Origin of the sequence: Serratia sp. SSNIH1 (genome assembly GCF_002935055.1) — a bacterium.
In the GTDB taxonomy this organism is placed as follows: domain Bacteria; phylum Pseudomonadota; class Gammaproteobacteria; order Enterobacterales; family Enterobacteriaceae; genus Serratia; species Serratia nevei.
Window position 1 is genome coordinate 1,310,226 of the sequence record NZ_CP026383.1, and the last position, 454,134, is coordinate 1,764,359.

The following is a 454,134-nucleotide window of genomic DNA, read 5'->3' on the forward strand; positions in this document are numbered from 1 at the left end:
TCGCTTTATTTTTTATTACATAAAAGTTATGGATTTTTATTTCATCATCAAGCAGATGAATACCCCCGAAATGATCTTCATCAGGATGAGTTGAAATAAATCGCATTATACTCTTTTGAGCTGATTGCTCTTTTATTTCTTCTATAATGCCTTTGGCATTTCCAGTATTAATGTTACAATCAATGATTGTGAAATTATCACTATTATGCTTTATATAACACATATCACCATTTCCTACTGAAAAACTTTTAATTATAGACACTTTGCTCTCCTTAATTTATAGTCTTTTCTAAATCGTTGTTGTTTGATTTTGATATTTAAATTGGTATATCTTTTTTCCATCTGCCGCTGCCAAATAACAATTAGATATTACATTTTGATTAGGGATTATTAAAATTATAAAAAATGGTCTGTTATGTTTAGATTTGGTAAATAACTCATGAATGCTATTAATATCAGTAGGTGATGGGTTTGCAATAGTCTCGTTGTGTGTATGCCAGTCGCCTAAATAATGGAAACCATTTTCAAATTGTATTAGTACTTCTTGTTTCGCTTTTTTCTCATCTAATTTGAAATAGTTTCTTTTCCTTATATCAGATGAGCAAGGTATTGAGATTTTATTTATTTCTATTTCTGTGTTGTCAAGTTTATTTGTAAATAACATTCCTCCAGACTCTTTACTTAGAAAATTTTTCTGTCTATAAGAAAATAACTCTTCCATAATGTCTTCACTGATGCATATATAAAAATTTAAATCATAACTATAAAATTTATGCATCGTTATTCATCCAGCTTGAGTTTTCATAAATCAAAGAAATGATTCGATCGCCTTTATTTGGATTGCCAAATTTATTTATCCAACAATTATTCCATTGACCACCAAGTTCTACCAGTTCTTCTTGTCTACCAAGATAGCTATATGCAAAGGAACTGTCAGGAAATCTATTCAATATTAAGTCAATTATTGTTCTTGCAGCAAGTGAATGTAAGTTTGCTAAAGGTATCGCTCCATAAGGCTGAAATTCTCCAGCACAAGCAGCAATTCTTTTTTTTGTATTTTCTTTCCAATATGTAGCAGGATATCTCAATGCACCTATTTTTTCACCTTGTGTGTAATGCCAGGCATTAAAGGCACCAGAATCTATTTGATTTACTATTACATGTCCAGCCATTGCATGGGCTTCAACAAAAGCAAAAACAAGAACTCCCAAATTACACTGAGATTGTTTACTTAACAGTTGTTGCTCGGTATTCCAATCGGCAGTGCAGCTTAGGATAAGGTCAGCCTCAGTAATTCTTGTACTTGATTCGGCGTTTTCGGACCATTCTTCATTAAAATACTCTATATTGGTGTTTGGAAATTCTAAACGAAGTTTGGATGCGAGAGCAGATGCTTTATTTTTGTTAGCAGAATCGAACCCCAGGAGATGTCGTGAAGAATTTTCTGATTTCATAGAGTCTTCATCCCAGAGCATTATATTTGTAATGCCAGATTGTATTAACAGCCTCGATATAGATGAACCGACTGAGCCACATCCGATTATAGCTACTGTATGCTCAGATATTTTTTTATAAGTAGGATTATGATCTCTACCCATTATCCATGAATTATCGTTACGTTCAACTAAGATGTTTTGTGCTTTTAACTCACCAATTCTATTCTTTAAAATGCGGCCATTGATATAATCTCTATGACCATCTAATAATGAATTAATGTGGAATCGACCGTTAGCGATAGCTCTTGTATCATATCTATCTGTATGACGATCACCTACATTCTCAGAAATTCGAATTCCTATAATATTCATTCCTGAGGGCGTAGGAAATGCTATTAAAACAGTTGGGTTGCGATTATATATATTTGCTATTGATTTTAAAATAAACTCATCAACTATATCTGGTTCATTATGATATTCATTGATTAAATTGAATAAATCTCTTATTGTTCTTGGATATTGTTCTGGATACCATGCATTTTCAAAAAATATTAATGGAATAGATATTATTCTGGAAAGTTGTCTTTGACGTAGGTGTTTATCTCTTGCATTAGAGTTATCTGAATTGGAAGATAGTAGTTTCTGATTATCTAACCAATTAATTAATTTTTGTTCACCATCAGAATATATCCATCCTAATGTTTTTGCTTTGTAGCCGTATACTAATCTTGTGTTCTTTATGTTCAAATCACATAGGCTAATAACACGTTCTATTTTATTGCAATGATAAATCCAGTAATTCTGAAACTCGTCAATAAAATCATCTCTAAGATCTCCTTTGATGCCTTTTTTCAACATCGAATAGGCATCACTTAATAATTCAAGAACATATGAATTATCACTCAAATCAATAATGTATGTATTTGGCCAAACACATAGTTTACCATTTTTTTCTATATGAGGTAATTGACATACATTTATTACTGGAGATGATACAAATACTTCTGGGATATCATGCTGTGTTAAACTTTTATACCTTATTTGTAATACAATTGAGTCGTCATTGAATACTAAATCTGTAGATAATTCCCAGACACATATATATTTTTCATCAAGAATAGATAATTCAGTATTGGACAGCTTCCTTGCACCATAAGGTGCAAGGATTTTATTTAACTGATCTATCTTTTTTTTAAGACAATCAGGCATAACCACCACCACCTTGTCTATTTACGACAGTATTAGATGATTCTGCCATACCTAATGTAGATGCTGCTATCTTCTTAATACCATTACTGGAAATTTCAATTTCCAAAGGAACATTTTTCCCATTTTTTTTATGATCAGATACGCACAGAAATTGACCGTTTTTATCATCTGTTATTTTTTCATACTCTTCTTTTGCTCGGTAAGCTGGAGGATCTTTTTCATCGTCTTCAATTGTTTTCGAACTTGATATAATGAAAGCATTTTGTTTTGCACGGTTAAATACCTCCATTGCTTTTTCAGAGGTTTTTGCATCATCGCCTTTTTGGCTTAGACTATCATGAGATATACTGTGCCAAGAACAATGATGTGGTGTTTGTAAGATATCATAATCTAACCATGACATTTCATTCTTGTCTGACAGACGATCTTTCACACCTTCCCAGCACACAACCTCAGCATCACCTCCACTTAAAAAATAAGCAGTTTTGTTATCACCTTTTAATTCAAAGTTTATGATAACACTCGAATGATTTTTACCTAATTTATCTTCTAACTCGTCGAGATCTTTCTTGGGTGATGGACCTAATAACCGGGCTTGAAAAACTGATGAAGATTCTCCGTTAATATAACTGGTTGTATTATCTAATTCTAAAAGAATATATGGTATATTATCAGTTTTACCATTCTCGTCTTTTCCTAAAACCAAGACTTGATTTCCGACACCATCCAAATAGCCCTTCTCTTTGTAAAGATTAACTCTTCTCTTCACTTCTGTATTTAACGCTATTGCATCATCACATAATGGATGATTTTGAGCATGATGGCGTCTAAATACAATTGGGCTTGACCAAATTTCATTGATAAAAATTTTATCGCTCTTTTCACTCCAATTTTCAGGTTTCCCCAAGTGAAAGTGATCAGATACTCCATCACAATGATCTGAATCAGGATGCGTCCAAATAAAAAGATTGACGAAAAGACGCCCTTCGCTATCTCGAGAGAGTTTTTCTCTAAGTTGTGAGCGGACATCAGGATGTTCTTCTCCATCCCTAATACGGCAATCGATTAATATATTTTTTCCATCTTCAGTTTGAATAAGTGTCATATCCCCATTACCTACGGGGAAGAAACATAGTTTTGCAGCCATATTATTTCCTTTTTAACTGTTTCTTGATGGTACTATGTTGTCATTGCTGTGTAGGATTTTAAAATCCCAAAAAAGTAGTCATAACTACATCAACAATTTTGCCAACAGGCTTGTTTACATTCAACCCTCAAAAAATGGCAAATCATATGCTCATAGTTTCTACTACCGCATTTTTGTGATGGATTTAACATTTTGAAACTAGTTAAGAAATAGAGAAACCAAGAAAACACATACTTAACCCATAGTCCTCGACAGATACCATACGTGCCAACTACCATCCAAACAGTTTTTGACGTATTACCTAGAAACGCCATACGCAGCGGAGATGGCATCGGATTTCCTAAGACACAACAGTAAACCTGCTGTGAATTATGTTTTTGCCGATGAGTTTTTAGAGGAAAACTTACCTTTTAGAAATCCAGCTTATACAAGAGCAGCCAGATTGATTTCACTATTTGTAGCCTATAGGTAGCTTGTTGTGTTTGTTTTTATTTAAATATTCATACATATCAATTTACTATAATCTTATTTTCTATACTGCTGCATCATCGGCGTATGCGAATCGAGTTTATCGGTGCTATTCATGCGATTATTTTTCCAATCCATTGAATGTAAAGGGAACTGTGATTTTCATTGTCGTCATTCGCTATCACATTGTTTCAGCAGGCGCCGCCCCATTTAGCGCTTGCCGGGCGGCGCAAATCAAATCATCAAAACGCCAAACGGCGCGCTCAAACCCGAGGTTTGCACAGACGCTTATACTAGCCCAGCGGGCAATCGGCTGTCACAGGTAAAAATGGGAAGCGTAGCGCAAGGCGGGTTTGCAACGAAGCGTGATTGTTGTTCGCCTGCTGGCAACAACGCAAGCCGCCGCCCGCAGTGGTGGTGGAAAGGTTATTGCGCGGCGGTGAGAGGCAAAGGCAGTTGATAGAGGCGGAAGCTGTCGGGCACTTCGGTTTCATGGCCGGGCAGCAGGCGGTGGCGGATGCGCGATTCGCTGACAAAGGCGCAGCCTTGTGGGGGGATAGTCAGGTTGACCGGCGACTCCATGCCTTCGCGCAAGATCTCAATCCGGTGCATGCCTGCCGCCTTGGGGGAAGGGATCCGCAGGATCTGCCCCTGGCCGCTCTGGAGCGCGTTTTCCAGCACGATCAGCGCGCCGTCCGGTGCCAACCCCATCCCGTCCGGGTTTTCGATGAGGCGCGGCAGCTGCATTTCCGTCAGCTGCGGCTTTGGATCGTTATAGCTGAGGGGGGTAGAGCTTACCGGTGCCGAAATTGGCGACTGCCATCAGCCGGTCGTCGAACAGCACGATCCCGGCGGCTCCCAATACAGTGTACTAAATGCCGTTTCGCCCGGCCGCAGGCGCAGGATGCCGCCGCCGCGGGTTTCTGTCACGTACACCGTGCCGTCTGCGCCGAGCACGATATCGTTGCTCATTTCCCCCGACGGCAGCGCCAGGTTGCGGTTGAGGGTGCCATCCGCGACGTTCAGCGCATAGATGCGGTTGGCGCGCGTTTTGCCGCCGGAGAGAAAGTCCGGCGAGTTCCCCCACAGCAGCCCGCGCTGTTCGTCCAGCCGCAGCGCGTTTGAGGCGAACACCGTGTCAGCGCCGGGGAAGAAGGTTTCCCACTCCTGACCCGGCCGTTTGCGCAGCACGTTGCCGCTGGTGATCAGCCCGACATACAGCGTACCGTCCGCCGCGCCGCCGCCCGATTGGGCGTGACGCCGCCGACGCTGACCCACACCCTGCGCGAGCTGGAAGCGCAGGTGGGCTTCGCCTGCTGAACCGTACCACCCGCAACGTCTCGCCGACGGAGGCCGGTGAGCATCTGTTGGCACAGCTGGTGCCGGCCTTTACCGACATCGACGCCGCGCTGGAGAGCCTGAATGCGTTTCGCGAAGGGCTACGCGGCCTGGTGCGCATCAACGCGCCGCGTTCGGCGATCGATCTCGCCATCGTGCCGCATCTGGGGCGGTTGGCCAGCAAGTACCCCGGCATTACGCTGGAGGTGGTGGCGGACGAAGGGTTTGCCAACATCGTCGAGCAAGGCTTTGACGCCGGTATTCGGCTCGGCGAGGATCTGCACAACGATATGCGTGCGGTGCGCCTGACGCCGGATCTGCGTTTCGCCATCGTCGCCACGCCGGACTATTTTCAACGGCACGGCGAACCGACGCATCCACAGGATTTGTTGCAGCACCGCTGCATCGGTTGGCGCAAGGCCTCTTCGGGCGAGCGCTACAAATGGGCATTTCACCAGGGCGAGCAGCGATTTTCCGTGGCGGTCAACAGCCCGCTTATCGTGGATGACGCCAGGCTGTTGCTGCAGGCGGCGTTGGCGCACGTCGGCATCGCGTTCGTCATCGAACAGGAGGTGGAAGAACACCTCGCGAGCGGGCGGCTGCGGCGGGTGTTGGCCGACTGGTGCGCGCCGTTTCCCGGTTTTTACCTCTATATCCCAACCGCAGGAATCATTCCGTGGCGCTGACCACGGTGATCGAGTTGCTGCGTCTGCCCACCTAATCTTCTTCACCGGCCATCGCGTTCGGATGGCAAGTAAGCGAATCAAGCTTGAACTATTTTTATTCCCTCTTCGTTTGTTCGGGCGCAAATAATCCCTTAAATTCCCGGCGAGTTTATAACTGGCTGTTTATAATTGCCATTTGCGTATTTATTGCGAATATTCCGAGTTTTTATCGGTTATTTGAGAGCCCGGTCACACTATTTTTTTATGTGAAATGTGAAGGGGGTCAAGCCAGCAGGTCAAGGAGAGACGGTTATTATCCTCGCTGGCTTACCGATCCGTTTTTCATGCTCCGTATACTGTCTGCAACCAGGGCAACGTGACGGAAATTTTCATAAGGAATGTGCGTGAAGCAATCGTGATTGCATCTGGCATACAAATAACACGGGGTTTTTTTGATTATCTGAGGTGCTTGGTATGGAAAAGAAAAAAATCTATCTGTTTTGTTCTGCCGGTATGTCCACTTCCCTGTTGGTATCAAAAATGAAGGCGCAGGCCGAGAAATACGAAGTACCGGTGATCATCGCCGCCTATCCGGAGGCGCTGGCCGCGGAGAAAGGCGTTGAAGCGGATCTGATCCTGCTGGGGCCGCAGATCGCCTACACCTTGCCGGAAGTGCAAAAACAGCTGCCCAACAAACCTGTTGAAGTCATCGATCCGCTGCTGTACGGCAAGGTCGATGGGCTGGGGGTGCTGAAGGCCGCAGTGGCCGCCATCAAGAAAGCCAATCAATAACAGGAGGCCGCCGTGAATACCCTCATTGCCTCGCTCGAGAAGGTTATCCTGCCTTTCGCCGTAAAAATCGGTAAGCAGCCCCACGTCAACGCCATCAAGAACGGCTTTATCCGCCTGATGCCGCTGACCTTGACCGGGGCGATGTTCGTGTTGATCAACAACGTGTTCCTGAGCTTCGGCGAAGGATCGTTCTTCTATTCGCTGGGCGTGCGCCTGGATGCCTCCACCATCGAGACGCTGAACGGGCTGAAGAGCATCGGCGGCAGCGTTTACAACGGTACGCTGGGGATCATGTCCCTGATGACGCCGTTCTTTATCAGCATGGCGTTGGCCGAAGAGCGCAAGGTCGATCCGTTGGCTGCGGCACTGCTGGCGGTGGCGGCCTTTATGACCGTCACGCCGTTTAACGTCGGCGAGGCCTATGCGGTGGGCGCCAACTGGCTGGGCGGCGCCAACATCATTTCCGGTATGGTGATCGGGCTGGTGGTGGCCGAGATGTTTGCTTTCATCGTGCGGCGCAACTGGGTGATCAGCCTGCCGGACAGCGTGCCGGCTTCGGTGTCGCGCTCCTTCTCGGCGCTGATCCCCGGTTTCATCATCCTCTCTATCATGGGGCTGCTGGCGTTCGCGCTGGCGCACTGGGGCACCAACTTCCACCAGATCATCATGGACGGCATTTCGGCGCCGCTGGCCAAGATGGGCAGCGTGGTGGGCTGGGTGTACGTGCTGTTCTCCTCGCTGCTGTGGTTCTTCGGGGTGCACGGCTCCATGGCGCTGGCGGCGCTGGACAGCGGCATCATGACGCCGTTCGCGCTGGAAAACGTGGAGCTGTATAACAAATACGGTTCGGTCGAAGCGGCGGTGGCCGCCGGGAAAGAGTTCCATATGTGGGCGAAGCCGTTTGTCGACTCCTACATCTACCTTGGCGGCACCGGCTCGACGCTGGGCCTGATCATCGCCATCTTCATCGCCTCGCGCCGCGAAGATTACCGCCAGGTCGCCAAACTGGCGACGCCGTCCGGCATTTTCCAGATCAACGAACCGATTCTGTTCGGCCTGCCGGTGATCATGAACCCGGTGATGTTCATTCCGTTCATCCTGGTGCAGCCGGTGCTGACCATTATCACCTCGCTGGCTTATTACTCCGGGCTGATCCCGCCTATCACCAACATCGCACCCTGGACCATGCCGGTCGGCCTGGGGGCGTTCTTCAACACCAACGGCAGCATCATGGCCCTGTTGCTGAGCTTGTTCAACCTGGCGGTCGCCACCGTGATTTATCTGCCGTTCGTGGCGATCTCCAACAAGGCGCAGAGCCAGATCGACGCGGCGACGGAAAGCGAAGAAGACATCGCCAAGGCGCTCAAATTCTAACAGTGGAACGGGGCGGCGTGGCCGCCCCGCGAGGGACGCGAGTATGGAATATCAATTTGCCGACGGGTTCTGGTGGGGCAGCGCCACCTCCGCGCCGCAGTCTGAAGGGGCGGCCGCACGGGACGGCAAGAGCCGCAACATCTTCGACTATTGGTTTGAGATCGCGCCCGAGCGCTTTCACGATCGGGTGGGGCCGGGCGAGGCCTCAACCTTTTACGACCATTTCCGCACCGATATCGGGCTGCTCAAAACGCTGGGCCACAATACCTTTAGAACGTCGATCTCGTGGTCGCGGCTGATCCCGGACGGCGACGGAGAGGTGAACCCGCAGGCGGTGGCCTTCTATAACGCGATGATCGACGAGCTGCTGGCGCAGGGCATCACCCCGTTTATCAATCTCTACCACTTCGATATGCCGCTGTGCATGCAGCAGCGCGGCGGCTGGGAAAGCCGGGCGGTGGTCGAAGCCTATGCGCGTTACGCCGATACCTGTTTCGGTCTGTTTGGCGATCGGGTCACCCACTGGTTCACCTTCAACGAGCCGATCGTGCCGGTGGAGGCCGGTTACCTGAATGACCTGCACTACCCTTGCGTGGTGGATTTCAAACGGGCGGTCACCGTGGCGTATCACAGCGTACTGGCGCATGCCATGGCGGTGCAGCGTTTCAGAGCGCGGGAGCTGCCGGGGAACATCGGCATCATTCTCAACCTGAGCCCCACCTATCCGCGTTCCGACGCGTCGGAGGATCGGCAGGCCGCGCACGACGCCGATCTGCTGCTCAACCGCAGTTTCCTCGATCCGGTCGCCAAAGGGCGTTATCCGGCGGCGTTGCTGCAGCTGCTGGAGCGGCATGGGCTGATGCCCCACTGCGAGCCGCAGGATGCGCAGCTGATTGAAGACGGCGTGGTGGACATCCTCGGCGTCAACTATTACCAACCGCGCAGGGTGCTGGCGAAAGAGGGGCGCCGCGCCGAGGGGCCGATCGCATCGCCGGAGGATTTGTTCAGTTACTATGCAATGCCGGGCCGCAAAATCAATCCGCACCGCGGCTGGGAGATCTACGAAAAGGGGCTGTACGACATCCTGATGGATCTGAAAGAAAACTACGGCAATCTGCCTTGTTATATTTCGGAAAACGGCATGGGCGTTGAGGGCGAAGAGGCGTTTATCGGCGCCGATGGGCGGGTGGAGGACGATTACCGCATCGACTTTATTCGCGAGCACCTGAAATGGCTGCACCGCGCGCTGGCGGAAGGCTCGCAGTGCAAAGGCTATCATCTTTGGACCTTTATCGACTGCTGGTCCTGGCTGAACGCCTACAAGAATCGTTATGGGCTGGTGCGGCTGGATCGGGCGGATCAGCGCCGCACCATCAAGAAAAGCGGCTACTGGTTTGCCGAGGCGGCCAGACGCAACGGATTTGACTAACGGGAGGCCGGCGCCGTGTCCGACAACCGAATTTCGCTGAGTGCGAACGACGTGAAGCTGATTCGCGAGCAGGATTTTTTTAACTGCAAAGATTTTCACCTGTTTATCTACAACAAGGTGGAAAGCGCCACCGGGCTGCATCAGCACGACTATTATGAGTTCACCATCGTGCTGAGCGGCAAGTGCTACCAGGAGATCAACGGCAAGCGGGTGCTGCTGGAACGCGGGGATTTCGTCTTTATCCCTATTGGCTCCCACCACCAGAGTTTTTACGAGTTTGGCGCGACGAAAATCTTCAATGTGGCGGTCAGCAAAGCGTTCTTTGAAGAGCACTATTTGCAGCAGCTGCCGCGCTGCTTCGTCGCCTCGCAGGCCTACAGCCTGAGGAGCGAGTTTTTGGCCTATATCGAATCGGTGGTGAGTTCGCCGCAGTTTCGCGAGGATGATTTCGCCGAATTTCTCGAAACGCTGACTTTCTATGTGATCAGCCGCATTCGTCACTATAAGGAAGAAAACGACGGCGGCGATGATATCCCGCAGTGGCTGAAGAACACCCTGGCCGGCATGCATGACAAGGCGATGTTCGGCGAAAGGGCGTTGGCGAACATGGTGGCGCTGTCGGGGAAGACTCAGGAGTATCTGACCCGGGCGATGCGGCGTTACTACCATAAGACGCCGATGCAGGTGATCAATGAGATCCGTATCAATTTCGCCAAGACGCAGCTGGAGGTCACCAACTCTTCGGTTTCCGATATCGCCTTTGATTCCGGCTATGGCGATGTCAGCCTGTTCATTAAGAACTTCAAGCGGCTCACCGACGTGACCCCAGGCAACTACCGAAAAAAGTGCTACGGCCCTCTTTAGGGCCGCTCCCGATCAGTATCAACGCCGATATGCCGATGAGCTTCAGGCCGCCGGCCGGTTAATCATTCGATTTTTACCTTAGCGAAGGGGAATGCCGCGTCGGTCGGTCGGGCTTCCCTTGCCAAAAATCCATCTCGCGGGAGCCACTATGGAAAAACTACTGATCGTGAATGCCGATGACTTCGGCCTGAGCAAGGGGCAAAACTACGGCGTCATCGAGGCGTATCAGCATGGCGTGGTTTCTTCTACCACGGCAATGGTGAACGGCGGCGGCGCCCAGCACGCGGCGGCGCTCAGCCGGCAATATCCGGGGCTGCCGATCGGGCTGCATTTCGTTTTGACCCATGGCAGGCCGCTGGGCGCCATGCCTTCGCTGGTCAACGAGCATGGCGAACTGGGTAAATGGCTGTGGTGCCGCGCCGAGGCCGGCGAGCTGCAGCTGGACGAGATTCAGGAGGAACTGCAGCGCCAGTTCGCGCGGTTTGTGACGCTGTTCGGCAGGCCGCCGACGCACATCGACAGCCACCACCATGTGCATATGCAGCCGCAGATTTACCCGCTGGTGGAGGCGTTTGCCCAGGCACAGGGTCTGCCGCTGCGCCTCGATCGCGAAGAGGCGAAACGGCGCGATATTACCTTGCAGACGCCCTGCAGTACCGACGTGTTTGACGCGGGATTCTACGGTGAAATGATTTCCGAAGCCTTGTTCCTGCAGCGGTTGACGCGTGCCGACGAGCAGGGCGCCGAGTCATTGGAAATGATGTGCCACCCGGCATTCCTCGACGCGACGATCCTGCAGAGCAAATACTGTCATCCGCGCCTCGTCGAGCTGGATGTGTTGACCGCACCGACGCTGAAAGCGGCGATCGCCGAACGCGGTTTTATGCTGGGCTCCTTCCAGGATCTGTAGCGCCGCCGTTTACAGCATGGCGTGCGCCTTTTTCAGGCCGGTATCCTCTTGCGGATCGGCCCCCTGAGGCAGGGGCTCTGCCTCCTGTTCCTCGGGCTGCGGCTCGTCGACATCGGGCGCCGCTTCCGGCGGCGGCATGGTGTCGTGAATGATCTGCTCATCGAAGGTCGGATTGAGCGCCGGCGACAGCGGCGAACTGGTGAGGCTGTCCGGCAGCGGAATATGCGGCACCGGTGCGTCCTGCGCCAGCTGAGGTTCCTCCGCTTTCGCCGTGCGGCTGAGGGCCGCCAGCAGCACGCCGCACAGGGCGAAGAAGGCGTACAGGATATTACCGCCAAGCGGCTCGATCAGCGCGCCGACCGCCAAGGGCCCGATGCTGGCGCCGACGCCGAACGCCATCAGCAGGCAGGCGGCCAGCGATACGCGGCGCTCCGGCTCAATCAGATCGTTGGCCAGCGCCACTACCAACGGGTAGAGCGTAAACTGCAGCATGCTGACGACGAATCCCACCGCCAGCAGCAGCGGGAAATCGATGTGCGGTAGCAGCGCCAGCGGCAGCGCCGCCACGATCAGGAAAATAGCGTTGAGTCGCATCAGCAACGGGCGGCTATAGCGATCCGACAGCCAGCTGAGTGGGAACTGCGCCACCAGTCCGGCGAAGATGGCCAGCGCCATGAACAGGCCGGTTTGCTGAGTGGTTAAGGACTGCAGGCTGGCGTAGACCGGCGCCAGGCCGTAAAACGAGCCCACCACCATACCGATCACCAACGTGGTGGCCAGCACTTTGGGAATGGCGCCGACAAAGTAGCGCAGCTCCATCGGCGCCGGCGACATGTGGCGCGCATTGGTGCGGGTGGTGAGGGCGATGGGCACCAGACAGAGCGCGAAGCACAGCGCGATCACCAGCAGCGTGGTGATGCCCAGGTTGCTTTGCAGCATCAGCACGATCTGGCCCAGCGACATGCCGAGATAGGTCGCCGCCATATAGAAGCCGAACACCATGCCGCGCTGGTTGGATTCCGCCTGGTCGTTCAGCCAGCTTTCCAGCACCATGTACTGACACATCATGCACAGCCCGATCACCAGGCGCAGGGCGACCCAGGCGGGAATGAACTCCGTCAGGCCGTGCCCCAGCACCGCAGCGGTAATGATGCCGGCGCAGGCCACGTAGGCGCGGATATGCCCGACGCGGGCGATCAGAAAGTGGCCGACCTTGCCACCGATCACCAACCCGATGTAGTTGGCGGCGATGATGGCGCCGATCAGCGCGCTGCTGACGTGGATAGAGGCCAGCCGCAGTGAGACGTAGGTGGTGAGCAGTCCCGAGCCCAACAGCAGCAGCAGGGTGGTGGTGTACAACGGCAAGAATACGCCCAACGTTTTTTTCACGCTATCATCCTAATCTCTTCTGGTGCGCCCTGAGGCCGCCGCCGCAGCGTGCCGCCTCCGTGATGTTCCTTGTGCTGGTGCGCCGCCGCTCGCTGGGGCGCTTCTTTTGATACTAGCAGCTTGGCCGGGCGCTTAAAACCGCATCTCCTGCGAGGCGCTGCGCATTTCCACGCGTCGGCCGTCGCATCGCCTTGATAAATGCTACTATCGGGCGCATATACCTGAATTCGCGAGGGAGAGGTTATGAGTGAAAACCAACTGCGCCGGCTCAGCGTGCTGGTGGGGGAAAAACTGAAGGCTCAGGGCCGCTGGATCACCTGCGCGGAATCCTGCACCGGCGGCGGTATCGCCAAGGCCATTACCGATATCGCCGGCAGCTCCGCCTATTTCGATCGCGGTTTCGTCACCTACAGCAATGCGGCGAAGCATGACCTGTTAGGGGTGAGCGAAGCCACGTTGGCGGCGCACGGCGCGGTCAGCGAAGAGGTGGTGCGCGAGATGGCGATAGGGGCGCTGCGGGCGGCGCAGGCCGATCTGGCGCTATCGGTGAGCGGCATCGCCGGCCCGGATGGCGGCAGCGCGGAAAAGCCGGTCGGTACCGTGTGGTTCGGCTTCGCCGGCAGCGATGGCCGGGGGCTGTCGCGCATGATGCAATTCGAGGGCGACCGCGACGCGGTGCGGCTGCAGGCGACGATTTTCGCGCTGCAAACCGCCATCGACGAATTTTTGTAAATTAGGCTTGATACTGTATGACTATACAGTATAATTAGTGACATTTCCTGCACAACATACATTCAGTGGCAGTGTGGGGTAACACCGGCATTGCGAAACGAAGGAGCAAAAATGGCTATTGATGAGAACAAGCAAAAGGCGTTAGCTGCGGCACTGGGCCAGATTGAGAAACAGTTCGGCAAAGGCTCCATCATGCGCCTGGGTGAAGACCGCTCCATGGACGTGGAAACGATCTCCACCGGCTCACTGTCACTCGATATCGCTTTGGGCGCCGGCGGCCTGCCGATGGGCCGCATCGTTGAAATCTACGGCCCGGAATCCTCTGGTAAAACCACCCTGACGCTGCAGGTGATCGCCGCTGCGCAGCGCGAAGGCAAAACCTGTGCGTTCATCGATGCCGAGCACGCGCTGGATCCTATCTATGCGAAAAAGCTGGGCGTCGATATCGACAACCTGCTGTGCTCCCAGCCGGACACCGGCGAGCAGGCGCTGGAAATCTGTGATGCGCTGACCCGCTCCGGCGCGGTTGACGTCATCATCGTCGACTCCGTGGCGGCGCTGACGCCGAAGGCGGAAATCGAAGGTGAAATCGGCGATTCGCACATGGGCCTGGCGGCACGCATGATGAGCCAGGCGATGCGTAAGCTGGCCGGCAACCTGAAAAACGCCAATACCCTGCTGATCTTCATCAACCAGATCCGTATGAAAATTGGTGTGATGTTCGGCAACCCGGAAACCACGACCGGCGGTAACGCCCTGAAGTTCTACGCTTCGGTGCGTCTGGATATCCGCCGCATCGGCGCCATCAAAGAGGGCGACGAAGTGGTGGGCAGCGAAACCCGCGTGAAAGTGGTGAAGAACAAAATCGCTGCGCCGTTCAAGCAGGCTGAGTTCCAAATCATGTACGGCGAAGGCATCAACAGCCGTGGCGAGCTGGTCGATCTGGGCGTGAAGCACAAGATGATCGAAAAAGCCGGCGCCTGGTACAGCTATAACGGCGAGAAGATCGGTCAGGGCAAGGCGAATGCCTGTAACTTCCTGAAAGAAAACCCGGCTATCGCCGCTGAGCTGGATAAGAAGCTGCGTGACCTGCTGCTGCACAGCGGCGGTGAGCTGGTGGCCGCTTCCGGTGACGACTTCGAAGACGACGAAGCGGAAACCAGCGAGCAGTTCTAATCGCTGAAGGTATGCGCCGCCGTTCGTGTGGCGCATATCCCATAAATTCAGGCTTGAATGATGAATGACTTGCTAAGCCGCGCCATGCGCCTGCTGTCGCAACGCGATCATAGTGAAGCTGAACTGCGCCGCAAACTTGCGGCGCAGCCGTTTGTGGCGAAAGCCCGTTTTGGCGGCAAGGGGCCACATGCGCCGGCATCACCGCCGGTGGCTGAAGAGCCGGTGGATCCTGCGCTGATCGAGCAGGTTATTACCTACTGTTACCAGCATAATTGGCTAGACGATAAGCGTTTCGCTCACAGCTACATCGGCAGCCGCAGCCGCAAAGGTTACGGTGCGCAGCGCATCCGCAGTGAACTGATGCAAAAGGGCGTCGACAAAGCGCTGGTGCAGGACGCGCTGGCGGAATGCGACATCGACTGGTGCGAACAGGCGAAACAGGTGGCGCAGCGAAAATTTGGCGATGCGTTGCCAACCGACTGGAAAGAGAAAGCCAAAGTGCAGCGCTATCTGCTCTATCGCGGCTTCTTCCAGGAAGAAATTCAGTCAATTTACCGTGATTTTGCGCAATGAGCGCACACGGGGTTTTACTTCCCTCTGAAGAAAATTTATCTTATCCCCACTTTTTGTTCGTGAGCTGGTTGTCATCGTCGGGATGACGCGTCACCGGCTCACGTGTCGTTATTCTAGCCTTTCCAGGAAAATTATGAGCAAGAGCACCGCTGAGATCCGTCAAGCGTTTCTCGATTTCTTTCATAGTAAGGGTCACCAGGTTGTAGCGAGTAGCTCCCTGGTGCCTAACAATGATCCGACATTGCTGTTTACCAATGCCGGCATGAACCAATTTAAGGATGTTTTCCTGGGGCTGGACAAACGCGCCTATTCCCGTGCCACCACCTCGCAGCGCTGCGTGCGCGCAGGCGGCAAGCACAATGATCTGGAAAACGTCGGCTATACCGCCCGTCACCACACCTTCTTTGAAATGCTGGGTAACTTCAGCTTCGGCGATTACTTCAAGCATGACGCGATCAGCTACGCGTGGGAACTGCTGACCGGTGAAAACTGGTTCAACCTGCCGAAAGAGCGACTGTGGGTCACCGTGTATGAAACCGATGACGAAGCGTTCGACATCTGGCAGAAGCAAATCGGCGTACCGGCCGAGCGCATTATCCGCATCGGCGACAACAAGGGCGCGCCTTTCGCTTCCGACAACTTCTGGCAGATGGGCGACACCGGCCCATGCGGCCCGTGCACCGAGATTTTCTACGATCACGGCGATCACATCTGGGGCGGCCCTCCTGGCAGCCCGGAAGAAGACGGCGACCGCTACATCGAGATCTGGAACATCGTTTTCATGCAGTTCAACCGCCAGTCCGACGGCACCATGCTGCCGCTGCCGAAACCTTCGGTGGATACCGGTATGGGCCTGGAGCGCATCGCGGCGGTGTTGCAGCATGTGAACTCCAACTATGAAATCGATCTGTTCCGTACCCTGATCGCCGCCGTGGCAAAAGTGACCGGTGCAACCGATCTGGACAACAAATCCCTGCGCGTTATCGCCGACCACATCCGTTCTTGCGCCTTCCTGGTGTCGGACGGCGTGATCCCGTCTAACGAAAACCGCGGCTACGTGCTGCGCCGCATCATTCGTCGCGCGATCCGCCATGGCAACATGCTGGGCGCGAAAGACACCTTCTTCTACAAGCTGGTGGCGCCACTGATCGAAGTGATGGGCCCGGCGGCCGACGAACTGAAACGCCAGCAATCGTTGGTGGAGCAGGTGCTGAAAACCGAAGAGGAGCAGTTTGCCCGCACGCTGGAGCGTGGTCTGGCGCTGTTGGACGAAGAGCTGGCCAAGCTGCAGGGCGATACCCTGGACGGCGAAACCGCTTTCCGTCTGTACGATACCTACGGCTTCCCGGTCGATCTGACCGCTGACGTCTGCCGCGAGCGCGGTCTGAAAGTCGATGAAGCGGGCTTTGAAGAAGCGATGGAAGCGCAGCGCCGCCGTGCGCGCGAATCCAGCGGTTTCGGCGCCGACTACAACAGCCTGATCCGCGTGGACGGCAGCAGCCAGTTCAGCGGTTACGATCACGACGAGCAGCAGGCAACTGTCATCGCGCTGTTCCGCGACGGCCAGCCGGTCGATCGGATCAACGCTGGCGAAGAGGCGGTGGTGGTGCTGGATGAGACGCCGTTCTACGGTGAATCCGGCGGCCAGGTCGGTGATAAAGGCGTGCTGAAAGCCACCGGCGTAGAGTTTGTGGTCAACGACACCCAGAAATACGGCCAGGCTATCGGCCACCAGGGCAAACTGGCGCAGGGCTCGCTGAAGCTGAACGATCGCGTGGATGCGCAAATCGACGCTGAGCGCCGCAACAGCATCCGTCTGAACCACTCCGCGACTCACTTGCTGCACGCCGCGCTGCGCCAAACGTTGGGTGACCACGTCGCGCAGAAAGGCTCGCTGGTTAACGACAAATATCTGCGTTTCGACTTCTCGCACTTCGAAGCGATGAAGCCGGAGCAAATCCGCGCGGTGGAAGATCTGGTGAACCAGCAGGTGCGTCGTAACCTGCCGGTACAGACCGAGCTGATGGCGTTGGAAGATGCCAAAGAGAAGGGCGCGATGGCGCTGTTCGGCGAGAAGTACGATGACAACGTGCGCGTACTGACCATGGGCGATTTCTCCACCGAGCTGTGTGGCGGTACTCATGCCAGCCGCACCGGCGATATTGGCCTGTTCCGCATTCTGAGCGAGTCGGGCACCGCGGCGGGCATCCGTCGTATTGAAGCGGTGACCGGCGCCGGCGCTATCGCCACGCTGCACCAGCAAAGCGATTTGTTGCAAGACGTTGCGCAGCTGGTTAAGGGCGACAGCAATACCCTGACCGATAAAGTGCGCTCGGTGCTCGATCGCACCCGCGCGCTGGAAAAAGAACTGCAGCAGCTGAAAGATCAGCAGGCGGCGCAGGAAAGCGCGTCGCTGTCCAGCCAGGCAAAAATGGTTAACGGCGTGAAGCTGTTGGTCAGCCAGTTGGACAATGTCGAAGCCAAAATGCTGCGCACCATGGTGGATGACCTGAAAAATCAATTGGGTTCGGCCATCATCGTGTTGGCAACGACGGCTGATGACAAAGTCAGCCTGGTTGCAGGCGTGACCAAGGATCTGACTGACCGCGTGAAAGCCGGCGAGTTGATCGGCAACGTGGCGCAGCAGGTAGGCGGCAAGGGCGGTGGTCGCCCTGATATGGCGATGGCGGGGGGGACGGATATCAACGCCCTGCCAGCGGCGTTAAACAGCGTAGAAGCCTGGGTGGCCTCGAAGCTGTGAACATAAATAAATAGCACGCGCAAACGCCATAATACTTTGTTGATTATGGCGTTTTCATACTGTGCTAACACAATTTAGTTACAATTGCGGGAACAAAGTTTTTCAGGTCGGCTAAACTTACCATTATCTGAGGTGGGACCAAGTCTGCTTACACTTATTGTGGGCTGCGCGGCTTACGTTTTCACCACATATGATGGATAATGACGGGGAAACTGAGAGACCCGACTCTTTTAATCTTTCAAGGAGCAAAGAATGTTAATTCTGACTCGTCGAGTTGGTGAAACCCTCATGATTGGCGATGAGGTTACGGTCACTGTGCTAGGGGTAAAAGGCAACCAGGTGCGTATTGGTGTGAACGCCCCCAAAGAGGTTTCGGTTCACCGTGAAGAAATCTATCAGCGCATTCAGGCAGAGAAGTCTCAGCAGACGACTTACTGATTCCGAAGCAGCGTCTCGTTGCCAGACGAGACGCTACTGCATCGTTTTATCCACTTCTTTCGTTCTCCCCTCTCTTTTTCGTGATTATTTTCCCGGTTAGTTTTCTGCTTTGTTGCTACAGACGCTGCGGTTGCCTGTTGATAAAACGCCCTTTTTGCCGTGAAATCGCCCATGTTGGGTGCGAATTGTGCAAACGCACATGAGTTGGGAAAAATTGTTTGACTTAAAAGTCGGAGAAAGTAATATGTGCGCCACGCAGTGCCGATGAGCTTCTCTAAAGCAAGTTAGGCACAATTCGAAAGAAGCGTTTGGTGAGGTGGCCGAGAGGCTGAAGGCGCTCCCCTGCTAAGGGAGTATGCGGTCAAAAGCTGCATCCGGGGTTCGAATCCCCGCCTCACCGCCATTTGCATCCGTAGCTCAGCTGGATAGAGTACTCGGCTACGAACCGAGCGGTCGGAGGTTCGAATCCTCCCGGATGCACCATATTAGCCGTATGGTAGAGTTGGGAACAAAGTACCATAGGGTATCAAAGAATTACTGTGCATCCGTAGCTCAGCTGGATAGAGTACTCGGCTACGAACCGAGCGGTCGGAGGTTCGAATCCTCCCGGATGCACCATTCTTTAAGTCTGGCTTCATTAGCGAAGCAGGCAAGCAGTAAAAACAGTAATGCATCCGTAGCTCAGCTGGATAGAGTACTCGGCTACGAACCGAGCGGTCGGAGGTTCGAATCCTCCCGGATGCACCATCTAAGAGAAACCCGCTTCGGCGGGTTTTTCGCTTTTCAGCATTTAGCCATTCTTTCCCCCCTGTCCTCCTTTGCGCCCGATCGGGCACAGCACATTCCGTTATGACGCAGTCAGCGACAACCCAACGGCTTTACGCTAAAGTAGTTTTCTTTCCTCAACGATCATGGAGTAACGATGTACGACCGCTATCAGGGTCTTATTTTCGACATGGACGGCACGATTCTGGACACCGAGCCAACGCATCGCAAAGCGTGGCGTGAAGTGCTGTCCCGTTATGACATGACGTTTGATGAAGCGGCCATGGTGGCGCTGAGCGGTTCACCGACCTGGCGCATCGCTCAGGCGATTATCGCCAGCCATCAGGCCGATCTCGATCCCCATCACCTGGCTGCGGAGAAAACCCGCGCGGTGGAAGCGATGCTGTTGGACAGCGTGCGTCCATTGCCGCTGATCGAGGTGGTGAAGTCCTATCATGGCCGCCGTCCGATGGCGGTCGGTACCGGCAGCGAGCACCGCATGGCGGAAATGCTGCTGCGTCATCTTGGCCTGTTCAACTGCTTCGACGCGATCGTCGGTGCGGACGACGTGCAGCGCCACAAACCGGAGCCGGACACCTTCTTGCGCTGTGCCGAACTGATCGGCGTGCCGCCGGAAAAATGCGTGGTGTTTGAAGACGCCGATTTCGGCATTCAGGCGGCGAAAAGTGCCGGTATGGCTGTGGTAGACGTCCGTACGCTGTGAGTAGTACGCTAGCCGTAATATCGTTATTTGGCAGTAGCTTCCTCAGTGCGACGCTGCTGCCGGGAAATTCAGAAATCGTTCTGGTCGCCTTGCTGACCCAGAGTCGCGTCTCGCCGGAGTTGCTGGTGCTGGCCGCGACCCTGGGCAATACGCTGGGTGGCTTGACCAATGTCATTATCGGGCGCCTGTTACCGGCGTTGAAACCACAGCGGGGGCTGGCAACGGCGCTCGGGTGGCTGCAACGCTTCGGCCCGGCTGCGCTGCTGCTCAGCTGGGTGCCGGTGGTGGGCGATTTGTTGTGCGTGTTGGCAGGTTGGCTGCGCATGCCCTGGGGCTCTGTCGCGCTGTTTCTGTGTATCGGAAAGGCGCTGCGTTACATCGTTTTGGCTATGATAACGGTACAGGGTATCGCCTGGTGGCAGTAACCAAGTGAATATAACTCAATATTCTCTCGGGTGCGGATTCAGTATGCTTACGAGTTATTGTTTTTAGAAGCGGGAGGTCAATTTGATCCCGGACGTATCACAGGCGCTTTCTTGGTTGGAAGCCCATCCCCAGGCATTAAAAGGCATTCGTCGCGGCATCGAGCGTGAAACGCTGCGGGTCACGCCGAACGGCACCTTGGCGACCACCGGGCATCCGGAAAAGCTGGGCGCGGCATTGACGCACCACTGGATCACCACGGATTTCGCCGAAGCGCTGTTAGAGTTCATTACGCCGGTTGATGACAACATCGATCACCTGCTGACGTTCCTGCGCGATATTCATCGTTACGTGGCGCGCAATATCGGCGATGAGCGCATGTGGCCGCTCAGCATGCCGTGCTTTATCGAAGCCGAGCAGGATATCGAGCTGGCGCAGTTTGGTTCGTCGAACATCGGCCGCATGAAGACGCTGTACCGCGAAGGGCTGAAGAATCGCTACGGCGCGCTGATGCAGACCATTTCCGGCGTGCACTACAACTTCTCGCTGCCGCTGGAGTTTTGGCAGGCCTGGGCCGGCGTGCAGGACGCAGAAAGCGGTAAAGAGCAGATCTCGGCGGGGTATTTCCGCCTGATCCGTAACTATTACCGTTTCGGTTGGGTGATCCCGTATCTGTTCGGCGCATCGCCGGCCATTTGTTCTTCGTTCCTCAAGGGGCGTGAGACCAATCTGCCGTTCGAGCGCACCGAGCAGGGGATGTGCTACCTGCCGTACGCCACCTCGCTGCGTCTGAGCGACCTGGGTTACACCAACAAGTCGCAGAGCAATTTGGGCATCACCTTCAACGATCTGCACAGCTATGTGGCCGGTCTGAAGCGGGCGATAGCCACGCCTTCCGAAGAGTTCGCCAAGCTGGGCGTGAAAGAGGGCGATCGCTACCTGCAGCTGAATAGCAACGTGCTGCAAATCGAGAACGAGCTGTATGCGCCGATCCGGCCGAAGCGCGTGACCCAAAGCGGCGAGACGCCGTCTGACGCGCTGCTGCGCGGCGGCATCGAATACATCGAAGTGCGTTCGCTGGATATCAACCCGTTCTCGCCAATCGGCGTGGACGCGGTGCAGGCGCGTTTCCTGGATCTGTTCCTGGTGTGGTGCGCGCTGGCCGATGCGCCGGAGATGAGCAGCGATGAACTGCTGTGCACGCGCAAGAACTGGAACCGGGTGATTCTGGAAGGGCGCAAGCCGGGCCAGACCATCGGCATCGGCTGTGGCGCCAGCCATGAACCGCTCGAAAAAGTGGGTAAGGCGCTGTTCGCCGATCTGCGTCGGGTGGCGGAAGTGTTGGACAGCGAAGCCGGCAACCGTCAATACCAGCAGGTGTGCGACGAGCTGGTTGCCGCGTTCGACGATCCTGAGTTGACCTTCTCTGCGCGCATTCTGAAGGCGATGAAGGCGGAAGGCACTGGGCGCGTCGGGTTGCAGCTGGCGGAGCAGTATCGTCAGATGTTGCTGGAAGAGCCGTTGGAAATCCTGAACGAAGCCGAGCTGGATAAAGAGCGGGAAGCCTCGTGGCAGCGCCAACGCGACATAGAAGCCAATGATACGCTAAGCTTTGAAGCGTTCCTGAAGCAAAATGGCGGAAGCTGAAAAAGAAAAAGGCCACATCAATGTGGCCAAATATGCATCTCTGATGACAGGGATGATGATAACAAATGCGCGTCTTTCACATACTCAGACTCGCAGGGTTGGAAAAGGTTTCCCGGTTAGGAAAAAAAGTTTCGAAATAAATGCTCTTTTACGAGGAGGTAGCGAAATGCCATTGCTGGATAGCTTTACCGTCGATCATACCCGTATGGCAGCTCCGGCTGTCCGCGTTGCGAAAACCATGAAAACGCCTCATGGCGATACCATCACGGTGTTTGATCTGCGCTTTTGCCGCCCGAACCTGGAAGTGATGCCCGAGCGCGGCATTCATACGCTGGAGCACCTGTTCGCCGGCTTTATGCGTGACCACCTGAACGGCCAGGGCGTGGAGATTATCGACATCTCCCCGATGGGCTGTCGTACCGGTTTCTACATGAGCCTGATCGGCGTGCCGGAAGAGCAGCGCGTAGCCGATGCGTGGAAAGCGGCGATGGCCGACGTGCTGAAAGTGACCGACCAGCGCAAAATCCCTGAGCTGAACGAATACCAGTGCGGCACTTACCATATGCACTCGCTGGAAGAAGCGCAGGAGATCGCCAAGCACATCCTGGATAACGACGTGGTGGTTAACCACAACGACGAGCTGGCGCTGCCGAAAGAGAAGCTGCAGGAACTGCATATCTAGCCGCGATTTTCCCGCAGAGATAAAAAAAAGACGCGATTTCGCGTCTTTTTTACTTTCAGGCCGGCGGTCAGTGGTGGCCGACGCTGGACTGCAGCGAGGTGATCGGCGTGACCCGCACCTGTTTGATCATGTTGCCCTGCACGTCGAGAATGTCGATATCGTAGTGGCCGATACGCACCCGGGTGCCGGTTTCAGGGATCTCTTCCAGCTCTTCGAGCAGCATACCGTTGACGGTGCGAGCCTCGCTGGCCGGCAGGGTCCAGTTAAAGGCTTTGTTCAGCTCGCGCACGTTGGCGGTACCGTCGATCAAGACCGAGCCATCGCTCTGCGGCGTGACCTCTTCCGCCAGCGTTGGTGACATTGAGGTGGTGAAGTCGCCGACGATCTCTTCGAGAATGTCTTCTACCGTGACCAGGCCCTGAATGTCGCCGTACTCGTCGACCACGATGCCGACCTTCTCTTTGTTGCGCTGGAACTTCACCAGCTGCACGTTGAGCGGCGTGCCTTCCGGCACGAAGTAGATTTCATCGGCGGCGCGCAGCAGGTTCTCTTTGTTGAACTCTTTTTTCTCGGTCATCAGGCGGTAGGCTTCCCGCACGCGCAGCATGCCGATCGCGTCGTCCAGCGAGCTGCGATACAGCACGATGCGGCCGTGCGGCGAGTGGGTCAGCTGGCGCATGATCGACTTCCAGTCGTCGTTGACGTCGATGCCGACGATCTCGGTGCGCGGCACCATGATATCGTTAACCGTCACCTTTTCCAGATCCAGCACCGAGATCAGCATGTCCTGATTGCGGCGGGAGATTTGCGACTGGGATTCGCGCACGATAGTGCGCAGCTCATCCTTGCTGACGGCGTCGCTGATGCGCACGTTGGTGCGGATGCCGAACAGGCGCAAGGTCAGGCTGGTGATACCGTTGAGCAGCCAGACCAGCGGGAACATCACCTTTTGCAATGGCGCCAGCAGGACGCTGCTGGGGAAGGCAATACGTTCCGGATAGAGGGCGGCGAAGGTCTTTGGCAGCACTTCGGCGAACAACAGCACGGCGAAGGTCAGTATGCCGGTCGCGATCGCCACGCCGAGATCGCCATACAGCCGCATGCCGACGATGGTCGCCAGCGCCGAGGCGAGGATGTTGACCAGGTTGTTGCCGATCAGCACCAGCCCGATCAGCCGATCCGGTTTTTGCAGCAGCTTCTCCACCCGACGCGCCGAGCGGTTGCCCTGTTTGGACAGGTGACGCAGGCGATAACGGTTGAGCGTCATCATGCCGGTTTCGGAAGCGGAGAAGTAAGCGGAGACCACGATCATGATCACCAGGATAATGATGAGGGTCCCCGTCGACACATGCTCCAATGCAGTATTCCTTATAGAGAGGGAGAATTGAACCGGGCTGGCTTAGCGCACCATCACCTGCTGAATCAGACGGCTGCCGAAGTAGGCGAGCGTCAGCAGGAAGGCGCCGGCGAAGCTGAACCAGACGACGCGGCGGCCGCGCCAGCCTTCATGGTAATGGCCCCACAACAGCACGATATACACGAACCAGGCCATGATCGACAGCACGGCTTTATGCACGTTCTCTTTGCTGAACAGATTATCCATGTACAGCAGGCCGGTGCACAGGGTGAGCGTCAGCAGCACCACGCCGATCTGGGTGATATGGAACATCTTGCGCTCGATGCTCATCAGCGGCGGCATGTCGGCGCTAAAGGTCAACTTCTTGTTTTTCAGAAGGTAGTCGAGCCAGGCGAGCTGCAAGGCGTAGAGCGCGGCGATGATCAGGGTAGCGTAAGAGAACAGCGCCAAGCCGATATGCACCATCAGTTCCGGGCTGGCCTCCAGGTGAGTGATGAACTCGCCGGGCATGAAGCTGGCGAAGGCCAGGTTGATCATCGCGAAGCTGTAGACGATCGGCAGCAGGAACCAGCCGCGGTCGCGCGAGGCGACGAAGGTCATCACCGAGCAGATGATCAGGCTGACGATGGAGCCAATGTTCAGCAGGCTGAGATTCTGCCCGGCGCTGACGTCAAAGATGCGCTGCTGCAGCGCGATGGCATGGCAAATCAGCGCCACCACCGCCGAGACGAGGGCAAGCCGACGGTATGCGCTGTTCTTCCGCAACAAGCTGGGAATGATCAGTCCAAGGCTGAGCAGGTAGGCCATCAAAGCCACAATGGAGAAAACTGGCATAGCGTTTAATTTTGCTTCGGCGTGGTTAATTGGAGTGTCAGTATAACGTTGCGCGCGTTTCACTCCAACCTATCTCCAACGCTGAGGCAGAGATCCGCCGCGCTTCGTGTTATCATCGGCGCAATTGTGTCGCCGGAGCGGCCTGTCATTACACGTTGAGCATGAGACGATGTTTGAAAATTTAACCGATCGATTGTCGCGCACGTTGCGCAATATCAGCGGCCGCGGGCGGCTGACCGAAGAGAATATCAAGGAAACCCTGCGTGAAGTGCGTATGGCATTGCTGGAGGCGGACGTTGCGCTGCCGGTGGTGCGCGACTTCATCAACCGCGTCAAAGAGAGCGCGGTCGGCCATGAAGTCAACAAGAGCCTGACGCCGGGGCAGGAATTCGTCAAGATCGTCAAGGGCGAGCTGATCGCCGCGATGGGCGAAGTCAACACCGAGCTGAATCTGGCGGCCCAGCCGCCGGCGGTGGTGCTGATGGCGGGCTTGCAGGGTGCCGGTAAAACCACCAGCGTCGGTAAACTCGGCAAATTCCTGAAAGAAAAACAGAAGAAGAAAGTGTTGGTGGTTTCCGCGGACGTTTATCGCCCGGCGGCGATCAAACAGCTGGAAACGCTGGCGGAAGGCGTCGGCATCGATTTCTTCCCGTCTGACGTCAAAGAAAAACCGATCGACATCGTCAATCGCGCGCTGCAACAGGCCAAGCTGAAATTCTACGACGTACTGATCGTCGATACCGCCGGCCGTTTGCACGTTGACGAAGCGATGATGGACGAGATCAAACAGGTGCACGCGGCGATCAAGCCGGTGGAAACCCTGTTCGTGGTCGACGCCATGACCGGCCAGGACGCCGCCAATACCGCCAAGGCGTTTAACGAAGCGCTGCCGCTGACCGGCGTGGTGCTGACCAAGGTCGACGGCGACGCGCGCGGCGGTGCCGCGCTGTCCATCCGTCATATCACCGGCAAGCCGATCAAATTCCTCGGCGTGGGCGAGAAGACCGAAGCGCTGGAGCCGTTCTACCCGGATCGCGTGGCATCGCGCATCCTGGGCATGGGCGACGTGCTGTCGCTGATCGAAGATATCGAAAGCAAGGTCGACCGCGAGCAGGCGGAGAAGTTGGCCAACAAGCTGAAGAAGGGCGACGGTTTCGATCTGACCGACTTCCTGGAGCAGCTCAAGCAGATGCGCAACATGGGCGGCATGGCCAACATGCTGAGCAAGCTACCGGGCGCCGGCCAGCTGCCGGACAACGTCAAGTCGCAGATGGACGATAAAGTGCTGGTGCGCATGGAGGCGATCATCAACTCGATGACGCTGAAAGAGCGCGCCAAACCGGAAATCATCAAGGGCTCGCGCAAGCGCCGCATCGCGATGGGGGCCGGCATGCAGGTGCAGGACGTCAACCGCTTGCTGAAGCAGTTCGACGAAATGCAGCGTATGATGAAGAAGATGAAGAAAGGCGGTATGGCGAAGATGATGCGCGGCATGAAAGGTATGATGCCGCCGGGCTTCCCAGGCCGCTGACGGGCTCCCGCACGCCGAGTGCGGGCGCTTTCAGCATTCGCCGTTCGCGGTGAAAACCGCCCGAAATTTGACAGGCTGCAAAAGTTGTCCCCTGCGATCGACGCTTTAGATTGCTTTTTGCGCCAAAATGAGTAAAATTTTCGGGCTTTTTATATTGCAACCGGGCCCCGTCCCTCAATGGGGCCCGGCTGTTTTATTAACTAAAGAGGATGTTATGGTAACAATTCGTTTGGCACGTGGCGGCGCTAAAAAGCGTCCGTTCTATCAAGTAGTAGTGACCGACAGCCGCAACGCTCGTGATGGTCGTTTCATCGAGCGCGTAGGCTTCTTCAACCCGATCGCTTCCGGTCAGGCTGAAGCACTGCGTCTGGACCTGGACCGCATCGAGCACTGGGTTGGTCTGGGTGCAACCGTTTCTGATCGCGTTCACGCGCTGATCAAAGACGCTAAGAAAGCAGCTTAATCTGTCGCGGTGGTGGCAATGAGCAAGCAACTCAAACCGGTAGCGCCTAAGCAGCCGATTGTACTCGGTAAAATGGGGTCCGCTTACGGCATTCGTGGTTGGCTCAGAGTGTTTTCATCCACCGAGAACGCCGAAAGCATTTTTGACTATCAGCCGTGGTTTATCCAGCAGGCGGGTCAGTGGCAGCACATCGAGTTGGAAGACTGGAAGCGCCACAGTCAGGATCTGATCATCAAGGTCAAAGGCATTGACGATCGGGACGCGGCGAATCTGCTGACTAATCGCGAGATTATGGTGGATTCTGAGCAACTTCCTCCGCTGGAGGGTGACGATTACTACTGGAAAGACCTGATGGGCTGCCAGGTAGTCACCACCGCCGGCTACGAGCTGGGTAAAGTCATCGATATGATGGAAACCGGCTCGAACGATGTGATGGTTGTGAAAGCGAACCTGAAAGATGCGTTCGGCATGAAGGAGCGGTTGATTCCGTTTCTTCATGGGCAGGTTATCAAGAAAGTCGATCTCACTGCCCGCGTGATTGAGGCAGATTGGGATCCTGGTTTTTGACCCCCGGATCAAACGGTCGAAGCAAGTGGAATAACGGTAAGGGGATTGGCTTGTGTTCATCGGTATTGTAAGCCTGTTTCCTGAGATGTTCCGCGCTATCACCGATTACGGGGTGACTGGCCGGGCAGTAAAAAATGGCCTGCTGAGCGTGCAGTGTTGGAGTCCTCGCGACTTCACCTACGACCGGCATCGCACCGTGGACGATCGCCCCTATGGCGGCGGCCCGGGAATGCTGATGATGGTGCAACCTTTACGGGAAGCCATTCATGCGGCGAAAGCAGCGGCAGGCGAGGGAGCAAAGGTGATTTATCTGTCACCTCAGGGGCGCAAGCTGGATCAAACCGGCGTGTGCGAACTGGCGGCCAATCAGAAGATGATTCTGGTGTGCGGCCGTTACGAAGGGATAGACGAGCGCGTAATCCAAACCGAAATTGACGAAGAATGGTCAATCGGCGATTACGTTCTCAGCGGCGGGGAACTGCCGGCGATGACTCTGATTGATTCAGTCGCCCGTTTCATACCGGGTGTGCTGGGCCATCAGGCCTCAGCGGAGGAAGACTCCTTCGCCGACGGATTGCTGGACTGCCCGCACTATACCCGCCCAGAGGTGTTGGAAGGGATGGAAGTACCGCCGGTTTTGCTGTCGGGCAACCATGCCGAGATACGTCGCTGGCGCTTAAAGCAGTCGCTGGGCCGAACCTGGCTTAGAAGACCTGAACTTCTAGAAAGCCTAGCTCTGACTGACGAGCAAGCGGTGTTGCTGGCTGAGTTCCAACGGGAACATCAGGCCAGGCAACAGGACTATGAAGGAAACGTCTGACATCAGACGGGACCGATATATCAGTTTACCTAGGGTAAGAGACATATTATGAGCAACATTATTAAGCAACTTGAACAAGAGCAGATGAAACAAGACGTACCTGCATTCCGTCCGGGTGATTCCGTGGAAGTGAAGGTATGGGTCGTTGAAGGTAGCAAAAAACGTCTGCAGGCATTCGAGGGCGTGGTTATCGCTATCCGTAACCGCGGTCTGCACTCTGCATTCACTGTTCGTAAGATTTCCAACGGCGAAGGTGTTGAGCGCGTATTCCAGACTCACTCCCCAGTAATCGACAGCATTACTGTTAAACGTCGTGGTGCCGTTCGTAAAGCTAAACTGTACTACCTGCGTGAACGTACTGGTAAGGCTGCTCGTATCAAAGAGCGTCTGAACCGCGTTAACTAACGCTGCATCCAAAAGTTAATAGTTATCAGGGGTTGGCCTATGCCAACCCCTTTTTTTATCTGAAAATCCGGCTTCGTTGCATTTGCGAGATTTGGCCACGTTGTCGCGACATCAAAAAGCCTGCATCAGCAGGCTTTTTGCATTACAGTGCGGCAGCGCTTTGTTTATGCTGATTCTCCGGCGGGTGCGGCTGCGCCGGGACAATGTCATCGCCGGGCTTGACGATCACCCGTGCCACGGATTCGTGCGTGGCGAACGTGCAGCTGCAGTTGATGTTGCGGCATTGATGGTAACGCTCTTTGGTTGACTCGCTCAGATAGCGACTGGAGCGAGTGTGGGCCACGTGACCGCATAGTGGACAGTGCATCATAAGAACCTCCCTTGAACAAATTAAGTGAAATTGTTGTGGCATCATCACTTAGGCGAGCGAGCCCGTCATGATGAGGCAATGCCTTGCAAGCACAGTGCGCGTTCCGTGGCGCGTCGCTGTTCCAGCCCCTTGTTTTTCTTTCCGTTTACGTAAACCCAACGTGGCAACTGATCGCAAGCCTGTTGCCACTGGCGCTGCTGCAGCAGCGTGACCAGCGTGGAGTGGCAGGCGGCGCTGATGCCCACGTTGAAGGCGAAGGCGATCACCGCGTCATAGGTTTCTTGTGGGAGCGTTTGCGGCAGGCAGGCAGCCATGCCACGCTCGGTGCGGCGAACATCGTCTACCAAATCCACAGCGGCTTGCCGCTCATCGATAGCCTGGTCCGGGATGACGCCGGCGGTGTGTCCAATGCCCTGTGTCCACACTCCGGCGCTGCACTGGTAAAGCGACAGGCGGCAACCTTCGAGATCGGCGATCAGCCTGAGGCCGGCTTCTGAGGTTTGCAGCTCGCCAAATGACGGTAACAGCACGGCGATGGCCAAAACGGCGGCGACGCTGCAGCGCTTAACGATTGCACTCATCGTAAATTTTCCTCCGTGATGCCGCATTACGCTCAATAGCCTTCAAGATCTGCAGGCTTTTACGTCGGTAGTACCAGTTCACCAGAAACGTGCCGATTCCTACCGCCGCACCGACTAAAAAAGCAATGTCCTGCGGAGAGAGCCTGCCGAGCCAGGCGAGAAACAGCGCCATGACGTAGGTGATGAATGAGGTGATTTTCTCCATAGCTTATGCTCACTTTGTTTACAGTCTCTCGGAGCTGGGGGGGATCGATGCGTTGTTGGCCACTCGCTATCGAAATCCATCATGCCCCGAGGCTGGATAATAACTACTGTTCATACATACAGTATTAAGCTATTTGCTAAAATCGTCAATGGGCGAGATGAATATTTTTAGCAGATTGTGCAAGAGAGAGCGGCGGGTATAAAAAAAGGTTCATCGCGCTTTAGCGTGAACCAATAGAAAACGGCAGTCAGAACGTTTAGGTTTGTATTCGCCAAAACACACCCTAAACCTTCAAAACTGCCGTCACTATGAATGCTAACCTTTGCTCCCTGTTCTGGGAAGGCTTTATCGTCAATTCCTTCTCGCATCCTTCTGCCAACTCCCTGCTTATCCAGCTCCAGCCTGACGCTGCCGTCATGCCCTGTTGTCGTCGTTGTGAGCGGCGGGTGCCTGTTGTGCATGATGTTTCCTTCCGCCGAGTGCGTGAACGCCAGCTGCTCGATTGGGTCGTCTGGCTCAACGTCCCCGTCCGGCGCCTGTGTTGCCCCCATTGCGGGGTCACCACCGAAAAAATCAGCTGGTTGCCTGAACGCCAGAGATATACCACGACGCTATCCGTATGGGTTGAGTCACTGGTCCGTTTACTGCCGATTAAGCACGTTGCACAACTCACCGGCCTGCACTGGCATACGGTCAAGAATATCGACTACCGGCGTCTGCTGCGGGAACGGACAGAGCCGCAGCGCCATACCCTCCGCCGTCTGGTGATGGATGAGTTCGCCCTGTTCAAAGGACATCGTTATGCCACCGTGGTGATGGATGCGGATACGCAACAGGTGTTGTGGGTGGGCGAAGGCCGCAGCAGAGCGGCCTTCCGCCCCTTCTTCGTCTGGCTGGGCGCTGAAGGCTGTGCCGCTATCCAGTCTGTCGCCATGGATATGAATACGGCGTTAGACCTGGAGGTCAGGCATCACTGCCCGCAGGCGGAAGTGATCTATGACTTGTTCCATGTGGTGGCAAAGTATGGCCGGGAGGTTATCGACCGGGTCCGCGTCGACCAGGCCAATCAACTCCGTGATAACCCAAAATCGCGTCAGGTCATCAAACGCAGCCGCTGGCTGCTGCTGCGCAACCCCGAAAACCTGCCCGAAGGGCATGAGGTAAAGCTCACGGAGTTGCTGGAGGCGAATCAGCCGTTGAATGTGGTCTGGCTGATGAAAACAGCGCTGAAAGAACTGTGGTACGCCCCGAGTGAACAAGAGGCGCAGAGACGCTGGATAAGCTGGTACAGGCAGTCTCAGGAAAGCGGAATCAAGGCGTTGCAACACTTCGCCGAGAAACTGAAAGGGTATGCCGGTGGCATCATCGCGAGTGCCAGACACAGGTTGAATACCAGCGTGCTGGAAGGGATGAACAATAAGATAAAAGTGATGAAGCGGATGGCCTATGGATACCGGGATAACGCTTACTTCTTCCTGAAAATCAAAGCAGCGTTCCCCGGTAAAGCGCGATGAACCTAAAAAAAGCCCATCGATGATGGGCTTCGAGAGATTCTGGGCGGGGGAGGTTACAGGCCGTAGACCAGCGTGACCGAGGTGGTGGTATCGGTGTTCTTCGGCGCAGAGGCCGGTGGCTTGCTGTTATAGGTCACGGTGTAAGCTACGCGTAGTGAGAAGCGATCGTTGATCGCTACGTTCAACGCGCTTTCCGAGTTCAGCGTGGTTTCCTCGTTCGCCAGCGCGGAAACGCCCTGAATGAACTTGGTGTTGTCGGTCAGCTGATAGGAATAGTTGGCCGCACCGTAGGCCAGCCCTTTGGTCGAGCGGCCGCCGCCGTGGTATTCGTCATGGCGCACGCCGGGACCGAATTCCACACGCAGATCGCTGAGCGGCCCGTTGAGGAGTTGACGGCCGTAACCGCCGGTCAGCGTAGAGCGCGAGTCATAACCGTTGAAACGGTCGCTCAGCCAGCTGGCCTGGCCGAACAGGTAGTTGCGATCGGTCAGGTTATAGCGCGTACGGCCACCGGCCTGGTACTTTTCGGACGAGCGCACGTTGGAGGAGGTGGTGTTGTTGGCTGCCCCCCACAGGCTATATGCCGCGTCGGTATTGAACCAGGTCATGTTGGTGTTGGCCAACAGGGTGGAGCTTTGCGAGTTGCCGGACTGGGCGTTGTAGCCCGCCTGTACGTTGCCTTCGAACGGTTTCTTGGCGGTGGCCGGATCGTCCATCGCGGTGAAAAGCGTATTGTCGGCAAGGGCTGAAACACTGGTGAAAGTCGTTAAGCAGCAAATATACAGCGGAAAAGCGCGACGAGCGCGAGAAGAGAGCATCTTGGATCCAGTTGTTAAGGGTGGTTATTGTTGATGACGGTCACATTATATCGGTTCACTTCGGCGACAAAAATAGCCGCCATTAGCTTAAGTTTTTAATTTTTATTCCTCATTTATTCGCTTTTCTTCTACTTAAATTCATCGCTTTCGGCGGCATTTCGTGCTGAGTCTGACGGTATCCGCTACTGCCCGTTCGTGGGTGCCGAGACGGGCGGTTTATCTTCCCTGTAAAATCGATTGTACATATATGTTTACGTCCTGAATTTTGATTGGCAGGGGGCATAGGTGCGTTTTGATGATCTTGTCATTTAATTATGACATTGAATTAAATGTATTTAATTGTGTTTTTGTGATGTTTTTATACATGTTTTTTCATAAGTAAAAGCACGGTAATTTTTTATTTACGGAAATTGGATTGAAAACTTTACATTGCGTGATAAGGTAGAGCCCTGAAACGCTCAATGTTCCATTTCAACGCATAACGCCAAACGACAGGAATAGCATCATGCAAAAAGACGCGCTCAATAACGTACACATCAGTGCAGAACAGGTTCTCATCACGCCGGAGGAGCTGAAGAATCAGTTCCCGCTTAGCGCCGACGACGAAAATGAAATCGCCACCGCGCGCAACACCATCGCCAACATTTTGCAGGGGCGCGATCATCGCCTGTTGGTGGTGTGCGGGCCTTGTTCGATCCACGATCCGGATGCGGCGCTGGACTACGCCCGTCGTTTGAAAATCCTGGCGGCTGACTTGAGCGATCAGCTGTATATCGTTATGCGCGTCTATTTTGAAAAACCCAGAACCACTGTCGGCTGGAAAGGTTTAATCAACGATCCGTACATGGACGGTTCGTTTGACGTTGAAGCAGGCCTGCATATCGCGCGTCGCCTGTTGCTGGATCTGGTGGGCATGGGCTTGCCGTTGGCTACCGAAGCGTTGGATCCGAACAGCCCGCAGTACCTGGGGGACTTGTTCAGCTGGTCGGCGATCGGCGCGCGCACCACCGAATCGCAGACCCACCGCGAAATGGCTTCCGGCCTGTCGATGCCGGTCGGGTTCAAAAACGGCACCGACGGCAGTCTGGGTACCGCCATCAACGCCATGCGCGCCGCCGCTATGCCGCACCGCTTCGTCGGCATCAACCAGGCGGGCCAGGTTTGCCTGCTGCAGACCCAGGGCAATCCGGACGGGCACGTGATCCTGCGCGGCGGCAAAACCCCGAACTACAGCGCTGAGCACGTTGCGGCCTGTGAAAAACAGATGCTCGAGGCGGGACTCCATCCGTCCTTGATGATAGATTGCAGCCATGGCAACTCGAATAAAGACTATCGCCGTCAGCCGGCGGTGGCCGAGTCCGTGGTGGAGCAGATCAAAGCGGGCAACCGTTCGATCACCGGCATTATGCTGGAGAGCCATCTGCATGAGGGCAATCAGTCTTCCGAACAGCCGCGTGCAGACATGCGTTACGGTGTGTCCGTCACCGACGCCTGCATCGACTGGGAGAGCACGGAAACGCTGCTGCGTCATATGCATCAGGAACTCGGCGCTGTGCTGACGGCACGCACGGGAGAAAAGTAAGTTATGGTGGCAGAACTGACCGCGCTGCGCGATCAAATCGACGAGGTGGACAAAGCGTTGCTGGATCTGCTGGCAAAACGCCTGCATCTGGTAGCGGAAGTGGGGGAGGTGAAAAGCCGCCACGGTTTACCGGTTTATGTGCCGGAGCGCGAGGCGGCGATGCTGGCCTCGCGCCGTCAGGAGGCGGAAAACCTCGGGGTGCCGCCGGATTTGATCGAGGACGTCTTGCGCCGCGTGATGCGCGAATCATACGTCAGCGAGAACGATAAAGGCTTTAAAACCCTGTGCCCGCAGCTGAGGCCGATCGTCATCATCGGCGGCAACGGCCAGATGGGCCGGTTGTTCAACCGTCTGCTGACGCTGTCGGGTTATCAGGTCAGGGTATTGGATCAGGAAGATTGGCCGCAGGCGGAACAGCTGTTGGCCGACGCCGGCATGGTGATCGTCAGCGTGCCGATCCATGTGACAGAGCAGGTGATAAGCCGCCTGCCAACGTTGCCCGACGACTGTATTCTGGTGGATTTGGCGTCGGTGAAGAACCGTCCGCTGCATGCGATGCTGGCGGTGCACAGCGGCCCGGTGGTGGGGCTGCACCCGATGTTCGGCCCGGACGTTGGCAGCGTGGCGAAGCAGGTAGTGGTCTACTGCGATGGCCGCCGGCCGGAGGCTTACCAGTGGTTGCTTGAACAACTGCAGGTGTGGGGGGCACGGCTGCATCGCATCAGCGCGGTCGAACACGATCAGAACATGGCGTTTATTCAGGCGCTGCGGCACTTCGCCACCTTTGCCTACGGGCTGCACCTGGCGGAAGAGAACGTGCAATTGGAGCAGCTGCTGGCGCTCTCCTCGCCGATCTACCGGCTGGAGTTGGCGATGGTTGGCCGCCTGTTTGCGCAGGATCCGCAACTGTACGCCGACATCATTATGTCGTCGGAGGAAAACGTGGCGCTGATTAAGCGTTACTACCAACGCTTCGGCGAGGCGATAAAGTTGTTGGAGCATGGCGACAAACAGGCGTTTATCGACAGTTTCCGCAAGGTGGAGCACTGGTTCGGCGATTACGCCCAGCGCTTCCTGGTGGAGAGCCGCACGCTGTTGCGGCAGGCTAACGACAGCCGGCAGTAAAACGCGGGCGGTAAACGTAAACGTAAAGGTAAAGGGTTCGGCTTGGCCGAACCCTTTTTTTATGGTTTCAGGATGGGTTGACCGGCACCACGGTGTCGCTCGGGTAACAGCCCAGTACCTTCAGCGAGCGGGTGATTGGTGCCAGATCGCGCAGCGCTTTTTGCATCGCGTCGGCACGCAGATTGGCCTGCACATCGATATAAAACATCTCTTCCCACGGATTGCCGTTGATCGGGCGTGACTCCAGCTTGGTCATGATGATGCCGTTGTCGCGCAGTACCAGCAGTGCTTCGACCAGTGCGCCGGATTGCTGGCCGGTCGCCATGATCAGCGTGGTTTTGGCCGGTACCTGTTCGGAGACATCAATCGCTTTACGCGCCAGGACGATAAAGCGGGTGATGTTCTGTTGCTGGTTGGCGAGGTTGTGTTCCAGCACCTGCAGCCCGTACAGTGCGCCGCCGGCTTCGCTGCCCAGCGCCGCTACCTTCGGTGAATTCAGCTTGGCGACTTTCTCCATCGCGGCGGCGGTGCTTTCGGTGTATTCGATTTTCCAGTGCGGGAAGCGGTTCAGGAACTGGCTGCACTGCTGGAACGGCTGCGGGTGGCTGTAGACGGTTTCAATCTGGCTCAAATCGCTGTCTCCGGCCACCAGAACGCAGTGGTTGATCGGGTTGGTCAGTTCACCGACGATCGACAGACTGGTGTGTTGCAGCAGATCGTACACCTCGTTAATCGAGCCGGAGCTGGTGTTCTCGATCGGCAGAATCGCGTAGTCCGCTTGGCCGGTTTCCACCTGGGCGAAGATATCCTGAAACTTCTGGCAGCCGCATTCGATCAACCGATCGAAGTGGCGGGCAGCGTATTGGCGCGCAGCCAGATGCGAGTAAGAGCCTTTCGGGCCGAGGAAGGCGATGCGGGCGGAGTGCTGGCTGACGGGGTTGAGCTGGTGCTGCAGCAGCGCCTGCTGGGTCAGAACGGAGTCTTCAATGATCAGTTGGAACAGGCGGGTGACGTAGAAGCCGTCCAGGTCGTAAGGTTTGGCGGCGGCGATCAGCGCGTCCAGCAGGTCGCGCTCGCGTTCTTTATCGCGGATCGGGCGGTGAGAGTGCAGCTTGGTCCTGCCGACTTCGATCGCCAGCTCACGGCGTTCCGCCAGCAGGGCCAACAGTTTCAAGTCCAGTGCGCTGATGCGCTCGCGCAGCACCAATAACGGGTTGTCAGTCATAATCAGCTTCCGCCTTCAGTTCTTATTCGTTGTTAAATAGCCATAAAAAAAGCCCCCTGTTTCCAGGAGGCCTTGTTGTTCGTCTTCGCATTCTTTCTCACACGACGAAACGCCTCCCAGTCAGGGGAAGGTAAAAAAGAATGCGAAGAAAAACGGTGTGCGTGGCATGGTCTACCTAAGGTTAATGCGATCAGGTTTTAAAGTAACCGCTGGCTTTTACCCCGTCAACAAAAATACCCGACAAAAAACGCGCCCTCGGGCGCGTTTGATGTGGCAATCGCTGTCGGACGGTTATTCTTGCTCTTGCGTGACTTCCGGCACGATGTCTTTCACGCTGGCATTGCAGCGGCGCGCTTCGCCTTTGTGCTGCACCTTGTTAAGCTGGCGTTCCAGCTTGGCGATCAGCTCATTAACGGCGGTGTACATGTCGTCATGTTTGGCGCTGGCGACCAGCGGGCCGTTAGGCGTGGTAATGGTAGCGTCGGCGACAAACCCCTGCGGTTCTTTGGATAAGACGATATGCGGGTTTATCAGCTGGGTCTGCCATTTTTCCAGTTTGGTGAGACGGTCTTCGACGTGATTGCGGATTGCGGGAGTGATATCCATTTGTTTGCTGGTAATGTTCAATGTCATATAACTTACCTCTCTGTCTTTCCGTCTTGGTGAATCCAGCATACCCCGCTTTTTGTTTAAATGCGTGATGTAAATCACGATTTTTTGTCACTTTTTGCAAAGTTAGTTCAATCTGTGATTCAGCATCTGAATTGGTTATCTAATGCTTGAGAGTTGTCGCCGGATGGCGCATTATCGATGAGTTGACCGGTGAGGAGCGCTAGCTAACACCGTGTTTTTACTTGTGTATTTCTCCAGTAAAAAACCGCTCCACGCCAATGAAAACGGCAGCCGAGGCTGCCGTTTTGTTTTTCTGTCGTTGCCGACGCGCGGTTATTGCGGGTTGGCGGCGATCACTTTGGCCACTTTGTCAGCCTGGCCGTTCAGCTGCAGCTGCTTGTAGGCATTTTCCATCAGCGGCAACACGTCGTGCGTCGCTTTGGTATCCGGGAATTCACGCAACATCTGCTCGGCGCGATTAACGACCGCGACGTAAGCACCGCGTTTAGTGTAGTATTCCGCCACCGAAAGCTCATACTTGGCCAAACGGTCTTTCAGATACACCAAACGCTTGTTGGCGTCGGTCGCGTATTGGCTGTTCGGGTATTGCTGAATCAACTGGCTGAAGTCGCGGAACGCAGCGCGAGCGTGCTGAGGATCGCGGTCAGAACGGTCAACCCCGAAGAAGCCCTGCAGTGCGCTGTCATCGAGCGCCATGTCGGTCAGGCCGCGCATGTACATCACGTAATCGATGTTCGGGTGCGTCGGGTTCAGACGCATGAAGCGATCGATGGATGCCTGAGCCATCGGCAAGTCGGCAGCCTTATAGTAGGCGTAAATCAAATCCAGCTGGACCTGCTGGGAATACGGCCCGAAAGGATAGCGGTTATCTAACGCTTCGAGTTGCGTAATCGCGCCCTTGAAGTTACCGTCCTGCAGTTTTTGCTGCGCGGTAGCATAGATTTCCGAAGGTGGGTTGTCGGGAACCGCATCCTTGGATGTGGAGCAACCTGCCAGCGCCAGGCTCAACGTGGCTGCCGCCACCAGATATTTCATACGCGTCATGACGTTTTGATTATCCTCAGGGTGTTATTCCGGGAGACTGTCCGTTAAGCTCCCGACAAAGACCAGGTACAATAGCACATTATATTAAACGGCATCGCCGTGAAAACCCAACGTTAACGAAGAAGCTGCATATGGCACAACAAGTACAACTCACCGCAACGGTGGCCGAATCTCAACTCGGACAACGTTTAGATCAGGCTTTGGCCGAATTGTTCCCTGATTATTCACGATCTCGCATAAAAGAGTGGATCCTGGGCGATCGGGTGAAGGTCAATGGCAAAACGTCAAATAAACCGAAAGAGAAGGTGCTGGGCGGAGAGACCGTCGCCATCGATGCACAGATTGAAGAAGAGGCGCGTTGGGAGCCACAGGATATCGCGCTGGATATCGTCTATGAAGACAGTGACATCCTGGTGATCAACAAACCGCGCGATTTGGTGGTGCACCCTGGCGCCGGTAACCCGGACGGCACGGTGCTCAATGCGTTGCTGCATCATTACCCGGAAATCGCCGACGTGCCGCGTGCCGGCATCGTGCACCGTCTGGATAAAGACACCACCGGTCTGATGGTGGTGGCGAAAACCGTGCCGGCGCAAACCCGGCTGGTGGAAGCGCTGCAGGCGCGTGAAATTACCCGTGAATACGAAGCGGTGGCGATCGGCACCATGACCGCCGGCGGCACGGTAGAAGAGCCAATCGCGCGTCACTCCACCAAGCGCACCCACATGGCGGTACACCCGATGGGTAAACCGGCGGTGACGCACTACCGCATCATGGAACACTTCCGTGCGCACACCCGACTGCGCCTGCGCCTGGAAACCGGCCGTACTCACCAGATCCGCGTACACATGGCCTATATCAGCCATCCGCTGGTGGGTGATCCGCTGTACGGCGGCCGTCCACGTCCGCCGAAGGGCGCTTCGGAAGCCTTCATCAACACGCTGCGCGGCTTTGACCGTCAGGCGCTGCATGCCACCATGCTGCGTTTGTACCACCCGATCAGCGGCATCCAGATGGAGTGGCATGCGCCGCTGCCGCAGGACATGGTCGATCTGATCAACGCGCTGAAGGCGGACACCGAAGAATTCAAAGATCAGATGGACTGGTAATGAATTCACTCATTCTGCCCGACTGGCCGTTGCCTCCCGGCGTTAAGGCCTGCAGCACCACGCGCGGCGGCGGCACCAGCCTGCCGCCTTATGACTCGCTGAATCTCGGCACCCACGTCGGTGACGAGGAGCAAGCGGTGAAGCGCAATCGGGAACGGTTGGTTACCGTCGCCGGCTTGCCGCAGATGCCGGTGTGGCTTGAGCAGGTACACGGCACCCGCGTGGTGACGTTGACGGGGCATCCGCCCGCCGATCTGCGGGCGGATGCGGTGTACAGCAACGTGCCTGGGCAGGTGTGTGCCGTGATGACGGCGGATTGTCTGCCGGTGCTGTTCTGCTCGCAGCACGGCGACGAAGTGGCCGCCGCCCACGCCGGCTGGCGTGGGCTATGCCACGGCGTGCTGGAGCAAACCGTGGCGGCGTTCAGCGCCGCACCGGGCCAGATCCGCGCCTGGCTGGGGCCGGCGATCGGCCCGCAGCAGTTTGAAGTCGGGCCGGAGGTGCGTGCCGCCTTTATCGCGGAAGACGCCGAAGCCGCGGCGGCGTTTACGCCGCACGGCGATAAGTTTTTGGCTAATATTTACTTACTGGCGCGCCAACGTTTGTTGCGGGCAGGCGTGCAGGCCATCTATGGCGGCGACCGCTGCACGGTTAACGAAAAGAGTCATTTTTTCTCCTATCGACGCGATGGAATAACCGGACGTCTGGCAAGTTTAATCTGGCTGATATAACCTATTGAATTAGGACGATCCAACGACGCATGGCGTTGTACCGAAAATTTAGCGTCGAGATAACCTTGAAAATTTGAGGGATGACCTCATTTAATCTCCAGTAGCAATTTCGACCCATCTTGGAGGTGTTATGCGTCTGGATCGTCTTACCAACAAATTCCAGCTTGCCCTCGCCGATGCCCAGTCACTAGCCCTTGGGCACGACAACCAGTTTATTGAACCGCTACATCTGATGAGCGCCCTGCTCAATCAGGAAGGGGGCACGGTTCGTCCACTATTAACTTCCGCAGGTATCGATGCCGGGCGCGTGCGCACCGAAATCGAACAGGCGCTGTCCCGTTTACCGCAGGTAGAAGGTACCGGTGGCGACGTTCAACCGTCCCACGAGCTGGTGCGCGTCTTGAACCTGTGCGACAAGCTGGCGCAGAAGCGCGCGGACAAATTCATTTCTTCCGAGCTGTTTGTGCTTGCGGTGCTGGAAGACCGCGGCTCGTTGACCGACTTGTTGAAAGCGGCCGGCGCAACGGCCGACAAAATCAGCAAAGCCATTGAACAAATGAGAGGCGGTGACAGCGTGGAAGACCAAGGCGCCGAAGACCAACGGCAAGCATTGAAGAAATACACGATCGATCTGACCGAACGCGCCGAGCAGGGCAAACTTGACCCGGTAATCGGCCGTGATGAAGAGATCCGCCGCACCATCCAGGTGCTGCAGCGCCGTACCAAAAACAACCCGGTGCTGATCGGCGAACCCGGCGTGGGTAAAACCGCCATCGTCGAAGGCCTGGCGCAGCGCATCATCAACGGCGAAGTGCCGGAAGGGCTGAAGCACAAGCGCGTATTGTCCCTCGATATGGGCGCCTTGATCGCCGGTGCCAAGTACCGCGGCGAGTTTGAAGAGCGCCTGAAAGGCGTGCTCAACGATCTGGCCAAGCAGGAAGGCAGCGTTATCCTGTTTATCGACGAACTGCACACCATGGTCGGCGCCGGTAAGGCGGATGGCGCGATGGATGCGGGCAACATGCTCAAACCGGCGCTGGCGCGCGGCGAGCTGCACTGTGTCGGTGCGACTACGCTCGACGAGTATCGTCAGTATATAGAGAAGGATGCGGCGCTCGAACGTCGTTTCCAGAAAGTGTATGTGGCGGAGCCGAGCGTGGAAGACACCATCGCTATCCTGCGCGGCTTGAAAGAGCGTTACGAACTGCACCACCACGTGCAGATCACCGACCCGGCCATCGTGGCGGCGGCAACGCTTTCGCACCGTTATATCGCCGATCGTCAATTGCCGGACAAGGCTATCGACCTAATCGACGAAGCGGCGTCCAGCATTCGTATGCAGATGGATTCCAAGCCGGAATCGCTCGACAGGCTTGAACGCCGCATCATTCAGTTGAAGCTGGAACAACAGGCGTTGAATAAAGAGTCTGACGACGCCAGCAAGAAACGCCTGGACATGCTCAGCGACGAGCTGGGACAGAAAGAGCGCGAATATTCGGAGCTGGAAGAAGAGTGGAAAGCGGAAAAAGCCTCGCTCTCCGGCACCCAGAACATCAAGGCCGAACTCGAACAGGCCAAAATCACCCTGGAGCAGGCGCGCCGCGTCGGCGATCTGGGGCGGATGTCGGAACTGCAGTACGGCAAAATTCCTGAGCTGGAGAAACAGCTCGCCGCCGCCACGCAGGCCGAAGGCAAGAGCATGAAGCTGCTGCGCAACCGGGTGACCGATGCGGAGATTGCCGAAGTGCTGGCGCGTGCGACCGGTATCCCGGTGGCCAGAATGCTGGAAGGGGAGCGTGACAAACTGCTGCGCCTGGAGCAAGAGCTGCATTCGCGGGTTATTGGCCAGGACGAAGCGGTCAGCGCGGTCTCGAATGCTATCCGCCGCAGCCGCGCCGGGTTGTCCGATCCTAACCGGCCGATCGGTTCGTTCCTGTTCCTCGGCCCGACCGGGGTGGGGAAAACCGAGCTCTGCAAAGCGCTGGCTTCGTTCCTGTTCGACAGCGACGACGCCATGGTGCGTATCGACATGTCCGAGTTTATGGAGAAACACTCCGTTTCTCGTCTGGTCGGCGCGCCTCCGGGTTATGTCGGCTATGAAGAGGGCGGTTACCTCACGGAGGCCGTGCGCCGCCGGCCTTATTCGGTGATTCTGCTGGATGAAGTCGAGAAAGCGCACCCGGACGTATTCAATATTCTGTTGCAGGTGTTGGATGACGGCCGACTGACCGATGGTCAAGGCCGTACCGTCGATTTCCGCAATACCGTGGTGATCATGACGTCCAACCTGGGCTCCGATCTTATCCAGGAGCATTTCGGTCAGATGAACTACGCACAGATGAAAGAGTCGGTGATGGAGATGGTGAGTCACCACTTCCGTCCGGAGTTCATCAACCGTATCGACGAAGTGGTGGTGTTCCATCCGCTGGGCGAGAAACACATTGCTGCAATTGCCAAGATTCAGCTGTCGCGTCTGTACAAGCGTTTGGAAGAGCGCGGTTACGAAGTGACCATGACCGAACCGGCCCTGGCGCTGTTGAGCAAAACCGGTTACGACCCTGTGTATGGTGCGCGTCCGTTGAAACGCGCTATTCAGCAGGAGATCGAGAATCCGCTGGCGCAGCAAATCCTGTCCGGTAAGCTGATCCCCGGCAAGCTGGTCACGCTGGATGTGGAAAACGACCATATCGTTGCTCGCCAATAACGGCGATTAAGGATAATAAAGATGAAAGGGAGCGGGGGACCGCTCCCTTTTCTTTATCTTCGTTTGTCCCTATTTACAGGGGTTGCCGCTATTACTGCCCTAAAACCAGCATTTTTTGACTAATAAACATCCTAAAAAGGCATTTTTGGTGGTTATTTGAGCGCTTGAAAAGTTTTTTGCAATTAGGGGTTGCGGCCCGCCGAGAACTCCCTATAATGCGCCTCCACTGACCGGGAACAACGACTGAGAAGCCGCCGGGTCAGCGAGACGAAAGCGAAATAAACGCTTGACTCTCTGGGTGAAAAGCGTAATATACGCAGCCCGCGCCGATGAGTTTCTCGGCACTGCTCTTTAACAATTTATCAGACAATCTGTGTGGGCACTCCACAAGACGATATCCAGCATCTTCGGATGCAAAAAAATATCAAGTCTTGAAGAGTGACTAACTGAAGTAAAATTCATGCAGTAAATCTTTGAGCATCGCTTCTCGAGTGGAAGCAAATCAAGCTTTTAATTGAAGAGTTTGATCATGGCTCAGATTGAACGCTGGCGGCAGGCTTAACACATGCAAGTCGAGCGGTAGCACAGGGGAGCTTGCTCCCTGGGTGACGAGCGGCGGACGGGTGAGTAATGTCTGGGAAACTGCCTGATGGAGGGGGATAACTACTGGAAACGGTAGCTAATACCGCATAACGTCGCAAGACCAAAGAGGGGGACCTTCGGGCCTCTTGCCATCAGATGTGCCCAGATGGGATTAGCTAGTAGGTGGGGTAATGGCTCACCTAGGCGACGATCCCTAGCTGGTCTGAGAGGATGACCAGCCACACTGGAACTGAGACACGGTCCAGACTCCTACGGGAGGCAGCAGTGGGGAATATTGCACAATGGGCGCAAGCCTGATGCAGCCATGCCGCGTGTGTGAAGAAGGCCTTCGGGTTGTAAAGCACTTTCAGCGAGGAGGAAGGTGGTGAACTTAATACGTTCACCAATTGACGTTACTCGCAGAAGAAGCACCGGCTAACTCCGTGCCAGCAGCCGCGGTAATACGGAGGGTGCAAGCGTTAATCGGAATTACTGGGCGTAAAGCGCACGCAGGCGGTTTGTTAAGTCAGATGTGAAATCCCCGGGCTCAACCTGGGAACTGCATTTGAAACTGGCAAGCTAGAGTCTCGTAGAGGGGGGTAGAATTCCAGGTGTAGCGGTGAAATGCGTAGAGATCTGGAGGAATACCGGTGGCGAAGGCGGCCCCCTGGACGAAGACTGACGCTCAGGTGCGAAAGCGTGGGGAGCAAACAGGATTAGATACCCTGGTAGTCCACGCTGTAAACGATGTCGATTTGGAGGTTGTGCCCTTGAGGCGTGGCTTCCGGAGCTAACGCGTTAAATCGACCGCCTGGGGAGTACGGCCGCAAGGTTAAAACTCAAATGAATTGACGGGGGCCCGCACAAGCGGTGGAGCATGTGGTTTAATTCGATGCAACGCGAAGAACCTTACCTACTCTTGACATCCAGAGAACTTAGCAGAGATGCTTTGGTGCCTTCGGGAACTCTGAGACAGGTGCTGCATGGCTGTCGTCAGCTCGTGTTGTGAAATGTTGGGTTAAGTCCCGCAACGAGCGCAACCCTTATCCTTTGTTGCCAGCGGTTCGGCCGGGAACTCAAAGGAGACTGCCAGTGATAAACTGGAGGAAGGTGGGGATGACGTCAAGTCATCATGGCCCTTACGAGTAGGGCTACACACGTGCTACAATGGCATATACAAAGAGAAGCGACCTCGCGAGAGCAAGCGGACCTCATAAAGTATGTCGTAGTCCGGATTGGAGTCTGCAACTCGACTCCATGAAGTCGGAATCGCTAGTAATCGTAGATCAGAATGCTACGGTGAATACGTTCCCGGGCCTTGTACACACCGCCCGTCACACCATGGGAGTGGGTTGCAAAAGAAGTAGGTAGCTTAACCTTCGGGAGGGCGCTTACCACTTTGTGATTCATGACTGGGGTGAAGTCGTAACAAGGTAACCGTAGGGGAACCTGCGGTTGGATCACCTCCTTACCTAAAGATATTAGTTCGAGTGGCGTGCTCACACAGATTGTCTGATGAAAAAGTAACGAGCAAAGCGCTACCTGTTGATGCCATGAGTTACTCATGCTGATACGAACCGATTAAGTTATTCAGTTTAATCGGATTTTCGTGTCCCCATCGTCTAGAGGCCTAGGACACTGCCCTTTCACGGCTGTAACAGGGGTTCGAATCCCCTTGGGGACGCCATTCCGATAATGAGTGAAAGACATTATCACCGGTCACGACAGGCCGAAAAAATCTTAAAGATGACTTGCGAGTCATGTTTAAGATATTGCTCTTTAACAATCTGGAACAAGCTGAAAATTGAAACATGACGGCTGAAATTTATCCCTCCGTAGAAGTACTGGGGTAAAGAGTAACCTGTCATAGAGTCTCTCAAATGTTTGCAGCGCGAACGATGGAAACATCTTCGGGTTGTGAGGTTAAGTGACTAAGCGTACACGGTGGATGCCTAGGCAGTCAGAGGCGATGAAGGGCGTGCTAATCTGCGAAAAGCGTCGGTAAGGTGATATGAACCGTTACAACCGGCGATACCCGAATGGGGAAACCCAGTGTGTTTCGACACACTATCATGTCATGAATACATAGTGGCATGAGGCGAACCGGGGGAACTGAAACATCTAAGTACCCCGAGGAAAAGAAATCAACCGAGATTCCCCCAGTAGCGGCGAGCGAACGGGGAGGAGCCCAGAACCTGAATCGGCTTGTGTGTTAGTGGAAGCGTCTGGAAAGTCGCGCAGCAAAGGGTGATAGCCCCGTACACTAAAATGCACAGGTCGTGAGTTCGATGAGTAGGGCGGGACACGTGACATCCTGTCTGAATATGGGGGGACCATCCTCCAAGGCTAAATACTCCTGACTGACCGATAGTGAACCAGTACCGTGAGGGAAAGGCGAAAAGAACCCCGGCGAGGGGAGTGAAATAGAACCTGAAACCGTGTACGTACAAGCAGTGGGAGCACCTTCGTGGTGTGACTGCGTACCTTTTGTATAATGGGTCAGCGACTTATATTTTGTAGCAAGGTTAACCGTATAGGGGAGCCGTAGGGAAACCGAGTCTTAACTGGGCGAATAGTTGCAAGGTATAGACCCGAAACCCGGTGATCTAGCCATGGGCAGGTTGAAGGTTGGGTAACACTAACTGGAGGACCGAACCGACTAATGTTGAAAAATTAGCGGATGACTTGTGGCTGGGGGTGAAAGGCCAATCAAACCGGGAGATAGCTGGTTCTCCCCGAAAGCTATTTAGGTAGCGCCTCGTGAACTCATCTTCGGGGGTAGAGCACTGTTTCGGCTAGGGGGCCATCCCGGCTTACCAAACCGATGCAAACTCCGAATACCGAAGAATGTTATCACGGGAGACACACGGCGGGTGCTAACGTCCGTCGTGAAGAGGGAAACAACCCAGACCGCCAGCTAAGGTCCCAAAGTCATGGTTAAGTGGGAAACGATGTGGGAAGGCATAGACAGCCAGGATGTTGGCTTAGAAGCAGCCATCATTTAAAGAAAGCGTAATAGCTCACTGGTCGAGTCGGCCTGCGCGGAAGATGTAACGGGGCTAAACCATGCACCGAAGCTGCGGCAGCGACGCTTAGGCGTTGTTGGGTAGGGGAGCGTTCTGTAAGCCGTTGAAGGTGGCCTGTGAGGGTTGCTGGAGGTATCAGAAGTGCGAATGCTGACATAAGTAACGATAAAGCGGGTGAAAAGCCCGCTCGCCGGAAGACCAAGGGTTCCTGTCCAACGTTAATCGGGGCAGGGTGAGTCGACCCCTAAGGCGAGGCTGAAAAGCGTAGTCGATGGGAAACAGGTTAATATTCCTGTACTTGGTGTTACTGCGAAGGGGGGACGGAGAAGGCTAGGCTAGCCGGGCGACGGTTGTCCCGGTTTAAGCGTGTAGGGGGTGTGACCTGGTAAATCCGGTTGCATACCAACCCTGAGGCGTGATGACGATGCACTACGGTGCAGAAGTAGTTGATGCCCTGCTTCCAGGAAAAGCCTCTAAGCTCTAGGTAACATTAAATCGTACCCCAAACCGACACAGGTGGTCAGGTAGAGAATACCAAGGCGCTTGAGAGAACTCGGGTGAAGGAACTAGGCAAAATGGTGCCGTAACTTCGGGAGAAGGCACGCTGGCATGTAGGTGAAGTCCCTTGCGGATGGAGCTGAAGCCAGTCGAAGATACCAGCTGGCTGCAACTGTTTAATAAAAACACAGCACTGTGCAAACACGAAAGTGGACGTATACGGTGTGACGCCTGCCCGGTGCTGGAAGGTTAATTGATGGGGTCAGCCGCAAGGCGAAGCTCTTGATCGAAGCCCCAGTAAACGGCGGCCGTAACTATAACGGTCCTAAGGTAGCGAAATTCCTTGTCGGGTAAGTTCCGACCTGCACGAATGGCGTAATGATGGCCAGGCTGTCTCCACCCGAGACTCAGTGAAATTGAACTCGCTGTGAAGATGCAGTGTACCCGCGGCAAGACGGAAAGACCCCGTGAACCTTTACTATAGCTTGACACTGAACATTGAGCCTTGATGTGTAGGATAGGTGGGAGGCTTTGAAGCGTGGACGCCAGTCTGCGTGGAGCCATCCTTGAAATACCACCCTTTAATGTTTGATGTTCTAACTCGGCCCCATAATCTGGGGTGAGGACAGTGTCTGGTGGGTAGTTTGACTGGGGCGGTCTCCTCCCAAAGAGTAACGGAGGAGCACGAAGGTTAGCTAATCACGGTCGGACATCGTGAGGTTAGTGCAAAGGCATAAGCTAGCTTGACTGCGAGAGTGACGGCTCGAGCAGGTACGAAAGTAGGTCTTAGTGATCCGGTGGTTCTGAATGGAAGGGCCATCGCTCAACGGATAAAAGGTACTCCGGGGATAACAGGCTGATACCGCCCAAGAGTTCATATCGACGGCGGTGTTTGGCACCTCGATGTCGGCTCATCACATCCTGGGGCTGAAGTAGGTCCCAAGGGTATGGCTGTTCGCCATTTAAAGTGGTACGCGAGCTGGGTTTAGAACGTCGTGAGACAGTTCGGTCCCTATCTGCCGTGGGCGTTGGAAGATTGAGAGGGGTTGCTCCTAGTACGAGAGGACCGGAGTGAACGCACCACTGGTGTTCGGGTTGTCATGCCAATGGCATTGCCCGGTAGCTAAGTGCGGAAAAGATAAGCGCTGAAAGCATCTAAGCGCGAAACTTGCCTCAAGATGAGTCTTCCCTGGGCCTTTAAGGCCCCTGAAGGAACGTTTAAGACTAAGACGTTGATAGGCTGGGTGTGTAAGTGCAGCGATGCATTGAGCTAACCAGTACTAATGATCCGTGAGGCTTAACCTTACAACACCGAAGGTGTTTTTAGAGAGATTTTCAGCGAAGTTCCGAGATTGGTTCTGATGGCGACACGAGAGTGAAGCGGTTGGAATAAAACGAATTTGCCTGGCGGCAATAGCGCGGTGGTCCCACCTGACCCCATGCCGAACTCAGAAGTGAAACGCCGTAGCGCCGATGGTAGTGTGGGGTCTCCCCATGCGAGAGTAGGACACTGCCAGGCATCAAATAAACGTTATCAGTGTGACGACTGGTAATGCGCAATTCGCAGAGCGCGATTTTGCCGGCATCGAGAGATGCAACGTAAAAGAATCGGTGGAGCGGTAGTTCAGTTGGTTAGAATACCTGCCTGTCACGCAGGGGGTCGCGGGTTCGAGCCCCGTCCGTTCCGCCACTTAATTGATAAACCCTGAGTCTCTGACTCAGGGCTTTTTCATATGCAAAATTCACGAAATATCGTCGAATTTTCCACCGCTCCTGCCGCTTTTTCTCAATATTGTTGCCTGCTAGGCAAAAGTTTTATGCCGAACCTGGCATTTTTGCTCACTAAAAATATTGCCATACTCTTCGCATCGCTATTTATCCACTAATGAGAGAGTAAACATTGTGAGCATTCCTGCATTTGGTTTAGGTACTTTCCGCCTTCAGGATCAGGTCGTTATCGACTCGGTAAGCACGGCGCTGGAACTGGGCTATCGGGCTATCGATACCGCACAGATCTATGAAAACGAAGCGGCCGTCGGCCAGGCTATCGCCGCCAGCGGTGTGCCGCGTGACGAGCTGTTCATCACGACCAAAATCTGGATCGCGAATCTGGCCAAGGGGTCATTAATTCCCAGCCTGCGAGACAGCTTGGTCAAACTGCAGACCTCGTATGTCGATCTGACATTGATTCACTGGCCATCGCCAAACGATGAGGTGCCGGTCGCCGAGTTTATGGCTGAATTGCTGGAAGCCAAGCGATTGGGGCTAACCCGTCAGATAGGGGTATCCAATTTCACGGTCGATCTGATGCAGCAGGCGATTGACGCGGTCGGTGCCGATCAGATCGCAACCAACCAGATCGAACTGTCGCCGTTCTTGCAGAATGAAAAAGTGGTGGCGTTCGCACGGCAGCATGGCATTGCCATCACCTCTTATATGACGCTGGCGTATGGCAAAGCGTTGCAGGAGGAGACGATAAAGCGTATCGCGGCGCGGCACAATGCGACGCCGGCACAGGTGGTCCTGGCCTGGGCGCTGAAGCTCGGCTACGCGGTGATCCCTTCCTCGACCAAGCGTGAAAACCTGGAAAGCAACCTGCTAGCGCAGCAGCTACAGCTGAGTGATGAAGATATGGCACAGATTGCCGCGCTGGAAAGCAACGGCCGGTTGGTCAGCCCGGAAGGTCTGGCACCCGATTGGGACTAATCTTCAGATATGATGACCTCAGGCGCTCTAGAGAGCGCCTTTTTTATCACTTTAACCGCTCGCTGATAAAATCGATAAAGCTGCGCAGGCGGTTACTGACGGCGCTATCGCTGTAGTACACCGCGTTGATCGGCATTTCGAGTGGCAGCGTGTCCTCCACCAACAGGGGGACCAGATCCCCGCGTTTGACGTCTTCATCACTCATAAAGTCCGACAGGCAGGCGATGCCGTTGCCGTGCAGGCACAGGTGGCGCTGGGTTTCGCCGCTGTTGGTGGTCAGCCCTGGAACGATCTCCAGTTGGCGGCCATCGGCACAGGCCAGCGGCCACCGGTTTAGGTTAGGCAGGTCGTTAAAGCCGATGCAGCAATGGTGTACCAGATCGGCCACCGTCTTTGGCGCGCCATACTGCGCCAGGTAGGCGGGGGAGGCCAGGATGCGCCGATAGCTGGCCATCAGCTTGCGCGCTTTCAGCGTAGAGTCCGTCAGCTCGCCGACGCGGATTGCGATATCCACTTTCCGTTCGATCAAATTGATGAAGTTTTCCGAAGAAACCAATGATAGTGACATTTCCGGATAGCGTTCACGAAACTCGGCGACCAGCGGCGTCAACAGATGCAAGACGACCGGCGTTGCGGCATCGACGCGCAGCAGCCCCTGCGGGCGTTGGCGGCTTTCCAGCAACGCATTTTCCGCTGCGGCCATATCGCTCAACACCTTTTGCACCTGCCGAAAGTAGTTTTCGCCTTCCTGGGTCAGGCTGATTTGGCGTGTCGTGCGGTTGAGCAGGGTCACGCCCAGTTTGCTCTCCAGTTTTTTTACCGTACGGCTAACCACGGAGTTGGCCTGCTGCAGGCGCTCTGCCGCTCGGCTGAAGCTGCCGCTCTCCACTACGGTGACGAAGGTGATAAGCTCGTCCGAATTCGCTTTCATTTTCATTCTTGCTCCACAGGCAAACATCGTTTGAAATTTTGAGCGATTTCGTCATTTAATCACGTCGAGGCATCGCCGTCACCCACTTGAGCGCGAACCTGTACATTCCTTTATCCCGTGCGCATTTTGCTGGCCTTTTCGCATTTTTCACCTCTGATGCGTCACCTTTACACAGCTATACCCTCAGAATATTGAAATCACCGCAGACGGCCCCTATAACTGAAAAGGTTATGCCTGTAAAAGCCATGCCCTCTGTGCGGGGCAGGCGTATAATCAATTCACCGTTGGCGAAGTCTTCATCGCCAGTTTCATGCTAATGGGTAATAGGCGAATCGCGTGCCGAAACGAACTTATGCAATGAGGTATGTTGCAGGCCAACCAGTCGAGCGAATTTTTCCTGGCGCCGTTAACCAGCCGTTACCGCCAGGGGCTGCGCTGCCGACGACCGGCGCTCTGCGTGTCATGGTATGGAATATTTTCAAACAGCAACGAGCCGACTGGCTTTCGGTGTTGAAAAATCATGGCAAAGATGCGCAGCTGGTGTTGTTGCAAGAGGCGCAAACCACGCCGGAGCTGGTGAGCTACGCTACCGCCAACTATCTGGCGGCCGATCAGGTGCCGGCCTTTGTGTTGCCGCAACATCCTTCCGGCGTGATGACGCTGGCAGCCGCTCATCCGGTTTACTGCTGCCCGCTGCGTGAGCGTGAGCCGCTGCTGCGGCTGTCCAAATCGGCCTTGATCACCGTTTACCCGCTGTACAATGGCGAGCTGTTGATGGTGGTGAATATCCATGCGGTGAACTTCAGCCTGGGAGTCGACGTCTACAGCAAGCAGCTGGGGCCGATTGGCGAGCAGATCGCCAGCCATCGGGGGCCGGTGATCATGGCGGGGGACTTCAACGCCTGGAGCCGTAAACGTATCAACGCGCTGTATGACTTTGCCGGCGAAATGGCGCTGCGCGAGGTGAGCTTCACCGACGATCACCGCCGCAAGGCCTTTGGTCGCCCACTGGACTTCGTGTTTTACCGTAACCTGGGTGTGGTGGAGGCCTCGGTGCTGGTGACCAGCGCGTCGGATCACAATCCGTTGTTGGTGGAGTTCCACCCGGAAAAAGACTCCCCCGTCTGGTGAATCGCAGGTAATAAAAAAGCACCCCGAGGGGTGCTTTTTTTGTGCCGGTAATTTAGGTATCCGGCGTTAGCTTGTTGCCGACAAACAGGGTCAACTTCAGACCGGGTTGTAGACTGCCTTTACCGAGCGTTGAATTCCAACGCATCACGTCGTTAATATCGACGCCGTGACGACGTGCAATGCTGGCGAGCGAATCACCTTTGCGAACCTGATAGGTGATACTGCTGTTACTGCCCGTATTGCTGGCCACTTGCAGGGTTTGCCCAACTTTTAGGGCGCTCTTGGCGCGCAAGTTGTTCCAACTCTGCAAATCGCTGGTCTTAACGTTCAGCCGCTTGGCAATGCCCGATAAAGTGTCACCGGAGCGTACTTTATACGAACTGCCACCGGACAAACCGCTGTTCTTCGCCAACTGCGTCGTTGGCTGAGTCACGGCGATCTGGCCATCGGCCAGCGAGTCTTTCAGCTGATCGGCGTGCCCTTTTGGAACCATAATGTAATGGGGCCCGTTAGGTGCCGTAACGCCTTTTTTGTAACCTGGGTTATACGCTTTCATCTTGGTGACCGAAAGCCCTGCCATCTCAGCCGCCTGAGTCAGCTGGATCTGCTGTCCGACATCGATACGCGCCAGCGCACGGGTTTCATCCGTTTTCGGGAGTTTCACGCCGTACTTCTTGCTGTTCTTGATGATGTCGCTCAGCGCCAGCATTTTCGGGACATAGATTGACGTTTCACGCGGAAGCGACAATGCCCAGAAATTGGTTGGCTTACCCTGGCGTTTGTTTGCCTTCACCGCTTGCATCACGCGGCCTTCACCACTGTTATAGGCGGCTACGGTCAATAACCAGTCGCCGTCAAACATGCGGTTCAAGCGTTGCATCATGTTAAGCGCAGCGGTTGTCGAGGCGACGACATCGCGTCGACCGTCATACCACTGATTGTTTTTCAAACCATAATTTCGACCCGTTTGCGGCACGATTTGCCATAGCCCTGCGGCGTTGGCACTTGACGTGGCGTGTGGGTCAAAAGCGCTCTCCACTATGGGTAGCAGTACCAGTTCCATCGGCATATTACGTTTCTTAATCTGCCCGACTATCCAGTACATGTACGGCTCTGCCCGTAATGTTACATCGTGGAGATAGCTCTTACTTTTTAAGTACTTTCTTTTCTGATCACGGATCCGGGAATTTTCCGGAACCTCCATCTTCAGCTCGTCGCTAATGAAGTTCCACAGGTCCTGTTGCGCGGCGGGACTGTTGTTATCCAACCACCGCGCCGAGCTCGCTCGGCCATTTGCTGTGTACTCTCCTGCTTCACCATCTTGACCAGCCGAAGACAAACTCTGTGCATGCTGTTCTGGCGCCGGTGCGTCCTGCCTGGACGACTGGCAACCCACTAGCAAGACTGAGGCGAGAAATATCGCTTTAGCCTTCATGTGTGTGTCAATGTAGTTGCTTAAAAGACGAGCAATAATACTTTGCTTCGCCAAATAACACAACTAAAAGCTTAGAAGTTATCTTTCCGCAGGCGTAATTCGGAAAAAACTGAATGAAGGCTTTCTGGTGGTGAGTTAAAGCCTAATTTCTTTTGTAAATCAGCGTCATGGCAACGTAAAAACAGGTTAATTTTGCGCTCTAATTGCAATGTGGTCGGCACGCTGGCTTGGCCTTTTGCCCTTAACGCTTCAACATGTTGTTGATATGTTTCAATCTCTCGATCTTCCGGCAAAATAGCCCGCGCAAACTTAAGATTTGAAAGAGTATATTCATGCGCGCAGCAAATTAAGGTGTTATCGGGAAGTTGCGCGAGTTGTTGAAATGAGTCGTACATTTGTTTGGCGGTGCCTTCAAACAGCCTGCCGCAGCCGGCAGAGAACATTGTGTCGCCGCAGAACAGATAAGGGGCACTATAGAATGCCACATGGCCTAACGTATGGCCGGGGACGGCTAACGTCCTGTACTGGCGTCCATCGATGTTAAAGGTGTCGCCGTCGCGGACGATGTGATTGGCGCCTTTGTCTGCGGTTTCTTGCGGCCCATAGACGGCCAGGCCGGGATACTGAGCCACGATCTGCGCCACGCCGTCGACGTGATCGTGATGGTGGTGGGTCAGCAGGATCGCCGCCGGCACCAGCTGCAGGCGCTGCAGCGCTTCGAGCACCGGCTGCGCCTCACCCGGATCGACGATAATGCAGCGTCCCTGCCGGTCATCCAATAACCAAATGTAATTGTCCTGGAAGGCGGGAATGCTGATAAGATTCATGGTGTACCTCTCGTTGGCAACGGCTTGAAAGAAGATAATAAATCATGAAACCAGCCCATTCTCTACAAAAGCTCACCGGCCCGCAGTCCTGGGCGGAGCTGCCGTGGGGGGAGTACTATCGTGAAGCGCTCGAGCGGCAGTTGCAACCCTGGTGGCCGAAGCTGTTCGGTTTCCATCTGCTGAAGATGGGCATGCTCAGCGCCGAGTTGGCCACGGACAAATGCGCGATTTCCCATCAGGTCAACGTAGGGCTGGAGGGCGAAGGGCTGCAGGTGATCGCCGATGCTTATCAACTGCCGTTTGCCGCCAAGTCGGTGGATGCCTGCCTGTTAGCGCATACGCTGTCCTATGCGGACGATCCGCATCGCATGTTGCGTGAGGTGGACAGGGTATTGATCGACGACGGCTGGTTGGTTATCAGCAGCTTCAATCCGTTCAGCCTGCTGGGATTGGGCAAGCTGGTGCCCGGGTTGCGTCATCGCCAGCCCTATGTCAGCCGCATGTTTACCCAGATGCGGCTGTTGGATTGGCTTAGCCTGCTGAATTATGAGGTGCTCCACCAGGCGCGTTTTCACGTGCTACCGTGGCATCGCCTGGGCGGAAAATTTTTATGCACCCATTTGCCGGCGCTGGGCTGCATGAGCGTGATTGTGGCGCGCAAACGCACCTTGCCGCTGACGCCCACGCCGATGAAACTGGGGGCGAGAAAACCGTCTCTCAGCCGCGCGGTGGGCGCGACCAAGAGCTACCGCAAACTGCCTTAGGCTTCCGGTTGGTAACCGACGTCTTCCTGCGTCGGCTTGCCGGCCGCTTCGCGCGCCAGCACGTCACAACGTTCGTTCTCCGGGTGGCCGGCGTGGCCCTTGACCCATTCCCATTTTACCTCGTGGCGCTGAATGGCCAGATCCAACCGCTGCCACAGATCGACATTCTTGACCGGCTTTTTGTCGGCGGTTTTCCAGCCGCGCTTCTTCCAGTTATGGATCCAGCTGGTGATGCCCTGGCGCACATACTGGCTGTCGGTGCTGAGCGTCACGGCGCAGGGTACGGTCAGCGCTTCCAGCGCCACGATCGCCGCCATCATTTCCATGCGGTTATTGGTGGTCAGACGAAAACCCTCGCTGAAGGTTTTTTCCGTCTGCTTATAGCGTAATATCGCACCGTAACCCCCGGGGCCGGGATTGCCAAGGCAGGAGCCATCGGTGAAAATTTCTACCTGTTTGAGCATCTCTGGTAGACTCTTCCTATCAGTTTTTAAAAGCCAAGTCTGACATAAACGAGCGCTGTGAGCACTGCAATATGATCTCTACAACCACCAGACAGATTGTCCTCGATACCGAAACCACCGGTATGAACAAGCTTGGGGTGCACTACGAAGGGCACCGCATCATCGAAATCGGTGCGGTGGAGGTGATTAACCGCCGCCTGACCGGGCGCAATTTCCACGTTTACATCAAGCCGGATCGGCTGGTGGATCCGGAAGCTTACGGCGTACACGGCATCAGCGACGACTTCCTGGCCGACAAGCCGACCTTCGATCAGGTTGCCGACGAATTCCTCGACTTTATCCGCGGCGGCGAGCTGGTGATCCATAACGCGGCGTTCGACATCGGCTTTATGGATCACGAATTCCGCATGTTGCAGCAGGGTATCCCGAAGACCGAGACCTTCTGCACCATCACCGACAGCCTGCTGATGGCGCGCCGCCTGTTCCCGGGCAAGCGCAACAACCTCGATGCCTTGTGCAGCCGTTATGAGATAGACAACAGCAAGCGTACGCTGCACGGCGCATTGCTCGATGCCGAGATCCTGGCGGAAGTCTATCTGGCGATGACCGGCGGTCAGACCTCGATAGCGTTCCAGATGGAAGGTGATACCCAGCAAAACGACGCCGCGCAAGAAATTCAGCGCATTGTCCGCCCGGCGACCGCGATGAAAGTGGTCTACGCCAGCGACGAAGAAGTGAAGGCGCACGAGGCGCGTCTGGATCTGGTGGCGAAAAAGGGCGGCAGCTGCCTGTGGCGCGGTGCGCCGGCCGAGTAGCGGCATTTTTGCACGAAAAAAACGCACCGGATGAACCTTCGTTGAAAAACTGTGCAAACGGTTCATTTGGTGAGAAAAAGGCGTTGACGGAACCGAGAGGCGTCCGTAATATGCGCCTCGTTCCCCCGCAAGAGGGAATGGCGCGGAGCGGTAGTTCAGTTGGTTAGAATACCTGCCTGTCACGCAGGGGGTCGCGGGTTCGAGCCCCGTCCGTTCCGCCACTATTCAGAAGCCCTGAGTTAGCGATAACTCAGGGCTTCGTCGTTTCTGCTCTCGGCAAAACGGTGCGGCCCAATGAACGGGGCCGGCAGACCGGCCCCTTATCCTCAGAACAACACCGAGTAGTTCAAGCCGAAGGTGCGTCCGCGGCCTTTATAACTGTACAGCTCAGGTGAGCCGTAGGTCGGGCTGTACAGGATCGGCGCGCGTTGGCCCCAAACGGTGGTGTACTCTTTGTCCAGCAGGTTTTCCACGCTGAAGCTGATTTTCCCCACCGGCAGGGTATAGCTGCCGAGGAAGTCGAGGGTGTTGTAGCCATCGATCTTGCGGCCCCGGGTGGAGTTGGCCTTGGTGTAATCGCCGTCGTCCGACACGTCGAAGGTTTGCTGCGACTGTAAGCGCAGATTCCAGTCGCCCGGCGCCCAGCCGACATAAGCGGTAACTTTCGATGGGCTGGCGGTATCCACCACCAGCTTCTTCCATTCGCCGTTGACCTTGGTTTCGGAACGGATAACGTTGAAGTTGGTGCCGGCGCTCCAGTCGCTGTCTTCAAAGAAATAATCCACCGCGCCTTCCACTCCATAGATGCGGCGCTTGTCCGCATGGACGTTGATGGTCATGTCGGTTTTGTTGATGGCGATGCTCTTGTCGGACAGCGAATAGTAGGCGGCGATTTGCGTGCGCAGGTTATCGCCGCTATAGCGCCAACCCAATTCGTAGGCATTGACCTTGATGCCTTGCAGCTTGGAATCACCGACGTTGACGCTCTTCAGCAGCCGGTAATGGCCGCCGTTCAACGCGTAGGTGCCGTTGCCGTAATACTTGCCCGGGTCCGGGATCTCGAAGCCCTGAGAGAAGTTGAACCAGGTTTGCTGGCGATCGGTCAGGTGCGCCAACAGGCCGGCGTTGAACAGCGCGTTGTTATAGTCGGTTTTCCCTCCCGGTATCGCGTCGGCGGACGTCGCGGCGCCGGTGGCCATCGCCTGCTGTTGGTTATAGCCGACGAAGTCGTCAATCTTGTTTTCGGTGTACTGGTAACGCACGCCACCGCTCAGGGTGAAGATCGGGTTGATGTCGTAGCTGGCCTGCAGGAACGACGCCAGGTTGCTGGTGGTATAGCTCGGGTAGCGGCCGGTATTGTAGGCGTTCTCCAGCGTCATGCCGCCGGACTGTTGCGCTTTCGCCAGGTTGAAGAACTGTTGGTTGGCGTTGAAGCTCTCATGCTCGGCGTCGATGCCGTAAGTCAGCGTCAGTGCATCGACAGGCTTGCTGTTTAACGTCAGCTTGCCGCCGTAGAAATCGGTTTTTTGCTGCGAAGCGCCAATGCTGCTGACGTAATAGTTCGGCGCTTTGCCCGCCAGCGTCGGGAACGGGTAGAAGGTCAGGGTTTCGTCGCGGTAGTAGACCTGTGCCACCAAATCCTGGCCGAGGAAATCGGTGTTGGAATACTGCAGGTTGATCAGATGGCGTTCGGTGCCGGGGATACGGTCGGAATTTAAGTTGCCGCTGTTGTATGCCTTGGCGTTGCCGGTCACCGCCGCAAAGTTCTCTCCCAGGAACAGACCGTGATCGCCGTCGGATTGGCTTTTATAGTATTGAGTGGTCAGCTGCAGCTGTTGGTGTTCGTCGATGTTGAGGGTGCCGGTGCCCATGACGTCGAGGCGATCGGAATACTGCAGGCCGGTTTGGGTATTGTCGATCAGCACCTCGTTGCCTTTACCGTCATACCAGCCGCCGTAGCGCTGATAAGAAACGGACAGGCGCCCCGAGGCGTTGTCGTTGCCACCGCTGACCGCCGCCGCTACGTTTTCGTCGTGATCGTTATGGCCGCCAAAGCCGGTTTTACCGCCGATCTGTAATTCGACCTGCTGTTCCCGCTGCCCCTTTTTGGTGACGATGTTGATCAGGCCGCCGGTGCTGCCACCGCCGTACAGCGAGGTCGCGCCGGAAATCACCTCAATATGATCGATATTGAACGGATCGATAGAATCCAATTGGCGGCTGTCGCTGCGCGATGAATTCAGGCGTACGCCGTCGATCATCACCATCATCGAACGGCCGCGCATATTCATGCCATAGTTGGTGCGGCCCTGGCCGCTGACGTCCATGCCGGGGATCAGCTGCGCCAACATGTCCTTGATCTCTTTACCACCCTGAACCTGCTGTTCGATCTCCTGGCTTTCAATGATCCAGGTCGTCTGCGCCATTTCCGCCGCGCTACGGTGCGAACGGCTGGCGGAGACCACCAACTGCTCTTCGTTGCCGGCTTTCTGATCCTCTGCCCAAGCCGCCGGCGCAAGCATTGCCAGCAAACAAGGTTTCAATACCCAAAGGTGTTTGCGTTTCATCGTTATTTCCCAGGTGATATTGTTATTACGTTATTTTTGAGAATGATTCTTTTATCAATAACGTTTCTTGTTATCAATAAAATCATGATATGATTTTTTGCGATACATTAACGTAATTAATTAGTTTTATTAACATTTTACCCCCTGCACGATCGCGCACTCCACGCCGTCAAACGGTAGCCGATCGGCCATACGTATAAGCGACAGCCGTTGCCGGAGAATCGAGAACATGTCCGCCAGCTACAGAATTTTTGATATCACCTTGAAAAGCAAAACGCTGATTTCACCTTCGCTGGTGCGCTGCGTGTTTGAAGGTGCGGATATTCATCGGATGAAGCTGGAAGCGCCGGATCAGCGCATCAAACTGTTGTTCCCGGCGGCGGACGGCAAGATCCCGCAGTTGGTCAACGGCCCGGACTGGTACGGCGATTACACGGCGATCCCCAAAGAACAGCGTCCGGTGATGCGCACCTATACGCTGCGTGCGCTGCGCCGTGAGCAGAATCAGATGGACGTCGAATTCGTGCTGCATGGCGTGAACGGCCCGGCTTCCGCCTGGGCGACCCACGCCGAGCCGGGTGACGCCCTTCAGACGGTCGCCCCCAACGCTGACTTCGACGGCGACAGCGGCGGCTACGAATGGGTACCGCCGGCGCAGTTGCAGCAGGCGCTGTTGATCGCGGATGAGACGGCGGTGCCGGCGGCGATGGGGATTCTGGAGCAGCTGGCGCTGCAGGCCAATCCGCCGCGAGTGCAGGCATTTTTTGAGGTGCCGGTGGCGGGGGATTGCCTGGATTTGGCCCGTTTCCCGTTCGCCGAGGTTTACTGGCTGCCGCGTGACGTGGGCCAGCAACTGGCGCATGGTACGCTGCTGGTGGAGGCGGTGCGCCAGCGGGTCGATATCCCCGCGTCGGCGTGTGCGCAGGCGCAGTCCCTGGCGGAAAGCAGCCTGAGCGATGAGGTGTTGTGGGAGCGTGCGGCCGGCGGTAACGCTTTTTATGCCTGGGTGGCGGCCGAGTCTTCCACGGTGAAAACGCTGCGGCGTTATCTGATCGGCGAACGCGATCTGGATCGCGCTACCGTCAACTTCATGGCCTATTGGTGCTGAACGCGCGGCCCTTTTCCGGCATTGACGCGGGAGAAGGGCATGCCGCTGCCATTCCCAACCAGCGAATAATCGCTTGCCAGCGGGTAGTTCGACCGTGTTATGTTCCGCTGAAACGAAGGTTACAGCGAGAACGATAATGCAACGGTTCGACGAACGCCTGCGCCGCGACTACCCACAGCTGACGCCGCAGGAGCAGCGGGTGGCTGACTTCATCTTCGATCACTATGACGATTTGATCGGTTACAACAGCGCCGAGCTGGCGCGCCTGAGCGGCGTTTCCAAAGCCACGGTCAGCCGCTTGTTCAAACGGCTGGGCTACCCCAACTACCGCGCCATGCGCGATGAGCTGCGCACCCTGCGCCAGAGCGGCATGCCGCTGACCGACAGCCGTGATGCGGTGCAGGGCGATACGCTGTTGGCACGGCACTGTCAGCAGGAAATGGCTAATCTCACCCGCTGGGTAAAGCAGATCGATGCGGTGCAGTTCAGCGCGGCGATCGCCGCACTGGCGCAGGCGCGAGGCGTACTGCTGCTGGGGCTGCGCAACAGCTATCCGGTGGCGATGCACCTGCGCCAGCAGCTGATGCAGGTGCGTGAACAGGTGCTGTTGGCGCCGCAGCCGGGGCAGACGCTGGCGGAAGATCTGGCGGGGCTGACGCCGCAGGACGTGGCGGTGGTGGTGGCGTTCCGTCGCCGGCCGCGCCAGATAAAGGCAGTGCTGGCGCTGTTGCAAAGCCGCGGGGTGCCGACGCTGTTGATCTGTGAACCGCAGGCGCAGGCGTTGTTCCCATTGGCCAACTGGCACTTGACCGTGCCGCTCGACAGCGTGTCGGCCTTTGACAGCTATGCTGCCGCCATGAGCCTGGCCAGCCTGCTCAGCAATGCGTTGCTGCATGAGCGGCTGGCGCAGGGGCGGCAGCGCATTCATCACGTCGCCGAACTGTTCCAGGCGCTGGACGAACTGGAGCTGCGTTAAGCGCGGCAGGTCATTTCCCTTCCTGCACCTTCCGCCGTTTAAGGCGGATCGGTCACCTCATTGTGTTACTTTGGTTTCATTAATTGATCATAAGAATCTTTTGTTTCAACTGAATCCCTATCGGGAGTAGGCTGTTGGGCAGCAAACAAACGTCATGTCGACGCTGACGGCATAACTCAATAACTTACTAAGCTGACAGGGAATGAACATGTTGGATATCTCGCAATTCGATCAGATTAACCCGCCGGCGCGCCTGCTGATGGGGCCGGGGCCAATTAACGCCGATCCGCGCGTGCTGCGTGCCATGTCGAGTCAGCTGATCGGCCAGTACGATCCGGCGATGACCGGTTACATGAATCAGGTCATGGCGCTGTACCGCGCGCTGTTCCGCACCGAAAACCGCTGGACGATGCTGGTGGACGGCACCTCACGCGCCGGCATCGAAGCGCTGCTGGTTTCCGCCGTTCGGCCGGGCGATAAGGTGCTGGTGCCGGTATTCGGCCGTTTCGGGCATCTGCTGTGCGAGATTGCCCGCCGCTGCCGTGCCGAGGTACACACGATCGAGGTACCGTGGGGCGAGGTGTTCAGCGCCGATCGCATCGAAGACGCGATTAAGCGAGTGCGCCCGCGCCTGCTGCTGACGGTGCAGGGCGACACTTCCACCACCATGCTGCAGCCGCTGCATGAGCTGGGCGATATCTGTCGTCGCCACGGCGTGCTGTTCTATACCGATGCGACGGCTTCCTTCGGCGGTAACCCGCTGGAGACCGATGCCTGGGGGCTGGATGCGGTCTCCGCCGGGCTGCAGAAGTGCCTGGGCGGCCCCTCCGGCAGCTCGCCGGTCACTCTCAGCCCGCAGTTTGAAGAGATTGTGCGCCGCCGTAAATGCGTGGAGGAGGGGATCCGCACCGCCGAGCACGCCGACGGCGACGACGAGATGATCTACTCCAACTATTTCGACATCGGCATGATCATGGATTATTGGGGGCCGGAGCGCCTCAATCACCATACCGAAGCCACCAGCATGCTGTTCGCGGCGCGAGAATGCGCGCGGGTGATCCTCGAAGAAGGGCTGGATCATGCCATCGCCCGCCACCGGCTGCACGGCGCGGCGATGCTGGCGGGCATCCGGGGCATGGGGCTGGCGGTGTTCGGCGATGTCGAGCACCGCATGAACAACGTACTTGGCGTGATGATCCCGCCGCAGGTACAGGGTGAACAGGTACGGCAGATGATGCTGAACGACTTTGGCATCGAAATCGGCACCTCGTTCGGCCCGCTGCAGGGCAAGATCTGGCGCATCGGCACCATGGGCTACAACGCGCGCAAAGATTGCGTGCTGCAAACCCTGGCGGCGCTGGAGGCGGTGCTGAACCGCCTCGGTTTCGCCAGCAAGCAGGGCGAGGCGTTGCAGGCTGCCTGGAACGTTTATGACGCAGGCAAGCGTGGATGACGCCGCTGGAGGCACAGCAGGCCGCCGCACGGGTGATGGCGCGCTGTGACGAACTGGCGGCGATCAGCGCAGAGCCCGATCGGCTGACGCGTCTTTATCTCTCTGCCGAACATCGGCGCGCCAATCACCGGGTCGGGGAGTGGATGCGTGAGAGCGGCATGCAGGTTTGGCAGGACAGCGTCGGCAATATCTGCGGCCGTTATGAGGGGCACACGCCCGGTGCCCCCGCGCTGCTGCTCGGTTCGCATTTGGACACGGTGCGTAACGCCGGGCGCTATGACGGCATGCTCGGCGTGCTCACGGCGCTGGAAACGGTGGCGCACTATCACCGTCAGGGGCATCGATTACCGCTGGCGCTGGAGGTGATCGGCTTTGCCGACGAGGAGGGCGCGCGCTTTGGCGTCACGCTGCTCGGCAGCCGCGGCCTGACCGGCCAGTGGCCCGCAGAGTGGCTGGCGCGCACTGATGCCGACGGCGTGAGCATCGCGCAGGCGATGCGCGACTTTGGGCTGGATCCGGCGGCGATCGCGCAGGCGCGTCGCGCACCAAACGAAATTCGCGCCTATCTCGAATTACATATCGAACAGGGCCCATGTCTGGAGGCGGCCGATTTGGCGCTGGGCGTGGTGACGGCGATCAATGGCGCGCGCCGGCTTAACTGCACTTTCAGCGGCGAGGCGGGCCACGCCGGCACGGTGCCGATGGGGCAGCGCAAAGATGCGCTGGTGGCCGCGGCAGAATGGATCACGGCGGTAGAAACGCTGACCTGCGCCGCTGATTCGCCACTGGTGGCCACCGTCGGCTGCATCGAGAGTCTGCCGGGCGCGGTCAATGTGATCCCCGGCGAGGTGAAATTGACGCTCGATGTGCGTGGCCCGCAGGATGCGCCGCTGGCGGCGCTATTGACGGCGTTGCTGGCGCAGGCGCAGGCGATCTGCGCGCGGCGCGGTGTGCGCTTCGCCAGCGAGGCGTTTTATCGCATCGATGCCACCGCCTGCGACGCGGGCCTGCAGCGCCGCTGGCAGGCGGCTGTCGCACAAGTGCAGGGCCGTAGCTTGGCGTTGCCGAGCGGCGCCGGACACGACGCCATCGCCGTGGCGGCGCAATGGCCGGTCGGCATGCTGTTCGTGCGTTGCGCCGGTGGCGTCAGCCATCATCCGGACGAAGCGGTGCGGCAGGTGGACGTGGCGCTGGCGATCCAGGCCTATTGCCTGATGATCGCCGGCTGGGAGAAGGGGGAATCAGTCTAAACGCAGAAAGCTGTCGGCATCGCGCCAGGCCGGGAAGGCGCTGCGGTAACTCTGCAGGGTTTCCAGCGACAGCTCGGCGTCCAGCTGCGTGGCTGCGCCGGGCTCCGCATTCGCCAGGATCTCGCCCTGAGGGCTGATGATTAAGCTGTCTCCGCTGTAGCTCAGGCCGTTGGGATCTGCGCCCACCCGGTTGCAGCCCGCCACGTACACCTGGTTTTCAATCGCCCGCGCCGCCAGCAGCGTTTGCCAATGGCTGCTGCGAGGTGCTGGCCAGTTGGCGACGTACAGCGCCAGATCGTAATCCTGCTGATAGCGCGCCCAGACCGGGAAACGCAGGTCGTAGCAGATCTGGGGCAGGATGCGCCAGCCGCGCCATTCGAAAATTTCACGCCGGTTGCCGGCTTGGTAGTGCAGATGTTCGCCGGCCATGCGGAACAGGTGGCGTTTGTCATAGGCATGCACCTGGCCGCCCGGCTCGACCAGCAGGAAGCGGTTGACCGCACCCTCGTCAGTTTTCAGCGCCACGCTGCCGCCGATTAACGCGTGGCTTTTCACCGCCCAAGCGTGTAGCCAGTCGATCACCTGCTGTTCGGGCAGGGCGCTCTCGCCGGCATCCATGGCGAAACCGGTGGTGAACATCTCCGGCAAGACGATGAGATCTCGGCCGACGATCGGCGCCAGCAACGCATCGAAAGCCGCCAGGTTGGCGGGGCCGTCGCGCCAGACCAGCGGTTGCTGCAACAGGGTAATTTTTAAAGTCGACATAACCGCTCCGCAGCTGCATCCAGCGTAGCGTCTTGTTTAGCGAAGCACAGCCGGATCAATTTATGGGGGAAAGGATCGGCACAGAAGACCGACAGCGGAATGGCCGCCACGCCCACGTGCTCGGTTAACCAATGGCAGAATGCCACATCGTCCAGATCGGAGATGGCGCTGTAGTCCGCCAGCAAGAAGTATGTACCCGCGCAGGGTAAAATTTCCAGTCGGCTGCTCGCCAGCGCCTGCACAAAGCGGTCGCGTTTGGCGCGATAGAACGCCGGCAGCTGTCGCCAGTGCTCCGGCTCGGCGCGCAGGCTATCCGCCAGCGCCAGCTGGGCCGGGGTATTGACCGAAAAGGTCAGGTATTGATGCACTTTGCGCACCTCGGCGCTCAGCGCGGCGGGCGCCACGCAATAGCCCACTTTCCAGCCGGTCATGTGGAAGGTTTTGCCGAAAGAGGACACCGCGATCGCGCGTTGGCGCAGCTGCGGGTGGGCCAGCACGCTGGCGTGCCCGCCTTTGGCGAAGCAGATGTGTTCGTAAACCTCGTCGCTGAGCACGTAGATTTCGCGTTCGGCGATAGCGTGCCACAACTGCTGCATGTCTTCCGCCTGCCAGGCGGTGGCGGACGGGTTGTGCGGCGTGTTGACGATCACCAGGCGGGTGCGCGGCGACAGCGCGGCGGCGAACCCTGGCCAATCCACGGCAAACGCGGGCGGCTGCAGGGCGATGCGTTTGAGTATGCCGCCGGCCAACGTGACCGCCGGCGCATAGCTGTCGTAGCTGGGATCGAAGCAGACCACTTCGTCGCCGGGGCGCACCAGCGCGCTGATGGCGGCGAACAGCGCTTCGGTGGCGCCGGCGGTGACGGTCACTTCGGCGGTGGCGTCCGGTTGCCAGCCATACAGCTCGGCGGTTTTGTCGGCGATGGCTTCGCGCAGCGGCGTCACGCCGGTCATCGGCGCATATTGGTTGGCGCCCTGGGCGACGTGCCAGGCCAGACGTTCTTTCAGGTAGTCCGGGCCGTCGAAATCGGGGAAGCCCTGTGACAGGTTGATCGCCTGGTGCTGCTGCGCCAGCGCGCTCATCTGGGTAAAGATGGTAGTGCCCAGTGAGGGCAGTTTACTTTCGGGAACCAATGCGGAAGTGCTCATAGCAGGTGAATACTCCAGGCGCTTATATTGCCGTCAATATAACACGATGCTAGTATTTGGCAATCAAGACGCTTAGATGGCTAAATGCAAAGGTGCTTAGCCCGCCACGCGGCACGCCAAGCCTCATCTGCCGGCCGCCTTACCGAACGGGAAACGATAATAATGACGGAGAATCCGCAACTTACTGCATTGCTGGCGGCCTGCCACTGGATTGGCGACAAAGGCTGGTGCCCGGCGACCGGCGGCAACATGTCGCTGCGCCTGGACGAACGTCAGTGCCTGGTCACCGAGTCCGGCAAAGACAAGGGTAGCCTGAGCGCCACCGATTTTCTGCGGGTGGATATCGCCGACAATCATGTGCCGAGCGGCCGCACGCCATCGGCGGAGACTGGGCTGCATACGCTGCTCTACCGCCTGTCTGCGCACATCGGCGCGGTGCTGCATACCCATTCCGTCAACGCTACCGTCCTGTCGCGGGTGGAGCGCGGCGATGCGCTGGTGCTGCAGGGGTACGAAATGCAGAAGTCGCTGGCCGGCCAGCGCAGCCACCTGGACAGCGTGGCGATCCCCATTTTCGATAACGATCAGGATATCCCTCGGCTGGCGACGCGCGTGGCGGCCTATGCCGAGGGCACGCCGCTGCAATACGGCTTTCTGGTACGCGGCCACGGCCTGTATTGCTGGGGGAGCCAGGTGGCGGAAGCCCGCCGCCATCTCGAAGGGCTGGAATTCCTGTTCCAGTGTGAACTGCAACGCCGCTTACTGGAGGCGAAATGATCCGCGCTATCGTGACCGATATTGAAGGCACCACCAGCGATATTCGCTTTGTGCATCAGGTACTGTTTCCTTACGCCCGCGAACGGCTGGCGGATTTTGTGCGCCGCCATGCCGCTGAGAGCGAAGTCGCCGCGCCGCTGGCGGCGCTGCGCGCTGAAATTGACCAACCACAGGCAGATCTTGATGCGCTGATCGCCGCGCTGTACCGCTTTATGGATGAAGACCGTAAATCTACCGCGCTCAAGGCGTTGCAGGGCATCATCTGGCGCAGCGGTTACCGCGAAGGGGACTTCCGCGGGCATCTTTATCCGGAGGTCGCCGGGCAGTTGGCCGCCTGGCAGCGGCAGGGGGTGAAGCTTTATGTCTATTCCTCCGGTTCGGTGGAGGCGCAGAAGCTGCTGTTCGGCCACAGCGACGCGGGCGATCTGCAGCCGCTGTTCAGCGGCTATTTCGATACGCACGTCGGCGCCAAGCGTGAAACCGCGTCGTACCGCAACATCGCGCAGGCTATCGGCATCGCGCCCGACGAGCTGCTGTTTTTGTCCGACATCCGCCAGGAGCTGGATGCGGCGCAGGCCGCCGGCTGGCATACCTGCCAGCTGATCCGCGATGACGCGGACGAGCAGAGCCGGCATCCGCAGGTTAACCGTTTTGATCGTATCGATTTAGGGGAGTTCGTCTCATGAGTGGATTGACCATTTTCAGCGATAAAGCGCCGCAGCAGCCGCTGTGGCAGAGCCGCGATGCGCAGGAGATCAAGCGGCAGTTGGCGCAGATCGGCGTGCGCTTTGAGCGCTGGCAAGCGGATCGCGAGCTGGGCGATAACCCGCAGCCGGAGGCGGTGATCGCCGCCTACCAGCATGAGATAGACCGGCTGGTGGCGGAAAAGGGTTACCAGAGCTGGGATGTGATCAGCATGCGGCCGGACCATGAGCAGCGCCAGGCGCTGCGTGAAAAATTCCTGTCCGAACATACGCACGGCGAAGATGAAGTACGCTTTTTCGTCGAAGGCGCAGGGCTGTTTTGCCTGCATCTGGACGGCAAGATCTTCCAGATCCTATGCGAAAAGAACGATCTGATCTCGGTGCCGGCCAACACCCGGCACTGGTTCGATATGGGATCGGCCCCGCATTTCACCGCGATCCGGGTGTTCGACAACCCGGAAGGCTGGGTGGCGCATTTCACCGGCGACAAGATCGCCGATGACTATCCACGTCTGGACTGAGCGTCAACCCGCGGGCGTTACCCCAGCGCCCGCCGGAAAATCCCCGCTTCAACCTGCTGCGGCGTAATCACGCCGCTGTCGAATACCCAGCCGCTGATGAGCTTGGCCGGCGTAACGTCGAACGCCGGATTGTAGACCGGTGCCTCGTTCGGCGCCCACTGGCAGGCGCCGAAGCTGCCTGAAACGCCGGTGACTTCGGCCGCCGCGCGCTGCTCGATCGGAATGGCGGCGCCGTCCGGGCAGTGCGGATCGTGGGTGGTATGCGGGGCGGCCACGTAGAACGGGATGCCGTGGTAGTGCGCCAGCACCGCCAGGCTGTAGGTGCCGATTTTGTTGGCGACGTCACCGTTGGCGGCGATGCGATCCGCGCCGACCCACACCGCATCGACCTGGCCCTGTGCCATCAGGCTGGCGGCCATCGCATCGCAGATCAGGCGATAGGGAATGCCCAGCTCGCCCAGTTCCCAGGCGGTCAGGCGGCCGCCCTGCAGCAGCGGCCGGGTTTCATCGACCCACACCTGCTGCACCTTGCCCTGCCGGTGGGCGCGCAGCAGCACGCCGATGGCGGTGCCGACGCCGGCGGTGGCCAACCCGCCGGTATTGCAGTGGGTCAGCAGGCGGCTGCCGGGCTTGACCAGCCCAGCGCCGTGATCGGCAATGCGATCGCACAATCGGCGATCTTCTTCCACCAACCGCAGCGCTTCGTTCACCATCGCCGGCACCCAATCAGGCTCCGCTAGCGCCAGCTTCATGCGATCCAGATTATTCATCAGGTTGACCGCCGTCGGGCGCGCAGCGCGCAGCGTGTGCAGCGCCTGCTCCAGCCCGGCGCGCGGCAGACCGCGTTCCGCGAGCAGCGCCAACAGCAGGCTGGCAGACAGCCCGATCAGCGGCGCGCCGCGCACCCGCAGGCTGTGAATGTGCCCGACCAACTCTTCCACGCTGTCGCAGGCGCGCCACCGCTTTTCCTGCGGCAGGGCTTGCTGATCGAGGATCCAAAGGCGGTTGTCCTGCAGGGTCAAACTGGTGGTGTTAAGCGCTTGCATCGGCGGTTAATTCCTTGTTGCGTGGTTATTGCATCTGAAACGCTATTCTGCCAACATGACTTCCAGATGTATAGACGTCCAAATGCTTTTACGTCTAAATAAACAGAATCGCTGGGATCGGTGAGAGAGAACAGAGGGGTTGGGGAATGTCGCTTTATCGTACGTTTACGGCTGCCGACGCCGTTGAATACGCCCGCCAATACGGTCGGGTGTCTGAACCGCAGGCACTGGTCAGCGCCGACGAGATCGGTGACGGCAACCTGAACCTGGTGTTCAAGATCCGCGATCGCGAAGGGGTGAGCCGGGTGATCGTCAAACAGGCGCTGCCCTACGTGCGTTGCGTGGGCGAATCCTGGCCGTTGACGCTGGATCGGGCGCGCATCGAAGCGGAAACGCTGCTGGTCCACGGCGGCTTCTGCCCGCGGCATACGGTAAAAGTCTTGCATCACGATCCCGAATTGGCGGTGATGGTGCAGGAAGACCTTTCCGACCATCGCATCTGGCGCAGCGAGCTGGTGCAGGGCAACTATCACCCTCTGGCGGCCGGGCAACTGGCGGAATACCTGGCGCAGACGCTGTTCCACACCTCCGATTTTTATCAGTCGGCGCAGCAGAAGAAAGCGGAAGTCAGCCGTTTCACCAATCCCGAGCTGTGCCAGATCACCGAAGATCTGTTCTTTACCGATCCTTATATCGATCATGAGCGCAATCGCTTCGAGGCGGCGCTGTTGCCGCAGGTGCAGGCGCTGCGTGAGGATACGCCGCTGAAGCTGGCCGTCGCCGGCCTGAAACATCGCTTTCTCAGCAAGGCGGAGGCGCTGCTGCACGGCGATATTCACAGCGGTTCGATCTTCGTGGCGGAAGGGCGGTTGAAAGCGATCGACGCCGAATTCGGTTTCTACGGCCCGATCGGTTTCGATATCGGCACCGCATTGGGCAATCTGCTGCTCAACTATTGTGGGCTGCCGGGGCTGTTCGGGCCGCGCGACGCCGCCGCCGGGCGCGAGCAGCGCTTGCAGGATGTGCGCGAGCTGTGGCTGATCTTTGCCGATCGCTTCCTGGCGCTGTGCCATCAGCAAAGCCGGGATGCGGCGCTGGCAACGCCGGGTTACGCCGAGCAGTTCTTGCAACAGGTCTGGGCCGATGCGGTCGGGTACTGCGGTACCGAACTGATTCGGCGCACCATCGGCCTGGCGCACGTCGCCGATCTGGACAGCATCGCCGACGCCGATATGCGCCTCGACTGCCAGCGTCATGCGCTGGGACTGGGGCGCACGCTGATCGTCAATGCGCCGCAGATCGCGCATATCGACGCGCTGTTGGCGCGTATTCGCCAGCAAGGTTGAAAAGACGGGTGCTCGTGGATCCTGCCTGACACCATCGGCCAACGGGCGGGGCGAACCCCGCCGTTGGGTTGCCTTACCGTTCGGATTCGTAAGCCAAAGTGGCCGCAACCTCCGAGTCTCCCAGCCTGATGCGCAGTTCGCACAGCGAACCGCGGGTTAGCCAGATGAACGCGATCAGCGTCATACAGAGGATCACCAGCTTAAGCATGACCCGTTCTTGCTGCATTTTTGACCTCCCTATCCTTGCCTTGCGGCGGGTAAGAGGCTAACCTGATGTTGCTAGGCATCAGAGTGGCCTCGGGTTGATAATATCGACTCGGGGCCTTTCTCTTTCTCTCCTTTGCCAAGGCTCCGGACAGAAAGATCCAGAGCACCCGCCGCGCAGTCTACTCGAACTTCCTTCCCGTGAAATCCGCCGTTGCGCCAACCTGCGGCGCGGTGCGCAGTTTGTGATGGAATAAAAGAAAAAGGGGCGATGATGATCGCCCCTTGGATGCGTGGAGTGGGAATTAGCGTTAAGCCGCTTCGGTCTGCTGTTGGCGCTTAGACTGCGCCGCCGGCTTTTCCGGTTTGGCGGCCGCCAGCGCATCCGGCGCAAAGTCGTCCACGTTGATGGAACGCAGACGGCTCTCTTCGGCTTTCACCAGAATTTTCGCTTCGTCGGCGCTGATCTTGCCTTCTTCCAGCGCGCGTTCCGCCAAACGATCCAGACGGGTGAACGGCAGGTTTTTGCCGACCGCCTTGCACAGACGTTCGTGAATCGGCTCGGCGGCCATCACGTCGGCCAGCGCCGCTTCCAGCAGGCCGATTGGGTTATGTTCGCTCGGCGTCAGGTACTGGCCGCGCCCCAGACGGCTGCGGGTGGCGGAAGGCACCTGCAGGATCTTGGCCAACTGGTGATCCAGACGATCGGACGGTGCGGTATGCACACGGCCGAGCGGGAAGACCACGAAGCGCATCGCGCCGGCGATAAAGCGGTTCGGGAAGTTGCGCAGCAGGTCATCCAGCGCCTGTTCGGCTTTATGCAGGCTGTCTTGCACGCCCCAATGCACCAGCGGCAGATCTTCTTTCTGACGGCCTTCGTCGTCAAAGCGTTTCAGCACGGCGGAAGCCAAATACATCTGGCTGAGGATGTCCCCCAGGCGAGCGGAGATGCGCTCGCGGCGCTTCAGGCTACCGCCCAGCACGCCCATGGAAACGTCCGACAGCAACGCCAGGTTAGCGCTCAGGCGGTTCAATTGCTGATAGTAACGACGGGTCGCGTCCTTGGTCGGCGTGGCGCTGGTGCGGCCGTTGGTCAGGCCCAGCCAGAAGCTGCGTACCTTGTTGCTGCCGACGTGGCCCAGATGGCCGAACAGCGATTTATCGAAGGCGTTCAGATCGTTGCTCTGCGCCGCCGCCATTTCATCCAGCACATAAGGATGGCAGCGGATCGCGCCTTGACCGAAGATCATCATGGTGCGGGTCAGGATGTTCGCGCCTTCCACCGTGATGGCGATCGGTGCGCCCTGATAGGCGCGAGCCAGGAAGTTGGATTCGCCGAGCATGATGCCTTTACCGCCGGCGATGTCCATGGCGTCAACGATCGACTGCTGGCCGCGGTGCGTACAGTGGTATTTGACGATGGCCGACAGCACGGCCGGCTTCTCGCCCTGCACCAGCGCATAGGTGATCAGCGAAGCGGCGGCGTCCATCACATAGGTGTTGCCGGCGATGCGCGCCAACGGCTCTTCGATCCCTTCCATCTTGCCGATGGAGATCTTGAATTGACGGCGAATGTGCGCGTAGGCACCGGTCGCCAGGGCGATGGATTTCAGGCTGCCGGTAGAGTTGGACGGCAGGGTGATGCCGCGACCGACCGACAGACACTCAACCAGCATGCGCCAGCCCTGGCCGGCCATTTTCGGGCCGCCGATGATGTAATCGATCGGGACGAATACGTCGGTGCCGCGGGTCGGGCCGTTTTGGAACGGCACGTTCAGCGGGAAGTGGCGGTTGCCGATTTCCACGCCCGGCGTGCTGGTCGGGATCAGCGCACAGGTGATGCCCGGGGATTCGTTGTCGCTCAGCAGGCGGTTCGGGTCATGCAGTTTGAACGCCAGGCCCAGTACGGTGGCGACCGGCGCCAGCGTGATGTAGCGCTTGTTCCAGGTCAGGCGCATGCCCAGCACCTGCTTGCCCTGCCAGTCGCCCATGCACACGGTGCCGACGTCCGGAATGGCACCGGCATCGGAGCCCGCTTCCGGGCTGGTCAGTGCGAAGCAAGGGATCTCGTCGCCGCGCGCCAGGCCCGGCAGGTAGTGGTTTTTCTGTTCTTCGGTGCCGTAGTGCTGCAGCAGTTCGCCCGGGCCGAGGGAGTTCGGCACGCCGACGGTGATCGCCAGGATGCCGGAAACGCCGGCCAGTTTTTGCAGCACCATCGCCTGAGCATAAGGAGAGAATTCCAGACCGCCGTACTCTTTCTTGATGATCATCGCGAAGAAACGGTGTTCTTTCAGGTATGCCCAGAGTTCAGGCGGCAGATCGGCCAGTTCGTGGGTGATCTGGAAGTCGTTGGCCATGCGGCAGGCTTCTTCCACCGGGCCGTCGATAAACGCCTGCTCTTCTTCCGTCAGGCGCGGTTTCGGGTAGCTGTGCAGCTTGTTCCAGTCCGGCGCGCCGCGGAACAGATCGCCTTCCCACCAGGTGGTGCCGGCGTCGATCGCCTCCTTCTCGGTGGTGGACATCGGCGGCATCACCTTGCGGAAGGCGCGCAACGCCGGTGCGGAGAGCAGGGAACGGCGCAGGGAGGAAAGGTTCAGCGGCAGCAGCACGATCGCCAGCGGCAGCAACAGCCAGAAGCTCCACAGGCCAATCGCGCCCATGGCGGCGGTGTACGCCACCAGGATCAGGCTGCTGAGGGTAAGGTTCACTCGGTGGTAGAACACCACGCCGAGGAGAGCCAGTAAAACGACAATACTAAGAACCATCATAAGAAGCTCCGAAGTAGTAAGAGGTCTGACCTGTTGTGTGTATGTAATAGGTTTTAGTACAAGGCAGAATTTTTATCAATGCGTTTACAGTTTAATTACAACTCAGGTCACAAACTGACAGCACCAATCATCAAAAACCTCTCCGCTTCCTTAACCGGCGCGCTGTTTGGCTGAGAATGCTTCTCGCTGTTTCCGCGATCCGGTACACTGCGGAGCGGAAGATTTGACGATAACAAGAGGTTCCTCATGTACCACGACCTTATTCGCAGTGAACTGAACGAAGCGGCTGATACCCTGGCGAAATTTATCAATGACGACGCCAACATCGACGCCATCCAACGTGCGGCGGTGCTGCTGGCGGATTCCTTCAAAGCCGGCGGTAAAGTGATTTCCTGCGGCAACGGCGGTTCCCATTGCGACGCGATGCACTTCGCCGAAGAGCTGACCGGCCGCTACCGTGAAAACCGCCCGGGCTACCCGGCGATTGCCATCTCGGACGTGAGCCACCTGTCCTGCGTCAGCAACGACTTCGGCTATGAGTACGTCTTCTCTCGCTATGTGGAAGCGGTAGGCCGCGAAGGCGATGTGCTGCTGGGCATTTCCACCTCCGGCAACTCCGGCAACATCATCAAGGCCATCGACGCGGCGCGCGCCAAGGGGATGAAAGTGATCACCCTGACCGGCAAGGACGGCGGCAAGATGGCGGGTTCCGCCGATGTGGAAATTCGCGTGCCGCACTTCGGCTACGCCGACCGCATTCAGGAAATCCACATCAAAGCGATTCACATCTTGATTCAGCTGATCGAAAAAGAGATGGTTAAGGCTTGATAGCCTGCGGGGAGCTGTGGCTCCCCATGAATAAGACTGCGGGCGCCGCATGGCTCGCCCGCACAGCCTGTGTCAGTGTGGTTAAGGAGTGCTGGCGATGTGTGAACTGCTCGGGATGAGCGCAAACGTACCGACCGATATCTGCTTCAGCTTTACCGGCCTGGTACAGCGCGGCGGCCGCACCGGGCCGCATAAGGATGGCTGGGGCATTACCTTCTATGAAGGGAACGGCTGCCGCACATTCAAGGATCCGCAGCCGAGCTTCAACTCGCCGATCGCCCGCCTGGTGCAGGACTACCCGATCAAGTCCTGTGCGGTGGTGTCCCATATTCGCCAGGCCAACCGCGGCGAAGTGGCGCTGGAAAACACCCACCCGTTCACCCGCGAACTGTGGGGCCGCAACTGGACCTACGCGCACAACGGCCAATTGAAAGGCTACCGTCAGCTGGATACCGGCACGTTTCGCCCGGTCGGCCAGACCGACAGCGAATACGCGTTCTGCTGGCTGCTGCATCAGCTGGCGCTGAAATACCCGCGTACCCCGAGCCAGTGGCCGGCGGTTTTCCGCTACATCGGCCTGTTGGCGAGCCAGCTGCGCAAGAAAGGGGTATTCAACATGCTGTTGTCGGACGGGCGCTTCGTGATGGCCTATTGCTCCACCAACCTGTATTGGATCACGCGCCGTGCGCCGTTCGGCAAGGCGACGCTGCTCGATCAGGATGTGGAAATCGATTTTCAGCAGCAGACCACACCGAACGATGTGGTCACGGTGATCGCCACCCAACCGCTGACCGCTAACGAAACCTGGCACAAGATTGAGCCAGGCGAGTTCGCGTTATTTCACTTCGGTGAGCGGCTTGTTCTGAGCGAAGGGGTTGGTGTTGGGCGTCGGGCTGGCTGACGCGTACTGCGTCATCTGGCCGCTGCTCATCAACGGTTGACCCAGCACATACTGGCCGTTGTCCACGGTCATCATCGGTGGCTGGTGGTTCTTCGCGAAGTAATCGTAGCCCGGCTTCAGCTGGCGCCAGAAGGCGATATAGCTGGATGACGCATGGCGCTTGAGGTTTTGCTCGGTCATGCGGAACGGGTAGATGCTGATGTCGACGCGGCTTTGGCCATAGGCGAAGGCGGCTTCGACATAGCGATAGATCTCATCCATATAGGTGTTGGTCATCGCGTAACAGCCGATCGATTTACATTCGCCGTGGATCATCAGATAAGCGCCGGAATAGCCCTGCGATTTATCGTAATCATTAGGGAAACCGATATTGATCGCCCGATAATACTTGCTGTCGGGTTTCAGATGGTGCGCGTCAACGCTATAAAAGCCTTCCGGACTTTTAAAATCGCCTTCACGACGTTTAGGACCCAGCCCGCCGGAGAAATTACAGATCGGGAACGTGTTGACCAGGCGGAATTCATTGCCCATTTTGGCATACAATTCCAGCTTGCGTTCCTCTTTGAAGATCTGAATATAGACCGGCGAACCCAATAATTGCTGTTTAACTACCGGTGCTTCGGGTACCTGCTCGCTGGCGCTGCAGGCCGTGATCATCGGCATAGAAACAAGCATCGCAAACAACAGCGCGATTTTGCTCATTATTATTCCTGCTTATATTTATCTGCCGGCGCAATGACCTTGGTCGGCATGCCACTGATTATTGTTTTTACTGCCGCAAAACACCGCCAGATTACCAGCGCGTTTATTTTTAGCAATACGTGATATGTATAAAAAAACGACAAAGCTCGATAAAAGTGAAATGACCGGCAGATTTTAACGATAAGTAGTGAAAAACAGGCGAAATTTAATTGCGTTTGCTTGACCCAAGTCACGACGGAACGCAGAACAATGTTGCGAACAATGTTAATATTCCCTCTTCAATTTAACGCGCTGTGGCGATTGAAGCGGCAGGGGGTATGGCATATAACCCGGCCGTTTTGATGGTTATTTGGCTACAGGCCGTTAACACATCGACTGTCGAGCAAACAACGGAAAGGGGGAATCAAGGGAATGCGCGTTACCCCGATTTTTCACTGCGAGAAAGTTCATGTTGGGCGTGACGCCATGCGCACTGCCCGGCAATCCTGGCATCGTCAGCACCCGCCTCTGGGGCCGGGCAGACGTGTAAACCAAACTACATCGTATAAATCCTATGATTAAGATCAGAAAAGGGTTAGATCTGCCGATAGCCGGGGCTCCGGTTCAGGCGATCCAAGACGGCCCGAACATTCAGCATGTCGCCCTGCTTGGGGAAGAGTATGTCGGAATGCGTCCCTCCATGCTGGTGCAGGAAGGCGATACCGTTAAGAAAGGCCAGGCGTTGTTCGAAGATAAGAAAAACCCCGGGGTTTTCTTCACGGCTCCCGCCAGCGGCCGCATCGCCGCGATTAACCGCGGCGAACGGCGCGTATTGCAATCGGTGGTGATTGCGCTGGAAAACGGCGGTGACGATCAGCTCGAGTTTGCGCATTACCCGCTGGGGGAGTTGGCCCAGCTGCCGCGCGAACAGGTCGAGAGTGAACTGATCGCCAGCGGCCTGTGGACCGCGCTGCGCACCCGTCCGTTCAGCAAAACGCCGAGCCCCGGCAGCGAAGCGCGCGCCATTTTCGTCACCGCGATGGATACCCAGCCGTTGGCCGCCGATCCGCAGGTGATCATCGCCGAACAGCAGGCGGCGTTCAACGCCGGGCTGCTGGTGTTGGCGCGCCTGACGACGGGCAAGGTACACGTATGCCACGCCGCCGGTGCCTCCGTTGGCCAGCAGAGCAGCCCGCAGATCGCCTACAGCGAATTTGCCGGCCCGCACCCCGCCGGGCTGGTGGGCACTCACATTCACTTCCTGGAACCGGTCAGCCTGAAGAAAACCGTTTGGCACATCGGCTACCAGGACGTCATCGCCATCGGCACGCTGTTCACCACCGGTAAGCTCGATACCCGTCGGGTCGTGGCGCTGGCCGGGCCGCAGGTGGCGCAGCCGGCGCTGCTGCGCACTCGCCTGGGGGCCAGCCTCGAGGAGCTGACCGCCGGCCGCCTGAAAGACGGCGAGAACCGGGTGATCTCCGGTTCGGTGCTGAACGGCATGCACGCCGCCGGCCCGAATGCCTGGCTCGGCCGTTTCCACTCGCAGGTGTCGGTGCTGGAAGAAGGGCGCGACAAAGAGCTGTTCGGTTGGATCGTGCCTTCGCCGAACAAGTTCTCCATTACCCGCACCACGCTGGGGCACTTCCTGAAGAACAAACTGTTCGCCTTCTCGACCAGCACCCACGGCGGCGAGCGCGCCATGGTGCCGATCGGCAACTACGAGCGGGTGATGCCGCTGGACATTTTGCCGACGCTGCTGCTGCGCGATCTGCTGGCGGGCGACAGCGACAGCGCGCAGGCGCTGGGCTGTCTGGAGCTGGACGAGGAAGATCTGGCGCTGTGCACCTTCGTTTGCCCCGGCAAGTATGAGTACGCGCCGGTGCTGCGCGAGGTGCTGACCAAGATTGAGCAGGAAGGATAACCGATGGGCCTGAAGAATTATTTTGAGAAGATAGAGCACCACTTCACGCCGGGCGGCAAACTGGAAAAGTGGTACCCGCTGTATGAAGCGACCACCACGGTGTTTTATACCCCCGGCACGGTGACGCGCGGCGCTTCGCACGTGCGCGACGCCATCGATTTGAAACGTATGATGATCCTGGTGTGGCTGGCGGTATTCCCGGCGATGTTCTGGGGCATGTACAACGTCGGCCAGCAGGCAATCCCGGCGCTGCACCATCTGTACAGCGGCGACGAGCTGCAACAGGTGTTGGCGGGCGACTGGCATTATCGCCTGGCGCAGTGGCTCGGCGCCTCGCTGGCGGCCGACGCCGGCTGGGTCAGCAAGATGGTGCTGGGCGCCTGTTACTTCCTGCCGATCTACGCCGTGGTGTTTGTCGTCGGCGGCTTCTGGGAAGTGCTGTTCGCCATTATCCGCAAGCATGAGGTCAACGAAGGCTTCTTCGTCACCTCTATCCTGTTCGCGCTGATCGTGCCGCCGACCCTGCCGCTGTGGCAGGCCGCGCTGGGCATCACCTTCGGCGTGGTGGTGGCCAAAGAGATCTTCGGCGGCACCGGGCGCAACTTCCTCAACCCGGCGTTGGCCGGCCGTGCCTTCCTGTTCTTCGCCTATCCGGCGCAGATCTCCGGCGATCTGGTGTGGACCTCTGCGGACGGTTTCTCCGGCGCGACGCCGCTGGCGCAGTGGAGCGCAGGCGGGGCGCACAGCCTGAGCAACGTGGCCACCGGCCAGTCCATCAGCTGGATGGACGCCTTCCTCGGCAACATTCCCGGCTCCATCGGTGAAGTCTCCACGCTGATGATCCTGATCGGCGGGGCGATTATCCTGTTCGGCCGCGTGGCCTCCTGGCGCATCGTCGCCGGCGTAATGCTCGGCATGGTGGCTTCCGCCCTGTTGTTCAACGCCATCGGTTCCGATACCAACCCGATGTTCGCCATGCCGTGGTACTGGCATCTGGTGCTGGGCGGTTTCGCCTTCGGCATGATCTTTATGGCGACCGACCCGGTTTCCGCTTCCTTCACCAACAAGGGGAAATGGTGGTACGGCATTCTAATCGGCGTGATGTGCGTGCTTATCCGGGTGGTCAACCCCGCCTATCCGGAAGGCATGATGCTGGCGATCCTGTTCGCCAACCTGTTCGCACCGCTGTTCGATTATCTGGTGGTGCAGGCCAACATCAAGCGGAGAAAAGCCCGTGGCGAATGAAGCGAAAAACGACGGCATCGGTAAAACGCTGCTGGTAGTGCTGCTGCTGTGTCTGGTGTGTTCAGTGGTGGTGGCGGGCTCCGCCGTCGGCCTGAAGTCCAAACAGCAGGAGCAAAAGCTGCTCGATAAGCAGCGCAATATTCTCGACGTAGCCGGCCTGTTGCAGCCGAAAATGGAGAGCGAGCAGGTCAAGCGCCTGTACAGCGAGCGCATCGAACCGCGCCTGGTGGATCTGAACAGCGGCGAGTTTGTCGCCGGCAAGGCGGCGGCGTTCGATCTGGGCGCCGCGCTGCGCGACGATGCCAAAAGCGTGGCGCTGGCGGCGGGCGACGATCCGGCCGGCATCAAGCGCCGCAGCAATCAGGCGGAAATCTACCTGGTGCGCGATGAAAGCGGCCAGGTGAGCAAGATTGTGCTGCCGGTATACGGCACCGGCCTGTGGTCGATGATGTACGCCTTCGTGGCGCTGGATAACGACGGCAACACGGTCAAGGGCATCACCTACTACGACCAGGGGGAAACCCCGGGGCTGGGCGGCGAGGTCGAGAACCCGTCCTGGCGCCAGCAGTGGGTCGGCAAGCAGCTGTTCGATGACAACGGCCAGCCGGCGATCCGCGTGGTGAAAGGCGGCGCGCGTCAGGGGGATGTGCACGGGGTGGACGGCCTGTCCGGTGCCACGCTGACCTCCAACGGCGTGCAGCATACGTTTGATTTCTGGTTGGGCGAGCACGGCTTCGGCCCGTTCCTGAAAAAAGTTCGTGAAGGAGCGCTGAAAAATGGCTGATTCCAAAGAGATAAAGCGGGTTCTGCTGGGGCCGCTGTTTGACAATAACCCGATCGCCCTGCAGGTGCTGGGCGTCTGTTCTGCGTTGGCAGTGACCACCAAGCTGGAGACGGCGGTGGTGATGACCATTGCGGTGACGCTGGTGACGGCGTTCTCCAGCTTCTTCATCTCGCTGATCCGTCACCATATTCCCAATAGTGTGCGCATCATCGTGCAGATGGCGATCATCGCCTCGCTGGTGATCGTGGTCGATCAGCTGTTGCGCGCCTACGCGTTCGAGATCTCCAAGCAGCTGTCGGTGTTCGTCGGCCTTATCATCACCAACTGTATCGTGATGGGGCGCGCCGAGGCTTACGCCATGAAGTCGCCGCCGATCGAGAGCTTTATGGACGGTATCGGCAACGGGCTGGGCTACGGGGTGATCCTGGTGCTGGTCGGTTTCCTGCGCGAGCTGATTGGCTCCGGCAAGCTGTTCGGCGTCCCGGTGCTGGAAACGGTGCAGAACGGCGGCTGGTATCAGCCGAACGGCCTGTTCCTGCTGGCGCCGAGCGCGTTCTTCATCATCGGCCTGCTGATCTGGGTGCTGCGCACCCTGAAGCCGGCGCAGATCGAAAAGGAGTAAAGGCCGATGGAACACTATATCAGCCTGTTTGTGCGCGCGGTGTTCGTCGAGAACATGGCGCTGGCGTTCTTCCTCGGGATGTGTACCTTTCTGGCGGTCTCGAAGAAGGTGTCGACCGCCTTTGGCCTGGGCATCGCGGTGACCATCGTGCTCGGCATTTCGGTGCCGGTGAACAACCTGGTCTACAACCTGATCCTGCGCGACGGCGCGCTGGTGGAAGGCGTCGATCTGAGCTTCCTCAACTTCATCACCTTCATCGGCGTGATCGCGGCGCTGGTGCAGATTTTGGAGATGATCCTCGATCGCTTCTTCCCGTCGCTGTATAACGCGCTCGGCATCTTCCTGCCGCTCATCACCGTGAACTGCGCCATCTTCGGCGGCGTGTCCTTCATGGTGCAGCGCGACTACAACTTCGCCGAATCGGTGGTGTACGGCATCGGCTCCGGCACCGGCTGGATGCTGGCGATCGTCGCCATGGCGGGGATCCGCGAAAAACTCAAGTATGCCAACGTGCCGGCGGGACTGCGCGGCCTGGGCATTACCTTTATCACCACCGGACTGATGGCGCTGGGCTTCATGTCCTTCTCCGGTGTTCAGTTGTAAAGGCGGGAAGAATTTATGGAAATTATTTTAGGCGTAGCAATGTTCACCACCATCGTGATGGTGCTGGTATTGCTGATCCTGTTCGCCAAATCGAAGCTGGTGAACACCGGCGACATCGCGGTGGAGATCAACGGCGATTTGGATAAGAGCTTCCATGCGCCGGCGGGCGACAAGCTGCTTAACGTGCTCTCCAGCCAGGGGATTTTCGTCTCCTCGGCCTGCGGTGGCGGCGGTTCCTGCGGCCAGTGCCGGGTGGTGATCAAAGAGGGCGGTGGCGATATCCTGCCGACCGAGCTCTCGCACATCAACAAGCGCGAAGCGAAAGAGGGTTGCCGCCTGGCGTGCCAGGTGAACGTGAAGCAGAACCTGAAGATCGAGTTGCCGGAAGAGATCTTCGGCGTGAAGAAATGGGAGTGCGAGGTTATCTCCAACGATAACAAAGCCACCTTTATCAAAGAGCTGAAGCTGAAGATCCCCGATGGCGAAGACGTGCCGTTCCGCGCGGGCGGTTTCATCCAGATCGAAGCCCCGGCGCACGACATCAGCTACGCCGACTTCGACGTGCCGCAGGAGTATCGCGGCGACTGGGACAAGTTCAACCTGTTCCGCTACCGCTCGACGGTGAACGACACCACGGTGCGCGCCTACTCGATGGCCAACTATCCGGAAGAGAAGGGCATCATCATGCTCAACGTGCGTATCGCCACGCCGCCGCCGAACAACCCGGACGTGCCGCCGGGCATCATGTCTTCCTATATCTGGTCGCTGAAAGCCGGTGACAAGGTGACCATCTCCGGGCCGTTCGGCGAGTTCTTCGCCAAGGACACCGACGCCGAAATGATCTTCATCGGCGGCGGCGCGGGCATGGCGCCGATGCGCTCGCACATCTTCGATCAGCTCAAGCGCCTGAACTCGAAGCGCAAGATCACCTTCTGGTACGGCGCGCGTTCGCTGCGCGAGATGTTCTATGAAGACGACTTCAACCAGCTGCAGGCGGAGAATGACAACTTCACCTGGCACGTGGCGCTGTCGGATCCGCAGCCGGAAGATAACTGGACCGGCTACAGCGGCTTTATCCATAATGTTCTGCTGGAGAACTACCTGAAGAATCACCCGGCGCCGGAGGACTGCGAGTTTTACATGTGCGGGCCGCCGATGATGAACGCTGCGGTGATCAAGATGCTGAAAGATCTGGGTGTCGAAGACGAAAACATCATGCTGGATGACTTTGGTGGCTAAATGCGCGCATTGGCGATGAAGAACTGGCTGACGGGCGTGGCGCTGAGCGCCACCCTGCTGCTGACCGGCTGCGGGCCGGAACAGGTGGACCTGACGGGTAAAACCATGGGCACCTCGTATTCGATCCGTTATGTGACCGGCGACGATACGCCGTCGGCGCGCGAGATGCAGGCGGAGATCGATAAACGGCTGGAGCAGGTGAACGACCAGATGTCCACCTATCGACCGGACTCCGAGCTGAGCCGCTTCAACGCCAGCCGCGACATCGACCGGCCGTTCCCGGTTTCGCCGGCGACCGCCGAGGTGGTGCGCGAAGCGCTGCGCATCAACCGCGTGACCGATGGCGCGCTGGACGTGACCGTCGGGCCGCTGGTCAACCTGTGGGGCTTCGGCCCGGAAGGGCGGCCGGATAAAGTGCCGAGCGAGGCGGAGCTGGCGCACCGTCGCGCCTGGACCGGTGCCGATAAACTGGCTGTGCAGGGCAGCGCGCTGGTGAAAAGCATCCCCGAGCTGTATGTCGACCTGTCGTCGATCGCCAAAGGATACGGCGTGGACGTGGTGGCGGAGTACCTGCAATCGCAACACGTGCAAAACTACATGGTGGATATCGGCGGTGAAGTCCGCACTCGCGGGCGCAACGGCGAGCAAAAGCCGTGGCGCATCGCCATCGAGCGCCCGACCGCCGGTGCGCAGCAGCAGGCGCAGTTGGTGATCCAGCCGGGGGAGATGTCGATCGCCACCTCGGGTGACTATCGCAACTACTTCGAGCAGGACGGGGTGCGCTATTCGCACACCATCGATCCGATCACCGGCCGGCCGATCAACCACCGCCTGGTGTCGATCACCGTGCTGAGCCCGACCTGTATGACCGCCGACGGCCTGTCCACCGGCCTGAACGTGATGGGGCCGGAGCGCGGCCTGGCACTGGCCAACCTGCTCGGTATCCCGGTGTTCATGATCGTGAAAACCGCCGACGGGTTTGAGGAGCGTTATTCGGACGCGTTCAAACCCTACCTGAAAAAGAGTTCGTGAGGTTGCTATGCTGACGGTATTCGCCGCCACCTTCGTGTTGTTCCTGCTGATCGTCGGCGGGATGTCGCTGGGCTACGTGTTCAAACGCAAAAGCCTGCAGGGCAGCTGCGGCGGCATCACCGCATTGGGGATGGAGAAAGTCTGCGACTGCCCGGAACCTTGCGATGCGCGCAAAAAGCGCGAAGCCAAAGCGGCACAGCGGCGCGAGCAGCTGGACAAGCACCGCATTCTGTAGCTATAGCGAAAACCCGGCTTTGGCCGGGTTTTTTATTTGGGCCTTGCCGAAAGGCGTATGAAAGTCTGGCTGGTGCGATTAACAATGGCGTGAATTTTCAGGGTGTAACGGATAAAACGATCGCCAGAAAATACGAATATGCGCTTTCTCAGTTTTTTAAGCAGAGGTAACAGGATGAACCGCATTATTTTGGCTGGAACGCTGACTTTGCTGCTCGCCGGCTGTATGCACATGAACGATCCGAGGCCAAAGAACTACGCGGCCAGCGTCACTGTGGTTGATAACCACGTTTGCGTGCGGGTTCAACCGGAAGGGGACGAGCGGTTGGCCGGCGTCATTATCGAAGAAATCGGCAACGCCAACGCTATCTTCGGCAAGAACTTCGCGGATAACGAGATGCCTGCGGTCACTGCGGCTACGTGCATTTCTGACGATAACTATAAATTCGAGGGCGGGAGGTCTTACGGGGTTTCGGTAACGCTGTTGTCGCCGGATAAACGAAGTAAAGGTATTGAGCCTGCCGCCCGGTTATTTGGGGCAGGGTTTAGCGTACGCAATGAAAATGGCACCATCCAGGTGGTTCCTGCTCACTAACGGATGTTTAAAGCCGGGGGGCATAAGGTGGGTTTGTCGAACCGCCTTATGCCCGTGGCCGATGATTTATTTCGCCTTGTGGAAGCTTTTCGCCTCGGCCGGTGAGTTGACCATCACGCCGTCGGCGCCCAGCGCCAGCGCCTGCTGATACTCCTGCGGCGAGTTGACGCCGAACAGGATGATATGCGCCGGGCCCTGCGAGCGGAAGCAGTCCATCGACTCTTTATCCCAGGTCAGAAACGCCTTCGAACGCCCTTCGCCGAGGGTATATTTCTCCACCACTTCCACCTCGCGCTTCAGCTCCAGCCCGTACCAGCGCGGCTGCCGGTTATCCGGTTTGACGTCACACTGGTGCGCCATGGTGATATTGGCCAGCAGCGTGCGGGTCTCGTCGCGGCTTTCGAAGCGCGGGATGGCCGTCGGCAGCGCCTGCAGGTATTTGGCGTCGGTGGAGTAGACGCGGATGCGGTTCAGGCTGTCGGTGCTTTCCAGCGTCGCCAGCAGCGCCTGGCCAAACTGCGCCGGATCGGCGTCTGGGGATTTGATGTCCAGATAGAAGGTGACGTGCGGAAACGCTTTAAGCACGTCGTCCAGCCGCGGAATGTCGATGCCCTGGCCGCGGAACGGGTGCGTATCCCCTCTGGCGAAGGCCCAGCCGGCGTCGGTCTCGGCCAGCTGCGCGGTGGTATAGGCGGAGACCGGGCCCTGCCGGTTGGTCAACGCTTTCAGATCCGAAGGGCGATACAGCACGATGACGCCGTCTTTGGATTCTTGCAGGGTGATCCAGATGGCGTCAGCGCCGTTTTTCAGCGCGGTTTCGATGGCGATGCGGGTGTTCTCCGGTGCATCGGCGGTGCCGCCGCGGTGGGCGACGATCGCCGGCGCGTGACCGACAGCGCTGGCCGCCAGCGCGCTCAGCGACAGCGCGGAAGCCAGCAGCAAATAAGAAAATCTGACCATGTAGGGTACCTTGTCGTTATCGTTGTGGTGAGCCGCACGGGATGGCGGAAATCATACTATTGAAAAATTAAGCTTTTTTAACAACGCGGAAGTATCTGGCGGAAACGGTGCTTTCGTCGAATCCTGCGGCCTTGAGCTTTCGGTATCTGACTGTATACTTATACAGTGTTACTGGAGGGTGCGATGCGTAAAATCATTCATGTCGATATGGACTGCTTCTTCGCGGCGGTGGAAATGCGCGACGATCCCAGCCTGCGCGATATCCCGCTGGCGATTGGCGGCAGCGCCGATCGGCGCGGGGTGATCAGCACCGCCAACTACCCGGCGCGGCGCTACGGCGTGCACAGCGCCATGTCCACGGCGATGGCGCTCAAGCTGTGCCCGCATCTCACCCTGTTGCCGGGGCGCATGGCGGCCTACAAAGAGGCCTCGCTGCACATCCGCGAAATCTTCGCCCGCTACACCCCGCTGATCGAGCCGCTGTCGCTCGATGAAGCCTATCTCGACGTGACCGACAGCCCGCAATGCAATGGCTCGGCGACGCTGATCGCCCAGGAGATCCGCCAGGCGATCGCCGACGAACTGAACCTCACCGCCTCGGCCGGTATCGCGCCAATCAAGTTTCTCGCCAAAATCGCCTCCGAGATGAACAAGCCGAACGGGCAATATGTGATCACGCCGGCGCAGGTACCGGCGTTTTTGCAGCAGCTGCCGCTCAGCAAGATCCCCGGCGTCGGCAAGGTGACCGCCAAGCGGCTGGAAGAGGTGGGGCTTATCACCTGCGCCGACGTGCAGCAATACGATTTGGCGCAGCTCCTCAAGCGCTTCGGCAAGTTCGGCCGGGTGCTGTGGGAGCGGTGCCAGGGCATCGATCGGCGCGAAATCTCGTCGGAGCGGCTGCGCAAATCGGTGGGGGTGGAGCGCACGCTGGCGGAAGACATTCACGACTGGGAAGACTGCGAAACGCTGATTATCGACAAACTCTATCCCGAGCTGGAGATGCGGCTGCGCAAGGTGAAGCCGGATCTGCACATCGCCCGGCAGGGCGTGAAGCTGAAGTTTCAGGATTTTCAGCAAACCACTCAGGAGCACGTGTTCCCGGTGCTGAACCGGCAGGATTTGCTGGAGGTGGCGCGGCAGGCGTGGCGCGAGCGGCGCGAAGGGCGCGGCGTGCGGCTGGTGGGGCTGCATGTGACGCTGCTCGATCCGCAGCTGGAGCGGCAGCTGGCGCTGCCTTGGGAATAAAAAAGCCGGCAAGTCGCCGGCTTTTTGCGTTAAGCGCGCAGCTTACGCGCGCTCAGGGATTGCTTTCAGCAGCGAGGTCAGCAGCTTCCAGTACAGACCGACGCTTTCGATATGCACCTGCTCATCCGGCGAGTGCGGGCCGGTGATGGTTGGCCCGATCGATACCATGTCCATGTTTGGATACGGCTTTTTGAACAGACCGCATTCCAGACCGGCGTGGATCACCATGATGTTCGGCGTCTTGTCGAACAGCTCCTGATACAGCTCGCGCACCAGGTGCATCACCGGCGAGTCGGCGTCCGGCTGCCAGCCCGGGTAGCCGCCCTTCGGCGCCACCTTGGCGCCGGCCAGCTGGCCCAGCGCGGTCAGCATCTCGACCACGTAGTCTTTGCCGCTGTCGATCAGGGAGCGGATCAGGCAGATGATTTCCGCTTCGTTTTCGCTGGTGGTGACCACGCCGACGTTCAGCGAGGTTTCCACCACGCCTTTTACCGCGTCGCTCATGCGGATCACGCCGTTCGGCGTGCCGTTCAGCAGCGCCAGGAAACGTTGCTGGCTGTCGGCGCTCAGCGCCTGCGAAGCGCTGGTGGTCGGCTCCAGCAGCACGGTGATGTTCTTCTCTTTGGCGGAGAGTTCGTTCTGCAGCACCGCCAGGAACTCCTGGCTCAGGGCTTTCAGCGCGTCGGCCTTGTCCGCCGGCACCGCAACCACCGCGGAGGCTTCACGCGGGATGGCGTTGCGCAGGGTGCCGCCGTTCAGATCCAGCACGCGCAGGTTCAGCGCCGCCGCATGGGCGAACAGGAAGCGCGCCAGCAGCTTGTTGGCGTTGCCCAGCCCAACGTGGATCTCGGCGCCGGAGTGGCCGCCTTTCAAGCCCTTGAGCGTCAGCTTCAGGGTTTGGTAACCGGCCGGCACCGCTTCGCGCTGCAGCGGCAGGGTGGTGATGAAGTCGATACCGCCGGCGCAACCCATGTAGATTTCACCTTCCTCTTCGGAATCGGTATTGATCAGGATGTCCGCCTGCAGCCAGTTCGGCTGCAGCCCGAAGGCGCCGTCCATGCCGGCCTCTTCGGTCATGGTCAGCAGCACTTCCAGCGGGCCGTGCTCAACGCTGTCGTCGGCCAGCACCGCCAGGGCGGAGGCCATGCCGATGCCGTTGTCGGCGCCCAGCGTGGTGCCGCGCGCTTTCACCCACTCGCCGGCGATATAAGGCTGGATCGGATCCTTGGCGAAGTCGTGCACGGTGTCGTTATTCTTTTGCGGCACCATGTCCAGGTGCGCCTGCAGCGCGACCGGCTTGCGGTTTTCCATGCCTTTGGTGGCCGGCTTGCGCAGCAGGATATTGCCGACCCGATCGCGCTCGGCGTGCAGGTTCTTTTCTTTGGCCCAGGTGAGGATGTGCTGCGCCAGCGCTTCTTCATGATAAGAAGGGTGTGGGATAGAACAGATCTTGGCGAAAATATCCCACAGCGGCTGTGGCGAAAGCTGAGACAATTCAGACACTATAAGTCTCCTGTGACGGCAGGCTCCGACAGGACGGGCGTGCCGCGCGGTTAAGGTGAGTGGGCATCTGTGCGTCGTGGCACGATCGTCAGAGAATATCACTTTATTTCCGGCGGTGCGCGCCCCGTATTGTGCGGTTTAAGCGCTTGATCACACAGCTTCGCTGCGGGAACGTTCGTTTTTTCAGCATCAATCACCGGAAAGCCGCGCGGCGGAAATCGCGAGGTTTTCCTCGGTACAGCTGGAATTCAACGCGGCCAGTCTCTATAATCTCGCGCAACCTTTTTTCCCCTGAACTATAAAGTAAGCCGCTTCACCACCGGCTGGGACACGATTCTATGAGCGAAAAATACGTTGTTACCTGGGATATGCTGCAAATACACGCACGCAAGCTGGCGCACCGCCTGCTGCCTGCCGACAAATGGACAGGCATCATTGCCGTAAGCCGCGGCGGTCTGGTACCGGCGGGCCTGCTGGCGCGCGAACTCGGCATCCGCTATGTGGATACCGTCTGCATTTCCAGCTATGACCATGACAACCAACGCGAAATGAAAGTGCTCAAGCGCGCCGAAGGCGACGGTGAAGGCTTCATCGTCGTGGACGATCTGGTGGATACCGGCGGCACCGCGAAAGCGATCCGCGACATGTACCCGAAAGCGCATTTCGTCACCATCTTCGCCAAACCGGCGGGCCGCCCGCTGGTGGACGACTATGTGGTCGACATCCCGCAGGACACCTGGATCGAACAGCCGTGGGATATGGGCGTCAGCTTCGTTCCCCCTATCGGCGGCCGCTAAGCCCAGCCAGTTCCAGCCAAACGCCCGGTTATGCCGGGCGTTTGCGTTATCTTGGTTTATCCCGCCAGAGTTAGGTACACTACCTCCAGTTAAGTAGGCCTTTTGCGGCCTATCGCCAGATTTACGGAGGCTGTTGTTACCATGGCACAGGCCAACCTTTCTGAAATTCTTTTCAAGCCTAAATTCAAACACCCTGAAACCTCGACGCTGGTGCTGCGCGCGCGCAACAAAGTGAGCGCCGCCATGCATTCCGCGCTGGAAGGCGACACCACCGGCAGCTGGTACCGCATACTGAATCCGCTGCTGTGGGCCTGGCGCGGCGTCAGCCCGATCGAAATCCACGAAGTGCTGGCGCGCATCGCCGCCTCGGACGCCGAGCGCAGCAATCCGCAGCGGCTGGATACCGTGGTGGGCTACCGCAACGGCAACTGGATCTACGAATGGATCCATCAGGGCATGCAGTGGCAGCAGCGGGCGACGGAGCAGCAGGATCCGCTGCTCGGCGGCGAATACTGGCTGAAGGCCGCGAGCCTGTACAGCATCGCCGGTTACCCGCACCTGAAGGGCGACGAGCTGGCCGAACAGGCGGAGATGCTCGCCAATCGCGCTTACGAAGAGGCGGCGCTGCTGCTGCCGTATCAGCTGAAAGAGCTGGAGTTTCGCATCGAAGGCGGCGGCAGCGTCACCGGTTTCCTGCACATGCCGGAGAAGGGCGAAGCGCCATTCCCGACGGTGCTGATGTGCGGCAGCCTCGACACGCTGCAGACCGACTACCACCGCCTGTTCCGCGACTACCTGGCGCCGCAAGGCATCGCCATGCTGACGCTCGACATGCCGTCGATCGGTTCCTCCTGCAAATGGAAGCTGACGCAGGACTCCAGCTACCTGCACCAACAGGTGCTGATCCAGCTGGCCTCGGTGCTGTGGGTGGACCATCAGCGGGTGAGCGCCTTTGGCTTCCGCTTCGGCGCCAACGTGGCGGTGCGATTGGCCTACCTGGAGCCGCAGCGGCTGCGCGGCGTGGCCTGCCTGGGGCCGGTAGTGCATCGCCTGCTGTGTGACAGCAGCACCCAGCTGAACGTACCGGACATGTATATGGACGTGCTGGCCAGCCGCATGGGCATGGCTAACGCCTCGGACAACGTGCTGAAGGTGGAGCTGAACAGCTACTCGCTGAAAATGCAGGGGCTGCTGGGGCGCCGCTGCCCGACGCCGATGATCTCCGGCTACTGGGAGCGCGATACGCTCAGCCCGAAAGAGGAGTCGCAGCTGATCGTCACCTCTTCGGTGAGCGGCAAGCTGGTCGCCATCCCGCGCACCCCGGTTTACGACAGCTTCCACCGGGCGCTGCTGCAGATGTCCGGCTGGCTGAAGGACAAAATGCGTTAATTAGTTGCTAAATTTTAACAGTTTGTTAAAAAGAGTGGTCTACATTGAGGAGGTTAGAGAATGACGTTACCGAGTGGTCACCCTAAAAGCCGACTAATGAAACGTTTTGCCAGCTTGGGGCCGTACCTGCGTGAAGGGCAATGTGAAAACGACCGTTTTTTCTTTGATTGTTTGGCCGTCTGCGTCAATGTAAAGCCCGCTCCGGAGAAGCGCGAGTTCTGGGGCTGGTGGATGGAGCTGCAGGCGGAAGAGGCGCGTTTCACCTATTCTTACCAATTCGGCCTGTTCGACAAAGAAGGCGACTGGACGGCGCAAAACATTAAGGATGATGAAGTGAGCGCCAAGCTGGAAGACACCCTGCGTGACTTCCATCGCCGCCTGGGCGAGCTGCTGGCGACCATGGAACTGGGGCTGGAACCCGCCGACGATTTCAAAGAAAAACTGATCAAACTCTCCGCCTGACCCCGTTTGACCACGTATTGTGCTGATTTCGCGTTGTGCCTGTTGGCATAACGCGTCTCTCCTGTTACAAAGACCTTTGCACTCTTTTTCTCATCATTACACACGGCAGAAATACTATGAACGGCAGCCAGACATTGGTTGTGAAATTGGGCACCAGCGTGTTGACCGGCGGATCGCTGCGTCTGAACCGCGCCCATATTGTCGAATTGGTGCGCCAGTGCGCGCAGCAACACGCTGCGGGCCACCGCATCGTCATCGTCACCTCCGGCGCCATCGCCGCCGGGCGCGAACACCTGGGCTACCCCGAGCTGCCCGCCACTATCGCTTCCAAGCAGCTGCTGGCGGCGGTGGGGCAGAGCCGGCTGATCCAGCTGTGGGAACAGCTGTTCTCCATTTACGGCATCCACGTCGGGCAGATGCTGCTGACGCGCGCCGATCTGGAAGACCGCGAGCGCTTCCTCAACGCGCGCGACACCATGACGGCGCTGCTGGACAACCGCATCGTGCCGGTAATCAATGAGAACGACGCCGTCGCCACCGCCGAAATCAAGGTGGGCGACAACGATAACCTGTCGGCGCTGGCGGCCATTCTGGCCGGGGCCGATAAACTGCTGCTGCTGACCGATCAGCAGGGCCTCTATACCGCCGATCCGCGCAACAACCCGCAGGCCGAACTGATCCGTGAAGTGCACGGCATCGACGACGCGCTGCGCGCCATCGCCGGCGACAGCGTCTCCGGCCTGGGCACCGGCGGCATGGGCACCAAGCTGCAGGCGGCCGACGTGGCCTGCCGCGCCGGCATCGACGTGGTGATCGCCGCCGGCAGCAAGCCGGGCGTGGTGGCGGACGTGATCGAAGGCAAACCGGTGGGCACCCGTTTCCACGCGCTGGAAACCCCGCTGGAAAACCGCAAACGCTGGATCTTCGGCGCGCCGCCGGCCGGTGAGATCACCGTCGACGATGGCGCGGTGGAAGCGATGATGGCGCGCGGCAGCTCGCTGTTGCCGAAGGGCATTCGCGAAGTGAAGGGCGACTTCTCGCGCGGCGAAGTGATCCGCATCCGTAACCTGGCGGGGCGCGATCTGGCGCACGGCGTCAGCCGCTACAACAGCGATGCGATGCGCATGATCGCCGGGCACCACTCGCAGGAAATCAGCGAAATCCTCGGTTATGAATACGGTCCGGTGGCAGTGCACCGCGACGATATGATTGTCAGTTAAGGAGTGAGCATGCTGGATCAGATGGGGAAGGCCGCCAAGCAGGCCTCCTGGCAGCTGGCGGTGCTGAGCACGGCGAAGAAGAATCAGGTGCTGTCGGTGATGGCCGACAGGCTGGAAGCCAACAGCGAAGCGATCCTGCTGGCGAACGAACAAGACATGGCGCAGGCGCGCGCCACCGGCATGAGCGAAGCGCTGCTCGATCGCCTGCTGCTGACCCCGGCGCGGCTGGCGGCGATCGCCAACGACGTGCGTCAGGTGTGCCGCCTGAACGATCCGGTCGGCCACGTGCTGGACGGCAACCTGCTGGACAGCGGGCTGAAGCTGGAGCGCCGCCGGGTGCCGCTCGGCGTGATTGGCGTGATTTACGAGGCGCGGCCGAACGTCACCATCGACGTCGCCAGCCTGTGCCTGAAAACCGGCAACGCGGTGATCCTGCGCGGTGGTAAAGAGACGCACAACACCAACCAGGCGACGGTGAAAGTGATCCAGCAGGCGCTGGAACAGTGCGGCCTGCCGGCGGCGGCGGTGCAGGCGATCGACAGCCCGGATCGCGCGCTGGTGAACGAACTGCTGCGCCTGGATCGCTATGTCGACATGCTGATCCCGCGCGGCGGCGCCGGCCTGCACAAGCTGTGCCGCGAGCAATCGACTATCCCGGTGATCACCGGCGGCATCGGCGTGTGCCACACCTACGTGGATGCCGACGTCGATTTCGACAAGGCGCTGACGGTCATTGAGAACGCCAAGATTCAGCGCCCGAGCGCCTGTAACTCGCTGGAGACGCTGCTGGTGAACCGCAGCATCGCCGCCGAGTTCCTGCCGGCGCTGAGCGCCAAAATGGCGGCGGCGGGCGTGACGCTGCACGCGGCGGAAAACGCGCTGCCGCTGCTGCAGGGCGGCCCGGCGACGGTGGTGCCGGTGAACGCGGAAGATTACGACGATGAATGGCTGTCGCTGGATCTGAACGTGTTGCTGGTGGACGATATCAATCAGGCCATCGACCACATCCGCACCCACGGCACCAACCACTCCGACGCGATCCTCACCCGCTCGCTGAGCAGCGCCGAGCACTTCGTGCGCGCGGTGGACTCCTCGGCGGTGTACGTCAACGCCAGCACCCGCTTCACCGACGGCGGCCAGTTCGGCCTGGGCGCGGAAGTGGCGGTAAGCACCCAGAAACTGCACGCCCGCGGCCCGATGGGCCTGGACGCGCTGACCACCTACAAGTGGATCGGCTACGGCGACGATCTGGTGCGCAGCTAAGGCCGGATTGCGGTAGTAAAGACCTCAGGGTGCAGCGTGCTGCGCCCTGATTGTTTTGGAAGGGACAACGCGCGGTAGTGTGGCTGCTTGCAAAACAACCAAACGCCCCGGCGGCTATTGACTCATTTCGTGCACGGGTCTACCTTGTTCAACGCACTTCCGGCTTGCCCTGCAGGCCCGGCTCGATGCCGATATAGCTCAGTTGGTAGAGCAGCGCATTCGTAATGCGAAGGTCGTAGGTTCGACTCCTATTATCGGCACCAGTCACTCTTATATTATTGATTTAGTTAAAATTAAATTCATTCAGAGTGAAATCGCGTAGCCTCTACTACATAGAGGTCATACAGCCGATGGCTCAACGTGATAATCTGTATCGCCGTAGCAGCGGTATTTATGTTGTCCGTATTGCAGTTCCCGCCCGATACCGTCTCTACACGGGACAGCGTGAGATTCACGCTTCAACAGAAACAAACGACATCAGAAAAGCGCGAGCGATTGCCGCACTCCTATTGGCTGTCTGGCAGCGATGTTTGGGTGAGTATCAAAAATTGGATAGAGAAAAGTTGGTGAGCAGTGCGCCTGCTTTGGCGGGCGAAGGAATGATCAGCCTTGCTGAATTTTGCGGTTTAACGAGTGCTTCCCTGCAACAAGTTGCTCAGTGCTTGCTTGATACGAATATCCCGCTGTTTTGGCTTGCTGATGGGCGTCCTGCTTACTATGTGGAAGACCTTTCACTCGTTGATAAAGACGATCCTGAGGTTTCTGGATTTATCATCGATAGTGCCATTAACATCGGTATCAGAGGTTCTCTGATCGGTTATGTTCAGCCCTTGGTTTCATCACGTATATTACGTCAGATGATCGCTGGCGAGCCGCTGGATGCAGAAACCGCATTTAAATCCTCAGAGGCTTCATCCAAAGCCGCTTGGTTCGTTGACTTTCCCGGTGTCGAAATCTCGCCTAATTCATTGATGATTCATCGTGTTCAAGCCGAGCGCTTACGATTATTTTGGCTGTCACATAGCACCGCAGTTTCTCCAGTCATGCCAGAGAAACCAAAAGCAATTCCCCCTGTATTATTGCCCTCATCAATACCGGATAATGAATATGTAAATCGTAAATACTACTCAGTGAAAATGAGCGAGTTATGTGAAAAATATATTCGCTACAAGCGCGGGGGGAAATTTACGGAAAAGGCAGAGAATCGAGTCCGGGAAGGTTTTGGCTTACTCCTTGAAGTCATGGGTGATTCAACGCTTGAAAAGGTTGACCGTGACTTTCTCCGTAAGTATGAGAGCTTACTAAGGTCGATACCTGCAAGACGCGATCTGGCGAAAATAAGATATAAAATCAATGATGCTCATGAATTGATTGGCAAGGCAAAAGAGAATGGCGACCCTCTAATGAGCGATAATGCCGTTCGTAAATATATGCGAATTCTCTTCGAGGCTTTCCAGTGGGCTGATGGAGAAGGCATTTTTATTAAGTCTCCTGCGAATAAATTCTTTGCACCTGTTGAAAATGAAAAGATGGATCAGGATTTCAAATCTGATTTCACTGATGAGGATTTAAACGCTATTTTTGGTATGCCTTGGTATAAGCGTGGGACTGTCGATAAAAACAGTCAGGGGCAATTCCATCATTATCGTGCATTTCATTACTGGCTACCGCTAATTGGCTTTTTTACCGGTGCGAGGATAAATGAGTTATGTCAACTTTATCTAGATGATATTAAGCAGGATGCTACCGGGTTTTATTTCTTTGAAATCAGCAACGAACGGGTCGATCAGTCACTGAAAACGATTAATTCACGAAGAAAAATACCGTTGCATCCGACATTGCTCAAACTTGGATTAATCCGCTATTGTGAAGCATTGAAGAAAGCAGGTCATGAGCGTTTATTTCCAGAGCTTCCTTACCACTCTGTAAAAGGATACGGCGATAAGGCTTCTGACTGGTTTAACCGTTCGTTGCTCAAAGAACGGTTAGGCTTTGAAAAAGACAGCAAAAAATCTTTTCATTCATTCCGCCACACGTTTTCTACCAGGCTCAAACAAGCTGGAATCGACAGCGAGACGCGTGCGCAGTTTGTTGGACATATCCGCGGTTCTGGCGAGACAGAGAATCGGTATAGCAAAGATCATCCACCAGCAGCCCTTTATGCTGTGCTTGAGAGCGTTACGTTAGGGCTACCGGAAGTTGCTCCATTTGTTTGCGAAGATGGTGTAGATGCGGTAGCTGATGCTCTTAGAATCAAACAAATTAATCAACAACGTAGATAAAGGTAACATTTAGTTATTCATTTTAAAATACACCATAGCTCCGTCGAATTTATGGGGCTATGGTGTGTGTTTCTTTTTAGATAAATAGAGTTATCTAAATCCGTTCACTTTCCCAAGCGTGACTGGTGCTAAGATCCCCATTTTCGCTTGCTTTGACATAAATCATATATTTTGAACCGATAGCGCTATTGGTTATTTCTTGAGAGCATCTCATTACTTTTTTCCCTTGTGGGAAAATTTGGTTTTTATCTACAACAACCTCATTCTTACCATTTGCATCAAGAGATACGACTACTGTAATACGAGGATATTTACTATAGCTTTCTTTAGGAGGACTTATATCTTGTATAAAACTTACCACACCTTCCGTGCGGCAAAGAGAAAGTGCTCTTAAACTTCTCATTAAGCTTATTTTTGAAAAAAGTGGAAGGTTATCAGATTTAGACATTGCAGGTTTTTTTGTAATTATGCCGAACTCAACTTTATAGTCATTTCCATCGATTACTCGCTTGAAACTATCTAAATCACGATGTTGTATTTTTTCTTCAATGAGATTTTTTAATTTATCTCTACTGTGTCCTTCAAGAATTAACAACTCCATAGAGTTGACACCCTGATTAAAAAGATGACTAAGCTGAGATGAGCGTGAGGATATTTTTATATGGTGGAAAATGCACGTATTTCCATTATAACTAACTATGTCACAAGGCTCTATTTGCGTATATCCATCAGGGCTTATGTCTGTTTGATCAAGACAGATGTGTGTAAGTGAGTTACGGGCAACATCTTCATTGTAGTTTTCTTCACTATAACTTCTTTTGTTTGCTGCTATGTTATCGTGATTGTATGGTGGAAGTGAGGTGTTCTCGCATCTTTGATCGATATAATCTTTCAAAATTGCTAAATAATCTTGATCAACTTTATACCATTCTCCTTCGCAAAGATGATAAACAACTCCCTCATCGTCAAAGGGAATGTCATAAATAAAGCTTCTGTAAATATTATATGCTTTAGTTGTAATCCCTTCTTCATTACAGAGGTTTAATGAAAAGCTTTTTATTTTTTCAATATCAAATGTATTTAAATCAATGTCTCCTAGATAGTCATAAAATTCATCAAGACTAATATCAGTATATATTGGGGAGATTCCTTTTCTTCCTTTGAATACACAATATATATTGTCACTATAATCAACAATGTCCGGAATTGATAAGGATAATTCATCACTTTTATTTATAAATGCCTCTAAAAGTGAAGTGTCTAACTTTTCTATTTTCAGAGGGTCTTTTTCCGGGGCTATTTTTTGTATGTTAGGGAAAGACTCTAAATATTCATTGCTTGCATATAAATCCAGTAGCTGTTCACATAAAACTATAAGCTCATCCGGTTCTAATTTTAGACCTACTTTTAAATTTGTAGAGCCAGTGGCATTTTTAAATAGTTCTATATACTGTGGCTTAACTTTTCCTGTTAAGCTTTTTAAAATCTCGCTATTACTGTCAAAATCCAAATAGGTTAAGTCAGACATGACAGGAACTTGCATTCTTTTTCTTCTTGATGCACCAGGATCCACTATGTCAGCACTTTTTAACTCTTTAGGTTCAAGGCTATTTAATGTTACTTTAAGACCAAAGTCATACTCATAGGAAACATCGCGTAGATTGTGATAAATGTGCCCAAAAGTTAGTGCGAAACATCGATCTCTTACTGGAAGAAAAATTAACGCTCCCTTACTTTCTTGTTCTAAATTCCCGCCAATTGAGAAGTAATTCACCCACCAAGGAGTTGTTTTAAATCTGTCAGAAATAAATAAACTTGCACCCTGTGGGAGGTTTTGAGCCTGAAAGTCATCGAGAAGTTGATGATCTGGCTTGAGGGAGTTATGTGCGTTGTAGCCTGCTTTAAGCAAAAAAATAGAAAAAGACCTTGTTTTCATATCATTTCAGCCCTTTGAGAGGTAAGCAGTTATGAAGTTACTTGTATTTTAGAAAAGTTTACATTTTTACTCATACTAATCGTGATATAGGTCAAACATACCGCCTACTGGTGACTATGCTTACCCACTGAGTCATAGAGGCGGTCACTAACTGAAGTATTGTTTCAAGAGCACTAGGATGCTCTCTGCGCGGTTTTTCTTTAAAAGTAGTGTATTTCATAGTGCCAAATTTGGAGACACTCAAAACGCGTCTGGTGAAGCTATGTAACCTATGATTGCAACCGCAGACCTTCCACGCTTTCTGATGGTAGATTCATCACTGTTTTAATGCTGGTTTCGATGCTGCGAATAATGTCTTCGCGTGGGCCGCTGCGCCAGTCATCACTTGCATAAAAAGCATTGAGCACCGCAGCCATTTTTTCAGCGCTGTCAAAGGTGCGAATGAGGTAGTAGCAATCCGGGTCATGAAGCGAGTTGCCAAACGAAACAACATCGATACCATGGCGGCGGTATAAAGTGTCTGCTGAACTGACCGATAAACTAGTTACACGGATTGTTACGACCTGACATGTAACCTTTCATGCATGGTGCTCGGGTCAATAAAACACATCTTACAGGGTTCGCTTGATCAGGATTTTTTGCCATGAATAAAAAGGTTATTTTTTTGTTGCTGTCCATTATCTCCTCTCCAGGTTTCGCCGTTAGCATACCTGACCCGGTTCCTTCAGATGCTTGCCATTTTCTTTCAGGAATGCCATTCATTAAAACTCCGTCAACCTATAAACCATATGCTGAAGGCAGCGAAGACTATACGTGCGGAACACCCTATTTTGAGATAGAAACGCCGAATAGTGGCGACACTATGAACAATAACATCGCTTACTACGTATCAGGTAAACAGGACAAAACAAAGAAATTGATGCTCATGCTTAATATGAATAATCAAGATCCAAATGCCGTCAAAATTGCCCGAGGTTATTTTATAAACGGTTCATTTGAAATAATGAAAAAGATGTTTCCTCATTCTCCCGGAAAAGTTGCCGACATTGTTGGTTTACTCAGTGATGGGAAAGAAGGTGAATGGAGCGCCGATGGGTGGAAAGTCTCTTCAGTAAAAAAAGTCTGGCCTACTGGTAGAGGTTATGAACTTCGTTTCATCGTGACATCTGGCTGATTGTATAGGTGATGACATGCGCATTTAACCCGCCAGGAAGCTCTCTGGCGAGTTTTTTCAAGAAGGTAGTGGAAATCATGGCGCGGAATTTGCGGCGCTCTCATAGAGTTGCTCGCGTAGCCAAGTGAAACAGGTTGCTTTCGAATGGAATAAAAATGCCATGTGATAACCTGTCATAACTATCATTATGCGGCCACACCTAATCCCAGATATAAAAGCTCAAAAACTAATCCGGCAAGTTTTTGAGCTGATGGCTGTTACCAGTCTTTTGCTGCAGAGCTACTTTCAGTCACGATCTCGCGTTTGTATTGTTCCACAATATCATTCAACGCTTTTTTGGCTTTTGCTTGTCCACCAACAGTCATATTTGGCGAATCTATGGCAGGGAACGCAATCCCGCTGGTTACATGGGCCGGACGATAAATGTGGATATCATCAAAGGTGATGCGAGCTTTATCATCCTTTGTGTCGATTTTCATAGTGAATTTATATCGAACATCTTCATTAGCCAAGCAATCATTAAAACCGTCACATGGGTATTTAACATTCCCCTTGCCAACAATCGAACCTTCTTCTTTATCGGCATATTGGATTACGCTGTTAGAATCAGTGAAGGCCTTTGCAACCCAAATTTTGGAACTACTGTAAAGTGCATCCTTTTTAACCCCGGGAACGTTAACAACACTGACTATACTACCCAGCGGTTGTTTAGCTGCTTCCATATCTGGTGAGGTCACACAACCCGTCAACACAGTAATACTGGATACAACCAAACTGGCTAAAACAGTTTTCATCATTACTTTTTTCATTCGATTTGTCCTTATCGCATTTTTATTAAGTGCAGTTTGTAAATATGGTGTGGAATGAAGTTGGTTTCTCAAAACCGCAGGACAGGTCTCGCTTTTCTATTATCAGCCGTAGTGGATATAGGCAAAAACAGCGACAGCAACGAGCGCGCCAAAACGTAATAACCCTTTATGATGCTTGGTTAACCATTTCCGCTCGTAACGCAACGGCGTGTAGAAAGGTGTTACCCATTTAAGAAACTCTGCATTGAGGTTGTCCAAAGACTCTTTGGGCCCTTTAAGATTGCTGCCGACAATGTATTGGCGTCTTATCAAATCGATACGGCAGTTACCGATGTGTCCCCTTTCAGTTATAAGCTCCGATTCATCAACGAAATCAAAGGACTCTACGAGAACTTGGTGTGCTGCCTGCAAATCTTTATGGGTGACAAAAGCATCACAGGTGATCAGGTCGCCTTGAGAGGTGATGAATGTCAGGAGATCAATCCCGTGAGTTGCTTGTAAATTATCGATTAGTTGTTGTCTGATGGCTCTATCAAATGGTCGGATGTATCCCCATTTCGGATCGATATCTCGACCATACTCCTCATAGCTGAAAAACTCGCCTTCTAGGGAAATCCCACCCCAATCAAAGCGCACATAACAATCCGGTTGGGCTTGGCAATAATTGGATACGGGCATAAGCTTCCTTGAGAAAGGAGATCAGAAAAATCCTAAGTGGTTAATTGAACTATGCGGGAGAGAATTTTTCAACAATGTTTATCTGCAAGTATAAGGATGATTTTGCCACCACCGAAGTTTTTGGACGCAATGCCTGAGAGGGGCGCTTGCCGATCTAGGAGATCGACTTTCCCGCGCCCAACTTATTCGGCTGCATTTACAACGCGAGCACTTTGCACGTTAACAGCGTTCGGTTCGGATTTGTTTGTCTCGAAGGTGAGATAAAAAACGGTAGGTTTACTTCGGAAGTGAAAGGTTTAAACCATAGAAAATCACAAACTTTTAAAGATGTTAAAACACTACTTGTTTTTATGTGTTTAACCCTTTCCTCGGGGGGGAAGCCGGACATATCAACCCTAAGGCCATCTGAGAAGATAGCCTGTAGGTTTGCTCGGTTCCCCTTGCCAGATGAAGATCAAGTCTTCCTCGTGGTGTGACGACCTTTCTTGAAAGATGCATTATGCGCAAAAGTAGCTACTCAAGAATCCGCCGATAGCTACTTTCACCCTCTGCTTGGCTGCATCAAACGCTTTCGCGCCCTACCTACCACAATCAACGTTTTGCAGAGTTCCCGTCCTAACGTTACCCGCAGATACGCGGTAAAGCTCCACCAACCCGGACCGGTTTACCGTATGTGGTTAGTGTCACCCCCACAATAGCACATGCTGAATTTCGAGAAAAGTTATAGATATCAGTCAAGTGCGTTCATATTTTGAAAGCACTTGAGGTAAGTTTCTATTTGTTATCACTTTTCTCGTTTTAGATCCTTTGGGTAGGGTATGATTGAAAGATCAAAAATATTTCCTTTGCGCTTAGGGAGCTTAACCTCATGGATTCACTAACTTTTATCAGCGCCATAAGTTGGCCTGTTGTTTTTTTTGTTGTCGTTCTAATGTTCAGAAAGTTGATTGTTCAAAGGCTTAAGTCTTTCGAGGGGTTCGGGCTTAAAGTTAATATGGTGGAGGAGCAAAAAGATCTGATCGAAAATCCAAGAAAAGTCGCAACGGATCACCGAGCGCTTTTGCGCCAAGTCGCCTCTTCTCATTTTAACGCTGAAGGTGATATAGGATACGCTTTATATTCTAATGGTATTTTAATTCAAAAGCTTAAAATGACGCTGTCAGATGTAAACCGCTTTCGTGATACGCCAGTTAATTTCCCAATTGCTTTTCCTATTATGGCCCTGAACGTGCAATTTATCGGTGGATCGACCCCTGATGTGATTGAAATGAACAGAGGTAGTATGACTTTGCGCTTTACGAATCACAAACCCAGTGAAGATAATGAGTTAATTAACATCATCGTAGTAGGTATGTAGGTTTACACGCGCCAACAAACGACCATTTTCTGGCACCTCTTCGCAGGTATCTTCCGGGATGTTGAAAAATTAGCCTTGGCAATTGTTGGCAGGCGTCCTATTGTTGACACCGTTTTCTGGCAGGGGCCGGATGAGGAGATGATTGTGGCGATTTTTGGCTACGGGCGTGTTTCGACATCGCAGCAGGATACTGAGAACCAGCGTCTGGAACTTGAGCAAGCTGGATGGACTTTCGACTTTTGGTTTACTGATGTTGTTAGCGGGAAGGTTCCTGTGGTGCAACGCAAAGCGTTTTCTGAAATGCTCAGCAAAATCCGCGATGGTGAAACATTGGTAGTTGCAAAACTAGACCGTCTGGGACGTGATGCGATTGACGTTCTGCAAACGGTCAGAAAGTTGGCTGATCGAAACATCAAGGTTATTGTCCACCAGCTTGGCACGACTGATCTCACCTCCGCTGCGGGTAAGCTTCTGCTGTCAATGCTGGCAGCGGTTGCAGAGATGGAACGCGACCTGCTGATTGAGCGGACCCAGGCGGGTTTGTTGCGGGCAAAAGCCGAAGGTAAGAAGCTGGGAAGACCGCCGATAATCGCCCCAGAAGACCGTAGAGCGATTATCGAGAAAAAGAATAATGGAAACAGTGTCAGTGCGTTAGCGCGCGAATACGGCGTTTCCAGAGCAACTATTACCGCAATCTTTGATTAATCTTGAATTTTCACATACCTGATTGGCAGGTTTGATAAACCAATGCTTCGACTTCTTGTGGTTTTTTTGCGGCCATGTCTTTGTAAACCATGCCAGCAAGGGCGTGGGCAAAAACAATATTACTCTCAGTGATGCCGGGTTTGCCTCTGAGATCTTCAATTTGTTGTTGGTAGACAGAAATTGGGTTGTGTTCGTCTCGCCCAATGGCAATATTTTTTGCCATCGTTGACCATGCAGTGCATACAGTATCGTTAGCATCTCTCTTCAACGAGCTTTCCAGCGCCTTATCACCTGTAATGGCATGCTGCGCCCATGCTGAATTGTTGGCGATAAACTTTTTGGAGCCAGTCGCAATACCGTATTCGATGCGAATGCCATTATCGTGATAGCTACCGTCAGCATCTTTAGTCGCTAGCTTTAGAGATATGCGGCAACCAGGGAGCGTTTTGTGTTCTTGCACCGAGATAATAACGGTGTCCGTATCGCAATCAGCAAAGCTGTATTCGGGGTTAACGTAGGTGTTAGTTTTGATGAGCAGCCCGGTAAGTCCGTTTTTATAGCCTTTTGCCGGCAGCGTTTTGAAGGCGCTGCGATCACCCTTTTTGATCGCTTCCCGGAAGTGATCCATACCGATGCGCGTCGCCAGTTGATCGATGCTTTCTGCTGCATAAGATGCAGATGACGCAGCGATTAACATAATGGTCAGCACAGACTTGGCTGAAAAACCGGGCTTACTAAGCCGTGTTTTTGACATATTGTTATCCCTCAGAATCCACCCCAGCGGTGTCAGTTATCGCATCATAGACCATTGATTCAAAATGTCACTATTGGAGCGTGGCTCTTTAGTGGACATCTGCGCAAATTCAGGTCATGAAAATGACCCTGAGAAAACTGTTTGGACAACGAGTAAAAGAGTTGCGCATTGCCACCGGAATGAGCCAAGAAGCGTTTGCTGATCGGTGTGGGTTCGCACGTAGCTATATGAGCCGCATTGAACGCGGCGGTTCTAATGCGTCTCTGGATGCGATTGAGGTGCTGGCTAACGCTCTCAGTGTCGAGCCGTGGCAGTTATTAGCGTCTGGCTCATCTGAAGATAACGACCCGGAACTGTTGGTTCCATACGCGGCCGATGGTTCCTGTTTTCACCCCGGTTTGGCGAGCACCCGCGATGGTTCGTTTGGAGTAGGTGATAAAGCGGCTCAGAAGCGTTTTGGCACCTTTTCCGAAGCGCTTGAGTATCTCCGTAGTATGGCGACGGCAAAATGGCGTAGGCCCAATGCCAGTGGCAACTGGGGCATTGTTTCGGCAGTGCGGTGGGACAAACTCGAGAAGTAGCGCAGGTATAAGTTTATAAATTCTGGCTGCTGTGTGAATGAACAGTATGTATAGACGATTGACCATCCCCAGTTGAACATTCTTCTTATTTCTAAAAGGGCGAAAAACATCGAAATACAGGTGCGTTACATAGGCGTTACGGTGGCGTTTTACCTTAGCCATGGAGCCGCGTGTTGCAAAAAATCATGAGAAATTGTAATGCCTTGTAACCTCGTTGATTTGTCCCAACAACTGATGACCTTGCTCTGATACGCGATAACGTGGTCTCGATGAGTTTTCGTTATAAACAGTATCGACCATCCCCTCGTTCATCAAGTTGGTTACTATGTTCGCAACATTGCTAAACCCGGGAATACCCCGTATAGCAAGGGTGCGATCTAGCCTCATCCAAGTCCAGTAGATGTCTTTTTCTGCCATGACTTTCAAGACATTGAGTTCTGTAGTGGTTAATGAGTATGTCTCTGTTATCATGATGAATTATGTCAAGCGAGTATGGCGTTTTCCCAAGTGGCTTTAAGGCGTGATACCTCACTTAGTAATTCATCCTCGTTTAAATCATCTTCGTCGATTAACTCAGGATCTGAACAGTAAGAATCGACTAATGAGAAAACTGAGTCAAAAAACTTCTGGGTGGCTATATCGGCTTTTTTTGTATCAGTTGAATCCCTGTAAGTTCGCCATGCGGCGGAGTATTCTTGTTCAAAATCCGGTGCAGCAATGTTACCGCACGTAAATGCGTCAATAAGATCCAAAATCGCCGATTCATTTTGATTAAAAGACATTGCCGTTACCTATTAGGTCGGTTGATTGAGTATCTGACAGCTTCCATCCGGAAATGAAGTTGCCATCTGTTTTTGTCATAACATTTAGTTTGGTTTCTGGATTGTAGTAGTGATAGACATCCTGATTCCATCGATATTTACCTGTAATTCTATTGGTTAACGGATCGTCTATATGACTTTTTAACGCCTGTTCAAATGATTTTAATCCTTCTGCGTTTGGATTGCCGGAAACGTTGAAATCAACAGCATGTTTGAACTTTTTCTGTAGCTGTCGTGACTCGAAACTAACCAACGTTGAAGGCGATGGTTTAGGCGTTTTAGACAGATTGGATAGTGTTTCTATTTCATTTACTGGGGTTAATCTTCCGATGCCAAGTGCCGCTGCAACTGACGCACCGGTGATGAGTAACCCTTTGTTATCCATTACCTGATTGTAACCTGACGGAGCATCCCCGCCGAGCTGCTCTGCGGTCTTTCTGAACCCCTCAACATTTCCGTTGTAAACACCGCCTGCGGCCAGAAGCCGACCCGCTGCTTTGCTGTTGATGGTTTTTGCCGCCTGAGCATGTTGAACGGGCGCTGATGGGCGAACGTAGTATACCGGGCGTTTTAGTTGATGTGAGATGAGGTAGCTAAGACGAGAGTGGAGGAGCAGGGGCAGATCACTGCGGAGGTTACCAGAGGATGTTTGCACCCCCGTGATGATATGACCGATTGTGCCCTTTCTCAGTAAAACGACCTTCCCGGCTCGAATGTCATTCAGCACGTCCCGGTATGCCATCCAGGGCTGCTGATAATGGAACTGACGATATCGACTGACAAAAAGACCATAGTTGCCAGGTAAATCCCACTCCCGAATGATTCTATTTGGCTGGGCAGTCTCCTCAAGGTAACGCGCTGCCATATCCGGGTGGATGATGTGGGGAAAGTCATCAAGGTATATATCGTCCAGTGACTTTGCCTGATAGTGATGAAGCATAATGTCCCTATTAGCGCCACCATCGCGCATAGCTTAAAAGCGACCGATGTTGAGTGAGGTTTAAGATTACCCCTTCGTTTGTGAAGAGGGAAGTGTCTGGCGCTAATGCAAAGAGCATTTTGGGGTAGCGAACAAACTGTTTGTAGCACCTACTACAAATGCGTCCTACAATCGAACCTCACAAACTCATGTGGTTACGCGAGTTTCGGTAATGCGAAGGTCGTAGGTTCGACTCCTATTATCGGCACCGCTAAACCCTCCATATAGTTCCGTGCATCTCCAAAAAATGATGATTTTATTAGGTTTTAATGTTTTCCCTGTCCGTGGTTGTCCGTCTATTTCCGTTGCAATCCGCGTCCTAAACGGGTAAAAACCCGGGTATCCAGATTCGATAACGGGTACCTATGAAACTCAACGCGCGACAGGTTGAAACCGCCAAACCAGGTGAGAAGGACTATAAGCTTACCGACGGCAACGGGCTATTTTTGCTCGTAAAAAGTAATGGCGCCAAGTACTGGCGTTTCCGCTACACCTTTGCAAGCAAAGAAAAGATGCTGGCGCTCGGGGTCTACCCGGCGGTTTCCTTGGCCGCCGCCAGGTTGAAGCGTGACGAAGCCCGCCAGAATGTAGCCGCCGGTATAGATCCGGTGAGGGCGAAGAACTACGGCGCGGCTACTGCGGCCGCGCAGGCGATCACGTTTCGCGAGATAGCAGCTGAATGGCACGAGTTTAGATCCCCTCGCTGGTCGGCGGGCTACGCCAGTGACATTTTGGAGGCCTTTAAAAAGGTTCATCGCGCTTTAGCGTGAACCAATAGAAAACGGCAGTCAGAACGTTTAGGTTTGTATTCGCCAAAACACACCCTAAACCTTCAAAACTGCCGTCACTATGAATGCTAACCTTTGCTCCCTGTTCTGGGAAGGCTTTATCGTCAATTCCTTCTCGCATCCTTCTGCCAACTCCCTGCTTATCCAGCTCCAGCCTGATTCTGCCGTCATGCCCTGTTGCCGGCGCTGTGAACGGCGGGTGCCTGTTGTGCATGATGTTTCCTTCCGCCGAGTGCGTGAACGCCAGCTGCTCGATTGGGTCGTCTGGCTCAACGTCCCCGTCCGGCGCCTGTGTTGCCCCCATTGCGGGGTCACCACCGAAAAAATCAGCTGGTTGCCTGAACGCCAGAGATATACCACGACACTATCCGTATGGGTTGAGTCACTGGTCCGTTTACTGCCGATTAAGCACGTTGCACAACTCACCGGCCTGCACTGGCATACGGTCAAGAATATCGACTACCGGCGTCTGCTGCGGGAACGGACAGAGCCGCAGCGCCATACCCTCCGCCGTCTGGTGATGGATGAGTTCGCCCTGTTCAAAGGACATCGTTATGCCACCGTGGTGATGGATGCGGATACGCAACAAGTGTTGTGGGTGGGCGAAGGCCGCAGCAGAGCGGCCTTCCGCCCCTTCTTCGTCTGGCTGGGCGCTGAAGGCTGTGCCGCTATCCAGTCTGTCGCCATGGATATGAATACGGCGTTAGACCTGGAGGTCAGGCATCACTGCCCGCAGGCGGAAGTGGTCTATGACTTGTTCCATGTGGTGGCAAAGTATGGCCGGGAGGTTATCGACCGGGTCCGCGTCGACCAGGCCAATCAACTCCGTGATAACCCAAAATCGCGTCAGGTCATCAAACGCAGCCGCTGGCTGCTGCTGCGCAACCCCGAAAACCTGCCCGAAGGGCATGAGGTAAAGCTCACGGAGTTGCTGGAGGCGAATCAGCCGTTGAATGTGGTCTGGCTGATGAAAACAGCGCTGAAAGAACTGTGGTACGCCCCGAGTGAACAAGAGGCGCAGAGACGCTGGGTAAGCTGGTACAGGCAGTCTCAGGAAAGCGGAATCAAGGCGTTGCAACACTTCGCCGAGAAACTGAAAGGGTATGCCGGTGGCATCATCGCGAGTGCCAGACACAGGTTGAATACCAGCGTGCTGGAAGGGATGAACAATAAGATAAAAGTGATGAAGCGGATGGCCTATGGATACCGGGATAACGCTTACTTCTTCCTGAAAATCAAAGCAGCGTTCCCCGGTAAAGCGCGATGAACCAGAAAAAAGCCTACCGTTTACCCTTCCGACCGGAATACGTTTTCACTGGTATCCACAAGGGCGCCCGCCTGCTGGTCGAGGGGAAAGATTACCGCCTTACGGACACCGGTATCGAGTTCGCCGCACCGCCTGACGTGCTGGTCGATTGCTATGCCGATTGCGAATGGCCGGAACGCTTCGATCGGGAAGAGATGGAAAAGCGTCGGAAGAAAACGCGTACGGTCAATGCCTGGGATAGCCAGTATCAACTTCACAGCAAACCGGTGGGTGATGTTCGTCTTAACCCTGACCGCATCCGCGCTTACGCCGTACAGCCTGAGGTGCGTTTTGCTAATGGCGGCTGCTCTATGTGGCTGGGCAGCACGCAGATTATCGGGGCTACAGCTTACTGGGATGTTGCCCTGGGTAAGATCAAGTCTGACGCCAGCGCCTTCACCCTTATGTTGACCGATGTACGCGGCCACCTCTATTGGCACAAATGCGAGGGGCTGGTCGGTGACCTGGCAGATTTTGACGAACACGACAAAATCATCGGTGGTCAGGTTATCCAAATCCGAGACCTGGTGGTGAAATACCAAATCCCTCGGGTAGTCGTCGAAGTTAACGGCCCCGGCGGTTTTGCGCCAAAACTACTGCGCCAGGCGCTGAAGGGTACCGGTTGCGGCGTATCGGAAGAGTTCTCCATTACTAACAAGCAGAAGAGCATTCTGGACGCCTTTGAAGCGCCGCTGTAGTCCAAGTTCCTATGGGCGGATGTCGACGTGCTGGACGGCCTGATGTACGACCAAATGCGGGACTTCAACCCAGAGCTTACCAATCAAGACGACTATATCGACTCTGGCGCCGGCGCTATTGGTCAGACTCCAGTGCGTATCGGTAAGTTAGTCAAGATTTCGAATGTGCAGACGCGGGAACATTGGCAGCCAACAAATGGCGATCATGAGGCCGCAGTAGACTATTAAAACCGAGGCTGCCTTATGTCAGTACCTAATCAGACCCCGTACAATATTCACACGGCCAATGGCCTGACAACTGTATTCCCCTACGAATTTTATCTGCTGAATGATGGTGATTTGGCTGTATCCCTCAACGGCTCGGTAATCACTTCCGGCTATACTATTTCCGGCGTTGGTAACGTTGATGGCGGTGAAGTTACTTTCCTGACGTCTCCTGCGAATGGCGTTACCGTTATGCTTGAGCGCGCGGTCCCTACATACCGTCTGACCGACTACCAGGACAACGGCGATCTGCTCGCTGATACCGTAAACAAGGATTTCGATCGTTTGTGGATGGCCATTCAGCAGGCGTTTATCTATCTTGGTCTGGCGCTTACTCGCCCGCTGCTCGGTGGCCCGTTTAATGCTAAGGGGTACCGGATCGAAAATCTGGGCGATCCAATAGAGTCGCAAGATGCCACAACAAAAAAATATGTGGATCAGGTTGGTAATATTAATCTTGGACGCACGTTGCGGGTTCCTGAGAGTTATGTTGAAGCTATTCCGTCGGCCGCACTTCGCGCAAACAAAATACTAGGTTTTAACAACGATGGGCAGCCAGTGTCACTACCTCCAGAAAACGGGAGTGCCGCCGATGTACTTCTTGAACTTGCTAGTTCGGAAGATGGTCAAGGGGACGCATTAATCACAGTTAAGCAGCCCTACATCGGCAGCGTTGCGAGAACCCAGCATGATTTCAATTCCCAATTTGTTAGCGTGAAAGATTTTGGGGATGGTTTTGAACAAGCTCACATTTCTACCCCTGCATCTAAATGGGTATTGGTTCCACCTGGTGACTATGGGATTCCTTCAGATATTGATTGTGCTGGTAGGGTTTTCATTTTCGAAGAGCCTGTAAACATTATCGGTGTTGGAAAAATGTTAGGCGCAGTTATCCATAGACATCACCAAGATGGTTCTGTTTCGCATGGTGTGGGCGAGGTTCGGCAATATAAGTCCAAGTATAGATTTGGAAGTTCGGGGCATGGTCTTCTTGGCTTGCAAATAGGTGGCGCAGAGCCAGCGGATGGCGTAGCTGGCAATGTAATGTTCCCTGAAGACAATGGCTCTTGGACTACGATGCAACCTTCTGAATTTGGGTCTTCTATAGAGTTTTCAGTGCAGCCTTCAAGCGTTTCGGGGAGGCTTAGAACTATTGCAGGTACTGACAGAGTCGAATGGGTTTCTGGCGAGAAGTTTACACCGACAATGTTACTAAGCCGCATTTATTGGGCGGGTTTAACTTATCGGGTTTCTGTATATGTTAGCGATACAGTAGTGCATGTTACAGAGGTTAATAGTACAGCGGTTTCTTTCCTAGCCACAGAAGAAAAACCATACCAGACAACAGGTGTAATTATGTCTGGTGTTGGTTTTGTCTCAGGTGATGTCCTGACGCGTATCTCGGGCGACCCTTTCGTACGCACGGATAAAGATGAATACGCAGTATTCATTAACGGAAAAGCTTACCGTGCTGCTGCTCTTCCGGAAAATAACACTATTAAGTTACTTACAGTGCCGAATGAACAGGGTGAAGTGTCGTACTTAATAAAAACAACGGTAGATGACATTGCGTCTGTGGTCAGATTGCAGAAAGTTTCTGGCGCCGGTTTTGAAGAAAACTTAACATTAGGTGCTTATACATTAGGTAAGTTCCAAATTCATGCCGGTTCTTCCGGTGGGCCAACATATCCTTTAGTAATTGGTTGCCAGTGGGATTCGGATGGTGAAGAACGCAGTTCTATTTTTGTAACCCCTGATGGTCAAACTAAAATAGGTGGTAAAAATGGCGGGGCTTTAGTTGTACCGTATAATGAAAACTCCGCATCGGCATTTATAATAATTGAAGGTAATACATTTGGTGAAGCGTACATTAGGGCAAATTCACCGGGGGATAATGCTAATATATACATTATCCCTAAAGGGAATGGGTATGTTTCTTTCGGGCGTGTAACGTCGGGCAGTGGTTCAATCAGTGGGTGCATAGAGATTAAAGACGCCACAGGCGTAATAAGAAAATTGGCAGTTATTGATTAGACTATGGCGGGGTATCCCCGCCATTTTACTTATCTTTATCGATGTATATAAAAATTTTAGAACTTAGAAAATTAAAAGACATACCTGCTACACTGCCGATTGCAACACCTATAATCGGCCTTTCACCGATGTATACGCTTGCCATGACAGATGATGAATATGTAACTATGTTTATAATACCGCCAATAGACATCAGAGATAGGTAATGGATAAACTCAAGCCACAGGCTTTTATTCTTATATCTAGTAGCATCGAAAGTAAAATTTCTATTAAGAACCCATGTTGTTACAACGGCGAACATGAACGATAGCAGCCTAGCGTAGTACAGGCCCAGCGAACTTTTAAATACATAAAGTACTGCGGTATCGACAATGAATCCAACCGCGCCAACAGCGCTAAATCTGAGAGATTCTTTCAGTAACTTATTCATGGTCTTTATTTGTTCGTACGGAAAGATATGCAAGCCGTTTGCTTTCATGACGACCGACAGTGACACTATCGAGTATAAGTCCACAGAATATCGATAAGAAACTCGCTAGCATCAGCGTTGCTGAAAGAACAGCGGTTGGAAGTCTCGGAACTGTTCCTGAATCGATATATTCAAAAAGTACCGGTAGAGACAGGACAACAGATAGTATGCAGAACATCGCTGATATTATACCGAAGAACCACATCGGGCGTTCGCGCATAAACAATCGCATGATGGTTTTCAATATCCGATAGCCATCTTTATAAGTTGATAACTTGCTTGTTGACCCTTCTGGTCGCTCACCATACGCAGTGTTTACTTCTCCATACGGCATACGTAACTCTAAAGCATGTACTGTTAGTTCTGTTTCAGTTTCAAACCCAGTTGCCAGGGCTGGGAAAGACTTCGCGTAGCGTCTTGTAAATGCTCTGTATCCCGATAACATATCTGTAAAGTTTCCGCCAAAGATGTGTGTTACGCTTTGAGTTAACGCCTTATTACCCAACTGATGTCCGTGTCGGTATGCTTTTCTCGCATTGTCTTCAGTTACTTTCCTGCATCCAACAACCATATCCAAGTTTTCATCAATTAACTTGTCTACTAGCTTATGAACTGCGGATGCCTCGTAGGTTGCATCACCATCAACCATCACATAAATATCAGCATCAACATCTGCGAAGATACGACGAACGACGTTACCTTTGCCTTTTTGATTTACGGATATAACTTTTGCACCTGCTTTTTCCGCCTCTGTCTTTGTGTCATCAGATGACATATTGTCAAAGACGTACACTTTAATCTCTGGCATTGCCTGTTTAAAATCTCGAACAACTGTGGCTACTGTTTGCTCTTCGTTATAGCACGGCACGACCAATGCAACGTTTAGATTTCTGTACTTCATTTAGCAATCATCCCTCTTATTGATAATTTTATCTATCGATACAAATATTAAAGTTAATGTCCCGAAAACAATCCATATACCATACCTGAAATCTGCTGCAGGGAGAACAAGAACGCGCAGAGCTTCAAGTAAGATGCTTGCTGATAGAGCGTTATTGACTATGGAGAATTTCCTCATGGCATTCATCGCTAATGTAATAAATATTACAACCACAAGATAATACCAGTATCTGAACATTGGTGATGATGAACTTGCATCAAAGAACCAATAAACGTCCAAGTTAAGGTTGCTTCTATCTGACTTTTGGCTAAAGTTATAGTTATTAAATATTGGGGCAGGATAAGGGTAATGTACTGATGGCGTATCAAATCCCAAAAATACTTTTGCCACGCACATGCGATGTTCAACGTATGACACAGGATGTTTTATAATGCTGCTAAACCATAGTTTAAAGAAGTATGAACTTTCTTCTTTCACTGGAGTTACATAGTCACCTTCGGGTAGATTAACTGAGAACCTTTTTGTGTCACCCCATACCAGAGGGTCTGATGTATTGCAGTTATAAATGGAACTAAGATCTTTCTCTCCAGATCTTTGCTCAATACCCACGATGTCCCATGCTGCTATAGTCACCCATGGATTCAGTTTCTTTTCAATGCCAACACTAAGCGTTTTGTTTATGATAAAAACTGATGTTAATACTATTAACACGTAGTAAGAAAACCTTGTAAATGCTTTTTTGGTGTTTAGATAATCTATGGAAAAGGTCGCCGCTAACATAAACGGTAATATCACTATAAAGTAATCAATTCTTGTTAGAGAAACAAGAATACATGATGCAATTAGTAACGATAAGTTGCACTTTGTTTTCTTATTGCAGTAACTTATTAGGAGTGCATAACTTATTAATGTGAATATTGCTGCGAAATCATCTTTCCATAGAGCACCCATATTTGTCATGATTGGCGGGTAAAACAATGTTAGCACAAGAAACAAAATGCCAATAGTAGTGCTTTTAATTTTCAATGACATGAAGGTGGCAGATAAAACAAGGAGAAGTATTTGTATGCTCCAAATACCTCCGGCACTTTTGAATACGTCATAAAAAACGCCCCATAGGCGGGTGATGAAGATTGGATGCCAGTTGCTGAGGGGAGCTATTCCGTTTGTTTGGTACAAAATGTAAGCGCTATCTGGAGTCAGGTAGCCAGGGTAAAAAATCGAATTGTATATTGCTATAGCGATAACTGAGACCGCGAGCGTGAGCATTAACCTAAAATTTTTAGCTTTGCTGTCCATCTGCCCATCTGTCCATAGGAATTAATCTGAATTTTTCAAGGCATAGTATCACAAAAATAGTAAGGATTAAACAGGGCTTGCACCCCCGTTTATTTACATCTTCCAGAACGCGTGGTCGATGTAATGGGCATGGGTCTAGATATCAAACAGCTCAGCCTAGCGAAGCGTTATGGGATGACAAAAGCACCCCTGAAATGCCGGTGATAGTCAGGATTTCGAATATGTACGAGGTATAACTTGGGGGGGCTATCAACGTTAGGAGCCCTTGCGGGGGGGGGGGGGGGGGGGGATGAAAATGAATGACCAGCAACCGGTAAATATCGTGACACAGTTTTTCGCCTGGTTGGCCGCAATTGCATCTGCGGCGGGCATAACCACGCAGGATCTTATTATATCGCATTCGGCGCCATAGGCGTGCTGGTTTCTGTGCTCTCGTTTGTGTTTGGGCGAATTGATGCCAGGGCGAAACGCAAGCAGGAAGAGCGCCGAACGGCGCTCTATGAGGACTATTTAGGGAAGCGTAGCGCCAGGGCTGGCGCCTCGGTTGACGAGGCGGACCAGTACACGCGGTTGCCCGGCGGGGAGGGGGAGGTGTGAGCATATCTAAAAAGACTGGCGCAGCCGGTGCCGTCTGTTCTGTGATGGTGATCATCGGCCTGGTGCTTTCGAGCGGTGAGGTAAAAACCAGTCGCGCCGGCCTGGAGCTGATCGGCAATGCTGAGGGCTGTCGCAGGGACCCATACAAATGCCCTGCGGACGTGTGGACTGACGGGATCGGCAACACGCACGGCGTTAACCCTAGTATGCGCAAAACCGATCAGCAAATCGCCGCGGACTGGCAAAAGAACATCCTGGCCGCCGAGCAGTGTGTAAACCGCTACGCAGCTGGCGACAGGCCGCCACAGGGGGGCGTTCGATGCGGCGGTGAGCATCACGTTTAATGTCGGCTGCGCGACGATGCAGAAATCGACGATGTTCCGGCTGTTCCGCCAGGATGAAAAGGTAGCCGCCTGCGAGCAGTTCCCGCGCTGGGTATACGCCGGCGGCGTAAAGCTCAACGGCCTGGTGATCCGCTGTGACAAGGAGTGCGAACTATGTCTGGCAAAATAACATCTGCGGTGGTGATCCTGCTGGCGCCTGGCTGGGCGACACTACCAGCCAACGATTGACCGTCTCAACCAGGCGCTGACGCAATGCCGCGATACTGGCAGGCAGCAGGCGGCGATGATTGATAACCAGAACGCTGGCATTGAGGCGCTGCGGCTCGCAGATGCAGAACGAGAAGCCAAGGCCAAGGCAGAGCAGGATAAAGCCCGTAGGGAGGCGCAGGGCGACTATGAGAGGGCTAACGCAGTTATGGCCGAGCGAACCACAGGAGAGGTGTGCGCCGGCGCATCTGCTGCGTTTGACGAAGAGCTGCGCCGGGAGCGTGCTAAATAAAAAACCTATGTTTATTAGCCGTGATGCTGCTGGCTGGGTGCGCAGATACGCCGCCGGCACCGTCCTATGTTGAAGTGAAAGTCCCGATCTCGGTGCCGTGCAAAACAGCAGACGTTGCGCGCCCGGCGTTCGCGGTTGGCCAGTTACCTATTGGCGCGCCCATCGATATGCAGATGCGAGCGCTGCGCGCGGAGCGTCACCAGCGGATCGGCTGTGAGCGGGAATTACTGGCAGCGATTGAGGCGTGTAAGTAGGTTTCGCTCCCGTATAGGGATTGAAACCTATTGGATGGGTATCTTTACGGGTACATAATGTTTTTATGATAAATAAACTTTATAATATCAGTCGGTTAATTTATTAAATTAACTCCTATTATGGCACCATCTCAATATCCCAGACATTCGAGAAAGCAAAAGAATTCTAACGGGTTGGGACTAAGCGAATAAGATTGTGTTTGGCTGGCGACAGAAAATGTCGTTGATTGTAGTTCGGAAAAAGATTTTTTAAATAAAAATAATGGGGTGTTTGGCCTTTTATTATAAACATGCGCTGATGAATCATATCCTGTTGCTCTTCATCGCTGACAACATGTTGTAACCTCGTTAAGTCCTCGATTTTATTTCCTATCGTTTGTGAGTTTTAAAAGCACCGTTTTCGCCGATATCCAAATATCCTCACGTGGCTTATTCATTTTGCGAAACATCGTAGGGGAAACGCCATAGTGGTTTTTAAAGATGCGACAGAAAGCCTGCTGTTCCAGATAACCATATTCAAGTGCAATATCTATGATCTTCCTGTCTGTAGATAAAATCATTTTCGCCGCCTCTGTCATTTTCCTTGATCTGATGTAAGACTTCATCGATATACCGGCCAAAGCGCAGAACTTACGTTGAACATACCATCTGGAATATCCAGTTTTATCAATCAGGTTGATGATGTTTACCGGTTGCCTGAGATGCATTTCCAACAGATTGATAACGCTATTAATAAATATTCTTGATTGTTCAACTTTGCTCATTTCCATTGCATCGACTCCCTATATCTTCACCTGTTGGCGCTATTGAAATCTCGATTATTGCTTAACTTTGTCAAGATGTTGTCAATTTCTGTTCTTTTTATTTTGGGGTTTATGGTGTTTCGTTTGTAACCATTTGAATTTTAATGTTATTGTATTGCCTTCTTTGTCGGGCTGATTTTGAATGAAGTCGTGCTGACTTTATTTTTAACCGCCTGATATGTACTATCTTAGTTTTTTGTTTATTCTTTAAATAAAAAAGTGCTAAGCTTATTATATTTTTCACTTGGTTAGCGTGACTGAATAGCAGGTTAATATATGGCAGAAAAAAGAATTTTAATCATCGAGGACGATATGCATGCTGCAGAAGTCCTGGAAGCTTATCTAAAAAGAGAGTGCTTTGCCGTTGCCAAAGTCGGCGATGGTGTTAAAGGGCTAGAGATGGTTTTTTCCTGGCAACCTGACTTGGTTTTATTAGACGTCATGCTGCCGGGAATAAATGGCAATGAAATATTGGCACGTGTGCGTAGAAAGAGCGATGTGCCGGTCATCATGGTGACGGCAATCGGCGAGATTCAGGATAAGATCTCCTCGTTGAGGCACGGCGTTGATGATTACATCGTGAAACCCTACAACCCGGGTGAGGTCGTTGCTCGGGTTCATGCCGTGCTGAGAAGAGCGACTGCATTAAATATAAAATCCGAACTTATTATTTGTGGCCCGGTACAACTTGATGAAGAGGCGATGCTGGTTCACGTTTGCCACGCCGAAAGCGTTAAAATTGCAGTGGATCTTACACCGACTGAGTTCTTACTGTTATCTGTGCTAATGCGTGCGCCAAAAAGAGCGTTTTCCCGCCAAACATTGTTAAATATGTGTTTGCCGGAAAGTGATGCATTTGAGCGGGTTGTCGATACGCATATTTATAACTTGCGCAAAAAACTCAATTCGGTAGGGGTGGAGGATGTACTGCTGACCGTTAGAGCGATGGGCTACAGGTATTGGAATAAATGAATAATAAAAGCAAAAGAGTTTCGCTTTGGAAGTGGATTTGCGTGAGGGTAATTTCTCAATCTGTCGGTGTGGTTGTTATTATTGCACTCTGTATGTGGTTGCGCTATGCCATTTATAGCACCTGGGTTCTATATCATGAAATGCCGGTGGATATCCGAAAGGAATTCCTGCACTTGCTTAATAATCCCAATGAAGATTTGTACAGGTTTTATAGCCTTTTTCACTATTGGTATGGCATTGACTTTGCTAATCCGTCTATCACCTCGGGGGATTGGATTATGCTGGCTATTTTGGTGGTCGTCGCTATACCTCTCATGGTCTTACTGGGGCTCTATATGTCGCGGCCGTTGGCGAAGCAATTTTCCTACCTGGTCGCTGCCGCGAGAAAAGTCACTGAGGGGGATTTCTCTGTGCAAGCAAAATTAGAAGATAAAGCGCCGGAAGAACTTCTTACTCTAACTCACGATTTCAATGAGATGACCAAAAAACTGACTTATTATGAAGGGGAGTTACGTGCTTCTCATATCGCTATGGCGCATGAATTACGCTCGCCGTTGACGGCTTCAATCGCACGCCTTCAGGGAATTATGGATGGCGTGTTCGAGCCGGACAAGCATCAGTTAAATCTGGTCATGCAGCCCTTGGCAAGCCTTAATCGCCTTATTGATGATCTTCAAACGCTGTCCTTGTCACAAGCCGGGGCCTTATCACTAGAAAAATACCATGTGAATCTGTGTGATTTGATTCAGGAGCGTTTACAATGGCTAAAGGCTGAAGTTTCGCAGGAGGATTTCACGATTGAATTTGAATGTCCTGCTCCCGTATTCGTCTACGCCGATCCGTTCAGAATTGGGCAAGTTGTTACGATTCTTATAAAAAATGCAATTCGTTACGCGCATTCCGGCAAGAAATTGACCATCACTGTTAACCATGCTGATGATAAGGTTATCGTCGGTTTTCGCGATTATGGGCCGGGCGTCAGTGAAGCTTTTTTACCCTTGATGTTCGAGCGCTTTTCCCGGGAAGAGCGTTCTCGATCGAGAAATTTGGGAGGGAGTGGACTCGGCCTCTCTATCGCCATGGCGATAAGCCGCGGGCACGGCGGCAGTCTCAGTGCTCAGAATCATCCTGAAGGTGGGATGCTGCTTCTACTCATTCTGCCAATGAAAATAGAATCTTGATGGTTTCTTGAATAATCATGGATTTAATCTACACATAAAAAAGGTTTAATTCTTCAACAGACTATCAGGAGAATGTCTTATGTCAGTTGGTTTTTTCAGGTTAAAAAGTGCGGTCAAGAGCGTGTCCCTATTTCAAAACTGGAAACTCTTTATTATTCCCGTGTTTGTGTTTTTGGTGGGGTGTGATGATAAAGCAAAGACAGAAGAGGTGCCTACACGTCCCGTACGGACGCTTGCCGTCGATAATCCGGTTGGCGGAGTCTTAATAAAGCATACCGGAGAAATTCGCCCCCATGAGGAATCTCAGCTCTCGTTTCGCATTGACGGCCGGATCCTCAGCCGGCCGGTCGATGTGGGGGGACAAATTAAAGGCGGGGCAAACGATCGCGACGTTGGAGCCCAGAAATAACGAGAATCAGGTGCGCAGTGCGCAGGCCGAACTGGCCGGTGCCGTTTCTTCAGAGCGTCTGGCTGCTCTCAATTTCAGAAGGCTGCAATCATTGCTCAAAACCGGTGCTATCGCGCAGGCTCAGGTTGATGAAGCGCGGGTCAATCTTGAAGTCGCGGCGGCAAAACGCGTCTCTGCTCAATCGAATTTGAAAATCGCTCAGGAGCAATTGGGTTATACCCGTCTCGTTGCGCCTTCAGATGGCGTAGTGACTTCGGTTAATCTGAATCCTGGACAAACTGTCAGCGCAGGGCAGGGGGTCGTGACGCTCTCACTCAATCAGGGAGTGGATGCCGTATTTGACGTTCCAGAAGCAATTTTGTACAGCAATCTGTCCGATAATAAAGTCAAGATTGCGCTGCTTTCCGATCCTTCCGTCGTGACTGAGGGCGTGATCCGAGATGTGAATCCACAGGCGGATAAGCAGACGCGCACCTGGCGAGTCAGAGTCTCGCTGTCGAACCCTCCAGAGAAAATGGCTTTGGGCGCGACGGTGCAGGGAAGTATCGTGATCCCGGGGCAGGCAGCGTTTGTTCTGCCGGCGTCTGCGATGACCCGTGATGGTGCGGATCCTGCCGTTTTAATCGTTCAACCGGATACATTAACCTTGGCATTGCGCAAAGTTAACGTTATTCGCTATAGCTCTGAGGACGTGTTTATTGCTGATGGCCTCAAACCTGGTGACAAGGTGGTGATCGCCGGCGTGAGCAAGTTACGGCCAGGGGAGAAAGTGAGTTTGGAGGATAAATTCTGATGAATGCCTCTGAACGCGAGAAGTTTAACCTGTCTGCCTGGGCGCTTGCCAATCAGCAACTGGTTGCCTTTTTTATGTTGGTTCTCACCATTGCCGGGGTGATGAGCTATTACAACTTGCCGCGCAATGAAGATCCGGCGTTTACCATTAAAACGGCGGTGGTTTCCGCGAGTTGGCCTGGGGCCTCTGTGGAGGATACCGTCAATTTCGTGACCGATCCGTTGGAGAAGAAACTTCAGGAAGTTCCTTATCTTGATTATTTGGAGAGTTACAGCCGGCCCGGCGAGTCGGTTATTTTTATCTATCTGCGTGATAATACGCCGCCGGAGAAAGTGAAGGAACTGTGGTATACGGTCAGGAAAAAAATCAAGGACGTTTCCCCTCAGCTGCCTGCCGGCGTCAGTTCACCTGCCGTCAACGATGAATTTGATGATACCTACGGCACCATCTATGGCTTTACGCGTGAAGGATTCAGCGAGCGCGAACTGCGCGATCTGGTTGATAAAGTTCGCACGGACGTCTTAACGCTGCCAGACGTCGGGAAAGTGAACCTGCTGGGCGTAAAAGAAGAGCAGGTCATCTTATCATTTTCACCGCAGAAAATCGCGGGCATGGGGCTGACGCTCGACCAAATCAAAAACGCCATCAGCGCGCAAAACGCCGTGACTCCGGCCGGAGAAATCAGAACAGACAAAGATAAAGTCATGTTGAGAGTCAGCGGCGCTTTCGCATCGGAAGAAAGCCTCAAACAGCTGACACTGCATATTCAGGATAAATTCGTTCCTCTGACGGATATTGCGACTATCTCTCGCGAGGCGGTCGATCCGCCGACGCCGGCCTTCAGGGTTAACGGGGAGTCGGCGATTGGCCTGGCCATCTCCATGGCCCCGACAGGCAATATGCTGGATTTCGGCAAAGCGCTTAACGAAAAGATGGATGATATCTCCAGCCGCTTGCCTGCGGGTATCAACGTGCTGAAAGTGGCCGATCAGTCGACGGTGGTGCATGACGCGGTGGGGAGCTTTATGAAAGTGCTCCTTGAGGCGGTCGTCATTGTGCTGGCTGTGTCTTTCTTGTCATTAGGCACTCGTGCCGGGTTAGTGGTTGCAGCATCCATTCCGCTGGTGCTGGCCATGACGTTTATCGGCATGGAAATTGCCGGCATAGGCATACAGCGTATCTCACTCGGCGCGTTAATTATTGCGCTGGGGTTGCTGGTCGATGATGCCATGATCACTGTAGAGATCATGATGTCGCGCCTGGAGAAGGGAGACCCTGTCAAAAAGGCGGCGACAAAAGCCTGGACGACGACGGCTTTCCCGATGCTGACCGGCACATTGGTCATGATCGCCGGTTTTATCCCGGTCGGTTTCGCAACGTCGAGTGCGGGGGAGTACTGTTATTCTCTGTTCATGGTGGTGCTGATTTCACTCATCAACTCCTGGATTGTTGCCGTACTTTTTTCACCGCTGATAGGCGTGTGGCTTTTACCTAAGGTGATGAAGGAACACGCCCACGGTAAAGGTAAAGTCATGCAAAAGTACGAAAGTGCATTGCGATATATCCTTAAGCGCCGAGGGATGACCTGCATCGTGGCGGTTCTGTTGCTGGCCATTTCTTTTATCGGATCCTCACACATGGAAGAGGAGTTTTTCCCCGCTTCTGACAGGCCGGAGTTGCTCGTCAGCCTGACTCTGCCGAGAAATGCCGTGCTGGAAGATACGGCGAGGGAAGCCATTCGCTTGGAGGAAATCCTCAAGAAGGATCCCGATATTGATCATTTTACGACGTACGTTGGATCGGGTGCCGTGCGGTTTTATTTGCCGATGGACCTGTTGCTTGATAACGAAAATATCGCTCAATTGGTCGTGGTTACCAAGGGACTTGAAGAGCGTGACGCCGTGAAGTCCAGGCTTGAAAAAATTCTGCAAAAAGATTTCGGCCATCTTGTTACGCGTGCTTCGCCGTTGGAGCTGGGGCCCCCGGTAGGTTGGCCGTTGAAATATCGCGTTTCCGGCCCGGATCTGACCAAAATCCGTGAGATATCCATGGAGTTGGCGGCGAAATTCGGCGACAACCCGCAGACAAGAGAGGTCAACCTTACTGCGGGAGAACCACAACGAGAACTCTATATAACGCTTAATCAGACGGAAGCGAGAGCCTTGGGATTAAGCTCTCAGGATGTCGCAAGCGCTCTTGCTGAAATGTATTCGGGGTCCGCTGTAACGACGATCAGAGACAGAAATCGTCAGGTTAACGTGGTGCTGCGAGCTTCGGAAAACACGCGGAGAGACATTGAAACCGTCGCGGATTTGCAATTAACGACGGCCGATGGGCGCGTGGTGCCATTAAAGCAGATCGCAACGATAGGCTATACGTTGGCCGAACCTATTCAGTGGCGGCGGCAACGAGAGCCTTTCATTACGGTGCAAATGGATATTGCGCCAGGGCTGAATGCGTCCGGCGTATCCAAGAGTTTGGCGCCTGTGGTCGATGAATTGCGCAAAAATTTACCGCCGGGATATCATATTACCGAGGGGGGAAGCGTCATTGAAGCCATGAAAGGCAACCGTTCAGTATTCGCGGTTCTGCCAGTGACCCTATTGGTGATGCTGATCTTGCTGATGGTGCAGTTGCGTAGTTTCTCACGCATGATGCTGGCGCTGTTGATTGCCCCCTTCGGTTTGATTGGCGTTGTCGCTGCCATGTTACCTACCGGAACGCCGATGGGGTTTGTCGCGCTTCTTGGCGTGATTGCGTTGGCGGGGATGATTATCCGCAATGCCGTGATCCTTATTGAAGAAGTGGAAATAAACAGGGCGCAAGGTGCGGATAATACTGAGGCGATCGTCGAGGCGTCACTGCATCGCTCCAGACCGATACTCTTGACGGCTTGTGCAGCAATATTAGGGATGATACCTATCGCGCATCAGGTATTTTGGGGGCCTATGGCCTATGCCATTATTGGCGGGTTATTCGTTGCCACCCTATTTACCCTGACGGTATTGCCGGCTGCCATCAGCGCCGTTCTGCAGTGGGAGAAGTCTCGATAGAACTTACCCCCGGAGATAACTCCGGGGGAGTCTTAAAAAGGAGGTAGGCAGATGTTTGAGTTATTTAAACTTATTGGGCTAGGGTTGGTTTTATTGCTGCCGCTGGTAAACCCATTGACCACTGTAGCTCTTTTTCTTGGGCTTTCAGGCGACATGTCTGAACAAGAAAAAAAGAAGCAGTCAGCGATGGCGGCTTTCTATGTCTTTGTGATTATGATGGTTGCATGGTATGCCGGTAAGGCTGTTATTAATACCTTTGGCATATCCATTCCGGGATTACGAATTGCAGGTGGAATGATCGTTGCCTTTATTGGGTTTAACATGCTGTTTCCGCAGGATGTGAATAAGTCTCAAAGCGGCGAGAAGGGAAAAAGCAAAAATATAGCATTTATCCCCTTGGCAATGCCCAGTACGGCAGGCCCGGGTACCATTGCTATGTTGATCAGTGCCGCGTCGACATTCAGCGCTGAAACATCGCATCTGGATTTATGGGTCGCCTATACCGCGCCCCCCCTGATTGCGATAGCCATTTCTCTGATTTTATGGGTATCTCTGCGGGCGTCACTGGGTGTTATGAAGCTTGTAGGAACATCGGGAATCGATGCTATTTCCCGAGTGATGGGATTCCTGCTGGTCTGTATGGGGGTTCAGTTTGTTATAAATGGCGTCGTTGAACTCGTCACAATGCAATAAACGTGAACGTTTCAGTGTCTGATATGCATGAGGTTGCGCTTATCAGACGAGAATAATATCTAAAACCTTATATCTATATCAGTTCTGATAATGCTCTGATGCTCTTGGCGGCCATAAAGTTTTTTTGCATGGGCAACGCTGTGAGCGCCAGCGGTAATGACTGTCGTCATGCTGTTATTTTTTATCAAAAAGTTCCCAAGTAGGATGGGAACTTTTTGTACTTTTTATTTTATTCTGGTGCGTCGTCAACAGGCCTAATCCCGAATCTGATCCCATCACCATAAGCCGTCACCGGCGCATTATGGCTGTTGAGTGCCATTTCAGGGGGACAACACCTTGGCGATAGCCTGAGCTTCCTGCTGCCAGCCCTGCGCCAGCGTGCGCACCAGGGCATCATAGCCGTCCTCACCCTGTTTCAACTCCAGGCTGAAAGGCCGTTTGATCAAGCGCCCCTGGCGGTTCAGCACCCACTCGCCGCGAACGATCGCCTTGCCGTCAAAGCGGCCATGGAAACCGCTGATGGTCACGTTCAGCACATCCTGATCGCTGCTCATCGGCTGCGAAGAAACCACCCAGCCCGGCAGCGCGCTGCTCAGGTTGGTGACCAGCGTTTGCTGCAGCTGCTGGTCAAGCGGGCTGGCCCACAGGTTGTTCTGGGCTATCACATACTGTACGTCGTTGGTCTGATACACCACACCGCTCTGCGCCAGATAATCCGCCACGCTCACGTGCTCCAGCCACAGCTGGCGCGTGGAAGCGCCGCTGCTGCCGGCCGTGGCCGGCGCCCCCAGCGCCGGCAACTGATAGTAGGTCTTCTGTGGCGAACTGCTGCAGGCGCTGAGCAACAGCGCCAGGGCTACCGGGATCCATTTCATCATTTCGTGGCCTTCTTCGGCTGAGGGTCAGTGCTGCCGGCGGCTTCAAACACCAGCGCGTTGCTCTTCTCATTCAGGGTGCGCAGCACCGGTTGCAGCTCACGCAACACCTGGTCGAGGCGCTGCATATCGCCCACCATCTTGTTGTAAGCCGGTGAACCTGGCTGGAACCCTTTCATGCTGCGGTTCAGCTCCAGCAGCGTTTTTTGCATGTCCTGCGGCAGCGCCTGCATCTCTTTACTGGCGATGATGTCGTTCAGCGACTTCATGGTCTGCTGCGTCGACTTCATGGTTTTCTGACTTTCCGCCAGCGTCTTGGTCGCTTCGTTGATCATCGGATTGATCGGCATCGCGTTGATCTTGTCCAGCGTCTGCATCAGTTTCTGCTGGATCTGCGCCAGCCCGCCGCTGGTGGTCGGCATCAGCGGATAACCGAACAGCTCGCGCGGCCCTTTCCACGGTTTTTCCTGCGGATAGAAGTCGAGATCGATATACAGCGAACCGGTCAGCAGGTTGGCGGACTTCATCGAGGCGCGCATGCCGCGCGATTCCGCGTTTTTCAAGTGCCCTTCAATATCGAAGTTGCCGCCCAGCTGTTTCTGGAAGCGATCCGGCTCGATGCGGATCAGCACCGGAATGCGGTAGTCGTTATCCAGGCGCTGTGCCATGCCCTCTTTATAGAACGGCACCTGCGCTACCGTGCCCAGGCGGATGCCGCGGAACTCGACCGGGGCGCCCGGCTGCAGGCCGCGTACCGAATCGGAGAAGAACAGCAGGTAATTCTTATACACGGTATACAGCGAATCCTGCGTGCTGCGCTGGTTGTCGAACAGCCGGTACTCTGCCTTCTCTTTCGCCGGTTCACCGCGATCCCAGCCGTCCGGCACGTCGAAGCTGACGCCGCCGCTGAACAGCGTGGTCAACGAGCCCATCTCCACCCGCATGCCCTGCGCCGACATGTCGAACGCCACGCCGCTGTCTTTCCAGAAGCGTACGTTGGTGGTGACCAGCTGGTCGTAAGGCGCGGTGATGAACAGCTGATAGCGCATGGCGCGTTCTTTAGGATCGAAGTAGCTGGTTTCCACCGACCCGACGCGATAGCCGCGGAACAGCACCGGGTCGCCGGCGTTGAGCTGGCCCGATTTCTCGCTGTCCAGCACGATGCGCAGCCCCTTGGCGTCCGGGGAGGCGAGCGGCGGCGCATCGAGCAGCTGATAGTTGTCTTTGCCGTCTTTGCCCTTGCTGCCCGGCTGCAGTTCGATATAGGCGCCGGACAGCAGCGTGCCCAGCCCGGAAACGCCTTCACGGCCGATCTGCGGCTTCACCACCCAGAAGGCGGAGTCCTGACGCAGCAGTTTCTCCATGCCGGCATTGAGACGCGCCTGCACCATCACCTTGCTCAGATCATCGCTCAGCGTGACGGTTTCCACCACGCCGACGTCCACGCTACGGCTTTTGATTTTGGTTTTACCCGCTTCCAGCCCTTCCGCCGTCGTGGTGACCAGCGTCACCACCGGCCCCTGATGGCTGAAGTGGTAAAACAGGATCCAGGCGCCGATCAGCGCGGTCACGATGGGAATGATCCACACCGGCGACCAGCGTTTGATCTTCTCAACGTCTGCGACGCTATGATTATTTTCCGTCACCTTGCGGCTCCTTGTTGATTGTTTCACTTGCGCGATCCCAGGTCAGCCGGGGATCAAATGTCATGGCGGCGAACATGGTGAGGATCACCACCAGCGCGAACAGCACGGCGCCCGTCGCAGGATAAATGCTCATCAACTGCCCCATTCGCACCAGCGCCGACAATACAGCGATCACAAACACGTCGATCATTGACCAGCGGCCAACGAACTCGACCACTTCATAAATCAGGTGCATCCGCTCGCTGTCGGCACGCGGCTTCTTCCTGCCGTTGGCATCCCAGCATAACCAGCCGATCGCCAGCATTTTCAGCGACGGCACCATGATACTGGCGATGAAAATCACCATCGCCACCGGATAAGAGCCGCTCCCCCACAGCAGGACCACCCCCGCCATGATGGTGGAATTCATCTTGTTGCCCAGCGCCTCGGTCACCATGATCGGCATCAGGTTGGCCGGGATATACAGCATGATGGAGGTCACCAGCAGCGCCAGCGTCCACTGCAGGCTGTGGCGGCGGCGCACGTAGCCGTTGGTGTGGCAGCGCGGGCAGCGCACCTGATTGGCCGGCAGGATCGCCGTGCAGCAGGCGCAGGAGCGCACGCTCTGGCGCATGCCGGTGCGCCCCACCGTCAGCGGGCGATCGAGACGCGGTGCCGGTTCGATGTCCTGCCACAGCCAGCGCCGATCCACGCACTGGAAGGCGCGCACCTGCAGCAGGCAAAACAGGCAATAAGGTACGAAGCTGCTGCCGATGCCGATATCGCCGTAGGCCATCAGCTTGACGAAGCTGACCAGCACCCCGGCGAGGAAAATTTCCACCATGCACCAGGTTTTGAACTGGAACAGCACCCGGGCCATCCACGCTTTGAGCCCCAGCGGCAAGCGCACTTTGGCGCACAGCAGAACGATCGCCACCATGCAAAACGCCGGGATCAGCTGCACGAACACCATAAACAAGGTGGCCATGCTGGCGTAGTCTTCCGCCACCATGACCTCCGGAATTTGAATCAGCCGGATTTCGTTGCCGAGGCCGGCGACGCGCATGTTGATAAACGGGAAAATGTTGGCCAGTACCAGCATGAACAAGGCGCTGAGCGCGTAACCGATCGGCCGCTTGCGCGGTTCGTCCCAGCGGGTGCTGAGCGTGGTTTTGCAGCGCGGGCATACCGCTTTGCTGCCATAGGCCAGCGGCGGCAGCGCCACCAGCATGTCGCATTGTGGGCAAAGCGTCTTATCGTGTGACGACGCGTCGATGTGCTGTAGCGCTGGCCGACAGAAGGATGGCAACTGGTTTTCCCTGCGATTGGGGGGCAATGTACGGGATATTTGACTCAAAAAACTGTCCCAAGAATGATCATGATAGCTTCATTAAGCGATTTTCGCGTAGAGGTTAGTCGCATTAAGCGTGCGAACTTGCTCTGCTATATCGTCTATGATCTGAAAACGTCGGCGATACTCCGCCCGCTTTTTACTGGGTATATGTTCCAATGATTTTCTTTCAAACGTCAAGGGCAGCTGCCAGCGCCACGAATTCTGTTTTACCCCACCGATTAACGACCAGAAATCGTCGTAACTTGCATGCAAATGTCGGCCTTTACTCATTCGATACCGCAGTGAGCGAAAAACGTGTCCATTATCGCTGACGCCATAAATAGCGCGCACCGCGGTGAGATCAGCAAGGTGGCTAATAAACTCTATCAAAACACGTTTGGGGAAAATACCCGACAGAGCGCGCGTAGCTTCTTTGATGGTCTCATGGGGGACATGTCGTCCAGGACCTTGCAGGCCACCAATGACGAAATGCCATTCGGCCCTCTCGGACACGGCAGAAAAGGTCGCGCTGGCGAGCAGTTCTTTATTGTCGCCACGCAACCATAGCGTTGACTCGCCCTCGCGTTCTGCTTTGTGCGCACAAGAGGCCGAAATGGTAAAACGAGCCTTCTCTCTGCCGGTGAATTCCGCCAAAATCGTTTCTTCTCGTGATATCAGCGCGCTGGACAGTGCTTTGTTACTGAGAGAGGACACATACCGGTAATGGCTGACAATTGCCGATGCACGTTGTTTGGCATTGAGGTTGCGCGTCAGGTATTGCCGGTGCGTTTTACACGGGAATGTGTCTTGATTATATAGCATCGATTTCAACTCACTCTGTAGAGTTAAAATGGATAGTGATTTTTTAGTCGATGAATAGTATAAAATAAGGCGAAGCAAGAACTTTGCACGGAAGCTCTTTTTCCTCCACGCCGGACCAGGGACGATCTGTCCCGAGAGTAATTCTAAGATAATATTTCTTTCCAAGATTTTCATCCTATAAGTGCGTTTTTTATTTTGATTTTTCGTTTATTAATTGATGGTATTTTTGATATTTTAATGGGTGATTCTTAATTTATTATCCATGATCTATCAAGGTTTGATGGAGGGGACGCTTTTAACTGGACCGCATGTCGCCCTGAGTCTGCTTCGGCCGGCCTTTTGCGCATGCGGTTCAGGTTGTGCACCTGGTTGGTGAGCAGTACTAGTTGCGGAGAATGTAGCTGCAACCTTAATCAATGTATTGAAGTGACATGGTAAGGTTGAAAATAGTGCATAGGGTGAACGGCTTTCCGATAAATTTTTTCTTAATAGGACAATTATTGGTAACGCCTGCCTTGTAAGAAAAATGCGGTGCCGGCGTCAAATATCTATTTGTGGGAGAGTTCTCTGTTTGTTGCTGAGTGATAATGTGCTGCAAGGTATATATCAGCGTATTTGTTTAATCATTCACACAACCAGCAAGTGTCGTAAGCAGAATAATCTGTTGCTACGGTTGAATCTCACCGTCTTTTCTCTTCTCTGGGAAACGACATTATCGCCAATGTTAAACCATTGGCTTGTTTATAAAGTGAGGTTGTTATGTGTGGATGTTTGATTTCAAGAACGAAGGACTTTAGCTTTAATGGTCAGCGTTATAGCGTTTTTATTGCGCATGACAAGCAAGCGCATGGCGATTTAAAAGCGCTTTACTTTCTCGATGCCAATACTCAGTTCTCCAGGCTGACTGAACGCCATCGGTGCAGAAGTAACGACAATATTCTTTATGTCGGCATCGGCTATCAGGATGGGGTGGATATACTAAAAGCAAGAACCCGCGACTATACGGTTCCCTCTGATGATAAAGAGTTTATTGACGGTGGCGGAGCGCCGGCATTTTATCAGTTTATCACCACATGCGTTAAGCCCTGGGTTGAGTCACACTACTCAATCAATATAGACAAACAAACGCTGGCAGGTCATTCACATGGCGGGCATTTTGTACTTTATACGTTGTTGAACCATCCTGACGCGTTTCAAAATTATCTGGCGGCCAGCCCATCGATCTGGTGGGGGAATGGGGCGTTGCTTCCTGATGGCAAGTTAACAATCGCTGAAAGCGTTAATAAAATAACCCTGATGATCGGCGAGTATGAAGAAAAGGTTCATCCGCAAAGCAATCAAACGGAAAGAGAGCGGGTGACAAGAATTAATGCAACACCCAAATTGCGAGTCAGGCATCTGGCAAAAAAACTGATCGAAGATGAGCAGCGCTGTGATTTTATTTTCTGCTCAGGGCGTCGTCACGCGGGGGTCATCAAGGATTATGCCCTGATGGCGAACGCGATCGCGGCGCATAATATTCAAAGTGATGGGCTTTAGTGGCGTGATGTGATCATTTTTTTGAACGCCTGCAAGTGAGCCGCTTTTAGTCGTCTGCAGGTATTCACCAGGGAAACTAAAAATGAGAACGGTATGCCAATATCAGGCAATGAAAATCTGTTTTAACCTTATCTCTTACAATGACTGCTGCGGGATCATTGTCGTCCATCTATTATGCCGACGAGATCCTGCAAGCGTACGTGTTTTTTGAGCCGAAACCGGGCGTCTGTCGCCTTAGTTCCCATGCTTCCCTCTGCTTATCCTTTCGCCGGTTAAACAACCGTTTAATCATCCGCTGTTATAATTACCCCTGTTGAGTCTTGATGGATGAATGTTTTTCTCCTCAAGCATTGCGATGCGGCGCTCTGCGGAGCGGCATCCGTTTTCGGGACATGCCGGTGGTTCGGTGAGAAGTAAGGAGAAGTGCACTATGAGCAGAAAAGACAAGCTCGCGGCGGCCCTACTGGCCATCTTCCTGGGTGGGCTGGGCATTCACAAGTTTTACTTAGGGATGAAGTGGTGGGGGCTGTTCTACCTGCTGTTCTGCTGGACGGGGATCCCGGCGATTGTCGGCTTTATCGAAGGCATTATTTATCTGTTCCAATCGGAAGAGAAGTTCAACCAGAAATACAATCCTGGCCTGATCTGATTTTTATTGCGGCGCTTCCTGCTAAGGGGAGCGCCGCTTTTCATTCCGCTACTGTTTTTTCATCATCATCTTGCCGCGCATCTCTTTGCTCATCATTTTATTCGAGCTGGAGATTACGCAGTTATATTGCTTGCCTTGGTTGATGATCATAAAGGTGCTGACCGGATTTTTAAAATCCTTGTCGATGGTGAAATAAATATAGGCCTGCGGCAATGCGGCCGGTTTAAAGGCGCCGAAGGCATACACATCCGCCAGGCCCAACGCGGAGAGATCGACCGTCAGCTCCATGGGCTTCATGGAATCCGGCGATGGGAACATCGATTTGGCCGACATCATCATGGTGCTACTGTTGATGGTGTAATCGGTTTTAACCTTCATGCCCATATATTTCGATTCCGGCATGGAAAGTTCTTTTTTGCAGGCGGCGTCGTGCTGCGGCGCCGGGCTGCCGTTTTCCATCACGGCGTGCACGTGTTCCAACATCACCGCCGCGCTGCCGGTGGTAGGCTGCGCATCGGCCGCGTAAGCCACGCCGCTGAAGGCGGCTACAGAGGTAAGGATAATGCCTGTAACGATTTTCATTGTCGCTCTCCGGAATACTAATAATGATATTAATTGCGGTGTGTAGCCTATTGGCTTGATAAAACGCAAGGTTACCCGTTCCGTGGAAATAACATCCCCCCGGAATATTGCTATGAAATGGTTTCCACCCTCGTGGCTAGCGGGGTTGATTTAACTTTAACAAACACCTTTGTCTTTTTTGTTTGGCGTTTTTATCTGCATATAAATAGTATGTCTAAACATAGTCAATGTTTAGAATACACACAAATTATTGCAGTTTTTTTCTGCATTCATTTTTAATTTTTTAATCTGGTTATAAGTATTTCATTGATATTAAGAGAGTTGTTTCTTTACGTTGGAATCACTCTGTGAAGCGTTATTTATGTGATTCGTGCAGTTACATAAATAACGTCAAGGGTAATATGGATATATTGCCAGGCTTATTATTCACTTCGTTTGGAATAATCACCTTTACCTGCTGTTAGCGGTCGTCCAGCAGCGGCGGTATTTCCCGGCAAAAAAATTCGATCAGCGCTTTTACCGCCGGTGGCACACCACGCCGTGATGGGTAAAGCAGCACCAGCTCGCCATTTTGTGGATGCCACCCGCTGAGCACCTCTTGTAAATCCCCCCGCGCGAGCGCCTGGCGGCAGGCATAGTAGGGGATACCGCAAATGCCTTGTCCATCAAGGGCGGCATGCAGGATGACCTGCAAATTATCGCTGCTTAACCGGGGCGAGAAGGGCACGTTAATCACGGCGTTTTCCGGCCCGTAGAGCCGCCAGCCCGGCGCGCCTTGCTGTGGCGGGTAAAGCAGGCAGGGCATATCGCTCAGCTGCTGTGGTGTTGCGGGGGCGCCGTGTCGCGCCAGCCATACCGGGCTGGCGGCCAGCAGCCATTTGGCGGTGCCGAGCCGCCGTTGAATGAGCCCTGCGGCCTCGTTGGCGATGCCAAGTCCGCGGAGGGTGAAGTCCAGCCCTTCTTCCAACAGATCTACCCGTCGGGCAGTGACGTGCGTTTCCACGTTCACTCGGGGGAAGCGCGCCATGAACGTCGGCAAAATAGATGCGATCACTTCGTCCGCCAGCAGCGGTGACACGCTGAAGCGTACGGTACCGTTCGGTTCCGCCAGCGTGCGCAAGGCCGCCTGCTGGGCCTGGTGCGCTTGCTGCATCATTGCGACGCAGTGCTGATAGACCTCGTGGCCGACGTCGGTGAGTTGGAGACGCCGCGAGGTTCTTTGCAGCAACCGCAGGTTGAGTTGGCGTTCCAATTGCGCCACCTGGCGACTCAGGCGAGAGGTTGGGATGCCCAGCGCTTTGCCGGCAGCGGTAAATCCTTTGTGCTCAACGACCTGGGTGAAAAAATACATGGCGTTGAGATCGAGCGGAAAAACAGACATCGCGCACCTCATTGTGATCATTTTTGCAATGATAGCTTCTATTGTCGCCTATTTAACCCTCATTGATGCGGTTTTATCCTGCAGGCACACCATTGTTGAAATGAGGATAAGCATCATGAAAACCTTTTACCGCACGTTGGCCTTGACCATTGCGATGGCCGGGGCGGCGCAGCCGGCCTTCGCCGCGCCGGCTGCGTCGCAGCCGCATACTCAGACGCAGCAGGCGTCTGGCTCTTTGCAGCTGTTGGATCGCAACAACTCGGTACTGTTGTTGGTTGACCATCAGATCGGCCTGATCACCGGCGTGCGTGATATGGACAGCGCGGCGCTGAAACATAACGTCGTGGCGCTCGCCAAAGCGGCCCAGGTGATGGGGATCCCGGTGGTCGTGACGTCGACCGGTGCCAACGGTCCGTTCGGGCCGATCATTCCGGAGCTCAAGGCTGCGTTGCCGGGTGTGAAAATTATCGATCGCCACAGCGTCAACGCCTGGGACGACGCAAACGTACGCAAAGCGGTCGAGGCCACCGGCCGCAAAAAGATCGTGATCGCCGGCGTATCGCTGGAAGTGTGTGCCGGGTTCCCGGCGATCACCGCCAAAGCGGCGGGGTACGACACCTATGTGGTGATCGATGCCTCCGGCACTTTCAACCAGTCCAAGCATGAAGCGGGGATGGCTCGGCTGATTCAGGCCGGAGTGATCCCGACGGATTACGGTACGGTGGGAGTCGAGTGGCTGGGGGATAATGGCGATGCCAAAGCCGTTGAGCTGTACGGGGCGCTGGATATGCCGGCGACGACCTTGGTGAATCAGCTGTTCCAGGCCAAGGGCAAATAGCGCCTGGCCTGATGGCGATATTTTTCAACTCCGCTAACCGCCTGAGCTAGAATCAGGCGGTTTTCTCGTGGAAAAGGATATCGCCATGGCCGCCTGGGCCCTTTTGATCGTCGGTTGGTTGTTGATTTGGCGGGATTACCCGATTTTCGGCGTGCTGTGCATCGCGCTGTTCGCCGTGCTGCAATGGGCGAAGTACGTCGCTAAAGGCGCGCAAGACCCCGAAGAGGCCGCAGAGTGGCGCAAGACCGACTGGCGCTCGCAGCCGATTGAGATGGCGCACGCCGGCGACAGCGATCGGCAGATTGGCGGCGTGGGGGAGCTGGGCATGGGCGGCCCCAATTTTTGGACGCTGCTGCTGCGCGACGGGGCGATTGTGCATAGCGCCTGTGCCGCGCCGCAGGACGTGGACGGCGGCAAGCTGCGCCTGATCCCGACCCGCAGCCGCGAGGGTGAGGGGGTGACGGTGTACGAGCCTGCCGCCCGAATGATGTACGCGCTGCCTGCATTGACCGATCGCGAGCAGGCGGCATTGGCCGCCGGTTCCGCTGAGGCGCTGGCGCGGCTGCGGGCGAGGTGTCGGCAGGCGGAGGCTACGCCGCTGCGTCAGGTGCGCGGTCTGTGGGTGCCTCAGTGGGCTGAGGATCCGGCGGATCGTCTGGCGATCGCCTTACCCAGCGGGCGGGCGCTGGCGGCGCGCTCGATGTTGCCGACGGATTTGCGCCATGCGGACGATCCTGCCGCGCTGCTGCACGCGCCGCCTTATGAGCTGTTGCTGGATAACAGGCCGACCAATTTCTTCGTGTGCGATCTCGATCGCGTGGCGGAATCCCCGGCGGGTGACGGCTTGAGCGTCGGCGGCTGCCAGTTCCACGGCGAGCATATTGTCGATGGCCTGTACCATCTGCACTTCGCCGGCGAGTGGTTCAGCCTGCTCTCTCACGCGCACAAACCGGCGGGCGGGCGCGGTTCGGACAGCACTTTTTTCGTCGAGCGGGTCGAGCCGCAAGACGGCGGGGTGTTCGTGATTGAATGGGATGCCTACGGTGCGGGGCTCGGCGGACGTGAGGCGCGCGTAGCGGCGCCGCCGGTCTTGGTTATCGCGGTGAGCTGGCAGGAGCTGCCGTTGCAGCTGCCCACGGCCAATAACCGCGTGACCGTGCGCTTGCCCAACGCCACGGCGTAAGGCTTAAGGCCGCACCCTGACTTCGCCGTTGTGCAAGGTCAGCACGGCGATCGGGCTGCCGGAGAAGCACTCCCTAAAGGCCCAACCGCTGGGCCGAAATGCCGCCGCTGGCAGCCCGGCCTGCCACTCCTCCCACTGCGGAGCCGGCCGATCCGACGGTAAAGAGAAAGAGACCAGCCAACCGGCTTCGCAGTGCACCCTTTGGCCGGTTGGACGGGTGAAGGTATGCGCACCTGCCAGCTCCATCACCGGCGGTAAAACCTCGAAGGCGATGATCGGCACGCCGGCCACGCTCTGTGGCTGAGGAAAACGCACGGCGGTCACGCCGTCCATCGTGATAGGGCTGTCTTCGGTGCCGGGCCGGCGTGGCTCCTGCCGATTTACCCAGCTTCCCTTCGGCAGCGTGATTTCACCGAGCGGCTTTGCCTCGTCGAGCGTCAGGTAGCTGCGTTGATTCCAACGATCTTCCGCCCGCTGGCTCTTGATGTCCTGGATGGCCATGCCGATCAGCATCAGCGCGCACGCCACCGGGTAGACCGCCAGCGCCGAGGCCAGCAGATAGCCGCCCCAGGAGAGCGGCGGTCGCGGGCGGCCGCAGCGGGCAGAAGCGTAGCGCCAGCCCCACCAGGTGAGCAGGATGCCGGTGAGCAGCAGGGCCAACAACAGCGCCAGCAATCCTGCGGCGCCGGCGCCATAACCTAGCAGCATGGCAGGTTCTTCATGTTCACGGCGTGGTGGAACGATAGCGGACGAAGTAGGGCAGTGGGGGGGCTCCCCGTCATCGCCATAGTGGCTTTCCGGTTCGATCACGGTCTGGCGTGCGTCGTCGCGCCCGTTGTAGCGGTACTCCAACGGCTGCCGGTAGCGCACGTCGGATGAGCGCAGATCGAAAATCAGCGAAAGACGCGCATCGCCGTTATCCGTTTGGGCGACCAGCTTGTCGTTGCCCGCCCACAGCTGATACAGCGATTTATCGCCGTTTTCCAACAGCACCGTCAGCTGCCCGTCAGATTGATAACGCAGGAGCTGATACAGCCCTCTGTCCAGCGTTTGTGCGATCAGGTAGATGCCGCCATCCGGGGCCTGGGCGCTTTCCTTCACGCGCACTGCGAGCCAATGCAGTTCGGCCACCTCGCCGGTTTTGCCGTTAACGGCGATGTGCAAGGCGCCGGAACCGAGTACCGGGTTCATCCAGAACAGCACGCGATCGCCATCAACGGCGGTAAAGATCTCGGGCATGGATTTGCGCTTACCGGAGGCGTTAGCCGTCGGTGAGTCCTCCTCGCCGCGCTCAAAGCCCAGCAGCTGCCGCGCTTCCAGCTGTGCCGGCAGATCCAGCGTTTGCCGCCAATGGGCGCCAAAGTCCGGGCTGTAGAATACGCCTTCGGTGCTGATGAAATACAGCGTGCGTTTCCCCGGCTGCGCCACCAGTTTGCCGCCGATAAAAGAAGGCCGGCTATCGTCGCCCTCGGGCCATGGGATCAGCGCCCCGAGGGTGCCCCGTTGCACATCGACCAGCCTGCGCCCCTTGGACAGAAAAAGCACGCACTCCTGCTCGGCGCAAACCGCATCATAGATCAACTCGTCGAGTTGCCCCAGCATCTGCAGCCCCTTCGGGCCGGTGAATAACACCTGGCTGAGGTAGTTGGCCGCCCAGCCGTAAAAGCTATTGTAAGCCCCGCTCTCGCTCCTTTTGCTGATGAGCAGCAGAGCGCCGTCCTGCGCCGGGTAGCTGTGGATGAGATCGTAACGGGCTATCGTCGGCAAGGCCTCGTCGCTCTGGGTCCATTGCCACTGTGCATAGCGTTGTTCAGGGGCGAGAAAATAGACGCCCAGCGCGCTGGCCAAAAACAGCGTCAGGATAATAAGGGGTCTTTTATAAAGCGCTAACGTCATCATTTCAGCTCCGTCACCTGTTCCTGCCGCCATAGCCTGCGGCGCAGATTGCGCAGGTATTTGAACGTTTTAAACGTGCGGTGCTGCTCAAAAGCGTAGAGGCGGCAGATCTGGGCGAAGCCCTCGATCAGCAGCGCCAGGCCGCTGATCATCAGCATCATCAGCAGCAGAATCGGCGGCAATTCACTGCCGAGGCGCCTCAGGGTCCAGGCATCCAGGTAAAAGCCCGCTGGGGTATCGGCGTTATCCCACACGATCAGGCCGAGCATCAAACACATCACGATCGCGCCGAGGATGAAGACAACGCGCGCGCTCAGGTTAAGGCCGGCTTCGGTGAAGTATCGGCTGCCGCCGATGAGATAGGTCTGGCGATCGCGATGGTTGATGATCCCACGTACCGTAGGCAGCTCGGGGACGGTGTCGTTTTCACAATACAGCACCTGCAGCGGATCGCCTTTGGCGATGAAAAGCGGATGTTGCCGACGAAATACCGGATGCAGTTTGGTATTGGGGACGTTGAGCGCGCGGGTTGTCAACGCGAAGTGCGTCTCCTTCTGGCGCCACGCATAAGTGTCCAAATACTGTACCTGGCGCGGGATTTCATAGTGGAGGAGTTCGTAGCTCAGGGCGTTGACCGTCTCGATGCCGGAGGCCTCGACGCCGTCAGGGAGGGGAAACTCGGTTTGTTGCGTTGTGGGCACTGGCGTTGCGTCTGCACGGACGGCCCGGTATTTGATGCCGGGGATTTTCAGGCTGAGCGAGCCGGGCGGCGTGACGTCTTGCCCCAGCAGCACGCGATCCAGCGCCCTGAGCAGGCGCCTGCGGCCGCGGTGCGCGATCAGCAGGAGTTCCGAACCGACGAACAGCACCAGGCCGATGCCGATAAGGCCGGCGATGATGGCGATAAAGAACAGGGCGATGGTCAGCCAGGAATCTTCCCGGTCCATGATGAAAAAGCCCGTCGGGAAACCGCCGGCCAGCACCGCGCCCAGCAGCAGCAGGGCAACGTATTTTAGCTTGTATTTCAGCGTTCTGTCGGGCTCCAGGCGGCCTTTAGTGCCGTGCAGCAGCCAGTGCAGCCAATAGCTGCCGTCCCGCAGGCGGTGGGCGCCAATCTTCACCCGATCGCCGGCGGCGAGCCTGGCCAGCAAATTTTCGCTGTCGCTGAAGTCGTCACGGTAAAAAAAGAACGCTTGGCCGGAGGCGATGATCCTCACCAGGTTGTCGGGCGCCGTCTGTTGGCAAGCGCATTGCTCGACGGTCACATTAAAAAATTGGGTTTGCATGTCATTCCCTGTCAGCGGGCGTGGCCCGAAAATTCATCCCTGGCGCCGGGTAGTCAGCGCTTTTTCATCAGTGGCAGCATGCGCACCAGCGCATTGTCCTTGACGATATAGTGGTGGAACAGCGCGGCGGCGGCATGCAGGCCGATCAGCCAATAGCCGAACGACGCCAGCGTTTTGTGCCAGCCGATAATCGTCCGCGCTTGCGGCCGATCCGCCACGTCGGCGAACGGCATCGGCAGGCCGAACAGATACCACTCCTTGCCGCCCAGATAGCGCGAGTACACTCCCAGTACCGGCAGCGTCAGCAGCAGCAGGTAAATCAGGGTGTGCGTCAGGTGCGCCAGGCCGGTTTGCCACTTCGGCGGTTTGGGCACGATAGCGGGCGAAGGGTGGCGCCAGCGCAGAAACAGGCGGGCGATCATCAGCGCAAACACCGTTACGCCGCAGCTGAAGTGGGTGACAACCAGCACGTACCAGGGGGCGCTGCCCGGTTCGGCAAAGCCGCGCAGCTCGATGGTGACGCAGGTGATGACCAGCAGGATCGCCACCAGCCAGTGCAGGCGAATTTGCCACGGCATGTAGGTGTTCTGCACCGGGTTACCTTTTGATGTTAAAGGGTCTGTGCGCCGATGGTAACGAAATGTTACAGGCGAGGAAAGCGCCTGCGCGCAGTTTAAGCAAAATGCCAGGGATTAAGCCGCTTATTAAGCTATGAATTTAGTGGGTTAAGTGCCTGGCGGCAGGGGCGGGAGCTGGCATCGTAAGTTGTGAAGCTAATGCGCGGTAGGTTCAGAGGCTGACAGCTTATTAAGCGATGAGGCGAGTAGCGCCGCAGCTCTCGCCGCGGCGCCTGGGATCAGTTCAATTTGGCCTTGGCGAAGTCGCTGCCGTTCACATCCACCACGTAGCCGCTCAGGTTGCTGCGGGTGGCGTAGAACACTTTGCCGGTGGCCAGCGGCAGCCACGGCGCCTGTTTGGCGAAGATTACCTGCGCCTGTTGATACAGTTTGGCGCGCGCCTGAGGCTGATTTTCCTGAATCGCCTGCTGGATCAGGCTGTCGTAATCCTTATCGCACCAGCGCGCCACGTTGGCGCCGCTCTGTACCCCGGCGCAGCCGAGCAGGGTGGCGAAGTTGTCCGGATCGCCGTTGTCCGACACCCAACCGTACAGCGCGCTCTGCTGTTCGCCTTTGCGCAGCCCGGCCAGATACTGGCCCCACTCCCAGGTGACGATCTTGGCTTTCACGCCCACCTTCGCCCAGTCGCTCTGGATCATCTCGGCGATGCGCTTCGAGTTCGGGTTGTAGGGGCGCTGTACCGGCATCGACCAGATGTCGGTCTCAAAGCCCTGCTCCAGCCCGGCCTGCTTCAGCAGCTCGCGCGCCTTCTGCGGATCGTAGGCGTACTCCGGCAGTTTATCGTTGTAGCCCAGCATGCCCGGCGGCAGCAGCGAGTTGGCCGGCGTGCCGCTGTCTTTGAACACTGCGGCGACGATCGCTTTCTTGTCCACCGCATAGCTCAGCGCCTGGCGCACCAGCAGGTTGTCGAACGGTTTTTTCTGGGTGTTGAACGCCAGATAGCCGACGTTCAGCCCGGTAATGTCGTGCAGCTGCAGGTTGCCGTCGGCCTTGATGGCGGCGAACTGTTCCGGCAGCGGCGCGGGGATGATCTGGCATTCGTTGGTTTTCAGCTTGGCCAGCCGGGTTTGCGGATCCGGCGTAATCGAGAAGATCAGATGCTTGCTGGCCACTTCGCCCTGCCAGTAGTGCGGGTTAGCGATGTAGCGGATCAGCGAATCCTGCTTATACTGCTGAAGCGCAAATGGCCCGGTGCCGATCGGCCAGTTGTCGACGTATTCCGGCGTGCCCTTTTTCAACATTGCGTCGGCGTATTCGGCGGACAGGATCGAGGCGAAATCCATCGCCCAGTCGGCGACGAAGGCGGCGTTGGGCTGGCTCAGCGTAAAGCGAACGTGATGCTCGTCCACCGCTTCCACCTTGGCGATCAGTTTATCCAGGCCCATGTCGGTGAAGTATTCATAGTTGCCGCCGGAGACCTTGTGATACGGGTTAGCGGGATCCTTCTGCCGCATCACGGTGAACACCACGTCTTCGGCGTTGAAGTCGCGCGTTGGGGTGAAATATTTGTTGCTGTTGAATTTCACGCCTTGGCGCAGGGTAAAGGTGTAGGTCTTGCCGTCCGGGCTGACGCTCCACTCGGTGGCCAGCGAAGGGGCGGGGGTTTTATCGCTTTCGCGCAGTGTTACCAGCCGGTTGTACAGCACCTGCGAGGTGGCGATAAAGGTCGGCCCGGAGCTGGAGAGCTGCGGGTTGAACGATTCCGGCGAGGCGACGGTGCAGTACACCAGCGCATCGGAAGCGGCCAGCGCGCTGCCCGCCGACAGCAGGCCGGCGCTTGCCAGCGCCAGCGCGGCGATAGGGTGTTTTGAAAACGTCAAGGCAAGATCCTCAGGTGGGGGGAGCCGTTAGCGGCGAATTGATTTAACTATAGATAACGGATGGCGCGACGGGTAACAAGCGCCTCAGCTGCGCATTCTGTGCGCCTTGCGTTGCCTGCCGCCACAGCGCAGATCTACACTGCTGGGCAATCACTCACTCGCAAGGATTTCCCGATGAGCCACTTTCGCCCTGTCGCCCTCGAACACGCCAGCCGCCTGCTGAACCACGGCCCGACGGTATTGATCACCAGCCGCAGCCGCGACGGCGCCAAACGCAACGTGATGGCCGCCGCCTGGTCGATGCCGGTGGAGTTTAGCCCGCCGCGCATTGCCATCGTGGTGGACAAAGGGGCGCACAGCCGGCAAATGATCGAGGAAAGCGGCGCATTCGGCATTTGCGTGCCGGCGGCCATGTTCATCGACGCCACCTACGCGGTCGGCAGCGTGTCCGGATTGGATGACGACAAGTTCGCCCGCTTCCACATCGCCGCGGCGCCGAGCGCCACCCTGCAGGTGCCGCTGATCGAACAGGGCTGCGTGGCGTGGCTGGAGTGCCGCTTATTACCGGAAAGCGGCGCGCAGGAAAAATACGACACCTGCTTCGGCGAGGTGCTGAGCGCGGCGGCGGACGAGCGGGTGTTCCAGCAAGGGCGCTGGAATTTCACCGCCGCCAATGCGGATCTGCACACTATTCATCATCTGGGGGCGGGCAACTTCGTGCGCAGTGGCGAGACGCTGCGGGCCAAACCGCTTTAATCGGCCGCGCGCTTGCGGTCGGCATCATAGCGCTCGCGGGCGGCGTCCAGCTCGGGGAAATGGTATTCCGCCCATCGGTCCAGCGCCGTCAGCGTCTCGACCAGCGAGCAGGCGACGGCGCTGAGCCGGTATTCCACATGCGCCTGATTCTTTTCACTTAAATCCAGCCGTTCGAGCAGCCCGTTGCGTTCCAGCTGGCGCAGCGTTTGCGTCAGCACCTTCTGTGAAATGCCGTCGATGCGGCGCAGCAGCTCGCCGTTGCGCATAGGCCGCTGCGCCAGCGCGGGCAGGATCAGCATCACCCACTTGCCGGAAATCAGCGCCAGCGCATCGCGCGCGGAGCATTTACTCGAATAGACGTCGCCGGGATAAGCCATTGGGAGTTACCTTCAGGTGCGTAATTGCCAAGGGTGCGATAAAGCCACAGCATAGCAGCACCACCTTACAGCGGGAGAAACAGGATGAACGTGCTGATTGTGCTGGCTCACCCCGAGCCGCATTCTTTCAATGCCCATTTGGTCGAACAGGCGCGGCAGGCCTGGCTGGCGCAGGGGCACCAGGTGAAGACGGTCGATCTGTATCAGGAGGGATTTGATCCGCGCGAGGGCGCCGGCCATTACCCCAGCAGAAAGCAGGCGGGAAGGTTCGATGCGATGCAGGAGCAGCGTCATCATTGGACGATCCAGGCGCTGCCGGCGGAGATCCGGCGGCATATCGAGCTGCTGCGCTGGGCGGATACGCTGGTGCTGCAGTTCCCTTTCTGGTGGTTCGGCGCACCTGCCATCCTCAAGGGCTGGATGGATCGGGTGTTCGTTTACGGCGGGGTGTACGACAGCCGCCACCGCCATGAGAACGGCGTGATGCGCGGCAAACGGGCGCTGCTGACCGTTACCGCCGGCGCTTCCGCTCAGGCCTGCGCGCCGGACGGGCGCGACGGCGATATGCGGCTGATGCTGTGGCCGATCATGCATGCGCTGCACTATATCGGCTTTAGCGTGCTGGAGCCGTTCCTGGTCTATGGCGTGCGCGGCGGGTTGGCGGGCGAGGAGCGGCAGGCGCAGAACGCTGCTTTGGCGCAGGTGACGCAGGCGTATCGGGAAGGCTTAAGCGATCTTGCCGCCTGGCCGGCGGTGCCGTTCAACCGCAATGACGATTTTGACGCCGATCTGGCGCTGAAGCCCGGCGCGCCGGTCTACAGCCCGTTCGTGCGGCACCGCGATCCGGTTTAGAAACCGGCCTTCAGCAGTTCCTCGCGCAAGTCGTCGATAATCGCCGGTTCGATATCGGGGAACTGTTGCTGGATATCGGCGATGGCGTCGGCCACGCTCGGGCCGGCGAAGGTGCCGGAGAAGGGCACCAGCGGCAGGTTGGCGTCGCTGTCCGGCAGTTCACCGCGGATAGTGCCGGTGATCATGCCCGCTTTTTTTTCCGCCGTGAGGTCGTACTCCCCCACGTTTTTGTCGATCGGTTTCATTGGCCGCCTCGCTGTCGGTGAGTGTTTACCCTATTCTGTTAAAGCATAGTGTTTCAGGCAATGAATACCAATCAATGCATATAATATTAATATAAAACAATATGATGCGATTTTTTGTCGTTTGACGTTCACCGGGGGCCGGCGCTATGCTCTTGGTGCTAAAGGACCTTCCTCACTGACAGGGACAGACGACATGAAAAAACTGAAACGCGCGGCGCTGTTGTTGCCGCTGTTGGCGCTCAGCGCCTGCACCCACCACCTCAGCAGCGCGGAGCTGCATGCCAAGCACTACATTTATCAAACCCGCGACGATTTCGATCCGCAATTCCGCACCGATGTGAACGGCAGTATTAAGAACGCCGTGCCGATGTTCGAACAGTTCTACCAGCTGGGGAAAAAGGATCGCGCGGCAGGCGTGGCGCGCAGCGAGGCGCAGAAAAAGGCCGACTATCTGGCCAGCCCGGAATTCCAGCAGAACATGGAACACAAAACCATTTTCATCAACCGCACTTACAGCGGCTCCGACAACCCCAAACGCCGCCAGGTGTTCTCGCAGGAAGCGGTGGGCGCTTATTGGGACGGCTACGAAGGGCGCTGAACATAATCCCTCACAAATATACCCGTCATACTTGAAGCTGCATCTGTGTTGACTGCGAGCGCTCACCCCAGTTACTTACTTGAGTAAGCTCCTGGGGACTCCCGCTCTTGCCGCCGTGATGCAACTCCAATTATTTAGGGTATAGAAGGTAATAAAAACTGGTCTTCTGGCGGTTATTTGATTATAAGAACCGCCGCTAAGGACGATGTTCATAGATGAAACCAGGAGTGTTTATGTTGGCAAAAGTTAAGCGTTCGCTCGCCGCCGCCGTCGTATTGATGTTGGCGCTGCCCGCGGTTCAGGCCGCGGATTACCGCGCGGGCGAGCAATACACCCGGCTGGATAAGCCGGTGGCCGCCGCGCCGGCGGTGGTGGAATTTTTCTCCTTCTACTGCGGCCCTTGCTATCAGTTCGCCGAAACCTACCGCGTAGGCAGTACCGTAGCTCAGGCGCTGCCCGCCGGTGAGAAAGTCACCAAGTATCACGTCAGCCTGATGGGCAAACTGGGCAATGAGCTGACCGAAGCCTGGGCGGTGGCGACGGTGCTGGGCGTGGAAGACAAGATTGAAGGGGCGATGTTCGACGCGGTGCAGAAACAGCGCGCCGTCAACGGCGCCGAAGATATTCAGCGGGTGTTCACGGCGGCCGGCATCGATGCCGCTACCTATGAAAATGCGCGTCACAGCCTGCTGGTCAAAGGATTGATCGCCAAGCAGAACGAAGCGGTGAAAGCGTTCGAGGTACGCGGCACCCCGTCGTTCTACGTGGCAGGCAAGTACAAGATAGACAATGCCGGCATGGCCAGCACCCGCGTTGAAGGTTACGCCAAAGAGTACGCGGCGGTGGTGCGTTACCTGTTGGACAAACAGCCGTAAACCGGGCCGTCAGGGCCCGGTGTTAGCCGCCGGATCTATTTTGCCGCAGGCAAATCCAGCGCCTGGCGCAGCTCGTCGCGCGCTTGCCGGTACTGCTGCTGGAAATCCTGCTGCTGTGAAAGCTGCTGGCTGATCACGCTGCCGGCGATGCGGCCCATCTCGATATCGGAAGGGTAGTGGATCCCCGCCACTACCCGGTTGTCACCGTATTGCCAGGCGCGCGTCATGATGGCGGCGCGCTTTTCCGGCACCATGTTGGCCAGGGTGATGCCCATTAGCGTGCCCAGCGTGGTGTGGCCGGAAGGCCAGGAGCCGGAGCTGGAGCGCTTGACGATCGGCTCGATGCGGCTGTCCAGCATATGCGGGCGCGGGCGCTTCCAGAAATCTTTCGCCGGATCGACCACCGCCGCTTCGGTGGCGACGATGCGATCGAAGAAGGCGCTCACGGCCGGCAACGCTTTGGCGTTGAACTTCGGCCCCATCACGTTGCCGTACACCCAGACGTTCTCTTCCGCATCCGCCTTAGCCTGGCTGGCCATTTCCGGCGTGCGTTTCTGCTGCATGTCGAGCACTTCCCGCAGTTCACGCTGGGTCTGCGCCGAGTCGTTGGCCGGCGGCGGCGGCAGGATGTGGGTCAAATCCACCTGCTGCGCGGTGGTGAACGGTTGAGCTTCCTCGGCCGCCTGCGCGTGGAGCGCGGTCAGGGCGCTGGTGGTAAACAAACACAGCGCTAAAACGGATTTCTGCAACGATTTCATCGGGTCATGTCCAGGGGGTTAAAGTGAAAGGGGAGCAGTCTGTATCTTTGGCGAGGCCTGTGACGATGAGATGACGGTTTCGTGGCGGATGGATGACGGGCGCCGGGTGAACTGTGATCGCGGCGCCAAATCCCCCGCTCGCCATTGATTGTATGTTAACGGATTGTTATGGTGTTTTTCTGTTCAACGGCGCAGCACCGCTGCTGTTTGAAGGGAGAGATCATGACTGCATTGGCAACGCTCCGGGACGTCGGCTTCGAAGAGTGGCTGGGGAAAATCAACACCGCCTGCGGCCGATTCTGCGCGAAAACGCTGGGGCCGGGCTTCAGCGGGGCGATGCAGGAATTTCGCGCCCATGCGCTGCGTCTGAGCGTGGTCGACGTGTCTCAGGCCCGGCTGTACCGCACGCCGCGCGAAATCGCCCGCAGCGACGGCGCGCACTTTTTTACCGTCTTCCAGCTGCGCGGCAGCGCGTTGATGGAACAGGGCGAGAGCCAGACGGTGCTCTCTCCCGGCGACATCACGCTGATCGACGCCTCACGGCCCAGCAGCTTCACCTTCCAGCGCGATTCGCGCCAAATCTCGCTGCTGTTGCCGCGCGGCTGCCTGCCGGTGCCGCCGCCCTGTGCCCAGCGTCTCGGAGCAGAGCTCAGCGCGGTGCGCCTCAGCCGCCAACTGGTGCTGAGCAGCATGCAGGATCCTCAGCTCGCCGCGGCGGAAAGCGAGGCGGTGCTGAATGCGCTGGCGGCGCTGCTGCGCCCGGCGCTGGCGCTCGAACAGGCGCGCCCGGAGGGGCAACAGCCGGTTTTCGACAAGGCGCTGGCGTTGATCGACAGGCATATTCAGTCGGCGCAGCTGCGCCCGGAATGGGTGGCGGCCGAGTTGGGGGTGTCGCTGCGCAGCCTGTATCGGCTGTTCGCCCGCCAGGGGCTGGTGGTGGCGCAGTACATCAGAAATCGCCGGCTGGATCTGTGCGCGCAGGCGCTGCGCAGTGCCGCCGGGCAGGAAAAGCTGGCCGGCGTCGGCCTCGACTGGGGTTTCGCCGATCACAGCCATTTCTCGACCGCTTTCAAGCAGCGTTTCGGCATGTCGCCGAGCGAGTACCGCCGGCAATATCAATAAGTCAGGGCGCGGGCCAGGCCCGCGCCGCTTCACTCAATAGCGGATGCAGACCGATTTGGTTTCGGTGTAGGCATCCAGCCAATCCGGGCCGAAGTCACGGCCGCTGCCCGACTGTTTGAACCCGCCGAACGGCATGTTCGGGTCGATCAGCGTATGGGTGTTGACCCACACGGTGCCGGCCTGAATGCGCGGCGTCAGCGCCATCGCTTTCTGCAGGCTGGTGGTCCACAGGCTGGCGGTCAGCCCGAAGTCGGTGTCGTTGGCCTTGCTCAATGCCTCTTCGGCGCTCGCTACCCGAATCAGGTTAACCACCGGGCCGAACACTTCCTCGCGCGTCAGGTTCAGCCTGTCGTCCGGGTTGATCACCAGCGTTGGCGGGATGTAGAAGCCGTTGGCATCCGGCCCGGCCGCGCCGCCGATAAGCTCGGCGTTTTTCGCCCGGGCGTCGTCCAGGTAGGCCGCCACCTTGTTGCGGTGCGCGAGCGACACCAGCGGGTTGATTTGCGCGCCGGTGTCCATTCCCGGCCCGACCGACAGCGATTTCACCGCCTGTTCGAAACCGGCCACCAGTTGGTCATAGATCGGCGCTTCGATATAAATCCGCGAACTGGCAGCGCACACCTGCCCCTGGTTGAGGAAGCTGCCGAGCATCAGGCCTTCGATCACCTGCTGCGGATCGGCGTCTTTCAGCACGATGGCCGGGTTTTTGCCCCCCAGCTCCAGCGTCACGCGGGTCAGGCGATCCGCCGCCGCGCGCGCGATGCTTTTGCCCACCGGCGTGGAGCCGGTAAAGCTGACTTTGGCGATCAGCGGATGTTCGGTCAGCGCCTTGCCGCACAGGGTGCCGCGGCCGGTGACCACGTTGAACACGCCCGGCGGCACGCCGGCTTCGCTCGCCAGTTCGGCCATGCGCAGCAGGGTGAGCGGGGTGGTTTCCGACGGCTTGATGACGATGGAGCAGCCCGCCGCCAGCGCCGGCATCACTTTCCACATGCCGATCATCAGCGGGAAGTTCCAGGGCACGATGCCGGCGACCACGCCAATCGGCTCTTTACGGGTATAAACCTGATATTTGGCGCCCGGCGGCATCGGAATGGAGACGTCCAGCGTCTGGCCGGTGATTTTGGTTGCCAGACCGGCGGTGTAGCGCATCCAGTTCAGGGTGCTGCCGACTTCGAAGGCGCGGGCGATGTTGATGGATTTGCCCTGCTCCAGGGTTTCCAGCTGCGCCAGCTCCTCGGCGTGTTGCTCCACCAAATCGGCGTAGCGCAGCAGGATGCGTTCGCGCTCTACCGGCAGGCGCTGCGCCCAGACGCCTTCGCTGAAGGCTTTGTGGGCGGACTGCACCGCCAGCGCGACGTCGTGTTCGTTGGCGTCGGCGGTGGTGGCGATCTGCTGCCCATTGGCGGGGTTATACACCGCCAGGCGGTCTTCCGCGGCGGACGCGCGCCACTGGCCGTCGATATACAGCCCATGCTGACGATCGAGAAAACGCGACACGCTATCCAGCACGGCTACGGTATTGTCAGACATACATCCTCCGATCAGGCTCATCAGGTTATCGTTAACCCTGCAAGTCTAGATCAGCGGGAAAGCGGCGGCTTTGGTCTGCCTGACATTCGGTTTGCCCTGCGTGTCATTTTGCCGTGACGAAGGAGTAAACCGCGGCCGGCGGGCGCCGGCCGGGAGGGATCACGAGCTCAGGGTCGCCAGACGGGTGGCGAAGCCGAGGAACAGCAGGCCGATCAGGCCGTTGCCGAGCTTCGCCAGGCCTTTCTTGTGATTGAAGAAATGCGCCAGCATCGCGCCGGAGAAGATCAGCGTGCTCATGTAGATAAAGCTGACGGCTTCGAGGATCAGCGCCAGAATGGTGAACGACAGCCCGGTGTGCGCGTAGTTGAAGTCGATAAACTGCACGAAGAACGACACGTAAAACAGAATAGCTTTCGGGTTGGTCAGGCTCAGCGTCAGCGACTTGCGCAGAATGCTGTGGCCGCCCTCAATCTGCTGCTGTTGCGCCTGCGCCTTCTGCACGAAGGTGGCGTAGAGGATTTTTGCGCCGAGGAACAGCAGGTAAATCGCGCCGAGAAAACGCACCAGGGTAAACAGGAACGGCGTGGTGCGGATCAGCGAAGCCACGCCGATATAGGCGCAGAAGATCAGGATCGCATCGCCGATGAACACGCCGAGCGCCGCGGTGTAGCCGGCGCGCACGCCGCGCGATACGCCGGTTTTCAGCACGTACAGCGTATTCGGCCCCGGCAGAATGATAATGAAGACCACCCCGGCCAAATAGGTCCATAAATTCAGGACGCCAAAACTCTCTAACACAATAACCTCTCCATGCGCGCAACTAACAGGCAAAAACACTGGCCACGCCCGTGGCCGGCCGCGATCCTAACGCTGTGCAACCGGGTTGGCAACGTAATAAACTTCATGTTGTTGGTTAAAAATTGTCGAAACATTGTTGAAAACGTCGGCGCCGAATTAAAAAGCAAGAGTCGGCGTGTTTCGCCAACGGCCCGTCACTATGCTGGTTAACATCGAAACCGCAGTGAGGAACGGATGATGAAAAACGTAATCGACAGCGCCGATCCGCGCTGGCTGGCGATCGTCAGCCGCGATAAGCACGCCGACGGCCGCTTTATCTACGCGGTGAAAACCACCGGCGTGTATTGCTCGCCTTCTTGCTCGTCACGCCAGCCGAACCGGCAAAACGTGGAGCTGTTCGACGACGCTGAGCAGGCGGAAGCGGCGGGTTATCGGCCCTGCAAGCGCTGCCGCCAGGGGCTGACGCCGTTGACGGAGCAGCATGCGCGGCAGATAGCCGAGGCCTGCCGCTATATCGAACGGGCGGAGAAAGCGCCGTCGTTGCAGACGCTGGCGCGCCACGTCGGGTTGAGCCAATACCATTTCCACCGGCTGTTCAAAGCGATCACCGGCCTGACGCCGAAAGGCTATGCCGACGCGCAGCGCAGCCAACGGCTGCGCACCGGTCTGACGCAGCAGGAGACGGTGACCGACGCGATCTTCGACGCCGGCTATGGTGCCAACGGCCGCTTCTACCAGCAAGCCAACGCCGCGCTGGGCATGACGCCGAAGGCCTACCGGGCGGGTGGCAAAGGCATGCGCATCCATTTCGCCGTCGGGCGCTGTTCGCTGGGCGAGATCCTGGCGGCGCAGAGCGAGGTGGGCATCTGCGCCATTCTGCTGGGGGACGATGCGCAGCGGTTGGTGCAGGATCTGCAGGACAAGTTCCCTAATGCCGAGCTGATCGGCGGCGACGCGCAGTATGAAGCGCTGATGGCGCAGGTGGTGGGGCTGATTGAAGCGCCGGAGAACGGGCTGGCGCTGCCGCTGGATATTCGCGGCACCGCGTTTCAACAGCGGGTCTGGCAGGCGCTGCGGGCGATACCGGTCGGCGAAACCGTCAGCTATGCCGATATCGCCCGGCGCATCGGCGAGCCCAAAGCGGTGCGCGCGGTGGCCGGCGCCTGCGCTGCCAACGTGCTGGCGGTGGCGATCCCCTGTCACCGGGTGGTGCGCAACGACGGCGCCCTGTCCGGCTATCGCTGGGGCGTCGAGCGCAAGCAAGCCTTGCTGGAAAAAGAGGCGCAGCGATGAGCGGCCCGCTGGGGGCGCGGCTGGCCGAATTGGACTGGGCGGTGATTGAACGCGAACTCGATGCGCAGGGCTGCGCGCGGCTGCCAGGCGTGCTCAGCCAAGACCTGTGCCGCGAGCTGGCGGCGCTCTACCCGCACGATGCGCACTTCCGCAGCCGCGTCGTGATGGCGCGGCACGGTTTTGGCCGCGGCGAGTACCGGTATTTCGCCTATCCGCTGCCGCTTCCGGTGGCCGAGGTGCGCAGCCTGATGTATGCACGGCTGGCGCCGGTGGCCAACCGCTGGAATACCTTATTGGGCTTGACGGTGCGCTATCCCGCCGAACACGAGGCCTACCTGGCCGAATGCCACCGGGCCGGCCAACGGCGGCCGACGCCGCTGCTGTTGCGTTACGAAGCGGGGGATTACAACTGCCTGCATCAGGATCTGTACGGCGAGCGGGTGTTTCCGTTGCAGGTGGCGTTTTTACTTTCCGCCCCTGAACGGGACTTCACCGGCGGCGAATTCGTGCTGACCGAACAGCGGCCGCGGATGCAGAGCCGGCCGGAGGTGGTGCCGCTGCAGCAGGGCGACGCGGTGGTGTTCGCCGTGCATCACCGGCCGGTGGCGGGAGTGAAAGGCTACTATCGGGTCAATCTGCGCCACGGCGTCAGCCGGATACGCGCCGGCCAACGCCACACGCTGGGGGTGATCTTTCACGACGCGCTATAGCTTGCGTGCCAGCAGGGTGGCGAAGCGCAGCGAGATGCGGTTGCCGGCGGCGTCGGTCTTGTGCAGTTGGCCGACGTCTTCGTTGTATTTGAGGATCCCCCAGTCGCGATAATAATGCTTCAGCTCACCCGGGCTGAAGGTGAACGGGAACGGCAGCGGGCAGGGATAATCCTCGGTATCCATCGCCGCCACGATCAGGTTATGGCCGCCGCGCACGGTGCTGTCCTGCATGTTTTGCACGATAGGCGGGATTTGCTGGCGTTCGAGGAACATCATCACCACGGTGGACAGGATGAAGTCGTATTCGCCGCTGAAGCGGTGGGTATTGAGATCCTGCACCCTGGCGCTCAGGCGGGTCAGCTGTTCGGCGTCGATGATTTGATTGAGGCGGTCTATCGACGGCGCGTGCTTGTCCCAGGCGGTGACGTCGAAACCTTTCAAATTGAGATAGAGCGAATTGCGGCCGCCGCCGCAGCCCAGATCCAGCGCCTTGCCCGGCGCGATGCGCGCCGCCGCCTCGATCACTTCAGAGTGGGTGCGTGTCAGTTCGTATTTCTTGTGGTAGTAATCTTCCGGCGTGCAGTAAAACGCCAGCCGGCAGATCATGTCGTCCGAGAAGGAAACGATGCGATGCCACTGCTGCGGTGCGATAAACGGCGGCTGGCTTTCGGGGCTGAACTGCCAGGTCTCGGTGGTGGCGCCGTCTTCGGTCATCATGGCGAACGTCAGGCTGCCGCTCAGGACGGTGAGCTTCGCCCAGGTGCCGCTCTGGGTGTTGTGGCGCTGGCGGAAGGCTTCCGGCAGTGTGTCGCTGTTCCATTCCGGCAGGGTTTTGTAGCAAAGCAGCTGCTGCTCCATAAGGGGCTCCTCTGGCTGGGCAAGCAAAGTGATTTATATAATGCATATAAAATACATCTTTATGGGGCATTTGAACATAGCGGCCTGACGGAAAGGCGCGGCGATATCTTTATACTGGATTGTGCGCGGCGGCTGGGCTAATTTCAGTGCTGTTCATGTCATCACGTTCAGGGAAAAGATGCCGATATCTCGTTTATTTCACCCGACGCCCTTCCGTTGGCTGAGCCTGGCCGCGCTGCTGGCGCTGGCGGGCTGTACCAGTAAAACCCCCACCACGGCGCCGGCGGCGCGCCCCGCCGATGTCAAAGCCCGACTGATGACGCTGATCCCGGCCAACGCCGGCGATCGTCGGGGCTGGGCCACCGATATTACCGCCGCCTTTGCCGCGCAGGGCATCGAGCCGAGCGATGAGAACCTGTGCTCGGTGCTGGCGGTGACCGAACAGGAGTCGACGTTCCAGGCCAACCCGCAGGTGCCGGGGCTGCCGAAGATCGCCTGGAAGGAGATCGATCGCCGTGCCGATCAGATGCACATCCCGAACTTTTTGGTGCACACCGCGTTGAAGATCTCGTCGTCGAACGGGCAGAGCTACAGCGAGCGGTTGGATAAGGTGCGCACCGAGAAGGATCTGAGCGATATCTTCGATGACATGATCGACCGCGTGCCGATGGGGCAGAAGCTGTTCGGGCATTTAAACCCGGTACATACCGGCGGCCCGATGCAGGTGAGCGTCGCCTTCGCCGAGGCGCACGCCAAAGGGTACCCTTATCCGATCGACGGCTCGATTCGCCGCGAAGTCTTCAGCCGGCGCGGCGGTATGTACTTCGGCATTATGCATTTGCTGGGGTATCCGGCCGATTACAGCCGGCCGATTTATCGCTTTGCCGACTTCAACGCCGGCTGGTACGCCAGCCGTAACGCGGCGTTCCAAAACGCGGTCAGCCGGGCGAGCGCGATCCCGCTGGCGCTGGACGGCGATCTTATCGACTTCGGCAGCGATAAGCCCGGCTCGACCGAGCTGGCGGTGCGCACGCTCGGCAAGCGCCTGAACATGAGCGACAGCGCCATTCGCCGGGCGCTCGAGAAAGGCGACACGGCCGGCTTTGCCGACACCGACCTGTATAAGAAGGTCTACGCGCTGGCGGGCGGCAAGCTGCCGCGTGAGATGCTGCCGGGTATTCAGCTGGAGAGCCCGAAAATCACCCGCAAGCTGACCACTGCCTGGTTCGCCAAGCGGGTGGACGAACGCCGCCAGCGCTGTATGGCGCGCGCCGGCGGATAATGACATAAAAAAACGCCGCCGGTGGCCTGAACCACCGGCGGCGCGACCGCGCCTCAGGCACTGCGGCGTGGGTTGGTCAGGCCGAAGTTAAAGCTGTTGCAGCGATTGCAGAACTCTTTCATCACCGGCGGCGTGTCCATCATCGGCACTTTCACCTCGATAAACGCCAGCCGATCCTGCCGCGAGGCGCGTTCCAGGGCCATTTCCAGCTGCTGCGTGGTCTCCACCGCCACGCTGAACGGCTGCGCCTGAGTATTCAGCACCGCCGGCAGTTTGGCGTAGTCCCACGGGCCGATGTCGTTGTAGGACGAGTTTTCGCCGAGGATATACCGTTCGATGGTGTAGCCGTCGTTGTTGATCAGGAAGATGATCGGCTTTTGCTCGCAGCGCAGCAGGGTAGACACTTCCTGCGCGGTGAGCTGGAAGGAGCCGTCACCGATGAACAGCAGGTGCCGGCGCTCCGGCGCCGCCATCAGGGTGCCGAGCAGCGCCGGCAGGGTATAGCCGATCGAACCCCAGATCGGTTGGTTGACCACCTTGACGCCGCCGGGCATGCGCATGCCGCCGATGGCGGCGCCCGAGGTGCCGTTTTCCACCACCACCACGTCATCCGCCCGGATAAATCGCTGGATCCGTTGCCACAGATAGGCCTGATCGATGGGGGTATCGCTCGGCGTCGCCAGCTTCTCACGCGGATCGGGCAGCGGCGCCAGGGGCTGTACCGGCGTGTCTTCACTCAGATCCAGCAGCGCCTGCAGCAGATCCGCCGTCGCCACCGCTGGGTAGGAGGTGTTGTCCAGCTTCAGCGAGAACGGCTGGATATCCACCTGAGCGGCGGCGGGAATTTGCTGCGAGAAATAGCCGGTGGTGGAGTCCACCAGACGCACGCCGAAGCTCAGCACGCAGTCCGAGTGGGCCATGCGCTCATACAGTTCGGGGCGCGACAGGTTGCCGCTGTAGCCGCCCATCCAACCGGCGGTATCTTCCGGAATAATGCATTTGGCGGTCGGCATATTGGTCAGCGGAATGGCAAAGCGATGAGCGACCTCGATCACCCGCTGCTGCAGCTGATAGCGATCCACCATTTGGTCGACCAACATGATTGGGCGCTGCGCGCGTTTTATTTTGGTTAACAGCGCCATCGCTGCCAGTTGCACATTGTATTTATCGCTGGCCGGCAACTGCGGCGCCGCTGCGGCTGCGGTGATTTCAATTTCGACGTCGCAAATATCGGAAGGCAGCTGTAAATAGACTGGTTTCTTCTCTATCCAGGCGCGGGAAATAACGCGCGGAATTTCCTGCGCGGCATTTTCCGGCGTTATCAAGGCTTGAGCAACGGTGAATTGTTTAAAACAGTTCATGACGTTGTCGAAATTGCCGTCGCCCAGGGTATGGTGCAATAGCTGATGATTCTTCATCGCGTGCAGCGGCGGCGTGCCGGCAATGCAGATCACCGGCGAGGATTCGGCATAGGCACCGGCGATGCCGGACAGCGCGGCCAGATCGCCGACGCCGTAGGTGACGATCAGCGCGCCGGCGCCTTTCATTCGGGCGTAGCCGTCGGCGGCGTAGGCGGCGTTCAATTCATTGCAGTTGCCGATAAACGCCAATCGGTCGTCGCTTTCCAGCAGCTCCAGCAGGCTGAGGTTATAGTCGCCGGGCACGCCGTAAATACGATCGACGTTCAGGGCGTGAAGCTGTTGCAGAATGAATGACCCGATAGTTATTTTCATTGATTGCTCCGGATTATTTATCTTTTTTTGTCAGGCGAAAATCAGCAAAAATAAATTGCTGGCGATGTTGTGTCGTTAGCTTTAACAGTTATTTAAAGCGTCGACTTGTTCAAGACCGGGTTGGCAGCCGGAAAATGGGCGGTTTGTATTCGGCGCTTTACGCGATTGAGTAAGACATAAAAAGTAGGGGTATTGTGTATTGGCGTGCGGCGGTATTTTTCCTTGATGGAATATCAGCAGAGAAACGGCGCCGCGTTGGCATTGGTCATGATGCAGGGGGAGTTTACCGGTACTTTTGATGCCGCGTTAAATCCTGCCTGGCGGTACCCGGCAGTAAGCCTGGAAAAGAAAAGCCGACGCTGACGCAAAGGGGGATTTTGGTGATCTGCCGCACGCTTATTTCAAGAAACTATCCCGTAACCAATTAAAAACAAAAAATTAACAAGGATCGTTTTTTATTCGTCGGTTTCCGTCAGCTTTACTTGACGGGGACGGCGGTGCGCGCCACGTCGGGCCGGCGTTAAAATACGCCGCCACGGGGGTTAAGATAACGTGGTGGCCATCACATTCCGTGGGAAGTGATACGTAAACTTTTCTCTACGTGCGCGCAGATGGCGTATACCTACCAAAGAGGGCAGTGCCTCAATGGCACTGACCAACGGGGGAAAGAGCGATGAAAAGCTATCGACACATTCTGGTACTGATTCACGATGAGCGCGATGGGCTGCCGTTGCTGCGTCAAACGGTGGCGATGGTGGGCGGGCTGCCGATCGCCATCACCGTCGGCCACCTTAACGCCGACTATGCGGAGCTGGAGTACGGCAGCGATGCGCTGGTCAAAGATCGCCAGGCGCAGGAGGTGATCGCCGCCAAGGCGATGCTGAGCCGGCTGGTGAGCGCCGTCGAGGCGCCGGTTGCGGTCAAGGAAATCGTCACTATCCGGCGCTTTAAGGACGTCAGCGATTTCATTCATCAGGCCGGTATCGATCTGGTGGTGGTCGGGCACCAAAATCGCCTGTTCGGTCTCTATTCCTCTTATTCCCTGGAGTTTGTGAACCGTCTCGATGTCGATGTGTTGGTCAAGCACCTTGCCCGCGAGTCGTGTGCGACAAAGCGGATTTTTCCCACGGCTTTGCCGCCCGAAAGGCGATAGCATACGCAGGCCGGTGCAACCTGTTAAAAGTTATCGGGAATTTTCCGGTGCTAAACTTAACCAAAGCATAACGGGCGTTGGATAAATTAGATACAGCTTGATCTTGCCTGGGCTATCGGTAAAAATCTGCGGCCGTATTTTTACAGGAGCTTTACGATGTTTCTCAAACGGACTCTTTTGGCATGTTCTCTGGCGTTGATATTTCCTGCACTGCCTTCTTACGCTGAGGTTGGTACAGAAAGTGGCAATACCGCGCAGGCTGAAAAACCGGGTCTATGGCAGCGTTTTACCCATAACGTGGCGGAGACCTGGAACAACTCGCCTAACCACGATCTCTATATCCCGGCCATCACTTGGCACAACCGTTGGACTTACGACGACGAGAAGATCGATAAGTACAACGAGCGCCCGTGGGGGGCCGGCTACGGTATCTCCCGCTACGACAGCGACGGTGACTGGCACGGCATCTACATCATGGCGTTTAAGGATTCCTTCAACAAGTGGGAGCCGATCGGCGGCTACGCCTACGAGAAGATCTGGCGCCCGCTGGATGACAAGGATTTCCGCCTGGGGCTGGGCTTCACCGCCAGCGTCACCGCGCGTGATAACTGGAAATACATTCCTATCCCGGCCCCGCTGCCGCTGGCCTCTATCGGCTATCAGCGGCTGACGTTCCAGGCGACCTACATTCCCGGCACTTATAACAACGGCAACGTGTTCTTCGCCTGGCTGCGCTGGCAGTTCTAAATTTCCTGAATTCCGAAAAACGGCGCGGCGGCGAGATAAAAGGAACTTGTCGCCGCCGGCGGCGTCGGAAGGGTATCCCGGCGCGCTGCGCCGATCGCATGCCGTTATTACAGGAGTTTCACCACTATGATCACCAAACATCGTTTACTGCTGGCCTTGGCGCTGTCCGCTACCTTGGCCAGCGGCGCCACCCAGGCCGCCGGGCTGATGGATTCCCTCAGTAGCGCGGCGGGTGAACTGAGCAAGTCGGGCGGCGACAGCAGCGGCGGCATGTCGCTCTCCTCGCTGACCGGCCTGTTGAACGGTGGCGACAAGGCGTTGAGCTCCAGCAGCATGACCAATGCCGCCGGTATCCTGCAGTACTGCGTGAAAAACAACGTGCTGTCGGCTAACGGTGCCGAAGGGGTGAAAGATCAGCTGCTCAGCAAGCTGGGCATCACCAGCACCGAAAACGCCAAGAGCCAGGATTATCAGCAGGGCCTGGGCGGCTTGCTGCAAACCGGCGAAGGCAAGAGCCTGGATCTGAACAGCCTGGGCACCTCGCAGATCACCGAGAAGGTGAAACAAAAAGCCTGCGATCTGGTGCTGAAACAGGGCAAATCCTTTATTTCATGATGAGCGAACGGCGGAGCGCTCCGCCGTTCTTTTTGCATAAGCTGGAAAAATGAAAAAAACGTTGATGCTTTCCCTGTTGGCAGGGATGACGATGTTGCAGGGGTGTTCCGTGAAATCCAACGATGCGCCGCCACCGCCGCAGGTGAAACCGATCGGCATGGCGAACCCGGCCGACGTGTATTGCACCCAAATCGGCGGCAAGCTGAATGCCAAAGAGAACGCGGCAGGCCAGTATTCCACCTGTACCTTGCCGAGTGGGCAGGAAATTGAAAGCTGGGAACTGTTCCGCCGCGATCACCCGGTGAAAAAGTAACCCTCGCGGCGCCGGCTCTTCCGCCCGGCGCCCGATCAGAATTGGTGATCCCCTATCGACTGCAGCTGCAGGCTGCCGTCTTTTTGTAGCGTCAGCGGCATGCGCCAATCGCTCTGTTTATCCAGGTTGAACGGCCGGGAGCGGAACATGCAGCCGGTCTTGATGTTCTTGATTTTCATGACGTGTTCCGCGTCCGCATTGATTTTCACCTCGAAGCTGCCGGCGGGCGGAATAAAGACTTCCGCCAGCTGTTGCGGCGCCGTCGGCGTTTCCAGCTTGACCAGCACCGCGAAATCGTTGCCCTGATTATCCAGCGTCAGCCGATGCAGACCGGTTGCGGGCAGCCGCGTCGGCTGATGCAGATAACCGGCTGAGGCGGGCCACGGCTGCCCGGCATTGTCGTGCAGCGGCCCGCCGCACTGTTCACGCGCCTCGCGCAGCGGCATTTCGCGCTTTATCGCGCGGTTGTAATCGGTGGGGGCGGCGAGGCTGAACTCGTCGTCATATTGGTGAGCGCGCAGATAGCGCTTGGCGCCGAGCACCGCGATGGCGACCAGCATAAAGAACAAAAATATCCTCAGGCGATTTTTAAAAATCAGCCCGAACAGCTTCCCGGGGAGTTGAAACAGCCACCTTGCGATCGTCAATAACATCGTTTTCCCTTTACGCCCAAGCCGTTACGTCTGCGGTAACTTCGCCTGCCTCAGTATAGCCAAAGCGTTGCCTCCGGGCGGCATGCGCCATGAAATTCCTGCTTTTTTACCCCAAACCTTCCTCTAACAGCAACAGCAGCAGGAAGCCGGCAAAGAACATCGCGGTGGCGAACGGTGTCTCTTTTCCGCCTTCATGCGCTTCGACCAGCAGCTCTTCGGTGACCAGGTAGAGCAGGGCGATCAGGCCAAAGGCCAAAAAGGCGGTCAGCCAAAATGCGCCCAGCATGGCCACCGGCGCCCCCAGCAGGCCACCGATAGGCAGCAGCAGCGCCAGGCCGACTATCGCCGCCATGGCCCGCAGCCGCCTGCCGAGAAAGTCTTTCAAATCGCCGACGATCGACAACCCCAGGAACAGCACTTCCAGCGTTAACGCCAGTGTCAACAGCAGACCGGCCTTGGCGCCAGCCGCGAAGGCAATACCCAGCACCAGCCCATCGATAAAGATATCGACGCCGACCGCGGCGATAAAACCGACCGGCCCCTGCGCTTTTTCACCCAGCTGCCTAACCAGCAGCATTAACAGCACCCCCGCAGCGCCGCCCAGCAACACGGCCACAGGCGACTGCTGCTTGAGATCGGGCAGGATTTCGGTGGCGGCGGCGGCGAAAACGATGCCGGCGGTAAAGTGATGGATGACGCGCATCGTGGCGGCACCGGGGCGGCGATAGAGTGCCACCGCAGCGCCGATGACGGTGGCTGCGGCGGGAAACAGCGTATAAAGCACGGCGGAGGTCATCGCGTCATAATCCCTTATCGGTGATGTCACTCTCAGTCTAGACGAGTGCCGCCGCTTCAGCGTGGCGAAAAAAATGATTGTTCGATTGTGTACGTTTGTGTACATTCGTGATCACTTTAGCGTCACCGGATTTACGCGATGTCCAAACTGTTACCGAATGAACGCCACCAGGCCATTCTCGACGCGCTTCGCCAACAGGGGCGGGTGCTGGCCCTGGAGATGGCGCTGCGGTTGAATACCACCGAAGCCACCATCCGCCGCGATCTGCGCCAGCTGGCGGCGCAGAACCTGTGTAAACGTATCTATGGCGGCGCGCTGGCGCCGACGCCGGCCGAAGGCCCCGTTGCGGCGCGCATGACGCTCAGCGGCGATGAGAAGCTGACGCTGGCGCAGACCGCGCTGGGGTTGATCGGTGAAGAGCAGCTGATCTTCCTCGATGCCGGCAGCACCCACCTGTATCTGGCGGATCTGTTGCCGCGCGATCGGCGTTTGACGGTGGTGACCAATGCATTGAGCATCGCCGGCAAAATGCTGGAACGGCCGGGGATCCGCACCATCCTGATCGGCGGTGAGCTGGATGCGCAGGTCGGCGGCTGCGTGGACGCCAAGGCGGCGGAAGAGATAGACGGTTTCCACTTCGATCTGGTGTTCACCGGCATCTGCGCCTACGACCCGGACGGCGGCTTCTCCGCGCTGAGCTACCAGGACGCCACCTTCAAAAAGCGGCTGCTGACGCGCGCCGGCAGCGTGGCGGTGCTGTGTACCCGCGACAAGCTCAATACCTACGCCCCTTACCCCTTCCTGCCCGCCGGGCGGGTGGATCATCTGGTGACGGCGCGCGGCGCGCACCCGCAGCTCGAGCTGCAGGTGGCGCAGGGCGGCGGCCAGGTTTGGCACAGCGATTTACCGACCGGAGAATGATGATGAAAATAGCCCATGTTGCCCTGTGGACCCGTGATATCGACGCGCAGCTGGCGTTTTGGCAGCGCTATTTCAACGGTGAGGCGGGTGAGGAGTACGTCAGCCGCAACCGGCCGGGGTTTGTTTCCCGTTTCGTCAGCCTGGCGGCCGGGCCGACGCTGGAGATCATGCGCGTGCCGACGCTGTTGCCGGCGCCGGCCCAGGAAGAACGGGTAGGCTGGGCGCACATCGCGCTGTCGCTGGGGGATGAACGGCAGGTCGATCGATTGGCGCAGCGTGCGCAGCAGGAGGGTATCCTGCAGTCCGCGCCGCGCTGGACCGGCGACGGCTTCTATGAGGCCGTCATCCGCGATCCGGACGGCAACGCGATCGAAATTACCGCCTGATCACTCCTCTTCGATGCTGGCGAACTGCTCGCCCAGATAATCGAGCAGCAGCCGCACCGCCGGCAATAAACCGCGGCGCGACGGGTAGACCGCATGCACCACGCCGCCCTGCGGCTGCCAGCCGGGCAGCAGCTGGACCAGTTCGCCGCGCAGCATGTCGTCACGCATCATCATCGCCGGCAGCTGAACGATGCCGGCGCCGGCGATGGCGGCGGTGCGCAGCATCAGCATGTCGTCGGTGACCAGCCGCGGCGTGTGTTCCCACTCGATCCGTTCACCCTGCGGGCCGGTCAGCCGCCATTGGTGCTGAGCGCGCGCCGGGCCGAGATCGAGCGTCGGGTATTTACGCAGGTCTTCCGGCGTGTGCGCCGGCCCGAGGGTGCGCACCAGCGCCGGGCTGGCGGCGACGCACCAGGTGCGCTGCGCCAGGATCTTCAGCACCAGATCGCTGTCTTCCAGCGGCGGCGGCCGCACGCGGATCGCCAGATCCAACCCTTCCCCCACCACGTCCACTCGGCGGTTGGTGGCCTCCAGATGCACCGTCACCTTCGGATAGTCGGCCATAAAGGCCGCCACCATGTTGCCGACGCGGGTGTGCAGGATCGCCACCGGGCACGACATGCGCACCGTGCCGCAGGGCTCGGCGCGCGTCTGTTCGATCGCCTGCTGCGCCGCTTCCGCTTCCACCAGCATCGCCTTGCAGTGCGCGTAATAGTTTTGGCCGACCTCGGTCACCGAGAAACGCCGCGTCGAGCGCTGGATCAGGCGCACGCCCAGCCGCTCTTCCAGCAGCGCCACGCGGCGGCTGAGCTTGGATTTGGGAATGCCCAGCGCCCGGCCGGCGGGAGCAAATCCCTGGTGATCGACCACGCTGGCGAAGAAAAACAGATCGTTCAGATCGGTCAGCATCTTATCCCTTATCGTTCTACCAGTAGAACGCTGAGTGTACATCTTGCCTACTACTGCAGCAAACCCCGGCAGATTAAACTTCTGCCATCAACTTAAGGCCGTGAGGTCTGAAACGGGAGTTCAAGATGAAAAAAATCCTCGGTATTCACAACAGCCCGGAAGCACATTGGGTCGGTAACGGTTTCCTGGTGAATTCGCTGTTCTCTTATAACGATTTGGGGGCGGAAATGAGCCCGTTCCTGCTGCTGGATCATGCGGCGCCAACCAAATTCCGCTCTGCCTCCGGCACCCGCGGCGTGGGTCAGCATCCGCATCGCGGGTTTGAAACGGTGACCATCGTCTATCAGGGCGAAGTGGAACACCGCGACTCGACCGGCAGCGGCGGGGTGATTGGCCCCGGCGACGTCCAGTGGATGACCGCCGCCTCCGGCATTCTGCACGAAGAGTTCCATTCGCGGGACTTCTCGCGCAAGGGCGGCACCATGGAAATGGTGCAGCTGTGGGTCAACCTGCCGGCCAAGGACAAAATGGCCGAGCCCGGTTACCAGACGCTGCTGAACGCCGATATTCCGGTGGTTCCGCTGGCGGACGGCGCAGGGCAGGTGCGAGTGATCGCCGGTGACTTTGGCGGCCACGCCGGCCCGGCACGCACTTTCAGCCCGCTCAACGTGTGGGATATGAAGCTGAATGCCGGCCACACCACCACGCTGACGGTGAAAGAAGGCCATACGCTGGCGCTGGTGATGCTGCACGGCGCGATCCTGGTCAACGGCGAAGAGGTGGTGCGCGAAACCCAAATGGTGCGTTTCGACCGGGCGGGAGATTCGATCACTATTGAAGCCAACAACGACGTCGCGCTGCTGGTGCTGAGCGGCGAACCGATCGATGAGCCTATCGTCGGCTACGGCCCGTTCGTCATGAACAGCGACGCGGAAATCCAGCAGGCGTTCCGCGACTTCAACAGCGGCAAGTTCGGCAGCATGAACGCCGAAGCAAGCGCCGGTTGACCTTGGCGCCTGGGACGGGACGTGTTCCCCGGCTCAGGCGCTACACTTAAACCTCAACGCCCCGTCCCAGCGGCGGGGCGTTTCATCCGCAACATCAACCCCCACAGGAGTAAAACCATGACTGCAAATTATAAGCGCCTCGACAAGGACCAGGCCGCCGTATTGCTGGTGGATCATCAGGCAGGGCTGCTTTCGCTGGTGCGCGATATCGATCCCGATCGGTTTAAAAACAACGTGCTGGCGCTGGGTGATTTAGCGAAGTACTTCAATCTGCCGACCATTCTGACCACCAGTTTCGAAAACGGCCCCAACGGCCCACTGGTGCCGGAGCTGAAGGCCCAATTCCCCGATGCCCCTTTCATTCCTCGCCCCGGCCAAATCAACGCCTGGGACAACGACGACTTCGTCAAGGCGGTAAAAGCCACCGGCCGTAAACAGCTGATCATCGCCGGTGTGGTGACCGAAGTGTGCGTGGCATTCCCGGCGCTGTCGGCGCTCAATGAAGGCTTTGAGGTCTTCGTGGTGACCGACGCCTCCGGCACCTTCAATGAGCTGACGCGTCAGTCGGCCTGGAGCCGCATGGAAGCCGCCGGCGCGCAGCTGATGACCTGGTTCGGCGTCGCCTGCGAGCTGCACCGCGACTGGCGCAACGACATCGAAGGCCTGGGCACGCTGTTCTCCAACCATATCCCGGACTACCGCAACCTGATGACCAGCTATAACACGCTGACGAACGGTAAGTAACACGGCGGCCCTTTACGCCACCTTTTGCCTTTCATCACGTTAGACGCGGGATGTAAGCAAAACGTAGCGGGGCGAAAAGGTAGCGAAAAGCGGCTTTCTCATGGGCCGGGGGCGGGGTAGCGTAATCCCGAACCCGGCAAATGAGGCTAATTCAATGAAACAAGCAATCAAGATCCTGGCGCTGCCCTGCATGGGCATGGCGCTGTTGTTCAGCGCGAGCGCGATGTCGGCCCCCGAGGCGCCTGCGGCCAAAGCGTTGCCGCCCGCGGCGGATGAACCGATGCGCATGCCGTCTTTCCCGGGCGGGCACCCGCCCAAACCGGGGTTCTGCCACGGCGGCGAACTGTTCTGCGCCACCTCGGCCAGCGACAATCCGGTGGAGACCATCAACAAACTGACGGCGGTGATCCCGGCGGGCAGCGCCAAGCATTACGAGGTGCGCGTCGCGGTGGTGGCCGTGCCTGACGCCCCGCCTACGCCTTAACGGGCCCTGTCATCCCGCTCTGGTTCGCACGCTCAAGGCGCGTTAGGCTAAGGCGAGCGTTTATCGGGAGGCGGGATGACCCTTTTAGCACAACTGCCCTATCTCCAGCCCGGCGAGTGCGCGCTGTTGTTCGACGGCGAATGCAATCTGTGTCACGGGCTAGTGAGGTATCTTATTCGCGCCGATCGGCAGCGGCGCATTCTGTTGGCGACGGTGCAATCCGTCGAAGGGCAGGCGATCCTGCAGGCGTTTGGGTTGCCGACCGACCGTTTCGATTCCGTGGTCTATGTTGAGCAGGGGCGTTATTGGCTGCGTTCGGCGGCGCTGTTCCAGGCGTTGCGCCAATTGGGGTGGCCGTACCGCGTGCTGGCGCTGGCGCGTTACCTGCCGCAGCGGCTGGCGGACAAGGTCTACGATGCGGTCGCCGGCAATCGCTACCGGCTGTTTGGCCGCAACGACGGCACCGGTTTGCCGGGCGCCGACCAGCCCGGGCGCTATCTGCCCAAGCGGCGGGAACCGCCGGCCTGAGCTTTACGCTTCTTTACCATCCAACCGCTTGAAATATCAGCACTCCAGCTCCATATAATGGAACGTTCAGCCAACAAGGAGCGCGTATGGGAATCAGTGAAGAAGAGCACATCCGCCGTTTGACCCAGGAGAAGAACGACATGGGCAATACGGCGAAATGGGTGGCGATCGTTTCCGCCGTGTACTTTGCCTTGATGGTGTTTTACGGCCACCCGACCGGCGTATTGGCGATGTCGGGCACGGTGTTCATCGTTTCTACCGCCACCTGGCTGAAAAAACGTCAGAAGGTCAAATCTTACCGCATGGCGTTGGCCAAAATCAGCGACGATCAGCCCTGATAGTCGCCGCGCTTTAGCGTATACACCAGGCTCGGCGCTGCGCCGGGCACGTCATCCAGCGTATCCACCCGCTGCATGCCAATCTTTTCGAGCACCCGCCACGAAGCCTGATTCTCCGCGCGCACAATGGCAGAAATCTCACCCAGCTCCAAACCGACAAACCCGTATTGCAGTGAAGCCAGCGCCATCTCGGTGGCCAGCCCCCTGCCCCACACCCGGGTGTCGAAGCGATAGCCGAGGTTAACGGTGCGCTGCGCGCCGAGCGGCTTCCAGGACAAGCCGCCAAAACCGATAACCCAATCCGGCCGTTCGCGCAGGGCGAGCGCCCAGGAGCCGTAGCCGTGTTGCCGCCAGACGGCGAGCCGCTCCTGCAGCGCCGAAGCGGCCTGCGCTTCGCTGGTGAGCGGGCCGGCGGGGTTGAAGCGTTGGGTTTGCGGATCGCCAAAGATGGCGTAGAAACGTTCGAGGTCCGCCATCACCGGCGGCCGCATCTGCAGGCGCTCGCTGAAGTACGGGGCTGAAGGATTAAAGCTCGGCATCGTTTCTCCCGGCCGGATCAATGAACAGCGTTCACTGTAGTCCAGATCGGCGAAACGGGAAATCCCCCTCTGCGGGTGAGAGGGGGAGAGGGGCATTACAGGAAGGAGTCGTCGTCGTTGTAATCGTCGTCGGCGTAGTCCGTGTCATCCTGGTAGTTGGCGTTCTGGAAGCCGTTGTCCTGATTCAGGAAGCTGCCGCCGTCGCCGTTGTTGAAGGTATCAAGGTTGTTGGAGGCGTCGAAATTGCGCATCGCGCTGTCGTCCAGCGGCGCCGGGTTTTCTTCGATAATATTCACGATTTCCTGCGGTTGCGAATGGCGGAACATGCCGGTCAGCATGTCGGCCAATACCACGCCGCCGGCGACGCCCGCCGCGGTTTGCAAAGCCCCACCCAGGAAGCCGCCGGCTGCGGTTGGGCATAGGCTGGCTGCTGCGGCTGTGAGTAGCCCCCTTGCTGCGCGTTGTTCCAGGCCGCCGTATTTTGCTGCTGCGCCTGATACTGTTCACGCGGGCTTGGCGTACTGCGGCTGCCGCCGCCGAACAGGCCGGCCAGGAAGCCGCCGCTGCTCTGTTGGCCGTTGGCGGTTTGCTGCAGCTGCGCGACCTGGGCTTCCAGCTCTTTGACCCGCTGGTCCATCTGTTTGAGCGCCGCTTCCTGAATGATCATTGCCTGCGCCATGTAATAAGGGGCGGAAGGCTGCTCGCGAATATGCTGATTGATTTGCTGCTCTGCCTGGAGATCCCGTGGGCCTGTCTTGGTCTCGGCTTCTTTCAGGCGGCCAAACAGACCATCGATAAGGCGTTGTTCTTCGGATTGCATAGGCGTACCTCGGGAGATAAATAACGGTGCTGGATGATCGTTGTCATCGGTAGCAATCACCCTAGCGCGTTTGCATGAACCAATAAATAAATGGCGGGTAAACCTGTCTATGAATTTGTTACCAATTACGGCAGCGGGATCAGCATCACCAGCTTCAGCCCGCCGTGCTCCGCCGGATGGAAGGTGAGCTGGCGATAGCGCAGCGCTCCTTGCTGAGGGTGCTCGAACGCGCGCTCGCCGCCTTCGCGCGCCATCACGTCATGCTGTTTCCACCAGTGATTAAAGTCCGCGCTGTTGTGCGTCATGTTCCGCACGAAGGCGCGCATCTCTTCGGTGTTTTGGTGATGGCTGGTCTCGGCGCGAAACTCGGCCACCACGCGGCGGGCACGTTCTTCCCAATCGCTGACCAGCGTTTTCGCCAATGGGTGGAAGAACATGAAGTGCAGCAGGTTGGGGCTGTTGGCCACATCCAGCCAGCCGCTGAACAGCGCCGCCGCCTGCGGGTTCCAGGCGACGACGTTCCAGGTCACGTCCAGCAGGTAGCAGGGCACCGTCATCTGGTGCACGCTCTGCAGCACCGCATCGTTGGCGGTTTCGCGGTGCGTTTCCTGCTCGGGATCGGCGACGCGCGCCAGGGTAAACAGGTAGTGACGCTCTGCCGGGCCGAGCCGCAGCGCCTTGGCGATGCGTGCCAGCGTATAGGGGGAAATGGACACCTCGCGCCCCTGTTCGATCCAGGTATACCAGGTGGCGCTGATGCCGCTGATTTGCGCCAGCTCTTCGCGCCGCAGGCCGCTGGTGCGGCGGCGCGAGGAACTGGGCAGGCCGAGCATTTCCGGCGTGATGCGCTCGCGGTGCGCGCGCAGGAATGCGCCGAGGGCCTTTGGCCCGGATAAGGCTTCTGATGACATAGCGTGGTACCTATTTATACCAGGATAACTGCTCATATTGTACCCGTATAGTAGCCTGATTATAGTAGCCGAAAGCCTTCAGGCACAGGCGCAAGCCGGATAATAACGGGAGCAAACATGAGCATCAGCAACAGCCATAAAAACGCGGTAGACCGGCAGTTCGGCGAGCAGGCCAACGCCTACTTAACCAGCGCGGTGCACGCGCAGGGCAAGGATTTGCAACGCCTCACGCAGTTACTGGAACCGCACGCCGGCGCGCGCCTGCTCGATCTGGGCTGCGGCGCCGGGCACGCCAGCTTCACGGCGGCGGCCAGGGTGGCGCAGGTGGTGGCCTACGATCTGTCGGCGCAAATGTTGGCGGTGGTGGAGCAGGCGGCGGCGGAAAAAGGCCTGAGTAACATTCAGCTGCAGCAGGGCGTGGCGGAGTCTTTACCGTTTGAGGACGCCGGCTTCGATCTGGTCATCAGCCGCTATTCGGCGCACCACTGGCACGATGTCGGCCAGGCGCTGCGTGAGGTCAAGCGGGTACTCAAGCCGGGCGGCAGAGCGATCTTCATGGACGTGGTCTCGCCGGGGCATCCGCTGCTGGATACCTACCTGCAAACCGTGGAAGTGCTGCGCGACACCTCACACGTGCGCAACTATGCGCCGGGCGAGTGGCTGGCGTTATTGACCGAGGCCGGGTTGGTGGTGCGCGAGGTGACGTCGGATCGGTTGATGCTGGAGTTCGGCAGCTGGGTGGCGCGCATGCGCACGCCGGCGCATTTCGTTACCGCGATCCGCGCGTTGCAGCAAAGCGTGTCGCAGGAGGTCGCGGCGCACTTCGCCATTCAGCCGGACGGCTCCTTTACCAGCGATATCATGATGTTTGACGTGACGAAGGGCTGAAAACAACGGGGCAGCCGATGAAGGCTGCCCCATGAAACGCTATCGGCTGCGATGCGCTTATTTTTTGTCTTCCAGCAGGCAGCGGTAGATCAGGCCGCCGATAATGCCGCCGACCAGCGGCACCAGCCAGAACACCCACAGCTGCTGCAGCGCCCAGGTGCCCTGGAAGATCGCTACGCCGGTGCTGCGCGCCGGGTTGACGGAGGTGTTGGTCACCGGAATGCTGATCAGGTGGATCAGCGTCAGCGTCAGGCCGATAGCCAGCGGGGCAAAGCCTGCCGGCGCGCGCTTGTCGGTCACGCCATGAATAACGATCAGGAAGAAGGCGGTCAGCACCAGCTCAATCACGATTGCGGCTTGCAGAGAGTAGCCGCCTGGCGAGTGTTCGCCGTAACCGTTGGAGGCGAAACCGCCTGCGGTGGCGTCGAAACCGGCTTTGCCGCTGGCGATCAAATACAGCACCGCCGCTGCGGCGATACCGCCGATCACCTGTGCGATAACGTAAGGGATCACGTCTTTCGCCGCGAAACGGCCGCCGGCGAATAAGCCAACGGTAACCGCCGGGTTAAAATGCCCGCCGGAAATATGGCCGACGGCATAGGCCATCGTCACCACGGTCAGACCGAAAGCGAGCGCGACGCCGAGGAAACCAATACCCAGCTGTGGGAATGCCGCTGCCAATACTGCGCTACCACAACCACCAAACACCAACCAAAATGTGCCAAAAAATTCAGCAAAAAGTCGCTTTGACATAGATTCCATCCTGCGGAATAGACTAACGGGCGTTAGCACTAAAAACTATAGAACAGCTTTTTCAGTTCATGCAGATATTCTATAGAATTTTCTTAATGCACCTTGAATAACGGCGGTATTAAATCCCCGGCATTTTATTTTGTCTATGAGAAAAGCGCCGTTTTTCACCGTGTTGACGTGCGTTTGCCGATTTTTTTATCTTTGCTATAAGAATTTACCCTAAGCAAAATAGCGGGCTATTTCCGGACAGTTTTTTCCAGCCGTTTTCTCCATTCAATATGCTCAGGTTAATTGCTAATTTCTATTTGCCAGCCAACCTTATTGCCTGGTGTACATTTGACCAAACGCCTGTTGTCATCTCAGTGTCATGCTAAATTAATATCTTCTTCTGCCTGATAACGCTTCGTTCAACCTCGGGTAAAAAACATGAAAATAAAATCGCTCTCCCTGCTGTTGGCTTCACTGTTTCCTGTATTCACCTACGCTGCAGATATTGAGGTGGCGCGTTATGTGGTCGGCTTCCCCGGCGGGGAACGCGTCGCCTATCAGGGGGCGTTCGCCAAGAATTTCCCGCAGGGGCTACCGGTGGGGATCGGCTCCGGGCTGACGTTCAATAGCAAGCGGGGCGACGATCTGGTGCTGACGACGCTGACCGATCGCGGCCCGAATGCCGATGCCCCTGCGGTGGGCAAGCAAGAAGCCAAAATTTTCGCCAACCCACAATTCGTGCCTCTGTTGATGGACATTCGTATCGGCGGCGGCAAGGCCGTGGCCGAGAATGCACGGCCCTTGCATGACGAAAAAGGGCCGATTAGCGGGCTGCCGTTGCCGGGCGAGCTGATTGGTTCCACGAACGAAGTGGCGTTGAACGACGCGTTGCAGCCGCTGTCCGGCGATCGCCGCGGGTTGGATACCGAAGGGGTGACCGGTGACGGCAACGGCGGCTATTGGCTGTGCGATGAGTACGGTCCGTTTCTGATCCATATCGACGGCAAAGGTAAAATTCTCGCCAAATACGGCCCAACGCCGCAGGCCGGCGAGCAGGCGGTGGCGGGCGGTTTGCCGAACATCCTGAAGTGGCGCCAGCCCAACCGCGGTTTTGAGGGGCTGACCCGGATGCCGGACGGGCGCATTCTGGCGGCGGTGCAGAGCACGCTGGATGTCGATGGCAAAAGCAAAAACAAGGCGCAGTTTACCCGGCTGGTGAGCTTCGATCCGCGCAGTGGCAAAACCGCTATGTACGGCTATCCCATCGATATCGACAGCTATAAAAAAGCCAAAGACGCCAAGATTGGCGATGTCGTGGCGTTGGACAACCAGCGCATCCTGTTGATTGAACAGGGAACCGGTAAAGATAAGACGATGATCAACAAGATCTATCTGGTGGATCTCGCGCAGGCCAGCGATCTGAGCGCGTTTGACGGCCAGGGTAAAGCGCTGGAGTTCGACGATGCGAAAGATCTCGCTAAACGCGGCGTGAAGCTGGCGCAGAAACGGGAAGTGGCGGATCTGCGCCAGTTGGGCTGGCGCCAGGAGAAAGCGGAAGGGTTGGCGCTGATCGACGATCGCACGCTGGCGGTGATTAATGACAACGATTTCGGCCTGCAGGCCAAGCTGGTGGACGCATCGCCAAAAAGCAAGAAAATCGGCGATTATCAGCTGGAGAAAGAAGGGCGGCTGAGCCTCGACGGCGACAAGACCAACGCCCGTATCGAATTGCGCCCGCTGGAGCAGCCGGAGTCGCTGAGCGAGCTCTGGGTGCTCACCTTGCCGCATCCCTTGAAGTGAGACAGCGGGGGCGATAGCGCCCCCGTCAGACCGTTGACAAAGGAGGAAAAAACGTGGTTTTTCCTCCTTTGTGGCCATCAGCCGAAAATCAATAAATTGATTTTCCTTGTTTTTTTATCCGCTGCTCTCTGCAAACCCGGCAATGGCATGAGGTTTGTCATCAATCTCACAGCGGGGGCGGTGACGTCCCCGTTTGCTTCAGGCTTCCGCGTGCCGCCGCGGCGCTCTGCCGCGCGAGATGCTCTCCCACACCGCCACTACCACCATGATCAGCGTCGTCAGGCCATTGACCATCAGCAGATCGGTTAAATAGGCGACGGGGGCCAATACCGCCAGCGCCAGCAGCCCCACCAGGTGTGACAGCGGGAAGCGATGATACACCAGCCGTTTATACATTGCGTTGGCGAACAGGTAGAGTGCCGGCCCGAGCAGCAACACCGCCGCCGTGGCGTTTTGGATGCGGCCGTCGGGATGGGTGATCACCAGCTCGTTGGCCACGGCGCAGACGATGATCGCCCCCACCAGCGCGACGTGCACGTAATGGAAGTAAGCGCCCAGCTGGCCGGGGTTTTCCGCCTGGCTGATGGCGTGGCTGCCGGCTTTGCTGCTGGTGTCGAAGTAGATCCACCACATCGCCAGGCTGCCGAGAAAGGCCACCAGCGAGGCGATGAGCACCGGCAGGTTCCAGCTTTCCATCTCGCTCAGGGTGGCGCCGGTGATCAGAATGGTTTCCCCCAGCGCCACGATCACGAACAGCTGGCAGCGCTCCGCCAGATGGTGACCCTCGATGCTCCATTCGCTGCTGCTGTCCGAGCGCCCCAGCACCGGTAGCCGGAAGCCGAACATCGGCGAGACGTATTCGCACAAGACCGCGACCGCCCACAGCGCCAGGCGGGCGTTGCCTTCCGCCAGCCCACCGGCGATCCAGAAGACGGCGGAGATGCACAGCCAGCCGAGAATGCGGTGAAAGTTTCGTTTTAACGGATGACCGGGCACCAGCAGGCGCAGCACCGTGACGGAGCGCCCGACCTGAATGGCGACATAGAACAGCGCGAAGATCAGGCCGCGCTCGCCGAACGCCTGCGGCAGTGCGGCGGCGGCGAACAGCCCCAGCAGCATGATAGCGAACAGCAGCAGGCGGATCTGACGGGTATCCGGATTGAACCAGTTGGTGACCCAGGCGGTGTATTGCCAGGCCAGCCAGACGGCGAACCACAGCAGCAGGGTTTCCAGCGCACCGGTCAGCGTCAGGTGGTGCAACAGATAGTGGGAAAGTTGGGTCACGGCGAAAACGTAGATCAGATCGAACAGCAGCTCGGAAAATGAGACCGACGCGCCCTGACCGTCACGCACACGCAGCAGGTTTTGCGACATAAGCGTTCTTCCTTAAAAGGGTAAGCCACAAAATTCAGCGTAGCTCAGCGCGCTCCGGCGGGTAAAAAATCTTAAATAGACGCGGCGCGCATTCTTTATCACGCGCCGTCTTTAATTGTTCATCAAATAGGGGTAAGGTGAAGCCTATAAAGTCATTCTCGCCTGAAAATACACACCCGCTCTCATTTCCTCCTTATTCTCCTCACAATGATTGATGTTCTTTACGTTGCATGACGTCCGTTTTCATTGGCTAGCGGATAATTAACATCACTGACAACGAGCTAATAAACAAGAACACCTGGAGTCAATCATGAAACTTATCCCAAGCATCGCAGCCGTATTGATCGCCGCCGCTTCCTTCTCCACTTTCGCCGCGCCGCTGTCGTCGGTGAAACAGGTCAACAGCGAACAGGCCGCCAATCTGCAAAGCCTCGGTGTGGTGTCGGTTTCCGGCATTAGCGGCTCACCGCATGACGCCATTCACGCCCTGAAAGAAAAAGCCGCGGCGGACGGCGCCGGCCATTACCGCATTATCGGCCTGGACACCCCCGGGGATTCCAGCAACTGGCGCGGCAATGCGGAAATTTATCGCTAAGCGTTGGCTTTTTACTCTCTGGCTACGGCAACGTGGCCAATAAAATAAACGGTCGTAATAATTATCTGATAGGGCGCACGTGGGCGGCTTATTTTCAGGTCATTATTACGGCCGTTTTTCATTTTTCCGCTGCGGCTGAGGTTGCATTTTATTACAACTGTGTCCGCCGCTTTCGGAATCATGTTAATAAATACTTAAGAAATTCGGCTCACATTGAGGGCTTAACCCAAGGAGGCCTCAATGTTAAATGCGACCCGGCTGCAACTGATGAATCACTTCGCTTACCTGCAGCAATTTATGGCTTCACCGCGCACCGTCGGTACGCTGGCGCCTTCTTCCCCGTGGCTGTGCCAGGCGATGCTGAACCAGGTTGAATGGACCCGGGCGCTGTCGATCGCGGAGCTGGGGGCGGCGGACGGCGTATTGACCAAACGCATTCTGGGACGAATGCGCGCCGATGCGGGGCTGGAGGCTTTCGAGATCCAACCGCATTTCGTGCATCGGCTACGGGGGATAGACGATCGGCGGCTGCAGGTGATGGCCCATTCGGCGACCCAAATGGCCACGGATTACGACGTGGTGTTTTCCTGCCTGCCGCTGCTTTCGATCCCGGTCAGGATCAGCGTGCGCATTCTTCAGCAGGCCCGGCAGCGGCTGCTGGCGCGCAACGGCACGCTGGTGCTGTTCCAATACAGCCACCTGTCGGAAAAATTGCTGTCCTGCTATTTTCACTGGAAGCGCCTGCGGGTGGTGCGCAATTTCCCGCCGGCGCTGGTGTATGTCTGTACGCCACGTTAACTACAGCGTTTTCACCATCACCACCACGTCTTCGTCATACTGCCGCCGGCGTTCCAGGGGCTGCCAACCCCAGCCGGCGTACAGCGCTTCCGATTTGTCGGTGATGAGATGCAAAATCGAATGATGGCGCTGCCGCGCCGCTTCGACGATCGCCATCTCCAGGCGGTGGGCAATGCCCTTGCGGCGGTGATCGGGATGCACGAAGACGCCGGCCAGCCACGGGGTGAGATCGTGGCGCTGATGATCGTCGCTGGGCCACAGGCTGGCCATGCCCACCGGGCGATCGCCGTCGATCATCATCAACGTCAGATGATCGTCGCTCGGCCGGCTGCATTGGGCGAAGCGCTGCTGGGTGCGCTCCAGCGATCCGCCGTGCTGTGAGCCCCACTGGCCGAAGGCCCAGGCGGCGCACACATCGGCAAACTGCGGGCACTCCGACAGCGGAATAATGCGTTGACCCATGGATGTCTCTCTATTTTGGTGGTTTCCGCTCTATTTAACCGATTTCCCCGCCATTTTTTTAACTTTTTAAAGCCGCTCTTTTAGCGGTTTCGCCATGTTTCGCCGTGCGCCCGGCGCCATTTCCCGGATTTCTTTTGGCAATCGCCGTGCAGGATTGCAAGTGCTAATGAGAGTGATTATCATGCGCACACTATTTCCCCCGTGTCGGCTCAATCATGCGCAATTCACTCATTTTACTGCTGCTTTCCCTGTGCTTCGGCGTGTTCTCCGCTCAGGCGAAGACGGTGACCGATATCACCGGCCGCCAGGTCGTGGTGCCGGACAACCCGCAGCGCATCGTGGTGGGGGAAAGCCGCATGCTGTATACGCTGGCGCTGCTGGAGCCGGGCAACCCGGCGCAGCGCATCGTCGGCTGGCCGGCGGATCTGGCGCGGTTCGATGCGCAAAGCTGGCAGCTCTATACGCAGAAGTTCCCGCAGATCGCCGCGATCCCCATTATCAGCGGCAATAATTTCCGCCAGGTCAATATTGAAAGCCTGCTGCAGCTGAAGCCGGATCTGGTGATCCTGGCGCGCTACGCGCGTGAAGACGGCGACAACGATCTGCTGGTTTCCGCGCTGAACAAGGCCGGCGTGGCGGTGATCTACGTCGATCTGCGCATCGATCTGCTGAACAACACCGTGCCGAGCGTGCGGCTGTTGGGCGAAGTGCTCAATCGCCAGCAGCGCGCCGAGCAGTTCATCGAATTTTATCAGCAGCATATGGCGGTGATCCGGCAACGGCTGGCGGGCTATCAGGGGCCGAAGCCCAAAGTGATGCTGCACCTGCATCTGGGGCGGCGTGACACCTGCTGCACCACCGCCGCGCACGGCAACCTCGGCGATCTGCTGACCTTCGCCGGCGGCGACAACATCGCCAACGCCAGCGTCAAAGGGGTGTACGGCGAGCTGAACCCGGAAACCATCCTGAGCGCCAACCCCGACGTTTACCTCGCCACCGGCATGGCCGGGCCGCAGGGCAAGCGGCTGTCCGATCTGCGCCTCGGGCCGCAGGTCAGCCAACAGGACGCCGCCGACAGCTTCCGTCGGCTGATCGCCACACAGCCGATGCTGGCCAGCCTGCAGGCGGTGAAGCATCACCGCGCCTGGAGCGTCTGGCACAACTTTTACCTCAGCCCGTACCACGTGGTGCTGGTCGAGATGTTCGCCAAAGCGTTTTACCCGGATCTGTTCGCCGACATTAACCCGCAGCAGACCTTCCAACAGCTGTATCAGCAGTTTTTGCCGTTACCTTTTTCAGGGACCTATTGGAGTCAGTTAGATAATGAATAACAACAAGCGCGGCTGGTGGTGCGCATTGCCTTTGGCGGCCTGCGCGACATCGCCGACGTGGGCGGCGGAGAAAGCCGCGCCGCAGGAAGAGAGCCTGGTCGTGGTCGGCCGCAAAGATGCCGACGGCGTGCAGAGCTATCAGCCGTTGACCAGCGTCACCGGCACCCGCAGCGAAACCAACCTGTTGAACGTGCCGCAGGCGATCGACGTGGTGCCGCAGCAGGTGATTACCGATCAGGCGGTCAGCAGCCTGGACGAAGCGCTGTACAACGTCAGCGGCATTACCCAGGCCAACACGCTGGGCGGCACCCAGGACGCGGTCATGAAACGCGGCTTCGGCGACAACCGCGACGGCTCCATTCTGCGCGACGGCGTGCGCTCGGTGCAGGCGCGCAACTTTACGCCGACCACCGAGCGGGTGGAGGTGCTCAAGGGGCCGGCCTCGATGCTGTACGGCATGGGCGAGCCGGGCGGGATGATCAACATGATCACCAAAAAGCCCCAGCTGCAGCAGCATACCCACGTGGAAGGCTGGGGCAGCAGCTTCAACGGCGGCGGCGGCCAGCTTGACGTTACCGGGCCGCTCGGTACGTCGGGGTTTGCCTATCGCATGATCGTCGATCACGATGAAACCGATTACTGGCGCAACTTTGGCCGCAATCGCCAGACGGTGATCGCGCCGTCGTTGATGTGGTACGGCGAGAACACCACCGTGCGCTTGGCCTATGAACATATGGAATATCTGGTGCCGTTCGATCGCGGCACCATTATCGATTCGCGCAACGGCAAACCGGTGAATACGCCGCGCGATCGCCGTTTCGACGAAGCCTATAACGCCACCCGCGGCGATCAGGACAGCGTCACTCTGCAGATCGATCAAACGCTCAACGAGCGTTGGAAAAGCTCGCTGACCTACGCCTACAGCCGCAACAGCTACAGCGACAACCAGGCGCGCGCCACGTCGTTGAACCCGGTGAGCGGCGTGTTGAGCCGCCAGGCCGACTCGACCGCCAACGCCGTCAGCCACGCCAACGCGGTGCAGCTGACGCTCAATGGCGACGTGGACTGGGGCCGCATCAACCACCAGATGCTGTTCGGCTTCGATTTTGAAGATAACCGCACCTACCGCGGCGACATGATCCGCGGCAAAAAGAACAGCGATTTCAATATCTATCATCCGGTATACGGCCTGATGCCGCCGTCGACGGCGGTCAGCGCCAAAGACAGCGACCAGCGGGAAAACCTCACCAGCTACGGTTGGTTTATGCAGGACTCCATCCAGCTAACCGATAAATGGCTGGTGATGGGCGGGCTGCGTTACGACGCTTTCGATGTCTATGCCGGCAAGGGGCGGCCGTTCCAGGCCAATACCGACAGCTCGGACAGCAAGTTGGTGCCGCGCGCCGGGGTGGTCTACAAACTGACGCCTTATGTGTCGCTGTACAGCAGCTATACCGAGTCGTTCAAGCCGAACTCTTCCATCGCCACCCAAATTGGTTCGCTGCCGCCGGAGCAGGGCAAGTCGTGGGAAGTCGGTGGCAAGCTGGCGTTGCCGAACGGCGTCACCGGCACGCTGGCGCTGTTCGACATCACCAAGCGCAACGTGATGGTCAATGAGTTGGTGGAGGGCGAAACCGTGACGCGCACCGCCGGGCGCGTGCGTTCGCAGGGTGTGGAGCTGGACGTAGCCGGTAACCTCACCGATTCGCTGAGCCTGATCGGCTCCTATGCGTATACCGACGCGCGGGTGGTGGACGATCCGGACAACAAAGGGAAAGAGATGACCAACGTGGCGCGCCACACCGCCTCGCTGTTCCTGACCCAGAACCTGGGCAGCCCGGGTTTCTACAGCGGCGATGAGGTACGCATTGGCGCCGGTGCGCGCTACGTAGGACGCCGCCCGGGTGACGCTGCCAACAGCTTCTCCCTGGATAATTACACCGTTGCTGATGCGTTCGCCGCTTACACCATGCCGATCAACGGCTATCGGGTGAAATGGCAGCTGAACGTGAAGAACCTGTTTGATAAAACCTACTACCCGTCCAGCGGCGGCAATTTGCGCGTGGCGGTGGGGGAACCGCGTGAGGTGGTGCTGCGCGGCAGTATCGATTTCTAAGCTACGGGCGGTGAAATTTGCTTAAATAACCGCCCCAACGTTAAGGAGAACCCATGAGCCTGCAGATTCGTTTGGCGCAGCAGCGGGATATCGTGCATCTGATGGCGGTTGAACGTTCGGCGGCGCAGCTGTTTCGCCAGCAGCCGGAGTGGCGCTTTATCGCCGAAGGCGAGGTGATGGCCCCGCAGCAGCATGCCGCGTTTATTGCCGAACGCCGTGAATGGCTGGCGGAAAGCGACAACGGCGAGTGCGCCGGTTTTATCGCCGTGCAGGTTCAGGGGGGCGATTGGCACATCGCCGAATTGTCGGTCGCCGGCACCTGGCAGCGGCAGGGCGTCGGCCGTCGCCTGATCGGCGCGGTGGCGGAAGAGGCCAAACGGCAGGGGGCCGGCCGCCTGACGCTCACTACCTTCATCGAGGTGCCGTGGAATGCGCCTTACTACCGGCGGCTGGGATTTCGGCCGCTCGAGGACGCGCGGCTCACGGCCGCCCTGCGGCGGCACCTGGATGAGGATTTGGCGCATGGCTTTGCCGCCGGCAGTCGCTGTGCCATGGAATTTACACTATCGTAAATATTGAAATACAGAGCGGGCAGGGTATGATGCTGCCACCACGCCATCGCACCCGCTCGATATTTTGGTATGCAATGCACTCAAGTCACCGCATAAGGGACAACCCGTAATGACACAAACCCTGTTCATGATAGGCGCTCGCGGAGCCGGCAAGACCACGGTAGGCAGCGCATTGGCGTTGGCGTTGGGCTATCAGTTCGTCGATACCGATCTGTTTATGCAGCAGGCGGCGCAGATGAGCGTGGCGGAAATGGTCGAGCGCGAGGGCTGGCTGGGGTTCCGCCGCCGTGAGACCATCGCGTTGCAAACCGTGACCAGGCCGTCAACTATAGTTGCCACCGGCGGCGGGGCGATCCTGGCGGAGGAGAACCGTCAGTTTATGCGTCAGCATGGCACCGTTATCTACCTGCGCGCGCCGGCCAGCGTGTTGGCGCAGCGGTTGGCAGAGTACCCGGAAGATGCGCAGCGCCCGACGCTCACCGGCAGGCCGATCGCCGAGGAGATGCTCGAGGTGCTGGCAGCGCGCGAAGCGCTGTATCAGGACGCCGCGCATTACGTGATAGACGGCGCCGCCGATCCGCAGCGGGTGGTGGAACAAATCCTCGCGGTGCTGCCGCGTGAGACGGTGAAGTAACCCTTTCTTCTCTTCGGGCGCTGGGCGCCCGTTTTCTTATTCCGTTTGCCGAGCCGGCGCAAAGTACGCCCCGGGCGTGACGCCGAAGCGGCGGCGAAAGGCGGCGATATAGGCGCTGACGTTGTCATAGCCACAGGCGTCGGCCACCTCGCTGACCGCTTCGCCGCGTGATAATCCCTCCAGTGAACGCAATACCCGCGCCTGCTGGCGCCACAGCGCGAAGCTGATGCCGGTTTCCTGCAGAAAACGGCGGCTCAGGGTGCGCGGGCTGAGCCCGGCCCAGGCGGCCCAGTCGCACTGGCTGCGCAGGCTGGCGGGATCGTTCAGCAGCGCCCGGGCGATGTTCAGCAACCGGGTGTCCTGCGGCAGCGGCAATTGCAAAGGGGCGCGGCTTGCCGCGTGCATTTCGTCCAGCAGCACCTGCAGCAGCCGCCGTTGCGGCGCACTCAGCGGGCCGGCGGGGAACTGCGCGATGCGCTCCACCAGGGCCTGCAACAGCGCAGAGGCCGTGAACAGCTGCGGCTGCGGCGGCATCTCCGGCACGCTTTTCACCGGCAGATACAGACTCCAGCCCGCCACGTCGCCGCAGGCCAGCGCCTGATGGGCGCATCCCGGCGGCAGCCAGCCCAGCGTACCGCCGGCGATCGCCCATTGACGGCCCGGGAGTTCCATTGCCAGCATGCCGCGCGTCAAGAGATAGATCTGGCCGCTTTCGTGCCGGTGCCAGGGCGTCAGGTGCTTTTTTTCATGCTGAAGGCGTTGGCTGCGGATCTGCGTCATGTTGGCCGTTTAACGTTATTGAAAGTCTTGATGTGGTTATTATGCCATCGTCGGACCGGGATAGGATCGTCGTTCACCCTATTTCGGAGAAACGTGATGACTCAACTTACCCCACTGGATCTGGTACTCGATACGCTGCAGCTGGTCGTCGCCAGCCCGGAGCACCGGCCGACGCAGCTCGCCGCCCGTTTCAGCGCAGACTACCGCCAGCAGGTGGATGGCAAGGTGCTGAACTTCGAGCAGTTTGAGCAACACATGGCGCTGTTGAAGCGGCAAACCCGCCGCATGACGCTGAGCGTGATCGCGGCGGCGGCGCAGGGCGAGGCGGTGCTGACCCACCATCTGGTCGAGCTGGAAAAGCGCGATGGCGCCTGCAGCCGCGTGCGGGTGCTGGCGCACTTCACCGTGCGTGAGGGCCGCATTTGCGCCTGTGACGAACTGACCGAGCTGTTGGCGGGCGCCCCCGGCGATCGCGATCTTGGCTCGCGCGTGTCGGAATGAGGGCGGCTGCTATACTTGCTACTGTGTGAAACACACGGGAGAACGGCATGCGCGAAAATGATCAACCTGCTTATCCACGGAGCGCCCGCGTCGTAGAGGTGTTTCGGGGCGACCCGAACCTGCATCTGCGCCGTTTTGAAGTGCGCACCGACGACATTGAGCCGAATACGCTGCTCAGTGAACATGAAACCGAGCAGGAAGCGCTCGACGCCAAGCATCGCTATGAGGACGAGGCGTTAGAGCTCTGACCTGCAGCCCGGCGGAAACCGGCGCCAGGCCGGTTTCCTGTTTATGGTTTGGAAACCGACGCCCTTGCCATTTTTCAGCGCGGATCTCGCCGCTTGCCCCGCCTTACGCTGCGCTCCGACTTTATTCCGCTATCCGCCCATTTGCCGGTAAGCGTCCCGGCCGCAGGTTTACCCTGCGTCGCGATCGCATTTCGCGCGAAAAACCAGTGACAGATCAACCGCAATCCCCCAATATGGATTTTCCATCAAGATGATTACGCGGGTGCCAGTCTATGCTGAAAGTGAATGAGTATTTTGCCGGAAAAGTGAAGTCTATCGGTTTTGACAGTAGCAGCATCGGTCTTACCAGCGTGGGCGTGATGGAAGAGGGGGAATACACCTTCTCCACCGCACAACCGGAAGAAATGACGGTGATCACCGGGGCGTTGAAAGTGCTGCTGCCGGGCGCGCCGGACTGGCAGGTGTTTACGCCGGGCGAGAAGTTCTTCGTGCCGGGGCACAGCGAATTCAACCTGCAGGTGGCCGACGCGACCGCCTATCTGTGCCGTTACCTGAGCAAATAAATTTTGTTCGTGAGGGGATCGCAGGGCTCAGCAGATGCTGGGCCCTGGTCGTTTCTGCGGCGGGATTAACGCTGGGCTTCGCCGCCGAGCGCTTCGATGGTGTTTTTGATCAACGCCGCCAGCTCGCTGGTCATCAGGATAAAGTCGGCGTCAAAGCGCTGAGCGAAGTCATCGCGATCGATATCGTCATTCTGCTCGCGCAGCGTGTCAGCGAACTTCAGGCGCTTGAGCGAGCCGTCGTCCGACAGCATCAGCTGAATGCGCTCCTGCCAATCCACCGCCAGTTTGGTCACCAGCTTGCCGGCTTCGATATGCACCGCGATTTCGTCGCTGATCAGATTCTGTTTCTTGCAGCGGATCACGCCGCCTTCTTCCAGAATCGCTTTCAGTTCCGCTTCATCCTGAATGGCGAAGCCGGCCGGCATCTCGCCGGAACGCACCCATTCGGTCAGCGTCAGTTCGATCGGGCTTTCCATGGTCAGCGGCACCACCGGCAGCGAGCCGAGGCTCTTGCGCAGCAGCGCCAGCGTATCTTCGGCGCGTTTGGCGCTGGCGGCATCGACCATGATCAGATCGTTGACGGTGTCTATCCACATGAAGGTCTGATTGAAGCGGCTGAACGCGCGCGGCAGCAGGCTGTGCAGCACTTCGTCCTTCAGCGCGTCTTTCTCGGTTTTCTTCAGTTTGCGGTGTTGTTCCGCCTCCAGGCGCTCAATCTTGGCCTGCAGCTCTTGCTTGATGACCGGCGACGGCAAGATTTTCTCTTCCTTGCGCGCGCAGATGACGATCTGGCCGTTGACCGCGTGCGTCAGCGCATCGCTGTGCGAGCCCATCGGGGAGACCCAGCCGGTCTTCGCCATGTCCTGGCTGCCGCACGGCGTGAAGGCGAACGCGCTGAGTTGTTTTTCCATTTCATCCGCGTTTAACGCCACTTCGCGGCTCAAACGGTAAACCATCAAATTCTTAAACCACAGCATAATGTTATCCCTGGCTGGGCGTGCGTTCGGCACGCTGATTCGTCAAAAGCAGGGCGGCATGATAACGAATTGACGCTGAAAAATCGCCCCATTCTCTCCGAATTGCGTCGCCGTACGCGGCGGAAAAGGCCTGGCCGGGGAGAGGGAAACAGGTGATTCATCCGCGCGCTTACATTAGGCTGTGGCAACGCTGCGCTGCATCGAGGAGAAAAAAACGTGCGTATTGGCATCGATTTGGGCGGGACAAAAATTGAAGTGATTGCGTTGGCGGACGACGGGCGGGAGCTGTTCCGCCATCGTATCGCCACGCCGCGCCATGACTACGGGCAAACCCTGGCGGCGATCGCCGGGCTGGTGAAACTGGCGGAAGATCATACCGGTGAACAGGGATCGGTCGGGATCGGCATTCCCGGCACGCTGTCGCCGTTTACCGGGCGGGTGAAAAACGCCAACTCGGTATGGCTCAACGGCCAACCGTTGGACAAGGATCTGTCGGCGCTGTTGGCGCGCGAGGTGCGTATCGCCAACGACGCCAACTGCCTGGCGGTGTCGGAAGCCACCGACGGCGCCGGCGCCGGCGCGCAAACCGTGTTTGCGGTCATTATCGGCACCGGCTGCGGCGCCGGCGTGGCGCTGAACGGCCAGGCGCATTCCGGCGGCAACGGCATCGCCGGCGAATGGGGCCACAATCCGCTGCCGTGGCAGGATGACGATGAGCTGCGTTACGCCCGCGAAGTGCCGTGCTACTGCGGCAAGCCGGGCTGCATCGAAACCTTTATTTCCGGCACCGGTTTCGCCACCGACTATGCGCGCCTGAGCGGCAGCGTGCTGCAAGGGCACGAGATCATGGCGCTGAGCGAGCGGGGCGATGCGCTGGCGGAGCAGGCGATCGTGCGCTACGAAATGCGGCTGGCGAAAGCGTTGGCGCACGTGATCAACATTCTGGATCCGGACGTGGTGGTGCTCGGCGGCGGCATGAGCAACGTGGATCGCCTGTACCGCACGGTGCCTGAAAGGGTGAAAGGTTGGGTATTTGGCGGCGAGTGTGAAACGCCGATCCGCAAGGCGGTTCACGGCGACTCCAGCGGCGTACGCGGTGCGGCCTGGCTGTGGCCGCAACAGCAGCGCTAAGCGTTGCAACAAAGCGCGAGCCTGCTCGCGCTTTAAACGACTCACTGTACAAAAACTGGACGGCGCTTTATGCTTTAGCTAACTTAGCTAAGGAGGACGCGTATGGCAATTCAGGCCAATATGCACGAAGCCAAATCCAATCTGAGCCAGCTGGCGGACAGAGCCGCGGAGGGAGAAACCGTGATTATTGCAAAAGCAGGGAAGCCGTACGTACAGTTGGTCGCCATCCAAGGCGAAGCGCGCCGCCCCGGTGCCGCCAAAGGCAAGTTCACCGTGCCGGCGGATTTCAACGCGGGGGATGCGGTCATTGCGGCGCTGTTTGAGGGCGATGAATGAAGCGTCTGCTGCTGGATACCCACACATTGCTGTGGTGGCTGATTGATGACGCCTGCCTGGGCGCAAACGCCAAAAGGCAGATCGCCGATCCGGGCAATGCGGTGTACGTCAGCGCGGCCAGCATTTGGGAGATCTCGATCAAACAGGCGCTGGGCAAGCTGGCGCTGCCGGAAGACATCTTTGCGATCATCGAGGCCGAAGATTTTCTGGCGCTGCCGATGGACGCCTTTCACTGCCAACAGGCCGGGCAGCTGCCACCCTATCATCAGGATCCTTTCGATCGCATGCTGATCGCACAGGCGCAGGCCGAGGGGCTCACGCTGATCTCCGCCGACGCGGTGTTTCCGCAGTACGGCGTGCGGGTGGCGGACGCCCGCCGTTAAGCCGGTTTTTCCTCGCTTTCGCTGCGCACCCGTTCGATATGAATGGTCAGGAACATCATCTCTTCCGTGGTGAGCTGATGCTGATAGTGCTTTTCGATGTGGCGGTTGATCTTGCCGGCGCAGGCGAATGACTCACGGTATTTCTCTTTCACTACCTGATACAGCGAGTCGTCGTCGCTGTCGACGTAGTTTTTCCCCAGCAGGCGCTGGGCGAAGAATTTCAAATGGGTGACGAAACGGTGGTAGCTCAGGGCTTCCTCGTTGTAATCAAAGCGGAAGTGGTATTTGACCAGGTTGAGGATCTCTTGCATCACGCGGGTGATGTGCAGCGTATTGTGCATCTCGTCGTTAAGCTGGGCGTTGACCAGGTGCAGGGCGATAAATCCGGCTTCATCTTCCGGCAACGCGGTATTCAGCCGTTGGGCGATCAGGGCCAGCGCCTCCAGGCCGACGGCGAACTCGGCCGGATAGAGCTTTTTAATCTCCCACAGCAACGCATTTTTGATATCCAACCCTTCCGCGTGGCGCTGCAGAGCGAAATGGATGTGGTCGGTCAGCGTGATGTAGACGATGTTATGCAACTTGCCCGGCAGCCGTTCGCGGGCGAGGGTAATAATCTTGTCGGCGGTGGTGACGCAGGCCAGCGGGATCTCGGAGAGCAGCTCTTTATAACGCTCGGCGATTTCGCCGCCGTTATGGGTGAACACCTTTTCGATCAGGCTTTCGTCCAGCGTGTCGCCGGGCTTCTTTTTAAAGCCGATTCCTTTTCCCATTACCACCGTCTCTTCCTGACGGTCGTCCAGCGTAATCACCACGTTATTATTGAGTATTTTAGCGATTTTCATGGTCTTTCCCGGTGTTTCAGCATCCTGAAAACGAAAAAACCTGACGCCCGGAAGCGATCCCGGGCGTCAGGTTTTGCCTGTATTTTATGTTTCTGTCCTGCGGCCTGAGCGGCGGAGGGGATACAGTAACAATCCTGTTATGCCTGCATAATAACCCGTGCTCGCCGCGGCTCAACGCTTTTCACCGCGGAGTGCCGCCGCGGTCACACTTCTGTGCCGCGCACGGCGGGATCATTCCAGCCTGAAGTGCGCCTCCAGCCGGCTGACGCCGAGCCCATTGACCTTTTTCACTTTGATCTGCACCGGAATGCGCTCTTTCATCGCCTCGACGTGGCTGATCACGCCAATGGTTTTACCGGAAGCATTCAGGCTGTCCAGTGCATCCAGCGCGGTATCGAGGGTTTCGGCGTCCAGCGTGCCGAAGCCTTCGTCGAGGAACAGCGAGTCGATGCTGGTTTTGTGGCTGACCAGATCGGACAACGCCAGCGCCAGCGCCAGGCTGACCAGGAAGCTCTCGCCGCCGGACAGGGTACGGGTATCGCGCAGCGCGTCGGCCTGCCAGGTGTCCACCACCTGCAGCTCCAGCGCGTCGCTGGTTTTGCGCTGCAGCAGGTAGCGCCCGTGCAGCCGGCCGAGCTGAAGGTTGGCCAGATAAACCAGATGATCGAGCGTCAGCCCCTGCGCGAAGCGGCGGAACTTGTCGCCTTCTTTCGAGCCGATCAGCTGGTTGAGGTAGCTCCAGTCGTCGTAGTCTTGCTGGCTGCGGGCGATTTGCTCGAACAGCGCCTGTTGATTGAGACGGCGGGCGGCGTCGCTTTCCAGCTGGTTGCGCAGCTCGCCCTGGCTCAGCTGCAGCGCCTTCAACTGCTGTGCCAGCTCGGCCAGCGATTGGGTGAGTGCGTCGAGATCCGCGTTGGCTTCATCCGTCCCTTCCGGGCGGTTCTGCCGATGCTGCTCCAGCGTTTGCGTCGCCTGAGCCAGCAGGGCCGCAGCCTCTACCTGCCGCTGTTGCAGCTGCTCTTTGCGCTGCTGCAATTCGCGGCGCAGGGCGTCGTCCAGCAGCGCGGCGGCGAAGGCAGTTTCATCGGCGAATTCGCTGTCGGCCAGCGCCTGCTGCCATTGCTGCTCCGCCTGTTGCAGCCGTTCCTGCATTTGGGCGTGCTGTTGTTGCAACCCGGCCTGCTGGCCGGCCAGGCGCTCGCGCAGTTCCTGCGCCTTTTGCCACTGCTCGGCGGCCTGTAAGCTGGCCTGTTCACAGGCGGTTTGTTTGGCGCGCAGCTGTTCCCGCACCTCGGCGACTCGCTGTTCGCCAAACAGTGCCAGCCGCTGCGCGCGCCGCTCGGCGAGGGTCTTCTCGCCTTCCTGCCAGCGTTGAAGCAGGTCTTGCTGCTGTTGCAGGCTGTCGGCGTGGGTTTTCTGCAGCAGCGTAAAGCGCTCTTCGAGCAACGCCAGCTGTTGCTGCGCCTGTTGCTGCTGCGTTTGCAGAGCGGCGAGCGCGTCTTTTGCCTGTTGTACCGCCTGCGCCGCCTGTTCATGCTGCTGCAGTGCGTGCTGCCCGTGCCGCTCTTCGTCGTCGCAGCCGCTCAGCCAGGCGCTGAGTTGCTCGCCCTCCGCCAGGGTAAAGTCGAATGCCAGCGGTGCGCTGAGCTGCTGCCACTGCTGCTGTTGGGCAGCCAGCTGCTGCTCATCCTGCGCGATAGCCTGCTGCTGGCGTTGCTGCTGCTCTTGCAGGCCTTCACAGCGGGTGCGCAGCTCGGTGCCCTGGGTTTGCAGTTTCTCGGCGAGGGTGCGCATCTCAACCAAGCGTTGTTCCGTCGCCGAAGGCTGCACCGCCTGATATTGCTCCACCGCCGGGTGGCTGGTGGAGCCGCACAGCGGGCAGGGTGCGCCGCTCTGCAACAGGGCGCGCTCCGCTTCCAGACTGACGATGCGTTTTTCCAGCTCGTGGATCCGCTCCACTTCCTGCAGCTGCGCCTTGTGCTGTTTGAATTGCTGACGCGCGTTCTCCAGCTGGTGTTGCAGCCCGGCGAGCTGCGTTTGCCGCTCGGCGTGCTCCGCCTGTTGCCGGGCCAGACGCTCGCGGGTCTGACGGTAAAGAGAAGCGAGCGTAAATAACTGCTGGCGCGTCGGGCGCAGATCCGCCAGGGCGCTCAGGCGCTGGCGCAGCGGGGCCAGCGGGGTTTGTGCCTCCAGCACCTGCTGCCGTTGCCGTTGAGCGGCCAGCGCTTCGATCAGCGCGTTCAACTGCTGCTGATGCTGTGCGGCCTGCGCCGTCAGCTGGCTGCGCTGGGCGGTGAGCTGCTCCAGTGCGGTCTGCTGCTGGGCGCACTGCTGCGCGGCGGCATCGCCGGCCTGTCGCCGCTCGGCCTGCGTCGACTGCAGTTGGGCGATCTGATGGTCGAGCGGGGCGACCTGGTCATCGATCAGCTGTTGCTGTTGCCGCATATGCTCGGCATGGGCTTGCTGCGCCAGACGGGCCTTTTCCACCGCCTGCTGCAGCGGCGCCAGCTGCGCCGAGTGCTGCTCCTGTTGCTGCGTCAGCTGGGCTGCCTGCTGTTGTATCGTCTGCAGCTCGGCGCGGCAGCGATCGCGTTCGCCGCGCAGCGGCCGCAATTTCTCGGCCGGTTCGCTCAGCGCCAGCCGCTGCAGCTGCGGGGCGGCCTCGGCCTGCTCGCGCAGGGCGGTTTCCAGCCGCCGTTGCCCCTCGTTTTGCTGTTGCTGGAGGCGCTGCCATTGCTGCAGCCAGCTCAGCGCCTGTTGCTGTTGCTGGGTTTGCTTGCCGAGAGCGCTTTCCTGCGCGCTCAGCGCCGTCAGCCGTTCCGTCAGGGAGTGGCGCTGTTCATCGTTCAGCAGCTCGATGCCGCTGGCGCGCTGGTGCAACGCATCCAGGTCAGTTTTGGCCTGCTTGTGGGATTCGAACACCTGTTCGGACAGCCGCCCGTAGATTTCGGTGCCGGTCAGCTCTTCCAACAGCTCGGCGCGATCGTTGGCGTCGGCGTTGAGGAACGCGGCGAACTGCCCCTGAGACAGCATCATCGATTTGGTGAAGCGGCCGAAGTCCAGCCCGGTGATGGCCGCGGTGATCTCCAGCTTATCGCGCACTTTATCCGCCAGGATCTTGCCGTCCTCGCGGCGCGCCAGTTCGACCTTCGGCGCCTGCAGATTGCCGTCCGGCGCGTTTTTGGCGCGGCGCTGGCTCCAGAAGGCGCGATAGCCGACGCCCTTGACCTCGAATTCGACCTCCGCCAGCGATTCGGCGGTGTGGCGGGTCATCAGTTCATTCTGGCTCGGCGTGACGTTGAGACGCGGCGTCTGGTGGTACAGCGCCAGGCAGATGGCGTCCAGCAGGGTGGTTTTGCCCGCGCCGGTCGGGCCGGTAATGGCGAACAGGCCGTTGCTGGCGAACGGCTCGGCGGTGAAGTCAATTTTCCACTCGCCCTGCAGCGAGTTGAGGTTTTTTAACCGCAGGCTGAGGATCTTCATGGGTGGGTCTCCTCAGGATTGTGCTGCACCGCATCGACCACCTGGCGGAACAGTTGATGCATCCGCCGTTGGCGCGCTTCGGGCATGTCGGCCTCCTGCGCCAGGCGCCGTTCGAACACCTCGTTGACGCTCAGCTCGTTCAGCGTTTCCTTGTCCTGCTGCGCGATCGCCTGGCGGCGTTGCTCTTTGCTGCGCCGCAGCAGCACCACTTCCACCGGCAGCTCATCCGCCATCAGCTGGATACGGCGCTGGATATCGCTGAGGTAGTCCTGCGTCGCCACTTCGATATCCAGCCACACCGGCAGCTCGCCGGCATAGTCGGCAAATTGCTGCAGCTGCCGTTCGATTTCGGCCAAATCGCCTTTGATCAGTTGCATGGGCTGGAACTGCGGGATCGTTAACGCTTCTACCTGCTGCAGGGTGCCGTCGGCGAAATCCACCAGGAAGACGCTTTTGGCTTTGCCCAGTTCATCGAAGCTGAGCGGAATCGGTGAGCCGCTATAGCGAATATGTTCCGACTTGGCGACGTTTTGCGCGCGGTGAATGTGGCCCAGCGCGATGTAATCGGCAGGGGGGAAGGCCTGCGCCTGGAAGGCATCGAGGGTGCCGATATAGATGTCGCGCACCGAGTCGGAGGTGGTGACGCCGACGGTGGTCAGGTGGACGGTGGCGACGATCGGCAGCGGCAGGCCCAGCCGCTCGCGGCGTTCGCAGGCCGCCTGATACAGCGCTTGGTAATGTTCGGCGATGGCTTCCTGCAGCGCCTGCTGTTTCTGCGCGCCGGATTCGCCGGCGCGGCTGGTGAGCAGATCGCGCGGCCGCAGAAAAGGAATGGCGCACAGCACGGCGCCCGGCTGGCCGTCGCGCCGGTTAAGCACCACGATCTGCTGCTCAAGGGAGCCCTGCGCGCTCGCGATCACCGTGGTGTTCAGGCAAGAGAGCAGTTCCCGCGATTCGTTCAGCGTCGCTACCGAGTCGTGGTTGCCGCCCAACACCACCAGCTGGCAGCCGGTGCGCTGCAGTTCCACCACGAAGCGGTTGTACAGCTCACGGGCGTAGCTGGGCGGCGAACCGGTATCGAACAGATCCCCGGCGACGATCAGCGCATCCACCTGCTGCTGTTCGATCTGTTCGATCAGCCAGTTCAGAAAAGCCTGGTGCTCGGCGGCGCGGCTTTTGGTGAAAAAGTACTGGCCAAGATGCCAGTCAGAGGTGTGGATTAGGCGCATGACACTCCCGGATGCAAAGGTAATGGCGATGATTATAAAGGCCGCGGCTGCGGCTGTCCCGGCGCAATGGCGACGACTACGGAATGATTTTTCTTTGCGCCGGGAAATAATCGCTATGCTTACTGCCTATAACAGCCGCTTTTTTTCATAAAAGTGTCACAAAACTGACGCATAATGGCGCCCGCAAAGTCGCTAACACATTGGCAGGATTGACGATGGCAAGACGCATACTGGTGGTGGAAGACGAAGCGCCGATCCGTGAGATGGTGTGCTTTGTGTTGGAACAGAATGGTTACCAACCGTTGGAAGCCGAGGATTATGACAGCGCCGTGACGCGCCTGTCTGAGCCGTTCCCTGATTTGGTGTTGCTCGACTGGATGTTGCCCGGCGGTTCCGGCATTCAGTTTATCAAACATATGAAGCGCGAAGCGCTGACCCGCGATATTCCGGTCATGATGCTGACCGCGCGCGGCGAAGAGGAAGACCGCGTGCGCGGCCTGGAAGTGGGGGCGGATGATTATATCACCAAGCCGTTCTCGCCCAAGGAGCTGGTGGCGCGCATCAAGGCGGTCATGCGCCGCATTTCACCGATGGCGGTGGAAGAAGTGATTGAAATGCAAGGGCTGAGCCTGGATCCGTCCTCCCACCGCGTGATGGCTAACGATCAGGCGTTGGACATGGGGCCGACCGAGTTCAAGCTGCTGCACTTCTTTATGACCCACCCAGAGCGGGTTTATAGCCGTGAGCAGTTGCTTAATCACGTCTGGGGCACTAACGTTTATGTGGAAGACCGTACCGTTGACGTGCATATCCGTCGGCTCCGCAAGGCGTTAGAAACCAGTGGGCATGATAAAATGGTTCAAACCGTTCGGGGCACCGGCTACCGGTTCTCAACGCGCTACTGATCGCGCCGCGCTGGAGAATATGCCGTGTTAGAACGTCTGTCGTGGAAGAGGCTGGCTCTGGAGCTGGCTCTTTTTTGTCTGCCCGCCTTACTGCTGGGGCTGATTTTCGGTTATCTGCCCTGGTTCCTGCTGGCCTCCGCGCTGGCTGCGCTGGTGTGGAATTTCTACAACCAGCTCAAACTCTCCCATTGGCTGTGGATCGACCGCAGCATGACGCCGCCGCCCGGCCGCTGGAGCTGGGAGCCGCTGTTCTATGGCCTGTATCAGATGCAGCAGCGCAATCGCCGCCGCCGGCGCGAGCTGGCGCTGCTGATCAAGCGCTTTCGCAGCGGGGCCGAATCGCTGCCTGATGCGGTGGTGATGACCACCGTCGAAGGCAATATCTTCTGGTGCAACGGGCTGGCGCAGCATCTGCTCGGCTTTCGCTGGCCGGAAGACAACGGCCAGCACATCCTCAACCTGCTGCGCTATCCGGAATTCAGCCACTACCTGCAACAGCAGGAGTTCTCGCGCCCGCTGACGCTGCAGCTGAACAACGCACACTACGTCGAATTCCGCGTAATGCCTTACTCCGAAGGGCAGCTGCTGATGGTGGCGCGCGACGTCACCCAGATGCGCCAGCTGGAGGGCGCGCGGCGCAACTTCTTTGCCAACGTCAGCCATGAGCTGCGCACGCCGCTGACGGTGCTGCAGGGCTACCTGGAGATGATGGGCGACGAAGAGCAGGACGGCTCGCTGCGCAGCAAGGCGCTCGGCACCATGCAAGAGCAGACCCGCCGGATGGACGGGCTGGTCAAGCAGCTGCTGACGCTGTCGCGCATCGAGGCAGCGCCCAATGTCGACATGAACGAGCGGGTGGATATTCCGCTGATGCTGCGGGTGTTGCAGCGCGAGGCGCAATCGCTGAGCGGCGGCAATCACGAGATCAGCTTCCGGGTGAACGAACAGCTCAACGTGTTCGGCAATGAAGACCAGTTGCGCAGCGCGGTGTCTAACCTGGTGTACAACGCGGTTAACCACACGCCGAAGGGCACCCATATCGAAGTGAGCTGGCAGCAGACGGCGCACGGCGCGCAGTTCCAGGTCAGCGACAACGGGCCGGGCATCGCCGCCGAACACCTTCCGCGCCTGACCGAGCGTTTTTACCGCGTCGACAAGGCCCGTTCGCGCCAAACCGGCGGCAGCGGGCTGGGGCTGGCGATCGTCAAACACGCGCTCAGCCATCACGACGCGCGGCTGGAGATCCTCAGCGAGCCGGGGATCGGCACGCGCTTTATCTTTACCTTACCCAACCGGTTGATTGTTCCCGCCGCTTTATCAGAGAATGCGGTGAAAAATTAACGCGAGACACCGGTATGACCCGAATAACCCGAGGGCTGTTGCTTTGCCTGGCGCTGCTGGCCGGACGCGGCGCGCTGGCGCAGCCCGAAGGCATGCTGGCGGGCAACCTGTCCAGCGTCGGTTCTGACACTCTGGCGAATCTGATGGCGCTGTGGGCGCAGGATTTCAGCCAGCATTACCCCAACGTTAACCTGCAGATCCAGGCCGCCGGCTCCTCTACCGCGCCGACCGCGTTGGCGGCGGGCGCCGCGCAGCTGGGCCCGATGAGCCGGCCGATGAAGGCGGCCGAGGTTTCGGCGTTCGAACACCGTTACGGCTATGCGCCGCTGGCGGTGCCGGTGGCGGTGGATGCGCTGGTGGTATTGGTGCATCAGGATAACCCGCTGCGCGGCCTCAATTTGCAGCAGCTCGATCGCATTTTCTCCGCCACCCGGCGCTGCGGTGAAAGCAAACCGCTGACGCGCTGGGGCGAGCTGGGGCTCAGCGGCGACTGGGCAACGCGCTCGCTGCAGCGCTTCGGCCGCAACTCGGCGTCCGGTACCTACGGCTATTTCAAACTGCGCGCGCTGTGCGGCGGCGATTTTATGCCGCGCGTCAATGAGCTGCCCGGCTCAGCTTCGGTGGTGCAGGCAGTGGCCGGTTCGCTCAACGGCATCGGCTATGCCAGCATCGGCTTTCGCGCCAGCGGTGTGCGGCTGCTGCCGTTGGCGGAGTCGGGAGAGGACTATGTCGCACCTACCGCCGCCAACGTGCGTAACGATCGCTACCCGCTGTCGCGCTATCTCTATATCTATATCAACAAAGCCCCCAATCAACCGCTCGAACCGCTGACCGCCGCGTTCCTCGACCGCGTGCTGTCGACCGCAGGGCAGAGCCTGGTCAATCACGACGGCTATCTGCCGCTGCCGCCGGCCGCCCTGCAGAAGACCCGCCAGGCGCTCGGCTTGCAGCCGCTCGCGTCGGCCACGGTGCAATAAGCGGCAAAAAACGGCGTAATTTTCGCCTTTTTTCACGGCCAAACGGAGCTTATGCCACGCGAAAACCGGGCATTTATTGGCGTTTTCGCGCGGTAAAGTGATATATGCTTCACGTTTCGTGAATCTGTTGTTCAAAAATGATACAAATCATGTAGTGTATATTTATTGATAGCCAATATGATCGACTGGTGGTAAAAGTTTATATGGTCGATAGTTCTGCTTTTCGCCGTGCGCCTTGCCTTGAAGCGCTATAAACGTTTACCTTAGCCTTCGTTGTCGGATTAAACCTCCATTTTTATAACTCCTAAAATTTTGCCCATCTTCATGAGCGGCCACTTTCGAATAGGGACATAAACGCCGGATCTATTGCGTTTAGGGTGCTTATTTGGCGCTGCAACGATCGGGCATGCCGGCAACCGGGTGGGGCGTCACGCCACCACGCTATCGGACACTATTTTTCATTTGAACAGGCAACACGACATCGTATGAGTCATCGTTTAACGTCAAAAGATATCCTGGCACTGGGCTTTATGACCTTTGCCTTATTCGTCGGGGCCGGGAACATCATCTTCCCGCCGATGGTCGGCTTGCAGTCCGGTGAACACGTCTGGACCGCGGCGCTGGGCTTCCTGATCACCGCCGTCGGTCTGCCGGTCATCACCGTCATCGCGCTGGCGCGCGTCGGCGGCGGCATCGACGCCCTCAGCTCACCGATCGGCCGTGGCGCCGGCCTCTTGCTGGCGACCGTCTGCTACCTGGCCGTCGGTCCGCTGTTCGCCACGCCGCGTACCGCTACCGTGTCCTTTGAAGTAGGCATCGCCCCGCTGACCGGCGACGGCGCCATGCCGCTGTTCATCTACAGCCTGGTGTACTTCGCGCTGGTGATCGGCATCTCCCTGTATCCGGGCCGCCTGCTCGACACCGTCGGCCACGTGCTGGCACCGCTGAAGATTGTGGCGCTGGCCGTATTGGGCATCGCCGCGCTGCTGTGGCCTGCCGGTGCGCCGATCCCGGCGACGGCGGCTTACCAGAGCGTGCCTTTCTCCTCCGGCTTCGTTAACGGCTATCTGACCATGGATACGCTGGGCGCGCTGGTATTCGGCATCGTTATCGTCAACGCGGCGCGATCGCGCGGCGTGAAAGACGCCGGTCTGTTGACCCGTTACACCATTCTGGCCGGTTTGATTGCCGGCGTGGGCCTGACGCTGGTTTACCTGAGCCTGTTCAAGCTGGGCTCCGGCAGCGGCGCGTTGGTGCCTGACGCCACCAACGGCGCGGTGATCCTGCACGCTTACGTTCAGAACACCTTCGGCGGCCTGGGCAGCTTCTTCCTGGCGGCGCTGATCTTCATCGCCTGTATGGTAACCGCGGTCGGCCTGACCTGCGCCTGCGCCGAGTTCTTCGCGCAATACCTGCCGTTCTCGTACAAGACGCTGGTGTTTATCCTGGGCCTGTTCTCGATGGTGGTGTCCAACCTCGGCCTGAGCCACCTGATTCAGATTTCCATTCCGGTGCTGACCGCGATTTACCCGCCGTGCATCGTGCTGGTGGTGCTGAGCTTCACCCTGCGTTGGTGGCACAGCGCGCCGCGCATCATCGCGCCGGTGATGCTTGTCAGCCTGTTGTTTGGTATCCTTGACGCGGTTAAAGCCTCCAGTTTCCAGCAGCTGCTGCCGGCCTGGACCACTCACCTGCCGCTGGCGGAGCAGGGGCTGGCATGGTTGCCGCCTTCGCTGCTGATGCTGGTGCTGGTCGCGATTTATGATCGGGTGTGTACGCGTTCCCAAGTGACCGCGCACTGATAATCCCCCGGCTTAATCCAGGGCCACGGACATGTCCGTGGCTTTTTTACGTTTAAAACTATGGGTCATCTTCATGCAACAACAGTCACCCACCACGGCCCCCGACAATAAGCTGAAACGCGGCCTCAGTACGCGTCATATCCGCTTTATGGCGCTGGGATCGGCCATCGGCACCGGGTTGTTCTACGGCTCGGCGGACGCCATCAAAATGGCCGGCCCGAGCGTGCTGCTGGCTTACCTGATCGGCGGCATCGTGGCCTTTATCATCATGCGCGCACTGGGGGAGATGTCGGTCAACAACCCGCAGGCCAGCTCGTTTTCCCGCTACGCGCAGGACTACCTCGGCCCGATGGCGGGTTACATCACCGGCTGGACCTACTGCTTTGAAATCCTGATCGTCGCCATCGCCGACGTGACCGCCTTCGGCATCTATATGGGGGTCTGGTTCCCTGAAGTGCCGCACTGGATCTGGGTGCTGAGCGTGGTGCTGATCATCGGCGCCATCAACCTGATGAGCGTCAAGGTATTCGGCGAGCTGGAGTTCTGGTTCTCGTTCTTCAAGGTCGCCACCATCATCATCATGATCGCGGCCGGCATCGGCATCATCATCTGGGGCATCGGCAACGGCGGGCAACCGACCGGCATTCATAACCTGTGGTCGAACGGCGGCTTCTTCAGCAACGGCTTTATCGGCATGATCCTGTCGCTGCAGCTGGTGATGTTCGCTTACGGCGGCATTGAAATCATCGGCATCACCGCCGGCGAAGCCAAAGATCCGAAAAAATCGATTCCGAAGGCCATCAACTCGGTGCCGTGGCGCATTCTGGTGTTCTACGTCGGCACGCTGTTCGTCATCATGTCTATCTACCCGTGGAACCAGGTGGGCACCAACGGCAGCCCGTTCGTGCTGACCTTCCAGCATATGGGCATCACCGTGGCGGCAGGCATTCTCAACTTCGTGGTGATCACCGCTTCGCTGTCGGCGATCAACAGCGACGTGTTCGGCGTCGGCCGCATGCTGCACGGCATGGCCGAGCAGGGCCACGCGCCGAAGATGTTCAGCAAGGTGTCGAAACGCGGCATTCCCTGGGTGACGGTGGTGGTGATGATGCTGGCGCTGTTGCTGGCGGTATATCTCAACTACATCATGCCGGAGAGCGTGTTCCTGGTGATCGCGTCCCTGGCGACCTTCGCCACCGTGTGGGTGTGGATCATGATCCTGTTCTCCCAAATCGCCTTCCGCCGCAGCCTGAGCAAAGAGCAGGTGAAGCAGCTGGCGTTCCCGCTGCGCGGCGGGGTGTTCACCTCGGTGGTGGCGATCGTGTTCCTGGTGTTCATCATCGGCCTGATCGGCTACTTCCCGACCACGCGCGTCTCGCTGTACGCTGGACTGGTCTGGGTGGTATTGCTGCTGGCGGGATACTGGTTCAAGGTCAACCATCAGAAAAAACGCGCGCCGTTGGCGACGCAGCAAGACTAAATGGAAAAACACCGGCTGAGGCCGGTGTTTTTTTAGCGTTTGTCTTCCACTTCATCCTCCCCGGCGGCGCGCGCTTCGATACGCATGTCGCCGCCGTTAAGGCGTTCTTCCTCTTCCTCGCCGGCGCAGCGCGCCAGCACTTCGCGAATGTCCTGCATATTGCTGCTGAGGGCGCTCAGCGAAGGTTGCAGATTGCGTGGCATGCGGCTTTCGTCCAGCGAAGCGCTGTGCAGGCAGCCGATAAACAGCAGGGTGGCCATCAGGGTAAACAGCCGATGACGTAACCGTTTCAGCAAGGGCTTTCCCTCTCGGTGGTGAAGGTGATGGCGCATTAACGCCGTTTTCGCCGGGGAAAAGAAGGGGATGGAGATATCTGCTGGCAATTGAAAGAACATCATTACCAGCAGACACAGTTACGTCAGCCGACGTCAGGAAGCGTTCGCGTTTTGTAGCAGCATGCCGCGCAGGTCATTGCCGGTTGGCGTTTGATGCACGCGCAGGCCGAACTCGTCGATCACCGCCAGAATATGGTCGAAAATATCTGCCTGAATGCTTTCATACTCCGCCCAGACCGTGGTGTTGGTGAAGGCGTAGATTTCCAGCGGCAGGCCTTCCGGCGTCGGTGCCAGCTGGCGCACCATCAGCGTCATGTTCTGGTGAATGCGCGGGTGAGCGCGCAGATAGGCTTCCAGATAGGCGCGCAGCGTGCCGAGGTTGGTCAGGCGGCGGCCGTTGAGCGGCGAGGCCAGATCGACGGCGATCTCCTGGTTATGCTGGCTCAGCTCTTGGGTCTTGACGTTCAGGTAGCTGTGCAGCAGCGGGTTGCGCTGCAGGCGGCGCTGTTCCTCTTCCGACAGGAAGTGCACGCTGCCGGTGTCGATATTCAGGCTGCGCTTGATGCGACGCCCGCCGGATTCCGACATCGACCGCCAGTTTTTGAATGAGTCGGAGATCAGCGCGTAGGTGGGAATGGTGGTGACGGTGTTGTCCCAGTTACGCACTTTGACCGTGGTCAGGCCGATGTCGGTGACCGCGCCGTCGGCGCCGTATTTCGGCATTTCCAGCCAGTCGCCGATCTTCAGCATATCGTTGGCGGAGAGCTGAATGCCGGCCACCAGCCCGAGGATCGGATCCTTGAACACCAACATCAAGACCGCGGTCATGGCACCCAGGCCGCTGAGCAGCAGCAGCGGCGATTTGCCCATCAGCAACGAAACGATCATGATGCCGATCAGGATCGCCGCCACCAGTTTCAGGCCCTGGAAAATGCCGCGCAGCGGCAGCTGATTGGAAATCGGGCTTTGGCGCAGCAGCGCCAGCAGCGTATCCAACAGCGAGAACAGCGACAGCAGGGTGAAGGCGAGGATCCACACCTGCGCGGCGGTGACGATCACCGCCTGGGTTTGGCTGCCGCTCTGCAACCACAGCGTCGCCTGGATGCTGATGATCACCCCTTGCAGCAGCAGCGCCACGCGCTGGAACAGTTTGTATTGGGTGATGGCCTGTTGCCAGACGCGCTGCGATTGCTGGCCACGGCGCTGAAGGGCGGCCAGCACCACCCGGTGCAGCACCAGGTGGATCGCGACCGAGATCAGGACAATCAACCCCAATACCATCAACAGCGACATCACTCCGCCGAATTCCAAACCAAACTGTTCCAGCCAGCGCGTTATCTGTTGTTGCATTACCGCTCCTTAAAAAATGCGCAAAAAATATCCTGTAAACTTAAAACGCGTTAGCCTAAGGGGTAACGCGCAGGATTTGTGCCTGTTTACCTTTTTTTACATCGAGTTAGCGTTATTTTTCGGTCTCCGCCCCCCGGCTCATCCCCGGGTTTTGCGGCCAGAGAGGAGGGGGAGTTGCACTTAACGTGGCATTGTTCGCTTCTTGAAGAACGCCGTCGATTTCGTTTGGTACAGCAGGAGAAACAGTATGCTTAACGCCTGGCATCAACCGGTCCCGCCTTTTGTGGTGAAGCAAGGGCAACGTTTGGATATCACGCTGTGGTTACAGGGGGATGAACTGCCGGAACGGGTGTTTTTGCGCGCCGAACCGGACAACGAAGAGTGGCTGCTGGTGATGAAAGCGCAGCGTCACGAGGGAATGCGGCGCTACCAGGCCAGCCTGACGCTGAATGAGGGCGAGCCGACGCGGCGTTACTGCTTCAAGCTGCTGTGGGCCGATAGCCAGCAGTGGTTCGGCCCGCAGGGCTGGTCGCCAACGCCGCCGGGCCAGCTGGCGCAGTTCGCCGTCGACGAGCCCGACCATGGCCCCGAATGGGTGGCGGATCAGCTGTTCTACCAGATTTTCCCCGATCGGTTCGCCAGCAGCGGCGGCGAACACGGCATCCAGAGCGGCAGCTACCGCCATCACGCGGCCGGTGCCGAGGTGATTCGGCGCGACTGGCAGCATCCGCTGGAGGATCGCCACGCCGCCTCGACCTTTTACGGCGGCGATCTGGACGGCATCAGCGCCAAACTGCCGTATTTGCAGCAGCTGGGCGTGACGGCGCTGTATCTGAACCCGATTTTTACCGCGCCGAGCGTGCATAAGTACGATACCGAGGACTATTACCAGGTCGATCCGCACTTTGGCGGCAACGCGGCGCTGCAGCGTTTGCGAGTGAGCACTCACAAGGTGGGCATGAAACTGGTGCTGGACGGGGTATTCAACCACACCGGCGACTCGCATCCGTGGTTCGACCGCCATCGCCAGGGCGAAAACGGCGCCTGTCACCACCCCGATTCACCGTATCGCGGCTGGTTCAACTTTTACCCGGACGGCCGCGCGCTCGACTGGAAGGGCAACGCCAGCCTGCCGAAGTTTAACTTCGCCGAGCCGCAGGTGGCGGAAGCGATCTATCGCGGAGAAGGCAGCGTGGTGCGCCACTGGCTGCGCCCGCCGTACAGCATCGACGGTTGGCGGCTGGACGTGGTGCACATGCTGGGGGAGAACGGCGGCGCCACCGGCAACTTGAACCACCTGGCTGGCATCTATCAGGCGGTGAAGCAGGAGAACCCGCAGGCCTACGTCTTGGGCGAGCATTTCGGCGACGCGCGCCGCTGGCTGCACGCCGGCGTGGAGGACGCGGCGATGAACTACATGGGGTTCGCGCTGCCGGTGCGGGCATTTTTGGCGGGGCTGGACGTGGCCTATCACCCGGTGCGGCTGGACGCCGCCGGGTGCGCGCAGTGGATGGACGGTTACCGCGCCGGGCTGCCGCACGGCCGCCAGCTGATCCAGTTCAACCAGTTGGACAGCCACGATACCGCGCGTTTTCTCACGCTGTTGCAGGGGAACGCGGCGCGCATGCAGATGGCAGCGGTGTGGTTGCTGAGCTGGATTGGCGTGCCTTGTCTCTACTACGGCGATGAGATTGGTCTGGACGGCGGCAACGATCCGTTCTGCCGCAAGCCGTTCCCGTGGGACGTCGGCGACTGGGACCGGCCGCTGTTGGCGCTGTTCCAGCGCATGGCGGCGCTGCGTAAACAGAGCGTGGCATTGCGTCGCGGCGGCTGTCAGGTGCTGTATGCCAGCGGAGAAACGCTGGTGTTCGTGCGCCTGTATCAGCAGGAGCAGGTGCTGGTGGCGCTGCAGCGCGACGGCAGCGGCCAGGCGCAGCTGCCGCACAACCCGCTGTTGGCGCGCGGCCCGTGGCGGCGTGTGGAAGGGCGGGGAGAGTTGAGCGAAACGGCAGGCGGGCTGCGCCTGCAGCTGGCGGAAGAGTCGGCCACCGTGTGGCGCTGCGAAGGCTAAAGCAACTGCGGGGGCCAAAGGGCCCCCGCGATAAAAGTGAGTAGGCGTTTACATCAGTAACCGACCGCAGAACCTGCCGGGCGACGCACGTCGTTGGCGCCATACAGATAGCCTTCGCGCACCTTGCCGGAAACCGCCGAGTCGTTGCCGGAGTTGGCCGGGCTGACGCCCGCCGCGCCCGGCAAACCGACCAGAATCAGTTCGGCGGCGCCCCACGGCGTTTGCTCGACCATCTTATAGCCCATACCGCTCAGCAGCTTCAGCGTATCGGCGGAAACGCCGCGCTGTTCGTAGTACACCTCATCCGGCAACCATTGGTGATGGATGCGCGGTGCGTCCACCGCTTCCTGCGGCGCCATGCCGTGGTCGATCACGTTCAACGCGGTCTGCAGGGTGATGGTGATGATGCGCGAACCGCCCGGCGAGCCCAGTACCATAAAGATCTTGTTGTCCTTGGTCACCAGCGTCGGGCTCATCGACGATAGTGGGCGCTTACCGGGGGCAATGCTGTTGGCGGTGCCCTGCACCAGTCCGTACAGGTTTTTCTCGCCCACTTTGACCGTAAAGTCGTCCATCTCGTCGTTGAGGAAGAAGCCGGTGCCCGGTGCGATCACCACGGCGCCGAAGCGGCCGTTGACGGTATAGGTGGTGGAGACGGCGTTGCCGTCGTGATCGACGATCGAATAGTGGGTGGTTTCCGGTTTTTCATGCGGCTCCATGCCGGGCTGCACGTTTTCCGATGGCGTGGCCTTGTCCGCGACGATTTTCTTGCGGATCTGCTCGGCGTAGCTCTTGCTCACCAGCCGGTCGATCGGGTTCTTGATGAATTCCGGGTCGCCGAGGTAGGTGTTGCGGTCCATGTAGGCATGGCGCATCGCTTCGGTCATGGTGTGAATGGCCGCCGCCGAGTTGAAGCCCATGCTTTTCAGGTCGTAGCCTTCCACCACGTTGAGGATTTCGCACAGCGTCACGCCGCCGGAGCTGGGAGGCGGCGCCGACACAAACTTGTAGCCGCGATAGCTGCAGGTAATCGGCGGGGTTTCGGTGACCTTGTAATTGGCGAAGTCGGCGGCGGTCAAGATGCCGCCGCCCTGTTTGGCCGCCGTCTCCACCGCCTGCGGGATCTTGCCTTTATAGAAGGCGTCGGTTCCCCCTTTGGCGATGGCTTCCAGCGTATTGGCCAGATCGGTTTGCATCAGTTTGTCCCCTGGCTGCAGCGGGCTGCCGTCCGGGCGCAGGAAGATTTTGGCCGACTCGGGATCCTGTTTGAAGCGTGCGACGGTGGTGTCGAGAATATCGGTATCGGCGCGGGTCAGCACAAAGCCTTCGCGCGCCAGCCTGATAGCCGGCGCCAGCACCTGTTCGCGGCTCAGCTTGCCGTACTTCTCACGCGCGGTTTCCATCCCCAGCACGGTGCCCGGCACGCCCGCTGCCAGATAGCCGTACAGGCTGGCGTCTTTCTTTACCTTGCCGTCGGCATCCAGATACATGTTGGCGCTGGCCGCCGCCGGCGCGGTTTCACGGAAGTTGATGAAGGTGTCGGTGCCGTCCGCCAGGTGGACGGTCATAAAGCCGCCGCCGCCGATGTTGCCGCAGCAAGGGTTAACCACCGCCTGCGCATAGCCCACCGCCACGGCGGCGTCGATGGCGTTGCCGCCCATCTTCAGGATATCCACGCCGACCTGCGAGGCCAGGTGTTGCGAGGTGACCACCATGCCGTTTTTGGCTTCCACCGCCGGGTTGGATGCCGCATACAGGCTGCCGCTGACCAGCAGCGCCGCCATGGTCAGGGGTTTGCTCCATTTCTGTAAAAACATAGTTATTCCTACCCTGTCAGTTTTTTATTGTGTTGTGTTTGCTTGCCGCTGTTCACTTGCAAAGCGCGAGCCAGCGTTATTGATAGTAGCCGCAGATGGGCGTGCGCGCGGCGAGCAGGGTGGGAAATGTGAGCGGAAACAGGGAAATAAAGCACTGAAGGTGGGCGGTCTGCCCCATAAAGGGGCATAAAAAAACCGGCCGCGTGGGCCGGTTGATTCACTATCAGGCTGAAATTACAGCTTGGCAGCGTTTTCAGACAGGTATTTTGCAACGCCGTCTGGGGAAGCGCCCATACCTGCTTTGCCTTTTTCCCACTGAGCCGGGCACACTTCACCGTGCTCTTCGTGGAATTGCAGCGCATCAACGGTACGGATCATTTCGTCGATGTTACGGCCGATTGGCAGGTCGTTAACAACCTGAGCACGCACGATGCCGTCTTTGTCGATCAGGAAAGAGCCGCGCAGCGCAACGCCGGCTTCCGGGTGTTCGATGCCGTAAGCTTTCTGGATTTCACGCTTGATGTCAGCAACCATTGCGTATTTCACTTCACCGATGCCGCCTTTGTCGACAGGGGTTTTACGCCATGCGTTGTGGACGAACTCTGAGTCGAAGGAAACGCCAACCACTTCAACGCCACGCTTCTGGAACTCTTCATAGCGGTGATCGAAAGCGATCAGCTCGGAAGGGCATACGAAGGTGAAGTCCATTGGCCAGAAGAACAGCACGGCCGGTTTGCCGTTCAGGTGCTTCTTCAGGTTGAAGTTTTCAACGATTTCGCCGCTACCCAGTACGGCAGCTGCAGTGAAGTCAGGGGCTTGACGAGTTACCAGGACCATAATTACTCCTGTAATAGGTGTTAAAGGGTGGATGTAAAAACAAGGGCCAGTATAGGGGCCGCGACGTGGTGAATAAAGGGTAAAAGACCAATCGATGAGATAGCTTTCACCTATCAAAGTCGTTGATATAATTTAGCGAGCTTTAAAAATAACCTTTTCCCACAAAAGGGCAAGCGGCAAAACGTAAATTCTTGCAAGGCGTTGCAATTTCAATGGCTTGGGCTTGACCTCAGAGCGCTTTGTCCTTCGCCTGCCGCATCATTTGCGGGTAAAACTGCCAGAACTGTGTTTCAAGCTGATGATAATGTTGCTCGACGTCGGCGAACGAGCCGGCCAGCGCATCGAGGCGCGGGCGGCGGCTGGCCATGCCCTGCAGCACCCGGGCAATGAACGGCAATTCGGCGTAGCGTTCCAGCCAGCGTTCCGGCCACAGGTAGCCGTTCAGGTTCTGAAAGCGCGGCGGCGTGAGCGGCAGAAAAGGTTCGATCTGGCTGCGGGCTTCCTGGGTAAACTGGTGCAGGTCGCGCGAAGGCTCCAGCTGCTGCCAGTGGCGCGCCAGAAAATGGTCCCACACCACGTCGAGGGTGATCGGTGCCACGCGGCGGTAAGGGGCGCTGAAATAGTCGCGGCTGGCTTTGACCTGCGGCAGGCTGTCGGTCAGCACGTCGACGCGGCGGTGCATCATGATGCCGGCCACCACGTCGGGCTGGTAGTCGGCGGCGGGGTTGCCGCGCACGAAATCGGCCAGCAGGTTGCCCAGCAGCGAGCTGTTCGCCAGCATGGCCAGGTGAAGATGAGCGAGAAAATTCATCCCTCAACTATACCCGAAGTCAGGCAAATCCTCCTTATTTCTTGCCGCTGACCGCCCCCGGCTTTAGACTAGGCCGCCTGTTTTTTACCAACCAGCCCTAAATTGAAGAAGTGAATACCCATGCGCGTCGCTGATTTTTCGTTTGAACTTCCCGAATCCCTGATTGCCCACTATCCCCAGGCCGAACGCAGCGCATGCCGCCTGCTGCAGCTGGACGGGCCGAGCGGGGCGCTGACGCACGGTGTATTCACCGATCTGCTGGATAAGCTGGAAGCCGGCGACCTGCTGGTGTTCAACAATACCCGCGTGATCCCGGCGCGCATGTTCGGCCGCAAGGTCAGCGGCGGCAAGATTGAAGTGCTGGTGGAGCGCGTGCTGGACGACCATCGCGTGCTGGCGCACGTGCGCGCGTCGAAAGCGCCGAAGCCGGGCGCCGAGCTGCTGTTGGGGGATGACGAGAGCATCGCCGCCACCATGGTAGCGCGCCACGAGACGCTGTTCGAGCTGCGCTTCAACGACGAACGCGACGTGTTCACTATCCTCAACGCCGCCGGCCACATGCCGCTGCCGCCTTATATCGCCCGCCCGGATGAAGACGCCGACCGCGAGCTGTATCAGACGGTCTACAGCGAGAAACCCGGCGCGGTCGCCGCGCCGACCGCCGGCCTGCACTTCGACGAACCGCTGCTGGCGGCGCTGCGCGCCAAGGGCGTAGAAATGGCGTTCGTGACGCTGCACGTCGGCGCCGGCACCTTCCAGCCGGTGCGCGTGGAAACCATCGAAGATCATGTGATGCACGCCGAATACGCCGAAGTGCCGCAGGACGTGGTCGATGCGGTGCTGGCCTGCAAGGCGCGCGGCAAACGCGTCGTGGCGGTGGGTACCACCTCGGTGCGTTCGCTGGAAAGTGCCGCGGCGGCCAGCAAAGAGGCGCTGATTGCGCCGTTCTTCGGCGACACCAGCATTTTTATCTATCCGGGCTATCACTATCAGGTGATCGACGCGCTGGTGACCAATTTCCACCTGCCGGAATCGACCCTGATCATGCTGGTGTCGGCCTTCGCCGGCTATAAAAATACCATGAACGCCTATCAGCAGGCGGTGGCCGAGCAGTATCGCTTTTTCAGCTACGGCGATGCGATGTTCATCAGCCGTAACCCGCAGGCGGAAAACGAGTCCGTCGGCGGTTAATTTCCCGGGCTGCGCCCACGGCGCGGCCCCGTTTCAACGACATCAGACTGTTTCTCTGATGCTGGAGGCTTTGTGAAGTACGAACTACAAACTACCGATGGCCGCGCGCGTCGCGGCCGCCTGATCTTCGACCGCGGCGTGGTGGAAACCCCGGCCTTTATGCCGGTCGGTACCTACGGTACGGTCAAGGGCATGACGCCGGAAGAAGTGAAAGAGACCGGCGCACAGATCCTGCTGGGCAACACCTTCCACCTGTGGCTGCGCCCGGGCCAGGAGATCATGAAACTGCACGGCGATCTGCACGACTTCATGCAGTGGCATGGGCCGATCCTCACCGACTCCGGCGGTTTCCAGGTATTCAGCCTGGGGGCGATGCGCAAGATCAAAGAGGAAGGCGTGTACTTCCGCAACCCGATCAACGGCGATAAGGTGTTCCTGAGTCCGGAAAAATCGATGGAAATCCAGTATGACCTGGGTTCCGACATCGTGATGATCTTCGACGAATGTACGCCGTACCCGGCCGACTGGGACTACGCCAAGCGTTCGATGGAAATGTCGCTGCGCTGGGCGGAACGTAGCCGCAAACGTTTCGACGAGCTGGAAAATAAAAATGCGCTGTTCGGTATCATTCAGGGCGGCGTTTACGAAGATTTACGTGATGTTTCAGTCAAAGGGCTGGTGGATATCGGCTTTGACGGGTACGCTGTGGGCGGCTTGGCTGTAGGCGAGCCGAAAGAGGATATGCATCGCATTCTTGAACACGTTTGCCCGCAAATTCCGGAAGATAAGCCACGCTATTTGATGGGCGTCGGCAAGCCGGAAGATTTGGTGGAAGGCGTGCGTCGCGGCATCGACATGTTCGACTGCGTCATGCCGACCCGCAACGCCCGCAACGGCCATCTGTTCGTGACTGACGGTGTGGTAAAAATCCGTAATGCCAAGCACAAGGATGATACTTCTCCGCTGGATAAGGACTGTGATTGCTACACGTGTCGCCATTACAGCCGCGCCTACTTGCACCATCTCGACCGTTGCAACGAAATATTGGGTGCTCGACTGAACACGATTCATAACCTGCGTCACTACCAGCGCCTCATGGCGGGTTTACGCCAGGCTATCGAAGAGGGTAAATTAGAGCAGTTTGTTGCGGATTTCTATGGTCGGATCGGCAAGCCGATTCCGCCTTTAAACGCTTGATCTAATAATTGATAACTTAATGAGGGAATTTCAATGAGCTTTTTCATTTCTGACGCCGTCGCATCCGCAGGGGCTCCGGCTCAGGGAAGCCCGTACTCTCTGATCATTATGCTGGTGGTGTTCGGCCTGATCTTCTACTTCATGATCCTGCGCCCACAGCAGAAGCGCGCGAAAGATCACAAGAAGCTGATGGACTCCATCGGTAAAGGCGACGAAGTGCTGACCACCGGCGGCCTGATCGGTCGCGTGACCAAAGTGGCCGACACCGGCATCATCGCCATCGCGCTGAACGACACCACGGAAGTGATGATCAAGCGTGACTTCGTGGCGGCCGTTCTGCCGAAAGGTACCATGAAGGCCCTGTAATCTTTTTTCCCGAAGGGAATTGCCGTGCTAAACCGTTATCCTTTGTGGAAGTATCTGATGTTGATCGTCGTGATCCTCGTCGGTCTGCTTTATGCGCTTCCCAACATCTACGGTGAGGATCCGGCCGTACAAATCACTGGCGCGCGCGGCGTCGCCGCCAGTGAAACTACGCTGGACCAGGTCCGTACCGTATTAGAAAAAGACAACATCGCGAGCAAGTCGATTGCGCTGGAAAATGGCGCCATCCTGGCTCGCTTTAAAGATCCTGACGTTCAGCTGCGCGCCCGCGAAGCGCTGGTGACCGAGCTGGGTGACAAATTCGTCGTGGCGCTGAACCTGGCGCCGGCCACGCCGACCTGGCTGGCCATGCTGGGCGCAGAGCCGATGAAACTCGGCCTGGACCTGCGCGGCGGCGTGCACTTCCTGATGGAAGTGGACATGGACACCGCGCTGAGCAAGCTGCAGGAACAGACCATGGATACCCTGCGCAGCGAGCTGCGCGAGAAGGGCATTCCTTACGCGTCTATCCGCAAGCTGGACAACAACGGCGTGGAAGTTCGCTTCCGTGACGATGCGGCCCGCGATCAGGCCATCAGCTACATCGGCCCGCGTCAGCGCGATCTGGTGCTGTCCGCCAACGGCGCCAACACCATGAAAGCCAGCCTGACGGACGCCCGTCTGAGCGAAGCGCGCGAATACGCCGTCCAGCAGAACATCACTATCCTGCGTAACCGCGTCAACCAGCTCGGCGTCGCCGAACCGCTGGTGCAGCGCCAGGGCGCCGACCGCATCGTGGTCGAGCTACCGGGCATTCAGGACACCGCGCGTGCCAAAGAAATTCTGGGCGCTACCGCGACCCTGGAGTTCCGTCTGGTGAACACCAATGCGGACGCCACTGCGGCGGCCAACGGCCGCGTGCCGGGTGACTCCGAGGTGAAATACACCCGTGACGGCCAGCCGATCGTGCTGTACAAGCGTGTGATCCTGACCGGTGACCACATCACCGACTCCACCTCGAGCACCGACGAATACAACCAGCCGCAGGTTAACATCTCGCTGGACAGCGCCGGCGGCACGTCCATGTCCAACTTCACCAAGGACAACATCGGCAAGCCGATGGCGACCCTGTTCGTGGAGTATAAGGACAGCGGCAAGAAAGACGCCAACGGCCGCGCGGTGCTGGTGAAACAGGAAGAAGTGATCAACGTGGCGAACATTCAGTCGCGTCTGGGCAACAGCTTCCGCATCACCGGTATCGGCAACCCGAACGAAGCGCGTCAGCTTTCGCTGCTGCTGCGTGCGGGCGCGCTGATCGCGCCGATTCAGATCGTCGAAGAGCGCACCATCGGTCCAACCCTGGGTCAGCAGAACATCACCCAAGGTCTGGAAGCCTGTCTGTGGGGCCTGGTGGCGTCCATCGTCTTCATGGTGGTCTGGTACCGTAAGTTCGGCGTGATCGCCACCACGGCGCTGGTTGCCAACCTGGTGCTGATCGTCGGCGTGATGTCCCTGTTGCCGGGGGCGACGCTGACCATGCCGGGCATTGCCGGGATCGTGTTGACGCTGGCGGTGGCGGTTGACGCCAACGTACTGATTAACGAACGTATCAAGGAAGAGCTGAAGAACGGCAGGTCCGTTCAGCAGGCGATCCATGAAGGCTATAAAGGCGCGTTCTCCAGTATCGTCGACGCCAACATCACCACGCTGATCACCGCGGTCATCCTGTACGCAGTCGGCACCGGTTCGATCAAAGGCTTTGCGATCACCACCGCTATCGGTGTGGCGACGTCCATGTTCACCGCGATTGTCGGTACCCGTGCCATCGTCAACCTGCTTTACGGCGGCAAACGCATTAACAAGCTGTCTATCTGAGGAGTGCGTTGTGGCACAGGATTATACTGTTGAGCAACTCAACTACGGCCGTAAAGTCTACGACTTTATGCGCTGGGACTATTTGGCCTTCGGCATCTCGTTGCTGCTGTTGGTCGCGTCGATCGCTACCATGTCGGTGCGCGGGTTTAACTGGGGTCTGGATTTCACCGGCGGTACGGTGATTGAAATCAACCTGGAGAAACCGGCTAACCTCGACCTGATGCGCGACACGCTGGAGAAGGCCGGGTTCCAGGATCCGATCATCCAGAACTTCGGCAGCAGCCGCGACGTGATGGTGCGCATGCCACCGGCGACCGGCACCGCAGGCCAGGAACTGGGCAACAAGGTGATCGGCGTGATCAACGACTCGGTGGATAAAAACGCCACCGTGAAACGCATCGAGTTCGTCGGCCCGAGCGTGGGCAGCGAGCTGGCGCAAACCGGCGGCATGGCGCTGCTGGTGGCGTTGATCTGTATCCTGATCTACGTCGGTTTCCGCTTCGAATGGCGCCTGGCGCTGGGGGCGGTTATCGCGCTGGCGCACGACGTGATCATCACGCTGGGCGTGCTGTCGCTGTTCCACATCGAGATTGACCTGACCATCGTCGCGTCCCTGATGTCGGTTATCGGTTACTCGCTGAACGACAGCATCGTGGTCTCTGACCGTATTCGTGAGAACTTCCGCAAGATCCGCCGCGGTACGCCTTACGAAATCATGAACGTGTCGTTGACCCAGACGCTGAGCCGTACGCTGATGACTTCCGGGACCACCCTGATGATGGTGCTGATGCTGTACATCTTCGGTGGCGCGATGCTGCAAGGCTTCTCGCTGGCGATGCTGATCGGCGTGTCGATCGGTACCGTTTCCTCCATCTACGTCGCGTCTGCGCTGGCGTTGAAGCTGGGGATGAAACGCGAACACATGCTGCAGCAAAAAGTGGAAAAAGAGGGCGCAGATCAGCCTTCGATTCTGCCTTAATCGCCGCAGTATTCAGCGAAATGAGAAGGAGCGCCATGGCGCTCCTTTTTTTTGCTTCGGGTTTCAGTGCGGCTGTACCACCGCCGGTTGGGCGGTCGAAACCAGACTGTGCAGGCGGATATAGCCCAGCTGTTCCGGCGTCAGGCCGCTGAAGCGCAGCTCGAAGTCCTGGCCGGGTTTCGGCAGCAGCGAATCGGCGCTGGCGATCGGTTGCGACAGCGCTTCGGCGGTCAACGGCCGGCCGGTGGCTTCATCCAGTGGGCCCCATTCGACCACTGCGTTGAACGGCGGCAGCGTGGCCTGCGAGAGGATGCGCACATGCAGCTGCGCCTGCGTGCCGTTGGCTTCGCTCTTGATGTGGCTCAGCGAAACGCTCAGCTCGCCGAGGCTGCTCTGCAAACGGGCGGCGCTCCGGGCTGCCGGCAGCAGGTAGACGCCGTTGTCGGAGTGCTGATTGAGCAGATTCTGTCGCTCCAGCGCGGTGGTTTGATCGGTCAGCACGCTCACTTTCTGGTTCAGCGCGGCGACCTGATGGCGCAGCTGAGGCACGGCGGCGTTGTGCGCGCAGCCCGTCAGCAATACGGCGGCGGCGAGCAGGGCGATTTTGGGGTAACAGGTTGTCATGACGGCGATTTCCTATGCTGAATCTCCTGCTATCAGCTTAGTCCGCCCGGAGGGGAAAGTCATATCGGCGCCGCTTCCTGGCCGCGTGTCGCAACAAATGGCCGCCGCCCTTTGTTGTGGCTGCACTTCGGGGTAAACTGCATTTATCTATAAAAAACGTTTATCAGGACGTGTTATGCATTGCCCTTTCTGCGCCGCCGTTGATACCAAAGTCATTGATTCCCGCCTGGTGGGGGACGGTTCGCAAGTGCGCCGTCGCCGCCAGTGTCTGGTGTGCAATGAACGTTTCACCACCTTCGAGGTGGCCGAGCTGGTGATGCCGCGAGTGATTAAAAGCGATGAGGTGCGCGAGCCGTTCAACGAAGACAAACTGCGCCGCGGCATGCTGAAAGCGCTGGAAAAGCGCCCGGTTAGCTCGGACGACGTGGAAAACGCCCTTAATCACATCAAATCTCAACTGCGCGCCACCGGCGAACGCGAAGTGCCGACCAAACTGGTGGGCAATCTGGTGATGGACGCGCTGAAAAAGCTGGATAAGGTCGCCTATATTCGCTTCGCGTCGGTGTACCGCAGCTTCGAAGACGTGCGCGAGTTCGGCGAAGAGATTGCCCGCCTGCAAGACTAAAGGATCTTTCATGTATCACGACGAATTTTACATGGCGCGTGCCTTCGAACTGGCGCGGCTGGGGCGTTTTACCACCGCGCCCAATCCGAACGTCGGCTGCGTTATCGTGCGCGACGGCGAAATTGTCGGTGAAGGCTATCATTTGCGCGCCGGCGAGCCGCACGCGGAAGTGCACGCGCTGCGCATGGCGGGCGACAAGGCGCGCGGCGCCACCGCCTATGTCACGCTCGAGCCGTGCAGCCATCACGGCCGCACGCCGCCCTGTGCCGATGCGCTGGTGGCCGCCGGCGTGACGCGGGTGGTCGCGGCGATGCAAGATCCTAACCCGCAGGTGGCGGGGCGCGGGCTGTACAAGCTGCAGCAGGCCGGCGTCGAGGTGCGGCACGGCCTGATGCTGGCCGAGGCCGAAGCGGTCAATCTGGGCTTCCTCAAGCGCATGCGCACCGGCTTCCCTTACGTGCAGCTGAAGCTGGGCGCGTCGTTGGACGGCCGCACGGCGATGGCCTCCGGCGAGAGCCAGTGGATCACCTCACCCGAAGCGCGTCAGGACGTTCAGCGCCTGCGCGCGCAGAGCGCCGCCATCCTCAGCACCAGCGCCACCGTGCTGGCGGACGATCCGTCGCTGACGGTGCGTTGGGATGAATTGGACGCCGAGACGCAGCGCCTCTATCCGCGCGACAATCTACGCCAGCCGCTGCGCATCCTGCTCGACAGCCAAAACCGCATTACCCCGCAGCACCGCGTGGTGCAGCAGCCCGGCGCCACCTGGCTGGCGCGCCTGCAGGCGGATGAACAGACCTGGCCGCAAGACGTTGAGCAGTTTATCTGCCCGGCGCACGGCGGCGGCGTCGATCTGGTGGTGATGATGATGCTGTTGGCCAAGCGCCAGGTGAATTCAATCTGGGTGGAGGCGGGCGCATCGCTGGCCGGCGCGTTGCTGCAGGCCGGCCTGGTGGATGAGCTCATTTTGTACATCGCGCCGAAACTGTTGGGCGATAATGGCCGTGGCCTGTGCCACCTGCCGGGCCTGGAGCGATTGGCCGACGCGCCGGAATTCGTCTTTAGCGACGTGCGTCAGGTCGGCCCCGATCTGCGTTTGCGCCTGCGGGCGAAACACTGAATCTCGCGCCCGCGCGCCGGTTTTACAAAAGCGCCGCGCAGGCGATGAAAGAATATGATAGAATCCGCCCCCCTGCGGGGTATTGAACCCATTTTTAAGGAAAGCCCATGAAAGTTATCGAAGGTGTTGTTGCTACTCCAAATGCCCGTGTGGCGATCGCAATTGCACGTTTTAACAATTTCATCAACGACAGCCTGCTGGAAGGCGCCATCGACGCGCTGAAACGCATTGGTCAGGTTGCTGACGACAACATCACCGTTGTCTGGGTCCCGGGCGCTTACGAGCTGCCGCTGACGGCGAGCGTATTGGCCAAAACCGGCAAATACGACGCGGTTATCGCGCTGGGCACCGTTATCCGTGGGGGCACCGCGCACTTCGAATATGTGGCGGGTGAAGCCAGCTCCGGCATCGGCAACGTTGCGATGAATGCCGAAATCCCGGTTGCTTTTGGCGTGCTGACCACCGAAAGCATCGAGCAGGCGATCGAACGCGCCGGCACCAAAGCGGGTAACAAGGGCGCTGAAGCCGCGCTGACCGCACTTGAAATGATTAATGTTATCAAAGCTATTAAAGCCTGAATTTAGTTAAGGGGAATTCCGTGAAACCTGCTGCTCGTCGCCGCGCTCGTGAGTGCGCTGTTCAAGCGCTTTACTCTTGGCAGTTGTCTAAAAACGACCTTGCCGATGTTGAACACCAGTTCCTGACGGAGCAGGATGTCAAAGATGTTGACGTCGCCTATTTTCGCGAGTTGCTGTCCGGCGCGGCAGTGAATGCAGGTATGCTGGACGAACTGATGGCGCCTTACCTGTCGCGTCAGCTCGAAGAGCTGGGCCAGGTGGAGCGCGCGGTGCTGCGCGTCGCGCTGTTTGAACTGAAAATGCGCGAGGATGTCCCTTACAAGGTGGCAATCAACGAAGCGATCGAACTGGCGAAAACCTTCGGCGCGGAAGACAGCCACAAGTTTGTGAACGGGGTGCTGGATAAAGTGGCGCCAACCCTTCGCAAGAAAAAGTAAAACTTTAAGGCCGGCATTCCCGGCCTTAATTTCTTCTAGTGGAATATCGATATGGCATGCGGCGAATTTGACCTCATTGCCCGCTATTTTGACCGGTTTAAGCGCGTGCGCCGGGATGTACAGTTGGGCATTGGAGATGACTGCGCACTGCTGGCAGTGCCGGAAAAACAGCTGGTGGCCGTCAGTACCGATACGTTGGTCGCGGGCATTCACTTCCTGCCGGACATCGATCCGGCCGATCTCGGTTATAAGGCGCTGGCGGTCAATCTGAGCGATCTGGCGGCGATGGGCGCCGATCCGGCCTGGCTCTCGCTGGCACTGACCCTGCCGGAGGTGGACGAGCCCTGGCTTAAGGCCTTCAGCGATAGCCTGTTCGATCAGCTCAACTATTACGGCATGCAGCTGATCGGCGGCGATACCACGCGCGGCCCGCTGAGCATGACGTTGACCATTCAGGGGCTGATCCCGGCCGGCCGGGCGCTGACCCGCAGCGGTGCGCGCATCGGCGACTGGATCTATGTGACCGGCACGCTGGGCGACAGCGCCGCCGGTCTGGCGATCCTGCAGGATCGCCTGGCGGTGACGGATGCGGCGGCGCGTGATTATCTGGTCGCCCGCCATCTGCGGCCGCAGCCGCGGGTGCTGCAGGGGCAGGCGCTGCGCGATCTGGCCAGCTCGGCGATCGACATCTCTGACGGCCTGATTTCCGATCTGAAGCATATCCTGAAGGCCAGCGACTGTGGCGCGCGCATCGTGCTGGACGAGCTGCCGATGTCGCAGGCACTGAGCAGCCACGCCGATGCCGAGCAGGCGCTGCGTTGGGCGCTGGCGGGCGGCGAAGATTATGAGCTGTGCTTCACCGTGCCGGAGATCAACCGCGGCGCGCTGGAAGTGGCGCTGAGCCACCTCGGGGCCGACTACACCTGCATCGGCCAAATTGGCCCGCTGTCTGAAGGCATCCGCTATTATCGCAACGACGAAGCGGTAGAGCTGGATTGGATTGGGTTCGATCATTTCAACGCGGAGCCGGGCACCCATGGATGAAGCCAAGCGTCGGCTGCGGATGAGCAATCCGTGGCACCTGCTGGCCACCGGGTTTGGCAGCGGTTTGTCGCCGGTGATGCCGGGCACCATGGGATCGCTGGCGGCGATCCCGTTCTGGCTGCTGCTGATCCAGCTACCGTGGCAGCTTTACTCGCTGGCGGTGATGTTCAGCATCTGCATCGGCGTCTATATTTGCCACCGCACGGCAAAAGACATGAAGGTGCACGATCACGGCAGCATCGTCTGGGACGAGTTCGTCGGCATGTGGATCACGCTGATGGCGCTGCCGGTCAACGACTGGCGCTGGGTTGCCGCCGGTTTCGTCATCTTCCGCATTCTGGATATGTGGAAACCGTGGCCGATCCGCTGGTTCGACCGCAACGTGCATGGCGGCATGGGCATCATGGTCGACGATATCATCGCCGGCGTGCTGTCCGCCGGCATCATCTACCTGATTGGGCACCACTGGCCGATCGGGCTGTTCTGACAGACGGGCGCGCTGTTTCGCGCCCGTTTCTCTTATTCAAATCCCGTCACCCGATGCGGCACGTAAGCCGTCTCCAGCTCCGCGACCTCTTGCGGCGACAAACTCAAATCGACCGCGGCGATGGCGTCATCCAGCTGCTCGCTGCGCGAAGCGCCGACGATCGGCGCGCTGACCGCCGGTTTGTTCAGCAGCCAGGCCAGCGCGATCTGCGCGCGTGAAACACCGCGTTCCTCGGCGAGGCTGGCGACGCGTTCGGCGATAATGGCATCGATGCCTTCAGTTTCTTCGTACAGGCTCTTGCCGAACTGGTCGGAAACCAGCCGCGCGGTGGTTTCGCCCCAGGGGCGGGTCAGGCGGCCGCGCGCCAGCGGGCTCCACGGCAGCACGGCGATGCCTTCGGCGGCGCACAGCGGATGCATTTCGCGCTCTTCTTCGCGCTGAATCAGGTTGTATTGATCCTGCATGCTGACGAAGCGCGTCCAGCCGTGCAGATCGGCGGTATACAGCGCCTTGGCGAACTGCCAGGCGTACATCGAAGAGGCGCCGATGTAACGCGCCTTACCGGCTTTCACCACGTCGTGCAGCGCTTCCAGCGTCTCTTCCAGCGGCGTTTCGTAATCCCAGCGGTGGATCTGCAGCAAATCGACATAGTCGGTGTCCAGGCGCCGCAGGCTGTCGTCGATGGACTGCATGATGTTGGCGCGCGATAAACCGCGCTTCAGGTTACTCAGCGGGAAATACACCTTGGTGGCGACCACCACGTCTTCGCGGCGCGCATAGTCGCGCAGCGCCCGGCCGAGGATTTCCTCGCTGCTGCCGTCGGAATAGCTGTTGGCGGTGTCGAAAAAGTTGATGCCGGCTTCCAACGCCTGTTTCAGCAGCGGGCGGCTGCTCTCTTCCGGCAGCGTCCAGGCGTGATTGCCGCGGTTCGGTTCGCCGTAGGTCATGCAACCCAGGCAGATGCGTGAGACGTTCAGATCGGTGTTGCCCAGTTTCAGGTACTTCATGCTTGCCTCCCATTCACAGCTCAGACAGTAACTGTAGCGCGGATCTCGGGGAGAGGGGGCGGAAACAAAAACGCCCCCGAAGGCGGAGGCGTTTTGTCAGGCGCGAGTGGCGATTACTGCGCCAGCCAGGTTTCGATTTGCCGCTGAATGCCGGCGGCGTCCAACCCCAGGTCGGCGCGCAGTTCTTCCTGGGTGCCCTGCGAGACGAAGCTGTCCGGCAGGCCGAGGTTCAGCACCGGCACCGGACGGCGTTTGGCCATCAGCAGTTCGTTGACGCCGCTGCCGGCGCCGCCCATGATCGCGTTCTCTTCCAGCGTGACCAGCGTTTCATGGCTGGCGGCCAGTTCGAGCACCAGCTGCTCGTCCAGCGGTTTGACGAAGCGCATGTCGACCAGCGTGGCGTTGAGCGCTTCCGCCGCTTGCGCGGCCTCCGGCAGCAGGGTGCCGAAGTTGAGAATGGCGATCTTTTCCCCCTGGCGGCGCACCACGCCTTTGCCGATCGGCAGCAGGCTGAGCGGCTCCAGCGCCGCGCCGGTGCCGGTGCCGCGCGGATAGCGCACCGCGCTCGGGCCGGCATTGTAGTGATAGCCGGTATACAGCATCTGGCGGCATTCGTTCTCGTCGCTTGGCGTCATGATCACCATGGTCGGGATGCAGCGCATGAACGACAGATCGAACGCCCCCTGGTGGGTCTGGCCGTCGGCGCCGACGATGCCGCCGCGATCGATGGCGAACATCACCGGCAGGTTTTGGATCGCCACGTCATGGATCAGCTGATCGTAGGCGCGCTGCAGGAAGGTGGAATAGATCGCCACCACCGGCTTATAGCCGCCGATCGCCAATCCGGCGGCGAAGGTGACCGCGTGCTGCTCGGCGATCGCCACGTCGAAATATTGCTGCGGGTAGTCGCGGGAGAACTGCACCATGCCGGAGCCCTCGCGCATCGCCGGTGTGATCGCCATCAGCGAGCTGTCTTTGGCGGCGGTTTCACACAGCCAATCGCCGAAGATTTTCGAATAGGTCGGCAGACCGCCGGCGCTTTTCGGCAGCGTGCCGCTGGCGGGATCGAACTTCGGCACCGCGTGGAAGCTGATCGGATCCTTCTCCGCCGGCGCGTAACCGCGGCCTTTCTTGGTCATGATGTGCAACAGCTGCGGGCCTTTCAGATCGCGCATGTTTTTCAACGTGGCGACCAGCCCCTGCACGTCGTGCCCGTCTACCGGGCCGATGTAGTTAAAGCCCAGCTCTTCAAACAGCGTGCCCGGCACCACCATACCCTTCAGATGCTCTTCGGTGCGTTTCACCAGCTCTTTGATCGGCGGCACGCCGGCCAGCACTTTCTTGCCGCCTTCGCGCAGGGTGGAGTAAAGCTTGCCGGACAGCAGCTGCGCCAGGTGGTTGTTCAGCGCGCCGACGTTTTCCGAGATCGACATCTCATTGTCGTTCAGCACCACCAGCATGTCCGGATTGATGTCGCCGGCGTGGTTCATCGCTTCGAACGCCATGCCGGCGGTGATGGCGCCGTCGCCGATCACGCACACCGTGCGGCGGCCTTTGCCTTCACGCTCCGCCGCCACCGCCATGCCGAGGCCGGCGCTGATTGAGGTCGACGAGTGGCCGACCGACAGCACGTCGTATTCGCTTTCGGCGCGCCACGGGAACGGATGCAGGCCGTTTTTTTGCCGAATGGTGGCGATACGGTCGCGGCGGCCGGTCAGAATTTTGTGCGGGTAGGCCTGGTGGCCGACGTCCCACACCAGGTGATCGAACGGCGTGTTGTAGACGAAATGCAACGCCACCGTCAGTTCGACGGTACCCAGCCCGGAGGCAAAGTGGCCGCTGGAGCGACTGACGCTGTTCAGCAGGTATTGCCGCAGCTCATCGCACAGCTTCGGCAAGCTCTCTTTGGGCAGTGAGCGGAGTTCCTCGGGGTTTTCCGCTAGCGCCAGGGTTGGGTATTTGGCTATATCAAGACTCATTCGATACTCATATCAGAGGAGTTAACGTCACACGTTAATTGTCGCGTTCAATAATGAAGCTGGCTAACGCTCGCAATGGCGCTGTGTTATAAGATTGCGCTGCCAAAGTGTCCAATGCAGCTAATGCTTCCTGATAGAGATCCCACGCTTTTGCTTTCGCGCTGTCAAGCCCGAGCAACGCCGGGTAGGTACTCTTTCCGTGTTGTTGGTCCGCTCCCTGGCGCTTGCCGATTTTTTCAGTCTCGCCGACAACGTCCAAAATGTCATCCTGTACCTGGAACGCCAGGCCAACCGCGGCGGCGTAACGATCCAGCTGCGGCAACGCCGCACGTCCGGCTTCGCCGGCGCTCAGCGCGCCCAGGCGCACCGCGGCGCGGATCAGCGCGCCGGTTTTATGGCGGTGTATCTGCTCCAGCGCCTGCAGATCAACGCGCTTGCCTTCGGCTTCCAGATCCAGCGATTGGCCGCCGCACATGCCGGCTACGCCGCTGGCGGTCGCCAGTTCGGAAACCATCGCCAGCCGATCGCGCAGGGTCACGTCAGGCATTTCGGCATCGGCCAGGATCGAAAACGCCAGCGTTTGCAGCGCATCGCCGGCCAGGATCGCGTTGGCTTCGCCGAATTTAATGTGGCAGGTCGGCTGGCCGCGGCGCAGATCGTCGTCGTCCATCGCCGGCAGATCGTCGTGGATCAGCGAGTAGGCGTGAATGCATTCCACCGCCGCCGCCGGCGCGTCCAGGTTGGCCAGCGACACGCCGAACATCTGGCCGGTGGTGTACACCAGGAACGGGCGCAGGCGCTTGCCGCCCAGTAAGGCGCCGTGACGCATCGCCGCCACCATGTTGCCGTCGTTGAACGGCAGCGGGGCGATGAAATCCAGCAGCGCGCGATCGGCGCGCTGGCGGAAAATCTGCAGTTGATCGGCAAAAGCGGCCGATGGGGCGATCTCAGACATGTCTGTTACTCGGCATCCGGTGTGAAAGGCGCCAGCGCCGCATCGTCGGCGCTGTCGTTAAGAAGTATCTGCACACGCTGTTCCGCCTGTTGCAGTTTCTGCTGGCCCTGACGCGCCAGCTGTACGCCGCGTTCGAACTCGTTCAGCGCGTCTTCCAGCGGCAGTTCGCCCGACTCCAGACGCGTCACGATGCTTTCCAGCTCGCCGAGGGCGTTTTCAAAGCTGGCAGTTTGCTCTGTACTGGCTGATTGTGCTGGTTTTTTCGGCATAATTTTCTTTTTACGTCATCATGTGAACCGTGGCGCCAGAGCCTATCCTAGCGGATCTTGATTAGCAAATCATGGCGCTCATGTGTGGTTTTGTGCGCAGAGCACGGCGATATGGTGATATACTCCGCGCCGTAATTCTTATCTGACAACAAAGACCGCCATGAAGTTTATCATTAAATTGTTCCCGGAAATCACCATCAAGAGCCAATCTGTGCGCTTGCGCTTTATCAAGATTCTCTCGACCAATATTCGCAACGTCCTGAAGCAGTATGATGAAACGCTGGCGGTCGTCCGTCACTGGGATCATATCGAAGTTCGCGCCAAAGATGAAAACCAGCGGCCGATCATTGCCGACGCCCTGACGCGCATTCCCGGTATCCACCATATTCTGGAAGTGGAAGATCGCGCTTATACCGACATCCACCACATCTTCGAGCAGACGCTGGAAGCCTACCGCGCCCAGCTGGAAGGCAAAACCTTCTGCGTGCGCGTCAAGCGCCGCGGCAAGCAGGCGTTCAACTCGCAGGACGTGGAGCGCTACGTCGGCGGCGGCCTGAACCAACACATCGAAAGCGCGTGCGTTAACCTTACCCGCCCGCAGGTCACGGTAAACCTGGAGATCGAAGACGACAAGCTGATGCTGGTCAAACGCCGTCTCGAAGGCATCGGCGGTTACCCGGTCGGCACTCAGGAAGACGTAATGTCGCTGATTTCCGGCGGTTTCGACTCGGGCGTGTCCAGCTACATGCTGATGCACCGCGGCTGCCGCGTGCACTTCTGCTTCTTCAACCTGGGTGGCGCCGCACACGAGATCGGCGTGAAGCAGGTGGCGCACTACCTGTGGAATCGCTTCGCCAGCTCGCATAAGGTGCGCTTCGTCGCCATCGACTTCGAGCCGGTGGTGGGTGAGATCCTGGAGAAGGTCGACGACGGCCAGATGGGCGTGGTGCTCAAGCGCATGATGGTGCGCGCCGCTTCGCAAGTGGCCGAACGCTACGGCGTGCAGGCGCTGGTGACCGGCGAGGCGCTGGGGCAGGTCTCCAGCCAGACGCTGACCAACCTGCGTTTGATCGACAATGCGTCCGATACCCTGATCCTGCGTCCGCTGATCTCGCACGATAAAGAGCACATCATCAAACTGGCGCGCGAAATCGGCACCGAAGACTTCGCCAAAACCATGCCGGAATACTGCGGTGTGATTTCGAAGAGCCCGACGGTGAAAGCGATCAAGGCCAAGATCGAAGAGGAAGAGAGCCACTTCGATTTCAGCATTCTCGACCGGGTGGTGAGCGAAGCGAAGAACGTCGATATTCGCTCTATCGCCGAGCAGGCGCAGGAGCAGGTAACCGAGGTAGAAACCGTCGCGGCCTTCGGCGCCGACGAGGTGATCCTGGATATACGCTCCAACGACGAGCAGGAAGAAAAGCCGCTGCAGCTGGAACAGGTTGAAGTGAAAGCGCTGCCGTTCTACAAGCTGAGCACCCAGTTCGGCGATCTGGATCAGAGCAAAACCTATCTGCTGTATTGCGAGCGCGGCGTGATGAGCCGCCTGCAGGCGCTGTACCTGCTGGAGCAAGGCTTCAGCAACGTGAAGGTTTATCGCCCGTAATTTCTCCGCCGGCGTCGCCAGACGCCGGCTTTTTTCGTACAATTCTTTATTCCCCGATTTAATAACCCTGCTCATTGCATTGTTTTATTAATGATAAAGCCAACTTGAGTTTTGTTTCTATTTAAATATCCTTAATCAATATATTAAATATCTATTGATTTTTTTATTTATTTTTATGGTTATTATTGCTGTCGAATGCTGACAGACCTGTCGGTTTTTATCTGCCAACTCCCTATTGAAATTATGTTTCGGCATTTGATTGCGCATGTTTTTCTCTTACTGTGCAAATTTTATTTTTGCTGAGCATTGGCCATTAATATTTTATGGTTATCAGGGTAACGCACATTGCATAAGGATATATCCCTATGGCCATTAATGTTTTCGACATTAGTCTGAACATCAGTTAATGGTTGACTGGGATTAAGGAGAGCGATTAATGAAAATGAATAAGACGACATTGCTGTTGTCGGCAGCGGCGTTTCTGGTGCCCAGCGCGCCGCTGTTGGCGCAAATAGTACCTCAGACGGGTGGGGCATCAGTTGAGCATATCAATCAGGTGCCGGTGGTGAACATCAATCGTGCAGGTGCGGACGGTGTCTCGCATAACGTTTACACGCAGTTTGATATTGGCGTTCAGGGCGCTATTTTAAATAACAGCCTTTCGGGCGCTAATACGTCATTGGCCGGTGCTGTTGGGGGAAACGCTCAGTTAGAGGGGCGTGCAGCTAAGGTAATTCTGAATGAAGTGAACTCGGCGAATAAAAGTATTTTGAAGGGGATGGTAGAAGTCGCCGGGCAACGCGCCGATGTCGTTATTGCCAATAAATCCGGCATTACCTGTAACGGCTGTGGTTTTATCAACGCCCGTAATGGCGTATTAACTACCGCCGATTTGCAGTTCAAGGACGGCGCTTTTAACAGCTACCGGGTTAATCAAGGAAATATTCGCGTTGAGGGGGACGGGCTGAAGAAAGGCGATGTCGATTATACGGCGATCATTGCGCGTACGGCTGAAATCAGCGCTGCGGTTCATGCGGACGCGCTGTTAGTCTCGGCGGGGAAAAAACGGTTTCAGCGGATTTATCCCGCTTCAATAACGTTGAAGCTTCTAAAGATAAGCCTGAAGTGTTGGTCGACGTCGCCGAGTTGGGCGGCATGTACGCCAACAAAATTAAGCTGGTCGCCAATGAAAACGGCGTAGGTGTCAATAGCGGCAATGTCAATGGGGCTGGTTCCAACACCGGCACTTCGTTGAATAATGTCAGTATCGTCAGTATCCAGAGCGACGCGGGAAGTTATGAACGCGTGCAAATCGGCAACGGTGCCCAAAATGTATCCCGCGCTTCTGTCGGTGTTGCTAACCGCGGGCAGATTCAGGCGAAAAATGGCGGCGTTGACATCAGTACCGACTCGCTGGTCAACCAAGGGAACATCGCTTCACAGGGGCAATTGAACATCAGCGCCACCCGGCTGCAAAATGAAAAGAATGTGAGCGCGCGTTCGGCATCCATCACTGCCACACAGTTGGACAATACCGGCGGCATTCAATCCGCGCAGGCTTTGCAACTCAACGCCACCAGCTTGTTTAACGCTGACAATGGCGTGATCGAAGCCCAAAACGGCGCGGCTATCCAGGGGACGTCCATTACCAACCGCGGACATATCGTTTCCCGCACCTCCTCCGTCAGCTTGTCGGATACCCGCTTCAGCAACTACGGCAGGATTGAAGCGTTTGGCGATATCAGCCATCGCGGCGTCTCTTTCAACAACTCCGGCACGATGCGCTCCACGTCCGGCCTGGTCACCAACAACGGTCGGGACATCAACAAACCCGTGAATAACTGGGGTTGGGGATACGGCGGTTTCGGCTGGCCTTACGGTTGGTCTTATTGGATGTGATAGGCGTTTCCCCCACCCTTGGGTGGGGGAATGAGTGAGAGAGCATGAAAAGGGAATTTTTTATTCTTTGTCTAGCCGTGTTGTTCAGCGGTTTCAGCCGTGCGGATTCTGTACCGGCTCCTGTGAAACAACTCGTCAGCCAAGAAAACCTCATCGGCGATACGCAGCGCAAACTGTTACCGTCTACCCCCTCTGTCTTGTCACCGCTGCCGGAACAAAACGCGCCAACGGATATTTTTGTCAACGAGTCCCCCTGTTGGGTGATCGGCTCTGTCGAAATGGCGATGGCGCCAGCAAGCCTTACTTCTTTCGAACGGTTGGCGCACGCTGCCCGCGGGCGCTGTATGGGGGGGCAAGGGTTGGCGAAATTGCACAAGAAGCTGCAAAATGAGCTGATTGCACAAGGCTATATCACTTCGCGGGTGCAGTTTGACGTGCAAGCGGTACCGGCAGGAATACTGAAGGTTCGCGTGCATTATGGCCGTATCGGCCAGTTGAGAATGCAGGCGGGCAGCAGCACCTATTTTCGCCCCGATACGCTTTTTCCCATTGCTGCCGATGATGTGCTGAATTTACGCCGCATTGAGCAAGGGCTGGAGAATATGGGCGGAATTCCGGGCGTTATCAGCGATATTCGCATTGTTCCCGCCGAGCGACCTGGCGAAAGCGATATCGAGATTTTTCGGCGACAAGATAAATATTGGCGTTTTACCGCCTGGGCGGATGACGCCGGCGTCAGCTCCGCGGGGCGTTATCAGGCAGGCGGCGCGTTATATCTCGATAATCTGACTTCACTGGGCGATATTTTCTATCTGTCGATGGCGCGCAGCATTCTGGCGCCGCCGGGCAAAGGCAATGAAAGCCGCGCCCTGTACTATAGCTTGCCTTGGGGGTACTGGCGCTTCAGCGCGTTGGGCGGCGACAGCCGCTATCACCAGACTTTCGCCGGTAACTTCACCGATTATCGCTATAACGGCCGTTCGCAGTATTGGGGGCTGCAGACTGACTATACGTTGGCGCGCGGGATGAATGAGAAAACGGCGTTGAACGCCCAGTTGTTGCAACGTCATTACCGCTATTACCTCAATGACACGGAGATTGCCTTGCAGAGCGCGCGGTTAACCAGCCTGAAGCTGGGTGTCAGCCACCTGTATTATGGCGCTCATTCGCAGATCGCGTTGACTGCCGACGCCCTTGCCGGTGTCGGGAAGGGGAGTTCACATGCCGAACAACAGCTGCGAGCGGGCGGCAGTATGCTGAAACCCTTCAATGCATTTGGCCATCGCCTGCGTTATCTCGGGGAGTTATCGGGGCAATGGGCGAGCGCCGCACAGCCGATCCAGGATAAGTCGTTTATCGGCGATCGTTCTACGGTGCGTGGGTTTAGCGGCGACAGCAAATTGATCGGCAGCAGCGGAGGGTATCTGCGCAATACGCTGACGTTGGAACGTGACATGCTGCAACCTTATATTGGGTTCGACTATGGGCAGTTGGCCAAACAGCAGGGGGACGGCGGCCGGCTGGCGGGGAGCGTCATTGGCCTGCAGGTGAATCAGGGGCGTTTTGCTGCGGACGTTTTCGCCGGCACGCCGATGGTCAAACCCGGATCGCTGGCGAATGAGCGCCTGGTTTTGGGCTTCTCCAGCCAGCTCAGTTTTTGACGCGTTGCGGGGCGCGGATCAGCGCCCCGCATTTCAACACGTTAACTCAGTTTTCTTCACTGTCGCGATAGTCGTACATCCCCGGGATCAGCACCAGCTGCGCGGCGATCTCCGCCGCTTTGGCCTTGCCGAGCAGCAGGTCTATCAGCTTCAGCGCGAACTCCATCGCGGTGCCCGGCCCCTGGCTGGTGAGCAGGTTGACGCGTGCGTCGTACACCACGCGGCGCTCCATCCATTTATCCGCCGGGATCTGGTCTTTCAGGCCAGGGAAGCCGGTCATGTTGCCGACCGGGAACAGATCGTGGTGCTGCAGCACCAGCGCCGGCGCCGCGCAGATGGCGGCGACGATGTTGCCCTGCAGATGCATCTGCCGCACCTTTTCCACCAGCAGCGGGCTGTCGCGGAAACATTCTGCGCCTTTCAGGCCGCCGGGCAGCACGATGGCGTCGAACGGCTCATCGACGATCGCCACCAGCGGCGCGTCGGCCAGCAGTTTGACGCCGCGCGAACAGACGATAGTCAGCTCGCCGTCGCCGGCAACGCTGGCGGTAGTGACTTTTACGCCCGCCCGCACCAGCAGATCGATGGTGGTGACGGCTTCGGTTTCTTCGCTACCAGGTGCCAGGCAGACCAGCGCCGATACGCTCATATTCATTTTCCTTTCGTTTAATCAGTTCAAACAGCCGCGCATTTTCCGGCAGCGCGAGGCCGTGGCTGCGCGCGCGGCGCAGCAGGTAACCGGTGATGTAGTCGATCTCGGTGTGCCGCTGGTTGCGGATATCCTGCAGCATCGACGAAACGTTGTCGGCGGTGCTGTGTATCACGTCCATCACGTATTGCATCAGACCTTCGCAGGAGGTGTGGTAGCCCTCCATCGCCATCACGCTGGCGACTTCACGACACAGCGTTTCGATCTGTTCCGGGTAGCGCTGCAGATCGCCGTTACGGCAGCCATACAGCGCCGTCAGCGGGTTGATCACGCAGTTGACCGCCAGCTTGCGCCAGTTGGCCGAGGCGATGTTGTTGTGCCAGGCAACGTCGGGCAGCGCCTGATGCAGCACTTCCGCCAAGTGGCTGAGGTGCTGGGCGGCAGGTGAGCTCGGGCCGATGTGGGTGATGCCGGTGGCGACGTGGATAATGGTGCTGCCTTCGTGGCGCGCGGCGTGGGTGGTGGTGCCCTGCAGGATCGGCTGGCCGTTCGGCGGCAGCTCCTCTTGGGTGCCCATGCCGTTGTGCAGCAGCAAAATGGCGCACTGGGGGTTCAACTTCGGCAGTAGCGCGCTGACCGCGCTGGACACCTGCCAGGCTTTCAGCGTCACCAGCAGCAGCTCGCTTTGCGCAAGGTGCTCCGGATCGTTGGTGGGCAAGTTGCGATTAAACGAGACGCCTTCCGGCTCTATCACGTTCACCGCGCAAAAAGGCTGCGGCACTCTTAGCCATCCCTGTACATCGTGGCCCTGCTGATACAGCCGGGAGAGCCACAGTTGTCCGAGCGCGCCGCAACCAAGAATGGTTATTTTCATTCAGTCTCCTTGGAAACACGGGAATACCGCTCAATTACCGTGAATTAACTATAGGCTTTATGGCAGCCCGAAGCGCTATCCCTGCGTGCGTTCAGCAGATTTTGTCTGAGGCGGCAAAGCGGTTATCATGCTCGGCATCAAAATCGCCTAAGCTATTAGGCACTCATTCAGGAGGAAGAAGTATGCCATCTTTCGACATCGTTTCCGAAATTGATATGCAGGAAGTGCGTAACGCCGTTGAGAACGCCACCCGCGATCTCGGCACCCGCTGGGATTTTCGCAACGTGCCGGCCAGCTTTGAGCTAAACGAGAAAGACCAAAGCATCAAGGTTGCCACCGAGTCTGATTTCCAGGTGCAGCAGCTGCTCGACATTCTGCGCGAAAAGCTGAGCAAGCGCAGCATCGACGGCGCTGCGCTGGAGATCCCGGAAGAGTTTACCCACAGCGGTAAAACCTACAGTGTGGAAGCCAAGCTGAAGCAGGGGATTGAAACCTCTGTGGCGAAGAAAATCGTCAAGCTGATCAAAGACAGCAAGCTGAAGGTGCAGGCGCAGATCCAGGGCGAAGAGGTGCGGGTGACCGGTAAGTCACGCGACGATTTGCAGAGCGTGATGGCGCTGGTGCGCGGCGGCGATCTGGGGCAGCCGTTCCAGTTCAAGAATTTCCGCGATTAATCTCTACGGGGCCGGCATTGCCGGCCCTGATTCTTTACAGCGAATTGACCAGCGCTTCCAGCTGACCGCGATTGGTCTGCTTGGTATCCACCTTGACGTAGGCGCTGCGCTCTTCCGGCACTACGATCGCCTCGGCCACGCCGGGCTGCGCCTTCAGGCGGCTTTCCAGCGCCGAATCCTTCACCGCCAGTTCCGACAGCGTAATGCGCAGGCTGCTGACATACGGCGGTTCTTTCATGGTGCTGCTGACCAGGAACCAGAGCGCCGCCAGCACTGCGCCGGCGATAAACACCAGGCCCGCCCCCTGCAAACCGTACAGCCAGCCGCCGAGGCTGCCGCCTATCGCCACGCCGATAAACTGGCTGGTGGAGTAGACCCCCATCGCGGTGCCCTTGTAGCCGGCCGGTGACTCTTTGCTGATCAGCGAAGGCAGAATGGCTTCCATCACGTTGAAGGCCATAAAGAACAGCTGCACGCCGGCGATGATGCCCCACAGGTGCGCGCCGGAGAGCCACAGCAGCACTTCGGCGCAGAACAGCACCGCCACGCAGCCCATAAAGACCTGCTTCATGCGGCGATATTTTTCGGCATAGATGATGAAAGGCACCACGGCGGCGAACGATACCAGCATGGTCACCAGGTAGACGATCCAGTGTTCGCTGGCCGCCAGCCCGGCTTTTTCCATCGCCAGCGGCAGCGCCACGAAGCTCGACATCAGCAGAATGTGCAGACACATGATGCCGAAGTTGAGCTTCAGCAGGCGCGAGTTGTTCAGCACTTTGCGGAAGCTGCCGCGCACGATGCTGGACTCGCGGTTCAGCAGGTGAGTGTCGGCGGAAGGCACTACCGCCAGGGTGATGACAATGCCGGCCAGCGCCAGTACGGCGATCATCCAGAACAGCGCATGCAGTCCGAAGGCGTGGGTGATGATAGGGCCCAATACCATGGCGATGGCGAAGGTGATGCCGAAGCTGACGCCGATAAACGCCATCGCCTTGGTGCGGTTCTGCTCGCGGGTCAGATCGGAGAGCAGCGCCATGACCGCGGCGGCGATCGCGCCGGAGCCTTGCAGCGCGCGGCCGAGGATCACGCCCCAGATCGAATCGGTCGCGGCGGCGATCACGCTGCCGAGGGCAAAGATCAGCAGGCCGCCGACGATCAGCGGCTTGCGGCCGATGCGATCGGACACCAAGCCGAACGGGATTTGAAACACCGCTTGCGCCAGGCCGTAGATGCCGATGGCGATGCCGATCAGCGCTTCGCTGGCGCCGTTGAGCGCCATGCCGTAGGTGGTCAGCACCGGCAGTACCATAAACATGCCGAGCATGCGCAGGGAGAAGACGGTGCCCAATCCCCAGGTGGCGCGGCGCTCCTGTGGGGTCATTGAATTATCGTTCACATCAAACCTCGGTAAAAACCATGCCATCAGACGTTGAAACCGCGCCTGATGGCATGACTTCTGTAAAGCTGCGTCATTTTAGTGTGCAGGGCAGGGGGGGTAAATCGAATGTTGTTTAACAGATATTACAGTTCGGCCGCTTTTCGGCGTGACAAATAAAATGGGCCGCAAAAGCGGCCCATTCACAGATGATTTGGCTTACCAAACGTAGGTCACCAGCGCTTCAGGCGCCGCCGTGGCGCTGAAGTCGATCGACATCATCACGCTCAGCGAGGTGATGGCGACGATGGAGAACACGAACAGTTTACGCGCCCAGACGCTGTCGTTTTCGGTCTTGTAACCGCGCAGCGCCATGCCGAGCCACCATACGCTCACCGCCGCAGCGACGATCAGGTACTTATAGCCGGCATAACCTACCAGGGTCAGCATCAGCGTGGCGATCATAAATGCCAGGATGTAGACCGTGATGTGGTTCTTGGCGACGGAAATGCCTTTCACCACCGGCAGGACCGGAATGTTGGCCGCCTGGTAATCTTTAAAGCGGAAGATAGCGATCGCATAAGAATGCGGCATCTGCCACAGGCTAAAGATAGCCAGCAGGATCAACGCGCCGGCGTCGAACTCGTTGGTCACCGCGCAGTAGCCGATAACCGGCGGCGCAGCGCCCGACAGGCTGCCGATCAGCGTGCCGTAGACCGAGTGGCGTTTCATGTACAGGCTGTAAACGCCGACATAAACCACGAAGCCCATCACCGCCAGCCACATGGCCAGCGGATTGGCCGCGATATACAGCAACGCGAAGCCCGCAATACCCAACACGGTCGCATAAACCAGGGTGACACTCGGCGCGATCAGGCCTTTTACCAGCACCCGATTCTTCGTTCTCTCCATTTTCTTGTCGATGTCGCGGTCGATGTAGTTGTTAAACACACAGCCCGACGCGACCACCAACGAGACACCCACCAGGGTGGCGAGAAACAGGGGATAGTCGATGCTCCCTTTGGAAGCGAGCAGGAATCCCCCAACGACAGAAATTAAATTGCCGAAAATAATTCCTGGTTTAGTGACTTGCAGGTATTGCTTAATCATCACGTGCAGCTCAGCTCTTAATCGACCATCATATTGATGTTGAGGTTGTACATAATCCAGAGTGAACCTACAACAACGATACCGATGATCATAGCGGTGAACAGCAATGCCACCAGGTTCCAGCGCTCTTCCGATGAGGTGTTCATGTGCAGGAAGTAAACCAGGTGAACAATCACCTGGATAACCGCCATACCGACAACAACCGCCAGGATGGTGGAATGAGAGGCAGTGCCGTTCATTACCATCGCAAATGGAATTACCGTCAGGATGATCGACAGGATAAAGCCGACCAGGTATGACTTCACGCTGCCGTGGCTTGCGCCGCCGTGAGAGGTTTCATGGGATGAATGGCTCATTACATAACCCCCAGCAGGTAGACAACGGTAAATACGCAGATCCAGACCACATCCAGGAAGTGCCAGAACAGGCTCAGGCACATCAGGCGGGTTTTGTTGGTTGCGGTCAGGCCGAACTTGCTCACCTGAATCATCATCACGATGATCCAAATCAGGCCGGAAGTTACGTGCAGACCGTGGGTGCCGACCAGCGCGAAGAAGCTGGACAGGAACGCGCTGCGATCCGGACCGAAGCCTTCGGCGATCAGGTGATGGAATTCATAGATTTCCATCGCCACGAAGCCCAGACCAAACAGGAATGTCAGGAACAGCCAGGTGTTTACACCGCCAACTTTACCCTTGTTCATGGCGATCATCGCCATGCCGTAGGTGATGGAGCTGAACAACAGCAGGAAAGTTTCGACCAGGACAAACTTCAGGTCGAAGATGTCTTTGCCTGAGGGACCGCCCGCGGTCCCGTTCACCAGGACTGCATAAGTCGCGAACAAGCTCGCAAACAAAATACAGTCGCTCATCAGGTAGATCCAGAATCCGAAGACTTTGGTCTCACCCGCATCGTGGTGCCCATGCTCTGCATGGGCTGCGTTATGATTGGTCAGAGTTTCAGTTGACATGGTTCACGCCTGCTTTACGGATTTGTTCGTAGTGTTGGTTCTCAATGCGCTCGATTTCATCAACCTGCACATAGTAGTCAACATCGTGATCGAAGCTCTTGCCGATCCAGACAACGATCATACCGATGAAGCCGGCCAGAGCCATCCACCAGATTTCCCAAATCATTGCGAAACCGAAGACCAGGCTGAAGAAGGCGATGATAACGCCGGCGCCGGTGTTCTTAGGCATATGAATCGGTTCGTATTTAGCCGGTTTCTTATACGCTTCACCTTTTTCTTTCATGTCCCAGAATTCATCACGGTCATGAATCTGCGGCACTACGGCAAAGTTATAGAACGGCGGTGGAGACGAAGTTGACCACTCCAGAGTACGAGCACCCCATGGGTCACCGGTCAGATCGCGGTTCTGTTCGCGGTCACGGATACTGACGAAGATTTGGATCAGCTGGCACAGGATGCCGCAGGCGATCAGCGCCGCACCGCCGGCTGCAACCAGCAGCAGAGGGTGGAACTCAGGGTTGATGTTCTGGCTGATACGACGGGTCATGCCCATAAAGCCCAATGCGTACAGCGGCATGAAGGCGGTGAAGAAGCCGATAATCCAGAACCAGAACGCGCGGATGCCCCATTTTTCGTTCAGCGTGAAGCCGAAGGATTTCGGGAACCAGTAGGTCAGGCCCGCGAAGCAACCGAACACCACGCCGCCGATGATGACGTTGTGGAAGTGAGCGATCAGGAACAGGCTGTTGTGCAGCACGAAGTTCGCGCCCGGCACCGCCAGCAGAACGCCGGTCATACCACCCACGGAGAAGGTGATGATGAAGCCAACGGTCCACAGCATCGCGGAGTTGAGCTTGATACGGCCCTGATACATGGTGAACAGCCAGTTGAAGATTTTCACCCCGGTCGGGATGGAAATGATCATGGTGGCGATACCGAAGAAGGCGTTAACGTTCGCGCCGGACCCCATGGTGAAGAAGTGGTGCAGCCAGACGATGAACGACAGAACGGTGATCGCAATGGTTGCCCATACCAGTGAGGTATAGCCGAACAGGCGTTTTCTGGAGAAGGTCGCGGTGACTTCGGAGAACACGCCGAACACCGGCAGAACCAGAATATACACCTCTGGGTGACCCCAGGCCCAAATCAGGTTGATGTACATCATCATGTTGCCGCCCATATCATTGGTGAAGAAATGGGTGCCCAGATAGCGATCCAGGGTCAGCAGCGCGATGGTGACGGTCAGAATTGGGAAAGAAACGATGATCAGGACGTTAGTACACAGGGCCGCCCAGGTGAACACCGGCATCTTCATCATAGGCATGCCAGGGGCACGCATCTTCAGAATGGTGGCGAAGAAGTTCACGCCGGTCAGCAGGGTACCCAGACCGGAAATCTGCAGACTCCAGATCCAGTAATCGACCCCGACGCCAGGACTGTACTCTTTACCCGACAGCGGCGGATACGCCAGCCAACCGGTCTGAGCGAACTCACCGACCCCCAGGGAGATGTTGATCAGCACAACGCCCACCACGAAGAACCAGAAGCTCAGGGAGTTCAGGAACGGGAAGGCGACGTCGCGCGCACCGATTTGCAGCGGCACCACGACGTTCATCAGGCCGACCACGAAAGGCATCGCCATGAAGAAGATCATGATAACGCCGTGCGCGGTGAAGATCTGGTCGTAGTGATGCGGCGGCAGGAACCCGGCTTCGCCGGCGGACGCCAACGCCTGCTGGCTACGCATCATGATGGCGTCGGCGAAGCCGCGCAGCAGCATGACCATCGCCACGATGATGTACATGATACCAATTTTTTTATGGTCGACCGAAGTCAGCCATTCGCTCCACAGCCACTTCCATTTGCCGAAATATGTCAGCAGCGCCAGCACTGCCAGGCCCCCGACAATAATTGCGGCTACGGTGACCATGATGATCGGTTCGTGGTACGGAACCGCATCAAGTGTTAATTTTCCCAACATCAGTTATTCCTCGGCTCCGGCGTGAGCAGCATGTTCACCCATGTCCATACCTTGGCTCATGTCCATGCCTTCGTGCGCGCCAGCGCCCTTGTGCATATCCATGTCACCCATGAATTTGGCAATTGTTTCTTTGAACAAATTCGGTTTGACAGCGGCAAAGTACTCAACCGGGTTGTTTTCACTCGGCTCTGCCAGTTTGTTAAAGTCGTCGGTGGTGTTCAGGTTTTTAGACGATGCCTTCACCTTGGCCACCCACTGATCGAAGTCGCCTTCGGTCGGGGTAACGATCGCGGTGAATTTCATACCGGAGAAGCCTGCGCCGCTGTAGCTGCTGGAGATGCCCTTGTAGGCACCGGCTTCGTTGCCGATCAGGTGCAGTTTGGTCTGCATGCCGGCCATCGCATAAATCTGTCCACCCAACTGCGGGATAAAGAACGAGTTCATTACCGAGTTAGAAGTGATCTTGAATTCGACTGGAACATCTTTCGGGAAAGCCAGCTCATTAACGGTCGCAATGCCTTGTTCCGGGTAGATGAACAGCCATTTCCAGTCGAGCGACACCACTTCGATCGTCATCGGCTTCTTGTCGGTGACAATCGGCTTGAACGGGTCGAGTTCGTGGGTAGTCTTCCAGGTAATGGTGCCAAGGATGGCGATGATAATGATAGGAATGGTCCAGACGACCGCTTCGATCTTGTTGGAGTGGGCCCAGTTCGGACTGTACTTGGCGTCTTTGTTGGAAGCGCGATACTTCCAGGCAAAGGCGAACGCCATGAAGATAACTGGCACCACCACGATCAACATCAACGCGATTGCAGTGATAATCAGTGTCCGTTGCTCAACACCAATTGCTCCTTTGGGATTCATCAAAACCATATCGCAACCACTGAGCAATACAGTGGCTGCGATTAATGACAGCATCCCAATACTTTTATTGTATTTCTTAAGTCTCATCTAACGACCTCAATAACAAAGGCTCAATTGTCGTTTCATGTGTGCGGGCATTTTACGGGAAGGTTGCAGTACTGTAAACATGCTTAAGGGAGTGTCAGCGGCTTGTTGACACTTTCTGTTAAGGGGGTCACAGATGTAACCCTGCGTGACAATTTACCAATGACAACAACGCGTTGGCACGCTGAATCGTGACGAGCAGTCCGTATGTTAAGGAAAACTAAAGGTATGATGAATTTGGCGAAGAAATGCGCGGCGGGGAAATACGCAGAAAAGGTTTATTTAATGTAAAATAATTGTGTCTTAAAAGTGAATTTAATTTTATTTCCGAGTGCGGCAGTCGGATAAAAAAATAATTTCCGCGTCGATTATCTTTTTTTACCAAATAAATATACCTGCGGATCGCTTTTTTTTCGGCCGGCGAAATCGCCGGCCGGTCAGATTATGCCAAACGGGTGCGGCGCAGGGCCAGGTAATCCAGCGCGCTGCCCATCGCGACGCCGAGCAGGCTCAGCGCGGCGCCGACCTGCAGCAGCCGATCGGCCAACTGCGGTGCCTGCGTCCAGTCCAGCGCATTGGCGATCAGTAACAGCAACCACAGGCCCAACAGCGAACAGCCCAGCGTCAGCAGGCGCAGCGCCCAGCGGTAAGATCCGGAAAACTCGGTACGCGGCAGAAAGTCGCCATGTTGCTGGGTGTGTTCCAGCGTTTGGCGGCAGATGCCGAGCAGCAGCAAGCCGGGCAGGGCGGCGGCGATAGAGAACAGGTAGAACAACGGCCAGCCGTGGGCTTCGACGAACCAGCCGGCGATCGGGCCGACATAGACGCGCCCCACGGCGGACAGCGCCGACAGCAGCGCGAACTGGGTGGCGGAGAACGAACGGTTGCACAGCGTCATCAGCAGCGCCACGAAGGCCGCGGTGCCCATGCCGCCGCACAGGTTTTCGAGGAAGATGGCGCTGCCCATGGTGAGCAGGCTCTTGTCGGTCACCGCCAGGATCCAATATCCGAGGTTGGAGACCGCCTGCAGGACGCCGAACAGCATCAGCGCGCGGAACAGGGTGAGACGCTGCATCAGCACGCCGCCGAACAGGGCACCGACGATGGTGGCGAACAGGCCGAGCGTTTTGTTGACCAGCCCGACTTCACCGGCGTCGAACCCCACGCCGCGGATCAGGAACGTGGTGCTCAGGCTGCCGGCGAAGGCGTCGCCCATTTTGTACATCACGATCAGCAGCAGGATCAGCCAGGCGTTGTTGCGGCCGAAGAAATCACGCAGCGGCGCGACGACCGCCTGTTCCATGGTTCGCGGCGCCGGGATGCTTTCATCCGGCTCCGGCGCCATCAGCGTGGCGGCCACGCCGATCAGCATCAACCCGGCCATCAGCCAGTAGGTGGCCTGCCAGCCGAAATAGCGATCCGCCAGCCACAGCGCCAGGCCGCCGGAAACCAGCATCGCCAGCCGGTAGCCCAGCACCGAGATCGCCGCACCCGCCCCGCGCTCTTCGGCTTTCAGCAGGTCGGTTTTATAAGCGTCGAACACGATATCTTGCGAGGCGGAGCAGAACGCCACCAGCACCGCCAACGCCGCCAGCCACCACAGGTGCTGCGCGGGCTGCATGAAGCCCATCGCCACGATCGCCGCCACCAGCAGCAGCTGGCTGATCAGCAGCCAACCGCGCCGCCGCCCGAGAAACGGCGGGGTATAGCGGTCCATGAACGGCGACCAGAGGAATTTGAAGACGTAGGCCTGGCCCACCAGCGAGAAAATGCCGATGGTCTTCAGATCGATGTTTTCGACGGTCATCCAGGCTTGCAGCGTGCCGGAGGTCAATGCCAGCGGCAGACCCGACGCGAAGCCCAGCAGCAGCAGAATGGCGGAGTTACGCTGGGTGAAGATGTTCAGATAGTGTTTCGACATGAGGTCCCTGTCTGCGCCGCCCGATCCGCCGGGCGGCGCAAGGCGCGTCGATTAGCGCGCGTTTTGCTTGATAAAGTCGTTGACGCTGGTGTCCTGCGCCATGTCGGCGATCACGTCGCCCAGCACGGAGTTGACGGCGTCGGTGATCTTCTCGTTGGTGGCCGTGAAGGCGCCCTGCACGTTATACGTCGAGCGGTAATTTTTCACCTGCTTGTTGCCGTTCTTCGCCTGGGCGATGATCGAGATGTCGGCTTTGGTGGTGATGTTGTAGCGCAGGTTACCTTCGGAAACGTCCGCGTACAGGTTATTGACGACGATCTGCAGCGCCACCGGGCCGTCGGCGCCGATCATGTAGCCGCGAGCGCCCATCTGTTTCTCCAGCACTTCCTGCAGCAGGAAACGCAGATCGCGCGATGGCGTCAGCGTGACCAGTTGGCCGTCGCGATTCACCTTGGCCAGCGCCTGATCGGTGCGCTGATCCGCGCCGTTGATGCTGATGGTGATGCCCTGCAGGGTAGGATCCTGCTGCGGCAGAACGATTTTCGGGGTGACGTTCAGGGTGTTGCTGCTGGTCGCGCAGCCGGCCAGCAGCAGGGCGGCCAGCAAAGGAAGACAAAGTTTCTTTAACATGTTTTCTGTCTCATTCTCGATGGATTTAGCAATAATCAGAGCGGGATAGCCGACAACAAATTGCCGACATCATAGCATCGCCGCCGTGCGGTGGAAGCGCGGAAGGCGCCTGAGTGACAAATTTTTACCTGCCGTTGATAAAAACACGCTTTTTTGGCCCGCTCAATCGGATAATCCCCCAAGCGGCGGGGATGACGCTCATCATCTGACCGCAGAAAAGAGAAATTTGTCCCAGCGATGGTCTAAACGGGGGAAAACCGGCTAATATTGAACTAGATGGGCACGGTCCTCTGCCGGTGTTGTAAGGAGATCCTATGATTCGCGAGCAAATAGAAGCAAAGTTAAGGGCGGCGTTTGAGCCCGCGTATCTGGAAGTCGTTGATGAAAGCTATCGTCATAACGTTCCGGCGGGTTCAGAAAGTCATTTCAAAGTGGTATTGGTCAGCGATCGCTTCGTCGGCGAACGGTTTTTGACGCGTCACCGCTCTATCTACGGCGTACTGTCGGAAGAACTGGCTGATGGCGTACACGCGCTGGCGCTGCACACCTATACGCTCAAAGAGTGGGAAGGTTTGCAGGATACCGTGCCGGCCTCGCCGCCGTGCCGCGGCGCCGGGACGCTGGCCTGAGGGGGAAATTTTCAGGTATCAGTGGAACTTTGCCCTCGAATTAGGGTATTACTACTGACGAATTTTGAAACGGCCTGCGGGCCGTTTCTGTTTTTGACGACGACACGGCCGACGCGCAATATGGCCAACGTTCGGTCTGTTTTGGCGGCCTTTTGGCGATTGAATCGGCAAAAGTGTGAGTTTTAGCGCGCCTGCGCCGCCTAGCTTTCCTCGACTCGCCATGCATGCGCCGCTATAATGTCGCGTCTTATTTTTCCGGAATGGTTTCGGGACGCTTCTGTCATCAGGGAACTCGGTTCTTATTTGTAGCCGTCCTGGTTCTTGGAACGGAGTTGACCGAGCACTGTGATTTTTTTGAGGTAACAAGATGCAAGTTTCAGTAGAAACCACTCAAGGCCTTGGGCGCCGTCTCTCTATTACTGTACCGGCTGATACTATCAAGCAGGCGGTGAAGAAAGAGCTGATCAACGCAGCGAAAAGCGTGCGTATCGACGGCTTCCGCAAAGGCAAAGTGCCGATGAACATCGTGGAACAGCGTTACGGCGCCTCTGTTCGTCAGGACGTGCTGGGCGAAGCGATGCAGCGCAGCTTCGTTGACGCGATCATCAAAGAAAAGATTAATCCGGCCGGCGCACCAAACTACGTGCCGGGCGAGTACAAAGAAGGTGAAGACTTCACTTTCGCCGTTGAATTCGAAGTGTATCCAGAAGTTGAGCTGAAAGGCCTGGAAAACATCGAAGTTGAAAAACCTGTGGTTGAAGTGAACGACGAAGACGTCGACGCGATGCTGGACACCCTGCGCAAGCAGCAGGCGACCTGGAAAGAAACCGATCGCGCAGCGGAAGCTGAAGATCGCGTGACCGTTGACTTCACCGGTTCTATCGACGGTGAAGAGTTCGAAGGCGGCAAAGCGTCCGACTTCGTACTGGCAATGGGCCAGGGCCGCATGATCCCAGGCTTCGAAGAAGGCCTGGTCGGTCACAAAGCGGGCGAAGAGTTCTCCATCGACGTGAACTTCCCGGAAGATTACCACGCGGAAAACCTGAAGGGCAAAGCGGCCAAATTCGCTATCGTGCTGAAGAAAGTTGAAGAGCGCGAGCTGCCGGAACTGACCGAAGAGTTCATCAAGCGTTTCGGCGTGGCGGACGGTTCCGTTGCCGGTCTGCGCACCGAAGTTCGCAAGAACATGGAGCGCGAGCTGAAAGGCGCCGTGCGTAACCGCATCAAGTCTCAGGCGATCGACGGTCTGGTGAGCGCGAACGAAATCGACGTGCCTGCTGCCCTGATCGACGGCGAAATCGACGTACTGCGTCGTCAGGCTGCACAGCGTTTCGGCGGCAACGAGAAGCAAGCGCTGGAACTGCCACGCGAGCTGTTCGAAGAGCAAGCGAAACGCCGCGTAGTGGTTGGCCTGCTGCTGGGCGAAGTGATCAGCACCAACGATTTGAAAGCTGACGAAGACCGCGTGAAGACGCTGATCGAAGAAATGGCTTCTGCCTACGAAGATCCGAGCGAAGTCATCGAGTTCTACAGCAAAAACAAAGAGCTGATGAACAACATGCGCAACGTGGCTCTGGAAGAGCAAGCGGTTGAAGCCCTGCTGGCAAAAGCGAAAGTGACTGAAAAAGCCACTACCTTCAGCGAGCTGATGAACCAGACTCAACAGGCGTAATGCCGGCGTGCCGGGCGCGATGAACGGCGCCCCCGGTTTCGCCTGGCGAACCGGCGCACGATGAAAAAGCCCGCAACCTGAGGTTGCGGGCTTTTCTTTTTGCCACGTTGCTGATTAATCTCAGGTTAAGCGGGGCAATATGCACTATATTTACCCTGTTGCCTGGGGAACTGGCTGGCATGATAACGGTCAGAATAACGGCATCGTTTTCGGCGCGCGGAGAAAATCGGCCTCTGGGCTTGAAATCGCGCCGGGATCCCCCAATCTGTTAAGAATAATTCTGGGGCTGTTTGCCAAAGTGCGCGGGATGAAATAACCGTCGGGTACGTGTGGCGCGGGTCGAATGCTTGAGCATAGTCATCATGGCCGTTCTCAAGTAGAATCGGCGTATTAGGGTGACACCCTGGCCGCCAAGGCAATTTCTATTAGGAGACGGTAATGTCATACAGTGGCGAACGAGATCAATTTGCACCGAACATGGCGCTGGTGCCGATGGTGGTAGAGCAGACTTCACGCGGGGAGCGTTCTTACGACATCTATTCCCGCCTGCTGAAAGAGCGCATCATTTTCCTGACCGGCCAGGTGGAAGATCACATGGCCAACCTGATCGTGGCGCAAATGCTGTTCCTCGAAGCGGAAAGCCCGGAAAAAGACATTTTCCTCTACATCAACTCGCCGGGCGGGGTGATCACCGCGGGCATGTCGATTTACGACACCATGAAGTTCATCAAGCCGGACGTCAGCACCATCTGTATGGGCCAGGCGTGCTCGATGGGCTCCTTCCTGCTGACCGCGGGTGCCAAAGGCAAACGTTTCTGCCTGCCGAACTCGCGCGTGATGATTCACCAGCCGCTGGGCGGCTACCAGGGCCAGGCGACGGACATCGAAATCCACGCGCGTGAAATCCTTAAGGTGAAAGCGCGCATGAACGAACTGATGGCCGAGCATACCGGCCAGCCGCTGGAGCAGATCGAACGCGACACCGAGCGCGATCGCTTTATGACCGCGGAAGAAGCCGTGGAATACGGCCTGGTTGACGGCATTCTGACACACCGCAGCTAGAACCACGCGGCGCCGATGGACTATAGTAATCAGAGTGGGCAGGGGCTCGCTCTGTTGTGGCTCCTCGGCGTTCCCGATATGAGTTTGGGCGCACTGCCGCCGTGATTTTCCTGCGGGACAAGACTAAAAAAGAGGTTTGACTGATGACAGATAAGCGCAAAGACGGTTCAGGAAAGCTGCTGTACTGCTCTTTTTGCGGCAAAAGCCAGCATGAAGTGCGTAAGCTGATTGCCGGGCCGTCAGTGTATATCTGCGATGAATGTGTCGATCTGTGTAACGACATTATTCGCGAAGAGATTAAAGAAGTTGCCCCGCATCGTGAGCGCAGTGCACTGCCGACGCCGCACGAAATTCGCCACCACCTGGATGACTACGTCATCGGCCAGGAGCAGGCGAAGAAAGTGCTGGCGGTTGCGGTGTACAACCACTACAAACGCCTGCGCAACGGCGATACCAGCAACGGTATCGAGCTGGGCAAGAGCAACATCTTGCTGATCGGCCCGACCGGCAGCGGTAAAACTCTGCTGGCGGAAACGCTGGCGCGCTTCCTGGACGTGCCGTTCACCATGGCCGACGCCACCACGCTGACCGAAGCCGGTTACGTGGGTGAGGACGTGGAAAATATTATCCAGAAGCTGTTGCAAAAATGTGACTATGACGTGCAGAAAGCGCAGCGCGGCATCGTTTATATCGATGAAATCGATAAGATTTCCCGCAAGTCCGACAACCCGTCGATCACGCGTGACGTCTCGGGTGAAGGCGTGCAGCAGGCGCTGCTGAAGCTGATTGAAGGCACCATCGCCGCGGTTCCGCCGCAGGGTGGGCGCAAACATCCGCAACAGGAGTTCCTGCAGGTTGATACCTCCAAGATCCTGTTTATCTGCGGCGGTGCTTTCGCCGGCCTGGATAAGGTGATCGGTCAGCGCGTCAACACCGGCTCCGGCATCGGCTTCGGCGCGACCGTCAAGGGCGAGTCCGAGAAGGCCACCGAGGGCGAACTGCTGCTGCAGGCCGAACCGGAAGATTTGATCAAGTTCGGTCTGATCCCAGAGTTCATCGGCCGTCTGCCGGTGGTGGCGACCCTGAGCGAGCTGAGCGAAGATGCGCTGATTCAGATCCTGAAAGAGCCGAAGAACGCCCTGACCAAGCAGTATCAGGCGCTGTTCAACCTGGAAGGCGTGGAGCTGGAGTTCCGCGACGAAGCGCTGAACGCCATCGCCAAGAAAGCCATGGCGCGCAAAACCGGCGCCCGCGGCCTGCGTTCCATCGTGGAAGGCGCGCTGCTCGACACCATGTACGATCTGCCGTCGATGGACAGCGTAGACAAAGTGGTGATCGACGAGTCGGTCATCGCCGGCCAATCCAAGCCGCTGCTGATTTACGGCAAGCCGGAAGCCCAGGCATCTGGCGAATAATTAGCCAGTTAAACCAGAGCGTTATCAGCAAAATGGGGGATTTCATCCCCCATTTCTTTTTCCTGCATTCTTGCCGTTGAATGTAAGAGATTCATCCCCATATACTCATTAACCAGATTTTATGAAACGTTAGATGCTTGCGTCTCATGAGATTCCTCCTCAACCTGGCGGAAATTAAACTAAGAGAGAGCTCTATGAACCCTGAGCGTTCCGAACGCATTGAAATCCCCGTCCTGCCATTGCGCGACGTGGTGGTTTATCCGCACATGGTGATCCCGTTATTTGTTGGCCGGGAAAAATCGATTCGGTGCCTCGAAGCCGCAATGGATCACGATAAGAAGATCATGCTGGTGGCACAGAAAGAGGCCTCAACGGATGAACCAGGCATTAACGACTTGTTCTCGGTTGGCACCGTAGCGTCGATCCTGCAGATGTTGAAGCTGCCGGACGGCACGGTAAAAGTGCTGGTCGAGGGGCTGCAGCGCGCACGCATCACTACGCTGTCCGACAGCGGTGAGCATTTTGCCGCGCAGGCGGAATACCTTGAGTCGCCAGCGATCGACGAGCGCGAGCAGGAAGTGCTGGTGCGCACCGCGATCAATCAGTTTGAAGGCTATATCAAGCTGAACAAAAAAATCCCGCCGGAGGTGCTGACTTCACTGAACAGCATCGACGACGCCGCGCGTCTGGCGGACACCATCGCTGCCCACATGCCGCTGAAACTCAGCGACAAGCAGTCGGTGCTCGAGATGTCCGACATCACCGAGCGTCTGGAATACCTGATGGCGATGATGGAGTCGGAGATCGACCTGCTGCAGGTCGAGAAACGCATCCGCAACCGCGTCAAGAAGCAGATGGAGAAGAGCCAGCGCGAGTACTATCTGAATGAGCAGATGAAGGCGATTCAGAAAGAGCTGGGCGAGATGGACGACGCGCCGGACGAGCACGAAGCCCTGAAGCGCAAGATCGATGCGGCGAAGATGCCGAAAGAGGCGCGCGAGAAAACCGAAGCGGAACTGCAGAAGCTGAAGATGATGTCGCCGATGTCAGCGGAAGCGACCGTGGTGCGCGGCTACATCGACTGGATGCTGCAGGTACCGTGGAATGCGCGCAGCAAGGTGAAAAAAGACCTGGTCAAGGCGCAGGAAGTGCTCGATACCGATCACTACGGCCTGGAGCGCGTCAAGGATCGCATCCTCGAGTACCTCGCGGTACAGAGCCGCGTCAGCAAAATCAAGGGGCCGATCCTGTGTCTGGTGGGGCCGCCGGGCGTGGGTAAAACCTCGCTGGGGCAGTCGATCGCCAAAGCGACCGGCCGCCAGTACGTGCGCATGGCGCTGGGCGGCGTGCGTGACGAAGCGGAAATCCGCGGTCACCGCCGTACCTACATCGGTTCGATGCCGGGCAAACTGATCCAGAAGATGGCCAAGGTTGGGGTGAAGAACCCGCTGTTCCTGCTGGATGAGATCGACAAGATGTCTTCCGACATGCGCGGCGATCCGGCCTCCGCTCTGCTGGAGGTGCTGGATCCGGAACAGAACGTGGCGTTCAACGACCACTACCTGGAAGTGGATTACGATCTGTCCGACGTGATGTTCGTCGCCACCTCGAACTCGATGAACATCCCTGCGCCGCTGCTGGACCGTATGGAAGTGATCCGCCTGTCGGGTTACACCGAGGACGAGAAGCTCAACATTGCCAAGCAGCACCTGCTGCCGAAGCAGCTTGAGCGCAACGCGCTGAAAAAAGGCGAGTTGACGGTCGACGACAGCGCCATCATCGGTATCATTCGCTTCTACACCCGCGAAGCCGGGGTGCGTAGCCTGGAGCGTGAAATCTCCAAGCTGTGCCGTAAAGCGGTGAAAACGCTGCTGATGGACAAGAAGCGCAAGCATATCGAGATCAACGGCGACAACCTGAAAGATTACCTGGGCGTGCAGCGCGTCGATTACGGCCGTGCGGATACCGAAAACCGCGTGGGCGAAGTCACCGGGCTGGCGTGGACGGAAGTGGGCGGCGATCTGCTGACCATCGAAACCGCCTGCGTGCCGGGCAAAGGCAAGCTGACCTACACCGGATCCCTGGGTGAAGTGATGCAGGAATCGATTCAGGCGGCGCTGACCGTGGTGCGCGCGCGCGCGGAGAAATTGGGCATCAACGCCGATTTCTACGAGAAACGCGACATCCACGTGCACGTGCCGGAAGGGGCTACGCCGAAAGACGGCCCGAGCGCCGGTATCGCGATGTGCACCGCGCTGGTCTCCTGCCTGACCGGCAACCCGGTACGCGCCGATGTGGCGATGACCGGCGAGATCACGCTGCGCGGCCAGGTATTGCCGATCGGCGGCCTGAAAGAGAAGCTGTTGGCGGCGCATCGCGGCGGCATCAAAACCGTGCTGATCCCTTACGAGAACAAGCGCGATCTGGAAGAGATTCCGGACAATGTTATCGCCGATCTGGAGATTCATCCGGTGCAGCGAATCGATGAAGTTTTGAACATTGCGTTGCAAAACCCGGCCTTCGGCGCACTGCCGGTAGCGGCAAAATAGTGACGAATCGCAAAAACCATTGATAAAACTTATACTGGCAAGCCATTTCGGACTTGCCAGTATTTTTTTGTACCGCTAAGTTAGATCTCTGTCGGCCCGCGTTTTGCCACCCAGTCGGTGGCTTGCCAAGGTTCGATGGGATTGATATAACAGCTGCGCTGTCGCAACCGTAGGGATTTTTCGGTGCGACGATAGAATTCTAGAGGGGATGATAGAGTGAATAAGTCACAACTGATCGACAAGATTGCCGCAGGTGCTGATATTTCCAAAGCGGCAGCGGGACGTGCTTTAGACGCAGTAATCGCTTCCGTTACCGACTCTCTGAAAGCAGGGGATGACGTGGCTCTGGTAGGTTTCGGTTCCTTCACCGTGCGTGAACGTTCGGCTCGTACCGGCCGCAACCCGCAGACCGGTAAAGAGATCAAAATCGCGGCAGCCAAAGTACCGGCCTTCCGTGCAGGGAAAGCGCTGAAAGACGCTGTAAACTGATTTAGCGTCTAACCGTTTAGCGTAACAGGGTTTTGTAATAAACAATCACCTGACGCAGCGGTGCTGGTAAGGTAAGATACAAGGCGCATCGGACTGATGCGCTTTTTTTATTTTTGTCGCAGGGAACGCGCCTGCACAAGGGTTGTTAATCCACATCACAGCGGAGTGTTGTCACACTATGATGGACAATTTACGCGCGGCTGCTAATCACGTCGTGCTCAAAATCATCCTGGCCCTGATCATCCTGTCATTCGTTCTGACCGGGGTGGGTAACTACCTGATCGGCGGCTCCGGCGATTATGCTGCGAAAGTAAATGGTCAGACGATCGAACGCGCTCAGCTGGAACAGGCTTTCCAAAGCGAGCGTAGCCGCATGCAGCAGCAGCTGGGTGACCAGTTCTCCGCGCTGGCCGGCAACGAAGGCTACATGCAGCAGATGCGCCGTCAGGTGTTGTCCCAGTTGATCGACAACATGCTGCTCGACCAGTACGCCAAGAAGCTGGGCCTGGCGGTCAGCGACGATCAGATCAAGGACGCTATCCGCAAGGCGCCTTACTTCCAGACCAACGGCCAGTTCGATAACGCCAAATACCTCGACCTGATCGGCCGCATGGGCTACACCGCAGACAACTTCGCGCAGTCGATGCGCCAGCAGCTGGTCAATCAGCAGCTGATTCAGGCCTTCGGCGAGTCCGGCTTCGTGCTGCCGTCCGAATCGCAAGCCATGGCGGCGCTGGTGCTGCAGGAGCGCGATGTGCGCCTGGCGACCATCGATCTGAAGGCGCTGCAGGCGAAACAGAGCGCCGGCGACGACGAACTGAAGGCGTATTACGATCAGAACAAAAACAGCTTCATCGCACCGGAGCAGATGAAGGTGAGCTATATCTCGCTGGACGCCGCGTCCATGCAGGACAAGGTGAAAGTGAGCGAAGAAGACATCAGCGCTTACTACGACCAGCACAAGAGCAGCTACGGCCAGCCGGAGCGTAAAAACTACAGCGTGATCCAGCTGAAAACCGAGGCGGAAGCCAACGCCGCGCTGGACGAGCTGAAGAAGGGCGCCGATTTTGCCACCCTGGCGAAAGAGAAATCCACCGATATCATCTCACGCCGTACCGGCGGCGAGCTGGGTTGGCTGGAGCCGGAAACCACCGCCGACGAGCTGAAGCAGGCTAACCTGACCGAGAAAGGGCAGCTGTCCGGCGTGGTGAAATCTTCCGTCGGCTTCCTGATCGTGCGTTTGAACGATATCGAACCTGAGAAAGTGAAGCCGCTGAGCGAAGTGCATGACGCCATCGCCAAGCAAGTGCAGCAGGAGAAAGCGGTAGACGCGTATTACGCGCTGCAGCAGAAGGTGAGCGAAGCGGCGACCAGCGACAACGAATCTTTGGCCTCGGCTGAAGAAGCGGCCGGCGTGAAAGCGGCGCAAAGCGACTGGTTCACCCGTGACAACATTCCTGCCGCGCTGAACTTCAAGCCGGTCGTGCAGGCGATCTTCGACGGCTCGCTGATCGGCGAGAACGGCGCGCCGGGCAGCAACTCCGACGTGATCACCGTAGATGGCGACCGCGCCTTCGTGGTGCGCGTGAGCGGCCATAAGCCGGAAGGTATCGAACCGTTCGACCAGGTGAAAGACCGCGTGGCCGAGCTGGTGAAGCGCAACAAAGCGGTGCAGGAAGCGAAACTGCAGGGCGAGAAGCTGCTGGTTGAGCTGAAGCAGGGCAAGGGCGACGAGGCGATGAAAGCCGCCGGCCTGAGCTTTGGTGCCGTGCAGAAGATGGCGCGCGCGCCGGAAGACAGCCAGCTGGTGGAGAGCGTGTTCGCGCTGCCGCACCCGCAGGACGGAAAACTGGTGTACGGCATGTCGCAGGATCGCCAGGACAACGTGGTGCTGATCGCGCTTGATGCGGTGAAGCCAGGCACACTGCCGGAAGACGAAATGAAAACCTTCGTCGGCAAGATGGAAGAGGGCGCGACCGGCGTTTCCTTCGATTCGCTGCTGGCGAGCCTGCGTAAAGAAGCCAAGATCAAAATGGGCGCCGCTGAGCAACAGCCTCAGTAATCGCCGCATTTTTCTGCAACGCAGTGCAACAAACAAAGGCCGCTTTCGCGGCCTTTTCCACATCTGATATCCGCCGATTGCTGAATATTCGCCGCCGCGGCAAGGTAGCCTTGCTGTCACACACAAGGAGGATACAGCATGAAACATACTGAGAAAAAATCAGCGTTATCAGGTTACCCGCATCACATCAAAGCTGCGCTGACCGCGCTGCTGTTGTGCCTGGCGGGGCCGGCTGCCGCGGTGGATAAAGCCGAGGCGCCGGCACCCATGCTCTCAGCACCGGCGAGCAATGGCGGGCAATCGGTGATGGCCAAGACAGCCGAGGAGGCGGCGGTCAGCATCAATCAGGCTACCGCCGAACAGTTGGCCGCCGCCTTGAGCGGCGTCGGTTTGAAGAAGGCGGAAGGCATCGTGCGCTACCGTGAGCAGAATGGGCCGTTCACCCAGGTTGAGCAGTTGCAGGAGGTGCCGGGCATCGGGCCGGCGCTGTTTGAGAAGAACCGCACCCGGCTGAAAATGTGATCCCGGTCGCGGCTGCGTGGCAAAATGCCGCTGAGGCCGTCACTCCTCTGCTACATTTTACAGGTCTTACCAGTTTGGCGCGTTGACCAAACGGGCGAGGGAGCCGCTGCGGCTCCCTCTTTCTGTAATCACCAGGCAGGAGCGATCGTTCCCTATGCAAACCTTTATCAAAGTTCGCGGTTATCACCTTGATGTTTACCAGCACGTTAACAATGCCCGCTATCTGGAGTTTCTGGAAGAGGCGCGCTGGGAATGGCTGGAGAACGAGGCCGGGTTCCGCTGGATGACGGAAAACAACATCGCTTTCATCGTGGTGAACATCAATATCAATTACCGCAGCCCGGCGGTATTGGGGGATAAGCTGCGTATCGACAGCCAGATGGTGCAGCTCAACGGCAAGAGCGGGGTGCTGAGCCAAAAGGTGACGCAGGATCCGGCGGGGACGCCGGTGGCCGACGCGCTGCTGACTTTCGTGTGTGTCGATCTGAAAACGCAACGTGCGCTGCCGATCGAAGGAGAATTGCGCGAGCACCTGGAGGCGCTCACGCCGAAGGATAATCTGCAGTAAGCTTACGGGCGGCAGAGGCTGCCGCCATCACTGCCTCAGGCCAGAGCGGCCTTCTGTTTCAACGCCGCCATCACTTCCGCCTGGTTGGCCCGGTACTGCATCAGGCCATTGGCGCGCAGGTTGCAGGCGGCACATTCGCCGCAGCCGTCACCTTTGATGCCGTTGTAGCAGGTCAGCGTATCCTGGCGTACGCGATCCAGCTGGTGGTAATAATCCGCCAGCGCCCAGGTTTCGGCCTTGTTCAGCCACATCAGCGGCGTTTCAAAGCGGATATCGCGGGCGATGCCCAGCGTCACCGCCTTGTTCAACGCTTTAACGAACTCGTCGCGGCAATCCGGATAGCCGGAGAAATCGGTTTCACACACGCCGGTGATCACCGCTTCCGCTTCCACCTGGTAGGCGTAGATCGCCGCCAGCGTCAGGAACAGGATGTTGCGGCCCGGCACGAAGGTGCTCGGCAGCGCATTTTTCTGATTGGGATCGTAGGCGGGAACCGGAATATTGTCGCGCGTCAGGCTGCTGACGGCCAGCTCATTGAGCAGCGTTACGTCCAGCACCTTGTGTGCCTTGGCGCCGAGGGCTACCGACAGCTCTTGAGCCACTTCAATCTCGGCGCGATGGCGCTGGCCGTAATCGAACGTGACGCAGTGAACTTCATCATACTGTTGCAATGCCTGGATCAAGCAGGTCGTGGAGTCTTGTCCACCGCTGAAAACGACAACCGCGCGCTTCATAAAATCACCTTTTTGGGCTTTGGCCTCTCCCGATACACATTCGGGCGGCAGGATAAAAATTGCGTTGCGGCGACAATAGTAGCAGAAAGGGCCGCCAAGCGCAGGGCGGTTCGGCTCAGGCCGGTGCGTCGTCCACCGGCGGCGGCAGCCACGCCTGGCAAAAATCGAACCAGCCGTGGGCGGTTAGCGTGACGCCATGCATACGCGGCGGCGCGCTGATCTGATACTGGTAGTGAAACAGCGGCGTGATGATGGCGGCGGCCATCAGCCGTTGATAATAAGCCTGCAGCTGTGCGAAGCGCGGTTGCTGCGCCTGCAGCTGCTGGATCTGCCGCAGCGTGTCCTGCTGCTGCTGCCAGCGGCTTTCCGTCAGGATGCCGCGCCACAGCGTATCCTGCCGCAGCCAGCTCTCCAGCGTCGCCTCCGGCGCTTCACCGATCAGGTTGTCCGCCAGCAGCAGGTCGGCCTGGGCGATCTGCGCCTCGCTTTGCCAGCGCTTACCGGCGTAGTAACGCACCTCCAGCTCGCAGCCGTGCTGCGCCAGCAGCCGCCGCAGCGCGACCGTCACCGTTTCCAGCTCGACCGGCGGCCGATACAGCAGCGTCAGCCGGGCGGGCAGAGGGACATCTTCCTCAATCCGTTGGCTGGGAATACGCCAGCCGGGCAGCATTTCATGGCTGGGGGTGATCACGCTGTTGGGAATAGGCAGCCGGCTCAGCAGGCCGGACTGCTGGATCAGCATCAGCAGCTTTTGCCCCTGGGCTTCGCTCAGTACGCCGTGGCGCAGGTTCAGCGCCAGATAACACCAGCCCAGGCTCATGCTGCGCTGCACCGGCCTGGCCTGCGCCAAATCGTCTTGCTGACCGATGGTGATGCGCACCGGATGCTGGCAACTGGTGTCGGCGCCGGCGGTGGGCAGGTCGGGGGTGATCCAGTACTCGATGGTGTCCAGATACGGATGCTGCAGATGGTAACCGGCGTGCTGTTCCAGCCGCACCAGCTGCGGCTCATTCAACGCCAGCTTGAACGGGCCGGCGCCGATGGTCGGCAGCTCCGGGTGGGTCATCAGGCAAGGCAGCTCCGCCAGCCGGTGAGCCAGCCAATAGTCCGCCAGGCGCAGATCGAACTGGATGCACAGCGGATGTGGCAGGCTGATGTGCGCGACGTTGGCCAGGCTGGGTTGGCTGCGCGGGTGGCGCTGCAGCTTTTCCAGCGTTTGCAGCAGCTGTTGGCCGGTCAGTGGTTCACCGTTGTGCCAGCGTAGCTGGCTGCGCAGAAAGAAGCGCCAGCGCAGGCCGTGCTCGCCAATCTGCCAGTGGTGCGCCAGATCGGGCTGCGGTTCCGGGTTACCGGTCATCAGGCGCGTCAGCCCGGCGTGCAGGGTCGATACCAGATGTTGCTCGGCGCGGCCGGTCAGCGTGAGTGGGTCGAGCGCTTCCAGCGTGCGGTAATAGGGAATGCGCAGCGTCGGGCTGCCGGCCTGCCATTGCCCGCCGAGGTGCGGGCTGAGCAGATCCTGCAGGTGCAGCGGATCGAGCTGCGCCATCTCCAGCGCCCCCTGATGGTTGCCCTGTTGCAGCAGCTGTTGCAGCAGCTGCGCGCGCAGTTCATCCGGGGTTTTCAGGCAATGCAGGCGGGCGCGTTTGCCGCGGCCGGGCTGCGAATGCCAGCTCAGCCAATCCTGATCCTGCAGCTGTTGCACCAGCGTGCGGGCGTGCCGTTCGCTGCAGTAGAACATCGCCGCCAGCTCGCCGATGGTCACGGCGACCGGCGCGTTGCCGAGCTGCTGGTACAGGCGTTGATATTGGCTGAGACGGTGAACCAGGCGCATGGGCAGAAATCCGGAACAGTTTTCTCAAATTGTTCACTATTACTTCCGCAAATACCATCCCATACTGCACTGATTGTAATCGCGTTCACATTCAAGAGGTCTTTATGTATCGCCTGGCAGCTTTCGATATGGACGGCACGCTGTTGATGCCGGATCACCGGGTTGGCCCGGAAACGCTGGCGGTGCTGAACCAGCTGGTGGAGCGGGAAATGGTGGTGACGTTCGCCACCGGGCGGCACTACCTCGACGCGCAGCCGATCATGGCGCAGCTGGGGCTGCAGGGTTACCTGATCACCGGCAACGGCACGCGAGTGTATGACAACCGCGGCCAACAGCTGCACGCCACCGATTTGCCGGCGGCGGTCGCCGAAGAGGTGCTGCATCATCATTGGCGCACCCGCGCCAGCATGCACGTGTTCCGCGATGAAGGTTGGCTGACCGAGTTTCCCGTGCCGGAAGAGATGCTGCAAGCGCACCACCTGAGCGGCTTTCGTTTTCAGCTGGCCGACGTGCGCCGCCTGCCGGCGTTCGGCAACAGCAAGGTGTGCTTTGTCGCGCCGCATGAGGAGCTGCTGGCGTTGCAGGTGCAGCTGCGGGCACAGCTGGGCGGCGAGGCCGATCTGTGTTTCTCCGCTTACGATTGCCTGGAGGTACTGCCGCTTGGTTGCAACAAGGGCGCGGCGCTGGACCGGCTGAGCCGTCACCTGGGATTGACGATGGCCGACTGCATGGCGTTCGGCGATGCGATGAACGACAAAGAGATGCTGGGCGCGGTGGGACACGGCGTGGTGATGGGGAACGCCCTGCCGCAGCTGAAATCCCTGCTGCCGCAGCTACCGGTTATCGGCCATTGCCAGCAACAGGCGGTGGCCCACTATTTACAACATTGGCTGCGTTCACCTTGCCTCACCTATTCCCCCGAAGAATGAGGTTCTCCTTACAGCCGGCCGGGTATGACTACCCGGCTTTTTTTTATCCGGAGCCTGGCGTTACAAATCCGCCAGCTGCGCCAGATACGGCTGCAGATCGCCGATGTTGTTGCTGACCCATTCCGGGTTGTAATAGGTATCCAGATAACGCTCGCCGCTGTCGCACAGCAGGGTGACGATCGCCCCTTGCTCGCCGTTTTCCCGCATCTGTTTCGCCAGCTGCAGCGCACCCCAGACGTTGGTGCCGGTGGAAGCGCCAACCTTGCGGCCTAACACGCCTTCCAGCCAGTGAATGGTAGCGACGCTGGCGGCATCCGGCACCCGCAGCATGTTGTTGACCACCGACGGGATGAACGACGGCTCGGCGCGCGGGCGGCCGATGCCTTCGATACGGCTGCCGCAGCTGCCGATCAGGGTGCGATCGCCGTGGTGGAAGCAGTCATAGAACACCGAATTTTCCGGATCGACCACCGTCAATTGGGTGTCGTGCCCCTGATAGCGGATGTAGCGCCCCAGCGTGGCGGAGGTGCCGCCGGTGCCGGCGCTCATCACGATGTGTTTCGGCACCGGGAAGGGTTCGCGCGCCATCTGGCGGAAAATGCTGTCGGCGATGTTGTTGTTGCCGCGCCAGTCGGTGGCGCGTTCGGCGTAGGTGAACTGATCCATATAGTGGCCGTTCAGCTCTTTCGCCAGCTGTTCGGAGGCGGCGTAGATCTGGGCGGCGTGATCGACGAAGTGACAGCGGCCGCCGTAAAAGGCGATCTGCTCCACCTTGCGGCGCGCGGTGCAGGATGGCATCACCGCGATGAACGGCAGGCCGATCAGACGAGCGAAGTAGGCTTCGGACACCGCGGTGCTGCCGGAAGAGGCCTCGATGATGGTGGTGTTCTCGGTGATCCAGCCGTTGCACAGCCCATAAAGGAACAGCGAGCGCGCCAGGCGGTGTTTCAGGCTGCCGGTCGGGTGGGTGCTCTCATCCTTCAGATACAGGCAGATGCCGGGAAACGCCGGCAGGTTCAGGCGAATCAGGTGCGTATCGGCGGAGCGCTGAAAATCCGCTTCTATTTCACCGATAGCATATTTTACCCAAGAGTTTGTCATGATTTGGCCTCAAAATAGGGGGCTGGTTTATGGCGTAGCATAGCCTGTCGGCAGGAAAAAAGGATTGCCATTTTCCCTGTTTAATCGCCTAATGAGAGAAAATTTTTCTCCTGGTGGCCGCTATGTTAGATAAAACAGACCGTAAGCTGCTGTGCATGCTGCAGCAAGATTGCACCCAGTCGCTGCAGGCGCTGGCCGATGCGGTCAATTTGACCTCGACGCCGTGCTGGAAACGGCTGAAGCGCCTGGAGGACGAGGGCTATATCCGCGGCCGGGTGGCGCTGCTGGATAACGAAAAGCTCGGCCTGGGGCTGACGGCGTTCGTGCTGATCAAGACCCAGCAGCACAGCAGCGAGTGGTATCAGGCGTTTGTGCAACTGACCAGCCAGATGCCCGAGGTGCTGGCGTTCTACCGCATGGCGGGGGAGTACGACTATCTGATGCAGGTCGAAGTGGCGGACATGAAAAGCTACGACGGCTTTTATAAGCGCCTGGTGAACGGCGTACCGGGCCTCATCGATGTCACCTCGAGCTTTGCCATGGAAAAAATCAAATACACCACCGCGCTGCCGGTGCCGGAGTGAAAAGTTCACCGGACGGGCGGCTCAACGGTGGTATCCTGCTCTGCTGAAGCAGAAAAAGAGACAAATCCCATAAAACCCTGGAATCAAACTGCGTGAGATTATTTGCTCAAATCGGCTGGTACTTCCGCCGGGAGTGGCGCCGCTACCTCGGGGCGGTGGTGCTGCTGATCGTCATCGCCATCCTGCAACTGCTGCCGCCTAAGCTGGTCGGCATCATCGTGGACGGCGTCACCGAAAAACAAATGTCTACCGGCGTGCTGATGGCCTGGCTCGGGCTGATGATCGGCACCGCGATCGTCGTTTACCTGCTGCGCTATGTGTGGCGGGTGTTGCTGTTCGGCGCCTCCTACCAGCTGGCGGTCGAGCTGCGCGAAAACTTTTACCGCCAGCTCAGCCGGCAAAACCCGGCGTTCTACCTGCGCCACCGCACCGGCGATCTGATGGCGCGCGCCACCAACGACGTGGACCGCGTGGTGTTCGCCGCCGGCGAAGGCGTGCTGACGCTGGTGGATTCGCTGGTGATGGGGTTGGTGGTGCTGGTGGTGATGAGCACCCAAATCAGCTGGCAGCTGACGGTGTTGGCGTTGATCCCGATGCCGCTGATGGCGATCGCCATCAAATATTACGGTGACCAGCTGCACCAGCGCTTTAAATCGGCACAGGCGGCGTTTTCCAGCCTGAACGATCAGGCGCAGGAAAGCATGACCAGCATCCGCATGATCAAGGCCTTTGGGCTGGAAGATCACCAATCCAACCGCTTCGCCGAGGTGGCGGCGCAGACCGGCGCCAAGAACATGCACGTGGCGCGGGTGGATGCGCGCTTCGATCCGACCATTTATATCGCCATCGGCGCCTCTAACCTGCTGGCCATCGGCGGCGGCAGCTGGATGGTGGTGAACGGATCGCTGACGCTCGGGCAGCTGACCAGCTTTGTGATGTATCTCGGCCTGATGATCTGGCCGATGCTGGCGCTGGCCTGGATGTTCAACATCGTCGAACGCGGCAGCGCGGCCTACAGCCGCATCCGCAGCCTGCTCGACGAGGCGCCGGCGGTGCAGGACGGCCCGCAGGCGTTGCCGGCCGGCCGCGGCGTGCTGGACGTGGATATCCGCGCGTTCCACTACCCGGAAAACCCGCATCCGGCTCTGCATGACGTGGCGCTGACGCTGAAGCCGGGGCAGATGCTGGGGCTGTGCGGGCCGACCGGCGCCGGCAAGTCGACGCTGTTGTCGCTGATCCAGCGCCAGTTCGACGTCGACCAAGGGCAGATCCGCTATCACGGCCTGCCGTTGCCGCAGGTCAAACTCGACGACTGGCGTTCGCGGCTGTCGGTGGTGAGCCAGACGCCGTTCCTGTTCTCCGATACCGTGGCGAACAACATCGCGCTGGGCCATCCGGGGGCGACGCAGGCGCAGATTGAACAGGCGGCGCGGTTGGCCAGCGTCCATGAGGACATTCTGCGGCTGCCGCAGGGCTATGACACCGAAGTGGGCGAACGCGGCGTGATGCTGTCGGGCGGGCAGAAACAGCGTATCTCCATTGCGCGTGCGCTGCTGCTGGATGCGGAGATCCTGATCCTCGACGACGCGCTGTCGGCGGTGGACGGCCGTACCGAACACCAGATCCTGCACAACCTGCGCAGCTGGGGGCAAGATCGCACGGTGATCATCAGCGCGCACCGGCTGTCGGCCTTGACCGAGGCCAGCGAGATCCTGGTGATGCAGCACGGCGGCGTTGCGCAGCGCGGCGATCCGGCGGCGCTGGCGGCGCAGCCGGGCTGGTATCGCGATATGTACCGTTATCAGCAGCTGGAAGCGGCGCTGGACGAAGCGCCGGAAAACGGCGAGGAGGCGTTGGCCGATGAATAAAGTGCAAAAGCTGTGGCCGACGCTGAAGCGGCTGCTGGCCTATGGCTCGCCGTACCGCAAACCGCTGGGGCTGGCGGTGCTGATGCTGTGGATCGCGGCGGCGGCGGAAGTCGCCGGGCCGATCCTGGTGAGCTATTTTATCGATAACTACGTTGCCAAAGGGCAACTGCCGCTGACGATCGTCGGCGGGCTGGCGGCGGCTTATATTCTGCTGGAGCTGCTGGCGGCGGCGCTGCACTACTTCCAGGCGCTGCTGTTCAACCAGGCGGCGGTGGGGGTGGTCCAGCGGCTGCGCACCGACGTGATGGACGCCGCGCTGCGCCAGCCGCTCAGCGCCTTCGACACGCAGCCGGTCGGGCAATTGATCTCGCGCGTCACCAACGACACTGAGGTGATCAAGGATCTGTACGTGATGGTGGTCTCCACGGTGCTGAAAAGCGCCGCGCTGATCGGCGCCATGCTGGTGGCGATGTTCAGCCTCGACTGGCGCATGGCGCTGGTGGCGGTCTGCATCTTCCCGGCGGTGTTTGTGGTGATGGGCATCTATCAATACTACAGCACGCCGATCGTGCGCCGGGTGCGCAGCTATCTGGCGGACATCAACGACGGTTTCAACGAAGTGATCAACGGCATGGGCGTGATTCAGCAGTTCCGCCAGCAGGTGCGCTTCGGCGAACGCATGAGCGCCGCCAGCCAGTCGCACTATCTGGCGCGCATGCAGACCCTGCGGCTCGACGGTTTCCTGCTGCGGCCGCTGCTCAGCCTGTTTTCGGCGCTGGTGCTGTGCGGGCTGCTGATGCTGTTCGGCTTCAGCGGCGAGGGGGTGATTGGCGTCGGCGTGCTCTACGCCTTCATCAACTACCTGGGGCGCCTGAACGAACCGCTGATCGAGCTCACGTCGCAGCAGTCGATCCTGCAGCAGGCGGTGGTGGCCGGTGAACGCATTTTCGAGCTGATGGATCGCAGCCAGCAGAGTTACGGTGCCGACGATCGTCCGCTGGCCGGTGGCCGCATCGACATCACCGATCTGAGCTTCGCTTACCGCGCGGACAAAAAGGTGCTGCAGCACATTTCGCTGGCGGTGCCTTCGCGCGGTTTTGTGGCGCTGGTCGGGCATACCGGCAGCGGCAAGAGCACCTTGGCCAACCTGCTGATGGGCTATTACCCGGTCAGCGAGGGGGAAGTGCGTCTCGATGGCCGCCCGATATCCAGCCTGTCGCACCGCACGCTGCGCCAGGGCGTGGCGATGGTGCAGCAGGATCCGGTGGTGATCGCCGATTCGGTGCTGGCCAACGTTACGTTGGGGCGCAACATCGAGGAAGACGCCGTGTGGCAGGCGCTGGAAACGGTGCAGCTGGCGAGTCTGGTGCGCGGCTTCCCGCAGGGTATTCACACTCGGCTGGGGGAGCAGGGCAATAACCTGTCCGTCGGGCAGAAACAGCTGCTGGCGATGGCGCGGGTCTTGGTGCAGGCGCCGCAGATCCTGATCCTCGACGAGGCGACCGCCAATATCGATTCGGGCACCGAACAGGCGATCCAGCGCGCGCTACGTGCGATCCGCGAGCACACCACGCTGGTGGTGATCGCCCACCGGCTGTCGACCATTGTCGATGCCGACTCCATCCTGGTGCTGCATCGCGGCCAGGCGGTAGAGCAGGGCAACCATCAGCAGCTGCTGGCGCAGCAGGGGCGCTACTACCAGATGTACCAGCTGCAGCTGGCGGGCGAGCAGCTGGCGGAAGCGGTGCGCGAAGAGAGCCAACCCGCCTGAGCATGGGCCGCGATCGCGGCCCTTCTTTTTTTCTCCACGCACCACAAGCAGGCAACCCGCCTGCACCATGCCCCCTTTCTGCACTTTTTCGACGCGATGCGCACCAAATCAGTGCGCGATATTTAATCAATTCAGGGTATCGGTATGGCGCCGCGGCCTGATGGTGCCCGCGTTCCCGCTAATCCGCTGAATCGTCATGCAAAATCAAATCTGGCACAGGCCTTGCTACATATGACGCGTACCAGGGGTGAGTTTGGGCTTAATTCGTGGAGGGGCAATATGAAGCTGGTGACCGTGGTAATCAAACCGTTCAAGCTGGAGGACGTGCGCGAGGCTCTGTCCTCCGTGGGTATTCAGGGGTTGACCGTAACCGAAGTGAAGGGCTTTGGCCGCCAGAAGGGGCACGCCGAGCTGTATCGCGGCGCCGAATATAACGTCAACTTCCTGCCTAAGGTCAAAATCGACATCGCCATCGCTGACGATCAGTTGGATGAAGTGGTTGATGTGATTAGCAAAGCCGCCTACACCGGCAAAATCGGCGACGGCAAAATTTTCGTTGCCGAGTTGCAACGCGTGATCCGCATTCGCACCGGCGAAACCGACGAATCGGCACTGTAACCGCGAACTCAGTTAAGTGATGGGGATGGATTGATAATGAAAAGACTGTTATCCATGTTGGGCCTGAGTTCGGTAACCCTGGTTCCTTCTTTGGCCCTGGCCGCCCCGGCGGTCGCTGATAAGGCCGACAACGCCTTTATGATGATCTGCACCGCGTTGGTGCTGTTCATGACGCTGCCGGGCATCGCGCTGTTTTATGGCGGCCTGCTGCGCGGCAAAAACGTGCTGTCGATGCTGACGCAGGTCACCGTCACCTTCGCGCTGGTCTGCGTGCTGTGGGTGCTGTATGGCTACAGCCTGGCGTTCAGCGAGGGCAATGCGGTGTTCGGCGGGTTCGAAACGGCGATGCTGAAAGGCATCGGCATCGACAGCGTCACCGGCAGCATCAGCCAGATGATCCACGTCGCCTTCCAGGCGTCCTTTGCCTGCATTACCGTGGCGCTGGTGGTGGGCGGCTTCGCCGAACGCATTCGCTTCTCGGCGGTGCTGATCTTCGCGATAGTGTGGTTTACGCTGTCCTATCTGCCGATCGCGCACATGGTGTGGGGCGGCGGCTACCTGGCCACCGACGGCGCATTGGACTTCGCCGGCGGCACCGTGGTGCACATCAACGCCGCCAGCGCCGGGTTGGTCGGTGCCTACCTGATCGGCAAGCGTGCCGGCTTCGGTAAAGAGGCCTTCAAACCGCACAACCTGCCGATGGTGTTTACCGGGGCGTCCATCCTGTATATCGGCTGGTTCGGCTTTAACGCCGGCTCCGCCAGCGCGGCCAACGGCATTGCGGCCCTGGCATTCCTCAACACCGTGGTCGCCACCGCGGGCGCCATTCTCTCCTGGACCTTCGCCGAATGGGTGCTGCGCGGCAAGCCTTCGCTGCTGGGCGCCTGCTCCGGCATGATCGCCGGGTTGGTTGCGGTGACGCCGGCGGCGGGCACCGTGGGCGTGGGCGGGGCGTTGATCATCGGCCTGGTGGGCGGCGTCGCCGGCCTGTGGGGCGTCGTGACGCTGAAGAAATGGCTGAAGGTGGACGACACCTGCGACGTGTTCGGCGTGCACGGGGTGTGCGGCATCGTCGGCTGCCTGCTGACCGGCGTGTTCACCGCCTCTTCGCTGGGCGGCACCGGCTACGCCGAAGGGGTGACGATGGGCCATCAGGTCTGGATCCAGCTGGTGAGCGTGCTGATCACCCTGGTGTGGTCGAGCGTCGCCGCCTTTATCGCCTTCAAGATCGCGGGCGCCATGGTGGGCCTGAGAGTACCGGAAGAGCAGGAACGCGAGGGGCTGGACGTCAACAGCCACGGCGAGAGCGCCTACAACCAATAAGACTCGAAGCAGGGCAGTGCGCTAAAGACTAAAATAATGATGAAGCCGAAAGGGGCGATGGAAACATCGCCCCTTTCTTTATGCTGCGGATCAGGCGTCGCGCTGGCGAATCACCCCTTCCTGCACGGTGGTGGCGACCAGGACGCCGTCGCGGGTGTAGATCTGACCGCGTACAAAGCCCCGTGCGCCGGAAGCGGAGGTGCTCTCCACCGCGTACAGCAGCCAGTCATCCATGCGGAACGGGCGATGGAACCACATGGAGTGGTCAATGGTGGCTACCTGCATGCCCGGCTCGAGGAAGCCGACGCCGTGCGGCTGCAGCGCGGTCGGCAGGAAGTTAAAGTCCGACGCGTAGCCCAGTAGGTATTGGTGGATGCGTTGATCGTCCGGCATATTGCCGTTGGCGCGGAACCAGACGTAGCGATGCGGTTCTTCCACGCTGCCTTTCAGCGGGTTGTGGAATTTCACCGGGCGCATTTCGATCGGCTTCTGGCCGATAAATTTTTCGCGCACTTTTTCCGGCAGCATATGCGCCAGCTTTTGGGCGATCTCTGATTCGGACAGCAGCCCTTCCGGCGGCGGCACGTCCGGCATCAGGTTCTGGTGCTCAAAACCTGCCTCCGGGCTCTGGAAGGAGGCGGTCATATAGAAGATAGGTTTGCCGTGCTGGATGGCGCTGACGCGGCGTGCGCTGAAACTGTTGCCGTCGCGCAGGGTTTCCACGTCGTAAACGATAGGCTTGCTGCTGTCGCCCGGGCGCAGGAAGTAGCTGTGGAACGAATGCACGCTGCGTTCGTCCGGCACCGTCTGCTTGGCGGCGTACAGCGCCTGGCCGACCACCTGCCCGCCGAACACCTGACGCAGCCCCAAGTCTTCACTCTGGCCGCGGAACAGCCCTTCTTCGATTTTCTCCAGATCCAGCAGATCGAGGAGGTTTTGCAATGCCTGGCTCATAAAGTTGTTACCTTTCTAATAATCATTTTGCGCAGTGTGCGGAATATCACGGCGCGGCGTCAACATCTTGCGTTATGGGGCCGATGAGAATGCTCTTAATAGTGGGCGCTTTGGACAGGCTAAGTGATTAATAGGTGGAGCAAAGTGGATTTGTCAGTGTTTTGTGCTAAGTTTAATAGGTACGGCGGTGAAAGCCACCAACATGTTGATAATAAAAAAGGAGACCGATCCATGAAACTCTGGCAAATCGTAGGCGGTGCCGCGGCACTGACGATCACGCTGGCAGGATGCGCGCAAAAGAGTGCTTATGTGCCTACACAGGCGGCCGGTAACCCGGCAGCTGCGCAAACGCAGATTCAGGGCCCGGCGGTGACAGGTTCGGTTAATATACGTCAGCGCATTGCGCTGCCGCCGGACGCCGTACTGACGGTCACCCTCTCTGACGCCTCGCTGGCGGATGCGCCGTCTAAAGTGATTGCACAGCGCGCGGTACGCACTGAAGGGCAACAGGCGCCGTTCAGCTTTACGCTGCCGTATAACCCGTCCGACATCCAACCGAATGCGCGTATCATTCTGAGCGCGGCGGTGACGGTCAAAGGGCGACTGATGTTTATTACCGACACCATCCAGGAAGTGGTCAACCGCAACGGCACCCGTGCCGATCTGCTGCTGGTTCCGGTTCAGGGTGTGCCGATTCAGGCTGCGCCAACCGTCATGCAGTAATCTTACTGCGGTACAGCAAGATGAAATCAACAGCCTTTGCGCTTCGGCCAAAGGCTGTTTTGTTTTACCAGCGCCAGCCGTAGCGATCGAAATCGACCGTGCTGTGCGGGCCGAAAATAATCCCCTCCGCCAGCAATGCCTGCCGCTGCCGTTGAAAATCCTCTCCCTGCTGCGATATCTGCCCGTGGCGGTTGATCACCCGGTGCCAGGGCAGCGTGCTGCCTTCCGGCAAACGCCGCAGCACGCCGCCGACCTGACGCGCGGCGCGCGGTGAACCGGCCAGCCGGGCAACTTCGCCGTAGGTGGTGACTTTGCCGTAAGGAATGGCGGCCACGATGTGGAATACCCGCTGGCTGAAAGAGGCGTCTTCTGGTTGCATGTTGCTGTTCCTGCGCGAGTCAAAACCCAGGCGGAGAGTGTGCCACAGCGCAGGTGGGTAAGAAAACAGCGGTTGGTCCCGGTTGGCTTGCTATTTGATAGGGCATCGCCGATAATGCCCACCGCTTCGGAGTACAGAAGCCGTCAATGGGGGCCCTGTTGGTTCTCCCGCAACACTAACTTGTGAACTCGGTCAGGTCCGGAAGGAAGCAGCCGCAGCAGGTGACGTGTGTGCCGGGATGTAGCTGGCAGGGCCTCCACCCATTTCGGCCCGCCATTTTCCGTCATCGTACGCCCTGATTACCGGGCTGGCGTGCCGCGCGAACTTTCCCTGATAACCAGCTGTGGCTCGAGCTTCAGCGACGCCGGCGTTTCCCCTTTCATTTTTTTCAACAGCAATTCCATCGCGCGGTAGCCCATATCCCGCATCGGCGAGTGCACGCTGCTCAGTGCGATCGGCAACTGGGCGGCCAGCGGCGTATCGTTGAAACCGACGATGGCGATATCGCGGCCTGGCGTCAATCCGCAGTCGCGCGCCGCACCCATCAAACCGATCGCCAGAAAGTCGTTGACGGCGAAAACAGCGGTTGGTGGCCGCGGCCCGGAGAGCAGCGGAATGCCGACCTGGTGACCGGACGCGGTATCGAAATGGCTGGGGATGATGTTGGCGTCCGGCATGTCAATGCCGGCCTGGCGGCAGTAGCTGATAAAGCCGGCCGTTCTGTCCAGACCGGTACTGGCGAAGGGTTCGCCGGAGACGACGGCGATGTGGCGGTGCCCTTGCTCTATCAGGTGTCGCGCCGCCAGCTCCCCGCCGCGATAGTCATCGCACGTGACGGCGCAATGCTCGCCGGCGCGGCGGCTGACCAGCACGAAAGGCACGCCTCGCGCGGCGATGTCCGCCAGAAAGCGATTGTCCGACGTGAGGTGAGCGTCGCCGATAATCAGGCCGTCCACCCGCCTGGCCAGCGCCATTTCTCCGCGCTCTTGCTGCGTATCCGGCCGATCGTGGGTATTGGAGACAAAGGTGGATATGCGGCTTTTGGCCGCCGCCTCGTCAATGCCCTCGTAAATGGTGGCCAGCACCAAATCGGAAAGGCGAGGCACCAGAACGCCAATCACCTGGCTGCGCTGCGTCTTCAGGCTGGTGGCGTGCGGGTTGGGGCGATAGTTCAATTCTGTGGCGAGCTGTCTGATGCGCTGTACGGTTTCCGGCGAGGCTGCCAAAGAAGCGTCATCTTGCGAGCCGTTCAACACACGGGAAATGGTGGAAACATGCATGCCCAGGCGAGCGGCGAGCGCCTTCAGCGTAATGGGTTTATCGGTGTTCTCCATGCTTTCCTTCTTGGCTGGGCGAATTGGCGGAAACAGCGCAGGGCGATATGCCGCCGGGCATCGTCATCATGCCACGAATTCGATCACAACGCGGCCCATGTTCATTTATTAACCATGATGCGGCTCACGTTATTTAACAAAACAACAACAACTCGTATTGACTTGGTTGGCTTACGATCATAAACCTAGCAAACCCAAACGTTTGGGTAAAGGCGTATTGGTCAACCCAAACGTTTGGGTTGATGATGATGACAAGAACAACCGGGGAAAAGAGAATGGACGAAAATAACAAATCGAGTGTCAGTCCGGTGCGGGTCGCCGTCGTTCAGTTCGATCCGCAGGTGGGCACGGAGAACCGCGAACGCAACTTGCGATACGGGTTGGGGCTGGCGCAGCAGGCTGCTGCGGCGGGGGCGAATTTGATTGTACTGCCCGAACTGGCCAATACCGGATACCTGTTTACCCACCGGCAAGAGGCGTTCGACCATGCCGAAGAGGTGCCAAACGGCCCCAGCGTTCAGGTTTGGATGGACTTCGCCAGAAAGCACGATGTTTATCTGGTCGCCGGCGTGGCGGAGCGCGATGGCGCGCAGCTGTACGATACCGCCGTGCTGGTTGGCCCCGACGGGTTCATCGGCCACTACCGCAAGGCGCATCTGTGGAATCTGGAAAAGCTGTGGTTTACGCCGGGCAATCTGGGCTTCCCGGTGTTCGATACGCCGATCGGGCGCATCGGCATGCTGGTGTGCTGGGACATCTGGTTCCCGGAAGTGCCCCGCCTGTTGGCGCAGCAAGGCGCAGATATCATTTGCAGCGTGAATAACTGGGTGTGGACGCCTCCGCCGCTGTTTGATGAAGCCGGCCGCTGCATGGCGTCTTACCTGACGATGACCGCCGCGCACGTCAACAACGTCTTTATCGCTGCGGCGAATCGGGTGGGGAGCGATCGCGGCGAACGTTTCCTGGGGTGTTCGCTGATTGCCGGCACCAACGGTTGGCCTATCGGCGCGATCGCGTCGGCGGAAGACGAAACCATTTTATATGCGGATATCGATCTGTGCGCGGCCCGCAGCGCGCCAATCTGGAACAGTCTGAACGATTTGCATCGCGATCGCCGCACCGATGTTTACGACGCGATGCTGGGCTATCGCGTTCATCCGGCATTCCCTCGGTGAGGCGGCCCTTATGGAGAACAGGTCGGTTTCAACCCGGGGAATAAAATGTGGGACGGCGGCGCTGAATATCGCGGCTGCCGCCGCGCTGGTGGCCGCATTGGCGCTCGCCGCGCAGTTGGCGGCGGCGGTGGGGCGCACGGCGCATTGGCCCGATTACGCGTCGATGCTGGCGCAGTGGCCGGCGCCGCTAGCCTGGCTGAGGTGGGTGCTGGGGGATATGAGCGAGGCGACGTTTTATAAACATGAGCTGGCCTCTCTCGGCATGTTGGCCGGCGGTGCGCTGGCCTGGCGGGCGAGCCGCAGGGGCAAGCGCTGGCAGGGGTTCGCCATTTCTTACGCGACGGGACTATGGCCCTGGCTGCTGCTCAGTTCGACGCTGGGGTTGGTGCTCAGCAACCTGCTGTGGGGGTGGACGATCCGCGCCGGGCAAGAGTGGCAACCGACCTTTGTCGCCTTTGTTTCACTGCCGGCCGCGACGGTGCTGATGTATGGCCGGGGATGGAAAATCGCCGTTGTCGGCGCGGTACTGGGGGCGTTGTTGGTGACGCCGTCTTCGCTGTTGTTGGTCAACTTTGTCTTCGCGCCGTTGGCGCTGCCGGGGGTGATCGGTAACGTGGGCGGCATGGCGTTGGGAAGCGTGACGGCGTTTATGCTGTATCGCCGCCTGCCGTGGCTGACGGCCCACGACAACGCACCGCCGATCGTCGCCGCAGCTCCTCCTGAACAGGTTTTTGGGCCGGGCTGGATCGTGCGCAGGATGCTGGCGGACTTTACCGAATCGCCCTTCTTTGGCAATGAGTGGGCGAGCGCCGGCCTCATTGCGGGGGTGCTGTTGGCCACCGCGCTGAACGCCTTGTCGCCCGCTTACGGTTCCGGACTTTTGGCGGAAATTTTGACGGCCCAGGCGCTGGCCGCCGCGATTGGCGTCGTGGTCTGGCGGCGCCAGTGGATCGCCAAAGGCTGGTATCCCACCTACATCCCGGTGGTGTCGGTGGCGCCGGCCGCCGTGTTGGCCTATGGCGGCACGGCGACGGCGATCGTCGGCGGCGCTTTGCTAGGCGCGCTGTTGGGGCCGCCTTTGGCCGCGGCGCTTTCTCGCCGTCTGCCCAAGGATTTTCATCCTTATGTGGGCAATGTGCTGTCAATGGCGTTCAGTACACTGCTGATCGTGCCGGCGTTGGGGCTGTTGCCGGGGAGCGGCGGGCATTAACGGCCGCGCACATCGTTTTATCTGTAGGAATTCACTATGTCGCTAACGACTGCGAATGTTGCATTAACGGACGGTTATTTTGCGGGAAAAAACCTGGAACAACTGGCGCAGGCGCTGCGTAGCCGGCGAACGAGCGCGGTTGAGCTGACAGAACACGCGTTGGCCGGCATCGCCGCGATCGATCCTGTGCTGAATGCCTTCGCTCATGTTGCCGCGGAACAGGCTCGGCGCAGCGCAGCCGAGGCTGATAGCCTGCTGGCGGCGGGGAAGGATTTGGGCATATTGCACGGGGTGCCCGTCGGCATTAAGGACAACATCATGACGGCCGGTATGCCGACGACCATGGGGTCCGCGCATTTTCGGGACTTTGTGCCTGAGCATGACGCCGGCTGCGTTGCGGCCTTAAAAAAGGTCGGCGCCATCATACTCGGCAAGACGATGACGCACGAGTTTGCCTATGGCCCGACCGGCGATTGCGCTTTGCAGGGGGCGACCCGCAATCCCTGGGACAGGTCGAAAATGACGGGTGGGTCGAGCTGCGGCAGCGCCGCTGCGGTGGCCGCCGGCATCGTGCCCGTCGCGTTGGGCACGGATACCGGCGGTTCGGTGCGGATCCCCGCCGCGTTGACCGGCGCGGTGGGGTTTAAACCCAGCTATGGCGCCGTCTCAACCGAGGGGGTTTTCCCGCTCTCGCGCAGCCTGGATCACGTGGGGATCATCGCCGGCTCTCCCGCCGACGTCGCCGCCGTTTACGCGGCATTAGTGCCCGACGCTGCGCCGTCGACAGTGGCCGACGTCGCCGGGCTGCGGCTGCATTGGGTGCCGTCGGCGGCTTTTGGCCCGCAGGATCCGCGGGTCGTCACGATGACGGAGGCCTGGCTGCGTGCAGTCTGTGGGCGGAGGCTGCCGGTGGCTGCCGAGATCGCGCCGTGGGCAAGTGAGATGCAGCTGATTCTCGGGCAGATACAAAAGAGTGAGGCCTATGAGGTGCACGCCGAGCGCGTGGCTGAGCGGCCGGAGCTCTTTCAGCCCGAAGTGTTGCAGCGGCTCGTCGCTTCGCGCGAGGTCAGAGGATGGGAATATGTGCGTGCGCTGGCGCGTCGTGAGGTGTTGTCGCGCCGTTTCGCGCGCCTGTTCGAACGCTGCGATGTGCTGCTGATGCCGACGGTGCCCGTTTGCGCGCCGGCGCTGTATGCGCGGACGCTGTTTCTCGACGGGCGCGCCTGCGGCGTTCGCGACGCATTGCTCAGCCTTACCAGCATATGGAATCTGCTGGGGCTGCCGGCGATCACTATCCCGTGCGGGCGGCTGGATGGACTCCCTGTGGGATGTCAGCTGATCGCGGCGAAAGGGCGGGATCGGTTGCTGATAGACACGGCACGGCAGCTCCTGGCCGCCGCGCGGTGAGTTGACAGCGCAAGGCGATCCGGCCGATCGCCTTGCGCGACGTAATGCGATTACACCTGGTAGCGAGGGTAATCGTTCATGCTGAATCCGCCGTTGAAGTGCGCGCCGGTGTTGTTGCAAAGGTTGATGATGGTATCAATGGCGCCGCGCAGCGAAGGCTCCGTCCAGCCGGCATCGACGGAGAAAGACTCGCCGGCCAAATAGAGCCCGGAGTGCGCTGCGGTGTCGCGGTTGTAGGCCAGCAGGCTCATGGCATCGGCATAGGTTCCCGCACGGTAAAGCTTGGCGCAGCCGAGCGAGTTCGGCTCGGTGATCCAACGCACGACGCGCGCGTGCTCGGTTTGAATGTAGGGTGAAATGGGTTGGCCGATGTTTTGCGAACGCAACAGGATGCGGTCCAGCTCCGCCACGCATTTTTCGACCAGAGCGGCGTCGCTGAAAGACGCCAGTTTGGTGGCGTCGTCTTCCCAGGTATAACTGAGAAGAATACAGGGCGTTTCATAACCGCCGACGCTGTATTGATAGGCGTAAACGTCGTGAACGAAGGTGTCGGTCACCAGAATTTGAGGGATTTTATTGCCGGGATCGGTGAAAAATGTCGGATCCAACGGCGCATAAACCTTACAGCTGGTTTCCCAATGGGCGGTTTTGTAAGCACGGGTGATGGTTTGCGGCAGCTGCTGTGGCGAGAAACCTTGCAGTTCCACATCGACCTCCAGGATCCAGGAGGGCACCGTAACCACCACCGAGTCGAAATCCTCGTACAGCGTTGCGCCGCCGACGGCATAATGCACGCGCACGCCGTTATCCCGTTTTTCGATGCGCTTCACGCGCTGCTGCGTGGCAAACCCGGCCTGGCGCTGCATGGCGTGCTCATAGAACGACTGCGCTTTGCCCTGCGGCGGCAGGAACAGCATGCAGTCGTCAAACGTGCGCACCCCACGGTAGCGGGGGCCTTCAAAACGGCGGCCATAGGCGTCCGGCAGCGTCTGCTCTTCGGCAAAGGGGCCGGGATTAAAGGCGCCGTCCGGATCATAACGCCCGTGGATGAGCTGCAGCTGGCTACCGAAACCGAATATCGCCGTGCGCAAGGGGTAGAGGGTGCAAACATCGTAGAAGGCACCCCAGCTGCCATCGCCAAAGCCGATGGAATAAAAAATGTTGGACTCTTCATCGCTCATCGCCAGCCCACCGAAGTTTCCCGGGTTCTCCGGATCCCAATGCTCGATGGCCGGCGCTTTGACAAAGTCTCGGAAGGCCGTGCGGGAATAGGTCTCGACAATGGCTTGCCACATGGCCTCCCAATCGTCGGAGCCATAAGTTTCACTGACTTTGTCGACCATCAGTTTTTCAAACGTCTTCCACTTGTCGAACACCGCCTGCAGTTGAGCGGTCGGCGGCGGCGTCGCGCCATCAGGGTTGACCCATACCTGCATGATCGGTTCAACGCCACCGTGCACCAGGCCTTCTTGCAGATAAATGCCTGTTGAAGCGACCCATCGCGTGCCGGGGTTGGGGAAATCTTGAATCGAAAGCCCAAATTCACTGGCGTAGTAGGCCAGTAGCGAACGGCCATCGTCAGGCGCTTCTCCAGTCAGATTAAAGTAAGGCATGCGCATCGCCGCCATCTCGAAGGGGGCGTAGCGGGTCGCCAATCCCTGGTTTGCGACGTCAGTAATGGTGTAATGGCGGCCGGCGATGCGGTCGCCCGCCTCCATGACGGTCACGTTATTGAAGCCGCAGCGATACAGTTCGCGCGCCGCCGTCAGGCCGGTGATACCTGCGCCGATGATGCAGATCTTATGGTCCGGCGCCGTCGCCTGAGCGATGCCGCCGGTTTGCTCTACCAGCCGGCGGTAATCGAACGACAAATCGGGCGGGTTTGGATAACGGCTGCCCCAGGCGCCGGAGGTATGCAGTTTTTGCGCGGCCGCCAGTTGTGCGGCGCGCTGTGCGGGGTAGTTATAGCTGCTGCCAATCGTCATCGTGTTTCCTTTAGGGTGAGGTTGAGTTTTTTAGACGCTATCGGCAGTTGAATATAGTGAAGTTTGTTTATAATTATTTATTTGTTTGATGGGGAATGATCCAGATCAACCCGCATTGAAATTTGGATTTTATGGCTTGATGAAAGATTTTTTATATATTATCTGTTGTTATTTATCATTTTTTTGTTTTTTGTTGGGGTCGGCGTTAAGTTTTTGGTGATGTGTCTAATGATTATTATTGATAATGTTTCTGGGTGGGCGAATGAAGGGGGCATGTGCGTTGAAAGAAGCGCAGTCGTGATGCGTCTCATCATGCGGAGACAAGTGATCCGATGAGATTTTTACCTAAATAATATATTATGTGTTAATAATGTTGGCGCACCGTATTTTCATTTTCTCGGCATCATCGAATGAAATGGCAATTATCTTGAGGTTGAAATATAAGCTGATTTGGGTTAATTCGGCGTTTTTCCGTTATTATTTCGAGCGCCGGTAGTGATAAATGGCGTTGAAGTTGATCGTTATAGGACAGAGAGAAGCCTGAATGGTCCACGGGTGTGAAATTAGGCAGCAATATGATTTATATCATTGATAAAGATATTACATTTAACACTGAAAACGGTTCATTAAAGAGCATAACGAAAGGGCGGGAAGTTTTCTTATCCAGCGTAAATGCAAGGGTATTCAAATGCTTGCTCGAACACAGCCATGAGGCGGTGAGCCGTGAAACGCTCTTGCGGCAGGTGTGGACCGATCATGGATTGAGCGCTTCTTCAGCGACGCTAAACCAATATATCTGCTTGACCCGGCGTGCATTGGCGTCTGTTGGTTTCAACGAGCGGTTGATTGTCACCCTATCCAAAAAGGGGTATAGACTAAATAGAATTATTCCGATCAATAGGCAGTCGGTTGATTTCCCTGAGCCGCCTGAAACCGCCGAGGCGCCCGTTTCTCCCGTCACGGAGCCGCCAAAAAACAGCCACTATCTTTTTATTTTGCTGCGCAGCTTATCGATCGTCGTGCCTTTGTCCTTCTTGGTGCTGTGCTTCATCTATTACAAGCACCACCGCGACGGCGAAAGAAAGCAGGTGCTGTCGTATCTTGGCAGCATTAACGGTTGCCCGATCTACTATGTCGGCAATTTCTTCGGGCATAGGCAGGACGATTATTTCCGGCTTTTGGCCAGGAACGATCTTTATGGCCAGCGTTGCCGCCCCGGTGAGATTGTCATTACCAAGGTTAACCGTTCTCATAATGCCAATGAAGACAGCGGACGCCAGTTTATCGCCAAATGCACGAAGGACAGTGCGGCCGTTTTGCATAATTGTGAGAGCGAGTACATCCGGGCATGGAAAAAAAGTTAAATATTTTGTCAGCCACGCTGGTCGGCCTGTGCGTGTTGACTGGCAGCGTGGTGTATTCCCTGGTTCGCAGCCATCATGAGTTCGGTGATTTTTCCTGCGAAGCGAACGCCACGTTCAATTATTTCAATTCGCTGGACGCGCAGGCGGCACACGATGACATCCAGCTGTCGCTAAAAATAAACTACATCTTTTTGTCGGGCGATAAGGGCGTGATGATCTTGTCGGGCCTGGCCAACGACGGTGAAGAGAAGTATTTCGTCAACCGACGGGTTAATTTCAGCTATGTCTCGCAAGGCAGTTTCTATCGTTTCCACTATGGTGAGGTGAATTATTCACCGCGCGATACCTTGCCGGAAGAGGTGTATACTTACTTTTTCAGCAATGAATCGACGTTTTATCATATTCGCAGCGTGGACAAGAATACGTTGATGTTTAGCAATGCCTACTCGCCGATGTTTTTATGTAATATCGAATCCTGATTTTTATCTCGTTTTGTATGTGAGCTTAAGGTGTATTTCTGTTACCCTTTACATCCTCGAGCCCTGCCTTTTTAGCACGCAACTAATAACATGGGTTATTATGCGTGAATGCCTATTTTCTTCATCATTAATCAAATTTAATGGTGATTTAGCTATTTTATAAAACCCGCTATCATCATGTTTTTAAATGATTTAATGAATCTAAGGTGATGTGATTCGGCCATATTAATTTTATATTGTTTATTTTAAAGAAATAAGTTGCATGAATGTTTTTCGCATGATTAATTGAGGCCGCTCTTGAAACGGCGAACCATTAACCTTCATTGAGAATGCATCTCGCCGCATGCGTGCAAAGGTGATGGCACAGAGAGCCTTTGAACTTCATTAAACTGATAGGCGAGAGATGGACATACATAACATTGCCCTGAACGAGACTCTGTTGGAAAATGAGTTGGTGATATTAAACAACAATGAAAAAACGCTGTTGTTTAAAAAAGAGAATGTGCTCATTGAAATGACCGAATTACAGCGGCGCTTCATGCTGTGCCTGTTGAGCGGTATTTATAAGAAGAACGACATTATTCGCGCTGTCTGGTTTTGCAACCATGAGACCATCAGCGACAATAACTATTATCAGATGATATTCCAATGCCGCTCTTTGCTCTCCCGCCACGGTATTCCCGGCGAGGTGATCAAGACCATTCCCCGATTTGGCGTGATGTTGAGCTTTCAAGCCTGCGAGCGTGCGGCCGCTAATTTGCAGGGGGAATGCCCGTCGTCATCGGTTAATAAACGCCGGCGAACGTGGCTGGACGCCGTGAATTATAAAGTGGCTCTGGTCATCACGCTGCTGTTTTCCGTCGCGATGGTGGTCGGTATTTCCGCTTAGCGTTGGCGCCGTTGAATAACCGGGGGTGCCGTGAGCAAACGGTTGATAGACTTTTTTATGCTTCTTTTTTTTCTGACGAATCTGGCGTTCATGCTCCAGCTGGGATGGCGAATGATGGCCGGGGATGGCGCGCCCGTTGAGCCGAGCCGTGAAAACGCGCCCGGGCCGGGGCGTCATATTGTCTTTCCTCAGGAAGAGGACATCGGAAAAATTAATGACGCGCACTGGTTTGGCCGCTATCAAGCGGCGAAAGACGGCGAAAAGGCGCACGGGTATAAAGTCGGCGAATGGGCGATCGATGCCGAGCTGCTGGCTAACGCACCGGAAGCCGCTGCGCTTGGCAAGATAGCGGGTCTGCTGTTCAGCGATAACGCCAAAAAAAGCCTGGTCATCGTCGAGCATGGCGGCAAGCAAACCGGTTATGGCGTTGGCGACCGTCTGGCCGGCAGCAATGCCGTCATCGTGCGGATAGTGAAAAATAAAATACTGCTCGATGAAAACGGCTATTACGCCACGCTGACGTTTAAAGAGTAGCCGGCGCGCCGTTTCGGCGCGGGGTGTTTTATAGCATAAGGCGACATTGTGATTACGCATTTTATTTATCGTTCCGGCCCAGGCTGGAGCGCCGGCTTATGGCGCGCGTTAGCGGCGATGGCCGTCATGATTGTGCTGGCTGGCGCGGCGCGCGCGGAGCAATTCTCCGCCAATTTCAAAGGCACGGACATTCAGGAATTTATTAATACGGTCAGTAAAAACCTGGGCAAAACCATCATTATCGATCCGGCGGTGAAAGGTAAGGTCACGGTGCGCAGCTATGAACAGCTCGACGAGAAGCAGTATTACCAGTTCTTTCTCAACGTGCTGGATGTCTATGGCTATACGGTCATCGGCATGCCCAATAACGTCTTGAAGGTGATCGCCGCCAAAGAGGGAAAAAGAGCCGCGCTGGCACAAAACGGCGGTGAGGCGATCGCCGAAGGGGATGAAGTGGTGATGCGCGTGGTACCGCTGCGCAATATCGCGGCCAAAGACGTTTCGCCGATATTGCGCCAGCTCAACGACAGCATCGGCGTGGGCAGCGTGGCGCATTACGAGCAGGGAAACGCGTTGTTGATCACCGGCCGGGCCAGCGTGGTCAATGGCCTGCTCGAGCTCGTCAGGGAGATGGATCAGGACGATGGCAATCGGGTCGAAACTCTCGCGCTGAAGCATGCGGCGGCGCCGGAGATCGCGCGCATGGTGAACGAACTGTTTCGCGAAGAGGGCAAGCGGCGCACGGCCGGCGCGAGCTCGCTGCGGCTGGTGGCGGATGAGCGGACCAACAGCGTGATGATCGCCGGGGACGATCGGAGCCGCGAACACGCCAAAGAACTGATTGACCAGTTGGATAACAAGAGCGTCACCCAGGGCAATACCCAGGTTATCCCTCTCAAATACGCTAAGGCGCAGAGCCTGGTCGAGGTGCTGACCGGCGTGAGTGCGGGCCTGCAAAACGAGAAGGAGAGCGCCGCCGCCAACGTGGCGCTGCTGAAAAATGTGGTGATCAAGGCCGATGAGCAGACCAATGCGCTGATCATCACCGCCGCACCGGATGTGATGCGCGATCTGGAGGCGGTGGTCGCCAAGCTCGACGTGCGCCGCGCGCAGGTGCTGGTCGAAGCGGTGATCGTCGAAGTGCAGGATGGGCAGGGGCTGAACATCGGCGTGCAGTGGGCCAACAAATACGGTGGCGGCACGCAGTTCGCCGGCCAGATGCCCGGGGTGTCGGCGGGGTTCGAAAACGGCATGAGCGACGTGTTCGGCAAGGCCAACGGCCTGATGACCGGTTTCTACAGCGGTAACTGGGGCGTATTGCTGACCGCCATCGCCAGCAACAACCAAAATAATATCCTGGCCACGCCGAGCATCGTCACGCTGGATAACGCCGAAGCGGAATTCAGCGTCGGGCAGGATGTACCGATCCTGACCGGTTCGCAAACCACCAATAGCGATAACGTCTTCAATACCGTGTCGCGCAAGACGGTGGGGATCAAACTCAAGGTCAAACCGCAGATCAACCAGGGCCAGTCCGTGCTGATGCAGATCGAACAGGAGGTCTCCAGCGTTGCCGACAGCGCCGGCGCTACGCCGGATTCGCTGGGGGCGACCTTCAATATCCGCACGGTTAACAACACGGTTCTGGTGGACAGCGGCGAAACCGTAGTGGTGGGTGGCCTGTTGGACAAGTCCAACTCGGAGCTGGAGAGCAGCGTGCCGATCCTGGGCAAGATCCCGCTGGTGGGGGCGCTGTTTCGCTCGACCGCCACCAAAGCGAGCAAGCGTAATTTGATGCTGTTTATCCGCCCGACCATCATTCGCAGCACCGAGGGATATGCCCGGCAGAGCCAACGCAAGTTAGGCAAGTTCGACGCCGAGCAGCAGGACGATCGTGAGCTGAATGACGCACTGCGCGGTGAGATCGCCGGCGATAAGAAGGCGCTCGACAATCGGGCGTTTCTCGCCACCGTTGCCAGTATCGACGCGTTTTATTTGCGGGGAGTGCGCCCGTGAAGCCCCGTTCTGCGGGGCCGCTGCTGCCTTTTTCCTGGGCGCGCCAGCATGGCGTGCTGGCCGTTGACGGGCAGCACGGTATCCAAATTTATTGTCACCCTGACACGAGCCACGCCGCATTGATGGAGGCCTACCGCTGCCTGCCCGGCGAGCCGGCGCTGGCCCGGCTGGAGGCGGAGGCTTTTGATCAACGGCTGGTGGCGCACTACCAGCAGGAAAGCGGCCAGGCGCAGAAAATGATCGACGACCTGGGCGGCGAACTGGATTTTTACGCGCTGGCCGAGGAGCTGCCGCAACAGCAAGACCTGTTGGACGAACAGGACGATGCGCCGATTATCCGCTTGATCAACGCCTTGCTGAGCGAGGCGATCAAAGAGCGCGCCTCCGATATCCACATCGAAACCTACGAGAGCGAGCTGGTGATCCGCTTTCGCATCGACGGCGCGCTGCGGCGGATTCTGGCGCCGCAGCGCAAGCTGGCGGCGCTGCTGGTGTCGCGCATCAAGGTGATGTCGAAGCTGGATATCGCCGAGAAGCGCGTGCCGCAGGATGGGCGCATGGCGCTGAAGGTCGGCGGGCGGGCGATTGACGTGCGGGTGTCGGTGATGCCGGCCAGCCACGGCGAGCGCGTGGTCATGCGCCTGTTGGACAAACAGGGCGTGCGGCTCGAACTGCCCAGCCTGGGCATGGCGCCGGCGCACCAGCAGGCGTTGCTGCGCCTGATCCGCCAGCCGCACGGCATCATTTTGGTCACCGGGCCGACCGGCTCCGGCAAGAGCACCACGCTCTATACCTTGCTCAGCCAGATCAACGATGAACAGCGCAACATCATGACGATCGAAGATCCCGTCGAATATGAGTTGGCCGGCATTGCGCAGACGCAGGTGAATCCCAAGGTGGACATGACCTTCGCGCGCGGGCTGCGCGCGCTGCTGCGTCAGGATCCCGACGTGGTGCTGATCGGTGAGATCCGCGACGGCGAAACGGCGCAGATCGCGGTGCAGGCCTCATTGACCGGGCATCTGGTGCTGTCGACCCTGCATACCAACACGGCGATCGGTGCCGTGACCCGGCTGCGGGACATGGGGGTCGAACCGTTTCTGCTTTCGAGTTCGCTCAGCGGCGTGTTGGCGCAGCGCCTGGTGCGCCGGCTGTGCCCGCAGTGCCGTGAGCCTTATGCGTTGCCTGACGCGCAGCGGCGCCTGCTGGGGCTGCCACCGACACAGGCGGTGACCTGCTGGCGCCCGTTGGGGTGCGAGGCCTGCGGCGGGCAGGGATATCACGGCCGAATCGGCTTGCACGAACTGTTGGTGCTGGATGAACCGATGCGCATGGCGATCCATCGCGGTGATGGCGAGCTGGACATCGCGAAACTGGCCGCCGAACGCTATCTGCCGCTGCGCCAGGATGGGATCGCCAAGATGTGCGCCGGGGAGACCAGCCTGGAGGAAGTGCTGCGAGTGACGCGCGAAGGGGACGGCGATGAAGTTTGATTATCGCGCCTGCGATCGTGAGGGGCGCGCCCAGCGCGGCGTGTTGGAGGCGGATTCTCTGCGCCACGCCCGCGATCGCCTGCGTGAAAAGGGGTGGCAGGTGCTGGCGGTGCAAGCGCGCAGGCGGCCCGCTTTCGCCGGCATGTTTGCCGGCCGCTGGGTGAGCGGCGTGAGCAGCGGTGATGTGGCGCTGTTGACCCGGCAGCTGGCAACGCTGCTGTCCGCTGCGCTGCCGCTGGAGGAAGCGCTGATGGCGGTAGCGCGACAAACGGAGAAAAAAGGTCTGCAGGCGGCGTTGGCTCAGGTGCGGCAGCGCATTCTGGAGGGCTTTCCGCTGGCGCAGGCGCTGGGTCAGTATCCGCAGATTTTTGACCGCCTCTATTGCGCCATGGTGGCCGCCGGTGAGATTTCCGGCCATCTGGCGTCGGTGCTGGAACGGCTGGCCGACTACGTCGAACAGCGCCAGCAAATGAAGAACAAAATCGTGCAGGCGCTGGTGTACCCGATGGTGTTGACGGCGGTGGCAATCGGCGTGGTGGCGATCCTGTTGACGGCGGTGGTGCCGAAGGTGATCGAACAGTTTGCGCATATGAAGCAGACCTTGCCGCTGTCGACCCGGATGCTGCTCGGCGCCAGCGACGGGCTGCGCCGATGGGGGGCGTTGGCGCTGATATCGGTGCTGACGGGCCTTGGCGCTTTCCGCTATCGCCTGCGGGATCCGGCGCGGCGCGTGCGCTGGCATGCGTTCATCCTGCGGTTGCCGGTGGTCGGCAAGCTGTCGCTGGCGGTGAACACGGCGCGCTACGCCAAAACGCTGAGCATTTTGAACGCCAGCGCGGTGCCGTTGCTGGAGGCGATGCGCATCAGCGCCGGCGTGTTGGGCAACGATGCCGCCCGCGAACGGCTGCTGGCGGCGATGGAGCGGGTGCGGGAGGGCGAAGGATTGTCGCCGTCGCTTGAGGGCACCGCGCTGTTCTCACCGATGATGCGGCACATGATCATGTCCGGCGAGCGCAGCGGTGAGCTGGACATGATGCTCGAACGGGCGGCGACGATGCAGCAGGAGGCATTCGGCCGGCAAGTCACGCTGGCGCTGGGGCTGTTTGAGCCTTTATTGGTGATCGCGATGGCCGGTTCGGTGCTGTTTATCATTTTGGCCATCCTGCAGCCGATATTGCAGCTCAATAATATGGTCGGCTAATCATGCCGTTAATGGAGAGTAAAGTGAGTCATATCAGCAAGATGCGCAGGTCGCGGCAGCGAGGATTTACGCTGCTGGAAATCATGGTGGTGATCGTCATTCTGGGGCTGTTGGCCAGCCTGACCATTCCAAGCCTGATGGGAAATAAGGAGAAGGCCGATCGGCAAAAGGCCGCCAGCGATATCGTCGCGTTGGAGAACGCGTTGGATATGTACAAGCTGGACAACGGGCGTTATCCCAGCGCGGAACAGGGGCTGGCGGCGCTGGTGACCCGGCCGGCGCTGGCGCCGATCCCGAGAAATTATCCCGAAGACGGTTATATCCGCCGGTTGCCGCAAGATCCCTGGGGGCAGGAGTACCGTCTGCGCAATCCGGGGCGTCACGGCAAGCTGGACGTGTTTTCTCTGGGGCCGGACGGCATCGCCGACACCGATGACGATATCGGCAACTGGGTGGCCGACGCCGACGCGCCATGAGGCGTATACGTGGCTTTACGCTGCTGGAGATCATACTGGTATTGCTGCTGCTGGGGGTGACCAGCGGCCTGGTGATGCTGAGTTTTCCGGCGGATGAGAAAGCGTTGGCACGGCAGGGGGAGCGGCTGAACCATTGGTTGAATGCCCTCGCCGAGCGGGCCGAGCGCGAAGGGGTGAGTTATGGCGTGGCGTTCGGCAGCGGCGGTTGGCGCAGCGTTGCCGCTGCGGGACAGGCGAGCCGGGAGGCATACGCCCTGCCGGACGGCATCGCGCTGTGGCTGAGCGTTGAAGGGCAAACCGTCGCGCTCGATGACGCGGCGGCGCGGCCGCCGCAGGTGTGGCTGTATCCGGGGGGCGAAACCACGGCGTTCAGCGTAGCGCTGTCGCAGGGGCGGTGCCTGTGGCGATTGCAGGCGCCCGGTTACTTCGTATTTGAAACGACGGACATTCGTTGCGATGACGCGGAAAATGAGACGCCAGCAGGGCATGACGCTGCTGGAAGTGATGGTGGCCTTGATGATCTTCGCCATCGGTTGCCTGGCGCTGATCAACAGCACCGGCGGCCAGGTGCGTAGCCTGAGCGAGATCGAAGCCAAGACCGTTGCGCTGTGGGTAGCGGACAACCAGCTGACGCTGCTGCAGCTCGATCCGCAGCCGCCGACGCTGGCCTGGCATTCGGGCACCACGGTGATGGCCGGTGAGACCTGGCACTGGCGCTATCGCGGGCAGGAAACCAGCGACGCCGGAATGCGGGCGATCGCGATCGAAGTCAGGCGCGATCCGCAGGATCGCAACGTGTTGGCGGAGTTACAGGCTTACCGGGGGTTGCCATGAAGCGCGCTTTGCAACGCGGCTTTACGCTGGTGGAAATGCTGCTGGCTATTGCCCTGTTCGCCATGCTGTCGCTCACCGCCCTAGCGGTCTTCAGGGGCGTACTGAAAAACGACGAAATTACCCAGCGCAAATCGACGCAGCTGACCCAGCTGCAACGGGCGTTGGCGATCGTCGAGCGCGATTTTGCTCATGCGCAGGTGCGTGCGCCGATCGGTGATAAACGCAGGCCGGCGGCGCCGGAATTCGCGGTGCTGCAGACGGCGGAGGGGGAAGACGTGGATTTTCAGCTGTTGCTGATCCGAAGCGGCTGGTCGAATCCGCAGGCCCGGCTGCCGCGTGCCACGCAGGAGCGGGTGGCCTATCGCCACCGGCAGGGGCGGCTGGAGCGCCTCAGTTACCCGAATTTGAGCAGCCCGCAGGCGACGGCGCGCAGCGTGCTGTTGCTGCCGGAGGTGACGCGGTTCCGCCTGCGTTTTTATCGGCAAGGCGAATGGTTGACGGCCTGGCACGCCGGCGGGCTGCTGCCGCAGGCGGTGGAGATCACCGTCGAAACCCCCGCGTTGGGGGAAATACGGCGCATCATCGCGCTGCCCTCGGCGAGGCCATGATGAAAAAACAACGCGGTATGGCGCTGTTGATGGTGCTGCTGATGATGTCGCTGATGGCGATCGTGGCGGTCAATATCAATGACCACTGGCAGCGTTCGCTGGCGCGCACCCAGTCTCAGCAGGATCGGCTGAGGGCGAAATGGCTGCTGTTGGGCGGGGAGATCTACGCCCAACAGCGGTGGCGGCAGGCAGGAGAGCAGCGCAAGGCCTGGGGAGCCTCTGGGCCGGCGTTCAGTATGCGTACCGAAGAGGGGGAAGTGGCGATACGCCTGCGCCGGGTCGATGCCTGTTTCAACGTAAACGCCCTGATCCGCGCCGCCGGCTCAACGGAGGTCGGAGATAGCGAGGGGGCTCCCCCCAATAAAGAGAGGCGGATATTCATGCTGTTACTGAACAACCTGGGGATCGCCGACGCGCAGGCGGGCGCGATTGCCGATGCGATCGTCGCCCGGGCTTATGGCGAAGGGTACCTGATGGGGGATATCAGCGAACTGCGGGAGCTGGCCGGTATCGATCGTGAGCTATACCTGCGCCTCGCGCCGCAGCTTTGTGCGGCGCCGGATGCTGAATTGCAGATCAACCCGGACGCCGTGGATGAGGCCCGGTTGCCGCTGCTGCGGGCGATGCTGATGAACGCCCTGGGCGGAGAACGGCTGCGGACGTTGCTGGCGGCCCGCCCGTCGCAGGGGTGGCAGACGCTGACTTTTTTGTCGCAGGAAAAAGCGCTGCAAGCCTTGGATGACGACGCTCTCGACGAGCGATTGAAGTTCGACGACAGCCGCTGGATTGCGCAGCTGCAGCTGACGCTGAATGACGGGCGCTATCGGCTCGTCAGCGCGTGGCAACCGGGCCAGTCAGGCATCACGGTCAGCGGACGCCAGTTCGACAGAGGGGAGGGGTAAAGGGTGGCGAACACAATCCTGCTTATCGCGCTGAGCGAGGACTCGATGGCCGATGTGCGCTGGGGCCACGTCGGCGAGACGCGCTGCCGCTTTGGCGCCCGCCTCGATCTGACCGCCGGCGGCGGCGAGTTGGCGGCCATGGCGCAGGGCAGCCGGGTCGTGGTACTGGTGCCTGCCCGTCATGTGGTGCTGAGACAAACGACATTCCAGGGCAAGGCCCGGCAGGCGACGCCGCTGGCGCTGGCCTACGCCCACGAGGCCGGGCTGTTGACCGATACCGATCGGATGCACTGGGCGGTGCTGGGCAAGGCGCAGCGTGATTTCACCCTCGCCGGCGTCGCGCTGGCGCAGATGCAGGGCTGGGTCGAGCGCCTGAGCGCCTGCGGCATTCGCGCCCATAAAATGCTGCCCGACGTGCTGGCATTGCCGCTGCCGGGCCAATGCAGCGCGCTGCGCTGGCGCGATCGCTGGCTGATCCGAACGGGGAGTGGGCAGAGCATGTCGCTGCCCGATGCCTGGCGGGATTGCACTCCGTTGCCGACGCCGGATTGGTGTCTGCACTGCGGCGGGGAAATTCCGGCGGGCTGGGAAGCGGCGCGCATTGACGAGGATCCGCTCTGGCAACTGGCGCAAGAGGCCTGGAGCAGCCCCGCCACGCTGCTGCAGGGGCGTTTCAAACCGAGCGTACGCTGGCTGCGTCGCCTGTCCGATAAGACCGTCTGCGCGCTGCTGTTGCTCAGCGGTTCGCTGCTGGTGGGCGGTTTGCATCACCAACAGATGGCCCGGCAGAACGAGAGCCGGATAGCGGTACTGTCTCAGCGCCTGCTGCCTGGCCAGACCGCGCCGGCGTTTGCGGAACAGGCGGCGAAAGCGCAGGTGCGGCGTATGCAAGACGCCCTGAATGCGCCGCAGCTGTTCAGGCTGTTGCCCTACGCGGCCGGGGCACTCGCTTTATGGGCGCCCCCGCAGCTGCAGGCACTGGCTTTCGACGCTGCCGACGATCGTCTGGTGGTGACGGTGAACAGAAACGACGTGCCGCTGCCGGCACCGGTTAACGATGGCGAGGTCAGCATGACGTTCAGCGAAGGCGGCGCACCCAACCAGGCGGTCCTGACGGTGAGAGGTGAGCGATGAATATCGGGTGGCGCGATAAGGCGTTGCGGCGGGCTGTGTTGTTAAGCCTGTTGTTGTTGGTAGCCTGCGGCTACTGTCTGTATCAATTTTCACTGGCGCAGAAAAGCGCACAACGGCTGGCGGCGCTGCAGGGGCAGGCACGTGTCATCCAGCAACTGCAGGCTCGCTTGCCGCCGGGCGCCGCTGCGCGCGAGCAACTGCCGGAGCGGCTGCGGCAGAGCGCGCAAGCGTACCGCATTCCTATCGCCGACCTGACGGAAAGTGACGCGGAGATGCTGGTGAGGCTGCCACCCGTGCCGTTCGAAAGCCTGCTGTCGTGGCTGGCTGCCCTGCAGCGCGAGCACGGTATCCGCGTGCTCGCGCTCACCGTGGAGCGCGCGGGGCAGGCGCCGGGCGTAGTGCAGGTCAGCCGGCTGCAGGTGACGACGCAGCCGTCGATGTAACCAACGCTAACGAATCATCAGGAATCAGAAAAAATCATGCTATTCGCCCTAAACGCGGCGGCGGATGAACACTGGCTGTTATTTAGCGCCGTGTTGAGTCTGTGCGTCGGCAGTTTTATTAACGTGGTCGTTTATCGGCTGCCTATCATGCTTGAGCGTGAAATAGAAACGACGCAGGCCGAGCGGTTTGATCTCGTTTGGCCGCGTTCATTTTGCCCGTCATGCACAAAACAATTATCGGCGTTCGATAATATTCCATTATTAAGTTGGCTGCTGTTGCGTGGCCGCTGTCGTTATTGCCGCAGCCCTATTTCCGTGCGTTATCCACTGGTGGAGTTATTTCTGATGCTGATGGGAATCATGCTGGCCTGGCGTCTCGGCATCGGAGTTGATTGGTTTTTCATGCTGGCGTTTGTTGCGTTGTTGCTGGCGCTGGCGGCGATTGACAGCGAGCGCCAACTCCTGCCGGATTGCCTGACGCTGTCGCTGTTGTGGGGCGGGTTGCTGTGGCATTGCCTGGCGCACCCGGCCTTTTTGCCGGCGGCGGTTGTCGGCGCGATGGCGGGCTATCTGACGCTGTGGCTGCTGTATTGGGTCTTTCGTCTGGCAACCGGCCGCGAGGGGCTGGGATACGGCGATTTTAAACTGTTGGCGGCGCTTGGCGCCTGGGGCGGGTATGCCGCTTTGCCGTCGATCCTGCTGTTTGCCTCCGCCGGCAGCCTGCTGTGGCTGTTGCTGCGCGTATGGCGCGGCGGTGATGGAACTCAGCCCCTGCCTTTCGGGCCGGGGCTGGCGACGGCGGGCGCAGGCGCGGTGGCCTGCCAATGGTTTGCGCTGCCGCTGGGGGGCTAACGGAGCTGGGCTAAAAAGGGCGCCAGTGACCGATTGAATTCGCTGCACTTCTCCTGCAGCGGCGTGGCGTCGGCTGCCAGCTGTACGGCGACGTGTTGACCTGCAGCAAGCAACTGGGCGCGATTGAGCGCCGGTGACCACCCTTTTTTCTCTGCTTCCTGCAGCGCCGCCGCCGTGAGCTTATCGTCGGCCGGGATGTCGGCGCGATTGCAACGCTCTCTCAAAAACACGCCGGCGCCGACCAGCGACGACAGCTGGTCGCGTTGGGCGGCGGCGTCAGGGGCCGATTTGGCGGCGTGCTGGCAGCCGGAGAGCAGCAGGGAGGCCAAGACCGCTGCGGCGATATTTTTCAATGTCACGTTATTCTCTCTGTGGAATAGGAACGGTGCGCTTATTTCTTTCGCCGTACGGCGGCGCTTCGCGATTTCCGGATTATTTTAAACGTTTGTCATGCCATTTAATATCTTGGCCGTATTAGGTTTTATTATTTTAATGCATTCTAAGTGCCGGGCGTTCAGGGCTTCTACTTATTATTCCTCTCGCGGTATCGCCGCATCTCTTTGAGTTTCTTCTCACTCAGTTGGAATCCAATAAATTTAACTGGAGTCGTAATGAAATTATCCAAAATCGCCCTGATGATGGCAACGCTTGCTGCCTCGTCGGCCGCCTGGTCGCATGGGTATATCGAAGTTCCCGAAAGCCGCGCCTACAAGTGCAAGCTGGGCAGCAACACCGACTGCGGCCGGGCGCAGTGGGAACCGCAGAGCGTTGAGCAGATTTCCGGCTTCCCTGGCGGCGCTACGCCGCTCGACGGCCAGCTGGCCAGCGGCGGAGTTAATGGCTTCGAACCGCTGGACCGCCAGGGCGTCAACGTCTGGGCGTTGAACACCATGAAGCCGGGGCCGCAGACGTTCACCTGGTACCACACCGCCAAGCACAAAACCAATAACTGGCGTTACTACATCACCAAACAAGACTGGGACGTGAACAAGCCGCTGTCGCGCGAGGCTTTCGAAAAAGAGCCGTTCTGCGAGGTTGATGGCCATGCTCAGGCGCCAAAAGATCGCGAAGTGCACCAGTGCGTGGTGCCGGAGAGAACCGGCTATCAGGTGATTTACGGCGTGTGGGAAATCAATGACACGGTGAACAGTTTCTATCAGGTGGTTGACGTCAACTTCGAGGATGACGGCGTCGTATCCGAATGGCGCAAGCAGCTGCAGGGATCCCTCACCGGTAAAAACCTGCAGGTTGGCGATAAAGTGATCGCTCGCTTCTTCGACGCGAGCGGCGAAGTGCTGGCGATGAAAACCGAGCTGGCGATCGACAGCGAGGCGCTGACCGACAAAAACCGCTGGAGCCACGCACTGGCTACCAAGATCAACGTCGAGCAGAAAGCGGTGCGCGCCGGGGTGAAAGACGGCAAAGGCAACGTCAACCCGGTATTTGGCAACAACGCGGTCTTCGCCAAGCAGGGCAGCCCGATGAAGAGCGTAGTGATCTCCTATGAGGAAGAAACGCCGGCCATTACCGAGGAGCTCCGCATCGGCAATCTGTCCAGCACCAAGATCAAGGACGGCAAAGCCCAGCTGACCTTCAATGCCGAGGTCAAAGGCAAGCTGACGGTTGAAGCGCGCGTTTACGATCATGGCCAGACGGAGAAAGGCTATGTGAAAGAGACGCTGGAAGACGCCAGCCAGCCGCTGACCATCGCGCTGACCAACGTCAGCGAAGGCCACCACATGCTGAAAGTGATCGCCAGCAACGACAACGGGCAGAGCATTCAGCCTGATATCGAAAACTTCAACCTGGAAGCAGACTCCACCGGCGGTGGCGGCAACGGCGACTACAACTTCGTCTTCCCGAACGAGCTGAGTAAATACACCGCCGGCACCACGGTGCTGCAGCCGAAGGACGGCAAGGTGTATCAGTGCAAACCTTTCCCTTACAGCGGTTACTGCATGCAGTGGAACAGCGGCGCGACTCATTATGAGCCGGGCGTGGGATCCAACTGGCAGGATGCCTGGATCCTGAAAAAGTAAGCGTAAATCGGATAGCCAAGCGGCCAGCGATGGCCGCTTTTCAAGGAGTTTTATGTCACACGAACCTGCCCGTTACGATCTTTTCAGTCGGTTACTGCATTGGGGCATTGCCGCGGTCATGATCTACGTAATGATCGTTGGTTATTCGCTGCATTTTATGACGGATGCGCGCATCTTCGCTTTTTTCTCCGTGACCAATATGTCGTTGGCTTTGGTGCTGACGCCGCTGATGGCGGCGCGCTTTATCTGGCGCTTTTTCCGGCCGAAGGTGCCCTATGGCGATATGTTGCAAGGGCACCAGAAGGGATTGGTGCATTTGCTGCACGAAATATTCTACCTGCTGATTTTCGTGGTGCTGCTCAGCGGATTCCTCATGCTGGAGCACGGCTTTGCCGTTTTCGGCGCGATTGACTTCCCACGCCCGATTGCAAATCTCGACGTTAACCGCTTCTTTTTCGCCGTGCACCGTTATGCGTGTATCGCGCTGTCGGCCATGATCGTGCTGCACGTCGCGGCGGTGATTAAACACCACTGTTTTGCCCGGCAGGCGATTTTGCGCCGCATGCTCTGATTTTACGGGGCGATCACGCCGCCCGGGAGGCAGTGCGGCGGCGTGGCCGCGAGGAGCATAGGGGAGTTGGCGGCATTGCCGTTACGCTGGTGGACATTAAGCAGGGGCGAGAGTCATCACGCGTTAATCGCGTTATACCCCGAACAGGAACAGAGAAGTGTGTCTATTTATTATTAACGATAAAGATGAACGTAATTAACATTTCATTGTCAATAGGAAAAATACGTATTCAACGTGGACATTGAAGCCGATAAAAGCATCGGCTCAACGCGTTGGGGCCTGATTACCTGACATATTTCCAAACGGAGGTGGGGATTTTGTCATACAGTTTGTTCATGGTGAGCTCCGCCAGACGGTGATCGGCCGCTGAGTAAAACAGCTCCAGTTCATCATCGGAAAGCTCGTACTTATTTTTCTCAATAACACGTTCGAGAGTATCAATCGTGGTGCATTTACGTAAACGCATCAGATAGTCGGTTTTAGTCATGGTGGCCTTTTAGTTTAATAACCGTAAAATAGCTCGGGAATAATTATCCCCTAAGTTTTCATTGTCGTACAGATGTCCTCTCCTGAGAACATTCTGAATAATCTCGCCTTGGTCTTTTGCCAGCGGCGCAGGTCGGAATCATTGATACCGTAGCTGCTGAACAGCGTATAAGTATCGTCGAGATATTCTTCGACTAACTCCGACAGGTCTGATTCGTCCATGTATTTAATTTTATAACTCATCACAAACGAAGCGATATGTTCGATCAACTCATTAAGCTGCAGGTTGACGGAGGATGTCGGATCGTTGACCCACCCGTGGTGGCTGTCTCCCAAGGTCGCGATACCTTCATCATACAAATTTTCGCACAAGAATTTGAGCTGAGCAATGTCGTGTCGCTTAGGCGAATACTCATCCATATCATCCCCTCCGTAAGTCTTAATTGCGGTGTGATAACACTATGTGAGTAAGCTGATTTACATCATGAACGGAGGCAGCTTAACGGTGGTTAAATAAACTTCCCGTAAAATGAATATAAATCATTTTTTCGCGTTTGGCCTGCAGTTATTACGTAAACTTACAATTCATCCGCAGTTGATGGGCGTGAGTTATCAATGATGTCGAAGATTAAACCCCGCTCCGTCACTCGAAACCGGACGCTGTCGTTGATGATATCTTCGCTGTTGATATCCAGACAGGCATTAAAAATGCCCCACTTATAGCGATAACTCATTGAATAACCGCCGTCATCTTGTAGCACTATATCAAGTATTTCTAATGAATCCTCGGCATAGCGTGCGCTTTCAGAATAAAAACTGAGTCCGCTGGTCAGCGCCGGCACTAACTCCGCTATATTGTCATTAATCACTTTCTTTAATTTTTTAACAGAAAGTGCGTTCACTTCCAGGCTACAGGCAAGGGTAACAAGCATTAATCTTGGCCAACAGCAATGTTATCTGCTTATCTTACTCCTTTTCCGGCCTCGTCGGTAAATTTTTCGATTTACCGCTGTTCTTTACCCTATGCCAACATTTCTGTCGAACGGGAATATCCCTGAGGTTGATAAGGGGGAACGTGGCGGGGGAGAGCGCGCTGCGCGGGGCTGTTACGTTCCGTTGCATTAATTGGCACGGCAGGGCTTGAGACGTCGCAGTGAGTGTGATGTTATATTATAACCATTAATTCATCGCGTTGATCACGACATTGACTCCCTCTTCACAACATGACGCCGCGTCGTCACTGAATTCGTTGTTTACCACCTCCGCTGCCGTGCGCTGTGCGGGGGCCGTTGCGCTGCTGGCCCTGCTGTGGCTCGGCATTTTCTGGGCGGTCTCGCTGCCATGATTACCTTGCGTCAGCTGGCGATAGGCTATGGGGCCACGCCGCTTTTCCCGCCGCTGAGCGGGCAGTTTACCGCAGGATCGCTCACCGCGGTGGTGGGCGTCAACGGGGCAGGGAAATCGACGCTGCTGAAAACCTTCGCCGGATTGTTGCCGCCGTTGGGAGGCAGCCTGAGTTTTAGCGGCGGAAAGCCACCGCGCAGAGCGTATTTACCGCAACAGGCGGAGCTGGATCGGCAGTTCCCCATCGCGGTGAGCGATCTGGTGGCGATGGGCTGTTGGCCGCAAAGCGGCATGTTCGGCGGTATGAACAAGCGTGCGGCGAGCCAGGTCAATGAGGCGCTGGCGAACGTTGGCATGAGTGCGCTGGCGCACAGCCCGGTGGGCGAGCTGTCCGGCGGCCAGCTGCAGCGAGTGCTGTTTGCACGCCTGCTGGTCCAACAGGCGCCGCTGATCCTGCTGGATGAGCCTTTCACCGGCATCGACAGCGCCACCACGCAGATTTTGCTGCAGGTAATTGCGCAACTGCACCGGCAGGGGAGAACGCTGATCGCCGTGCTGCACGATATGTCGATGGTTGCCGAACATTTTCCGCAGGCGCTGTTGCTGACTCCGCAGGCTTGCCACTGGGGCGCGGCCGAGCGGGTGCTGGAACAGGTGCCGAGGTATCACGCCGCCGAACGGCAGCCGGATCTGCAGGCGGTGGCGCCATGATGCTGTGGCATGCGCTTATCGATCCTTTCCTCTCATTCGGTTTTATGCGCCGCGCGCTCATGGCGTGCCTGGCGTTGTCGCTCAGCGCCGCCCCGCTGGGCGTGTTTCTGCTGTTGCGCCGCATGAGCCTGGTAGGGGATGCCTTGTCCCACGCGGTGTTGCCGGGCGCGGCGATCGGCTATCTGATCTCTGGCATGTCGCTGGTGGCGATGGGCGTGGGCGGCTTTATTGCCGGGCTGGCGGTAGCGATGCTGTCCGGCCTGGTGAGCCGCCGCACGCCGCTGAAAGAGGATGCCAGCTTCGCCGGGTTCTATCTGGGATCGTTGGCGCTGGGGGTCACGCTGGTCTCGCTGCGCGGTTCCAGCGTGGATCTGCTGCACGTGCTGTTCGGTTCGATTCTGGCGGTGGATGCGCAGGCCATGGTGATGGTCGGTGCGATCGCCTCGGTTTCGCTGCTGGCGCTGGCGGCGCTGTATCGTGCGTTGGTGATCGAATCCTTCGACGTGACTTTTCTGCGCGTTAACGCGCCGCGCCGCTTGGCGCTGATCCACGGCCTGTTTCTGGCGCTGGTGGTGGTCAATCTGGTGGCGGGATTCCAGATCCTCGGCACCTTAATGTCGGTGGGGCTGATGATGCTGCCCGCCGCCAGCGCGCGCTTTTGGGCGCGCAATCTGCCGCAGACGCTGGCGACGGCGATGGGCATCGGCGCGCTTTCCAGCGTGATTGGGCTGGTGTGGTCCTATTACGCTTCGCTGCCTGCCGGCCCGGCGATCGTGCTCAGCGCCAGCGTCATCTTTTTCGTCTCGATCCTGTTTGGAACGCGCGGAGGCATTTGCGCCTTCGCGCGCCGTTGAGAAGTGCCATTTGCAAGGAGAAAGTATGAAACGTTTACCTCTATCGCTGGCGGTCGCTGCTCTGCTGGCCAGCCCATGGGCGATGGCGAAGACCGTTGACGCCGTCGCCAGCTTTTCCATTCTGGGTGATATCGTCAAACAGGTGGGCGGCGATCACGTCAAGGTCAGCACGCTGGTGGGGCCGGATGGCGATCCGCACAGCTTCGAGCCCTCACCGCAGGACGGCAAGAAACTGGCTCAGGCTGATGTGGTGTTCGTCAGCGGCCTGGGGCTGGAAGGGTGGATCGATCGCCTGGTCAGCGCCTCGGGTTATAAAGGGCAGGTGATCACCGCTTCACAGGGGATCAGCACCCGTCAGATGGAAGAGGACGGCAAACCGATTACCGATCCTCACGCCTGGAACAGCATGAAAAACGGCGTGCAATACGCTACCAACGTGATGAATGCCCTGATTGCCGCCGATCCCGAGGATGCCAACTATTTTCGTCAGCGCGGAGCCGACTATATTCAGCAGCTGCAAAAGCTGGATCTGTGGGCCAAAACCCAGTTCGCGGCAGTACCGCCACAGGAACGTAAGGTGCTGACCAGCCATGATGCTTTTGGCTACTTTGGGCAAGAGTATGGCGTCACCTTCCTTGCCCCGGTTGGATTTTCCACCGAGGCAGAAGCCAGCGCCAGCGACGTGGCGGGCCTGATCAAGCAGATCAAGCAGGAAAAGGTGAACGCTTACTTTATCGAAAATCAGACCGATCCGCGGCTGGTGAAACAGATTGCCGCCGCCACCGGCGCCAAGGCGGGCGGCGAGCTGTACCCTGAAGCGCTCTCCCGCCCGGGCGGCCCAGCGGCCACCTATGAGCAGGCGTTCAAGCACAATGTCGACGCGCTGCTGAGCAGCATGAGGTAATCTCCGCCCCCGCCTGCCGGCGGGGGACGGCTTGCAGGCACGTTCTCGCCATAAAAAAAGCCCCGTTGAGCAGCAACGGGGCTTTGCGACAGATGACACTTTGGAGTTAACGCTTTTTCTTACGTCCCTGTACCGCTTTGAATCGCGGATTGCTTTTACAGATCACATAGATGCGGCCACGACGACGCACGACTTTGCAATCCGGGTGGCGATTTTTCGCCGAACGCAATGAACTCAATACCTGCATGGGGGTTCCTTGTTACTTATTGCCGATAAAGCGGCCAAAGCGCTGCTGGAAGCGCGCCGTGCTGCCTTCTTTGGAATAGTCTTTCTGCTTGCCGGTGTAATACGGATGCGAAGCGGAAGAGACGTCGAGGGTGACATAAGGCCAGCTTTCGCCGTCAAGTTCGATGGTGCGATCGGTTTTGATGGTCGATCCCACTTTGAAGTAGGCATTAGCGCTGACGTCGTGGAAGACCACGGTGCGGTAATCGGGGTGGATGCCGGTTTTCATAATGGTTCTCTCATGTAATGTTATACTATAACAGTAATTATGCGCCGATCTGGCATCGCGATCAAGCGCAAATTGCATACAAGAGTGAATTAATGAGAACGGTTTGCATTAAGCAACTGAAGCAAAAGAAAAAGGCCGCATGCGCGGCCTTTTCGATTATCGGGTGGAGCTCACATCACTGAGCGATCAGTGGTGCTCTACCGGATGGCTGTGTTCCAGGTCCTCGTTCTTCTTGCTGAAGCGGCGGCGAACCACCACGAAGAACACCGGTACGAAGAAGATCGCCAAGACGGTGGCGGTGATCATCCCGCCCATTACGCCGGTACCTACCGCGTTCTGTGCGCCGGAGCCTGCACCGCTGCTGATAACCAGCGGCAGAACCCCGAGGATGAAGGCCAGAGACGTCATCAGGATTGGACGCAGACGCATACGCACCGCTTCCAACGTCGCTTCGATCAGGCCTTTGCCTTCTTTCTCCATCAGGTCTTTGGCGAATTCCACGATCAGGATGGCGTTCTTCGCCGACAGGCCTATGGTGGTCAGCAGCCCCACCTGGAAGTACACGTCGTTGTTCATGCCGCGCATCGTCGCGGCCAGCAACGCACCGATAACCCCCAGCGGCAATACCAGCATGACCGAGAACGGCACGGACCAGCTTTCATACAGCGCCGCCAGACACAGGAATACCACCAGAATCGAGATGGCGTACAGCGCCGGCGCCTGGTTGCCCGACAGACGTTCCTGATAGGACATGCCGGTCCAGTCGTAACCGATGCCGCTCGGCAGTTTGGACGCCAGCTGTTCCATCAGGTTCATCGCTTCACCGGTACTCTTGCCCGGTGCGGCCTGGCCCAGAATTTCCATCGACGGCAAGCCGTTATAGCGTTCCAGACGCGGTGAGCCGTATTCCCATTTCGCCGAAGAGAAGGCGGAGAATGGCACCATCTGGCCGCTCGTACCGCGCACGTACCATTTGTTGATGTCTTCCGGCAGCATACGGAACGGCGCCTCGGCCTGTACGTACACTTTCTTCACACGACCGCGGTCGATGAAGTCGTTGACGTACGAACCACCCAGGGCGGTGCTCAGCGTGCTGTTGATGGTGGTGATGCTGACGCCCAGCGCCTTGGCTTTCTCCTGATCGACGATCAGTTTGAACTGCGGCGTATCTTCCAGGCCGTTCGGGCGCACGCCCACCAGCACGTCCGGATGTTGAGCAACCATGCCCAACAGCTGGTTACGCGCTTCGGTCAGTTTTTCGTGCCCCAGGCCGCCCTGGTCAATCAGCTCGAAGTCGAAGCCGGTTGCGGTACCGAGTTCGATAATCGCCGGCAGGTTGAACGGGAACACCAGGCCTTCTTTAATCTGCGAGAACGCGCCCATGGCACGGCCCGCGATCGCTTCGACCTTGTTCACTGCCCCTGGACGCTCGCCCCAGTCTTTCAGGCTGACGAATGCCAGGCCGTTGTTCTGGCCGTTACCGTTGAAGCCGAAGCCCGCGACGGTAAACACCGAAACCACGTTGTCCTTCTCCTTGTTCAGGAAGTAGTCGGAGACTTCTTCCAGCACTTTGGTGGTGCGGGACTCGGTGGCACCGGCAGGCAGCTGCACCATGGTCAACAGGATGCCCTGATCTTCGTCCGGCAGAAACGAGGAAGGCAGGCGCAGGAACAGCAGGCCCATGCCAACCACGATCAGCAGGTAGATGATCAGATAGCGGCCGGTGCTGCGCAGGATGTTGCCCACGCTGTCGGTATAGTGATGCGTGCTCTTCTCGAACATGCGGTTAAACCAGCCGAAGAAGCCTGTTTTAACCCCGTGATCGCCTTTCGGGATCGGTTTGAGCATGGTGGCGCACAGCGCCGGTGTCAGGATCAAGGCCACCAGCACCGACAGCGCCATCGCGGACACGATGGTGATCGAGAACTGGCGATAGATGGCGCCGGTTGAACCGCCGAAGAACGCCATCGGCACGAATACCGCCGACAGCACCATGGCGATACCCACCAGCGCGCCCTGGATCTGGCCCATCGATTTCCGGGTAGCTTCTTTCGGCGGCAGGCCCTCTTCGGCCATGACGCGCTCGACGTTTTCCACCACCACGATGGCGTCATCCACCAGCAGGCCGATCGCCAACACCATGCCGAACATCGTCAGGGTGTTTATCGAGAAGCCGAACGCCGCGAGGATCGCAAAGGTCCCCAGCAGCACCACCGGCACCGCGATGGTTGGGATCAGCGTCGCGCGGAAGTTCTGCAGGAACAGATACATCACCAGGAATACCAGGATGATGGCTTCGATCAGCGTTTTCACCACTTCGTTGATGGAGATTTTAACGAACGGGGTGGTGTCGTACGGATAAACCACTTTCATCCCTTGCGGGAAGAATGGCTCCATCTTGGCCAACTCGTTTTTCACACCTTTGGCGGTGTTCAGGGCGTTGGCGCCGGTAGCCAGTTTGATACCCAGACCGGCGGCAGGCTTGCCGTTATAGCGAGCGGTAACGGCGTAGCTTTCCGCACCGCGCTCGATGTGAGCGACGTCGCGCAGGCGCACCTGGGAACCGTCGGTATTCACCTTCAGCAAGATCTTGCCGAACTCTTCCGGCGAAGTCAGACGGGTCTGCGCGATGATCGAGGCGTTCAACTGCTGCCCCGGCACCGGCGGCAGGCCGCCCAGCTGGCCTGCGGCGATCTGGTTGTTCTGCTCGGTGATGGCGGAGGTCACGTCCGTGGTCGTCAGCTGGTAGTTGTTCAGCTTGTTCGGATCCAGCCAGATACGCATCGCATACTGGGCACCGAACAGCTGCACTTCACCCACGCCGGACGAACGGCTGATCGGGTCCTTGATGTTGGACGCCACGTAGTCCGCAATATCGTCCTGAGTCATGTTCGGATCGTCGGAAACGAAGCCGGCCACCATCAGGAAGCTGCTGCTGGATTTTTCGACTTTCAGGCCCTGTTGCTGAACTTCTTGCGGCAGCAACGGGGTGGCCAACGACAGTTTGTTCTGGACCTGAACCTGCGCGATGTCAGGATCGGTGCCGGAATCAAACGTCAGGGTAATGGTGACGCTACCAGAGGAATCACTGGTGGAGGACATGTACATCAGGTTATCGATACCGTTCATGTTCTGTTCGATAATCTGTGTGACGGTGTCCTGCACCGTTTTGGCATCTGCGCCCGGGTAGGTGGCGGAAATACGCACCGCCGGTGGTGCAATAGTGGGATACTGCGCGATAGGCAGTTTCATTATTGCAAGCACCCCCGCCAACATGACGATGATGGCGATTACCCAAGCGAAAATTGGGCGGTCTATAAAGAACTTAGCCATGTATTACAGGCTCCTTTTTATGACTTCTGCGCTTCAGACTGCGGCTGTTTTTGCGCCTGAGTGTCAACTTCCTGCACTTTTACCTGCGCGCCCGGCTGCACTTTCATCAGGCCGGTGACGATCACGCGATCGCCGGCTTTCAGACCATCGGTAACCAGCCATTTGTCGCCAATCGCCTGGTCTGCCTTCAGCGTGCGCAGCTCAACTTTGTCGTCTGCCCCTACCACCAACGCCGTCGCCTCGCCGCGCGGGTTGCGGGTAACGCCTTGCTGAGGCACCAGCAGCGCATCGCTGCGCACGCCTTCGTCCAGGCGGGCGCGCACGAACATGCCCGGCAACAGCGTATCATTCGGGTTAGGGAACAGGGCGCGAATGGTGATGGAACCGGTGGTCTCATCGACGGTGACGTCGGAGAACTCCAGCGTGCCTTCCTGCGCGTATTCAGCGCCGTTTTCCAGCATCAGCTTCACCTTGGCCTTGCCGTTTTCCTGCTTCAGCGCGCCGCTGGCCAGTTCTTGCTTCAGGCGCAGGAAGTCGGTGCTCGACTGGGTGACGTCGACATACATCGGATCCAGCTGCTGCACGGTGGACAGGGCGGTCGCCTGGCCGTTGCTGACCAGCGCGCCTTCGGTCACGGCGGATTTGCCGATGCGGCCGGAGATCGGGGAGGTCACCTTGGTGTACGCCAGGTTGATGCGCGCGGTTTCCACGGCGGCCTTGGCGGCCACCACGGCGGCATCCGCCTGCTGCAGCGTGGAGACGGCGTTGTCGTAGTCCTGCTTACTGATGTAGCTGGTACCCAGCAATGGCTTGTAGCGGTTTACCGTCACGCGCGCGATGGAAGCGCTGGCCTGTGCTTTGGCCAAATCGCCTTTTGCGCTGTCGTAGCTGGCCTGATAGGTGGCAGGATCGATTTGGTACAGGGACGTCCCGGCCTTGATATCGCTGCCTTCAACGAAATTGCGCTTCAGGATGATGCCGCTGACCTGAGGGCGAACTTCGGCGATACGATACGCAGCGGTACGGCCAGGAAGATCGGTAGTGATGTTGAGAGGCTCGGCCTTCAAGGTCACCACGCCCACTTCAGGAGCCTGCTGGTGGGCGCCTTGCTGTTGGGTTTCTTTATCGTTACATCCTGTTAGCACTAAGCTGCCTGAAAGCATCAGAACGGCCGCCAGAGGCGTTAACCCTCTGTTTTTGTTCATAGAAAAACCTCAAGTGTCCGATTTCAAAATGATCAATGGATCACAAGCTTTAAAACCCATTGCTGCGTTAATTATATGTGCGTGCTATGGTACATACATTCGCGAATGTATGTAAATCACACTCCCCCTAAATAACAATGCCATGGCACGAAAAACCAAACAGCAGGCGCAAGAAACCCGACAGCAAATCCTTGATGCTGCGGTGAGAGAGTTCTCTGAACGTGGCGTTGCTGCAACGTCACTGACAGATATTGCCACCGCTGCCGGGGTTACGCGTGGAGCCATCTACTGGCACTTCAAGAATAAGGTAGACCTGTTTAATGAAGTTTGGGAATCTACCGAGCCGAAAATTGACCAGCTCGAAACAGAGTATCAGGCAAAGTTTCCCGATAATCCACTGCGGGTTATCCGAGAAATTCTGATTTACATTCTGACGTCTACGGTTGAAGACGGGCGTTGATGGAGATTATATTCCACAAATGCGAGTTTGTCGGTGAAATGATGCCGCTGCTGGATTCGCGCAAGGTGCTGTACCTCGCCGGCTACGAACGTATCGAGGCGGTGCTGTATAACTGCATTCACCACGGGCAATTGCCCGCCGATTTGCATACCCGTCGCGCGGCGATCATCCTGCGGGGTTATATTACCGGCCTGATGGAAAACTGGCTGTTTATGCCGGAAAGTTTCGATCTGCGGGCCGAAGCCGAAGCGCTGGTGGACGCGTTTTTGGATATGCTGCAGTTTTGCCCCACCTTGCGCCTCAAACCCGATGCGGCGACGCCTGACGCCGACCGCCTTCCTTTATAAGGAGAGATTTCATGTCATCCATCGTTCTTATCGCCAATGGCGCCGCCTATGGCCATGAATCCTTGTTCAATGCGCTGCGGTTGGCCATCGCCATGAAAGAGCAGCAGAGCAGCCTCGACCTGCGGCTGTTTCTGATGTCCGACGCGGTGGTGGCCGGGCTGGCCGGGCAGCAGCCGCACGAAGGGTATCACCTGCAGCAGATGCTGGAGATCCTCACCGCGCAGCAGGTGCCGGTCAAGCTGTGCAAGACCTGCGCCGACGCGCGCGGCGTCAGCCGCTTGCCGCTGGCGGACGGTGTGGCGATCGGCACGCTGGTCGAGCTGGCGCAGTGGACGCTGGCGGCGGAGAAAGTGCTGACTTTCTGATTTCGCGACAACGGGACATCACCGGCAACGCTTTTGTTGTTCGTTGCCCGCCGGCGATCGTGATAATCTGCAGGCTTCTTTACCGATCCGAAGCCAAATCATGCATCGCTGGTTGACTCTGCCTTCTCTGGCGCCGCTCACGTTTGTCGGCGCATGCCGGCGGCGCATCGCCGCTGCGACCCTTCTTTTCCTGATTTTTGCGTGCTGTTTGCCGGCACAGGCGGCGCTGAATGGCGATTTGCCGCAGCGCAGCGAAGTGCAAAGCCAGCTGGAAGCGCTGAACAAGCAAAAAGCCCTGACGCCGGTCGAAAAGCTCTCCCAACAGGATTTAACCCGTACGCTGGAGCTGCTGGACGCCATCGAGCGCAACCGGCAGGACGCCGCACAGCTTAAACAGCAGGTGCAGCAGGCGCCGGCGAAGCTCAATCAGGTCACCGCCGAACTGGATGCGCTGAAGCGGCCGACGGACAACGCGGCCGCGCGCGCCGCGCTGTTGCCGCTATCGCTGCGCCAGCTGGAAAGCCGGCTGTATCAAACGCTCGACGAGCTGCAAAGCGCGCAGGAGAGCCTCTCCACCTACAACAGCCAACTGGTGTCGCTGCAAACCCAGCCTGAACGGGTGCAGAGCACCATGTACGCCGCTTCGCAGCGCCTGCAGGAGATCCGCAGCCAGCTCAGCGGCCAGACGCCGGGGCAAGATTCGCTGCGCAACAGCCAGCAGGTGATGCTGAACACCGAACAGGCGCTGCTTAACGCGCAGCTGGAGCTGCAGCGCAAGAGCCTGGAAGCCAACACTACGCTACAAGATCTGCTGCAAAAACAGCGCGATTACACCACGGCGCATATCGACGCGCTGGATCGGTCGGTGCAGCTGTTGCAGGAGCTCGTCAACAGCAAGCGCCTGACGCTGTCTGAAAAAACCGCCAAAGAGGCGCAGAATCCGGAAGACGCCACCGATATCCAGCACGATCGGTTGGTCAGCAAGCAGCTGGACGTCAACCGCCAGCTGAGTCAGCAGCTGATCGCCGCCACCGAAGAGAGCAACACCCTGTTCCAGCAGAATATTCGGGTCAAAAACTGGCTCGATCGCGGTCTGCAGGCGGAACGTAACCTGAAAGAGCAGATTCAGGTGCTGAAGGGCAGCCTGGTGCTGTCGCGCATTCTGTATCAGCAGCAGCAGAGCCTGCCGCAGGGTACGCTGCTGGCGGATATAGACACGCGCATCGCCGATCTGCGGCTGGAGCAGTTCGATATCAATCAGCAACGCGACGATCTGTTCAAGGGGGAGGATTACATCAACCAGCTGGTGGCCGAAAGCAAGGAAAAGGCCGGCCCGGAAGTGATCGACGCGCTGAACGAAATTGTCGACATGCGCCGCGAGCTGCTGGATCAGTTGAACAAGCAGCTCAGCAACCAGCTGTCGTTATCGATCAACCTGCAGATCAACCAGCAGCAGCTGACCAGCGTCTACGGTTCGTTGCAGGATACGCTGACCCAGCAGATTTTCTGGGTCAACAGTAACAAGCCGGTCGATCTGGCGTGGCTGAAGGCGATGCCTGAGGCGGTGCGCGATCAGCTCGCCGGGCTCGATATCAAATTCGACGGCGGCAAGCTATTGCAGGGCGGCTTGAATGCGCTGGTGTTCCTGATCCCGATGCTGCTGGCGATCGGACTATTGCGCTGGCGCTACCGGCTGATCGACGGCCATCTGCAAAAGCTGGCCAACGACGTGGGGCAACTTAAACGCGACGGCCAGCTGCATACGCCGAAGGCCATCGCGCTGACCTTACTGAAGGTGTTGCCCGGCGCCGCGCTGCTGCTCGGCGTCGGTTTCTGGATGTATCGCGCGGACTTCGGCATCAGCGACTTTATCTGGGCGCTGTCGCAGCAGCTGGCGCTGTCATGGCTGGTGTTCGGCTTCAGCTACCGCATGCTGAAACCGGGCGGCATCGCCGAGCGGCATTTCAACTTCGGCGCCAACCTGTGCGCGCATTACCGTCGCCAGACGCTGCGGCTGGGGCTGGCGCTGCAGCCGCTGATCTTCTGGTCGGTCTTGGGCGAAAAAGCGCCGCTGCGCCTGGTGGAGGACGTCATCGGCCAGATCGTGGTGATGTTGACGTTGGCGCTGCTCACGGTGCTGGTGTTCCCGCTGTGCCGCGACAGCTGGCGTGAAAAGGGCTCGCACGCCGTGCGGCTGGTGGTGGTCACCGCGCTCGCCGCCACGCCGCTGATCCTGCTGGGGCTGATGTTCGCCGGCTACTTCTATACCACGCTGCGGCTGGCCAGCCGTTGGATAGACAGCCTGTATCTGTTCTTCCTGTGGAATATCGTGTACCTGACCGCGCTGCGCGGCCTGAGCGTGGCGGCGCGGCGTCTGGCCTACCGGCGCGCGCTGGCGCGGCGGCAAAACGTGGCGAAGGAGGGGGCCGAAGGCGGCGAGCCGGTGGTGGAGGAGCCGCCGTTGGCGCTCGATCAGATCAACCAGCAGTCGCTGCGCCTGACCACTCTGGTGCTGTTTGCTATCTTCGCCAGCGCCTTCTACGCCATTTGGTCGGATCTGGTGACGGTCATCGCTTACCTGGACAGTATCACGCTGTGGCATTACACCAGCACCGTGGCGGGCAGCAGCGTGTCGCAGGCGGTGACGCTGGGCAACATGATGGTGGCGATCGCCGCGGTGATCGTCGCCTACGTGCTCACCCGCAACCTGCCCGGTTTACTGGAGGTGGTGGTGCTGTCGCGGCTGCAGCTGCGGCAGGGGGCATCCTATGCCATCACCACCGTGCTCACTTACCTGATCACCGCCGTGGGCGCGGTGGTTGCGCTGGGATCGCTGGGCGTCTCCTGGGACAAACTGCAATGGCTGGCCGCCGGTCTGACGGTCGGGCTGGGCTTCGGCCTGCAGGAAATCTTCGCCAACTTCGTCTCCGGCCTGATCATTCTGTTCGAACGCCCGATCCGCATCGGCGATACCATCACCATCGGCACCTTCTCCGGTTCGGTCAGCAAGATCCGCATTCGCGCCACCACCATTACCGACTTCGATCGCAAAGAGGTGATCATTCCGAACAAGGCGTTCGTCACCGAGCGGTTGATCAACTGGTCACTGTCCGACACCATCACCCGCGTGCTGATCAAGGTGGGCGTGGCCTACGGTTCCGATCTCGACAAGGTGAAAAAGGTGCTGCTGCAGGCGGCGCACGACAACCCGCGGGTGATGACCGATCCCGAACCGCAGGTGTTCTTCCTCAGCTTCGGCGCCAGCACGCTGGATCACGAGCTGCGGCTGTACGTGCGCGAACTGCGCGATCGCAGCTACACCGTGGACGAGCTGAACCGCTCAATCGATCGTTTGTGTCGGGAAAACGACATCGACATCGCTTTCAACCAGCTGGAGGTCTATCTGCATAACCAGCAGGGCAACGAAGTGCAGGAAGTGAAAAGAACGCTGTCGCCGGATGAAGGCGGCCAGACGGCGGGCTGATAAGCGTTGAAAGACGAAAGGGACAGCGGCGCTGTCCCTGCTCACTGTCCGGCAGGCAGATAGGGAGAGGTGACGCCGGCGCGCTGCAGCTTTTCCTGATAGTCCCGTTTGACGATATCCAGCGCCGCCAGCGCGGTAGCCGGATCGATCTCGTTGCACTCCAGCAGGTAAATCAAGTCTACCGCCAGCTGCAGTTCGGGTGACGCGTTTTCCAGAGACATAGCACCTGCGCTTATATTAATTAATGGGATGAATAACTCGCGTACCGGCAGAGTATAGTGAACCCGGCGCGCAACCGGGAATAATCATTAAAATATTGTGATAAATCTTCAAAAACCGTTTTCTTTGCGCTCGATATTGCGTTCGATGCGCGCCAGCGCCTGGCGGCAGCGCATCAGTCTCCCCTCCAGCGCCGCCAGCTCGTGCTGCAGCTTTTGCTGCGCCGCCAGCGTGGTCTGGCGCCCCAGCAGGCTTTCCCGATCCTGAATCATGCCGATCAGCCGGCGTTCGTAGTCCTGATGCTCGGCCAGCTTGTGGTACAGATCGGCCTCGGGGGCTTCTTTCGGCTGGTTCTTGCGCCGCAGCGCCTGGGTTGCCAGCTCGCGCTGCAGGGCAGCGATCTGAGCCACCAGTTTTTCGGCCAGAAAGGCCACCTGGCTGGTGCGGCTGTCGTTGGCGGCGCTTTGCAGCTGGGCGAAATTCTTTTCCACCTCGGCCAGGTAGTCGCGCAGCCGCGTGCCGCGGTTGGCGAACAGGGCGGCGTCGAAGCGCGCCTGCGGGATTGGCACATCGCCGCGCGGGGTCACTTCGGCCGCCAGCGCCGCGATCTGCTGTGCCAACACCTGTAATAGACGCTGAGTGCTCACATAGGCTCCCTCTTGATTTCAACAGGCGTAAGCTTGCCCGCGATCCTGCCGTGAAACAAGCGCCGCACGCATATTCCGCCGGCGCGGCGCCGATGCTACAGTAGGCGGCAACCGATTGAGGAGCGAAGAGCCGCATGACGCGTGGGTTATTGATCATTTTAGGCTGGCTGGCGGTGGTGCTGGCGACGTTGGGCGTGGTGCTGCCGCTGCTGCCGACCACGCCGTTCCTGCTGTTGGCCGCCTGGTGCTTCGCCCGCTCTTCGCCGCGCTTTCATCACTGGCTGCTGCACCGCTCCTGGTTCGGTCCCTACCTGCGCCACTGGCAGCAGCATCGCGCGTTGCCGCCGGGGGCGAAGTGGAAGGCGGTGCTGGTGATCGTGCTCACCTTCGCCTGTTCGCTGTGGCTGGTGAAAATCTGGTGGGTGCGCGGGCTGTTGCTGCTGATGCTGGCCATTTTGCTGACCTTTATGCTGCGCCTGCCGGTTATTGACCTGTCGCAACAAAAACAGCGCTGATTGTACCTTAAACTCCCCAATAGCTTTCAAGCCGCAGCCAGGCGGCAAACGCAGGCATCCCCGGGAGCTTACTTAGGTAAGTGACCGGGGGGAATGCGTGCAGTCAACAACGCTGCGGGTTGAAAGATGCAGGGGAGAGTTGCATTTGTCCGCCAGTTTGCATAGATTTGGGCGTTTTCGTGCGCGGATCGCCTGCCATTTCTTCTCCGGTGTGTTTCACCCGGGGGCGGTGGGTGAGCGGCGCGCCGGTTTTCAGGCAGTTTTATCAGGCAACAATTATGACCGCTACTGCGCAGCAGCTTCAGTTTATTAAAGACAGTATCAAAACCATCCCGGATTATCCGAAGCCGGGCATCCTGTTCCGCGACGTGACCAGCCTGCTGGAAAACCCGTTGGCCTACGCCGCCAGCATCGAGCTGCTGGTTGAGCGCTATCGCGAAGCGGGCGTGACCAAGGTGGTGGGTACCGAAGCGCGTGGTTTCCTGTTCGGCGCGCCTGTCGCGCTGGCATTGGGCGTCGGTTTCGTGCCGGTGCGTAAACCGGGCAAACTGCCGCGCGCCACGCTCAGCGAAAGCTATGAGCTGGAGTACGGCACCGACAAGCTGGAGATCCACACCGACGCCATCACCGCGGGTGACAAAGTGCTGGTGGTGGACGATCTGCTGGCGACCGGCGGCACCATCGAGGCGACCACCAAACTGATCCGCCGCCTGGGCGGTGAAGTGAAAGACGCCGCGTTCATCATCAACCTGCCGGATCTGGGCGGGGAAGCGCGTCTGAACAAGCTGGGCATCGACTGCTACTGCCTGGTGGACTTCGCCGGCCATTGAGGCGGCATCGCCCCTTGGGCACAACGGCCTCGCGGATCGCCGCGGGGCTGTGTTAGCATGACCCTCCAGATTCCTCGACTTCTCCGGTATTAATGAGCTATCAGGTTCTCGCCCGTAAGTGGCGCCCTCAAACGTTCGCAGACGTGGTCGGCCAGGAACATGTCCTGACCGCGCTGGCCAACGGCCTCTCGCTGGGGCGGATCCATCACGCCTATCTGTTCTCGGGCACCCGCGGCGTGGGGAAAACCACCATCGCGCGCCTGCTGGCCAAAGGCCTGAACTGTGAAACCGGCATCACCGCCACGCCGTGCGGCCAATGCGACAACTGCCGCGAGATCGAGCAGGGGCGCTTCGTCGATCTGATCGAGATCGACGCCGCTTCCCGAACCAAGGTGGAAGATACCCGCGATCTGCTGGATAACGTCCAGTACGCGCCGGCGCGCGGCCGCTTCAAGGTCTACCTGATCGACGAAGTGCACATGCTCTCGCGCCACAGCTTCAACGCGTTGCTGAAGACGCTGGAAGAGCCGCCGCCGCACGTCAAATTCCTGTTGGCCACCACCGATCCGCAAAAGCTGCCGGTGACCATTCTCTCGCGCTGCCTGCAGTTCCACCTCAAGGCGCTGGACGTCGATCAGATCCGCCAGCAGTTGGAAACGGTGCTGACGGCGGAGCAGATCACCAGCGACGCCCGTGCGCTGCAGCTGCTGGCGCGCGCCGCCGACGGCAGCATGCGCGATGCGCTGAGCCTGACCGATCAGGCGATCGCCATGGGGCAGGGGCAGGTGACCGCCGCCACCGTCAGCCAGATGCTCGGCACGCTCGATGACGAGCAGCCGCTGGCGATCCTCGAAGCGCTGGTCAGCGCCGACGGCGAAAAGGTGATGGCGCAGGTCGCGCAGGCCGCTTCGCGCGGCGTGGACTGGGAAAACCTGCTGGTGGAGACGCTGGCGCTGCTGCACCGCATTGCGATGGTGCAGCTGCTGCCTTCGATGCTCGACAACCACTACGCGGCCGTGGAACAACGGCTGCGCGAGCTGGCGCGCACTTTGCCGCCGGCCGACGTGCAACTTTACTACCAGACGCTGCTGGTGGGCCGCAAAGAGCTGGCCTATGCGCCGGATCGCCGCATGGGGGTTGAGATGACCCTGCTGCGCGCGCTGGCGTTTCATCCGAAAGCGGTGATCCCGGAGCCGGTGGCGTTGGTGCAGACCGCGCCGGCGCCGATGGCGCAGCCGCAGGCCGCTGCACCGCAACAGCCGCCGCAGTTTCAGGACGCGCCGCCGCCGCTAGGGCAGCCGGCCGCGCCACCGCGACAATCATCGACCCCATTACCGGATGCCACCGCCCAGCTGTTGAAAGCGCGGTCCCAGCTGCAGCGGCAGCAGGGAGCATCCACACCAAAAAAGAATGAGCCGGCGGCGCCAGGAATAGCGCGGCCGGCAAACTCGGCGCTGGGGCGTTTGGCTTCCGTGACCGAGCGTAGCCAGCAGCGTCTGGCAGAGAAGAAGGTGCCGGAAAAACCGGCTAAGCCGGAAGCCTATCGCTGGCGCGCGCAGACCGAGCCGGAAGCGGCGCCGGAACCGCTGGCGACGCCGAAAGCGCTGCGCACGGCGTTGGAGCACGAGAAAACGCCGGAGCTGGCCGCCAAGCTGGTGGTGGAGTCGCTGGAGCGCGACGCCTGGGCGGCGGAAATCGACAGGCTGAAGATCCCGAAACTGGTGCAGCAGCTGGCGTTGAACGCCTTCAAGCAGCAGCCGGAAGCGGGCAAGATTTGCCTCCATCTGCGGTCTTCGCAGCGTCATCTGAATTCGCCTTCGGCGCAGAAGACGTTGGCCGAAGCGCTCGGTGAGCTGTACGGCAGCCCGATCGAGCTGACCGTGATAGAGGACGATAATCCGGCGGAGCGCACCCCGCTGGAGTGGCGACAAGCCATCTATGAAGAAAAGCTGGCGCAGGCGCGCCAGTCCATCGTTGCGGATACCCATATTCAGACGCTGTGCCGGTTCTTCGACGCGGATCTGGATGAAGAGAGTATCCGCCCCCTTTAAACGCCGCGCGAGGTGCGCGGCCCTAGCGACGAGAGACGACTATGTTTGGTAAAGGCGGTCTGGGCAACCTGATGAAGCAAGCCCAGCAAATGCAAGAAAAAATGCAGCAGATGCAGGAAGAAGTCGCCAAATTGGAAGTGACCGGCGAATCTGGCGCGGGCCTGGTGAAAGTCACCATCAACGGCGCGCACAACTGCCGCCGCGTGGAGATCGATCCTAGCCTGATGGAAGACGACAAAGACATGCTGGAAGATCTGATCGCCGCCGCGTTTAACGACGCCGCGCGCCGCATCGAAGAAACTCAGAAAGAGAAAATGGCTTCCGTCTCCAGCGGCATGCAGTTGCCGCCTGGCTTCAAGATGCCGTTCTGATGCAAACCAGCCCGCTCCTTGAATCCCTGATGGAGGCGCTGCGATGCCTGCCGGGCGTCGGCCCGAAATCGGCGCAGCGCATGGCGTTTCAGCTGCTGCAGCGCGATCGCAGCGGCGGCATGCGCCTGGCGCAGGCGTTGACGCGCGCGATGTCGGAGATCGGCCACTGCGCCGATTGCCGCACCTTCACCGAGCAGGACGTTTGCACCATCTGCGCCAATCCGCGCCGTCAGCAAAACGGCCAGATTTGCGTGGTGGAAAGCCCGGCGGATATCCACGCCATCGAGCAGACCGGCCAGTTCGCCGGGCGCTACTTTGTGCTGATGGGCCATCTGTCGCCGCTGGACGGCATCGGGCCGGGCGATATCGGTCTGGATCGCCTGGAGCAACGGCTGGAAAAGGAAAGCATCACCGAAGTGATCCTCGCTACCAACCCGACGGTGGAAGGGGAAGCGACCGCCAACTACATCGCCGAGATGTGCGGCCAGTATGGCGTGCTCGCCAGCCGTATCGCCCATGGCGTGCCGGTGGGCGGCGAGCTGGAAATGGTCGACGGCACCACGCTGTCGCATTCGCTGGCCGGGCGTCACGCCATCAAGTTCTGATGTTTTCCCGGACGGGGCCATTCGGCCCCGTCTTTTTTTTTTGCCAAAAATCTCCCGCCGTCCGCTTGAAAAACAAGACCCTGACCCTCATCTGATCCTCATTGTTCGATTTTGGTAGCCATTGTCTTTTGAGGTAATCAATGAGTATGAAAGGTCAAGAAACCCGCGGGTTCCAGTCTGAAGTAAAACAGCTGCTTCATTTGATGATCCATTCGCTGTACTCCAACAAAGAAATTTTCCTGCGCGAGCTGATTTCCAACGCCTCTGATGCCGCCGACAAGCTGCGCTTCCGCGCCCTGTCCGCGCCAGAGCTGTACGCCGGTGACGGCGAGCTGCGCGTACGCTTGTCCTTCGATAAAGAGCAGCGCACCCTGACCATCGCCGACAACGGCATCGGCATGCGCCGCGAAGAAGTGATCGAAAACCTCGGCACTATCGCCAAGTCCGGCACCAAAGCGTTCCTGGAATCCATTGGTTCCGACCAGGCGAAAGACAGCCAGCTGATCGGTCAGTTCGGCGTCGGTTTTTACTCGGCGTTCATCGTGGCGGACAAAGTGACCGTGCGTACCCGCGCCGCCGGCGCCGCCGATGACGAAGGCGTGTTCTGGGAGTCCGCCGGCGAAGGCGACTACACCATCGCCGATATTACCAAAGAGACCCGCGGCACCGAGATCACCCTGCATCTGCGCGAAGGCGAAGAGGAGTACCTCGACGCCTGGCGCCTGCGCTCGGTGATCGGCAAATATTCCGATCACATCGCTTTGCCGGTAGAGATCGAAAGCAAAAACGAAGAAGACGATACTGTCACCTGGGAAAAGATCAACAAGGCACAGGCCCTGTGGACCCGCAGCAAGGCTGACGTGACCGATGAAGAGTACAAAGAGTTCTACAAGCACATCGCCCACGATTTCACCGATCCGCTGAGCTGGAGCCACAACCGGGTGGAAGGCAAGCAGGAGTACACCAGCCTGCTGTATATCCCGGCGCAGGCGCCGTGGGACATGTGGAACCGCGATCACAAGCACGGTCTGAAACTGTACGTGCAGCGCGTGTTCATCATGGACGACGCCGAGCAGTTCATGCCGAACTACCTGCGCTTCGTGCGTGGTCTGATCGATTCCAACGATCTGCCGCTGAACGTGTCGCGCGAGATCCTGCAAGACAGCCGCGTGACGCAAAACCTGCGCGGCGCGCTGACCAAGCGCGTGCTGCAGATGCTGGATAAGCTGGCCAAAGACGACGCCGAAGGCTACCAGAAATTCTGGCAGCAGTTCGGTCTGGTGCTGAAAGAGGGCCCGGCGGAAGACAACGGCAACCAGGAAGCGATCGCCAAGCTGCTGCGCTTTGCCTCCACCCACGGCGACAGCTCGGCGCAGACCGTGTCGCTGGAAGAGTATGTCGGCCGCATGGCGGAAGGGCAGGAGAAGATTTACTACATCACCGCCGACAGCTACGCCGCCGCCAAGAGCAGCCCGCACCTGGAGCTGTTCCGCAAGAAAGGCATCGAAGTGTTGCTGCTGTCCGATCGCATCGACGAGTGGATGATGAGCTACCTGACCGAGTTCGACGGCAAGCCGTTCCAGTCGGTCAGCAAAGCGGATGAAACGCTGGATAAATTGGCGGATGAAACCGAAGAGCAGAAGGCCGCCGAGAAGCAGCTGGAACCCTTCATCGAACGCGTGAAAACCCTGCTGGGCGAGCGCGTGAAGGATGTGCGCCTGACGCACCGCCTGACCGATACGCCGGCGATCGTGGTAACCGACGCCGACGAAATGAGCACCCAGATGGCCAAGCTGTTCGCCGCCGCCGGCCAGCAGGCGCCGGAAGTGAAGTACATTTTCGAGCTTAATCCTGAGCATGCGTTGGTCAAACGAGCATCCGACGTGGGCGATAACGAACATTTCGCCGAATGGATCGACCTGTTATTGGATCAGGCGCTGCTGGCTGAACGCGGCACGCTGGAGGATCCGAACCTGTTCATCCGTCGCATGAATAAGTTACTGTCCGCCTAAAGCTGAAGATATGCGCCCTTAACGGCACCGTTAGGGGCGCATTGCCGATTTTTCCCCGCTTTTTCTCGCCTTTTGCTTGCCCGCTTTTTTGCACATTCCGCAATCGATTTCCTTCGCGCGCCTTGAGCCTGCCCCCCCTGAAATGGTATCGTTGAGCGTTTTCGCAATTTTATAAAAACTACATAGCAAGGGGATTTACGCAATGCGTATCATTCTGCTGGGCGCTCCGGGCGCTGGTAAAGGTACTCAGGCTCAATTCATCATGGAGAAATACGGCATTCCGCAAATCTCCACCGGTGATATGTTGCGCGCAGCCGTGAAGGCCGGCAGTGAACTGGGCAAGCAGGCGAAAGAGATCATGGACGCCGGCAAGCTGGTGACCGATGAGCTGGTGATCGCGCTGGTCAAAGAGCGCATCGCTCAGGAAGATTGCCGCAAGGGCTTCCTGCTGGACGGTTTCCCACGCACCATTCCGCAGGCTGACGCGATGAAAGAAGCCGGCATCAACGTGGACTTCGTGCTGGAGTTCGACGTGCCGGACGAGCTGATCGTTGACCGCATCGTTGGCCGCCGCGTGCACGCGCCGTCCGGCCGCGTATACCACGTGAAGTTCAATCCGCCGCAGGTGGAAGGCAAAGACGACGTGACCGGCGAAGAGCTGACCACGCGCAAGGACGATCAGGAAGAGACCGTGCGCAAGCGCCTGGTGGAATACCATCAGATGACCGCGCCGCTGATCTCTTACTACAGCAAAGAAGCGGCAGCGGGCAACACCCAATACCGCAAAATCGACGGCACCCGCAAGGTCGCCGAAGTGAGCGCAGAGCTGGCGACCATCCTCGGTTGATCGCAAGCGGATTGTGCATGACGCCGGGCCTGTGGCCCGGCGTTTTTTTTGCCGTTTTCCCGCCAAATTGTGATCGCGGCGGCTTGTTGCGGCCGTGCCCGTTAATCGCCCGCGCCAAATGGCGTATAACAAGCCTGCGTTTTCACCCTCAGCAGGGAGCCGGGCATGCTCAGACAAACCAATCTTCTGGCGGAAGCCACCGCGCGCCAGATCGTCCAGCGGGCGATGGGCATCATCAGCCATTCCGTCAACGTGATGGACAGCAACGGCGTGATTATCGCCTCCGGCAACCCCCAACGCCTGTTCCAGCGCCATGAAGGCGCGGTGCTGGCGCTGGCGGAGAATCGGGTGGTGGAAATCGACCGCGCCACCGCCGAGCACCTGAAGGGCGTGCGGCCCGGCATCAATCTGCCGTTCAGCTTTCGCAACCAGCGGGTGGGGGTGATCGGCATCTCCGGCGAACCGGCCGAGGTGCGCGCCTACGCCGAGCTGGTGAAGATGGCGGCGGAGATGATGGTGGAGCAGGCGGCGCTGCTGGATCAGCACCAGTGGGAAAAGCGCTACCGGGAAGAGCTGGCGAACCAGCTGCTGCAGCCGCAGCCGAACAACGCGTCGCTGGAAGCGATGGCAGCGTATCTGGGATTGGATCTGCGCCAGGCGCGCATCGTGTGGATCGTCGAGCTGCAAGAGGCGCAGCCGCACCTGCTGCGCGAGCTGCTGGCGGAGCTGGAGGCCACCCAGCGCGATGCGTTGATCGCCATTACCGGCTTCAATGAAATGACCCTGCTGCGCCCGGCCTGCATGGCGCAGGGCGAATGGAGCCTTAAGCTGGAACGCCAGCAGGCGCAGCGTTTGCAAAACCAACTCAAACACCGCTTTCGGGTGCGCTTGATCGTCGGCGGTTTTTATGACGATCCGCAAAGCGCCTACCGTTCCAGCCTGACGGCGCGCGCCACCCAGGCGATGGCGCAGCGCCTGAAACTGCGTCATGCCACGCTGTTCTACCACGACTACCCGCTGCCGTCGCTGTTGTGCGATCTGGGGGAGGACTGGCGCGCGCAGGAGCTGGGGCGCCCCTGGCGGACGCTGGGCGAACAGGACGAAAAAGGCGTGCTGCGCGGCACGCTGCGCCACTATTTTTCGCAGAATTGTGATCAGACGCAGACCGCCGCGCAGCTGCATATCCACGTCAATACCCTGCGCTATCGCCTGCAGCGCATCGAAGCGATAACCGGCATGAAAATCAATCAATTAACCGACGCTCTGCGGTTGTATATCGGCATGCTGATGCACGACTGAGTTGTGCCAACCCACAAATTTCACGCCGTTCACCCGGCGATTTTTTGTTGTTTCCCCTCAGGCCAACGCCGGGCGTGCGGGATATGTTGGCCTGCACATCAACCACGGAGAAAACAACAATGACAACCGTATCCACTCTGGGGGCACTGGTGGCGTTAGCCGTCGCCATCGTCCTGATTCTACGCAAGGTGCCACCGGCTTACGGCATGATCGCCGGCGCGCTGGCGGGCGGGCTGTGCGGCGGCGCCGACCTGGTGCAGACCGTAACGCTGATGATCGGCGGGGCGCAGGGCATCACCAACGCCGTGATGCGCATTCTGGCGGCGGGGGTGCTGGCCGGGGTGCTGATCGAATCCGGCGCGGCGCACACCATCGCTGAAACCATCGTGCGCAAGGTGGGCGAAACCCGCGCGCTGCTGGCGCTGGCGGTGGCTACACTGATCCTGACGGCGGTGGGGGTATTTATCGACGTGGCGGTGATCACCGTCGCACCGATCGCGCTGTCGATCGCCCAGAAGGCCGGCATTTCGCGCGCGGCGATCCTGCTGGCGATGATCGGCGGTGGCAAGGCCGGCAACGTGATGTCGCCCAACCCGAACACCATTGCGGCGGCGGACAACTTCCACGTGCCGCTCACTTCGGTGATGATGGCCGGCATCGTGCCGGGGCTGTGCGGCCTGGTGGTGGCCTATCTGCTGGCGCGCCGCCTGAGCGATAAAGGCAGCAAAGTGATGGCCGAAGAGCTGACTCAGCATGGCGAAGGGGCGCGGCCGGGCTTCGCTGCGGCGATCAGCGCGCCGCTGGTGGCGATCCTGCTGTTGTCGCTGCGGCCGATCGCCGGTATCGCCGTCGATCCGCTGATCGCGCTGCCGGCCGGCGGGTTGGCGGGCGCGCTGCTGATGGGGCGTATCCGCCAGTGCAATCATTTTATGGTCTCCGGCCTGTCGCGCATGGCGCCGGTAGCGATCATGCTGCTCGGCACCGGCACGCTGGCGGGCATTATCGCCAACTCGGCGCTGAAGGATGTTTTGATTAACGGCTTAACGCACACCGGGCTGCCGGCCTGGCTTCTGGCGCCGCTGTCCGGCGCGCTGATGTCGATGGCGACCGCGTCGACCACCGCCGGCACCGCCGTGGCTTCCGGGGTGTTCAGCTCTACGCTGCTCGAGCTGGGCGTGAGCGGGCTGGCCGGTGCGGCGATGATCCATGCGGGCGCCACGGTGTTGGATCACCTGCCGCACGGCAGCTTCTTCCACGCTACCGGTGGCAGCGTCAATATGGCGGTGCACGAGCGGCTGAAGCTGTTGCCGTATGAAACGCTGGTGGGATTCACCATCGCGGCAATCTCGGCGCTGATGTTTGGCGTGTTTAACCTGGCGGGATAAGGAACAGTGATGAAAACGCTGAAAAAAGTGGTTATTGCCCCGGATTCTTTCAAAGAGAGCCTGAGCGCGCTCGGCGTTGCCGACGCCATCGAGCGGGGATTCCGCCAAATTTATCCGCAGGCGCACTACGTGAAGCTGCCGATGGCGGACGGCGGCGAAGGCACGGTGGAGTCAATGGTGGCGGCCACCGGCGGCGAAATCGTCCAGGTGACGGTCACCGGGCCGCTGGGGGAGCCGGTACAGGGGTTCTATGGCCTGCTGGGCGACGGCGAAACCGCAGTGATTGAAATGGCCGCCGCTTCCGGGCTGCACCTGGCGCCGCCCGGCCGGCGCGATCCGCGCATCACCACCAGTTACGGCACCGGCGAACTGATGCTGGCGGCGCTGGAGCGCGGCGTGAAGGCGATCATTCTCGGCATTGGCGGCAGCGCCACTAACGACGGCGGCGCCGGGATGATGCAGGCGCTGGGCGTGAAGTTGCTGGATAAGGATCGCCGGCCGCTGCCGGTGGGCGGGGCAGCCCTGGCGCAGCTGGCGCACCTCGATCTCACCGGGCTGGATGCGCGTTGGCAACGGGTGAGCGTAACCGCCGCCTGCGACGTCGATAACCCGCTGTGCGGCGAAAAGGGCGCCTCGGCGGTGTTTGGGCCGCAGAAGGGGGCGACGCCGGAGATGGTGGCGCAGCTCGATGCGGCACTGCATCACTATGGTGAATTGCTGGAACGGGAAACCGGCCGCGCCGTGCTCACCCAGCCGGGCGCGGGGGCGGCGGGCGGCATGGGGGCGGCGCTGCTCGGCATGCTCAGCGCGCGCTTGCGGCCGGGCATCGAGATCGTCACCGAAACTCTGCGTCTGGATGAGGCGGTGCGCGATGCCGATTTGGTGATCACCGGCGAAGGGCGGCTGGACAGCCAGTCGATCCACGGCAAAACGCCGATCGGCGTGGCTCGGGTGGCCAAGCGCCACGGGGTGCCGGTGATCGCCATCGCCGGCAGCCTGACGCCGGATTACCAGGTGGTGCATCAACACGGTATCGACGCGGCGTTTTCGGTGCTCGACCGCATCGTAACGCTGGAGGAAGCGCTGGCGGACGCCGATTGCAATCTGCAGGTGACGGCGCGCAACGTGGCGGCGGTGTGGCAACTGGCGCAAAGGGAAGGCCCACAGGCATAGCCTGTTGCTGTTATCGGTTTCGATGCAGGACTTTTCCGTTACAATAGCCGGCATTAATGGCTGCTGACATCCCGACCCAGAACGGAATGCCGGCCGGAAAGGAAATGAGGGGAACTGAGATGAAGCAAGAGAAACACGGCGTATTGCTGGTGAACCTGGGCACACCAGATGCGCCGACCTCGTCGGCGGTCAAACGCTATCTGAAGGAATTCCTCAGTGACGATCGCGTGGTCGATACGGCGCCGCTGATCTGGTGGCCGATCCTCAACGGCGCGATCTTGCCGATCCGTTCGCCGCGCGTGGCGAAGCTGTATCAATCGGTGTGGATGGAAGAGGGCTCGCCGCTGCTGGTGTACAGCCGCCGCCAACAGCGGGCGCTGGCGGCGCGCATGCCGAATACGCCGGTGGAGCTGGGCATGAGCTACGGCTCGCCGAGTCTGGCGGAAGCCATCGACAAGCTGCTGGCGCAGGGCGTGACCAACCTGGTGGTGCTGCCGCTCTATCCGCAATATTCCTGTTCCACCAGCGCGGCGGTATGGGATGGCGTGGCGCGAGTGCTGAAAGGCTATCGCCGTTTGCCTTCTGTGGCCTTCATCCGCGATTACGCCGAACACCCGGCCTACATCGCCGCGCTGCAGCAAAGCGTGGAGCGCTCGTTCGCCGAGCACGGCCAGCCGGATCGGCTGGTGCTGTCGTTCCACGGCATCCCCAAACGCTATGCGCGCCTGGGCGACGACTACCCGCAGCGCTGCGAGGATACGCTACGTGCGCTGAGCGCCACGCTGCCGCTGGCGCCGGAGCGAGTGATGATGACGTACCAATCGCGCTTCGGCCGCGAGCCGTGGCTGACGCCGTACACCGATGAGACCCTAAAGGGGCTGCCGGCGCAGGGCGTGAAGCACATTCAGCTGATTTGCCCGGGTTTCTCGGCGGACTGCCTGGAAACGCTGGAAGAGATCAAAGAACAGAACCGCGAGATCTTCCTCAAGGCCGGCGGCGAGAAGTTTGAATATATCTCGGCGTTGAACGACGAGCCGGCGCATATCGATATGATGCAGCAGCTGGTGGCGCAGCGCCTGTAATCATCCATAATCTGTATATTAGATGCATCGTGATCGGGCGGGGATGTGTTAACATTCTCCGCTTGTTAAACCGTCACCACCGCCAATCACATGAAATTTCCTGGTAAACGCAAGTCCAAACACTATTTCCCGGTGAGCGCCCGCGATCCGCTTCTGCAGCAGGCCCAGCCCGAAAGTGAAATCAGCACCTCGTATATCGTCGGCATCGATCAGACGCTGGTGGATATCGAGGCGAAAGTGGACGACGCTTTTGTCCAGCGCTACGGCCTGAGCCTGGGCCACTCTCTGGTGATTGAAGACGACGTCGCCGAGGCGCTGTATCAGGAACTGAATGAAAACAACCTGGTTACCCATCAGTTCGCCGGCGGCACCATCGGCAATACCATGCACAACTATTCGGTGCTGGCGGACGATCGCTCGGTGCTGCTCGGCGTGATGTGCAGCAACGTGAAAATCGGCAGCTATGCCTACCGTTACCTGTGCAATACCTCCAGCCGTACCGATCTTAACTATCTGCAGGGCGTTGATGGCGCCATCGGCCGCTGTTTCACGCTGATTGGCGAAAGCGGCGAGCGCACCTTCGCCATCAACCCGGGCCAGATGAACCAGCTGCGCCCGGAAAGCATTCCTGAAGAGGTGATCGCCGGCGCGTCGGCGCTGGTGCTGAGCTCTTATCTGGTGCGCTGCAAGGAAGGGGAGCCGATGAAGGCTGCCACTCTGCAGGCGATCGAATACGCCAAAAAACACGACGTGCCGGTGGTATTGACGCTGGGCACCAAGTACGTGATCGCCGACAACCCGCAGTGGTGGCGCGACTTCCTGAAGGAAAACGTGACGATTCTGGCGATGAACGAAGACGAAGCGCTGGAGCTGACCGGGCTAAGCGATCCGTTGACCGCCTCGGACATGGCGCTGGAGTGGGTGGATCTGGTGCTGTGCACCGCCGGGCCGAACGGCCTGTATATGGCGGGCTACACCGAAGAGGCCAACAAGCGGCAGACCCAGCACCCGCTGTTGCCGGGGCATATCGCCGAGTTCAACCGCTACGAATTCAGCCGCGCCATGCGCCGTGAACACTGTGAAAATCCGCTGCGCGTTTATTCGCACATCGCGCCGTATATGGGCGGGCCGGAGAGGATCATGAACACCAACGGCGCCGGCGACGGCGCGCTGTCGGCGTTGCTGCACGATATTGCCGCCAACGGCTATCACCGCCATAACGTGCCGAATTCCAGCAAGCACGTGCGCAGCTACCTGACTTATTCCTCCCTGGCGCAGGTGTGCAAATACGCCAACCGCGTCAGCTACCAGGTGTTGAACCAGCATTCGCCGCGCCTCACCCGTGGCCTGCCGGAGCGGGAAGACAGCCTGGAAGAATCCTACTGGGAGCGTTAACCCGCTGAAAAAGAAAAGGTCCGGCAATGCCGGACCTTTTTTTGTGCGCCGTGGCGCTTCAGATCGGGCAGCCGCCCATTTTTTCTTCTTCGCTCAGGGTATCCAGCTGCAGGATGTTCAGCATGCTGTTGGCGATCTCCCGTTCGCCCATCACCACCTGGTTGGCGCCGCGATCGGTGATGTAGGCCACTTCGTCGTCGTAGTGGGCGCGGGCGATGATCTCGATGTTCGGCCGCTTGGCGCGCGCCGAGGCGACGATCTCGCCGGCCTCATAGCCGTTGGGGATGGTCAGCAGCAGCCAGCGCGCGCAGTCGAGCCGCGCCAGATCCATCACTTCCGGATTGGCGGCGTTGCCCAGCACCGTCTTGATGCCCTGTTCGCGCAGCGCTTCCACCCGCGGGCGGGAGTTCTCGATCACCACCAGCGGAATGCCCGCCTCGGCCAGTTTGCCGCCCAGCAGGCTGCCGACGCGGCCGTAGCCGACCACCAGCGCGTGGTTGCACATGTCCACCGGGATCTGCTTCTCTTCTTCCACCGCCTCTTCGAGAATTTGCTCTTCGATGGTTTCGGTTTTGGCCAGATAGCGCTCCAGCAGGGTGAACAGCAGCGGGTTGAGCATGATGGACAGAATGGCGCCGGCCAGCACCAGATTGCGCCCGTGTTCCGACATCATGCCCAGCGCGATGCCGAGGCCCGCCAGAATAAAGGCGAACTCGCCGATCTGCGCCAGGCTGGCGGAGATGGTCAGCGCGGTGCGCTTGGAGTGACCGAACATTTTCACCAGCAGGAACGCGGCGGCAGATTTGCCGAACACGATGATCGCCAGCGTCGCCAGCACCGCCAGCGGTTCGTTAATCACGATCATCGGATCGAACAGCATGCCGACCGAGACGAAGAACAGCACCGCAAACGCGTCGCGCAGCGGCAGGGTGTCGTGCGCCGCGCGGTGGCTCAGCTCGGACTCGTTCAGCACCATGCCGGCGAAGAAGGCGCCCAGTGCGAAGGAGACGTCGAACAGCTTCACCGCGCCGTAGGCGATGCCGAGCGCCAGCGCCAACACCGCCAGGGTGAACAGCTCGCGCGAGCCGGTGCTGGCGGTTTTCGACAGGATCCACGGCACCAGGCGGCGGCCGACCACGATCATCAACGCGATGAAGGCGATGACTTTACCGATGGTCAGCGCCAGCTCCATCAGCAGCTGGCTGCTGCTGGCGTTGTCGTTGCCCAGCATATTGCCGAAGGCGGGCAGCAATACCAGCGTCAGCACCATCGCCAAATCTTCGACGATCAGCCAGCCGATGGCGATTTGCCCGCGCTGGCTGTCGATCAGCTGCCGTTCCTCCAGGGCGCGCAGCAGCACCACGGTGCTGGCGGTGGAGAGGCAGAGGCCGAACACCAGACCGGAGATCAGATCCCAGCCGAGCAGCTTGGACAGCCCCATACCGAGCAGGGTAGCGACGGCTATCTGCGCCACGGCGCCGGGAATGGCGATAGATTTTACTGCGAGGAGGTCTTTCAAAGAGAAGTGCAGGCCAACACCGAACATCAACAGGATAACGCCGATTTCCGCCAGTTCCGGCGCCAGTGAGGTATCGGCGACGAAACCGGGGGTGAACGGGCCGGCGAGCACCCCTGCGGCCAGATACCCCACCAGAGGGGAGATGCGCAGGCGGTTCGCCAGCATGCCGAGGAGGAAGGCGAGTACTAACCCTCCGACGATGGTGGTGATGAGCGGTGTTGAATTATGCATCCATACTCCTTCTGGCTATGCATCGCGGCACGGGAGAAACGCAACAAAGTTACGAAAAGATACATTTAGTTTATTGCATTTGTTCGCGGCTTGCTTGGCTAATTTGGCATTTTTTGTAAAAAAGCAGAGGATTTCACTTAAGGCGCGGCAATGAGGAGATTTTGTGTCAGATAAGCCAAATAACATTGGTTTATCCGTGGGATAACCCGGATTAATAAATAATTTCATCCGGGCATTCAGCGGGGTTATTGCGCTTTATGTTCCATATTAGGCAGTAGCGCCGTGATAATGCCGATCAGCGGCAGGAAAGCACAGATTTGGTAGACCAGCTCGATACTGGTCAAATCGGCGACATAACCAAGAACTGCCGCACCTAACCCACCCATACCGAAAGCAAAACCGAAGAATAAGCCGGAAACCATGCCGACTTTACCGGGGATCAGCTCCTGCGCGTAGACCAGGATGGCGGAGAACGCCGAGGCGAGAATAACCCCGATGATCACTGTCAAAATGCCGGTCCAATACAGGGATGAGTAGGGTAAAATAAGGGTAAACGGCGCGGCGCCGAGAATGGAGCCCAAAATAACATATTTACGCCCTATCTTGTCGCCGAGAGGCCCGCCGATAATGGTGCAGACCGCCACTGCGAACAGGAATGCGAACAGGTGAATCTGTGCATTCTGCACCGAAATGCCGAACTTATGTATCAGATAAAAGGTGTAATAGCTGCTGATGCTGGCCAGATAGAAGTATTTGGAGAAAATCAGCACCAGCAGGATGCCCAGCGAGTAGGCAACGGTACGTTTTGGCAGCGGTTTCAGCAGCGACGGGCTTTTCGGCTGCCCTTTAGTTGCCCGGTGCTGATGTTGATACCACTTGCTGACCTGCAGCAACACCACGATCGCCAGCAGCGCCGCCAGCGAGAACCAGGCGACGTTGCCCTTGCCGTAAGGCGCGATGATCAGCGCCGCCAGCAGCGGGCCGAGCGAGCTGCCGAAGTTGCCGCCGACCTGGAACAGCGACTGCGCCAGGCCGTGCCGGCCGCCGGAGGCCATGCGTGCCACGCGCGAGGATTCCGGGTGGAACACCGATGAGCCGGTGCCCACCAGCGCCGCCGCCAGCAGCACCAGCGGGAAGGTGCTCGCCACCGACAGCAGCAGCAGGCCGGACAGGGTAAAGCCCATGCCGATCGGCAACGAGTAAGGCTGCGGGTGTTTATCGGTGTAATAGCCAATCAGCGGCTGCAGCAGCGAGGCCGTCAGCTGATAGGTCAGGGTAATCATGCCGATCTGCACGAAGCTGAGGTGAAAATCGGCTTGCAGGATCGGGTAAATCGCCAGGATCAGCGACTGGATCATATCGTTGAGCAGGTGAGACACGCTGATGGCGCCAAGGATGGAGAAGGCGGTTCCCTTCACTGCGCTGCCCTTGGCGGGCGGCATCGCGCTTTGGCTACTGTCGGTCATATTATTATTAGCCTGATAAGTTGTTGAGCACAGAGATGACATCTTAGGCAGGGCGCTCAATTTTTACCATATCTGAAATAATCAGACTCACATCGCAAAAATTTGAAATCAGCTGTCATTAATTCGCGCTACAATTTCGCCCTCATCATAAAAGCCATTTAATACACGGAGATTCGCCATGCGTTTTTCGCTGAAAACCACCGCATGCGCGTTGGCCGTTTCCCTGACGTTGCTGTCGGGGGCCGCCAGTGCCTGGGAAAAGGATAAGACCTACGCCATCACCATTCTGCACACCAACGATCATCACGGTCACTTCTGGCAGAACGATCACGGCGAATACGGCCTGGGCGCGCAGAAAACGCTGGTGGACGGCATTCGTCAGGAAGTGGCGGCGCAGGGCGGCAGCCTGCTGCTGCTGTCGGGCGGCGATATCAACACCGGCGTGCCGGAATCGGATCTGCAAGACGCCGAGCCGGACTTCCGCGGCATGAACCTGGTGGGTTACGACGCGATGGCGATCGGTAACCACGAATTCGACAATCCGCTGAGCGTGCTGCGCCAGCAGGAAAAATGGGCGACCTTTCCGCTGTTGTCCGCCAACATCTATCAGAAAAGCACCGGCCAGCGCCTGTTCAAGCCTTACGCCTTGTTCGACAAGCAGGGCATCAAGATCGCGGTGATCGGCCTGACGACCGACGACACCGCGAAAATGGGCAACCCGGAGTACTTTACCGACATTGAATTCCGCGTGCCGGCGCCGGAGGCGAAGCGGGTGGTGGAGCAATTGCGCAAGGACGAGAAGCCGGACGTGATCATCGCCGCTACCCACATGGGGCACTATGACAACGGCGAACACGGCTCCAACGCGCCGGGCGACGTGGAGATGGCGCGCAGCCTGCCGGCCGGGTATCTCGACATGATCGTCGGCGGCCACTCGCAGGATCCGGTGTGCATGGCCGGCGACAACCGTAAGCAGGTGGACTATGTGCCGGGCACGCCGTGCTCGCCGGATCGCCAGAACGGCACCTGGATCGTGCAGGCGCATGAGTGGGGCAAATACGTGGGCCGCGCCGACTTCGAATTCCGCAACGGTGAGCTGAAGCTGGTGCATTATCAGCTGATCCCGGTGAACCTGAAGAAGAAGGTGGAGAAGGCGGACGGCACCAGCGAGCGCGTGTATTACACCCGGCAGATCGCGGAAGACCCGGCCATGATGAAGCTGCTGACGCCGTTCCAGGAGAAGGGCAAGGAGCAGCTGAGCGTGAAGATCGGCAGCGTTAACGGCAAGCTGGAGGGCGATCGCAGCAAGGTGCGCTTCGTGCAGACCAACCTGGCGCGGGTGATGTTGGCCGCGCAGAGGGAGCGCGCCGATGCCGACTTCGCGGTGATGAGCGGCGGTGGGGTGCGTGATTCCATTGAAAGCGGCGATATCACCTACAAAAACGTGCTCAAGGTACAGCCGTTCGGCAACACCCTGGTGCATGTCGATATGAAAGGCAGCGAGGTTGAGCAGTACCTGGCGGTAGTGGCCAACATGAAGCCGGATTCCGGCGCCTACGCCCAGTTCGCCAACGTCAGCCTGGTGGCGGACGGCAAGGGCGTCAGCGAGGTGAAGATCAACGGCCAGCCGCTGCAGGCGGATAAAACCTACCGCATGGCGACGCTGAACTTCAATGCGCTGGGCGGCGACGGCTATCCGAAGCTGGATGGGCTGCCGAGCTACGTCAACACCGGCTTTATCGATGCCGAGGTGCTCAAGCAGTACATCGAGAAACACTCGCCGCTGGATGCGGCGGCTTACGAACCGAAGGGCGAGATCGTTTATCGCTAATCGCCACCGCGGCGGCCTGCTCCCCTGTGGGTGGGCCGCCTGTTTTCCCGCCGAAATCCTCCTTCAAACGCACGCAAAAGTCGCCGCCGCCGCCTTCCAATGTTAGCCTGAGCAACAATTTGGTTTTGATAACGCAAGCAGGGAGATGACATGTTGAAAACCGCAGGCTGGCTGCTGCCCGCCATCCTGGCACTGGCGGGGTGTTCGTCATCCGGCCAACGCCATGAGCAAACGCTCAGCCAGGCGCTGGCGACCATCGGCCAAGACAAGGCGCTGGTTGGCGCGTCGAGTGGCGTGATGGTGCGCGATGCCGACAGCGGCACCGTGCTGTATCAGGCGCACGCGCAGCAGCGCCTGGCGCCGGCTTCCAACATGAAGATGTTCACTTCTCTGGCGGCGTTCGGCGTGCTGGGGGCGGATTACCGGTTTGAAACACGGCTGTTGACCACCGGCGAGCAGCGCGGCGACACCTTGCAGGGGGATCTCTATCTGCAGGGCAGCGGCGATCCGACGTTGCATCCGGACGATCTCGACACCTTCGCCGCCACGCTGGCGCAGCGCGGCATTCGCCAGATTCATGGGCGGCTGATCCTGGACGCCAACGCGTTCGATCAAACGCCCTTCGGCGCCGGCTGGAGCTGGGACGACGAACCCTTCGCCTTCGCCGCGCCGATCTCGGCGCTGAACTACGCCTTTACCCCCGGCGGCGATATCAACGTGGTGCGGGTAGACGTGCAGCCGGGTGCCCGCGCCGGTGCGCCGGGGCAGGTGAGTTTCTATCCCGCCAATGACGCGGTGACGCTGGTCAACCGCACCACCACCGGCGGCGACACTGCACTGACGTTCGATCGCCAGCCGGGCAGCAACCGAATCGTGGTCAGCGGCACCATCGCCGCGCAGGCGGAGACCCGCTCGCGATTGATCACCGTCGATCAACCGGCCCGCGTGATCGGCGCCTTATTGCAACATGCGCTGCACGCGCACGGCATCACGCTGCGCGGTAACGCGGAAGAGGGAGTGACCCCTGCTGATGCCCGGTTGCTGGCCGAAAAAAACTCGCCGCCGCTCTCCCGCCTGGCCGTCACCTTCCTGAAGGTGTCCAACAACGGTTACGGCGAGGTACTGACCAAGGCGATGGGCCGCAAGACGCAGGGCAAGGGGGATTGGGCCGCCGGCCTGCAGGCGATCGGCCAGTTTGTGCAAAGCCAGGGCATCGCGGCCGGCGCTTACCGTCAGGTAGACGGTTCCGGGCTGTCGCGCATGAACCAAATCACGGCGCAGCAGCTGACGACGCTGCTGCTGGCGGCCAGGAAACAGCCGTGGTTTGCCGCCTGGTATAACGCCTTGCCCATCGCGGGCCAGCCGGGGTTGCTGGTGGGCGGTACGCTGCAGAGCCGCATGGTGAAGACGGCGGCGGCGGGCCGCGCCCACGCCAAGAGCGGCTCCATGACCGGGGTCTCGTCGCTCAGCGGCTATGTCGACTCGGCGACTGGGCGGCCGTTGGCGTTCGCCATCATCAGCAACAACTATCTGGTGCCCGGCGCGGAGGTGAAGGCGCTGGAGGACCGCCTGGTCGAGACGCTGGCGGCCTGTGACGCCACGGTGGTGTGCCGCTGAGCGCGCGGCGTCAGTCGCGTTTGGCGATGTCGGCGAAGCTGCCGGCCAGCAGGCGGCACAGATCGGCGGCGGCCAGCTCGATGTCCAGCCCGCGTTTGCCGCCGGAAACGTAGATGGTGGCGAACGCTTGCGCCGGGCTGTCGATCACCGTCGGCAGCCGTTTTTTCTGCCCCAGCGGGCTGATGCCGCCCACCAGATACCCGGTGACGCGCTGCGCCAGCTGCGGATCGGCCATCTCGGCCTTTTTGGCACCGAGGGCGCGGGCGACCTTTTTCAGATCCAGCTGGGTGGCGACCGGCGTGACCGCCACCGCCAGGTGTTTGGCGTCGCCGTTCAGCGCCACCAGCAAGGTTTTGTAAACCCGATCGGCATCCAACCCCAGCTTTCTCACCGCTTCGTCGCCGAAATTAGTTTCTTCGCTGTCGTGGTGATACGGATGAAGGGTAAAGGTGACCTTTTGTTTTTCGAGCAGAACGACTGCGGGCGTCATGATGTGTTGTCCAGAATGTCCCCTGCGGGGGAAGGGTGATAACCAGCTTTAAAAATACAAAAATCCGACCTGCCCGGCAACCTGAGCGGCTGTTACATAAAGCGGGTTGCCAAGATATTCACCGGGTTGCTACCCTGTTTACTGTAACCGTTAACACGGTTGCTATGCGTATAACTAGAATACAAGAAATTCCTCTTTGACTGGCCAATAGCGATATTGGCCTCTTTTTTAGCCCTGTGGCTGCAGCATCGCCGGCAGGTTATCCTCGCCGTACAGGTGCAATGCGCCAACTGCCACCACATAGTCCCCGGCCGGCAGCGCCTCCAGCTGACGCCGCCAGTCGCGATTGCGCTGATGCATCAGCACGTCGTACAGCCCGGCGCTGAAGGTGGCGGGCAGGGTGTCCAGCGTGCCGCGCGGTTTGGCGTCCAGCCACCAGCTCACCATGGTTTGCAGCAGCCGCGCGTTGGTGTGCCAGTGCTCCAGCGTATCGCGCAGCAGCGCAATACCGCCTTCCGGCAGCTGTTCCAGCATCGCCAGCTGCTGCTGCGCCCCTTCCAGCTCGATCACCGGTTTGTCCTGCGCCCGGGCGGCCTGCAGCAGCTGATAGTCCACGCCGTACTCTGCCCGCAGCCCCAGACGCTGAGCCTGGCGCGCCTGCATCATCAGCGCGACCTGCCAGCCGGGCAGGGTGACGAAGGCCTCTGGATCGGCGCCCAGCTCATGGCACAGCGCCAGCAGCCGTTGATATTCTTCGGCGGACAGGCGCTGTTCCAGCGCCGGCTGCAGCTCGGCGTGGTCGAAAGGCGAGGCGGAATCGGTGATATCGGCTTCGACGATCAGCGCGTCGGCCTGTTGCAGCCGGGCGGCCAGCCGGGATGGCAACGGCGACATATCGACGGTGCCCATATGGATGCTGCCCACCAGATGCAGCCGACGATCGCCCGGCAGAGTGATGTCCAACGCCGGATAAGCGTAACGTTTGGGCGAGATCAGGCCGAGAAAGGCGGCGAGGCGGCGTAACAGTTGACCCATACGGCGTGGCTCCTGAATAACGGGTGCGCGTTTCAGCATGAAAGGCGAGGGAAAATCGTCATTCATGCTAAACGCTATCCGCCGCGCAGGAAAGCCCGGAAAACAGCGGGGCGCCATGTCGGCGCCCCGGCGATCACTTCCTGGGTTTAAAACGCAGCAGCCGGTTGGCGTTGCTGACTACGGTAATCGACGACAGCGCCATCGCCGCGCCCGCCACCACCGGGCTGAGCAGCGTGCCGGTCAGCGGGTAGAGCACGCCGGCGGCGATCGGGATACCCAGCGTATTGTAGATAAAGGCGCCGAACAGGTTCTGCTTCATGTTACGCAGCGTGGCCTTCGACAGCGCTACCGCATCCGCCACGCCGTGCAGGCTGTGGCGCATCAGGGTGATGGCGGCGGTCTCGATGGCGATGTCGCTGCCGCCGCCCATCGCGATGCCCACGTCGGCCTGCGCCAGCGCCGGGGCGTCGTTGATGCCGTCGCCGACCATCGCCACGCGCTGGCCCTGCGCCTGCAGCTGCTTGATCGCCGCCGCTTTGCCGTCCGGCAGCACCCCGGCAATCACCCGATCGATACCGGCCTCTTTGGCGATGGCGTTGGCGGTCACCGGGTTGTCGCCGGTCAGCATCACCAGCTGATAGCCCTGCTGGTGCAGGCGCTGCAGCGCCGCGACGCTGTCCTCGCGCAGCGGATCGCGAATGGCGAACAGCGCGGCCGGTTTACCGTTAACGGCCAGCAGCACCGGCGTTACGCCGCGTTCGGCCAGGGCGCGCATCGGCGCCTCCAGTTCGGCGGTCGCAACCTGATGCTGCTCCAGCAGCGCGGCGTTGCCCAGCAGCACCGGCACGCCGTCGATCTCCCCGCTGACGCCGGCGCCGCGCAGGGTGCGGAACTGCGCGACCTGCGGCAGCGTTTGTCCGGCGGCGCGTTCCATGATGGCGCGCGCCAGCGGGTGGTTGGAACCTTGCTCCAGCGCGGCGGCCCAGCCGATCGCCTGCTGCTCGCTGACCTGATTGAAGGTCAGGATCTCTACCACCTGCGGTTTCCCTTCGGTCAGGGTGCCGGTTTTGTCGAACACCAGGGTGTCCAGCTGGCTGGCCTGCTGCAGGGCGTCGGCGTCGCGTACCAGCACGCCGAACTCCGCCGCGCGGCCCACGCCGGAGATGATCGACATCGGCGTCGCCAATCCCAATGCGCACGGACAGGCGATGATCAGCACCGTGGTGGCGATCACCAGCGTATAGACCAGCTGCGGCTGCGGGCCGAAGAAGTACCACATCGCCGCGCTGAACAGGGCTATCCCCACCACCGCCGGCACGAACACCGCCGAGACGCGGTCGGCCAGTTGGCCGATCGCCGGTTTACTGCTCTGCGCCTGGCGCACCAGTTTAATGATGCGCGCCAGCGTGGTTTGGCTGCCGATGGCGGCGGCGCGGAACAGCACGCTGCCGTCGTCAACCACCGTCCCGGCATGCACCGTGTCACCAGCACCTTTCTGCTGCGGCACCGCTTCGCCGGTCAGCATCGCTTCATCGAGCCAGACTTCACCCTGCACGATTTCACCGTCGACCGGCACGCGATCGCCGGTGGTCAGCCGCAACGTCATGCCGAGCTGCACCTCCGCCAGCGGGATATCGCGCTCGCCGTCGTCGGTTACCAACCGCGCGGTAGGCGGCGTCAGATCCAGCAACCGCTCCAGCGCCTGCGAAGAACGCTGACGGGCGCGTTGCTCCAGCGCATGGCCGAGGTTGATCAAACCGATGATCATCGCGCTGGCCTCGTAATAGAGGTGGCGCGCCTCCATCGGGAAGAAATCGGGCCAAATGTTGACGGCGATCGAGTAAAGCCAGGCAGCGCCAGTACCGAGCGCCACCAGGGTGTCCATGGTGGCGCTGCCGTTCATCAGCGCACGCCAGGCATTGCGGTAGAAGTGCCCACCGGCGAACACCATCACCGCCAGGGTGATGACGCCGACCAGCAGCCAGGGGCGCTGGGTTTCCGGCGTCAGCGTCATGCTGCCGCCGAACAGTCCCCAGGCCATCAGTGGGATACCCAACGCCAGACCCAGCGCTGCCTGCCAGCTAAAGCGCTTCATGTTGGCGCGTGCGGTCTGCTGTTGGCGCTCGCGGCGTTCGGTTTCATCCTGAATCATTTCGGCGCCGTAGCCGGCTTTTTCCACCGCCGCCACCAGCGCCTGCGCATCGGCGGCGCCGGTCACCAGCGCGCTGCGTTCCGCCAGGTTGACGCGCGCATGCTCTACGCCGGGAACGCTTTGCAGCGCCAGCTGCACTTTATTGACGCAGCTGGCGCAGGTCATGCCGCTGAGCAGCAGCTGTACGCTGTCGTCCGCGCCGTCGGTTGCCGGAAGGGGAGATTGCGCCGCTGGCTGATCGTCCGGCAACGAAGGTGTTGCGTCAGTCAACGGCTCAGTTTTTGGGGCGACGGCGCCCGCCACGCCGGCGTGATAACCGGCATCTTCTACCGCGGCGATCAGCGCCTGCGGATCGGCATCGCCGTACACTTTCGCGCCGTCGATAGCGACGTCGGCGGCGAACACGCCCGGCACCGCTTCCAGCGCCTTGCGGGTGGTGCCGACGCAGTGCATGCAGCTCAGGCCGCTCAGCTGCAGTTCGGTATCGGCGTGCGGCGCGACTTCGGCCTGATAACCGGCGGCGATCACGCTGTCGATCAGCGCGCTGTCCGGCGCGTCGCCGGTCACTTTGGCGTAATGCACGTTAACGTCCGCCTGTTCGACATCGCTGCGGCTTTCCAGGGCTTTTTTCACCCGCTGCGCGCAGTTCATGCAGGACAGCCCCTGCAATGCCAGCATAGTGGTGTGTGACATGATTGGACTCCTTGCTTAGAAGGCGGTGTTTAAAGGTTGACCGCCTGACCTGTTTTCACTAAGAATGGAGCTTAAACCTTCCAGCAAGGGTAAGGTCAAGGAGGGAAAATGAATATTAGCGACGTCGCGAAAAAAACCGGGCTAACCAGCAAGACGATTCGTTTTTACGAAGAGAAAGCGCTGATTACCGCCCCGATCCGCAGCGATAATGGTTACCGCCACTACTCCGCCAGGCACGTTGAAGAGCTGACGCTGCTGCGCCAGGCGCGGCAGGTGGGCTTCAACCTGGACGAGTGCCGCGAGCTGGTGGCGTTGTTCAACGATCCGGCCCGCCACAGCGCCGACGTGAAGGCGCGCACGCTGCAGAAGGTGGCGGAGATCGAAAGGCACATCAGCGAACTGGGCGAAATGCGCCAGCGCCTGCTGGCGCTGGCCGACCAATGCCCGGGTGACGAGGGGGCGGAGTGCCCCATCATTAATAACCTGGCGGGGTGTTGTCATCAGGTGACTGCGGCCAAATAACCCGGACTCCGGGTTGTCCATCTGCGTGTGGCACAACCCGCTGTTTTGGCGCTATGAAGGACCGAGTTTTAGAGTCTTGGTGTCGATTGCGACGCGCAGACTTCAAAGAGGAGGTTCTATGAATATCGGTTCTGATCGTGCTACCGCGTTTGCTGTTATCTCGAGTTTTGAGGCTTTAAGAGCCTATGTGCCCGCGCAAGCGGGAGTCAGGGTTACGCTTAATTCGTGGAAGGACGGTGGGATATACGGTGGCGGTGATTTCGTCTCTGTTGCTGGTGTAAAAGCCGATGATGGCGGCCACGTTGCGCAAACGACCGGATTTTATTGGGAAAGAATTGCCTGCACGGTTAATCTTTATGATTACGGGATAGAAGCTACGGATAGAACGACATCAAATTATATTGATGTCACCGGCAGCTTGCAGGCGGCTATAAACAAAGCGATTGAAAAGAAATGCACTCTGGTGAGCGAGTTTCCTAAAGCGGGTTCGTATGCGCAAGTGGGCTTATTTATTTCCTCTTCTATCAATATTAGCGGGCTGACTTGTTTATCTGGAGCCCTGCATTTATTCATTAAATCTTCATCATTTATTCCAAAGACTGATATCGGGTTAAAATTGCCTTGGGTCGTGCTTAATCAGAATGGTCAGTATGACGGAAAAGGTTTAGTGTATGGAACGACTCAGGGTAATCAGGATCTGGATACCATCACGATTTACAATATGGATGGTTACACGGGTAAAGCGATTAATGGTCAACTGCACACGCTTTCAGGTTCCAGAGTTCAATTTCTCTCTTCAATGCACATGAATGGCGCAGGCGTCTATTTTGCTTCTACCTTTGATAACGTATTTAATGACGTCAGGGCACTGTTCTGTGGCAATGAGACGATGTTCGGTATCGACTTTACCAGTTACCCTGCTGCAACCGGATCGACGTTTGATGAGTCTAATGCCAATACGATCCACTCTTTAATGGCTCATGACTGTAGAGAGAAAGCTTGGCGAGTATCAGGCTCAAAAAATTGGCTGGCCAAAGTTCATGAAGAAGGCACGTTAGTCACCAAGGCAACTGTTGAAACCCCCAACTCTGCCGAAAAAAGAAACGGATATGGCTATATGAATAGCTACTTTTCTTCCGTCGGTGGCGGTGCCGGCGTGATTAATATCTATGCCTCTAAAAATAGCACGGTTGAGCATGTTCATACTTTCGGTGCAACGGCAACTGCTGTCGGGAATGTTTCGTCAACCGCGAATGTGTCAATTATACCTGGTGATCCCGCTCCGAATGGGGGGGCTATAGGAACAGTCTTTGCCAAAGACATTGTGGTTATGGCTAATGCCCGCGTCAATTTAGATTCTGTCAGAACGACAGGGTGGGTAGATATTCGTGACGATAACTCATCAGTATCCAGAGGCAATATTGCGGGTAACCTACAGCTCTCTTCTGCCGCTAAGATTTTGAATAGTTACATCGGTGGCGATGTAATTTCTACGTCGATGCCACGACTCACCAATTGCGATCTGCAAAAGAGCTTTACCGGCGGCGGAAGCCTGCAAAATACGAGAGTCGTTGGTGATGTCACAACGGTCGATGCATTACGCTTGGTTTTGATTGATGTCTCTTTAGCGACGCTGATGGTCACCGGGAAGGGGGTTTTGTTGGATGTGCAAGGGGGCAATTTTAACCGGATTACCTTTGTTGACGGCGTTACGGGGCGATGGATAATTTTCCCGTCACCCAGGGTGAATGTGACGGTAGATAATTGGTTACCTCCCACCTCTGCCGCTGGTTACGGATTATTCACTATCAACCCGCTGTCGAACAAGATTTACACGACGCGTAGCGGAGTGTGGGTCGATTATAAAACGTAAAACACGGCTCTGCTGAAAGGATGAGTGAGCCGGGGTGAGTCAACCCGGCTTACTCGTTAGCGCAATGATGAAGGCAGGGCGCGGATCACCAGCGTGACGCCTTCCACCGCCACCACTTCTACTTCGGTGCCGGCGGGCAGATCTTCAGCCGCCTGCGCGCGCCAGCTGCTGTCGCCGATATTGATGCGCCCCATGCCGTTGTGCATCGGCTCCGTCAGCGTAGCGCGGGTGCCGATCAGCTGGCGGTTGCGCTGGTTGAGCACCGGCGATCCGCCGGATGCGGCCGCCGGGCGCCGGCGCAGCCAGTACCACCACAGGTAGGCGACGACGACGGTCAGGACGGCGAAAATCATGCCCTGCCACGCCCAAGAAAGCGGCGGCAGCAGCCAGATCAGAGCGCCGACCAATAGCGCCGCCACGCCGCTCCACAGCAGGTAGCCGCCGGCGCCGAGCATTTCCGCCGCCAGCAACACGCCCCCGAGGGAGAGCCAAAACCACAGCGGATTCGCCGCGATCAGTTCGAGCATGATTATTTGCCTTTGCTTTCTTTCAGCAGTTCGGTAATGCCGCCGATCGAGCCGAGCAGGCTGCTGGCGTCCAGCGGCATCATCACCACTTTGCTGTTGTTGGAGGAACCGATCTTCTGCAGCGCGTCGGTGTATTTCTGCGCCACGAAGTAGTTCACCGCCTGAATGTTGCCGCTGGCGATGGCGTCGGACACCAGCTGGGTGGCGCGCGCCTCGGCCTCGGCGGCGCGTTCACGCGCTTCCGCCTGCAAGAACGCCGACTGACGTTCGCCCTCGGCCTTCAGGATCTGCGATTGTTTCTCCCCTTCGGCGCGCAGAATGGCCGCCTGACGTACCCCTTCTGCCTCGAGGATGTCGGCGCGCTTGGTGCGCTCGGCCTTCATCTGGGCGTTCATCGAGGCGATCAGTTCCGCCGGTGGCCGCACGTCGCGGATCTCGATACGGGTGATTTTCACCCCCCACGGATTGGTCGCTTCATCGACGATGTGCAGCAGGCGGCTGTTGATGCTGTCGCGTTGCGACAGCATTTCGTCCAGCTCCATCGAGCCGAGCACGGTACGGAAGTTGGTCATGGTCAGGTTGACGATCGCCTGTTCGAGGTTGCTGACCTCGTAGGCGGCGCGCGCCGGATCGACCACCTGGATAAAGCACACCGCGTCGATGGCGACGTTGGCGTTATCGCGGGAAATCACCTCCTGCGAGGGAATGTCCAGCACTTGCTCCATCATGTTGATTTTACGGCCGATGCGGTCCATGAACGGCACCACCAGGTTCAGGCCCGGCATCAGCGTTTTGGTATAGCGGCCGAAGCGTTCTACCGTCCATTGGAACCCCTGCGGCACAATTTTGACGCCGGCGAACACCACAATCAGTGCGACGACGATCACGATGGGAATAAAAGTAAGCATGCAAACCTCCTGTCAGACATATGTAAACAGATATTACGTCAGCGCCGGAAAAATGCCTACCGTTACCGCGACTTAATCCAGGGCGCTGACCAAACCCGCGATCAGCGGATCCCGCGTCTGGAACAGGCCGATCAGGGTACGCACCGCCTCACCGCCGCGAGCATCGGACCAGGCCAGCGACAGGGGAGAGGGCTGGCGCGGATATTTGAGCTGCTTAGCCACCAGCTCGCCGCTATCAAGGTAAGCTTGGCACAGCTGGCGCGGAAGGAAACCGATCCCGAGACCGCGCAGGTGACACTCCAGCTTGGTGCGCAGGTCCGGCACTTTGATCTCTTGCTGGCCCGACAGCAGCCAGGCGGTGCGCTTGGCCAAATGGCGCGCGGTATCTTCGACGTTGATCGCCGCGTAAGGGCGCAGCTGCGTTTCGTTCAGCGGATCGGCGGCGGCGGCCAGCGGATGCGTCGGCGCGATGGCGAACACCCACTCTATTTTGCCCAGGGGCAGCACCTTGATGCTGTTTTCCAGCGATTCATTGCCTGCCGCCCCGATCGCCAGATGGCAATCCTCATTCAGCAGCGCATCCCACACGCCCATGTACACCTGGCGGGAAATGTGGAATTGGGTGAACGGGTATTTGTCGTGCAGGTGGGTCAACAGCCCGGCTACGGCGGCGGCGTCATACAGCAGGTTGTTGATCACGATATTCACCTGGTGCTCTACACCGTCGTTGATTTGCCGCAGTTCGCCCGGCATGGCGTCCAGCCAGGTGTGCCACTGGCGGCAGCGCTCCAGCAAATACTCTCCGGCCGGCGTCAGGTTGACGGTGCGGGTGGTGCGGATAAACAGCTGCGTGCCGATGCTCTCTTCCAGCGTTTTGATGCGGTAGCTGATGGTGGCGGTGGTTTTGTGCAGCAGCTCCGCCGCGCGGGAGAAACTTTGGCACTCGGCAACTTTGATAAACGAACGAATGGTTTCGTGATCCAGCATGAGGGGTCCTTGGCTGACACCGCCTTTTCGGTTATCGGTGAGAAGAATCTACTGATGTTGCGGCGCGATAGGCAGCGGCAAAACCCAACCCCACGATCCCGGTCACAGAATCCCCCGATAGCGATGAACGCGCGCCGCCCCATTTTGCCCGATGATGAATTGGGCTGTTTTTTAATTCATTGATTTAAAGCAACTAATATTGCTCTTCGATCGTAAAGTGTGCGGGTGATCTTGTTGTGGAAAAATTTTCCAAAAAATGCTGTCAAATTCACCACGCGCTGTCTAGAGTGAAGGCGTTGGGTGAAATATCGCCGTTCAATCGCCGTCTGGGTCATGCGCTTGGGAGAATCACATGGATTTAGTCATCGAAGAATTAACGCCGGCGGCCTTTGCGCCTTACGGCGATGTATTGCAGATAGAGGGCTCGCGTTTCTTTCATATCAATGACGGAAAAACCGAGCGTTATCACGATCTCGCCAAGATAGAGGTGTCCGACGGCAACCGGGTGCTGGCCAGCATCAACCGGGCGGAACCCTGCGATCTGCCGATGACCTTTTCCCTGTTGGAAAAGCATCCGCTCTCGTCGCAGGCCTTTGTGCCGATGAACGGCGAACGCTTCGTGGTGATCGTCGCCGAACCGGGCGAAACCATCCCCATCGGCACGCTGCGCGCCTTTATCACCAACGGCAAGCAGGGGATTAACTATCACCGCAATGTCTGGCACCATCCGCTGTTTGCCTATGCGAAGGTCACCGACTTTTTCACCATCGATCGCGCAGGTGCCGACAACTGCGTGGTCAGCCGCTTGCCGGAGCCGTATCGCATAGTTTTGGCATAGCGCTGGCCGCACGCCGCGCAGGGCGTTTATCATAGCGTCACCCATGCCGTTACTGACAAAGGAAGCTTGAATGACCGAATTACGCAGGAAAGGACGACCCGCCACCGAAGCCGGCGCCACCAAAGGGGCGCAGGCGTTGGATCGCGGGCTGGAGATCCTCCAGTACCTGGCCAACGCCGGGGGAAGCTCGTCGGTTTCCGTGCTGTCCGAAAAGCTGGAGTTGCCGCTGTCCACCACCTTCAGATTGTTGAAAGTGTTGGAAAAATCGGAATTCGTCTTTCAGGATCCACAGCTGGGCTGGTGGCATATCGGCATTCAGTCGTTCACCGTCGGTTCCGCTTACATGAACGACCGCGACGTGGTATCGGTGGCCGGGCCGTTCATGCGCCGGCTGATGCTGCTGTCCGGCGAGACCGCCAACCTGGCGATCCGCAACAATTTCGACGCGGTGCTGATTCGTCAATGCGAGTGCCAGGCGATGGTGCGCATGTGCGCGCCGCTGGGCAGCCGTTTGCCGCTGCACGCCTCGGGTGCCGGCAAAGCGCTGCTGTACCCGCTGGCGGAAGAGGAGATGCTGGATCTGATCGTGCGTTCGGGGCTGCAATCCTACACGCCCAAGACGCTGACCAGCGTGAACCTGCTGCGCAAGGATCTGCATCAGTCGCTGGCGCAGGGCTACACCATCGACGATGAAGAGCACGCGCTTGGCCTGAACTGCTTGGCTTCGGCGATTTTCGATCGCAACAACAACGTGATCGCCGCCATTTCCATCTCCGGGCCGAGTTCGCGGGTCGGCAAGGAGCGGTTCAAGGAGCTGGGCGAACTGGTGGGTGAAGTGGCCAGAGATATCAGCACCGCGCTGGGCGAATCGCGCAGCAAGGCGTAAACGTCGCGCGCCGGGCTGAACCGGCGCGGAGCAAGACTCCCCGTTTGATGAGCAAACGGGTTTTTTTGACCGCAATTTTAATTTGGAAAAATTTTCCAATAAATTAAGGAGAGCATCACATGGCAATTATGCGAGCGGTAGACGCGGCAATGCACGTGCTGGAAAAAGAAGGGATCACCACCGCGTTCGGCGTGCCCGGCGCGGCGATCAACCCGTTCTACGATGCGATGCGGCGGCACGGCGGCATCAAACACTATCTGGCGCGGCACGTGGAAGGGGCCTCGCACATGGCGGAAGGTTACACTCGCGCCGCCGCCGGCAACATCGGCGTGTGCATCGGCACTTCCGGCCCGGCGGGCACCGACATGATCACCGGCCTTTACTCCGCCTCCGCCGACTCGATCCCGATCCTGTGCATCACCGGCCAGGCGCCGCGTGCGCGTTTGCACAAAGAAGATTTTCAGGCGGTAGACATCGAATCGATCGCCAAGCCGGTGACCAAGATGGCGGTCACCGTGCAGGAACCGGCGCTGGTGCCGCGTGTGCTGCAGCAGGCGTTCCACCTGATGCGCTCCGGCCGGCCGGGCCCGGTGCTGATCGACCTGCCTTTCGACGTGCAGATGGCGGAGATCGAGTTCGATCCGGACACCTACTCTTCACTGCCCGCCTATAAGCCGGCGGCCACCCAGGCGCAGATCGACAAAGCGCTGGATCTGCTGTGCGCGGCGAAAAAACCGCTGATCATCGCCGGCGGCGGCATTCACAACGCCGACGCGGCGGATCTGCTGCAGCAGCTGGCGGAGATCTGCAACGTGCCGGTGATCCCGACCTTGATGGGCTGGGGCGCCATTCCGGACGATCACCCGCTGATGGCGGGCATGGCGGGCCTGCAAACCTCGCACCGCTACGGCAACGCCAACCTGCTGGATTCGGATCTGGTGTTCGGCATCGGCAACCGCTGGGCCAACCGCCACACCGGCTCGGTGGACAAGTACACCGCCGGGCGCAAGGTGGTGCACATCGATATTGAGCCGACGCAGATTGGCCGGGTGATCTGCCCGGATCTGGGCATCGTCTCCGACGCGCGCATCGCGCTGCAAATGCTGGTGGATACGGCAAAGCGCCGCTTCGAGCGCGGCGAGTTGCCGAATCGCGACGCCTGGTGCGCCGCCTGCCTGCAGCGCAAGCAAACGCTGCTGCGCAAGACCCACTTCGACAACGTGCCGGTCAAGCCGCAGCGGGTGTATGAAGAGATGAACCGCGCCTTCGGCCGTGACGCCTGCTACGTCACCACCATCGGGCTGTCGCAGATCGCCGCCGCGCAAATGCTACACGTTTTCGAGCCGCGTCACTGGATCAACGCCGGGCAGGCCGGCCCGCTGGGTTGGACGCTGCCTGCGGCGCTGGGCGTATGCGCCGCCGATCCCCAGCGCAAGGTGGTCGCGCTGTCGGGCGACTATGATTTCCAATTCATGATCGAAGAGCTGGCGGTCGGCGCACAGTTCAAGCTGCCCTATATCCACGTGCTGGTGAACAACGCCTATCTGGGGCTGATCCGCCAGGCGCAGCGCGGGTTCGATATGGATTACTGCGTGCAGCTGTCGTTTGAAAACATCAACAATGCGGAGATTGGCGAGTACGGCGTCGATCACGTCAAGGTGGCGGAAGGGCTGGGCTGCAAGGCGCTGCGGGTGTTCAAACCGGAAGAGATCGCGCCGGCGTTCCGTCAGGCCCAGGAGCTGATGCAGCAGCACCGGGTGCCGGTGGTGGTGGAAATCATCCTGGAGCGCGTCACCAATATTTCCATGGGCACCGAGCTGGATAACGTCAACGAGTTCGAACCGGTGGCGGCAACGCCGGAAGACGCGCCGACCTCGGTCAACTTCTTTGATTACCGTTGAGGGTCTTACCATGCCGAAATTTTCAGCCAACCTGTCCATGCTGTTCACCGAAGTCGATTTCATGCAGCGCTTCCGCCGGGCGAAGGAGCAGGGCTTCAGCGCGGTGGAATACATGTTTCCCTATGACTACCCGCTCGCCGCGCTGCGTAGCGAACTGGAGGCGCATCGCCTGAGCCAGGTGTTGTTCAACCTGCCGGCCGGCGACTGGGCGGCGGGCGAACGGGGCATCGCCTGCTTGCCGGGGCGCGAAGCGGAGTTCCGCGACGGCGTCGGGTGCGCGATCGAGTATGCGCAAGCGCTGGGCTGCGATCGCATCAACTGCCTGATCGGCAATCCGGATCCCGCCGTCGGCCGCCACGCCACCGACGAACGGGTGAAGGAGAACCTGAGCTACGCCGCCGACACTCTGGCGCGGCAGAATATCCGTCTGCTGATCGAACCGATCAACCGCTACGACATGCCGCAGTTCTACCTGCAAACCTCCCGGCAGGCGATCGAACTGATCGACGCGATCGGCAGCCCCAACCTGTATCTGCAGTACGACCTTTACCACATGCAGCGCATGGAGGGAGAGCTGACGCAGACCCTCGAGCGCCTGCTGGCGAAGATCGACCACATTCAGGTCGCCGACAATCCGGGGCGGCACGAGCCGGGCACCGGTGAAATCAACTGCGAGTTTATCTTCGCGCAGCTGGATCGCATGGGTTATCGCGGCTGGATCGGCTGTGAATACAAACCGCTCACCACCACGGAAAGCGGCCTGTCATGGATTAAAAAATACCTGTCTTGAGGAGATGAAAATGAAAGTGGGATTTATCGGTCTGGGCATCATGGGCGCGCCGATGGCGGAAAAGCTGCTGGCGGGTGGGCACACGCTTTACGCCCACACCCGGCATGAGGTGCCGGCGGCGCTGTTACAGCAAGGGGCCATCGCCTGCCGCGATCCGCAGCAGGTGGCGGATGAGGCGGAGGTGATCTTTATCATGGTGCCGGATACGCCGCAGGTGGAGGAGGTGCTGTTCGGTGAACGCGGCTGCGCCGCCGGCAAGCTGAACGGCAAAGTGGTGGTGGACATGAGCTCCATTTCACCGCTGGAGACCAAGCGGTTCGCGCAGCGCATCAACCAGCTGGGCGCCCAGTACCTGGACGCGCCGGTTTCCGGCGGCGAAGTGGGCGCCAAACAGGGCACGCTGACCATCATGGTGGGCGGTGAGGAAGCGACCTTCGAACGGGTGCAGCCGCTGCTGGCGCTGATGGGCAAGAATATCACGCTGATCGGCGGCAACGGCGACGGGCAAACCTGCAAGGTCGCCAACCAGATCATCGTGGCGTTGACCATCGAAGCGGTCTCCGAGGCGCTGGTCTTCGCCTCGCGCGCCGGCGCCGATCCGGCCCGGGTGCGCGAAGCCCTGATGGGCGGTTTCGCCTCGTCGCGCATTCTGGAGGTGCACGGTGAGCGGATGATCAAGCGGGCGTTCGCGCCGGGATTCCGTATCTCGCTGCACCAGAAGGATCTCAACCTGGCGCTGCAGGGCGCGAAGGCGCTGGCGCTCAGCCTGCCGAATACCGCCACCTGCCAGGAGCTGTTCAACGTCTGCGCCGCCAATGGCGACGGAGAGCTGGATCACTCCGCGCTGGTGCGGGCGCTGGAAATCATGGGCAACCACCAGGTGGCCGGCTAAGAGCACCCCCGGCATTTGATTTGCCGGCTTATCGTTAGAATCAGAGATGTTCGACATTAATAACGCCCTCTTTATGATAAATAAAGAGGGTCCCCGCCAATCCAATAAAAAATGATTCAGCACAATAAAAAGTAAAAAGCAGGATGCCAACCGAGGAGACACTGAATATGGCAACCGATAATGCTGTTATTGATAAAGATATTCTTACCGCCCCTGACAAAAACCGTTTATATCGAAAAATCGCCTGGCGCATTATGCCCATTTTATTAGTGAGCTATATCGTCGGTTATCTCGATCGGGTTGGGATCTCATTTTCGAAATTTCAAATGATGCCCGATATTCTGAACGGCAATGTCTCGATGGCCGAAGCCGTTTACGGGCTGGGCGCCGGGGTGTTTTTCATCGGCTATATCATCGCCGGGGTACCCAGTAACATTCTGCTGAGCCGCTACGGCGCCAGAAAGATCATCGCGCTGCTGATGGTGGTGTGGGGGGCGATTTCGATGCTGAGCATCTTTATCACCAATCCCTGGCAATTCTACCTGGCGCGTTTCCTGCTGGGGCTGGCGGAGGCCGGCTTCTACCCCGGTGTGATCCTCTATCTGACGCTGTGGTTTCCGTCCAGCCAGCGCGCCAAGATGACCGCGCTGTTCGTGTGCGGCATCCCGGTCAGCAACATCATCGGCGGCCCGCTGTGCGGCTGGATCATCGAGCACATGAACGGCCTGATGAACCTCTCCGGCTGGCAGTGGCTGTTCTTTATCAGCGGCCCGCGCGCGCTGCTGATCGCCGTTGTCATCTTCTGTTTCCTGGATAATACCTATCAGAGCGCCAAGTGGCTCAGCCCGCAGGAGAAGGCGCTGATCAAAGAGGATATGGCGCAGAGCGCGCCGCGCCAGGGCGCCGCCGGCGGGCAGGAATGGACGATGAAAAGCATGCTGAGATCGTCCGCGTTCACCAAAATGTGGCTGATTTGCTTCTGCACCGTGATGGGCCAGGGCGGGCTGGCGTTTTGGGTTCCGACCATCATTCGCGACACCGGCGTGACCTCGGTGATGGATATCGGGTTGCTGACCATGCTGCCGTACATGCTGGCGGTGGTGGCGATGCTGGTGGCCGCGCGCAGTTCGGACAAGCATCGCGAGCGGCGCTGGCACATCATCGTGCCGTTCTGCATCGCCGCGGTGTCGCTGATCTTTATCGGCCTGTTCCCGGACAACAAGCACGTGGTGATGGCGGCGCTGTGCGTGGCGGTGGCGTCGAGTCTGGTGCCGTCGCCGCTGTTCTGGAGCCTGCCGAACGCCATCTTTACCGGCACCTGCGCTGCGGCGGGTATTGCGCTCATCAATTCCATCGCCAATATCGGCGGTTTTATTTCGCCTTATATCATCGGCTATTTCAAACAGCTGACCCACAGCAATTTGGCGGCGATGTGCGTCTTGTCGACAATGATGATACTGGGGGCGATATTAACCTACAGCGTGCCGGCGAAATGGGTCAATAAATAACACCTTCCTTCATCTTCATTAAATAGTCGGCAACAGTTTTATTTTATTTCGCCATGCATTTCTCATCTGATTATTTCAGCGGGGGAAGGCATGGCCATTTTTATTTCATCTCGAATAAAGGAGGCAGCATGAAAATTGTTATTGCACCGGATTCATTTAAAGAAAGCGTCAGCGCGGAGCGGGCGGCGCGGGCGATCGCGCGCGGCTTTCACGAGGTTTATCCCGATGCCGAGTGCGTCTGCCTGCCGATAGCCGACGGCGGCGAAGGCACGGTGGACGCGCTGGTGGCGGCCACCGGCGGGCGCAAGGTGAGCGTGACCGCCACGGGGCCGCTGGGGGAACGGGTGGCGGCGTTTTACGGCGTCAGCGGCGACGGCAAGACGGCGGTGATCGAAATGGCGGCGGCCAGCGGGTTGATGCTGACGCCGGCGGAGCGCCGTAACCCGCTGCTGGCGACCAGCTACGGCACCGGCGAACTGATCCTGCATGCGCTGGATCAGGGCATTCGCCACCTGATCCTCGGCATCGGCGGCAGCGCCACGGTGGATGGCGGCGTCGGCATGGTGCAGGCGCTGGGCGGGCGCTTCTACCGCCCGGACGGCAAGGCGCTGCCGTGGGGCGGCGGCGAGCTGGCGACGCTGAGCGGAATCGATCTCAGTACGCTGGATGCGCGCCTGCGGCAGTGCCGGATTGAGGTCGCCTGCGACGTAGACAATCCGCTGGTGGGGCCGCGCGGCGCGGCGGCGGTGTTCGGGCCGCAGAAGGGCGCGACGGCAGCGATGGTGGCGCAGTTGGAACAGGGCCTGACGCAGTATGCCGAGGTGATCCGCCAGAGTACCGGCCGCGACGTGCGACAGGTCGCCGGCGGCGGAGCGGCGGGCGGCATGGGGATCGCCTGCCAGGTGTTTCTCGGTGCAACGCTGAAGCCGGGCATCGAGATCGTGATGGCGGCGCTGGGCCTGGAGGAGGCGCTGGCGGAGGCCGATCTGCTGATCACCGGCGAAGGGCGCATCGACAGCCAAACGCTGGGCGGCAAGGCGCTGTCCGGCGTCGCTCGTCTGGCGCGGGCGCGCGGCCTGCCGGTCATCGCGCTGGCCGGCGTGGTGGAGGACGGGGCGGAAGCGCTGCACGCGCAGGGGATCGACGCGATGTTCAGCATTCTGCCGCGCCTGAGCTCGCTGGCGGTCGCGCTGTCGCAAGGGGAACTCAACCTGCAGCGCAGCGCCGCCAACGTCGCCCGCGCGATGCGTATCGGTAGGCGATTGGGATAAATAAAAAGAAGGCCACGCTGCGCGAGCAGGTGGCCTTGGTTTTGGCGGCGAAGCGCTTACGGCTCGACGTCGCGGTTGCAGTCCTTGGAGTAGATGTAGCTGAAGGTTTCCTGGCCCACCGCATAGCCCGCCTGTTGCACATAGGCGCCCATGAAGATGTAGTCGCCTTGTTTCACCGGCATCCATTCATTGTCCAGGTTGTACACGCCGGCACCGCTGAGAATGTAGGCGCCATGCTCCTGCACGTGAGTCTCGATGTAGCCGTGGCTGGCGCCGGGGGCGAAGGAGAGGATGTGCATATTCATGTCGAAGCCCAGATCTTTTGGCAGCAGATCCTGCAGGATCACCTCGCTCATGCCCTCGTAGTGGATCTTCTCCAGGTTGGCGACGTTGTTGCTGACCACGTGCGCCTCGTAACCCTTGATGCGCTGATAGCGGCGCTTGTAGAGGAACAGGCGGCTGGATTGGCCGCCGTTGGCGTTTTCCAGCCGCAGGGTGACGCCCGCCGGGCAGTAAAGGTAGCCGCCGGCGGTCAGCGGGTAGTCGGTGGCGTCGGCGGAGGCGGTGATGGCGCCGTCGATGACGTACACGAAGGTTTCTAGCTCTTCGCCGCCAAAGCCTTTGGTGTTGCGGCCGCAGTCGTGCAGCGTCACCAGATAATCGACGAAGGTGGCACCCAGTTTCGGCGTCGACAAGATGGTGACGTCGCAGTTTTCAAAACCGGGAATGACGTTGCGCACCAGGCCGTTCGGCGGGATCAGCGCATAGTTGCCGCGTTTGATGATGGCGCGCGTTGACAGAATGTCGGTTGGATAACCGGTTTGATTGTTGAAGTAACCCACGTTGATTCTCCTGATCGTTGAAAGGGCGCCGCAGCGGCGCCCGGTAAAAAAGCGCCGTCAGGCCTCGGTGGCCGTTCGGGCTGCCGTAGTGCGTTTCATCAAGACGTTGACGGTGAAGAAAATGGCGGTGCCCACCAGCAGGATGGCGGCGGAGATGTAAAAGCCCATCACCTTGGAGCCGGTGCTGTCGGAGATCACGCCGGTGAGGAAGGGGGCGATCACCGACGAGGACATACCGAAGAAGTTGAACACGCCGAAGCTGGTGCCATAGCCTTTCTTCGGCGCGTTGTCGGCGACGAAGGAGATCATGATCGGATCGACCGCCAGCTTACCCAGCAACCCGTACAGGATCAGGCTGATCAGCAGCATGGTGGAGTCCGGCGAAATGACGGTGCAAACCAGCATCACCGCCGCGCACAGCTCGAGGAAAATGATCAGCTGCACCTTCTTGTTGCGGAAACGGTCGGACATGCGGCTGAAGAACAGCGCGCCCGGCACCGAGGCGAACGCCACCAGGGCGGAGGAGAAGCCGATGGCCACCCCTTCAAAGCCGCGCTCTTGCTGCAGGAACGAGGGCAGCCAGGTGACTATCATGTAGTAGCCGTAGCAGGTGGCGAAGTACATCGCGTAGGCGGAGATCATGCGCAGGCTGAACAGGCCGCTGGCCTGGCCGTCCTCTTCGGGCTCGGCAGCCGTCGGCGCAACGGTCTGGCTGACGGCCGCCGGTGCTTGAGGCTGCGAGCCTTTGATGACCACGGCGAACACCAGCGTCATCACCACCAGCAGGCCGGTGATGATGAACAGCATGATCTGCCAGTTCATGTTGAAGCTTTTCACCAGCAGGCTGGAGGCGATCAGGCCGATGGCCATGCCGAGCGCCGAGCCGCTGTTGATCACCGCGGTCGCCAGGCCACGGCGTTCCAGCGGGATATTCTCCGACGACAGGGAGTAGGCCGAGCCGTAATAAGAGCCGCAGCCCATGCCCGCCAGCAGGCTGCCGGCATAGACCATGGTCAGGCTGGTGGCATTGCCGATCAGCAGCGTGGCGATGATGAACAGGCAGAAGCCCGGGATCAGCACCACCTTCTTGCCGAATTTGTCCACCAGGATGCCCGCCGGGATCTGCATCCCGGTGTAGGCGAAGAAGTAGAAGCTGGCGATCAGCCCCATTTCCGCATTGGAGTGCGCGCCGATGGTTTGTTGGATCTCGGGGAAGATCGGCGTCAGGACGGTGCGATAGATCCAGATCACCGTCCAGCCCAGACAGAGCACGACGACGATCTTTTTCCAGTAGCGCGGGTCGATGTCGTTGCTCATGCCTCGGCCCCCTGTTCGGTGTAGGCCAGCTGATACAGCGTCTGCGCCAGGATTTTCACCCCTTCGTTCAGATCGGCGACGGCGGTTTTTTCCGCCGGGTTATGGCTGATGCCGGCGATGCTCGGCACGAACATCATCACCGTCGGCACGCGCGGGGCGAAGATTTGTGAGTCGTGTCCGGCGCCGCTGTGCATCATGCGGTAATTTAGCCGCTGCGTTTCGCACAGGCGGCTGACGCAGGCCACCAGCTGTTCGTTCATCGGGATCGGCGCTTCGTCCATCCACAGATCGATCTCGGCCTCGATGCCCATCTCGGCGCAGATGCGCTGGATATCCTGCTCGATCTCCTGCGTAAAGCGCAGCAGCGCGGCCTGATCGGTGTGGCGGCAGTCGAGGGTGAAGTGGGTGAAGCCCGGCACCACGTTGACGGTGTTCGGCTTCGGCTCCACCTTGCCGAAGGTCAGCACCAGCGGATCGCCCTCGGCGCGCGCCTTGGCGATCGATTCGCAGCAGATGCGGCTGAAGGCGTGCACGGTATCCCGGCGATAGCTCATCGGGGTGGTGCCGGCGTGGTTGGCCTCCCCCTGCAGCCGCACGTCATAACGCCGTTGGCCGACGATGCTGGTCACCACGCCGATGGTTTTGCCTTCGGTTTCCAGCACCTTGCCCTGTTCGATATGGATCTCGACGAAGGCCGCGATGTCGCTGCGCAGCGGCTGATGCGGCGGGGGGAAATCGAAACCGGCGTCGCGCATGGCGTTGACGAAGCCGACGCCCTTGGCGTCCGTAATGTGCTGCACGTCTTCCCGCCGGGCCAGGCCGACGATGTTCTTGCTGCCCCAGAACACATAAGGGAAGCGGCTGCCTTCTTCTTCCGCCAGCGCGATGACTTCCAGGCTGCGCAGCGGCGGGCCGTAGGTGTCTTTGAGGTGTTTGATCGCCATGAAGGCGGCTTCGATACCGAACTGGCCGTCGAGGTTGCCGCCGTTGACCACCGTGTCAATGTGCGAACCGGAGAGAATCACCTGGTCGGGGTATTTGCTGCCCTCCAGTCGGCCGAACAGGTTGCCGACCGCATCAAAATGGGTGTTCAGCCCGGCGGCCTCGAAGGCGTTTTTCAACGCGTGCTGCGCTTCGATCCATTCCGGGGTATAAAGCAGACGCGTCATGCCGCCGCTGGGATCGGCGCCGATTTTCGATAACCAGCCGGAAATATCACGGATTTCTTGTTGGAAGTCTTTCATGTTTACCTGCCCGCATGTTGTGTCTCAGCGGCGATGCGGCCAGGGCTGATGCTATTCGCCGCCGGCCGACCTATTGCGCTGAGCGCGCTGATGAAGGTTTTCTTTTTTCTCCCCGGCTCTGACATATCAACCGCGAGCCGCGGCGTAAAAAGCCCACGATAATAAGAGTGTGTTAACTGGCGAAGGGATCTTTATGGTCGTAAGAACGCTGGTAAATAGCATTTGAAATTAAGTATTGATAAATATCGTCGACGATTTCGATGCCGTTTTTCTCGCTTTCCATTTCACGCGCATGGCTATTCTGCCCCGGGTAAAGCACTTTGCTGACGCCCGGCGCCGGCTTAACGGCATTCAATTCTTTCATGACCTGGCTGATATTTTTACGGAATGCGGATTCGTTGGTGAAATAACCCGGGTTCAGAACGATATGCAATTGGCCCAATTCCCGGCCGGCGCTGAGATCGTGATACATCGAGCTGACGTGTTTGCCGAACGGCAGGCCGAGCAAAATGCCCGACAGCACGTCGACCATCATCATCAGGCCGTAGCCTTTCGGCCCGGCGATCGGCAGCAGCCCGCTGACGGCGAACGGATCGGTGGTGTGCTTGCCCTCGGCGTCCACCGCCCAGGTATCGGGGATGGCGGCGTTGCGCGAGCGGGCGTCCAGCACTTTGCCCCAGGCCTGTACGGTGGTGGCCATATCGAAGGTGATCAGCTCATCGCTTTCGCCCGGTGCGGAGAAGGCGATGGGGTTGGTGCCGTAGTAGACCTCGGCGCCGCCGTACGGCACCACCATCGGATCGGACTGGCACAGCGAAATGCCGACCATGCCGGCGCGCGCCGCCTGCTGCACGAAGTACGACAGCGCCCCGCTGTGGCCGATGCGGCGCACGCCCACCACCGCCACGCCGTTCTCTTTCGCCATCTCGATGGCGCGATCCATGCTCAGCTTGGCCGCCACGTGTCCGGCACCATTGTCGCCGTCGAAAATGGCGCTGCAGGGGCCGGTTTTTTCAAAGGTGAAATGCGGGTGATTGTTGGTGCCGCCTTTGCTGATGCGTTCGGAATAGTATTCGACCCTGACCGCGCCGTGAGAATGAATGCCGCGCGCATCGGCATGAACCAGCACGTCGGCGACGATGCCGGCGTGTTCCTGGCTCAGGCCGGCGGCGTGAATTTTTTGCTGGATAAGCTGATGTAATTGTTGTTTAGAGACCTTCATATACAGTCCTTTTATCACTACGGTTTATTTAATTCGCCTCTGCGTTGTAATGTATAAATACCGGGGGGGAATAATGTGATCCAGATGCGTTTTATCCGATTGGATTAAAAATTCGTTGAATTAAATCGCCATTGTTAGAAGTTTTTTACAAATGCTTTTTTCCGTCTGGATTAACTAATATTCAGGCGATTAAGTTATTTTTTCTAACAATAGATAAAGTGTGACCATACTCACCTCCGGGCGTGGTTTTAATTTGTAGCTTGATCATTAACCTTTTCGCTGGATTCAATGCATCGCCGCGCCGCCGGTGCGGGAAATATTGCCGATATTATTAAATGCTGTCTTAAGGATATCACCATGATCCATGCTTTTATTAAAAAGGGGAGCTTTCAGGATTCCGTCAGCCTGATGTTGATCTCCCGCAAACTCAGTGAATCTCCCAAGGTCGAGGAAATATCCGTCATGATGGGGACACCGGCCAATAAATCCTTATTGGAGGTGACCGGTTTCTGGCACCCGCAGTTTAGCGAAGCGACGCCGAACGATATTTGCGTGGCGATCAAAGCGGAGTCCGCCGACGAGACGATCGCCGAGGAGATCGGCGCGGCGCTGGAGGCGGCGCTCAAGGCGATTGCGCAGGGGAGCCAGGGCGGTAAAAAACTGCTGCGGGCGCGCAGCTGGCGCACCGCCAGGCAGAAGCTGCCCGCCGCCAATCTGGCGCTGATCTCGATCGCCGGCGAATACGCGGCGGAGCTGGCGGATAGCGCGCTGGAAGACGGCTGCAACGTGATGATGTTCTCCGACAACGTCAGCGTGGCGCAGGAAGTGGCGCTGAAAACCAAGGCGCGCGAACGCGGGCTGATCGTGATGGGGCCGGACTGCGGCACCGCCTGCATCGCCGGTACGCCGCTGGCGTTCGCCAACGTGGCGCCCGCCGGATCTATCGGCGTGGTGGGCGCCTCCGGCACCGGCATTCAGGAGCTTATTTCGCAAATTACCCTGGCAGGCCAGGGCATCTCGCACGCCATTGGCCTCGGCGGGCGGGATTTGACGGCGGAGATCGGCGGCATCAGCGCCATCAGCGCGCTGCGCATGCTGGCGGCGGATCCGCAGAGTCTTGTGCTGGCGTTCGTGTCCAAACCGCCGGCGCCCGAGGTGCGCCAACGGGTGATCGACGAGATGAAAGCGCTCGGCAAGCCGGTGGTGGCGCTGTTCCTCGGCGCGCAGTCCGCCGTGCGCCAGGAGGGCAACATCACGTTCGCCGCCACGCTGGATGAAGCGGCGCGGCTGGCGGCGATGCTGGGCTGCGTGCAGCAACAGGCGGCGCAGCAGCCTGCGGTGCCCGGCGGCAAAATCGCCGGGCTGTACGCCGGCGGCACGCTGGCGGCCGAATGCGCGATGCTGCTGGCGGAAAAACTGTCCCTGCCGGTGGATAGCGAACACCCGCGCGGCGCCATGCTGGTGGCCGACGGCCATCGCATCATCGACATGGGCGATGACTTTTATACCCAGGGGCGCCCGCACCCGATGATTGACCCGACCGCCCGCAATCAAGAAATCGCCCGCCTGGCGCAGCAGCCGCAGACCGGCGTGTTGCTGCTGGACGTGGTGATCGGCTTCGGCGCTCAGGACGATCCGGCGGCGTCGCTGGCGGCCGAGGTGGCCAACGTGCGCGCGGCGCGCGGCGCGGCCCACCCGCTGGCGGCGATCGCCACCGTCACCGGCACTGAACAGGATCCGCAGCAGCGCTCGCGGCAAATCGCCACCCTGCAGGAAGCCGGCATTGCGGTGATGCCGTCGCTGCCGGCAGCGGTCGCGCTGGCGCATCAGCTGATTACCCCCATCTTACCCGCACCTGAACGCGAACGGCCGGTCTTGCTGGACGGCGTCGCGGTGATCAACGCCGGGCTGCGCAGCTTCGCCGATGACCTGCAAACCAGCGACATTCCGGTGGTGCATTACCAGTGGGCGCCGGTGGCCGGTGGCGATCAACGATTAGCCAACATCTTGAAAAAATTAAAGTAAGGAACCGCTATGTACGCAACGATTGAGCAAGCAAACGCCGCCGTTATCGCCCGTATCCGCGAGGCGCGCCCGCACTGGCAGGATGTGGATCTGGCGCACCGCTTGATCCCGCAGCTGGCCGAAGGGCGCAAGCTGCTGCACGCCGGCCCGCCGGTCACCTGGCAAGAGATGAGCGGCCCGGTGCGCGGCGCCTGCATCGGTGCCTGCCTGTTCGAAGGCTGGGCGCAGGATGAGCAGCAGGCGCTGGCGCTGCTGGCGCAGGGGGAGATCGAGTTCATCCCGTGCCACAGCGTGAGCGCGGTGGGGCCGATGGGCGGCATCACCTCGGCCCACATGCCGATGGTGGTGGTCAGGAACACCGTTCACGGCAATTACGCCTACTGCAACATGAACGAAGGCATCGGCAAAGTGATGCGCTTCGGCGCCTACGGCGAGGACGTGCAGCAGCGCCTGCGCTGGATGCGCGACTCGCTGGCCCCGGTGCTGAAAGCGGTGCTGGCGACGCTGGAGGAGGGGATCGATCTGACCGCGCTGATGGCGCAGGCGATCAGCATGGGGGACGAATTCCACCAGCGCAATATCGCGGCCTCGGCGCTGCTGATGCGCAGGCTGGCGCCGGAGATCAGCCTGTTGCCGCGCGATAAAGCGGAGCTGGCGCAGGTGATGCAGTTCCTCAGCATCACCGATCAGTTCTTCCTCAATCTGGCGATGGCCTACTGCAAGGCGGCGATGGACGCCGGGGCGGAGATTGAGCAGGGCACCATCGTCACGGTAATGACCCGCAACGGCAAGAATTTCGGCATCAAGATCAGCGGGATGGGCGATCGTTGGTTCACCGCGCCGGTGAACACGCCGGAAGGGCTGTTCTTCTCCGGCTTCAGCCAGGCGGACGCCAACCCGGACATCGGCGACAGCGCGATCACCGAAACCTTCGGCATTGGCGGCGCGGCGATGGTGGCGGCACCGGGCGTGACGCGCTTCGTCGGGGCTTCCGGCGGCATGAGCGCCGCCACCAACATCTCCGAGGAAATGGCGGAAATCTACCTCGAACGCAACATGATGCTGCAGATCCCGACCTGGGACTTCCAGGGCGCCTGCCTGGGGCTGGATGCCCGGCGGGTGGTGGAAACCGGCATCACGCCGCTGATCAACACCGGCATCGCCCACCGCGAAGCCGGGGTCGGGCAAATTGGCGCCGGCACGGTGCGCGCGCCGCTCGGCTGCTTCGAGAAAGCGATCGAAGCGCTGGCCGATAAGCTCGGCATTACGGCGTAAGCGAACGGAGGCGCATATGGACATTATCGCGTTGGCCGGCAGCCGCCATGCGACGCAGGATTACGGCGCGCTGCGTTGCGTCGGCAGCTTCAACAACGCGATCAATTTCCTGACGGAAAGCGCACGGCTGCTGACGCTGCACCGCGCCGGCAGCGGCCTGAGCCCGATGGGGTGGCAGCTCGGCGCGCGGGATTTCGATCGCGTGCGGCGTGCGGTGCCGTCCGTACGACGCTGCGCTTTCTCCGCCACAGGCATCACGTTGGATGCGTTCCTGGTGCGGCCCGCCGCCGCGGCGCGGGATCTGGCGCTGGCGCCGCGCGCGGCCATTGCCGATCGGCCGCTGACGGCGGTATTGCAGCGCTGCACGGCGCAGTGCGGGTTGCACGGCGAGCTGGGCCGATTGGTGAGGCAGCCGTTAACGCCGGAGCCGGCCGCGCTGGTGCGGGATTTTTCCCGTTGGCTGCGGGGCGACACGGTCGACTGGCACCAGGCGCTGGGCAAGGGGCCGGGGCTGACGCCGAGCAACGACGACACCTTGCTCGGCCTGCTGCTGAGCGCCCACCTCGACAGCCGCATCCCGGTTACCGGGCTGGCGCCGTTTTTCGCCCAGACGCCACCGCTGGACGCGCTGACCACGCTGGTGAGCGCGCACTACCTGCGTTACGCCGAGCAGGGCGTGTTCGCCACGCCGCTGCATGCGTTGGCGCAGGGGCTGCGGGCGCCTGAAGAGGTATCGGCGGCGGTGGCGGCGATGTTGAGCCTGGGGCACTTCTCGGGAGCGGACACGCTGCTGGGCGTGTGGCTGGGGGTGACGACGATTAACGCACTGTGCGGCGCGCGGTGTGAACACGAGGGCCGGATCGCGGATCCGGTCGGGACGGTATGATTTCAACTACGGGTGCAAACCATGAAAACCTTGGTCATTGCGTTGGGCGGCAACGCCCTGTTGCAGCGCGGAGCCGTGCTCTCTGCGGAAAATCAGTATAAGAGCATCGCCCTTATCGCCGACGCCATCGGCAAGCTGGCGCAGAAATACCGCATTGCCATCGTACACGGCAACGGGCCGCAGGTGGGACTGCTGGCGTTGCAGAACCTGGCGTACCGCGATGTGCCGCCCTATCCGCTGGATATTCTGGTGGCCGAAAGCCAGGGTATGATCGGCTATATGCTGGCGCAGCAGCTGAGCGCCAGCCATCCGCAGCAGCCGGTGTCCACGCTGCTGACGCGGGTGCTGGTGGATGCGCAGGATGCGGATTATCAGGCGCCGAGCAAGTTTATCGGGCCGGTGTATGCGCCGGAACAGCGGCAGGCGCTGGAGGCCAAATACGGCTGGACGCTGAAGGCGGACGGCAACTACATCCGCCGGGTGGTGCCTTCGCCGGCGCCGCAAAAGATTCTCGACATCGAGGCGATCACGCTGCTGCTGTCGCAGCGGCACATCGTGATCTGCAACGGCGGCGGCGGTATCCCGATGATCACCGGCGAGCATGGGCTGACGGGCAGCGAAGCGGTGATCGACAAAGATCTGGCGGCGGCGCTGTTGGCGGAGCAGGTGGGGGCCGATCATCTGGTGATCCTCACCGATGCCGACGCGGTTTACCAGGAGTGGGGCACGCCGCGCCAGCGCGCCATTCGGCGCGCCACCACGCAGGAACTGGCGCCGATGGCGGTGGCGGACGGCGCCATGGGGCCGAAGATCATGGCGGTCAGCCGCTTCGTCGACCGCACCGGGCGGACGGCCCATATCGGTGGCCTGCAGGATATCGACGCGGTGCTGGCGGGCCAGGCCGGCACCTCTATTTTGCCTTAGCCGCCGTCGGTTTATCCGCGCCCGCGCCGGCGCGGATAAGTATGCCTAAATGGCATGATTTCAATAATTTTTATTCATTTCATGATGTTGCTCGCCTTGGCTAGAGTAAAAACACCCCGGTATTTACCGTCAAAAATTTGTCATTTTTATTTGCGACTATGCTTTTTGAAATGACATTTCGGCCAAGGATTGTTATGGATTCGCTCAGTGTTGATGAACTCGCCCAGAAGAAGGATCGCTGGTATCGCATTGTGGAGGAGATGTTGGCGGAAGCCGGCGTCGCCATCAACGGCCCGCGCGCCTGGGATATCCGGGTGCACAACCCGGCGCTGTTCAAACGCATTTTGCAGGAAGGCTCGCTCGGTTTCGGCGAAAGCTATATGGACGGCTGGTGGGAGTGCGAACGGCTGGACATGCTGTTCACCCGCATTCTGCAGGCCGGCGTCGATGAGCGGCTGCCGAAAAGCCTGAGCGACATCGCGCGCGTTGCCTATGCCCGGCTGTTCAACCGCCAATCGCGCAAGCGCGCCTGGCAGGTGGGCAAAGAGCACTACGACATCGGCAACGACCTGTTCCGGGCGATGCTCGATCCTTACATGCAATACTCCTGCGGCTACTGGAAAGAGGCGCAGACGCTCGAGCAAGCGCAGCAGGCCAAGCTGCGGATGATCTGCGAAAAACTGCAGCTGAAGCCGGGCATGACGCTGCTGGATATCGGCTGCGGCTGGGGCGGGTTGGCGCAGTTTGCGGCGCAAAACTACGGCGTCTCGGTGCACGGCGTGACCATTTCCGCCGAGCAGCAGAAGCTGGCGCAGGCACGCTGCGCGGGGCTGGACGTCGAGATCTTGCTGCAGGACTACCGCGATCTGGATCGCCAGTTCGATCGCATCGTGTCGGTCGGCATGTTCGAGCACGTCGGGCCGAAAAACTACGAGACCTATTTCAGCGTCGCGGCGCGCAACCTGAAGCCCGACGGCTTGTTCCTGCTGCACACCATCGGTTCCAATCAGACCGATCTCAACGTCGACGCCTGGATAGACAAATACATCTTCCCCAACGGCTGCCTGCCTTCGGTGCGGCATATCGCCGAGGCCAGCGAAGGGCGTTTCGTGATGGAGGATTGGCACAACTTTGGCGCCGATTACGATCGCACGCTGATGGCCTGGCTGGAGAACTTCAAACGGGCGTGGCCGCAATTGGCCGGCGGCTATTCCGAGCGCTTCGAACGCATGTTCACTTATTACCTGAACGCCTGCGCTGGCGCGTTCCGTTCGCGCAACATTCAGCTGTGGCAGGTGTTGTTCAGCCCGGCGGGCGTGGAGGGCGGGGTGCGGGTCTATCGCTGATATCCCCGTCATATTTCAAGCTGCATCTGTGTTGGCTGCGTTTGCGCGCCCCGGTCGCTTACTTGAGTAAGTTCCCGGGGACTTACAAACTTGCCGCCTTGATGCAACTCGAACTATTTAGGGGATACCCTTCAATATTTACTTTGGGACAACACATATACCCAATGGATTTGCAGTTGCGTCTAGGCGGCAAACGTGAGAAACCCCAGGCGCTTAGATAACTAAGTGACTGGGGTTCAAACGTGCAGCCAACAACGATGCGGCTGGAAAGACGAAGGGTATATCAGTACAGCAGGGAGTACAGCTGGCGGCGATATTTAGCGGCCAGCGCGTCGCCGGTGCCGAGTGCGGCCAGAATGTCCATCAGGGTCTTGCGCGCGTTGCCGTTGGCGGCGGCCAGATCTTTCTTCAGATGCCCCATCAGCAGTTCCAGCGCTTCTTCGTTACGCCCGACCTGATGCAGCTGCAGCGCCAGCTGCACTGCCAGCTCGACGTTGTCCGGCTGCTGCTGTACCTGCTGTTGCAGCTGTTGGATTTCCGGCGTGTCCGCCGCCTGCTTCAACAGTTCAATCTGCGCCACCAGCCCCTGATAGCGGGTATCGCGATCCTGCAGCGGGATGGTTGCCAGCACCGCTTCGGCGTCTTCGCTGCGGCTGAGCGCGATCTGGGTTTCGGCCAGGGTCAGGCCGATGTCGCTGCGCTGTTGGCTGCTCTGCCAGGCGTCTTTCAGCAGCGGCAGCGCTTCGGCGGCGTTGCCGGCGGCCAGCAGTTCCTGCGCCTGCGCCAGTTTCAGGTCTTCTTCCTTCGGCAGGAAACGCTGCAGCAAGTCGCGGATCGCTTCTTCGGGCTGCGGGCCCTGGAAGCCGTCGACCGGCTGGCCGTCTTTGAACAGGTAGACCGTCGGAATCGAACGCAGCCCGAACTGGGAGGCGATCATTTGTTCGGCGTCGCAGTCCACCTTGGCCAGAATGAACTGACCGGCGTATTCCGCCGCCAGCTTGTCCAACACCGGCGTGAGCTGCAGGCAGTGTTGGCTGCGCTCGGACCAGAAGTAGAACAGCACCGGAATGGACATCGATTGTTCCAGCGTCTGGTGCAGGTTAGTTTCGTTAATATCAACAACAGCTTGAGCTAGCATCTTTTTTCTCTCTGATCGTGCGGAGCCATGGGGTGTAGATGGGGGCGCGCCGCCATTCTTCAACCCCGGCGGGCGAATTAAGCGTTGCCGCGCAGCAGCCAATCCAGACAGCGGCCCGGCAGAATGCGGCGCAGCACGCTCATGGCGTGCGCCAGCAGGGTCACCGGGTAGCGCAGTTTGGCGCGCGGGCTTTCCAGCGCGTGGCGCAGTTTGGGCAGAATGGCCTCCGGCGGCAGCGTCAGGCGCTTGGCGATGCCGGGGTTGTGCACCGGCTTGTCGCTCTGCGCCTGGTTGACGTTCTGGCTAAAGTGGGTAGAAATCGGCCCCGGTTCGATCAGGCTGACCTGAATGCCGCTGCCGTGCAGCTCCATGCGCAGCGCGTCCGACCAGGCCTCCAGCGCGAACTTGCTGGCGGCGTAGGCGCCGCGCCCGGCGCTGGAGACCAGCCCCATCACCGAACTGGTCTGGATAATGCGCCCTTCGCCGTGCGGCAACATCGCGGGCAACAGCAGCTGGGTCAGCTGGTGGGTGCCGAACAGGTTGGTGGCGAACTGCCGTTCCAGCTGGCTGCGCGAAATGCGGCTGAGCGGGCCGTAAACGCCGAAGCCGCCGTTGTTGAACAGGCCGTACAGGCGGCCGCCGGTCAGCGCGATCACCTCGGCGGCGGCGCGCTCGACGCTGGCGCTGTCGTCCAGATCCAGCTCGATACCTTCCAGCCCGAGCTGGCGCATGTTTTCCACGTCCTGCGGCTTGCGACAGGCGGCCAGCACCCGGTAGCCGCGGTTGCGCAGATCCTGCGCCGCAATCAGTCCAATCCCGCTGGAGCAGCCGGTTATCAATACTGCTTTTTGCATAACTTTACCTAGTGTACGACCCTAATTTAGTGAGACTCATGTTTTACTAGCGGTTCCAGGCGCTCCGCCATCCAGGAGGCGATAAACGGCTGGGCGTCCCCATTGGGGTGCAATCCGTCATCCTGCATCCATTCCGGCTTCACCACCACCTGTTCCATATAGAACGGCAGCAGCGGAATGTTGAACTGCTTGGCCAGCGCCGGGTAGACGGCGCTGAACGCCTCGGTATAGCGGCGGCCGTAGTTCGGTGGGATGCGGATCTGCATCAGCAGCGGCTGTGCGCCGGCCTGCTGCACCTGTGTGATGATCTGGCCGAGATCGCGCTGTACGTCCTGCGCCGGGAAGCCGCGCAGGCCGTCGTTGGCGCCCAGCTCGATCAGCACCCAGCGCGGCTGATGCTGTTTCAGCAGCGCGGGCAGACGCGCCAGCCCCTGTGCGGCGGTGTCGCCGCTGATGCTGGCGTTGACCAGCTGCGGCGCGCCCGGTTTTTTCTGCCACTGTTCGGCCAACAGCGTCGGCCAGGCCCGCTCGATCGGCAGGCGGTAACCGGCGCTTAAACTGTCGCCCAAAATCAACAAGGTATCGGCGGCGACAGCGCGTAAACTGAATAATCCCAACAGCAAAAGGAAGGGAAGATGCCAGCGGAAAACGTTCTTGAAGTTCATCATCTTAGTAAACACGTTGGTCAGGGTGAGCATCAGCTCACCATCCTTACCGGAGTCGAGCTGCTTGTCAAACCCGCGCAGACGATCGCCCTGAGCGGCGAATCCGGATCGGGGAAATCGACCCTGCTGGGCATTTTGGCCGGGCTGGATGACGGCAGCGAGGGCGAGGTGCGCCTGCTCGGCGAGTCGCTGACCGCGTTGGACGAAGAAGGCCGCGCCGCGCTGCGCGCCAGGAACGTCGGCTTCGTATTTCAGTCGTTCATGCTGGTGCCGACGCTGAACGCGCTGGAAAACGTGCAGCTGCCGGCGCTGCTGCGCGGCGAGAGCGACAGGCAGAGCCGCGAGCAGGCGGTGCAGCTGCTGGAACAGCTGGGATTGGGCAAACGGCTCGATCACCTGCCGGCGCAGCTGTCCGGCGGCGAGCAGCAGCGTGTGGCGCTGGCGCGCGCCTTCAGCGGCCGGCCGCGGGTGCTGTTCGCCGATGAACCGACCGGCAACCTCGATCGCCAGACCGGCGATCGCATCGCCGATCTGCTGTTTTCCCTCAACCGCGATTTTGACACCACCCTGATCCTGGTGACCCATGACGAAACCCTGGCGGCGCGCTGCCAGCGGCGGCTGCGGCTGCGCGAAGGCAAGCTGTGGGAGGAAGCATGATCTGGCGCTGGTTCTGGCGCGAATGGCGCTCGCCGTCGCTGCTGATCGTTTGGCTGGCGCTGACGCTCTCCGTGGCCTGTGTGCTGGCGCTGGGCAGCATCAGCGATCGCATGGACAAAGGGCTCAGCCAGCAAAGCCGCGACTTTATCGCCGGCGATCGGGTGCTGCGCAGTGCGCATCCGGTGCCGGAAGGCTGGCTGCTGGACGCGCAGCAGCAGGGGCTGAAACTGAGCCGTCAGCTGTCGTTCACCACCATGACCTATGCCGGCGATCGGCCGCAGCTGGCGGACGTGAAAGCTACCGATCTGGCTTATCCGCTGTACGGCAAGCTGGAAACGCGCCCGGCCAACATCAAACCCGAACCGGGCAGCGTGCTGGTGGCACCGCGTCTGCTGGCGCTGCTGAACGTGAAAGTGGGTGATTCGCTCGAGGTGGGCGACACCACGCTGCGCATCGCCGGCGAAATCATTCAGGAGCCGGACGCCGGCTTCAACCCGTTCCAGACCGCGCCGCGCATCATGATCAACCTGGCGGACGTCGATAAGACCGGCGCGGTGCAGCCGGGCAGTCGCCTGACCTACCGCTACATGTTCGCCGGCGCCGAGCCGGATATTCAACGTTACGAAGAACGGCTGACGCCGCAGTTGACGCCGGATCAGCGCTGGTTCGGGCTGCAGGAGTCCGGCAGCGCGCTCGGCAAGTCGCTGCAGCGATCCCAACAGTTCCTGCTGTTGTCGGCCCTGCTGACGCTGCTGTTGTCGATCGCCGCCGTGGCGGTGGCGATGAGCCACTATTGTCGCAGCCGCTACGATCTGATCGCGGTGCTGAAAACCCTCGGCGCCGGGCGCGGCGCGCTGCGTAAGCTGATCGTCGGCCAGTGGCTGGCGGTGATGGCGCTGGCGGCGGTGTGCGGCGGGGCGATCGGGCTGGCGTTTGAAGCGCTGTTGATTCGCCTGCTGAAACCGGTGTTACCGGCCGCATTGCCCGCCGCCGGCGCCTGGCCGTGGCTGTGGGCGCTCGGCGCGCTGGTGCTGATTTCACTGCTGGTCGGGCTGCGGCCGTACCGTCAGCTGCTGGCTACCCAACCGCTGCGGGTGCTGCGCCGCGATGTGGTGGCCAGCGTCTGGCCGCTGCGCTACTTCCTGCCGGTGACGGCGGCGGTCGTGGTGGCGCTGCTGGTGACGCTGATGGGGGCCAGCACGCTGCTGTGGGCGATCCTGGCCGGTATGGCGGTGCTGGCGCTGCTGCTGGGCGGCATCGGCTGGGGCAGCCTGTTGTTGCTGCGCCGCATCACGCTCAAGAGCCTGGCACTGCGGCTGGCGGTTAACCGCCTGCTGCATCAGCCGTGGGTGACCATTAGCCAGCTGGCGGCATTTTCGCTGTCGTTCATGCTGTTGGCGCTGCTGTTGGTGCTGCGCGGCGATCTGCTCGAACGCTGGCAGCAACAGCTGCCGCCGGACAGCCCGAACTATTTCCTGCTCAACATGACCGAGGCGCAGGTGCCGCAGGTGAAAACCTTCCTGCAGCAGCATCAGATCAAGCCGGAAACCTATTATCCGATCGTCCGGGTGCGCCTGACCGAGATAAACCAGCAGCTGGCGACCGAGCGGGTGCATGAAGACGATCCGGGCGGCGAGGCGGTGAACCGCGAGCTGAACCTGACCTGGCTGGCCGATCTGCCGGATCATAATCCGCTGGTGGCGGGCAGCTGGCCGCCGAAAAGCGGCGAAGTCTCGATGGATGAAGGCATTGCCGGGCGGCTGAAGATCACGCTGGGCGACACGCTGACCTTCAGCGGCGATACCCAGGCGTTCAGCGCCAAGGTCACCAGCCTGCGCCAGGTGGATTGGGAAAGCCTGAAGCCGAACTTTTACTTTATCTTCCCGCCGGGCGCGCTGGACGGCCAGCCGCAGACCTGGCTTACCAGCTTCCGCTACGACGGCGACGGCCGGATGCTGACCCAGCTCAATCGCCAGTTTCCGACGCTCAGCCTGCTGGACATCGGCGCGATCCTGAAACAGGTCGGCGGCGTGCTGCAGCAGGTCAGCCGCGCGCTGGAGGTGATGGTGGTGCTGGTGGTGCTGTGCGGCGGCTTACTGCTGCTGGCGCAGGTGCAGGTCGGCATGCGTCAGCGCCGCCAGGAGCTGGTGGTGTACCGCACGCTGGGGGCCGGCAAACGGCTGCTGCGCCGCACGCTGTGGTGCGAGTTCGCCCTGCTGGGGCTGGTGGCGGGCATCGCGGCGGCGGTGGGCGCCGAGGCGGCGCTGTGGCTGCTGCAGAGCCGGGTATTCGACTTCCCGTGGACGCCGACGCCGGTGCTGTGGTGGGCGCTGCCGCTGGCCAGCGCGCTGCTGCTGTCGCTGTGCGGCGGCTGGCTGGGCGTGCGCCTGCTGCGCGGCCGGGCGCTGTTCCGCAGTTATGAGGGGTGATGTTGACTTAGCGGGATGAAAAAGGGGTTAGCCTAAGGCTAACCCCTTTTACTTTCGGCGGCGGCGCTTTAGGCCAGCTTCTGCTGTGCCCAGGCCAGCCCGCTTTGGTATTCGCCCGGCAGCAGCGGCGCCAGCGCCTGCAGCGCCTGGCGCAGATCGGCGGCGCTCGGGTCGTTCAGATTGAGGTGGCCGACCTTGCGGCCCGGGCGCACCTCTTTCTCATACCAGTGCAGATGTACCAGCGGCAGCGACAGCCACTGTTCGTTGACGGCGGTGCCGATCAGGTTGACCATCACCGACGGCGTGCTCACCACCGGCTGCGGCAACGGCAGGCCAAGGATGGCGCGCAGATGCAGTTCGAACTGGCTGATGGACGCGCCGTTTTGCGTCCAGTGGCCGCTGTTGTGCACGCGCGGCGCCAGTTCGTTGATCAGCAGCCGATCGCCGACGATAAAGCACTCCATCGCCATCACGCCGACGTAGTTCAGCTCGTTCAGGATCGCCGCCAGCATCTGCTCGGCCTGTTGCTGCAGCGCCGGGTTGGGCTGCGGCAGCGCCACGCTGGTGCGCAGGATGCCGTCTTCATGCAGGTTGTGGGTCAGCGGGTAGAATACCGAACGGCCGTCGTGGCCGCGCGCGCCCACCAGCGACACTTCGCCGGAGAAATTGATGCCTTGCTCGACGATGCACTCGCCATAGGCATCGGCCGGCAGTTCGGCTTCCTGGCCCGGGCGCAGGCGCCATTGGCCGCGGCCGTCATAGCCGCCGACCCGGCGTTTGACGATCGCCAGCTCGCCCAGCGAAGCGAATACCTGCGGCCATTCGGCGGCGCCCGCCAGCAGCTGCCACGGCGCGGTCGCCAGGCCGAGCTGGTCGAGCAGCTGTTTTTGCGTCAGGCGATCGGCCAGGCGCGGGAAGATGTCGCGGTTGACGAAGGCGCTGTGGGTCGCCAGCTCGCGCGTTAGCGCGGTTTCCGGCCAGCGTTCGATCTCGGCGGTAATGACGCTGTTCTGATACGGCACCGCCTCGGGCTCGGCATCGATGCCGACGGGATAAACGGCGATGCCCAGCGGTTCGCCGGCCTGGCGCAGCATGCGCCCCAGCTGGCCGTTGCCCAGTACGCAAACCGGCTTCATGCGTCCTCCCGCGGATCGGGGTGGTTCAAGACGTCTTCGGTCTGCGCCCGACGCCAGTCCGCCAAACGCTGCGCCAGCGCGGCGTCGTGCAGCGCCAGGATTTGCATCGCCAGCAGCCCGGCGTTGGCGGCGCCGGCTTTGCCGATCGCCAGCGTGCCCACCGGAATGCCGCGCGGCATCTGCACGATGGAGTACAGGCTGTCTACGCCGCTCAGCGCGGCGCTTTGCACCGGCACACCCAGCACCGGCACCAGGGTTTTCGCCGCCAGCATGCCCGGCAGGTGCGCCGCACCGCCGGCGCCGGCGATGATCACGTCAAAGCCGTTGGCGGTAGCCTGCTCGGCGAAGCTGAACAGCTTGTCCGGCGTACGGTGGGCGGAAACGACTTCGACATGGAAGGGGACTTCGAGCTGGGTCAGGACTTCGGCGGCGAACTGCATGGTGGCCCAGTCACTTTTCGATCCCATTACAATTGCGATTTTCGCCCCGGTAGTGGCGGCTGAAGCGGCGTTGGCTCCCATGGGTGTAAGGCTCCTGTGATTTGTCTGGCGTCGGCTGAGGGCCGAATGAGGGCGTAGAGCATACCATGAGCGCACGGCAAGGAAAACGGTTGCGTCGCCGGTTTTCACCGCCAAAAGCGCGAATTTTCACTCGCGCGCCAGTCCGGGGCTCAGAATGGGAATTGGATCAGCTCGACGGCGTCGGCGCTGACTTTGATCATCGATCCTTCGACGTGCCAGGCGCCCAGCACCGCGCGATGGGCTTCGCCGTTGCTCAACGCCAGCCGGTGCACCGCCGGGCGATGGGTATGGCCGTGGATCATCCAGCGCACGTCGTGGCGCAGCATCGTCTGTTCGACTGCCTGCGGGTTGACGTCCATGATGGCTTCCGACTTGTACTGGTTGGATTGCTGGCTGCGGGCGCGCATGTTGGCGGCGATCTTCAGTCGCCAGCGCAGCGGCAGCGCCAGGAACAATTTTTGAATCAGCGGGTTGTGCACTTTACGGCGGAATTGCTGATAGGCCTGATCGTCGGTGCACAGGGTGTCGCCGTGCAGGATCAGGATCCTGCGGCCGTACAGCTCCAGCACTTTCTCTTCCGGCAGCAGCTGCATGCCGCTGGCGCGGGCGAAGCGCTTGCCGAGCAGAAAATCGCGGTTGCCGTGGATGAAGTAGCAGGGCACGCCGGCCTGTTGCAGCGCTTTCAGCGCCGCGGCGATCTCCGCGTGCAGCGGCTCGGGATCGTCGTCGCCGATCCAGGCTTCAAACAGGTCGCCGAGGATGTACAGCGCGTCGGCGTGAACCGCTTCGCGCTGTAAAAAACGCAGAAAACCGGCAGTGATTGCCGGTTCCTGTGCGCACAAGTGCAGATCTGCGATGAACAGCGTACTCATGCAGCTGCGATTACTCGCTGACGGTTACGCTGTTGATCACGACGTCTTCTACCGGTACGTCCTGGTGCATGCCGCTGCGGCCGGTTTTCACGCCTTTGATCTTGTTGACCACGTCCATGCCTTCAACCACTTCAGCGAACACGCAGTAGCCCCAGCCCTGCACGTTTTCGCCGCGGAAGTTCAGGAAGTCGTTGTCAGCCACGTTGATGAAGAACTGTGCGGTGGCGGAGTGCGGATCGTTGGTGCGCGCCATTGCCAGGGTGCCGATGGTGTTTTTCAGACCGTTGTTGGCTTCGTTCTTGATGGTCGCGTTGGTCGCTTTCTGGTTCATGCCCGGCTCGAAACCGCCGCCCTGGATCATGAAGCCGTTGATCACACGGTGGAAGATGGTGTTGTCGTAGAAACCGGCGCGGCAGTAGTTCAGGAAGTTTTCAACGGTAACCGGTGCTTTGTCAGCAAAGGTCTTGATAACGATATCGCCGTGATTGGTGTGGAAAGTAACCATAGTTTTAATCCTAACAAGGTGAAGTGAGACGTCACGTAAAGCGAGTGAACATTCAGACCGCCCTTATAACATATCCGCCCCAGCGAGTCAGCAGCGGCTCAACCGCGCACTGTCTGTGGTAATTGCATTTATGTTATATTATAACAATTACGCCAGCCGTCGAATTTCGCGCATTTTATTCGCGTGAAGTCAGCAAAGCATGGCCTTAACCTTGCAATAGATCAGGCTTCAGGTTTCAATACGCTACCGGGCGGAAAACCTGAAGCCCGGTTATCTTTTTTGTTATCACGCACACCACGGAATCTCCCGATGCTAAAGATTTTTAATACCCTGAGTCGTCAAAAAGAGGAATTCAAACCCATTCATGCCGGGAAAGTGGGCATGTACGTGTGCGGGGTAACCATCTATGACCTGTGTCACATCGGCCACGGTCGTACCTTTGTCGCTTTCGACGTGGTGGCGCGTTACCTGCGCTACCTCGGCTATTCGCTGAACTACGTGCGCAACGTCACCGACGTGGACGACAAAATCATCCGCCGCGCGGCGGAAAATCATGAAACCTGCGACCAGCTGACCGAACGCATGCTGGCGGAAATGCACGCCGACTTCGACGCGCTGCTGATCGACCGCCCGGATCAAGAGCCGCGCGCGACCCAGCACATCGCCGAGATCATCGAGATCACCCAGCGCCTGATCGATCGCGATCACGCCTATGTGGCCAGCAACGGCGACGTGATGTTCTCCATCGACAGCGATCCGCAATACGGGCTGCTGTCGCGCCAGGATTTGGATCAGCTGCAGGCCGGTGCGCGCGTAGAGATCGACGACGTGAAACGCAACCCGATGGACTTCGTGCTGTGGAAGATGTCCAAGCCGGGCGAGCCGAGCTGGCAGTCGCCGTGGGGGCCGGGCCGTCCGGGCTGGCACATCGAATGCTCCGCCATGAACTGCAAACAGCTGGGCACCCACTTCGACATCCACGGCGGCGGTTCCGATCTGATGTTCCCGCACCACGAGAACGAGATCGCACAGTCGAGCTGCGCCCACGACGGCCCGTACGTCAATTACTGGATGCACTCCGGCATGGTGATGATCGACAAAGAGAAGATGTCCAAATCGCTGGATAACTTCTTCACCATTCGCGACGTGCTCGGCCATTACGATGCGGAGACGGTGCGTTACTTCCTGATGTCCGGCCACTATCGCAGCCAGCTGAACTACAGCGAAGAGAACCTCAAGCAGGCGCGCACCGCGCTGGAGCGCCTCTATACCGCGCTGCGCGGCACCGATGCCGACGCCGCGCCGGCCGGCGGCGAAGCGTTCGAAGCCCGCTTCCGCGAAGCGATGGACGACGACTTCAACACCCCGGAAGCCTACTCGGCGCTGTTCGATCTGGCGCGCGAGGTTAACCGCCTCAAGGGTGAAGACATGGCGGCGGCCAACGGCATGGCGGCGGAACTGCGTAAGCTGGCGAACGTGCTCGGCCTGCTGCAGCAGGAGCCGGAGCAGTTCCTGCAAGGGGGCGCTCAGGTTGACGACGGCGAAGTGGCGGAGATCGAAGCGCTGATCAAACAGCGTAACGAAGCGCGTGCCGCGAAGGACTGGGCGCTGGCGGATGCCGCTCGCGATCGGTTGAACGAGATGAACATCGTGCTGGAAGACGGCCCGCAGGGCACCACCTGGCGCCGCAAGTAATCCGGCCGCAGGGAAAAACAAAAAAGGCGCTGAATTCAGCGCCTTTTTCTATGGCTGCGGGTTAGGGTTTAACCATGACCTTGCCGCCGTTGAATTCCACCACCTGATCGGCGACGATCTTGCAGCGCTTGCGGGTTTCGACTTTGCCGTCGACTTTCACCCGCCCTTCGGCGATGACTTCTTTGGCGGCGCCGCCGCTTTCACACCAGCCCTGGAACTTCAGCAGATCGCACAGTTCGACGTGGGGATGATTGTCCAGATTGAAAATTTCCATACTGCCTTACTTATTTAGGTTGAACGTCGTGATATTCCTCGCAGGCCTGCAAGGTATTTTGGATCAGTGTAGCAACGGTCATCGGGCCGACGCCACCCGGCACCGGGGTGATGTAGGCGGCGCGCTCGCTGGCGGCGTCGAAATCGACGTCGCCCACCACTTTACCGCTTTCCAGACGGTTGATGCCGACATCCACCACGATGGCGCCCGGTTTGATCCAGTCGCCCGGAATGAAGCCCGGCTTACCGACCGCCACCACCAGCAGATCGGCGTTCTCGACGTGGTGACGCAGATTCTTGGTGAAGCGGTGGGTGACGGTGGTGGTGCAGCCGGCCAGCAGCAGCTCCATGCTCATCGGGCGGCCGACGATGTTGGAGGCGCCGACCACCACGGCGTTCAGGCCGTAGGTATCGATGTTATAACGCTCCAGCAGGGTGACGATGCCGCGCGGCGTGCACGGGCGCAGCTTAGGCGCGCGTTGGCACAGGCGGCCGACGTTGTACGGGTGGAAACCGTCGACGTCTTTGTCCGGATGAATGCGTTCCAGCACCTTGACGTTATCGATGCCGGCCGGCAGCGGCAGCTGGACCAGAATGCCGTCGATTTCCTCATCGGCGTTCAGCTGGTCGATCAACGCCAGCAGCTCGGCTTCACTGGTGGCAGCGGGCAGGTCGTAGGAGCGGGAAAGGAAGCCGACTTCATCGCAGGCGCGGCGCTTGCTGGCGACGTAAATTTGCGAAGCCGGGTTCTCGCCGACCAGCACAACCGCCAGCCCTGGGGCGCGTTTGCCGGCCGCCAGACGTTGTTTCACTTGCTCAGCCACTTCGTTTCTAACCTGCTGCGCAATCGTTTTACCATCAATAATCTTTGCTGACATCAGTGTGGAAATCCATCAATTAAGAAAAGCGGGGATGCCGCTATTCTGGCAGAAGCTGAGCGCGCTGTCAGGCGCAGAATCACCCTCGCGGCCGTTGCCGACGCCGATTTACGCTTTTTTTATGCCGGCCTCAGGATCCTCTACGTCATTTTTACCTGCATTTGCATACGCTGGGGCCGTTCACAGGGCGAAAGAGGGCAGGATCATGAGAGCGATAACCCGGCTTTACCCGTTGCATCATCAGCCTGACGAGCAACCGGCAGAGCCTAAACACGTGGGGGAAACGGTGTTCGATTCTTCGCTGCATCCGGCGGACAGTGCGCAACTCACCGCGCTGCATCAGCTCGGCAAGCATGAGGCGGCGCCGTCGTGGCGGGCACGCCTGAATGCGCTGTGGCGGAAGTTATGCGTATGAAGGGCTGCGCCTGGGCAGGCTGCACGCTGTTGCTGGTTTGGGCATCGGGGAGCCAGGCTTCTTTAAACAGCGCTCGCCCCGACGCCACACTGGGGGAAAGGGTGGCGGCGACCTGCAACGCGCGGGTGGTTGAGCACGCCGATTGGGGCGACATCGCCGCAGTCGTGCAGTCCGCTCGCCTTTGCCGGTGGCGGGGCGACGGGCGGCAGTGGTCTGAGCGCGCGCCGATTTACGTAGGCGTCGGCCTGGTTCAGCATGGCAGCGCCCGGTTGACGGGAACCCTCGCCGCGCGGGCGCTGGCGGAAAAAACGCCATAAAGCACGGCCGCCGCCGTAACGTCATGAAAAGGCATTGACTCGCTAACCTCTGGCCGTATAATCCCAACCCGCAGCCGCAGGTTGCCGCATCTCAATGCGCCCTTAGCTCAGTTGGATAGAGCAACGGCCTTCTAAGCCGTAGGTCATAGGTTCGAATCCTATAGGGCGTGCCATTAAGTATCAATGAGTTACGCTCATTCTCCCACTGCAAGATTTTCCAAAAGTGCCAGATTAGTGACATTGCCCGCCAAGACTTCGTCAATTTTTCTCGCATGTTCGGTTAGATGGGTTGGGGATAGGTGAGCATAGCGCTGAACCATTTCTATGCTCTCCCAGCTACCCATTTCTTGCAGTGCCGAAAGCGGCACGCCTGCCTGAACCAACCAGCTCGCCCACGTATGCCGCAGATCGTGAAAGCGGAAATCAGTTATTCCTGCTCTCCGCTTCCCGGTGTTCCATGCTGAGTTATCATCAACTCGCATTTTACTGCGTGTTTATCGAGTAACTGACGGAGGGTTAAATCGTTGGAAGGGGAGTCGAAATCTCTTAAAAGCTCTCTGGATGTACTGCGGAGAAGGTTTTTCTTTGCTGAGTCCATATCATGCAATGCTTGCCTCCATGATTATGCTCTTTCCTATGCTCAGGAGCTCGTCCCTGGATATGGTTGAGAACTGGCACCGCGGCTTGATAAATTGTCGCCAGATGAATAGCAGGCTACTTTTACTGTTGCCGTTCTTCCCCGGCTTTCCCGTCGTGGAATTAATAAACGCCAGGCGGCCATCGGTGATAGGGCGGACTTCATCGACTGACTGCAGCGCCAATGAAAACCAACCCGTTGACGTGTCCGCCGGCAACAACATCACGATCGACTGATTCTGCACGCGGCATTGCTCCGCAGCCTTAAGCATCCACGGGGTGATGTGCTGTATGGCGGATTGCACCAGATAGAGCCGTAGCTCACCAAGTCGATAGACAGCGCGTTATCCTGCTCTGTCTGGTAGTGAGCGCATAGCGCGTTACCATCGTCTGCTGTTGCATCCAGGAAGAAGCCAAACTCAACGTCCAGTGCGTTGAAAATTTGCCGTCGGTCTTTGTGTTCTGGTGGCGTGTTGCTGGCAAAAACAGTACTCAATTCTCACCTCACCAGCAGCGCGCGGCTGCGTTGACGCAAAACTCTATACGGGTTTTAATCCACGGAGTGTCGACTGCTCGCGCGAGTTTGAGGGATTTTTCCCAAACTTCAGCGGCCTTTCATACCATCCACGTTGTTCACATTCAGCCGCAATTCTGGCGATATTGCGGTATGCATGATGACTGGTCATGTTTAAATCCTGATTGGGTTATTGTAGCGCTCGTGGGACATAATCTCCCATGAGTTGCCGTTGTCTTTTAACAGCAATCGCCAGCAGCGGGCCACTGGCAACGTTAAATGCTTGTGTTGGTAGTCCGGTTGGGTTTCGTTTTGCCCTCCCTGTAGGCGCATGAACCCCCTCAGCTTTGACGCTGATTCGTTGCGGAATTCGTGGTTTCATATTTTCGGTGGATTATTTGGTGATTGGCGCCCAGCATGCGGAGTGAATGCCAGAGCGGCGGACTTTCTCAACGGCTTTTTCTAGCTTCATCAGTCGGTGACGGATGGACCTACTGGCCATATTTTTGCATTTTTAAAAGCCATTTCACTGCCAACATCAAACCCTGAAACGTCATATATCTCCCCATCACCGGACTCAATATAACCGCCGATTGAGTGCTGACATCCATGCGGGCCATAATGCTCCCACGGCCACGGCGTTCCTTTAAATCCACATATCACATAACCTCCATCAGTCCAATAACTACGCCATACCAGAAGATGGCGCATGAAACCAACATCCAAAACCAAACCTTTCCTCTAAAGCTCATGCTACCTCGACGTTTAGGCGTAAAAAAATCCGCTATCGGAAGCCATGCGTTGGTGCTCCGAACAGCTTTATCAATCTGCGCTGGCCAGGTTGCTACGTTGAACCAGTGGAGCGCATCGGTGGGAAAATAAAAAAAAAGCCCCGGGGTAGGGGCGAAAGATGATGATTACTTTTTTAGTGCAGCGAGATAAATCTAACAATTGTCGCGTATTTTTATTGTGGATTATCGTGCTGTCATTCATGAAAAAAACAGAGCATCAACCCACAAAACCAATAGCAAGCAAATTAAACGTGCTGTTTATGTTCGCAAGGAGAATAACCAACTACTGGCGATACACCGACTCGAAGAAGAGAGAAAGCGATGAATAAATGCCGTAACGGCGTAATTGTCTCGATTATCTCATTAGCCTTTCTGACCGTGTTGGGTACGGGGAGATTGTAGATTAAGCTATGGTAACTATGGTAGCCGCTGCATACTGGGTAATCATGCTGTTTGGCTCGTTAACTCTGATTGTGAGTTATGTGATGCGGAGTGAGAAATATGAGCAAAAATTATCAGTAATTGAAGTTAATCAATGATATGGTGAAGAGTAATCTCCTGTGTAGAGCGATAGACAGGATCTGCTTTATCATCATCGCTTGCTCACTATCGTTGTCGGGCGGGTATTTACCGCAGTCTGCTAAGAACCCACAGACGCAATCGACCCGCTAGATAGTTTCCAGAGCGCCTGGCAGGCTATTTCAAAGGGTTGGAAGCTAAGCAAGGCGTCACCCGCAATAAACGCCAGAAAACCAGGTAGCTCGCCAAAGAGAATCCCCTTGGTGATGACATAAAACATGAGTATCTGATCATACCCGGCAGAAGCTTTCCAACAACCGTTAGAAGGTACGCATTACGCTAAGGCGTTTCGCAGGCTGTACACCAATATGCCTGATAACTCTTATCTCCCGGTTCACACATTCTGGAGCATTGGTGTAGATGGCTCAAAGACGATTGCACCTAGAAGGATACCGAAAATAGTGGGATGACAAGCGTGGGGGCAGGAAAGACAGACTTCTCACGAGCACACATCATACGGTTTTCGCTACTAGGCTGGAGCGTAAATTTGTGTGGGGACACTTGACTCCATCCAACCTCCACATAATCTCAACATAAAAGCAACCTATCTTAGCTAAGATAGAGTAAGGATAAATGTTATCGTGGAAAACACTATATGATTTTTTTTGGTGGCTATTTTAGAAAGGGAGCGATAGCAATTCCGGCATTGATATTATTGAGTGGCTGTGTTGGCTCCAATAGACCTGATTTAACACAAAAAGTGCCTGATAAGTGGGACGTGGCTATGCCTGCATGGGGGCATCTCGTAGATTTACGCTCCTGGTGGCAAACTTTTAATGACCCGGTGTTAGACGAACTTGTAGAAAATGCGCTTGCTAATAACCTGAATATTGCCCAAGCCGAACAGTGGTTGAAAACAGCGCAAGCTCTGAATGGTGCTACCGCCAGTAGCTATTTACCTCATCTCCGAGCGGGAGTTCAACCTGTGCAAGATGCCGCTGCCCGGGATAATTACCTCCATGGCAGTATTGATATGGTATGGGAGCTCAGCCTCTATGGCGAGTCAGCCAACCGGCAACAGGCTGGGGAAGCCGTTGTTCTATCGGCTCAAGCCCGGGAGCAAGGGGTGCGTATTTCTGTCGTTGCAAACGTAGTGCAAAATTATTTACGTTTTATATATGCTGGCCGACAGTTGTCTCTACTGTCCTCTCAGGAGGCTGTTGAGAAACGTTTACATACATTAGCGGCGATCCGTAAAACCGCTCACATTGGTGATGCGGAAGAACAGATCAGTTCTTCTTTGCGTATGGCACGTTTACAGGCCAACATCATTGAATTACAGCAAGTTAGAGAGCAATCATCCCGGGCACTGGCGCTACTGACGAACAAGACACTGACACAGACGGTGCAACTATTACATGATAAAATAAATTTAACTCCGGATATTCGTATTAAAGAGATACCCGCCGATTTGCTGCGTACGCGCCCTGATATTAGACAAGCAGAAGCTGATGTATTGCAATCTGCCGCTGATGTGGGGCTGGCTCAAGCTGCGCTTTATCCTCGTCTGACGTTAAGCGGTTCATTATTATATGCATATAACCAGACAGAAAATTATCGCCGCAGTGGCAGTAATAGTATCCCTGCCCTTGGTCCTATCATTGATATTCCATTGTGGGATTGGGGGATGCGTTTAGCGAATAAACATGCCAAAGAACACGAGCTTCAGGCAGCACTGCTGGGATATCGCAAAGCGGTGCAAGATGGTGTTGGTGAGACTGAGGATGCGCTATCTTCGCTGAACTACCAAAATCAATGCCTTCAAGCTCTGCATACTGCTTTTGAGCAACAAAATCATTTACGCATTATGCAACAGAAACTAAACCAACTGGGGTTATCCAGTGAATATGATGGTTTAAGTGGGAAGAGCACGATGTTGCAAGTAGAGTCTGAATTAGTTGAGGCAGAGTTTAAGCATGCTTCTGCTTTCGTCACCTTATTCAAAGCGTTGGGCGGTGCGCCGTTGTCAGCAGTCTCCGAGTCATTTACTACACACGCAGAGGGCCGGTAATGATTTCACTCGCGCGGAAATCACTGATTCACGAATGGCGACGTTTTGTCCCTGTGGGACTCTCTGTTGGTTTTTCCGGTATTTTATTGATTGTTCAGGTGGCGTTGGTGCTTGGGATTTTTGGCAGTGCGGCAATATACATAAACGCTTCCTCTGCTGATGTTTGGATTGGATATCCCGGTACCCAAAGTGTTAATTATGGTCGACTGATTGGGCCGGATGTTAAAACCCACTTGCGTATGGATCCTGAGATCGCAGAGGTTGAGTCTTATCTCTGGGTGGATGGCGACTGGTACACCCCGAATGCGGACGGTGGTAGTGTGTCTGTTTATCTTTCTGGTATTTCAACTCGCCCTGAAGCGATGATGTTTTCGCGGCTTCTTCCTGTTGAACTGCGAGAAAAGCTGCGTGAGCCTGGTGCTGTTATCGTTGATCCCGCTGATTTGGCTACGCTGGGTTCACATGTAGGGGGGCATGCTTGGATTAATAAACAGCCTGTATATATCGTTGGCATACTGAAAGGTTTACGCGGATTGGGCGGTATTAATGTGCTCTCCTCTCATGAAAGTGCTTTAACGATCGCTGGGCTGCAGGAAGGAGAAGGTAGCACCTATTATCTTGCGCGGTTAAAGCAACCAGGGCAGCTCTCTAGTGTATTAGCGCGCTTCTCACAACCGGACAAACGCTTCGGCCTATATGAAATGTGGTCGTCCAATGACTTTGCCTCACGTTCGCAGCTGTACTGGTTGCTGGATACAGGTGCGGGTGTAGCCGTGTTATTTATGGCGGGATTGGTCTGCTTGGTTGGGGCCATGATTACCAGTCAGTCACTTAAAACAGTCATTACTAGCTACAGCCGCGAATATGCCACGCTCAACGCATTGGGTGCAAGTCGCTTCGCTCTTGCAAAGGTTGTGGTGGAGCAATCCTGCTGGATTGGCAGCATTGGGCTTCTCTTCTCGGCTATAGTAAGTGCACTGTTACTCAGTATTGCCAAACACTATCAGGTACCGGTAGAGATCACACCCTTTGCCATGCTGAGTTGTATATTCTTGGTGGCTTGTATGGTGCTACTTTCAAGTTTGTCAGCTGTAAGGGAACAGTTAAATATCGATCCTTCACTACTGTTACGCTGACTAAAAGGTTAAGAAACATGGTTAATTTTTACAGCCACTCATCACAGCCTGTTTTGCAGGCTCAGGACATCAGTAAATCGTTCCTGACCGGAAGTTTGACCGTACCGGTGTTAAGGCACCTTTCATTAACGGTAAACCCTGGGGAGTTAACTCTCATTTCCGGTCCTTCTGGGTGTGGAAAAAGCACGCTCTTGTCTTTGCTCTCTGGTCTGCAACAACCAGATAGTGGTAAGGCTATTGCGCTAGGAATCGATCTCAGCACATTTAGCAGGGCAGCAATGGAAAGGTTTCGCCTTGAACATACTGGTTTTATATTTCAAGGATTTAATCTATTCCCCTCTTTAACAGCGATCGAGCAAGTGCAACTCCCTATGGGGTACCTAGGGGTAAGCAAGCGAACAAGTGAAGAGCGTGCTATGGCGGCACTTGAGGACGTTGGGCTAAGCCACCGGGCGCACATGTATCCGGCACAGCTTTCCGGTGGGGAGAAGCAACGGGTAGCAATTGCGCGCGCAGTAGCAAAAGCACCGAAGCTGTTATTTGCAGATGAGCCAACCAGCGCATTAGATGCGGAAAGCGGGCAGCGAGTGATCAACATTCTACACCGGATTGCCCGAACATATGGCGTTACGACGCTGTGTGTAAGTCACGATCCGCGTTTGATGAGTCATGCAGATCGCCTTTTGCATATGGAAGATGGCGCTATTCAGCAAGATGCACAGACATCGAATCATAAGAATTGAGGCAAGAACGATGAATTTGAAAGAATTAAAGTGGGGGGGGATATCTGTCATCGTTAGCTTATGGATGCTGTCTGGTTGTGATGATAAACCGGTAAAACCTGTTGCGACAGCCCCAACCCAAGCGGTAGTGCCAGTGGCGATTGCTCGCGGAAAAGTCGATGTGGATGGGGGGATCGTAACCTTATCATTTCCATCAGAAGGCGTGGTCGACAAAGTCTTGGTCACTGAAGGTCAGGCAGTTCAGAAAGGGCAAATACTGATGCAACAGGATCATCGCCTATATTACGCAGATAAACGTGTAGCAGAAAGTGAAATCGCTGTGGCAGTTGCGCAGTTACAAGGGATAGGTGAACAACTACCGGGGCTAAAACAAAAAGCGACTCGCTTGAAGATGGCTGCCCAAGCTGGAGCTGCTCAAATGCAGCTCAGCGATGAGGCTTATGAGGCTGTGCAACAGGCAAAAACAGCCGTTACTGTTGCTCAGGCTCAAGCAAATCTGGCTGAAAGACGCTTAGCTAAACTAGTTGAACATGGCGCGCAACTTGACCTGCGAGCTCCTTTTGCTGGTTCTATTGTGAAATTAAATGCTCAGGAAGGCGCGTTTATTTCGAGCGGCCAGCCCGTCATACTCTTTTTGCCTAACAAACCGTTCATCATCCGAGCCGAGCTGAATGAAAGCTATCTAGCAGGCGTAAAAGTGGGTATGAAAGCCAAAGTGCAAATTGATAATGACAGTGAAAGAAAGGATTTGCCCACCGCCCACGTTATTCGCATTAGTTCCACTTTCGTGCTGAGCCAATTGCAAGAAAACGCCCAGCAGAGTCCTCGGCGCGTCGTAGAATGCATTCTGGCATTTGATAGTGAGCCATCCACGTTGGTCGGGCAAAATGTAGTTGTGAGTTTTTATGACAATCCGTAATGTATTTTAATAAAATTTAGAGAAGAGTTTCATGAATATAGTGATTCCCCCCAGTCAGCAATTGGACTGGGTTGTACAGTGTGATTTTGATGGCACTATCAGCTTAAATGATGTCGCCGATACTTTGTTAGAGCGTTTTGGTTTGCCGGGTTGGGAGCACCTCGAACAAGAGTGGGAAAACGGCATTATTGGTTCCAGCGACTGTATGCGTGGTCAGGTTGCGCTTTTGGACATGACTCGAGAGCAGCTTGATTCGCATCTGGATACCATTGAAATTGATCCCCAATTTCCAGCGTTTGTCGCTGCAGCCAGTCGTTTGGGATGGGCAGTTCATATCGTCAGTGATGGTTTGGACTATGCAATTAGCTCAATCCTGGCCCGCCATGGCTTAGGGCATTTGACCGTTTTTGCCAATCATTTAGTGCAAGAGGGGGAGCGAAAATGGCGGCTGGAAACGCCTTGGTTCCGTGGCAGTTGCTTAAAAGGGAGTGCAAATTGTAAATGTCACTTGCTGAATCTACAGAAGCAGCGCAGGCAACAGGTACTATACGTGGGTGACGGCAGTTCTGATTTTTGTGTCTCAGGCAAAGCGGATATAGTGATGGCTAAGTCACGTTTGCTCGCTTATTGCCAGCAGCACGATATCCCTCATTTAAGAATGAACAACTTTAAAGATGCTACCAATTTGCTGTATTCATTCGTAGCACGGAACTTGAGGGATAAAGCTGTATGAGCATGAATGACTACTGGCTCGAAGGGCGAGGGGAGCGAGCTGAAACCGGAGTTCTATTGATTCATGGGCTGACAGGAACGCCTAATGAGATGCGCATTCTGGCCCGAGGGTTGAACAACGCGGGCTTCACCGTCTACGCTGTTCAGCTTGCCGGACATTGCGGTACTCTAAACGATCTGTTGGAGTCGACTTGGCAAGAATGGTTGGCCAGCGTGCGTGCCGGGGCTGACAAACTCATGGTAAAGGTAAAGAAACTGATCGTGGGTGGCCTTTCGATGGGAGCGGTGTTGGCATTGGCATTGGCAACTGAGAGGCCGCAGCAGATCGCTGGGGTTATGGCACTTTCCAGTACGTTTCGCCATGATGGTTGGAGCATGCCAAAATATACCCGCCTGGCATTTATTCTACCGTATCTTCGGATGCTCGGTATTGGCCGTCAAAAAATGTTTTACGAGAAGCCACCTTACGGTATTAAAGATAAGGCACTTCGCAAGCGTATGGTCTCGCAGATGCATGCGGGTAATAGTGCTGAGGCGGGATTACCCGGCAATCCATTCTGGTCTGTAGTGGAAATGCAGAAACTGTCCTCCTACGTGTTGAAGCGTCTTGCGCGTGTGCAAGCGCCCAGTTTAGTGCTGCATTCTAGTCACGATGATATTGCTTCAGTAAAAAATGCGATGGATATTGTCAAAGGCGTCCGCCATGCACCAGTGCAATTGGTACTGCTTGAAGACAGTTATCACATGATTACCATCGATCGTGAACGGCGTAAAGTGAATGAACTCTGTATTAATTTTGCTATAGAACGATCTTTAGCAGACGAGAATGTTGCGGAACTAATATCTACCCCTGGAACGCTAAGTGAACCTTCTGGAGGGTGTTTATGAGTATGACTGTTTTAATCTTGTGGGGCCTCAATGCTATCCTTGATAGTGTTGGGCAGTTAGCGTTTAAAGCAGCTGCAGTGGATTCGCTGAAAGATAAAAGTCGTTCGAGTTGGATACGAATGAGTCTTAGGCCTTATGTTTGGTGTGGGATAATCTGCTATGTCGCCGAATTCTTGCTGTGGATCGCCTTTCTGTCGCTGGTTCCGCTGTCTGAAGGGGTTTTGCTCGGCTCGATTAATATTGTAGCCGTTATGGTGCTTGGCAGGATTATCTTCCGTGAGACTATGTCTCCAATGCGAGTGCTCGGCATTGCTTGTGTGTCTCTCGGTGTCGCCGTTGTTGGATTACAGGGTTAATTATGAAACGTTTCTATTTCATTGGCTTTATGGTCTTAATGGTTTTTGATACTATAACACAAATCAGTATCAAGTACGCTGGCGACCAAGCATTGCCATTTGAATTATCAACTAATTGGTTGGGGCGACTCTTTGGTCAACCCTGGATTTATGGTGCAGTAGTTGGGTATATTGGTGCTTTCTTTACTTGGATCACGTTGCTTAAACGTGCGCCGATAGGACCAGCCTTTGCTGCTTCACACTTGGAAATCATTTCTGTGTTGGTGCTTTCTTCCCTTCTGTTTAACGAAAATATTGGTTGGGCTAAAATAGTCGGTTGTGGTCTTATCTTGCTGGGAATTCTTTTACTCGCGATCAGTGAAACCTCTGAGTCGGAAAAAAAGAAAGACAAGAACAACGGTTATACAACCAAGGCGGAAGGAATGTAGCCCATTTATTGGGTAAGCAAGCGACGTCTTGTTAAACACATCTGCTTTATGAGCATTCGTCCATGTTACTGATAAAGGAGGAAAACGGTTGTTTCCTCCTTTGTGGCTATCAGTGAGCCAGCATGTATATGAGTTTATCATTACACTTTTCGGCTGAATGCAAGGGCTTCAAGCAATTGCAGGTTCAGCGTAGCATGCTCATTATGGAGCTCATTTAGCGTTTCACCAAATATCAGCTGCTGACCATCGGCGGCGCTAAGCCAGCGCTTCCAAGCCGTTTGGTACTGCCATTCAGAGACTTCCCCCGTAATGTCGCTACCCACCAAACTACCGCTGAGTGCTTTAATGATGCGTAACGCTTCGGGGATCGTCATCTGCCCTTGATCCCAATTAGTACGAACGACGGATGGGGAAAACACGTCTTTATCAATACTAAGGTAAGTCGGCTCAGGTTGTTGTGCCAGCATCGAACAGAAAGCCTCACATAGCGTCTCGCTGCTGTTAAAATGCTGGAATGCCTTGCCAATTCCGATGTTCTTTCCCCAGCCTACATTTACTCCTGTACTCCAATAAGTCACCCTACCACGAAAAAGCGGCGCCAGATAATTTTCCCAGGCGTGTTTTACGCTAATATCCTGAGAGGTGACCCCCACCACGTGAATATGGCTGATCTGTGGGAGTAAGGCAGCATGGCGTACCCAAGACCCACAGTGAATACCCCAGGGAAATCGCATATTATCTGGATGATTATCTAATACGATAAGGCGCATAGATCCAGTTTTGTTTTTAAGGCAGTGTTGTACCAAGGGGAGGGTCAAGTGATGAAAGTCTCCGCTGCCTATTAACACAGTGCCATATTGCTCTGTGGGGGGAAGCGTCTTTTCTGTCTCAGCCCAAAACTGGCGAAAATGCTTAATGCTACACCCAAAGCGGACTTGCTCACGCCAGTGAGTTGCTGGGCGTAAGCGGTTTTCATTGGGCAAGCGCCGGATAGAATCATCTAAATCAAGTACGAGGGTCGGCAGTTTCATTTCATGTCCTCGCATCCAACTTAGAGCGGTCACCTTCAAATGAATTAGAAAACCTGCGTATCAAGGTGCGCAAAAGCGGACTGCGAATATAAACCGCATGACGGGTAAAGGTAAATTTAGCTCCCAAGCTAGCTTTAACCTCGGGATCTGTCCAACCAGCGATATAGTGCTTCAAGCCATGCTGCAGCGCGTACTCTAGGTTCACTATCCAACTTAAGAAATAGAGATTCAGTTCTCGAGCATGAGGGTAACGCAAGCCAATATATTTATCGATCAGATTCCCCCTAAACGCGTAACACAAATTCCAGCCAATCAGGAGGTTATCGCTGCGCCGACGATATTCGAAAACAATACCGTTGCTGTTATTATCTCGCAACAGTTGACATATGAAATCGTAAGTCAGGTGATCAAAATGTATTTCACTCTGAGAATATACTTCTTCGTACAGATCATAATATTCACGGGTAACTCGCTCGTCAATTTCATTATAGAACCTTCCTGTTGGAATGACAGTTACGATAACATCATTCCGACTTTTTAGTTTACGACGTAGATTTTTACGTCGACTATAGGAAAGTTGTGCAAGATAGGATTCAATAGAGTCAAAATCCACTGGTACATAGGCGAGAGCTTGGCCCTCTACGACAATATAACCTTGCTTGACGGCGCTTTTTATTACTGCATCAGCATAGTCATTTTCCATTTCTGATAATAATGGTGAGCTTTGCGGAATATCCTTAATAATAGTGATTTTACATAAAGGGGAAATCTGTTGCTGCAAGAGTTCAATAAAATACTCAGGAAGGAGATCAGCGCTAAACGGTACATATTCGCTGACGGTTGTACCTACAAACGCCGTGTTAATCGATAACCATTTAGCCCATCGTGCATATAATGGTAGACGTTGAATACGGGCTCTTGCCTTGTCTTCCATGGTGGTAAGCAAGTGAAAGCGCATGAAAAAAGCTAAAATTTGTTCATGCCCCAGAAGACGAAAACTGTCTGGGGGCATTTCCCCAAAGGCCTGTAACAGACCTTTGGGTTCAAGTTGGTTCAACCAAGTCATTAAGCGTTCTTAGCTCTGCTGATCAGTTGATCCAACAGGGTTAGAGCTTCATCGATTTCTGCTTTGGTAATCATCAATGATGGGGCAAAGGTAATGACGTTCTTGTAATATCCGCCAACATCCAGGACCAAGCCACGTTTCTGGCCTTGATACTCCAGATTTCCTTCCAAGCCCATATCGACCATTTTATCTAAAAGTTCGCGGTTTGGAGTAAAGCCGTCTTCGGTACAGATCTCTGCACGCAGTGCTAGACCCATTCCATCCACATCGCCGATTTCTTTATGCCGTTTTTGCAGCTCTTGCAGTCCATCAAGGAAGTAAGCGCCGCTGTCACGCACTTGTTTACCGAAATCAACTTCATGCGTCATTTTCATAACTTCCAGACCCAGTGCAGTTCCCAGTGGGTTAGATGCGAAGGTTGAGTGTGTTGAGCCTGGTGGGAAAACGCCTGGGTTAATCAGTTCTTCACGCGCCCACAGACCGGACAATGGATTCAGACCATTAGTCAATGCTTTAGCGAAAACCAGCACATCTGGCTTGATGCCGAAATTTTCTACTGACCAAAGTTTACCTGTCCGCCAGAACCCCATCTGGATTTCATCAACCACTAATAAGATGCCGTGAGTGTCCAGTACTTTTTTTAGGCCTGTGAAGAAGTTTGCAGGTGGGATGACATAACCACCAGTCCCCTGAATAGGCTCAATATAGAATGCTGCATATTCGCACTGATTGGTTTTCGGATCCCAGATGGCGTGATATTCGTTTTCGAACTTGCGGGCGAACTCACTCACGATGTGATCCGCATACTCTTCTGATGTCATGCCTTTAGGACGGCGGAATGGATAAGGGAACGGAACAAACTGTGCTCGATCGCCGAAATGACCGAAACGACGACGATAACGATAGCTGGACGTAATTGAAGAAGCGCCTAATGTGCGTCCATGATAGCCCCCTTCAAAGGCGAACATCAAACTTTTGCCATTGCTTGCATTACGTACTACTTTGAGTGAATCTTCAATCGCCTGCGCGCCACCGACGTTGAAGTGCACGCGACCACTATGGCCCCATTTCTGTTCTGCGTCTTGGGCAATGAATTTGGCCAGCTCTATTTTAGTTGGGTGTAAGTATTGGCTGGCGATTTGCGGCAAGGTATCAATCTGATTTTTAAGCGTTTCTTCCAATCTAGGGTTTTTATAACCAAAGTTAACTGCCGAGTACCACATCTGCAAATCCAGATATGCAGTGTCATTCTCATCAAACATATAACTACCGTTGCAATGCTTGAAGATTTTCGGCGGGTTTACATAGTGAACGGTGTCACCGTGCGAACAGTATTTTTCCTCATCGGCAAGAAGCGCTTGTATATCTAGGGACATGAAAATGATACTCCGAATGGTCCAAAAAACGTTAGTGGCTAACAGTATAGATGGGTTCTGTGGAGTTTATGTGGAGTTAAAGATGTAAGATAATAAATTTGATAAAGAGCACTGACCCTGACACAAAATCCTGCGCCATTCAGAAACCGAATCCCGGCATGATCGACACTCCCTGAGCAGAGGTGGTGCCGATGAAAAAATCACGATTCACCGTAGAGCAGCTTGTCTTTGTCCTGAAGCAGGCAGATCTGAGCCTCGACAAGGCGTTGCTGCAGGACGTGTGGAAAGATAGATGAGGAAGGGCGTTCCTACAATGTCGCATTGACGCAGTTAGGGAGCGAGATTTCAATACAGGTACCACCAAGCTCGCTGTGACGATATGTGGCTTGCCCGCCGTGCGCTAGAGCAATGGCGTTGACTACCGCCAGGCCGAGTCCGCTGCCGTTGATTTCTTTCTTACCGCTAGTGTGGGAACGGAAAAATGCTTCGAAAATGGCAGTACATTCCTCATCTGCGATACCGGGCCCTTCATCTTCCACTGTTATGATAATATCGCTGCGCCTTGCTGAGCAACGCATCCGCAGCAGACCGGGGTCGGCATATTTGCAGGCGTTGCTGAGCAGGGCTATAAAGATTTGGCGGAGGCGTACCTCATCGACATAACACACCACATCCGCGGCTTCGATGACGGGCTTAAGACCACTGGCGGTGAGGTGGCTATTAAACGTTTCTACGCAATTGTGTAACAGTGCTTTCAGATGTACCGTTTCACGGTAAATGTATAATTGACCGCTGTCCGATAGGCTGAGTACGCGTAAATCGTCGATCAAACGGGACAGTCCTTCAGTTTGCCGAATCAGCATGTCGAACTGCCTACTGTCGTTCGCAAATAGGCCGTCCCGTAGACCTTGCAGACGGCCCTGAATAACTGTAACCGGGGTACGTAATTCATGGGCGATAGCTGCATTCCATTTTTTCATATCATCAGACATTGCTTCGAGCTTGCCTGCCATAGAGTTAAAATCATTGATAAGCCGGACTATTTCGATGGTATGGCAGTGATGGTGGTTCACTCGTTCGCTAAGCTGGCCTTCAGAGATTTTTCTGGCGCTGTGAGCCACTGACTGTAATGGTTTAATAAGTCTTTTGGCAAAACTCAACGATAGATAACTGGCGAGCACCGAAGAGAGTAGAACGGATAATATCGTCATTAGGCTGTCATGTATCCAGGAAAACGCCGGAGGAGAATGCCAATCGTAGAAAATCATGAAGTAGGTGCTATAGACGGCAGAAATGAGCACTAATGTGGAAATCACCACTTTTAGCGTTAGGAGGAAAAGCTGACTATTGATGCTGCGATGTACCATATCAATCCCCCAGCCGGTAACCAAAACCACGGATGCTTTCAGGAATATTAGATAATCCAGCTTGGCTAAATTTCTTTCTGAGTTTGCTGACATGACTGTCTACTGTGCGCTCATTAGCATCATTCTCCGGCAGGCAGTTCTCTAGTAACTCTTGTCGCGTAAAAACCCGTTTGGGATAACGAATAAGGTGTGTTAATAATCTGAACTCGGTTGATGTTAGCTTATCACCGATGTCTTCGCCGGTGTTTTTTATTGTAACTTGGTGATGTTCAATGTTTATTTCAATGTTTTTTGTGGAATAAACTGAAAGATCTTTGTTGTTACGGTGAAACGAAACCCTGCGCAAAATAATGTTCACTCTGGCAATCACCTCTGCTGGATTAAATGGCTTGACAATATAATCGTCAGCACCATTACGCAGAGCATGGATTTTGTCAACATCCGTATCTAATGCGGTTAGCATCATGACTGGTGTATCGTGCGTCTTGCGAATTTCATTCAGCACCTGCCAGCCGTTCATTAACGGCATTTTGATATCCAGAATCACGAACTGTGGTAGCGTGGCCTGAAACAGTGCGATGGCTTGCCGTCCGTTGTGCGCAGGCACGACCTCGAAACCTTCGTTTCTAAGATAAGCAGTAAGGATCTCGGTAATTTCATATTCATCTTCCGCAAGAAGAATTTTAATGGTTTTCATTCAATCTCCCAAGCATGAATGCTACTTTCCACATGAAACCTCCACACTATCTCCACACAATCTTGTTATAAGAATTTTATACTAAGCTCAAGCATCCAGTCTTCTGAATATTTCGACATGGCCGCTTAGAAAACTTGGATTTTCAGCTCTACGAGCCAAAAGGGGAGTTCATATGCGACTGTCAACAGAACGTATGTGATAATGGCGTTATGACGTAGGTGAGTCAATAGGTCTGATGGGATAATGGTTGCTCAAAAAAAGAGCATAAAATGGTGATGCCGTGCTGGCTACTCTCTCAGAAATGGAGGCCCGGGGAATGAGTGAGTTAGAGATAAAACTTGTTGGGATTGTGCGGGTGAGTTACGGTGTACGGTTCGGGAGCAAGTTAGTCGCGGTGAATTTTAGCAGAGCGATTATATCGCATGGGTTGCTAGATGTTGCCCGTGTGGATACTGTAAACTTGCCAGATAAATCTATACGGTGGATGTTGGTTAGAGTGTCGTCGACTAAATTTGTGCTTCTGGTTATCACTATTTGAGCGTGAAGAACACATTAATTAATACTCTTTAACAACGAATTAATTTCCCTCTCTCATAGGTGAAAAGTAGCATAATGAAGCATCACTCCCACCCATCGATAAGAACGCAGTATATCTCTAGGCCAAAGACTTATTCTTATCTATTTCTGCTAATTATTGCAGCCATAATTATTTTGGTTGGCAATTCTCCTGATGACATTTATCCTCTCGTTACTGCTATTAGTGCATTTGTTTTCGTTGTGGGGATAGGATACTTACTCTCCGCGAAGGTACTGTTTGCCATATCGACCGGTAGTGTGCTAGTTATCGTGCTGCAGTTTATTAATCAGCTTAAAGTGCATTATTATAAAGACAAATTGATGTTCTCCGATCTCTTTATGCTGACCGACCTCTCAAATGTCGGCACGTTGTTTCATTATCCGGAAGCTGGGTTGGCCTTGGTCGGATTGGGAGGGATTGTTGCTATTACGCTCATCGTTGGCTGGCGTGCAGTACCCCGTCGACGTGGGGTTACGCCGAGAGTCGTTGCTCTTTGTATGATGTCCGTTAGCGGTGGCGTGCTGAGCCAATGTGTGCTCTTTTATCAACAAGACTGGGCCGGCACTTTACCGGGCGGAACAGGCGTGGTGTCTAATCTGGTGATGTCGAGCAGCCAGATGAACTATGACTCTCCCTCCTTTCCCGATGACAGTTCTGAGAACTTTACTACCCGCACATCTGTGCTAAATAAAGTATCCCAGGCATCTGATAATATGCACCCAGATATTGTACTGCTGCTGCAGGAGTCCACCACTGATCCTCGATTGTATCAGCTTCCCGATCCGGCATTGCTGCCGCATTTTTCCATGTTTGAACAAGGGACGGCGGTGAAAGCGCATACGCTGATGCGAGTACAAACTTTCGGAGGGGGGACTTGGTTATCGGAGTTTTCAGTCCTCACGGGGTTGCGCAGCGATGATTTTGGTACCAAGAAAAATGCGGTTTTTTACTCGGTTATCGACCATGTGAATGACAGTCTTTTCAAGCAGATGAAAGCTAATGGTTATTATACCGTGGTTCTCACTCCCTTTAATAAGTCAGCTTATAACGCCGGCCACGCCTATACCATGATGGGAGTCGATAAAATTATCCAACCCCAGGAATTAGGTTATCCTGGTAGCTTGCAGGATAACCTGTGGCATATCAGCACCGCCGACATACTGCATTACATCAAAAAAATACTTGATACCCATACTGACAAGCCAGTGTTTGTTTATGCGTTGACCATGTATGAGCATGGGCCTTATGACGCTAGCCACAAAGATAACTATCAACTGAGGCCAGTGGTAACAAACAAAACTTCCGCAGCTAAGTTCAGCCACTATATGGAAAAAATACAAACCTCCGACGCAGCGATGTCAGAATTTTTCCAGTTTATCGATCAGCGTCAAAAGCCCACAATGTTTATGTATTTTGGTGATCATCAGCCGAATATTGATTGGGAGAATGGGTATTCGACATCACTACCAGATGCCGCACATTTGACGCAGTTCAGTTTGCGAGACAATGCCAATATGCAGCCTGTTGCAGACTTGGGGTCGATAACTGATATCGCCTTTTTAGGAGGGATTCTGCTTGAACAAGCCAGACTAAAGGTGTCGCCCTTCTATCAGGCTAATATCGACATGCGACACTTGTGCAAAGGGGCTTTGAACGATTGCGAAGATCAATCACTTTTTAACAGCTATAGGCACTACATTTATAATATTCTTAAGGTGGCTTCTCAGGACTGAGTAATTGAAACAGGTGCAGAGATAATGCAATAATAAATTTATCTTAAAGGGTTTTTTGCGTTATGCTTGCTCCCCGAGCGGTGCAAGCATTTAGCCAACATTCCAAATCTATCCTGTCGGAATGCCCGTCCTTCTCTTATTCGTACTGTACTGTCTTATCTGAGAAGTATTGATGTTCAGCTAGCTAAATTTTCCAAGAGACTGGTCGGGCTTAGCGGAGATAAGCCGTGGCGGGATGCTCTCTTTGTAACGATTGCGCCAGTTGAAAAATCGACAGTGTTGATGGCGGAATTATATAATTATATGGTAGATTTCATACTATTAGTGTGATGGTAACAGATTTATTTATGTTGTTTCGGTAGGGGGGATATACATATGAATGGCAGAATGGCGTGGTTTTATCGCAAAAATCTAACAAGTAATAATATTTATATAAAGTTGTGATCTTAGCGTTCAAATCAAAAAAGAATAAAATATGACATTATTCTGAATAACAAGTGAGTTGCCGTGATTTTAGGGGGGGGGGGGGGGGGTTGGGAGGGGCGGGGTTGCTCTGTTTTATTGACTCCAATATCTATATCATGCCGTTCTTACGATAATTAAAAGCATCGTGCACCCCAGCCGAATTCGGCTTTTTCCGTAAATTATAAATATGAGCGTCAACAACACGTTCACAAGTATCACTCTCTGGCAAGCACTTACTCAACAATGTCTGCTGTGAGTAGAATTTTCTTGGTGAACGCATTAATATTGATAGCTACAAGAATTCTGTTGGCGTAAGGCTTAAAGGGGTTTTAATATCATCGGCGTAATAAATTTGAGCTAAAATTGCATTTTCATCAAGTTGTACTTGGCCGCAAGTAATGAGGACAGATTTTATGTTCGGTGCAGTTGTTCTTCTTAGTACCGCATGTACCCGTGCGACAACCTCTTCCAGATTATATGACCTCGCAATATAGTCATCAATACCGTGCCTTAGTGAAGTGTTCTTATTCTGTATTTCTCCTGTTACTGTCAACATTATTATAGGTACGACACTCTTTCTACGTATACGTGCTAGTATTTCATAGCCATTGATTCCTGACAGTTGGGCATCAAGTAAGATTAAGTAAGATTGCCAGGAAAAAACATCTCTAGTCCTTTAGGACCATCACCTGCTTTGGCCAAGGCGAAGTCGTCTTTTTCTAGATGCTTTTCTAGGGCTTCCGTCGTATGTATACCAGCTTCAATGATTAGCACTCTCTTTTTTCCATATCCTACCCTTTTCCTGCCATTCAAGTCACGGTCATTGATGGCAGGTAGTAGACATTGATGCTGTATAGCATATGGCTATGAATTTCTCTTCATATTGCCTGCAACTATAAAAAATTAAATATTCCTATAACAATTATTTTATGTATATAAATGCGTATAAATAGATGATAATGTTTTTATTCACCTTTGCCAGTAAATAGATGCCACTAGCGATCAGTTTGATTTATCATCAATCTTATTCCCATTGATTAGTTCGTCATATATGCAAGCCAGCAAAAACATAAAGAAGAAATTATTAATGTTTATCGCGCTAGGTTTACGTAGAATCTCCTCATTTATTTTATCCGAGTGGTTAAGTAGGACATCTGATCTGTTTTTGCAAAAATCATAGAGTTGTTGGAAATTGAATATTTCAAAGTCATGAAGGCATGATGCAAAAAATGACAGGTTAGAGTCTAGTGTTCTAATTCCTTCGCGATCAAAATCTGCTAATTTTTCCACTCCTGGGACGTTGAGTTCTTTGTCGGATTTATTGTTCAAAAACTCGTCCCTGATTTTATAGATAATTGAGTTTTTGTCTTTAAAGAATAAAGGAAGCGTTATTTTGTTTAGTGCGACGTTTTCAGGTTTTTCTTTGTTTAACGATAGCGTTGATTCATCGATCAGTTCATTTTCAAAATCTTTGAGAAGAACCAGCTGAGAGTCAGCAGTTTCTAATAAACTGGATAAGCTTGATAGTTGTCTTCTAATTTTATACGGTAGCGCGTCACTATTTTTGTACTGAAGGCCATGTTCCATCTCAGCCCAGGAGTGTTGTAATGATGTCCTGATTTGTATTTCTGCTTTTAATCCAGCGAATTCTTTATATTCTGGTAAATTGGTTCTGTTTTTTTTCATCTGAATTACATAATGAAGAGACATATAGCCAAATTTATCAGGAGACTCACTTTTACGTTTGTCTATAGAGTTTTCAATATCAACGTCAAACTCACTTTCAACTATTCTCGCCACGCCATCAACGTCATCGGAGAATAATGTAATTACTCGGACGCCTACGATATCTGTGATTTCGTTTATATCATTGTATTTAGACTGTTTCTTAATGAGCTTATCCGAAAGGCTTTCTAATGTCTTAACTCTTTTGTTTACATTTATAATCTTTATGCCTTTAATTGCGTGTAATAAAATATCCTCAACCTTTGCTGAAAATTTATGGTAAACCGATTCCATTTTCTTATACTCTAGCAATATACTTTCATTTTTACTGTTGTCACTGACATTTAACATACTAACCTCTTTAATCGTTCAAATTCTCGAATTATACTCGTATAAAGGTACATATGCCACTCTACGTCGTAAGTTATACAATCCACAACGGGATACGTGCATAGGGTGCGAAAGAGATATGGACTACAACGCCATCAACAATTATCTGGCCTTCTTCTTGTAATAAATCGGCTCGCAGGCGCTGGAGGCATTGTCCAGAACCTGAGCCGCTACTGTCAGAACTGGCTTTGATGAAAGGAATATATATAGCATGGTGTAAAGGTACGTTCGCTGCCGTGCTCATAGATGTTCCATGATGCATCCGGACGGGCCTGGTTCAATCACGATTTTGGTGGGGAGTAATGTCTTAAAAATCAAAACTGTGATAGGTGGCTTTGTGGTTTCGTGCAAGCGAAGGTTTTGTCTTTTTTTTGTTTTTTTGTTTTTTTGTTTTTGTTTTTGTTTTAAGCCTGCTTTGGGAAGTCCCTGGTGTGGCAATAGAAAAGCATCCTAGTATCTTTTAAAAAGCGAATACGTGTTAGCGCATGTGCCCAGCCAACAGGGATAGCAGCGTGCCCGACAGGCAGGTCGGAAAGTCATGCCCCATACCAGGTAAGAGAACCAGGTTGGAGCCACGAATCGCCGCAGCCGTGGCGAACCCACCATTAGTTGCGACCATCAGATCTTTCTCCCCATGAATAATCAGCGACCTGCAACGAATTCGCCGTATCTCCGCGGTGCGGTCACCGGAATTAATGATGGCGCCAACTTGTCTGGCGGTTCCTACGTTGCTCGCCTCACGGCCACCTCGGTCCCAGGCTTCCAGGGCATAGTCACGCAGCGCTTTCTCGTTCCACTCGAGCGTTGAACCAATAAGCCTCATTATGTCCAGATAATTCCGAACACTTTCCAGCTGATTCCGGGGGGGGCGGCGCACGAGATGCAAGATAGTCTTGTATGCTGGCTGGCCTACGCGTAGAGAGCCGGTTGTCGAGAAAATGGAGGTTAGTGTCCTGATGCGCTCAGGATAGCGGGCAGCGAGTGTCTGGGCGATCATTCCCCCCATCGACATACCCATTACATGCGCCATTTCTAGTTTCAAGCCATTCATGAGACCGATCACGTCTTCGGCCATATCAGCCAGGTTATAACCGGAAGTCCGTTTACGGAACAACTGCTGCAAGATCGTGGGAGGCGCCACGTCAGTAAAGAACGATTTGCCCGAATCGCGGTTGTCTAATGTTATGACGCGAAAACCTCGCTCAACCAGCCCGGCAATCAGCGTTTGTGGCCAATAGGTCAACTGTAGTCCTAAACCGACGATAAGAAGAACCGCAGGAGCGTCTTCTGAGCCGTGGCTACGATAGCAGAGCTTGCGTTGCATCGCTAACTCACAGAAGTGGTCGGTGCTCATGGGTGGCTACCTTGCTGCTGCAGTTCGATGTCGGCATGTAAGGGGGAATGGCTTACTGTCATGAACGAGAGATGCTTATCATCCACTTTTCCACGGCGCAATAACTTGATATCGCGAAAATAATCCATCGACATCACCCAAGGTTCGCGTGGTCCCTGTCGTGGCATGCTGTCCAGTACGCGCTGCACGTAGCCGGCTCCGAAGTCCAACAAGGGGCGAGTCTTGATACCATCCGGTGCTTTAGGCTCGCAAACGTTATAATCTTTGCGTTCCATGAAACCCAGCAAGCGGCAAAAATGGTCGCACAGCAGGCAAACTTTCAAGGTCCAGGATGAATTGGTGTAACCCACCGCAAACGCAAAATTGGGTACGCCGGAGAGCATCATGCCTTTGTAGGCGATGGTTTCACTCAGCACGACCGGTTTGCCGTCCTTGTATAGGGTGATGCCGCCAAACAGTTGTACGTTAAGCCCCGTGGCAGTAATGATAATGTCAGCCTTAAGCATCTTGCCCGATTTGAGCAATACACCGTGTTCGGTGAACCGTTCGACATGATCGGTCACGACGTCGGCTTTCCCTGCGCTGATAGTTTTGAACAAATCGCCTTCGGGAACTGAACAAAGACGTTGATCCCATGGGTTGTAGGGCGGATTAAAATGCACATCGACCGGGTAGTCTTTCGGCAATTCCTTACGGGTCAACCAAAGAAGCAGTTTTCGCGAGAGCTTAGGGAAGCGTTGGCAAAATCCCCAGAAAGCCAAAGTAATCTTGGCATTTTTATAGCGTGTCAGTGAGTAAGCTGTTTGTTCCGGTAGAATCTTGCGTAGAAAAGCTGCAACGGAATCATTCGCAGGCTGATTGATGATGTAGGAGGGAGTGCGCTGTAGCATGGTTACACTGGCAGCTTTGTCCGCCATGGCGGGAATCAAGGTCACCGCCGTTGCACCACTGCCAATGACGACGACTCGCTTGCCGGTGTAATCCAACTGTTCTGGCCAGTGTTGTGGGTGAATGATTTGCCCCTTGAAATGCTCACTGCCTTCAAAACGAGGACTGAACCCCTGATCGTAACGATAGTAACCGCCTGCACTGAACAACCAGCGGCATTCGATCACACGGATCTTAGCCGTATAACCGTCCTCGACTTGTACAGCCCATAAACCTTTGTCCGTTTGCCAGTTCGCGGAGATCACCTGCTGCTTATAATGAATGAAGGGAGCTAGCGCATATTCATCAATGGTTTCGTGAAGATACTCGAGAATGTCCGACGCATCGGCCAGAGATTTGGCTTTCGTCCAGGGTTTAAAGTCAAAACCAAAGGTATACAGATCCGAGTCCGAACGAATACCCGGATAACGGAACAGATCCCAGGTGCCGCCCATTTGTTCACGGGATTCGAGAATCGCAATGACTTTGTGTGGCTGATCGCGTCGCAGATAGGCTGCCGCACCTATGCCAGACACGCCAGCTCCCATGATCAATACGTCAAGTGGCTCAAGAGGAAGATCAGTATGAGAGGGCATGTCGAGCTCCTGATAGAGTGCTGTAGAAAATGATTTTTTGACTTGATCAAGTGAACATGTTAGTGCTGACAATTGGGGGGGGCAAGGTGCAAAATGCACCGCTTCGCTGCCATTTTAGGGGGATTTGCACTACAACCGATATTGGTCTGATTGAAGCACTGCCTTCAACCGAGTGTTGGATGATGGAGAGAAGAACAGATCGGTATCTTGATGGGGAGAGCGTGCAGAGCGTTGCAGTGAAGTATGCTCGTCGAAGGTTTGAATAGAAAGGGGGAGGCGCGAATAGTCATGCGGCAGCGCAGTACGGTTGATTCAAGGAGCGTTCTGGTAGCTGGCTATCAGCAGCTTGACGGCTCGGCAAGCTGTTTCGGTCTCTTTTTCCAGACGTTCAAGGTTGCCATGGGCTGACCAACTCAGCAACAAGCCGTCGAACAGATTGATCAGTAGATTGCTAATGGCGGTTAACGTGGCCGGTTTTAGTTCTGTAGCGGTAATACTCACGATCGCTTGCTTGGTCGCTTCGATAGAGGCGGTGTAAATTTTGTTTGCTACGTCCGGGTTGTTACGAAGATTCCAGAAGAACAATTCGAATTGCGTAGTTGCCAAGTCAGGGTTGGTAGTGAACCACCTGACCAGACTGCGTAGTATCTCTCCCACTGCTTCCGCTGTTGTCGAATTTTCCGGCATGTTCTGCAACGACTTCTGAGGCATGTTAATAAGAGACTCGTATACTGCACAGAACAATTCGTCCTTCGTGTGAAAGACATAGTGCAAGGAGGCTAACGGAGAACCTGCTGCCTCCGCAATACGCCGCGTAGTGGCATTAGCCACGCCATGTTCCGTAATCACCTTGATGGTGGCTTCAATAAAGTCCTGTCTCCGCTCTCTAGCACTTATCCGAGCCATTAAATGTTCTCCTTTTTTGATGTTGTCGCCAGCGAAGCTCTGGCTCCGTGGATAAGGAATACTATCGCAGGGTCAAGCCCCAATCCATAAATCGATGAAACCCCTTTGCTGACAGGCATGCTGCGTGCCTTTGTAAACCTGCGAGAAAAAACAGGCGAAAATTATCAGATCACTCAACTTGATCAATTGACCATGTTCGACAATGCTGAATTCTCCAGCTGGTCATCGCCGAATGGGGGTGATAGGGCGGGGACAAAAGGCGTCCTGGGCCGGCCATGTATGCGCTGGGTCTGGTTGCACAGGTTGCTAACTGAATAACCATAAAGGTAGACAGCATATGAATACACGAAAACTCTCGACGCTCAGTAGTGATGCATCGATCGATCAGGTGGTAGAAGTCATCAAGCGCGACGGCGGGGTCATAATTTCCGACTTTGTCTCACCAACAGTGCTGAAGTCTCTTGCCAACGAGCTGGACACTTACCTGAATGCCACACCTTTTGGCGTGGATCCCTACTTCGCGGGTACTCAGACTCGCCGTATCGCCCGCATAATCGGGCGAAGTGATACCGCCGTGGAGGTGGCACTCAATCCGCTGTTCATCGGTGCCGCCAGAAAGATCCTACAAACACCCACCCACGTTTGGGTCGGCAATGACCGTGCAGAGATCGAGCCTGATATTCAACTCAGCATTACTCAGGCTATTCAGATCGCCCCGGGCCAAGGCCGCCAGCCTCTGCATCGTGACGATGCCACGTCGCTCTGGCGCCATCCACAGTATGGCCGTGAAGCAAGGCTGCAAATGATGTTGGCCATTTCAGAATTCACCGAAGAGAATGGGGCAACGCGTGTTATTCCAGGGAGCCATCTATGGGATGACGAGCGTATGCCTACTCAGGAAGAAACTGTCGCTGCAGAAATGAAAGCAGGTTCCGCGCTGTTATGGATGGGCTCTGTGTATCATTGTGGTGGCTCCAATAATTCCACGTCTCCTCGCACTGGACTGACGATGGCCTACGATTTGGCGTTTCTGCGTCTTGAAGAAAATCACTTCCTTTCCATTCCCGTTGAACGCGTTCGTCAACTTCCTGCTGAAATGCAGCGTCTACTGGGCTGGAGTGCCAGTTCGACACTGCAGGGGTGGGTGGAAATCGATGGCCAAATGCGCGATCCCCAGGAACTTCTGACCATGTCGAACTTCTCCGAACCTGGAAAAGGGTTCTGACATAGACAACCCCATGGGGTAACCCATGGGGAGAGCAATGGCTTCCAACTAAAGTAAAGGCCCGGTCACTACGATAGCGGTAGCGTGGCCGTGAGTGCTGGTCGTCGAACCGGACGGGCTGATGGTAAATGACGTTTGCAGTAAAGCAGTTCACGGACGATGTTTTGCAGAGGCTGCGTTATTCAAGATCGACGGGACTGCTGTGTTGTTTTCGGGCCGTGTGTGGCACGCCCCATTCAGAATGAAAACTGTTCTGCTGTGCATGCCGGAGGGGGCTCTGTTGCCATCAGACCACCGCTATATTCGTGTACCTTTTGAGTGATTGGTATCGTCCATGACCATTACGTTGTCTGTTTCACTACGTCCGTCAGAAGCAGTTTGTGAACTCATGCGCAAAGGCGCCGAACTCGCTCAGACACTTCCAACTGAGTGGATCGAGCGTTTGAACCAGTCGCTTGCCGCTTCTCAAGAAGGTATGAGAATACTGGAGGACCCGGTCATGCTGGCAGCGTTCCGGCGCGCCAATCGGGCAGAATTGTTGCACTGGGCAAATGCGAATCTGCAGCGCCCCGGAGAACCCGTGCAACCCTACGTGTCTGCTGACATTCTGGACACGGCCCGAGAGCTGGTTCATAGGGGCGAAGGGGAGCTGCTGATGAAGATCGCCCGATCGACGCAAAACGCAGCTTGGGAGCTTTGGATGGCGCTTGCGTTTAACCTTACGCAAGATCCCATAGAGCTAAAGGAATTCCTCGAAGTTTCGTTGCGCTCGATCTCGACATTCATCGACAGCAACATGTGTACATTGACTCAAATTCTCCTGGAGGAAAAGAGAGCTCAGTTCCATGAGGGTTCTATCGACAAACGCAGCCTGGTCAGCCGGTTGCTTGATGGTGGAAACGTGGATGTTGAGCAATTAGGCAGGCAACTGGGTTACAGTCTTTTTCAGCGGCACCGTGCCTGTCTAATCTGGAGCGAGATCGAGGATATGGATATTCGCCGACTGGAGACAATGGCGTATGCGGTGGCACATCTCATGGGTTCGACAGCTCCCCTCATCGTCTTCGCTGGCCCTGCGACCTTATGGGTTTGGTGCCATACGACAAAAGTATTGGATTTAAACGAACTGCAAGATATTGCTCGGCGTTTCCCAACACTACGAGCGGCCATCGGCTCACCGATCGCAGGAATAGGCGGCTTCCGCCGATCTCATCTGGAAGCCTTGACCACCCAGAGATTATTAGGGCGATTAACTGGTGCGCCGGCCGTTGCTACGATAGACCAGGTGAGGATGGTGTCCCTGATGACCCACGACGCCCGTGCGGCTAGGCAGTTTGTCTTGAGAACGCTCGGACGCCTAGCGACAGATTCTGTGGTACTTCAACGATCGCTGCATGCTTTCCTGGCCAACGGTTGTAATGTCACCCAGACCGCTGAAGCACTGCGTACGCATCGCAATACATTGCTGCGCCGCCTGGATCGCGCTCAGCATCTACTGCCTCTCCAGTTTGCCGACCACCGTATTCAAGTTGCAGCAGCCCTTGAACTGTTGATTTGGAATATCCCGCTGAATGACGAGGAAAGCAGATGATGAGATGAGCAGGGCACGTTCTTGCGGCTCACTCAGGGCTGTCTTGAGGCGACGCAGGATGGAAACAATAAGCGATATGCTGGGGGTTATATAATGAATGCAGGGAACAAAGCATCTTTTGGTGGCGTTGCACCATTGAAGTTTCGCAGCCTGGGGGGCTGGGTGGAGCCGCCTGCCGACCTACAGCCCTCGCTTGAAGGGGATGTGAAGGCTGATGTCATCGTGGTCGGTGCCGGATTTGCCGGGCTATCGACTGCGCTGGAGTTGCGGGCGCTGGGGGCGCAGGTCATCCTGCTGGAGCAGGAGTTCGCCGGCTTCGGCGCCAGTGGCCGCAATGCCGGCTACCTGCTGGGCAGCATGGGAATCGAGTACGACATGTTCGTCAAACGGTTAGGTGTGGCACAGGCGACGCAGTTCGTCAGGTTCTACGACGAGGCAGTGCCCTACGTGGAAGGTCGAATGAAAACGTTAGGTATTGACTGTGATTACAACCCGTCCGGTGTGTTGCGAGCAGGTATTCATCTCAGCCAGGAAAAACGCCTGCGGCAAAACATGGCATTGGGTCAAAAGTTAGGGGCAAAGACCCGCTTCGTGGACAGTTCCGAAATGCGGGCGCGGGGAATTCCGCCGGCCTTTCTTTTCGCCGCCGAGCAGTGTGGTGGCACGTTGAATCCTGGGAAGTATGTCGGCGGTCTGCGCCGTGCGGCTATCGAGGCGGGGGTGAAATTTTACGAGCGCACGCCATTGCTCTCCTTCAGCGAGGGTTCGAGCATTGTCTGCAAGACTGCGCACGGTAGTGCGACCGCTCCGGTAATGGTATTGGCGGCCAATGCTTACCTCCCCCAGCTAGGCGTGCTGCGCAACAAGGTTGCAGCGATTCGGGTGTCGGCGATAGAAACGCAACCGCTCTCGCCGCAACAACTTGCTGCTCTGGGGTGGCAGGGAAGAGAGGGGATCATCACGCCGCACTATACCATGGAGAGTCACCGCCTGACGGCGCACGGCACCATGGTATTGACTGTCAAGAAGTTGGGCTATGCCTATGGTTCAAAGACGCCCAACATCCCCGATCAAGGCGCCTATGTGGCATTGGAACAGGTACTACGCGCACGCTATCCGGCCTTGCACGACCTAGGTATCAAGCATTGTTGGAGTGGTTATGTCAGCGGCGCCTATGACTTCCTGCCGGTACTCGGCGCAATGGGCGAAAAACAAAATATTTTCTATACCGCCGGTTGCTCGGGCCATGGACTCGGCACCCAATCGTTTATCGGCTTGCTTTTGGCCAAGCAAATCAACGGCAGGACGCCAGAGCTGTTGGCTGCGTTGCACCACAAGACGCCATCCATGCTGCCTGAGCCCTTGCAGTGGTGCGCCATACAGTCCGCGTTTGCGGCGACTAAGTTGATGGATGACTGGATCGATAGGAAAGTACGTAAAGATATTGCCATAAAAGGCTGATTGCATTTGATGTCGTTGCCCTTGGTTCGTGACGGCGGAGCAACGACGTAACTCTAGTGACAGAGGCTGTTATCGTGGAATTAATAGATATATTCGCGTTGTTCTCGTGTGTACTCCTGGTGGTGTGCGGTTTGTATTATGGTGCGGCATTTGTCAGGCGCAAAAACTACCTGCTTGGCGTGGAATTTTTGATAGTTGGTATTTCCGCGACAAACTTTACGACCTTCATCGCTACCGGCTGGCAAACCAACTACGATGTTGCCATTTTTCTTGATGCCTTTTCCCGAGGTGTCGGTGTGCCGATTGTTGGAACGCTTGGCTTGATGGCCGTGACGCATGGCTACAAGCCGTCGCCGGCGAAGGATTTCATCTTGTTCTTGGCCGCTTTCAGTGTCACGGCTATTTACTTCCTGTCGACGGCATTCAAACCGTGGCTGCCCTATTTTTATGTGCTGATGTGGGCGCTGTACACATTGTATCTGCTGTATTTCATTTGGTGTCTGGTGCGTGCCGGCGAATTCCTGCATGCGCTGGCGACTCTGCTGGGGGGGGGCGCAGGGGGGACGATTGCGCTGAAGTATGACTTCTTCCCGATCCTGGGAGATGGCACGAAGATGGTCTTTATGACCTGTGCCTTCCTTACTTGGTCTTACATGATGGCGCAGTTATTCTATGCTTATTGCGCACTTCAGCGCTCAATGAAAACCTCTACGCACACTATGGTTCATTCTCGTTGACGCGTACCGGTTTGTTGAATCAATTAGATCTGGAATGAGCCGTGTAAAAGGCCATTGCTTTCTGGCAGGGGCTGTACAGCACTCTGAGTAAAGACTTTTTTTCAGTCAGTGGCAGAGTGAAAAATGCAAAGTTTATTCGTATACGGCACCCTGGGGCCGGGCAGACCCAACGCGCACATTATGGAAGCCATCGGCGGCAGCTGGGAAGAAGGCAGCGTTGGCGGATCGCTGCTTAACGAAGGCTGGGGCGCCGAGATGGGCTACCCAGGCATCGTGTTGGATAACAGCGGCAATCGGGTGAATGGTTTTCTGTTCCGTTCAGCTAATCTCGTCAACCACTGGCCGACTCTCGATGCGTTCGCAGGCGAGGGGGATGAACGGGTAGCGGTCAGCGTCACCACCGCCGGCGGCGAAACCGTCGATTCGTTTATCTACATGTTGAAGAAATGATCTGAAGCCGCCTCGCCGAGTGGGTGCGAGGCGCATGACCCGCCGGCAATTGAACCTTCGTTTATTTTGCCGCGCTACAATAGGCGAAAATTTCCCCATGGAGCCTATCGTGCGCAAATCCAGATTCCTGCTCGTGACCTTGCTGTGCCTGTGCGCCGCCGCCGTGCTGTACGTGATGGCTTACCGGGCGCTGGGGCATTACCTCAGCGACGGCGAGAAGGCCTACCCGGATATCAGCGTTGAAATCCGCTGAGAGTCGTGCGGCGCTGCGGTGATTGCGCCGACTTTTTCGCACTGATTTACCCGCCATTTACCCGCCGTCGGCAATGATGACGCTGCGTCTCCACACTGTGTGGTTCTCTTGGGCGGAATGCGGTTATGTCACTGCAACAGGTTTCGAATGTCTCTTTGAGCAACAACGGCTTAAAGGGTATCAGTTACAAACATTACGCGTTGGCGATCGTGGCGTTTTCGGCGATCGTGCGGTTTATTTCCTTAACGGATCGGTACTTTTGGTGCGATGAAGCCTCCAGCGTGCTGACCAGCCGCTATGATGTGGGCGCTTTGCTGTACCACGCCTCCTTCGACGTTCACCCGCCGCTTTATTATCTGTTGCTGCATGGCTGGATGGTTCTGTTTGGCGACGGCATCATGGCCGCCCGTTCGCTGAGCCTGGTGTTCGGCGTGGTGACGGTGGCGCTGGCAATGCGCTTTACCCGTTGGTTGGCCAACGAGCGGGCGGCGCTGATAGCGGGATGGCTGATGGCAATCATGCCGATGGCGGTGCGTTACAGCCAGGAGGCGCGCATGTACGCGCTGATGGGGATGCTGGCGATTGCCGCCGCCATGGTGCTGGCGAAGTGGCTGAAAACGCCGGATAACCGCCGCTATCTGGCGCTGTATGCGCTGTTGATGACGCTGAGCTTTTATACCCATTACTTCACCATTTTCACGCTGATCGCCCACTGGCTGGTGGTGTTGGCGCTGTCGTGCCGCCGTGAAGGCGTACGTTACATCAAGCAGCCGGCGTGGTGGCTGGCCAATGTGGCGATCGGGGTGGCCTACATTCCCTGGCTGCTGGTGCTGTTCAATCTGCTGGCGCATATCGCCGAACTGCGGGTCGGCGGCGACGTCGGTTGGATCCCTCAGGTCTCCTGGGGCGATCTGCCGGCAATGTATTGGCGTTTTCTCACCAGCCATGACGGCAGCAACTATCCCACGGCGATTCTCTGGCTGCTGCCGGCGATGTTTATCGCGTTGTGCGCGCTGCTGCTGAAACGGCGCGCGATGCCAAGGACATTCTCGCTACTGCTGCTTGGCGGCATTCTGATCCCGGTGACGCTGGTATTCGCCATTTCCTGGCGCACGCCGCTGTTTGTCGATCGCTACCTCTATTCCGCCGCGCTCGGCATTCCGCTGGTGTTGGGCGTGTTGATCGCCGGAATGAAAAGCCGGGTGCGCGGGATCTCTTTGCTGTTGTTCTTCAGCCTGCTGTTCGGCTGCGGCGTGCGTAACGACTACCCAGTCGAGAAAGATGAGTTCAAGGTGATGGTGCACTATATCAACAGCCACTATCAGCCTAACGATGCGGTAGTGGTCAGCAACATGTTTAACTACCTGAGCTACGTGTATTACAACAAGAAGGGCTATCGCGCCTTGCTGTATACCCCGGCCAGGCCCAACGGCATTTCGGGCAAGCCCAATGCCTATGGCTTCGGCACCTTTTTCCACGATCGGGCGGCGCAGACCTATGTCGATAAGCTCAGCGATTTATCGAAAGGCCATCGCCGGGTCTGGCTGGTCAGCGGCGGGGATTTCAATCAGGACTTCGGCCGTTCGCCGCCGGGATGGGTCAATACCGCCACCTTCAAGAGCGGCGGTTTCGAATCGCGCCTGTTTGTGGTGCGTTGAGCGAAATGTCATATTTCCCATTCGGCGTTACATCTGGCCGAGCAAACTTACGCGGGGATGACAGTTCTATACATTGGGATTGGTACTGTAGCTCTACCCGATGATGTTGTGTGTTATCCATTCCCTGTAGTGTATTACCCCATCCCTGTTAAGTTTATCCCGCCTTGCGCGGGATTTTTTTTATCTGCGCCGGGCGAGATGCACGCTGCCGGTCATGATGTTGCGTGTGGCTGGCAGGGCGAGAAAATCGTGTGGGAATCCCAGCTCGATGGCGCTGAGATCGTCCAATCGTCGCCAATGATCTTCCGCCAGCGCCACCTTCAAGGCGCCGAGGTTATCTTCCAATTGCGCCAGGGTTCGGGCGCCGACGATCGGCGCGGTGACCGTCGGGTGACGCAGTGTCCAGGCCAGCGCGATTTGTGATGGGGAATATCCAGTCTCATCAGCTATCTGGTTGACGGCGTCGGCGATATCAAGATTGTGTGCGTTCAATGTCCCCTTGGCTCGCACGGCTTCACGCCGAGAGCCCGCTTCATCGGGCGACGGTTGCAGATCCTGCCGCCGGTATTTGCCGCTTAATACGCCGCCGGCCAGCGGCGACCAAGGGATCACGCCCATCCCCAATTCTTGCGCCATCGGCATCAGCTCGCGTTCGACGGTGCGCTCCAGCAGACTGTACTCGATTTGCAGAGCGATCAGCGGCGACCAACCACGCAGGTCCGCCAGCATTTGCATTCTCGACGCCTGCCAGGCGGGAAGGTCCGATACTGCTACATACAGCACTTTTCCGGCGCGTACCAAATCGTCCATGGCGCGCATGATCTCTTCCACCGACGTGGTGAAATCCCAGGCGTGCAGATAGAGCAGGTCGATGTAATCGGTATTGAGCCGTTGCAGGCTTCCCTCCACCGTTCGCAGCATGCTTTTGCGATGATTGCCGCCGGAATTGGGATCGTCCGGCTGCATCGGCAGGGTGTATTTGGTGGCGATCACCAACCGATCGCGGCGCCCGGCGGCGAATTCCCCCACGAAACGTTCGGCGCTTCCCTCGGTATAGCGGTTGGCGGTATCGATAAAGTTGCCGCCGCGTTCGACATAAACGTCAAACAGACGGCGAGCCTCGGCCAGTTCGGCGCCCCAGCCCCAGTCGGCGCCGAAGGTCATGGTGCCCAGCGCCAGCGGTGAAACGCGCAGGCCGGAACGGCCCAATAAACGATAGTGATCCAGCGATAGTGACGTGTTCATAGGCATTCTCCCGTGTAGGTAGCGTCTACGGTAGCGCCCGCAGGTTGTTTAAGGAATGCACTATAATCTTCATGAATTATTAAGGAGGGAGAGCAGAATGAGGGGCAGTGATTTCGCCGAGTTGCGCGCCTTTGCCGCGATTGTTGAGCATGGCGGTTTCGCTCGCGCCGCTGCACATTTGGGGATGTCCGCTTCGGCGCTCAGCCAAACGCTGCGCAACCTGGAGGAACGTCTGGGTGTGCGTTTACTGAATCGTACCACTCGCAGCGTGGCGCTGACTGAAGCCGGAAGACAGATGTTGGCGCGCCTGACGCCCGCGATGGCCGAGATTGACGCGGCGGTGGCACAGGCGGTCGAGCAACGCCAGAACCCCTCAGGTCTTTTGCGGCTTAATGTAACCCGCGTGGCGGCGTTACATTTTCTGGCGCCTTTGATCGCGCCGTTTCATCATCAATATCCTGATATTACGCTCGATCTCAATGTTGAGGAGCGGTTGGTGGATATCGTTGCCGGCGGTTTTGACGCCGGCGTGCGGCTGCACGAGAAACTGGCGAAAGATATGGTGGCGGTCAAGCTGGGCGGGGAGGTGCGGATGCGTGTCGTTGCTTCACCGGCGTATTTGGCGCGTCACGGCCGGCCGTCAACACCGGGCGATCTGCATCGACATCGCTGCTTGAATTACCGCTGGCCGACCAACGGCAGTTTGTATCGTTGGGAGTTTGAGTGCGACGGTGAAAAGCAGGAGATCGCCGTGGAAGGGCCGGTGATAGTCGATGAGCCGGAAGTCTTGGTGCGGGCTGCGATGGATGGGGCTGGCATTGCCTACCTGTTTGAGCAACAGGTTGCCGCCGGTTTGGCCGATGGCCGGTTGTTGCCGCTGCTCGATGCCTGGACGCCGCCGTTCCCCGGTTTCTATCTGTACTATCCGGCAAACCGCCAAATGCCGCGCCCGCTGCGTGCTTTTATCGACTTCGCCCGTCAACAGGCAGAGCAGGGCGCATAACGCGATTTTTTTGAATAACACCGTCAGTTTTATTCGGTATTCAGCCGCTGCGCGCTTGATTAGATTGAACGCGAGAGGGGCGCCGTCGGCGCCTTTGTGCAATGAGTGGAGAATTTCTATGGCGAAGACAGTAGTGGTGTTTCATTCAGGCTACGGCCATACCGAGCGTTTGGCGAAAGTGGTGGCGGAAGGCGCCGGGGCGGCACTGATCGCCATCGACCAGAACGGTGATATCAGCGACGAAGCCTGGCAGGCGCTGGATGAGGCGGACGCCATCATCTTTGGTTCGCCAACCTATATGGGCGGCCCATCCTGGCAGTTCAAGAAATTCGCGGACGCCAGCTCCAAGGCCTGGTTCGGCCGCAAGTGGCAGGACAAAGTGTTCGGCGGCTTTACCAACAGCGCCAGCCTGAACGGCGACAAGCAGGTCACGTTGATCGCGCTGCAGACGCTGGCTTCGCAACATGGCGGCCTGTGGGTCAGCCTGGGGCTGCTGCCGGCCAACACCAAATCGGCGCAGCGCACCGACGTCAATAACCTGGGCGGTTCGGTGGGGCTGCTGGTGCAGACCCCGGCGGATGCCGGCGTGGATGAAATGCTGTCGGGCGATCTGGCGACCGCCAAGCTCTATGGCCAGCGCGTAGCGGGTTTTGCCGCCAAACTGGCGTAAGGTCTCCCGTGCAGAGAGGGCAGCGACGCGACTGAACGGACGCCGCATTCATTTTCTCTGCACAATTGGCGTGTAAGCCGCGAAATGTTATTAGCCTGCTTGGGCTAACAGTGCATTTCGTACAAATATTCCCGGTTCCTAGGCCGGGTTTTTTGTTGCTAAGGTCTGCTTAAGCTTTCACCGCTATACTGCGCGGCAGCACAGGCATGCAACGTATGGCTGTGTCGTAACTGTCGATTTGCTGTTGTTCAAGCAAGCCCGCGCTATGCGGGCTTTTTTGGGGTTGTTATTGCACGGGCGGCCCAGTTGCAGGAAAATAATCGCGTAGTTATTCAAACATCATTCAACGACCAATAACCACAAGCTTATTAATGTAATTAACGCCGGCGGCGGCCTATTACGCTATGCGCTATGCTGACAGCAGAGTCGGCATTATTTGCTGACGCTATGCGGGTGAGCCCGCCGCGGTCGCATCAGGCTAAGAAAAGTCTGTTAATTAAATGTTAACGTTTTTTATTATTGATTTGTCTGGCTTTTTTGGTTGAAATCCGAGTTGACTATCCCTCACTGGCCGGGCGAGAGAGTATGCACATTATTATTCTGGTTATTAGCGAAATATGGGCGAGGCGATGAACGTCAGAATAAACGCCAGGCATGGCCTGCCTCTGACGGTTCAGCTGATCAATCTTTTCATGCTGGCCTTTTTACTTTCTCTGGTGGGTATTCTTAGCCGGCCGATTGGTTCGCTTTCTTTATTTTGGCCGGTGAATGCGATTCTGCTCGGTCTGCTGCTGCGCAAACCCGTTTACGCCACGCCGCTCGGCTGGCTTACCACTTACCTGGGCATGGTCGCCGCCGATCTCAGCACCGGCGAAGGCTGGTCCCTGGCGCTGTGGCTGAACGCCTGCAACATGTCGCTGATCGCCGTCGGTTACGGCATCATGCTGATGCTGCCCCAGTCGCAACGGCGCATGGGCAAACCCCAGGCGATACTCTATATGTTCAGCGCCAGTCTGGCCGGTGCGGCGGTGGCGTCGACGCTGTCGGTGCTGCGCAACGACAGCCTGTACAACAACACGGTGGTGGTCGCGTGGCTGGCCTGGTTCAGCGAGCAGTTCTCGACGACCTTGCTGCTGTTGCCGGTGCTGATGGCGGCGCCGCGGCTGAAGCAGCTGTTGCGCATACAGGTGCGTTGGCGTTTGAAAGGCTGTCTGCCGCTGCTGGCGCTGCTGCTGTCGCTGATCTTCAGCGTCTATATCGGCGGGCCGGGCGCTATCGCCTTCCCGATCCCGGCACTGCTGTGGTGCGCGGTGCGTTACCAGCTGTTCCCTGTAACGTTGCTGACGCTGTTGACCGGCATGACCGAGATCAGCAGTATTTCCGCCAACCTGGTGCTGTACGAAACGCCGAACAACCACAACGCCTTCCTCGACACGCTGATGTCCGCCCGCTTGGGCATCGCCATGTTGGTGATGGGGCCGCTGATCCTCGCCAGTTCTATCGCCGCCAACCGCAAGCTGATGCGGCGTCTGGAGCACAGCGCCAACCACGATTTTCTGACCGGGGTGCTGGCGCGCAGCGCGATGACGCGCAAAGCGGGCGAGCTGCTGGAGCACAAGCACCGCTCCAAAGAGGCGGTGTCGCTCCTGCTGATCGACATCGACCATTTCAAGCAGATCAACGATACGCACGGCCACAGCGCCGGCGATCAGGTTTTGGCGTCATTTGCGCACATCGTACGGCGCGAGCTGCGCCACGATCAGCTGTTCGGCCGCTTGGGCGGGGAAGAGTTCGCCATCATGCTGCCGCGTGCGCTGGCGGCACAGGGCGTGGCGCTGGGGGAACATCTGCGCCGGCTGGTGGAGCAGGCGGAACTGCAGGCGGAAGGCAAGCAAACGTTGAAAATTACCATCAGCGTCGGCGTCGCCAGCCTGGCGATGAACGAGGTGAAATCGCTGGAGCAGCTGATGAATATGGCGGATATCGCGCTGTATCGCGCCAAATCGCAGGGGCGTAATCGGGTGGAGTCGTTCAATGTGGTGAACGGCAACAGCGTCGAGCATATCCTGTTCCGCTAACCGTTTTCAGCCTTGCCTGGGCTCGAAGCGGGTTTCGCAATTAGGGCAAATCAGTATCACGTCTTGCAGCATTGCCGCGCATTTTTGCCGGGTAACATAGCCGCATTTAGGGCAGACGATTTGGGTGGAGCGGTTGATAAAACCTTTAACGCTGATGGAATCGGACATATCAATAGCCTGTGTCAGGTGAAAACTCACGCTAACACAGGCGACGCCAAATTTCGTTGGTTATTTTCTGTACGCAGAAGCTTACAGGCTTTTCAGCGCCTTGATGGTCTCATCCATGTCGATCTCGTGCTCGGAGAAGGTATGGGTGGTGTTCTGGAAAGTGGTAATGGTCAGCATGCGCAGCGTTTGCATGGTCTGCGCCTGGTCTTCTGACTGCGGGCGAATGCGGTTCATCAGCAGGCCGACCGACAGCACGGTGTTCTCTTTATCCACGTCGGCTTTGACCGGCACTTCCTTGGTGAAAGTATTGAAAGACTTGATGCTGGCGATCTTGATTCTTTCGTTGGCGATGATGATGTATTTGCTGGGCGCCAACACTTTGACCGCATAAGCCGACGGGCCCTTGGTGTTGTTGGTCGGTTCGAAGGTCACCGCCGCATTTTTCTTAATCAGCTCCGGGTTCTGCACTTTAATCACGTGAAAATAACGATTTTCTCCGTTCTCGTCGGTAATAAAGCCGAAGCCTTTGTCTTCAAAAAAAGTCGTTATCTTGCCGTTCATCGCTATTCTCACAAAAGGGTTCTATACAGCGCTTATGATAGCGCGGAATGCCTTGCAGCGACAGATTGCGCGGGCGGCATTTAGTCATGCGATAACGGCATTTAGCGGCTTTCTCCCCACATGCTATGTTCATGCTGACTTCATTCAATGCGAAAAAGGAATAGCGATGGGCATCAAACGTCTCAATCACGCCGTGCTGTATGTCAGCGACGTGCGGCAGAGCGCCGACTTTTATCATCAGGTGTTGGGGTTCAAGCTCAAGCCGTCCGACAGCCCCGATCGGGCGGTGTTTACCCAGGCCGCCGATTCGGACAACGATCACGATTTGGCGCTGTTCAGCAAGAACCTGGGCCAGCAGCGCGCCGGGGTCTTTCGCGCCAACAACGAACCGCCGGCGGAGCATGAGCCACCGGCCGGGCTGTACCATCTGGCCTGGGAAGTGGATAGCCTGGAGGAGCTGGAGCGTATTCGTCACCAGCTGGCCGAACGCGGCATTCTGGGGCTGGAAGAGGATCACGGCGTGCACAAAAGCATTTATGGCCACGATCCGGACGGGCTGCTGTTCGAGGTGACCTGGTTTATTCCGCCGGCGTTGCTGACCGACGAGGACAAAAACCAGCAGGGGATCCGCCCGCTGGACTTCGCCGCCGAGAAACGGCGTTTCGCCGGCCGGTAAGCGGCTCGGGTACGGGGCGCCGCGGCGCCCTGACGATCACAGCACTTTGTTGAGAAAGTTGACGGTGCGCGGATGCTGCGGCTGAGCCAGCACTTGCTTGGCGTCGCCCTGCTCGACGATTTGTCCGTCGACCATAAACACCACCCGATCCGCCGCTTCGCGCGCAAAGCCGATTTCATGGGTGACCACCACCAGCGTGACGCCCAGATCCGCCAATCCCTTTATCACGTCCAGCACTTCGCCGACCAGCTCGGGATCGAGCGCGGAGGTCGGTTCATCGAACAGGATCACCTTCGGGTTCAGCGCCAGCGCGCGCGCGATGGCGATGCGCTGCTGTTGGCCGCCGGAGAGGTGGCGCGGGTAGGCGTCCGCCTTATGGCGCAGCCCGACCGTATCCAGCAGCTCATAGGCTACCGCTTTCGCCCGTTCACGGGAGTGGATCTTGTGCACCACCGGCGCTTCGATGATGTTTTCCAGCACCGTCAGATGCGGGAACAGGTTAAAGTTTTGGAACACGTAGCCGACGTTGATGCGCTGCCGGAGGATGGCCTTTTCCTTCAGCTCGTACAGCCGGTTGCCCTTGCGGCGGTAGCCGACGTAGTCGCCGTCGATGCGGATAAACCCCTCGTCGACGCGCTCCAGATGGTTGATCGCCCGCAGCAGCGTCGATTTTCCGGAGCCGGAAGGCCCGAGGATCACGGTCACGGTGCCCGGCTGCAGCGTCAGGCTGACGTCGTCCAACGCCTTGTGTTTGCCGAAGAACTTGCTGACGTTGCTGATTTCGATCAGGCCGCGCGCCGGCACCGGGGTGAGGTTGCGTACCGGCTGTTCGGGCAAGGCGTAATAATCAATGGCTTCAGACATGCGGGTCTCCTAACGTTTTAGCCAGCCGGCCAGTTTCTGCCAGGGCGTCGGCGGCAGTTCGCGCACCGCGCCCCGGGCGAAATAGCGTTCGATGTAGTATTGGATCACCGACAGGGCGGTGGTGATGAACAGATACCAGACGGTGGCCACCATCAGCAGCGGTATCACCTGCTGGGTGCGGTTATAGATCACCTGGATGGTGTAAAACAGCTCCGGCAGCGCCAGCACGTAAACGATTGAGGTGCCTTTCGCCAGACTGATGATCTCGTTGAATCCGGTCGGAATAATGGATCGCAGCGCCTGCGGCAGAATGATGCGGAAGGTGCGGCGATAGCCCGGCAGGCCCAGCGCCGCCGCCGCTTCGTGCTGGCCGTAATCCACGCCCAGGATGCCGCCGCGGATGATCTCGGCGGTATAGGCGGACTGCACCAGCGTCAGGCCCAGCACCGCCACGGCGAACTGGCCGAGAATGTCGATGGTCGGATAGCTGGCGAACACCACGGAGGTGAAGGGAATGCCCAGCGAGATGGCGTCGTACAGGTAGGAAAAGTTGTACAGGATGATCAGCACCAGAATCAGCGGCAGCGAGCGAAACAGCCAGATATAACCCCAGGCCAGCGACGCCAACAGGTAAGAGCGCGACAATCGCGCCAGCGCCAGCAGGGTGCCGAACAGGATGCTGAACAGCGTGCCGAGCAGCGTCAGCAGCAGGGTTTGCCCCAGCCCAGCCAGCACCGCCGGCGCGAAGAACCACTCGGCGAACACGCCCCATTCCCAGCGCGCGTTGCCCGCCACCGATTGCACGATGGCAGCCAGAATAAACAGCGAAAACAGCGCGCCGATCAGCCGCAGCGGATAGCGGGCGGGCACCACTTTCAAGACTTCTTGTTTGGACATGTCATGTCTCCTGATACAGATAAAGGGGCCTTAGGCGATTTTCCTTTCCGACGCGCAACAACACGCGCCCTCTGCAATCAGGCTTTTGCGGAACGGCAGGCGGCCATCGTAGGGTGGGCGGCTGTAAACCTCGCTGTCGACGGTGGGATCGAACTGCGGCTGATACCCGTTGCTCAGATACAGGCCCACCGCTTCGGGCTGGCGAAAGCCGGTGGTCAGATAGAGCCGGCGATATCCCTGCGCCAGCGCCAGCGTTTCGAGCTGCTGCAACACCCGCTGTGCCAGGCCCTGGCGACGCAGATCGCCCCGCGTCCAGATGCGCTTCAGCTCGGCGGTTTGTGCGTCATAGCGTTTAAAGGCGCCCATGGCGATCGGCGCACCGGCGCGCAGCAGCACGATGAAGGCCCCCTGCGGCGGCGCGTACAGATCCAGCGGTTCCGGTTCCTGGTCACCAAAATAGTCGCCGTAACGCCGGCGATATTCGCCGAACAGCCCCTCGATTACCGGGGCGATCAGCGGGTCGGTCGGCAGCGTCTGAATGAAGGTGTCTTGCGTCATCGCGCGCTCCTAATCGCCCAGGCCGGGCGGGTTGATTTCCGACTGCGCAAGGCGTTCGACGCTCTCGCCCCAGCGGTTGAGCACCCGATCGTACTGCCCGCCGCGGATCGCGCCGTTCAGCGCTTCGTTCACCGCCTGCACCAGGCCGTTGCCTTTACGGGTGGTGACGGCGATGTGTGCCGCCTTGGGCCAACCGCCTTCCACCGTGCCTGCCAGCCGGGTGCGGCCGTTCAGCGCCGCTTTATAGGCGCCCAGCACGTTCGGCCCGAAGTAGGCGTCGGCCCGGCCGGATTGGATCGCCAGCGTGGCGGCTGCATCGTCGGTCACGTAGATTGGCTGGAAAGGTTTAAGCCCCTGCTGCCGATTCTGCTTGTCCCATGCCAGCAAGATGGCTTCCTGATTGGTGCCGGAGCCGACGATAATTTTTAATCCGGCGATATCGGCAGGCTGTTTGATCGTCGCGATCTTGCCGCCGGTTTTGACATAAAAGCCGAGCGAGTCGATGCGGTAGGTAGCGAAGTCGAAGCGGGTTTTGCGTTCTTTGGTCACGGTGACGTTGGTGATGGCCGCGTCATACTTGCCGGAAACCACCCCCAGCGGCCAGTCTTCCCACGAGGTTTGCACCACGTTAAGCGTTAGGCCCAGGCTGTCGGCCACCAGCTGAGCGATATCCACCTCGCTGCCGATCAGCCGCCGGTTGTCGGCGGCGAACAGCGCCAGCGGCGGCGTGTTGAGCGCGGCGATCGCGACGGTGAATTGGCCCGGCTTCACGAAGTGGAAATCGGCCGGCAGTTTGGCGATCGCCTGCGGGTTTTTCGGCGCGTGGATCGGGGTTTCATTGGCCTGCAAATCGATGCCGGTGCCCGCCTGTGCGGCGCCGGTCAGGCTCAGCAAGGCCGCCACGAGGGCGGCAGTAACGGTTTTCTGCATAGCGGGTATCCCTGAAAGCGATCTTATCATTGGGTGAATCTGTTCAGCGGGCGCTTCAGGCCCAGGTGCTCGCGCAGCGTGTCGCCGTGGTACGCCTGGCGGAACAGGCCACGCTGTTGCAGGACGGGCACCACCCGATCGACGAAGTGGCCGAAGGCGTTGGGCGTACCGCCGCTGATGATGAAACCGTCGGCGGCTTTGCCGTCGAACCAGCGCTGCAGACCGTCCGCCACCGCTTCCGGCGTGCCGCTGAACACCGGGCGCGGCGAGGCGGCTTCCAGCGCCACCTGGCGCAGCGTGAGGTTGCGCTCGCGGGCGCTGCGCTTGATGGCGTCGGTGGTGCTGCGAAAGCTGTTTTGCCCCAGATCGCCGATGTCGGGGAAGGGCGCGTCCAGCGGATGGCGGGCGAAGTCGTAATGCTCGAAGTAGCGGCCGAGGTAGTTGAGGGCGTTCTCGATGCTGACCAGGCGGGCGGTTTCCTGGTACTGGCGCTCGACGTCCGCGTCGTCGTCGCCGACGATCACGCTGACGCCCTGGAAGATGCGCAGATCGTCCGGTTCGCGCCCCTGTTCCACCAGCTGTCGCTTCACGTCCTGATAGAAATCCTGTGCCTGTTCCAGCGTGTCGTGATGGGTGAAGATCGCATCGGCGTGTTGGGCCGCCAGCCGTTTGCCGTCTTCGGAGGCGCCGGCCTGGAACAGGATCGGGCGCCCCTGCGGCGTGCGGCCGATGTTCAGCGGCCCCTGTACAGAGAAGAACTCCCCCTGGTGATTGAGAGTGTGCAGTTTGCCGGTGCGGAAGAATTCGCCGCTGGTCTTATTACGCACGAAGGCGTCGTCTTCCCAGGAGTCCCACAGCCCTTTGGCGACGTCGAGAAATTCGCCGGCAATGCGGTAACGAAGGCTGTGTTCCGGGTGTTCAGTGCGCGAGAAGTTTTTGGCCGAGCCTTCCAGCGGCGACGTCACCACGTTCCAGCCGGCGCGGCCGTGGCTCAGGTGATCGAGGCTGGCGAACTGGCGGGCGACGGTGAACGGATCGCTGTAGGAGGTGGAGAGGGTGCCCACCAGGCCAATTTTATCGGTGGCGGCGGACAGCACGGCCAGCAGGGTGAGCGGTTCGAAACGATTAAGAAAATGCGGAATGGATTTTTCGTTGATATATAACCCGTCGGCGACGAAGACGAAATCGAATTTCCCCTGTTCGGCTTTTTTCGCCGAGGCGATATTAAATTCGAGGTTAATGCTGGCGTCGGCGGTGGCGTCCGGGTGGCGCCAGGCGGACATATTTCCCGATGCGCCATGCAGAATGGCACCCAGGCGCAATTGCCGTTGATTATTCGCGTTGTCGCTCATCGTGATTATCCTGTCATGCGCCGCAGAGGCGCGCGGTGTTTGATGGGTCCACTATTGATGAGCGGCGGCGGGATGTAAAACAACAAAACAGCATATTCAAATGTTGAAAATTGCAAATATCACGGCGAGCGAAATAATAAGGCCCGACGCGGCATGTGCGGCGTCGGGGAAATACTATTTTCATTATTCAGGCGTTGCTGAGGGCTTTTTCCGGCGCGGTGGTTAATTGTTGCAGCGTGCGTTCCGCCAGCAGCGTGAAATATTGCGCCGCGGGGAACAGGGCCCGTTCATCGGGATTGAAACGCGGATGATGCAGGCCGAACTCGCTGGCGGAGCCGATGCTGACAAATACCCCCGGTACATGATGCAGATACAGCGCGAAATCTTCACCGCCCATCTGCAACTCCGCCTCTTCGACCCGGTAGCCGGCCTCGGCGGCAACGGTTTTGCTGAACGCCGCCCAATGCGGGTCATTGATCACCGCCGGCGGCCCCGGCTGCCAGCGGAGTTCGGCCTGCGCACCCAGCGCGGCGGCTATGCCGTCGATTACCTGGCGAATCTTGTCCGGCATCTGGCGGCGCACCGCGTCGCTGTGGGTGCGCACCGTGCCTTCCAGCTCCACGGTTTGCGGCAGCACGTTCCAGGTATTGCCGCCTTCGATGCGCGTTACGCTCACCACCAGCGATTCCAGCGAGCTGAAGCTGCGGCTGGGCAGCGTCTGCAGGGCGCCGACGATCTGGCTGGCGGTGACGATGGTGTCGACGCCCTGTTCCGGTTTGGCGGCGTGCGCACCCTTGCCGGTGATGAGGATCTGGAAGCGATCGACGTTGGCGTAGAACGGCCCGGCGCGGGTGGCGAAGGTGCCGGTGGGCAGCTCCGGCGCATTATGCAGGCCAAACACCGCGGCGACATTATCCAGCGCGCCGGCGTCGATCAGGTGCCGGGCGCCGTTGAAGGTCTCTTCCGCCGGCTGGAAGAAGAGGCGTACCGTGCCGGGCAGGTCGGCCTCACGCGCTTTCAGCAGGTGTGCGGCGCCGAGCATCACTGAGGTATGAAAGTCGTGGCCGCAGGCGTGCATCACGCCGCGGTTTTGCGAGCTGAAGGGCACGTCGGCGATTTCGTCGATCGGGAGAGCGTCAATGTCGCCGCGCAGCGCGATGATCGGCCCCTTGCCGCTGCCGATCTCTGCCACGACGCCGGTTTTCAGCGCCAGCGGCAGCAGGCGAATGCCCGCTTCTTGCAGCCAGCGCGTCAGTCGGGCGGTGGTGGCGAATTCGTGATTGGAAAGCTCCGGGTTTTGGTGCAGCTCACGCCGATAGGCGATGATTTTGTCTGCCAACTGGCTGGTCATAGGCTTGGCTCACAGTGGGAAATAAACCCTAACCCTAGTGCAGCGGCCGCCGAAGCAAAAAGACCATCTGGTTATATTTCATAGCGATTGCGTCTGCACGGGAGCGTCAACGCTGGGGGAAACGGGCGAGTTTGGGCGTTCGCTCGTTGTTCGCCGGTGGGTGGAGAGGATTGACCTGGCACGGTAACTTATCGCAACCGGTGCAATCAATTTACACCGGACAACACGGATTTTTTCACTCTTTATCGGATTTCTGTGATCGCGGTGGTGGACAAAATCCTGCCTGCTTGCTGTACTGTAATAGACACAGGTTTTGTGTCTTTCATTCACGTTAAAGGTAAGTTTGATGTCTAAGATTAAAGGTAGCGTTAAGTGGTTTAATGAATCCAAAGGCTTCGGTTTCATTACTCCGGAAGATGGTAGCAAGGACGTTTTCGTTCACTTCTCTGCCATCGTTAGCAACGGTTTCAAAACGCTTGCTGAAGGCCAGCGTGTAGAATTTGAAATCACGAACGGTGCCAAAGGCCCATCTGCCGCTAACGTTACTGCTATCTAAGCTGCGTAGCTGAATTTCTTAAAACCCGCTCATTGAGCGGGTTTTTTATTGGGCGCGTTATGCCTCGCTGCGGCGGCCTAACAGGCTGAACAGCAGGATGGCGACGGCGTAGCAGCCGACGATGGTCAGCGCCATCGACAGGCTGGACGTGCCGCCCAGCCCGGTGAGCGGCACGGCGCAGGCACCGAGCGCGAACATGCACACGCCGATCAAGGCCGACGCGCTGCCCGCTTTGTCACCCTGGCTTTGCATGGCCAGCGAAGAGGCGGTTGGGCCGACGATGCCGATCACCGCCACCGAAAAGAACAGCGGCACCAGCAACACCACCAGCGGCGCATGCAGCGCGGCGGCCAACAGCAGCAACAGCGATGCGACGGCCGCCAGCGTTAGCCCGCTCTTCAACACGCGACGCTCTCCCCAACGCGAACTGAGGCGGCTGGCCAGCTGCGCCGCAATGATCAGCCCGACGCCGTTAATGGCGAAGCACAGGCTGAACATCTGCGGGCTGAGGCCGTAGATCTGCTGCAAGACGAAAGGCGAGGCGCCGATATAGGCGAACATGCCGGCCATCACGAAGCCCTGTGTCAGGCACAGGCCCATGAAATAGCGCTGGGTCAACAGACTGCCCAGCGACATCAGCATCGCCAGAATGCCGCCCTGGCTGCGGCGCTCGGCCGGCAGGGACTCGTGCAGTTTCAGCGCCGACAGGCTGAACAGCAGCACGGCGATGGCCGCCAGCACGCCGAAGATGCCGCGCCAGTTCATCACCTGCAGCATAACGCCGCCCAGCACCGGCGCGACGATCGGCGCCAGGCCGTTGACCAGCATCAGCAGGGCGAAGAAGCGGGTCAGCTCATGGCCGGCATACAGATCGCGGGCGATGGCGCGGGAAATCACCGCGCCACCGGCGCCGGCGATGCCCTGCAGCAGGCGTGCGATCAGCAACTGGTCGATGGTGGGCGCCAGCGCGCACCACAGCGAAGCGCCCAGCAGCAGGATCAGCGACAGCAACAGCGGGCGCATGCGGCCCAGTTTGTCGCTGTAAGGGCCGAAAATCAGCTGGCCGACGCCCAGGCCGAGCAGCCCGGCGGTCAGGCTGAGCTGCGCGGCGGCGGTGGAGGTATTCAGTTCGCCCGCCATTTCCGGCAGGGCGGGCAGATAGAGATCGGTGCACAGCGGCCCCAGCGCGGCCAGCAGGCCAAGCACGACGGCGTACACCAGACGTTGTCTGGCTAAGTGTTTGGTCATGGGAGATTAGCGTTTCCTGAACAGGTGAGAAATGGCCTGCTGATACAGATCGCGCAGCAGGGACGCATCGGCTTTTTGCGTGGTAAGGATGCGGTAACCGGTGCCTTCACTCATGACGGCGATAAACTCCACCCGCGCGGCGATCTCTTCCGCGCTGAAATGGGGATACAGCCGCTGCAGGTTGTGGCACACGTGGCGAAACAGCCGCGCTTCCGCATCGCTGAGCATTTTGGCTACCACCGGGTTGCGCGTGGCCTCGGCGGTCACTTCCAGCATCAGCATGTGATCGGTTTCGCTCTCGCCCGGCTGCTGAAACAGCGTGCGCGCCGCCAGCGTGCCGGCGATCAGGTTAATGTGATCGCCAAGGTTTTCCAGCCGCTGCATCTTGCTGGCGATGATGCGGTTGACGATTTCCTCGATAATCGCGTCTTTATTGGCGAAATAGCGATAGATTTGCCCGACGCTGAGCTGCGAGCCCTGGGCGATTTCCGCCATGCTGGCGGCGTGGAAGCCGTGGCGGCGGAAGCTGGTTTTCGCCGCTTCGACGATCTGATCGCGGCGGGCCTGCACCTTGGCCTGTTTACTGTCGTTGGGGGAGAGCATTTGCCCGATCCTTTGCTACGCGTGAGCCGGGTTCACATTTTTGGGTGTGAACGTTCATTCTCAATTGTAGTGTAGTCGGCCGGAAAGACGCAAGATGAACGCGTGCTGTGGGGAAAAGGCGCTTAAGCGAACAGGTAGGATTTGATAAAGGCGGCGACGATCAGCACACACAGCGCAACGGCAATCGCTTCGGCGGCGGTTTTCGGCAGGCTAAACATAGCGGTTTCTCATCCAGTCAGAAGTACTGGATGAGATTATGCGCATGCAAGATTAAGGAAACATTAAGGGCTTAGCGCCCGTTGACCCACATCACCAGCATGAAAGCCAGCAGCGTCATCGCCAGCGAGCCGGCCAGGTTGAGCAGCATGTTGGCCAGCGCCCAACCGAAGCGGCCATCCTGCATCAGGTACACCACCTCCAGCGAAAAGGTGGAGAAGGTGGTCAGGCCGCCGCAGAACCCAGTGGTGATCAGTAATTTCCAGGTGGGGTCCAGATGCGTCATGCGGGTGAAAATCGCCATCGCCAGGCCGATGATAAAACCGCCGATCAGATTGACCATCAGCGTACCGAGCGGAATGTGGGCGTTCAGCGGATTCATTTTCATACTTACCGCCCAGCGCAAAACGCTGCCGACGCCGCCGCCGATAAATACGGCCAGTAAAGAGCTCAACATGGGGCAACTACCTTTCAATCAGAGAAATTCACGGGACTCGGAAAGGGACAGGCGTAACGCTACGCGCCTCTCTCCGAGAGGTTACGTAGACATCATCAGCCTGTGAAGGCGGTTAGGGAGGAATGTCATCTCCAGCGTGCCGCACGGCCTTTTTTACCGTACCCGGTGGATGTTACACCTAACGCCGCCTATTTTGTAGTATCGACAATCTGCGAGGTCACCCCATGGAAATCAGAACGGCGCGCCTGAGCGATCGCCAGGCTATCGCCGAATTAATGACGGCGTTGGATTATCCCGGCACCGAGGCGTTTCTGACGCAGCGAATGCGCCAGCTGCTGGCGCATCCGGACGAGGCGCTGCTGGTGGCAGTGGAGGGCGAGCGGGTGCTGGGCGTGCTGTCGCTGCATTTTCTGCCGCAGCTGGCGTTGGCCGGCGACATTGGCCGCATCAGCTATTTTTGCGTCGACGACCGAGCGCGCGGCGCAGGCGTAGGGCGGCGGCTGTTGGCGGAGGGCGAGGCGCTGGCGCACCGTCGCGGCTGCGATCGGCTTGAAGTCCATTGCCACAGCCGCCGCGAGCGGGCGCATACGTTTTACCGGCGTGAAGGCTTTGTCGAAGCGCCGAAGTATTTTGCCAAGTTATTAAACCAGTAAGTTAGTCGCCCGTCGGCGCCGCCGTTTCCAGCCGGTTGCGGCCATTTTGCTTCGCTCGGTAAAGCGCACCGTCGGCCGCTTTCAGCCAGTCCAGATAACCGCCCAGCGCGGGGTGGTAGTTGGCGATGCCGGCGCTGATCTGTAGCCGCAGCTGTGGCGCCTCTTTGAAGATAACGGCGTCCAGCCGCTGCTGGATGCGCCGCAGGACGGTTTCCGCCTGTTCGGCGCTGGTGTTCGGCAGCACTGCGCCAAACTCGTCGCCGCCGTAGCGACCGACGATATCCACGTTGCGCAAGCCAATCAGCAGCTCTTCCGCCAGCGCCGCCAGGGCCTCATCCCCCAGCGCATGGCCGAAAGTATCGTTGATGGTTTTGAAACGATCGATATCCATCAAGATCAGCGTGGCGTTGTCCTGGTAGCGGCGGCAACTGTCGAACTGACGATGCAGCAGATGCTCCCAATGGCGGCGGTTGTACAAGCCGGTCAGCCCATCGCGGGTGCTGATGCGTTGCAGCTCCTGTTTTTTTTCCGCCAGCCGTTTGGCGGTGCGGTAGGTCACCAGGCCGAGCAGCGTGGGATAAAGGTAGATCATCGGCAGGCACAGATAGATTTGCAGCGGCGTGCTGTGCGGGTGGAACGGGAAACCGAGCAGCGCGCCGGTCAGCGCCGCCGCGGCCAATTGAATCGCCAACCCTTTGACAAACAGGGCCTTACCGGCCGAAGCGATGTTGTTCATGCTCATCATCGACAGGATGACGATCGCCGGCAGCGCGTTGAACGCCATCATCGCCGCCCAGAAGCCGCCGAAGGCGGAGTCGATCAGCAGGTTGCGGATCTCGGCTTTGAACGGATCTTTGGCGCGGCAGGCCAAGCGGTAGGCGAGATGCGGCCAGAGAAAACCGTGAAAGGCCAGCAATAGCCAGACCGCCGTGGGCGGAGCCAAGGGATAGAGTGCGGCGCAAACGCAGATAAAGCCGAGCCCCAGACCGGCGACGCGGGGCAGATAGGTGCGTTTGGCGAAGCTGAGGCCGGATTTTCGGGCATCGAAAATGGGGGGGGCAATATACATCCGGCATCTCCCTGATAAGTATCATGGCAGCGTATCATGCGGGTGATAAACTAAGAATAGTCTGGGGTTCACGCCGTGAGGCGGCGTGGCATTCCTGCGACGGATCTCACTCTGTTACATGTTGCGGTTGTGCGAGCAGGGGGAAAGTCGCTAAATATTCGCAGGCAAGGTCAGTTTTTCTCGCTGTTCACGCAGCGCTCTATGATAAGAAGGTGAGTATGGAAGGTATCAGTATTACCAAACTTCTGGTGATTGCGGTATTGGTGATTTTACTGTTCGGCACCAGCAAACTGCGCACGCTCGGCGCCGATCTTGGCGCGGCGCTGAAAGGCTTTAAAAAAGCCGTGGGTGACGACAGCACGCCGCCGGCCGCCGGCAGCAACACTGCCGAGAGCCAGTCCGCTCAGCAGAGCGTCGAGAAGAAAGACGTTTAATCCCGTCTGAGGGCGCGCAATAAAAAACGGATGCCTTGCGGACATCCGTTTTTTGGCGTTTCCGCCGTCTTTAGCGTAACAAACTATTACGCGTTATTTCACTTCCATCCCTTTGGCCTGCAGATCGGCGTGATAAGACGAACGCACGAACGGGCCACAGGCGGCGTGGGTGAAGCCCATTGCCATCGCTTCTTCTTTCATCTCGTCAAACTCGGCCGGGCTGACGTAGCGCTGCACCGGCAGGTGGTGGCGGCTCGGCTGCAGATACTGGCCCAGCGTCAGCATGGTGACGCCGTGACGGCGCAGATCGCGCATCACTTCGACGATTTCCGCGTTGGTTTCGCCCAGGCCGACCATCAGGCCGGATTTGGTCGGGATATTCGGGTGCGCCTCTTTAAAGCGCTCCAGCAGCTTCAGCGACCACTCGTAGTTGGCGCCCGGGCGCACCTGGCGGTATACGCGCGGCACGTTTTCCAGGTTGTGGTTAAACACGTCCGGCGGCGTGGCGGTGAGGATCTCCAGCGCGCGGTCCATACGACCGCGGAAGTCCGGCACCAGCGTTTCAATTTTGATGTTCGGGCTCTTGGCGCGGATGGCGGAGATGCAGTCGGCAAAGTGCTGAGCACCGCCGTCGCGCAGATCGTCGCGGTCAACCGAGGTGATCACCACGTAACGCAGCGCCATGTCGGCGATGGTTTGCGCCAGCTTTTCCGGCTCGTTGGCGTCCGGCGCGATCGGGCGGCCGTGGGCCACGTCGCAGAACGGGCAGCGACGGGTACAGATGGCGCCGAGGATCATAAAGGTGGCGGTACCGTGGTTGAAACACTCGGACAGGTTAGGGCACGAGGCTTCCTCACAGACGGAGTGCAGGCCGTTTTTACGCATGGCGGCTTTGATGCCCTGAATGCGCGTTGAATCGGCAGGCAGTTTGATCTTCATCCACTCGGGTTTACGCAACAGCTCCTGCCGTTCGGTGACCACCGTTTTGACCGGGATCAGCGCCATTTTGTCAGCATCGCGGTATTTGACGCCGCGTTCCATCTGAATTGGTTTACTCATAATCGTGCAGGTTCCAGTTACGAAGCTCGACCGTCTGGTAGCCGAGTAAATGAACAAATTCCTGTACCAGGATTGGGTGTATGTCTTCAATGCCAACGCCGGGCGCCAGCGCGCTGACCTGCGTCATTTGCATGCCGGCGTAACCGCAAGGGTTGATGCGTTGGAAGGGGCTGAGATCCATCGCCACATTCAGGGCCAGGCCGTGGAATGAGCTGCCTTTGCGGATCCGCAAACCCAACGAACAGATTTTCTGCTCCCCCACGTACACGCCAGGCGCATCGGGACGGGCGCGCGATTCGAGGCGGAAGTGGGCGAGGGTGTTGATAACCGTATCTTCTATCGCCGTAACCAATTGGCGTACGCCGACCTTGCTGCGTTTCAGATCGACCATCACGTACATCACCTGCTGGCCCGGCCCGTGGTAGGTCACCTGGCCGCCGCGATCGCTCTGGACCACCGGGATATCGCCGGGCATCAGCAGGTGCTCGGCTTTGCCGGCCTGGCCCTGGGTGAAGACCGGGTGATGTTGCACCAGCCACAGCTCGTCCGGCGTAGTCTCGGTACGACTGTCGGTGAAGTTGTGCATGGCTTGGGATACAGGCGCGTAGGGCTGCAACCCCAGCTGACGCAAAATGATCTTGTCTGGTTGCAAAAGAGTCATCGTCAGGTTACAGAAGTGGTAAAGCCATTATACCGGGCGCTCCGGCCCGCGACCAGCCTTTCGCTGACCAAAAATGCGCAACCCGGGAAGACGCTGCGCCATCCCGGGTTGATAAGCAGGGGTTTATGCTGGAATTACAGCACCATGCGAACAATTTCAATGTTGCCCAACTCTTCGTACAGGGTTTCGACCTGCTCGATGTGAGTAGCGTTGATGGTGATGGAAACGGAGTGGTAGTTGCCTTTGCTGCTCGGCTTAACCTGCGGGTTGTAATCGCCCGGTGCATGGCGCTGCACCACTTCAACTACCTGGTCAACCAGCTCAGGCTGCGCCAGGCCCATCACCTTGTAGGTAAACGAGCAAGGGAATTCGAGCAGTTCGTTCAGTTTAGTTTTTTGCATGTGCGTGCGCTCCAGAGTGCTAGCTAATCTATAAATTATAACTCCCGCCGGGGCGGGAGTTAATGTTATTCAGTATATGGGGGCAATTTCGCCCGATTCAACCGTTAACCGAACCAGTGGTGGAACATCAGTTTGATGTAGTCCACGATGCGGCTGAAGAAACCGCCTTCTTTCACTTCGTTCATCACCACCAGCGGACGCTGGTCGATGGTTTTGCCGTCCAGCTGGAAGTTGATGCTGCCGACCACCTGGTTTTTCGCCAGCGGCGCGTGAATTTCAGGGGTGTTCAGCACGTAGCTGGCCTTCAGATCTTTCATGCGGCCGCGCGGGATGGTCAGGTAGACGTCTTTGTCCACGCCCAGCTCAACGCGGTCGGCATCGCCGAACCAGACCGGCTCGGAGGCGAACTCTTTACCGACTTTCAGCGGCGCCACGGTTTCGAAGAAGCGGAAGCCCCAGGTCAGCAGTTTCTTGCTTTCGGCTTCACGGCCTTTGTAGGTGCGGCCGCCCATCACGGCGGAGATCAGGCGCATTTGGCCTTCGGTCGCCGAAGCCACCAGGTTGTAACCCGCCGCGTCGGTATGGCCGGTTTTGATGCCGTCGACGTTCAGGCTGTTATCCCACAGCAGACCGTTGCGGTTCATCTGGCGGATATTGTTGAAGGTGAACTCTTTTTCTTTGTAAATCGCGTACTCTTCCGGCACGTCGCGGATCAGCGCCTGGCCGATCAGCGCCATGTCGCGCGCCGAGCTGTATTGGCCCTGGGCATCCAGGCCGTGTACCGTCTGGAAGTGGGTGTTCTGCAGGCCCAGCTTGCTGACGTAGGTGTTCATCAGGTTAACGAACGCGTCCTGGCTGCCGGCGACGTAGTCGGCCATCGCCACGCAGGCGTCGTTACCGGATTGCAGGTTGATGCCGCGGGTCAGTTTGGAGACCGGCACGCGATCGCCCGGCTTCAGGAACATCAGCGAGGAGCCTTTGAACACCGGGTTGCCGGTCGCCCAGGCGTCCTGACCGACGGTCACCAGATCGTCCTGGCCGATTTTGCCCGCTTTCAGCGCCTGGCCGATGACGTAGCTGGTCATCATTTTGGTCAGGCTGGCCGGATCGCGACGCGCGTCGGCGTTCATCTCGGCCAGCACCTTGCCGGAGTTGTAATCAATCAGGATATACGCTTCCGCATCGATCTGCGGGACACCTGGGATCATGGTTTTGATATTAACGTCATCGGCATGTGCAACGGAGGCTGCGCTCATTGCGATAACGGTGCCGAGTGCGATGCTTTTGATTAAGCGAAAAGAAGTTACTTGTTTCATGATCGGGACTACAACATCCGTGAAAGTAAAGTTAAAAAACGAGCCACACTATAGCAGATGCGATCCCGGCAGGCATTACCCATTCATCTGACTAATTGCGGTTAGAGAACTTTTAGCTGCAAGAAAATGTTTCAGCTAAATAACCGCTTATCAGCCGCGAATGCCCGCCGGGCTTAACGCTTAGGGTGCAGCAGTAACGAAAGACTGTTGTTGCGCTTCGCTGGCCAGGCGTTGCTGCAGCTGGGTTGCCTGCTGACGGCTGCTGAACGGGCCGAGCTGGACGCGATAAACGTTGCCGTTAGCCGCCACTTTGCCCGGCACGCCAAACTGCTGGCTCAGGCTTTGCTGCCAGCTCTGGGCGCGCTCGGCGCTGCTCAGCGCACCGACCTGCACCACGTAACCGCCGGAGGAAGACGCAGCAGCCATGCCGGCAGCCGCGGTGCCGGCCGCGACCGGCGCGGCCACGGCCACGGCTTCAGGTTCTGATCCTTCCAGCACGCCGGCCGGTACGGCGCTTGGCGCGCCGAGGAAACCGCTGCGGCCGCCGGTTGCGTTGCCGCCGGCGGCTGGCGCGTTGTTGTCGTCGGTGCGCAGGCTGCTGTTATCGATCGGGCGCACCGCCGCGCCGCTGGCGACCGGCACGTCCTGTTGGATCGGGGTGCCCATGCCGCTGGAGCCGAGATCCGGGCGTGCCGGCAGGGCGTAGCTCTGTTTCGCCACGATGGTGCCGATGGTGCCCGGGCCGCTCAGCGTGCCGTCCGGCGCCACGTTGATGAAATCGACTTTGACCTTGGTGTTGTTGGACAGGTTGAGGCGATCGGCGGCGGCTTTCGACAGATCGATGATGCGGCCCTTGGTGTAAGGCCCGCGATCGTTGACGCGCACCACCAGCTGACGGCCGTTGGCCAGGTTGGTGACACGTACATAGCTAGGGATCGGCAACGTCGGGTGCGCCGCGGTCAGGCCGTTCGGATCGAACTGCTCGCCCAGCGCGGTGGTGTTACCGTTGGCTTCTTCGCCATACCAGGCCGCCAGGCCGGTCTGCGAGAAGTTCTGCGGATCTTTTACGATGCGGTAAGTATCGCCATTAACCTTATAATCCTGCATGTTATTAGGGTTATAGGGTTCATATTGAGGCTCGACGCCACCGATTTCCACCACCGGGCCGTTGTACGGCTGCTGTGGCGCCTGCTGTTCCGTGGTCGGGGCGGTACAGGCGGAGAGCAACACTGCCGCGACGCCGATCCAAAGCCATTCCTTACGCATTACTCACCTCTTATAAACTTTTAGACAGCATTTTCCGATGCGTGTGGATCGACATGATGATGCCGAAACCGGCCATCAACACTATCAGCGCCGAACCCCCGTAACTGACCAGAGGCAAAGGTACGCCAACTACCGGCAAAATGCCACTGACCATACCGATGTTAACAAAGACATAAACGAACAAAATCAGCATCAAGCCGCCAACCATCACGCGGCCGAAGGTGGTTTGCGCCTTGGCGGCGATCATCAGCCCGCGAATGATCACCAGCAGGTAAAGCGCCAGCAGCACCAACACCCCGATCAGCCCCAGCTCTTCGGCTAACACGGCGAAGATAAAGTCGGTATGGCGTTCCGGCAGGAACTCCAGCTGCGACTGGGTGCCGTGCAGCCAGCCCTTGCCGGACAGGCCGCCGGAGCCGATGGCGATCTTGGATTGAATGATGTGATAGCCGGCGCCGAGCGGGTCGCTTTCCGGATCGAGCAGCATCATCACGCGGTCGCGTTGATAACCGTGCATCAGGAAGAACCACAGCACCGGGATAAAGGCCGCCAGCGCGACGGCGGCGACGGCGATCAGTTTCCAGCTCATGCCCGACAGGAACAGCACGAACAGGCCGGAGGCGGCGATCAGGATCGAGGTGCCCAGATCCGGCTGCGCGGCCACCAGCAGCGTCGGCAGGAAGATCAGCACCAGGGCGATGGCGGTGTTTTTCAGCGAAGGCGGGCAGACGTCGCGGTTCATAAAGCGCGCCACCATCAGCGGCACGGCGATCTTGGCGATTTCCGACGGCTGGAAGCGCACCACGCCGAGATCCAGCCAGCGCTGCGCGCCTTTACTGATCTGCCCGAAGGCGTCCACCAGGATCAGCAAAATCACGCAGAAGATATACAGATAGGGCGCCCAGCTTTCGTATACGCGCGGCGGGATTTGCGCCATGACGGCCATCACGATCAGCCCCATGACGATCTGCCCGATCTTGCGCTCCATCATGCCGATGTCCTGGCCGCTGGCGCTCCACATCACGAAGGCACTGTAGACCAGCAGGGCCAGGATCAGCAGCAGGAACGTCGGGTCGATGTGGATTTTGGTCCAGATCGAGCCTTTTTGTTGGCTTTCAGTCATGTTCTACCTTAGTCACCTTCTACGCCAGGCGGCAGCGGGGCTTCGCTTGGCAATTGCGTATTGTTGTCGCCCAGCAGAATATGGTCGAGGATCTGGCGGGTGATGGTGCCCACCGCCGGACCGGAGCCGCCGTTTTCCAGAATGATGGCGACCGACACCGTCGGATTGTTGAACGGCGCGAAGGCGGTCATCAGTTTATGATCGCGCAGGTGCTCCGCCAGTTTATGGGCGTTGTAAGTTTCGTAGCCGAATACCTGTGCGGTACCCGATTTCGCCGCGGCTTTGTAAGGGGCGTCCGCAAAGTATTTGCGCGCCGTCCCGTTCGGACGGTTGGCCACCCCGTACATGCCGTCTTTGGCGATTTCCCAGAAGCCGGAGTGAATATCGCCGATCTGCGTGTCTTCTTCCTGTTTGAACGGCACCAGCGCGCCGTTGACGCGGGTGCTCTGCAGCAGGTGAGGCGTTTTGACGGTGCCGTCGTTGATCAGGGTGTTCAGCGCCTTGGCCATCTGAATCGGCGTGGCGGTCCAGTAGCCCTGGCCGATGCCCACCGGAATGGTGTCGCCCTGATACCACGGCTTTTTATAGCGCTTCAGCTTCCATTCGCGCGTCGGCATCAGGCCGGAGCGCTCTTCGGACAGATCGATGCCGGTGTACTGGCCGTAACCAAATTTGGTCAGCCAGGTCGACAGCCGATCGATCCCCATGTCATAGGCGACCTGATAGAAATAGGTATCTGCGGACTCTTCCAGCGCCTTGGTGACGTTCAGCCGGCCGTGGCCCCATTTTTTCCAGTCGCGGAAGCGTTTTTCCGAGCCGGGCAGTTGCCACCAGCCGGGATCGAACACCACGGTGTTCTTGGTGATCACCCCGGCGCTGAGCGCCGACACCGCGATGTAAGGCTTCACCGTCGACGCGGGCGGGTAAACCCCCTGCGTGGCGCGGTTGATCAGCGGGCGATTCGGATCGTTCAGCAGCCCCTGATAGTCCTTGCTGGAAATGCCGTCCACGAACAGGTTCGGATCGTAACTCGGGTTGGACACCATCGCCAGAATGGCGCCGGTGCGCGGATCGCTAACCACCACCGCGGCGCGGCTGCCTACCAGCAGCTGCTCGATATAGCGCTGCAGGTTGAGATCGAGCGTCAGGTAGACGTCCTGACCGGCGGAAGGCGGCTGCTCGTGCAATTGGCGGATCACCCGGCCGCGGTTGTTGACCTCGACCTCTTCGTAGCCGGTTTTGCCGTGCAGCGTGTCTTCGTAATAGCGTTCGATGCCCAGCTTGCCAATGTCGTGGGTCGCGGCGTAGTTGGCCAGCTTGCCGTCTTTGTCCAGGCGTTCGACGTCGCGGTCGTTGATCTTCGACACGTAGCCGGTGACGTGGGTGAGGGCGGAGCCGTAAGGGTAGTAGCGGCGCTGGTAGCCTTTCACTTCCACGCCGGGGAAGCGGAACTGATTGACCGCAAAGCGGGCGACCTGCACTTCGGTCAGCGCGGTTTTCACCGGAATGGAGACGAAACGTCGCGAACGCTTGCGCTCTTTTTCGAAATTGGTGATGTCGTCGTCGGTCAGGTCGACCACCGTGCGCAGCGCCTGCAGCGTGGCTTTGAGGTCGTCAACCTTCTCCGGCATCAGCTCCAGCTGGTAAATGGTGCGGTTGAGCGCCAGTGGGGTGCCGTTGCGATCGTAGATAATGCCGCGGCTGGGCGCGATAGGCACCAGCTTGATGCGGTTTTCGTTGGAGCGGGTGCGGTAATCCTCGACGCGGACCACTTGCAGATTATACAGGTTGGCGATCAGGATGCCGGACAGCACCAGGATGACCAAGAACGCCACCAGGGCGCGGCGTACAAACAGGGCGGATTCAGCCGTATAGTCGCGAAAAGGGTTACGTTCTATTTTCATCCCGCTGCTTTATTTCACTCTGTCACGGTCACCACCGGCTATTCCCGGTGGTAAGGATGATTTGTAGTAATACTCCAGGCGCGGTAGAGGCTTTCGGCCACCAGGACGCGCACCAAAGGATGCGGCAATGTCAACGGAGAAAGTGACCAGCTCTGCTCGGCAGCGGCTTTGCAGGCGGGCGCCAACCCTTCTGGGCCGCCGATCAGCAAGCTGACGTTACGGCCATCCTGCTTCCAGCGTTCAAGCTGCTGCGCCAGCTGCGGCGTTTCCCACGGCGTGCCTGGGATATCCAGCGTAACGATGCGGTTGCCTTTGCCCACCGCCGCCAGCATCTGTTCGCCTTCTTTGTCCAGAATGCGCTTGATGTCGGCGTTTTTGCCGCGTTTGCCCGCCGGGATCTCGGTCAGCTCAAACGGCATATCTTTGGGAAAGCGGTGCAGGTAATCCATAAAGCCGGTTTGCACCCAGTCTGGCATTTTGGTGCCGACCGCCACCAATTGCAGTTTCACCGCTTAGCTCCAGAGTTTTTCCAGCTCGTACAGGCGACGGCTCTCTTCCTGCATCACGTGCACGATAACTTCGCCCAGATCGACCACGATCCAGTCGGAGGCTTCCTGGCCTTTCATGCCGTACAGCTCCATGCCAACGGCACGGGATTCCTGCACCACGTGGTTGGCGATCGACATCACGTGGCGAGTCGAGGTGCCGGTGCAGATGATCATGCAATCGGTGATGCTGGATTTGCCCTGGACGTCCAGAGCGATAATGTCTTGGCCTTTCAGGTCATCGATTTTATCGATGACGAAATCTTGGAGCGCTTTACCTTGCAAAGGTTCCCCCTCGGGTGTGTTCTGTTCAGTCGGCTGCGGCGGGCAAAATGCGCGCGCCGCGGCGTAACCGGATAATGGTTTCGGCAGGCTGCCGCTGAAAGCCAGCTAACTGGTGACTGCCCGGCCAGCTAAGGTTTCCGGGGTTTTCAGCGGATACCTGAAAAATAGCGGCGCAGTATATCACGCACCTTTCGCTAGCGATATAAACCCTGCAACTCGATGTAGCGCTGCACCGGGCGTGGCAGCAGGTCGTCGCAGTTGAGGCCCTGATGGCGGCGCTGGCGGATCTCGGTGGCGGAAATTTCCAGCTCCGGCGTATCGGCCAAATAGATATGGCCGTGTGGGCGACGGCTGAGCAGCGCCGGGTCGGCGGTGCGATGGCGTTCCAGCCACTGCTGCAGCTCCGGCGTGTCCATGCGATCGTTATAGCCCGGGCGCGCCAGCACCAGCAGATGGCAGACGTCTAATAGCGCCTGCCAGCGGTGCCACTTATGCAGCGTCAGCAGCGAGTCCTGGCCAATAATAAACGCCAGCGGCTGGGCGGCGCCACGCTCTTTACGAATCGTTTCTAACGTCTCGATGGTGTAGGAGGGGGTGGTGCGGTGCAGTTCGCGATCGTCGACCGCAAACAGCGGGTTGCCGGCGATAGCCAGCTCCACCATCTTCAGGCGCTGCTGCGCATTGGCCTCCGGCTGCGGGCGGTGCGGCGGCACGTGGTTAGGCAGCAGCGTGACGCGATTCAGGCCCACTTCGGCGGCCAACGCTTCGACCGGCCGCAGGTGGCCGTAGTGGATCGGGTCAAAGGTGCCGCCGAACAGCGCGTGCAAAACGGTGGGGTGTTCCGGATTAGTGGGCATCGCTAAAACTCGTGGCCAGGGGTTTGCCGCACAGCAGCATCGACAGGGTTTCCAGTTCCGGCCAGACCGACTGGCCATAGTCCTGCTTGAGGGTCAGCTCGATTTGCGTCAGCAGCTGTACCGCCTGCTGCAGCTGGGGGCCGGACAGGCGTTGCAACGCCTGGGTCACCAGCGGGCGGCGGTTCTGCCAGACCTTGTGCTGATCGAACAGCGTGCGCAGCGGCGCGGAAGCCATGCGGCGCTGCAGCGTCAGCAGCAGCAGCAGTTCGCGCTGCAGAGTGCGCAGCAGGATCACCGGCTCCACGTCCTCTTGCTGCAGCTGCTGCAAGATATGCCAGGCGCGCTTGCTCTTGCCGGCCAGCAGGGCATCCAGCCAGTGGAACGGCGTGAAGTGGGCGGCGTCGTTCACCGCCTGTTCGACGCGCGGCAGCGTGAGCTTGCCGTCCGGGTGCAGCAGCGACAGCCGCTCCAGCGCCTGCGACAGCGCCAGCAGGTTGCCTTCGTAGCAGTAGCACAACAGCTGATTGGCGGCGTCGTCCAGCTCCAGCTTCATCGCCTTGGCGCGCGTGGCGACCCAGCGCGGCAGCTGCGCCTGTTCCGGCGTCTGGCAACTGACGAGGGCACCGTGCGGGCTGAGCGCCTTGAACCAGGCGCTGTTTTCCTGCGCTTTGGTGAGACGTGGGCCGCGCAGGATCAGCAGAATATCCTCGTGCAGCAGCGTGGCGAGCTTGGTCAGCTGTTCGCCGATCGGCGCCGTCGGGCCGTTTTCCGGGAAGATCAGCAGCAGCGTCTGGCGGCTGGCGAACAGGCTCATCGCCTGGCAGATGCCGAAGATGGCGTCCCAGTCGGTATGGGCGTCAAGGGAAATGCTGTAGTGCTCACTGAACTGCTGCTGTTGCGCGGCCTGCCGGAGCAAATCCTGGCTTTCCTGCAGCAGCAGCGGTTCATTGCCGCTCAATAAATAACAAGCGCGCAGCCCCTCTCGGAGCTGCGCGGCAAGTTGTTCCGGATAAATGCGGATCATTGTGCGGTTTGGCTTGCCGCTCGTTCGCCGGCGGCAGCGGCTTTCTGCCGGTTCTCTTCTTCCGCCGCATGCACGGTCAGCAGTTTGCGCACCAGCTGTTGCGCCGCCTGCTCACGCATTTCCTGGCGAATGATCTCCTGTTCGGAGTCCTTGGCCAGCGCGGTCAGCGGGTTGTCGAAGAAGGAACGGAACACTTTCACCGACAGCGGATACAGGTCATGGCCCGGGATCAGCACCTGCGCCTGTACGGTCAGCACCAGCTGGTACTCGGCGGTTTTACCGTCCTGGAAGATCGAGGCGGTATCCTGGCTTTCCGTCGCGCCGACGATGCGCAGGGAAGGCACGTCTTTACGTTTCGGATCGCTGACGATAGTCACGTCGTTAAGACGCAGCTGCTCACGCACCGCGCGCGTCAACGGGCCGTAAGGATCCGAACTGTCCAGGATCAGCGTTTTCATTTCATTCGGCACCTGCGTGGTGCCACGCAGGTGAAAACCGCAGCCGGCGGTGACCAGCACCGCCAACCCCAGCAACAGCGTCAGAATACGTTGTCGCACAACTCCTCCTTGTGTTAACCCACAACCAGGTTAAGCAGTTTGCCCGGAACGTAGATCACTTTGCGAATCGTGACGCCGTCCAGATATTTAGCCACCAGATGCTCTTCGGCAGCGCGCGCACGCACCTGCTCTTCGGTCGCATCGGCAGATACGGTGATTTTAGCGCGAACCTTGCCGTTCACCTGCACCACCACCAGCTTGGAGTCTTCGACCATCGCCTGCTCGTCGGCAACCGGCCATGGCGCGGTGTCCACGTCGCCTTCGCCGCCCAGCGCCTGCCACAGAGTGAAGCACACGTGCGGGGTGAACGGGTACAGCATGCGAACCACGGCCAGCAGCGCTTCCTGCAGCAGCGCGCGATCCTGCTCGCTCTCCTGCGGCGCGCGGGCCAGCTTGTTCATCAGCTCCATCACGGCGGCGATCGCGGTGTTGAAGGTCTGACGGCGGCCGATATCGTCGGTTACCTTGGCGATGGTTTTGTGCAGATCGCGGCGCAGCGCTTTCTGATCTTCGTTCAGCGCCGCTACGTCGAGCGGCTGTACCGCGCCTTTTTCCACGTGATCGTAGGCCAGTTTCCACACGCGTTTCAGGAAGCGGTTAGCCCCTTCCACGCCGGATTCCTGCCACTCCAGCGTCATTTCTGCCGGTGAAGCGAACATCATGAACAGACGCACGGTGTCCGCGCCGTATTTTTCCACCATCTCCTGCGGGTCGATGCCGTTGTTCTTCGACTTCGACATTTTGCTCATGCCAGCATAGACCAGTTCACGGCCTTGCGGATCGGTGGCCTTGATGATGCGGCCCTTATCGTCGCGCTCGACGGTGGCGTCAACCGGAGATACCCAGACGCGCTCGCCGCTGTTGCCGGTGTAGTAGAAGGCGTCGGCCAGCACCATGCCCTGACACAGCAGGCGCTTGGCCGGCTCGTCGGAATCCACCAGGCCTGCATCGCGCATCAGCTTGTGGAAGAAGCGGAAGTACATCAGGTGCATGATGGCGTGTTCGATACCGCCGATATATTGATCGACCGGCAGCCAGTAGTTGGCAGCGGCCGGATCCAGCATACCCTGGTCATACTGCGGGCAGGTGTAGCGCGCGTAGTACCAGGAAGACTCCATAAAGGTGTCGAAGGTGTCGGTTTCACGCAGCGCCGGCTGGCCGTCGACGGTGGTCTTCGCCCACTCAGGATCGGCCTTGATCGGGCTGGTGATGCCGTCCATGACCACGTCTTCCGGCAGGATCACCGGCAGCTGATCTTCCGGCGTCGGCATCACGGTGCCGTCTTCCAGCGTCACCATCGGGATTGGCGCGCCCCAGTAACGCTGACGGGAGACGCCCCAATCGCGCAGACGGTAGTTGACCTTGCGCTGGCCCACGCCCTTGGCGACCAGTTTGTCGGCGATGGCGTTGAAGCCCGCTTCATTGTCCAGGCCGTCGAATTCGCCGGAGTTGAACAGCGCGCCTTTGTCGGTCATCGCTTCGGCGCTCACGTCAGGCCGGCTGCCGTCGAGGTTCAGGATCACCGGCTTGATCGGCAAATCGTATTTGGTGGCGAATTCCCAGTCGCGTTGGTCGTGCGCCGGTACCGCCATCACGGCGCCGGTGCCGTATTCCATCAGCACGAAGTTGGCGACCCACACCGGCAGCTTCTCGCCGCTCAGCGGGTGGACAACGAACAGGCCGGTCGGCATGCCTTTCTTCTCCATCGTCGCCATTTCGGCTTCGGCAACTTTGGTGTTGCGGCATTCGTCGATGAAGTCGGTCAGCGCCGGGTTGTTGCGCGCGCCCTGTTGCGCCAGCGGGTGGCCCGCGGCGACCGCCACGTAGGTGGCGCCCATGAAGGTGTCGGGACGGGTAGTGTAAACCGTCAGCTTCTCTTCGCTGTCCGCCACGTCGAAGGTGATTTCCACGCCTTCGGAGCGGCCAATCCAGTTGCGCTGCATGGTTTTCACCTGCTCTGGCCAGCTTTCAAGCGTGTCCAGATCGTTCAGCAGCTGATCGGCGTAGGCGGTGATTTTGATGAACCACTGTGGGATCTCTTTACGCTCGACCTTGGTGTCGCAGCGCCAGCAGCAGCCGTCGATAACCTGTTCGTTGGCCAGTACGGTCAGATCGTGCGGGCACCAGTTCACCGCCGAGGTCTTCTTGTAGACCAGGCCTTTTTCATACAGCTTGGTGAAGAACCACTGTTCCCAGCGGTAGTATTCCGGCTGGCAGGTGGCGATTTCGCGATCCCAGTCGTAGCCGAAGCCCAGCAGTTTCAGCTGGTTCTTCATGTATTCGATGTTGTCGTAGGTCCACGGGGCCGGTGCGGTGTTGTTTTTCACCGCCGCGCCTTCCGCCGGCAGGCCGAACGCATCCCAGCCGATCGGCTGCAGTACGTTTTTGCCCAGCATGCGCTGATAGCGCGAGATCACGTCGCCGATAGTGTAGTTACGAACGTGGCCCATGTGCAGTCGGCCGGACGGGTAAGGCAGCATGGATAGGCAATAGTACTTTTCCTTGCTGTCGTCTTCGGTAACTTTGAAAGTCTGCTTCTCTTGCCAGTGAAGCTGTACGTTCGATTCTATGTCTTCTGGACGGTATTGCTCTTGCATGGCGGCCGGTGGTCCTGTAGGTGTAAACCGTTGCCCCGGTCAGAGGCAACGCAATGAACATTTAGTATTCGTAGATCCGCATAGCATAGCTGATAAGACCTCCCGGCAACAACTCCAAGCGCCTGACTCGGCGCATTTAAAAAAAACGCCGCCATGACGCGGCTCACAACCTGCGGATCCCGCGTCTTGCCAAGTGACATCAGTCATTTACGGCTAAAATAAGAACAAGTAGCTTAGGGGGTTCCCTACAGCCAAGTCCGGCGCAGCGTTTATCGAGGAGAGTCTATGAACAAGGTTGCTCAGTATTACCGCGAATTGGTGGCATCGCTGACCGAACGCCTGAAAAACGGTGAACGCGATATCGACGAACTGGTGGCCAGCGCGGAGCGGCGGTTGAACGAGGCCGAAGATCTGACCCGCGACGAGGTGCGGCAGGTGACGCAGGCGGTGCGGCGCGATCTGGAAGAGTTCGCCCGCAGCTATCAGGAAAGCCGGGATGAGTTTACCGACAGCGTGTTTATGCGGGTGATCAAAGAGAGCCTGTGGCAAGAGCTGGCGGATATCACCGACAAAACCCAGCTGGAGTGGCGCGAAGTGTTCAAGGATGTCAGCCACCACGGCGTTTACCACAGCGGTGAAGTGGTGGGGCTGGGCAATCTGGTGTGTGAGCAGTGCCACTACCACCTGGCGTTCTATACGCCGGAGGTGTTGCCGCTCTGCCCGAAATGCGGTCACGACCAGTTCCAGCGCCGGCCGTTTGAACCTTGATGACGTTCCCCGCTGCGGCGGGGAACGCTAAGGCCGGCATTTAACGGAGCAGTTTCTTCAGCAGGTTGCTCAGGAAACCGCCGCTGACGGCTGCCGGGGCGGCTTGCGCCTGCGCCGGTGCGTTGGCCGCTACGGCGATGCCGGCCGGGATTTTCTGCGCGACCGCGATGCGGCTGTCCTGGGCGGCTTTCTCTGCCGCTTCCGGGCCGTAGGCGAAGCCTTCCGCCAGCACGAACTCAACGTCGGTGATGCCGATAAAACCCAGGAACAGCTTCACGTACGGCGTGATCAGGTCCGTCGGCGTGTCGGCATGAATGCCGCCGCGGCTGGAGATGACGATCGCTTTCTTGCCCGTCACCAGCCCTTCGGCGCCGGCGGAGGTATAGCGGAACGTCTGGCCGGCGCGGGCGATCAGATCGAAGTAGATCTTCAGCTGCGTCGGGATGTTGAAGTTGTACATTGGGGCGCTGATGATCAGCGTGTCGTGCGACTTCAGTTCGGCAATCAGCTCATCGGACAGCGCCAGGGTACTTTGCTGGTGCGGCGTCAGCGGCTTGTCGCCGGCGGTAAAACCGGCCATCACTTCGCCATCCAGCTCCGGCAGGGTCGGGTTGGCCAAATCGCGCACGGTGAACGTGTCTTCAGGGTGATTTTCACGCCATTGTTCAACAAAAAAATCGACTAATTTTCCAGACTGGGAATATTCACCCAGAATGCTTGATTTCAGGACCAGTACGCGGCTCATTGGCTTATCTCCAGGCGAAGTCTAATCGGTAACGATGTCATCGGTGTAAACGCATGGTAGAGGCAAGCCAAGAACAGTGATAGCGCAAAAATTCGCTTAGTTAAATCAAAAAAGTTGAATGAGGGCGCGAGCGCGCCCCGATGGGATCAATAACGCGCTACGCGCTCGGCCAGCAGATCGATAAAGCCTTCGCGGTTGATGCCGGTCAGCACTTCCACATTGGCCGCGTTGCCGGTTTGCTGGAAATAGTCCACCACCGTCATGCCGACGGTGTATTCCCCTTTGGTTTCCACCCCCACCCAGCGCTCTACGCCGGTAAACAGCTGCGGCGCCAGCAGCCAGGCGATGGTGCAGGGATCGTGCATCGCCGCGCCGGGCAGGCCGCGCGGATGGCTGAGGTACAGCGGCAGGTAAAAATCGAGCATCTCCGCGACCGCCTGCGCGACCGGATTGTCTATCTGGCGAATGCGCTCGATATCCTGCGGTAACACCAGCGCCTGATGGGTGACGTTCAACCCGGCCATGGTCAGCGGCACGCCGGATTTCAGCACCATTTCGGCGGCTTCGGGATCGACGAAGATGTTGAACTCCGCGACCGGCGTGGTATTACCGGCGTTCATGCCGCCGCCCATGAATACGATGCGCTCGATGCGGCTTTTCAGCTCGGCATGCTGGGCCAACAGCAGGGCGATGTTGGTCATTGGACCGGTCACCACCAGAGTTATCGGCTGCGGGCTGGCGCGCAGCAGGTCGGCGATCAGCTCAACGGCGCCGCGGGGATCGGGTTTGATTGTCGGCGTCGGCAGATGGGTGTTGCCCATGCCGGTTTTGCCGTGGACATAGTCGGCGATCACCAGTTCGCGCATTAGCGGGCCGCCGGCGCCGGCGGCGACCGGTATGTCCTCGCGCTGCATCAGGGTCAACAGACCCAGCGCGTTATGCAGGGTTTTCTCCGGCGTCTGGTTGCCGGCGGAGGTGGTGATGGCTTTGACGTCCAGCTCCGGCGAACGCAGCGCCATAGCCAGCGCGATGGCGTCGTCGAGGCCGGGATCGCAATCGATGATAATAGGGCGGGGCATGTTCTTTCTCCTCTGTTTGTTATCCAGCGAGCATCGGATCAAAACCGGGGAGAAACAAGCGCTTTTAGTGCCGGGCGTTTGCGCGACGGGATAAGGCGTTCAGACACCGCAGAGTTCATGAGCGCTGCGTTTCCATTCTTCCACCTCGGTTGGGTGCAAGAAGGAGTAATAGACGGTAGTGCCGTCGGGCAAGATATTTTGCAGTGCCTGCATGCAGTTGGCCTCGCAGGGGCGCAGCTCGATATACACGTTGGTGATCGGCACCTGCTCCTTATCGGCGTCAAAGCGTTCGATGCGCCTTATCGCCGCAACCAGCGCGGCCATTTCGGCATGTAGCTTGACCCAGTTATGGGTGTAGATATCCGGCGGCATCTCCATTTTCATCTGGCTATTGCCAAAGGCATAGCGAGTGCTGCCGCGCAGCTGGTATTCGATGGTGGCGCAACAGGACTCAGGCCCGAAACCCGGTTTTTCAATCAGTTTCTTCTTGTCTTCCAACGTGCGTCGAACAATCGGATAACCGGATTTGATGTTGTACTCCGCTTGTACCAGTTGAATCATGCCAGCCTCTCTGGTGGGTGAGTTAATCATCAAAGGTAGGACAGCCTGCAGGGTCGCGCGTTGTTTACGGTCATCGCGACGGGGAGTTTAAGATAAATCCTAACTTTGTGGAGGCGGCAATGAGAGGCATTCAGGCGCATGGGCGCCGAAAAACAAGCGCCCCTTGGGGCGCTTGGGTTTAGGGGACTGCGCGATCAGTGCAGGATCTTGGCCAGGAAGTCCTTGGCGCGCTCGGACTCGGGGTTGTTGAAGAAATCGTCTTTGTTGCGGTCTTCGACGATTTTGCCTTCGTCCATAAAGATCACCCGATTCGCCACCTTACGGGCGAAGCCCATTTCGTGGGTCACCACCATCATGGTCATACCTTCGTTCGCCAGTTCGACCATGACGTCCAGCACTTCGTTGATCATTTCCGGATCGAGCGCCGAAGTCGGTTCATCGAACAGCATGGCGATAGGATCCATGCACAGCGCGCGGGCGATGGCGACGCGCTGCTGCTGGCCACCGGACAGCTGACCGGGGAACTTGTTGGCATGGGCGGAGAGGCCGACGCGCTCCAACAGCTTCAGGCCCTTCTCGCGCGAGGCGGTCTTATCGCGCTTGAGCACTTTCACCTGCGCCAGCGTCAGGTTGTCGATGATAGACAGGTGCGGGAACAGCTCGAAGTGTTGGAACACCATGCCGACCTTGGCACGCAGCTGCGCCAGGTTGGTTTTCTTGTCGTTGACCGGTGTGCCGTTCACCAGGATGTCGCCCTGCTGGATCGGTTCGAGGCCGTTGACGGTTTTGATCAGGGTGGACTTGCCGGAACCTGAAGGACCGCAGACGACGACCACTTCGCCTTTTTTCACTTCGGTGGTGCAATCGGTCAACACCTGAAAGTGATCGTACCACTTAGAAACATTTTTCAGGGATATCATCAAACAGTCCTTTTCTTCAAATAGCTTACCAGCGCCGAGGCGGTGAGGCTGATAACAAAATAGACAAAGCCGGCGAACAGGATCATTTCAACCTGGGTGCCGTCGCGTTCGCCGATGGTCGACGCGGTGCGGAAGAAGTCGGCCAGGCTCAGTACGTAAACCAGCGAGGTATCCTGGAACAGTACGATGCCCTGGGTCAGCAGCAGCGGCACCATGGCGCGGAATGCCTGCGGCAGGATCACCAGCCGCATGGATTGCCAATGGGTCATGCCCAGCGCCAGCGCGGCGGAAGATTGGCCGCGCGAGATGCTGATAATGCCGGCGCGGATGATTTCCGAGTAATAGGCCGCTTCAAACAGGGAAAAGGCTACCATAGCCGAGATCAGGCGAATATCGGTTTTCGGCGATAACCCTAGAACCTGTTGTAATAAGCTTGGAACCACCAGATAGAACCACAGCAGCACCATCACCAGCGGCACTGAGCGGAACAGGTTGACATACAGGGTGGCGAACCAGCTGATCGGTTTGAACGGCGACAAGCGCATCACCGCCAGCACGGTACCCCACAGAATGCCGACCACGATGGCGGTCACGGTGATCTTCAGCGTGATCACCATGCCCTGCAGCAAATAAGGGAAGCTTGGGACGATCGACGCCCAGTCAAATTCGTACATTATTTACTCCCCAGGTTGCCAGGCAACTGCACTTTCTTTTCGACCAGACGCATAAACAGCATGATAACGGCGTTGATGCCGATATAAGCCAGCGTGATGGCGGTAAAGGATTCATAGGCGTGTGCGGAGTAATCCAACAGCTTGCCGGCCTGCGCGGCCATGTCCACCAGCCCGATGGTGGAGGCGATGGCGGAGTTTTTGACCAGGTTGAGCATTTCCGAGGTCATCGGCGGCACGATCACCCGGTAGGCGTTCGGCAGCAGCACGTAGCGGTAGGTTTGCGGCAGCGTCAGGCCCATCGCCAGCCCGGCGGCTTTCTGGCCGCGCGGCAGGGACTGGATGGCGGCGCGCACCTGCTCACAAACGCGGGCGGCGGTAAACAGCCCCAGGCAGAGCATGGAGGAGACGAAGAACTGCACGTTGGGATCCAGCTCGCTTTTGAACCAGGTGCCGATATTGGCCGGCAGTAGCTCGGGGATCACCAGATACCAGGTAAAGAATTGCACGATCAGCGGCACGTTGCGGAACAGTTCGACGTAACAGGTGCCGAGGGTGGAAAGAAAGCGGTTGGGCACGGTACGCAAGATACCGAACAGCGAACCGACGAAGAAAGCGATAATCCATGCACAGACGGAGAGGGCCACGGTGACCTGAAAGCCGGACCAGATCCAGCCGAGGTAAGTGGTGTTCCCAAACGGGGCCTGCTGCAGGAAGATACCCCAGTTCCAATCTATTGACATAACAAACTCCGGTAAACGGGCGCAGGGCGCCGAAGATTGATGACTTGATGAGCGCCGATCGCCGCGCGGCCAGTCTGGCTGGCTTGTTGTGTACGGATGTCGGTGGCGCGCGTTGGGGAAAATGAGGGAGGGGAACGGCCCCCCTCATTCCTGTCTGTCCCAGTCATCAACTGGGCCGGTTTGGCCTGTGGCCGCCCCGGCTCTTGTTCTATTTAGTTCAACGCTTTGTCGTTAGGCTCTTTGAACAGCTGCTTCATGTCGTCCGACAGTTCGAAGTTCATGTTGAGGTTTTTCGGTGGAATAGGCTGCTTGAACCATTTGTCAAACCACTTGGCCGCTTCACCGGAGGTTTGCGCCTGGGCGATGGTGTCATCGACCAGCTTTTTGAACTCAGGATCGTCTTTGCGCAGCATGCAGCCGTAGGCCTCTTTCGACTGCGGCGTGCCGATGATTTCCCACTGATCCGGCTTCTTGGCCTTGGCGCGCTCGCCCGCCAGCAGGGCGTCGTCCATCATGAAGGCCACTGCGCGGCCGCTTTCCAGGGTGCGGAAGGAGTCACCGTGGTCTTTGGCGCTGATGATGCGCATGTTCATTTTGTCGCTGTCGTTCAGCTTGTTCAGCAGCACTTCGGAGGTGGTGCCGGAGGTGACCACCACCGGTTTGCCGGCCAGGTCTTTAAAGTCTTTGATGTCGGAGCCTTTTTTCACCAGCAGACGGGTGCCGACCACGAAAATGGTGTCGGAGAAGGCGGCCTGTTTTTGGCGCTCGAGGTTATTGGTAGTGGAGCCGCACTCGAAGTCATAGGTGCCGTTTTGCAGCAGCGGGATGCGGTTCTGCGAGGTAATCGGCAGCATTTTCACCTGCAGATTCGGTGCATTCAGTTTTTTCTTAACGGCTTCAACGATTTGGTTGGAGTAGTCCTGAGAGTAGCCCACAACTTTTTGTTGGTTGTCGTAGTAGGAAAAGGGCACTGACGATTCGCGGTGGCCGACAACGATCACGCCGTTGTCTTTGATTTTCTTCAGCGTACCGGACAGGTCTTCCGCATGCGCCACGCTACCTGCCATACCGAGCAGCAGTAACGATAACGCCAATTTACGCATTTGCATGGTCCAACTCCTTTGCTGTTGTGGTGGCTCTGACTAAAGAGCGTCAGGTTAAATCGGCTATTTATTGTTCAAGTTATAAAGATAGTCTTAGAACGGATAGCCGTTAAAAAATAACCGATTGTGAATATCTTGAAACTAAAATGTTTCATTTTTTGAGACGCCGCGCGCACCAAATCAATGCAACGAAACCCTGACGCCCCCGCGTGGTGCGCTCAATGCACCCAAAATGTGCACAGGTGCGACAAAACGTCAGCAAAAGTAAATCGGCGCGCGATGTCACCAGAGTTAAAGCAAGGAGTGTGCCAGCCGCGTTGATTTAACGGCGTTTTCTGACCAAGGAGGGGACAGTGACGAGAACGCGGGGCGCGGCGGGCGCGCCCCGGCGAGAAGGACTATTTGCGGCGCAGGCCCAACATCAGCGCCCAGCCGCCCAGCAGCAGGGTTATCACCCACAGCGGCGTGGCGCCGAAGCGCGCGTAAGGCGTGACGCCGGTGGTCGGCGTGACCTTCACTTCGAGCACCTGACGGGTAAACTGCGGGATCTCGGCGATCACCTCGCCGTTCGCATCCACCGCGGCGGTAACGCCGTTGTTGGTGCTGCGCAGCAGCGGCCGGCCGAGCTCCAGCGCCCGCATGCGCGCCATCTGGAAGTGCTGCCACGGGCCGATGGAGTGGCCGAACCAGGCATCGTTGGAGATGGTCAGCAGGAAATTGGTGTCCGGGCGGAAGTTATCGCGCACCTGCTGGCCCAGCACGATTTCGTAGCAGATGGCCGCCGTCAGGTTGTACCCGCGCACGCTGAGCTGCGGCTGCACGTAGTCGCCGCGGCTGAAGGAGGACATCGGCAGATCGAAGAACGGCGCCAGCGGCCGCAGCAGCGTTTCCAGCGGCACGAACTCGCCGAACGGCACCAGGTGGTGCTTGTTGTAGCGATCCTTGGCCGGGTAGCTGTACGGCGTCGGTTCGCCGAGCACGATGGCGCTGTTGTAGATCCGCTGGCCCTGTGGCGTGGCGCGTACGTCGACGATGCCGGTGATCAGGCTGCTGTTCTTCGCCCGCATCAGGTCGTCCATCATGGTCAGGAAGCCGTTCTGGTTGGCTTCATAATCCGGGATGGCGGACTCCGGCCAGATGACGATCGGCGCCTTGCCCACGTACGGACGGGTTTCGTCCAGATAGGTTTGCAGCGTGCTGACCAGCGCTTTCGGATCCCATTTCATCGACTGCGCGATGTTGCCTTGCACCATGGCGACGTTCACCGCTTTCTCCGGCTGCGGAGTAAACCACTGCAGCTGGCGCAGCGGCCACGGCAACAGCAGCAGCGCGGCGGCGATGACCGCAGCCGACAGGCGGCGCTGATTGACGGCGTACACCAGCAGGCCGGCGATGGCCATCAGCACAAAGGTGATGGCGTCGACGCCCAGCAGCGGCGCGATGCCCTTCAGCGGGCCGTTGATCTGGCTGTAGCCGAACTGCAGCCACGGGAAGCCGGTCAGCACCCAGCCGCGCAGGAATTCGGTCACCTGCCACAGCGCCGGCGCGGCGATGGCCAGCCGCCACCAGCGGGTGGTCGGCCACAGGCGCGTCAGCAGCCCGGCGAACAGCCCGGTATACAGCGACAGGTAAGCGGCGAGCAACACCACCAGGAAGACGTTGACGGCGAAAGGCATGCCGCCGAAATCGGCGATGCTGACATACACCCAGTTGATGCCGCTGCCGAACAGCCCGAAGCCCCAGACAAAGCCGAGCAGGGCAGACTGTTTGGTGGTGCGATTGAGGGTAACGGCCAGCAGGCCGAACAGGGAGACGATGGCCGCGGGCCAGAAGTCGTAGGGCGAGAACGCCAGCGTCCCGCCGGCACCTGACAACAGCGCCAGCAGGGCGCGAACCCGCTGGCGTTCAAGTAATGAGGCTTTAGCCATGTTGGATTTAATCTTCCAGTTTCGGTGGTGGAGAATCGTCCGGAATTTTTACATGAACCTGGATAATACGTCGACTGTCGGCCATGGCAACTTTAAATAGGTAACCTTCGATTTCAATGGTTTCCCCGCGCGCCGGCAGGTGACCGAAGGCCTGCATCACCAGACCGCCGATGGTATCGACCTCGTCGTCGCTGAAATGGGTGCCGAAGGCTTCGTTGAAGTCTTCGATCGGGGCCAGCGCGCGCACGGTGTACATGTGGCGGCTGAGCTGGCGGATATCCAGATCGTCTTCGTCGTCGTATTCGTCTTCGATCTCGCCGACGATCAGTTCCAGAATGTCTTCGATGGTGACCAGGCCGGATACGCCGCCGAATTCGTCAATGACAATCGCCATGTGATAGCGCTGGGAGCGGAACTCTTTCAGCATCCGGTCGACGCGCTTGCTTTCCGGCACCACCACCGCGGTGCGCAGCACCTTGTCGATGCTGAACGGCTCGGAGTCTGCGCGCATGAACGGCAGCAGATCCTTGGCCATCAGGATGCCTTCGATGTGATCTTTGTCTTCGCTGATCACCGGGAAGCGCGAGTGGGCGGAGTCGATAATCACGTCCAGGCACTCTTCCAGCGTCTGGTTGCGCTTGAGCGTCACCATCTGGGAGCGGGGGATCATGATGTCGCGCACGCGCTGCTCGGCGATATCCATCACGCCTTCCAGCATGTCGCGGGTATCGGGATCGATCAGGTCGTTTTGTTCGGAATCACGGATCAGCTCGACCAGATCGCCACGGTTTTTGGGCTCGCCGTGGAACAGCTGGTTAAGGATAAGAGTAAAGAACCCCTTCTTGGGACTGGGGCTGTCATTGCTTTGTGAATGGTCGTCGCTCATGGCGTTTTCGTTACTGTCACTCATGTCAGAGTTAAGGGGCGTCAGCGACAGCCCCGCAGGGGGCTGTAGGGTAAACGGCTGACGTCAGACGGGGTCTTTTTCCGCCAGGTACGGATCAGGATAACCCAGTCCGTGCATGATTTCGGTTTCCAAAGACTCCATTTCTTCGGCTTCATCGTCTTCGATGTGGTCATACCCTAGCAGATGAAGACTGCCATGGACAACCATATGCGCCCAGTGGGCCTCCAGCGCCTTGCCTTGCTCAATCGCTTCCTGTTCAACCACCTGGCGGCAGATGATCAGGTCGCCAAGCAGCGGCAGCTCGATGCCCGGCGGGGCCTCGAACGGGAAAGAGAGCACGTTGGTCGGCTTGTCTTTGCCGCGGTAGGTCAGGTTCAGCTCGTGGCTTTCCGCTTCGTCCACCAGACGCACGGTCACCTCGGCCTCTTCCTGAAATTGCGGCAGCACGCCTTCCAGCCAGCGCTGGAAGGTGGCCTCATCCGGCAGGCCGTCGCCGCTTTCACAGGCAATCTGCAGATCCAAAATCACCTGGCTCATGGTGTCTCCTGCTCGGAGGCGGCGAGCGCCTCGCGCTTACGTTGTTCGGCAATCGCGTCTTTGCGTTTCTGTTCGGCCGCTTCCCAGGCCTCATAGGCGATGACTACGCGGGCCACCACCGGGTGGCGCACCACGTCCTCGCTGTGGAAGAAGTTGAAGCTCAGTTCTTCCACGTCCGACAGCACTTCCACCGCGTGGCGCAGGCCGGATTTCTGGTTGCGCGGCAGGTCGATCTGGGTGACGTCGCCGGTGATGACCGCCTTCGAGTTAAAGCCGATGCGCGTCAGGAACATCTTCATCTGTTCGATGGTGGTGTTCTGGCTCTCATCCAGAATGATAAAGGCGTCGTTCAGCGTACGGCCGCGCATATAGGCCAGCGGCGCGACTTCGATCACGTTGCGCTCGATGAGCTTCTCCACGCGCTCGAAGCCCAGCATCTCGAACAGGGCGTCGTACAGCGGGCGCAGGTAAGGATCGACCTTCTGGCTCAGATCGCCGGGCAGGAAGCCCAGTTTTTCGCCGGCTTCGACCGCAGGGCGGGTCAGCAAAATGCGGCGAATTTCCTGGCGCTCCAGCGCATCCACCGCGGCGGCAACCGCCAGGTAGGTTTTGCCGGTGCCCGCCGGGCCGATACCGAAGGTGATGTCGTGATCGAGAATGTTGGCGATGTACTGCGCCTGGTTAGGCGTACGCGGTTTCACCATGCCGCGCTTGGTTTTAATGGTGACCGCCTTGCCGTAATCCGGCACGCTGTCGGCCACCTGTTCCAACACCCGGCTCTCTTTGATAGCCAGGTGGATTTGCTCCGGATCGATATCCGGGATCACGCCGCGAATCGGCGCGGTATCCACGTACAGATGGCGCAGGATATCGGCGGCGGCAACCACGCACAGGTTTTTGCCGACCAGCTTGAAACGGTTGTCGCGGCGATTGATTTCAATGCCCAATCGGCGCTCGAGTTGCTTGATGTTGTCATCAAACGGGCCGCACAGGCTGAGCAAACGCTTATTGTCTGCGGGCTCTAACAAAATTTCTTGTGTTGCGACGTTCAAACTATTCCTCTAGGTCACATCGGGCCTGGTTGATGTCACATAGCGCGTTCGGGACGCGCGCGTTCAGGACGAGCCTGAATACTCTCTTTCTTGAATTATTCATGGTGCGCCGCAACGGCGCAAGTTTACCGCTGATCTATCTGTGCGCCATCGGCGGAATTCAAGGGAAGATAAGGAAAAAACGCGGCGGGGCGCAAAGCCCGCCGCGTCATCACTGAACAAGGCCGCCGTGAATCAGTTCTTTTTCACGAACTCGGATTTCAGCTTCATCGGGCCGAAGCCGTCGATTTTGCAGTCGATGTTGTGATCGCCTTCGACCAGGCGAATGTTTTTCACCTTGGTGCCGATCTTCAGCATCGAGGAGCTGCCTTTGACCTTCAGGTCTTTGATCACGGTGACCGCATCGCCGTCCGCCAGCAGGTTGCCGTTGGCGTCTTTGACGATCAGCGCGTCCTGATCTTCCGCCGGGGTGCTGTCGCTCCACTCGTGGGCGCACTCAGGGCAGATGAACAGGGCATTGTCCTGGTAGGTGTATTCTGAGTTGCACTTCGGGCAGTGTGGGAGTTGCATGTTATGTCGCCTCTTCAACAATAAAAAAATAAAAAAGAAAATCACCGGGCGCGGGCGCCCGGCGGAGAAACGGTAAGGAGTAGCGCGAATGGGCGGCGATAAGGCGGCCGCCGCGGCGTCAGGGCTGGTAAATGCCGACGCCCAGCGCGTTTTCTTTGCGGGTACGGGCGATCACCGACTGCGGGGATTCATGTACGCGCAGATCCATCTGCTGTTCGGTGCGCACTACTGCGCCACGCAGGGTGTTGGTCAGCACCTCGGTAATTTCCACGTCGACGAACTGGCCGATCATGTCGGGCGTGCCCTCGAAGTTTACCACACGGTTGCACTCCGTGCGCCCGGCCAGTTCCATCACGCTTTTGCGCGAGGTGCCCTCCACCAGAATGCGCTGGACGGTGCCGAGCATGCGGCGGCTGAACTGCAGCGCCTGCTGGTTGATGCGATCCTGCAGAATATACAGCCGCTGTTTTTTCTCTTCTTCGCTGACGTCGTCGACCATGTCCGCCGCCGGGGTGCCCGGGCGCGACGAATAGATGAAGCTGAAGCTGACGTCGAAATTGACGTCGGCGATCAGGTTCATGGTCTGTTCGAAGTCGGCCTGGCTTTCGCCCGGGAAACCGACGATGAAATCGGAGCTGAGCTGAATGGCCGGCCGCGCCTTGCGCAGCTTGCGGATAATCGCCTTGTACTCCAGCGCGGTGTGCGCACGTTTCATCATGGTCAGGATGCGATCCGAACCGCTCTGCACCGGCAGATGCAGGAAGCTGACCAGCTCCGGCGTGTCTTCGTACACCGCGATGATGTCATCGGTGAACTCGATAGGGTGGCTGGTGGTGAAGCGAATGCGATCGATGCCGTCGATGGCCGCGACCAGGCGCAGCAGTTCGGCGAACGAACAGATCTCGCCGTCATGCGTGGCGCCGCGGTAAGCGTTGACGTTTTGGCCGAGCAGGTTGACCTCGCGCACGCCCTGCGCCGCCAGTTGGGCGATTTCGAACAGCACGTCGTCGCTCGGGCGGCTCACTTCTTCGCCGCGGGTGTAAGGCACCACGCAGAAGGTGCAGTATTTGTTGCAGCCTTCCATGATCGACACGAATGCGGTCGGGCCTTCGGCGCGCGGTTCCGGCAGACGGTCGAATTTTTCGATCTCCGGGAAGCTGATGTCGACCACCGGGCTGCGGGTGCCCTGAACGTGATTGATCATTTCCGGCAGGCGGTGCAGGGTCTGCGGGCCGAATACCACGTCGACGCAGGGCGCGCGGCTGCGGATCAGTTCGCCTTCTTGCGAGGCCACGCAACCGCCGACGCCGATGATCACCGACGGATTCTTTTCTTTCAGCAAGCGCCAGCGCCCCAGCATGGCGAAAACTTTCTCCTGCGCTTTTTCACGGATTGAGCAGGTGTTCAGCAGCAGCACGTCCGCCTCTTCGGCATTTTCGGTCCACTCGAAGCCGTGCGTGCTGTTCAACAGGTCGGCCATTTTCGATGAATCATACTCGTTCATCTGGCAGCCCCAGGTTTTGATATGTAGTTTTTTCGTCATTGACTTGCCATTACTCAGTGCGGAGCGAAAGTTGCGTTACGCGACATGCAGGGCGCGTATTGTAATCATTTGCCGCCGTTGTGACCAGCGCGGGGGAAAATGGCACGCGACCTGAAGCCGAAGCGAAAATCCGGTACACTGCGTAAAACGCCATGCCGGGTGGGATGGCGACCATTCATACAGAAAACATAGCCAATATGAAGACATCTCAAAATCGGTATGACGCGGTGGTGGTGGGCGGCGGCATGGTCGGCGCGGCGGCGGCCCTGGGGCTGGCACAGGCGGGCTGGTCGGTGGCGTTGCTGGAACATCAGGCGCCGCAGGCGTTCGAGGCGCAAAGCCCGCCGGATCTGCGCATTTCCGCTATCGGCTGCACTTCGGTGGGGCTGCTGAAACAGCTCGGCGCCTGGCAGGCCGTGACGGCGATGCGCACGGCGCCGTATCGCCGGCTGGAGACCTGGGAATGGGCGTCGTCGCGCGTGGCGTTCGACGCGGTGTCCCTGGGGTTGCCCGAGCTGGGCTTTATGGTGGAAAACCGCATTCTGCAGCTGGCGCTGTGGCAGCAGTTCGCGCAGTGCGCCAACCTGACGCTGCTGTGCCCCGCCAGGCTGCAATCGCTGCAGCGGGCGGACAATGCCTGGCAGCTGACGCTGGACGGCGGCGAGACGCTGCAGGCGCGCCTGGTTGTCGGCGCCGACGGCGCCAACTCGCAGGTGCGCAAGCTGGCGGCGATCGGCACCAACGGCTGGCAGTATCGTCAGGCGTGCATGTTGATCACCGTCGATACCGGCGCGCCGCAGCAGGATGTGACCTGGCAGCGTTTCTTCCCGTCCGGGCCGCGTGCCTTCCTGCCGCTGTACGACAGCTGGGCGTCGCTGGTGTGGTATGACAGCCCGCAGCGCATTCGCCAGCTGCAGGCGATGCCGCCGGCGCAGCTGGAGCGTGAGATCGCCGCCGCTTTCCCGGCGCGACTGGGCCCGGTCAAGGTGCACGCCGCCGGTTCGTTCCCGCTGACGCGGCGTCATGCGCAGCGTTACGTGCTGCCGGGGTTGGCACTGCTGGGGGATGCGGCGCATACCATCAATCCGCTGGCGGGGCAGGGCGTCAATCTGGGGTATCGCGACGTGGATGCCTTGCTGAACGTATTGAGCGATGCGCGGGAGCAGGGAGAGGACTGGAGCAGCGAGGCGGTACTGCTGCGTTATCAGCGCCGCCGCCGTACCGACAATTTGCTGATGCAGAGCGGCATGGATCTATTCTATACCGCTTTCAGCAATAACCTGGCGCCGCTGAACGTGGCGCGCAATCTGGCGCTGATGGCCGCGCAGCGGGCGGGCAAGCTGAAAGAGCATGCGTTGAAGTACGCGTTGGGATTGTAACCGACAGGGCTCAGCTGCGGCTGGGCCCGTTAGGATTGGCTGAACGCCGGACAGCAAAAAGCCCGCCGAAGCGGGCTTTTCTAAATATGGCTGGGGTGCCAGGATTCGAACCTGGGTATGCTGGTATCAGAAACCAGAGCCTTACCGCTTGGCGACACCCCAATTATGGTGGCTACGACGGGATTTGAACCTGTGACCCCATCATTATGAGTGATGTGCTCTAACCAGCTGAGCTACGTAGCCGATGTTACTTTTTACTTCTTTGATTTGCAAGCAGTTTGTTATGGCTGGGGTACCTGGATTCGAACCAGGGAATGCCGGTATCAAAAACCGGTGCCTTACCGCTTGGCGATACCCCACCTGCAAACAAATCTTATGTTGAAACCCCATTCTCGAAAGAATATGGCTGGGGTACCTGGATTCGAACCAGGGAATGCCGGTATCAAAAACCGGTGCCTTACCGCTTGGCGATACCCCATCAACATACTGCGCCGACGATGAAGAGAAATGGTGCGGGAGGCGAGACTTGAACTCGCACACCTTGCGGCGCCAGAACCTAAATCTGGTGCGTCTACCAATTTCGCCACTCCCGCAATGCAAAAAAGAGATGGTGGCTACGACGGGATTCGAACCTGTGACCCCATCATTATGAGTGATGTGCTCTAACCAGCTGAGCTACGTAGCCCTCTTTTTTTGCTTTGCCTTCATCGGCGTTGCGGGGCGCATTATGCGTATATGACCGATTTGCGTCAACAAGTTTTTTCCCGAAAAAGTGCCGGGAAGCGCCGTTTGTCTGGGTTGTGAACATTATGGCGATAAAATCGGCAATTCAGGCAGTTGGCGGGGGGAAAAGGCAACAAAAGGCGGGCCAAAAGGCCCGCCTTGGGGAAAACGCCGCGCGATTATTTATAGGCGGCCTGGTGCACGCCAACGGCGCGGCCGGAAGGATCGTCCATCTTCTTGAACGATTCGTCCCATTCGATGGCCTTGGCGGACGAGCAGGCGACGGACGGGCCGCCCGGCACGCATTCGGCGGCGCTCGGCAGCGGGAACAGCTCCTCGAAGATTTCGCGATACAGGTAGCCTTCTTTAGAGGTCGGCGTGTTGTACGGGAAGCGGAAACGCGCGGTTTCGAGCTGTTGATCGCTGATTTGCTGCGCAGCGACCTCTTTTAGCGTGTCGATCCAGCTGTAGCCAACGCCGTCGGAGAACTGCTCTTTCTGGCGCCAGGCCACGCTGGCCGGCAAATAGGACTCGAAACATTCGCGGACGATGTGTTTTTCCATTTTGCCGTTGCCGCACATTTTATCTTTCGGGTTGATGCGCATCGCCACGTCGAGGAATTTCTTGTCCAGGAACGGCACGCGGGCCTCAACGCCCCAGGCGGACATCGCCTTGTTGGCGCGCGCGCAGTCGAACATATGCAGCGCCAGCAGCTTGCGCACGGTCTCTTCGTGGAATTCGCGGGCGTCCGGCGCCTTATGGAAGTAAAGGTAGCCGCCGAACACTTCGTCCGCACCTTCGCCGGAGAGCACCATCTTGATGCCCATCGCCTTGATTTTGCGCGACATCAGGTACATTGGCGTCGAGGCGCGAATGGTGGTGACGTCATAGGTTTCGATGTAGTAAATCACGTCGCGGATGGCGTCCAGGCCTTCCTGCACGGTGAAGTGGATCTCATGGTGCACGGTGCCCAGATGGTTGGCGACCTCCTGCGCGGCGCGCAGATCCGGCGAGCCTTCCAGGCCGACGGCGAAGGAGTGCAGCTGCGGCCACCAGGCTTCGCTGCGTTCCTGATCTTCCACGCGGCGCGCGGCGTACTTCTTGGTGATCGCCGAGATGACAGAGGAATCCAGCCCGCCCGACAGCAGCACGCCGTAAGGCACGTCGGACATCAGGTGGCTTTTCACCGACTCTTCCAGCGCGGTGCGCAAGGCGGCGGCGTCGGTCACGTTGTCTTTGACGCTGTCGTAATCGAACCAGTCGCGGCGATAGTATTCGCGGATCTCACCGTCCTGGCTCCACAGGTAGCTGCCGGCCGGGAATTCCTTGATGGTGCGGCACACCGGCACCAGCGCTTTCATTTCCGAAGCGACGTACAGGTTGCCGTGCTCGTCGTGGCCCATGTACAGCGGGATGATGCCCAGATGATCGCGGCCGATCAGGTAAGCGTCTTTTTCGGTGTCATACAGGGCGAAGGCGAACATGCCTTGCAGATCGTCGAGAAAGTCCGGGCCTTTCTCCTGATACAGCGCCAGGATCACTTCACAGTCGGACCCGGTCTGGAACGCGTAGCGGTCGCTCAGCTGTTGGCGCAGCGCCTGGTGGTTGTAAATTTCGCCGTTGACCGCCAGAACGTGGGTGTGCGCGGCGTTGTACAGCGGTTGAGCGCCGTTGTTGACGTCGACGATCGACAGGCGTTCGTGGGCCAAAATGGCTTTGTCGCTGGCGTAGACGCCGGACCAATCCGGGCCGCGGTGGCGCATCAGGCGCGACAGCTCCAGCGCTTTCTTACGCAGTTCAACGGGATCGGACTTCAGATCGAGCACACCGAAAATAGAACACATACAACTCTCCTAACGGGCTTTCATGACTGTGATGTTGTTTTTTACTGTTATGGGCAGCATTGCCGATTCATCAGCGATAAAGCGGTTTTGCTGCGCTGTGGTTATGAAAATGCGCCTAAAGCTGCAGGAGATGCAAGCGTTTTAGCCATACGCTGAGAAATAGTTGTTTGCGTGGCTGCGATTTTTAACGGATTTTCAGTTATTGGCGGGAAAAATTGGCGATTATGCAATTTTTAGCGTAATGACGGGATTGCCGGCCGGTCTGGCCGGCAATCGATTAGCGATTAGGCGATGAGCTGCCACAGGGTGAAGGCGGCGTCCGGCGTCCAGCCGGCGTTGGAGGTGTGCGCCTGGATACAGGTGTATTTCTTGCCTTTATAACTCACCACGTCGCCGGCTTTGTAGCTGTGGTTGTTCTGCCACTCGGGCGCCCCCGGATCGGGCGGCGTGCCGTCGTTGGCGGTTTTGACCGCCAGCGCGCTGCTCGGCAGCGAGGTATTGCCTTGGCTGTCGGTTGCGGTAACGAAGTAGCTGTACTGGGTGGCCGGCGTCAGGCCGCCGTCGGCCAGCGACAGGCCGGTGGTCTGGCCGATCGGGTTGCCGTTGCGGTAGACGGTGTAGCTGGCGATCGGTAAGGCCCCGGTGGCGGCGGCCCAGCTCAGCTTCAGCGAGGTGGCGCCCAGCTCGGCGACCGTCAGCGCCGTCGGCGCATTAGGCTTTCCCGGCGGCGGGGTGACGCCGCCCTGAATCAGCGGCGCGTAGCGGGTTTTGAACTCCCAATTGTAGGCCACGCCGGCCTTGCTCTTGCCGTTGTCCCAGTTGATTGACCAGGTCATCAGGCCTTTGATCGACAGGTTCTTGGCGTCGAGACGGGAGAAGGCGTTATATACCGCCTGTTTGTTGACTACGTAGCCGGTGGCGGCGGCATCGTTGTTGCTCGGCAGACCGATGACGAATTTTGCTGCAGGGATCTTTGCATAGCCGCGGGTGCCGGTGACCAGGCTTTCCGTCAGGTAGTAGAGGAAGTCCTCTTTCATGGCGTCGTTATTTTGTGTGATCCAGGCGTTGAGCTCGTCCACCCAAATACCGTCGCCACCCTGGTTATAATATTGCGGCGCGATAAAGTCATAATAGCCTTCGAGGGCGTTGATATAATCCAGGTAGGTGCCGTTGGTGCGTAAATACGGGAATTCCGGCGCCATGCTGATAATAAAGTTTTTCCCCTGCGCGGCGTAATAGTCTTTTACTTTTTTCAATGCCGCAGGCAAAACGGTTTTATTATTGGCGGCGCCGATCGCCGCCTGTTCCAAATCGATATCCAGGCCATCGAAGCCATAGACTTCCACCAGACGAATAATCTCGTCTTTCAGCTTATCTTCGTCGCCGGTTTTCAGCTCGATATGCGCGTCTGCGCCGCCGAGGGAGATCAGCACCGCGCGGCCCTGGCTGTTCAGCACGCCCACCTGGCGGCGGAACTCGGCGTCGGACAGGTTGTAAGGTTTGAAGGTTGGGATGCCCTGGCCTTTCATAAAGGCGACGGCCACCACGTTGTATTCGGCAGGAATATCGGTCAGGTTCATATTGGCGAACTGGCCTTGCTGATAGCCGTCACTGGCGCCGGCGGCCCAGTTGTGCCAAAAACCCATCAGGATTTTTTTATTGGCGATAGTCGGCATAATGGCTGCGTCATCGGCGGCGGCATTGATCATGTTATCTGTGCTCATGGTAGCCTCATTAATTAGGGGTAAAGGTTTTCCGCTGGCCGGCAATATCAGCTATTGGCGGGGCGTAAGGTTATAATGAGGATTTTTAGCGCAGGCAGGCTGAAACCTTTTGTGGCCATGAACGAATTAAATTCAAACTGCGGTCAGGAAGAGAGAAATAATGGCGGCCGGGCAGCCGCCATAAATGCATCAGAAGATGGTGATATCGGCAACGGAAGGGTAGACGTAGCTCGGGCGGAACGGCATGGTTTCGATGTCGCTCAGCGTGGAGACGCCGGACAGCACCAGCACGGTTTCCAGACCGGCCTGGAAGCCCGCCAGAATGTCGGTGCGCAGGTTGTCGCCGACGATCACCGTCTCTTCCGAGTGCGCCTGCATTTTGTTCAATGCGGCGCGAATGATCCACGGGCTGGGCTTGCCGACGTAAAACGGCTTGCGGCCGGTGATCTTCTCGATGGGGGCGCACAGCGCGCCGCAGGCCGGCGAGAAGCCGTGGCCGTGGCTATCTGGGTTGGTGGCGATAAAGCGTGCGCCGTTACTGACGAAGTAGGCGGCCTTGTGCATCATGTCCCAGTTGTAAGAGCGGGTTTCACCGACGATCACGAAATCCGGGTTGATGTCGGTGATGGTGAAACCGGCTTTGTACAGCTCATGGATCAGGGCGCCTTCGCCGACCACGTAGGCTTTTTTGCCTTCCTGGCGGCGCAGGAAATCGGCGGTGGCCATCGCCGAGGTATAGAACGCGCTCTCCGGCACTTCCAGCCCGGCGGCGGCGAAGCGGTTCGCCAGATCCTGCGCGGTCTGTGACGGGTAGTTGGTCAGCACCACCAGCGGCATGCCTTGTTCCTGGATGCGCGCCAGGAACAGATCGGCGCCGGGCACCGGCGTATTGTCATGCAGCAGCACGCCGTCGATATCGCATATAACGTTTTTGATTTTCATTTGTTGCTGTTTCTCATGATTACGGCAGGCAAGGGGTGACGATAACACACCTGCCAGAAGCGGCGGATCAGCTTTCCAGCAATCGCTGCAAGAGCACGCCGTTGAGCATCGCGCGTTTGGCCAGGGCGAAAGCGCCGATCGCCGAGCGATGATTGAGTTCGGAGGTCACCACCGGCAGATTTTTGCGGAAGTCCTTCAGCACCTGGGTATTGATGCAGCTCTGGATCGCCGGCAGCAGCACCTTGTCCGCTTCGGTGATCTCACCGGCGATCACCACCTTCTGCGGGTTGAACAGGTTGATGGCGATGGCCACCGCCTTGCCCAGATAGCGGCCGACGTGTTCGATCACTTCGCTGGCCAGCAGATCGCCGCGGTTGGCGGCCTTGCAGATGGCGTTGATGCCGCAGTCTTCCAGCGTCAGTTTGCTCGGGTAGCCCTGGCTCAGCAGCTGGCGCACGCGCTGTTCGATCGCCGCGTTGGCGGCTACGGTTTCCAGGCAGCCGAAGTTGCCGCAGTGGCAGCGTTCACCCAGCGGATCGATCTGGATATGGCCGATTTCGCCGACGTTGCCGTTATTGCCGAGAAAAATCTGCCCGTTGACGATGATGCCGGCGCCGGTACCGCGGTGCAGTCGCACCAGAATCGAGTCTTCGCAGTCGCGGGTAGCACCGAAGTAGTGCTCCGCCAGCGCCAGGCTGCGGATGTCGTGGCCGACGAAGCTGGTGACGTTGAAGCGCTGCTGCAGGTTGTCGACCAGCGCCCAGTTGCTGACGCTGATGTGCGGCATGTAGCGCACCACGCCCAGCGCCGGATCCACCAGGCCGGGCAGGATCACCGCGATGGCGATCAGCTCGCGCAGGCGGCGCTGGTTTGCTTCGATGAATTGGGCGATGGCGGCGAACAGCGCATTTTCCAGCGTTTCCTGGGTGCGTTCCGGCAGCGGATAGTGTTCTTCGCTGAGCGATTTACCGCTCATGTCATACAGGGTGATGGTGGCGTCGTGGCGGCCGAGACGCACCGCGACGGTATGGAAATGACGGGTTTCCGACACGATGGAGATCGCGCGGCGGCCGCCGGTGGAGGCTTGCTGATCGACTTCTTTGATCAGCCCGCGCTCCAGCAGCTGGCGAGTAATTTTGGTGACGCTGGCGGGAGCAAGCTGGCTGAGTTCGGCAATTTGAATGCGCGAGATCGGGCCCTGCTGGTCGATCAGGCGGTAAACTGCCGCGCCGTTAAGCTGTTTGACTAAGTCAACGTTCCCTATTTGTGCTTGTCCGCCAGTGCTCATCAATAATGTTACTCGCTGTTCATTGAATTAAACCTCGTTACCGTTAACGAGCGTTTTGGTGATCTTGAAATCACGGGTGAAGGCGGTCAGGTTAGCCACCTTGCCGGCTTCGATAGTGCCCAGACGCTGCTCGACGCCGATGGCGCGCGCCGGATACAGCGTCGCCATGCGCAGCGCTTCGTCCAGCGCGATGCCGATATGCTCGACACTGTTTTGCACCGCTTCGATCATGGTCAGCGCGGAACCGCTCAGGGTACCGTTCTCATCCACGCACAGCCCATCCCGATAGTATATTGTTTTACCGGCGAAAATAAATTGGTCAATATCTGCACCTGCCGGTGCGGTCGCGTCGGTGACCAATACCAATTTATCACCTTTCAGGCGTTTGGCGTTACGGATACTCGCCCAGGCCACGTGATGGCCGTCGGCGATGATGCCGGTATAGACCTCCGGCGTATCGAAGATCGCCCCCATCAGCCCCGGTTCGCGGCCGGTGATATACGGCATGGCGTTGTACAGGTGGGTGGCGAAGCTGATGCCGGCGGCGAAGCCGGTGCGTGCCTGATCGTAGGTGGCGTTCGAGTGGCCGGCGGAGACCACGATGCCGGCCTCGGTCAACTGCTTGATAACGTGCGGCTCAACCATTTCCGGCGCCAGCGTCACCTTGGTGATCACGTCGGCGTTGGCGCACAGGTAATCGATCATGTCCTGCGTTGGCTTGCGAATGAACGCCGGGTTATGGGTGCCTTTTTTCACCGGGCTGAGGTAGGGCCCTTCCAGGTGCAGGCCCAGCGCCTGGTTTTGGTGCTTTTTCAGATAAGCGCGCATCACGTCGACGCTGTGCTTCATGAATTCGTCGCTGCTGGTGATCAGCGTCGGCAGATAGCTGGTGCAGCCGGATTTCTCGTTGGCGCGCTGCATGATCTCCAGCGTTTCTTCCGAAATCGCTTCCAGCGAATCGTTGAACTGGACGCCGCCGCAGCCGTTCAGCTGCACGTCGATAAGCCCGGGGGCCAGGATGGCGCCACCCAGGTCGCGCGTTTCGATGCCGGCGGGCAATTCAGCCGCCGGGCAGACTCTCTCGATCAGCCCATCAGCGATAATGACTGCATGGTCATCAAGTACGTCGTGGCCGGTATAGATCCGGCCGTGGGTTAAAGCGAACATCGTAGCCCCCTGCAAAGATTAAAGACTTTTTACGCTTTCCGCTTCTAACTCACGGAAATATTTGACGGTTTTGACTTTCAGCTCCATAGTAGCCGGCTCGTCGCACACCACGACCGCTTTGGCGTGCAGCTGCAGGCAGCTGATGGTCCACATGTGGTTGATGTTGCCTTCCACCGCGGCTTCCAGCGCCTGCGCCTTGGCGTGGCCAGTCACCAGGATCATCACTTCTTCCGCGTCCAGCAGCGTGCCCACGCCGACGGTCAGCGCATATTTCGGCACCAGGCTGACATCGCCGCCGAAGAAGCGCGAGTTGGCGATGCGGGTGTCTTCGGTCAGCGTTTTGATGCGGGTGCGCGAACCCAGAGACGAAGCCGGCTCGTTGAACGCGATATGGCCGTCGATGCCCACGCCCCCCATGAACAGGTTAATTTTGCCGTAAGACTTGATCTTCTCTTCGTACTGGCGGCACTCGGCGTTGACATCCGCGGCGTTGCCGTTCAGCAGGTTGATATTTTCACGAGGGATATCAACGTGGTCAAAGAAGTTGCGGTACATGAAGGTGTGGTAGCTTTCCGGGTGTTCCTGCGGCAGGCCAACGTACTCGTCCATGTTGAAAGTCACAACATGCTTAAAGCTTACTTCACCTGCTTTGTGCATCGCAATCAGATGTTTGTAGGCTTCCAGCGGCGTACCGCCGGTGGGCAGGCCGAGGACAAACGGGCGCTCTGCGGTTGGCTTGAATGCGTTGATGCGTTGAACGATATGACGCGCGGCCCATTTGCCGACTTGTGCGGTATCTTTCAGTGGGATAAGTCTCATCTAACACCTCTTGGGATAAGTAAACTAAAGCTATACTGTACGGGCCTGCGGGAGTCGTAAGCGTAACCCAGCTTTATGATTCTCGCGTGAATCGTCCGTCCGGTTGATTTTTTGAATGATAAAATAAGTTTTGTGTGATGGCCAGCAATCTGGGAGGTAAAGACTACTTTTTGGTGATATTTATCACAAAAAGGGAGGTTTTAATTTGCGATACAAAATAAATTTTTTACACTCGGCATGAGTGATACGTGCCAAGCATTGTTTCTAAAAAGGTAGTGAGAGATCCAAATAAACTACTAATAGGGTCCGTCCGCGGACAACATAGGGGGAAAAGGTGAACATTCTTAGTTATTTGCAAAAGGTGGGACGGGCGCTGATGGTGCCGGTGGCCACGCTGCCTGCCGCCGCCATCTTGATGGGCGTCGGGTACTGGATTGACCCTGTTGGTTGGGGCGGCGACAACGCGCTTGCCGCATTATTTATCAAATCCGGTTCAGCCATTATCGATCATATGGCCGTGCTGTTCGCCATCGGTGTGGCCTACGGCATGTCCAAAGACAAGGACGGCTCTGCCGCACTGACCGGCTTCGTCGGTTTCCTGGTGCTGACCACCCTCTGTTCACCGGCCGCCGTGTCGATGATTCAGAAGATCCCCCTCGATCAGGTGCCTGCCGCGTTCGGCAAAATTGAAAACCAGTTCGTCGGTATTCTGGTGGGGATCATCTCCGCCGAAGTGTATAACCGCTTCAGCGGCGTCGAGCTGCCTAAGGCGCTGTCGTTCTTCAGCGGCCGCCGCCTGGTGCCGATCCTCATTTCCTTCCTGATGATCCTGGTTGCTTACATCCTGATGTTCGTCTGGCCAGTGGTGTTCGGCGCTCTGGTGAGCTTCGGCGAACACATCCAGAAATTGGGCTCCGTCGGCGCGGGCATCTATGCCTTCTTCAACCGTCTGCTGATCCCGGTCGGCCTGCACCACGCACTGAACTCGGTGTTCTGGTTCGACGTGGCCGGCATCAACGATATCCCTAACTTCCTCGGCGGCCAGCAGTCGATCGAAGCCGGTAAAGCGGTCGTCGGCATCACCGGCCGTTATCAGGCGGGCTTCTTCCCGATCATGATGTTTGGTCTGCCGGGCGCAGCGCTGGCTATCTATCACTGCGCGCGCCCTGAGAATAAGGCGAAAGTGCTGGGGATCATGATGGCGGGGGCATTCGCTGCCTTCTTTACCGGCATCACCGAACCGCTGGAATTCTCCTTCATGTTTGTGGCGCCGGTGCTGTATGTGCTTCACGCGATCTTGACCGGGATTTCCGTCTTCATCGCCGCCAGCATGCACTGGATTGCCGGTTTCGGCTTCAGCGCCGGTTTGGTGGATATGGTGCTGTCGTCGCGCAACCCGTTGGCGACCCACTGGTACATGCTGATCCCGCAAGGTCTGGTGTTCTTCGTTATCTACTATGTGGTGTTCCGCTTCACCATCAATAAATTCAACCTGATGACCCCGGGCCGCGAGCTGGCGGTTGCCGGTGACGAAACCGACGGTTATGACGTCAACGTCAACAGCAACGCCGGTAAAGACGAGAACGAAACTACCACGCTGGCCCGTCGCTACGTCGGCGCGATTGGCGGTTCCGACAACCTGACCGGCATCGACGCCTGCATTACCCGCCTGCGTTTGAACGTGAAAGATTCCGCGCTGGTGAACGACGCATTGGCGAAACGCCTCGGCGCATCCGGCGTTATCCGCCTGAACAAGCAGAGCGTGCAAGTGATCGTCGGCACCCGTGCTGAACTTATCGCCAGCGCAATGCGCAATGTGATTGCCGCCGGCCCGGTAGCGGCAGCGGCGGCCCCGGCGGCGGCTCCTGCGGCGGAAGCCAAACCGCAGGCGGTACCGAACGCACCGAAAACCGCGTTTGAAACGCTGGTGGCGCCGGTGACCGGTGAAGTCGTGGCGCTCGATCAGGTGCCGGACGAAGCTTTCGCCAGCAAGGCGGTAGGTGACGGCCTGGCGATTCGCCCGACCGACAACATCGTCGTGGCGCCGGCGGACGGCACCGTGGTGAAAATCTTCAATACCAACCACGCGTTCTGCCTGGAAACCGACAAGGGCGCCGAGATCGTGGTGCACATGGGGATCGACACCGTCGCGCTGGAAGGCCAGGGCTTCAAACGCCTGGTGGAAGAGGGCGCGGAAGTGAAAGCCGGTCAACCGATTCTGGAACTGGATCTGGATTATCTGAACGCTAACGCGCGTTCGATGATAAGCCCGGTGGTGGTCAGCAACTCTGACGACTACGCCGGCCTGGCGGCGCTGGCCAGCGGCTCTGTCGTCGCCGGTCAGACCAAGCTGTACGAGATCCAAAAGTAAGGCCGTTTTTACCTGAGTAGTACCGGGGGCCGGCCACGCATCATGGCGGAGTTTGCCCCGACTTGGCGGGAAGAGAGCGATCTCTTCCCGCTTTTTTTATTCCGTTTCGCCCCACGGCGGTGCGCTGCGCGCCGACGGTGCAACGCGCCGCATTTTTCGTGAAACAAACGGTTGTTTCCAGACGTGGCTTGTTGGATCATAGGCGGTTATGTGTAGCGCTTTGCATTGAGGAACAGTGAAATGAGTGAGGCTGAAGCCCGCCCAACCAATTTTATCCGTCAGATCGTCGATGAAGATCTGGCGTCGGGGAAACACACGTCGGTACATACCCGCTTCCCACCGGAGCCTAACGGCTATCTGCATATCGGCCACGCCAAGTCCATCTGCCTGAACTTCGGCATCGCCAAGGACTATCAGGGCCAGTGCAACCTGCGTTTCGATGACACCAACCCGGTGAAAGAAGACATCGAGTTCGTGGAGTCAATCAAGCACGACGTGGAGTGGCTGGGCTTTGAGTGGAGCGGCAACGTTCGTTACTCCTCAGACTATTTCGATCAGCTGCACCAGTATGCGGTTGAGCTGATCACCAAGGGCCTGGCCTACGTCGATGAGCTGTCGCCGGAGCAGATCCGTGAATATCGCGGCACCCTGACCGCGCCCGGTAAAGACAGCCCGTACCGCGGCCGCAGCGTGGAAGAGAACCTGGCGCTGTTCGAGAAGATGCGCAACGGCGAGTTCGCCGAAGGCGCCGCCTGCCTGCGCGCCAAGATCGATATGGCTTCGCCGTTTATCGTGATGCGCGATCCGGTGCTGTACCGCATCAAGTTCGCCGAACACCACCAGACCGGTAACAAATGGTGCATCTATCCGATGTACGATTTCACCCACTGCATTTCCGATGCGCTGGAAGGGATCACCCATTCGCTGTGCACCCTGGAATTCCAGGATAACCGCCGTCTGTATGACTGGGTGCTGGATAACATCACCATTCCTTGCCACCCGCGTCAGTACGAGTTTTCGCGTCTCAACCTCGAATACGCCATCATGTCGAAGCGCAAGCTGCACCAGCTGGTGGCCGAGAAGATCGTCGAGGGCTGGGACGATCCCCGTATGCCGACCGTCTCCGGTCTGCGCCGTCGCGGTTATACCGCCGCCTCGATTCGCGAGTTCTGCCTGCGCATCGGCGTGACCAAGCAAGACAACAACGTCGAGATGGTGGCGCTGGAATCCTGCATCCGCGACGATCTGAACGAGAACGCGCCGCGCGCTATGGCGGTGCTGGATCCGGTGAAAATCGTCATCGAGAACATGGGCGATGCGGTGGAAATGGTCACCATGCCTAACCACCCGAACAAACCGGAAATGGGCAGCCGCGATGTGCCGTTCAGCCGCGAGATCTATATCGATCGCGCCGACTTCCGCGAAGAAGCCAACAAGCAGTACAAGCGTCTGGTGCTGGGCAAGGAAGTGCGTCTGCGCAATGCGTACGTGATCAAGGCCGAGCGCGTCGAGAAGGACGAAGCGGGCGAGATCGCCACCATCTTCTGCAGCTACGATGCGGAAACGCTGAGCAAAGATCCTGCCGACGGCCGCAAGGTGAAGGGCGTGATCCACTGGGTGTCAGCGACGCACGCGCTGCCGGCGGAAATTCGCCTGTACGATCGCCTGTTCAGCGTGCCTAATCCGGGCGCGGCGGAGGATTTCCTCTCCACCATCAACCCGGAATCGCTGGTCATCAAGCACGGCTTCGTCGAGCCGAGCCTGGCGGCTGCACAGCCGGAGAAAGCCTATCAGTTCGAGCGTGAAGGTTACTTCTGCGCCGACAACCGTCACTCGTCGGCCGAGCATCTGGTGTTTAACCGCACCGTCGGCCTGCGTGACACCTGGGCGAAAATCGAAGGCTAATCTTATTCGCCTCGAAAATTAATGAATCAGCGCGGCTTTAAGCCGCGCTTTTTTATGCCTGCGCTCAGCTCACGCTCTATTTCTCTCTCATTTTATCCGGGATGCGTTTAATTAATGGCGACGCATTAACCCATTAGTTCTCTTATATTGGCTCTATTAGTCTTCATTTTTTCTTATATATTCGTGATGCGAATTAATTTCATTTGGAGAGCGCTCTCAATTTTTATCGTCTGACTGACGAATTTGGTCAGGCTGAAACCATTAATCGTCTCTGGTTGACCTGGTATCTCAATTTATTCTGATTTAATTGAATTTTTTATTCGACAGCCTCTATGATCGCCAGCGTAACAAATTCTCACTGATATGTGCTCCTTGTCATACTTTGACAAATCCCCCGCATTTTTTGTTTGATAATTCGCGTCGCGAAAAATAGTCTGTCTGTAGCAATTAGTGCTGTGGGAATAACATCTCGTCGGCAATATTTTTTACCCGTTCGGGTTTTTTATTGGCAGTCGTGCAGGGCAGTGGTGAACACAGGCGGCTGCAACTTTTAAGTTAAGTCAAAGAGGAATTTCAATATGGGTACGCACGGTGCTCAGCGTAAAACGCTGGCGCTCGCAGTCGCGGGCGCGCTGTTGGGAACAGGGTTTGCCATGGCGCCTGAGGCGAAAGCCGCAGGGTTTATCGATGATTCCACGCTGACCGGCGGCATTTATTACTGGCAACGTGAGCGCGACCGTAAAGATCTCAATCCGGACAGCAAGGATTACAACCAATACACCACCAACCTGTCGCACTCCACCGCCAACCTGAGCCTGGATTTCGCTTCGGGCTACGCCTGGGACATGTTTGGTCTGGACGTCGGTGCCTTTACCGCCATCGAGCTGGCAGAATCCAGCGCCAGCGGCCACCCGAACGAGATCGCGTTCTCCTCGAAAAACCGTACCTACGACGAAGACTATTCCGGTGACAAAGGCGGCGTGAGCCTGTACAAAGCCGCCGCCAAATTCAAATACGGCCCGGTCTGGGCGCGCGCCGGCTATATTCAGCCGAGCGGCCAAACCCTGCTGGCGCCGCACTGGAGCTTTATGCCGGGCACCTATCAGGGGGCCGAAGCCGGCGCCAAGTTCGACTACGGCGACGCCGGCGCGTTGAGCTTCTCCTACATGTGGACCGACAAATACAAGGCGCCGTGGCATATCGAGATGGACGACTTCCGCCAGAACGATAAGAAAACGCGCGTCTCCTACCTGCACTCGCTGGGCGCCAAGTACGATTTCAAAAACGATCTGGTGCTGGAAGCCGCCTTCGGCCAGGCGCAGGGTTATGTGAATCAATACTTCACCAAGGCGTCTTACAAATTCGATGTGCTCGGCAACCCGCTGACCACCAGTTACCAGTTCTACGGTGCGGAAGACCGCATCAGCGACAAGAACGATCCGAACAGCATCTACGACGGCCTGGCCTGGCTGCAGGCGCTGACCTTCGGTTACACCACCGGCCAATTCAACTGGCGTCTGGAAGGCACCATGGTCAAGGCGGAAGGCAACCAGGGCTTCTTCCTGCAGCGCATGACCCCGACCTACGCCTCGTCCAACGGTCGTCTGGACGTGTGGTGGGATAACCGCTCTGACTTTAACGCCAACGGCGAGAAAGCGGTGTACGCCGGCGTGATGTATGACCTCAGCAACTGGAACCTGCCGGGCATGGCGGTCGGCGGCTCCTACGTTTACGCCTGGGACGCCAAGCCGAGCACCAACCCGATCTACGATCAGAGCCAGCGCCTGAAAGAGAGCGCCTGGAGTCTGGACGCGATGTACACCATCCAGGAAGGGCGCGCCAAGGGCACCCTGATCAAGCTGCACTACACCCAGTATGACAACCACACCAACATCCCGAGCTGGGGCGGCGGTTACGGCAACATCTTCCAGGACGAGAAAGACGTCAAGTTCATGGTCATCGCGCCATTCACCATCTTCTGATGTGTTCCCCGGCCTCGCCGCCGGGGGCAGTTAAGGGAATTCAACGATGAAAAAAATCATGCTGATGTTGGCGGCCGCCGCGGCCTTGAGCGCCTGTGCGCAACCCGCCGCGCCGCCGGAAGACGCCAAATTGAAGCAGGCTTACAGCGCCTGCATCAACACCGCCGAAGGTTCGCCGGAGCGTCTGCAGCCCTGCAAGGCGGTGCTGAACGTGCTGAAACAAGAGAAGCAGCACCAGCAGTTCGCCGCGCAGGAAACGGTGCGGGTGATGGATTATCAGAACTGCATTATGGCGGTGCACAGCGGTAACGGTCAGGCTTACGACGCCAAGTGCGGCAAGCTGTGGCAAGAAATTCGCGATAACAATAATTAAGAAGGACAAGAACATGAACGCATTCAAACTGAGCGCATTAGCCGCGTTGACGGCAACGATGGGGTTCCTGGGCGGCATGGGAAACGCCATGGCCGATCAACAGCTGGTGGATCAGCTGAGCCAGCTGAAGCTGAACGTAAAAATGCTGGATAACCGCGCCGGCGAAAACGGCGTGGATTGCGCGGCGCTGGGCGCCGATTGGGCCTCTTGCAACCGGGTGTTGTTCACCCTCAGCAACGACGGCCAGGCGATCGACGGCAAAGACTGGGTCATCTATTTCCACAGCCCGCGCCAGACCCTGCGGGTAGACAACGACCAGTTCAAGATTGCTCACCTCACCGGCGATCTGTACAAGCTGGAGCCGACCGCCAAATTCAGCGGCTTCCCGGCCGGTAAGGCGGTGGAAATCCCGGTGGTCGCCGAATATTGGCAGCTGTTCAGAAACGACTTCCTGCCGCGCTGGTATGCCACGTCCGGCGACGCCAAGCCGAAAATGCTGGCGAATACCGACACCGAAAACCTGGACCAGTTTGTGGCGCCGTTCACCGGCGACCAGTGGAAGCGCACCAAGGACGACAAAAACATTCTGATGACGCCGGCTTCGCGCTTTGTCAGCAATGCCGATCTGCAGACGCTGCCTGCCGGCGCGCTGCGCGGCCAGATCGTGCCGACGCCGATGCAGGTGAAGGTTCACGCGCAGGACGTCGATTTACGCAAGGGGGTATCGCCGGATCTGAGCACGCTGGTCAAGCCGGCGGCGGAGGTCGTCAACCAGCGCTTCGCGCTGCTGGGCGTGCCGGTTCAGGCCAACGGCTATCCGATCAAGACCGACATCCAGCCGGGCAAGTTTAAAGGCGCGATGGCGGTGCCGGGCGCCTATGAGCTGAAAATCGGCAAGAAAGAGGCGCGGGTGATCGGCTTCGATCAGGCCGGGGTGTTCTACGGGCTGCAGTCGATCCTGTCGTTAGTGCCGAGCGACGGCAGCGGCAAGATTGCCACGCTCGACGCCAGCGATGCGCCGCGCTTCCAGTATCGCGGCATTTTCCTCGACGTGGCGCGCAATTTCCATAAGAAGGACGCGGTGCTGCGCCTGCTGGATCAGATGGCGGCCTACAAGCTCAACAAATTCCACTTCCACCTGAGCGATGACGAAGGCTGGCGCATCGAGATCCCCGGTTTGCCTGAGCTGACGGAGGTCGGCGGCCAGCGCTGCCATGATCTGAGCGAAACCACCTGCCTGCTGCCGCAGTATGGCCAGGGGCCGGACGCCTACGGCGGCTTCTTCAGTCGTCAGGACTATATCGACATCATCAAATACGCCCAGGCGCGCCAGATTGAGGTGATCCCGGAGATCGACATGCCGGCACACGCCCGCGCCGCGGTGGTCTCGATGGAAGCGCGCTATAAAAAGCTGCATGCCGCCGGGAAAGAGCAGGAGGCCAACGAATTCCGCCTGGTGGATCCGACCGATACCTCCAATACCACCTCCGTGCAGTTCTTTAACCGTCAGAGCTACCTGAACCCATGCCTGGATTCTTCCCAACGCTTTGTCGATAAGGTGATTGGCGAGATTGCCCAGATGCATAAAGAAGCCGGTCAGCCGATTAAGACCTGGCACTTTGGCGGCGACGAAGCGAAAAACATCCGCCTGGGCGCCGGCTACACCGATAAGGCGAAACCGGAGCCGGGCAAAGGCATCATCGATCAGAGCAACGAAGACAAGCCGTGGGCCAAGTCGCAGGTGTGCCAGACGATGATCAAAGAAGGCAAGGTGGCCGACATGGAGCATCTGCCGAGCTACTTCGGCCAAGAGGTCAGCAAGCTGGTGAAGGCGCACGGCATCGACAGAATGCAGGCCTGGCAAGACGGCCTGAAAGACGCCGAGAACGCGAAGGCGTTCGCCACCTCGCGCGTGGGCGTCAACTTCTGGGATACCCTGTACTGGGGCGGTTTCGATAGCGTCAACGACTGGGTTAATAAAGGGTATGAAGTGGTGGTTTCCAACCCGGACTACGTCTACATGGACTTCCCTTACGAGGTGAACCCGGACGAGCGCGGTTACTACTGGGGCACCCGCTTCAGCGACGAGCGCAAGGTGTTCAGCTTCGCGCCGGACAACATGCCGCAGAACGCGGAAACTTCGGTCGACCGCGACGGCAACCACTTCAACGCCAAGAGCGACAAGCCGTGGCCGGGCGCCTACGGGCTGTCCGCTCAGCTGTGGAGCGAAACCCAGCGCACCGATCCGCAGATGGAATACATGATCTTCCCACGCGCGCTGTCGGTGGCTGAACGCGCCTGGCACCGCGCCGGTTGGGAGCAGGACTATCGCGCCGGCCGCGAATACAAAGGCGGGGAAACCCACTTTGTCGATACCAAGACGCTGGAGAAAGACTGGCTGCGCTTCGCCAATATCCTGGGGCAGCGTGAACTGGCCAAGCTGGACAAGGGCGGCGTCGCTTACCGTCTGCCGGTGCCGGGCGCACGCGTAGCGGGCGGCAAGCTGGAGGCGAATATCGCGCTGCCGGGGTTGGGCATCGAGTACTCCACCGACGGCGGCAAGCAGTGGCAGCGCTATGACGCCAAGGCCAAGCCTGCTGTGTCCGGTGAGGTGCAGGTGCGTTCGGTTAGCCCGGACGGCAAGCGCTACAGCCGTGCCGAGAAGGTCTAAGCCCGGTGCAACGGCCTGCTGCCCTGGCGGCGGCCGTATAACGAAGGGGGAATGCGTTCGCCCGCGCGTGTCGGCGTAGGGCGGACGTTGTAGTGAGAGTAGTACGTGGAGTCGCTGTGCCGCTGCAATTGTGATATTTCATGACATGATTTTCCCCGGCTGGTCCGGGGATTTTTTTGCCCTTTGCACGGCGGGCATAAAAAAACCGCCTCGGCGTGAGGCGGTTTTTCATAGCCGGTCAGGCTTATTTCTTGTCGTGCAGCGTTTCGTCTTCGCGACAGTCACCGGTTTCACAGTGGCCGTACAGGTACAGGCTGTGGTTGGTGAGCTTGATGCCGTGCTGCTTGGCGATGTCACGCTGGCGCACTTCGATGGATTCGTCGCTGAATTCGATCACTTTGCCGCAGTCCAGGCAAATCAGGTGATCGTGGTGATGCTGTTGGGTCAGCTCGAACACGGACTTGCCGCCTTCGAAATTGTGACGAGTCACAATGCCCGCATCGTCAAACTGGTTCAGTACGCGATAAACCGTTGCCAGCCCGATCTCTTCGCCCATATCAATCAGTTTTTTGTACAAATCTTCCGCACTGACGTGATGGCATTCCGGATTTTGCAGTACTTCCAGGATTTTGAGTCGCGGAAGCGTGACTTTTAAGCCGGCCTTCTTCAATGCGATGTTGTTGTCGGTCATGCGAATTCAGTCCTGTTACTATGCTAATCAAGTTGAGGCGTACTCGCCTGTGGCATCGGTCGGCACAAAGAGTTAATGCGTCTCATTATAGAACCGGTTGTACTAAATGGAAACCGCCGGTTGTTAACAAAGATATAATTGCACTATTGCATGTTTTGCATGCAACGCCTTGATGGATGGGATAAACCGATATCTCAGTCTACCGTGACGGGGTGGGAAGTTACAAATCTGTAGCTTCTATCGCAGCAATCCCTGCTGCCGATGACGGCCCTGTGGGCACACTATGCACTTTACAGGGCCTTTGTTCAACCTTTCGCCAGCGCCGGGGCTTAGCCGACGATATCGGCCAGGCTCAGCTCTTCGACGATTTGTTTGACCCAGGCGTCCACGCGCTCGTTGGTCAGCTCAGGCTGACGGTCTTCGTCGATCGCCAGACCGATGAAGTGGTTGTCGTCCGCCAGGCCTTTGGAGGCCTCGAAGTGGTAGCCTTTGGTCGGCCAGTGGCCGACGATGGCCGCGCCGCGCGGTTCGATAATGTCGCGGATGGTGCCCATCGCGTCACAGAAGTATTCCGCGTAGTCTTCCTGGTCGCCGCAGCCGAACAGCGCCACCAGTTTGCCGTTGAAGTCGACTTCTTCCAGCGTCGGGAAGAAATCATCCCAGTCACACTGCGCTTCACCGTAGTACCAGGTCGGGATACCCAGCAGCAGGATATCGAACCCTTCCAGGTCTTCTTTGCTGCTTTTAGCGATGTCATGCACTTCAGAGACGTCGTCGCCAAACTGTTTCTGGAGAATTTTCTGGATCATTTTGGCAATGTTTTCGGTATTGCCAGTGTCGCTGCCAAAGAAAATGCCTACAGTAGCCATATCGCGTATAACCTTTAAATTCAAGTAATTGCATTACTCGACGCCGGCACTGCCGCCGCTGACGCCGATTAAAATGATGCCATGGCAAGAGCCTTTCGCCTCCGGGGCGGGCGCCGACAGGCGCAGTCTCTTACCGGTAAATGCGTATCATGCCAGAAAGTGGCGCCGGGGTTTTATCGCATTTATGCGATGCCGGAGAATGAAGAAAAGCGTGGTCGATCCGGCGTTGTCCTTAACGCCGCGCCGCGCGTGCGGCCGAAGAGATCAATGTTCCGGCTGTTCTTCCGCCAGTTGTGCCAACAGCATCTGCTCGATGAGTTCGCTGCGGCTGATGTTGCGCTGTTCCGCCAGTTTGTTCAGGGCGTCCACCGCATCCGCGTTGATTTTCAGCTCTACGCGCCGCAATCCACGCACTTTATCGCGCCGTAACTGATTGCGCTTATTGATTCTAAGCTGTTCATCGCGGGAAAGCGGGTTGGTTTTCGGGCGCCCCGGACGGCGTTCATCTGCGAACAGATCCAGCGTCGTGCGATCCGTTTGTTCTTTTGCCATAGGTAGCGGTACTGCAAGGGAGTTTGCATCAAAAAGCGCTCGCACGCTTCCGGAGGCATCGGTTAACACACTTCGGGCCAATAAACCCTAACCCAAATTCACCCCCGAACCGGCGTTCGCGAACGCGCTGGCGCGGCGGCAAAATTATAGCGCGCCATATTACCCCAGCAGATGGAGCGACGACAATGCCTAACTGCGGGCTAAACGCGCTAAGCCGTTATCTTTAGCGCGTTTTTTCGCCAGGTGAGCGAGTTTTTCAGGCTTCGTCGAGGAAACGGTGGATGGCGCGCAGCACCGCTTCCGGTTTTTCGGCGTGAACCCAATGGCCGGTGCCGGCGACGACGTGTGCGCGGGCCTGAGGGAATTGGCGGGCGATGGCCGCACGGTAGCTGTCCTGCACGTACGGCGACAGGCCGCCGCGAATGAACAGGGTCGGGTGCGGCCAGGCCGGCACATCCTGCCAGCCGGTGATGTCTTCGTAGCGTTCGATCAGCACCGGCAGGTTGAAGCGCCATTCGCCGTTGTGGAAGGACTTCAGCAGGAACTGGATCACGCCTTCTTCCTGCAGGTAGTCGCGCATCAGCTGGGCGGCCGCCTGGCGCTGGGTGATGCCGGCGGCGCTGACGGCCTTCAGCGCGGCGAAGATCTCGTCGTGACGGCGGGTCTGGTAATCCACCGGCGCCACATCGATGACGATCAGCCTGGCGACGCGCTCGGGCGCGATGGCGGTCAGCGCCATCGCCGCTTTGCCGCCCATCGAATGACCGATGACGATCGCTTTCTCCAACTGCAGTTCGTCGAGCAGCGCCAGCAGATCCTGCGCCATGGCGGGGTAGTTCATGTCGTCGGCGCGCGGGGAGAGGCCGTGGTTGCGCAGATCGACCTTGATCACCGTGTGCTGTTTATGCAGATCGCGCGCCAGCACGCCCAGGTTGTCCAGATTGCCGAACAGCCCGTGGATCAGCAGCACCGGCAGCGCGTCTGACTCGGCGGCCAGCAGTTGATAATGTAATTTCATGGCGAAGTTCATACTGAGAGAGATTCAGATTAGGGTATCATGATTGAATCGCACGATGAATCATGCGGAATTTTCGCGGCGCGGGCTTGGCAGTGCCGGCTATAGGTATTAGTCTGCATTTTCCGTCCGGAGGCACATTGTTGTGTTCGCCCCAGCGCTTTTAACCTTATAATCCCATGGCTTGAATGCAGGATCTGGCTTCAGGTTCTAAGTAGAAAAAACAGTATTGGATAAAGATGAAAACTATTGAAGTCGACGAAGAGCTTTACCGTTATATTGCCAGCCACACGCAACACATCGGTGAAAGCGCGTCCGATATTTTACGCCGCATGTTGAAATTCACCGCCGGGCAACCGGTGCGCGCGTTGCCTGCCGCCAGTGCGCCGCAGTCCGGCGAGCTGGAAAAAACGGCGCCGGCGCAGCGTCCGCGCGATCGCGTGCGCGCCATGCGCGAGCTGCTGCTGTCGGATGAATATGCCGAGCAGAACAAAGCGGTCAACCGTTTCATGCTGGTGCTGTCCACGCTGTATACCCTCGATGCCGCCGGTTTCGCCGCCGCCACCGAGGCGTTGACCGGCCGTACCCGCACCTATTTCGCCGGCGATCAGCAGACCCTGCTGGCCAACGGCACGCATACCAAGCCAAAGCATGTACCGGGCACCCCTTACTGGGTGATCACCAATACCAATACCGGCCGCAAACGCAGCATGATCGAACACATCATGCAGGCCATGCAGTTCCCGGCGGAACTGATCGAGAAAGTTTGCGGTACCGTCTAATTTAGCGAACAGCCCGTCATGATGGCCGTGCGCGACGTATTTGCCCGGTCACCGACAGGGATGAGGGAGATATGTCGATGGCGAATAATCCACGTGCCGGGCAGCCCGCCCGCCAAAGCGATCTGATCAACGTAGCCCAGCTGACGTCGCAGTACTATGTGCTGCAACCGGAAGCCGGCAATCCCGCACATGCGGTGAAGTTTGGCACCTCCGGCCACCGCGGCAGCGCGCAGCGCCACAGCTTTAACGAAGCGCACATCCTCGCCATCGCTCAGGCGATCGCCGAAGTTCGTCATCAGCAGGGCACCACCGGCCCGTGCTACGTGGGCAAAGATACCCATGCGCTGTCCGAGCCGGCCTTCATTTCCGTGCTGGAAGTGCTGACCGCCAACGGCGTCGATGTGATCGTGCAGGAAAACAACGGCTTCACGCCAACGCCGGCGGTATCGCACGCCATTCTGTGCCACAACCGCCGCGGCGGCGCGCAGGCCGACGGCATCGTCATTACGCCGTCCCATAACCCACCGGAAGACGGCGGCATCAAGTACAACCCGCCGAACGGCGGCCCGGCCGACACCAACCTGACGTCGGTGATCGAAAAGCGCGCCAACGAACTGTTGGCGCAACAGTTGAAAGGCGTTCAGCGCCAGTCGCTGGACAAGGCCTGGAAAAGCGGCCACCTGCACGCCAAAGACCTGGTGCAGCCTTATGTCGAAGGCCTGGTTGAGGTGGTCGACATGCCGGCTATCCAACGTGCCGGCCTGAAATTGGGCGTGGATCCGCTTGGCGGTTCCGGCATCGCCTACTGGCAGCGCGTGGCGGAGCACTACAAGCTGGATCTGACGCTGGTGAACGATTCCATCGATCAGACCTTCCGCTTTATGCACCTGGACCACGACGGCATCATCCGCATGGACTGTTCGTCCGAGTCGGCGATGGCCGGCCTGCTGGCGCTGCGCGACAAATTCGATCTGGCGTTTGCCAACGATCCGGATTACGACCGCCATGGCATCGTCACGCCGAAGGGCCTGATGAACCCGAACCATTATCTGGCGGTAGCCATCAACTACCTGTTCCAGCATCGCCCACAGTGGGGCGCCGATGTGGCGGTAGGTAAAACGCTGGTGTCCAGCGCAATGATCGACCGCGTGGTGGCCGACCTGGGCCGCAAGCTGGTGGAAGTGCCGGTCGGCTTCAAGTGGTTCGTGGACGGCCTGTTCGACGGCAGCCTGGGCTTCGGCGGCGAAGAGAGCGCCGGGGCCTCGTTCCTGCGCTTCAACGGCAAACCGTGGTCGACGGACAAAGACGGTATCATCATGTGCCTGCTGGCGGCTGAAATCACCGCGGTAACCGGTGAAAACCCGCAGCATCACTATGACGATCTGGCCAAGCGCTTCGGTGCGCCAAGCTACAACCGCATTCAGGCGCCGGCGACTGCGGCGCAAAAAGCGGCGCTGTCCAAGCTGTCGCCGGAGATGGTCAAGGCCAATACCCTGGCGGGCGACCCGATCACCGCCCGTCTGACTGCGGCACCGGGCAACGGCGCGTCGATTGGCGGCCTGAAAGTGATGACCGACAACGGCTGGTTCGCGGCCCGTCCTTCCGGTACCGAAGACGCATACAAGATCTACTGCGAGAGCTTCCTCGGGGCGGAACACCGCGAGAAGATCGAGCACGAAGCGGTCGAGATCGTCAGCGAAGTGTTGGCTTCCGCCAAGTAATCGCTTTTCTTGATTGATAAAAAGCGCTGTTTTTACAGCGCTTTTTTTATGCCTGTAATTTAGATATATCTTTTTATCGGCGCACGCTTGCGCATTTAGATATATCGATCTAGATTAGCGTTATCGATGCTGTTTAGATATATCTAAACAACCTCGTATTGATGTTTACTGTTAAAGCGAGGTATCACCCTATGTTTCATCGATTAGGTTTACACCGGCATCACCACCACCATCATGAATGCGAAGACGGTCGCCGTCATCGCGGTGGGCGCCATCACTTCGGCGGCGAAGGCGAGGAGCACGGCCGGGGTGGGCGCGGCGGCCGGGGCGGGCGCCACCGTCTGTTCGAGCACGGCGATCTGCGTCTGGTGCTGCTGGCGCTGGTGGCGCGCAAGCCCAGCCACGGCTATGAGCTGATCAAGGCGATTGAGGAGGCTTCATCCGGCCTGTACGTGCCGAGCCCGGGGGTGATTTACCCCACGCTGACGCTGCTGGAAGAGCAGGATTTCCTTGAGCCGCTCACCACCGGCAACGGCCGCAAAAGCTACCGCATTACCGCCGCGGGCGAGGGCGAGCTGCAAAAGCATCAACAGGTGGTTGACGTCATTCTGGCGCGCCTGGCGGGCGCCGGCCGCGAGCATCATCGGCACGGCAATCTGGCGGAAGGCATTTATGACGCCATGAACCGCCTGCGCAGCCTACTGCGCGGCAACGTGATGCGCGCCGATCTTACGCCGCAGCAGGTGGAGCGCATCAACGCCGCGTTGCTGACCGCCGTGGCGGCGATCGAAAGCGAAATGCATATTCAACCCACGCAGCAGGAGAAGAACTGATGCCCGGCCACCGTTTTACTATTACCGTTGAAGCCCTGAGCGATCGCCAGGGCAATCCCGTTGAGAAAGCGCCGCTGAGTTTTGACGTGACCAACCACGACGATATTCTCGATATCGTGGAGCGCATCCGGGCGCGTGACGATCTGAACTTCGGCCCCGAGCAGAGCGCGGCCTTCGCCGTAGGCTTGAAGCTGTTCTCCGAAGTGATGATCGAAAACCGCAAACACCCGGTGTTCGCTCCGCTGCGCGATGCGTTTAAAGAATTTATGGTCGGATTGAAGAAGGGGCCGGCGGCGTAAAGGCGCGGCAAA

General features: G+C 57.9%; 429 protein-coding genes, 15 tRNA genes, 3 rRNA genes, 1 other RNA gene, 10 pseudogenes, 1 riboswitch and 2 other annotated features (1 of these 461 cut by a window edge). Of the genes and pseudogenes, 256 read left to right on the top strand and 202 right to left on the bottom strand.

All coding sequences use genetic code 11. The features are described from left to right. The 5 genes from C3F38_RS06175 to C3F38_RS26495 form a co-directional block, all read right to left on the bottom strand. On the bottom strand, positions 1–262 hold the 5' portion of the coding sequence (locus C3F38_RS06175) for a hypothetical protein (RefSeq protein ID WP_029701605.1). Its footprint begins 644 nt before the window's first position; only the first 262 of its 906 coding nucleotides appear in the window; the start codon lies at positions 260–262; the stop codon falls past the left edge of the window. A 27-nt stretch (positions 263–289) separates the two neighbouring features. Beyond that, entirely contained in the window at positions 290–721 is a 432-nt protein-coding gene (locus C3F38_RS06180) for a Mov34/MPN/PAD-1 family protein (protein ID WP_224357279.1), read from the bottom strand. Positions 722–770: 49 nt separating this feature from the next. Then, a complete protein-coding gene (locus C3F38_RS06185) occupies positions 771–2,645 on the bottom strand; it encodes a ThiF family adenylyltransferase (RefSeq protein WP_055317327.1) in 1,875 nt (624 codons plus the stop codon). Beyond that, a complete protein-coding gene (locus C3F38_RS06190) occupies positions 2,638–3,792 on the bottom strand; it encodes a hypothetical protein (RefSeq protein ID WP_049193235.1) in 1,155 nt (384 codons plus the stop codon). The genes C3F38_RS06185 and C3F38_RS06190 overlap by 8 nt, the downstream gene beginning before the upstream one ends. Before the next feature lie 894 nt (positions 3,793–4,686). Further along, positions 4,687–4,971: a hypothetical protein gene (locus C3F38_RS26495; RefSeq protein WP_233211721.1), complete on the bottom strand. Its 285-nt coding sequence runs from the start codon at positions 4,969–4,971 to the stop codon at positions 4,687–4,689. 543 nt (positions 4,972–5,514) lie between these two features. Here C3F38_RS26495 and C3F38_RS26500 point away from each other — a divergent pair. The 7 genes from C3F38_RS26500 (at position 5,515) to chbG (ending at position 11,632) form a co-directional block, all read left to right on the top strand. Further along, a complete protein-coding gene (locus C3F38_RS26500; protein ID WP_229702030.1) occupies positions 5,515–5,580 on the top strand; it encodes a hypothetical protein in 66 nt (21 codons plus the stop codon). A gap of 47 nt (positions 5,581–5,627) precedes the next feature. Further along, on the top strand, positions 5,628–6,284 hold the full coding sequence (locus tag C3F38_RS06205) for a LysR substrate-binding domain-containing protein (RefSeq protein ID WP_233211723.1): 657 nt from the start codon (positions 5,628–5,630) through the stop codon (positions 6,282–6,284). Positions 6,285–6,737: 453 nt separating this feature from the next. Further along, entirely contained in the window at positions 6,738–7,055 is a 318-nt protein-coding gene (locus tag C3F38_RS06210) for a PTS sugar transporter subunit IIB (RefSeq protein ID WP_004932561.1), read from the top strand. A 12-nt stretch (positions 7,056–7,067) separates the two neighbouring features. Beyond that, positions 7,068–8,429: a PTS N,N'-diacetylchitobiose transporter subunit IIC gene (gene chbC, locus C3F38_RS06215; RefSeq protein WP_047728896.1), complete on the top strand. Its 1,362-nt coding sequence runs from the start codon at positions 7,068–7,070 to the stop codon at positions 8,427–8,429. A 43-nt stretch (positions 8,430–8,472) separates the two neighbouring features. Further along, positions 8,473–9,858 carry a glycoside hydrolase family 1 protein gene (locus tag C3F38_RS06220; protein WP_055317328.1) on the top strand — a complete coding sequence of 462 codons (1,386 nt, stop codon included), beginning with the start codon at positions 8,473–8,475 and terminating at the stop codon, positions 9,856–9,858. 15 nt (positions 9,859–9,873) lie between these two features. Continuing rightward, the gene (gene chbR / locus C3F38_RS06225; RefSeq protein ID WP_055313018.1) at positions 9,874–10,722 is read left to right on the top strand and encodes a transcriptional regulator ChbR; all 849 of its coding nucleotides are present in this window, start codon (positions 9,874–9,876) and stop codon (positions 10,720–10,722) included. A gap of 148 nt (positions 10,723–10,870) precedes the next feature. Then, positions 10,871–11,632: a chitin disaccharide deacetylase gene (chbG, locus tag C3F38_RS06230; protein ID WP_055313020.1), complete on the top strand. Its 762-nt coding sequence runs from the start codon at positions 10,871–10,873 to the stop codon at positions 11,630–11,632. Between the two features lie 9 nt (positions 11,633–11,641). Here chbG and C3F38_RS06235 read toward each other — a convergent pair whose 3' ends face one another. After that, complete coding sequence (locus C3F38_RS06235) at positions 11,642–13,021, bottom strand: MFS transporter (RefSeq protein ID WP_038871834.1); 1,380 nt, start codon at positions 13,019–13,021, stop codon at positions 11,642–11,644. 243 nt (positions 13,022–13,264) lie between these two features. On the opposite strand from C3F38_RS06235, the gene pncC reads away from it, so the two are divergent. From pncC to recX, 3 genes are all read left to right on the top strand, one after another. Beyond that, entirely contained in the window at positions 13,265–13,753 is a 489-nt protein-coding gene (gene pncC, locus C3F38_RS06240; RefSeq protein ID WP_047728887.1) for a nicotinamide-nucleotide amidase, read from the top strand. A 111-nt stretch (positions 13,754–13,864) separates the two neighbouring features. After that, complete coding sequence (gene recA, locus C3F38_RS06245; protein ID WP_004932541.1) at positions 13,865–14,929, top strand: recombinase RecA; 1,065 nt, start codon at positions 13,865–13,867, stop codon at positions 14,927–14,929. A 60-nt stretch (positions 14,930–14,989) separates the two neighbouring features. Next, positions 14,990–15,502, top strand: a complete 513-nt coding sequence (gene recX, locus C3F38_RS06250) for a recombination regulator RecX (protein WP_055312572.1) — start codon at positions 14,990–14,992, stop codon at positions 15,500–15,502. A 40-nt stretch (positions 15,503–15,542) separates the two neighbouring features. Here recX and C3F38_RS26360 read toward each other — a convergent pair whose 3' ends face one another. After that, a complete protein-coding gene (locus C3F38_RS26360; RefSeq protein WP_162091232.1) occupies positions 15,543–15,686 on the bottom strand; it encodes a hypothetical protein in 144 nt (47 codons plus the stop codon). Between C3F38_RS26360 and alaS the strand changes: the two genes are divergently transcribed. From alaS to luxS, 10 genes are all read left to right on the top strand, one after another. Beyond that, positions 15,636–18,263, top strand: a complete 2,628-nt coding sequence (gene alaS, locus C3F38_RS06255) for an alanine--tRNA ligase (protein WP_055317329.1) — start codon at positions 15,636–15,638, stop codon at positions 18,261–18,263. The genes C3F38_RS26360 and alaS overlap by 51 nt on opposite strands. A gap of 252 nt (positions 18,264–18,515) precedes the next feature. Beyond that, positions 18,516–18,701: a carbon storage regulator CsrA gene (gene csrA / locus C3F38_RS06260; protein ID WP_004091602.1), complete on the top strand. Its 186-nt coding sequence runs from the start codon at positions 18,516–18,518 to the stop codon at positions 18,699–18,701. Between the two features lie 310 nt (positions 18,702–19,011). Beyond that, positions 19,012–19,104, top strand: a tRNA-Ser gene (locus C3F38_RS06270). A 3-nt stretch (positions 19,105–19,107) separates the two neighbouring features. After that, positions 19,108–19,184, top strand: a tRNA-Arg gene (locus C3F38_RS06275). 58 nt (positions 19,185–19,242) lie between these two features. Then, positions 19,243–19,319 (top strand) — tRNA-Arg (locus tag C3F38_RS06280). Between the two features lie 52 nt (positions 19,320–19,371). Next, positions 19,372–19,448, top strand: a tRNA-Arg gene (locus C3F38_RS06285). Positions 19,449–19,623: 175 nt separating this feature from the next. Continuing rightward, positions 19,624–20,190 carry a fructose-1-phosphate/6-phosphogluconate phosphatase gene (yqaB, locus tag C3F38_RS06290; protein WP_055317330.1) on the top strand — a complete coding sequence of 189 codons (567 nt, stop codon included), beginning with the start codon at positions 19,624–19,626 and terminating at the stop codon, positions 20,188–20,190. Further along, entirely contained in the window at positions 20,187–20,615 is a 429-nt protein-coding gene (locus C3F38_RS06295; RefSeq protein WP_004932520.1) for a YqaA family protein, read from the top strand. Before yqaB ends, C3F38_RS06295 begins: the two co-directional genes overlap by 4 nt. A gap of 82 nt (positions 20,616–20,697) precedes the next feature. After that, positions 20,698–22,260 (top strand): glutamate--cysteine ligase, encoded by a 1,563-nt coding sequence (gshA, locus tag C3F38_RS06300; protein WP_055312570.1) that lies wholly within the window; start codon positions 20,698–20,700, stop codon positions 22,258–22,260. Between the two features lie 166 nt (positions 22,261–22,426). Further along, on the top strand, positions 22,427–22,942 hold the full coding sequence (gene luxS, locus C3F38_RS06305; protein WP_019455133.1) for an S-ribosylhomocysteine lyase: 516 nt from the start codon (positions 22,427–22,429) through the stop codon (positions 22,940–22,942). 67 nt (positions 22,943–23,009) lie between these two features. On the opposite strand, the gene C3F38_RS06310 is transcribed toward luxS, so the two are convergent. Continuing rightward, positions 23,010–24,299 carry an HlyC/CorC family transporter gene (locus C3F38_RS06310; protein ID WP_038871814.1) on the bottom strand — a complete coding sequence of 430 codons (1,290 nt, stop codon included), beginning with the start codon at positions 24,297–24,299 and terminating at the stop codon, positions 23,010–23,012. 42 nt (positions 24,300–24,341) lie between these two features. Next, positions 24,342–25,133, bottom strand: coding sequence for an inner membrane protein YpjD (locus C3F38_RS06315; protein WP_004932506.1), 792 nt, complete (start codon positions 25,131–25,133; stop codon positions 24,342–24,344). A gap of 169 nt (positions 25,134–25,302) precedes the next feature. On the opposite strand from C3F38_RS06315, the gene ffh reads away from it, so the two are divergent. The 5 genes from ffh (at position 25,303) to rplS (ending at position 28,919) form a co-directional block, all read left to right on the top strand. Then, complete coding sequence (gene ffh / locus C3F38_RS06320) at positions 25,303–26,664, top strand: signal recognition particle protein (protein WP_004932504.1); 1,362 nt, start codon at positions 25,303–25,305, stop codon at positions 26,662–26,664. 214 nt (positions 26,665–26,878) lie between these two features. Further along, positions 26,879–27,127 carry a 30S ribosomal protein S16 gene (gene rpsP, locus C3F38_RS06325; RefSeq protein ID WP_004932501.1) on the top strand — a complete coding sequence of 83 codons (249 nt, stop codon included), beginning with the start codon at positions 26,879–26,881 and terminating at the stop codon, positions 27,125–27,127. An 18-nt stretch (positions 27,128–27,145) separates the two neighbouring features. Then, positions 27,146–27,694: a ribosome maturation factor RimM gene (gene rimM, locus C3F38_RS06330; RefSeq protein ID WP_019455135.1), complete on the top strand. Its 549-nt coding sequence runs from the start codon at positions 27,146–27,148 to the stop codon at positions 27,692–27,694. 52 nt (positions 27,695–27,746) lie between these two features. Continuing rightward, positions 27,747–28,514, top strand: coding sequence for a tRNA (guanosine(37)-N1)-methyltransferase TrmD (gene trmD / locus C3F38_RS06335; RefSeq protein WP_004932485.1), 768 nt, complete (start codon positions 27,747–27,749; stop codon positions 28,512–28,514). A gap of 48 nt (positions 28,515–28,562) precedes the next feature. Then, complete coding sequence (gene rplS, locus C3F38_RS06340) at positions 28,563–28,919, top strand: 50S ribosomal protein L19 (protein ID WP_015376707.1); 357 nt, start codon at positions 28,563–28,565, stop codon at positions 28,917–28,919. A 142-nt stretch (positions 28,920–29,061) separates the two neighbouring features. Here the strand turns inward: rplS and C3F38_RS06345 are convergent, their stop codons facing one another. From C3F38_RS06345 to C3F38_RS26505, 4 genes are all read right to left on the bottom strand, one after another. Continuing rightward, complete coding sequence (locus C3F38_RS06345; protein WP_016929021.1) at positions 29,062–29,289, bottom strand: ogr/Delta-like zinc finger family protein; 228 nt, start codon at positions 29,287–29,289, stop codon at positions 29,062–29,064. A 65-nt stretch (positions 29,290–29,354) separates the two neighbouring features. Then, the gene (locus C3F38_RS06350; protein ID WP_055312568.1) at positions 29,355–29,870 is read right to left on the bottom strand and encodes a lysozyme; all 516 of its coding nucleotides are present in this window, start codon (positions 29,868–29,870) and stop codon (positions 29,355–29,357) included. Beyond that, positions 29,854–30,075: a holin gene (locus tag C3F38_RS06355; RefSeq protein WP_055312567.1), complete on the bottom strand. Its 222-nt coding sequence runs from the start codon at positions 30,073–30,075 to the stop codon at positions 29,854–29,856. The genes C3F38_RS06350 and C3F38_RS06355 overlap by 17 nt, the downstream gene beginning before the upstream one ends. 167 nt (positions 30,076–30,242) lie before the next feature. Further along, positions 30,243–30,536, bottom strand: a complete 294-nt coding sequence (locus C3F38_RS26505) for a hypothetical protein (protein ID WP_233790585.1) — start codon at positions 30,534–30,536, stop codon at positions 30,243–30,245. Here C3F38_RS26505 and C3F38_RS06360 point away from each other — a divergent pair. Continuing rightward, on the top strand, positions 30,423–31,589 hold the full coding sequence (locus C3F38_RS06360; protein WP_233790573.1) for an ISL3 family transposase: 1,167 nt from the start codon (positions 30,423–30,425) through the stop codon (positions 31,587–31,589). The two genes, C3F38_RS26505 and C3F38_RS06360, sit on opposite strands and share 114 nt — an antisense overlap. A 53-nt stretch (positions 31,590–31,642) precedes the next feature. On the opposite strand, the gene C3F38_RS06365 is transcribed toward C3F38_RS06360, so the two are convergent. After that, the gene (locus C3F38_RS06365) at positions 31,643–32,407 is read right to left on the bottom strand and encodes a YdiY family protein (protein ID WP_047728881.1); all 765 of its coding nucleotides are present in this window, start codon (positions 32,405–32,407) and stop codon (positions 31,643–31,645) included. 505 nt (positions 32,408–32,912) lie between these two features. Between C3F38_RS06365 and C3F38_RS06370 the strand changes: the two genes are divergently transcribed. Together C3F38_RS06370 and tyrA are read left to right on the top strand one after the other, a co-directional pair. Continuing rightward, positions 32,913–33,989: a 3-deoxy-7-phosphoheptulonate synthase gene (locus C3F38_RS06370; RefSeq protein WP_055312566.1), complete on the top strand. Its 1,077-nt coding sequence runs from the start codon at positions 32,913–32,915 to the stop codon at positions 33,987–33,989. Between the two features lie 3 nt (positions 33,990–33,992). Further along, positions 33,993–35,114, top strand: a complete 1,122-nt coding sequence (gene tyrA, locus C3F38_RS06375; protein ID WP_038871798.1) for a bifunctional chorismate mutase/prephenate dehydrogenase — start codon at positions 33,993–33,995, stop codon at positions 35,112–35,114. 67 nt (positions 35,115–35,181) lie between these two features. On the opposite strand, the gene pheA is transcribed toward tyrA, so the two are convergent. The 4 genes from pheA to bamD all read right to left on the bottom strand — a co-directional run bounded on the left by pheA (position 35,182) and on the right by bamD (position 38,016). After that, a complete protein-coding gene (pheA, locus tag C3F38_RS06380) occupies positions 35,182–36,339 on the bottom strand; it encodes a bifunctional chorismate mutase/prephenate dehydratase (RefSeq protein ID WP_055317374.1) in 1,158 nt (385 codons plus the stop codon). A gap of 42 nt (positions 36,340–36,381) precedes the next feature. Next, positions 36,382–36,508: a sequence feature (Phe leader region), on the bottom strand. Continuing rightward, positions 36,460–36,507 carry a hypothetical protein gene (locus tag C3F38_RS06385; RefSeq protein ID WP_101428074.1) on the bottom strand — a complete coding sequence of 16 codons (48 nt, stop codon included), beginning with the start codon at positions 36,505–36,507 and terminating at the stop codon, positions 36,460–36,462. It overlaps the preceding feature by 48 nt. Positions 36,509–36,630: 122 nt before the next feature. Further along, positions 36,631–36,972 carry a ribosome-associated translation inhibitor RaiA gene (gene raiA, locus C3F38_RS06390; RefSeq protein ID WP_004932457.1) on the bottom strand — a complete coding sequence of 114 codons (342 nt, stop codon included), beginning with the start codon at positions 36,970–36,972 and terminating at the stop codon, positions 36,631–36,633. A 312-nt stretch (positions 36,973–37,284) separates the two neighbouring features. After that, positions 37,285–38,016 carry an outer membrane protein assembly factor BamD gene (gene bamD, locus C3F38_RS06395; RefSeq protein ID WP_004932456.1) on the bottom strand — a complete coding sequence of 244 codons (732 nt, stop codon included), beginning with the start codon at positions 38,014–38,016 and terminating at the stop codon, positions 37,285–37,287. 131 nt (positions 38,017–38,147) lie between these two features. Here bamD and rluD point away from each other — a divergent pair, with 131 nt between their 5' ends. The 9 genes from rluD (at position 38,148) to dkgB (ending at position 49,372) form a co-directional block, all read left to right on the top strand. Continuing rightward, positions 38,148–39,125 (top strand): 23S rRNA pseudouridine(1911/1915/1917) synthase RluD, encoded by a 978-nt coding sequence (gene rluD / locus C3F38_RS06405; protein ID WP_004932452.1) that lies wholly within the window; start codon positions 38,148–38,150, stop codon positions 39,123–39,125. Beyond that, the gene (gene yfiH, locus C3F38_RS06410; protein WP_047728873.1) at positions 39,125–39,856 is read left to right on the top strand and encodes a purine nucleoside phosphorylase YfiH; all 732 of its coding nucleotides are present in this window, start codon (positions 39,125–39,127) and stop codon (positions 39,854–39,856) included. Before rluD ends, yfiH begins: the two co-directional genes overlap by 1 nt. A 130-nt stretch (positions 39,857–39,986) precedes the next feature. Beyond that, the gene (clpB, locus tag C3F38_RS06415; protein WP_025301647.1) at positions 39,987–42,560 is read left to right on the top strand and encodes an ATP-dependent chaperone ClpB; all 2,574 of its coding nucleotides are present in this window, start codon (positions 39,987–39,989) and stop codon (positions 42,558–42,560) included. A 511-nt stretch (positions 42,561–43,071) separates the two neighbouring features. Then, positions 43,072–44,613: ribosomal RNA gene (locus tag C3F38_RS06420) — 16S ribosomal RNA — on the top strand. 140 nt (positions 44,614–44,753) lie between these two features. After that, positions 44,754–44,829 (top strand) — tRNA-Glu (locus C3F38_RS06425). Positions 44,830–45,063: 234 nt separating this feature from the next. Further along, positions 45,064–47,971, top strand: a 23S ribosomal RNA gene (locus C3F38_RS06430). Positions 47,972–48,069: 98 nt separating this feature from the next. Continuing rightward, positions 48,070–48,185 (top strand): 5S ribosomal RNA (gene rrf / locus C3F38_RS06435). The 16S, 23S and 5S rRNA genes sit together here with 2 tRNA genes alongside, the layout of an rRNA operon. 94 nt (positions 48,186–48,279) lie before the next feature. Beyond that, positions 48,280–48,356: transfer RNA gene (locus C3F38_RS06440), tRNA-Asp, on the top strand. A gap of 212 nt (positions 48,357–48,568) precedes the next feature. Continuing rightward, on the top strand, positions 48,569–49,372 hold the full coding sequence (dkgB, locus tag C3F38_RS06445; RefSeq protein WP_055316711.1) for a 2,5-didehydrogluconate reductase DkgB: 804 nt from the start codon (positions 48,569–48,571) through the stop codon (positions 49,370–49,372). Positions 49,373–49,418: 46 nt separating this feature from the next. On the opposite strand, the gene yafC is transcribed toward dkgB, so the two are convergent. Then, positions 49,419–50,303, bottom strand: coding sequence for a DNA-binding transcriptional regulator YafC (yafC, locus tag C3F38_RS06450; protein ID WP_038871393.1), 885 nt, complete (start codon positions 50,301–50,303; stop codon positions 49,419–49,421). A gap of 357 nt (positions 50,304–50,660) precedes the next feature. Here yafC and C3F38_RS06455 point away from each other — a divergent pair, with 357 nt between their 5' ends. Continuing rightward, positions 50,661–51,434, top strand: coding sequence for an endonuclease/exonuclease/phosphatase family protein (locus C3F38_RS06455; protein ID WP_033634121.1), 774 nt, complete (start codon positions 50,661–50,663; stop codon positions 51,432–51,434). 52 nt (positions 51,435–51,486) lie between these two features. Here C3F38_RS06455 and mltD read toward each other — a convergent pair whose 3' ends face one another. After that, positions 51,487–52,869 carry a murein transglycosylase D gene (gene mltD / locus C3F38_RS06460; protein ID WP_055316709.1) on the bottom strand — a complete coding sequence of 461 codons (1,383 nt, stop codon included), beginning with the start codon at positions 52,867–52,869 and terminating at the stop codon, positions 51,487–51,489. A 71-nt stretch (positions 52,870–52,940) separates the two neighbouring features. After that, positions 52,941–53,696, bottom strand: coding sequence for a hydroxyacylglutathione hydrolase (gene gloB, locus C3F38_RS06465; protein ID WP_047728870.1), 756 nt, complete (start codon positions 53,694–53,696; stop codon positions 52,941–52,943). 44 nt (positions 53,697–53,740) lie between these two features. Between gloB and C3F38_RS06470 the strand changes: the two genes are divergently transcribed. Then, positions 53,741–54,460: a class I SAM-dependent methyltransferase gene (locus C3F38_RS06470; RefSeq protein WP_055316706.1), complete on the top strand. Its 720-nt coding sequence runs from the start codon at positions 53,741–53,743 to the stop codon at positions 54,458–54,460. Here the strand turns inward: C3F38_RS06470 and rnhA are convergent. After that, positions 54,457–54,924 (bottom strand): ribonuclease HI, encoded by a 468-nt coding sequence (rnhA, locus tag C3F38_RS06475; RefSeq protein WP_033649910.1) that lies wholly within the window; start codon positions 54,922–54,924, stop codon positions 54,457–54,459. The two genes, C3F38_RS06470 and rnhA, sit on opposite strands and share 4 nt — an antisense overlap. A 71-nt stretch (positions 54,925–54,995) precedes the next feature. On the opposite strand from rnhA, the gene dnaQ reads away from it, so the two are divergent. Beyond that, positions 54,996–55,739 carry a DNA polymerase III subunit epsilon gene (dnaQ, locus tag C3F38_RS06480; RefSeq protein ID WP_038871384.1) on the top strand — a complete coding sequence of 248 codons (744 nt, stop codon included), beginning with the start codon at positions 54,996–54,998 and terminating at the stop codon, positions 55,737–55,739. A 144-nt stretch (positions 55,740–55,883) separates the two neighbouring features. After that, positions 55,884–55,960, top strand: a tRNA-Asp gene (locus tag C3F38_RS06485). Between the two features lie 105 nt (positions 55,961–56,065). Here C3F38_RS06485 and C3F38_RS06490 read toward each other — a convergent pair. Then, the gene (locus C3F38_RS06490; protein WP_055316705.1) at positions 56,066–58,306 is read right to left on the bottom strand and encodes a TonB-dependent siderophore receptor; all 2,241 of its coding nucleotides are present in this window, start codon (positions 58,304–58,306) and stop codon (positions 56,066–56,068) included. A 229-nt stretch (positions 58,307–58,535) separates the two neighbouring features. Between C3F38_RS06490 and C3F38_RS06495 the strand changes: the two genes are divergently transcribed. From C3F38_RS06495 to hpxK, 4 genes are all read left to right on the top strand, one after another. Further along, positions 58,536–59,414 (top strand): siderophore-interacting protein, encoded by an 879-nt coding sequence (locus C3F38_RS06495; protein WP_055316703.1) that lies wholly within the window; start codon positions 58,536–58,538, stop codon positions 59,412–59,414. A gap of 136 nt (positions 59,415–59,550) precedes the next feature. Further along, positions 59,551–60,390, top strand: a complete 840-nt coding sequence (locus C3F38_RS06500; RefSeq protein ID WP_055312038.1) for a MurR/RpiR family transcriptional regulator — start codon at positions 59,551–59,553, stop codon at positions 60,388–60,390. Positions 60,391–60,598: 208 nt separating this feature from the next. Further along, a complete protein-coding gene (locus C3F38_RS06505; protein ID WP_047730789.1) occupies positions 60,599–61,843 on the top strand; it encodes an alanine--glyoxylate aminotransferase family protein in 1,245 nt (414 codons plus the stop codon). Further along, complete coding sequence (hpxK, locus tag C3F38_RS06510) at positions 61,840–63,093, top strand: allantoate amidohydrolase (RefSeq protein WP_055316701.1); 1,254 nt, start codon at positions 61,840–61,842, stop codon at positions 63,091–63,093. Before C3F38_RS06505 ends, hpxK begins: the two co-directional genes overlap by 4 nt. Here hpxK and C3F38_RS06515 read toward each other — a convergent pair. Continuing rightward, complete coding sequence (locus C3F38_RS06515) at positions 63,085–63,858, bottom strand: amidohydrolase (RefSeq protein ID WP_055316699.1); 774 nt, start codon at positions 63,856–63,858, stop codon at positions 63,085–63,087. The genes hpxK and C3F38_RS06515 overlap by 9 nt on opposite strands. Further along, positions 63,846–65,006 (bottom strand): pyridoxal phosphate-dependent aminotransferase, encoded by a 1,161-nt coding sequence (locus C3F38_RS06520; protein WP_055312041.1) that lies wholly within the window; start codon positions 65,004–65,006, stop codon positions 63,846–63,848. Before C3F38_RS06520 ends, C3F38_RS06515 begins: the two co-directional genes overlap by 13 nt. A gap of 162 nt (positions 65,007–65,168) precedes the next feature. On the opposite strand from C3F38_RS06520, the gene C3F38_RS06525 reads away from it, so the two are divergent. The 3 genes from C3F38_RS06525 to C3F38_RS06535 are packed head-to-tail and all read left to right on the top strand — an operon-like array spanning position 65,169 to position 67,008. After that, a complete protein-coding gene (locus tag C3F38_RS06525) occupies positions 65,169–65,783 on the top strand; it encodes a methylthioribulose 1-phosphate dehydratase (protein WP_055316697.1) in 615 nt (204 codons plus the stop codon). Beyond that, complete coding sequence (gene mtnC / locus C3F38_RS06530; RefSeq protein WP_055316695.1) at positions 65,780–66,469, top strand: acireductone synthase; 690 nt, start codon at positions 65,780–65,782, stop codon at positions 66,467–66,469. The genes C3F38_RS06525 and mtnC overlap by 4 nt, the downstream gene beginning before the upstream one ends. Then, positions 66,466–67,008: an acireductone dioxygenase gene (locus C3F38_RS06535; protein WP_055316693.1), complete on the top strand. Its 543-nt coding sequence runs from the start codon at positions 66,466–66,468 to the stop codon at positions 67,006–67,008. Before mtnC ends, C3F38_RS06535 begins: the two co-directional genes overlap by 4 nt. Before the next feature lie 17 nt (positions 67,009–67,025). Here the strand turns inward: C3F38_RS06535 and mtnA are convergent, their stop codons facing one another. Next, entirely contained in the window at positions 67,026–68,054 is a 1,029-nt protein-coding gene (gene mtnA, locus C3F38_RS06540; RefSeq protein ID WP_047728848.1) for an S-methyl-5-thioribose-1-phosphate isomerase, read from the bottom strand. Positions 68,055–68,200: 146 nt separating this feature from the next. Here mtnA and mtnK point away from each other — a divergent pair, with 146 nt between their 5' ends. Continuing rightward, on the top strand, positions 68,201–69,400 hold the full coding sequence (gene mtnK / locus C3F38_RS06545; protein WP_038871343.1) for an S-methyl-5-thioribose kinase: 1,200 nt from the start codon (positions 68,201–68,203) through the stop codon (positions 69,398–69,400). Between the two features lie 73 nt (positions 69,401–69,473). On the opposite strand, the gene C3F38_RS06550 is transcribed toward mtnK, so the two are convergent. Both C3F38_RS06550 and fadE read right to left on the bottom strand, forming a co-directional pair. Further along, entirely contained in the window at positions 69,474–69,626 is a 153-nt protein-coding gene (locus C3F38_RS06550; protein ID WP_055316692.1) for a Hok/Gef family protein, read from the bottom strand. Between the two features lie 289 nt (positions 69,627–69,915). After that, positions 69,916–72,372 (bottom strand): acyl-CoA dehydrogenase FadE, encoded by a 2,457-nt coding sequence (fadE, locus tag C3F38_RS06555; RefSeq protein ID WP_038871338.1) that lies wholly within the window; start codon positions 72,370–72,372, stop codon positions 69,916–69,918. A gap of 246 nt (positions 72,373–72,618) precedes the next feature. On the opposite strand from fadE, the gene lpcA reads away from it, so the two are divergent. Further along, positions 72,619–73,200, top strand: a complete 582-nt coding sequence (gene lpcA / locus C3F38_RS06560) for a D-sedoheptulose 7-phosphate isomerase (protein ID WP_004930220.1) — start codon at positions 72,619–72,621, stop codon at positions 73,198–73,200. 97 nt (positions 73,201–73,297) lie between these two features. Beyond that, positions 73,298–74,101: a class II glutamine amidotransferase gene (locus C3F38_RS06565; protein WP_004930222.1), complete on the top strand. Its 804-nt coding sequence runs from the start codon at positions 73,298–73,300 to the stop codon at positions 74,099–74,101. Here C3F38_RS06565 and dpaA read toward each other — a convergent pair. Then, complete coding sequence (gene dpaA / locus C3F38_RS06570; RefSeq protein ID WP_038871336.1) at positions 74,036–74,803, bottom strand: peptidoglycan meso-diaminopimelic acid protein amidase; 768 nt, start codon at positions 74,801–74,803, stop codon at positions 74,036–74,038. The genes C3F38_RS06565 and dpaA overlap by 66 nt on opposite strands. Positions 74,804–75,356: 553 nt before the next feature. On the opposite strand from dpaA, the gene C3F38_RS06575 reads away from it, so the two are divergent. The 9 genes from C3F38_RS06575 (at position 75,357) to C3F38_RS06620 (ending at position 83,060) form a co-directional block, all read left to right on the top strand. Continuing rightward, entirely contained in the window at positions 75,357–76,706 is a 1,350-nt protein-coding gene (locus C3F38_RS06575; protein ID WP_055316689.1) for a Na(+)-translocating NADH-quinone reductase subunit A, read from the top strand. A 3-nt stretch (positions 76,707–76,709) separates the two neighbouring features. Next, positions 76,710–77,951: an NADH:ubiquinone reductase (Na(+)-transporting) subunit B gene (locus C3F38_RS06580; RefSeq protein ID WP_033649926.1), complete on the top strand. Its 1,242-nt coding sequence runs from the start codon at positions 76,710–76,712 to the stop codon at positions 77,949–77,951. Next, positions 77,941–78,735, top strand: a complete 795-nt coding sequence (locus C3F38_RS06585; RefSeq protein WP_055316686.1) for a Na(+)-translocating NADH-quinone reductase subunit C — start codon at positions 77,941–77,943, stop codon at positions 78,733–78,735. The genes C3F38_RS06580 and C3F38_RS06585 overlap by 11 nt, the downstream gene beginning before the upstream one ends. After that, on the top strand, positions 78,728–79,357 hold the full coding sequence (locus C3F38_RS06590; protein ID WP_004930232.1) for an NADH:ubiquinone reductase (Na(+)-transporting) subunit D: 630 nt from the start codon (positions 78,728–78,730) through the stop codon (positions 79,355–79,357). Before C3F38_RS06585 ends, C3F38_RS06590 begins: the two co-directional genes overlap by 8 nt. 6 nt (positions 79,358–79,363) lie before the next feature. Further along, positions 79,364–79,960 (top strand): NADH:ubiquinone reductase (Na(+)-transporting) subunit E, encoded by a 597-nt coding sequence (nqrE, locus tag C3F38_RS06595; RefSeq protein WP_015376732.1) that lies wholly within the window; start codon positions 79,364–79,366, stop codon positions 79,958–79,960. 15 nt (positions 79,961–79,975) lie between these two features. Beyond that, positions 79,976–81,199 carry an NADH:ubiquinone reductase (Na(+)-transporting) subunit F gene (gene nqrF / locus C3F38_RS06600; protein WP_055316684.1) on the top strand — a complete coding sequence of 408 codons (1,224 nt, stop codon included), beginning with the start codon at positions 79,976–79,978 and terminating at the stop codon, positions 81,197–81,199. Further along, the gene (locus C3F38_RS06605) at positions 81,200–82,231 is read left to right on the top strand and encodes an FAD:protein FMN transferase (protein WP_038871326.1); all 1,032 of its coding nucleotides are present in this window, start codon (positions 81,200–81,202) and stop codon (positions 82,229–82,231) included. It begins immediately after the preceding gene. Positions 82,232–82,238: 7 nt separating this feature from the next. Further along, positions 82,239–82,466 (top strand): (Na+)-NQR maturation NqrM, encoded by a 228-nt coding sequence (nqrM, locus tag C3F38_RS06610; protein WP_004930244.1) that lies wholly within the window; start codon positions 82,239–82,241, stop codon positions 82,464–82,466. A gap of 174 nt (positions 82,467–82,640) precedes the next feature. Further along, a complete protein-coding gene (locus C3F38_RS06620) occupies positions 82,641–83,060 on the top strand; it encodes a putative T6SS immunity periplasmic lipoprotein (RefSeq protein WP_038871320.1) in 420 nt (139 codons plus the stop codon). 66 nt (positions 83,061–83,126) lie between these two features. Here C3F38_RS06620 and C3F38_RS06625 read toward each other — a convergent pair whose 3' ends face one another. After that, complete coding sequence (locus C3F38_RS06625; protein WP_055316682.1) at positions 83,127–84,020, bottom strand: glycerophosphodiester phosphodiesterase family protein; 894 nt, start codon at positions 84,018–84,020, stop codon at positions 83,127–83,129. A 183-nt stretch (positions 84,021–84,203) separates the two neighbouring features. On the opposite strand from C3F38_RS06625, the gene dinB reads away from it, so the two are divergent. After that, positions 84,204–85,265: a DNA polymerase IV gene (dinB, locus tag C3F38_RS06630; protein WP_055312048.1), complete on the top strand. Its 1,062-nt coding sequence runs from the start codon at positions 84,204–84,206 to the stop codon at positions 85,263–85,265. A 42-nt stretch (positions 85,266–85,307) separates the two neighbouring features. Here the strand turns inward: dinB and pepD are convergent, their stop codons facing one another. Beyond that, positions 85,308–86,768: a beta-Ala-His dipeptidase gene (gene pepD / locus C3F38_RS06635; RefSeq protein WP_033649935.1), complete on the bottom strand. Its 1,461-nt coding sequence runs from the start codon at positions 86,766–86,768 to the stop codon at positions 85,308–85,310. A gap of 338 nt (positions 86,769–87,106) precedes the next feature. Here pepD and gpt point away from each other — a divergent pair, with 338 nt between their 5' ends. From gpt to C3F38_RS06670, 7 genes are all read left to right on the top strand, one after another. Then, the gene (gene gpt / locus C3F38_RS06640; protein ID WP_019454300.1) at positions 87,107–87,565 is read left to right on the top strand and encodes a xanthine phosphoribosyltransferase; all 459 of its coding nucleotides are present in this window, start codon (positions 87,107–87,109) and stop codon (positions 87,563–87,565) included. 141 nt (positions 87,566–87,706) lie between these two features. Further along, positions 87,707–88,954 carry an esterase FrsA gene (gene frsA / locus C3F38_RS06645; protein ID WP_103791765.1) on the top strand — a complete coding sequence of 416 codons (1,248 nt, stop codon included), beginning with the start codon at positions 87,707–87,709 and terminating at the stop codon, positions 88,952–88,954. Between the two features lie 60 nt (positions 88,955–89,014). Beyond that, a complete protein-coding gene (gene crl / locus C3F38_RS06650) occupies positions 89,015–89,416 on the top strand; it encodes a sigma factor-binding protein Crl (protein ID WP_033641981.1) in 402 nt (133 codons plus the stop codon). 116 nt (positions 89,417–89,532) lie between these two features. Beyond that, entirely contained in the window at positions 89,533–90,636 is a 1,104-nt protein-coding gene (gene proB, locus C3F38_RS06655) for a glutamate 5-kinase (protein ID WP_015376738.1), read from the top strand. 9 nt (positions 90,637–90,645) lie between these two features. Beyond that, on the top strand, positions 90,646–91,899 hold the full coding sequence (gene proA / locus C3F38_RS06660; RefSeq protein ID WP_038871298.1) for a glutamate-5-semialdehyde dehydrogenase: 1,254 nt from the start codon (positions 90,646–90,648) through the stop codon (positions 91,897–91,899). Between the two features lie 187 nt (positions 91,900–92,086). Beyond that, a tRNA-Thr gene (locus tag C3F38_RS06665) sits at positions 92,087–92,162 on the top strand. A gap of 87 nt (positions 92,163–92,249) precedes the next feature. After that, a complete protein-coding gene (locus C3F38_RS06670; RefSeq protein WP_055316680.1) occupies positions 92,250–94,181 on the top strand; it encodes a site-specific integrase in 1,932 nt (643 codons plus the stop codon). A gap of 94 nt (positions 94,182–94,275) precedes the next feature. On the opposite strand, the gene C3F38_RS06675 is transcribed toward C3F38_RS06670, so the two are convergent. Both C3F38_RS06675 and C3F38_RS06680 read right to left on the bottom strand, forming a co-directional pair. Continuing rightward, complete coding sequence (locus C3F38_RS06675) at positions 94,276–96,117, bottom strand: TIGR04141 family sporadically distributed protein (RefSeq protein WP_071934078.1); 1,842 nt, start codon at positions 96,115–96,117, stop codon at positions 94,276–94,278. A 269-nt stretch (positions 96,118–96,386) separates the two neighbouring features. Continuing rightward, positions 96,387–96,671 (bottom strand): NIPSNAP family protein, encoded by a 285-nt coding sequence (locus C3F38_RS06680; protein WP_071934079.1) that lies wholly within the window; start codon positions 96,669–96,671, stop codon positions 96,387–96,389. 89 nt (positions 96,672–96,760) lie between these two features. Between C3F38_RS06680 and C3F38_RS26135 the strand changes: the two genes are divergently transcribed. Next, on the top strand, positions 96,761–97,291 hold the full coding sequence (locus tag C3F38_RS26135) for a hypothetical protein (RefSeq protein ID WP_057523775.1): 531 nt from the start codon (positions 96,761–96,763) through the stop codon (positions 97,289–97,291). Positions 97,292–97,548: 257 nt separating this feature from the next. On the opposite strand, the gene C3F38_RS06685 is transcribed toward C3F38_RS26135, so the two are convergent. Both C3F38_RS06685 and C3F38_RS06690 read right to left on the bottom strand, forming a co-directional pair. After that, on the bottom strand, positions 97,549–98,100 hold the full coding sequence (locus C3F38_RS06685) for a DUF4468 domain-containing protein (protein WP_050437741.1): 552 nt from the start codon (positions 98,098–98,100) through the stop codon (positions 97,549–97,551). Between the two features lie 102 nt (positions 98,101–98,202). Continuing rightward, on the bottom strand, positions 98,203–98,778 hold the full coding sequence (locus C3F38_RS06690) for a hypothetical protein (RefSeq protein WP_055316676.1): 576 nt from the start codon (positions 98,776–98,778) through the stop codon (positions 98,203–98,205). Between the two features lie 868 nt (positions 98,779–99,646). Between C3F38_RS06690 and C3F38_RS06700 the strand changes: the two genes are divergently transcribed. Further along, positions 99,647–100,135 carry a hypothetical protein gene (locus tag C3F38_RS06700; protein ID WP_055317741.1) on the top strand — a complete coding sequence of 163 codons (489 nt, stop codon included), beginning with the start codon at positions 99,647–99,649 and terminating at the stop codon, positions 100,133–100,135. Between the two features lie 144 nt (positions 100,136–100,279). Further along, positions 100,280–100,840, top strand: coding sequence for a recombinase family protein (locus C3F38_RS06705; RefSeq protein ID WP_055317742.1), 561 nt, complete (start codon positions 100,280–100,282; stop codon positions 100,838–100,840). Positions 100,841–101,105: 265 nt separating this feature from the next. Here C3F38_RS06705 and C3F38_RS06710 read toward each other — a convergent pair. Continuing rightward, a pseudogene (locus C3F38_RS06710) lies at positions 101,106–101,594 on the bottom strand (hypothetical protein); the annotation flags it as partial. Between the two features lie 122 nt (positions 101,595–101,716). On the opposite strand from C3F38_RS06710, the gene C3F38_RS06715 reads away from it, so the two are divergent. After that, on the top strand, positions 101,717–102,175 hold the full coding sequence (locus C3F38_RS06715; protein ID WP_139108067.1) for a helix-turn-helix domain-containing protein: 459 nt from the start codon (positions 101,717–101,719) through the stop codon (positions 102,173–102,175). Between the two features lie 183 nt (positions 102,176–102,358). Here the strand turns inward: C3F38_RS06715 and C3F38_RS26510 are convergent, their stop codons facing one another. The 3 genes from C3F38_RS26510 to C3F38_RS06730 form a co-directional block, all read right to left on the bottom strand. Then, positions 102,359–102,592 carry a MarR family transcriptional regulator gene (locus C3F38_RS26510; RefSeq protein ID WP_071934121.1) on the bottom strand — a complete coding sequence of 78 codons (234 nt, stop codon included), beginning with the start codon at positions 102,590–102,592 and terminating at the stop codon, positions 102,359–102,361. A gap of 65 nt (positions 102,593–102,657) precedes the next feature. Beyond that, complete coding sequence (locus C3F38_RS06725; RefSeq protein ID WP_071934120.1) at positions 102,658–102,957, bottom strand: colicin immunity domain-containing protein; 300 nt, start codon at positions 102,955–102,957, stop codon at positions 102,658–102,660. Beyond that, complete coding sequence (locus C3F38_RS06730) at positions 102,947–103,936, bottom strand: colicin D domain-containing protein (protein ID WP_080479060.1); 990 nt, start codon at positions 103,934–103,936, stop codon at positions 102,947–102,949. The genes C3F38_RS06725 and C3F38_RS06730 overlap by 11 nt, the downstream gene beginning before the upstream one ends. A gap of 404 nt (positions 103,937–104,340) precedes the next feature. Here C3F38_RS06730 and C3F38_RS06735 point away from each other — a divergent pair. From C3F38_RS06735 to C3F38_RS06750, 4 genes and pseudogenes are all read left to right on the top strand, one after another. After that, positions 104,341–104,724, top strand: a pseudogene (locus C3F38_RS06735) (Arm DNA-binding domain-containing protein); the annotation flags it as partial. Between the two features lie 100 nt (positions 104,725–104,824). Further along, positions 104,825–106,030, top strand: a complete 1,206-nt coding sequence (locus C3F38_RS06740) for an ISL3 family transposase (RefSeq protein ID WP_071934051.1) — start codon at positions 104,825–104,827, stop codon at positions 106,028–106,030. 14 nt (positions 106,031–106,044) lie between these two features. Then, a pseudogene (locus C3F38_RS26365) lies at positions 106,045–106,995 on the top strand (transcriptional regulator); the annotation flags it as partial. A 15-nt stretch (positions 106,996–107,010) separates the two neighbouring features. After that, positions 107,011–109,065 carry a phage tail fiber protein gene (locus tag C3F38_RS06750; protein ID WP_071934042.1) on the top strand — a complete coding sequence of 685 codons (2,055 nt, stop codon included), beginning with the start codon at positions 107,011–107,013 and terminating at the stop codon, positions 109,063–109,065. Between the two features lie 25 nt (positions 109,066–109,090). Here the strand turns inward: C3F38_RS06750 and C3F38_RS06755 are convergent, their stop codons facing one another. The 3 genes from C3F38_RS06755 to C3F38_RS06765 are packed head-to-tail and all read right to left on the bottom strand — an operon-like array spanning position 109,091 to position 111,734. Then, complete coding sequence (locus tag C3F38_RS06755; RefSeq protein WP_103767543.1) at positions 109,091–109,495, bottom strand: GtrA family protein; 405 nt, start codon at positions 109,493–109,495, stop codon at positions 109,091–109,093. Next, positions 109,488–110,435, bottom strand: coding sequence for a glycosyltransferase (locus C3F38_RS06760; protein ID WP_103767544.1), 948 nt, complete (start codon positions 110,433–110,435; stop codon positions 109,488–109,490). Before C3F38_RS06760 ends, C3F38_RS06755 begins: the two co-directional genes overlap by 8 nt. Then, the gene (locus tag C3F38_RS06765; protein WP_055317685.1) at positions 110,436–111,734 is read right to left on the bottom strand and encodes a hypothetical protein; all 1,299 of its coding nucleotides are present in this window, start codon (positions 111,732–111,734) and stop codon (positions 110,436–110,438) included. A 641-nt stretch (positions 111,735–112,375) separates the two neighbouring features. On the opposite strand from C3F38_RS06765, the pseudogene C3F38_RS06775 reads away from it, so the two are divergent. Together C3F38_RS06775 and C3F38_RS06780 are read left to right on the top strand one after the other, a co-directional pair. Beyond that, a pseudogene (locus C3F38_RS06775) lies at positions 112,376–112,844 on the top strand (lysozyme). Positions 112,845–112,958: 114 nt separating this feature from the next. Beyond that, entirely contained in the window at positions 112,959–113,174 is a 216-nt protein-coding gene (locus C3F38_RS06780) for a hypothetical protein (protein ID WP_055317682.1), read from the top strand. A 616-nt stretch (positions 113,175–113,790) separates the two neighbouring features. Here C3F38_RS06780 and C3F38_RS06790 read toward each other — a convergent pair. Beyond that, positions 113,791–114,198 carry a helix-turn-helix domain-containing protein gene (locus C3F38_RS06790; RefSeq protein WP_055312056.1) on the bottom strand — a complete coding sequence of 136 codons (408 nt, stop codon included), beginning with the start codon at positions 114,196–114,198 and terminating at the stop codon, positions 113,791–113,793. A 309-nt stretch (positions 114,199–114,507) separates the two neighbouring features. On the opposite strand from C3F38_RS06790, the gene C3F38_RS06795 reads away from it, so the two are divergent. The 6 genes from C3F38_RS06795 (at position 114,508) to C3F38_RS06815 (ending at position 121,332) form a co-directional block, all read left to right on the top strand. Continuing rightward, positions 114,508–115,203, top strand: coding sequence for a response regulator (locus C3F38_RS06795; RefSeq protein ID WP_055317681.1), 696 nt, complete (start codon positions 114,508–114,510; stop codon positions 115,201–115,203). After that, positions 115,200–116,384: an ATP-binding protein gene (locus C3F38_RS06800; RefSeq protein WP_055317680.1), complete on the top strand. Its 1,185-nt coding sequence runs from the start codon at positions 115,200–115,202 to the stop codon at positions 116,382–116,384. The genes C3F38_RS06795 and C3F38_RS06800 overlap by 4 nt, the downstream gene beginning before the upstream one ends. A gap of 79 nt (positions 116,385–116,463) precedes the next feature. Further along, entirely contained in the window at positions 116,464–116,793 is a 330-nt protein-coding gene (locus tag C3F38_RS26520) for a hypothetical protein (RefSeq protein WP_233211745.1), read from the top strand. Next, positions 116,777–117,586 (top strand): efflux RND transporter periplasmic adaptor subunit, encoded by an 810-nt coding sequence (locus C3F38_RS06805; RefSeq protein ID WP_233211746.1) that lies wholly within the window; start codon positions 116,777–116,779, stop codon positions 117,584–117,586. The genes C3F38_RS26520 and C3F38_RS06805 overlap by 17 nt, the downstream gene beginning before the upstream one ends. Next, positions 117,586–120,639: an efflux RND transporter permease subunit gene (locus C3F38_RS06810; protein ID WP_060435477.1), complete on the top strand. Its 3,054-nt coding sequence runs from the start codon at positions 117,586–117,588 to the stop codon at positions 120,637–120,639. The genes C3F38_RS06805 and C3F38_RS06810 overlap by 1 nt, the downstream gene beginning before the upstream one ends. 51 nt (positions 120,640–120,690) lie before the next feature. Beyond that, complete coding sequence (locus C3F38_RS06815; protein WP_038871283.1) at positions 120,691–121,332, top strand: MarC family NAAT transporter; 642 nt, start codon at positions 120,691–120,693, stop codon at positions 121,330–121,332. A gap of 320 nt (positions 121,333–121,652) precedes the next feature. Here C3F38_RS06815 and pqiC read toward each other — a convergent pair whose 3' ends face one another. The 4 genes from pqiC to C3F38_RS06835 form a co-directional block, all read right to left on the bottom strand. Further along, positions 121,653–122,210, bottom strand: coding sequence for a membrane integrity-associated transporter subunit PqiC (pqiC, locus tag C3F38_RS06820; protein ID WP_060435475.1), 558 nt, complete (start codon positions 122,208–122,210; stop codon positions 121,653–121,655). Next, positions 122,207–123,853, bottom strand: coding sequence for an intermembrane transport protein PqiB (pqiB, locus tag C3F38_RS06825; protein WP_057523887.1), 1,647 nt, complete (start codon positions 123,851–123,853; stop codon positions 122,207–122,209). The genes pqiC and pqiB overlap by 4 nt, the downstream gene beginning before the upstream one ends. Next, complete coding sequence (pqiA, locus tag C3F38_RS06830; RefSeq protein ID WP_057523889.1) at positions 123,840–125,063, bottom strand: membrane integrity-associated transporter subunit PqiA; 1,224 nt, start codon at positions 125,061–125,063, stop codon at positions 123,840–123,842. The genes pqiB and pqiA overlap by 14 nt, the downstream gene beginning before the upstream one ends. Before the next feature lie 159 nt (positions 125,064–125,222). Continuing rightward, positions 125,223–126,161: a VirK/YbjX family protein gene (locus C3F38_RS06835; RefSeq protein ID WP_048232775.1), complete on the bottom strand. Its 939-nt coding sequence runs from the start codon at positions 126,159–126,161 to the stop codon at positions 125,223–125,225. 585 nt (positions 126,162–126,746) lie between these two features. Here C3F38_RS06835 and C3F38_RS06840 point away from each other — a divergent pair. Continuing rightward, positions 126,747–127,526: an alpha/beta hydrolase gene (locus tag C3F38_RS06840; protein WP_055317539.1), complete on the top strand. Its 780-nt coding sequence runs from the start codon at positions 126,747–126,749 to the stop codon at positions 127,524–127,526. Between the two features lie 430 nt (positions 127,527–127,956). Then, entirely contained in the window at positions 127,957–128,175 is a 219-nt protein-coding gene (locus C3F38_RS06845) for a TM2 domain-containing protein (RefSeq protein WP_015376761.1), read from the top strand. Between the two features lie 48 nt (positions 128,176–128,223). Here C3F38_RS06845 and C3F38_RS06850 read toward each other — a convergent pair whose 3' ends face one another. Continuing rightward, complete coding sequence (locus C3F38_RS06850) at positions 128,224–128,757, bottom strand: hypothetical protein (RefSeq protein ID WP_038873104.1); 534 nt, start codon at positions 128,755–128,757, stop codon at positions 128,224–128,226. Between the two features lie 460 nt (positions 128,758–129,217). Beyond that, entirely contained in the window at positions 129,218–130,138 is a 921-nt protein-coding gene (locus tag C3F38_RS06855; protein WP_047728809.1) for a LysR substrate-binding domain-containing protein, read from the bottom strand. Positions 130,139–130,253: 115 nt separating this feature from the next. On the opposite strand from C3F38_RS06855, the gene C3F38_RS06860 reads away from it, so the two are divergent. Further along, on the top strand, positions 130,254–130,976 hold the full coding sequence (locus C3F38_RS06860; RefSeq protein ID WP_055317538.1) for an isochorismatase family protein: 723 nt from the start codon (positions 130,254–130,256) through the stop codon (positions 130,974–130,976). Between the two features lie 67 nt (positions 130,977–131,043). Next, complete coding sequence (locus C3F38_RS06865; protein WP_229704766.1) at positions 131,044–132,159, top strand: hypothetical protein; 1,116 nt, start codon at positions 131,044–131,046, stop codon at positions 132,157–132,159. A gap of 3 nt (positions 132,160–132,162) precedes the next feature. On the opposite strand, the gene C3F38_RS26525 is transcribed toward C3F38_RS06865, so the two are convergent. From C3F38_RS26525 to C3F38_RS06890, 4 genes are all read right to left on the bottom strand, one after another. After that, positions 132,163–134,058 (bottom strand): hypothetical protein, encoded by a 1,896-nt coding sequence (locus tag C3F38_RS26525; protein WP_233212748.1) that lies wholly within the window; start codon positions 134,056–134,058, stop codon positions 132,163–132,165. Continuing rightward, on the bottom strand, positions 134,055–135,341 hold the full coding sequence (locus C3F38_RS06880; RefSeq protein WP_055316997.1) for a hypothetical protein: 1,287 nt from the start codon (positions 135,339–135,341) through the stop codon (positions 134,055–134,057). Before C3F38_RS06880 ends, C3F38_RS26525 begins: the two co-directional genes overlap by 4 nt. Before the next feature lie 53 nt (positions 135,342–135,394). Continuing rightward, positions 135,395–135,919 carry a cytochrome b561 gene (cybB, locus tag C3F38_RS06885; protein ID WP_071934070.1) on the bottom strand — a complete coding sequence of 175 codons (525 nt, stop codon included), beginning with the start codon at positions 135,917–135,919 and terminating at the stop codon, positions 135,395–135,397. Between the two features lie 278 nt (positions 135,920–136,197). Next, positions 136,198–137,799 carry an ABC transporter substrate-binding protein gene (locus C3F38_RS06890; RefSeq protein ID WP_055312975.1) on the bottom strand — a complete coding sequence of 534 codons (1,602 nt, stop codon included), beginning with the start codon at positions 137,797–137,799 and terminating at the stop codon, positions 136,198–136,200. A 174-nt stretch (positions 137,800–137,973) separates the two neighbouring features. Between C3F38_RS06890 and C3F38_RS06895 the strand changes: the two genes are divergently transcribed. Then, positions 137,974–138,555 carry a flavin reductase family protein gene (locus C3F38_RS06895; protein ID WP_033641194.1) on the top strand — a complete coding sequence of 194 codons (582 nt, stop codon included), beginning with the start codon at positions 137,974–137,976 and terminating at the stop codon, positions 138,553–138,555. On the opposite strand, the gene C3F38_RS06900 is transcribed toward C3F38_RS06895, so the two are convergent. Next, positions 138,552–138,932 (bottom strand): helix-turn-helix domain-containing protein, encoded by a 381-nt coding sequence (locus C3F38_RS06900; RefSeq protein ID WP_038873124.1) that lies wholly within the window; start codon positions 138,930–138,932, stop codon positions 138,552–138,554. The two genes, C3F38_RS06895 and C3F38_RS06900, sit on opposite strands and share 4 nt — an antisense overlap. Positions 138,933–139,016: 84 nt before the next feature. Between C3F38_RS06900 and C3F38_RS06905 the strand changes: the two genes are divergently transcribed. Further along, the gene (locus C3F38_RS06905) at positions 139,017–139,784 is read left to right on the top strand and encodes an NAD(P)H-dependent oxidoreductase (protein ID WP_038873126.1); all 768 of its coding nucleotides are present in this window, start codon (positions 139,017–139,019) and stop codon (positions 139,782–139,784) included. On the opposite strand, the gene C3F38_RS06910 is transcribed toward C3F38_RS06905, so the two are convergent. Continuing rightward, positions 139,781–140,029: a hypothetical protein gene (locus C3F38_RS06910; protein WP_038873128.1), complete on the bottom strand. Its 249-nt coding sequence runs from the start codon at positions 140,027–140,029 to the stop codon at positions 139,781–139,783. The genes C3F38_RS06905 and C3F38_RS06910 overlap by 4 nt on opposite strands. 193 nt (positions 140,030–140,222) lie before the next feature. On the opposite strand from C3F38_RS06910, the gene C3F38_RS06915 reads away from it, so the two are divergent. Both C3F38_RS06915 and C3F38_RS06920 read left to right on the top strand, forming a co-directional pair. Beyond that, positions 140,223–140,627: an Exc2 family lipoprotein gene (locus tag C3F38_RS06915; protein WP_047728793.1), complete on the top strand. Its 405-nt coding sequence runs from the start codon at positions 140,223–140,225 to the stop codon at positions 140,625–140,627. Positions 140,628–140,860: 233 nt separating this feature from the next. Then, a complete protein-coding gene (locus tag C3F38_RS06920; protein WP_038873134.1) occupies positions 140,861–141,502 on the top strand; it encodes a DsbA family protein in 642 nt (213 codons plus the stop codon). 35 nt (positions 141,503–141,537) lie between these two features. Here the strand turns inward: C3F38_RS06920 and C3F38_RS06925 are convergent, their stop codons facing one another. Continuing rightward, positions 141,538–142,260, bottom strand: a complete 723-nt coding sequence (locus C3F38_RS06925; RefSeq protein ID WP_038873137.1) for a phosphatase PAP2 family protein — start codon at positions 142,258–142,260, stop codon at positions 141,538–141,540. A 222-nt stretch (positions 142,261–142,482) separates the two neighbouring features. On the opposite strand from C3F38_RS06925, the gene feaR reads away from it, so the two are divergent. Next, entirely contained in the window at positions 142,483–143,382 is a 900-nt protein-coding gene (feaR, locus tag C3F38_RS06930) for a transcriptional regulator FeaR (protein WP_038873140.1), read from the top strand. 33 nt (positions 143,383–143,415) lie between these two features. Here feaR and C3F38_RS06935 read toward each other — a convergent pair whose 3' ends face one another. Further along, a complete protein-coding gene (locus tag C3F38_RS06935; RefSeq protein WP_055312108.1) occupies positions 143,416–144,915 on the bottom strand; it encodes an aldehyde dehydrogenase family protein in 1,500 nt (499 codons plus the stop codon). Positions 144,916–145,074: 159 nt separating this feature from the next. After that, positions 145,075–145,713 carry a leucine efflux protein LeuE gene (gene leuE, locus C3F38_RS06940; protein WP_016928933.1) on the bottom strand — a complete coding sequence of 213 codons (639 nt, stop codon included), beginning with the start codon at positions 145,711–145,713 and terminating at the stop codon, positions 145,075–145,077. Positions 145,714–145,950: 237 nt separating this feature from the next. On the opposite strand from leuE, the gene ada reads away from it, so the two are divergent. Both ada and C3F38_RS06950 read left to right on the top strand, forming a co-directional pair. Next, positions 145,951–147,006: a bifunctional DNA-binding transcriptional regulator/O6-methylguanine-DNA methyltransferase Ada gene (gene ada / locus C3F38_RS06945; RefSeq protein WP_055316998.1), complete on the top strand. Its 1,056-nt coding sequence runs from the start codon at positions 145,951–145,953 to the stop codon at positions 147,004–147,006. Next, entirely contained in the window at positions 147,003–147,716 is a 714-nt protein-coding gene (locus tag C3F38_RS06950) for a 2OG-Fe(II) oxygenase (protein ID WP_055312109.1), read from the top strand. Before ada ends, C3F38_RS06950 begins: the two co-directional genes overlap by 4 nt. On the opposite strand, the gene tehB is transcribed toward C3F38_RS06950, so the two are convergent. Beyond that, positions 147,711–148,574, bottom strand: coding sequence for an SAM-dependent methyltransferase TehB (gene tehB, locus C3F38_RS06955; protein WP_038873152.1), 864 nt, complete (start codon positions 148,572–148,574; stop codon positions 147,711–147,713). The two genes, C3F38_RS06950 and tehB, sit on opposite strands and share 6 nt — an antisense overlap. 178 nt (positions 148,575–148,752) lie before the next feature. On the opposite strand from tehB, the gene C3F38_RS06960 reads away from it, so the two are divergent. Then, a complete protein-coding gene (locus tag C3F38_RS06960) occupies positions 148,753–149,856 on the top strand; it encodes a DUF1615 domain-containing protein (protein WP_048232793.1) in 1,104 nt (367 codons plus the stop codon). 53 nt (positions 149,857–149,909) lie between these two features. On the opposite strand, the gene C3F38_RS06965 is transcribed toward C3F38_RS06960, so the two are convergent. Next, positions 149,910–151,589, bottom strand: a complete 1,680-nt coding sequence (locus tag C3F38_RS06965; protein WP_038873155.1) for an alpha-keto acid decarboxylase family protein — start codon at positions 151,587–151,589, stop codon at positions 149,910–149,912. A gap of 673 nt (positions 151,590–152,262) precedes the next feature. Between C3F38_RS06965 and C3F38_RS06970 the strand changes: the two genes are divergently transcribed. The 4 genes from C3F38_RS06970 (at position 152,263) to C3F38_RS06985 (ending at position 154,417) form a co-directional block, all read left to right on the top strand. Further along, complete coding sequence (locus C3F38_RS06970) at positions 152,263–152,742, top strand: universal stress protein (protein ID WP_038873156.1); 480 nt, start codon at positions 152,263–152,265, stop codon at positions 152,740–152,742. Positions 152,743–152,898: 156 nt separating this feature from the next. Next, the gene (pagP, locus tag C3F38_RS06975) at positions 152,899–153,489 is read left to right on the top strand and encodes a lipid IV(A) palmitoyltransferase PagP (RefSeq protein WP_038873159.1); all 591 of its coding nucleotides are present in this window, start codon (positions 152,899–152,901) and stop codon (positions 153,487–153,489) included. A gap of 126 nt (positions 153,490–153,615) precedes the next feature. Then, on the top strand, positions 153,616–154,104 hold the full coding sequence (locus C3F38_RS06980) for a DUF2501 domain-containing protein (RefSeq protein WP_015376789.1): 489 nt from the start codon (positions 153,616–153,618) through the stop codon (positions 154,102–154,104). 49 nt (positions 154,105–154,153) lie between these two features. Continuing rightward, the gene (locus C3F38_RS06985; RefSeq protein WP_004940597.1) at positions 154,154–154,417 is read left to right on the top strand and encodes a DUF333 domain-containing protein; all 264 of its coding nucleotides are present in this window, start codon (positions 154,154–154,156) and stop codon (positions 154,415–154,417) included. Between the two features lie 35 nt (positions 154,418–154,452). Here the strand turns inward: C3F38_RS06985 and C3F38_RS06990 are convergent, their stop codons facing one another. Then, a complete protein-coding gene (locus C3F38_RS06990) occupies positions 154,453–155,070 on the bottom strand; it encodes a hypothetical protein (protein ID WP_055316999.1) in 618 nt (205 codons plus the stop codon). Positions 155,071–155,176: 106 nt separating this feature from the next. Then, a complete protein-coding gene (locus C3F38_RS06995; protein ID WP_047728778.1) occupies positions 155,177–155,866 on the bottom strand; it encodes a ZIP family metal transporter in 690 nt (229 codons plus the stop codon). 138 nt (positions 155,867–156,004) lie between these two features. Here C3F38_RS06995 and C3F38_RS07000 point away from each other — a divergent pair, with 138 nt between their 5' ends. Then, entirely contained in the window at positions 156,005–156,787 is a 783-nt protein-coding gene (locus C3F38_RS07000) for a DeoR/GlpR family DNA-binding transcription regulator (RefSeq protein ID WP_055317000.1), read from the top strand. 2 nt (positions 156,788–156,789) lie between these two features. Beyond that, positions 156,790–157,173 carry a VOC family protein gene (locus C3F38_RS07005; RefSeq protein ID WP_047730786.1) on the top strand — a complete coding sequence of 128 codons (384 nt, stop codon included), beginning with the start codon at positions 156,790–156,792 and terminating at the stop codon, positions 157,171–157,173. Here C3F38_RS07005 and C3F38_RS07010 read toward each other — a convergent pair whose 3' ends face one another. Continuing rightward, on the bottom strand, positions 157,174–158,082 hold the full coding sequence (locus C3F38_RS07010; protein ID WP_055317001.1) for a LysR family transcriptional regulator: 909 nt from the start codon (positions 158,080–158,082) through the stop codon (positions 157,174–157,176). Positions 158,083–158,207: 125 nt separating this feature from the next. Here C3F38_RS07010 and C3F38_RS07015 point away from each other — a divergent pair, with 125 nt between their 5' ends. From C3F38_RS07015 to C3F38_RS07035, 5 genes are all read left to right on the top strand, one after another. Then, on the top strand, positions 158,208–159,089 hold the full coding sequence (locus C3F38_RS07015) for a pirin family protein (RefSeq protein WP_038873171.1): 882 nt from the start codon (positions 158,208–158,210) through the stop codon (positions 159,087–159,089). A gap of 117 nt (positions 159,090–159,206) precedes the next feature. After that, positions 159,207–159,833 carry an isochorismate family cysteine hydrolase YcaC gene (ycaC, locus tag C3F38_RS07020; protein WP_004928476.1) on the top strand — a complete coding sequence of 209 codons (627 nt, stop codon included), beginning with the start codon at positions 159,207–159,209 and terminating at the stop codon, positions 159,831–159,833. A 154-nt stretch (positions 159,834–159,987) separates the two neighbouring features. Further along, the gene (locus tag C3F38_RS07025) at positions 159,988–160,317 is read left to right on the top strand and encodes a hypothetical protein (protein WP_055317002.1); all 330 of its coding nucleotides are present in this window, start codon (positions 159,988–159,990) and stop codon (positions 160,315–160,317) included. Positions 160,318–160,392: 75 nt separating this feature from the next. Continuing rightward, entirely contained in the window at positions 160,393–160,845 is a 453-nt protein-coding gene (locus C3F38_RS07030) for a thiol-disulfide oxidoreductase DCC family protein (protein ID WP_055317003.1), read from the top strand. Between the two features lie 86 nt (positions 160,846–160,931). Beyond that, positions 160,932–161,183 carry a hypothetical protein gene (locus tag C3F38_RS07035; protein WP_055317004.1) on the top strand — a complete coding sequence of 84 codons (252 nt, stop codon included), beginning with the start codon at positions 160,932–160,934 and terminating at the stop codon, positions 161,181–161,183. Here the strand turns inward: C3F38_RS07035 and C3F38_RS07040 are convergent. From C3F38_RS07040 to C3F38_RS07050, 3 genes and pseudogenes are all read right to left on the bottom strand, one after another. Beyond that, entirely contained in the window at positions 161,174–161,722 is a 549-nt protein-coding gene (locus tag C3F38_RS07040; protein ID WP_038873177.1) for a GNAT family N-acetyltransferase, read from the bottom strand. The genes C3F38_RS07035 and C3F38_RS07040 overlap by 10 nt on opposite strands. 95 nt (positions 161,723–161,817) lie before the next feature. Next, positions 161,818–162,542, bottom strand: a pseudogene (locus C3F38_RS07045) (DUF2076 domain-containing protein). A gap of 125 nt (positions 162,543–162,667) precedes the next feature. After that, a complete protein-coding gene (locus C3F38_RS07050; protein WP_038873182.1) occupies positions 162,668–163,453 on the bottom strand; it encodes a helix-turn-helix transcriptional regulator in 786 nt (261 codons plus the stop codon). A 117-nt stretch (positions 163,454–163,570) separates the two neighbouring features. On the opposite strand from C3F38_RS07050, the gene C3F38_RS07055 reads away from it, so the two are divergent. Then, the gene (locus tag C3F38_RS07055) at positions 163,571–164,341 is read left to right on the top strand and encodes a class I SAM-dependent methyltransferase (protein ID WP_055312114.1); all 771 of its coding nucleotides are present in this window, start codon (positions 163,571–163,573) and stop codon (positions 164,339–164,341) included. A 57-nt stretch (positions 164,342–164,398) separates the two neighbouring features. Here the strand turns inward: C3F38_RS07055 and aqpZ are convergent, their stop codons facing one another. Next, the gene (gene aqpZ / locus C3F38_RS07060) at positions 164,399–165,094 is read right to left on the bottom strand and encodes an aquaporin Z (protein ID WP_004940529.1); all 696 of its coding nucleotides are present in this window, start codon (positions 165,092–165,094) and stop codon (positions 164,399–164,401) included. Positions 165,095–165,520: 426 nt separating this feature from the next. Between aqpZ and C3F38_RS07065 the strand changes: the two genes are divergently transcribed. Further along, positions 165,521–166,882 (top strand): esterase-like activity of phytase family protein, encoded by a 1,362-nt coding sequence (locus tag C3F38_RS07065; RefSeq protein WP_048232809.1) that lies wholly within the window; start codon positions 165,521–165,523, stop codon positions 166,880–166,882. A gap of 198 nt (positions 166,883–167,080) precedes the next feature. Here C3F38_RS07065 and C3F38_RS07075 read toward each other — a convergent pair whose 3' ends face one another. After that, positions 167,081–168,256 carry a low temperature requirement protein A gene (locus C3F38_RS07075; RefSeq protein WP_055317005.1) on the bottom strand — a complete coding sequence of 392 codons (1,176 nt, stop codon included), beginning with the start codon at positions 168,254–168,256 and terminating at the stop codon, positions 167,081–167,083. A gap of 310 nt (positions 168,257–168,566) precedes the next feature. On the opposite strand from C3F38_RS07075, the gene C3F38_RS07080 reads away from it, so the two are divergent. Further along, positions 168,567–168,851, top strand: a complete 285-nt coding sequence (locus C3F38_RS07080) for a YdgH/BhsA/McbA-like domain containing protein (protein WP_038873191.1) — start codon at positions 168,567–168,569, stop codon at positions 168,849–168,851. 240 nt (positions 168,852–169,091) lie between these two features. After that, positions 169,092–169,649 (top strand): class I SAM-dependent methyltransferase, encoded by a 558-nt coding sequence (locus C3F38_RS07085; protein ID WP_055317006.1) that lies wholly within the window; start codon positions 169,092–169,094, stop codon positions 169,647–169,649. Here the strand turns inward: C3F38_RS07085 and C3F38_RS07090 are convergent, their stop codons facing one another. Next, a complete protein-coding gene (locus C3F38_RS07090) occupies positions 169,650–170,111 on the bottom strand; it encodes a GNAT family N-acetyltransferase (RefSeq protein WP_055317007.1) in 462 nt (153 codons plus the stop codon). Positions 170,112–170,326: 215 nt separating this feature from the next. Here C3F38_RS07090 and C3F38_RS07095 point away from each other — a divergent pair, with 215 nt between their 5' ends. The 4 genes from C3F38_RS07095 (at position 170,327) to aroL (ending at position 174,764) form a co-directional block, all read left to right on the top strand. Next, positions 170,327–171,442 carry an ABC transporter substrate-binding protein gene (locus C3F38_RS07095; RefSeq protein ID WP_055317008.1) on the top strand — a complete coding sequence of 372 codons (1,116 nt, stop codon included), beginning with the start codon at positions 170,327–170,329 and terminating at the stop codon, positions 171,440–171,442. Next, on the top strand, positions 171,435–173,558 hold the full coding sequence (locus tag C3F38_RS07100) for a TonB-dependent siderophore receptor (RefSeq protein ID WP_055317009.1): 2,124 nt from the start codon (positions 171,435–171,437) through the stop codon (positions 173,556–173,558). Before C3F38_RS07095 ends, C3F38_RS07100 begins: the two co-directional genes overlap by 8 nt. Before the next feature lie 53 nt (positions 173,559–173,611). Continuing rightward, complete coding sequence (locus C3F38_RS07105) at positions 173,612–174,130, top strand: GNAT family N-acetyltransferase (RefSeq protein ID WP_055317010.1); 519 nt, start codon at positions 173,612–173,614, stop codon at positions 174,128–174,130. A gap of 109 nt (positions 174,131–174,239) precedes the next feature. After that, positions 174,240–174,764: a shikimate kinase AroL gene (aroL, locus tag C3F38_RS07110; protein ID WP_047728758.1), complete on the top strand. Its 525-nt coding sequence runs from the start codon at positions 174,240–174,242 to the stop codon at positions 174,762–174,764. 36 nt (positions 174,765–174,800) lie between these two features. On the opposite strand, the gene C3F38_RS07115 is transcribed toward aroL, so the two are convergent. Continuing rightward, on the bottom strand, positions 174,801–175,544 hold the full coding sequence (locus C3F38_RS07115; protein ID WP_055312063.1) for an AraC family transcriptional regulator: 744 nt from the start codon (positions 175,542–175,544) through the stop codon (positions 174,801–174,803). Positions 175,545–175,640: 96 nt separating this feature from the next. Here C3F38_RS07115 and C3F38_RS07120 point away from each other — a divergent pair, with 96 nt between their 5' ends. The 3 genes from C3F38_RS07120 to ppnP all read left to right on the top strand — a co-directional run bounded on the left by C3F38_RS07120 (position 175,641) and on the right by ppnP (position 176,856). Continuing rightward, on the top strand, positions 175,641–176,045 hold the full coding sequence (locus tag C3F38_RS07120) for a nuclear transport factor 2 family protein (RefSeq protein WP_047728756.1): 405 nt from the start codon (positions 175,641–175,643) through the stop codon (positions 176,043–176,045). A gap of 47 nt (positions 176,046–176,092) precedes the next feature. After that, complete coding sequence (locus C3F38_RS07125) at positions 176,093–176,293, top strand: YaiA family protein (protein WP_004940491.1); 201 nt, start codon at positions 176,093–176,095, stop codon at positions 176,291–176,293. Between the two features lie 272 nt (positions 176,294–176,565). Next, positions 176,566–176,856 carry a pyrimidine/purine nucleoside phosphorylase gene (ppnP, locus tag C3F38_RS07130; protein WP_004940463.1) on the top strand — a complete coding sequence of 97 codons (291 nt, stop codon included), beginning with the start codon at positions 176,566–176,568 and terminating at the stop codon, positions 176,854–176,856. A gap of 65 nt (positions 176,857–176,921) precedes the next feature. Here ppnP and rdgC read toward each other — a convergent pair whose 3' ends face one another. After that, the gene (gene rdgC / locus C3F38_RS07135) at positions 176,922–177,833 is read right to left on the bottom strand and encodes a recombination-associated protein RdgC (protein WP_004940461.1); all 912 of its coding nucleotides are present in this window, start codon (positions 177,831–177,833) and stop codon (positions 176,922–176,924) included. 216 nt (positions 177,834–178,049) lie between these two features. Here rdgC and mak point away from each other — a divergent pair, with 216 nt between their 5' ends. From mak to C3F38_RS07150, 3 genes are all read left to right on the top strand, one after another. Further along, positions 178,050–178,964 carry a fructokinase gene (gene mak / locus C3F38_RS07140; RefSeq protein WP_038873216.1) on the top strand — a complete coding sequence of 305 codons (915 nt, stop codon included), beginning with the start codon at positions 178,050–178,052 and terminating at the stop codon, positions 178,962–178,964. 102 nt (positions 178,965–179,066) lie between these two features. Next, positions 179,067–179,300 carry a type II toxin-antitoxin system Phd/YefM family antitoxin gene (locus tag C3F38_RS07145; protein ID WP_038873218.1) on the top strand — a complete coding sequence of 78 codons (234 nt, stop codon included), beginning with the start codon at positions 179,067–179,069 and terminating at the stop codon, positions 179,298–179,300. Continuing rightward, entirely contained in the window at positions 179,297–179,683 is a 387-nt protein-coding gene (locus C3F38_RS07150) for a type II toxin-antitoxin system VapC family toxin (RefSeq protein WP_038873221.1), read from the top strand. Before C3F38_RS07145 ends, C3F38_RS07150 begins: the two co-directional genes overlap by 4 nt. On the opposite strand, the gene licT is transcribed toward C3F38_RS07150, so the two are convergent. From licT to sbcD, 3 genes are all read right to left on the bottom strand, one after another. After that, positions 179,680–180,528, bottom strand: a complete 849-nt coding sequence (gene licT, locus C3F38_RS07155) for a BglG family transcription antiterminator LicT (protein ID WP_038873223.1) — start codon at positions 180,526–180,528, stop codon at positions 179,680–179,682. The two genes, C3F38_RS07150 and licT, sit on opposite strands and share 4 nt — an antisense overlap. A 231-nt stretch (positions 180,529–180,759) precedes the next feature. Continuing rightward, entirely contained in the window at positions 180,760–184,011 is a 3,252-nt protein-coding gene (gene sbcC, locus C3F38_RS07160; RefSeq protein ID WP_048232823.1) for an exonuclease subunit SbcC, read from the bottom strand. Continuing rightward, on the bottom strand, positions 184,008–185,240 hold the full coding sequence (sbcD, locus tag C3F38_RS07165; protein WP_103767402.1) for an exonuclease subunit SbcD: 1,233 nt from the start codon (positions 185,238–185,240) through the stop codon (positions 184,008–184,010). Before sbcD ends, sbcC begins: the two co-directional genes overlap by 4 nt. 215 nt (positions 185,241–185,455) lie before the next feature. Here sbcD and phoB point away from each other — a divergent pair, with 215 nt between their 5' ends. The 5 genes from phoB to proY all read left to right on the top strand — a co-directional run bounded on the left by phoB (position 185,456) and on the right by proY (position 191,745). Beyond that, positions 185,456–186,145, top strand: coding sequence for a phosphate response regulator transcription factor PhoB (gene phoB / locus C3F38_RS07170; RefSeq protein WP_004940438.1), 690 nt, complete (start codon positions 185,456–185,458; stop codon positions 186,143–186,145). A 24-nt stretch (positions 186,146–186,169) separates the two neighbouring features. After that, positions 186,170–187,486: a phosphate regulon sensor histidine kinase PhoR gene (phoR, locus tag C3F38_RS07175; protein WP_047728751.1), complete on the top strand. Its 1,317-nt coding sequence runs from the start codon at positions 186,170–186,172 to the stop codon at positions 187,484–187,486. A 14-nt stretch (positions 187,487–187,500) separates the two neighbouring features. Then, positions 187,501–188,463 carry a PstS family phosphate ABC transporter substrate-binding protein gene (locus C3F38_RS07180; protein WP_038873239.1) on the top strand — a complete coding sequence of 321 codons (963 nt, stop codon included), beginning with the start codon at positions 187,501–187,503 and terminating at the stop codon, positions 188,461–188,463. A 485-nt stretch (positions 188,464–188,948) separates the two neighbouring features. Further along, positions 188,949–190,265: a branched-chain amino acid transport system II carrier protein gene (gene brnQ / locus C3F38_RS07185; protein ID WP_038873241.1), complete on the top strand. Its 1,317-nt coding sequence runs from the start codon at positions 188,949–188,951 to the stop codon at positions 190,263–190,265. A gap of 73 nt (positions 190,266–190,338) precedes the next feature. Next, positions 190,339–191,745, top strand: coding sequence for a proline-specific permease ProY (proY, locus tag C3F38_RS07190; protein WP_019454218.1), 1,407 nt, complete (start codon positions 190,339–190,341; stop codon positions 191,743–191,745). 32 nt (positions 191,746–191,777) lie between these two features. Here proY and C3F38_RS07195 read toward each other — a convergent pair whose 3' ends face one another. Continuing rightward, positions 191,778–192,041 (bottom strand): hypothetical protein, encoded by a 264-nt coding sequence (locus C3F38_RS07195; RefSeq protein ID WP_038873243.1) that lies wholly within the window; start codon positions 192,039–192,041, stop codon positions 191,778–191,780. Positions 192,042–192,173: 132 nt separating this feature from the next. After that, a complete protein-coding gene (locus C3F38_RS07200) occupies positions 192,174–193,430 on the bottom strand; it encodes a mechanosensitive ion channel family protein (RefSeq protein ID WP_049270771.1) in 1,257 nt (418 codons plus the stop codon). A 247-nt stretch (positions 193,431–193,677) separates the two neighbouring features. On the opposite strand from C3F38_RS07200, the gene malZ reads away from it, so the two are divergent. Further along, complete coding sequence (malZ, locus tag C3F38_RS07205) at positions 193,678–195,501, top strand: maltodextrin glucosidase (RefSeq protein WP_103791757.1); 1,824 nt, start codon at positions 193,678–193,680, stop codon at positions 195,499–195,501. Between the two features lie 53 nt (positions 195,502–195,554). Here the strand turns inward: malZ and ggt are convergent, their stop codons facing one another. The 3 genes from ggt to C3F38_RS07220 form a co-directional block, all read right to left on the bottom strand. Beyond that, on the bottom strand, positions 195,555–197,318 hold the full coding sequence (ggt, locus tag C3F38_RS07210; protein WP_055316786.1) for a gamma-glutamyltransferase: 1,764 nt from the start codon (positions 197,316–197,318) through the stop codon (positions 195,555–195,557). A gap of 234 nt (positions 197,319–197,552) precedes the next feature. Next, the gene (locus C3F38_RS07215) at positions 197,553–198,155 is read right to left on the bottom strand and encodes a peroxiredoxin C (protein WP_019454212.1); all 603 of its coding nucleotides are present in this window, start codon (positions 198,153–198,155) and stop codon (positions 197,553–197,555) included. Between the two features lie 229 nt (positions 198,156–198,384). Next, a complete protein-coding gene (locus C3F38_RS07220; RefSeq protein WP_038873250.1) occupies positions 198,385–198,966 on the bottom strand; it encodes an ACP phosphodiesterase in 582 nt (193 codons plus the stop codon). 120 nt (positions 198,967–199,086) lie between these two features. Here C3F38_RS07220 and queA point away from each other — a divergent pair, with 120 nt between their 5' ends. The 5 genes from queA (at position 199,087) to secF (ending at position 204,571) form a co-directional block, all read left to right on the top strand. Then, positions 199,087–200,157, top strand: coding sequence for a tRNA preQ1(34) S-adenosylmethionine ribosyltransferase-isomerase QueA (queA, locus tag C3F38_RS07225; protein WP_016928878.1), 1,071 nt, complete (start codon positions 199,087–199,089; stop codon positions 200,155–200,157). 72 nt (positions 200,158–200,229) lie between these two features. After that, positions 200,230–201,354: a tRNA guanosine(34) transglycosylase Tgt gene (tgt, locus tag C3F38_RS07230; RefSeq protein WP_033647322.1), complete on the top strand. Its 1,125-nt coding sequence runs from the start codon at positions 200,230–200,232 to the stop codon at positions 201,352–201,354. A gap of 33 nt (positions 201,355–201,387) precedes the next feature. Beyond that, complete coding sequence (yajC, locus tag C3F38_RS07235; protein ID WP_004940391.1) at positions 201,388–201,720, top strand: preprotein translocase subunit YajC; 333 nt, start codon at positions 201,388–201,390, stop codon at positions 201,718–201,720. 24 nt (positions 201,721–201,744) lie between these two features. Beyond that, positions 201,745–203,592 (top strand): protein translocase subunit SecD, encoded by a 1,848-nt coding sequence (secD, locus tag C3F38_RS07240; protein WP_071845295.1) that lies wholly within the window; start codon positions 201,745–201,747, stop codon positions 203,590–203,592. Positions 203,593–203,602: 10 nt separating this feature from the next. Continuing rightward, the gene (secF, locus tag C3F38_RS07245) at positions 203,603–204,571 is read left to right on the top strand and encodes a protein translocase subunit SecF (RefSeq protein ID WP_103767401.1); all 969 of its coding nucleotides are present in this window, start codon (positions 203,603–203,605) and stop codon (positions 204,569–204,571) included. Between the two features lie 63 nt (positions 204,572–204,634). On the opposite strand, the gene C3F38_RS07250 is transcribed toward secF, so the two are convergent. Continuing rightward, the gene (locus C3F38_RS07250) at positions 204,635–205,195 is read right to left on the bottom strand and encodes a DUF3251 domain-containing protein (RefSeq protein ID WP_047728744.1); all 561 of its coding nucleotides are present in this window, start codon (positions 205,193–205,195) and stop codon (positions 204,635–204,637) included. Between the two features lie 175 nt (positions 205,196–205,370). Between C3F38_RS07250 and nrdR the strand changes: the two genes are divergently transcribed. The 6 genes from nrdR to pgpA all read left to right on the top strand — a co-directional run bounded on the left by nrdR (position 205,371) and on the right by pgpA (position 209,486). Next, complete coding sequence (gene nrdR, locus C3F38_RS07255) at positions 205,371–205,820, top strand: transcriptional regulator NrdR (protein ID WP_004940387.1); 450 nt, start codon at positions 205,371–205,373, stop codon at positions 205,818–205,820. A 10-nt stretch (positions 205,821–205,830) separates the two neighbouring features. After that, positions 205,831–206,940 carry a bifunctional diaminohydroxyphosphoribosylaminopyrimidine deaminase/5-amino-6-(5-phosphoribosylamino)uracil reductase RibD gene (gene ribD / locus C3F38_RS07260; RefSeq protein WP_055316788.1) on the top strand — a complete coding sequence of 370 codons (1,110 nt, stop codon included), beginning with the start codon at positions 205,831–205,833 and terminating at the stop codon, positions 206,938–206,940. Positions 206,941–207,047: 107 nt separating this feature from the next. Beyond that, complete coding sequence (ribE, locus tag C3F38_RS07265) at positions 207,048–207,518, top strand: 6,7-dimethyl-8-ribityllumazine synthase (RefSeq protein WP_004940385.1); 471 nt, start codon at positions 207,048–207,050, stop codon at positions 207,516–207,518. 20 nt (positions 207,519–207,538) lie between these two features. Next, on the top strand, positions 207,539–207,955 hold the full coding sequence (gene nusB, locus C3F38_RS07270; RefSeq protein WP_004940384.1) for a transcription antitermination factor NusB: 417 nt from the start codon (positions 207,539–207,541) through the stop codon (positions 207,953–207,955). Positions 207,956–208,006: 51 nt separating this feature from the next. Then, positions 208,007–208,999, top strand: a complete 993-nt coding sequence (gene thiL / locus C3F38_RS07275) for a thiamine-phosphate kinase (protein WP_038876155.1) — start codon at positions 208,007–208,009, stop codon at positions 208,997–208,999. Continuing rightward, the gene (gene pgpA, locus C3F38_RS07280; RefSeq protein WP_004940382.1) at positions 208,992–209,486 is read left to right on the top strand and encodes a phosphatidylglycerophosphatase A; all 495 of its coding nucleotides are present in this window, start codon (positions 208,992–208,994) and stop codon (positions 209,484–209,486) included. The genes thiL and pgpA overlap by 8 nt, the downstream gene beginning before the upstream one ends. A gap of 32 nt (positions 209,487–209,518) precedes the next feature. On the opposite strand, the gene C3F38_RS07285 is transcribed toward pgpA, so the two are convergent. The 4 genes from C3F38_RS07285 to xseB form a co-directional block, all read right to left on the bottom strand. After that, positions 209,519–210,493: an aldo/keto reductase gene (locus C3F38_RS07285; RefSeq protein ID WP_055312067.1), complete on the bottom strand. Its 975-nt coding sequence runs from the start codon at positions 210,491–210,493 to the stop codon at positions 209,519–209,521. A gap of 113 nt (positions 210,494–210,606) precedes the next feature. Continuing rightward, positions 210,607–212,472, bottom strand: a complete 1,866-nt coding sequence (dxs, locus tag C3F38_RS07290; RefSeq protein ID WP_055316790.1) for a 1-deoxy-D-xylulose-5-phosphate synthase — start codon at positions 212,470–212,472, stop codon at positions 210,607–210,609. 34 nt (positions 212,473–212,506) lie between these two features. Further along, entirely contained in the window at positions 212,507–213,427 is a 921-nt protein-coding gene (ispA, locus tag C3F38_RS07295; protein WP_104456914.1) for a (2E,6E)-farnesyl diphosphate synthase, read from the bottom strand. 5 nt (positions 213,428–213,432) lie between these two features. Then, positions 213,433–213,696 (bottom strand): exodeoxyribonuclease VII small subunit, encoded by a 264-nt coding sequence (xseB, locus tag C3F38_RS07300; RefSeq protein WP_047728731.1) that lies wholly within the window; start codon positions 213,694–213,696, stop codon positions 213,433–213,435. Between the two features lie 160 nt (positions 213,697–213,856). Here xseB and thiI point away from each other — a divergent pair, with 160 nt between their 5' ends. From thiI to C3F38_RS07320, 4 genes are all read left to right on the top strand, one after another. Beyond that, the gene (gene thiI / locus C3F38_RS07305; RefSeq protein WP_104456915.1) at positions 213,857–215,305 is read left to right on the top strand and encodes a tRNA uracil 4-sulfurtransferase ThiI; all 1,449 of its coding nucleotides are present in this window, start codon (positions 213,857–213,859) and stop codon (positions 215,303–215,305) included. A 436-nt stretch (positions 215,306–215,741) separates the two neighbouring features. Next, positions 215,742–216,506 carry a filamentous hemagglutinin N-terminal domain-containing protein gene (locus C3F38_RS07310; RefSeq protein ID WP_103767400.1) on the top strand — a complete coding sequence of 255 codons (765 nt, stop codon included), beginning with the start codon at positions 215,742–215,744 and terminating at the stop codon, positions 216,504–216,506. Continuing rightward, positions 216,431–217,204 (top strand): hypothetical protein, encoded by a 774-nt coding sequence (locus tag C3F38_RS07315; protein ID WP_146054013.1) that lies wholly within the window; start codon positions 216,431–216,433, stop codon positions 217,202–217,204. The genes C3F38_RS07310 and C3F38_RS07315 overlap by 76 nt, the downstream gene beginning before the upstream one ends. Before the next feature lie 122 nt (positions 217,205–217,326). Beyond that, positions 217,327–218,865: a ShlB/FhaC/HecB family hemolysin secretion/activation protein gene (locus tag C3F38_RS07320; protein ID WP_158006781.1), complete on the top strand. Its 1,539-nt coding sequence runs from the start codon at positions 217,327–217,329 to the stop codon at positions 218,863–218,865. 46 nt (positions 218,866–218,911) lie between these two features. Here C3F38_RS07320 and yajL read toward each other — a convergent pair whose 3' ends face one another. Together yajL and panE are read right to left on the bottom strand one after the other, a co-directional pair. Next, positions 218,912–219,514, bottom strand: a complete 603-nt coding sequence (yajL, locus tag C3F38_RS07325; RefSeq protein WP_047728724.1) for a protein deglycase YajL — start codon at positions 219,512–219,514, stop codon at positions 218,912–218,914. After that, a complete protein-coding gene (gene panE / locus C3F38_RS07330) occupies positions 219,477–220,388 on the bottom strand; it encodes a 2-dehydropantoate 2-reductase (RefSeq protein ID WP_055316559.1) in 912 nt (303 codons plus the stop codon). The genes yajL and panE overlap by 38 nt, the downstream gene beginning before the upstream one ends. Positions 220,389–220,570: 182 nt before the next feature. Between panE and C3F38_RS07335 the strand changes: the two genes are divergently transcribed. Further along, on the top strand, positions 220,571–221,062 hold the full coding sequence (locus tag C3F38_RS07335) for a YajQ family cyclic di-GMP-binding protein (RefSeq protein ID WP_025301759.1): 492 nt from the start codon (positions 220,571–220,573) through the stop codon (positions 221,060–221,062). A gap of 34 nt (positions 221,063–221,096) precedes the next feature. Here the strand turns inward: C3F38_RS07335 and C3F38_RS07340 are convergent, their stop codons facing one another. From C3F38_RS07340 to C3F38_RS07375, 8 genes are all read right to left on the bottom strand, one after another. Continuing rightward, positions 221,097–222,461: an MFS transporter gene (locus C3F38_RS07340; protein WP_055312070.1), complete on the bottom strand. Its 1,365-nt coding sequence runs from the start codon at positions 222,459–222,461 to the stop codon at positions 221,097–221,099. Between the two features lie 198 nt (positions 222,462–222,659). Beyond that, a complete protein-coding gene (gene cyoE, locus C3F38_RS07345) occupies positions 222,660–223,550 on the bottom strand; it encodes a heme o synthase (RefSeq protein ID WP_015376842.1) in 891 nt (296 codons plus the stop codon). A 17-nt stretch (positions 223,551–223,567) separates the two neighbouring features. After that, positions 223,568–223,906, bottom strand: coding sequence for a cytochrome o ubiquinol oxidase subunit IV (locus tag C3F38_RS07350; RefSeq protein WP_019454195.1), 339 nt, complete (start codon positions 223,904–223,906; stop codon positions 223,568–223,570). Beyond that, a complete protein-coding gene (locus C3F38_RS07355; protein WP_019454194.1) occupies positions 223,906–224,520 on the bottom strand; it encodes a cytochrome o ubiquinol oxidase subunit III in 615 nt (204 codons plus the stop codon). The genes C3F38_RS07350 and C3F38_RS07355 overlap by 1 nt, the downstream gene beginning before the upstream one ends. Further along, the gene (gene cyoB / locus C3F38_RS07360) at positions 224,510–226,501 is read right to left on the bottom strand and encodes a cytochrome o ubiquinol oxidase subunit I (RefSeq protein WP_033637313.1); all 1,992 of its coding nucleotides are present in this window, start codon (positions 226,499–226,501) and stop codon (positions 224,510–224,512) included. Before cyoB ends, C3F38_RS07355 begins: the two co-directional genes overlap by 11 nt. Before the next feature lie 3 nt (positions 226,502–226,504). After that, positions 226,505–227,455, bottom strand: a complete 951-nt coding sequence (cyoA, locus tag C3F38_RS07365; RefSeq protein WP_025301763.1) for a cytochrome o ubiquinol oxidase subunit II — start codon at positions 227,453–227,455, stop codon at positions 226,505–226,507. Between the two features lie 439 nt (positions 227,456–227,894). Then, complete coding sequence (gene ampG / locus C3F38_RS07370) at positions 227,895–229,373, bottom strand: muropeptide MFS transporter AmpG (protein ID WP_047728716.1); 1,479 nt, start codon at positions 229,371–229,373, stop codon at positions 227,895–227,897. A gap of 51 nt (positions 229,374–229,424) precedes the next feature. Continuing rightward, entirely contained in the window at positions 229,425–230,003 is a 579-nt protein-coding gene (locus tag C3F38_RS07375; RefSeq protein WP_025160064.1) for a lipoprotein, read from the bottom strand. A gap of 314 nt (positions 230,004–230,317) precedes the next feature. Between C3F38_RS07375 and bolA the strand changes: the two genes are divergently transcribed. The 9 genes from bolA to C3F38_RS07420 all read left to right on the top strand — a co-directional run bounded on the left by bolA (position 230,318) and on the right by C3F38_RS07420 (position 240,971). After that, positions 230,318–230,632 (top strand): transcriptional regulator BolA, encoded by a 315-nt coding sequence (gene bolA / locus C3F38_RS07380; RefSeq protein ID WP_004940361.1) that lies wholly within the window; start codon positions 230,318–230,320, stop codon positions 230,630–230,632. Positions 230,633–230,999: 367 nt separating this feature from the next. Next, on the top strand, positions 231,000–232,304 hold the full coding sequence (tig, locus tag C3F38_RS07385; RefSeq protein WP_004940358.1) for a trigger factor: 1,305 nt from the start codon (positions 231,000–231,002) through the stop codon (positions 232,302–232,304). A gap of 438 nt (positions 232,305–232,742) precedes the next feature. After that, positions 232,743–233,366: an ATP-dependent Clp endopeptidase proteolytic subunit ClpP gene (gene clpP, locus C3F38_RS07390; RefSeq protein ID WP_016928858.1), complete on the top strand. Its 624-nt coding sequence runs from the start codon at positions 232,743–232,745 to the stop codon at positions 233,364–233,366. Positions 233,367–233,509: 143 nt separating this feature from the next. After that, positions 233,510–234,781 carry an ATP-dependent protease ATP-binding subunit ClpX gene (clpX, locus tag C3F38_RS07395; RefSeq protein WP_004940354.1) on the top strand — a complete coding sequence of 424 codons (1,272 nt, stop codon included), beginning with the start codon at positions 233,510–233,512 and terminating at the stop codon, positions 234,779–234,781. Positions 234,782–234,975: 194 nt separating this feature from the next. Beyond that, positions 234,976–237,330 carry an endopeptidase La gene (gene lon, locus C3F38_RS07400; protein ID WP_019454189.1) on the top strand — a complete coding sequence of 785 codons (2,355 nt, stop codon included), beginning with the start codon at positions 234,976–234,978 and terminating at the stop codon, positions 237,328–237,330. A 216-nt stretch (positions 237,331–237,546) separates the two neighbouring features. Further along, positions 237,547–237,819 carry a nucleoid-associated protein HU-beta gene (gene hupB, locus C3F38_RS07405; protein ID WP_004940351.1) on the top strand — a complete coding sequence of 91 codons (273 nt, stop codon included), beginning with the start codon at positions 237,547–237,549 and terminating at the stop codon, positions 237,817–237,819. Between the two features lie 178 nt (positions 237,820–237,997). After that, on the top strand, positions 237,998–239,881 hold the full coding sequence (ppiD, locus tag C3F38_RS07410) for a peptidylprolyl isomerase (protein WP_055316556.1): 1,884 nt from the start codon (positions 237,998–238,000) through the stop codon (positions 239,879–239,881). A gap of 138 nt (positions 239,882–240,019) precedes the next feature. Further along, positions 240,020–240,403 carry a helix-hairpin-helix domain-containing protein gene (locus tag C3F38_RS07415; protein WP_047728709.1) on the top strand — a complete coding sequence of 128 codons (384 nt, stop codon included), beginning with the start codon at positions 240,020–240,022 and terminating at the stop codon, positions 240,401–240,403. 154 nt (positions 240,404–240,557) lie between these two features. Then, positions 240,558–240,971, top strand: coding sequence for a thioesterase family protein (locus tag C3F38_RS07420; RefSeq protein WP_038876185.1), 414 nt, complete (start codon positions 240,558–240,560; stop codon positions 240,969–240,971). A gap of 35 nt (positions 240,972–241,006) precedes the next feature. On the opposite strand, the gene queC is transcribed toward C3F38_RS07420, so the two are convergent. Continuing rightward, positions 241,007–241,705: a 7-cyano-7-deazaguanine synthase QueC gene (gene queC / locus C3F38_RS07425; protein ID WP_025301770.1), complete on the bottom strand. Its 699-nt coding sequence runs from the start codon at positions 241,703–241,705 to the stop codon at positions 241,007–241,009. Positions 241,706–241,820: 115 nt separating this feature from the next. Then, the gene (locus C3F38_RS07430; protein ID WP_055313589.1) at positions 241,821–243,536 is read right to left on the bottom strand and encodes an SgrR family transcriptional regulator; all 1,716 of its coding nucleotides are present in this window, start codon (positions 243,534–243,536) and stop codon (positions 241,821–241,823) included. 104 nt (positions 243,537–243,640) lie between these two features. On the opposite strand from C3F38_RS07430, the gene cof reads away from it, so the two are divergent. Further along, a complete protein-coding gene (cof, locus tag C3F38_RS07435; protein WP_055316551.1) occupies positions 243,641–244,465 on the top strand; it encodes an HMP-PP phosphatase in 825 nt (274 codons plus the stop codon). Between the two features lie 60 nt (positions 244,466–244,525). Here cof and C3F38_RS07440 read toward each other — a convergent pair whose 3' ends face one another. After that, positions 244,526–245,566 (bottom strand): PLP-dependent cysteine synthase family protein, encoded by a 1,041-nt coding sequence (locus C3F38_RS07440; RefSeq protein WP_055316549.1) that lies wholly within the window; start codon positions 245,564–245,566, stop codon positions 244,526–244,528. A 122-nt stretch (positions 245,567–245,688) separates the two neighbouring features. Between C3F38_RS07440 and C3F38_RS07445 the strand changes: the two genes are divergently transcribed. The 5 genes from C3F38_RS07445 to amtB all read left to right on the top strand — a co-directional run bounded on the left by C3F38_RS07445 (position 245,689) and on the right by amtB (position 251,730). Next, positions 245,689–246,150 carry an Lrp/AsnC family transcriptional regulator gene (locus tag C3F38_RS07445; protein WP_004940330.1) on the top strand — a complete coding sequence of 154 codons (462 nt, stop codon included), beginning with the start codon at positions 245,689–245,691 and terminating at the stop codon, positions 246,148–246,150. Between the two features lie 92 nt (positions 246,151–246,242). Further along, complete coding sequence (smdA, locus tag C3F38_RS07450) at positions 246,243–248,018, top strand: multidrug efflux ABC transporter permease/ATP-binding subunit SmdA (protein WP_038876191.1); 1,776 nt, start codon at positions 246,243–246,245, stop codon at positions 248,016–248,018. Further along, on the top strand, positions 248,011–249,789 hold the full coding sequence (gene smdB, locus C3F38_RS07455) for a multidrug efflux ABC transporter permease/ATP-binding subunit SmdB (protein WP_055312256.1): 1,779 nt from the start codon (positions 248,011–248,013) through the stop codon (positions 249,787–249,789). Before smdA ends, smdB begins: the two co-directional genes overlap by 8 nt. Positions 249,790–250,068: 279 nt before the next feature. Then, the gene (gene glnK / locus C3F38_RS07460; RefSeq protein WP_004940327.1) at positions 250,069–250,407 is read left to right on the top strand and encodes a P-II family nitrogen regulator; all 339 of its coding nucleotides are present in this window, start codon (positions 250,069–250,071) and stop codon (positions 250,405–250,407) included. A 36-nt stretch (positions 250,408–250,443) separates the two neighbouring features. Beyond that, positions 250,444–251,730: an ammonium transporter AmtB gene (gene amtB / locus C3F38_RS07465; protein WP_038876195.1), complete on the top strand. Its 1,287-nt coding sequence runs from the start codon at positions 250,444–250,446 to the stop codon at positions 251,728–251,730. A 90-nt stretch (positions 251,731–251,820) separates the two neighbouring features. On the opposite strand, the gene tesB is transcribed toward amtB, so the two are convergent. Beyond that, entirely contained in the window at positions 251,821–252,684 is an 864-nt protein-coding gene (gene tesB / locus C3F38_RS07470; RefSeq protein WP_055316546.1) for an acyl-CoA thioesterase II, read from the bottom strand. A gap of 231 nt (positions 252,685–252,915) precedes the next feature. Here tesB and C3F38_RS07475 point away from each other — a divergent pair, with 231 nt between their 5' ends. Continuing rightward, entirely contained in the window at positions 252,916–253,407 is a 492-nt protein-coding gene (locus C3F38_RS07475; RefSeq protein ID WP_055316542.1) for a YbaY family lipoprotein, read from the top strand. Positions 253,408–253,471: 64 nt separating this feature from the next. Here the strand turns inward: C3F38_RS07475 and C3F38_RS07480 are convergent, their stop codons facing one another. Next, a complete protein-coding gene (locus tag C3F38_RS07480; protein ID WP_033642088.1) occupies positions 253,472–253,786 on the bottom strand; it encodes an MGMT family protein in 315 nt (104 codons plus the stop codon). Between the two features lie 156 nt (positions 253,787–253,942). Between C3F38_RS07480 and ffs the strand changes: the two genes are divergently transcribed. Then, positions 253,943–254,039, top strand: an RNA gene (gene ffs, locus C3F38_RS07485) — signal recognition particle sRNA small type. Positions 254,040–254,085: 46 nt separating this feature from the next. Here the strand turns inward: ffs and C3F38_RS07490 are convergent. Next, positions 254,086–255,120: a LacI family DNA-binding transcriptional regulator gene (locus tag C3F38_RS07490; RefSeq protein ID WP_055315500.1), complete on the bottom strand. Its 1,035-nt coding sequence runs from the start codon at positions 255,118–255,120 to the stop codon at positions 254,086–254,088. A gap of 275 nt (positions 255,121–255,395) precedes the next feature. Here C3F38_RS07490 and C3F38_RS07495 point away from each other — a divergent pair, with 275 nt between their 5' ends. From C3F38_RS07495 to C3F38_RS07505, 3 genes are read left to right on the top strand one after another with little or no spacing between them, the layout of a single operon-like run. Further along, positions 255,396–256,295, top strand: coding sequence for a nitrilase family protein (locus tag C3F38_RS07495; protein WP_047728697.1), 900 nt, complete (start codon positions 255,396–255,398; stop codon positions 256,293–256,295). Between the two features lie 10 nt (positions 256,296–256,305). Beyond that, positions 256,306–257,505, top strand: a complete 1,200-nt coding sequence (locus C3F38_RS07500) for a hypothetical protein (RefSeq protein ID WP_197698869.1) — start codon at positions 256,306–256,308, stop codon at positions 257,503–257,505. Positions 257,506–257,541: 36 nt separating this feature from the next. Next, positions 257,542–258,912, top strand: coding sequence for an amidase (locus C3F38_RS07505; protein ID WP_055313545.1), 1,371 nt, complete (start codon positions 257,542–257,544; stop codon positions 258,910–258,912). 50 nt (positions 258,913–258,962) lie between these two features. Here C3F38_RS07505 and C3F38_RS07510 read toward each other — a convergent pair whose 3' ends face one another. Continuing rightward, the gene (locus tag C3F38_RS07510) at positions 258,963–260,897 is read right to left on the bottom strand and encodes an NAD(P)/FAD-dependent oxidoreductase (RefSeq protein ID WP_047728694.1); all 1,935 of its coding nucleotides are present in this window, start codon (positions 260,895–260,897) and stop codon (positions 258,963–258,965) included. 575 nt (positions 260,898–261,472) lie between these two features. On the opposite strand from C3F38_RS07510, the gene C3F38_RS07515 reads away from it, so the two are divergent. The 16 genes and pseudogenes from C3F38_RS07515 to C3F38_RS26825 all read left to right on the top strand — a co-directional run bounded on the left by C3F38_RS07515 (position 261,473) and on the right by C3F38_RS26825 (position 274,122). Beyond that, the gene (locus C3F38_RS07515; protein ID WP_055316539.1) at positions 261,473–262,261 is read left to right on the top strand and encodes a winged helix-turn-helix domain-containing protein; all 789 of its coding nucleotides are present in this window, start codon (positions 261,473–261,475) and stop codon (positions 262,259–262,261) included. Next, on the top strand, positions 262,246–262,740 hold the full coding sequence (locus C3F38_RS07520) for a FidL-like protein (protein ID WP_047728690.1): 495 nt from the start codon (positions 262,246–262,248) through the stop codon (positions 262,738–262,740). Before C3F38_RS07515 ends, C3F38_RS07520 begins: the two co-directional genes overlap by 16 nt. 403 nt (positions 262,741–263,143) lie before the next feature. Next, positions 263,144–263,629: a CadC family transcriptional regulator gene (locus tag C3F38_RS07525; RefSeq protein ID WP_055316535.1), complete on the top strand. Its 486-nt coding sequence runs from the start codon at positions 263,144–263,146 to the stop codon at positions 263,627–263,629. Positions 263,630–263,659: 30 nt separating this feature from the next. Beyond that, positions 263,660–264,163, top strand: coding sequence for a type II secretion system protein N (locus tag C3F38_RS07530; protein ID WP_065772182.1), 504 nt, complete (start codon positions 263,660–263,662; stop codon positions 264,161–264,163). A gap of 117 nt (positions 264,164–264,280) precedes the next feature. Next, positions 264,281–266,179, top strand: a complete 1,899-nt coding sequence (gene gspD, locus C3F38_RS07535; RefSeq protein ID WP_055316571.1) for a type II secretion system secretin GspD — start codon at positions 264,281–264,283, stop codon at positions 266,177–266,179. After that, on the top strand, positions 266,176–267,672 hold the full coding sequence (gene gspE, locus C3F38_RS07540) for a type II secretion system ATPase GspE (protein ID WP_055316530.1): 1,497 nt from the start codon (positions 266,176–266,178) through the stop codon (positions 267,670–267,672). Before gspD ends, gspE begins: the two co-directional genes overlap by 4 nt. Next, positions 267,662–268,873, top strand: coding sequence for a type II secretion system inner membrane protein GspF (gspF, locus tag C3F38_RS07545; protein ID WP_055316529.1), 1,212 nt, complete (start codon positions 267,662–267,664; stop codon positions 268,871–268,873). The genes gspE and gspF overlap by 11 nt, the downstream gene beginning before the upstream one ends. 41 nt (positions 268,874–268,914) lie before the next feature. Next, complete coding sequence (gspG, locus tag C3F38_RS07550; RefSeq protein ID WP_047730782.1) at positions 268,915–269,349, top strand: type II secretion system major pseudopilin GspG; 435 nt, start codon at positions 268,915–268,917, stop codon at positions 269,347–269,349. Beyond that, entirely contained in the window at positions 269,346–269,924 is a 579-nt protein-coding gene (locus C3F38_RS07555; protein ID WP_065764051.1) for a prepilin-type N-terminal cleavage/methylation domain-containing protein, read from the top strand. Before gspG ends, C3F38_RS07555 begins: the two co-directional genes overlap by 4 nt. Then, positions 269,818–270,183 (top strand): type II secretion system minor pseudopilin GspI, encoded by a 366-nt coding sequence (gspI, locus tag C3F38_RS07560; RefSeq protein WP_071845291.1) that lies wholly within the window; start codon positions 269,818–269,820, stop codon positions 270,181–270,183. Before C3F38_RS07555 ends, gspI begins: the two co-directional genes overlap by 107 nt. Then, a complete protein-coding gene (gene gspJ, locus C3F38_RS07565) occupies positions 270,180–270,791 on the top strand; it encodes a type II secretion system minor pseudopilin GspJ (RefSeq protein WP_047728680.1) in 612 nt (203 codons plus the stop codon). Before gspI ends, gspJ begins: the two co-directional genes overlap by 4 nt. Then, positions 270,788–271,693 carry a type II secretion system minor pseudopilin GspK gene (gene gspK, locus C3F38_RS07570; RefSeq protein WP_233211690.1) on the top strand — a complete coding sequence of 302 codons (906 nt, stop codon included), beginning with the start codon at positions 270,788–270,790 and terminating at the stop codon, positions 271,691–271,693. Before gspJ ends, gspK begins: the two co-directional genes overlap by 4 nt. 3 nt (positions 271,694–271,696) lie before the next feature. Continuing rightward, entirely contained in the window at positions 271,697–272,827 is a 1,131-nt protein-coding gene (gene gspL / locus C3F38_RS07575; protein WP_055316527.1) for a type II secretion system protein GspL, read from the top strand. Beyond that, positions 272,824–273,270, top strand: a complete 447-nt coding sequence (gene gspM, locus C3F38_RS07580) for a type II secretion system protein GspM (protein ID WP_055316525.1) — start codon at positions 272,824–272,826, stop codon at positions 273,268–273,270. Before gspL ends, gspM begins: the two co-directional genes overlap by 4 nt. 147 nt (positions 273,271–273,417) lie before the next feature. Beyond that, positions 273,418–273,585, top strand: a pseudogene (locus tag C3F38_RS26820) (prepilin peptidase); the annotation flags it as partial. A gap of 30 nt (positions 273,586–273,615) precedes the next feature. Beyond that, complete coding sequence (locus C3F38_RS26825; RefSeq protein ID WP_370447788.1) at positions 273,616–274,122, top strand: A24 family peptidase; 507 nt, start codon at positions 273,616–273,618, stop codon at positions 274,120–274,122. Here C3F38_RS26825 and gspS read toward each other — a convergent pair. Next, positions 274,119–274,481: a type II secretion system pilot lipoprotein GspS gene (gene gspS, locus C3F38_RS07590; RefSeq protein ID WP_055316521.1), complete on the bottom strand. Its 363-nt coding sequence runs from the start codon at positions 274,479–274,481 to the stop codon at positions 274,119–274,121. The genes C3F38_RS26825 and gspS overlap by 4 nt on opposite strands. Before the next feature lie 252 nt (positions 274,482–274,733). Between gspS and gbpA the strand changes: the two genes are divergently transcribed. Together gbpA and C3F38_RS07600 are read left to right on the top strand one after the other, a co-directional pair. After that, on the top strand, positions 274,734–276,161 hold the full coding sequence (gene gbpA / locus C3F38_RS07595) for an N-acetylglucosamine-binding protein GbpA (RefSeq protein ID WP_055313421.1): 1,428 nt from the start codon (positions 274,734–274,736) through the stop codon (positions 276,159–276,161). Between the two features lie 52 nt (positions 276,162–276,213). Next, positions 276,214–276,732, top strand: a complete 519-nt coding sequence (locus C3F38_RS07600; protein WP_047728667.1) for a cytochrome b — start codon at positions 276,214–276,216, stop codon at positions 276,730–276,732. Between the two features lie 283 nt (positions 276,733–277,015). Here C3F38_RS07600 and C3F38_RS07605 read toward each other — a convergent pair whose 3' ends face one another. The 3 genes from C3F38_RS07605 to C3F38_RS07615 form a co-directional block, all read right to left on the bottom strand. Further along, the gene (locus tag C3F38_RS07605) at positions 277,016–277,219 is read right to left on the bottom strand and encodes an HHA domain-containing protein (RefSeq protein WP_004940313.1); all 204 of its coding nucleotides are present in this window, start codon (positions 277,217–277,219) and stop codon (positions 277,016–277,018) included. Between the two features lie 50 nt (positions 277,220–277,269). Beyond that, positions 277,270–277,638, bottom strand: coding sequence for an Hha toxicity modulator TomB (gene tomB / locus C3F38_RS07610; protein ID WP_004940312.1), 369 nt, complete (start codon positions 277,636–277,638; stop codon positions 277,270–277,272). A gap of 158 nt (positions 277,639–277,796) precedes the next feature. Further along, on the bottom strand, positions 277,797–278,150 hold the full coding sequence (locus C3F38_RS07615) for a hypothetical protein (protein ID WP_055316517.1): 354 nt from the start codon (positions 278,148–278,150) through the stop codon (positions 277,797–277,799). Between the two features lie 409 nt (positions 278,151–278,559). Between C3F38_RS07615 and C3F38_RS07620 the strand changes: the two genes are divergently transcribed. The 3 genes from C3F38_RS07620 to C3F38_RS07630 are packed head-to-tail and all read left to right on the top strand — an operon-like array spanning position 278,560 to position 281,031. After that, a complete protein-coding gene (locus tag C3F38_RS07620; protein ID WP_055316516.1) occupies positions 278,560–279,273 on the top strand; it encodes a metal ABC transporter ATP-binding protein in 714 nt (237 codons plus the stop codon). Next, complete coding sequence (locus C3F38_RS07625) at positions 279,270–280,127, top strand: metal ABC transporter permease (protein ID WP_038874980.1); 858 nt, start codon at positions 279,270–279,272, stop codon at positions 280,125–280,127. The genes C3F38_RS07620 and C3F38_RS07625 overlap by 4 nt, the downstream gene beginning before the upstream one ends. Before the next feature lie 25 nt (positions 280,128–280,152). After that, positions 280,153–281,031: a metal ABC transporter solute-binding protein, Zn/Mn family gene (locus C3F38_RS07630; protein WP_038874983.1), complete on the top strand. Its 879-nt coding sequence runs from the start codon at positions 280,153–280,155 to the stop codon at positions 281,029–281,031. Between the two features lie 106 nt (positions 281,032–281,137). On the opposite strand, the gene ykgO is transcribed toward C3F38_RS07630, so the two are convergent. The 4 genes from ykgO to sdeX all read right to left on the bottom strand — a co-directional run bounded on the left by ykgO (position 281,138) and on the right by sdeX (position 286,083). Further along, positions 281,138–281,278, bottom strand: coding sequence for a type B 50S ribosomal protein L36 (ykgO, locus tag C3F38_RS07635; protein ID WP_004940304.1), 141 nt, complete (start codon positions 281,276–281,278; stop codon positions 281,138–281,140). 12 nt (positions 281,279–281,290) lie between these two features. Further along, positions 281,291–281,545, bottom strand: a complete 255-nt coding sequence (locus C3F38_RS07640; protein ID WP_038874985.1) for a type B 50S ribosomal protein L31 — start codon at positions 281,543–281,545, stop codon at positions 281,291–281,293. 186 nt (positions 281,546–281,731) lie between these two features. Further along, entirely contained in the window at positions 281,732–284,878 is a 3,147-nt protein-coding gene (sdeY, locus tag C3F38_RS07645) for a multidrug efflux RND transporter permease subunit SdeY (RefSeq protein ID WP_038874987.1), read from the bottom strand. 17 nt (positions 284,879–284,895) lie between these two features. Then, the gene (gene sdeX, locus C3F38_RS07650; protein ID WP_038874990.1) at positions 284,896–286,083 is read right to left on the bottom strand and encodes a multidrug efflux RND transporter periplasmic adaptor subunit SdeX; all 1,188 of its coding nucleotides are present in this window, start codon (positions 286,081–286,083) and stop codon (positions 284,896–284,898) included. A gap of 142 nt (positions 286,084–286,225) precedes the next feature. On the opposite strand from sdeX, the pseudogene acrR reads away from it, so the two are divergent. The 3 genes and pseudogenes from acrR to mscK all read left to right on the top strand — a co-directional run bounded on the left by acrR (position 286,226) and on the right by mscK (position 290,739). After that, positions 286,226–286,890 (top strand): annotated as a pseudogene (acrR, locus tag C3F38_RS26140) (multidrug efflux transporter transcriptional repressor AcrR). An 11-nt stretch (positions 286,891–286,901) separates the two neighbouring features. Further along, positions 286,902–287,255 (top strand): DsrE/DsrF/TusD sulfur relay family protein, encoded by a 354-nt coding sequence (locus C3F38_RS07665; protein WP_033647269.1) that lies wholly within the window; start codon positions 286,902–286,904, stop codon positions 287,253–287,255. A 100-nt stretch (positions 287,256–287,355) separates the two neighbouring features. Next, positions 287,356–290,739, top strand: coding sequence for a mechanosensitive channel MscK (gene mscK, locus C3F38_RS07670; RefSeq protein WP_038874998.1), 3,384 nt, complete (start codon positions 287,356–287,358; stop codon positions 290,737–290,739). Positions 290,740–290,780: 41 nt separating this feature from the next. Here the strand turns inward: mscK and rsmS are convergent, their stop codons facing one another. Together rsmS and priC are read right to left on the bottom strand one after the other, a co-directional pair. Continuing rightward, on the bottom strand, positions 290,781–290,960 hold the full coding sequence (rsmS, locus tag C3F38_RS07675; protein WP_016928837.1) for a pleiotropic regulatory protein RsmS: 180 nt from the start codon (positions 290,958–290,960) through the stop codon (positions 290,781–290,783). A gap of 108 nt (positions 290,961–291,068) precedes the next feature. Next, positions 291,069–291,605 (bottom strand): primosomal replication protein PriC, encoded by a 537-nt coding sequence (priC, locus tag C3F38_RS07680; protein WP_038875000.1) that lies wholly within the window; start codon positions 291,603–291,605, stop codon positions 291,069–291,071. 134 nt (positions 291,606–291,739) lie between these two features. Between priC and C3F38_RS07685 the strand changes: the two genes are divergently transcribed. The 12 genes from C3F38_RS07685 (at position 291,740) to C3F38_RS07745 (ending at position 305,170) form a co-directional block, all read left to right on the top strand. Continuing rightward, positions 291,740–292,120, top strand: a complete 381-nt coding sequence (locus C3F38_RS07685) for a DUF454 family protein (protein WP_019454167.1) — start codon at positions 291,740–291,742, stop codon at positions 292,118–292,120. 278 nt (positions 292,121–292,398) lie between these two features. Beyond that, positions 292,399–292,950, top strand: a complete 552-nt coding sequence (gene apt, locus C3F38_RS07690; protein ID WP_019454166.1) for an adenine phosphoribosyltransferase — start codon at positions 292,399–292,401, stop codon at positions 292,948–292,950. A gap of 92 nt (positions 292,951–293,042) precedes the next feature. Continuing rightward, entirely contained in the window at positions 293,043–295,001 is a 1,959-nt protein-coding gene (gene dnaX / locus C3F38_RS07695) for a DNA polymerase III subunit gamma/tau (RefSeq protein WP_038875002.1), read from the top strand. Then, positions 294,334–294,398, top strand: a sequence feature (DnaX frameshifting element). It overlaps the preceding gene by 65 nt. Positions 295,002–295,042: 41 nt before the next feature. Next, positions 295,043–295,372: a YbaB/EbfC family nucleoid-associated protein gene (locus C3F38_RS07700; RefSeq protein WP_025301790.1), complete on the top strand. Its 330-nt coding sequence runs from the start codon at positions 295,043–295,045 to the stop codon at positions 295,370–295,372. Next, entirely contained in the window at positions 295,372–295,977 is a 606-nt protein-coding gene (gene recR, locus C3F38_RS07705) for a recombination mediator RecR (protein WP_004940263.1), read from the top strand. The genes C3F38_RS07700 and recR overlap by 1 nt, the downstream gene beginning before the upstream one ends. A gap of 146 nt (positions 295,978–296,123) precedes the next feature. Further along, positions 296,124–297,989 carry a molecular chaperone HtpG gene (htpG, locus tag C3F38_RS07710; RefSeq protein ID WP_038875006.1) on the top strand — a complete coding sequence of 622 codons (1,866 nt, stop codon included), beginning with the start codon at positions 296,124–296,126 and terminating at the stop codon, positions 297,987–297,989. Positions 297,990–298,191: 202 nt separating this feature from the next. Then, positions 298,192–298,836 carry an adenylate kinase gene (adk, locus tag C3F38_RS07720; RefSeq protein WP_004940261.1) on the top strand — a complete coding sequence of 215 codons (645 nt, stop codon included), beginning with the start codon at positions 298,192–298,194 and terminating at the stop codon, positions 298,834–298,836. Positions 298,837–299,001: 165 nt separating this feature from the next. Continuing rightward, a complete protein-coding gene (locus C3F38_RS07725; protein ID WP_038875009.1) occupies positions 299,002–300,135 on the top strand; it encodes a sugar diacid recognition domain-containing protein in 1,134 nt (377 codons plus the stop codon). A 119-nt stretch (positions 300,136–300,254) separates the two neighbouring features. Then, positions 300,255–301,520, top strand: coding sequence for a GntP family permease (locus C3F38_RS07730; RefSeq protein WP_047728644.1), 1,266 nt, complete (start codon positions 300,255–300,257; stop codon positions 301,518–301,520). A 9-nt stretch (positions 301,521–301,529) separates the two neighbouring features. Continuing rightward, positions 301,530–302,693, top strand: coding sequence for a glycerate kinase (locus C3F38_RS07735; protein ID WP_048232864.1), 1,164 nt, complete (start codon positions 301,530–301,532; stop codon positions 302,691–302,693). A 119-nt stretch (positions 302,694–302,812) separates the two neighbouring features. Beyond that, a complete protein-coding gene (gene hemH, locus C3F38_RS07740) occupies positions 302,813–303,775 on the top strand; it encodes a ferrochelatase (RefSeq protein WP_004940253.1) in 963 nt (320 codons plus the stop codon). A 90-nt stretch (positions 303,776–303,865) separates the two neighbouring features. After that, entirely contained in the window at positions 303,866–305,170 is a 1,305-nt protein-coding gene (locus tag C3F38_RS07745; RefSeq protein ID WP_025301797.1) for an inosine/guanosine kinase, read from the top strand. A 58-nt stretch (positions 305,171–305,228) separates the two neighbouring features. On the opposite strand, the gene ybaL is transcribed toward C3F38_RS07745, so the two are convergent. Together ybaL and C3F38_RS07755 are read right to left on the bottom strand one after the other, a co-directional pair. After that, positions 305,229–306,920 (bottom strand): YbaL family putative K(+) efflux transporter, encoded by a 1,692-nt coding sequence (gene ybaL, locus C3F38_RS07750; protein ID WP_004940247.1) that lies wholly within the window; start codon positions 306,918–306,920, stop codon positions 305,229–305,231. A 245-nt stretch (positions 306,921–307,165) separates the two neighbouring features. Further along, positions 307,166–308,386: an MFS transporter gene (locus C3F38_RS07755; protein WP_055316511.1), complete on the bottom strand. Its 1,221-nt coding sequence runs from the start codon at positions 308,384–308,386 to the stop codon at positions 307,166–307,168. A gap of 178 nt (positions 308,387–308,564) precedes the next feature. On the opposite strand from C3F38_RS07755, the gene ushA reads away from it, so the two are divergent. Together ushA and dacB are read left to right on the top strand one after the other, a co-directional pair. After that, the gene (gene ushA / locus C3F38_RS07760; protein WP_038875022.1) at positions 308,565–310,217 is read left to right on the top strand and encodes a bifunctional UDP-sugar hydrolase/5'-nucleotidase UshA; all 1,653 of its coding nucleotides are present in this window, start codon (positions 308,565–308,567) and stop codon (positions 310,215–310,217) included. 150 nt (positions 310,218–310,367) lie between these two features. After that, positions 310,368–311,834 (top strand): D-alanyl-D-alanine carboxypeptidase/D-alanyl-D-alanine-endopeptidase, encoded by a 1,467-nt coding sequence (gene dacB / locus C3F38_RS07765; protein WP_055316510.1) that lies wholly within the window; start codon positions 310,368–310,370, stop codon positions 311,832–311,834. Between the two features lie 10 nt (positions 311,835–311,844). Here dacB and ybaK read toward each other — a convergent pair whose 3' ends face one another. The 3 genes from ybaK to copA form a co-directional block, all read right to left on the bottom strand. After that, positions 311,845–312,324 carry a Cys-tRNA(Pro)/Cys-tRNA(Cys) deacylase YbaK gene (gene ybaK, locus C3F38_RS07770; protein ID WP_038875028.1) on the bottom strand — a complete coding sequence of 160 codons (480 nt, stop codon included), beginning with the start codon at positions 312,322–312,324 and terminating at the stop codon, positions 311,845–311,847. A 228-nt stretch (positions 312,325–312,552) separates the two neighbouring features. Continuing rightward, positions 312,553–313,359, bottom strand: coding sequence for a TraB/GumN family protein (locus C3F38_RS07775; RefSeq protein ID WP_038875031.1), 807 nt, complete (start codon positions 313,357–313,359; stop codon positions 312,553–312,555). Between the two features lie 133 nt (positions 313,360–313,492). Continuing rightward, complete coding sequence (gene copA / locus C3F38_RS07780) at positions 313,493–316,204, bottom strand: copper-exporting P-type ATPase CopA (protein WP_038875034.1); 2,712 nt, start codon at positions 316,202–316,204, stop codon at positions 313,493–313,495. A 108-nt stretch (positions 316,205–316,312) separates the two neighbouring features. On the opposite strand from copA, the gene cueR reads away from it, so the two are divergent. Both cueR and C3F38_RS07790 read left to right on the top strand, forming a co-directional pair. Beyond that, on the top strand, positions 316,313–316,726 hold the full coding sequence (cueR, locus tag C3F38_RS07785; protein ID WP_038875037.1) for a Cu(I)-responsive transcriptional regulator: 414 nt from the start codon (positions 316,313–316,315) through the stop codon (positions 316,724–316,726). Positions 316,727–316,844: 118 nt separating this feature from the next. Next, positions 316,845–318,599, top strand: a complete 1,755-nt coding sequence (locus C3F38_RS07790) for a hypothetical protein (RefSeq protein ID WP_038875040.1) — start codon at positions 316,845–316,847, stop codon at positions 318,597–318,599. Between the two features lie 56 nt (positions 318,600–318,655). Here C3F38_RS07790 and C3F38_RS07795 read toward each other — a convergent pair whose 3' ends face one another. The 3 genes from C3F38_RS07795 to allS all read right to left on the bottom strand — a co-directional run bounded on the left by C3F38_RS07795 (position 318,656) and on the right by allS (position 321,021). Then, positions 318,656–319,126 carry an NfeD family protein gene (locus tag C3F38_RS07795; protein ID WP_038875043.1) on the bottom strand — a complete coding sequence of 157 codons (471 nt, stop codon included), beginning with the start codon at positions 319,124–319,126 and terminating at the stop codon, positions 318,656–318,658. Positions 319,127–319,128: 2 nt separating this feature from the next. Then, a complete protein-coding gene (locus C3F38_RS07800; RefSeq protein WP_004940203.1) occupies positions 319,129–320,034 on the bottom strand; it encodes an SPFH domain-containing protein in 906 nt (301 codons plus the stop codon). 72 nt (positions 320,035–320,106) lie between these two features. Continuing rightward, positions 320,107–321,021: an HTH-type transcriptional activator AllS gene (gene allS, locus C3F38_RS07805; protein ID WP_038875046.1), complete on the bottom strand. Its 915-nt coding sequence runs from the start codon at positions 321,019–321,021 to the stop codon at positions 320,107–320,109. A 352-nt stretch (positions 321,022–321,373) separates the two neighbouring features. Between allS and C3F38_RS07810 the strand changes: the two genes are divergently transcribed. From C3F38_RS07810 to C3F38_RS07840, 7 genes are all read left to right on the top strand, one after another. Then, positions 321,374–321,859 (top strand): ureidoglycolate lyase, encoded by a 486-nt coding sequence (locus tag C3F38_RS07810; RefSeq protein WP_033647245.1) that lies wholly within the window; start codon positions 321,374–321,376, stop codon positions 321,857–321,859. A 70-nt stretch (positions 321,860–321,929) separates the two neighbouring features. Next, positions 321,930–322,745 (top strand): HTH-type transcriptional repressor AllR, encoded by an 816-nt coding sequence (gene allR, locus C3F38_RS07815; RefSeq protein ID WP_055316508.1) that lies wholly within the window; start codon positions 321,930–321,932, stop codon positions 322,743–322,745. A 119-nt stretch (positions 322,746–322,864) separates the two neighbouring features. Next, the gene (gene gcl / locus C3F38_RS07820) at positions 322,865–324,646 is read left to right on the top strand and encodes a glyoxylate carboligase (protein ID WP_033637372.1); all 1,782 of its coding nucleotides are present in this window, start codon (positions 322,865–322,867) and stop codon (positions 324,644–324,646) included. Between the two features lie 10 nt (positions 324,647–324,656). Continuing rightward, the gene (gene hyi / locus C3F38_RS07825) at positions 324,657–325,436 is read left to right on the top strand and encodes a hydroxypyruvate isomerase (protein WP_055316504.1); all 780 of its coding nucleotides are present in this window, start codon (positions 324,657–324,659) and stop codon (positions 325,434–325,436) included. 10 nt (positions 325,437–325,446) lie between these two features. Further along, positions 325,447–326,328 (top strand): 2-hydroxy-3-oxopropionate reductase, encoded by an 882-nt coding sequence (glxR, locus tag C3F38_RS07830; RefSeq protein ID WP_047728625.1) that lies wholly within the window; start codon positions 325,447–325,449, stop codon positions 326,326–326,328. 326 nt (positions 326,329–326,654) lie between these two features. Then, the gene (locus C3F38_RS07835) at positions 326,655–327,836 is read left to right on the top strand and encodes an MFS transporter (RefSeq protein WP_225984339.1); all 1,182 of its coding nucleotides are present in this window, start codon (positions 326,655–326,657) and stop codon (positions 327,834–327,836) included. A 128-nt stretch (positions 327,837–327,964) separates the two neighbouring features. Further along, positions 327,965–329,107 carry a glycerate kinase gene (locus C3F38_RS07840; protein ID WP_055316500.1) on the top strand — a complete coding sequence of 381 codons (1,143 nt, stop codon included), beginning with the start codon at positions 327,965–327,967 and terminating at the stop codon, positions 329,105–329,107. A 56-nt stretch (positions 329,108–329,163) separates the two neighbouring features. Here the strand turns inward: C3F38_RS07840 and allE are convergent, their stop codons facing one another. The 4 genes from allE to allD all read right to left on the bottom strand — a co-directional run bounded on the left by allE (position 329,164) and on the right by allD (position 333,732). Continuing rightward, a complete protein-coding gene (gene allE, locus C3F38_RS07845) occupies positions 329,164–329,949 on the bottom strand; it encodes a (S)-ureidoglycine aminohydrolase (protein ID WP_043146762.1) in 786 nt (261 codons plus the stop codon). Positions 329,950–330,006: 57 nt separating this feature from the next. Continuing rightward, positions 330,007–331,266, bottom strand: a complete 1,260-nt coding sequence (locus C3F38_RS07850; protein WP_055316497.1) for an MFS transporter — start codon at positions 331,264–331,266, stop codon at positions 330,007–330,009. Further along, positions 331,263–332,510, bottom strand: coding sequence for an allantoate deiminase (gene allC, locus C3F38_RS07855; protein ID WP_047728615.1), 1,248 nt, complete (start codon positions 332,508–332,510; stop codon positions 331,263–331,265). The genes C3F38_RS07850 and allC overlap by 4 nt, the downstream gene beginning before the upstream one ends. A gap of 172 nt (positions 332,511–332,682) precedes the next feature. Beyond that, positions 332,683–333,732 carry an ureidoglycolate dehydrogenase gene (allD, locus tag C3F38_RS07860; RefSeq protein ID WP_055316493.1) on the bottom strand — a complete coding sequence of 350 codons (1,050 nt, stop codon included), beginning with the start codon at positions 333,730–333,732 and terminating at the stop codon, positions 332,683–332,685. Between the two features lie 357 nt (positions 333,733–334,089). Here allD and C3F38_RS07865 point away from each other — a divergent pair, with 357 nt between their 5' ends. From C3F38_RS07865 to cfa, 5 genes are all read left to right on the top strand, one after another. Further along, a complete protein-coding gene (locus tag C3F38_RS07865; protein ID WP_055316489.1) occupies positions 334,090–335,757 on the top strand; it encodes an acyl-CoA synthetase FdrA in 1,668 nt (555 codons plus the stop codon). Positions 335,758–335,766: 9 nt separating this feature from the next. Next, complete coding sequence (locus tag C3F38_RS07870; RefSeq protein ID WP_055316484.1) at positions 335,767–337,032, top strand: DUF1116 domain-containing protein; 1,266 nt, start codon at positions 335,767–335,769, stop codon at positions 337,030–337,032. Positions 337,033–337,048: 16 nt separating this feature from the next. Then, positions 337,049–337,918 carry a DUF2877 domain-containing protein gene (locus C3F38_RS07875; protein WP_055316481.1) on the top strand — a complete coding sequence of 290 codons (870 nt, stop codon included), beginning with the start codon at positions 337,049–337,051 and terminating at the stop codon, positions 337,916–337,918. A 21-nt stretch (positions 337,919–337,939) separates the two neighbouring features. After that, the gene (locus tag C3F38_RS07880; protein WP_038875130.1) at positions 337,940–338,842 is read left to right on the top strand and encodes a carbamate kinase; all 903 of its coding nucleotides are present in this window, start codon (positions 337,940–337,942) and stop codon (positions 338,840–338,842) included. 194 nt (positions 338,843–339,036) lie between these two features. Next, a complete protein-coding gene (gene cfa, locus C3F38_RS07885) occupies positions 339,037–340,188 on the top strand; it encodes a cyclopropane fatty acyl phospholipid synthase (protein WP_038875080.1) in 1,152 nt (383 codons plus the stop codon). A 283-nt stretch (positions 340,189–340,471) separates the two neighbouring features. Here the strand turns inward: cfa and C3F38_RS07890 are convergent, their stop codons facing one another. From C3F38_RS07890 to tesA, 3 genes are all read right to left on the bottom strand, one after another. After that, positions 340,472–341,326: a co-chaperone YbbN gene (locus C3F38_RS07890; RefSeq protein WP_025160052.1), complete on the bottom strand. Its 855-nt coding sequence runs from the start codon at positions 341,324–341,326 to the stop codon at positions 340,472–340,474. A 77-nt stretch (positions 341,327–341,403) separates the two neighbouring features. Further along, the gene (locus C3F38_RS07895; protein ID WP_048232880.1) at positions 341,404–342,180 is read right to left on the bottom strand and encodes an SDR family oxidoreductase; all 777 of its coding nucleotides are present in this window, start codon (positions 342,178–342,180) and stop codon (positions 341,404–341,406) included. Positions 342,181–342,206: 26 nt separating this feature from the next. Then, the gene (gene tesA / locus C3F38_RS07900; protein WP_162215449.1) at positions 342,207–342,845 is read right to left on the bottom strand and encodes a multifunctional acyl-CoA thioesterase I/protease I/lysophospholipase L1; all 639 of its coding nucleotides are present in this window, start codon (positions 342,843–342,845) and stop codon (positions 342,207–342,209) included. Here tesA and ybbA point away from each other — a divergent pair. Together ybbA and ybbP are read left to right on the top strand one after the other, a co-directional pair. Then, complete coding sequence (gene ybbA / locus C3F38_RS07905; protein ID WP_055316563.1) at positions 342,816–343,502, top strand: putative ABC transporter ATP-binding protein YbbA; 687 nt, start codon at positions 342,816–342,818, stop codon at positions 343,500–343,502. The genes tesA and ybbA overlap by 30 nt on opposite strands. Further along, positions 343,499–345,931 carry a putative ABC transporter permease subunit YbbP gene (gene ybbP / locus C3F38_RS07910; protein ID WP_047728607.1) on the top strand — a complete coding sequence of 811 codons (2,433 nt, stop codon included), beginning with the start codon at positions 343,499–343,501 and terminating at the stop codon, positions 345,929–345,931. The genes ybbA and ybbP overlap by 4 nt, the downstream gene beginning before the upstream one ends. 68 nt (positions 345,932–345,999) lie before the next feature. Here the strand turns inward: ybbP and purK are convergent, their stop codons facing one another. The 4 genes from purK to ppiB form a co-directional block, all read right to left on the bottom strand. Continuing rightward, positions 346,000–347,067 carry a 5-(carboxyamino)imidazole ribonucleotide synthase gene (gene purK / locus C3F38_RS07915; RefSeq protein ID WP_047728605.1) on the bottom strand — a complete coding sequence of 356 codons (1,068 nt, stop codon included), beginning with the start codon at positions 347,065–347,067 and terminating at the stop codon, positions 346,000–346,002. Beyond that, positions 347,064–347,588 (bottom strand): 5-(carboxyamino)imidazole ribonucleotide mutase, encoded by a 525-nt coding sequence (gene purE / locus C3F38_RS07920; RefSeq protein ID WP_038875095.1) that lies wholly within the window; start codon positions 347,586–347,588, stop codon positions 347,064–347,066. The genes purK and purE overlap by 4 nt, the downstream gene beginning before the upstream one ends. Before the next feature lie 149 nt (positions 347,589–347,737). After that, positions 347,738–348,460: a UDP-2,3-diacylglucosamine diphosphatase gene (locus C3F38_RS07925; RefSeq protein ID WP_038875098.1), complete on the bottom strand. Its 723-nt coding sequence runs from the start codon at positions 348,458–348,460 to the stop codon at positions 347,738–347,740. A 10-nt stretch (positions 348,461–348,470) separates the two neighbouring features. Next, on the bottom strand, positions 348,471–348,965 hold the full coding sequence (gene ppiB, locus C3F38_RS07930; RefSeq protein ID WP_004940183.1) for a peptidylprolyl isomerase B: 495 nt from the start codon (positions 348,963–348,965) through the stop codon (positions 348,471–348,473). Positions 348,966–349,274: 309 nt separating this feature from the next. Here ppiB and cysS point away from each other — a divergent pair, with 309 nt between their 5' ends. Then, a complete protein-coding gene (gene cysS, locus C3F38_RS07935; protein WP_038875101.1) occupies positions 349,275–350,660 on the top strand; it encodes a cysteine--tRNA ligase in 1,386 nt (461 codons plus the stop codon). Between the two features lie 61 nt (positions 350,661–350,721). On the opposite strand, the gene ybcJ is transcribed toward cysS, so the two are convergent. Then, a complete protein-coding gene (gene ybcJ / locus C3F38_RS07940; RefSeq protein ID WP_004940179.1) occupies positions 350,722–350,934 on the bottom strand; it encodes a ribosome-associated protein YbcJ in 213 nt (70 codons plus the stop codon). A gap of 10 nt (positions 350,935–350,944) precedes the next feature. Beyond that, entirely contained in the window at positions 350,945–351,811 is an 867-nt protein-coding gene (gene folD, locus C3F38_RS07945) for a bifunctional methylenetetrahydrofolate dehydrogenase/methenyltetrahydrofolate cyclohydrolase FolD (RefSeq protein ID WP_004940177.1), read from the bottom strand. Between the two features lie 205 nt (positions 351,812–352,016). Between folD and C3F38_RS07950 the strand changes: the two genes are divergently transcribed. The 3 genes from C3F38_RS07950 to C3F38_RS07960 all read left to right on the top strand — a co-directional run bounded on the left by C3F38_RS07950 (position 352,017) and on the right by C3F38_RS07960 (position 352,716). Beyond that, a complete protein-coding gene (locus tag C3F38_RS07950) occupies positions 352,017–352,226 on the top strand; it encodes a hypothetical protein (RefSeq protein ID WP_038875103.1) in 210 nt (69 codons plus the stop codon). Beyond that, positions 352,205–352,543, top strand: a complete 339-nt coding sequence (locus C3F38_RS07955) for a hypothetical protein (protein WP_139108032.1) — start codon at positions 352,205–352,207, stop codon at positions 352,541–352,543. The genes C3F38_RS07950 and C3F38_RS07955 overlap by 22 nt, the downstream gene beginning before the upstream one ends. A 96-nt stretch (positions 352,544–352,639) precedes the next feature. Beyond that, a tRNA-Arg gene (locus C3F38_RS07960) sits at positions 352,640–352,716 on the top strand. A gap of 21 nt (positions 352,717–352,737) precedes the next feature. Here the strand turns inward: C3F38_RS07960 and C3F38_RS07965 are convergent. Then, a pseudogene (locus tag C3F38_RS07965) lies at positions 352,738–353,028 on the bottom strand (tyrosine-type recombinase/integrase); the annotation flags it as partial. Positions 353,029–353,142: 114 nt separating this feature from the next. Next, positions 353,143–353,675: pseudogene (locus C3F38_RS07970) on the bottom strand (phage N-6-adenine-methyltransferase). 1,456 nt (positions 353,676–355,131) lie between these two features. Here C3F38_RS07970 and C3F38_RS26830 point away from each other — a divergent pair. The 9 genes and pseudogenes from C3F38_RS26830 to C3F38_RS08015 all read left to right on the top strand — a co-directional run. After that, positions 355,132–355,440, top strand: a pseudogene (locus tag C3F38_RS26830) (hypothetical protein); the annotation flags it as partial. Between the two features lie 218 nt (positions 355,441–355,658). After that, positions 355,659–357,074, top strand: a complete 1,416-nt coding sequence (locus C3F38_RS07980; protein ID WP_038875105.1) for a TolC family protein — start codon at positions 355,659–355,661, stop codon at positions 357,072–357,074. Then, positions 357,074–358,210 (top strand): ABC transporter permease, encoded by a 1,137-nt coding sequence (locus C3F38_RS07985; protein WP_038875107.1) that lies wholly within the window; start codon positions 357,074–357,076, stop codon positions 358,208–358,210. Before C3F38_RS07980 ends, C3F38_RS07985 begins: the two co-directional genes overlap by 1 nt. 17 nt (positions 358,211–358,227) lie before the next feature. Then, a complete protein-coding gene (locus C3F38_RS07990; protein WP_055312582.1) occupies positions 358,228–358,953 on the top strand; it encodes an ABC transporter ATP-binding protein in 726 nt (241 codons plus the stop codon). Between the two features lie 10 nt (positions 358,954–358,963). Beyond that, on the top strand, positions 358,964–359,872 hold the full coding sequence (locus tag C3F38_RS07995) for an HlyD family secretion protein (protein ID WP_055312581.1): 909 nt from the start codon (positions 358,964–358,966) through the stop codon (positions 359,870–359,872). 31 nt (positions 359,873–359,903) lie between these two features. Further along, a complete protein-coding gene (locus C3F38_RS08000; RefSeq protein WP_047728600.1) occupies positions 359,904–360,605 on the top strand; it encodes an MtnX-like HAD-IB family phosphatase in 702 nt (233 codons plus the stop codon). Continuing rightward, complete coding sequence (locus tag C3F38_RS08005; RefSeq protein WP_065768495.1) at positions 360,602–361,492, top strand: carboxylesterase; 891 nt, start codon at positions 360,602–360,604, stop codon at positions 361,490–361,492. The genes C3F38_RS08000 and C3F38_RS08005 overlap by 4 nt, the downstream gene beginning before the upstream one ends. Next, positions 361,489–361,848, top strand: coding sequence for an EamA family transporter (locus tag C3F38_RS08010; protein WP_038875109.1), 360 nt, complete (start codon positions 361,489–361,491; stop codon positions 361,846–361,848). Before C3F38_RS08005 ends, C3F38_RS08010 begins: the two co-directional genes overlap by 4 nt. Before the next feature lie 2 nt (positions 361,849–361,850). After that, the gene (locus C3F38_RS08015) at positions 361,851–362,276 is read left to right on the top strand and encodes an EamA family transporter (protein ID WP_047728598.1); all 426 of its coding nucleotides are present in this window, start codon (positions 361,851–361,853) and stop codon (positions 362,274–362,276) included. A 140-nt stretch (positions 362,277–362,416) separates the two neighbouring features. Here the strand turns inward: C3F38_RS08015 and C3F38_RS08020 are convergent, their stop codons facing one another. The 5 genes from C3F38_RS08020 to C3F38_RS08040 form a co-directional block, all read right to left on the bottom strand. Then, on the bottom strand, positions 362,417–363,307 hold the full coding sequence (locus C3F38_RS08020) for a hypothetical protein (RefSeq protein WP_050572059.1): 891 nt from the start codon (positions 363,305–363,307) through the stop codon (positions 362,417–362,419). A gap of 1 nt (position 363,308) precedes the next feature. After that, positions 363,309–364,373 (bottom strand): peptidogalycan biosysnthesis protein, encoded by a 1,065-nt coding sequence (locus C3F38_RS08025; protein WP_047728595.1) that lies wholly within the window; start codon positions 364,371–364,373, stop codon positions 363,309–363,311. Then, positions 364,373–365,749, bottom strand: a complete 1,377-nt coding sequence (locus C3F38_RS08030) for an aspartate aminotransferase family protein (protein ID WP_038875116.1) — start codon at positions 365,747–365,749, stop codon at positions 364,373–364,375. The genes C3F38_RS08025 and C3F38_RS08030 overlap by 1 nt, the downstream gene beginning before the upstream one ends. Before the next feature lie 308 nt (positions 365,750–366,057). Then, positions 366,058–367,209 (bottom strand): ATP-binding protein, encoded by a 1,152-nt coding sequence (locus C3F38_RS08035; protein WP_223294869.1) that lies wholly within the window; start codon positions 367,207–367,209, stop codon positions 366,058–366,060. Next, a complete protein-coding gene (locus C3F38_RS08040; RefSeq protein ID WP_071605337.1) occupies positions 367,118–367,813 on the bottom strand; it encodes a response regulator in 696 nt (231 codons plus the stop codon). Before C3F38_RS08040 ends, C3F38_RS08035 begins: the two co-directional genes overlap by 92 nt. A gap of 612 nt (positions 367,814–368,425) precedes the next feature. Between C3F38_RS08040 and C3F38_RS08050 the strand changes: the two genes are divergently transcribed. Then, complete coding sequence (locus C3F38_RS08050; protein WP_047728592.1) at positions 368,426–370,123, top strand: LTA synthase family protein; 1,698 nt, start codon at positions 368,426–368,428, stop codon at positions 370,121–370,123. Between the two features lie 574 nt (positions 370,124–370,697). Here the strand turns inward: C3F38_RS08050 and C3F38_RS26835 are convergent. The 8 genes from C3F38_RS26835 to C3F38_RS08075 all read right to left on the bottom strand — a co-directional run bounded on the left by C3F38_RS26835 (position 370,698) and on the right by C3F38_RS08075 (position 376,486). Then, on the bottom strand, positions 370,698–370,868 hold the full coding sequence (locus C3F38_RS26835) for a winged helix-turn-helix domain-containing protein (protein ID WP_168166341.1): 171 nt from the start codon (positions 370,866–370,868) through the stop codon (positions 370,698–370,700). 12 nt (positions 370,869–370,880) lie between these two features. Continuing rightward, positions 370,881–371,228, bottom strand: coding sequence for a response regulator transcription factor (locus C3F38_RS26840; RefSeq protein WP_168166342.1), 348 nt, complete (start codon positions 371,226–371,228; stop codon positions 370,881–370,883). Next, the gene (locus tag C3F38_RS26735; protein ID WP_255411654.1) at positions 371,228–371,362 is read right to left on the bottom strand and encodes a hypothetical protein; all 135 of its coding nucleotides are present in this window, start codon (positions 371,360–371,362) and stop codon (positions 371,228–371,230) included. The genes C3F38_RS26840 and C3F38_RS26735 overlap by 1 nt, the downstream gene beginning before the upstream one ends. A gap of 228 nt (positions 371,363–371,590) precedes the next feature. Beyond that, positions 371,591–372,664 carry a GTP pyrophosphokinase family protein gene (locus C3F38_RS08060; RefSeq protein ID WP_050572060.1) on the bottom strand — a complete coding sequence of 358 codons (1,074 nt, stop codon included), beginning with the start codon at positions 372,662–372,664 and terminating at the stop codon, positions 371,591–371,593. A 73-nt stretch (positions 372,665–372,737) separates the two neighbouring features. Next, positions 372,738–372,947 carry a hypothetical protein gene (locus C3F38_RS26145; protein ID WP_134267094.1) on the bottom strand — a complete coding sequence of 70 codons (210 nt, stop codon included), beginning with the start codon at positions 372,945–372,947 and terminating at the stop codon, positions 372,738–372,740. A gap of 234 nt (positions 372,948–373,181) precedes the next feature. Further along, positions 373,182–374,057 carry an alpha/beta fold hydrolase gene (locus C3F38_RS08065; protein ID WP_038875124.1) on the bottom strand — a complete coding sequence of 292 codons (876 nt, stop codon included), beginning with the start codon at positions 374,055–374,057 and terminating at the stop codon, positions 373,182–373,184. Next, entirely contained in the window at positions 374,054–375,580 is a 1,527-nt protein-coding gene (locus tag C3F38_RS08070; RefSeq protein WP_038875127.1) for an NAD(P)/FAD-dependent oxidoreductase, read from the bottom strand. Before C3F38_RS08070 ends, C3F38_RS08065 begins: the two co-directional genes overlap by 4 nt. Before the next feature lie 312 nt (positions 375,581–375,892). After that, positions 375,893–376,486: a TetR/AcrR family transcriptional regulator gene (locus C3F38_RS08075; protein WP_038877387.1), complete on the bottom strand. Its 594-nt coding sequence runs from the start codon at positions 376,484–376,486 to the stop codon at positions 375,893–375,895. A gap of 337 nt (positions 376,487–376,823) precedes the next feature. On the opposite strand from C3F38_RS08075, the gene C3F38_RS08080 reads away from it, so the two are divergent. From C3F38_RS08080 to C3F38_RS08105, 7 genes are all read left to right on the top strand, one after another. Then, the gene (locus tag C3F38_RS08080) at positions 376,824–377,711 is read left to right on the top strand and encodes a phytanoyl-CoA dioxygenase family protein (protein ID WP_038877390.1); all 888 of its coding nucleotides are present in this window, start codon (positions 376,824–376,826) and stop codon (positions 377,709–377,711) included. 334 nt (positions 377,712–378,045) lie between these two features. Beyond that, positions 378,046–379,302, top strand: a complete 1,257-nt coding sequence (locus C3F38_RS08085; RefSeq protein WP_181419870.1) for a CdaR family transcriptional regulator — start codon at positions 378,046–378,048, stop codon at positions 379,300–379,302. Between the two features lie 93 nt (positions 379,303–379,395). Then, positions 379,396–380,763: an FAD-binding oxidoreductase gene (locus tag C3F38_RS08090; protein ID WP_055316085.1), complete on the top strand. Its 1,368-nt coding sequence runs from the start codon at positions 379,396–379,398 to the stop codon at positions 380,761–380,763. A 74-nt stretch (positions 380,764–380,837) separates the two neighbouring features. Continuing rightward, positions 380,838–381,500: a hypothetical protein gene (locus C3F38_RS08095; protein ID WP_197698861.1), complete on the top strand. Its 663-nt coding sequence runs from the start codon at positions 380,838–380,840 to the stop codon at positions 381,498–381,500. A 123-nt stretch (positions 381,501–381,623) separates the two neighbouring features. Then, positions 381,624–381,950, top strand: a complete 327-nt coding sequence (locus tag C3F38_RS08100; protein WP_048232897.1) for a gamma-glutamylcyclotransferase — start codon at positions 381,624–381,626, stop codon at positions 381,948–381,950. A gap of 109 nt (positions 381,951–382,059) precedes the next feature. After that, positions 382,060–382,203: a hypothetical protein gene (locus C3F38_RS26380; protein WP_016928795.1), complete on the top strand. Its 144-nt coding sequence runs from the start codon at positions 382,060–382,062 to the stop codon at positions 382,201–382,203. 125 nt (positions 382,204–382,328) lie between these two features. Next, positions 382,329–383,861 (top strand): glycosyltransferase family 39 protein, encoded by a 1,533-nt coding sequence (locus C3F38_RS08105; RefSeq protein WP_038877399.1) that lies wholly within the window; start codon positions 382,329–382,331, stop codon positions 383,859–383,861. A gap of 180 nt (positions 383,862–384,041) precedes the next feature. Here the strand turns inward: C3F38_RS08105 and C3F38_RS08110 are convergent, their stop codons facing one another. Further along, a complete protein-coding gene (locus C3F38_RS08110; RefSeq protein WP_038877401.1) occupies positions 384,042–385,106 on the bottom strand; it encodes an aldo/keto reductase in 1,065 nt (354 codons plus the stop codon). 97 nt (positions 385,107–385,203) lie between these two features. On the opposite strand from C3F38_RS08110, the gene C3F38_RS08115 reads away from it, so the two are divergent. From C3F38_RS08115 to C3F38_RS08125, 3 genes are all read left to right on the top strand, one after another. Then, positions 385,204–386,109 carry a LysR family transcriptional regulator gene (locus tag C3F38_RS08115; RefSeq protein ID WP_038877404.1) on the top strand — a complete coding sequence of 302 codons (906 nt, stop codon included), beginning with the start codon at positions 385,204–385,206 and terminating at the stop codon, positions 386,107–386,109. Between the two features lie 118 nt (positions 386,110–386,227). Further along, positions 386,228–386,779, top strand: a complete 552-nt coding sequence (locus C3F38_RS08120) for a flavodoxin family protein (RefSeq protein WP_047728581.1) — start codon at positions 386,228–386,230, stop codon at positions 386,777–386,779. Positions 386,780–387,408: 629 nt separating this feature from the next. Continuing rightward, the gene (locus C3F38_RS08125; protein WP_038877558.1) at positions 387,409–388,857 is read left to right on the top strand and encodes a GGDEF domain-containing protein; all 1,449 of its coding nucleotides are present in this window, start codon (positions 387,409–387,411) and stop codon (positions 388,855–388,857) included. 6 nt (positions 388,858–388,863) lie between these two features. On the opposite strand, the gene C3F38_RS26530 is transcribed toward C3F38_RS08125, so the two are convergent. Beyond that, positions 388,864–389,025 (bottom strand): YnfU family zinc-binding protein, encoded by a 162-nt coding sequence (locus C3F38_RS26530; protein ID WP_216636306.1) that lies wholly within the window; start codon positions 389,023–389,025, stop codon positions 388,864–388,866. A gap of 81 nt (positions 389,026–389,106) precedes the next feature. Next, positions 389,107–389,586, bottom strand: a complete 480-nt coding sequence (locus C3F38_RS08130) for a cold-shock protein (RefSeq protein WP_038877408.1) — start codon at positions 389,584–389,586, stop codon at positions 389,107–389,109. 166 nt (positions 389,587–389,752) lie between these two features. On the opposite strand from C3F38_RS08130, the gene C3F38_RS08135 reads away from it, so the two are divergent. Continuing rightward, a complete protein-coding gene (locus C3F38_RS08135) occupies positions 389,753–390,262 on the top strand; it encodes a VOC family protein (protein WP_038877409.1) in 510 nt (169 codons plus the stop codon). A gap of 36 nt (positions 390,263–390,298) precedes the next feature. Here C3F38_RS08135 and C3F38_RS08140 read toward each other — a convergent pair whose 3' ends face one another. The 6 genes from C3F38_RS08140 to C3F38_RS08165 form a co-directional block, all read right to left on the bottom strand. Continuing rightward, positions 390,299–391,126: an amino acid ABC transporter ATP-binding protein gene (locus C3F38_RS08140; RefSeq protein WP_038877411.1), complete on the bottom strand. Its 828-nt coding sequence runs from the start codon at positions 391,124–391,126 to the stop codon at positions 390,299–390,301. Positions 391,127–391,135: 9 nt separating this feature from the next. Then, positions 391,136–392,023, bottom strand: coding sequence for an amino acid ABC transporter permease (locus C3F38_RS08145; RefSeq protein ID WP_004940038.1), 888 nt, complete (start codon positions 392,021–392,023; stop codon positions 391,136–391,138). Between the two features lie 30 nt (positions 392,024–392,053). Further along, positions 392,054–392,581 (bottom strand): GNAT family N-acetyltransferase, encoded by a 528-nt coding sequence (locus tag C3F38_RS08150; protein ID WP_055316086.1) that lies wholly within the window; start codon positions 392,579–392,581, stop codon positions 392,054–392,056. A 9-nt stretch (positions 392,582–392,590) separates the two neighbouring features. Beyond that, positions 392,591–393,511, bottom strand: coding sequence for an ABC transporter substrate-binding protein (locus C3F38_RS08155; RefSeq protein WP_047728556.1), 921 nt, complete (start codon positions 393,509–393,511; stop codon positions 392,591–392,593). Positions 393,512–393,537: 26 nt separating this feature from the next. Continuing rightward, complete coding sequence (locus C3F38_RS08160) at positions 393,538–394,863, bottom strand: LLM class flavin-dependent oxidoreductase (protein WP_038877418.1); 1,326 nt, start codon at positions 394,861–394,863, stop codon at positions 393,538–393,540. A gap of 187 nt (positions 394,864–395,050) precedes the next feature. Next, on the bottom strand, positions 395,051–396,214 hold the full coding sequence (locus tag C3F38_RS08165) for a M20 peptidase aminoacylase family protein (RefSeq protein ID WP_047728553.1): 1,164 nt from the start codon (positions 396,212–396,214) through the stop codon (positions 395,051–395,053). 346 nt (positions 396,215–396,560) lie between these two features. Here C3F38_RS08165 and cspE point away from each other — a divergent pair, with 346 nt between their 5' ends. Next, complete coding sequence (gene cspE, locus C3F38_RS08170; protein WP_004940030.1) at positions 396,561–396,770, top strand: transcription antiterminator/RNA stability regulator CspE; 210 nt, start codon at positions 396,561–396,563, stop codon at positions 396,768–396,770. A gap of 57 nt (positions 396,771–396,827) precedes the next feature. On the opposite strand, the gene C3F38_RS08175 is transcribed toward cspE, so the two are convergent. From C3F38_RS08175 to crcB, 3 genes are all read right to left on the bottom strand, one after another. Next, positions 396,828–398,018 (bottom strand): multidrug effflux MFS transporter, encoded by a 1,191-nt coding sequence (locus tag C3F38_RS08175; RefSeq protein ID WP_047728551.1) that lies wholly within the window; start codon positions 398,016–398,018, stop codon positions 396,828–396,830. Between the two features lie 6 nt (positions 398,019–398,024). Further along, on the bottom strand, positions 398,025–398,621 hold the full coding sequence (locus C3F38_RS08180; protein WP_038877424.1) for a TetR/AcrR family transcriptional regulator: 597 nt from the start codon (positions 398,619–398,621) through the stop codon (positions 398,025–398,027). A gap of 289 nt (positions 398,622–398,910) precedes the next feature. Beyond that, a complete protein-coding gene (crcB, locus tag C3F38_RS08185; protein WP_004940022.1) occupies positions 398,911–399,294 on the bottom strand; it encodes a fluoride efflux transporter CrcB in 384 nt (127 codons plus the stop codon). A gap of 79 nt (positions 399,295–399,373) precedes the next feature. Next, positions 399,374–399,436, bottom strand: a riboswitch (Fluoride riboswitch). A gap of 82 nt (positions 399,437–399,518) precedes the next feature. Between crcB and C3F38_RS08190 the strand changes: the two genes are divergently transcribed. Next, the gene (locus C3F38_RS08190; RefSeq protein WP_048232905.1) at positions 399,519–399,947 is read left to right on the top strand and encodes a GNAT family N-acetyltransferase; all 429 of its coding nucleotides are present in this window, start codon (positions 399,519–399,521) and stop codon (positions 399,945–399,947) included. 1 nt (position 399,948) lies between these two features. Here C3F38_RS08190 and C3F38_RS08195 read toward each other — a convergent pair whose 3' ends face one another. Further along, positions 399,949–401,016, bottom strand: a complete 1,068-nt coding sequence (locus C3F38_RS08195; RefSeq protein ID WP_038877428.1) for a diguanylate cyclase — start codon at positions 401,014–401,016, stop codon at positions 399,949–399,951. A gap of 218 nt (positions 401,017–401,234) precedes the next feature. Between C3F38_RS08195 and tatA the strand changes: the two genes are divergently transcribed. Beyond that, positions 401,235–401,450 (top strand): Sec-independent protein translocase subunit TatA, encoded by a 216-nt coding sequence (gene tatA / locus C3F38_RS08200; RefSeq protein WP_038877431.1) that lies wholly within the window; start codon positions 401,235–401,237, stop codon positions 401,448–401,450. Between the two features lie 93 nt (positions 401,451–401,543). Here the strand turns inward: tatA and lipA are convergent, their stop codons facing one another. The 13 genes from lipA to leuS all read right to left on the bottom strand — a co-directional run bounded on the left by lipA (position 401,544) and on the right by leuS (position 415,045). Further along, the gene (gene lipA, locus C3F38_RS08205; RefSeq protein WP_025160046.1) at positions 401,544–402,509 is read right to left on the bottom strand and encodes a lipoyl synthase; all 966 of its coding nucleotides are present in this window, start codon (positions 402,507–402,509) and stop codon (positions 401,544–401,546) included. Beyond that, positions 402,502–403,170 carry a lipoyl(octanoyl) transferase LipB gene (gene lipB, locus C3F38_RS08210; RefSeq protein ID WP_055316087.1) on the bottom strand — a complete coding sequence of 223 codons (669 nt, stop codon included), beginning with the start codon at positions 403,168–403,170 and terminating at the stop codon, positions 402,502–402,504. The genes lipA and lipB overlap by 8 nt, the downstream gene beginning before the upstream one ends. Positions 403,171–403,304: 134 nt before the next feature. Then, the gene (ybeD, locus tag C3F38_RS08215) at positions 403,305–403,571 is read right to left on the bottom strand and encodes a DUF493 family protein YbeD (RefSeq protein ID WP_004940012.1); all 267 of its coding nucleotides are present in this window, start codon (positions 403,569–403,571) and stop codon (positions 403,305–403,307) included. A gap of 104 nt (positions 403,572–403,675) precedes the next feature. After that, positions 403,676–404,887: a D-alanyl-D-alanine carboxypeptidase DacA gene (gene dacA / locus C3F38_RS08220; RefSeq protein ID WP_004940010.1), complete on the bottom strand. Its 1,212-nt coding sequence runs from the start codon at positions 404,885–404,887 to the stop codon at positions 403,676–403,678. 180 nt (positions 404,888–405,067) lie between these two features. Further along, complete coding sequence (rlpA, locus tag C3F38_RS08225) at positions 405,068–406,153, bottom strand: endolytic peptidoglycan transglycosylase RlpA (RefSeq protein ID WP_055316088.1); 1,086 nt, start codon at positions 406,151–406,153, stop codon at positions 405,068–405,070. 10 nt (positions 406,154–406,163) lie between these two features. Continuing rightward, the gene (gene mrdB, locus C3F38_RS08230) at positions 406,164–407,276 is read right to left on the bottom strand and encodes a peptidoglycan glycosyltransferase MrdB (RefSeq protein ID WP_004940006.1); all 1,113 of its coding nucleotides are present in this window, start codon (positions 407,274–407,276) and stop codon (positions 406,164–406,166) included. A gap of 8 nt (positions 407,277–407,284) precedes the next feature. Further along, positions 407,285–409,180: a peptidoglycan DD-transpeptidase MrdA gene (gene mrdA / locus C3F38_RS08235; RefSeq protein WP_038877446.1), complete on the bottom strand. Its 1,896-nt coding sequence runs from the start codon at positions 409,178–409,180 to the stop codon at positions 407,285–407,287. Between the two features lie 38 nt (positions 409,181–409,218). Then, the gene (gene rlmH / locus C3F38_RS08240) at positions 409,219–409,689 is read right to left on the bottom strand and encodes a 23S rRNA (pseudouridine(1915)-N(3))-methyltransferase RlmH (RefSeq protein WP_004940002.1); all 471 of its coding nucleotides are present in this window, start codon (positions 409,687–409,689) and stop codon (positions 409,219–409,221) included. Positions 409,690–409,692: 3 nt separating this feature from the next. Then, positions 409,693–410,010: a ribosome silencing factor gene (gene rsfS, locus C3F38_RS08245; protein ID WP_038877448.1), complete on the bottom strand. Its 318-nt coding sequence runs from the start codon at positions 410,008–410,010 to the stop codon at positions 409,693–409,695. Positions 410,011–410,204: 194 nt separating this feature from the next. Further along, positions 410,205–410,867, bottom strand: a complete 663-nt coding sequence (nadD, locus tag C3F38_RS08250; RefSeq protein ID WP_015376938.1) for a nicotinate-nucleotide adenylyltransferase — start codon at positions 410,865–410,867, stop codon at positions 410,205–410,207. After that, a complete protein-coding gene (gene holA, locus C3F38_RS08255) occupies positions 410,857–411,891 on the bottom strand; it encodes a DNA polymerase III subunit delta (protein ID WP_055316089.1) in 1,035 nt (344 codons plus the stop codon). Before holA ends, nadD begins: the two co-directional genes overlap by 11 nt. Next, positions 411,888–412,448 (bottom strand): LPS assembly lipoprotein LptE, encoded by a 561-nt coding sequence (gene lptE, locus C3F38_RS08260; protein ID WP_038877452.1) that lies wholly within the window; start codon positions 412,446–412,448, stop codon positions 411,888–411,890. The genes holA and lptE overlap by 4 nt, the downstream gene beginning before the upstream one ends. Before the next feature lie 14 nt (positions 412,449–412,462). Further along, positions 412,463–415,045, bottom strand: coding sequence for a leucine--tRNA ligase (leuS, locus tag C3F38_RS08265; protein WP_038877455.1), 2,583 nt, complete (start codon positions 415,043–415,045; stop codon positions 412,463–412,465). Positions 415,046–415,330: 285 nt separating this feature from the next. On the opposite strand from leuS, the gene C3F38_RS08270 reads away from it, so the two are divergent. Next, positions 415,331–415,813 carry a zinc ribbon-containing protein gene (locus C3F38_RS08270; RefSeq protein WP_025301844.1) on the top strand — a complete coding sequence of 161 codons (483 nt, stop codon included), beginning with the start codon at positions 415,331–415,333 and terminating at the stop codon, positions 415,811–415,813. 40 nt (positions 415,814–415,853) lie between these two features. Here the strand turns inward: C3F38_RS08270 and C3F38_RS08275 are convergent, their stop codons facing one another. The 13 genes from C3F38_RS08275 to miaB all read right to left on the bottom strand — a co-directional run bounded on the left by C3F38_RS08275 (position 415,854) and on the right by miaB (position 428,172). After that, a complete protein-coding gene (locus C3F38_RS08275; protein WP_047728532.1) occupies positions 415,854–416,558 on the bottom strand; it encodes an FMN-dependent NADH-azoreductase in 705 nt (234 codons plus the stop codon). A gap of 146 nt (positions 416,559–416,704) precedes the next feature. After that, positions 416,705–417,637, bottom strand: a complete 933-nt coding sequence (gene rihA, locus C3F38_RS08280) for a pyrimidine-specific ribonucleoside hydrolase RihA (protein ID WP_038877458.1) — start codon at positions 417,635–417,637, stop codon at positions 416,705–416,707. Positions 417,638–417,736: 99 nt separating this feature from the next. Beyond that, positions 417,737–418,198 (bottom strand): hypothetical protein, encoded by a 462-nt coding sequence (locus C3F38_RS08285; protein ID WP_038877460.1) that lies wholly within the window; start codon positions 418,196–418,198, stop codon positions 417,737–417,739. A gap of 194 nt (positions 418,199–418,392) precedes the next feature. After that, on the bottom strand, positions 418,393–419,118 hold the full coding sequence (locus C3F38_RS08290; RefSeq protein WP_055316090.1) for an amino acid ABC transporter ATP-binding protein: 726 nt from the start codon (positions 419,116–419,118) through the stop codon (positions 418,393–418,395). Beyond that, positions 419,118–419,792, bottom strand: coding sequence for a glutamate/aspartate ABC transporter permease GltK (gene gltK / locus C3F38_RS08295; RefSeq protein ID WP_055316091.1), 675 nt, complete (start codon positions 419,790–419,792; stop codon positions 419,118–419,120). Before gltK ends, C3F38_RS08290 begins: the two co-directional genes overlap by 1 nt. Then, the gene (locus C3F38_RS08300) at positions 419,792–420,532 is read right to left on the bottom strand and encodes an amino acid ABC transporter permease (protein WP_038877462.1); all 741 of its coding nucleotides are present in this window, start codon (positions 420,530–420,532) and stop codon (positions 419,792–419,794) included. The genes gltK and C3F38_RS08300 overlap by 1 nt, the downstream gene beginning before the upstream one ends. A gap of 212 nt (positions 420,533–420,744) precedes the next feature. Then, positions 420,745–421,641, bottom strand: coding sequence for an amino acid ABC transporter substrate-binding protein (locus C3F38_RS08305; protein ID WP_038877465.1), 897 nt, complete (start codon positions 421,639–421,641; stop codon positions 420,745–420,747). Between the two features lie 392 nt (positions 421,642–422,033). Next, positions 422,034–423,563: an apolipoprotein N-acyltransferase gene (gene lnt, locus C3F38_RS08310; RefSeq protein ID WP_038877468.1), complete on the bottom strand. Its 1,530-nt coding sequence runs from the start codon at positions 423,561–423,563 to the stop codon at positions 422,034–422,036. 7 nt (positions 423,564–423,570) lie between these two features. Further along, positions 423,571–424,449 carry a CNNM family magnesium/cobalt transport protein CorC gene (gene corC, locus C3F38_RS08315; protein ID WP_004939973.1) on the bottom strand — a complete coding sequence of 293 codons (879 nt, stop codon included), beginning with the start codon at positions 424,447–424,449 and terminating at the stop codon, positions 423,571–423,573. A gap of 84 nt (positions 424,450–424,533) precedes the next feature. Further along, complete coding sequence (ybeY, locus tag C3F38_RS08320; protein WP_033637441.1) at positions 424,534–425,007, bottom strand: rRNA maturation RNase YbeY; 474 nt, start codon at positions 425,005–425,007, stop codon at positions 424,534–424,536. Continuing rightward, on the bottom strand, positions 425,004–426,059 hold the full coding sequence (locus tag C3F38_RS08325; protein ID WP_025301852.1) for a PhoH family protein: 1,056 nt from the start codon (positions 426,057–426,059) through the stop codon (positions 425,004–425,006). The genes ybeY and C3F38_RS08325 overlap by 4 nt, the downstream gene beginning before the upstream one ends. Positions 426,060–426,293: 234 nt before the next feature. Further along, positions 426,294–426,629, bottom strand: a complete 336-nt coding sequence (locus C3F38_RS08330) for a zinc ribbon domain-containing protein YjdM (protein WP_038877472.1) — start codon at positions 426,627–426,629, stop codon at positions 426,294–426,296. Between the two features lie 118 nt (positions 426,630–426,747). After that, on the bottom strand, positions 426,748–428,172 hold the full coding sequence (miaB, locus tag C3F38_RS08335) for a tRNA (N6-isopentenyl adenosine(37)-C2)-methylthiotransferase MiaB (RefSeq protein ID WP_038877474.1): 1,425 nt from the start codon (positions 428,170–428,172) through the stop codon (positions 426,748–426,750). 197 nt (positions 428,173–428,369) lie between these two features. Here miaB and ubiF point away from each other — a divergent pair, with 197 nt between their 5' ends. Then, complete coding sequence (ubiF, locus tag C3F38_RS08340) at positions 428,370–429,551, top strand: 3-demethoxyubiquinol 3-hydroxylase (RefSeq protein ID WP_055316092.1); 1,182 nt, start codon at positions 428,370–428,372, stop codon at positions 429,549–429,551. Between the two features lie 87 nt (positions 429,552–429,638). On the opposite strand, the gene C3F38_RS08345 is transcribed toward ubiF, so the two are convergent. The 12 genes from C3F38_RS08345 to nagB all read right to left on the bottom strand — a co-directional run bounded on the left by C3F38_RS08345 (position 429,639) and on the right by nagB (position 438,058). After that, positions 429,639–429,713 (bottom strand) — tRNA-Gln (locus C3F38_RS08345). A 4-nt stretch (positions 429,714–429,717) separates the two neighbouring features. Beyond that, positions 429,718–429,794: transfer RNA gene (locus C3F38_RS08350), tRNA-Met, on the bottom strand. Positions 429,795–429,835: 41 nt separating this feature from the next. Continuing rightward, positions 429,836–429,910, bottom strand: a tRNA-Gln gene (locus C3F38_RS08355). A 44-nt stretch (positions 429,911–429,954) separates the two neighbouring features. After that, a tRNA-Gln gene (locus C3F38_RS08360) sits at positions 429,955–430,029 on the bottom strand. A gap of 30 nt (positions 430,030–430,059) precedes the next feature. Then, a tRNA-Leu gene (locus C3F38_RS08365) sits at positions 430,060–430,144 on the bottom strand. Between the two features lie 15 nt (positions 430,145–430,159). Then, positions 430,160–430,236: transfer RNA gene (locus tag C3F38_RS08370), tRNA-Met, on the bottom strand. A 217-nt stretch (positions 430,237–430,453) separates the two neighbouring features. Beyond that, positions 430,454–432,118, bottom strand: coding sequence for an asparagine synthase B (asnB, locus tag C3F38_RS08375; protein WP_055316093.1), 1,665 nt, complete (start codon positions 432,116–432,118; stop codon positions 430,454–430,456). A gap of 284 nt (positions 432,119–432,402) precedes the next feature. Next, complete coding sequence (locus C3F38_RS08380; protein ID WP_055311933.1) at positions 432,403–433,842, bottom strand: glycosyl hydrolase family 18 protein; 1,440 nt, start codon at positions 433,840–433,842, stop codon at positions 432,403–432,405. Between the two features lie 189 nt (positions 433,843–434,031). Further along, entirely contained in the window at positions 434,032–434,784 is a 753-nt protein-coding gene (locus C3F38_RS08385) for an HAD-IIA family hydrolase (protein ID WP_004939957.1), read from the bottom strand. Positions 434,785–434,851: 67 nt separating this feature from the next. Continuing rightward, positions 434,852–436,072 carry an N-acetylglucosamine repressor gene (locus C3F38_RS08390; protein ID WP_004939956.1) on the bottom strand — a complete coding sequence of 407 codons (1,221 nt, stop codon included), beginning with the start codon at positions 436,070–436,072 and terminating at the stop codon, positions 434,852–434,854. A 27-nt stretch (positions 436,073–436,099) separates the two neighbouring features. Further along, positions 436,100–437,239, bottom strand: coding sequence for an N-acetylglucosamine-6-phosphate deacetylase (gene nagA / locus C3F38_RS08395; RefSeq protein WP_038877480.1), 1,140 nt, complete (start codon positions 437,237–437,239; stop codon positions 436,100–436,102). A gap of 18 nt (positions 437,240–437,257) precedes the next feature. Beyond that, positions 437,258–438,058, bottom strand: a complete 801-nt coding sequence (gene nagB, locus C3F38_RS08400) for a glucosamine-6-phosphate deaminase (RefSeq protein WP_038877482.1) — start codon at positions 438,056–438,058, stop codon at positions 437,258–437,260. Between the two features lie 334 nt (positions 438,059–438,392). On the opposite strand from nagB, the gene nagE reads away from it, so the two are divergent. From nagE to C3F38_RS08425, 5 genes are all read left to right on the top strand, one after another. Continuing rightward, positions 438,393–440,429, top strand: a complete 2,037-nt coding sequence (nagE, locus tag C3F38_RS08405) for an N-acetylglucosamine-specific PTS transporter subunit IIBC (protein WP_047728512.1) — start codon at positions 438,393–438,395, stop codon at positions 440,427–440,429. A gap of 240 nt (positions 440,430–440,669) precedes the next feature. Continuing rightward, positions 440,670–442,334: a glutamine--tRNA ligase gene (gene glnS / locus C3F38_RS08410; protein ID WP_055316094.1), complete on the top strand. Its 1,665-nt coding sequence runs from the start codon at positions 440,670–440,672 to the stop codon at positions 442,332–442,334. A gap of 578 nt (positions 442,335–442,912) precedes the next feature. Beyond that, positions 442,913–444,316: an OprD family outer membrane porin gene (locus C3F38_RS08415; RefSeq protein ID WP_038877490.1), complete on the top strand. Its 1,404-nt coding sequence runs from the start codon at positions 442,913–442,915 to the stop codon at positions 444,314–444,316. A 46-nt stretch (positions 444,317–444,362) separates the two neighbouring features. Beyond that, positions 444,363–444,689, top strand: coding sequence for a ChiQ/YbfN family lipoprotein (chiQ, locus tag C3F38_RS08420; protein ID WP_004939944.1), 327 nt, complete (start codon positions 444,363–444,365; stop codon positions 444,687–444,689). A 13-nt stretch (positions 444,690–444,702) separates the two neighbouring features. Then, the gene (locus tag C3F38_RS08425; RefSeq protein ID WP_103767397.1) at positions 444,703–447,360 is read left to right on the top strand and encodes a beta-N-acetylhexosaminidase; all 2,658 of its coding nucleotides are present in this window, start codon (positions 444,703–444,705) and stop codon (positions 447,358–447,360) included. Between the two features lie 244 nt (positions 447,361–447,604). Here the strand turns inward: C3F38_RS08425 and fur are convergent, their stop codons facing one another. The 4 genes from fur to ybfF all read right to left on the bottom strand — a co-directional run bounded on the left by fur (position 447,605) and on the right by ybfF (position 450,502). Beyond that, positions 447,605–448,051 carry a ferric iron uptake transcriptional regulator gene (fur, locus tag C3F38_RS08430; protein ID WP_019454058.1) on the bottom strand — a complete coding sequence of 149 codons (447 nt, stop codon included), beginning with the start codon at positions 448,049–448,051 and terminating at the stop codon, positions 447,605–447,607. Positions 448,052–448,380: 329 nt separating this feature from the next. Further along, positions 448,381–448,920, bottom strand: coding sequence for a flavodoxin FldA (gene fldA, locus C3F38_RS08435; protein ID WP_004939938.1), 540 nt, complete (start codon positions 448,918–448,920; stop codon positions 448,381–448,383). Between the two features lie 264 nt (positions 448,921–449,184). Continuing rightward, entirely contained in the window at positions 449,185–449,472 is a 288-nt protein-coding gene (ybfE, locus tag C3F38_RS08440; RefSeq protein ID WP_004939936.1) for a LexA regulated protein, read from the bottom strand. Positions 449,473–449,728: 256 nt separating this feature from the next. Then, on the bottom strand, positions 449,729–450,502 hold the full coding sequence (gene ybfF / locus C3F38_RS08445; RefSeq protein WP_080346880.1) for an esterase: 774 nt from the start codon (positions 450,500–450,502) through the stop codon (positions 449,729–449,731). Positions 450,503–450,726: 224 nt separating this feature from the next. Between ybfF and seqA the strand changes: the two genes are divergently transcribed. The 4 genes from seqA (at position 450,727) to C3F38_RS08465 (ending at position 454,122) form a co-directional block, all read left to right on the top strand. Next, on the top strand, positions 450,727–451,269 hold the full coding sequence (gene seqA / locus C3F38_RS08450) for a replication initiation negative regulator SeqA (protein WP_047728505.1): 543 nt from the start codon (positions 450,727–450,729) through the stop codon (positions 451,267–451,269). A gap of 77 nt (positions 451,270–451,346) precedes the next feature. Then, positions 451,347–452,990 (top strand): phosphoglucomutase (alpha-D-glucose-1,6-bisphosphate-dependent), encoded by a 1,644-nt coding sequence (gene pgm, locus C3F38_RS08455; RefSeq protein WP_047730774.1) that lies wholly within the window; start codon positions 451,347–451,349, stop codon positions 452,988–452,990. Between the two features lie 191 nt (positions 452,991–453,181). Continuing rightward, on the top strand, positions 453,182–453,823 hold the full coding sequence (locus C3F38_RS08460) for a PadR family transcriptional regulator (RefSeq protein ID WP_048232930.1): 642 nt from the start codon (positions 453,182–453,184) through the stop codon (positions 453,821–453,823). Next, positions 453,823–454,122 carry a DUF3861 domain-containing protein gene (locus tag C3F38_RS08465; RefSeq protein WP_047728501.1) on the top strand — a complete coding sequence of 100 codons (300 nt, stop codon included), beginning with the start codon at positions 453,823–453,825 and terminating at the stop codon, positions 454,120–454,122. The genes C3F38_RS08460 and C3F38_RS08465 overlap by 1 nt, the downstream gene beginning before the upstream one ends. The last annotated feature ends 12 nt before the right edge of the window (positions 454,123–454,134 follow it).

What these genes read in the sequence shown, in the direction of transcription:
- C3F38_RS06180 (WP_224357279.1), bottom strand. Translation starts at nt 721, where the DNA reads ATGGAAGAGTTATTTTCTTATAGACAGAAAAATTTTCTAAGTAAAGAG.
- C3F38_RS06185 (WP_055317327.1), bottom strand. Translation starts at nt 2,645, where the DNA reads ATGCCTGATTGTCTTAAAAAAAAGATAGATCAGTTAAATAAAATCCTT.
- C3F38_RS06190 (WP_049193235.1), bottom strand. Translation starts at nt 3,792, where the DNA reads ATGGCTGCAAAACTATGTTTCTTCCCCGTAGGTAATGGGGATATGACA.
- C3F38_RS26495 (WP_233211721.1), bottom strand. Translation starts at nt 4,971, where the DNA reads ATGGGGTTGGCACCGGACGGCGCGCTGATCGTGCTGGAAAACGCGCTC.
- C3F38_RS06210 (WP_004932561.1), top strand. Translation starts at nt 6,738, where the DNA reads ATGGAAAAGAAAAAAATCTATCTGTTTTGTTCTGCCGGTATGTCCACT.
- C3F38_RS06220 (WP_055317328.1), top strand. Translation starts at nt 8,473, where the DNA reads ATGGAATATCAATTTGCCGACGGGTTCTGGTGGGGCAGCGCCACCTCC.
- chbG (WP_055313020.1), top strand. Translation starts at nt 10,871, where the DNA reads ATGGAAAAACTACTGATCGTGAATGCCGATGACTTCGGCCTGAGCAAG.
- pncC (WP_047728887.1), top strand. Translation starts at nt 13,265, where the DNA reads ATGAGTGAAAACCAACTGCGCCGGCTCAGCGTGCTGGTGGGGGAAAAA.
- recA (WP_004932541.1), top strand. Translation starts at nt 13,865, where the DNA reads ATGGCTATTGATGAGAACAAGCAAAAGGCGTTAGCTGCGGCACTGGGC.
- recX (WP_055312572.1), top strand. Translation starts at nt 14,990, where the DNA reads ATGAATGACTTGCTAAGCCGCGCCATGCGCCTGCTGTCGCAACGCGAT.
- alaS (WP_055317329.1), top strand. Translation starts at nt 15,636, where the DNA reads ATGAGCAAGAGCACCGCTGAGATCCGTCAAGCGTTTCTCGATTTCTTT.
- C3F38_RS26360 (WP_162091232.1), bottom strand. Translation starts at nt 15,686, where the DNA reads ATGAAAGAAATCGAGAAACGCTTGACGGATCTCAGCGGTGCTCTTGCT.
- csrA (WP_004091602.1), top strand. Translation starts at nt 18,516, where the DNA reads ATGTTAATTCTGACTCGTCGAGTTGGTGAAACCCTCATGATTGGCGAT.
- yqaB (WP_055317330.1), top strand. Translation starts at nt 19,624, where the DNA reads ATGTACGACCGCTATCAGGGTCTTATTTTCGACATGGACGGCACGATT.
- luxS (WP_019455133.1), top strand. Translation starts at nt 22,427, where the DNA reads ATGCCATTGCTGGATAGCTTTACCGTCGATCATACCCGTATGGCAGCT.
- C3F38_RS06315 (WP_004932506.1), bottom strand. Translation starts at nt 25,133, where the DNA reads ATGCCAGTTTTCTCCATTGTGGCTTTGATGGCCTACCTGCTCAGCCTT.
- ffh (WP_004932504.1), top strand. Translation starts at nt 25,303, where the DNA reads ATGTTTGAAAATTTAACCGATCGATTGTCGCGCACGTTGCGCAATATC.
- rpsP (WP_004932501.1), top strand. Translation starts at nt 26,879, where the DNA reads ATGGTAACAATTCGTTTGGCACGTGGCGGCGCTAAAAAGCGTCCGTTC.
- rimM (WP_019455135.1), top strand. Translation starts at nt 27,146, where the DNA reads ATGAGCAAGCAACTCAAACCGGTAGCGCCTAAGCAGCCGATTGTACTC.
- rplS (WP_015376707.1), top strand. Translation starts at nt 28,563, where the DNA reads ATGAGCAACATTATTAAGCAACTTGAACAAGAGCAGATGAAACAAGAC.
- C3F38_RS06345 (WP_016929021.1), bottom strand. Translation starts at nt 29,289, where the DNA reads ATGATGCACTGTCCACTATGCGGTCACGTGGCCCACACTCGCTCCAGT.
- C3F38_RS06350 (WP_055312568.1), bottom strand. Translation starts at nt 29,870, where the DNA reads ATGAGTGCAATCGTTAAGCGCTGCAGCGTCGCCGCCGTTTTGGCCATC.
- C3F38_RS06355 (WP_055312567.1), bottom strand. Translation starts at nt 30,075, where the DNA reads ATGGAGAAAATCACCTCATTCATCACCTACGTCATGGCGCTGTTTCTC.
- C3F38_RS26505 (WP_233790585.1), bottom strand. Translation starts at nt 30,536, where the DNA reads ATGCACAACAGGCACCCGCCGCTCACAACGACGACAACAGGGCATGAC.
- C3F38_RS06365 (WP_047728881.1), bottom strand. Translation starts at nt 32,407, where the DNA reads ATGCTCTCTTCTCGCGCTCGTCGCGCTTTTCCGCTGTATATTTGCTGC.
- C3F38_RS06370 (WP_055312566.1), top strand. Translation starts at nt 32,913, where the DNA reads ATGCAAAAAGACGCGCTCAATAACGTACACATCAGTGCAGAACAGGTT.
- tyrA (WP_038871798.1), top strand. Translation starts at nt 33,993, where the DNA reads ATGGTGGCAGAACTGACCGCGCTGCGCGATCAAATCGACGAGGTGGAC.
- pheA (WP_055317374.1), bottom strand. Translation starts at nt 36,339, where the DNA reads ATGACTGACAACCCGTTATTGGTGCTGCGCGAGCGCATCAGCGCACTG.
- raiA (WP_004932457.1), bottom strand. Translation starts at nt 36,972, where the DNA reads ATGACATTGAACATTACCAGCAAACAAATGGATATCACTCCCGCAATC.
- bamD (WP_004932456.1), bottom strand. Translation starts at nt 38,016, where the DNA reads ATGACGCGTATGAAATATCTGGTGGCGGCAGCCACGTTGAGCCTGGCG.
- rluD (WP_004932452.1), top strand. Translation starts at nt 38,148, where the DNA reads ATGGCACAACAAGTACAACTCACCGCAACGGTGGCCGAATCTCAACTC.
- yfiH (WP_047728873.1), top strand. Translation starts at nt 39,125, where the DNA reads ATGAATTCACTCATTCTGCCCGACTGGCCGTTGCCTCCCGGCGTTAAG.
- clpB (WP_025301647.1), top strand. Translation starts at nt 39,987, where the DNA reads ATGCGTCTGGATCGTCTTACCAACAAATTCCAGCTTGCCCTCGCCGAT.
- yafC (WP_038871393.1), bottom strand. Translation starts at nt 50,303, where the DNA reads ATGAAAGCGAATTCGGACGAGCTTATCACCTTCGTCACCGTAGTGGAG.
- C3F38_RS06455 (WP_033634121.1), top strand. Translation starts at nt 50,661, where the DNA reads ATGAGGTATGTTGCAGGCCAACCAGTCGAGCGAATTTTTCCTGGCGCC.
- mltD (WP_055316709.1), bottom strand. Translation starts at nt 52,869, where the DNA reads ATGAAGGCTAAAGCGATATTTCTCGCCTCAGTCTTGCTAGTGGGTTGC.
- gloB (WP_047728870.1), bottom strand. Translation starts at nt 53,696, where the DNA reads ATGAATCTTATCAGCATTCCCGCCTTCCAGGACAATTACATTTGGTTA.
- C3F38_RS06470 (WP_055316706.1), top strand. Translation starts at nt 53,741, where the DNA reads ATGAAACCAGCCCATTCTCTACAAAAGCTCACCGGCCCGCAGTCCTGG.
- rnhA (WP_033649910.1), bottom strand. Translation starts at nt 54,924, where the DNA reads ATGCTCAAACAGGTAGAAATTTTCACCGATGGCTCCTGCCTTGGCAAT.
- dnaQ (WP_038871384.1), top strand. Translation starts at nt 54,996, where the DNA reads ATGATCTCTACAACCACCAGACAGATTGTCCTCGATACCGAAACCACC.
- C3F38_RS06490 (WP_055316705.1), bottom strand. Translation starts at nt 58,306, where the DNA reads ATGAAACGCAAACACCTTTGGGTATTGAAACCTTGTTTGCTGGCAATG.
- C3F38_RS06495 (WP_055316703.1), top strand. Translation starts at nt 58,536, where the DNA reads ATGTCCGCCAGCTACAGAATTTTTGATATCACCTTGAAAAGCAAAACG.
- C3F38_RS06500 (WP_055312038.1), top strand. Translation starts at nt 59,551, where the DNA reads ATGCAACGGTTCGACGAACGCCTGCGCCGCGACTACCCACAGCTGACG.
- C3F38_RS06505 (WP_047730789.1), top strand. Translation starts at nt 60,599, where the DNA reads ATGTTGGATATCTCGCAATTCGATCAGATTAACCCGCCGGCGCGCCTG.
- hpxK (WP_055316701.1), top strand. Translation starts at nt 61,840, where the DNA reads ATGACGCCGCTGGAGGCACAGCAGGCCGCCGCACGGGTGATGGCGCGC.
- C3F38_RS06515 (WP_055316699.1), bottom strand. Translation starts at nt 63,858, where the DNA reads ATGTCGACTTTAAAAATTACCCTGTTGCAGCAACCGCTGGTCTGGCGC.
- C3F38_RS06520 (WP_055312041.1), bottom strand. Translation starts at nt 65,006, where the DNA reads ATGAGCACTTCCGCATTGGTTCCCGAAAGTAAACTGCCCTCACTGGGC.
- C3F38_RS06525 (WP_055316697.1), top strand. Translation starts at nt 65,169, where the DNA reads ATGACGGAGAATCCGCAACTTACTGCATTGCTGGCGGCCTGCCACTGG.
- mtnC (WP_055316695.1), top strand. Translation starts at nt 65,780, where the DNA reads ATGATCCGCGCTATCGTGACCGATATTGAAGGCACCACCAGCGATATT.
- C3F38_RS06535 (WP_055316693.1), top strand. Translation starts at nt 66,466, where the DNA reads ATGAGTGGATTGACCATTTTCAGCGATAAAGCGCCGCAGCAGCCGCTG.
- mtnA (WP_047728848.1), bottom strand. Translation starts at nt 68,054, where the DNA reads ATGCAAGCGCTTAACACCACCAGTTTGACCCTGCAGGACAACCGCCTT.
- mtnK (WP_038871343.1), top strand. Translation starts at nt 68,201, where the DNA reads ATGTCGCTTTATCGTACGTTTACGGCTGCCGACGCCGTTGAATACGCC.
- C3F38_RS06550 (WP_055316692.1), bottom strand. Translation starts at nt 69,626, where the DNA reads ATGCAGCAAGAACGGGTCATGCTTAAGCTGGTGATCCTCTGTATGACG.
- fadE (WP_038871338.1), bottom strand. Translation starts at nt 72,372, where the DNA reads ATGATGGTTCTTAGTATTGTCGTTTTACTGGCTCTCCTCGGCGTGGTG.
- lpcA (WP_004930220.1), top strand. Translation starts at nt 72,619, where the DNA reads ATGTACCACGACCTTATTCGCAGTGAACTGAACGAAGCGGCTGATACC.
- C3F38_RS06565 (WP_004930222.1), top strand. Translation starts at nt 73,298, where the DNA reads ATGTGTGAACTGCTCGGGATGAGCGCAAACGTACCGACCGATATCTGC.
- dpaA (WP_038871336.1), bottom strand. Translation starts at nt 74,803, where the DNA reads ATGAGCAAAATCGCGCTGTTGTTTGCGATGCTTGTTTCTATGCCGATG.
- C3F38_RS06575 (WP_055316689.1), top strand. Translation starts at nt 75,357, where the DNA reads ATGATTAAGATCAGAAAAGGGTTAGATCTGCCGATAGCCGGGGCTCCG.
- C3F38_RS06580 (WP_033649926.1), top strand. Translation starts at nt 76,710, where the DNA reads ATGGGCCTGAAGAATTATTTTGAGAAGATAGAGCACCACTTCACGCCG.
- C3F38_RS06590 (WP_004930232.1), top strand. Translation starts at nt 78,728, where the DNA reads ATGGCTGATTCCAAAGAGATAAAGCGGGTTCTGCTGGGGCCGCTGTTT.
- nqrE (WP_015376732.1), top strand. Translation starts at nt 79,364, where the DNA reads ATGGAACACTATATCAGCCTGTTTGTGCGCGCGGTGTTCGTCGAGAAC.
- nqrF (WP_055316684.1), top strand. Translation starts at nt 79,976, where the DNA reads ATGGAAATTATTTTAGGCGTAGCAATGTTCACCACCATCGTGATGGTG.
- C3F38_RS06605 (WP_038871326.1), top strand. Translation starts at nt 81,200, where the DNA reads ATGCGCGCATTGGCGATGAAGAACTGGCTGACGGGCGTGGCGCTGAGC.
- nqrM (WP_004930244.1), top strand. Translation starts at nt 82,239, where the DNA reads ATGCTGACGGTATTCGCCGCCACCTTCGTGTTGTTCCTGCTGATCGTC.
- C3F38_RS06620 (WP_038871320.1), top strand. Translation starts at nt 82,641, where the DNA reads ATGAACCGCATTATTTTGGCTGGAACGCTGACTTTGCTGCTCGCCGGC.
- C3F38_RS06625 (WP_055316682.1), bottom strand. Translation starts at nt 84,020, where the DNA reads ATGGTCAGATTTTCTTATTTGCTGCTGGCTTCCGCGCTGTCGCTGAGC.
- dinB (WP_055312048.1), top strand. Translation starts at nt 84,204, where the DNA reads ATGCGTAAAATCATTCATGTCGATATGGACTGCTTCTTCGCGGCGGTG.
- gpt (WP_019454300.1), top strand. Translation starts at nt 87,107, where the DNA reads ATGAGCGAAAAATACGTTGTTACCTGGGATATGCTGCAAATACACGCA.
- frsA (WP_103791765.1), top strand. Translation starts at nt 87,707, where the DNA reads ATGGCACAGGCCAACCTTTCTGAAATTCTTTTCAAGCCTAAATTCAAA.
- crl (WP_033641981.1), top strand. Translation starts at nt 89,015, where the DNA reads ATGACGTTACCGAGTGGTCACCCTAAAAGCCGACTAATGAAACGTTTT.
- proB (WP_015376738.1), top strand. Translation starts at nt 89,533, where the DNA reads ATGAACGGCAGCCAGACATTGGTTGTGAAATTGGGCACCAGCGTGTTG.
- proA (WP_038871298.1), top strand. Translation starts at nt 90,646, where the DNA reads ATGCTGGATCAGATGGGGAAGGCCGCCAAGCAGGCCTCCTGGCAGCTG.
- C3F38_RS06670 (WP_055316680.1), top strand. Translation starts at nt 92,250, where the DNA reads ATGGCTCAACGTGATAATCTGTATCGCCGTAGCAGCGGTATTTATGTT.
- C3F38_RS06675 (WP_071934078.1), bottom strand. Translation starts at nt 96,117, where the DNA reads ATGAAAACAAGGTCTTTTTCTATTTTTTTGCTTAAAGCAGGCTACAAC.
- C3F38_RS26135 (WP_057523775.1), top strand. Translation starts at nt 96,761, where the DNA reads ATGAATAAAAAGGTTATTTTTTTGTTGCTGTCCATTATCTCCTCTCCA.
- C3F38_RS06685 (WP_050437741.1), bottom strand. Translation starts at nt 98,100, where the DNA reads ATGAAAAAAGTAATGATGAAAACTGTTTTAGCCAGTTTGGTTGTATCC.
- C3F38_RS06690 (WP_055316676.1), bottom strand. Translation starts at nt 98,778, where the DNA reads ATGCCCGTATCCAATTATTGCCAAGCCCAACCGGATTGTTATGTGCGC.
- C3F38_RS06700 (WP_055317741.1), top strand. Translation starts at nt 99,647, where the DNA reads ATGGATTCACTAACTTTTATCAGCGCCATAAGTTGGCCTGTTGTTTTT.
- C3F38_RS06715 (WP_139108067.1), top strand. Translation starts at nt 101,717, where the DNA reads ATGACCCTGAGAAAACTGTTTGGACAACGAGTAAAAGAGTTGCGCATT.
- C3F38_RS26510 (WP_071934121.1), bottom strand. Translation starts at nt 102,592, where the DNA reads ATGGCAGAAAAAGACATCTACTGGACTTGGATGAGGCTAGATCGCACC.
- C3F38_RS06725 (WP_071934120.1), bottom strand. Translation starts at nt 102,957, where the DNA reads ATGTCTTTTAATCAAAATGAATCGGCGATTTTGGATCTTATTGACGCA.
- C3F38_RS06730 (WP_080479060.1), bottom strand. Translation starts at nt 103,936, where the DNA reads ATGCTTCATCACTATCAGGCAAAGTCACTGGACGATATATACCTTGAT.
- C3F38_RS06740 (WP_071934051.1), top strand. Translation starts at nt 104,825, where the DNA reads ATGAATGCTAACCTTTGCTCCCTGTTCTGGGAAGGCTTTATCGTCAAT.
- C3F38_RS06750 (WP_071934042.1), top strand. Translation starts at nt 107,011, where the DNA reads ATGTCAGTACCTAATCAGACCCCGTACAATATTCACACGGCCAATGGC.
- C3F38_RS06755 (WP_103767543.1), bottom strand. Translation starts at nt 109,495, where the DNA reads ATGAATAAGTTACTGAAAGAATCTCTCAGATTTAGCGCTGTTGGCGCG.
- C3F38_RS06760 (WP_103767544.1), bottom strand. Translation starts at nt 110,435, where the DNA reads ATGAAGTACAGAAATCTAAACGTTGCATTGGTCGTGCCGTGCTATAAC.
- C3F38_RS06765 (WP_055317685.1), bottom strand. Translation starts at nt 111,734, where the DNA reads ATGGACAGCAAAGCTAAAAATTTTAGGTTAATGCTCACGCTCGCGGTC.
- C3F38_RS06780 (WP_055317682.1), top strand. Translation starts at nt 112,959, where the DNA reads ATGATTGATAACCAGAACGCTGGCATTGAGGCGCTGCGGCTCGCAGAT.
- C3F38_RS06790 (WP_055312056.1), bottom strand. Translation starts at nt 114,198, where the DNA reads ATGGAAATGAGCAAAGTTGAACAATCAAGAATATTTATTAATAGCGTT.
- C3F38_RS06795 (WP_055317681.1), top strand. Translation starts at nt 114,508, where the DNA reads ATGGCAGAAAAAAGAATTTTAATCATCGAGGACGATATGCATGCTGCA.
- C3F38_RS06800 (WP_055317680.1), top strand. Translation starts at nt 115,200, where the DNA reads ATGAATAATAAAAGCAAAAGAGTTTCGCTTTGGAAGTGGATTTGCGTG.
- C3F38_RS26520 (WP_233211745.1), top strand. Translation starts at nt 116,464, where the DNA reads ATGTCAGTTGGTTTTTTCAGGTTAAAAAGTGCGGTCAAGAGCGTGTCC.
- C3F38_RS06810 (WP_060435477.1), top strand. Translation starts at nt 117,586, where the DNA reads ATGAATGCCTCTGAACGCGAGAAGTTTAACCTGTCTGCCTGGGCGCTT.
- C3F38_RS06815 (WP_038871283.1), top strand. Translation starts at nt 120,691, where the DNA reads ATGTTTGAGTTATTTAAACTTATTGGGCTAGGGTTGGTTTTATTGCTG.
- pqiC (WP_060435475.1), bottom strand. Translation starts at nt 122,210, where the DNA reads ATGATGAAATGGATCCCGGTAGCCCTGGCGCTGTTGCTCAGCGCCTGC.
- pqiA (WP_057523889.1), bottom strand. Translation starts at nt 125,063, where the DNA reads ATGCTGGTGGCGCTGCCGCCGCTGGCCTATGGCAGCAAAGCGGTATGC.
- C3F38_RS06835 (WP_048232775.1), bottom strand. Translation starts at nt 126,161, where the DNA reads ATGAAAATCTTGGAAAGAAATATTATCTTAGAATTACTCTCGGGACAG.
- C3F38_RS06840 (WP_055317539.1), top strand. Translation starts at nt 126,747, where the DNA reads ATGTGTGGATGTTTGATTTCAAGAACGAAGGACTTTAGCTTTAATGGT.
- C3F38_RS06845 (WP_015376761.1), top strand. Translation starts at nt 127,957, where the DNA reads ATGAGCAGAAAAGACAAGCTCGCGGCGGCCCTACTGGCCATCTTCCTG.
- C3F38_RS06850 (WP_038873104.1), bottom strand. Translation starts at nt 128,757, where the DNA reads ATGAAAATCGTTACAGGCATTATCCTTACCTCTGTAGCCGCCTTCAGC.
- C3F38_RS06855 (WP_047728809.1), bottom strand. Translation starts at nt 130,138, where the DNA reads ATGTCTGTTTTTCCGCTCGATCTCAACGCCATGTATTTTTTCACCCAG.
- C3F38_RS06860 (WP_055317538.1), top strand. Translation starts at nt 130,254, where the DNA reads ATGAAAACCTTTTACCGCACGTTGGCCTTGACCATTGCGATGGCCGGG.
- C3F38_RS26525 (WP_233212748.1), bottom strand. Translation starts at nt 134,058, where the DNA reads ATGATGACGTTAGCGCTTTATAAAAGACCCCTTATTATCCTGACGCTG.
- C3F38_RS06880 (WP_055316997.1), bottom strand. Translation starts at nt 135,341, where the DNA reads ATGCAAACCCAATTTTTTAATGTGACCGTCGAGCAATGCGCTTGCCAA.
- cybB (WP_071934070.1), bottom strand. Translation starts at nt 135,919, where the DNA reads ATGCCGTGGCAAATTCGCCTGCACTGGCTGGTGGCGATCCTGCTGGTC.
- C3F38_RS06895 (WP_033641194.1), top strand. Translation starts at nt 137,974, where the DNA reads ATGAGCCACTTTCGCCCTGTCGCCCTCGAACACGCCAGCCGCCTGCTG.
- C3F38_RS06900 (WP_038873124.1), bottom strand. Translation starts at nt 138,932, where the DNA reads ATGGCTTATCCCGGCGACGTCTATTCGAGTAAATGCTCCGCGCGCGAT.
- C3F38_RS06905 (WP_038873126.1), top strand. Translation starts at nt 139,017, where the DNA reads ATGAACGTGCTGATTGTGCTGGCTCACCCCGAGCCGCATTCTTTCAAT.
- C3F38_RS06910 (WP_038873128.1), bottom strand. Translation starts at nt 140,029, where the DNA reads ATGAAACCGATCGACAAAAACGTGGGGGAGTACGACCTCACGGCGGAA.
- C3F38_RS06915 (WP_047728793.1), top strand. Translation starts at nt 140,223, where the DNA reads ATGAAAAAACTGAAACGCGCGGCGCTGTTGTTGCCGCTGTTGGCGCTC.
- C3F38_RS06920 (WP_038873134.1), top strand. Translation starts at nt 140,861, where the DNA reads ATGTTGGCAAAAGTTAAGCGTTCGCTCGCCGCCGCCGTCGTATTGATG.
- C3F38_RS06925 (WP_038873137.1), bottom strand. Translation starts at nt 142,260, where the DNA reads ATGAAATCGTTGCAGAAATCCGTTTTAGCGCTGTGTTTGTTTACCACC.
- feaR (WP_038873140.1), top strand. Translation starts at nt 142,483, where the DNA reads ATGACTGCATTGGCAACGCTCCGGGACGTCGGCTTCGAAGAGTGGCTG.
- C3F38_RS06935 (WP_055312108.1), bottom strand. Translation starts at nt 144,915, where the DNA reads ATGTCTGACAATACCGTAGCCGTGCTGGATAGCGTGTCGCGTTTTCTC.
- ada (WP_055316998.1), top strand. Translation starts at nt 145,951, where the DNA reads ATGAAAAACGTAATCGACAGCGCCGATCCGCGCTGGCTGGCGATCGTC.
- C3F38_RS06950 (WP_055312109.1), top strand. Translation starts at nt 147,003, where the DNA reads ATGAGCGGCCCGCTGGGGGCGCGGCTGGCCGAATTGGACTGGGCGGTG.
- tehB (WP_038873152.1), bottom strand. Translation starts at nt 148,574, where the DNA reads ATGGAGCAGCAGCTGCTTTGCTACAAAACCCTGCCGGAATGGAACAGC.
- C3F38_RS06960 (WP_048232793.1), top strand. Translation starts at nt 148,753, where the DNA reads ATGCCGATATCTCGTTTATTTCACCCGACGCCCTTCCGTTGGCTGAGC.
- C3F38_RS06965 (WP_038873155.1), bottom strand. Translation starts at nt 151,589, where the DNA reads ATGAAAATAACTATCGGGTCATTCATTCTGCAACAGCTTCACGCCCTG.
- C3F38_RS06970 (WP_038873156.1), top strand. Translation starts at nt 152,263, where the DNA reads ATGAAAAGCTATCGACACATTCTGGTACTGATTCACGATGAGCGCGAT.
- pagP (WP_038873159.1), top strand. Translation starts at nt 152,899, where the DNA reads ATGTTTCTCAAACGGACTCTTTTGGCATGTTCTCTGGCGTTGATATTT.
- C3F38_RS06980 (WP_015376789.1), top strand. Translation starts at nt 153,616, where the DNA reads ATGATCACCAAACATCGTTTACTGCTGGCCTTGGCGCTGTCCGCTACC.
- C3F38_RS06985 (WP_004940597.1), top strand. Translation starts at nt 154,154, where the DNA reads ATGAAAAAAACGTTGATGCTTTCCCTGTTGGCAGGGATGACGATGTTG.
- C3F38_RS06990 (WP_055316999.1), bottom strand. Translation starts at nt 155,070, where the DNA reads ATGTTATTGACGATCGCAAGGTGGCTGTTTCAACTCCCCGGGAAGCTG.
- C3F38_RS06995 (WP_047728778.1), bottom strand. Translation starts at nt 155,866, where the DNA reads ATGACCTCCGCCGTGCTTTATACGCTGTTTCCCGCCGCAGCCACCGTC.
- C3F38_RS07000 (WP_055317000.1), top strand. Translation starts at nt 156,005, where the DNA reads ATGTCCAAACTGTTACCGAATGAACGCCACCAGGCCATTCTCGACGCG.
- C3F38_RS07005 (WP_047730786.1), top strand. Translation starts at nt 156,790, where the DNA reads ATGAAAATAGCCCATGTTGCCCTGTGGACCCGTGATATCGACGCGCAG.
- C3F38_RS07010 (WP_055317001.1), bottom strand. Translation starts at nt 158,082, where the DNA reads ATGCTGACCGATCTGAACGATCTGTTTTTCTTCGCCAGCGTGGTCGAT.
- C3F38_RS07015 (WP_038873171.1), top strand. Translation starts at nt 158,208, where the DNA reads ATGAAAAAAATCCTCGGTATTCACAACAGCCCGGAAGCACATTGGGTC.
- ycaC (WP_004928476.1), top strand. Translation starts at nt 159,207, where the DNA reads ATGACTGCAAATTATAAGCGCCTCGACAAGGACCAGGCCGCCGTATTG.
- C3F38_RS07025 (WP_055317002.1), top strand. Translation starts at nt 159,988, where the DNA reads ATGAAACAAGCAATCAAGATCCTGGCGCTGCCCTGCATGGGCATGGCG.
- C3F38_RS07030 (WP_055317003.1), top strand. Translation starts at nt 160,393, where the DNA reads ATGACCCTTTTAGCACAACTGCCCTATCTCCAGCCCGGCGAGTGCGCG.
- C3F38_RS07035 (WP_055317004.1), top strand. Translation starts at nt 160,932, where the DNA reads ATGGGAATCAGTGAAGAAGAGCACATCCGCCGTTTGACCCAGGAGAAG.
- C3F38_RS07040 (WP_038873177.1), bottom strand. Translation starts at nt 161,722, where the DNA reads ATGCCGAGCTTTAATCCTTCAGCCCCGTACTTCAGCGAGCGCCTGCAG.
- C3F38_RS07050 (WP_038873182.1), bottom strand. Translation starts at nt 163,453, where the DNA reads ATGTCATCAGAAGCCTTATCCGGGCCAAAGGCCCTCGGCGCATTCCTG.
- C3F38_RS07055 (WP_055312114.1), top strand. Translation starts at nt 163,571, where the DNA reads ATGAGCATCAGCAACAGCCATAAAAACGCGGTAGACCGGCAGTTCGGC.
- aqpZ (WP_004940529.1), bottom strand. Translation starts at nt 165,094, where the DNA reads ATGTCAAAGCGACTTTTTGCTGAATTTTTTGGCACATTTTGGTTGGTG.
- C3F38_RS07065 (WP_048232809.1), top strand. Translation starts at nt 165,521, where the DNA reads ATGAAAATAAAATCGCTCTCCCTGCTGTTGGCTTCACTGTTTCCTGTA.
- C3F38_RS07075 (WP_055317005.1), bottom strand. Translation starts at nt 168,256, where the DNA reads ATGTCGCAAAACCTGCTGCGTGTGCGTGACGGTCAGGGCGCGTCGGTC.
- C3F38_RS07080 (WP_038873191.1), top strand. Translation starts at nt 168,567, where the DNA reads ATGAAACTTATCCCAAGCATCGCAGCCGTATTGATCGCCGCCGCTTCC.
- C3F38_RS07085 (WP_055317006.1), top strand. Translation starts at nt 169,092, where the DNA reads ATGTTAAATGCGACCCGGCTGCAACTGATGAATCACTTCGCTTACCTG.
- C3F38_RS07090 (WP_055317007.1), bottom strand. Translation starts at nt 170,111, where the DNA reads ATGGGTCAACGCATTATTCCGCTGTCGGAGTGCCCGCAGTTTGCCGAT.
- C3F38_RS07095 (WP_055317008.1), top strand. Translation starts at nt 170,327, where the DNA reads ATGCGCAATTCACTCATTTTACTGCTGCTTTCCCTGTGCTTCGGCGTG.
- C3F38_RS07100 (WP_055317009.1), top strand. Translation starts at nt 171,435, where the DNA reads ATGAATAACAACAAGCGCGGCTGGTGGTGCGCATTGCCTTTGGCGGCC.
- C3F38_RS07105 (WP_055317010.1), top strand. Translation starts at nt 173,612, where the DNA reads ATGAGCCTGCAGATTCGTTTGGCGCAGCAGCGGGATATCGTGCATCTG.
- aroL (WP_047728758.1), top strand. Translation starts at nt 174,240, where the DNA reads ATGACACAAACCCTGTTCATGATAGGCGCTCGCGGAGCCGGCAAGACC.
- C3F38_RS07115 (WP_055312063.1), bottom strand. Translation starts at nt 175,544, where the DNA reads ATGACGCAGATCCGCAGCCAACGCCTTCAGCATGAAAAAAAGCACCTG.
- C3F38_RS07120 (WP_047728756.1), top strand. Translation starts at nt 175,641, where the DNA reads ATGACTCAACTTACCCCACTGGATCTGGTACTCGATACGCTGCAGCTG.
- C3F38_RS07125 (WP_004940491.1), top strand. Translation starts at nt 176,093, where the DNA reads ATGCGCGAAAATGATCAACCTGCTTATCCACGGAGCGCCCGCGTCGTA.
- ppnP (WP_004940463.1), top strand. Translation starts at nt 176,566, where the DNA reads ATGCTGAAAGTGAATGAGTATTTTGCCGGAAAAGTGAAGTCTATCGGT.
- rdgC (WP_004940461.1), bottom strand. Translation starts at nt 177,833, where the DNA reads ATGCTGTGGTTTAAGAATTTGATGGTTTACCGTTTGAGCCGCGAAGTG.
- C3F38_RS07145 (WP_038873218.1), top strand. Translation starts at nt 179,067, where the DNA reads ATGGCAATTCAGGCCAATATGCACGAAGCCAAATCCAATCTGAGCCAG.
- C3F38_RS07150 (WP_038873221.1), top strand. Translation starts at nt 179,297, where the DNA reads ATGAAGCGTCTGCTGCTGGATACCCACACATTGCTGTGGTGGCTGATT.
- licT (WP_038873223.1), bottom strand. Translation starts at nt 180,528, where the DNA reads ATGAAAATCGCTAAAATACTCAATAATAACGTGGTGATTACGCTGGAC.
- sbcC (WP_048232823.1), bottom strand. Translation starts at nt 184,011, where the DNA reads ATGAAGATCCTCAGCCTGCGGTTAAAAAACCTCAACTCGCTGCAGGGC.
- sbcD (WP_103767402.1), bottom strand. Translation starts at nt 185,240, where the DNA reads ATGCGCCTAATCCACACCTCTGACTGGCATCTTGGCCAGTACTTTTTC.
- phoB (WP_004940438.1), top strand. Translation starts at nt 185,456, where the DNA reads ATGGCAAGACGCATACTGGTGGTGGAAGACGAAGCGCCGATCCGTGAG.
- C3F38_RS07180 (WP_038873239.1), top strand. Translation starts at nt 187,501, where the DNA reads ATGACCCGAATAACCCGAGGGCTGTTGCTTTGCCTGGCGCTGCTGGCC.
- brnQ (WP_038873241.1), top strand. Translation starts at nt 188,949, where the DNA reads ATGAGTCATCGTTTAACGTCAAAAGATATCCTGGCACTGGGCTTTATG.
- proY (WP_019454218.1), top strand. Translation starts at nt 190,339, where the DNA reads ATGCAACAACAGTCACCCACCACGGCCCCCGACAATAAGCTGAAACGC.
- C3F38_RS07200 (WP_049270771.1), bottom strand. Translation starts at nt 193,430, where the DNA reads ATGCAACAACAGATAACGCGCTGGCTGGAACAGTTTGGTTTGGAATTC.
- malZ (WP_103791757.1), top strand. Translation starts at nt 193,678, where the DNA reads ATGCTTAACGCCTGGCATCAACCGGTCCCGCCTTTTGTGGTGAAGCAA.
- ggt (WP_055316786.1), bottom strand. Translation starts at nt 197,318, where the DNA reads ATGTTTTTACAGAAATGGAGCAAACCCCTGACCATGGCGGCGCTGCTG.
- C3F38_RS07215 (WP_019454212.1), bottom strand. Translation starts at nt 198,155, where the DNA reads ATGGTCCTGGTAACTCGTCAAGCCCCTGACTTCACTGCAGCTGCCGTA.
- C3F38_RS07220 (WP_038873250.1), bottom strand. Translation starts at nt 198,966, where the DNA reads ATGAATTTTCTCGCTCATCTTCACCTGGCCATGCTGGCGAACAGCTCG.
- queA (WP_016928878.1), top strand. Translation starts at nt 199,087, where the DNA reads ATGCGCGTCGCTGATTTTTCGTTTGAACTTCCCGAATCCCTGATTGCC.
- yajC (WP_004940391.1), top strand. Translation starts at nt 201,388, where the DNA reads ATGAGCTTTTTCATTTCTGACGCCGTCGCATCCGCAGGGGCTCCGGCT.
- C3F38_RS07250 (WP_047728744.1), bottom strand. Translation starts at nt 205,195, where the DNA reads ATGACAACCTGTTACCCCAAAATCGCCCTGCTCGCCGCCGCCGTATTG.
- nrdR (WP_004940387.1), top strand. Translation starts at nt 205,371, where the DNA reads ATGCATTGCCCTTTCTGCGCCGCCGTTGATACCAAAGTCATTGATTCC.
- ribD (WP_055316788.1), top strand. Translation starts at nt 205,831, where the DNA reads ATGTATCACGACGAATTTTACATGGCGCGTGCCTTCGAACTGGCGCGG.
- ribE (WP_004940385.1), top strand. Translation starts at nt 207,048, where the DNA reads ATGAAAGTTATCGAAGGTGTTGTTGCTACTCCAAATGCCCGTGTGGCG.
- thiL (WP_038876155.1), top strand. Translation starts at nt 208,007, where the DNA reads ATGGCATGCGGCGAATTTGACCTCATTGCCCGCTATTTTGACCGGTTT.
- pgpA (WP_004940382.1), top strand. Translation starts at nt 208,992, where the DNA reads ATGGATGAAGCCAAGCGTCGGCTGCGGATGAGCAATCCGTGGCACCTG.
- C3F38_RS07285 (WP_055312067.1), bottom strand. Translation starts at nt 210,493, where the DNA reads ATGAAGTACCTGAAACTGGGCAACACCGATCTGAACGTCTCACGCATC.
- dxs (WP_055316790.1), bottom strand. Translation starts at nt 212,472, where the DNA reads ATGAGTCTTGATATAGCCAAATACCCAACCCTGGCGCTAGCGGAAAAC.
- ispA (WP_104456914.1), bottom strand. Translation starts at nt 213,427, where the DNA reads ATGTCTGAGATCGCCCCATCGGCCGCTTTTGCCGATCAACTGCAGATT.
- xseB (WP_047728731.1), bottom strand. Translation starts at nt 213,696, where the DNA reads ATGCCGAAAAAACCAGCACAATCAGCCAGTACAGAGCAAACTGCCAGC.
- thiI (WP_104456915.1), top strand. Translation starts at nt 213,857, where the DNA reads ATGAAGTTTATCATTAAATTGTTCCCGGAAATCACCATCAAGAGCCAA.
- C3F38_RS07310 (WP_103767400.1), top strand. Translation starts at nt 215,742, where the DNA reads ATGAAAATGAATAAGACGACATTGCTGTTGTCGGCAGCGGCGTTTCTG.
- yajL (WP_047728724.1), bottom strand. Translation starts at nt 219,514, where the DNA reads ATGAGCGTATCGGCGCTGGTCTGCCTGGCACCTGGTAGCGAAGAAACC.
- panE (WP_055316559.1), bottom strand. Translation starts at nt 220,388, where the DNA reads ATGAAAATAACCATTCTTGGTTGCGGCGCGCTCGGACAACTGTGGCTC.
- C3F38_RS07335 (WP_025301759.1), top strand. Translation starts at nt 220,571, where the DNA reads ATGCCATCTTTCGACATCGTTTCCGAAATTGATATGCAGGAAGTGCGT.
- cyoE (WP_015376842.1), bottom strand. Translation starts at nt 223,550, where the DNA reads ATGATTAAGCAATACCTGCAAGTCACTAAACCAGGAATTATTTTCGGC.
- C3F38_RS07350 (WP_019454195.1), bottom strand. Translation starts at nt 223,906, where the DNA reads ATGAGCCATTCATCCCATGAAACCTCTCACGGCGGCGCAAGCCACGGC.
- C3F38_RS07355 (WP_019454194.1), bottom strand. Translation starts at nt 224,520, where the DNA reads ATGTCAACTGAAACTCTGACCAATCATAACGCAGCCCATGCAGAGCAT.
- cyoB (WP_033637313.1), bottom strand. Translation starts at nt 226,501, where the DNA reads ATGTTGGGAAAATTAACACTTGATGCGGTTCCGTACCACGAACCGATC.
- cyoA (WP_025301763.1), bottom strand. Translation starts at nt 227,455, where the DNA reads ATGAGACTTAAGAAATACAATAAAAGTATTGGGATGCTGTCATTAATC.
- ampG (WP_047728716.1), bottom strand. Translation starts at nt 229,373, where the DNA reads ATGTCGAAACACTATCTGAACATCTTCACCCAGCGTAACTCCGCCATT.
- C3F38_RS07375 (WP_025160064.1), bottom strand. Translation starts at nt 230,003, where the DNA reads ATGTTAAAGAAACTTTGTCTTCCTTTGCTGGCCGCCCTGCTGCTGGCC.
- bolA (WP_004940361.1), top strand. Translation starts at nt 230,318, where the DNA reads ATGATTCGCGAGCAAATAGAAGCAAAGTTAAGGGCGGCGTTTGAGCCC.
- tig (WP_004940358.1), top strand. Translation starts at nt 231,000, where the DNA reads ATGCAAGTTTCAGTAGAAACCACTCAAGGCCTTGGGCGCCGTCTCTCT.
- clpP (WP_016928858.1), top strand. Translation starts at nt 232,743, where the DNA reads ATGTCATACAGTGGCGAACGAGATCAATTTGCACCGAACATGGCGCTG.
- clpX (WP_004940354.1), top strand. Translation starts at nt 233,510, where the DNA reads ATGACAGATAAGCGCAAAGACGGTTCAGGAAAGCTGCTGTACTGCTCT.
- lon (WP_019454189.1), top strand. Translation starts at nt 234,976, where the DNA reads ATGAACCCTGAGCGTTCCGAACGCATTGAAATCCCCGTCCTGCCATTG.
- ppiD (WP_055316556.1), top strand. Translation starts at nt 237,998, where the DNA reads ATGATGGACAATTTACGCGCGGCTGCTAATCACGTCGTGCTCAAAATC.
- C3F38_RS07415 (WP_047728709.1), top strand. Translation starts at nt 240,020, where the DNA reads ATGAAACATACTGAGAAAAAATCAGCGTTATCAGGTTACCCGCATCAC.
- C3F38_RS07420 (WP_038876185.1), top strand. Translation starts at nt 240,558, where the DNA reads ATGCAAACCTTTATCAAAGTTCGCGGTTATCACCTTGATGTTTACCAG.
- queC (WP_025301770.1), bottom strand. Translation starts at nt 241,705, where the DNA reads ATGAAGCGCGCGGTTGTCGTTTTCAGCGGTGGACAAGACTCCACGACC.
- C3F38_RS07430 (WP_055313589.1), bottom strand. Translation starts at nt 243,536, where the DNA reads ATGCGCCTGGTTCACCGTCTCAGCCAATATCAACGCCTGTACCAGCAG.
- cof (WP_055316551.1), top strand. Translation starts at nt 243,641, where the DNA reads ATGTATCGCCTGGCAGCTTTCGATATGGACGGCACGCTGTTGATGCCG.
- C3F38_RS07440 (WP_055316549.1), bottom strand. Translation starts at nt 245,566, where the DNA reads ATGACAAACTCTTGGGTAAAATATGCTATCGGTGAAATAGAAGCGGAT.
- C3F38_RS07445 (WP_004940330.1), top strand. Translation starts at nt 245,689, where the DNA reads ATGTTAGATAAAACAGACCGTAAGCTGCTGTGCATGCTGCAGCAAGAT.
- smdB (WP_055312256.1), top strand. Translation starts at nt 248,011, where the DNA reads ATGAATAAAGTGCAAAAGCTGTGGCCGACGCTGAAGCGGCTGCTGGCC.
- glnK (WP_004940327.1), top strand. Translation starts at nt 250,069, where the DNA reads ATGAAGCTGGTGACCGTGGTAATCAAACCGTTCAAGCTGGAGGACGTG.
- amtB (WP_038876195.1), top strand. Translation starts at nt 250,444, where the DNA reads ATGAAAAGACTGTTATCCATGTTGGGCCTGAGTTCGGTAACCCTGGTT.
- tesB (WP_055316546.1), bottom strand. Translation starts at nt 252,684, where the DNA reads ATGAGCCAGGCATTGCAAAACCTCCTCGATCTGCTGGATCTGGAGAAA.
- C3F38_RS07475 (WP_055316542.1), top strand. Translation starts at nt 252,916, where the DNA reads ATGAAACTCTGGCAAATCGTAGGCGGTGCCGCGGCACTGACGATCACG.
- C3F38_RS07480 (WP_033642088.1), bottom strand. Translation starts at nt 253,786, where the DNA reads ATGCAACCAGAAGACGCCTCTTTCAGCCAGCGGGTATTCCACATCGTG.
- C3F38_RS07490 (WP_055315500.1), bottom strand. Translation starts at nt 255,120, where the DNA reads ATGGAGAACACCGATAAACCCATTACGCTGAAGGCGCTCGCCGCTCGC.
- C3F38_RS07495 (WP_047728697.1), top strand. Translation starts at nt 255,396, where the DNA reads ATGGACGAAAATAACAAATCGAGTGTCAGTCCGGTGCGGGTCGCCGTC.
- C3F38_RS07500 (WP_197698869.1), top strand. Translation starts at nt 256,306, where the DNA reads ATGGAGAACAGGTCGGTTTCAACCCGGGGAATAAAATGTGGGACGGCG.
- C3F38_RS07505 (WP_055313545.1), top strand. Translation starts at nt 257,542, where the DNA reads ATGTCGCTAACGACTGCGAATGTTGCATTAACGGACGGTTATTTTGCG.
- C3F38_RS07510 (WP_047728694.1), bottom strand. Translation starts at nt 260,897, where the DNA reads ATGACGATTGGCAGCAGCTATAACTACCCCGCACAGCGCGCCGCACAA.
- C3F38_RS07515 (WP_055316539.1), top strand. Translation starts at nt 261,473, where the DNA reads ATGATTTATATCATTGATAAAGATATTACATTTAACACTGAAAACGGT.
- C3F38_RS07520 (WP_047728690.1), top strand. Translation starts at nt 262,246, where the DNA reads ATGGAAAAAAAGTTAAATATTTTGTCAGCCACGCTGGTCGGCCTGTGC.
- C3F38_RS07525 (WP_055316535.1), top strand. Translation starts at nt 263,144, where the DNA reads ATGGACATACATAACATTGCCCTGAACGAGACTCTGTTGGAAAATGAG.
- gspD (WP_055316571.1), top strand. Translation starts at nt 264,281, where the DNA reads ATGGCCGTCATGATTGTGCTGGCTGGCGCGGCGCGCGCGGAGCAATTC.
- gspF (WP_055316529.1), top strand. Translation starts at nt 267,662, where the DNA reads ATGAAGTTTGATTATCGCGCCTGCGATCGTGAGGGGCGCGCCCAGCGC.
- gspG (WP_047730782.1), top strand. Translation starts at nt 268,915, where the DNA reads ATGCGCAGGTCGCGGCAGCGAGGATTTACGCTGCTGGAAATCATGGTG.
- C3F38_RS07555 (WP_065764051.1), top strand. Translation starts at nt 269,346, where the DNA reads ATGAGGCGTATACGTGGCTTTACGCTGCTGGAGATCATACTGGTATTG.
- gspI (WP_071845291.1), top strand. Translation starts at nt 269,818, where the DNA reads ATGAGACGCCAGCAGGGCATGACGCTGCTGGAAGTGATGGTGGCCTTG.
- gspJ (WP_047728680.1), top strand. Translation starts at nt 270,180, where the DNA reads ATGAAGCGCGCTTTGCAACGCGGCTTTACGCTGGTGGAAATGCTGCTG.
- gspK (WP_233211690.1), top strand. Translation starts at nt 270,788, where the DNA reads ATGATGAAAAAACAACGCGGTATGGCGCTGTTGATGGTGCTGCTGATG.
- gspM (WP_055316525.1), top strand. Translation starts at nt 272,824, where the DNA reads ATGAATATCGGGTGGCGCGATAAGGCGTTGCGGCGGGCTGTGTTGTTA.
- C3F38_RS26825 (WP_370447788.1), top strand. Translation starts at nt 273,616, where the DNA reads ATGCTGATGGGAATCATGCTGGCCTGGCGTCTCGGCATCGGAGTTGAT.
- gbpA (WP_055313421.1), top strand. Translation starts at nt 274,734, where the DNA reads ATGAAATTATCCAAAATCGCCCTGATGATGGCAACGCTTGCTGCCTCG.
- C3F38_RS07600 (WP_047728667.1), top strand. Translation starts at nt 276,214, where the DNA reads ATGTCACACGAACCTGCCCGTTACGATCTTTTCAGTCGGTTACTGCAT.
- C3F38_RS07605 (WP_004940313.1), bottom strand. Translation starts at nt 277,219, where the DNA reads ATGACTAAAACCGACTATCTGATGCGTTTACGTAAATGCACCACGATT.
- tomB (WP_004940312.1), bottom strand. Translation starts at nt 277,638, where the DNA reads ATGGATGAGTATTCGCCTAAGCGACACGACATTGCTCAGCTCAAATTC.
- C3F38_RS07615 (WP_055316517.1), bottom strand. Translation starts at nt 278,150, where the DNA reads ATGCTTGTTACCCTTGCCTGTAGCCTGGAAGTGAACGCACTTTCTGTT.
- C3F38_RS07620 (WP_055316516.1), top strand. Translation starts at nt 278,560, where the DNA reads ATGATTACCTTGCGTCAGCTGGCGATAGGCTATGGGGCCACGCCGCTT.
- C3F38_RS07625 (WP_038874980.1), top strand. Translation starts at nt 279,270, where the DNA reads ATGATGCTGTGGCATGCGCTTATCGATCCTTTCCTCTCATTCGGTTTT.
- C3F38_RS07630 (WP_038874983.1), top strand. Translation starts at nt 280,153, where the DNA reads ATGAAACGTTTACCTCTATCGCTGGCGGTCGCTGCTCTGCTGGCCAGC.
- ykgO (WP_004940304.1), bottom strand. Translation starts at nt 281,278, where the DNA reads ATGCAGGTATTGAGTTCATTGCGTTCGGCGAAAAATCGCCACCCGGAT.
- C3F38_RS07640 (WP_038874985.1), bottom strand. Translation starts at nt 281,545, where the DNA reads ATGAAAACCGGCATCCACCCCGATTACCGCACCGTGGTCTTCCACGAC.
- sdeY (WP_038874987.1), bottom strand. Translation starts at nt 284,878, where the DNA reads ATGGCTAAGTTCTTTATAGACCGCCCAATTTTCGCTTGGGTAATCGCC.
- sdeX (WP_038874990.1), bottom strand. Translation starts at nt 286,083, where the DNA reads ATGAACAAAAACAGAGGGTTAACGCCTCTGGCGGCCGTTCTGATGCTT.
- C3F38_RS07665 (WP_033647269.1), top strand. Translation starts at nt 286,902, where the DNA reads ATGTCATCCATCGTTCTTATCGCCAATGGCGCCGCCTATGGCCATGAA.
- mscK (WP_038874998.1), top strand. Translation starts at nt 287,356, where the DNA reads ATGCATCGCTGGTTGACTCTGCCTTCTCTGGCGCCGCTCACGTTTGTC.
- rsmS (WP_016928837.1), bottom strand. Translation starts at nt 290,960, where the DNA reads ATGTCTCTGGAAAACGCGTCACCCGAACTGCAGCTGGCGGTAGACTTG.
- C3F38_RS07685 (WP_019454167.1), top strand. Translation starts at nt 291,740, where the DNA reads ATGACGCGTGGGTTATTGATCATTTTAGGCTGGCTGGCGGTGGTGCTG.
- apt (WP_019454166.1), top strand. Translation starts at nt 292,399, where the DNA reads ATGACCGCTACTGCGCAGCAGCTTCAGTTTATTAAAGACAGTATCAAA.
- dnaX (WP_038875002.1), top strand. Translation starts at nt 293,043, where the DNA reads ATGAGCTATCAGGTTCTCGCCCGTAAGTGGCGCCCTCAAACGTTCGCA.
- C3F38_RS07700 (WP_025301790.1), top strand. Translation starts at nt 295,043, where the DNA reads ATGTTTGGTAAAGGCGGTCTGGGCAACCTGATGAAGCAAGCCCAGCAA.
- recR (WP_004940263.1), top strand. Translation starts at nt 295,372, where the DNA reads ATGCAAACCAGCCCGCTCCTTGAATCCCTGATGGAGGCGCTGCGATGC.
- htpG (WP_038875006.1), top strand. Translation starts at nt 296,124, where the DNA reads ATGAAAGGTCAAGAAACCCGCGGGTTCCAGTCTGAAGTAAAACAGCTG.
- adk (WP_004940261.1), top strand. Translation starts at nt 298,192, where the DNA reads ATGCGTATCATTCTGCTGGGCGCTCCGGGCGCTGGTAAAGGTACTCAG.
- C3F38_RS07725 (WP_038875009.1), top strand. Translation starts at nt 299,002, where the DNA reads ATGCTCAGACAAACCAATCTTCTGGCGGAAGCCACCGCGCGCCAGATC.
- C3F38_RS07730 (WP_047728644.1), top strand. Translation starts at nt 300,255, where the DNA reads ATGACAACCGTATCCACTCTGGGGGCACTGGTGGCGTTAGCCGTCGCC.
- C3F38_RS07735 (WP_048232864.1), top strand. Translation starts at nt 301,530, where the DNA reads ATGAAAACGCTGAAAAAAGTGGTTATTGCCCCGGATTCTTTCAAAGAG.
- hemH (WP_004940253.1), top strand. Translation starts at nt 302,813, where the DNA reads ATGAAGCAAGAGAAACACGGCGTATTGCTGGTGAACCTGGGCACACCA.
- C3F38_RS07745 (WP_025301797.1), top strand. Translation starts at nt 303,866, where the DNA reads ATGAAATTTCCTGGTAAACGCAAGTCCAAACACTATTTCCCGGTGAGC.
- ybaL (WP_004940247.1), bottom strand. Translation starts at nt 306,920, where the DNA reads ATGCATAATTCAACACCGCTCATCACCACCATCGTCGGAGGGTTAGTA.
- C3F38_RS07755 (WP_055316511.1), bottom strand. Translation starts at nt 308,386, where the DNA reads ATGACCGACAGTAGCCAAAGCGCGATGCCGCCCGCCAAGGGCAGCGCA.
- ushA (WP_038875022.1), top strand. Translation starts at nt 308,565, where the DNA reads ATGCGTTTTTCGCTGAAAACCACCGCATGCGCGTTGGCCGTTTCCCTG.
- dacB (WP_055316510.1), top strand. Translation starts at nt 310,368, where the DNA reads ATGTTGAAAACCGCAGGCTGGCTGCTGCCCGCCATCCTGGCACTGGCG.
- ybaK (WP_038875028.1), bottom strand. Translation starts at nt 312,324, where the DNA reads ATGACGCCCGCAGTCGTTCTGCTCGAAAAACAAAAGGTCACCTTTACC.
- C3F38_RS07775 (WP_038875031.1), bottom strand. Translation starts at nt 313,359, where the DNA reads ATGGGTCAACTGTTACGCCGCCTCGCCGCCTTTCTCGGCCTGATCTCG.
- copA (WP_038875034.1), bottom strand. Translation starts at nt 316,204, where the DNA reads ATGTCACACACCACTATGCTGGCATTGCAGGGGCTGTCCTGCATGAAC.
- cueR (WP_038875037.1), top strand. Translation starts at nt 316,313, where the DNA reads ATGAATATTAGCGACGTCGCGAAAAAAACCGGGCTAACCAGCAAGACG.
- C3F38_RS07790 (WP_038875040.1), top strand. Translation starts at nt 316,845, where the DNA reads ATGAATATCGGTTCTGATCGTGCTACCGCGTTTGCTGTTATCTCGAGT.
- C3F38_RS07795 (WP_038875043.1), bottom strand. Translation starts at nt 319,126, where the DNA reads ATGCTCGAACTGATCGCGGCGAATCCGCTGTGGTTTTGGCTCTCCCTC.
- C3F38_RS07800 (WP_004940203.1), bottom strand. Translation starts at nt 320,034, where the DNA reads ATGCTTACTTTTATTCCCATCGTGATCGTCGTCGCACTGATTGTGGTG.
- allS (WP_038875046.1), bottom strand. Translation starts at nt 321,021, where the DNA reads ATGCTGGATCACGAAACCATTCGTTCGTTTATCAAAGTTGCCGAGTGC.
- C3F38_RS07810 (WP_033647245.1), top strand. Translation starts at nt 321,374, where the DNA reads ATGGATTTAGTCATCGAAGAATTAACGCCGGCGGCCTTTGCGCCTTAC.
- allR (WP_055316508.1), top strand. Translation starts at nt 321,930, where the DNA reads ATGACCGAATTACGCAGGAAAGGACGACCCGCCACCGAAGCCGGCGCC.
- gcl (WP_033637372.1), top strand. Translation starts at nt 322,865, where the DNA reads ATGGCAATTATGCGAGCGGTAGACGCGGCAATGCACGTGCTGGAAAAA.
- hyi (WP_055316504.1), top strand. Translation starts at nt 324,657, where the DNA reads ATGCCGAAATTTTCAGCCAACCTGTCCATGCTGTTCACCGAAGTCGAT.
- glxR (WP_047728625.1), top strand. Translation starts at nt 325,447, where the DNA reads ATGAAAGTGGGATTTATCGGTCTGGGCATCATGGGCGCGCCGATGGCG.
- C3F38_RS07835 (WP_225984339.1), top strand. Translation starts at nt 326,655, where the DNA reads ATGATGCCCGATATTCTGAACGGCAATGTCTCGATGGCCGAAGCCGTT.
- C3F38_RS07840 (WP_055316500.1), top strand. Translation starts at nt 327,965, where the DNA reads ATGAAAATTGTTATTGCACCGGATTCATTTAAAGAAAGCGTCAGCGCG.
- C3F38_RS07850 (WP_055316497.1), bottom strand. Translation starts at nt 331,266, where the DNA reads ATGAGCAACGACATCGACCCGCGCTACTGGAAAAAGATCGTCGTCGTG.
- allC (WP_047728615.1), bottom strand. Translation starts at nt 332,510, where the DNA reads ATGAAAGACTTCCAACAAGAAATCCGTGATATTTCCGGCTGGTTATCG.
- allD (WP_055316493.1), bottom strand. Translation starts at nt 333,732, where the DNA reads ATGAAGGTCTCTAAACAACAATTACATCAGCTTATCCAGCAAAAAATT.
- C3F38_RS07865 (WP_055316489.1), top strand. Translation starts at nt 334,090, where the DNA reads ATGATCCATGCTTTTATTAAAAAGGGGAGCTTTCAGGATTCCGTCAGC.
- C3F38_RS07870 (WP_055316484.1), top strand. Translation starts at nt 335,767, where the DNA reads ATGTACGCAACGATTGAGCAAGCAAACGCCGCCGTTATCGCCCGTATC.
- C3F38_RS07875 (WP_055316481.1), top strand. Translation starts at nt 337,049, where the DNA reads ATGGACATTATCGCGTTGGCCGGCAGCCGCCATGCGACGCAGGATTAC.
- C3F38_RS07880 (WP_038875130.1), top strand. Translation starts at nt 337,940, where the DNA reads ATGAAAACCTTGGTCATTGCGTTGGGCGGCAACGCCCTGTTGCAGCGC.
- cfa (WP_038875080.1), top strand. Translation starts at nt 339,037, where the DNA reads ATGGATTCGCTCAGTGTTGATGAACTCGCCCAGAAGAAGGATCGCTGG.
- C3F38_RS07890 (WP_025160052.1), bottom strand. Translation starts at nt 341,326, where the DNA reads ATGCTAGCTCAAGCTGTTGTTGATATTAACGAAACTAACCTGCACCAG.
- C3F38_RS07895 (WP_048232880.1), bottom strand. Translation starts at nt 342,180, where the DNA reads ATGCAAAAAGCAGTATTGATAACCGGCTGCTCCAGCGGGATTGGACTG.
- ybbA (WP_055316563.1), top strand. Translation starts at nt 342,816, where the DNA reads ATGCCAGCGGAAAACGTTCTTGAAGTTCATCATCTTAGTAAACACGTT.
- tesA (WP_162215449.1), bottom strand. Translation starts at nt 342,845, where the DNA reads ATGAACTTCAAGAACGTTTTCCGCTGGCATCTTCCCTTCCTTTTGCTG.
- ybbP (WP_047728607.1), top strand. Translation starts at nt 343,499, where the DNA reads ATGATCTGGCGCTGGTTCTGGCGCGAATGGCGCTCGCCGTCGCTGCTG.
- purK (WP_047728605.1), bottom strand. Translation starts at nt 347,067, where the DNA reads ATGAAGCCGGTTTGCGTACTGGGCAACGGCCAGCTGGGGCGCATGCTG.
- purE (WP_038875095.1), bottom strand. Translation starts at nt 347,588, where the DNA reads ATGGGAGCCAACGCCGCTTCAGCCGCCACTACCGGGGCGAAAATCGCA.
- C3F38_RS07925 (WP_038875098.1), bottom strand. Translation starts at nt 348,460, where the DNA reads ATGAGTACGCTGTTCATCGCAGATCTGCACTTGTGCGCACAGGAACCG.
- ppiB (WP_004940183.1), bottom strand. Translation starts at nt 348,965, where the DNA reads ATGGTTACTTTCCACACCAATCACGGCGATATCGTTATCAAGACCTTT.
- cysS (WP_038875101.1), top strand. Translation starts at nt 349,275, where the DNA reads ATGCTAAAGATTTTTAATACCCTGAGTCGTCAAAAAGAGGAATTCAAA.
- ybcJ (WP_004940179.1), bottom strand. Translation starts at nt 350,934, where the DNA reads ATGGAAATTTTCAATCTGGACAATCATCCCCACGTCGAACTGTGCGAT.
- folD (WP_004940177.1), bottom strand. Translation starts at nt 351,811, where the DNA reads ATGTCAGCAAAGATTATTGATGGTAAAACGATTGCGCAGCAGGTTAGA.
- C3F38_RS07950 (WP_038875103.1), top strand. Translation starts at nt 352,017, where the DNA reads ATGAGAGCGATAACCCGGCTTTACCCGTTGCATCATCAGCCTGACGAG.
- C3F38_RS07980 (WP_038875105.1), top strand. Translation starts at nt 355,659, where the DNA reads ATGATTTTTTTTGGTGGCTATTTTAGAAAGGGAGCGATAGCAATTCCG.
- C3F38_RS07985 (WP_038875107.1), top strand. Translation starts at nt 357,074, where the DNA reads ATGATTTCACTCGCGCGGAAATCACTGATTCACGAATGGCGACGTTTT.
- C3F38_RS07990 (WP_055312582.1), top strand. Translation starts at nt 358,228, where the DNA reads ATGGTTAATTTTTACAGCCACTCATCACAGCCTGTTTTGCAGGCTCAG.
- C3F38_RS07995 (WP_055312581.1), top strand. Translation starts at nt 358,964, where the DNA reads ATGAATTTGAAAGAATTAAAGTGGGGGGGGATATCTGTCATCGTTAGC.
- C3F38_RS08000 (WP_047728600.1), top strand. Translation starts at nt 359,904, where the DNA reads ATGAATATAGTGATTCCCCCCAGTCAGCAATTGGACTGGGTTGTACAG.
- C3F38_RS08005 (WP_065768495.1), top strand. Translation starts at nt 360,602, where the DNA reads ATGAGCATGAATGACTACTGGCTCGAAGGGCGAGGGGAGCGAGCTGAA.
- C3F38_RS08010 (WP_038875109.1), top strand. Translation starts at nt 361,489, where the DNA reads ATGAGTATGACTGTTTTAATCTTGTGGGGCCTCAATGCTATCCTTGAT.
- C3F38_RS08015 (WP_047728598.1), top strand. Translation starts at nt 361,851, where the DNA reads ATGAAACGTTTCTATTTCATTGGCTTTATGGTCTTAATGGTTTTTGAT.
- C3F38_RS08020 (WP_050572059.1), bottom strand. Translation starts at nt 363,307, where the DNA reads ATGAAACTGCCGACCCTCGTACTTGATTTAGATGATTCTATCCGGCGC.
- C3F38_RS08025 (WP_047728595.1), bottom strand. Translation starts at nt 364,373, where the DNA reads ATGACTTGGTTGAACCAACTTGAACCCAAAGGTCTGTTACAGGCCTTT.
- C3F38_RS08030 (WP_038875116.1), bottom strand. Translation starts at nt 365,749, where the DNA reads ATGTCCCTAGATATACAAGCGCTTCTTGCCGATGAGGAAAAATACTGT.
- C3F38_RS08035 (WP_223294869.1), bottom strand. Translation starts at nt 367,209, where the DNA reads ATGTCAGCAAACTCAGAAAGAAATTTAGCCAAGCTGGATTATCTAATA.
- C3F38_RS08040 (WP_071605337.1), bottom strand. Translation starts at nt 367,813, where the DNA reads ATGAAAACCATTAAAATTCTTCTTGCGGAAGATGAATATGAAATTACC.
- C3F38_RS08050 (WP_047728592.1), top strand. Translation starts at nt 368,426, where the DNA reads ATGAAGCATCACTCCCACCCATCGATAAGAACGCAGTATATCTCTAGG.
- C3F38_RS26835 (WP_168166341.1), bottom strand. Translation starts at nt 370,868, where the DNA reads ATGCGTTCACCAAGAAAATTCTACTCACAGCAGACATTGTTGAGTAAG.
- C3F38_RS08060 (WP_050572060.1), bottom strand. Translation starts at nt 372,664, where the DNA reads ATGTTAAATGTCAGTGACAACAGTAAAAATGAAAGTATATTGCTAGAG.
- C3F38_RS26145 (WP_134267094.1), bottom strand. Translation starts at nt 372,947, where the DNA reads ATGAGCACGGCAGCGAACGTACCTTTACACCATGCTATATATATTCCT.
- C3F38_RS08065 (WP_038875124.1), bottom strand. Translation starts at nt 374,057, where the DNA reads ATGAGCACCGACCACTTCTGTGAGTTAGCGATGCAACGCAAGCTCTGC.
- C3F38_RS08070 (WP_038875127.1), bottom strand. Translation starts at nt 375,580, where the DNA reads ATGCCCTCTCATACTGATCTTCCTCTTGAGCCACTTGACGTATTGATC.
- C3F38_RS08075 (WP_038877387.1), bottom strand. Translation starts at nt 376,486, where the DNA reads ATGGCTCGGATAAGTGCTAGAGAGCGGAGACAGGACTTTATTGAAGCC.
- C3F38_RS08080 (WP_038877390.1), top strand. Translation starts at nt 376,824, where the DNA reads ATGAATACACGAAAACTCTCGACGCTCAGTAGTGATGCATCGATCGAT.
- C3F38_RS08085 (WP_181419870.1), top strand. Translation starts at nt 378,046, where the DNA reads ATGACCATTACGTTGTCTGTTTCACTACGTCCGTCAGAAGCAGTTTGT.
- C3F38_RS08090 (WP_055316085.1), top strand. Translation starts at nt 379,396, where the DNA reads ATGAATGCAGGGAACAAAGCATCTTTTGGTGGCGTTGCACCATTGAAG.
- C3F38_RS08100 (WP_048232897.1), top strand. Translation starts at nt 381,624, where the DNA reads ATGCAAAGTTTATTCGTATACGGCACCCTGGGGCCGGGCAGACCCAAC.
- C3F38_RS08105 (WP_038877399.1), top strand. Translation starts at nt 382,329, where the DNA reads ATGTCACTGCAACAGGTTTCGAATGTCTCTTTGAGCAACAACGGCTTA.
- C3F38_RS08110 (WP_038877401.1), bottom strand. Translation starts at nt 385,106, where the DNA reads ATGAACACGTCACTATCGCTGGATCACTATCGTTTATTGGGCCGTTCC.
- C3F38_RS08115 (WP_038877404.1), top strand. Translation starts at nt 385,204, where the DNA reads ATGAGGGGCAGTGATTTCGCCGAGTTGCGCGCCTTTGCCGCGATTGTT.
- C3F38_RS08120 (WP_047728581.1), top strand. Translation starts at nt 386,228, where the DNA reads ATGGCGAAGACAGTAGTGGTGTTTCATTCAGGCTACGGCCATACCGAG.
- C3F38_RS08125 (WP_038877558.1), top strand. Translation starts at nt 387,409, where the DNA reads ATGAACGTCAGAATAAACGCCAGGCATGGCCTGCCTCTGACGGTTCAG.
- C3F38_RS26530 (WP_216636306.1), bottom strand. Translation starts at nt 389,025, where the DNA reads ATGTCCGATTCCATCAGCGTTAAAGGTTTTATCAACCGCTCCACCCAA.
- C3F38_RS08130 (WP_038877408.1), bottom strand. Translation starts at nt 389,586, where the DNA reads ATGAACGGCAAGATAACGACTTTTTTTGAAGACAAAGGCTTCGGCTTT.
- C3F38_RS08135 (WP_038877409.1), top strand. Translation starts at nt 389,753, where the DNA reads ATGGGCATCAAACGTCTCAATCACGCCGTGCTGTATGTCAGCGACGTG.
- C3F38_RS08140 (WP_038877411.1), bottom strand. Translation starts at nt 391,126, where the DNA reads ATGTCTGAAGCCATTGATTATTACGCCTTGCCCGAACAGCCGGTACGC.
- C3F38_RS08145 (WP_004940038.1), bottom strand. Translation starts at nt 392,023, where the DNA reads ATGTCCAAACAAGAAGTCTTGAAAGTGGTGCCCGCCCGCTATCCGCTG.
- C3F38_RS08150 (WP_055316086.1), bottom strand. Translation starts at nt 392,581, where the DNA reads ATGACGCAAGACACCTTCATTCAGACGCTGCCGACCGACCCGCTGATC.
- C3F38_RS08155 (WP_047728556.1), bottom strand. Translation starts at nt 393,511, where the DNA reads ATGCAGAAAACCGTTACTGCCGCCCTCGTGGCGGCCTTGCTGAGCCTG.
- C3F38_RS08160 (WP_038877418.1), bottom strand. Translation starts at nt 394,863, where the DNA reads ATGAGCGACAACGCGAATAATCAACGGCAATTGCGCCTGGGTGCCATT.
- C3F38_RS08165 (WP_047728553.1), bottom strand. Translation starts at nt 396,214, where the DNA reads ATGACCAGCCAGTTGGCAGACAAAATCATCGCCTATCGGCGTGAGCTG.
- cspE (WP_004940030.1), top strand. Translation starts at nt 396,561, where the DNA reads ATGTCTAAGATTAAAGGTAGCGTTAAGTGGTTTAATGAATCCAAAGGC.
- C3F38_RS08175 (WP_047728551.1), bottom strand. Translation starts at nt 398,018, where the DNA reads ATGACCAAACACTTAGCCAGACAACGTCTGGTGTACGCCGTCGTGCTT.
- C3F38_RS08180 (WP_038877424.1), bottom strand. Translation starts at nt 398,621, where the DNA reads ATGCTCTCCCCCAACGACAGTAAACAGGCCAAGGTGCAGGCCCGCCGC.
- crcB (WP_004940022.1), bottom strand. Translation starts at nt 399,294, where the DNA reads ATGTTGAGCTCTTTACTGGCCGTATTTATCGGCGGCGGCGTCGGCAGC.
- C3F38_RS08190 (WP_048232905.1), top strand. Translation starts at nt 399,519, where the DNA reads ATGGAAATCAGAACGGCGCGCCTGAGCGATCGCCAGGCTATCGCCGAA.
- C3F38_RS08195 (WP_038877428.1), bottom strand. Translation starts at nt 401,016, where the DNA reads ATGTATATTGCCCCCCCCATTTTCGATGCCCGAAAATCCGGCCTCAGC.
- tatA (WP_038877431.1), top strand. Translation starts at nt 401,235, where the DNA reads ATGGAAGGTATCAGTATTACCAAACTTCTGGTGATTGCGGTATTGGTG.
- lipA (WP_025160046.1), bottom strand. Translation starts at nt 402,509, where the DNA reads ATGAGTAAACCAATTCAGATGGAACGCGGCGTCAAATACCGCGATGCT.
- lipB (WP_055316087.1), bottom strand. Translation starts at nt 403,170, where the DNA reads ATGACTCTTTTGCAACCAGACAAGATCATTTTGCGTCAGCTGGGGTTG.
- ybeD (WP_004940012.1), bottom strand. Translation starts at nt 403,571, where the DNA reads ATGCAAAAAACTAAACTGAACGAACTGCTCGAATTCCCTTGCTCGTTT.
- dacA (WP_004940010.1), bottom strand. Translation starts at nt 404,887, where the DNA reads ATGAAACAAGTAACTTCTTTTCGCTTAATCAAAAGCATCGCACTCGGC.
- rlpA (WP_055316088.1), bottom strand. Translation starts at nt 406,153, where the DNA reads ATGCGTAAGGAATGGCTTTGGATCGGCGTCGCGGCAGTGTTGCTCTCC.
- mrdB (WP_004940006.1), bottom strand. Translation starts at nt 407,276, where the DNA reads ATGACTGAAAGCCAACAAAAAGGCTCGATCTGGACCAAAATCCACATC.
- mrdA (WP_038877446.1), bottom strand. Translation starts at nt 409,180, where the DNA reads ATGAAAATAGAACGTAACCCTTTTCGCGACTATACGGCTGAATCCGCC.
- nadD (WP_015376938.1), bottom strand. Translation starts at nt 410,867, where the DNA reads ATGCCCACTAATCCGGAACACCCCACCGTTTTGCACGCGCTGTTCGGC.
- holA (WP_055316089.1), bottom strand. Translation starts at nt 411,891, where the DNA reads ATGATCCGCATTTATCCGGAACAACTTGCCGCGCAGCTCCGAGAGGGG.
- leuS (WP_038877455.1), bottom strand. Translation starts at nt 415,045, where the DNA reads ATGCAAGAGCAATACCGTCCAGAAGACATAGAATCGAACGTACAGCTT.
- C3F38_RS08270 (WP_025301844.1), top strand. Translation starts at nt 415,331, where the DNA reads ATGAACAAGGTTGCTCAGTATTACCGCGAATTGGTGGCATCGCTGACC.
- C3F38_RS08275 (WP_047728532.1), bottom strand. Translation starts at nt 416,558, where the DNA reads ATGAGCCGCGTACTGGTCCTGAAATCAAGCATTCTGGGTGAATATTCC.
- rihA (WP_038877458.1), bottom strand. Translation starts at nt 417,637, where the DNA reads ATGCCCCGCCCTATTATCATCGATTGCGATCCCGGCCTCGACGACGCC.
- C3F38_RS08285 (WP_038877460.1), bottom strand. Translation starts at nt 418,198, where the DNA reads ATGATTCAACTGGTACAAGCGGAGTACAACATCAAATCCGGTTATCCG.
- C3F38_RS08290 (WP_055316090.1), bottom strand. Translation starts at nt 419,118, where the DNA reads ATGATATCCCTGAAAAATGTTTCTAAGTGGTACGATCACTTTCAGGTG.
- gltK (WP_055316091.1), bottom strand. Translation starts at nt 419,792, where the DNA reads ATGTACGAATTTGACTGGGCGTCGATCGTCCCAAGCTTCCCTTATTTG.
- C3F38_RS08300 (WP_038877462.1), bottom strand. Translation starts at nt 420,532, where the DNA reads ATGTCAATAGATTGGAACTGGGGTATCTTCCTGCAGCAGGCCCCGTTT.
- C3F38_RS08305 (WP_038877465.1), bottom strand. Translation starts at nt 421,641, where the DNA reads ATGCAAATGCGTAAATTGGCGTTATCGTTACTGCTGCTCGGTATGGCA.
- lnt (WP_038877468.1), bottom strand. Translation starts at nt 423,563, where the DNA reads ATGGCTAAAGCCTCATTACTTGAACGCCAGCGGGTTCGCGCCCTGCTG.
- corC (WP_004939973.1), bottom strand. Translation starts at nt 424,449, where the DNA reads ATGAGCGACGACCATTCACAAAGCAATGACAGCCCCAGTCCCAAGAAG.
- ybeY (WP_033637441.1), bottom strand. Translation starts at nt 425,007, where the DNA reads ATGAGCCAGGTGATTTTGGATCTGCAGATTGCCTGTGAAAGCGGCGAC.
- C3F38_RS08330 (WP_038877472.1), bottom strand. Translation starts at nt 426,629, where the DNA reads ATGCAACTCCCACACTGCCCGAAGTGCAACTCAGAATACACCTACCAG.
- miaB (WP_038877474.1), bottom strand. Translation starts at nt 428,172, where the DNA reads ATGACGAAAAAACTACATATCAAAACCTGGGGCTGCCAGATGAACGAG.
- ubiF (WP_055316092.1), top strand. Translation starts at nt 428,370, where the DNA reads ATGAAGACATCTCAAAATCGGTATGACGCGGTGGTGGTGGGCGGCGGC.
- asnB (WP_055316093.1), bottom strand. Translation starts at nt 432,118, where the DNA reads ATGTGTTCTATTTTCGGTGTGCTCGATCTGAAGTCCGATCCCGTTGAA.
- C3F38_RS08380 (WP_055311933.1), bottom strand. Translation starts at nt 433,842, where the DNA reads ATGAGCACAGATAACATGATCAATGCCGCCGCCGATGACGCAGCCATT.
- C3F38_RS08385 (WP_004939957.1), bottom strand. Translation starts at nt 434,784, where the DNA reads ATGAAAATCAAAAACGTTATATGCGATATCGACGGCGTGCTGCTGCAT.
- C3F38_RS08390 (WP_004939956.1), bottom strand. Translation starts at nt 436,072, where the DNA reads ATGAGCACTGGCGGACAAGCACAAATAGGGAACGTTGACTTAGTCAAA.
- nagA (WP_038877480.1), bottom strand. Translation starts at nt 437,239, where the DNA reads ATGTTCGCTTTAACCCACGGCCGGATCTATACCGGCCACGACGTACTT.
- nagB (WP_038877482.1), bottom strand. Translation starts at nt 438,058, where the DNA reads ATGAGACTTATCCCACTGAAAGATACCGCACAAGTCGGCAAATGGGCC.
- glnS (WP_055316094.1), top strand. Translation starts at nt 440,670, where the DNA reads ATGAGTGAGGCTGAAGCCCGCCCAACCAATTTTATCCGTCAGATCGTC.
- C3F38_RS08415 (WP_038877490.1), top strand. Translation starts at nt 442,913, where the DNA reads ATGGGTACGCACGGTGCTCAGCGTAAAACGCTGGCGCTCGCAGTCGCG.
- chiQ (WP_004939944.1), top strand. Translation starts at nt 444,363, where the DNA reads ATGAAAAAAATCATGCTGATGTTGGCGGCCGCCGCGGCCTTGAGCGCC.
- C3F38_RS08425 (WP_103767397.1), top strand. Translation starts at nt 444,703, where the DNA reads ATGAACGCATTCAAACTGAGCGCATTAGCCGCGTTGACGGCAACGATG.
- fur (WP_019454058.1), bottom strand. Translation starts at nt 448,051, where the DNA reads ATGACCGACAACAACATCGCATTGAAGAAGGCCGGCTTAAAAGTCACG.
- fldA (WP_004939938.1), bottom strand. Translation starts at nt 448,920, where the DNA reads ATGGCTACTGTAGGCATTTTCTTTGGCAGCGACACTGGCAATACCGAA.
- ybfE (WP_004939936.1), bottom strand. Translation starts at nt 449,472, where the DNA reads ATGGCAAAAGAACAAACGGATCGCACGACGCTGGATCTGTTCGCAGAT.
- ybfF (WP_080346880.1), bottom strand. Translation starts at nt 450,502, where the DNA reads ATGAACTTCGCCATGAAATTACATTATCAACTGCTGGCCGCCGAGTCA.
- seqA (WP_047728505.1), top strand. Translation starts at nt 450,727, where the DNA reads ATGAAAACTATTGAAGTCGACGAAGAGCTTTACCGTTATATTGCCAGC.
- pgm (WP_047730774.1), top strand. Translation starts at nt 451,347, where the DNA reads ATGGCGAATAATCCACGTGCCGGGCAGCCCGCCCGCCAAAGCGATCTG.
- C3F38_RS08460 (WP_048232930.1), top strand. Translation starts at nt 453,182, where the DNA reads ATGTTTCATCGATTAGGTTTACACCGGCATCACCACCACCATCATGAA.
- C3F38_RS08465 (WP_047728501.1), top strand. Translation starts at nt 453,823, where the DNA reads ATGCCCGGCCACCGTTTTACTATTACCGTTGAAGCCCTGAGCGATCGC.